Here is a 461373-nt window from a genome sequence, read left to right on the forward strand (position 1 = left end):
AGCGGTGGCCATGTTCGGCTAAGGGCCAATAGGCGCCACGGACCGCATCGACAAAAGGAAAAAAGCCGCCGACTGAGCCATCTGCGCCGGAAGTTTGTAGCAATTGGGGGCCGCAAATAGCGGCCCAGCCTCAGACGGCGGTCGCGGATTTCGCTTTAGGTGGAGTGATCCCGGTAATAATCTCGACCGTGTTCGCGAGATTGTTGAAGGAGGTTTTGAAGGCGTCCCGGCTTTCCTTCATCGTCTGGAGGATTACACCGGCCTGTTCTATTTGATGATCCTTCAAAGCGAACACAGGAACGTTGTATTTCTGCGATTGAGCGATAAGGGAGTTGAAATCAGCAATATTAATCAGATTGAACGGTGTGTCCCCCGGGGAACCCGCTGTGAAATCTGCAACTGACACAGACATATTGTTAGTTGTCATGGCAGGAACAAACTCAGTCAAGACAGTCTGTTTGATAACGTTGATCCATTGTTGAAACGACTGCGCGGGGCTCCCAGAGCGAGGACGATATCGCTGCGAGATGATCCCGGCAAATTTCGGCGGAGCCGCCGGAAATGGGTAGAGCAACGAAGGATCTCGGAACGGTTGGACAGCCGAATTCCACCGCGGCAAAACCCGCGAAAGGGAAGAAATGGCCTGATTGCAGTAGTAGTCTGGCGAGGTCGGAACGATGAAATAATCGCTTCCCATCAGAAAACATTGATTGAGCGCGCCAACGCTGGGGCTCATATCGACGATGACTGCATCAAGTTTGTATTCTTCGGCAGTCATCCTAAGCAGCGCGCTTATGGCGCCTGGGATGTTCTTCAGGGCGGGGATGGCCGTGCTAGTCGAAAGGGCAACAGAGATCTGCGTTTCATTTTCTGCCAAATCAATATTGCCGACAAGCAAGTATAAGTTTGGGTGCAGGGTGGTCGTAATGTGTGCAGAGACAAGAGGTTGCCCGGTTGACTTAAATATTGGTGCCAAGCAGTTGCTAATGTTAGCGTTCGGGTACTTCTTGTAAAACTCACTGAAATCGCTGACACCATTAAATCCTACAACCGTCCCGGTTAGGTTGCACTGGGGGTCTCCGTCGACGATCAAGACTTTCTTGCCCCGATCCGCCATGGCCCAACCGAGATTAAACGCAGTTGTAGTCTTGCTAACGCCGCCCTTATGATTGAATAATGAAATGATTGGAGCCATGTACGACCGCCATTTGTGGTTGTGAACCACTTCGGTATAGGCGGGAGTCGTCCGTAAAACCAGATCGATGCTCATTTATTCACCCCTCATTTCGTAGCACAAGATTGAGACGTGTCGAGGAGTGGCCTGACGACCTGCGAGTGACCTGATTTGGCCCGTAACCTGCGCCGCATGAGAAGTTAGAAAATCCCAGAACTAAGAATGAACCGCCGGCTGCACATCCAGGGTCCGTTTAGGGTCAGAAGCGGGAACGCTCCGACCGATCAAAAGATTTCTGCTCTTCTCATAACCTGACATTCTCTTGAGAACACAAAGCCTACAGCACGGAACGTCTCAGCAATAAGAAAGCCCGCGGCACCCCGCGGGCTTTCTCAGTTCAAGTGTTGGATACTCGACTGAGCATCCGCATATTGCGTCGCTCCTCGCCTTCCGGCGTGTCCGCTTTGGGCGGCGGGTCAAGCACCGCCGCGGGGCTCTCAGGCCTATACGCAAGCGCCTCCGCGATCCACTTCGGCCATTTCGGTTCTGGGCTCTGCTCAGGAGGCGATTGAAGCAGCCTTTGGAGTATGTCGCTCATGCCTCCTCCTGTGAATTCAGCCAACGCTCTTCATAGGCTGCTTCGGAATCGCAAACGGCGCCGAGGCTTCCGAGAACGCTGATCGGCACGCGCTGCACGCTCTCCTCGATATGCGCTTCCATCCTCACCTTATCGCCGGGATGAACGATAACCCGCTCGATGCGGTGGACAAGCTCCAGGGGCTTGCCGTCTTCGCCGGCAACCGGCTGCAATGCCTTGCCCCAGCCGCGATCGAAAATGATGCTGGCGGCCGAGACCCGTGCATGGGCGGGAGCTTCCTTGTCGCGCATGATCTGCACGAGGGTTCGCATGCCGAGGGCTGTATGCGTCCGCGCCAAGGACTTGATTTCGGTTAACGTGCGTTGCTTCACCGCTCGGCGAGCGGCTGCCCTCGCGAGGGCGTTCTGGGACAGCAGGTTAACATTCACTGGGTCGGTCATCTGGAAAATTCCTTCAAGTCACTTATGTGTTCAGGAATCGAGACGCAAAAAACCCGCGGCGGAAAACTCCGGCGCGGGCGCAACAAACAAACTGGTCTCGATGATACTATTCTGCCGGTGTTTTGCCCGACGTGTCAAACGCCAATCGGCGGTGTGTAAGAGCTAAGCGGCCCGCGCAGGGGAAGCGGCAGTTGAATGGCAAAAGGTCGCGTAGCGTTGGCTTCGACGAAAGCCTGCAAGGCCGGCGTGATCTCGTTACTTGCGGCCACCGCCTCTGCAAGCTCATCTGCGATCTCGCTGGTCGCATCGCGCGAATGGCCCTCGATCGCATTGAACACCACGATCCGGACCGGATAGGTGTATTGGCCCGAAAGCAGATCGCGAATGATGGTCTTGCGATCGGTGTCCTGCTCGTCAGTCTCGCGCCATGAGCAGCCTGCCCGCGCGCCAAAATCCTCAAGCACTAGATAAATGTCGCGGTCGAGGCGATCTGTCGGGGCAATCGAAGGCGATGGACGCATGCACTTACTCCGAAACTACGCAATTGCGGAGACACGGCCCCGGCATCGCAGGGGGGCTGGGGTATGGCCGGGGCCGCTCCGCCAGCTCGGCGGCGAGCCAGCAACGACTCAAATCAGGGCGGTTGCTGCAGTTCCCGAGGTACGGAGAATCTTGATGCACCACGTAAGAAAGCCGGTCGCTGACGCGACCGGCTGGGATCTCAGGGCTTAGCGGGCCCTTCAATATGACCAGACGATATCATCGTCAGGGTTGGCGGGTCGCTCCCGGTGAACCGGGGATTTGCCCTCCAAACTTGGACGAGCCCGTGCCACTTACGCTGGTCGGACCGGCGGCCGTCCCGTTCGGGTCGCTGCGTGCCGCCGAACGTCCCGGTCCGTGCATCATGTTCATGGACTTGGACCAGCCATGATGATGATGCCGCTTCGACGAGTGCGCCGAGGCATATCCGGACGAGCCTGCTAACAAAATTGCCAAACCAAGTGCCGCTGCTTTCATGAACGTATCCTCCTTTGGGAAGAACTCACCTTCCCGTGCGCGTTCCTTTTGACCCCAGCTTACGCTCAACCTTCTTCCGGCTGCTGCCTACCTTCTTGACCGCCTTCTTCACGGCAGAGGCGGAGCGACCCGTCTTCTTAGCCTCATAGCTCACTTCGTATTTCTGTCCGCCCGCCACACGCGCGCGATCCTGCTTGCGACCGCGAGCGGTCTGCTTCTTCGCTTTAGCCATGTTGCACCTCCATGCGCTGCTAAAACCGCAGAGGATTCAGTTGGTTCCAAAAACCTGTTCGCAGCAGTCGGCGAGCCGGAACGAATCCCGGCACAAGGATTCGAATCAAAGAGTTTGTTGTGTGTGGAGTTGTTTGGTGGCGTCCCTGCGTCAACGGAAGTCCCCGGCGATCGGCGTCAAGGCGCACTTCCCGGGTTTTATCGAGCCGGCTCTGGCATCCTCTATCGAGAGGGTGCCATCCGGCCAAAGGTGGATTCACGAAATCAAGTTCGACGGCTACCGCGTTCAGGTGCACTTGGCCAACGAGGCCGTCACTGTCTACACGCGCCGCGGCTACGACTGGACGAAGCGTTTCAAGAAGGTTGCCGCCGATGCCTGGCACATCAAGGCAGGCTCGGCGATTATCGACGGCGAAGTTGTCGTTCCGGCCGCCGATGGCACAACCGACTTTTCGGTGCTGCAAAACGAGCTCAAGGGCAACTCTTCCAAAATCGTTCTCGTCGCTTTTGACCTGCTTTATCTCAATGGGCGCGACATTCGCAGCCTGCCGCTGGTGCAGCGCAAGGCCGAGCTGAAGAAGATCATCGCCGGGACCGACGTGCAGTTCAGCGAGAGCTTCGAACTCGAAGGCCGCGAGATGTTCGCGCATGCCTGCAAGGTCGGCCTTGAGGGCGTCGTCTCCAAGGTTCGCGACAGCGTTTATGCCAGCGGGCGCGGCCACAATTGGACCAAGACGACCTGCGCACAGCGGGAGACGCTGACCATCGCCGGCTTCGCGCTTGATGAGGGCAAGTGGGACGGCATGTATCTTGGCCGCCGCAAAGGTGATGACCTCATCTACGCCGGCAAGGTCGACCACGGCTTCGACAAGACGTCAGCGACCGAACTTCAGAAACGGCTGGAACCTCTGCGGCGCAGAACCCAGCCTTATGCCAAACGTATCGCGCACAAAGGCATCTGGGTTGAACCCAAGCTGCTCGCGGAGATCGAGTACCGGGCCAAGTCGGCGGAGGGAAAAGTGCGGCATCCATTCTTCAAGGGATTGAGAGAGGACCTATGACGGACAGCAGCGCCTGCATTCTTCAGGATCTCTATGACAGTGAAATCAACTTTACGATCATCACCTTTTGGGATGCCGGCTTTGAGATCAAACTCGGGGACGAACTGAACGGCTTTGCAGCCACGGGAAGGGTGAATAATTTTTCCGAGGCCGTCGAGTGGCTTCGAATCCGTACTCTCGAACAATATCCGGAAAGTGGATTTGCGAAAGCCCACCGGCGATCACCATGACCTGTCGATTGTCTCCGCGCTTGCATTGATTGCAACGGCACCGGCCGGCATTGGTGAGCACCCTCGTGCTCTTCGTTTTCCACAGCCACGACCGACAGTAGCTCGCCGCCCCAAAGCGCCACTAGGAATCGATAATTTGCCAACGTTGTTGGCTCATGGCTCTTATCGTCGAATGTCCACGAAGTCGCGCCAATACCTCTTCGGCATTCAGATCCAGATGTCCGCCGAGCGCGCCAAGGAGGCTCGCAAGGAGGCCGACAAGCTAGCCTGTATGGCTTGGAACGAGCGGATGCTCGGCTACAAGGGTCCTGCCCAGCCTTCGCCAACCATCGGCGACGCGATCAACGGCGGATATCTGTATCTTGAGGTTCGCTGTCTTGGCTGCGACACTAATCAAGCCGTCCCGCTCGATATCATTCGGCGTCCGAAGACGACGCCGGTGCACGAACTCGAACGCTACATGCGCTGCAAGGACTGCTCGCAAGTGCGGGGCTATCCCTACAAGCGCAGCGCGCTTGTGGCGCTGAGGCTAACGAAGATTTCAGTCGGTCAACCGCCCTCCACATGGTGGCCGGGCGAGCGATAGGTGCTGAAGCACCATTCACTATCCCCGACACGTTACCTTGTCGGGACCGCGCGCCGACATATCCACAGCCATTCATAAAATAAAACGTAATGAAATCAAATAGATAATTAACTCGGTGATTTTCTGTTGTTTTTTTATGCCTTGCGCGGTGTCCTGACATGATCTAAGTTGCGTCTACAACGCGAGAGCCCTATTTATTCCGCATGAGCGATAACCACACTCTTAAAGCAATTGAGGAAGAAGAGGCTCGCCTTCGCGAGCGTCTGGAAAAGCTCGCAGCTTTCAAGAAGCTTGCGCAGGAGCTGAATATTTCACTTCCTGGAGTCTCAGTTGCCGCGCCGTCGACAACGGGCGCTCCTGTACAAGCGAGGGCTCCCGCTCTTCCTTGGCAAGTAGCGCCCTCCCAAAGCTACGACGGTACATTTGGCGGTCTTATAGACTCTTACCTAACTCACAAGGACTCTTCGTATCGCAAGCTGAAGCACACGGTTCAGAAGCACTACGAGCGTTCGTTCCGTCGAATGAAAAATGAAATCGGCAGCGATGTAGTCTCCGAGTTCACAGCTCAGCGTATTCAATCCATCTACGATAGCAGTTGGGCCGCTGGCGGTAAGATCGCCATGGGCCACGACATGATCGCCAAGCTTCGTTTACTGTGCACCTTTGGATCAACGGTGCTGAACGACGACGCTTCGAGTCGATTGAGCGCGATTATGGGGAACATGAGATTCGCCAAGGCGGCGAGCTCGGGTTCACAGCGCCTGACGATTGATCATGCCAGGGCGATCAAAGCTACTGCACGAGAGCATTTTGGCTGGGATTCTATCGCGCTTGCTCAAGCAATTCAGTTTCATTTCCCGAAGCTCCGTCAGTCAGACGTGATCGGCGAGTGGGTGCCTCTTAGCGATCCTACACCTTCCGACATTGTTCGCGGCAACGAGAAGTGGGTGCGCGGTCTTCGGTGGTCGGAAGTCGATGAGAATCTGATCTTGCGACGAAAAGTTACGGTCGGGCGCGACCAAAGGGATATGGAGTTCAACCTAAAGCGCGCCGGCCTCGTCGCAGAAGAGATCAACCGGGTGCCACTTTCGCGCCGTGTCGGTCCAATGATCGTGTGCGAATTTAGCGGTTTGCCATGGTCGGGAAATGAGTATCGACGCAAGTGGCGCAAGGTTGCCGATAAGGCTGGCGTGCCGAAGGATGTGAAGAACGCCGAGATACGAAAATCGGCGGACTCCTCAGAGTCCGATGAAGTCGAAGGGACATTCGAGTGAAAGCGCGATACAGGGCTTCGCTAAAGATAAGGCCATGACTTCTTGGCGGAAGTCATGGCCCCGAGCAGTTCCGCGGTCGGCGGCTCCGGCCTATTCACCCTGCCTTGGCGGTGCAGAGAAAGAAGAGGTGTTCAGTGCGGTTTGTCGACCGAGCGTTATTAGCCCAAGTGGATTGAGGTTCTTCCCCGGCGTAGCTCAGTGGACAGAGCACCCGTCTGCTAAACGGGAGGTCACGGGTCCGAACCCCGTCGCCGGGGCCACCTCAAGATAGCAAACACCTTTGATTTCGCAAGAGATTTCAAGCGCTTCAACGCCGCAAGAGCAGGCATACGCACTCTTTTCGTAGGAGCGTCTAGACGCCCTCGCTGACTATTGGAGGAGCGCGGTCCGTGAAATTGGCCACGGGATGTCGCTTACCAATATCCCTGCATTCGGGGTGCTGGAACTAACCCCCAGGCGAAGCCGGCCCCCTCAGGCGGCGCTGGCAGCCCCGAGCTCAGCCGCCAGGAATTGCTTTTCGAATGCCGCGGCAGGCATCGGACGGCCGAAGAAATAGCCCTGCCCTTCCTCGCATCCCATGCTGACCAGGAAGTCGGCGGTCGCGCGGTCCTCGATGCCTTCCGCCACCACGGTGAGACCGAGCTGCTTGCTGAGGCCGATGGTCGAACCGACGATCGCCGCGTCGTCGGAATTCGAGAGCAGGCCGGACACGAACGACCGGTCGATCTTGAGCCCGTCGAGCGGAAACTTCTTCAGATAGCTCAGGCTCGCGTAACCAGTGCCGAAATCGTCGAACAGGATGCGGACGCCGAGTTGCTGAATGCGCTTGAACATGTCGAGCACGCGGCCTTCGTCATTGAGCAGGATGTCTTCGGTCACCTCGATTTCGAGCAGCGACGGTGTAAGCCCCGTCGATTCTAGCAACGTCGCAACCGAGTGCGCGAGATCGCCGGAGTGGAGCTGCGACGGCGACAGGTTGATCGCGACGCGCACGCCGCTGCCTGCAAGCTCCCAGTCGCGCGCCTGACGGCAGGCCGTCTCCATCACCCAGTTCGCGATCCGCTCCGACAGTGCCGAGGTGTTGACCACCGGCATGAACTCTCCGGGCGAGACGTAGCCGCGCACGGGGTGCTTCCAGCGGATGAGCGCTTCGGCGCCGACAAGGCTGCCGTCGATGAGACGAACCTGGGGCTGGTAGAACAGCTCGAACTCGCCGCGATCCGCAGCCAGCGCCAACTCGCTCTCCAGCGTCAGCCGGCTCTCCAGTTCCTGCCTGATCGCAGCCTCGAAGATCACATGGCTGCCGCGCCGCGTCATCTTTGCCTTGCTCAGCGCCAGATGACCATTGCTGAGAAGTTCGTCGGCGCCGTGTCCGCCTTCGCCATAGACCGCGACGCCGATGCTGATCCTGACGCGATGCTGCCGCGTGCCCGTCGCGAGCGGCGTCTCGAATGCACGCCCGATCCGCTCAGCGAATGTCACGATCGGCTCGTTGCCATCTGCCGCTTCGCGCGCAATGGCGAATTCATCTCCGCTGAGCCGCGCGACGATAGCCCCATCTCCGGCCAGCTCCTCCAGGCGAACGGCAACCGCCTGCAGCACCAGGTCTCCCGCCGAATGCCCCAGCATGTCGTTGATGCTCTGGAAGCCGTCGAGCCCGATGACGAGCAACGCGACCTCGCGAGGCTGTCGCTCCGCGTTCGCTATCATGCCGACCAGGCTGGCATGCAGCGTGTTGCGATTGGCAAGTCCGGTGAGCGCGTCATGCTCGGCAAGATATTTGACGCGTTCGGCTTCGCGCTTGCGGACCGAGATGTCGCGCAGGATCGCGCCGTATTGGAAACCTTCCGTTCCCTGCCAGCCCGAGAAGCTCGCCTCGACGGGGAAGGTTTCACCATTCTTGCGCCGGCCCTCGAACTCGACGACGACCGCCCCGCCAGGAACAAGGAGCGCTTGGCGCGCGGCGTCATGCATGGACGTCCCAGCATCACCGTCCGCCGGCACGGCGCACAGCGTTTCGAACGGACGGCCGATCATCTCTGCCGGGACGTAGCCGAAGATGGCGCTCGCGCCGGGATTCCAGACCGTGATCCGGTGATCCTCGTCGGTGCAGACGAGACCGTCACCAAGCGACATCGCGATGCGGTGAAAGCGGCTCTCGGCGATGCGTCCCAGGAGACCACGGAAATCGATCTCGTCCAGCGCAATCGCGGTCAGATAAGCGACGATCGCGATGTGGAACAGCGATGTGTCGATGACGAGCGACCATCTTGCCTGCACGAGGGCTGCGACGATCTCGATAGCCGCCCCGACGGCGACCAGGACTGCGACGCGAATTCCCGGCGCGAGGCGGCGCCACGAATACAGCATCAGCAGGCAGATCACGCCGAGGCCCAGGATCATGGCGATATCGGACGTCCAGCGCAGCGTCCGGTTCTGGAGGATCGATTCTGCGGCCAGCGCCTGGAGGACCGGCCCCGAGACGATCTTGCCGTTGGGAACGCTGAAGCGGTCACCGAGCTCGAGCGCGGTGGCCCCGACGATGATCTTCTTGCCTCTCACCCTGTCAAGAGCAGCAGCATCGCCGTGCAGCACGTCGACATAGGAGACAACAGGAATGGAGGCCGCACGAATGCTGAAATCGATCAGGAAGGGCGGCCGGCGGTTGGCGTCCCGCCCGGCCAGCACGACGGCCATCGACGGCATCAGGGCATCGCCGAGCTTCTCGCCAAACGGATAGCGGCGAACGAGTCCGTCCGATTCGACTGCGACGTTGACGACCGCCGGCCACGACTGGTTGCCGAACGATTTCAGGGGACGATTGATGTGGGCCGCACCGCCATTCGGCGTCGGCTGCTTGAAGGACGGCAGGATCGTCGAACCGCCGGCCTCGCGAAGGGCCTGGACGAAGGCCTCGTCCGAAGCCGGATCCGAGGGTGTGCTGAAATCGACGTCGAAGGCGATATCCCCCGCTCCCGCCGCCTCGAGCCTGTGCAAGAGCTCCGCGTGGAGCCGGCGCGGCCAGGGCCACACCCCGATCTGATCGATGGACGGCGCGTCGATAGCCACCACGACGACATTGCCGCTGGCCGCACGCGATTGCCAGCTGAACCGTAGGTCGGTGAGCGCGTTGCGAAGCGCACCATGCCATCCCGTGGACAGCACGATCGCAAGCGCGATCGCGACGAGAATATGCGGCCGATAGCGTTTCACCCGATCCTCCCGCGCACCCGCTTCTGCAGGTGCGTCCCTCGTCCCCTAGGAAATCGCCTCAGCGTCTGCCGTAGGCGTGGCCATGGCCGTTGCTGCCGTTACCGCCGCCGTTCCCATTGCCGTTGCCGTTGTTGCCCCTGCCGTTACCGGTGGCACCGCTATTGCCGTTCCCGTTACCGTTGTTGCCGTTACCGCTATTGCCGTTGTTGCCGCCGGAGTTTCCGGGGCTGTCGCTGGATGCACCTGATGCCGCTGCGGCGATCGCCGCACTCGCAGCCGATGCGCTGCTGCCCGCCGCTGCCGCACCGCTCGTCGTTGCCGCAGTCTGGACGGAGCTGTTGGATGCCGGGGTATTCGATGTGCCGTCGCTCCAGACCGTCCCGGAACCGGCGTTGGCATTGGCGTTGCGCACCTGTCCAGGAGCGACCGTGCCGCGGGCGAGCCCATTGGTGACCTTGTGGACATTCAGCTTGACCTCGCCGAGCGAGCTTGAGATGCGCACGACGCCGCCTTTGGAAACATGACCTCCGGCCGCCTGATGCGATGCCTTCGGCACGCCAGCCGCCTTGGTCCCCTTGTCGATCGGACCGAGCGCATGGATCGCATGGCCGCTCGCGGCATTGCGCGGTGCTGACAGGCCCGATTTCGGCACGGGGATTCGCTCGATTGTCGAGGCGCGCGGCTTGCCGTATTCGATCGGATTGAAGGTCCCTGCACCGCTCAAGCTGAGACCGGGCTTGCCGTGCTCAAAGACCGTGGCCGCCTGACCCGGCATGACCTGAGCGATCTGTCCCGTCTTGAAGTCGGAGACTTCGACCTGGCCGCGGAGCACCCCGACCTTGGTGCTGCCAGCCCCCACCGTGACGCTGAACTGCGTTCCCTTGACCACGGCGGCGAGATAGGGCGTCTCGACCTCGAAATGCTTGACGTTGCGCTTCTCGACCTCGAGCAGGATCGATCCCGCCTGCTGGATGATGGTGGTCGAGAGCCCCTCCTTCTTCTCGGCCGGCAAGCCGACCACGGAGTTGGGCGAGATCAGAATGCTTTCCTCGCCGCGGACGATCAGCACCCGGCCATTGCGCCCGGTGCGGATGGTATTGCCGGGCTTGAGCGTCGCTTCCTGGTTCAGCGACACCTGTTGCGCGCCGTCGGTCGCGACCCACACCTCACCAGTGGCCTTGCTGACCGACCAGACGCCATCCTCCGCCGCGAACGCACCGAAAGACGTACCAAGGGTCAGCGCCACCACGAAGGCACACCGCATTCCAATACTGCCAAGCATGACGATCCTCAGTCCGCGTTACAGCCGGATATGAGGAGTATCCGAAACCACTCAAGAGAGGATTAGCGGGAAGCAGCCAGCGCGAAGGCTGCCTTAACCAATCATTGACCATAAAAAACTATGAAAAATCATGCGGCTAACGAAGCCTTACCGTTCCATCCGAAAATCTCCGTCAAACTACGGGGACAGGCTGGCCGCGCGGGCTGAGAAGCGTCATCGCGTTACCGCGCTGGTCCTGTTGGCACCGCTTGTCGCGGGTATTCCTGAGGCCTTCGCCCAACAGGCGAACCAGCCGGGCTTCGATCCGCGCCAGCCCGAGAAATATTTCGATAACCAAACCGAGCGGGAATCGCTGGGCCAGCCTCCGGTTCAGCTTCCGAGCGTCGGACAGCCGAACACCGGCGGGGATACGAGGCCGCAATTCGTGCTGCGGGGCGTCACCGTCAGCGGCGCCCATGCCGTCTCCCAGGATCGTATCGCCACGGTCTATCAGCCCTATCTCGGCAAGCGGGTTTCGCAGGCGGATCTCGCTGCGATCGCCGGCGCGATCAGCGAGCTCTACCGCGCCGACGGATTCCATCTGAGCCGGGCCATCGTGCCGCCGCAGGACATTGCCGGTGGCCGCGTCCGGATCCAGGTGATCGAAGGCGCCATCGTGCAGGCCGAGCTGAAAGGCGACGGCGCGGAACAGTTCGGCGTAAGGCCGATGCTCGGACCGATCCTAGCCGAGCAGCCGTCGCGCCTGCCGACACTCGAACGTCAGCTCTTCCTCATCAACGGCAGGCCGGGCGTCCGGATCACCGATACTGCGCTGGAGGAGATCGGTGGTGCGACCGGCCGCTTCCGCCTCATCGTCTATCTGAAGACCTGGCACGTCTTCTCGTCGTTCGGCCTGGACAATCTCGGGTCTTCGTCGGTAGGCCCGTGGCAGACCTACGCGACCGGCGCCTTCAACTCCTACCTCACGCCTGGAGACGCGCTGGCAGTCAACCTGTCGACGATTGCCAACGACCCGCGCCAGCTCGGGTTCACGCGTCTATCCTACGACGCGCCGGTCTGCATCGACGGTCTGCGCCTCGGCGGGTCGGTGCTGTACAGCGCGGTCAGGCCGGGCGATGCCCGCCGCCTCGACAGCGACATCACCACGACCGAGGCGTTCGAGCTGCGGGCCAGCATCGTCCCGCTCCAGTCGCAATCTTCCACGCTCACGCTGACTGCGGCGACGACCCTCAGCAACGTGTCCGAGCACGACCTTTACGGTCCCTGGTACAACGACCATATCAGGACCGCGAGCCTGACCGCGGACTACCGGCTGCAGGATCGCTTCGGCGGTACCAATCTTGCGACGCTGACCTACCGCCATGGCCTCGACATCTTCGGCGCCTCGCATTTCGACGACGACCTGCTGTCGCGCGACGGCGCCTCCTCGAACTTCTCGGTGCTGAACCTCTGGTTCACGCGCTACCAGACACTCAACGATGCCTGGTCGCTCAAGCTCTCCGCAGCGAGCCAGACGGCATCGCGGCCGCTATTCACCTCGCAGCAATTCTATCTCGGCGGCGCGGCCTTCGGCCGGGGCTATGGCGCAGCCGAGATCAGCGGCGACAACGGCCTTGCCGGCTCGCTCGAACTGCGCTTCGACCAGAAGCTCAATTTCCGCTACTGGACCGGCTATCAGCTCTACGCCTTTGGCGACGCTGGTGCAGTCTGGAACGACGGTTACCGCCTGAGCGACGGCCTGTCGCTCACATCGGCTGGAGCCGGTGTCCGCTTCTTTATGCCAGACGATCTCCAGGCCGACCTCGGCGTGGCCATGCCGCTGAGCTACCGGGCGCAGGACAACGAGCGCCGCAGCCCGCGCTTCCTGTTCACCCTGTCGAGCGCATTCCGGCTCTGCCCCGAACGCGGCAAGTCCGGCTGTCTCTAGTTGGCCCGTGGTTCGCGGGTGGGCGCGACTTGCGGCTCTTTTGCGGCCTTGCTCACAGACTTGCCGAAATTTAATCCGGTAGCCTGGTCACGGACGCTCGATCCGGGAGTTACCAATGGCCATGTTCAGCAGAACGTGATTTGGGACGAGACGAATGAAGCGGGTGCTTTCAGTCCTGGCGTTTCTCTGCGTCCTCGGCGTCGGGCAATATTTCGTCGTCAGCCGGTTCGCGATCCGCCACGAAACTTTGGCCCTGTACGACGCCGCCCGGCAGCGGCCGATCTCGGTCGACATGGCGGTGCGGCGTGATTACGAGACCAAGGCCAATCTCGGCCTCTGGAAACTCCCGCTCGCCATCATCAGCAACGGCAACACCGTCAAGGCCACCGAATACTCCTTCCTCGCCAATGTGCTCGCCGCACGGGGCTATCTGGTTGCCAGTATCCAGCAGGACCTGCCGAGCGATCCGCCGTTGATGACCCATGTCGGTCAGCCATATGTCGGCCGCCGCGAGGTCTATATCCGCTGCGAAGCCAACATTCTTTTCGTGCTGGACCAGCTAAAGAGGCAGCAGGAGAACGTCGATTACGACCACGTCACCCTTGTCGGCCATTCCAACGGCGGCGATGTCTCCATGTATGTGGCCCATCAGCACCCGGAGCTGGTGTCGAAGGTGATCACGCTCGACAATCTGCGGGTGCCTTTCGTGCTCAGTGACGGCATGAAGATCCTGTCGTTCCGGTCGAAGGACCCCCATTTCGTGACCGATCCCGGCGTGCTGCCGACGCCGGAAGAGGCCAAGGCGCGCGGTATCGACATCGTCCATACCGGCGCGCAGCACACGGAAATGAGCGATCGTGGCCCCAACTCGGTCAAGGAAAAGATCCAGGAGACGCTCGACCGCTTCCTGCGTGACAGCGCCAGCAGCGCGCTCGCGCCGGCTGATACGAAGAGCCCGATGATCATGAACCCAGGCGACTATTAGCCGGGATCGCTTTGCGGCAGATCAAGGTGGCTCCGAGGCGCCAGGATAGAAAGGCAAATGGCCTCGGAGAGACACGTGTCCAACTATATCGAAAGCCTTGAACCGAAAGGTCTCGATACGAGAAGTCTCGTTACGAAGAATCTTGGCCTGCCCGCGGCGAGAATGCCGGCATTCGCTCGACATCTCTATCGTTCGGTCCGCAAGCTGCTGCGGTCGATCATCGCTCGCCTTGATCTCTCGCAATTTCCCGGATCGTGCTGCGGATAGCATGGCGGTCGCCAACGAATTCATGAAGGTTGCCCTATGCGTCAGCATTTGAGACGAATTTGCCTGCTGCTAGCCGTAACCTCGGGCTTCGGCACGTCGTCCGCTCTCGCAGCCGATGCCGATCATGGTGCCGACCTCGCCAAGCGCTGGTGCGCAAGCTGCCATGTCGTCGCGAACGGCCAGACCCAGGCGAGCGCCGACGTCCCCTCCTTTGTCTCCGTTGCACGCAGACCGGACTTCAGTCCGGAAAGGCTCGCCTTCTTCCTGCTCGATCCGCACCCGAAGATGCCCAATTTTCCCTTGAGCCGGACCGAAGCCGGCGACATCGCGGCCTACATCGCATCGCTGCGCTAGAGCGGAACATCTTCAGGTTGAATCGATCGCCGCGGCTCGTTCACTGCTCCCGATTGCGAGATAGGTCGGCATAGGACGGCAACGAGGCCGTTAGGTGGCCCGTCATCGACCTTGGGTGCGCACGCAGAGACTCAGGACTTCCCCTTGCCCGGCTGCATGAGACTGCCGGTCATCTGGCGCATGTGATCTCCGGCGCTGGTGAACTGGCTGCGCAGGAAGTCGGACTGGATTCGCATCGCTTCCTGGAGGTCGGTGGCATGAACCAGCTTGCGCGCATGCTCGAAGGCCGACTTCATGTTCTGCTCGGTGAAAACCAGCGCCTGCTTCGACACGTCCGTCCCCGCTCCTGGAACCGACGACATCGATTTGGTGGCGGCCTCGAAAAACATGCCGAATGCTTTTTCCGCCTGATCAATTGTCTTCTCGGCCAGGTCGCGCAGTTCGGCCGGAACTTCGAGCTTCGGTTCGATCATGGTCGCACTCCCTTCGTTTTCCCAATTGAATACCACACTTGCCGGACCGCCTTCCAGCGGCCAGGCTCGGGGACACCAGGTTTGAGGGACGTCGCCGGCGGTCCAGCTCCGGCGTGGAAACGAACGGGAAAATGAAAGAGGGGGCGTGAAGCCAGCGCGCGGCCGGCTCAGGACAAGGGGGGCTCTGGAAGAGCCTCTTCGGTGGCGAGGTCTTCGACCAGCTTGATGACCTCGAAACGCTGTCGCGGCGCGAGCTTCAGAAACGCGCGAAGCAAGCGCAGGCTTTCGACCGTGCCGCTCGCGGGCGCGCCGACCTTGAGGTGCAGTTCAGCCGCGAAATTGAGGTTTTTCATCTCGCACCTATTCACAAGCATCGGCTTCGTGAGCCACTCAAGAACCGAACGCCATAACTAGAGGCCATAACGGGACACGCCATTCGGGACCCAGGGCGACGAACTCCCGGCCGGGTGGCCTCGGAGGGTTGGCACGCCGAACGATATGTCCAAACGGTCGCTTCAACCATAGGGTTGCAATTATGCCAAGGAACAACCCCTCCGGCAAGCCCAACAATGGCTGTAGTGATGCTTCGTCTGCATCGCGCCACGGCAATTCCGGATAACAGGTATATCGACCTCCGTCACCCACCTGCGTCAAGAAGCGGCATCAATCACGCACACGGCCCGGATCTCTGTCAATCGGGACAAACGTTTCTGCCTGTTTCCAATATGAACGGACATTGGCGACGAATTGGCGCCTCTCCAGCCCATACACGTAATTGTTGAGTTTTGCCTTGGCGGTTGTATCAGCACGAGATGAAGATCGATCCGGCAGCCGATCTCCAACATCCAGACCCCGGCGCGACTGTCGCCTCGGAATTCATCCGGTCCTGATATGTCTCCGCCCGTGAACCCTTGTCCGTGACCGAACGACCAAGCCGTTGCGACACGGCCACGCGGACAACGGGCGCCATGGCTGAAAACTCTTCAATTCGGGCGCGCCACAGCACCAAAGGACGACGGCATGCTTTCTCGCTGCGATCTCATCAAGGGCGCCGCGGTCGCGCTTCTTACCCTCTCGACACAAGGCGCATGGGCGCAGGAGACCAAGATGAACCTGTTCAAGATCGTCACCATCAAGGACGAAATCGTCGTCGGTTTGTCGGCGGAGGAGCTTCAGGCGCTCGGCGGCAATGATGCGAGCGCGGTTGCGCACGCGCTGGCGCAGAAGGGCGATCTCACGGTCTGGCAATATAACGTGCATCGCGGCTCGAACGGTGAGTTGCAGCAGGCGCCGACCGCCAGAATCGGGCTCCTGGCCAACGCCTCGCTCCGCGTCGAGCCTTATACGACACCTTACCAGATTGTGCCGCATCCGTGAGCGGCAGACTGGCACGCCCGCGGCCAGGACCGCAGGCGCGCCGTTGTCATCTGCGCCGCCCTGCGCGCGGTGTCCCCGTTTCCGTCGCAAAGCCGTAGATCAACGCCAGCCGGTCCAGGCACTCGCGAAAGCGTCGCGCGAAATAGTCGTTCCAGCGCTGGGTACGGACGGCACGACGCTGCCCGATCTGATCCATGGTCAGGCCCAGCACCAGCACGTCATGCACCAGCGCCGCGCCGTCGGTGCCGAGTTCGCGCTCGATCTGGTTCAGCCGCAGCACCGCCTGTCGCTGGCTCTCGGTGACCGGCTCGCGCGTGCGCGCGCCATCGACATGTTCGCGGGTCGGGTCCATCGCCTGGGGACCCCGCTCCGCTCTCTCCCAATCGTTCTGGAAGGCGCGCCCGCCGAGGTATTGCGCCTCGTCGATCTGGTGGTGTGCGTGCAGCCGTCCCAGTGGATCGCCACGGATCGACCGGATCGCCACGATCTTCTCGCCAGCATCGAGCGCCAGCGGATTGTCGACCTCGACCTCCGCCACTTCGGCATTGAACGGTACGTCGCGGGACCGCCTGTCGTATATCTGCGCCAATTTGTAGGACTTGTTGCGTCGGGCACGAGCCACCTGGATACTCCTTGCGAAATTGACCATGGAAAGGCTGAGAGTTCAGGCCGCGACGACCAGCTTCAGCACGATGGGACCGGGGATACGGGCGGACGCAGCCCCGGAGCGACGCGTCAGGCCCGCATGCGGCGCGCAATAGCTGGAGCCCGGCTGGCGCGGATGGCCGCAGAAGGCGATCTCCTCCCCCTCCTTGTCGCCGCCATAGGGATAGCGGCAGTCGGCCGGCTCGAGTTCGACCAGTTGGATCAAACGCGGCTGGACGCCGACGCAGCGCAGCTTCAGCCGCGCCGCAGGCTTCATTGCGGACTTCGGCGGCACGTTCAGGTTCGGGTGCACCGCTCGGCGCGGCGAAACCGGAGCCTCACCCGGCAAGTATGGCGCGACTGATGGGCTGACGATCCATTCCGGAATGACGAGCCCGAGCCGCTTGGCGCGGCCGATCACCGCATTGCGCGTGTAAGCCGTTCCAAACTTTGCGTTAATCTGCCTTCCGATCTCCGCATAAGACATGCCCTTGAGAAAATAGTCGCGAAGCGCGTCGGAGTGCTCCGACGGCCAATGGCCCGGTTCCATGCTGCTGTCCTGTGATGCGTCCCTCCGATCGCACGACCAGGGGCGAAACAGACATTCCGGTATTCCGAAGCCAAAGTCAAGCAACAATTCTGATATTCATAATTGCAATAATTCCGAATTTTGGATTACAAGAGCGGGCGATGGGTAATCGAGGGAATCACCATGTTGGACGTTGCAATGATCGAGCGGGGCCTGGAGAAGACGGGCAAGAGCAAGGGCGGCCTCGCGGCGGCCATGGGCGTGCGGCCCGGCGCGGTCTCGGAGATCCTGGGCGGCGAGCGTCTGGTGAAGGCCTCGGAAATCGTTCCGATCATGGAATATCTCGAGCTCAATCTCGCGCCGATCATGGGGCGCGTCGGCGCCGGCGCCATGATCGAGCCGGATTACGAGCAGGTCCCCCCGGAAGGTCTCGGCGACATCACGCTGCCCTTCCCGATCATGGAAGAGACCGTCGCCTTCGAGATCGTGGGCGATTCGATGCTGCCCAAATACGAGAGCGGCGACGTGATCGTGGTCTACAAGGACCAGCGCCATCCGCTTTCCTCCTTCTACGGCGAAGAGGCCGTAGTCCGGCTCAAGACCGGCGAGCGCTATTTGAAGACGATCGAGCGGGGGAAAAGCCCGTCCGTCGTCAATCTCACCAGCTTCAATGCCAAGCCGATCGTCGGTGTCAAGCTCGAGTGGGTGGGTGAGATCTGCCTGTCCATGCCAAAGGGCCAGCTCGAGCGGATGCGCGCCAAGTCGGCGCGCCCCCGCAAGAAGGGCAAGTAAGGCTTCGCACGGCCAGCTATTTCGCTTTTTTAGAATCTGCGCTTGACTTACTTCCGTTTTTCGGAAATAATCTGCCGCGCATCCGCAACAGGGGCGCGGCAGAGCCATTTTGATGCAGTATTTCGTCGTGATGATCGACTATGGACGGCAGGGCCGCGAGGCGGTCGTCGACCCCGAAATCACGAGGCGCGAGGTCATCTCGCGCATCGCCTCGGGCGAATACCGGAATGTCTCGTTCATCCACGAGATCGCCGGAAGTTCGGTCGAGGACGTCACCGAGGCGATCCTGACCGAGGCCGCCCTGCCCCAGATCCCGCCCGAGGATATCGACCTGCAGGCAATTCGCCTCGATCACGCCCACGATCTGCGCAAACACGAACGGACGTGACGCAGGCCCGTAGGGAGCCTGCGTCACCGTCCGGCCGGACATCACACCAGAAGCACGGTCGATCCCGTGGTCTTGCGGGCGGCGAGATCAGCATGCGCCTTGGCCGCGTCCTTCAACGGATAGGTCTGGTGCACCTCGATCCTGACCGCGCCGGACTTGACGACGTCGAACAGTTCGTTCGCCATCGCCACCAGATTTTCGCGCTGGGCGGCGTAGGTGAACAGCGTCGGCCGGGTGACGTAGAGCGAGCCCTTCTGCGCGAGCAGGCCGAGATTGAGCGGCTCGACCGCGCCGGAGGATTGGCCGAACAGCGCGGCAACGCCGAGCGGAGCGAGGCAATCCAGCGATTTCAGGAACGTGTCCTTGCCGACGGAATCGTAGACCACGGGGACCTTCTTGCCGCCGGTGATCTCGTCGACCCGCTTCACGAAATCCTCGCGGGTATAGATGATGACGTGGTCGCAGCCGTGCGCCTTTGCAAGCTTCGCCTTCTCGTCGTTGCTGACGGTGCCGATCACGGTCGCGCCGAGGTACTTGGCCCACTGGCTCAGGATCAGACCAACCCCGCCCGCCGCGGCATGCAGCAGGATGGTATCGCCGGCCTTCACCCGATAGGTCTGCCGGATCAGATATTGCGTGGTGAGACCCTTCAGCATCATCGCCGCCGCGGTCCTGTCGTCGACGCCGTCAGGCAGCTTCAGCAGGCGGTCCGCAGGGATCACGCGCGCCTCGGAATAGGCACCGAGCGGCGAGGCGCCATAAGCGACGCGATCGCCCGGCTTCAGATCGGTGACACCGGGCCCGACTTCCTCGACGATCCCGGCCGCCTCGCTGCCGAGCCCGCTCGGCAGTTGCGCCGGATACAGGCCGGAGCGGTTGTAGATGTCGACGAAGTTGAGACCAACGGCGGTGTGGCGGATGCGTGCCTCGCCTGGTCCGGGCTTGCCGACGCTGACCTCCTCCCAGACCAGGACTTCCGGGCCACCGGTCTTGTGAAAACGAATGGCATGAGTCATGGGCGTTGCTCCCTTATCGTTGGTTGAGGATCCGAAAAACCGGATTGGCCGCAGAAATAGGCATTCGGTCCGCCCGTTACAGTACAGACACGTAACAAGAATGTCACAGCGCGCGACAAACGTCTCCCGTTCGATCTCCGTTCGAAAGAGTTGATGACGCGCCTGGAGCGACCGGCAGTAGCTTCTGCGCGGGGTTTGGTGGTCGCCTGCGAAGGAGAACCGAGATGCCAGCTTATGTACAGCATCATCAGGATATCGAGATCGCGCCTGTGAATTGCCCGACATGCATGGGGTTCCAACCGATGTATGTACGCGAGGTCGAACCGCATTGGAGCCTCGCCAGGATCGACTTCGTCTATGAATGCGCCGATTGCGGCGCCGAGGTCAGACAGACGATCCGCAAGCCGGAGTTGCTGCGGCACTGATCCCGCGCACGGCGAGCCGCGCAAATATCCGCGCCGAGACGTATTGCGTCGAACGGAAAAAGCGTGGTCCGTGCGGGTCTGATGCCTCCCAAACGAGGCTTGTTCTTTGCCGGGAACGCAGGCAGAACAAGCCTCAAGCAAGACCTTTGGGAGCGCCCTTTCGTGGCTGATCAGAAGGCCTCGACCTCGATCGAGGCAGTGCAGAGCGGCCTCGCCGCGCAGGGCTATATCGCGAGCCGGCAGATCGCAACGGCCGTTTATTTGTCGCAACAGATCGAGAAGCCGATCCTGGTCGAGGGCCCCGCGGGCGTCGGCAAGACCGAGCTTGCCAAGGCGATCGCGGCCTGGCGCGGCATGAAGATGATCCGCCTGCAATGCTACGAGGGTCTCGACGAGGCCAAGGCGCTCTACGAGTGGAAATACGCCAAGCAGCTTCTCTACACGCAGATCCTCAAGGACAAGCTCGGCGAAGTCCTCGGCGGCGCGCAGACGCTGCATGCCGCGCTCGAACAGCTCCACGATTTCGGCGACGTGTTCTTCTCCAAGGAATTCGTCGAGCCGCGCCCCCTGCTTCAGGCGCTGGAGCAGCCGGGCGGCTGCGTGCTGCTGATCGACGAGATCGACAAGTCGGACGCCGAATTCGAATCGCTGCTGCTGGAGATTCTCTCTGATTTCCAGGTCACGATCCCCGAGCTCGGCACCATCTCCGCAATCACGCCGCCGACGGTGATCCTCACCTCCAACAGCGAACGCGACCTCGGTGATGCCCTGAAGCGTCGCTGCCTGCATCTGCATATCGGCTTCCCCGAGCAGCGGCTCGAGGAGCGCATCGTCGAGAGCCGGGTGCCCGGCATCTCGCAGGCGCTGCGCCGGCAGATGGTCGGCTTCATCCACGAAATCCGTTCGCTGGATCTGAAGAAGCTGCCCTCGGTCAGCGAGACCATCGACTGGGCACGCGTGCTGGTGCTGCTCCAGGCCACGGAGCTCGACACCGAGATGGTCAAGGACACGCTCAACGTGCTCCTGAAATACGAAGCCGACATCGAGGCTGCATCGCCGCAGGTGACGACCTTCATTGCCAAGGCGGCCCGGTCGAACGTCTTCGGTTGACGCCGATGCGCGAGAATCTCCATCGTTTCTTTCGGGCGGCCCGCGGCGCCGGCGTTCACGTTTCGCCTGCCGAAAGCATCGATGCGATGCGCGCGGTCGCGCAGGTCGGCATCTCCGACCGCGCTGTCCTGCGCGATGCACTGCTCCTGACGCTTGCCAAATCGCAGGACGAGAAGCTCGCGCTCGGCGACTGCTTTGACCTGTTCTTCAGCCAGCCGGAGCCGCGGCAGGATCAGACCGAATCCGACAGCGAGGAGAACGCCTCGCAGGATCCGGATCAGTCGCCCTCCTCCGGCTCGGCCAGCGAAGCGGGCGAAGGCCAGCCTCCCGAGGGCTTGGGCCCGCTCGCGCAAATGCTGCTGTCGCAGGACCGCAACGCAATCGCTGCCGCCATCGCCGGCGCCTCCGGTGCCGCGTCCCTGTCGGACATTCGCTATTCCACCCAGCGCGGGATCTTTTCCAGCCGCATCCTCGATGCCATGGGCCTCCAGCGCCTGCGCGACGATCTCGACGCGCTGACCGCGACCAACCCGGCTCTCGCCGAACGTCTGCGCGCCGCGCTCGACGCCTTGCGCGAAGCCGTGCGCGACACCGTCTCGCAGGGGCTTGCGCTCTACGCCCGTGAGGAAGCCGAAAACCTCCGCAACGAGATCCTGCGCAACGCGCCGCTCGCGCGCATCGAGCGGCGCCAGGTCGCAGAGATGCGCGCCCTGATCCGCCAGATCGCGCGCCGCCTGCGCGAGCGCTATTCGAAGCCGCGCAAGCGCCAGCGCCGCGGTCATCTCGACGTCCGCCGCACCCTGCGGCGCAATGCGGCCTGGGGCGGCGTACCGTTCCTCACCGCATGGAAGCGCAAGCATCGCGACCGGCCGAAGATCGTGGCGCTCTGCGACGTCTCCGGCTCGGTCGCGCAAGTCTCCGATTTCTTCCTGCTCCTGATCCACTCGCTGCACGAGGTGGTCGACGACGTCCGCTCCTTTGCCTTCTCCTCGCACATGATCGAGGTCAGCGAGATCCTGGAAAAGAAATCGCCGGAAGAGGCGATGGCCGAGATCATGTCCAAGGTCGGCTTCGGCTCGTCCGATTACGGTTCCTCGCTGGTCGATTTCGAGAAAGACTTCATGAGCACGCTGACTCCGCAGACCACGGTGATCGTGCTCGGCGATGCCCGCAGCAACAATCTCGATCCGCGCGCCGATATACTGCGCCGCATCTCCGAACGCTCGAAGCGACTGGTCTGGCTCAATCCCGAAGGACGGCTCGCCTGGGGCTTTGGCGATTCCGAGATGCCGCGCTATGCGACCTTCTGTACGGTCGTACGCCAATGCGCCACCGCGCAGCAACTCGAGCGCGCGGTGTCCGACATCGTGGCGACTTATCAGTAGGCGCTCTCAGCGCGGCCGGCGTCAGTTTCGCGCAAGCTCCGCTTGGCCTAAATTGCACTCTCGAAAGTGATAGGCAATTTCGTCGAGCGCGCGCTGCTCCCATTCCTCGGCTTGCGCGAGCCAGAAAATCCGGCGATCGAAATCGAGCGCCGCACGCTCCCGGCACAGGGATTCCTGACTGCGAATTTCGACCAGCCTGTTCATGCACTCCACTCCTGCAGCGTGAAGTCATTCCCCGGGAATCATCGTAACAGAGTCCTCAACCTTTCGCCTCACGATTTCTATGCATATTGCGACGCAGAATGGGACAGCAGCGCTTCCCATGCATCGCAGCAACATCAAGCCGACATCATCAATATGTGATCGAAGCTTGGGACGATATTCGCAATCCAGCGATCTTTACTCTTGTGGCGCAACGAAGTGCGGCAATTCGTGAAGAGACGTTCTAAACAGCAAACCGAATTCCCGACTCATTGTCGTCGCATGGTCTTCACGCAGCGCCGCTAACAGAGGCGCAAACGGCACTATCGCTTGAGGCAACATGAGCAACGACATCGACTTCGATCTTTCGCCGGACCAATGGGAAGCCCTGCGCACGCTTCGCAATCCGGTGTCGAGCGGTCGCCTCTCGAAGGCCTATCTCGTCGAAAGCCTCGTCAAGCTCGGCCTCGTTGTCGTCAATGATGGCGTCCCCGTGATGACGCCTACGGGACGCAAGGCACTCGTGCGCGGATCATGCCGGCTGCTGGATCTTGCGGCATGACGATGCCGTTCGTTTCGGCGAAGGCATAACGACTGACGGGTGGGCCCCGCGCTCCGAACGGGGGACGACGCAAGAGGCGTCGCGTCGCCCCCGCGATACCAGAGTGACGTCCAGCGCCACTTTCCGGGGTACCCCGCGTCAATCTGGCACGGTTGTTGCTCCGATTTGACGTCCAAGTCGCGTCGAATCGGGGGAATCCACCATGTCGACCATCGCAGCGGCGCCCGCCGCCGAGCCGAAGCCGCTCTATACCTCGCTGTTCGTCCAGGTCATGGCCGCCCTTGTGCTTGGCGTCATCCTCGGGATGGCCGTGCCGGATTTTGCGATCGGGCTCAAGATCCTCAGCGACGCCTTCCTGAAGCTGATTTCGATGATCGTGGCACCGATCGTGTTCTGCGTCGTCGTGCACGGGATTGCCGGTGCCGGCGACCTCAAGAAGGTCGGCCGGGTCGGCGTCAAGGCGCTGGTCTATTTCGAGGTCATGACGACCGTGGCCCTCGTCGTCGGCCTGTTGCTCGCCTACCTCTTCGGCCCCGGCCACGGAATGAACATCGATCCCTCGACGCTAGATGCCAAGGCGCTCAACACCTACGCCGACAACGCCCACAAGCTGTCAGGCGGCGGCATCGGCGCCTTCCTGATGAACGTGATCCCGACCACCTCCTTCGATGCGCTGTCGCGCAACGACGTGCTCCAGGTGCTGTTCTTCGCGGTCCTGTTCGGCGTCGGCCTCGCGCTCGTCGGCGGCGAGAAGGGCAAGCTCGTCACCAGCATGATCGATGCCGCCTCGACCGTGCTGTTCCGCGTCATGGGCCTGATTGTTCGCGTCGCACCACTCGGCGTGCTCGGCGCGGTCGCCTACACTGTCGGCAAATACGGCGTCGGCTCGCTCAAGCAGCTCGTCTCGCTGGTAGCGCTGTTCTACGTCTCGGTCGGCATCTTCGTGCTGGGCGTGCTCGGCGGGGTGATGGCGCTCGTCGGAATCAACATCCTCAAATTCCTCGCCTACCTGCGGGAAGAGCTGACCATCGTGCTCGCGACCGCCTCCTCCGATGCCGTGCTGCCGCAGATCATGAAGAAGCTGGAGCGGATGGGCGTGAAGGATTCCGTGGTCGGTCTCGTGATTCCGACCGGCTATTCCTTCAACCTCGACGCCTTCTCGATCTACCTGACGCTCGCTGTCGTCTTCATCGCACAGGCGACCAACACGCCGCTGTCCTTCGGCGACCTCCTGCTGGTTCTCGGCGTCTCCCTGATCACCTCCAAAGGCGCACATGGCGTGCCGGGCTCGGCCATCGTGATCCTGGCCGCGACACTCAATGCGGTGCCCAGCATTCCCGCGATCGGGCTCGTGCTGGTGTTGTCGGTCGACTGGTTCATCGGCATGGCCCGCGCGCTCGGCAACCTCGTCGGCAACTGCGTCGCGACCGTCGTGGTCGCGGCCTGGGAAGGCGATCTCGACCGCGCCAAGGCGGCCCAGGTGCTGGAGGGTGGCGAACTGGTGGACGTCACGGCGGGATAGCGCCCCGGCGGATCAGTCGTTCCATTGGAGGAGCGGCGTTCCATACGCCCTCCTCCAGACCGACAGGAAGCGTGGAAACCAGGAATGGGCCACGGCGCCCTTATAGGCCCAAGTGCGATACTTCAGCCCCTGTTCCGAGATCAGCTCCTGATATCCGCCATGGACTTCGGTCGCGGTGCGAATGTCCTTCAATATCCCTTGCGCGCAGGCCCGGTACTGATCGCCGCCGGAGGCCTCGTCGTAGTCCAGCATCCGGTCCGCGAACTCGACGTTGAAGGTCGGCCAGGACGAACGTCCCTGATAGGCGGGAGCCGCAATCTTGTGGATCATCTTGTTCCGCGGATTATCCGCGGACACCAGGAAGTGAAACGTAGAGGGTATGCGGAAGCGCGGCTCCGCGATGATCAGATCCGCCGTGGCCGCGAACAGCGCCCGCTCGCCCACATCGTTCATATCCCAGAAGCCGCGATGCACGCCGACGAAATCCAGCGCGACCGCGGACACCGGCGGGCCCTTCGGACCATCCAGGGAATGCCTGATGTAGCCGTCTTTGCCGAACAGACGGAGCAGGTCCTTCTTGTAACGAGAGAGGTCGCGTCCGAGCAGCCGCTTCAGCTCGTTCTCGTCAACGATGCCGAGCTGCACGCTCCACAGGAAGGTGGTGTAGACGCAGGCATTGGTGACAAAGCGCCTGCGTTCCGCACGGGTATCCGTTGCAGCGGAGCGAGGGCCACGCGCATCACACAACAAATACCCGGCGCCGTCATCGTCGAATGGCTCGAGCGCGCTTGCGAGCTGCAGGACCGCACGCCTCAGGTCACCGCCATATTCGGCCAGCAGCAGCCGGCCGGCATGCGCGCATTGTGCCATCGCCAGATAGGACGGCGGCCTCTGATCGGCCGAGATCATCTGTTGCAGGCCGGCGAGAATGCCGAGCAGCGTATCCGAGGGCCGCGAGAAATAGTTCACGCCGAGGTACCGACCGCGCCCCGCCGGGACGATGGTCGTCGTGACGACATCGGCACGAACCGCCTCCAGCAACAAACGGACACTCTTGTCGAGCAGGCGCCCCCGCCGCACCGCGTCCTGCGCATCCATGATGGTCTCGGGGTCGAGCACATCAGGATAGAACCAGGCGAAGTCGCGGGGGTAATAGGCCGACGCATGTGGCGCGCCCGTGACGAGGAAGGCCTCGGTCACCGAAAAGGCGCTGTCCATCGAGTGCCGGTAAAGGTCCTCGATGGCCGACAACGAATGGTGCGACTTTCTCAGGAATCGATCACCGAGAAAATTGACCGCCTGGAGGGCGTTGGCGAAGAAGGTCGCGGCCACGCCTTGGTAAAATCGGTTTCCGCGATCTGAGGGCAACGAGATATCGCTATTTATATGTGGCTAAGGTAGCTCCGATGGTGCGGCCACCACCCGAACCATCGCTGATTCGTATTTCGCCCAGATGACGTGCCGGCTCCCCCCTGGGGGCATCTTCGAGCTGTCCAGCCTAGCCTTCCCGTGGCCTGAAATTCTCGATCACCCGCAGCAGCACCCGCGCACCGGCGTCGGCATCGGCGAGCTCCACATGCTCGTCCGGGTGGTGGCTGATGCCGCCGCGGCAGCGGACGAAGACCATGCCGACATCGGCGATGTCGATCATGGCCATGCCGTCGTGCCCTGCCCCGCTCGGCAGCTCGAACACCGAGAAGCCCTCCGCGCCGATCGCCTGCGCGATCTGCGCCTTGAGCCACGGCGCGCAAGGCGCGGTGCGGTTCTCGTGGGTGACGTCGAGCTGGAGGGCCAGGTGCCGGCGCTTGGCGATCGCCTCGATCTGGCGGACGATGTCGGCGACCGCGCGTTTGCGGTGCATGTCGGTCGGCGCGCGCATGTCGATGGTGAAGGACACCTCGCCCGGAATGACGTTGGTCGCGCCGGGCCTCGCCTGGATGTAGCCGACAGTACCGACAAGCCCACTCTCGTCGGTGCGGCAAAACTGCTCGATCGCCCCGATGCATTCGGCCGCGCCCGCGAGCGCATCACGCCGAAGCGCCATCGGCACGGTACCGGCATGACCAGCCATACCGGTCAGCCGCGCGGCAAGCCGCGTGGCACCGGCAATCGCGGTGACGACACCGACAGGCAGGTCCTGCGCTTCCAGCACCGGCCCCTGCTCGATGTGCAATTCGAGATAGGCAAGCAGCTCGCGCCGGGTCCGCGCGGCCGCACCGATATGATCGGGGTCGAGGCCGAACTGCACGAGCGCATCGCGCATCGACACACCGTCGTGGTCACGCACATTCAAGACACTCTCATCGAAGGTGCCGGCCACCGCGCGGCTGCCGAGCAAGGTCGAAGCGAAGCGCACGCCCTCCTCGTCGGCGAAGCCGACGATCTCGATCGCGAACGGCAGGCGCCTGCCACGGCGATTGAGATCCGCAACGCAGGCAATGGCCGTGATCACGCCCAACGGCCCGTCCCATTTTCCGGCATCGCGTACGGTGTCGTAATGCGAGCCGAGCATCAGGCAAGGCGCACCCGGCCGCTCGCCTTCGTAGCGGCCGCAGACATTGCCGATCGCGTCGAGACGCGCGCTCATGCCGGCGTCGCGCATCCAGCTCAGGAGGAGGTCCGCCCCCTCGCGTAACTGCCTGGTGAGATAGATGCGGGTGAGGTTGTCGCTACTTTCCGAGATCGCAGCCAGACCATTGATCCGACGCACGATCTCTTCGCCGAGCGAGGCATTTTGAACGGCGTTGACGGCACCCATCTCGACGAGCTTCCTCTTCTCTGGACCGCGGCAGCGGCCGTCCTGGCGACAATCGGTAGAGGTTCGGCGGCCCATCACGCGCCGGCGCGGCTCAACACCGATAATTTCGTTCTTATCAGGGCTAGGACGACCCGTATATTCAATATTTTCAATCAATTACCCCGAAATCCCTTCAGCGATCACGGCCGGCTGATGGAGAGGGTTCACTGCGAATTCGTGTATGAAGGGCGGACCAGCGCAGCCGATCTCGGCACGATCGTCTGGGCATGGCGGGCAATGACGCGGAGGATCAATGGACGGCGCATCGAAGCGTGACGAGCAGTTTCTCCGTTTGTCTTTCGCGGTTGCGCGCCGCTCCCTCACCCATGGCAACCACCCGTTCGGCTGCATCGTGGTCGATGCGGACGGGAAGGTGCTGATCGAGACCGAGAACGGCTACATGCCGGATCACGACGGCACCGCGCATGCCGAACGTCTCGCGGCCACCCAGGCCTGCCGCACACTCGGCCGCGAGGTGCTGGCAACGGCGACGCTCTATTCTTCGGCAGAGCCCTGCGTGATGTGCGCCGGCGCGATCTATTGGGCCGGCATCGGCCGCGTCGTTTACGGCCTCAGCGAGCATCGCCTGCGCGGCGTCACCGGCAACCATCCGGAGAATCCAACCCTCGACCTGCCGTGCCGCGATGTCTTTGCCAGCGGCCAGCGGCCGACAGAGGTCGTCGGTCCGCTGCTCGAGGACGAGGCCGAAGCGCTGCACGACGGTGTGTGGACGAAGTAGGCGTTACCACAAGCGCCGATCTGTAGGGTTGGCAAAGGCGCAAAGCGCCGTGCCCACCATCGGACTGCTACGAAGCAGAGGTGGTGGGCACGCTTCGCTTGCCCACCCTCCGACGGCCGGGCGCCTGGCGATCAGAACTTCACGGTGATGCCGGAGTAGAGCGAGGATTCGGTGCACGACCCCGTACTCACCCTCGCCCCGCCGACCAGGGTGGTGCAGCCAACCGCGTTGTTGTGATCAAGGCCGAACTTGTTCTGCCAGTAGCGATAGGCGACCCAGACGTCGACGAAGTGCGAGTACTTCTCACCCCAAATCGCCTTCGAGGCATCCATCGTCAGACGGATCGGCTCAGAATTTAACTCGACCTTGGTCGGATAAACGCCGTTGGCAACGCTGGCTGGAAGCGGTTCGGTGTCGGTGCCCTTCTTGCCATACCAGCCGGCGCGGCCGCTGATCGAGAAGTACTGCATGTTCGGCGGCAGGAAGCCGAGATCCATGTAGTAATTGATCTCGACGGCCCAGGTCGGCTTGAACGAGGTATTGCCGTCCGCCAGGCAGGTCACGCCGGGAACGCCCGGACCGAACAATCCGCACTGGCTGAACGAGTTGTGATTGGCGAACTCCCAGTACACCAGCGGCGCAACGTTGATGTAACCCTTGTAGGGCAGATCGAACGCAAACTGCAGACCGCCGACGACATCGCGCTTGGCGGCGCCGAAATATCTGTTCTCGGTATTGGCATCCATGCCAACCTCGAACGAGATGTTGTGAAGCGGCCCAGCGGTGAACGTCTTGGTGTCGAAGAGCTCATTCCAGCCGAACGTCGAGCGGAACAGCCCGTAGATCTCGGTTGCACCAGCGCACGTTGCCGGCGCGCCGAAGATCGTGCCCGCGTTGGTGCAGGGCCCGGCCGGGTCGTTGTGATCGGACTTGAACATCGAGATGGTGAAGAAGTTCGTGCCGTAGGCCCAGGCGTCGAAATGCGTGAACGAGTAGACCTGCTTGGTGGTCTTGCTGTCGATCGACCCATCCGGCCGAGCCGACCATGCACCGGGCTGCGAGGCGTCGAAGATGTACGAGAAGGTGACGCGGTTATCGATCACCAGGAAGAACGGAAGGTCCGACGCTTTTTTGGCAGCCTTGACCGGCAGATCCGCGGCCTGAGCCAGGCCACCGGTGGCGAGCGTGGCAAGTGACAGCATCGCAGCTGCAATTGCCCTGAAACGAAACGACATCCTGAATACCCCCAAGTTGGCCACGTCAATGAACGCCCTTGGGTGCGACACTTGCGCCGATCTCCCGGAGGGAGAAGCCTCAACTTTTTTCAAGGCGTGCCGCTTGTTTTGGCAAGCGGCCGCGCTTCTTCGCGGGATTTATCAGATTTTTTGCAGTGGGCACGCGGCCGGCAAAGCCGGCTATTGCCGGACATTGCCGCTTGATTTCGTTCCTCTTTTATGTCGGGCGGATCTCGGCGGGCGTACGGTCGCGAGCCAATGTTGCGTCGATCCGCGTTGCATAATCGCGATGGCGCAACTTTGCTCACTGCGACGTCAGGTCTGCTTAGCGAGTTCCGATTTGGCTTTAACCGTCACAAATCTGCAACAGGCGCCGCCGGAGCCGCACCCGCATGGTCGTGCGGGCGTTTGAGCAGGGCTCTTGCGTCCCGGCCGACGCAAGCACGCCGACACAAGGTGCCTGCCGAAGCGTTGAGCAAGGGATGACGCATTTTCACACCTTACGCCGCGGGGCAAACTGGCCCACTATCGGGGCCATTTCACCATGCCAGCGCATCAACGAATGTTGGATTCGACACCTGACGGCCTGAATTCCGGCGAGCCCCCGCTGCTGCGGACGATCGGACTCACCAAACGCTATGGCGATTTCCTCGCCAACGATTCCATCGACATCGATATCCGGCCGAGCGAGATCCATGCGCTGCTCGGCGAGAACGGTGCCGGCAAGTCGACGCTGGTCAAGGCGATCTACGGGCTGATCCAACCCAGCGCCGGCGAGATTCGCTGGCAGGGCAAGCCGGTCGTGTTGTCCGGTCCCTCCGAAGCACGCAGCCTCGGCATCGGCATGGTGTTCCAGCACTTCTCGCTGTTCGACAATCTCACCGTCGCCGAGAACGTCGCGCTCGGCCTCGACGGGAAAGAATCCTTCAAGGACACGTCATCGCGACTGGAGCAGGTGTCGAAGCTGTACGGCCTTCCGCTCGATCCCAGACGCGAGGTCTGGCAATTGTCGGTCGGCGAGCGCCAGCGCATCGAGATCGTCCGCGCGCTGATGCAGGATCCGAAATTCCTGATCCTGGACGAGCCTACCGCCGTCCTGACGCCGCAGGAAGCCGATCAGCTTTTCATCGTGCTGGAGCGCCTCAAGGCCGAAGGCCGTGCCATCCTCTATATCAGCCACAAGCTCGAGGAGGTGAAGCGGCTTTGCGACACCGCGACGATCCTGCGCGGCGGCAGGAAGGTCGAGACCTGCAATCCCCGGCTTGAGACCGCCGCTTCGCTGGCACGCATGATGGTCGGCGGCGAGATCAAGGAGGTGAAGGCGGCGTCCGGCCGGACAACCACCGTGCCACGGCTCGTCGTCAACGATCTCTCGCTTGCGCCAGCCGAGGCGCATGGCGTGCGGCTCGAGCACATCTCGTTCGAACTGAAGGGCGGCGAGATCCTGGGCATCGCCGGCGTCGCCGGCAACGGCCAGGACGAATTGTTCGCCGCGCTGTCCGGCGAGCGTCTCTCAAAGGATCCCGGCACGGTGGTGATCGAAGGCATCGCCGCCGGCCATCTCTCGATCACGCAGCGACGCAAGCTGGGAGCAGCCTTCGTTCCCGAAGAGCGGCTCGGCCATGGCACTGCGCCGCGCATGAAGCTCTCGGAGAACGCGCTGCTGACCGGGCACGCGGCCAGCGGCATGGTCCATCACGGCTTCATCGACACCGCCGCCACGCTGAAGACGGTGGACCGCGCGACCGAAACATTTGATGTCCGCAAGGCCAAGCGGGATCCCGAGGCTGCCAGCCTCTCCGGCGGCAATCTGCAAAAGTTCATCGTGGGACGCGAGATCCTGCGCAACCCCGCGGTGCTGGTGGTGAGCCAGCCGACCTGGGGCGTCGATGCCGGCGCCGCTGCCGTCATTCGCCAGGCGCTGCTCGATCTCGCAACCGCAGGCGCCGCCGTGCTGGTGACCAGCCAGGATCTGGACGAGCTCGCCGAGATCGCCGACCGCATCGCCGTGATGTTCCACGGCAAGCTGTCGGTACCGCTCCCCACCCGCGAGGCCAGCCGCGAAAAGCTGGGCCTGCTCATGGGCGGCAGCAGCCTCGAGCCGAAGGAGGCCGCGCATGCAGTTGGTGCTTGAGAAGCGCGCCGAGCGCTCCAACACGATCGCGCTGGTCTCGCCGCTGATCGCGATCGGCCTCACCATCGTGACCATGGTCATCCTGTTCGCGATCCTCGGCAAGAATCCGCTGCTCGCCCTGCACGCCTATTTCATCGCACCTCTCACGGACAGCTATTCGCTGCAGGAGATCGCGGTGAAGGCAACGCCGCTGGTGATGATCGCGATCGGGCTGTCGCTCTGCTATCTCGCCAATGCCTGGAACATCGGCGCCGAGGGGCAATTCCTGGTCGGCGCGGTCGCCGGAAGCTGGATCGCGGTGAAGACGCAAGGCACCGACGCCGGCGCCTGGGTGCTGCCGGCCATGTTCGTCCTCGCTGCCGCTGCGGGCGCGCTCTATGCGTTGATCCCCGCGATCTGCAAGGTGAAGTTCGGCGCCAGCGAGATCCTGACCAGCCTGATGCTGGTCTATGTCGCCGACCTCTTGCTCGACTATCTCGTGCGCGGACCCTGGCGCGACCCCAACGGCTTCAATTTCCCGACCACGGCGGAGTTCGATTCCGTCGCGACCGTCCCGTTGCTGATCGAGGGCGGCCGGCTGCATCTTGGCTCGATCATCGCGCTTCTTGTCGTCGCCGCAGCCGCGATCCTGCTCGGTCGCACTATCAAGGGGTTCGAGATCCGCGTGGTCGGCGCTGCTCCCCGCGCGGCGCGGTTCGGCGGCTTCAACGCCAATCAATTGATCATCCTGACCTTCGCGGTCTCAGGCGCGCTCGCAGGGCTCGCCGGCATCATTGAGGTGGCTGGCCCGGTCGGACATCTCCAGCCCGGCATCTCCCCCGGCTACGGCTTTACTGCCATCATCGTCGCCTTCCTGGGCCGACTGAACCCGCTTGGAATACTAATTGCAGGTCTTTTCCTTGCACTGACCTTTATCGGCGGCGAGCAGGCGCAGATCGCGATGAAGATTCCATTGGATGTCACCAAGGTCTTTCAGGGCATGCTGCTGTTCTATGTGCTCGCCTGCGATTCCCTGATCCTCTACCGATTCAAGCTGAGCTTCCCGAACCGTCAGGTGGCCCGTGGAACTCATTGAAGCCATCATCCTGGCCGTGCTCGCCGCGTCCACGCCGCTCCTGATCGCCGCGACCGGGGAGCTTGTGACCGAGCGCTCCGGCGTGCTCAATCTCGGCGTCGAGGGCATGATGATCGTTGGCGCGGCTTGCGGCTTTGCCGGCGCCTGGCTCACCGGATCGGTCTTCGTTGGCGCGTTGTTCGGCATCGTCGCGGGCACGATGATGTCGCTGATCTTCGCACTGATGGCGCTCGGGCTCGCCGTCAATCAGGTGGCAACGGGACTCGCGCTGACCATCCTCGGCGTCGGACTGTCCGGACTGATCGGCGCCGGCTTCGTCGGCGAGCGCATCACGCCCGCCGTGCACCTCCACATTCCCGGCCTGACCGATATCCCACTGATCGGCCGCGTGCTGTTCGGCGAGGATGGCTTCGTCTACGTCTCCATTGCCCTCGTCATTGGCGTCTGGTGGTTCCTGTATCGCACCCGGGCGGGATTGATCCTGCGCGCCTGCGGCGACAATCACGTCTCCGCGCATGCGCTCGGCTATCCCGTGCTGCGCATCCGCACCTTTGCCGTGATGTTCGGCGGTGCCTGCGCGGGCCTTGCCGGCGCTTATCTGCCGCTGGCCTATACGCCGTTCTTCATTCCCGGCATGACCGCGGGCCGCGGCTGGATCGCGCTGGCGCTGGTGGTGTTCTCGTCCTGGCGCCCGGGACGGCTCGTGATCGGTGCCTATCTCTTCGGGGCCGTGACGATCCTGCAGTTGCACGCGCAGGGCTGGGGCATCGGCATTCCCTCGCAATTCATGTCGGCGCTGCCTTATCTGGCCACCGTCATCGTGCTGGTCCTGCTCTCCCGCGCGCGCAGCGGCGGCTCGACCGCACCAGCCGCGCTCGGCACCGTGTTCGTGCCGGACCGCTGAATTGCATTTCCGCAACGGGCGCGACGGGGCGCGCAATTGCGGATCGTGGCTTTCCCCTGATGTTTGGAGATCGATGATGAGGAAATCACTTCTTGCGCTGGCCACCGGACTCCTGCTTGCCGGCAGCGTCAGTGCAGCCTCCGCCGCCGACAAGCTCAAGGTCGGCTTCATCTATCTGGGTCCGATCGGCGATCTCGGCTGGACCTATCAGCACGATCTTGCGCGCCAGGCGCTGGTGAAGGAGCTGGGTGACAAGATCGAGACCACCTATCTCGAGAACGTGCCCGAAGGCCCCGACGCCGAGCGCTCCATCGAGCAGCTCGTCCGCGCCGGCAACAAGCTGATCTTCACGACGTCGTTCGGCTACATGGACCCGACGCTGAAGGTCGCGAAAAAATATCCGAACGTCCATTTCGAGCACGCCACCGGCTACAAGCGCAACCCGAACATGTCGACCTACTCGGCGAAATGGTTTCAGGGCCGCTACATCCAGGGGCTGATCGCGGCCAAGATGTCGAAGTCCGGCGTGCTCGGCTATATCGGCTCGTTCCCGATTCCGGAGGTCGTCTCCGGCATCAACGCGACGATGCTGGCGGCGCAGACCATCAACCCGAACATCAAGGTCAAGATCATCTGGGCCAACACCTGGTTCGACCCCGGCAAGGAGGCCGACGCAGCCAAGGCGCTGATCGACCAAGGCGCCGACGTCATCATGCAGCACACGGATTCGCCAGCCGCGATGCAGATCGCCAGCGAACGCGGCAAGCTCGCCTTCGGCCAGGACTCCGAGATGATCAAGTTCGGGCCCAAGACCCAGCTGACCTCGATCCTCGATACCTGGGGCCCCTATTACATAGAGCGGGTCAAGGCCGAGCTCGCCGGCACCTGGAAGTCGGAGGATAGCTGGGGCGGCCTCGACAGTCACATGTTCGCGATGGCGCCCTATACCAACATGCCTGACGACGTGAAAAAATTGGCCGAGGATGCCCAGGCCGCAATCATCGCGGGCAAGCTGAATCCGTTCAAGTGCCCGATCGTTGGGCAGGACGGCAAGCCGGTCGAGTGCAAAGGCGGCGATCACCTCGACGACGGCCAGATTCTCGGTATGAATTTCTACGTCAAAGGCATCGACGACAAGCTTCCGGGCAAGTAGCACGCTTCTTGCTTTACCCAAATCACCTGCTCCTCCCGGAGGAGGTTCGGAGGGGGTGGCCAGAAGCACCCGGCACTTGTGGTCGCCCCCTCTTTCATCCCATCCGCATGGCCTCCGCCGCCGAACTGTGGCGACGGATGAGGTCTGTCACGTCGAGGCCCGGGATCGCGCCATCGATCACGGCCCATTTTCCCGCTACCATCACGCGGTCGGCCCGATGCGCTCCGCACAACACCAGCGCGGCCAAGGGGTCGCCATGGCCGGAGAAGCGCAGCTCGTCGAGCCTGAACAGCGCGAGGTCCGCAGCCTTGCCGACCGCGATCTCGCCGAGTTCCGGTCGGCCGACGCAGGCCGCCGAGCCCTTGGTGGCCCAGCGCAGCGCATCCTTGTGGCTGACTTTCGCTACGCCATAGCGAGCCCGTTGCAGCAGGAAGGCGGCACGGACCTCCTGCATCAGGTTCGAGCCGTCGTTCGAGGCCGAGCCGTCGACGCCGAGCCCCATGCCGACGCCGGCCTCCTCCATCTCGCAGACCGGGCAGCAGCCGGACGCCAGCAGCTGATTGCTGCACGCGCAATGGCTGATGGTCGTCTTCGCCTTGCCTAGCCGTTTCATCTCGTCGGCGTTGAAGAATATGCCGTGGGCGAGCCAGGTCCGCGCGTTGAGCCAGCCGCATTGCTCGAGATAGTCGAGCGGACGGCAGCCATACATCTGCTCGCAGAATTTGTTCTCGTCTTCCGTCTCGGCGAGATGGGTGTGCAGGCGCACGTCGAGCTTGCCGGCGAGATCGGCGGTGGCGCGCATCAGCGACGTCGTCACCGAGAACGGCGAGCACGGCGCCAGCGCGATCTGCACCATCGCGTCCGCGCCGCGCTGGTGATGCCTGGCCACCGCGCGCGCGCTGTCGGCGAGGATCGTGTCCTCGTCCTGCACGACACTGTCAGGCGGCAGGCCGCCATCGCGCTGCGACAGGTTCATCGAGCCGCGCGTCAGCAGGACGCGCATGCCGAGCCGCTTTGCGACGCCGACCTCGATATCGACGGCGTCCTCAAGGCCCGCCGGGAAGACGTAGTGATGGTCCGTCGTGGTGGTGCAGCCCGAGAGCAGCAGCTCGGACATCGCCACGGTGACGCCGAGCTCGAGCGCCTTGGGCGTCAGCTTCGCCCAGACCGGATAGAGCGCCTGCAGCCAGGGGAACAGCTCCCGGTCCATCGCCGCCGGCAGCGCCCGCGTCAGCGTCTGGTAGAAGTGATGATGGGTGTTGATCAGGCCCGGCAGCACGACGTGTTCGCTGGCATCGAACACCGCGACATCCGCCGTCGCAGGCGTGCGGCCCGCCGGCACCAGCTCGACGATCCGGCCATCCTTCACCACGATCCCGCGCGCGGCGCCGTCGGCGAGGATGGCCAGCGGATCCCGGATCCAGATCGGAGTTGCATCGCTCATGATCTCGCTTCTCCCTTACATCCGCTGACAGGCCTGCCAGGTAAAGGCCGGCCCGGTCACCTGCGCGCGACCACTTGTTTGTTGCGACTTGGCTCCGGTCTTGCAAGACTCATCTGCAAGACTCATCGCCACGATTCACCGGCGGAAGCTTTGGCGCAGCCATGGATTTGAATACCATCACGACAGTGGCCCATCCGCAAACACGGGCGCAATTGCCGGCCTGGACGGCAGGCGATGCCTGGCTCGCGGGCGGGACCTGGCTGTTCTCGGAACCACAGGCGCACCTCGCACGGCTGATCGATCTCACCGACATGAAATGGCCGGCGCTGACGATCAGCGAAAGCCATCTCAGCATCGCCGCCACTTGCACGGTCGCGCAATTTGACGCACTTGCCTGCCCGTCCGATTGGCTCGCCGCGCCGCTGATCAACCAGTGCTGCCGCGCCTTCCTTGCATCGTTCAAGATCTGGAAGGCCGCGACCGTCGGCGGCAATCTCTGCATGTCGCTGCCGGCGGGACCGATGATCTCGCTCACCGCAGCGCTCGACGGCGTCTGCACCATCTGGAAAGCCGGCGGCGGTGAGCAGCGGATTCCTGTCGCGGAGTTTGTCACCGGCAACCAGCGCAACCGCCTGACGCCGGGCGACCTGCTCCGGCAGGTCGATATTCCGATTGCCATGCTGAAACGCCGCACCGCGTTTCGCCAGATCTCGCTGGCGCCGGTCGGCCGCTCGGCGGCGCTCGTGATCGGCAGCCTCGATGCCGATGGCCCGCTGACGCTGACAGTCACCGCCTCCACGGTACGGCCGATCCAATTGTCCTTCGCCAAGCCGCCCGATGCGGGGGCGCTTCGCGATGCGATCGTCCAGCAGATCACGGACGATCTGTACCACACCGACATCCACGGCCAGCCGCTCTGGCGCAGGCACATGACATTGCGGCTCGTCGAAGAGGTTCGCCGCGAGCTGCTTGGGGCAATGCCGTCATGAGCGTCGAGGTCAACGGCAAGCCCTTTACGCAGGAGCCGCGCGCCGGGCAGTGCCTGCGCACGTTCCTGCGCGAGCTCGGTCATTTCGGCGTGAAAAAAGGCTGCGATGCCGGTGACTGCGGCGCCTGCACCGTGCTGCTCGACGGCGAGCCTGTACACAGCTGCCTGATCCCGGCGTTCCGGGCCGAGGGACGCAGTGTGACCACGATCGAAGGCCTGGGCGGCGAGCATGGCGCACATCCGATGCAGCAGGCCTTCCTCGACGCGCAGGGCTTTCAATGCGGCTTCTGCACCGCCGGCATGATTCTGACCTGCGCCTCGCTGAACCAGGCGCAGCGCACCGATCTCGGTGCAGCACTGAAGGGCAATATCTGCCGTTGCACCGGCTATCGTGCGATCGAGGATGCGTTGCTGGGCAAGACCAATGTCGAGCCGAGCGTCGAGGCCGGCGCTGCGTTCGGCCGCAGCCTGCCGGCACCCGCAGGCCCCGACATTGTGCGCGGCAACGCGCGCTATACGTTCGATACCGCCATCGACGGCCTGCTTCACGTCAAGCTGGTGCGTTCGCCTCATGCGCATGCCAGGATCGTCGCGATCGACAAGTCGGATGCGCTGCGCGTTGCCGGCGTGCACGCGGTGCTGACGCATGAAGACGCGCCTTCGATGCTGATCTCGACCGCGCGGCACGAGAAGGACTGGATGGACCCCGAGGACACCCGCGTTCTCGACGACGTCGTCCGCTTCATCGGCCAGAGGGTTGCCGCAATCGTCGCCGACAGCGAAGCCGCCGCCGAGGAGGCCTGCCGCAGGCTCAAGCTCGATTACGAGATTTTGCCTGCGCTGATCGATCCGGAACAGGCAATGATGCCGGGTGCGCCCGTCATTCATCCCGACCGCACCACCGCGAACCGCATCGCCGACGCTCAGCGTAACCTCGCCGCGGAGACGCATGGCGAGTACGGCGATGTCGCAACCGCGCTCGCGACATCTGCCGTCACCTACGAGGGCACCTTCCACAGTCATCGCGTGCAGCATGCGGCGCTGGAGACCCATGGCGGCCTCGCCTGGCTCGATGAAGCGGGCGTGCTCAATGTCCGCACCTCGACGCAGGTGCCGTTCCTGACCCGGCGCGCGCTGGCGGATATCTTCGAGCTTCCTCCCGACAAGGTCCGCGTGTTCTGCGAGCGTGTCGGCGGCGGGTTTGGCGGCAAGCAGGAGATGTTCGTCGAGGACATTCTGGCGCTCGCTGCGCTCAAGACGGGACGTCCGGTGAAGCTGGAGTTCACCCGCGAGGAGCAGTTCACCGCGACCTCGACCCGGCACCCGATGCGGGTCCGGATCAAGGCCGGAGCGGATGCCGACGGCAAGCTCACCGCGCTCCAGCTCGACGTGCTCTCCAACACCGGCGCTTACGGCAATCACGCCGGCCCGGTGATGTTCCATTCGCTGTCCGAGTCCATCGCCGTCTACAATTGCCCGAACAAGCGGGTCGACGGCTACGCAGTCTACACCAACACGGTGCCGGCGGGCGCGTTTCGCGGCTATGGACTGCCGCAGACGCTGATCGCGATCGAGGCCGCGATCGACGAGCTGGGCAAGCAACTCGGCATCAACCCCTACGAGATGCGACGGCGCAACATCGTCAGGGACGGCGATCCCATGCTGTCGCCGCCGCCGTCCGAATTTCACGACGTGCTCTACGGCTCCTACGGGCTCGACCAGTGCCTCGACCTGGTCGAGCGCGCGATGCAGGCCGACGGCCCGCAGCCGGAGCTGTCGCCGGACTGGCTGATCGGTGACGGCATCGCGCTGACCATGATCGACACCGTGCCGCCGGCAGGCCACTTCGCCGACGCGACGATCGCGCTTGGCGATGACGGCGGCTTCGATCTCACCGTCGGCACCGCCGAATTCGGCAACGGCACCAGTACCGTCCACCGGCAGATTGCCGCGACCACGCTGGCGACCACCGTCGACAGGATCCGCCTGCGCCAGTCCGACACCGCCCATGGCGGCCACGACACCGGCGCCTATGGCAGCGCGGGCATGTTCGTCGCCGGCAAGGCGACGCACGCGGCAGCCGTGCAGCTCGCGGCCGAATTGAAGGCCGCCGCCGCCGGCGCGTGGCTCTGTGACGTCGGGGGTTGCGTGCTCGAGGACAACGCCGTCGTCAGCGGCGTCCGGCGCATGCCGTTCGCGGAGTTGGTGAAGCTCGCCCGCGAACGCGGGCAGCCGTTCGCAGGCAGCGGCAATTCCGCGGGCACGCCGCGTTCGGTCGGCTTCAACGTCCAGGGTTTTCGTATCGCCGTGAACAAGGCCACCGGCGAGCTCAGGATCCTCCGGAGCGTCCACGCCGCAGACGCAGGCGTCGTCGCCAATCCCATGCAGTGCCGCGGTCAGGTCGAAGGCGGCGTCGCGCAGGCACTTGGTGCTGCGCTCTACGAGGAGATGGTGATCGACGCCGAGGGGCGCGTCACCAACCCGAAATTCCGCGACTACCACCTGCCCTCCTTCGCCGACGTGCCGCGCACCGACGTGTTCTTCGCCGAGACGTCCGACACGATCGGGCCGCTAGGGGCGAAGTCGATGAGCGAGAGCCCGTACAATCCGGTCGCCGCCGCGCTCGGCAACGCGATCGCGGATGCCACCGGCATCCGCTTCACAGCGCCGCCGTTCAAGCCGGACCGGCTGTTTCCGGCGCTGCACGCGAAGTTCGGCGGCTACTAGCTGCCGCGATAGGTCGAATAGCTCCAGGGCGTGACCAATAGCGGCACGTGATAGTGTCCCTCCGGCTCGCTGACGGCGAAGCGCAGCGGGATATCGTCGAGGAATGGCGGGTCCGTGAGCTGCACGTTGCGCTCGACATAGTACTTGGCAACGCTGAATTTGAGCTCGTAGCGGCCGATCGGCAGCGGCCTACCACCGATCAACGGCTGGTCGGTGCGACCGTCGGCGTTGGTGACCGCGCGCGCGATCACGCGGCTCTCGCCGAGGCTTGCAAGCTCGACGAGCTCAATCGGAATTCCCGGCGCCGGCTTGCCAGTCTGATTGTCCAGCACATGGGTCGAGAGCCGACCGTGCACCTTCAACCTGTCGTCGGCCATGACGAGCTGATCCAGCCGCAGTGCGGAGATGCGGCCGATCTCCTCGATCGCGCGCCGCGTCTCGGTCTTGGCGATGTTACGCAACCGCGTCTCGAAGTCGTTCAGCACCGAATCCTTCGTGTGACGACGGACGCAGACGATATAGGGGATGCCGAACTTGTCGCGATAGGCAGTGTTGACGCGCTCGAACGCGGCGTATTCGGCCTCCGACAGCCGGTCGAGGCCGGCGCTGTTCTGCTCGTCGGTCGATTCCGCCGTCAGTCCCGCCGCGCGCTGGGTCTTGTTGGCGAGATCGGGATGCGCCCGGAGCAGCGCCAGCTGTACGTCGGGTTCGGCGCTCTGGATCGCCGCCATCAGTGCCGTATGCAACTGGTTGATGCCGGCGAAGGGCCGCTGCCCGGCGAGCTTCTCGGCGATCCACGGCGAATATTCGACGACATTGGCGAGCGTCGCGACGAAATCGGCCTTGCTTGCTGCATTGAGATCGGCGAGCGAAATCTGCGGCATCGTTCTCATCCGATCTCGAACGCATCGAGATGCGCGTGTTTTTCGTGCCAGTGCTGCGCGATCTGCAGCCGCGTCGGCACCCAGACGCGCTCGTGCTTGCCGATGTAATCCAGGAAGCGCATCAGCCCCGCGGCGCGGCCGGGGCGGCCTGCAAGACGGCAGTGCAGGCCGACCGACATCATCTTCGGCGCGGTCTCGCCTTCGGCATAGAGCACGTCGAAGGCATCTTTCAGATAGGTGAAGAACTGCTCGCCCTCCGCAAACCCCTGCGGGTTGATGAAGCGCATGTCGTTGGCATCGAGCGTGTAGGGGATGACGAGCTGCTTGCCGCCCGCGCCCTTGACCCAATAGGGCAGATCGTCGGCATAGGAGTCGCAGAGATAGAGGAAGCCGCCCTCCTCCATCAGCAGACGGTTGGTGTTGATCGAGGAGCGCCCGGTGTACCAGCCGAGCGGCCGCGATCCGGTGGCCTCGGTGTGGACGCGGATCGACTCGGCGATCTCGGCGCGCTCCTGCGCCTCGGTCATGTCCTTGTGCTCGATCCATTTCAGGCTGTGGCTGGCGATATCCCAGCCCGCCTCCTTCATGGCGGCGACGATTTCGGGATTGCGCTTGAGCGCGGTGGCGACGCCGAATACTGTGGTCGGCCAGTTGCGCGCGGTGAACATCCGCCACAGCCGCCAGAAGCCGGCGCGCGAGCCATACTCGAACATTGACTCGATATTGGCGTGGCGCTGGCCCGGCCAGGGCTGTGCACCGAGCACGTCGGACAGGAAGGCTTCCGAGGCGCGATCGCCGTGCAGGATGTTGTTCTCGCCGCCTTCCTCGAAATTGACCACGAACTGCACCGCGACCCGCGCATGACCGGGCCACTCGGGATGCGGCGGGTTGCGGCCGTAACCGCGGAGATCGCGCGGGTAGCGTGCGTCAGTCACTCAGACTTCCTCGAAGCGGATCGGCAACGCGCCCTTCCAGAGCACGCTCTTGCCCAACGTCGCGAGATTCTCCAGCCCTGAGGTCACGGTGATGAAGTGATTGCCGGCGAGCTGGCCCATCTTGCTTGCGAAGTGGACGCCGCCATAGGCCATCAGGATCTCGGTCTCGCTGATGCCGCCGGGATAGAGGATGATCTGGCCCGGCGCGGGATAGCTGGTGTGGTTCTCGTAGCCGACGCCGAAATCGAGATCACCGAGCGGCATCCACACGCCCTCACCGCTCCAGCGCACATGGATGATGTGGCTTTCGAATGGCAGCGCCTTGCGGAAGGCGGCGACGGTCTTGGGTGCCGCTTGCTCCTCGAAGCGGGCATCGAAGGTGAAATCGCCGGCACGGATAACGAGTTTGCTCATCTCATCTCTCTGGATCGGGGCCGGTGGCCCCACGGGTCATTTTGTAAGCAAAGAGCATTCCCGACAGTTTCGCGCAAGGGGCGCGGACGCATCACCTGCGGTCGTAGGACCAGCCGAAAATGCCGCTCCGCCGCGTCTCCGGCTCCGGCTCGGCGGCCGGCTGCGCTTCCTTCAAGTCCGCCTGCGGCGGCGGAGGCGGCGCCGGCAGGGTCTCGCATTTCATGGAGTAGACCAGCTTGCCGTCCGCGGTACGCCCGATCGGGGCACAGGGATCGAGATGTCCGGCCGCGGTCTTCGGCGTCAACTTGACTTGCGCAGCCGCCGGTGAGGTCAGCAGCAGCAGGACCAGCAGATATCTCGACATCGTTGTCGCCTGAAAGCTCGATTGGCCCATTGAACCGGATTGCAGCGGGCGAGTCCATCGGCGCCGGAGGGCGCGATTGCCGAATATTTAGCCGGCGCGCTGCAGCGGGGGGCACGAGAGGGGGTGCGGCGAGCATGCTCTCTCAACGTCATTGCGAGGAGCCCTTGCGACGAAGCAATCCAGAATCCCTCCGCGGAGGCAGCCTGGATTGCTTCCGCCTTCGCCAAAGGCTTCGGCGGACAAGTCGCTGCGCTCGCAATGACGGAGTTTGACGCGATGGGATCGCTTCCAGTTGGGATCTCGCTTGCAGACACACCCTCGCAGCGGCGGTGCCGTAGGGTGGGCACAGGCGCGCTTGCGCCGTGCCCACGACCTTTCCAAGTTGCGACGAGATGGTGGGCACGCTTTCCGCCGTCGCTCTTCGAGCTATGGCGGACAAGCCGCTTTGCCCACCCTACGAGATCGGGTTTGTGACACGCAGTTCGGCTTACAGACACGGCTTCGCGTCCTCGCGGCTCATTTCGCCCGAGCTTTGCTTGATCTCTTCGCCCTCCAATCCAAGAGGGCGCAGGGAAGGCCGGGTGCCGGCTGGCACCCGCGGTCCGCTGCGCGAAATGCACACGCAGGAAGAACCGCACAGCAGCATACAGGTGTCGCCGATCACTCGGCCTTCCCTGCGCGATGGTCGGACGGCTTATGCCGTGATCTCCCGGGAGCCGAACTTTCCTTTGGCCTCCCTCGCCGTTCGAATTGACGATGCCGTCCGCCCGGTTGGGTTCGCGCACATCTTCGAACAGCTTGACCGTGGCAACGACGGCCAGGACCACACGGTTTTGCCGTACGCACGGCCCGCCATTTCACCTGCAGTATTCCCGGCCCTGTCGACGAAGCCGGAAACTTACAGACGAGACGAAGCCTGACAGCGCCGTCGTCCGCACGCGGTTGCGAGCTCACAGGGACTACCCGCCCTGCCCGCACCTCTCGTGCCGACGCTGCCGCGTCCACCGCAAGCCCGGCTCGCGAACATGACGACTACACGTCGCCCCTCTTGGGTGAGCCGGGATGGACGACACATACGCCGAAACCGAATTTCGGTAAAGTGGAATATTTTCGCGCGCGTGGATTGACAGGGGCCGACACAGGGGCGGTCGCGTAGCCCGGATGAGCGCAGCGAGATCCGGGATCACCGCGCGTGACGACCCGGGTATCGCTGCGCTCACCCGGGCTACGAGAGCACCGATGCATCAAAAAAGGGCGGCGCAAAGCACCGCCCTTTTGGCGCTCCCGATCCGGGCTTCGTTGAAACCAGCCGCTCAATAGGGCCCGTAGCGGTAACCCGGATCGTAATAGTAGGGACTGCCGCCGCCATAATAGCCGGGACCGCCGTAGTAGGGGCGCGGAGCATAGTAGCGGTTCTCGTAATAGTCGCGGCGCCGCTGCTCGGCGATCACCCCGCCGATGATACCAACCGCGGCGCCCATGAAGGCGAGACCTGCGGCGTTCGACCCGCGCCGATAGTGCCGACGCCGGACCGCGCTGAAATCGGTGACGTCGGAGGAGCCCTGGCCTGCCGTGACGGGCTGCGCCGACACCGCCCCGGGGGACGCCGCAGCCGAGGGCGATGCGGAGCTGGCGACCAATGCCAGGCTTGCGAACGCAGCCAGGACCATCTTGCGGCCGGCTGCGGAAATCACGGGTCTAATCGTCATTTTTGACCTTCCTAAAATCTTGCCGATGCTCTTGCCAAACTAGGGATCTGCAAACCGGATTCAATGCACAAACCATCGAGATGGTTTCATGTTCGCGGCAATCCGCCGCGCTTTGAACGATTATAAACCAAACAGTCGAACCTCAGCTTGAACCATCGAACCTGAGCGGTTAATGAACAGCCGCGCCGTTTTTCGGTCGCCGTAAGCGTTTCACGTGAACCAACGCATCAACCGACGCCGTCGGGATCGATGCCAATTGCAGGGTTCAACGTGATCGACGCGTCCTTTTCCAAGAGAAATCAGATGATTGTGGTTCGCAAACTGCCGGCGCGCTATGCGCCGATCGTGATGCCGTTCGTGCTGTCTATCCTCATGACGGCCGTGGTGTCGGTCATTTCGACGCTTCGGAGCCTAGGGGCTACACCGGCCTTCCTCGCGACCTGGCCGGGCGCCTGGGCGCTGTCCTGGCTGGTCGCCTTTCCGACGCTGCTGCTGGTGCTGCCGATGGTGCGCCATATCGTCGCCTGCGTCGTCGCGGCTCCACCCGTCCGATAGCGGCGCACGGTGCCGGCCTATCTCCCCACGATTGCTGATCCCTTTGGATCGAGTTCAAGACTTCCGTCATCGCCGGTCATCCTCGGCCGCGATGGCGGAAGCCGAAACGATCAACCTCGCCGTCCGTGCCGCGTCGCCGCCGCTACACGCGCTGCGAAAGGTCGCCCGGCCGGAATGCAGACCTCGGTGCGACGTCCCCTCAATCGGCCCCCGCCTGGGAAGCGCCATCCGGGGCAGCGCTTGCGGCACGCGCGTACCGTGCCGCAAGCGTGCCTATTTCGCGATCCCTCAGCGCGAACATCCAGTATCTCACGGCAACCTCGGGGGTGCCGATCCGCACAAGCTCGCCGGATGCGATCTGCGCGCCCACGGCCCGCTCCGGCACGAAGCCGAGATGCCGTCCGCCCTTCAACGCGGACGTGACTGCGGCGCTGGATGACAATTTCAGCGTCGGATGGGCAAGGCGGCTGGCTTCGAGCCGGTGGGCGGCCAGCGCGGCAACGAGCTCAGGCGTGAGGTCGCCATGCTCCCAGAGGATCGGGCCCTGCTCCGCAAGATTGGCCCAGGTGACGCGTTCGGTCACCATCCGCTCCCGGTCCGGCGTAGCACACAGGATCATCCGGTCGGAAAAGATGTGTATCTGTCGAAATTGCGGATGGCTCGGCATTGCGCTAGTCACGCCGACATCGGCGGTTCCTCGCATCACCCACGCGGTCACCTCATCGAGTGTGCCGCGGACGAGATCGACGTCCAGCGGAGCGCTGCCCGCACGTGCGGCGAGCTCGGGCATCCAGAAATCGTAGGCATTGCCCGTGCACGCCACAAGCGACGATTGGCTCAACGGCCGCCGGCTCTCCACCCGCCGGATCGTCAAATCGACGTCACGCATGATGCGTTCGGCTTCGCTGAGCAAAACCTGACCGGCTTCGGTCAGCATCAGCCGACGCCCCGAGCGGTCGAACAGCGACACGTCGTGCCTTTCCTCCAGCTTCTTGATCGAAACACTTACGGCAGATTGGGTGAGACCCAGCCGTTCGGCCGCATGCGTGAAGCTTCCGAAATGCGCGGCTTCGAGAAAAATTCTCATCTGTTCGAAGGTCACGAAATACTCCTCAGCCCCAACGCAAAGGACATCACGAATTCAACTCGCTCGGGTCCGACGCGCAATGCCCACGCGCGCGCTTTCGAACCAGCTTCTCGCGCCTCTGCCGAAAAAGCCGTCAAGCCTTCGACTTGCAATGAATTCGACTCATGCTTGCGGGCTGGAAGAACGACTTCGAGCTTGATCCATTCATACACTTCACTGCCCATGAATTGAATGCATCTATCGTCGGAACTTGCTGCGATATCGAGCAACAGCAGACTATTCGGAAATCAATCGCGCACGAATTGACGGCAAACGCGTCGCCTCGGCCCTCGCGACCGATCTTGGCGCGACGATTGCTATTCCCAGCCCAACGAGAACTTCGCCAATCGACAGGGGTCGACATGCCAACCGGAACCGGTGCCACACTTCGATCGACAGATGTCCGCCATCGTGTCCGTCGGGCGGCCATGAAGACAGGCAAGGACGCGTGATGGAGTACGGTATCTGGCTTCCGGTCTACGGCGGATGGCTACGTTCACTGGATGCACCGACGGCACCCGACGTTGCCTCCTGTCTTGCGATTGCACAGCAAGCCGAGGCGCTGGGGTTCGACTTTCTCTATGCCTCCGAGAACCTTCTGAATTGCATCCACGGTCCCACCGAGAGCGTCGCCGACGCATGGAGCATTCTGGCCGCCATCGCCGCGGTCACCAGCAAGGTCGGCCTGTGCGGCGCCGTCAAGCCCGGCTTCCGCTCTCCCTTCCTCGTCGCACGAATGCTGGACACATTGTCGAAGATCGCCGAACGGCGGCTCGGCATGAACATCGTGTGCGGTTGGTGGAAGGAGGAGTTCGATCTCTCCGGCGTCGCATGGCTCGATCATGACGGGCGTTACGACCGCGCCGCCGAATTCCTTCGCACACTTTACGGACTATTCCAGCCGCCGGCCGTAGCGGTCGTCGACGCGCGGGCGGAAGCTGATAGCGATATCTCCGAAGCCCCGAGCTACGGTCTCGATCTCGACGCGTTGCCCGAGGTCTGGATTGCGGGACATTCCGAGCGCGCCGTGAAAATCGCAGCCGAATGGGGCCACTGCCTTTTCCTCAATGGCATGAGCGATGCCGAACTCAAGCGACGCATCGAGACAATTCGGCAGGAGGCCAACAATTTCGGCAGGACCATCCAGATCGCGGTCAATGCCTATGTCATTGCGACCGAAACAACCGACCAGGCGCGGCAGCGTTACAGGTCCGTGATCTCGGGGCGCAACGCGCAGACCATCGACTTCTTCCGCAAGGTCATCGGGCGATCCGGCGCCGCCGCCTGGGCCTCGCTGAGCGACGAACAGATGGTCGATTCCAATGCCGGTTTCGAACTGGGCCTGATCGGCTCGTTCGAGGATATCCGCCAACGCATCCCCAAGCTGCAGGCGATGGGCCTCAACCGCATCGTGTGCCAGTTCGACGACCCGATGCGGGACGCCGGCCCCTTCATGAAGCACGTCATCCGGCCGCTCCGCGAGAACCGGGAAGTCGAGTTCGCCGCCAAATGATCAGCAAGGCTTCCAGCATGAACCCATCGCCTGCCGAACTCAGCCGAGATTTCAAAGAGGTCTTCAGCCAGCTCGCTTCCGGCGTCTGTATCGTCACTTTCTGGCGCGACGGCCGTCTCCACGGGTTCACGGCGACGTCGGTGACATCAGTTTCGATGAACCCGCTGCGCGTGCTGTTCTGCGTGTCCCGGAGCAGCGAAAGCTATGATTGCCTGAAGCCGGGATCGGTCATTGGCATCTCGATCCTGACGGCCGATCAGCGAACACTCTCGGACCGGTTCGCCAGCAAGGTCGCTGTCGGCGCCTACGACGACGTCCGGATCGCCGAGAAAGTGCCGCTGGCCCCTGTCATCGAGGGCGCTCTTGGCCATCTGACGGCAACGGTGGGCGAACATATCCCCTCTGGCGACCACATGATCATGCTTTGCGACGTCACGTCGGCGCAAGCGTCGAGCGACGGAACTCCGCTGCTCTATTGCAGGCGCACCTATCACAGCCTCCACCACAGCCTTTGAAACTCGGGAGATCGCAATGGACAAGTCTATCTTTGCTCCGATGCCGAGCCTCACGCCGACCCTCGGGTATGCGTCGATGATCGGACTCGGCCTGTTTTCGTTGATCCTGTCTTACGCAGTCAAAAAGCTTCTTGTGAGAAATACCCACGACTTCATCATCGCCGACCGCCGCATTGGCTTCGGATTCGGTGTCGGTTCGGTCATCGCGGTCTGGACTTGGGCCATGGCCGTCATGATGAGTTCGGCAATGACGTTCCAGTGGGGCCTCTCCGGGCTGTTCTGGTTCGTGGTGCCGAATGGCTTCGCCGTCATGGCCATGATCCCGTTCGCGCGCGTCCTGCGCAAGAACATGCCCGAGGGCTACACCATCTCGGAATTCGTCGAATACCGCTTCAACCGGTCGAAGGCCGCCACCGCCATCGTCACGGTCACGATGATCTTCGGCATCATCCTCGAGATCCTCATCAATCTGAAAGGCACCTCCGTCGTCATTTCCACCGTCTTCGGAAGTGACTGGAAGGTCGCGACCGTGGTCGGCATCGTCTGTGTTCTCGTCTACTCCTATTTCGGCGGTCTCTGGACCAGCGTCATGACGGGAACGATCAACACGCTGATGATTACAGTGCCTGCTGCGATCGTCGTTGCGGCGGTCTATGCCAAGGTCCCCGGCGGGACCGACGCCGTCTTCGCCGCAGCCGGCAAGGCCGATCCGCGAAATCTGTCCGTGTTGCGGCCCGATGCCGCTGCGGGCTTTGGCATTACCCTGGCGTTCGGACTGCTTGCCGCAACCGTCTCCGACCAGACTTTCTGGCAGAAGGTGTGGGCGATCAAGAGCCGCGACGTCGGGCGCACCTTCCTGTGGGCGGGCGCGCTGTTTTATCCCATCCCGATTTGCCTCGGCATGCTCGGGCTCGTCGGCATCGCTTACGGCCTGACGCCCGCGGATCTCGGCGGCGACATTGTCGCCGTTGGCCCCTATATCGTTTCGCATATCGGCCTGGGGCTGACGCTGGTCCTGCTTTATGTGCTCGTCATCCTCGCGGCCTGCTATTCGACAATCGATGGCGCAAGCGCTGCGTTGTCTTCGGTAGTCGCCGTCGATATCGTCAAACGCTACTTTCCGCAGACCTCGGAAAGCAGCTTGTTCGTCATCACCAAGCTATCTGTGCTGCTCGGCGGAGCCATCGCGACGCTGATCGTGCTGTCGGGCCTCGACTTCACCACGCTCGTGCTCACGACCTATGCGCTGAAGACCTCCATCCTGCTTCCGCTCGTCCTCTCGATCCTATGGCCAAAGACCAACATGGTCGGGTTCGTGGGCGGCATCGTTGCGGCGATCGGGATAGGCATGCCGATCTACGAGACGGCTGGCGAGCTTGTGGGAACGCTGTCGATCGTCGCCATCAGCGGTGTGACGGTCGTGGTCGCGGGCCTGATGGGTGGAAAAGACTTCGACCTCTCCGGCCTCCGCCGGGTTTCAGACGAGGTTCAAGCCCCGGCGGAATGATCAATCGACTGCGCGCCTGCTGGCGCGCAGCCCTTCAGCATTCATTTCACAGGAGATCATCCATGTACGCACTGATCACAATCATTGGAATCGTCGTCACCGTCTTCTTTCTGGCCGGATTTTGGCGCGGCTTGCAGAACGCTGTTGCGGAGTATCGCAGCGGAGTAGCCGAGCCCAGCACCGTCCCGGACTACCGCTACGGCGGAATCGCGGCGCTCTCGGTCGTCGCATCCGCACTCATCATCGCCGGCGCCGGCATCAGCCCCGCCATGATCTATGCGGGCCCGCTCCTGGCCATCGTCACAGCGGCAGGATGCGGGCTGGCCTTCTTCATCGAAGGGAAGGCTGGCTGAGGCCAACCACCCCTTTCGCGACCATCATGAAGCCGACTCCAGGAGCATGCGAATGACGACGACGGAAAAAAAGAAGGCTCATCTGTTGGGATTCATCCAGCACGGCGTCAACAGCCATGCGACCGGCATGTGGCGCCATCCCAAGGACAAGGTGGGATGGAACTTTTCCTCGCCCGAATATTGGCAGCACATGGCGAGAACGATGGAGCGCGGATTGTTCGACGCGATGTTCATCGCCGATGAGCTCGCGCCCTACAACACCTACGAAGACAGTTCGGATGCCGTGGTCAAGTGGGCCGTGCAATGTCCCACGCATGAGCCGTCGACAATCGTTCCCATCATCACCGCCGCAACCAAGCATCTTGGTGTCGGACTGACGCTATCCACGGCGTTCGAGCATCCCTACTCGATGTGCCGCCGGCTCTCGAGCCTCGACCATCTCTCTTCCGGCCGCATCGCCTGGAATATCGTCTCATCCTATTCGAAAAGCGAATGGGACGCCTACGGCCAGGCGATGACCGAACGAACTGGTCGCTACGAGCGGCTCGAGGAGTACATGGAAGTCTGTTACAAGCTGTGGGACTCCTGGGCGCCGGACGCAATTGTCGCCGACAAAGCGTCGGGCATCTACGCAGATCCTTCCAAGATCAAAGTGGTCCATCACGAAGGCAAATACTACAAATGCGACGGGCGCCATTTCTGCGCACCGTCGCCACAAGGACGTCCCGTGCTGTGGCAGGCAGGCTCGTCTGGACAGGGGCGCGACTTCGCCGCCAAGCATGCCGAGGCGATCTTTGCCGTTCATCCCAACGTCGATCGCATGAAGCAGTATGCGAGCGACCTCACCGAGAGATTGGCCGGCAAGTACGATCGAGCGCCCGGCTCCGTCAAGCTGATCTACGGCCTCCAGACGGTGGTGGCGGAAACACGCAGCGAGGCCCAGGACAAATATGAGAGAATAAGGAGTTGTATTCCGCCTGAAGGCGCGATGGCCTGGATCTCCGGTCATTTCGGCCTGGATTTCTCAAAGTTCCCTGAAGACGCGATCGTGCAGAATATCGAAGTACCCGGCATCCAAGGGCTTTTTGAATCCATCATCTACGCCAAGGGCGGCGCTCCGGTCACCGTGAAGGAGGCGGCGATGATTTACGCCCAAGGCATGGGGATGCCTGTCGCGGTCGGGACAGCGGCCGACATCGCAGACCAGATGGAGCACTACATGGATGACGGTGGCGCCGACGGATTCATGCTCGCCGCGACCTATACGCCGGGATGTTTCGAGGAGTTCGCCGATCTCGTCGTTCCAGAGTTGCAGCGGCGCGGCCGCTTCCGCACCGCATACACCGGCTCGACACTCAGGGAGAATTTACTCCAATCCTGAGCCTGGGTTCGCCAGCGCCTACGACAGCGCTCCCAACACCCCGCGCGTCGCCTTGTCGATCTCCTCGACATAGCGGCGGCGGGCAAAGGTCTCGGTGAGGAAGCCGACCACCTTGCGGCTGTCGGTGGAATCGACCACCGCCAGCATCTCGGCTTCGGCCTCGTCGAACACCGCCATCGCCGACTTCACGTTCATTTCCGGGATCAGCACGATGTCGGTCAGGCGGGCGAGCTCGATCACCTGGATGTCGTCGGCGATGGTGTCGAGATCGCTGGAGAACAAATCGGGCAGCATGACGAGACCGACATATTCGTCGGAATTGTTGACGATGACGATACCGGGCCGCGATCCCAGCGCGAACTCGCGGCGCACCGCGGCGATCGTCGTGGTCGAGGGCACCTTGCCGACGTCGGAGCGCATCAGGCGCTCGACCGTGAGGTTGCGCAGCCAGCCGACGTCGTTGGCGCTACGGATGGTCTCGCCGCGCAGATGCAGGCGCCAGGTCGAGAAGGAATGCCCGAACATGAAGCGGACGCAGATCGAGGTGACGATGCAGCCGGCGAGCACCACGGCGGTGACGTCGACGTTGCGGGTCATCTCGAGCACCAGGAACGACATGGTCAGGGGGCCGCCGACGATGGCGACACCGAGCGTCGCCATTCCCGTCAGCATCGCGACCAGCGGATCGATGGCGAAGTTCGGGCTGATCAGGAGCAGCACCGCGGCAAAGAACTTGCCGATCAGGCTGCCGACGAACAGCGACGCGAAGAACAGGCCGCCGCGAAAGCCCGAGGCGAGCGAGATCAGGCAGGCCGTCACCTTCAGGGCGATGATCAACGCGATCAGGCCGATCGTCATGTCGTGAAACAGATCGAGCACCATGGCGCCATGGCCGGCCGCCAGCACCTGCGGGGTGATGATGGCAAAGCCGCCGACGATGAGACCCCCGGCCACCGGGCGGAGCCAGACCGGCAACCAGGCGAACAGGCGCTCGAACATCGGCGAGGAGCGCATCACGGCGATGCCGACGCCGCTGGTGATGAGCGCAAGCCCGATCAGCGCCAGATATTGCTCGACGCCGACGGCGCTGACCTTGGGGATCTCCAGCGAGTACGGCGCGCCGCCGAGCCATTGCGCGGTCAAGGCGCCGGCGAGGGAGGCTGCCAGGATCGGGGCCGCGCTGCCGACCGAGTAGACGCCGACGATCAACTCACAGGCATAGAAGGCGCCGGTGATCGGCGCGCCGAACGCCGCCGCGATCGCAGCCGCAGCGCCGCAACCGACCATCAGTCGCTGATCGTTGCGGCGCAGATTGAAGAACTTGCCGAACAGCGAGGCGATCCCGGAGCCGATCTGGGTATAGCCCGCCTCGAGACCGACCGAGGCGCCGCAGCCGTTGGAGATCAGCGTCTGGCTCGACACGATGACACTGTCGCGCATCGACAGATTGCCGCCGCGCAGCGCGTTGGCCTCGATCGGGTCGACCGCGCTCGAAATCTTCATCCGCCGCCGCGACCATTCCATGATACCGAGCGCCAGACCGCCGAGCGCAGGAGCGAGCAGCGCCGCCCATGGACTGACGCGAGCATTGGCCGACAGGCGCACGTCGACGGGAATGCCGTAGATCACCATATGGGCAATCTGCGCGATTTCGGCCATCAGCGTCACGATGGCGCCGGCCAGCGTGCCGATCACCAGCGCCAGCGGGATCAGGTAGAACTCATTGCTGCGCAGGAGGGCGCGCAGCCGAACCATCGTGCGGTTCGTCCCCTTGCCATCCACGAGATGCCTGATTCGCACCAACACCTTCTGCCCGCCCTACTCTTCCGACAGGCCGTAGCCGGCCATGCGCCGGCGGACCCGCTCGATCTCGGCGCTGGCGAGCAGCGGCGGTTGTCCGATCTGGAGGCAGCCATGATATTGCCGCGCCAGCGTTTCGACCTCGACGGCGAGCCACATCGCCTTGTCCAGCGTCTTGCCGGTCGCGATCATGCCGTGATGGTCCAGCAGGCAGGCAAACCGCCCCTCCAGCGCCCGCACAGCATGTTCGGACAGCTCCACGGTCCCGAACGTCGCATAGGGCGCGCAGCGGATGCTGTCGCCGCCGGCCGCCGCGATCATGTAGTGCACCGGAGGAATCTCCATGCCCATGATCGCCAGGATGGTGCAATAGGTCGGATGCGCGTGCACCACGGCGTTGACGTCATCCCGCGACTTCAGGATGTCGCGATGAAAGCGCCATTCGCTCGACGGCTTCTGATCGGGCGCGTGCGCGCCGTCCATGGTCATGAAGACGATCTGATCCGGCGTCATGGCCTCATAGGGCACGCTGGTCGGCGTGACCAGGAGCCCGTCCACATGCCGGACGGAGATATTGCCCGAGGTGCCCTGGTTGATGCCGAGCGCGTTCATGCGCCGGCAGGCGTCGATGATGGCCTGTCTCTTGGCGGCCTCGTCCGCTGTCATCGACATCCCGATTTCCTGACGATCGTCTCGTTAGACCCGAAGTACGTCAAAGCAATATGGCAGCGCAAGCGAAAGCGGCCCGGATCCGGTGCCACCTTGTCGCCCCGCCTGCCAAATCCGGCTCCTCGGGCGCTGGAACGATGGCTTCCGGGCTGACTTAGCCCAGCAAAGCCGCTTTGGAAATCACAGGAGACGGCAATGGGCGACAGTGGAATCGGAATGCTCCTCGGCCACCTCTCGGCCAACCTGCTCTGGCTCTGGTTCATCGGAGCCTTCGTGCTCGGCGGGGTTCTGGTCTATGGCGTGATGAAGGCCGGCCGCCTCAGGCGCAGCGAGCGGGCGCAGCTGGATCGCAATACCGAGGCACGGCAACGCCAGGAAGATCCTTACAATCGCGCGACGTGAGCCTTCGCCCGGCGCGCCGGTTGCCGTTTGGAACTTTCGTTCATGACGCGGCTTTGATCGCCTGAGGATTGAGGAGGGCGAGGCCTTCCCGTGTTACCTCATGAGGAGGACGTATGGCTAAAGCAAAGAAGCGCACGACCAAGAAGACCGCGACCCGCCGCCCGCGTCAGGCGCCGAAGATGCTCAGCGATCTGTTTCTGGAAACGCTGAAGGACATCTATTTCGCCGAGAACAAGATCATCAAGACCCTGCCGAAGATGGCCAAGGCCGCGCAATCGAAGGATCTGGCAGCCGCCTTCAACAAGCACCTGCGTGAGACCCAGGGCCAGGTCAAGCGTCTGGAGCAGATCTTCAAGATGCTGGGCAAGCCGGCGCGCGGCAAGCCCTGCGAGGCCATCAACGGCATCACCGACGAGGGCGCCGAGATCATGAAGGACTTCAAGGGCGCCCCGGCGCTCGACGCGGGCCTGCTCGCGGCCGCGCAGGCGGTCGAGCATTACGAGATCTCCCGCTATGGCACCCTGCGCACCTGGGCCGAGGAGCTCGGCATGCCGGACGCTGCAAAACTGCTTCAGGCGACGCTGGACGAGGAAGAGGCGACCGACCATACGCTGACCGAGCTCGCGACGTCCGTGATCAACCTCGAAGCGGAAGAAGAGTATCGCGACGCGGCCTGACCCGCGCCCAGCTCCAGGACAGAACGCCGCGGCCAAGGCCGCGGCGTTTGCTTTTGCGAACGCACGACGGCGCATGGCACGTCAGCGCCAGCGCACTGGATTTCCCGGGAACCAGCCCCATATGCAGGCTTTCCCACCCCTGAGCCCGCATCATGCAACCGAAGAATCCCCTCGACTGGATGCTGTCCGAAGCCCTGGACCAGCTGACGCGCGCCGACCGGCTGCGCCAGCAGTTCGGCCGTCAGGAAGCCTGCTGGGAGCCGCCGATCGACGTGCTCGAAACCGAGCACGAGCTGCTGATCCTGGTCGCGCTTCCCGGCGTCAATCCCGACAATGTCGAGACGGTCATTCATGACGGCGTGCTCGTCGTTTCCGGCCAGCGCACGCTTCCGCCAGAGCTTCGCAAGGCCCGCATCCACCGGCTCGAGCTGCCGCAGGGGCGTTTTGAACGCCGCATTGCATTGCCCGTCGGCCGCTACGCCATCAGCCGCTTCGTGATGGACGGCTGCGTCGCGCTGCGTCTCGCCAAATCCTGAGGTCGATCATGGCCACCGAACAGATGAACAACGAACAGACCAATAACGACGTGAAGATCCCCGACGACGCGCTGATCATCATCCCCGTGCGCGAGATGGTGCTGTTCCCAGGCGCCATCGCGCCGATCGCGATCGCGCGGCCGAAGTCGGTTGCCGCCGCGCAGCAGGCGCTGCGCGAGCAGCGGCCGATCGGCATCGTCCTGCAGCGCAGCCCCGAAACCGAGGAGCCGGGCCCGGACGATCTCTATCGGGTCGCGACCATCGCCAACATCGTGCGCTACATCACCGCGCCCGACGGCACCCATCACATCGTCTGCCAGGGCGTGCAGCGCGCGCGCATCCTCGACTTCCTGCCGGGGACGCCGTTCCCGGCCGCGCGGATCCAGCAGATTCCGGAGCCGACCACGAATTCGCCGGAGATCGAGGCGCGTGCGCTGAACCTGCAGCGCCAGGCGATCGAGGCAATCGAGTTGCTGCCGCAGGCGCCGCCGGAGCTGGCCGCGATGTTCCAGGGCACCACCGCGCCCGGCGCGCTGGCGGATCTGGCCACCTCGTTCATGGACATCAAGCCGCAGGACAAGCAGGAGGTCCTGGAGACCATCGACCTCGCCTTGCGCGTCGAGAAGGTGTCGAAGCATCTGGCCGAGCGGCTGGAGGTGCTGCGCATCAGCAACGAGATCGGCCAGAAGACCCGCGCCAGCTTCGACGAGCGGCAGCGCGAGGCGATCCTGCGCGAGCAGATGGCGACCATCCAGCGCCAGCTGGGCGAAGGCGACGGCAAGGCGGCCGAGGTCGCCGAGCTGACCGCTGCCATCGCCAAGGCCAACATGCCACCCGAGGCGGACGCCCACGCCAGGAAGGAGCTGCGCCGCTACGAGCGCATGCCGGAGGCTGCCGGCGAAGCCGGCATGGTCCGCACCTACCTGGACTGGCTGATCGAGCTGCCGTGGGCGCTGCCCGCGGAGAAGCCGATCGACATCAAGGCGGCGCGAGCCATCCTGGATGCCGATCATTTCGGCCTGGAGAAGATCAAGGGCCGGATCATCGAATATCTGGCGGTGCGCAAGCTGGCACCGCAGGGCAAGGCGCCGATCCTGTGCTTCGTCGGCCCGCCCGGCGTCGGCAAGACCTCGCTCGGACAATCAATCGCACGCGCGATGGATCGCCCCTTCGTGCGCGTCAGCCTCGGCGGCGTGCATGACGAGGCCGAGATCCGCGGTCACCGCCGCACCTATATCGGCGCGCTGCCGGGCAACATCATCCAGGGCATCAAGAAGGCCGGCTCGCGCGCCTGCGTCATGATGCTGGACGAGATCGACAAGATGGGCCGTGGCGTGCAGGGCGATCCCTCGGCCGCCATGCTGGAGGTGCTCGACCCCGAGCAGAACGGGACGTTCCGGGACAATTACCTGGCCGTGCCCTTCGACCTCTCGCGCGTGGTGTTCATCGCGACCGCCAACATGCTGGACCAGATCCCGGGTCCGCTGCTGGATCGCATGGAGCTGATCAGCCTCGCCGGCTACACCGAGGAGGAGAAGCTGGAGATCGCGAAGCGCTATCTGGTGCGGCGGCAGCTCGAGGCCAACGGCTTGACGGCCGAGCAGGCCGAGATCGAGCCGGACGCGCTGAAGCTGGTGGTCAAGGGCTACACCCGCGAGGCCGGCGTGCGTAATCTCGAGCGAGAGATCGGCAAGCTGTTCCGGCATGCCGCGGTGCAAGTCGCGGAAGGTTCGGCCGCCAAGGTCGTGGTGACGGCCAAGGACATCGGCACCGTGCTCGGCCAGCCGCGCTTCGAGGGCGAGATCGCGCAGCGCACCAGCATTCCGGGCGTGGCCACCGGCCTTGCCTGGACGCCTGTCGGCGGTGACATCCTGTTCATCGAGGCCTCGCGCGTCCCCGGCCGGGGCGGCATGATCCTGACCGGCCAGCTCGGCGAGGTCATGCGCGAGAGCGTGCAGGCTGCGCTGACGCTGGTGAAGAGCAAGGCCACGCAGCTCGGCATCGATCAGTCGGTGTTCGAGAAGAGCGACATCCACGTTCACGTTCCCGCGGGCGCAACCCCGAAGGACGGACCGAGCGCGGGCGTTGCGATGTTCACGGCGCTGACGTCCCTGCTCACCAACCGCACGGTGCGCAGCGATACCGCCATGACCGGCGAGATCTCGCTGCGCGGCCTGGTGCTGCCGGTCGGCGGCATCAAGGAGAAGGTGGTGGCTGCGGCCGCCGCCGGATTGAAGCGGGTGATGCTGCCGGCACGCAACAAGCGGGACTATGACGACATCCCGAAGAGCGCGCGGGACAACCTCGAATTCATCTGGCTGGAGCGCGTCGACGAGGCCATCGCCGCGGCGCTCGAGCCGGCCGAGGCTCAAATCGATGCGAAGGTCGAAGCGGCGGAGTGACGACGATGAAGAAACTGCTGGAGAAAGCGAAGCGATCGCGGAAGACGCAGCGGCTGCGCCAATTGCTCGATCGCGCGGTCGACCGGGTGCGCGATGCGATCGCAGGGCCCGAACCGCGGCTTCAGCCGATCCCGGTCCGGGTGAAGCGCCGCAAGGGTTGAGCCCTCCGTCTCAGGCCCTCGCGACTGCCCCAATCAAAAGGCCCCCTCCTATGCGAGGGGGCCTTTGCATTGTTAGCCCACGGCGTCCTTGGCCGCCTTGACCGGGCGGGCGCGGACGATCTTGCGGGCCGGCTTGGCCTTGAACATCATCTCTTCACCCGTGAACGGGTTGGTGCCCTTGCGAGCCTTGGTCGCGGGCTTCTTGATGACCACGAACTTGGCGAAGCCCGGCACCAGGAACAGGCCGTTCTTCTTGAGCTCCTTGTGACCGACGTCGGTCAGCGTCTCCATGACGCTCTTGACGTCGCGCTTGGAAAGCTCGGTAGCGGTCGCAATCTTTTCGATCAACTGCGATTTGGACATCTGGGTTGCCATCGTGTCTCCTCTGATTCGTGACGGCTGCATATTAGACCAACCGGCGAAGGCCTATAGCCTTCTGCACAGTTTTGTCGCGGTTTTACGGGCATTTTTGGCCTTCTGTGGCAAAAAACCCTGCATTTTAGCCACTTCCAGTGCGGAAGAAGCCTCGCGCAGCGGATTTTGCCTTGTTTCAAAGGCCCGCACGACTTCTTGCTAGAACTGATTCGCCGCTTTCGACAAGCGTCGACCGGCCTCTTTGTATGAGGAGGCGCGCGTTTCACCCTAGAAAATAGGGCTAGATGCGCTCGATGATGATGGCCGGCGCCATACCGCCGGCGGCGCACATGGTGACGAGACCACGCTTGAGATCGCGCCGTTCGAGTTCGTCGAGCACGGTGCCGATCAGGATCGAACCGGTGGCACCGATGGGATGGCCGAGCGCGATCGAGCCGCCATTGACGTTGACCTTGGCGCGATCAAGCCCGAGGTCGCGGATATATTTTTCCGCGACCACCGCAAATGCCTCGTTGATCTCGAACAGGTCGATGTCGTCGACGGTTAAGCCGGCCTTCGCCAGCACCTTGCGCGTCGCCGGCACCGGCGCGTTCAGCATCAGGGTCGGCGAGTCCCCCATGTTGGCCATCGCGACGACACGGGCGCGGGGCTTGAGACCATGCGCTCCGGCGTAAGCGGGCGAAGCCATCAGGATCGCAGCGGCACCGTCGACAACGCCGGAGGAGTTGCCGGCGTGGTGCATGAAGTCGATGTTCAGATCCGGGTACTTCTGCAGGATGAGGCCGCGATAGGTCGTGCCCTTGTCATCGATCGCATAGTCGGCGATTGCCGGGAATGCCGGCTTGAGGCTGCTGAGGCCTTCCATCGTGGTCTGCGGCCGCGGATATTCCTCGTGGTCGAGCGCGAGGCTGCCATCCTCGCGGTGGACGGGCACGAGGCTCTTGTCGAAGTGGCCGTTCGCGATCGCGTGCGCGGCGCGCTTCTGGCTCTCGAGCCCGAGCGCATCGACGTCCCGCCGCGTGATGCCTTCCAGCGTCGCGATCGCATCCGCGCAGACGCCCTGATGCGATTGCGGATGCCGCGCGCGCAGGCGCAGATTGCCGCTATCCATCATCATCGGACCGCTGCCGCCGCGGCGTCCTTCCATCGACATCATCTCGCAGCCGCCGGCGATGACGAGGTCTTCCGCGCCCGCCATGATCGAGGAGGCCGCCATGTTGACGCTGGTGATGCCGCTTCCGCAGAACCGGTCGAGCGTCACGGCGCTGGCGCGCACGTCGTAACCGGCATCGAGCGCCGACATCCGGCCGAGATCGCCGCTTTGGGTCGCGACCTGCGCGCTGCAGCCCCAGACGATGTCGTCGACATCGGCGGTATCGATGCCGGTGCGGTCTGCGAGCGCGCGCAGCACGGTGGCACCGAGCTGCTGCGGATGAATGCCCGACAATGCTCCCTTGCCGGCCTTGCCGACGCCGCGCGGGGTTCGGCAGGCATCGATGATCAGCGCGTCAGCCATGGGCGTTGTCCTCTTGTTGTGGGTTGTTGAGGATGTTCTGAATAAGGGAGAGAGGAGAGTCAATGCGAGACGTTTACCGCTTCGCACCCTGGATTTTCCGCTGCGCGGTTAGCGCTGAAAGTCTCCGTGACGTCTTGGCCGGGTCGGTCCCGGGCATGACGGCCTCTGGTGCGCGCGGAAGGAAACCGGCTACGCTCCCGCCGCGTTCTTCGCGATCACGTTGCGGTAGAAGCTGGCGCTGAGTTTGGGCGTGCGCACCTGGGTGTCGAAATTGACGTGGTAGAGCCCGAAACGCTTGTTGAGCCCGTAGACCCACTCGAAATTGTCCATCAGGCTCCAGAGGAAATAGCCGCGCACCGGCACGCCCTCGGCGGTGGCGCGCTGGAGCTGGGCGAGATAGTTGCGCAGATACATGATGCGGTCGGTGTCGTAGATCTTGCCGTCGGGCGTGACGGCGTCGTCGCCGGAGGCGCCGTTCTCGCTGATGTAGATCGCATCCGTCTTCCAGATCTTCGCCGCCAGCTTCGGCACCCAATAGAGCGTCTCCGGCCCGACGCGCAGCCAGTCCGAGTTCATGTGCGGGAACGATTTCGGGATCGGCAGCGGCATGAAGCCCGCGCCCTGGTCGGAGGCCACGACATAGTTCTGCGGCGCGTAGATGTTGAGGCCGAGGAAATCGACCGGCGAGGAGATGATCTTCAGCTCCGCATCGGTGAATTTCGGCGCGTTCGGCCCGGCGAATTTCAGGAAGGCATCGGTATAGCGGCCCGACATGATGACGTTGAGATAGCCGGCGTTCATCTCGCGCAGCGCGATCTCGGCGGCGCGAACGTTCTCAGGCGTGTCGATGGCTGGCGCGCAGGCATCGATGTTCTCGGCCGGCCCCACCCTCGTGCCGCGGCGGCCGCTGGCGCGCACCGCCTGCACCGCGAGCCCGTGTGCGAGCGCGCTATTGTGCCTGATCTGGTTGACCTCGGCTTGCGGCAGCGTCAGGCCCGGCGCGTCGATGCCGATGCCGTAACCGAAATAGACGAAGCGGCCGCTCTCGTTCAGCGTGAACACGTTCTTGACGCGGTCGGTCAGATGCTTGGCGACATAGGCGGCGTAGTCGCCGAAGATCTTGCAGGTCTCCGTCGAGCGCCAACCGCCGAAGCGATCCTGCAGCGATTGCGGCAGGTCCCAGTGATAGAGCGTCAGCCACGGCTCGATGCCGTTCTTCAGGAGCTCGTCGACCAGACGATTGTAGAAGTCGAGTCCCTTCGGGTTGGGCTGGCCGTCGCCGTCCGGGAACAGCCGCGGCCAGGCCACCGAGAAGCGATAGGCCTTGCAGCCGAGATCCTTGATGAGCGCAATGTCTTCCTTGTAGCGGTGATAATGCTCATTGGCGCGGTCGCCATTGGTGCCGTCCTCGATCTTGCCGGGGATGCGCACGAACTTGTCCCAGATCGAGGCCCCTCGCCCGTCCTCGTTGACCGCGCCCTCGACCTGATAGGACGAGGTCGCCGTGCCCCAGACGAAGCCCGCCGGAAAGCCGGCGCGCGGCGGCAACGCCGGCTTCGCCTTTGCTGCACCGAGCGGACCGGTCAAGCCGGCCGCGGACAGCCCCGCGAGTTTCGCGAACCGGCGACGCGAGACCTTGTCCGACATTGATGCTTCTCCGCTTCCAAACTGTTGCGGGCGCACAATGGCGAGTCCATGGCGATTTGAGAAGCAAGCTTTGGGACAAGCCGGATGCAGATTCGCGCGACCTGGGGCGCGACATATGGATGCGGGCATGCCCCGCGCCGGCGCCCTCGATCAGCGCGAGCGCTTCGGCAACTTTGGCAGCTTGTCGGGGTTGAACGCCGGGAACTGCTCGGTTCGCGCCGGTGCCGGCGGCTGCTGTTCGGTCAGGATGAGCGTGCCCCTGAGGATCATTCCGGGCGCTTGTCGTGTCGTCGCGGTGTAAGTCGCGATCTTGCCGGGGCAGTTTCCCTCGATCTCCAAAGTGAGGTCGTCATCCACGCCGAACACCGTCGCACGCCCCTCTATCCGTCCGTCGGTATGGCGCTTTGTTATTACGGTGGCGGTGAAGCGATCTCCATCGATCCGGCACGAGCCTTGATACGTCATCAGGCTATCGCGACCCCAGATCTGCCCATCCGCGAGATGGACGATCCCGGTCCCCTGGTCGAGCGGCGTCTCGTACCACGCCGCGTATGTGCCGTCCTTCAGCATGGGAGCGGTCTCCCTTGGCCATTCCCCCGCGCGACAATCCGCATGAATAGCGCTAAGAAAGCGTTAATCGCGAGGCCCGTGCCAATCCGGCCTTGCCCTGCGCAGCTCGGCCTCAAGATCTTCGACGATGCCGTGAAGCAGGCACGCGGCAAGCGGATCCGTCACCTCCCGTTCCAAATGCCGATAACGCGCGATCTGGCACTCCTGCTCGGTCAATTGGCGCTCTGTCATCACACCGGCCCTCCGACAAACTGACGCGGAGAGCGCCCGGCAGTTGCATTAAAATTTTCAGATCATTTGACATAGTTTCCGGTTCGTGAAGACGGGGCTGCACGGAACTTCGGCCGCGCCGGGCCACATCGTCCCTAGGCGCCCCTGCTCTAGGAGGGCAGACGAAGCCAGACGTCCCTGCTCGCCAGCGTGCCGTTCGGCGTGGCGATCTCCATGTCCACAACGTGCAGAGAGCCGGGCTCGTCTGAATAGACGTACCTGAGGTGCCACATCAGGCCCAGATCCGGCGAAATGACAAAATCGTCCAATCCGTCGGTGATATCTCGAACGGCCTCGCGGTGCGTCAAGGGTGCAGAAAACATCGCATCGATGAGGTCGGCGAGGCTCATGCCCTCGACGAGCATAAGTCGCGCGATCTCGTCACCGTAGACGTGCCGAAGCGCTGTAACGATAGCAGCGACGGCATCCGGATTCTTCAACGCCACAGCAAAGCGAGCCTCCGAAGCCATCATGCCGGAGGCGGGATATTCTGCAAGCTCAGCGTGCGCCATCGCGGAACAGGAGGCGCTGCGTCCGGCCGCGGCCTTTCCTAGAACGTCACCCGCATCCCCGCGTAGAACGCGCGCGGCCTCGCCGGGCTCAGCGAGCGCGGGTCGGTGAAGTCGTTGCCGCCGTTGGTGAAGTTGGGCAAGGCTTCGCGGTCGAAGAACTGTCCGTAGGTGGCGTAGCGCCTGTCGAAGACGTTGTCGACGCGGCCGTAAAGCTGGATGTTCTTCGCCACTTGGTAGGAGGTGCGGAGGTTGAACACCGTGTAGGACGGCAACTTGGAATATTGGTTGGATTCGTCGCCGACGAAATACTGGCTGGACACGAACAATGCGTTGCCGCCGACCTTCCAGACGTCGGTCACGGCGTAATCGATGCCGACCTTCACGCGGTGACGCGGGATCGCGGGAAGCTGGTTGCCGGGCGAAACCTGAATGGTCTCTGTCACGGGATCCCTGAACGGGCTTTCGGAGCCGAGCTCGAACGCATCGAGGTAGCGCGCGTCGACGAAGGCATAGCTCGCCTGGAACTGCAGCGTGGGAGACTTGATGCTGACCTCGGCCTCGAGCCCTTGACGCCTGGTCCGGCCGACATTGCTGAAATAGCCGAACCCGGTCCGCCCAACTGCGGGCACCGCGACGATGTCGTCGTAATTGGTCGCGCGGAACGCGCCGACCTTCCATCCGAGCGAGCCGATGTTCAGCTCCTTGGTGCCGCGGAGGCCGGCCTCGACGGTCTTGGAAACCACCTGCTTCAGCGGCGGGTCCGAGACGAGGAAGGCCGCGATGAGACAGGGCCGGGCCGGATCGGCGCAGCCGAGCTCGAGCGGCGTCGGCACGCGGTTGGCCTCGGAGTAACCGGCATAGGCCGTCAGCTCCGGCGTGATCTTGTAGGTGCCGCCGATCACCGGATTGAAACGGGTGAACGTGTGGTCGCCGTTGAGGGCGGACCCGAGCTGGTCTTCCAGGCTGATGCGCGCAACGTTGAAGCGGCCGCCGCCGGTGACGGCGAAGGCATCGGTGACGTTGAACGTGTCCATCGCGTACAGGCCGTTGTACTGATTGACGGTCCGCAGCGAGACGGGGCCGGCCACGGGATCGGCCACGGGCGTCGCGCCGAGGAAGACGCCGCTGCCGTTCACGACGTAATTTTCTCCCATCGAGCCGATTTCGGCGGTCGCGTTGTAGCGCGTGACGCTGGCGTCGTAGCTCGTGCCCATCACGAAGCGGTTGTCGTGCCCGAACAACTGATCGGTGTTGGTGGCCTGTCCCGACACGCCGAACGTGGTCGAACGGATCGAGCCCCGATCGATCTCGCCGAGGATGGTCCCCGGCGCAAAGGGATTGGCGAGTTGCACGCCGCCCGCGCCGTTCGCGGCCGTGGTGTCGTCGCCAAAGCACAGCAGCGCCGGATCCGCACCGCATTCCTGCGCGTCCGTCGGATTGCCGTCGACGATCTTCTGCTCGAACCTGCGCACATGGGCGGTGCCTTCGAGCGTCCAGGTCGGCGTCGCATCGACTTTTCCGGTCAGGTTGAGATAGCCGACGCGATTGGAGGTGGTCTGAGGCGTGGTGTAGGTCGCGCCCCAATATTTGTCGAGCAGCTCGGCCGGAACGGTAGCGCTGGCGCCGAAATCGTTCTTGGCGACGCCCATATTGGCGTGGAATTCGCTATCGCCGGTCTTGTAACCGACGTCGCCGTAGAAGCGCCGCACGGTCGATTGCGAGAAATTGCGGAAGCCGTTATCGCGCAGACCTTCGAGCGCGCCGTAGACGCCGTAGTTCTTGTCGACGGTCTTGCCCCACTGCGCCGAGCCCTGGATGCGGCCGAACGAGCCGCCCATCACGTCGATCTCGGCGCCCTGATAGGTGAAGCCGTCCTTCATTTGCAGGTTGATGGCGCCGCCCAGCGCGTTGAGTCCGAAGGCCGGGTTGTTGGTCACCAGCGTTACCGACCTGATGGCGGCGGTCGGGATCAGGTCCCAGTTGACGGCATCCGAGAACGCTTCGTTGATGCGGACGCCGTTCTGGTACACCGCAAGGCCCTGCGGCGTGCCGACCACGGGCGAAGCGACGAAGCCGCGGAATTCCACATCGGGCTGGAACGGATTGCCGGTGACCTCGGTGATGTTGACGCCGGCGATGTTGTCGCGCAGCGCGTCGGTGACGTTCAGCGAACCGGTGCGCCTGATCTGGCTCGCATCGACGGCGTTGATCGCCGACGGCACCTTATCGACGTCGAGGCCTCGGCCCGTGCCCGGCGCGGTCGGGTAGACGTAAAGGCGCGTCTTCGGAGCGGCGGACGACGGCGCCCCGATGCGCGCGACCGGCCGCGTCGGCGCGGTACGCCTCGCCACCGACGGCGGCGGCGCCGCGACTTCGACCGGCGGCAGATTCTGGACGTTGGTCTCCTCGTCCTGCGCGGCCAGAGCGGGGCTCGCGAAAACCACCCCGGACACCAGACCTGATGACACCGAGGCCATCAACAAACGACACCTGAACGAAAGAACCTTGCCCATCCCCGCCTTCCCATCCGTGACCACCGGCTGTTTTGATCTTCGCCGTTTGGTTGAGACGAGTGTATGCGGCCGTCGCAATCCCGCCAGCCACAAAAGGTCGGGCATTATCCGCTCCCGATCTCCCGACCAAATCGGGAAGATTTCCCGATCATTTCGGGAGCGATCAGGCCGCGGAAGTCGGAACCAGTGCCTCCACCGTCAATCCGCCATCGCCGGAGACGACGTTGAGCGTACCGCCCAACGCCAGGATCCGCTCCCGCATGCCGACGAGGCCGAAGCCGAGCTTCTGATCCGGCTCCATGCCGCGGCCATTGTCGCTGACCCGCACCCGGGCGCAGACGCGGCCGTCCTGCGCCATCTGCTCCGCCGGCTCGATCACGACATTGACCGAGGTTGCGCCGGCGTGGCGGAACACGTTGGTGAGCGCCTCCTGCACGATGCGGTAGATGGTGAGGTCGGCGGTCTCGCCGGTTGGGCCCAGCGCGGTTGAGATCGACGTCTCGATCGCGACATCCGGATGCGATTCCCGCCACAGCCGCGACAGTGATTCCAGCGCCTGGCGCAGACCGAGTTCCGCAAGGCCGACGGGGCGCAGGCGCTCCAGCACGCGGCGATTGAACTGCTGCAGCGCGTTGATCTGCTCCAGCATGGCGCTGCCGTGTTTTCGCACGGCGTCGGCACTGGGAACGCGCCCATCCGCCTGCTTCGCCAGCGCGCCGGCATGCGCGCGCAACGAGAACAGATACGGCCCGAATTCGTCGTGGAGCTCGCGCGCGATCTCCTTGCGCTCGATGTCCTGGAGCGACACCGCGCGCTCGGCGAGGCGCCGCTTGTCCTCGACCGCCTCGCCCAGCGTCGCGGCAAGGTGGTTGAGCCTGGTGCAGATCGCGGCAAGCTCCGGCGCGCCGCCCGGTGTGACACGGGCCTCGTAATGTCCGCCTTCCAGCTCCCCCATTGCCTCCGCCAGCGCCCGCAGCGGCGCCAGCGCCCGGCCGACCACGTTCATCATAAGCAAGAACAGCGCCAGCGCGATCGCCGAGCCGACCTCGAGCTGGGTCACGACGCCGTCCCAGATCTCCGCGATCTCGTCATCGGGATGCGAGGTGATCAGGAGCGAACCGGGCTTGCCATGGATCGAGACCGGCACGCTCACCGCGGTCTGCTCGGGATGAACCAGGCTGACGAACCAGGCCGGCGGCCCGCGCGTGTCGGCGTCAGCGTCAAGCCGGGGCGGCGTCTGCGGATTGCCCGCGGCATCGCGGAGCGTGATGCTGACATGGCGGAGGCGGCTGAGGTCGCGCGCGATCTGGTTCAGCCTGGCATCCGGATCGGGCGCCTCGTTGAGATCGGAAACGATCATCTCGATGAATTCGCGCGCGAGCCGGATCACGCTCTGGTCCTCGGCCTGCACGCGCGGAGCTGCCTCCGCGACCTGGCGGCCGATATTGACAGCGAGCCCCAGCGCCAGCAGCAACGCCAGCAAGAGGTTGATGCGCCCGCGCAAGGATAGATTTTGCCACATTGGTGTCGCCCGTGCCTCGCGAAGCCTCGCCCGCCCCGGTCCGATGGCGTTGACAGGGCCGAAGCGGCGGATACTAATCGGAAGCGTACAGCAATCCCGGCCGGGCGCGAAACAGGCCGACGCTGTCACAAGGAAACGCCTATGCGCATTCTGATCGTCGACGATCATCCCATTGTCGCCTCCGGCTGCCGTGCCGTGCTGGCCGACGAGGGTGAGATCGAGATTTTGGAGGCCGCCGACGCCGAGGATGGCGAGTGCGTCTTCATCGTCGAACGCCCCGACCTCTGCATCATCGACATCAATTTGCCGACCGTCTCCGGATTCGAGCTGGCGCGCCGCATCCTCGAGCGCGCGCCCGAGGCCCGCATCATCATGTTCAGCATGAACGACGATCCGGCCTTTGCCGCGCGCGCGATCGAATGCGGCGCCAAGGGCTACGTCTCCAAGACCGGCGACCCCGACGACCTCGTCGAGGCGATCCGCGCCGTCGGCGGCGGCGGCACGTATTTGCCCAGCGCGATCGCGCGCAGCATCGCCTTCGCCGGGCCGACGCTGGCGCAAAGCCCGCTGTCCAAGCTGAACCCGCGCGAGATGGAGATCCTGCGGCTGCTCAGCGCCGGCAAGAGCCTGTCCGAGATCGCCTGGCTGGTGCAGTCGTCCTACAAGACGGTCGCCAACACCTCGTCCATCATGCGCCAGAAGCTCGGGGTGAAGACCTCGGTCGAGCTGGTGCGGCTGGCGATCGACAGCGGCGTCGCCTGACGACGCCACAAATTTCGGTCACATAAGCGTTGCAATCTCGATGTGGTGCGATGCCACGGAGCTCCAAGGCATGACGATTCAGACTGTCTCGACCAACAAATCCTACGGCGGCGTGCAGGGTGTCTATCGCCATGCCAGCCAGGCGACCGGAACCGACATGGTGTTCTCGGTCTATGTTCCCCCGCATGCCGACGGCGCCAGGCTGCCCGTGGTCTGGTACCTCTCCGGGCTCACCTGCACCCATGCCAACGTCACCGAGAAGGGCGAATTCCGCAAGGCCTGCGCCGAGCTCGGCCTGATCTTCGTTGCGCCCGACACCTCGCCGCGCGGCGCCGACGTGCCTGATGATGCCAACAACGCCTATGATTTCGGCCTGGGGGCCGGCTTCTATGTCGACGCGACCGAGGCACCTTTCGCGCGCAATTACCGGATGTGGAGTTATGTCACCGACGAATTGCCGAAGCTCGTGACGGGAAATTTTCCCGTCGATGCCAAGCAGCAATCGATCATGGGCCATTCGATGGGCGGTCACGGCGCGCTGACGGTGGCGCTGCGCAACCCGCACCGCTATCGCGCCGCGAGCGCGTTCGCGCCGATCGTGGCGCCCTCGCTCGTGCCCTGGGGCATCAAGGCGCTGACCGGCTATCTCGGACCGAACAAAGACGCCTGGCGCGGCCATGACACGGTGGCGCTGATCGAGGACGGCGCGAGGTTTTCCGGCTTCCTGGTCGACGTCGGCGAGGCCGACAATTTCCTGAAGGAACAGCTCAAGCCGGAGCTGCTCGAAGCCGCCTGCAGCAAGGCGAACATCCCGCTGACGCTGCGGCGTCAGCCGGGCTACGACCACAGCTATTATTTCATCTCGACCTTCATGGGCGATCATCTGCACTGGCATGCGGAGAAGCTGAAGGGGTAGGGATCGCTCGCTGCCTTCTTCCTTCTCCCCTTGTGGGAGAAGGTGGCGCGCAGCGCCGGATGAGGGGTTGTCTCCGCGAACCAAGTAAGAGTTGGATTCGCGGATAGGACCCCTCACCCGTCTCGCCGCTCCGCGGCGAGCCACCCTCTCCCACAAGGGGCGAGGGAGCAGCGGCGCACGCCGCGAGACTCTACTCCCGCTTGCCGTAATTCGGCGCCAGCAGCCGGTTACGGATCAAATAGCTCATCGTGCGGGTCCAGGATTCATCGGTGTTGCCGCGCATGTCGGCGCTCGCCGCCATGATCATGTTTCCGGTCTTCACGTCGCGCAGATAGATGTTGAGGTTGATGATCAGGTTCGAGACCTTCTGCACCATGCCGGTGATCTCGAGGTCAGCGCCCAATTCGCCGGCAAGCTTGAGGTCGCAGCCGCCGCACGCCTGCAAATTCGCGTGACGGGCGGCGTCCCTGACCGGCGCGATGTCGAGCACCTGGAACCTGCCGGACTCCGTCAGTTCCTTGCGCAGCTGCTGGCTGATGAGCACGAGCCGCGCCTCTTCCGGCCTGGAGCCGTAGAACTCCCCGGGCAGGCTGGTGTCGATCAGCTCGAAATCGAACACGGCAAGCCTGAGTGAATCGGCGCGCGCGATCGACGGCGTCAACAGCAAAGCTAGGATCGCCATCAATGCTCGCATGATCGTGATGCCGCCGCGCGCGGGGACGAAATGCGGGGTTGCATGCCCTGACAAATTGGTCATGCTTGAAGCAGAGACAATTCTCCACCTGCGGTCAAGCCGGGGGGATCGCTCGGAGGAAACATGATCCGATGGTTGGCCGGTCTGATTGGCTTGGGTCTTGCTGCGACGAGCGCGCTCGCGGCGGAGCCTGCCCTGATCGGCATCGGCTATCTCGGCATCGCCGGTAGCCGATCGACACTGTCGCTGGTCGAGCAGCCTGCGGAGAATGACGGCATCGCCGGTGCACGCCTCGCGATCGAGGACAATAACACAACCGGCAAATTCCTGGGTCAGCGCTTCGTACTGGAAGAGCGCCGCATCAGGGAAGGCGAGGACGTCGTTCAGGCCGCCACCGCGCTTGCGGAGAAGAACGGCTTCATCATCACCGACCTGCCGGCCGATGCGCTGCTGAAAGTCTCGGACGCCTTGCGCGACCGCGGCACGCTGCTGTTCAACGCCGGCGCGATCGACGAGCGGCTGCGCGAGGCCGATTGCCGCGCCAATGTGATCCACACCGCGCCGACGCGGGCGATGCTGGCGGACGCGCTCGGGCAATATCTCGTCTGGAAGAAGTGGTCGCGCTGGCTGCTCGTGGTCGGCTCGCATGACGAGGACAAGCTATTCGCGCACGCGCTCCGGCGCACCGCCACGCGGTTCGGCGCCAAGATCGTGCAGGAGCGCAGTTTCGAGGACAAGGGCGGCGCCCGTCGCACCGATAGCGGCGTGACGCTGATCCAGCGCCAGATGCCCGTCTTCACCCAGCAGGCGCCCGCTTATGACGTGCTGGTCGCCGCCGACGAGAGCGAGGTGTTCGGCGCCTACCTGCCCTATCGCACCTGGGATCCCCGCCCCGTCGCGGGTTCGGCAGGTCTCGTGCCGCGCAGCTGGGACGCATCGCAGGACCAATGGGGCGCGATCCAGATGCAGAACCGCTTCATGAAGCTGAATTCACGGCGCATGTCGGCGCTCGACATGCAGGCCTGGACCGCGGCCCGCATGATTGGAGAGGCGACCTCGCGCACCAATTCCGGCGACGTCAAGAAGGTTACGGACTTCATCAAGGGCCCGGACTTCTCGGTCGCAGCCTTCAAGGGCACGCGGCTGACCTTGCGAGACTGGAATCTGCAACTGCGCCAGCCGATCCTGCTGGTCGACGGCCGCATGGTGGTCTCGGTCTCGCCGCAGGAAGGATTTCTGCACCAGGTCTCCGAGCTCGACACGCTCGGCTATGATCGTCCGGAGAGCAAATGCAAGCTGAAGTGAGCGATGTGAGATGAGTTCGAGCTATTACGGCGGCGACGCTGCGCCCCCTCCCCCGCTTGCGGGGGAGGTGAAGACCGCCCGCGGACAGAGATCGCGTATATCAGAGGCGGCGTTGCTGGTAGCGTTCACGCTCACAGCGGCGCCTGCCCATGCGTTCATCGCTTATGTCTCGAACGAGAAGAGCAATACCGTGACGGTGATCGACACCGACAGCTGGACCGTGACCAAGACCATCAAGGTCGGCCAGCGCCCGCGCGGTATCGATTTCACGCGCGACGGCAAGTTCGTGATGGTCGCGGTCGGCGACGACGACACCATCCAGATGATCGACGCCAAGACGCAAGCCGTGGTGGACAGCCTGCCCTCCGGACCCGACCCGGAATTGTTCGCACAGGATGCCGCCGGCAAGATCCTCTACGTCGCCAACGAGAACGACAATACGGTGACCGTGATCGACCTCGAGAAACGCGCCCGGCTCGGCGACATCCAGGTCGGCGTCGAGCCCGAGGGCATGACCATCAGCCCCGACGGCAAGACGCTGATCAACACGTCGGAAACGACCAACATGGCGCATTTCATCGACACCGCCTCGCGCCAGATCGTCGCCAACGTGCTGGTCGATGCGCGGCCGCGCTTTGCCGAGTTCAAGCACGATGCTTCCGAACTGTGGGTCTCCTCCGAGATCGGCGGCACCGTCTCGGTGATCGACCCGAAGAAGCACGAGGTGATCGGCAAGGTCACGTTCGAAATTCCGGGCCTGCGCAAAGAGGCGATCCAGCCGGTCGGCATCGGCATGACCAAGGACGACAAGACCGCCTTCGTCGCGCTCGGGCCGGCCAACCGCATCGCCGTGGTCGACGTGGCCTCGCGCAAGGTGACGAAATATCTGCTGGTGGGTCAGCGGGTCTGGCACATGGCGTTCACGCCCGATGAAAAATATCTGCTCACCACCAATGGCGTGTCGAACGACGTCTCCGTCATCGACGTCGCCGCACAAAAGGTGATCAAGACCATTCAGGTGGGCGAGTTGCCCTGGGGCATCACGATCGCGCCATGACCAGCCCTGCTCCGAGTCCCCAACCACAGGCGGCGCCGGAGCCGAATACGGCGGCGGTGCCGGCGCTGTCGATCGACGGCGTCAGCCATGCCTATGGATCGCGGCGGGCGTTGATCGACGTCTCCTTCAACGTGCAGCCGGCGAGCTTCACGGCCCTGCTCGGCCTCAACGGCGCCGGCAAGAGCACGCTGTTCTCGCTGATCACCCGGCTGTTCGGCATCCAGAGCGGCCGGGTCGGCATTTTCGGCCACGACATCAGCAAAAGCCCCGGTGAGGCGCTGCGGCTGCTCGGCGTCGTGTTCCAGCCGCGCACGCTCGATCTCGACCTGTCGCTGACGCAGAACCTGCTCTATCACGCCGCGCTCCATGGCATCAGCCGGAGCGAGGCCGCAGCACGCAGCGCCGATCTGCTCGGCCGCATCGGGCTCGCTGACCGCGCCGGCAGCAAGGTGCGCGATCTCTCGGGTGGGCAGATGCGGCGGCTGGAAATCGCGCGCGCGCTGCTGCACCGGCCGCGGCTATTGTTGCTCGACGAGCCGACCGTCGGCCTCGACGTCAAGGCGCGCGCCGACATCATCAACCAGGTCCGTCAGCTCGTGACGGAGCAAGGCATCGGCGTGCTCTGGGCCACGCACCTGTTCGACGAGATCATGCCCAGTGACGACCTCGTGGTGCTGCACCAGGGACGAGTGCTGGCGAAGGGGCCGATGAGCCGCGTCGTGACCGAAGCCGGGGCACAGGACGTCAACACCGCCTTCATGCGGTTGACGGGCGCGCAGACCATGCCGGGAGGCGGCGCATGAGCAGCATCACGACGCGTGACACCCCGCGCGGCTTCTCGGTCCAGGAGTACCTGACCTGCCTCACAGGCATCGTCTGGCGCGAAGGCCTGCGCTTCCTGCATCAGCGAGAGCGCTTCGTCTCGGCGCTGGTGCGACCGCTGGTGTGGTTGTTCATCTTCGCCGCCGGCTTCCGCCAGGTGCTCGGCATCTCCATCATCCCGCCCTACGAGACCTACATCCTCTACGAGGTCTATATCGCACCCGGGCTGATAGCGATGATCCAGCTCTTCAACGGCATGCAGTCTTCGCTGTCGATGGTCTACGACCGCGAGATGGGCAACATGCGCACGCTGCTGGTGAGCCCGCTGCCGCGGGGCTTCCTGCTGTTCTGCAAGCTGCTGGCGGGCACCGCGGTGTCGCTGCTGCAGGTCTATGCGTTCCTTCTGATCGCCTGGTTCTGGGACATCAGCCCGCCGTCATCGGGCTATCTCACCGTGCTGCCGGCGCTGATCCTGTCCGGGCTGATGCTGGGCTCGCTCGGCATGCTGATCTCCTCCGGCATCAAGCAGCTGGAAAGCTTCGCCGGCGTCATGAACTTCGTCATCTTTCCGATGTTCTTCGCCTCGTCCGCGCTGTATCCGCTGTGGCGGGTGCAGGAAGGCAGCCCCTATCTGTACTATCTCTGCGAGACCAATCCGTTCACCCATGCGGTCGAGCTGATACGTTTTGCGCTGTACGGGCAGATCAACTGGATCTCGCTGTCGGTGGTCGCGGCCTGCACAATCGTCTTCATGATCGGCGCGATTTGGGCCTATGATCCCTCGCGCGGGCTGGCGCGACGGGGGCCCGCAGGAGGCGAGGGATGAAGGTTCTGGCGATGGCTGTTGTGGCGCTCGCGCTGTCGGGCACGGCCGCCCGCGCGGCCGATCCGCGCTACCCCAACTGGCCCTGCACGCAAGCCAAGGTGCCGGAGATATCGCTCGCCGCCGTCTGGGCTGGTCCTGCGCTCGACGACGCCGAGACCAAGTGGAAGAACGATGCGAAGATCACCGCGCTGGTCGCGAAACTGTCGGCGCGCAAGACGCCGATGGACGAAGCCGAGAAGTCGGTGAAGGACTTTCTGGCCGCCTCTTCCACCGACAAGACCAACAACGCAAAGCTGCTGTTCGCCGGCCTGTTCGACACGCTCAACGCGCAGCGCTCCCAGGTGATGAACGGGCTCGAGCGCGTCAGCCGCAAGCAGCGCGAGGCCGCCGACAAGATTCGCGAGGAGACGATTCAACTCCAGGCCCTCCAGGGCGCCACGCCGCGCGACGAGACCAGGGTCGAGGCACTCAGCAACGAACTGATCTGGAAGACCCGCATTTTCGAGGACCGCAACAAGGTCGTGCGATTCGTCTGCGAGGTTCCAACCACGATCGACCAGCGCCTGTTCGCGCTCGGCCGCGTGATTCAGCAGGAATTGGACTAGCGTCCGCATCGCTGGCGCTGACGACGGTTCCCGAATCGGCCCGTTAACCTTTGCCCTGCTATCTGCCGGAACCAAATCGAGCTAGGATGGCTTGTCGAAGTGAACTCCAAGACGTCGGGAGGCCTCGATGGGAACCACCAGATTTATATTTGCAGGCGCTGCGGCCCTCAGCCTGCTCGCAACCAGCGCTCTTGCCGACGACATGACCGGAATGGTCATGCGGATCGATCGGCTCAACGGCACGATCTCGATCCAGCAGACGCAGAAGGGCACGGTCGGCGGCAGCGCCGGCGGTGCCGGCGCGCTCCAGGAATACAAAACCAAGGACGCCGCGATGCTGGAGTCCGTTCATGCCGGCGACAGGGTGAACTATTCTGCCACCGACAACAACGGCACCGGCACGCTGACGAAGCTGCAGAAGCAGTAGCGGACTTACCGCAGCAATGGACTGGTCGACGCAGCGCGATGCTGCGTTCACATCCATTGCGAGGAGCACTCGCGACGAAGCAATCCAGAGTCCCTGCGTGGAAAAATTCTGGATTGCTTCGCTGCGCTCGCCATGACGAGGAGGCGACAATCCGTCCCCATCGAGATACCTATTGCTCCGGCCTCGCCTCCGGCTGCGCTTCGTCCGTCGGCAGCTTCGCACGCTCCCAGCCATCCGTACCATCCGGATACCACGCGACATTGGAATAGCCGTACGTCAGCGCGCGCTTGGCGGCGTTCCAGGACATCCAGCAATCGGCGAGGCAATAGATCACCAGCAGCGCCGCCTTGTCGCCGCGCGAGGCCTGTGCGAGGCCGCGCTGAAGATAATCGTCCATCGCCGGCGGCAAGCTGCCGTAGCCGGTATCCGGCAGCCAGATGCTGCCCGGAATGTTCTTGCGCGGCGCATCGCGCCACACCGTACCTGCGGGAAGGTTCTTCGGCTTCGGCGGCCGCGGCAGCACGTCGACGAACGCACCGCTCTTTGCGCGCCAGATCGCTTCGGCTTCGACCGTATTGAGTACGCGCGCGCCGGCGAGCGTCGCCGGCACCGGGGCGCGATAATTGTCGGTACGGTAACCCTCGGGCTCGAAAGGCTCCTGCTGCTGCGCAAATGCCGGCACCGCGAAGGCGGCAACGACGAGCGCAGCGGCAAGACGCCGTCTCATGGCGCCTTCTTGGCGGTCTCCGCGCCGAGCGGCTTGTTGTTCTCGTCGAGCAGCGGAACGCCGAAGTCGAGCAGGATCTTGTTGATCTCGCCCTGGTTCTCCTGGATCAGCTTGTTGAGCTGTCGCTTCCAGTTCTGGTCGGCGGGACGCACGCCCATGCCGATGCGATAGACCAGCTTCGGCCCCGTGGTTTCCTTCACCAGCGGCGTGACGTGAAGCGAGCCGACCTTCTTCGCGTAGTAGCCAGCCATCGGTCCCCACAGCACCCCGGCGTCGATCTTGCCGGCGGCGAGATCGTCGATCATCGCTTGCGCCGAATTGTCATAGCGCGTGTCGATCATCAGCGGATAGGGTTTTGCATCGCTCATCAGGCCGGCAATGGCCATGTTGGTCGCCGGCGGCGTGCCGGCGACAATGCCGACATGCTTGCCCTTCAGCTTCGCGTCTTCGAGCGTGTCGACGTCTTCGAGCCCGCTGCCGGCCTTGGCGACCAGCGCATAGCTCGTGCGGTAATAGGGATTAGTGCCCTGCACGACGTCATCGCCTTGCGGAAAGCCCATGATGACGTCGCAGCGGTGCGCGCCCAGCGTCATCCGCACGAAGCCGGTGGCTTGCGGGAAGAAAACGTAGTCGAGCTTCTTCTTGAGCTTGTCGGCAAACAGCTCGGCCAGCTTGTTCTCTATCCCCTCGCCCTTTTCGTTCGAGAACGGCAAATTGCGTGGATCGGCGCAGACACGTAGCACATTCGGGTCGACCAGTTCGAACGAGAGGTCGCCGCTGTCATTGGTCTGTGCGATGGCGACATCGCCGAATGCACAGCACGCAACCAGTGCCCCCAGTGAAAACAACCAGCGACGATGTCGTCCGGCCTCCGTCATCGTGCTTCCTCCTCGTTTTGTTTGAATGCTATCCATGCAACGCATGATGCGCCATGTTTCGCCAGACTCTGCTGGCTTTACCTTGTTGCAGTGCAATGCAGCCCATTCTTTGAACTGAGGCGGAAAAGTGTCTCGCATTGCTCGAATGATCGCCTTGTCCCTGCTGGGGATAGCCACGCTAGCACGGGCCGGGGCGGTCGAATTGCCTGTGAGCGAAGTCGCAACCGGAATCTTCGTACACTCCGGGGCCATTGCCCTGATGACCCGCGAGAACGAGGGCGACATTGCCAATGTCGGCTTCATCGTGGGTGACGAGGCCGTGGCCGTCGTCGACACAGGCGGCAGCCTCCGTGAAGGCGAGGCCCTGCTCGCCGCCGTGCGGGCCCGCACCGACAAGCCGATCCGCTATGTCATCAACACCCACGGCCACCCCGACCACGTCTTCGGCAACGCCGCTTTCGCCGCCGGCGGCACCAGCTTCGTTGGCCACAGCAAGCTGCCGCAGGCGCTGGTGACGCGCGGGCCCTACTATCTCGACAATTTTCGTCGCATCATGGGTCGTGAACTCATTGATCCCGTGAAGATCATTCCTCCGACCCTGCTGGTTTCGGACACGATGACGCTTGATCTCGGATCGCGCCGTCTCGTCTTGCGCGCATGGCGGGCCGGGCACAGCGACAGCGATGTGACCGTGTACGACGAGGCGACGAAAACCCTGTTCGCCGGCGACCTCGTCTTTCTCCGCCACATTCCGGTCATGGATGGCAGTATCCGCGGCTGGCTCGACACGTTGAAGGAATTGGAGACCATTCCTGCGCGTCGCGTCGTTCCCGGTCACGGACCCGTGAGCGACTGGCCTGCCGCGCTGGCCGACGAGCGACGTTACCTGTCAACGCTGCTGTCCAACGTCCGCGCGCTGAACAAGAACGGCGAGCCGATCCGGGCCGCCGCCGAGAAGGCGGCCGCGGAGGAGCGATCGCGCTGGGAACTGTTCGGCGATTACAACGCCCGGAACGCAACTGCAGCATTTTCGGAAATTGAATGGGAGTAGCAGGCGCGCTACGATAGCCGCGAGAGATCAGCTTCGCTGACCACGAGATCAGCTTCGCTGACTCGGAGATCAGCTCCGCTGACTGAGAGATCAGCTCCGCTGACTCAGGGGATGATGACCATGACCAGTTGGACACGCCGCCTGCCCTTGATCGCCGCATTGCTCGGCATCGCCTTCGCCGTGCCGGCACAGGCTGAAGAGGCCGACGATCCCTGGCCGGGTCTTGTGCAGGACATCTTCAACAACCGTTCCATGAACGACGGCAGCGCCGTGATAGGCATCGAGATGCCGTATCGCGCAGAGGACGCGGCGATCGTGCCGGTGACTCTGCGCAGCAAGCTGTCGCCCGCGGACAGCCGCCGTATCCGTTCGATCACGCTCGTGATCGACCGCAACCCGGCGCCGATGGCGGCGAAGTTCGAACTCGGCGCCGATGCCAATGTCACGGAGATCTCGACGCGCGTGCGCGTCAACAATTACACCGATGTGCACGCGGTGGCCGAGCTCAGCGACGGCCAGCTCTACGTCTCGAAGGTTTACGTGAAGGCCTCGGGCGGCTGCTCGGCGCCGGCAGGAAAGAATGTCGAGGAGGCGCAAAGCCGCCTCGGCAAGATGCGCTACAGGCAATTCGCGCGCGAGGAAGCAAAGGCGAGCCGCATCCGCGAAGCCCAGATCATGATCGGCCATCCCAACAATTCAGGCCTGCAGATGGACCAGGTCACGCAGCTCTACATTCCCGCCTTCTTCGTCAACCAGCTGAAGCTGACGCAAGACGACAGCCCCGTGCTGTCGATGGAAGGCGGCATCTCGATCTCGGAAGATCCCAATCTGCGCTTCACCTACGTCTCCAACGGCGCCAAGCGTTTTCGCGCGGAAGCAAAGGACACGGAGGGGCACGTGTTCCGGAATGAGTGGGATGTCGAGAAGCCGGGGACGTGAGGCGACACCGCTTGCGCTGATTCCCTCGCCCCTTGTGGGAGAGGGTGGCTCGCCGCGTAGCGGCGAGACGGGTGAGGGGTATCTCTCCGCGAGCGCAGCTCTCAAACGTCTGAGCAAGGGGAGAGTTACCCCTCATCCGGCGCTTCGCGCCACCTTCTCCCACAAGGGGAGAAGGAAGAAAATGTCAGAAACACCTCACTTCAGCCTCCGCCTGGGCGCGGCGCAAATCATTCACCGCCGTGTTCGCCTGCTCCGAGGTGCGGAACTGGACGCCGAGATTGCCGCGGACCTGGGACATGCTGAGCGCGGTCTCGGCGGTCACGTAGCGCTCATAGGTGACGATCGAGGCGACCACGTCGATCGAGCAGGAACATTGCTCGATCGACTGCCGGCTTTCGCCATTGGCCTTCATGCAGCCATAGACGTACTCCGCGCGCGCCGACGTCGGATAATCATTGGCCTCCTCGGCCCGAGCCACGCACGCGGTCGCCGCCAGCACCGTCAATGCGGCGACAATCGGTCGTAGCTGTCCGGCCAGTTTCATGCGCATCCTCCCGCGGGTTGCGACCGAAGCTATGCTATGCGTATTGTCCTGAAAAGCACTCTGTCAGAGGAAACGGCTCACAAGGTGATGAGAGCATTTGGCGTGATGAGGGCACTTGGCCGGATATTGGCGCTCGCAACGACGCTGGCGCTGACATTGGCCGCACCAGCCCGCGCCGCGGACACCATCCGCCTTGCGGTGCAGAAGACCGGGACATTTTCCTGGGAGCTGGCCGCGATCCGCGCCAGCGGTCTCGACAAGGAGGCAGGCCTTTCGCTGGAGGTCACCGAGCTCGCGAGCACCGAGGCGGGCAAGATCGCGATGCGCGCAGGCAGCGCCGACATCATCCTGTCCGACTGGCTGTGGGTGTCGCGCGAGCGCGCGCTCGGCGCCAAGCTCACCTTCTATCCCTATTCCAGCGCGCTCGGCGCGGTGATGGTACCCGCATCCTCGCCGATCAAGACGCTCGCCGACCTGAAGGGGCGCAAGCTCGCGGTCGCAGGCGGGGCGATCGACAAGAGCTGGCTGCTGCTCCAGGCGAGCATGAAGCAGGACGGCATCGACCTGAAGTCGGAGGCGACCATCGTCTACGGCGCCCCGCCCCTGATCGCCGCCAAGGCGCTCGACGGCGAGATGGAGGCGAGCCTCAATTTTTGGAATTTCTGTGCCCAGCTCGAGGCCAAGGGTTTTCGCCGCCTCGCCGGCATCGAGGACATTCTGCCGAAGCTCGGCGCCAAAGGCGCGGTCTCCGCTGTCGGCTATGTCTTCGACGAGAGCTGGGCGGCGAGCCACAAGGACGCGGTGGCGCGCTTCATCGCGATGACTCGCAAGGCCAAGCAGCTGCTGATCACCTCCGATGCGGCCTGGGACAAGATCGCGCCGCTGACCGGCACGGCCGATGCCATCTTGCTCAAGACCTATCGCGAGCGCTATCGCGCCGGCATTCCGCGCCGGAGCATCGACGACGAGGAGAAAGACGCGCGCGTGCTCTACCGCGTGCTCGCCGAGATCGGCGGCCGCGACCTCGTCGGCCCGGCGACCGAGCTCGATCCGGGCACCTTCTATCACGCGGTCCCTGGAGATTGAGGTGCTGCGTCTTCTGTCGTTCGCCCTGCTTCTTCTGATCTGGTGGATCGCCGCGCTGTTCGTCGGCGGCGCGAAGCTGCCCTCCCCGCCGGCCGTGCTCGAGGTCATGATCGCGGAGGCCTCGTCCGGCGCGCTGTTCCTGCATCTCGGTGCCACGCTGGCGCGCGTGACCCTCGCCTTCGTGCTGGCGATGTCGCTTGGCAGCGCCATCGGCTATTTGATGGGACGGGTCAGGCTCGCGGACAAGCTCGGCGATCCCTGGCTGATTCTGCTGCTCAATCTGCCGGCGCTGGTCGTGATCGTGCTGGCCTATATCTGGGCCGGCCTGACCGAGGCCGCCGCGATCGCGGCGATCGCCATCAACAAGCTGCCGACCGCGGTCGTCACCCTGCGCGAGGGTACCCGCGCGCTCGACCGCTCGCTCGACGAGATGGGGAGCGTGTTCGCGATGCCGCGCTGGCGCGCGTTCCGCCATGTCGTGCTGCCGCAGCTTGCGCCCTATATCGCAGCCTCCGCCCGCTCCGGACTGTCGCTGGTATGGAAGATCGTCCTGGTCGCCGAGTTGCTGGGACGGCCGAATGGCGTCGGCTTCGAGATCGGCATCGCCTTCCAGCTGTTCGACACGCCGCGGCTGCTGGCCTATTCGCTGACATTCGCCGCAGTCGTGTTCGTCATTGAAACCTTGCTGGTGCAGCCGTTCGAAGCCCGCGCAACACGGTGGCGGCCCCGTGCGGCTTGAGGTCGAGATCACGGGCAAGACGTTCAGGAGTGCCGCGGGCGGGACCCACGAGGTGCTCGCGCCGCTCAAATTCGCGCTTCAATCCGGCGAGGTCGGCGTGCTGATCGGCCCGTCCGGCTGCGGCAAGAGCACGATGCTGCGCATCATCCTCGGGCTCGACGCAGATTTCAGGGGCCATGTCGCGCGTCCGCCGCAGGCGCGGATCGGCATGGTGTTCCAGGAGCCGCGGCTGTTGCCGTGGCGTTCGGTCGAGCAGAATGTGCGGCTGGCTGCGCCCGACGTGACCGACGCCAAGCTCTCCGAGCTCTTCAGGATTCTCGAGCTGGACGCGCATCGCAACCACTTTCCCGGCGAGTTGTCGCTCGGCCTTGCCCGGCGCGTCGCGCTCGCCCGCGCTTTCGCCGTCGAGCCCGATCTCCTGGTGCTCGACGAGCCGCTCGCCTCACTCGACGACGCGCTCGCCGGCCGTTTGCGCGACGAGATCGCGGCGCTGGTGGCGAGCCGGCCGGTGATGACGCTGCTGGTCACCCACAGTCTCGATGACGCGGTACGGCTCGGCGACCGCCTGTTCTTCTTGTCGCCACGCCCCGCCCGTATCGTACAGGAAGTGCCGATCGCCATCCCGCGCGCGATGCGCAGCGAAGCCGCGCTCACTGGGATCAGGGCCGAGCTCGCGGCCTTGCAGCTTGAATCGAAATGAAAACTCGTGGTCAACTGGACCAATCTGTCGAGGGAGGCTCACCAATGCGGCGTACGCTGATTGCGATCGGCATTCTCTTGGTCGCGGTGCCGGGCGCGGCGCTCGCGCAGGCCAAGGGCAAGGGCGCAAGGCTCTGGAACCTGACGAGCGAGACGATCTCCGGCTTCCAGCTCTCACCCGCGGGCAAGACCGACTGGGGCCCGAACCAGTGCCTGAATGACAAGGACAAGGAGGTCGACCACGACGAGCGGCTGCGCATCACCGGCGTCGAGCCGGGCCGCTACGACGCCAAGGTCAGCTATCCCAATGCGCGGCAATGCGTCGTTCGCGACATCGAGATCAGGGCAGATGCGGTGTTCTCGATCGCCGACAAGGATCTGAAGGACTGTAGCAAGTAGCGAAGACTTCTTATGCCTTGTCGTTCGGGTGCGGATATTCGCAGCGCCACCGCACCGCCTGCCACTTCGGATGATCGCCGACCCATTGCGCGATATAGGGGGGCGCGGCCATCACGCATTGGCGGGGCGACCCCGCATAATTGAAGATCAAATGTTGCTCTTCGCAGGTCGCAGGCGAGAGCACCGCACACACGGTCACCACCAGGTCGATCGGGTTCATACCGAGATCCTCTCACGGGAACAAATGGAGGTTAGCACAAGAAACTACGTCCCTTGGAGGGGGAAGTTTCAATACGGCGTGAGGAACAGGGCTAACTCTAGAAGTTGATGCCAAACACCATGCGGGCCTGGTGGCGCTCGAAATTGACGAGGTCGAGATTGCCGCCCGATCCGGCCGGGCGCCCCCAGGCCTGCATACTCCAGCTCAAGGTCAGCCGCGAGCGCTCGGAGAGCTGGACATAGGCGGTCGGGCCGACAAACAGGGCCTGGCCGGAAAATTCGCCGAGGCCGATGCCTTCATATTGCCGGAAGTAGCGCAGTTCGCCGCCCAGCAGCACGTCGGGCCGCACACGCACCAGGCCGGCAAAGGCCGCGCCGATCGTCGAGCTCTTCTCCGACTGCCCCGCCACCTCGAAGCGCGCCCATTCCGGCTGATAGATCAGGTTGAGCGCACCGATGGCAAAATTGGGGATGAGTTCGCGGTCGAAGGCCAGGGTGAAATCGGTGCCGTACATCCGCCCCTTCGCGCCGCTGGTCTCGTCGATGCGGTCGCCGTGGAACTCGGCGGCGATGGTGAGGCCGAACGGGGCGCGCTCGCGGTCGAGCAGGCGATAACGCAGGTCGAGCGAGGCGCCCTGGAAGTTGAGCTGGCGACGGTCGTCGATATCGGGGACGCCGGTGATGTCGTGCAAGCTCGCCACAGCGCCGAGCTCGATGCGGAAGTTCGGCAGCGGCACGATCTCGATCTCGATCTCCTTCTCGAGCGCGCGATAGGTCCCGCCGCCCTTGCCGAAGCGTCCCGTCGTCTGGCTCTGGAACTCACGCTCGCCGGGATTGCCGACATCGCTGCCGATCATGAAGCCGAAGATGTGCTCGGTATCGAAGCCCTCCTCGGCGTGCCCGTGCGTCGGTGTCAGCGCAACCGCGCAGGCCATCACCATCAGACATCTGCGAGTCCTGTCGCGCATCCCGTGCCTCGAAGGCGCGCGCCGCTTTGATGCGGCAGCAGCGCTGACCGGGCATCAGCGTAACACACTGCGGCAAGAGCGTGATCGCGATTTTGATGGAAGATGATTGAAGCCTGCGCAGGCACGCCATCGCGTCGACGGCGAAGCTCCAGAACACAACGAATGCCAGGCCCGAGATCCGACACTGCCACGGCTTCGACGGCGTTCACCGGCAAGGCCGCGGCAGGTCGTCGGTCTTACTTGCGCGCAGCGCAGGCGTACATGTTGATTTCCATGCCGACCGGCACTTCCACGATCTTCGGAGCTTTCCAGGCCATTCGGGGTCTCCCCAAGGTAATGAGCGCGACATCGCGCGGCGCAAAACCTAGGGCTGCGTCAGGTGCAGTTCAAGTCTCGATTCGACTACCCTGCGCCTCGGTGACGATTCTCCGCGAGCGCATTTCTCTCTCGGACAAAGCCAGTTCACTCTTGGTCAAACACGACATGCGAGACGCAGGCTTGTGCGGCGCACCGCGCGTCGAATCGACGGAATCAGCGCAACAGCCGCACCAGGCTCCGGCCGGCCCGTGAGTTCAGCTCTTTCGCGTCCAGCGTTCCGTCCTTGTCCGGATTGGCTGCGTTGAAACGCTGCTCGACCACGGACAGATATTCGTCGAGCGTCAGGGTCCCGTCGCGATCAGGATCCGCGGCGGCAAGCTCTTTCGCCGACAACCGTCCGCGCAATTCGCGGGCATCGAGCGTGCCGTCATGATCGGGATCGAGCTTTGCGAAGGTTGCGGCGGCCGCCTTCTTCACCTCGGCAAGATCGAGCGTGCCGTCGTTGTCGGTGTCGAACATCTTGACCGCGTTGCCGGAGGCCGACCACGCCGGGCCGGACAACACTGCAATGGTGAGCACAAGCGCAACTGAGCGACGCGAAATCATCAAGACCTCCCAGATGAGGAGCCCGGTTTGGGCGCGATGCACAACATAAATCCGCAAGCCGCTCCCGGTTCAAGCCCGGAATTGCAACTTGCGCGCGCGACAACCCGGGGAACCAGGCTTTAGCCCACCCGGAGCTGCTTCGCGCCACGGAATTTTTTCAGCGTCTCCACGCAAGTGAGTCCGCGGCGTCAGCCTTTTGTAAGGCGACCGGCGTCTGCATCCAACGATATCGACGACACTTACGACTTTCGTATTGACGCGTTTTGGTTTCCGACGGAGTGTTGCTCCCGCAGCGTCAAAAGGCGCGCATATTGGGAGGAACGGATGAAACGCTTTGCGATGGCCGCGAGCCTCGTCATGCTTGCATCGACTTGTGCAGGCGCACAGACCACCGAGCAACTGGTCAAGGGCGGGACTGATACATCGAACGTTCTCAATTACGGGATGGGTTACAATCTGCAGCGCTTCTCGACGCTGAACCAGATCAACAAGGACACCGTCAAGAACCTCGTCCCGGTCTGGAATTACTCCTTCAACGACGATCGCAGCGAGGAATCCCAGCCCATAGTCTATCAGGGCGTGATCTATGTGACCTCGCACAATGCGACCATGGCGGTCGACGCCAAGACCGGCAAGCAGATCTGGAAGAGCAAGGTCGAATATCCCGCCGAAACGCCCCGGATCGTCTGCTGCGGTATCATCAATCGCGGCGTCGCAATCCATGAAGGCAAGTTGTTTCGTACGACGCTCGATGCCAACGTGATTGCGATCGACGCCAAGAACGGCAAGGAGCTGTGGCGTCAGAAGGCCGCCGATATCAAGGAAGGCTATTCGATGACGGTTGCCCCGCTGGTCGCCGACGGTGTCGTCATCACCGGCATCTCCGGCGCCGAATTCGGCACGCGTGGCTTCATCGACGGCTGGGATCCGGCGACGGGCAAGCATCTGTGGCGCACCCATTCGATCCCCTCTCCGGACGAGCCCGGCGGCGACACCTGGAAGGGAGATACCTGGAAGCTCGGCGGCGGCTCGACCTGGATCACGGGCTCTTACGATCCCGAGCTGAACACCGTGTATTGGGGCATCGGCAATCCCGGCCCGTTCAATTCGGCGGTACGTCCCGGCGACAATCTCTACACCTGCTCCGTGCTGGCGATGGATCCCAAGACCGGCAAGATCAAGTGGCACTACCAGTTCTCGCCGAACAATCCGTTCGACTACGACGCCGTCGCCGAGATGGTGCTCGCGGATGTGAACGTCGAGGGCAAGCCGACCAAGGCGCTGATGAATGCCAACCGCAACGGCTTCTTCTACGTGCTCGATCGCACCAACGGAAAGCTGCTCGCGGCCAATCCTTACGTGAAGGTCAATTGGGCAACCGGCGTCGACATGAAGACCGGCAAGCCGATCGAGACCGACGTCGCCAAGGATGCGCGCGAGGGCAAGAAGGTCACGGTCTATCCGTCGATCCTCGGCGGCAAGAACTGGGAGCCGATGTCGTTCAACCCGCAGACCGGCCTCGCCTACGCCAACACGCTCAACTTCGGCGGCAAGTACAAGGCCGAGCCCGTCACCTTCAAGCAGGGTGAATGGTATCTCGGCATGGACCTGACCGATCCCTGGGAGTTCGGCGACGGGCCGCGCGGTTACCTCAAGGCGATCGATCCCATGACGGGCAAGTCGAAATGGGAAGCGCCGAGCGACATCCCACGCTTCTCGGGCGTGCTGTCGACCGCGGGCGGTGTGGTGTTCTCGGGCGCGCTGACCGGCGAGTTCGAGGCCTTCGACGCGGATACCGGCAAGAAGCTCTGGCAGTTCCAGACCGGGTCCGGCATCGAGGGCCAGCCTGTGACCTGGCAGCAGGACGGCGTGCAATATGTCGCGGTGACATCAGGCTATGGCGGCGTCTACTCGCTGTTCTCGGGCGACGAGCGGCTTGCCAAAGTGCCACCCGGCGGCTCGCTGTGGGTCTTTGCGGTCAAGCAGTAATCCACGGCATGATGCTGAGAAGGCTCTCTCATAAGACGGCGGCGATCCTCGCCGCCGTCGCGGGGCTGACGGTCGCGATTGCGGCGACCGTTTGCGCCGCGGACGACGCAACCGGCAATCCCATGCAGGCACAGATCGACCACGGCAAGTCGACCTATGCTTCGAAATGCTCGCACTGCCACGGCCCCAACCTGATGAACTCCGGCACCATCACGCCGGACCTGCGCGCCTTTCCCGACGACAAGACCCGCTTCGTCACCACGGTGAAGAACGGCAAGAACAACAGGATGCCGCCCTGGGGCGATATCCTCGACGACGAGGAGATCGGCTCTCTCTGGGCCTTCATCTCCAGCCGGAGGAAGCCATGAGGGTTCGTCGTGCCGCATGGAGCCTTGCGGCCTTGCTTTCGACGATGGCGTCGGTCGCTCTCGCAGCCGACGATCCCCTGAAGATCTGCCTCGACGAGGACCGGCCGCCGCTCTCGATGCACCACCGCGGCAAGCCGGACGCCGGCTTCGACGTGCTGCTGGCGCAGGCGATCGCGGACCGGCTTGGACGGAAGCTGGCGATCCAGTGGTTCGAGAGCAAGCTGGACGAGGATTCGAGCCCACAGCTCGAGGCCAATGCACTGCTGTCGGACGGGCGCTGTTCGCTAGTCGGCGGCTACGCGCTGACCCGGGATTCGCTCGTCGTCCCCGGGATGAAGACGGCGCGCTTGCCTGATTTCGCCGGGGCCACACGCGACGATCGGCGGCGCCGCGTTGCACTCGGCGTGCTCGCGCCGAGCCAGCCTTACGTCCATTCGCCGTTGACGGTGGTGCTCGGGCCGAAGGCAAGCGGCCGCAAGATCGGCGACATCGGCGATCTCGCAGGGCTTCGTCTCGTCATCGACAGCGGCTCGCTCGGCGACGCCATCCTGATGAGCTTCGACAAGGGGCGGCTGATCGACAACATCACCCATCTCGTTCCCGGCCGCGACGATCTCCTCGGCACGCTGCAGCGCGGCGAGCATGACGCGACGCTGATCGATCTTGCCCGCTTCGACGCCCATCGCGCTGCGCACCCGGACACGGCGATCACGGCATCCGGTTACTATTATCCGATCGGCGCCAATCGCGGCTATGTCGGACTGGCCAGCGATGGCGCGCTGATCGACGCCGTCAACAAGGCGCTGACGGGGCTCGCGGCCGAGGGGCGGATCGCAGAGTTCGGCAAGCAGGCCGGGCTCACCTATCTGCCACCGCGCGAGCCTGCGATTCTGGGCGATGTCTGGACGAAGATCATTCAGCGGTGATTGGAAAGGCTCGGGTGTCCTGGACGCGCTGCAACGCCTCTTGGCGTTGCGGCGCAGAGCCGGGACCTAGAAAGCCGGGTGGCTGCATCATGGACCCCGGCTCTGCAGCGCACCGCTAAGGAGCGCTGCGCTGCGTCCGGGGCACGAACTTCGCCCAGCATGTGCCATATGTGATCAGACGGAATGCGCCAATCTGTCTCGCCTGATGCCGATGGCAGGGCCAGCCCGGTGCAGTACCCTTCAGGGAACCGGGAGAGAATCATGTCCAAGCCAATCGATCGCCGCCACTTCATTGCCGCCGGTAGCACCGGACTTGCGATGCCTTTCGTCCTGCGCAGCGCCTCGGCGCAGGCTGGGTGGCCCGCGCGGCAGATTCGCATGATTTGCAGCTATCCCGCCGGCGGTCAGACCGACCTGCTCGCGCGCGCCTATGGCGAATTCATCTCCAAGCAGGTCGGCAAGACCGTCGTCGTCGAGAACAAGGCCGGTGCTTCCGGCGCGATCGGCACCGCCGAAGTTGCCCGCGCCGAGCCCGACGGCCACACCATGCTGTGCTCGATCTCGACCACCTACATCATGAACCGCGTGGTGATGAAGAATCCAGGCTACGACATGGACAAGGATTTGACGCTGGTCAGCGTCATTCCGGGGGCCGGCCTTCTGCTGGTCGCGAACCCCAGGACCGGCGTCAAGACGCTGGAGGATTTCGTCGCGTTCGCACGCAAGAGCGGCAAGGTGAACTTCGGCACTTACAGCGCGGGTTCGGCTCCGCACATGACGATCAACGAGCTCAACAAGCAGTACGGCCTGTCGATCGAGCCGGTCCATTACCGCGGCGAGGCCCCGATGTGGACGGGGATGCTCGAAGGCACGCTGGATGCCGCAATGGGCAGCTACACGGCAGCGCAGTCGGTCCTGCAAAGCGACCGTGGCACCGTGTTCGCGGTGCATTCGAAGAAGGTCGACGCGATCCCTGCCATCAAGACCCTTCCGGAGCAGGGCGCGACCTCGAAATTCTTCACCGTGAGCGGCTTCTCCGGCTGGGCCGTGCCGAAGGCGACGCCGCAAGCGGTGATCGACCGACTGGCGGAGCTGTGCGTGGCCGCCAACAACGATCCGAAAGTGAAGGAAGTTCTCGCGACCTTCGTGCTCGAAGCTGCCATCGGCTTCAAGGAGACCAATGCGCTGTACCAGCGCGAACTGCCGATCTGGATCGAGAGCGCGAAGTCACTCGGCCTCGAGCCGGCCTAGGCTCCGAGCCAGGGTCGGCGCGCCGGTTGCCCCATCTCGCTCCGGAGTCCGACCAAAGCCTAGTGTCGGAAGCGCATTTCCACGCTATGATTGCGTGCCACTACGGACCAGAAGGGCCGATCGCATGACACCGGATGCAGTCGCTGTCGCCGTTATGATTATCCTGCTCTTTCCGATGGGCTATTTCACGCTGGCCTCGCCGGCCTTCCTGCTGGTGAGGCTCGATATCCAGCCCGTCGCCCAGTTGCTGCGCGGAATGTTCAACGCCCATTTTCTGGTGATGCGCGTCGCCGCCCTCATCGGGACCGCGGCACTGCTCCTGGACGGCCGCCTGCTTGCCGCGCTGGTCGTTGGCCTGCTCGCAGTGCTGGCGATCTGGGGACGCCGCTGGTTCATGCAAAGGGTCGATGACCAGCTCAGAGCGAGGGACGCCGGCGATGCCGATGCCCCGCATCGGCTGCGGCGGCTGCATTGGAGCGGCATGCTGGCCAATGCAATGCTGCTCGTCGCACTGCTGGCCGGCATTCCCTACATTGCCACGTCCGCGTGAAATGTCGCCGCAGCGGCGCGACCGGCCCGATCATCGCTGCCCAATGCCTGCGCTCGAAAGCGCCTAATGCTCGCCCGAACTCGCGGTGGCCTGCTGCGCCTTGTGGATCGAGGACGGCACCACGCCGAAATATTTCCGGAACACCCGGCTGAAATGCGATGAGCTGGAGAAGCCCCAGGAGAACGCGACGTCGGTGATGGTCTTGCCGGCGTGGGCCTCGAGCTCCTGGCGGCAGTTCTGCAGGCGGGCCTGCCAGATGTAGTCGCTCACCGTGGTGCCGCGCTCCGAGAACAGCATGTGCAGATAGCGTTTGGAGCAGCCGAGCTCGGTCGAGATCTGGTCGATGCACAGATCCGGATCGCGCAGGTGCTCGCGGATGAAGAACTGCGCGCGCACATACATCGCTTCGGGCCCGACACGGTCGAACATGGTGTCGGCTTCGCGCAGCGGCAGCAGCAGCAGGTCGATCAGCGAATCGGCGACGCCGACCGCACTGTTTGCCGACAGCTTTGCCGCCTCGTCGAAGGTCGCATGAACGAAATCGTGGGCGATCCGCCCTGTCCCCGTCTTCGATGACAGCTTGCAGGCGGGCATCCGCTGCGACGGGAACCCGCGGTCGCGCAGCAGCGACTTCGGCACGATTACGACGTCGTGGCGGGTGAACGCGGGACTGATGATCGAATGCGGACAGGAGACGTCATAAGCGATGATGTCGCCCGGGTTGATTTCGATGTGGCGGCCTTCCTGCTCGAAATAGGACACGCCGTAGGTCTGGAAGTGAATCTTGATGTAGGGATGCTCGTTGGCCTTGGCGCGCGCCAGCGTGTGGGCGATGCGATGCTGACTCACTTCGATCTGGCAGAGCTTGAGGCGCGAGACGCTGGTGTAGTCGATGCGGCCCTCGAGCGAGGACGCCTCCAGCGGATCGACGTCGAAATGCCCGCACAGGCTCGTCAGCCCGTCGACCCAGCTCTGGATCTGGCGCTTTGGCGTCATGCCGGTCGTCGAGAGCGTGTGAATGGTGTCGGACATTAATCCAGCCACTGGGTTTGATCCGGAGATTCGACGCGAATCGCGACCAGCGCTGCTGCAGCCCCCAGCCGTGATTGCGTGACGTTTACCTCGAATTTGAGCGGTCTTTTGGCACGAGCGCCATCGTTCCATTGCCACCCTTGAAAGACGATCCTCCGCCTTAGTTGTAGCTCCGTCAAGGGGAACCTGAACGTTGAGCTTGCGACCAACTCATGCGGAAGCCGCTGAATTCGCTACTGCAAAAATCAAAATCTTCGTCTCGTGCGCTGTCGAGCAAACCGGTTTCTCTCTTGGGCAAGTTTCCCGATGGAGGAGTCGTTAGGGATTAGGGCAGGAACAACAAGAACGGGCCGCTCACGCACGTGGACCCGTGGCTCTCATCAGGAGGAGAAAGCAGTCCAGCATCGTTTCTGGTCCGAAAAGTGACCGCCCTGCACGAGCAGACCCCGGACGAGAAGCCCGGTGAACCATTTTTGCTTCGGAAACAATAAACGATACCAACGGAGGAATGACTATGCGCAAGGTGCTACTGGCGACCTTACTCGGCTCCGCGGCGGCTCTCGCCGTCGGGGGCGCCTCAGCCAATGACGAGCTGCTCAAGATGTCGCAGAACCCGAAAGACTGGGTGATGCCGACCGGCGACTACGCCAATACCCGCTATTCCAAGCTCAACCAGATCAACGCACAGAACGTAGGCAAGCTCCAGGTGGCCTGGACCTTCTCGACCGGCGTGCTGCGCGGCCATGAAGGTGGTCCGCTGATCATCGGCAACATGATGTACGTCCACACGCCGTTCCCGAACAAGGTCTACGCCATTGACCTATCGCAGGAGAACAAGATCGTCTGGAAGTACGAGCCGAAGCAGGATCCGAACGTCATCCCCGTGATGTGCTGCGATACGGTCAACCGCGGCCTCGCTTTCGGTGACGGCAAGATCTTCCTGCATCAGGCCGATACCACCCTCGTCGCGCTCGACGTCAAGACCGGTCAGGTTGCGTGGACCGTCAAGAACGGCGATCCGAGCAAGGGCGAGACCGGTACGTCGGCGCCGATGGTCATCAAGGACAAGGTGCTGGTCGGTATCTCCGGCGGCGAGTTCGGCGTCCAGGCCCACATGTCCGCCTACGACATCAAGACCGGCAAGCTGGCATGGCGCGGATATTCGGAAGGGCCGGACAACCAGATCCTGGTCGATGCCGAAAAGACCACTGCGCTCGGCAAGCCCGTCGGCAAGGATTCGAGCCTCAAGACCTGGCAAGGCGACCAGTGGAAGATCGGCGGCGGTGCCACCTGGGGCTGGATCTCGTACGATCCCGAGCTGAACCTCGTCTATTACGGATCGGGCAACCCTTCGACCTGGAATCCGAAGCAGCGTCCCGGCGACAACAAATGGTCGATGACGATCTGGGCGCGCAACCCGGACACCGGCGTTGCCAAGTGGGTCTACCAGATGACGCCCCACGACGAATGGGACTATGACGGCGTCAACGAGATGATCCTCTCGGACCAGTCGATCAACGGCCAGCCGCGCAAGCTGCTGACGCACTTCGACCGCAACGGCCTCGCGTACACCATGGACCGCACCAACGGCGAACTGCTGGTCGCCGAAAAGTACGATCCGAAGGTGAACTGGACCTCCGGCGTCGACATGGACAAGAACTCGCCAACCTACGGTCGTCCGAAGGTGCTCGACGCAGCTTCGACCGACAAGGCGGGCGAGGACCACAACGTGAAGGGCATCTGCCCGGCCGCGCTCGGCACCAAGGACGAGCAGCCGGCAGCCTACTCGCCGGACACGCAGCTGTTCTACGTTCCGACCAACCATGTCTGCATGGACTACGAACCGTTCAAGGTGAGCTACACCGCTGGTCAGCCCTATGTGGGCGCGACGCTCTCGATGTATCCGCCGCAGGGTGAAACCCACATGGGCAACTTCATCGCCTGGGACGGCAAGACCGGCAAGATCGTCTGGTCGAACAAGGAGCAGTTCTCGGTCTGGTCGGGTGCGCTCGCAACCGCCGGCAACGTGGTGTTCTACGGCACGCTCGAAGGCTACCTGAAGGCGGTCGATGCCAAGACCGGCAAGGAGCTCTACAAGTTCAAGACTCCCTCCGGCATCATCGGCAACGTCACCACCTACGAGAACGGCGGCAAGCAGTACGTCGCCGTGCTCTCCGGCGTCGGCGGCTGGGCCGGCATTGGTTTGGCCGCAGGTCTGACCGATCCGAACGCAGGTCTCGGCGCAGTCGGTGGCTACGCCGCACTCAGCAACTACACGGCGCTCGGCGGTACGCTGACCGTGTTCGCGCTACCGAACTAAGCCCCATCAGCATCGCCCCGGCGCGTGGAATCAACTCCACGCGCCGGCTTGCCTTCCCATCGAACGCCATCGAGGAAAATCTCTTGCGTAAAATCGGCTTTGTCATTGCTGCGATGATCATGGTTGCGTCTGGAGGAATTGCTGTCGCGGACGGCTCGGGGGACCCGACCGCCGTCAAGCAGAACGAAACTGGCGAATGGCTCGATAAGGAAGGAAACCCGACCTACAAGATCACCGATGGGTCCGTCGACTGGTACACCTATTCCGGTTACCGCCGCTACCATTCGGACTGCCATGTTTGTCATGGCCCGGACGGCATGGGCTCGACCTATGCACCGGCCCTGAAGGATTCGCTCAAGACGATGAGCTATGCCGATTTTCTCGGTGTCGTCGCCTCGGGTCGCAAGAACATCTCGACCGCTTCGGAGAACGTGATGCCGGCCTTCGGCGATAACCCGAACGTCGCCTGCTACATGGACGATCTCTACGTCTATCTGCGCGCCCGATCCACCGAGGCCTGGGGCCGCGCCCGACCGGGCAAGCACGAGGACAAAAACGACGCCTATACCAAGAACGAAGACTCGTGCATGGGCAAGAAGTGAACGCTTGGACGCCCGCCGAGACTAAAGGCTTGGGCATCCTTTCGAGAATTTGAGGAGCTACCAATGAAGACACGTGCCGCCGTCGCTTTCGAAGCCAAGAAGCCGCTCGAGATCGTCGAGCTCGATCTGGAAGGCCCGAAGGCCGGCGAAGTCCTGGTCGAGATCAAGGCGACGGGCATCTGCCATACCGACGCCTATACGCTCGACGGCTTCGACAGCGAGGGAATTTTCCCGTCGGTCCTTGGCCATGAGGGCGCCGGCATCATCCGCGAGATCGGCCCCGGCGTGACCTCGGTGAAGCCGGGTGACCACGTCATCCCGCTCTACACGCCGGAATGCCGGCAGTGCAAAAGCTGCCTCAGCCAGAAGACCAATCTCTGCACCGCAATCCGGGCGACGCAAGGCAAGGGCGTGATGCCCGACGGCACCAGCCGGTTTTCCTACAAGGGCAAGCCGGTCTACCACTACATGGGCTGCTCGACCTTCTCGAACTTCACCGTGCTGCCGGAGATCGCGGTCGCCAAGATCCGCGAGGACGCTCCCTTCGACAAGAGCTGCTACATCGGCTGCGGCGTCACCACCGGCGTCGGCGCCGTCGTCAACACCGCGAAGGTCACGCCGGGCTCCAACGTGGTCGTGTTCGGCCTCGGTGGCATCGGCCTCAACGTGATCCAGGGCGCCAAGATGGCCGGCGCCGACAAGATCATCGGTGTCGACATCAACGACTCCAAGGAGGATTGGGGCCGCAGGTTCGGCATGACAGAGTTCGTCAACCCCAAGAAGATCACCGGCGACATCGTCCAGCACCTTGTCGGCCTCACCGACGGCGGCGCCGATTACACTTTCGATTGCACCGGCAACACCACCGTGATGCGCCAGGCGCTCGAAGCCTGCCATCGCGGCTGGGGCACCTCGATCATCATCGGCGTTGCCGAATCCGGCAAGGAGATCGCCACCCGCCCGTTCCAGCTCGTCACTGGGCGCAACTGGCGCGGCACCGCCTTCGGCGGCGCCCGCGGCCGCACCGACGTGCCGAAAATCGTCGACTGGTACATGAATGGAAAGATCCAGATCGATCCGATGATTACCCACGTGCTCAAGCTCGAGGAGATCAACAAGGGCTTTGACCTCATGCACGAGGGCAAATCCATCCGTTCAGTCGTCGTGTACTAACTCGAAAGCGTCACCCCAAGGAGGATCGACCCATGACTGTTGCACTCCATCCCTCGATCGATAACGGCCTCAAACAAGGCAGCGGCAGCTTCGCCGGCGGCACGCTGGTCTGCAAATGCAAGGACCACCAGGTCAAGGTCGCGGTGAAGGGCGACGTCGCCCACAACCACGCCTGCGGCTGCACCAAGTGCTGGAAGCCGCAAGGCGCGACGTTCTCCGTCGTCGCCGTGGTGCCGCGCCAGAACGTCACCGTGCTCGAGAACGGCGACAAGCTGCAGATCGTCGATCCCTCCGCGGTGATCCAGCGCCACGCCTGCAAGGCCTGCGGCACCCACATGTACGGCCGTATCGAGAACAAGAACCATCCGTTCTACGGCCTCGACTTCATCCATCCCGAACTGTTCCAGGAGCAGGGCTCGCAGGCGCCGCAATTCGCCGCCTTCGTCTCCTCGGTGATCGAAGCGGGCGTGAAGCCGGAGCAGATGGCCGGCATCCGTTCGCGGCTGAAGGAGATCGGGCTCGAGCCCTATGATTGCCTGTCACCGGCGCTGATGGACGCGATCGCGACCCACGTCGCCAAAGCCAAAGCTGCCTGAGCAAGGCGGTCGGACGTTCGCCATGCCCCATCGGCTCGCTGGCCTCGATCAGCGCCTGCGAGCCGGACGGGCCTTGCCCCGGAACGATTGCAGCGAGGCCGCCGCCTCTGCAAGTTACATGCGTGCGAGGGCGATTGACTCCCTCAGTCCTGGTCTCTGAATGACTGCGCAGCGCCCCAACTTCCGTCTTGAAGTTCCCGGTCTCTGCGTTTCTCCCTCCCTCGACTGAGGCATCTTGCTTCGTCCGCGCAGTCTTTCTGGCGGACGAAGCCTTTTTTCATCGCAACCCCTGTTTGCAAAAGCGCGGTCTACACGGCGTGATGACGCGCCCTGCTTTTGACAAACCGTCGATGCAATCTTTTCCCGGTGAGAACACCCGGCTGTGAACGCCGGGCCGGCGCGATTTCTGCTACGATCGCGCCGTCACGATGCCGCACGACGTTCAACAATCAAGAACAAAAACGGGAGGTATCGAGCACATCCAGACATCGCCATCGGCATTCCTGCCTCCCTCCGGGATTTGCCCGCGCGGGACGACGGCAGGACGTGGCGAGACAAGACATCAACCGTCGCCGACCAGCGTCGGCGAATTTTGAATTTGGCATGCTTATGAAGAGCGAGGGACGATCATGATCAAGGTGAAGATCAACGGCCAGGAACAGAGCTGGGACGGGGACCCGGATCTCCCGCTACTCTGGTTCCTGCGTGACGAAGCCGGGCTCACCGGCACCAAGTTTGGCTGTGGCCAGGCCCTGTGCGGCAGTTGCACCGTCATCGTCGACAAGGAAGCAGTGCGCTCCTGCATCACGTCGATCAACGACGTCGCCGGGCGCGAGGTCACCACCATCGAGGGGCTGCATCCGAACGGCGATCATCCGGTGCAAAAGGCCTGGCGCCAGGTCAACGTGCCCCAATGCGGCTTCTGCCAGGCCGGCCAGATCATGCAGGCCGCCGCGCTTCTGATGGACAATCCGAAGCCTTCGCATGACCAGATCCGCGAGGCGATGTCCGGCAACATCTGCCGCTGCGGCTGCTACCAGCGCATCGAGAACGCGGTCCATCTCGCATCGACGGGGGTGTGACATGAATTTCATCGAAAAACCCGGCAAGCTCCATGGCTTCGAAAAAAATGGCTTCGAAAAAAACATCAAGATCGAGAAGGTCTCCCGCCGCAGCATCCTGAAGGGGCTCGGCATCACCGGCGGTTTCGTGCTGGCGGCACCCGTGATGTCGCGCCAGGCGTTTGCCTATGAGACCGGCGCGGGCAAAATGCCCCATGGCGTCGTGGTCGACCCGCGCGTGTTCGTCGCGGTCGCGCCCGACGGCATCGTCACCATCCTCGCCCACCGTTCCGAGATGGGTACCGGCGTCCGCACCAGCCTGCCGCTGATCGTGGCCGAGGAGATGGAGGCCGATTGGTCCAGGGTCAAGGTGCAGCAGGCCCATGGCGACGAGGTCAAGTTCGGCAACCAGGATACCGACGGCTCGCGCAGCACGCGGCACTATCTGCTTCCGATGCGCCAGATCGGCGCCTCCGCCCGCACCATGCTGGAGCAGGCCGCGGCGAAGCGTTGGGGCGTGCCGGCGACCGAGGTCAAGGCCGTCAATCACGAGGTCGTCCACAGCGCCAGCGGGCGCAAGCTCGGTTTCGGCGAACTGGCCGCCGATGCGGCCAAGGAATCGGTGCCCGCTATCGAAGGGCTCAAGCTGAAGGATTCCCGGGACTTCCGCTATCTCGGCAAGGGCCAGGTCGGCATCGTCGATCTCCATGACATCACCACCGGCAAGGCGCGTTACGGCGCCGATGTGCGGCTGCCGGGCATGAAATACGCCGTGATCGCGCGTCCGCCGGTCACAGGCGGCAAGCTGGTCTCCTTCGATCCCGATGCGGCGCTGAAGGTTCCCGGCGTCGAGAAGGTGATGAAGGTTCAGGGCTGGCCGTGGCCGTCGAAGTTCCAGCCGCTCGGCGGCGTCGCGGTGATCGCCCGCAACACCGGCGCGGCGATCAAGGGCCGCGACGCCCTGAAGCTGACCTGGGACGATGGCGCCAACGGCAAATACGACTCGGTCTCCTATCGCAAGGAGCTCGAGGAGGCCTCGCGCAAGCCCGGCCTCGTCGTGCGCGCCGAGGGCGATGCCGACGCCGCGCTCAAGACCGCCGACAAGGTCGTCGTCGGCGAATACTACCTGCCCCACCTCGCCCATGTCAGCATGGAGCCGCCGGTCGCGGTTGCCGACGTCAAGGGCGACAAGGCGGAGATCTGGGCGCCGGTGCAGAGCCCCGGCGGCACGCGCGAGGACGTCGCCAAGACGCTCGGCATTCCCGAGGGGAATGTCACCGTCAACGTGACGCTGCTCGGCGGCGGTTTCGGCCGCAAGTCGAAATGCGACTTCGCGCTCGAGGCCGCGCTGCTGTCGAAGGAGCTCGGCGCGCCGGTGAAGGTGCAGTGGACGCGCGAGGACGACGTCCACCACGACTTCCTGCACACCGTCTCGGTGGAGCGCATCGAGGCGGGCCTGGACAAGAGTGGCAAGGTGATCGCGTGGCGCCATCGCAGCGTCGCGCCGACCATCGCCTCGACCTTCGCGGCCGGGGCCAAGCACGCGGCGCCCTTCGAGCTCGGCATGGGACTCGTCGACATGCCGTTCGAGATCGCCAACATCTCCTGCGAAAACCCGGAGGCCGCGGCATTCACCCGCATCGGCTGGTTCCGCTCGGTCTCGAACATTCCGCGTGCGTTTGCGGTGCAATCGATGGTCGGCGAGATCGCAGCTGCGACCGGACGCGACCAGAAGGAGACGCTGCTCGCGCTGATCGGCAGCCCGCGGATCGTCAAGCCCGCGGTGAAGGACATGTGGAACTACGGCGAGCCCCAGGACAGTTACCCGATCGACACCGCGCGCCTGCGCAAGGTGGTCGAACTGGTCGCCGAGAAGGGCGAATGGGGGCGGCCGGTCGCCAAGGGCCATGGTCTCGGCATCGCCGTGCACCGCAGCTTCGTCAGCTACATCGCAACGATCGTCGAGGTCGCCGTCGACGACAAGGGCAAGCTGACGGTGCCACGGGTCGACACCGCGATCGACTGCGGCACCTATGTCAACCCCGAACGCATCGCCTCGCAGATCGAAGGCGCCGCGATCATGGGGCTGAGCCTCGCCAAATACGGCGAGATCAGCTTCAAGGACGGCAAGGTGCAGCAGAAGAATTTTGACGACTTCCAGGTCGTCAGGATCGACGAGTCGCCTGCGGTGACCAATGTCTACATCGTGCCGCCCGGACCGGACACACCGCCGAGCGGCGTCGGCGAGCCCGGCGTCCCGCCGTTTGCGCCAGCACTGATGAACGCGATCTTCGCCGCGACGGGAAAACGCATCCGCAGCCTGCCGCTCGGCAAGCAACTGGAAGCGTGAGGCGGAACAGAGGCGCGAGACGGAACACAAACGATCTCGCGCCGTTTCCTTCGATCTGACAGGAGCAGATCGATGACAAACATCCCGAAGGCGCTCGCAGTCTCGTTGCTGTCGGGCGCCTTTCTTTTGACGGCCTCCGGCGCATTTGCCCAAGGCAACACGACGCCACCGGCCACCGCGACGCGCCCCTCCGCGCCGGACCAGAACTCGCTGCCCAACGCCAACGCGCCGCCCGCCTCGACCACCCAGACCACCGGACAGCACAATCCGGATCCCAAGGTTCAGGAGATGAACCAGAAGGAAAAGGACAAGGTGGAGCGATCAGGGAAGTAGGAAGACGCAAGAATGCGGCGGACGTTGCCGTCCGCCGCATTCGCCCCCCTGCTGCTCCGCTTTCTTTCGATCCGCCTGCGGAGCTATTTCTTCAGTGCGAACACCCAGACGACCCCGCCTTGCGGCACGTTAGCCTCGATGCCGATATTGTTGGTCACGAGCGCGTCCTGGATACGTTGCGCGTCCACGCCCCACCCCGACTGAATCGCGATGTATTGCGTGCCGTCGATCTCATAGGACACCGGCATGCCCATGATGCCGGAGTTGGTCTTCTGCTCCCACAACAGCTCGCCGGTTTTGGCGTGGAAGGCGCGGAAGTTGCGGTCATTGGTGCCGCCGACGAAGACGAGGTCGCCGGCCGTCGCCGTCACCGAGCCGAACAATTGCGATTTCGGGAAGTTGTGCTGCCACACCTTCTTGCCCGTGGCGGGATCCCAGGCCTGGAGCTCGCCGAAATGATCCGCACCCGGCTTGGTCTTCAGGCCGATATCCTCCGGCTTGGTGCCGAGCCATAGCTCGCCCGCCTTGAGCGGCACCTTCTCGCCGGTGAAGCCGCCGCAGAAATTCTCGTTGGCGGGGACATAGACGAGGCCGGTCTTCTGGCTGTAGGCCGCCGACGGCCAATCCTTGCCGCCCCACAATGACGGACAGAACTCCACGCGCTTCCCGATGACCGGCTTGTGCGCGGGATCGACGATCGGCTTACCGGTCTCATCGATGCCCTTCCAAACGTCGGTTGCGACAAACGGCCAGCCGGCGACGTAGTTGATCTTGGTCGGGGTACGTTCAAGCACCCAGAAGATCGCGTCACGGCCCGGATGGACCAGGCTCTTGATGGTGCGGCCATCGCGCTGCAGGTCGATCAGCATGGGCGCGTCGACCTCGTCCCAATCCCATGAATCGTTCTGGTGATACTGGTGATAGGTCTTGATCTTCCCGTTCGCGGGATCGAGCGCGAGCACCGATGACGTGTAGAGGTTGTCGCCGGGATGCGTCTCGCCAGGCCATGGCGCGGCATTGCCGACGCCCCAGTAGATCGTCTTGGTGTCCTTGTCGTAATTGCCGGTCATCCAGGCGGAGCCGCCACCGGTCTTCCAGTCATCGCCCTGCCAGGTGTCGTGACCGGGCTCGCCCTCGCCCGGGATCGTGAAGGTGCGCCACAGCTCCTTGCCGTCCTTGGCATCGAAGGCGGCAACATAGCCGCGTACGCCGAGTTCACCACCGGAGCCGCCGACAATGACCTTGCCTTCGACGATCAGCGGCATCAGGGTCATATACTGACCCTTCCTGTAGTCCTGCACCTTGGTGTCCCACAGCACCTTGCCGGTCTTGGCGTCGAGCGCCACGACATGGTCGTCCGTCGTCGCGAGATAGAGCTTGTCCTCCCACATGCCGACGCCGCGGTTGGTCGGATGCAGCTGGAACAGGTCGTCGGGAAGCTGCCGCTTGTAGCGCCAGTATTCGTCGCCGGTCCTGGCATTGATCGCGATCACCTGCCCCATCGGCGTTGTCACGAACATGACGCCGTTATTGACGAGCGGCGGCGCCTCGTGGCCCTCGACCACGCCCGTGGCAAAGGTCCAGACCGGCGTGAGATTCTTCACGTTCGAAGCGTTGATCTGGTCGAGTGGGCTGTAGCCCTGCCCGTCATAGGTGCGACGATAGAGCATCCAATTGCCGGGTTCCGGATTCTCGAGCCGCTGCTGGGTGACCGGCGCATAGTTCTCGATCGGACCGGCGCTCGCGGCGGTCGAGACGAGGCAGGTGAAGGCGACGAAACCGGACAGGTACCATTGCTTCCTGGTGATCGACTTTTTCATGGACGTTCCCCTTTTTCATCCGTTTGAATTCTTGTTTTGAATTGTTGTTGTGAATTCTTGTCGTTCGTCCCGTCGTCCGCCCAACGGCGGATACGACCTCTCGTGACGCGGGCGCGGCCCGCGCCGTCCGTCATCCCGGTTACGCGCCACCTACCTTTCCGATGAAGTTGCCGGCGACGCTGAGCGATCCGTCATCGAGCGCCAGCGGAAGCGCCGCGAGCCGTCGCGGCGCCGGGCCGAACACGACCTGTGCGCCCGCACGGGGATCGTATTCGGAGTTGTGACACATGCACTTGAACACCTCCTTGTCGCCGACATCGCTCTTCACCCAGGCGGTGACGGGACAGCCGGCGTGGGCGCAGATCGCCGAATAGGCGATGATGCCGTCGACAGCGCGTTCGCGCGTCTTGTCGTCGAGCTCGGCCGGATCGAGCCGGATGATCAGGATCTCGTTGAGCCGGGATGCGCTGCGCACCACCGATGTCTTGGGATCCTTCGGCCAGGCATGCACCGGCGGTCCGCCGACCGGCAGGTCGGCCGCGGTGATCAGCTTCCCCTCCTTGTCGCCTTCGGAGAAGACGAGCACATCGCCTTTCCGGGGCCGTTCGTCGGAGCCAGGCGGATCCTCATCCGCGTGCGCGTGCACGGAACAGCCGAGGCACGCGGTGGCGGCGAGTGCGCCGAGCAGGACCGTTCGCCGCGTCTGCTCGGCGCATGCGCTGATCTCGTCCTCCGTGGGACTGTCGGTCGATGAAGGGTCGGACATAAGCGATGCGCGGGACATGTCCGCAAGCAGGCGCTGGAACTCTGCCTAAAACAAGGCGAAGAGTTGGCGCCGCAGTGCATCAATATGGCTTTGCACGCTTTGATTGAACGACGATCAACGCATTCAAGCGTGTTTTCAAGATTTCAACGTCGTGCCGCGCGAGCCGCATGATGATTTTGCAGATCAGATCGATGATGTCGGAATTGGTGCGGCGCGCTATCGTCGCGCTGCAGAAACGCAGCGCGACATCCTGCATGTTTTGCAGGCAGCCGGTCGTCTCAGGATCTCAGCACGTGGCGGGGCGCGGCGATCGAACCGGCGACGGTGGCCGATGCCATCTCAAAACTGTCGGCGATGCGGCGCGCCTTGTCGATGAACAGGCCAGCTGCCGGCGGCGGACAGACCTCGCGCGCGGTTTGCTCGAACAGATCGAGCCAGCGGTCGAAATGATCAGCCACCAGACCGAGCGGCATATGCGCCCGCATCGGCGAACCGTGATAGCGGCCGCTCATCAGCACGACCGAGGACCAAAAATCCCTGAGCCTGGCGAGATGCTCGTCCCAATTCTGCACGACGGCGAACACCGGCCCGAGCAGCGCATCCTCGCGCACGCGGCCGTAGAAGCGGGTGACGAGTTCGGAGATCATCTCTTCGGTAATCCCGGTGCGCTCGATCGCGTCGAGAGTTAGCAGGTTCCGCCGTGCGGCCGCCGCTTCCCGCTCGGCCTTCAGTCGATCCGACATATCCTCTGTGTCCGTTCCGTTGTTCCCGCGGGCCGCCCACTCGACTTTGTCGGGCAAATCGTGCGCGGCGTCTTTGTCGCAGCACAAAGTGCAGGATCAGGCGGCGGGCATTTGAGGCCCGCCGCCCGCGCCAAGGTGATCAGATGATCAGGCGCCGTAGCTGTAAAAGCCCTGCCCGGTCTTGCGGCCGAGATGGCCGGCATCGACCATCTCTTTGAGCAGCGGCGCGGGCCGGTATTTGGGGTCGTTGAAGCCCTTGTAGAAGACCTCCATCACCGAAAGCATGGTGTCGAGCCCGACGAGATCGGCCAGAGCCAGCGGCCCGATCGGGTGGTTGCAACCGAGCTTCATGCCGGCGTCGATCTCTTCCGCCGTCGCGATCCCTTCCTGGAGCGCGAAGATCGCCTCGTTGATCATCGGGCACAAGATGCGGTTGACGGCGAATCCCGGGCTGTTCTTGGCGGTGATCGCGACCTTGCCGACGCGCTTGGCGAAATCGAGCGCCTTGGCGTGGGTGTCGTCGGAAGTCTGCAGGCCGCGGATGAGCTCCAGCAGCGCCATCACCGGCACCGGGTTGAAGAAGTGCATGCCGATGAAACGGTCGGGACGATCGGTCGCCGCAGCGAGCTTCGTAATCGAAATCGACGAGGTATTGGTCGCGAGCAGCGTCCGCGGCGACAACGTCGCGCAGAGGTCCTTCAGGATCTTGACCTTTAGGTCCTCGTTCTCGGTTGCTGCCTCGATGACGAGATCACAATCGGCAAGCTTGGCGCGGTCCGTCGTGCCGGTGATGCGCTTGAGCGCCGCCTCGCGATCGGCTGCCGACATCTTCTCCTTCTTGACCAGGCGCTCGAGGCTGCCGCCGACGGTCGACAGCCCGCGGTTCACCGCTGCATCGGAAATGTCGACCATCACGACCGAGAGTCCGGCCGCCGCGCAGATTTGCGCGATACCATTCCCCATGGTCCCTGCCCCGATGATGCCAACCGTCTGGATCATTGCCTCATATCCTTCATCCTTGCGGGCGAGCCGTCCCGGCCCGGCCCAATGTTCCTGCATCAGGCTCTAGCACCGCCGGCGGGCGGCTGCGACCTGATCCTGCCCCTTCCTTAAAGCATCCATAGCGAGAATAAAGCCGCCGTCGGTCGCGAAAGGGCGAGATTTGGCCACCTGGCAGGCGGTTTGCCCCGAATTGCTGGTGGTCCCGACCCGGCGCCACGCAGCGTAAGGACGGCCCGGCCGAGCTCGCTTAAGACCTCGATCTCCCCCAATCGGACGACGCGGCGGCCACAGACCGTGTGGTGTAGTCGATGCGCCACAACGGCTTCGTGCCTCACCCGCTAGCGCCGCGCACATGAAGAACAACATCAAGCTATCCGTCATCCTCGCCGCTCTGCTCATCGCCACACAAAGCCGGGCTGCCGAAACCAGGGGTGCCGGCTCAACCTTCGTTTCGCCCGTGATGGCGAAATGGACCGACACGTACAAGGCCGAGACCGGCAGCGCCGTCAGCTATCAAGCCGTCGGCTCCGGCATCGGCCTCGACCTGATTAAGAAGGAAGCCGTCGATTTCGGCGCCAGCGACATGCCGCTCGACCCGAAGGAGCTGGACAGGCTCGGGCTGATGCAATTCCCGATCGTGATCGGAGGCGTCGTGCCGGTGGTCAATATCGAGGGCATCAAGCCTGGCCAGATCCGCTTCACCGGGCAGGTGCTCGCCGACATCTACCTCGGCAAGCTCAAATCCTGGAACGATCCCGCGATCGGCGCGATCAACCCGGACGTCAATTTGCCGAACACTGCGATCACGGTGGTTCATCGCATCGACGGCTCCGGCACGACGTTCAACTGGTCGAACTACCTCTCGAAGGTCAGCCAGCAATGGAAAGCCAGCGCGGGCGAAGCCGCTTCCGTCGAGTGGCCGCTCGGCCTCGGCGGCCGTGGCAATGACGGCGTCGCTTCGCTCGTCAGCCTCGTTCCCGGCGCGATCGGCTATCTCGAATACACCTACGCGCTGCAACGGCTCGACCGGATTTCCTTCGGGATCGTGCAGAACAGCGCCGGCAATTATGTCGTGCCCGACGCGGCATCATTTCAGGCGGCGGCAACAAGCGCGGACTGGAAGGCGGAGAATGACTTCCATCTCGTGCTCACCAATGCGCCCGGTGAAGACGCCTACCCGATTACGGCGACGACGTTCGTGCTGATGCCGAAGGCGCCGAAATCCCGCGAGCGGTCGGAAGCCGCCATCGACTTCATGCGCTGGCTGCTCGAGAACGGCAGGTCCCAGGCCGAGACGCTCAACTACGTCCCGCTCCCACGCACCCTGGTCGACCAGGTCGAACGCTACTGGCATCAGAGCGTTAGAGTCGCCCCGACGGTCTCGGCTTCGACAAGCGTCAAGCGCTGAAGCCGAACGCGACCAGGTTAAATTCAGTTCCCAAACCGCTCCATGTGGGTATGTTGTGATCGGCCTGCCGCCGGGAAACCTTCCCTGGCGGCAGGCGCAGCCACAAGGTGCTTTGCACCAGGATCCTCGCAGGGAATCTTTCTTGCATAGCCTTCGCAGTCCCGCCCCCGACGCTCCCAAGGCACTCCGGCTGGCGCCGACGTCCCGACGCGGATGAACGATTTCGCGCAATCCATCGCAGCCGCGTTCTGGCTGATCGGCGAAGCCGATGCCGAGCTGCTCGGCATCGTCGCATTGTCGGTTCGCGTCAGCCTGACCGCGAGCGTCATTGCGCTACTGATCGGTGCACCGATTGGAGCCTTGCTTGCGATCACGCGTTTCCGCGGGCGTCAGGTCGTCATCGTGCTGACCAATGCGCTGCTCGGCCTTCCGCCGGTCGTGGTCGGGCTCGCGCTCTATCTTCTGCTGTCGCGGTCCGGTCCGCTCGGGATGGCCGGACTTCTGTTCACGCCGGCCGCCATGGTGATCGCGCAGACGTTGCTCGCCACCCCAATCGTGGTTGCGCTGGTGCACCGGCCTGCGAGCCTGCTGTGGGCCGAGTATGGCGATCTGGCGCGGATCGACGGGCTGTCGGCCTTCCGCAGCATAGCGCTGCTGTTCGCGCTGGGCCGGACCTCGCTGCTGACGGCCTTTCTCGCGGCGTTCGGGCGCGCCATCGCCGAGGTCGGCGCCATCATCATCGTCGGCGGCAACATCCGCGGCTTCACGCGTACGATGACGACCGCGATCGCGCTGGAGACCAGCAAGGGCGATCTGCCGCTGGCACTCGGATTGGGGCTGATCCTGCTCGCGCTCAGCGTGGCGGTGTCGACCGTCGCCTTCGTGCTAGTGGGACGCGTTGGGGAAAAATAGCTGCTCGCCGCCGACCTTGTAGCCGGCGATCGCCTGCTGCCCCTTCGGCGAGACCAGCCAGTCGATGAAGGCCTGCCCGTCCTTCGCCTTCACGTTCGCATGCTTTGCCGGATCGACCAGCATGACGCCGTATTGGTTGAACAGCCGCTTGTCCCCCTCGGTCAGGATCGCAAGCTCGCCGCGATTCTTGAACGACAGCCAGGTGCCGCGGTCCGACAAAACATAAGCGTTCGACGACGACGCCATGTTCAGCGCCGGGCCCATGCCCTGGCCGATCTCACGATACCAGCTGTCCCTGCCGGCGCCGGGATCGACGCCCGCCTCCTTCCAAAGCCGGAGTTCGGCGGCATGCGTGCCGGACTTGTCGCCGCGCGAGATGAACGGCGCCTTCGCGGCCGCGATCTTGCGCAGCGCATCGGTGACGTCCTTGCCGCCCGCGATTTTCGCGGGATCGCTCTTGGGGCCAACGATGACGAAGTCGTTGTACATGACGTCGAAACGCTTCACGCCCTGCCCTTCGGACATGAACTTGTCTTCGGCAGCCCGGTCATGGACGAACACCACGTCGGCATCGCCGCGTCGCCCGATATCCAGTGCCTGGCCGGTGCCGACGGCAACGACCTTCACGCTGATGCCCTCGTCCTTCGAGAACAACGGCAGCAGATGGCCGAACAGCCCCGATTGTTCCGTCGAGGTAGTCGAGGCGACCGTAATGGTGCGGTCCTGTGCGAACGCGATGGTTGACCAGAGCAGAGCCGCTCCGACGGCGACTATTCTTTTCATGTCTCGTCCTTGCACCAGATACCGGGTTCTCCAAACTAGCCCGAGAGAACGACGCGGGGAACCCTACATTCGATGCAGATAAGCGCATCCGTCAACGGCCGGGACAATACTTCATCACGCGGCGGACGCCCTGCGGCTCCGGCTCCTTCATCCACTCGATCTTCCAAGCCTGCCAAAGCTTGTCGTCGTCGATGACATACGCAAAGGATGTTGTCGAAAAGCCCTTGTCGTTGCGAACCGTGATCTCGCCGCAGGCCACTTCGATCGTGCGACCGTCCGGATCGGACGCAGGGCTCGTCCAGGAGATGTGGATCTCAGCGTTGGATGGGATGAGGTGAGCCGCGATTTTCGGAGTGAGGGCGTCCGCAAGCGCCGGGGCAGCGACGGACGCCGCGAGGACCGCAGCCAGACAGATCTTGTGGATCACGTTTCCTCTCCTTCGCTTTCGAAGCAGAGCGTGACCATTTCAGCCGGGTTGGACTGTGGTCGCTGTCACATTGGCCGACCGAGCCATGGCTCCACGGTGACTCGCCGTCATGGCTGACGCTTCATCCCTCACCACCGCGCGCGCCGGACGCGCGGATGTTCTGCAATTGGTCCCGCCTACATTGACAGGGATGTGACGGCCGGGGCAGTTTTTCACATTGCTGGCGAATCAGCGATTGCCTCACGCCGAGTACCTCTTGGACAACTCCCAGTGCTTTCGAGACTGATATCGTTGCTGCGCCGCATCCCCGCGGTGAAATGGGCGTTCACCCGGCTTCGGCCCTTGCCGCACGGCGGCAGCATCGACAGTGCGGCAGTCGTCGCGGAACAGCCTGTCATCGTTGCCGACGGCGCCGGCGCTCTTCCGGACCTCGACACCGGAATCAGCACTGAACTGCTGCGCAGCGATGCCGCGGTCGCCGAGGACGGCACCACCCACTCCGTCATCGTGGAAACACCAGCTGATGGCGGCGGCAGCGACGTTTCACTGCAGCAGGCGCCGACGGAAGTCCAGCCGGTCCTCGGGGCTGAGGTTTTAGCTTCGGACGAAGTGGCTCGCGGGACAGTCGATGGTCCTGAACCGGTCATCGACAATGATCCGCCTGTGGAGCTCTCAACGAAGCTCGAGCCCGTCGCCACGGAAACGGTCGCAGCCATCGACGTCGCGGACGAGCCGGCCAAAGCGGCCGAGCCCGTCATCAACAGCGATCCATCTCCCGAGCGCGCGGCCGACGTTGAACCTGATGAGACGGAGGAGGCCTCGTCCAATGTCGAGATCGCTTCCGTTGAGGTCGCCTCCGTTGAGGTCGCTTCGATCGACGCTCCCGCTCTCGTGGTTGCCGATGCTCCCTCCACTGTTGCGGCCGTGGAGATCGCGCCCGTTGTGGACGACTCGCAGGCCACGCCTTCCGATCGCGATGTCTCGGCGGAGCCTGTTGTCGCTGAAGGCAGCCTCGACAGCGATCCCACCTTCGGCGCCGCGGTGGCGATCGAGCCGGTCTTGGCAGACGATCTTACCACTGTCGTTGCGGAGGGCTACTCCGCCGACGCCGTCGTGGTTACTCATGATGAGCCGGCTCCGGCTCTCGCGGCTCCAGCTGAGGAGATTCGCACTGCGCCGAAACTTCGCGCGAAAGCCGCGGAACCTGCCGATCGCACCGCGCTGATCCGGCAGCGCTGGGCGGAGAGCGGAATCAGGATGTGGAATCCCCGCCTTCACGGCACCGGCGAAGCCACGCTGAATATCCAGGGCAGCGTCGGACTGCTGCCGCCTGCGCCTGGCGAGACGATGCCGCGCTACGACAAGCTGGAGTTCAAGATGCTCGGCGGACAGATCGTGTGCGAGGGCGTCATCGTCGAGGCGCCCGCGCAGACGAGCCAACGCAACTTCACCCGGCTCGCCGAGCCGGGGAAGCTCGACCGGGTTCGCGAACCGGCGCGGGAGCGCCAGGCCGCTCTGGCCTGACCGTTTTCGCTGCAAGCGCCGTCGCGCCGTGCCAAGCCGAGGTGCGGCAATACGTTGCGCTGACGCATATGGTTAGCGGAGTCTAGCAGCGCCTATCGCAGGCATTTGCGACCAAACCGCGGGCTTCTGCCGCGACTTATACTTAACGTGGCCTCACCAGTGCACCTGCCCGGCGCACCTGCGGTCACGCGCATCCCGTGACGAAGGGAACGATCTAACGCCCCCTTTACCTGAGCCATGCAAGATCGCCCGCGTTTTGAAGATATCCAGGGCTCGTATTGCAATGCCTGTCGCCAGATTAAAGTATTATCTCGCCACTGTCGTCGAGTTGTTCCGGGTCCCGGCCGACAATCCTGAGCTGACGCGCGCGCAGTTCGAAGCCTTCTCCAAGCAGATCCCGCTGCTCTACTTCATCCTGATCACCAACACGATCGCGGTCGCCTATACTTATGTTCCGCTGGCGCCCGCCTCGCTCAGCATGATGGTGCCGGGCGTATTGATCGCGGTGGCGGGCTATCGGACCTTCTGGTGGCTGCGGCAGCGCCATGTCGTGCGCAGCGACGCCGACATCCTGCGCAGCTTGCGTCTCACCAACTGGATCGCGGCGCCGATCGCGGCGGGCTTCACCGCCTGGTCGTTCGCGCTCTATCCCTACGGCGATCCCTTTGCCAAGAGCCAGGTTGCCTTCTACATGGCGGTGACCGTGATCGGATGCATCTTCTCGCTGATGCATCTGCGTTCGTCCGCGCTGATCGTGACGCTGATCGTCGACGTGCCCTATGTGGTGTTCTACTTCGCCACGGGCGAGCCGACGCTGGCGGCGATGGCCGTCAACAATTTGCTGGTCACCGGCGCGATGGTGACGGTACTGACCATCTACTACCGGGACTTCGCCGATCTCGTCGCCAGCCGCAAGTCCCTGCTGGCACAGCAGGCGGCGACCCAGGCGCTCTCGGACGAGAACTTCCGTCTCGCCAACCTGGATTCCCTCACCGAATTGCCGAACCGCCGCCGCTTCTTCGCCGAGTTGTCGAGCGCTTTTGCCGACACCGAGCGCAGGAATGTTCGTGTCGCGGTCGGAATCATCGACCTCGACGGCTTCAAGCCGATCAACGACAATTACGGCCACAGCGTCGGCGACCGCGTCCTGATCGAAGCGGGCCGCCGCATCCGCGAGGTCTGCGAGGGCTTTGGTCCGCAGCGGGTCGAATTCGCCCGGCTCGGCGGCGACGAGTTCGGCCTCGTCGTGTGTGGCGATCCCGACGACGCCGATCTGGCACGGCTCGGCGAACGCATCGGCGCGCAGGTCAAGCTGCCCTACCAGCTCGACACCGCTCACACCGGCCTGTCCTGCTCGATCGGCTTTGCGTTGTATCCGGACTCCGCGACGACGTCGGAAGCTCTCTATGAATGCGCCGACTACTCGCTCTATCACGCCAAGCGCCATCAGCGCGGACGCACCGTGATCTTCTCGAGCGAGCTCGAAGCCGAGATCCGGAGCCGCGGCGTCATCGAAAACCTGCTGCGCACCTCCGATTTCGGCGCCGAGATGGAGCTGGTGTTCCAGCCGATCGTCGATGCCATGAGCGAGTACACTGCGGGTTTCGAGACGCTGGCGCGCTGGCACAGCCCCCGCCTCGGCTGGGTCTCCCCTGCCGACTTCATTCCCGCCGCCGAGCGCATCGGCCTGATCCGTCCCTTGACGCAGACGCTGCTGGCGCGGGCGCTGGCGACGGCCAAGACCTGGCCCGACGACATCCGCCTCTCGTTCAACCTGTCCGCTCACGACGTCTGCGCCGCCGAAGGCATCCTGCCGCTGATCTCCATCATCGAGAAGAGCGGTCTGTCGCCGCGCCGAATCGATTTCGAGATCACCGAGACCGCCGTCACCTTCGATTTCGTGCGCGCCCAGCAGTCGATCGCGACGCTGAAGGCGATGGGCTGCGGCGTCTCGCTGGACGATTTCGGCACCGGCTATTCGTCGTTGAGCCACGTGCACCGGCTGCCGCTCGACAAGATCAAGGTCGACCGCAGCTTCGTCTCCGACATCAACGAGAATCCTGTCAGTCACAAGATCATCAAGTCGCTGGCGGGCCTCTGTGACGACATGGAGATCGCCTGCGTCGTGGAGGGCGTCGAGACCCGCGCCCAGCTCGACACCCTGCGTCGGCTCGGCTGCGACTTCATCCAGGGCTATTATTTCGCAAAACCCATGCCCGGTGATGCGATTGGCGATTATCTCGCGAACGAACGCCAGCGCCTCGACGGCGCCAAGGTCGTGGCCTAGCGCGCCCGGACGTCAGACCGCGCAGTAGCGCTCCTGGATGTCCTTGTCCGCGAGCAACGCTGCGGCGCTGCTTTGATGCACGACCTCGCCCTGGTCGATGATCACGGCGCGATCGGCCAGCCGCAGCGCCCATTCGACGTTCTGCTCGACCAGCAGCAGCGTCTTGCCCTCGTCGCGCAGGCGGCGGAACAGCACACCCATCTCCTCGACCAGGACGGGCATGATGCCCTCCGAGGGTTCATCCAGCAGGATCATCCTGGGCTTGGCGATCAGCGCGCGCGCGATCGCCAGCATCTGCTGCTCGCCGCCGGAGAGCGTCACGCCCTCCTGGTCGAGGCGCTCTTTCAGGCGCGGAAAGGTCTCGGCGATCTCGTCGATCGCTGCCCGCTCCTCGATGCCGCTGCCGGCCGCGACGAGACCGAGCCGGAGGTTCTCGCGTACCGACAGCCCGGGAACGATGCGCCGCTCCTCGGGTACGTAAGCGAGGCCAAGGTGGAAGCGCTGATGGGCACGCAGGGGCAGAAGCTCCCTGCCCGCAAAGCGCACGCGGCCGGTCGCCTTCGGCATCAGGCCCATCATGGTTCGCAAGGTCGTGGTCTTGCCGGCGCCGTTGCGGCCGACGAGGGCAACCACCTCGCCCTCCTTCACGTGCAGCGAGATGCCGTGGAGGATGTGGCTCGCGCCATACCAGGCGTGGAGATCTTCGATTTCGAGCAGCGCGGTCTCAGCCATAACCTTCACTCTGTCCGAGATAGACCCGGCGCACGTCCGGATTGCTCCTGATCTCGTCGGGCGCGCCGTCCGCGAGCAGGCGGCCATGGTGCAGCACCACGACACGCTTGGACAGGCCCAGCACCATTTTCATCTTGTGCTCCACCAGAAGCACGGTGCGCTTGTCGGCGAGCCGCTCCAGCAGCGCGACCATGTCCTTGGTCTCTTCCGGACCCATGCCGGCGGTCGGCTCGTCGAGCAGCAGCAACTCCGGCTCGGAAACCAGTGCGATCGCGATCTCCAGCGCGCGCTGCTGGCCATGCGAGAGGAATTTTGCCAGTTCGCCGCGCTTGCCGAGCAGGCCGACTGCGTCCAGCACCGCATCGGCACGCGCGCTCAGCTCAACCAGCCGGGCGCGGTTGCGCCAGATGTCGAAGCGCACGGTCAGCGCCTGGGCTGCGACGCGCACGTTCTCGTGCACGGACAGGTCAGGGAAGATGTTCGTGATCTGATAGGAGCGCGAAATACCCTGATGCACGAAACGGTGCTGCGGCAGGCCGTTCAGCTCGCGCCCGCGGAAATGCAGCTTGCCGGATGTCGGCGTCAACACGCCGGAGAGGATGTTGAAGAACGTACTCTTGCCGGCGCCGTTCGGCCCGATGATCGAGGTGAGTTGCCCCGCCACAAAGGACAAGGTAATATCCTCGAGCGCGACGAAGCCGCCGAAGCGCTTGCCGATCCCTTCGGCCCGGAGCAGCTCACCGCTCATCGCCGCGCCTTTCCGATACCGAGCGTATCGAGCAGCGTACCCCAGATGCCCTTGGGCAGGAACAGCACGAACAGCACGAAGATCGCACCGACGAAGATCTGCCAATGCGGCGTCCACAGCGAGATGACGTCCTCCAGGATCAGGAAGCTCGCTGCGCCGACGAAGGGCCCGAAGAAGCTGCGGGCGCCGCCGAGCAGCACCATCATCACGATCATGCCCGAGGTCTGGTAGTGCAGGATGTCGAGCGGCACGATCGACAGGTGCAGCGCCAACATGCAGCCGCCGAGCGAGGAGGTCGCGCCCGACAGCATGAACACGACCAGCTTGCTGCGTTCGACGTCATAACCGCAGGCCCGCGCGCGCTGCTCGTTCTCGCGGATCGCCTCGATGACGGCGCCGAACGGCGAGTTCAGGATGCGCGACTGGAACCACATCGCCAGCGCCGCGAAGGCCATCAGCACGTAATATTTGTTGACAGGGTCGAGGAAATTGACCTGAAGGCCGAACAGATTGATGCGGTCGACGGTGAAGCCGCGCAGGCCATTCTCGCCGCCGGTGAAGGAGGATGCCTGCAGCGCGACGTAATAGACCAGTTGCGCCAGAGCGAGCGTCACCATGGAGAAGTAGATGCCCCGGGTGCGGGTCGAGATGATTCCGATCACGGCCGCAAGGCAGGTGCTGAGAAACACGGCAATCGCGACCGCGGCAAACCACGGCACACCGTAGCGGCCGATCGCAATGCCGGTGAAGTACGCGCCCGCACCGAAGAACGCGGCCTGGCCAAACGACAACAGCCCGGTGTAGCCGAACAGCAGATTGTACCCCATCACCACGACGCCGTAGATCAGGACGTTGACCGCCAGCGCCTTGGACGGCAGCAGCCAGGGCAATATGGCCAACACGGCGATGGAGAGCAGCACGCGGTGGTCGAGAAGCCGGCCGAGCCCGCCCGGCGCAGGCTTGGCGAGAGCCTCGCCGCTCGAAGGGTGCGTCACGCCGTCCTCCCTCTCACGCCGAACAGGCCTTGCGGGCGGATCAGCAGCACCACCGCCATCAGCGCGAACATCACGATGGTCGCCATTTCAGGCGCGAACAACGCCACCAGGCTGATGGAAATTCCGACCATGAGGCCGGCCACGACCGCGCCGACGATCGAGCCGAGGCCGCCGATCACGGTCACGACAAAGGCCTCGGCCAGAACCAGCGAGCCCATCTCCGGATTGACGCTGCGCATCGGCCCGGCGAGCACGCCGCCGAGTGCGGCAAGCCCGACGCCGAGACCAAAAATAGCGAGCCAGACGCGGCCGATGTCGACGCCGAGCACCTGCATGATGGTGGGATCGCGCGCACCCGCACGCACGATCAAGCCGACACGGGTCTTCTCCAGCGTCAACCACAGCACCAGCAGCACCACCGCCACCAGCGCGATGACGAACAGGCGATAGCGGGGGAAGAATCCGATGCCGAGATCGAGCACGCCGATCAATTGCGGCGGGGTGGGAAACGGAATGCCGTCGCTGCCGAACACGATGCGCACGCCCTCGACCAGGACGTAGCTGAGGCCGAAGGTGAGCAGCAGCGGATCGTCGATCGAACGGCCATAGAGCCTGCGGATCAGGACGAACTCGATCAGCATGCCGAAGGCGCCGATCAGGATGGGCGCAAGCAGCAGCCCCCACCAGAAGCTGCCGGTGAGCGAGGCCAGATACAGCCCCGCATAGGCCCCGATCATGAACAGCGCGCCATGGGCAAAATTGACCACCCCGAGCATGCCGAACACGATCGTCAGTCCAAGCGCTGTAATCACCAGGACCGCGCCAAGCGCGATCCCGGAGAGAAGCTGCATGATGATCAGCGACAGGTCCATCGTCACAAATCTTAAGTCGCGTGGCCTAGTTCGCTGCAGCTGCGCAGCATGTCGTCCGAACCGGTGTCGTTGGCGAGAATGGCGAACAGATCGTTGTCGCCCGCCATGGCCGACTTCTTCTTGGACTCCAGCACCAGCACCGACTGCACCGATTGATGGTCGCATTTGCGGTAGTGCTGCGGTCCCTTGGTCAGATCATATTGCAGCTTTTCGAGCGCATCGACGACTTTATCGGTGTCGGTTCCGCCGGCGGTCTGCATCGCGGCCAGCAACGATCCGACGCCGGAATAGCCGTATGCACCGTAATCGGTCGGGATCGCGCCGCCGTTGGCAGCCTTGAACGCCGCGTTGAACGCAGCTGCGGATTTGCTCTGCGACTCCAGGCCCCAGTAGTAATTGGCGCCGCCGACCACGCCCTCGAACACATCAGGACCGACCGCGAGGCGCTGGTTGTGCAGGATGACGGGAACGACGATCTTCATCTGCTGCTTGACGCCGAAGTCTACCGCTTGCTTGATCGCATTGGCCTGGTCGCGGCCGAAATTTGAGATGCACAGCACGTCCGGCCGTAGCGACATCAGGCGCGGCATGAACGTGGAATAATCGGCTGCACCGAACGGATGCAGGATCTCGCCGACATTGTCCGCGCCGATCGCGGCCTGCGCGCGCTTGAAGCCGCGCAGCATCTCGTGGCCATAGGCATAGTCGGCGACGAGATGCGCGACCTTCATGCCTTTCTTCAGGGTCTGCCGCGCCACCGCAGCCGTCGTCATGTGCGGGTTCAGCGCCTCGTGGAAGGTGTATTTGCTGAAATCCTTGGCCTCGTTGATGGTATCGGACTGGCTGATCGAGACGTAGATCACGCCGCGGGCCCGGGTGACCTCGTTGACCGCGAGCTGCACGGCGCTGGAGAGCGCGCCGACCACGGCGTGAACCTTGTCCTTCTCGATCAGCTCGAGCGTGCGCGTCGCGGCTTCACCGGCATTGAGCTTGTCGTCGCGCACCAGCAGCTCGACCTTGCGGCCGCCGATGCCGCCCTTGTCGTTGACCAACTTCACCGCGAGCTCGGCGCATTTGACCTGATCGCGCGCTTCCGCCGCGAACGGGCCGGTCAGCGGCGTCGGAAAGCCGATGCGGATCGTCTCGTCCGCTGCGCGGCCGATCCGGGGCATGGCGAGCAGCGCCGCGCCTGCCGAGAGGCCAGCGAGCGCGGTGCGGCGGGTTATTTTCGAAGTCGAACCGGATTTTGACATGATTTCCTCCAAGGTCTTTTTTCTAGAAACGCTTCAGGGCTGTCAGGACTTTTAGCGGCGTAATCGGAATGGAATTGATCGTGACGGCGAACGGCGCGAGCGCATCGTTGACGGCGTTGAGGACGCAAGCCGACGCCGCCGCCGTGCCGGCCTCGCCGACACCCTTGGCGCCGAGCTCGGTGTCGGCGGTCGGCGTCTCGACATGGCCGATGACGATGTCAGGCATTTCCATCGGCATCGGCACGAGGTAATCAGCGAGCGAGCCGTTCACGAGCTGGCCGGTATCGCTGTAGCGGCATTCCTCGAACAGCGCCGCACCCAGCCCTTGCACGATACCGCCGCGCAGCTGCTCGTCCACCAACATCGGATTGATGACGCGGCCACAATCCTCGACGATGAAGTGCTTCAAGAGCTTGATGAGCCCGGTCTCGACATCGACCTCCAGCGAACAGCCCTGAATGCCGTTGGTAAAGGCGAACGGATAGCCCTGCGGCGCGAAATGGTGGCTCACGGTGAGTTGCGCCTGCGTGCCGGGCGGGAGCGTGTCGGAGCGGAAATAGGCGATGCGCGCGATCTCGGCGATCGGCATCCGCTGGTTCCGCGTCGCCGCATCCACCACCTGGCCATCGATGATATCGAGCGCCGACGGCTGTTCCTGGAGGATCAGCGCGGCGATCTCCAGGATGTTGCGCTTGAGCGCGCGCGTGGCCTGCAACGCGGTCTCGCCGCCGATGCCGGCGCCGCGGCAGGCCCAGGTCGCACCGCCATGAGGCGTCATTTCGGTATCGCCCGTGATGACCTTGACGTGTTCCTGCGCGAGGCCAAGCTGATCGGCGACGATCTGGCTGATGATCGCCTCGGTGCCCTGCCCCTGCTCGGTGACCGAGATCAGGCAGCGCACCTCGCCTGACGGCGTCAGGCTGAGGATCGCGCCGTCCTGCGAGGAGATGCGGGCGCCGCCGACCCCGTAAAACGCTGGGCTCGGATTGGTGATCTCGACGAAAGCTGCAATGCCGATGCCGCGATAGATGCCGCGCTTGCGCAGATCCGCCTGCTCCGCGCGCAAGCCGTCATAGTCCATCATCTCGTGCAGGCGCTTCAGGCAAGCCTGATGCGACAGCGCCTCGAAACGGTATCCGGTCGGCGAGGTCTGCGGATAGGCGCCATCGGGGATGACGTTCTGCGCGCGGATGGCGAAGGGATCGAGGCCGAGCTTGGCGGCCGCCATGTCAACGAGACGCTCGGTCACCGCGCAGGCGATGGGGTGGCCGACGGCGCGATACTGGCTGGTCTGCACCTTGTTCTGGAAGATCACCTCCAGCGTGGCGCGGTAGTTCTTGAAGCGATAGGGTGCGCCCATCAGGCGAATGACCTGATTGCCCTCGACCACGCTGGTGCGCGGATAGGTCGAGAAGGCGCCGATCGCGGTCAGGTCCTCAACGTCCATCGCCAGGATCTCGCCCTGGGCATCGAGTGCCATGCGGGCGCGGACGCGGTGATCGCGGGCGTGGATGTCGGAGACGAACGATTCGATGCGATCAGCGACGTATTTCACCGGTCGGCCGAGCAGGATCGACAGGCCAACCACCGCCATGTCCTCGTGATAGACATGCAGCTTCATCCCGAACGAGCCGCCGATGTCGCTGGCGATCACGCGGACGCGGGCTTCCGGAATATTGTAGTGGCGCGAATAGAGGTCCTGAAACTGGTAGGGCGTCTGCGTGCCGTGGTGCACGGTGAGCATGCCGGCGGCGGGATCGTAGTCCGCGACGATCGCGCGCGGCTCAAGCGTGACCGCGGTATGCCGGCCGAAGGAAAACTCCTCCTCCACCACATGGGTCGCATGCGCAAAGGCATCATCCACGGCGCCGTTGTCGAGCTGGCTGCGGAAACAGGTGTTATTGACGCTGCCGGGGTTGACCAGCGCACCGCCGGCCTCGCGCGCGGCGTCGAGATCCACGACGACGGGAAGGTCCTCGTAATCGACCTCGATCAGCTCCAGCGCATCCTCTGCGATCGCCCTGCTCTCGGCGACGACGGCGACCACCGCCTGCCCGGCCCAGACCACGCGATCCAGCGGCAACGGCAATTGCGGCGCGGAGGTCATGCCCTTGAAATGATCCAGCGTACCGGTCCAGGGCGTGCAGATCTTGGCGAGATCGGTGCCCGTCGCGACGAGATGCACGCCTTCGACCGCGCGCACCTGCTCGGTGTTGATCGAGACGATCTTCGCGTGCGCATGCGGACTGCGCAGGAACGCGGCGTAGAGCATGCGCGGCAGACGGAGATCGCTGATATAGCGGCCCCGCCCGGCCAGCAGCCGCTTGGCATTGGGCCGCGGCACGGAGCGGCCGATATAGGAATTCGGGCGATCGAGCGAGGTCAGCGGCGCGGTCATGTCACGCCTCCACCTGCACCGCCAGCCTTCATGCGTTCGCTGGCCACCGCGTCGATGGCGTCGACGATCGCCTCATAACCGGTGCAGCGGCAGTAATTGCCCGACAGCGCGTCGCGAATCTCCTCGCGGCTCGGCTGCGCCGTCTGCGAGAGCAACTCGTGGGCGTTGACCAGCATGCCCGGCGTGCAAAAGCCGCATTGCAGCGCATTGCGGCGGTGGAATTCGGCCTGGAGGTCAGCAATCGCGCCGAGCTCCGACAGTCCTTCGATTGTGTCGATGGTCGCGCCGTCGGCCTGCACAGCGAAGATCAGGCAGGAATGCACGGCACGGCCGTCGAGCTGAACCAGGCAGGCACCGCAGGCGCCCATCTCGCAGCCGGCATGCGTACCCGTCAGCTCGAGCTTGTCGCGCAGGCAATCGACCAGCGTCTCCCGTGGCGCGACCTCGCAGGCCACCTTGCGTCCGTTGACGACGAAGCGGACTCGCACCGTCTCGTCCGCCTCGTTCAGCAGGCTATCGTCGAAGCCGCTCATGCTCCCTCACCGAGACGTCCGAGCAGGCGGCCGAGCAATACGCGGGCGAGATGCAGCCGCATCGCGGGCGGCACCTCGTCGCTCTCGGGCGGCGCAAGATCGCCTTCGAGCGCAGCTTGGGCCGCGGCAATCCGCTCCGCATCCAGGCGCGAGCCGATCAAGGTCGCCTCGGTCCCCCTCACCCGTGTCGGCGTGTTGCCGACCGACAAGTACGAAATGCGGATGTCGTGGATGCGCTCGCCGGCGAAGGTCGCCAGCATACCGCAACCGACCAGCGCGTAATCCCCACGACGCCGCGCCAACTCGTCGAACGCAAAGCGCTGATCCGCCCTGAACAGCGGAACGTAGATTGCGGTGATCAGTTCGCCCGGCTGCAGCGCCGTCTCGAACAGGTCGATGAAGAAGTCGTCGGCCTTGACGCGGCGGCGGCCTGAGGGCCCGGTGATCTCGATCTCGGCATCCAGCGCCAAGATCATCGCAGGGAATTCGGAGGCAGGATCGGCCAGCGCGACGCTGCCGCCGAGAGTGCCGCGGTTGCGGATCGCGGGATGGGCCACGAACGGCGCCGCCGCGTGCAGCAGCGGCGCGAACTCGGCGATCAACGGCTCGCTGAGCATCTCGCAATGACGCGTCAGCGCACCGATGCGCAAATGCCCGCCTTCGCGCCTGACGCCGCGCAACTCGTCGATATGGGTGATGTCGATCAGCAGCCGCGGCGCCTGCAGCCGCAGCGACAGCGCCGGCACCAGGCTCTGGCCGCCGGCGATGAAACGCGCATCGTCCCCGGCGCGAGCGTGAGCATCCAGCGCATGGTCGATCGTCGCAGCACGAAAATAGCTGAAAGCCCTCGCCTTCACTGCCGTTTCCTCGAGATCCATCGGCTCATCAGCCGGGATGCCAGATTTGTAACCATCTGGTCTCAAAATCCTGACATGCCTCCCGAGGCCGGTCAACAGGAAATGACCATTTGGTCACAAAAGCACCTTGGGTTATGAAGACAGCGGTACGTTGATTCAGCGACGAGATGGCCCGAAAAGCGCAGAGAACGGCGAAGCGGCCGGTCCGCAAGCGGATCGCGACAGGCAGCAAGACCGCGCCAAAGCGTCGCAACATGCGCGCGGCCGACCGCGAGCGCGCGATCGTGGAGGAAGCCATCCGCTTCTTCGCCGAGCGCGGCTTCGAGGGCCAGACCCGCGAACTCGCCAAGCGCATGGACATCACCCATTCGGCGATCTATCGCCACTTCCCGAGCAAGGAAGCGCTGATCGAACGGGTCTATCAGGAGGTCTATCTCAGCCGATGGTCGCCCGACTGGGGGCCGATGATCCGCGACCGCTCTCAATCGCTGGAGGCGAGGCTCACGCGCTTCTATCTCGACTATGTCGAACGCGTGTTCGAGTACAATTGGGTGCGGATCTTCGTGTTCTCCGGCATGAAATCGTTCGGCATCACCGGCCGCTATCTCGACATCGTCCGCCGCGAGATCATCGAACCGGCGGCGGCCGAACTGCGCCACGAGCTCAAGCTGCCCGACGCGAAGGCGCATTCATTGAGTGAACGCGAGACCGAGCTGTTCTGGGGCCTGCACGGCCGCATCTTCTATCTCGCGATCCGCAAGTTCATCTACGAGACGCCGATCCCGTCCGATCTCGACGCCATCGTGCGCGACGCCGTCCGGACCTTCATGGACGGCGCCAAGACGACGATGCCGACGCTGCTCGCAAGCGGCTAGCTACTTCGAAAGGCTCGGCAGATCGAGGCCCTTGTCGCGGGCGCAGTCGATCGCCGTCTCGTAGCCGGCATCGGCATGACGCATGACGCCGCTGGCGGGATCGTTCCACAGCACGCGCTCGATCCGCTTCGCGGCTTCCGGCGTGCCGTCGGCGACGATCACCATCCCGGCATGCTGCGAATAGCCGATGCCGACGCCGCCGCCATGGTGCAGCGAGACCCAGGTCGCGCCGCTGGCGCAATTGAGCAGCGCGTTGAGCAATGGCCAGTCGGACACCGCGTCCGAGCCGTCCTTCATGGCCTCGGTCTCGCGGTTGGGGCTCGCCACCGAGCCGCTGTCGAGATGGTCGCGCCCGATCACGATCGGCGCTTTCAATTCACCACGCGCCACCATCTCGTTGAAGGCGAGGCCGAGGCGATGGCGATCGCCGAGCCCGACCCAGCAGATCCGCGCCGGCAGGCCCTGAAACTTGATGCGCGCCTTCGCCATGTCGAGCCAATTGTGCAGATGCTTGTCGTCAGGCATCAGCTCCTTGACCTTGGCGTCGGTCTTGAAGATGTCCTCGGGATCGCCCGAGAGCGCAGCCCATCGGAACGGCCCGACGCCACGGCAGAACAACGGCCGGATATAGGCGGGAACGAAGCCCGGGAAGTCGAAGGCGTTCTTCAGGCCCATGTCCTGCGCCATCTGCCGGATGTTGTTGCCGTAGTCGAGCGTGGGGATGCCTTGCGCATGGAAATCCAGCATGGCCTGGACGTGCTCGACCATCGAGGTCTTGGAGGCACGCTCCACGGCCTTCGGATCAGAGCTACGCCTAGCCTCCCACTCGGCGAGCGTCCAGCCTTTCGGCAAGTATCCGTTGATCGGATCGTGCGCGCTGGTCTGGTCGGTGACGATGTCGGGCTTGACGCCACGGCGCACCAGCTCCGGGAAGATTTCCGCGGCATTGCCGAGCAGGCCGACCGAGACCGCCTTCTTCGTCCTCGCAGCATCCGCCATGATCGCCAACGCTTCGTCGAGCGTTGCGGCCTGACGATCGAGATAGCCGGTGCGCAGACGCATCTCGATGCGGCTCGGCTGGCATTCGACCGCGAGCATCGAGGCGCCGGCCATGGTCGCAGCCAGCGGCTGCGCGCCGCCCATGCCACCGAGGCCGGCCGTCAAAATCCATTTGCCGGCGAGGCTGCCGCCATAATGGCGACGTCCCACTTCGACGAATGTCTCGTAAGTGCCCTGCACGATGCCTTGGCTGCCGATATAGATCCAGGAGCCCGCGGTCATCTGGCCGTACATCATCAAGCCCTTGCGATCGAGCTCGTTGAAATGGTCGAGCGTCGCCCAATGCGGCACGATGTTGGAGTTCGCGATCAGCACGCGCGGTGCGTCCGCATGGGTACGGAACACACCGACCGGCTTGCCGGACTGCACCAGCAGCGTCTGGTCGCCTTCGAGCTTGCGCAAGGCCGCAACGATCCGGTCAAAGCTATCCCAGTCGCGCGCGGCGCGGCCAATGCCGCCATAGACCACGAGCTCGCTCGGGCGTTCCGCGACGTCAGGGTCGAGGTTGTTCATCAGCATGCGCAGCGGCGCTTCGGTCAGCCAGCTCTTGGCGCTGATCTCGCTGCCACGGGGAGCGCGAATAGTGCGGTCATTGTCCAGTCGGCGGTTCATGCGGGCAGCCCTTCAGCTCAGTCTCGGAAACGGATCGATTGAAAGCTTGGCGAGCGTTGCGGCCGGCAGCGCATCGGCCTCGATCAACGCGGCGGCTTTGGCGAGATCGCCGGCCATATACCGGTCGGCGCCGAGCGCCGGCACCTGTTCGCGAAGCTTCGCGATGACGGCGACGAGTGGCGCGCTGGTCGCGTTCGGTGCGCGCAACGTGATGCCTTGGGATGCGACCAGAAGCTCGATGCCCAAAATGGCGGCGAGATTGTCGGCCATATCGGACAGGCGCCGCGCGGCGTGCGCCGCCATCGAGACGTGATCTTCCTGGTTGGCGCTGGTCGGCGTCGAGTCGATCGAGCAGGCAGAAGCGCGCTGCTTGTTCTCGGCATAGAGCGCAGCGGCCGTCACCTCGGCGATCATGAAGCCCGAGTTGATGCCGGGATCCGGCGTCAGGAACGGCGGCAGGCCAAAGTTCAGCGCGGGATCGACCAACGTCGCGATGCGCCGCTCGCTGATCGCTCCGATCTCCGACAGCGCCAGCGCGATGGCATCGGCGGCAAAGGCCACCGGCTCGGCGTGGAAGTTGCCGCCCGAGACGATCTCACCGGTCTCGACCAGCACCAGCGGATTGTCGGTGACGGCGTTGGCTTCGACGATCAGCGTGCGTGTCGCCTGCGTGATCAGGTCGAGCGCGGCGCCAGCAACCTGCGGCTGGCAGCGCAGGCAATAGGGATCCTGCACGCGCTCGTCGCCTTCGAGATGCGACAGGCGGATCTCGCTGCCATCGAGCAGCGCCATCAGCGTCGCAGCCGCGGCGATCTGTCCGGGATGACCGCGCAAGGCCTGGATTTCGGCGCGGAATGGAGCGGTCGACGCCATCGCCGCGTCGACCGACAAGGCGCCGGTCACGAGCGCGGCACGCGCCAGGCCGAATGCTCGCAGCACGCCCGAGACGGCGTAAGCAGTCGAAAATTGCGTGCCGTTGATCAGCGCGAGGCCTTCCTTGGGGCCCAGCGTCAACGGCGCGAGACCGGCGGCGGCAAGCGCCTCGCCGCCGGCTACAATCTTGCCGTCAACGAACGCCTGTCCCTCGCCGATCATCACCGCCGTCATGTGTGCGAGCGGTGCAAGATCGCCGGAGGCGCCGACCGAGCCCTGCTGCGGCACCAGAGGACAGACGCCTCGCGCCAGCATGGCCTGCAACTGCTCGATCACTTCGCGGCGGACGCCGGAGGCGCCGCGTCCGAGCGAGATGATCTTCAATGCCATCATCAGCCTGACGATCGACTGCGGCGTCGCCGGGCCGACGCCGCAGCAATGCGACACGATGAGGTTGCGCTGAAGCAGCGCGGTCTGGTCGGGCGGAATGCGCTTCGAGGCCAGCTTGCCGAAGCCGGTGTTGATGCCGTAGACGGGCGCGTCCGCTTGCGCGGCCTTCGCAACGATCGCCGCGGCAGCCTCGACCCGCGTCCAATATGATGGATCGAGGACGACAGCGGCACCTTCAAGCACGCGCGCGAGATCGTCGAGGCTGACCGTTCCCGGTGTGACGACGATCGCGGCGCCTTGGCTCGTCACTGCCCTCTCCACACACGGCGATGCAACGGATTGAAGCCGATGCGGTAGACCAGTTCGGCAGGCCGCTCGATGTCCCAGATCGCGAGATCGCACCACTTCCCGGCTTCCAGCGTCCCGGTCTCACCGAGCACGCCGAGCGCCCGCGCGCCTTCACGGGTGATTCCGGCGAGGCACTCGACGACGTTCATCCGGAACAACGTCGCGCCCATGTTCATGGCAAGCAGCAGCGACGTCAGCGGCGAGCTGCCGGGATTGCAGTCGGTAGCAAGTGCCATGGGCACACCGTGATTGCGGAACGCCTCGACCGGCGGCTTCTGCGTCTCGCGGATGAAGTAGAACGCGCCGGGCAGCAGCACGGCGACCGTGCCGGCATTTGCCATCGCAGCGGCGCCGGCTTCGTCAGTATGCTCGAGATGATCGGCGGACAGCGCGGAGAATTTTGCGGCGAGCGAGGCACCGCCGAGGTTCGAGAGCTGATCGGCATGCAGCTTGACCGGCAGCCCGAGCCCCCGCGCCGTTTCGAATACGCGCGCCGTCTGCTCAGCCGAGAACGCGATGCCTTCCATGAAGGCGTCGACAGCATCGGCAAGTCCGGCCTTCGCGATGGCCGGCAGCATCTCGTTGCAGACGAGATCGATGTAACGATCCTTGTCGCCATCGGCTTCCACCGGCAACGCATGCGCGCCGAGGAAGGAGGTGCGGATCGCGACCGGCCGCTGACGACTGATGCTGCGCGCGGCCGCGAGCTGCCGCATCTCGGTCTCGGTGTCGAGCCCGTAGCCGGATTTGATCTCGACCGTGGTTGCGCCCTCGCCGATCAACGCATCGAGCCGCGGCAGAGCGCTCGCGACGAGTTCGGCCTCGCTCGCCTTGCGCGTCGCTGCCACCGTGGAGACGATGCCGCCGCCGGCGCGGGCGATCTCTTCGTAGCTCGCACCCTTCAGGCGCAGCTCGAATTCGTGCGCGCGGTTGCCGCCATAGACGAGATGGGTGTGGCAATCGACCAGGCCCGGCGTGATCCAGCGGCCCTCGCAGTCCGTTCGTTTGATCGCGTCGGCATCGACAGGAAAGTCCGCCGCCTTGCCCGCATAGACGATATGGCCGCCGCGCGCGGCGATCACGCCATGCTCGATTTCGCCGAGGTCGGGACGATCGACCCGCATCGTGGCGAGCCGGGCGTTGTGCCAGATCCGGTCGAAGCGCTCTGCCATGCGGGTATCCATTCGGCGTCGGATGCTTGACTTATATGTCTAGACATATAATCGTATGGCTCTTCTGTCCAGCCGGCGTGTCATCAATCATGTCCCGACTGCATTTCGCCTCCGCGCTCCTGCCTTCGGGCTGGGCCAATGACGTGCAGGTGGTGATCACCGCCGGCGCGATCGCGGAGGTGAGGCCGGGCGTGCGGCCAGCCGCCGGCGACGAGCGCCACGCCATCGCGCTGCCGGGATTGGCGAGCCTGCACAGCCACGCCTTCCAGCGCGGCATGGCGGGCCTTGCCGAGCTGCGCGGCGACAGCACCGATACTTTCTGGACCTGGCGCGAGACGATGTATCGCTTCGCGCTGGCGATGACGCCGGACGACGTTGCGGCCGTCGCGACGCTGCTCTATGTCGAGATGCTGGAGCAAGGTTTTACCCGCGTCGGAGAATTCCATTACCTGCACCATGACCGCGACGGCGCGCGCTATGCCGATCCCGCCGAGATGGCCGCCCGCATTGCGCAAGCTGCCGAGGCCTCCGGCATCGCCCTGACATTGCTGCCGAGCTTCTATGCGCACGGCTCTTTCGGTGGCGCAACGCCTCATGACGGCCAGCGCCGCTTCATCTGCACGGTCGATCAGTTCGCTGAGCTCATGATCGCCTCGCGCAAGGCGATCGCGGGCTTGCCCGGCGCCAACATCGGCATCGCGCCGCACAGCCTGCGTGCCGTCACGCCCAACGAGCTTGCGGCGATCATTCCGCTTGCCGACGGCGGCCCCGTGCATATCCATGCCGCCGAGCAGGTGAAGGAGGTTGAGGATTGCCTCGCCTGGTCGGGACGACGACCGGTGCAATGGCTGCTGGAGCACGCGCCCGTCGATCGACGCTGGTGCATCATTCATGCGACACACATGACGGCTGAGGAAGCCGTCGCGTTCGCAGAGTCTGGCGCGGTAGCGGGTCTCTGCCCCATCACCGAAGCGAGCCTCGGCGATGGAATCTTCCCGGCGCGCGAATTTCTCGGCGCCGGCGGCACGTTCGGCGTCGGCACCGATTCCAACGTGCTGGTCGGCGTCGCCGACGAATTGCGCCAGCTCGAATATGGCCAGCGGCTGACGCATCGCGAGCGCAACGTACTCTCCAGCGGAGCGGGCCGTTCCACCGGTCGCACATTATTCGACCATGCTCTTGCGGGCGGCGCGCAAGCGCTGGCGCAGCCGATGGTCGGCCTCGCCCTGGGCGCGCGCGCCGACATCGTCACGCTCGACGCGGGGCATCCTTCGCTATCGGGGCGCACCGGCGACGCAGCCATCGACGGCTGGATCTTTGCCGCGAGCGGTGGCGCGATCGATTGCGTCTGGGCCGGCGGCCACAAGGTCGTCGAAGGCGGACGCCACAGATTACGCCAGGCGGCGCGCGAGCGCTTCAACGCGGCGGTACGGAAGCTGGTCGCATGAGCCTCACGACCAACGCGGCCGACAAGCCGACGCTGTACAAGCGCATTCGCGCCGACATCGAGACGCGCATCCTGACCGGCGAATGGCCGCCGGGACATCGCATTCCGTTCGAGCATGAACTCGTCGCGCGCTACGGCTGCTCGCGCATGACCGTCAACAAGGCGCTGTCGGAGCTGGCGCAGGCCGATCTGATCGAGCGGCGGCGCCGCGCGGGTTCTTTCGTGAGGCGGCCGCAACATCAATCCGCCGTGCTCAAGATCGCCGACATCCGCGCCGAGATCACTGCGCTGGGGCGCGCTTACGGCTATGAGCTGATCCATCGCAAACTGCGCGCCGCGACCGTGGCCGACCGTGACCGTCTCGGCGTGCGGAAGGCCGGCAAGGTGATCGCCATCACCTGCCGGCACAGCGCCGACAAGGTGCCGTTCGCCATCGAGGACAGGCTGATCGACCTCTCGTCGGTACCCGACGCCGCCACCGCGGATTTCTCGCGCGAACCGCCAGGCTCCTGGCTGCTTCATCATGTCCCATGGACAGAAGCCGAGCACACGATCAGCGCCATCGTTGCGGACGAGCGCACGGCGGACGCACTCGCGATCGCCGTCGGCGCGCCCTGTCTCGTGATCGACCGTTTTACCTGGCGCAGCGCGCGCACCATCACCGCCGTGCGCCTGCTCTATCCCGGTGACTCTCACCGCCTTGTCGCGCGATTCAAGGGAGGTTGAGAGGATATGTCGGCACAAATCGTGCAACGCTTCATGAAGAGACCAACAGGACGTCAATCCATCGATCGGCAGAGGACGACAATCATGCGTAGTTCGACGATATTTGCGACAATCATTGCCCTTTCGGCCGCCACCCCCGTGCTCGCCGACGACGTCAAGGTCGGCGTCGGCATCTCCGGATGGACCGGCTTCGCGCCGCTGACGCTGGCGAAGGAAGCCGGCATCTTCAAGAAGAACGGCCTCGACGTTTCGATCAAGAAGATTCCGCAGAAGGACCGCCACCTCGCGATCGCATCCGGCGACATCCAGTGCGCGGCGACCACGGTCGAGACCTGGATCTCCTGGAACGCCAATGGCGTTGCGACCAAGCAGATCTTCCAGCTCGACAAGAGCTATGGTGCCGACGGCATGGCCGTGCGCAACGACGTCGCAGCGATCAAGGACCTCAAGGGCAAGACCGTTGCCGCCTCCGCGCCCGGCACCTCGCCCTATTTCGCGCTGGCCTGGATGCTCAAGAAGAACGGCCTCACCACCAAGGACGTCACCGTCGTCAACCTCGAACCGGCCGCCGCCGCGCAGGCCTTCGTTTCCGGCCAGAACGACGCCGCGATGACTTATGAGCCGTATCTGTCGACGGTGCGCGCCGCGCCCGACAAGGGCAAGATCATCGCCACCACGCTGGACTACCCGATGGTCATGGACACCTTCGGCTGCACGCCGAAATTCCTGACCGAGAATCCCAAGGCCGCCAAGGCGCTCGCCGACAGCTATTTCGAGGCGCTCGACATGATCGCCAAGGACCAGGCCAAGGCCTATGAGATCATGGGCGCCGACGTGAAGCAGACCGGCGAGCAGTTCGGCAACTCGGCGAAGTACCTGCGCTGGCAGGACAAGGCCGCCAACCAGAAGTTCTTCGCCGGCGACTTCCTGACCTTCAACAAGGAGGCCGCCGAGCTGCTGCTCGAGATCGGGATCATCAAGGCGGCGCCGAAGGTCGAGGACCTCTTCGACGCCAGCTTCATCAAGTAACGCCTCGATAGCCGCCGGCCCCGTCTCGCGGCGGGGCCGGCAATCTCGTTCATCGCCCGGATAGATCGTTGATGCGCCCTTTGGATCCCGTGACATCGAAGCAGCGTGCGGCCTACGGCCTTGCGTTCTTCGTGGTGTTCGTTGCCCTCTGGTCATGGGCGACCTTCGGCGGCCATGTGTCGAAAGTCTTCCTCGCCAACCCGCTGACCATGGTGCAGGAAGGTTATGACCTGCTGGCGAAGCAAGGTTTTGCGTACGACATCGGTATGACGATCTGGCGCGTCATCGGCGGCTTTGTGCTCGCCGCGATCATCGCGGTGCCACTCGGGCTGCTGATGGGCGCCTACAAGCCCGTCGAAGCCTTTCTCGAACCGTTCGTCTCGTTCGCGCGCTATCTGCCCGCCTCCGCTTTCATCCCGCTGCTGATCCTGTGGGCCGGCATCGGCGAATTGCAGAAGCTGCTCGTCATCTTCATCGGCTCCGTATTCCAGATCATTCTGATGATCGCGGTCACGGTCGGCTCGACGCGGCGCGATCTGGTCGAGGCGGCCTATACGCTCGGTGCCAGCGATCGCGGCATCATCCGGCGCGTGCTGCTGCCCTCCTCCGCGCCGGAGATCGCCGAGATCCTGCGGCTGGTGCTGGGCTGGGCCTGGACCTACGTCATCGTCGCCGAGCTGATCGGCTCGTCCTCGGGCATCGGTCACATGATCACCGACAGCCAGGCGCTGCTCAACACCGGCCAGATCATCTTCGGCATCATCGTGATCGGGCTGATCGGCCTGCTCTCGGACTTCATGTTCAAGGCGTTCAACGCCTGGCTGTTTCCGTGGAGGCTCGCATGACGATCCTCAAGATCGAGCAGGTCTCGCGCACCTTCCCCGCGCGCCACGGCAACGCGCCGACCAAGGCACTGGAGCCGACCGACCTCGTCATCGGCAACAACGACTTCGTCACCATCCTCGGTCCGTCCGGATGCGGAAAGTCCACGCTGCTGCGCATCGTTGCCGGCCTCGATCGCCCGACCGGCGGACGCGTCACGCTCGACGGCCGCGAGGTGACGGGCCCTGGCGCCGATCGCGGCATGGTGTTCCAGTCCTACACGCTGTTCCCCTGGCTGACGGTGCGCGAGAACATCGCCTTCGGCCTGCGCGAGCGCGGCGTGTCCGAGGCGGAGCGGAACAAGATCGCTGACGCCTTCATCCGTCAGGTCGGTTTGTCCGGCTTCGAGAACCATTGGCCCAAGCAGCTCTCCGGCGGCATGCAGCAGCGCACCGCGATCGCGCGCGCGCTCGCCAACGACCCCAAGATCCTTCTGCTCGACGAGCCCTTCGGCGCGCTCGACAACCAGACCCGCGCCTTGATGCAGGAGATGCTGCTTGGGATCTGGGAGCGCGACCAGAAGACCGTGCTGTTCGTGACCCACGACATCGAGGAAGCCATCTTCCTCGGCAGCCGCGTCATCGTCATGAGCGCGCGCCCCGGCCGCATCAAGGCTGAGATCAATGTAGACCTGCCGCATCCGCGCTCCTACAAGATCAAGACGACGCCGGAATTCGTCCAGCTCAAGGAACGGCTGGTCGAGGAAATCCGCACCGAGGCCTTGAAGGTTACTGAGCATGCCTGACAATCGTCCTTCTGCCGATGGCGCGCGCGTCCTTGCCGATCTCAACGCGCTCCGCACCATCGGCGCCTACAAGACCGGCGTGCACAAGCCGACCTTCTCCGAGCCGCACAGGCTTTCGCTGGACTGGCTGGCGCGCAAGCTGCCCGACGCCGGTCTCTCCGCCGCGATCGACGGCATCGGCAACGTCTTCGGCACCAGCGCGAAGTCCGGGCCGAAACTGCTGGCGGGCTCGCATCTGGAGAGCCAAAATTATGCCGGCTGGCTCGATGGCCCGCTCGGCGTGGTCTATGCGCTCGAGGCCGCCCGCGTGCTCAATATCGATCCCTCCGTGAAGGGCGCCGTCGAAGTCGCCGCCTGGTGCGACGAGGAAGGTCATTTCGGCAGCTTCCTCGGCTCGCGCTCCTATGTTGGACAGCTGACCGAGGCCGAGATCGACGCTGCGCGCGACCGCACCGATGGCCGCACCATGCGCAACGCCCTCGCCGACATGGGCCTCGCGGGACGAGCCCGCGTCGGCGTCGAGCCGGGACGCCACGTCGGATATCTCGAGGCGCATATCGAACAGGGCGACACGCTCGAGAGTGGCAAGCTCGCGATCGGCGTCGTGACGTCCATCGTCGGCATCTGGCAGTACAAGATCAATTTCACCGGTGAGCAGAACCACGCCGGCACCACGCGCATGGCGGTGCGCAAGGACGCAGGGCTGGCGCTGGCCAAATTCTGCGTCGCGATCGACGAGCGTTTTCCCGCAACCTGCGGTCCGCGCACGGTCTGGACTACCGGCCGCATCACGCTCGATCCCGGCGCGCCGAGCATCATTCCGGGCGGCGCCGAAATGCTGTTCCAGATCCGCGACGACGATCCGGCCGTCATTGCGCGACTGGAGCAAGAGCTGCGCACGATGGCGGACGAGGTCAGTGCGAGGGGGCCCTGCACCGTCACCGTCGAAAAGCTGCGCACCGGCGCGCCCGCCATGATGAACCCGGGCTTTCAGGATGCGATCGAGGCCGCGAGCAAGGCGCTGGCCGGCGGACGATCCGTTCGCATGCCCAGTGGCGCCGGCCACGACGCGCAGATGCTGGCAACCGTCATGCCCGCCGCCATGCTGTTCGTGCCGTCGATCGGCGGCATCAGCCATCACTGGACCGAGAACACCGCCGACGCCGATATCGTCACCGGCGCGGAGGTGTACGTCGAGGCCTGCCGCCGCATCCTCGAGGGTTAGAACGGGCCGGAGGATGGTGGCCGGCTCCCTCCACATCGTCATTGCGAGGAGCCCTTGCGACGAAGCAATCCAGACCGCCTCCGCTGAGGGATTCTGGATTGCTTCGCTGCACTCGCAATGTCGAGCATGGCGCAGCGGCATCGCTCTTCCGGCACCATCTCGCTTGCAGACATGCTTTCGCAGCCTCGCGGCGCAATTCGCCCGAGCTTTGCTTCGTCGCTCCACCCTCAAATCCAAGAGGGCACAGGGAAGGCCGGGTGCCGGCTGGCACCCGCGGTCCGCTGCGCGAAAATGCACACGCAGAAAGAACCGCACAGCAGCATACAGGTGTCGCCGATCACTCGGCCTTCCCTGCGCAGTGGTTGCACGGCTTATGCCGTGATCTCCCGGGAGCCGAACTTTCCTTCTGGCCTCCCTCGCCCCGCGAATTTGGATGATGCAGTCTGCCCGGTTGGGCTCGCTCGCACCTTCGCGGAAACTTGACCGTGGCAACGACGGCCAGGACCACACGGTTTTGCCGTACGCACGGCCCGCCATTTCGCCCGCAGTATTTCCGACTCCGTCGACAGAGCCGAAAACTTACGAACGAGACGAACCTAGCAGCGCCGTCGTCCGCACGCGGTTACGAGCTCACAGGGACTACCCGCCCTGCCCGCACCTCTCGTGCCGACGCTGCCGCGTCCACCGCATCCCCGGCTCGCGAACATGACGACTACACGTCGCCCCTCTTGGGTGAGCCGGGATGGACGACACATACGCCGAAACCGAATTTCGGTAAAGTAGAATATTTTTGAGATGGCGGATTGACAGAGGCCGACACAGGCGCGGTCTCGTAGCCCGGATGAGCGCAGCGACATCCGGGACGGTGCGCAGTGCCGGGCGAGTGCCCCGGATATCGCTGCGCTCATCCGGGCTACAAGTCGGCGGCCGCTCGCCCGTTCAACCCACAAGCACCCCACAGACATAAAGTCGCGACAATCATCGGGCTTGTCGATCGCTCGCCTGCTCTCCCGGAGTTCCCATGTCTTCCGCCGACCGGCTTGCGACGCGCCTTGCGACCCGGCTTGCCTTCCTCGTCGCGGGCTTCGGCGTCTCGTGCTGGGCGCCGCTGGTGCCGTTCGCGAAGATGCGGCTCGGCGTCGATGACGGCGTGCTCGGACTGCTGCTGCTCAGCCTCGGCATCGGCTCGGTCGTCGCGATGCTGGTGACCGGAATCGTGAGCGCGCGCTACGGCAGCAGGCCGATCATCATTGCGGGCGGGTTCGGCCTGGCGCTGGTCCTGCCCCTGCTCGCCATTGCGGCTTCGCCCGCAACGCTGGCGCTGGCGCTGTTCGCATTCGGCGCCGCGCTCGGCTCGATCGACGTCGCCATGAACATCCACGCCGTGGAGGTGGAACGCGCCGCGCACCGCCCGCTGATGTCAGGCTTCCACGCCCTCTTCAGCATCGGGGGCTTTGCGGGGTCCGCGCTGATGACGGCGCTGCTCTCGCTGCAATTCGGCACGCTCGCCTGCACCTTGATCTGCTCCGTCCTGATGCTGGTCGCGATGGTCGTGACCTCACCGCGCCTGCTTCGTTCCGTGCAGGTGCAGGAGGGCCCGCTGTTCGTGCTGCCGCACGGATCGGTGTTGCTGCTCGCGCTGCTCGGCGCCATCACCTTCCTGGTCGAAGGCGCGATGCTGGATTGGGGCGCCCTGCTCGTCATCGGCGCAGGTCTCGTCACCGAGGCGCAAGGCGGCGCCGGCTATATCGTGTTCTCGATCGCGATGACCGCGGGACGGCTCGGCGGCGACGCCGTCGTTGCGCGCATCGGCGACCGCGCGACGCTGCTGTGGGGCAGCCTCATTGCGATCGCCGGCTTCGTGGTCCTGCTGACGGCGTCCGTTGCGGCGGTCGCCATCGGCGGCTTCCTGCTGATCGGGCTCGGCGCGTCGAATCTCGTGCCGGTGCTGTTCCGCCGGGCGGCGCGGCAGACGGTGATGCCCACCGGGCTTGCGGTGGCGGCGATCACGACCGCGGGCTACGCGGGCATCCTCGTCGGCCCCGCCGGCGTCGGCTTCGTCGCACGTTTTGGCGGATTGCCCATGGCGTTCTGGCTGCTGGCTGCGCTGCTCGGTCTGGTCGCGCTGACGGCGCGCATCGTCACAAAGGATACACATTCGACGATGACGAGCTAACCCATTCCACTTCCGTGATTATTTTGGTGGGCCGAAGCCGAACCCGAGCCATCTGCGCAGGTCTGCCAGCCATGCTGCTTTCGGCCAGTTTACTGGACGGATCGTTCTGCTAGACCACAACACCATACCTTTTTGACTCCCGTTGCGGGGGCAATGGCACGTGCCAGCTCATACTAACAACCAAGACTCGGCCATTTCATTCGGGCCATTTCGGCTGTTTCCCAAGTCCCGGCTCCTGGAGAAGGAAGGGGCGCCGCTTCACGTCGGCGGCCGCGCGCTCGATATTCTCATCCTGCTTGCCGAGCGCCCCGGCGAGGTCATCGACAAGAGGGAGCTGGTCAAGCGCATCTGGGCCGAGGTGAATGTCGACGAAGGCAGCCTGCGCTTCCATGTCGCAGCGTTGCGCAAGGTGCTCGGCGATACCGGCAGATCGGCCCGTTATGTCCTCAATGTGCCCGGCCGCGGCTATTGCTTTGTCGCCCCGCTCGCGCAAACAGCCTCGCCGGTCGCGCCGGCCGCCGAAATCATTCCCCCCCGCTCCCTGCCCGCGCAGCTTGCGAAGATGGTCGGACGCGAGGAGGTCATCGAGAAGATTTCGAACGGCCTGACGCTGTATCGCTTCATGACCCTGGTCGGTCCGGGCGGCATCGGCAAGACCGCCGTCGCCGTCACGGTCGGGCATCGGCGCTCGGCGGATTTCGGCGGCCGCGTCTTTTTCGTCGATTTCGGTTCGCTGCGGGACGCCAGCCATGTCCCGACCACCATCGCCGCCGCCCTCGGACTGACCGTCAGCGCGGAGGATCCAACCCCGGCCATCCTGACATTTCTGAAGAGCGGACCGGCCCTGCTGATCTTCGACAGTTGCGAGCATGTGCTGGACACGCTGGCGCCGCTCGTGGAGCGCATCGTCCGCGAAGCGCCGCAGCTTCGTGTTCTCGGCACCAGCCGCGAGTCGTTTCGAAGCGAAGGCGAGCGGATCTTCCGGCTGTTTCCGCTGGATTGCCCGCCCGAGCGCGAGGGCATCGACGTCACAGAGGTTCTCGCCTATCCCGCGGCCCAGCTCTTCGTTGAGCGCATCGCGCAGAGCTCCGGGCCGTTCCAGCTCAGCGCGGAAGAGGCGCCGCTCGTCGCCAGCATCTGCCGGCGGCTCGACGGCATTGCGCTGGCGATCGAACTCGCGGCGGGCCGTGTCAATGCCTATGGCATCGCCGGCACCGCCGCCCTGCTCGACAGCCGCTTCTCGCTGCAATGGCGCGGACGGCGCACGGCCGTCCCGCGGCACCAGACGCTCGCCGCCGCGCTCGACTGGAGCTACGACCTGCTGCCTGCGGCGGAAAGCGCCACCTTGCGACGATTGTCGGTGTTCGCTGGACCCTTCGCGCCGGAGGCGGCCGCAACGGTCGCATCCGGCGATGGCCTCAGCACCCCGGAGACGCTGGAGGCGATCGACAGCTTGGTCACCAAATCGCTGATCTCGCCATCCGGCTCGCGGGCGCTGCGCTATCGGCTGCTCGACACCACGCGCACCTACGCGCTTGGGAAGCTGAACGAGCTCGGCGAAACCAGGCAGTTCGCGCGGCGTCATGCCGAGCATTTTCGCGATTTCTTCGAGCGCGCGGCGGCCAGCATTTCGACGCCGCTGCCTGAATGGCTCAGCGCCTATGGCGGTGAGCTGGACAATGTGCGAACCGCGCTGGACTGGGCCTTCGCACCCGACGGCGACGCCGAACTCGGCATCGCACTGACGGCGACCGCGGTGACCCTGTGGGTGCGCCTTTCGCTGTTCGCCGAATGCCGCGAGCGCTGCAGAACGGCACTGGCGGCGCTCGGCGACGACCGCGGCAACGACCGCATCCGCATGCAGCTCCTGTCGGCACTTGGCTGGTCGCTCATGTACGGCGAGGGCCGCGCGCGCGAGGCGCGCCCGATCCTCGAGACGACCCTCGAGCTGGCCGAGCGCCTCGACGACAAGGATTTCCGGCTGCGCGCGCTGTGGGGCTTGAGCATCGACCAGTTCAACAACGGGCAATTCGGCAAGGCCCGCGCACTCGCCGACCGCTTTGCGGATGTCGCGGCGAACTCGCCCGATAAAACCGATCTCATGCTTGGCGACCGGCTGATGGCCGTCGCGCTGCACTACCTGGGGGATCAGAACGAGGCGCGCCAGCGCATCGACCGGGTGAACGCCTCGCTGCATGTGCTGGTGGAGAAGCCGAAAATCTTCCCGCTCGATCTCAGGATATCGACGCAATATTTCCGGGCCCGCATCCTGTGGCTGCAGGGCCTCGCCGATCAGGCCCGGGCGCTCGCCGCCAACAACATCGAAGAAGGCCGTGCCAACGGCCATGCGCTGACCTTCTGCAGCGTGCTGGGGCAGGCCGCCTGCCCGATCGCGTTCTGGTCCGGCGATTTCGACGCCGCCGAGCGCCACGGCGCCGAGCTGTTCGAGCACACCGAGCGCCATGCGATCCGGCTGTGGGGCTTGTGGGCGCGGGCCTTCAACGCCGCGGTCATAGCCAGGCGCGGCGACATCGCCAACGGCCTGCCGCTCCTGCGCGAAGAGCTCAACCGCGCCGGCGATGCGCGCTTCCTGCCGCGCTTTCTGCCGCTGCTCGGCGAGCTCGCCGCGTGCTTCCTCGAGGCCGACCAGGTCGACCGCGGCCTCGGCGTGATCGAGGACGTCCTCACTCGTTGCAACGACCGGCAGGAACTCTGGTATCTTCCGGAGCTGCTCCGCATCAAGGGAGAATTGATGCAGAGAAGCGCGCGGGATTCGGACGAGGCCGAGGCGCGCTTTCGCGAGGCGATGGGCATCGCCGCACAGCAGGGCGCGCGCTTCTGGGAGCTTCGATGCGCGACCAGCCTCGCGCGGTCGCTGAGCGGGACCGGCCGGAGCGCGGAAGCCTTGGCAGTCTTGCAACGCGTATGCGGACCTTTCGGCGAGGGCGCCATCTTCGCAGACATCCGAAGCGCGCGCGATCTGATCGAGCAGCTCCGTACCTGACGGACGCGTCGCGGCCGATTCAGCCAGTCCGCGAAATGAACCCGGGCACGCCGGTCTCCACCACCGCGTTGAACCTGACATTGGTCGTGATCTCGTCTCGCATCTGGCGCATGGCGTCTTCAGGCAGGGCCGAGATGTCGAGGTTCTCCCGGATTCGCCCCGGATTGGTCGAGGTCGTCAAGAACGCCGTGCCGCGCTGTACGGCCCACGCCAGTGCGACCTGCGCCGGGGTCTTGTGCACGCGCCGCGCGATCGCCGTGATGACGGGGTCTTCCAGCACGCGCGGCTCCATCGCATGTCCGAGCGCCGCGAAGGCCTGAAGCACGATGCCATGCGTGCGGCAGAAGTCGAGCAGTTCCCGTTCGGGGAGATATGGATGGGCTTCCACCTGCACCATGGCCGGCCTGATCCGCGCGACCGCAACGATCTCTCGCAACTTCTCCAGGGTTATGTCCGACAGGCCGATCGACTTGCAGTGCCCCTCGTCCACGAGGCGCTCCAGCGCCTGCCAAGTCTCCACAAGCGTCACGCCCGAATCGTAGATGACCTGCCCGCTTGCGTCCCGCGGATCCTGGTCGTCGCCGGGCTGAAAGGCAAAGGGCGTGTGGATGATATAGCAGTCGATGTCGTCGAGCCCCAGGCGCCTGCGGCTGGCATCGAAGGCAGGTTTCACCCGCTCCGGCCGATGATTGGTATTCCACAGCTTCGTCGTCACGAACAGGTCCTGACGCCGAAGCGTCCCGGCCTTGAACGCATCCTGAATCGCATCGCCGACGGCCGCTTCGTTGCGATAGCGCTCGGCACAGTCGAGATGTCGAAATCCGGCTTCCAGTGCGGCCTTCGTGGCCTGTTTGGTCACGACCGGATCGGGAATGAGCGTGCCAAATCCCACAGCAGGAATCGACACCGACCCATGGGTGAGAATCCGGGTGTCACGAAGTGAATCCGAAATCGTCATGCTGATACTCCCTTGTTGAACGCTCGCCGGCGGCGGGCGAAATGATCGAGGTTGGCAGATAGGACGTCACTTCGTCTCCCCGGCATCAGCCGGCGGGACGCGGCTTGCGCAGGAAGAACACGAGCGGGATCACGACGAGCATCGCGAACATCAGGATCTCGAACTGGTCGATGACCGCGACCGTGGCTGCCTGATGCGTGACCATGCCGTTAAGAGCGGCAAGGCCGGGTTTGCCGATCGGGCCGGCGGCATTTGCCGCAACGCGAAACGGCGTGAGATGCTTGGCGAGCGCGACGTGCAGCGCCTGGGTGTTGGCATAGAAGAAGAGCTGGACCACCGCGATGCCTATGGTGCTGCCATAGAGGCGCGACAGGTTGATCAGCGCGCTGCCCTCTGGGCGAAGTTTTGGATCGAGCGTGCCGAACGCGGCCCTCGCGAGCGCCGGCAACAGCATGCCGAGACCCGCGCCCTGGAGGAAACCGGCTTCGACGACCGGCCGCCAGTCCATGGCCGGCGAGTAGCCGAGCATCAGCCAGTTGGCATAGACCACCAGCGTCATTCCCCCCACGAGGAATGGCCGGTAATCGACCTGCCCCGGAACGAGGCTGGTCAGCACCAGCGCTCCCACCAGCGCCACGCCGCGCGGAATGCTCATGTAGCCGGTGGTGTCGACGGGATAGTTGAGCAACTCCTCCAGCATCGGCGACGTCAGCGCCAGCGTCGGCAGCAAGACGAAACCGAGGGCGAAGGAGATCACCGTGGAGAGGACGAGATTGCGGTCCCGAAACAGCGCCGTGCGGAGAAAATGTTCCCTTGTCGTCATGACATGCACGACGAAGAGATAGAAACCCAGCACCGAGGCGCCTGCCTCGACCCAGATCTCGGTCGAGGCGAACCATTCGAGGCGCTCGCCGCGATCCAGCAGCATCTGCAGCCCGATCATGCCGACGGAGAAGGTCGTCAGGCCGAAGAAGTCGAACGACTTGCTTCGCTCCGACCGCTTCTCGCTCAACAACGAGGCCATCGTCAGCAATATGAATACCGTCATCGGCAGGCTGCCATAGAAGATCGACGGCCAGCCGCAATATTCGCTGAGCCAGCCCCCGATGGCGGGACCGGTGCTGATGCCAAGCAAGGAGCAGACGGTCCATGCGAGACTCATGCGCGCATGGCGCGGCGCCGGTGTCACCTCCAGAAGGATCGCCAGCGAGAGCGGCGCGAGCGGTCCGCTGGCCGCGCCCTGCAGAATCCTGGCCAGCACGAACTGGATCGACGTCGTCGCCAGCGTGTCGAGCACGAGGCCCAACGCGAAGATCGCGAGGGCTGTTTGATAGACCGCCTTGCGGCCATAGCGTCCCGCGAGCCATTGCGTGACCGACATGGTCACGGCGCTCGCCGCGATATAGGAGGAGAACACCCAGCCGACCTCGTCGTTCGCCATCGAGAGCGTCGCCTGGATATGCGGGAGCGCGGCGTTCGGCACGGAAATGTTGACCGCCTGCATATAGGTCGCCAGCAACGCCGCCGCGGAGATCGCGGAACGACCGTCGGCCGCGGTGGTCGGTGGGAGGGATGTACTCATTTGACACCCGTCGCGAGCGCGGGTTGGAGCAGATGCAGCCAGTTGCGACGATGGCCGGTATCGACCCGCGCCGTCACGCTGATGCCGGAGAATAGCGGCCGGGCAGAATCCGGGTCGTCGATCTCGAGACGCACCGGCAGCCGCTGCACGACTTTGACCCAGTTTCCGGTCGCATTCTCCGGCGGCAGGACCGAGAAGTCCGATCCGGTACCGGGACTCATGCTGACGATATGGGCCGTGAATTTGCGATCCGGATAGGCGTCGACGTCGATCGTCGCCTGCTGGCCCGGCTGCATGTGCGTCAGACCGGTCTCGCGAAAATTCGCCTCGATCCAGACGTCGCGGCTCGACATCAGCGAAAACGTGGGCGCCCCCGCATTGACGAAGCCTCCGACCTGGAGATCGTCGACTTTCGTCACGATGCCATCGTCGGGCGCCCTCACCGTGGCGTAGGAGAGATCGAGCCGCGCACGGTCGAGCTGCGCCCTGGCCGCACGGACCGTCGGATGGCGGTCCGCATCGATATCGGGATCGCCGTCGAGTGCGACGACCGTGTTGGCGATCTGCTGTTCGATCGACGCCATCCGATGGCGCGCCACCTTGAGATCGGTCTCGGCCCGCTCGTAAACCGCGCGCGGCGTGAAGTCGGACGCGACCAGCGTCTTCTTGCGATCAAACTCGCGCTCGTCGAAGGAGGCCGTCTCCTTGGCCGATTGCAGTTCTGCCTGCTGCTGGCGGTAGGTCGCCTTGAGCGAGTCGATCTGCAGCCTGGCGCTGCCGAGCCGCGCTTCGGCCTGATCGACGGCGATCTGATACGGCTCGGGGTCGATGCGAAACAGGAGTTGGCCCTGCCGGACGCGCTCGTTGTCGCGCACGGCGATCTCGACCGCCTGGCCTGCCACCCGCGCGTTGATCGTGACCTTCGCGGCACGTACGAATGCATCGTCGGTCACGACATATTGCTCCTGTGCCAGGTACATGAAGCCGCCGATCACGGCGGCCGCGGCCGGCAGCACCACCATCAGGGGCCGGCGTAGCCGACCGGCAAGATTTGCTCCGAACAGCGGAGCAACCGCTTCGCTCTCGCGTCGGCTGCTGCGATCACCCAGCCACCCGCCGATTGGCGCAAAATTCAAACGCATCGGAAAGCCCTCGTTTCGTCCATTTACTAACGATCGTTACAAAATATTGTGCTGGCGATCGGGGATCAAGGGGGCGGTCATTGATTTTTATAACGAGTCATACAAATATATGTGCAGGACACGGCAACCAGGAAGCGGGCGAAATGGCACGAAAGAAGAGCGATACGGGCGCGGCTCGCCGCGGTCGGCCGGCCGCCTACGACGCGGAGACGGCTCTCAGGCAGGCCACGGACACATTCTGGCGGGCGGGCTACTCCGGCACATCACTGGACAAGATCGCCGCCGCGACCGGCATGAGCCCGCCAAGTCTCTACGCGGCATTCGGCAACAAGCACGCGCTCTACCTCGAAGCGCTCGCACGCTATTGGGAGATGAGCCTGGCTGCGACGCGCGAGGCACTTGCAGGGGACCATCCCCTGGACGAAGCCTTGATGCTGGCCTACGAGGCGGCGCTCTCGATCTATTTCTCGGGCAAGGGAACCGCCCGGGGCTGCTTCGTGGTCGGAACCGCGGTGACCGAAGTCGCGGAAGATGCAGCGATCCGGGGCAGTGTCGCAGCGGGACTCCGGGCGATCGATGCCGATTTCGAGGCGCGCTTCCGCCTGGCGCAAGAGCGGGGCGAGCTGAAGGCGACTGCCGACCCTGCCGCGCTCGCGCTTCTTGCCGCAGCCACGATGCAGACCATCGCGATTCGTGCCCGCGCAGGTGCCCGCCGTGCCGATCTGCGAGAGCTTGCCCGGAAGGCCGTCGGCGTGATCTGCGGCAAGTAGAGCCTGCCGGCGGCAAACGCTGCCGGCAACGCGAGAAGAGCAGCCTCTGCATGCGCCCGCCTTCCCATCAGAAACCGGCGACGTCTTCCACCACCGCGCCGACCCATCACTTCCGGATCGCGCGATAGACGAAATCCGTCGCCCCTGGGTTGCTACCCTCCCGCAGCCATCGCGCGGCGCGGCAGCTTCCAATCCGGCCGGATGAAGTGGCAGGTGTAGCCGTCCGGATAACGTTCGAGATAGTCCTGATGCTCGGGCTCGGCTTCCCAGAACTCTCCTGCGGGCGCGACCTCGGTCACCACCTTGCCCGGCCACAAGCCTGAGGCTTCGACGTCGGCAATGGTGTCTTCGGCGATCCGCTTCTGTTCGTCGCTGGTATAGAAGATCGCGGAGCGATAGCTGGTGCCCCGATCGTTGCCCTGGCGATTGAGCGTGGAGGGATCGTGGATCTGGAAGAAGAATTCCAGCATCGTCCGGAAGCTGGTCTTGGCTGGATCGAACATGATTTCGATCGCCTCGGCGTGGCCTTCGTGGTTGCGGTAGGTCGCGTTCTTCACCGCACCGCCGGTGTAGCCGACGCGTGTCGAGATCACGCCCGGCTGCTTGCGGATCAGATCCTGCATGCCCCAAAAGCAGCCTCCGGCCAAAACTGCGCGTTCCATCGTCATTTGATGCTCCCTTGGTTTCTCGAGATGCTTACCTTTGCTCTGCAATCCCATGCAAGCGCGGGTCGTCCTTGTCGTCGTGATATTCGAGGCCCAGCGGCCCGATCGCGCTCACCTGCGTGACATACTCGCCGGACTTCGCCCAATGGAAATGCCAGGTCTCGCCGGGCAGCACGATAACACTGCCCGGCGGATAGGCCCCGACTTTATCGCCGTCAAAACTCTCGCCGAGCCCGATGTAGAACACGCCCGACATGACCGTGTAGATGCGGTCCTCGGGATGCTTGTGCGGCATCAGCCTGGTGCCGCCGGGCACCTTGACCCGAACCACGTAAGGTCCTTGCTCGGCGGGATGTCCCACCATGACGGCCAGCCGGGCGCCCGGCGGGAATGCCGGGAAGGGCTGCCACGCGATATCCTCTGGCAGGATCGCCCGGAACCTGTCTTCATCCGGCTGATGTTGGCGAGGCAGATCCTGACGCGACATGGCGGGCTCCTTCCGTTCGCTCAGCCGAGCTTGGCGTCGAGCGTGATCTCGGCGTTGAGCACCTTCGACACCGGGCAGTTCTTCTCGGCTTCACCGGCGATCTTGGCAAAGCCGGCCTCGTCGAGGTTCGGCACCTTGGCGCGCAAGGTGAGCGCGGATTTGCTGATCTTGAAGCCCTTGCCTTCGGGCTCCAGGGTCACGGCGGCTTCGGTCGAGAGCTCGTCCGGCGTGAAACCTGCCATCTGAAGACCAAAGGCCAGCGCCATCGTAAAACAGCCGGCATGAGCCGCCGCGATCAACTCCTCGGGATTGGTGCCCTTCTCGTTCTCGAAACGGGTCTTGAACGAATATGGCGTCTCGGCGAGCACACCGGATTCGCTCGATAGCTGACCGGTGCCGTCGCGGCCGGTGCCCTTCCATACTGCCTTTGCCTTGCGGATCATCTCAATTCTCCTCGTTTGTTTTGCACACCGGCACTCTGTACCGATGGAAGGCGGCATCGGCGTGACCGCCCGCCGCCGCTCCAACCGGCCGAGCGTCGCGGCGGTTCCGTCAAATCCCGTTCCGATGACGTCGGAACGGGATTTGATTCTTGTTTTGACGCGTTTTCTTCACGCGAACCGGCATCCACTTCGCTCGAAAACGCTCTAGCTGCCGATCTGTCCGACGTGGAAGCCGAGGCGGTTCTCGACGTCGCCGGCGCGATGGAAGCCGCGCGCCATCAACGCCTTGATGCGGGTCTGGCTCGCGGGGCGATTGAGCGAGGCCAGGAATGCGTCCCATTCCGGCTTGATGTCGATGTCCGGCGGCAGGCTTGCAACATCGACGAGACGCTTGGTCTCCGCGATCGCCTCCTTGTCGAACGAGGCGATGCGCATCGCGAGCGCCTCGACGAAGCCATCGAGCTCGGCGTCCGGCAACGACCGGTTGACGTAACCGTAGCGTTCGGCGAGATCGCCGTGGATGTCGTCGGCGCCGAGCAGCACTTCGAGAGCGCGGCCGCGGCCCATCAGGCGCGGCAATCGCGCCATCGGCCCGCCACCGGGCACGAGGCCGGCCCCGACCTCCCATTGCGACAGGATCGCCTTCTCGCGGCTGGCAAAGCGCATGTCGCTCGCGAGCGCGAGCTCGCTGCCGACACCGGTCGCGCGGCCCCGGATCGCGGCGATGGAGACGACCGGCGCGCGGCTGAGGCGCACCAGCGTGTCAGGCAGCGACTGCAGGCCGGTCGGCCCGGGCGGCACCTTGAGCGAATCCTCGAGCGGCGCGAGGAAGTCGTAATGCGTGATGAAGAAGCCTTCGACCGCGCTGTCGAACACGACCACCTTCACGTCCGGATCGGTTTCGATCGCCGTGACGACGTCATTGAGCAATGGAAGGTGCCTCGGGCCAAAGATGTTCACCGGCGGCATATCGAAAGTGACGCGCCAATAGGTCGGCAGGCGGCGCTCGAGGCGGATGTCACCGGTCGTGAAATTGCGTTCGGGACGGTTCATTGCTTGCACTCCTGATGTATGGGTTCGCATCTCAGATCGATTGCCGCAGCGGACGGAACGCCGTCCGCACTTCCGCGGAGAACAGCGCCGGCTGCTCCCAGGCCGCGAAGTGTCCGCCCTTGTCGAGACGGTTGTAGTGGATCAGCTTGGGATAGGCCTTCTCGGCCCAGTTCCGCGGCGCGGCGTAGATCTCGTCGGGAAAGACGCTGACGGCGACCGGGATATTGACGTGCTTGGGCGCGAAGAACACCAGCTTGTTCTCCCAGTACAGCCGCGCCGACGACACCGCGGTGTTGGTGAGCCAATAGAGCGTGATGTTGTCGACCACATCGTCGCGCGACAGTCCTTCCGTCCCGCCGTCGAACACGCGTGCGATCATCGCGGCGCTGCGCGCATCGTGGTCGAGCATCCACGACGCCAGGCCCGAAGGCGAATCCACGAGACCGTTGAGCGTCTGCGGCCGGTTTGACATCTCGATCGCGTAGCCGAGACCGTGCTTGTAGAAATCGTCGAGCTGGTCGTAGGCAAGGCGCTCCTCGGTCGAGAGGTTTTCCGGACGCGTTCCGCCGGGTTGCAGCGCCGCGGCGATGTCGTCGGGGACGGTCGCGGGCATGTTGGTGTGGATGCCGAGCAATTCCGGCGGCGCGATCAGCGCCATCTGCTCGGTGACCGCGTTACCCCAATCGCCGCCTTGCGCGACGTAGCGGTTGTAGCCGAGCCGCTTCATCAGCACGATCCAGGCCCGCGCGATGCGCTGGGGATCCCAGCCGAGCACCGTCGGCTTGCCAGAGAAGCCGTGGCCGGGGAGCGAGGGAATTACGATGTCGAACGCGTCCGCCGCCTTGGCGCCATGCGCGGTCGGATCGGTGAGCGGACCGACGACCTTCATCTGCTCGATGATCGAGCCGGGCCAGCCATGCGTGACGATCATCGGCAGTGCATTCTCGTGCCGCGAGCGGACGTGGATGAAGTGGATGTCGACGCCGTCGATTTCGGTGACGAATTGCGGAAGGGCGTTCAGCCGCGCTTCCAGCTTGCGCCAGTCGTAGTCGCTCTGCCAGTAGCGCACGAGCTGTTGCACCGTCTTCAGCTGTACGCCCTGCGACTGATCGGTGACGATCTCGCGATCCGGCCAGCGCGTGGCAGCCAGGCGCCGGCGCAGGTCGAGGAGATCCTGCTCGGGCACGCTGATCTCGAAGGGGCGGATGGCGCCGCCTGAGGCAGCCTTGGCCGGATGCAGCGGCAACAGGCTCGACACGCTGGCGGCGATCGCAGTCATCGCGGCCTGGCTCAGCAATTGACGGCGGTCGGGGTTGAGGCTCTCGGATCGTGCTTGCGCGGTCATGTTGGATCTCCCTTGCTCTGGTCGGTGACCCTGACCGAATTCGAAATCAGCGGGTCCGTTGGTGTGCGGAGAGATTGGCTGAGGCCCCGGCAATTTGCGCGTTATGGATTGTTAGCCTGCGTTAGCCGTTGCGAGTCCGGCTTCAACGGCGATGGAGACGTGCGCAATACGACACGGCGCGCGAGGACCGAGTCATCGCGCGCCGTGTGACCAGGGTCGGAGATGCCCTCGCTGCAGCTCAGGTCGGCAGCGGCTGGCCGGCTTGCTCGCGGACGATGTAGTCGGCGTACCAATCCGCCCATTTCTCGTCGTGTCCGCCGCTCCGCGTCTCATGCTCGCCATGCGCCAGCGCCGCGCGACGCAGCGCTGCGGCCAGATCGGTCGTTGAGGCGAATGTCGTGCTGTCGGGCGCGATGCGTCCGGGCAACCGTGTGGTGATTTCCTGGAACAGCCAGCCATTGCCGTCGGGGTCGCTGAACGCGGCGAACGAAGCATAGCTTCCGCGCTTCGGGTCAGCACCACTGACTCGAACGCTGCCAAACAGATATGGCTCGTCAGGTCCGGCGTGAAGGTCGCCGGCACCGTGGAATGGCGCGCTGACCTCGACGCCGCGGTCGAGCAGATCCTGCCGTGCCGCTTCGAGATCGGACACGACCAGATACAAGCCTCGCGCCGAGCCCGGCACTGCGGCCGTGACGTTCTTGCCGAAGATCACCGAACAGGCCGAGCCCGGCGGCGTGAACTGGATCACGCGCCAGTCGTCGCCTGAGGCGAAGTCGGCGTCCAGCCGCCAGCCGAGTCGCGCATAGAACGCCTTGGCGCGTTCGACATCGGACACCGGGATCACGAGGACCTCGAGCTTCGAATCAACTCCGCGAGATTTCGAGGGCTTGGTTACGGTTTCGCGATCGATTTCGATGGTGGTCATGTCGAACTCCCTGAGGTGAGACATTGTTCAAGCACGAAGCACGGTCAGGCCGCGGCGGGCATCACGATCGTCACCCGCGTGCCACCCTGCCCCGCCTCGCCCTGCAGCCGCGCGTGGATGCTGCGTGCCAGCCCTTCGAGGATGCGGCTGCCGGTGCCTTGAAGTGGACCGGTTGCGCCGATGCCGTTGTCGGCCACGGTGCAGAGCCAGGCGCCATCGCCGCTGGCCAGGTCGACGCGGATCAACCCACCGGCACTGTTCGGGAAGGCGTGTTTTGCCGCGTTCGTAATGAGCTCGGTAAGCATCATCGCGAGCCGATGACACTGCGCCGCCGGCAATTTGCCGCTTTCGATCGCAGCCTCGCAGCGGATGCCGGCCGGCTCCAGCACCGCTTCGGAGAGCGCGCCGCAGAGATTTTCGAAGAAGGGTTCGATAGACACCATCGACGGGTCGCCGTCGTCCGACAAAAGCTGATAGAGCCTGCCGAAGGCGACGATGCGCCGCTCGAGCCGGTCCACCGCCAGCGACACCTCGCCCCTGCCCGCACGCGTGAAATCGCGACGGACCGACGCACCGAGCAGCGTCAACGTGTTCTTCATGCGATGGTGGGATTCCCGCAACACGAGTTCCCAATCACGCGACTGCTCATCGAGACTGGCGACGAATTGAGATCGAACGACATGGTCGTTCGGCCGAGCGTCGATAATGGACATCATGGCCTCCCCGTTGAAATAGGATCTAACTCGAAGGCCATACTGGATGGATCGCACGTGTTTAGCTCGTTAGACGTTGCAAGATTCTGTTATGAGGAAGGTCGCGGGAACCCGGTCAACGGCTCCGTCGATCGCTGCCAATGGGACTGCTCAGCTGGCCCGGCCGTGCCCAAAATTGCTGCTTTTGAGTGAAATTGCCGGGATCGCCTCCATGCAATCGGCCGACAGTCACGCGATTTCGCCACTTTCGGCCAGTTTACTGGACAGCGCGTTCTGGTAATTCAAAGTGCCGGCATCAGCCCTTTCACCGGAATTACTCGCCAGTGCCAGACACCAACGAGCAGGATTCGGTCATTGCCTTCGGGCCCTTCCGGCTGTTTGCGAAATCGCGATTGCTTGAAAAGGACGGTGCACCGTATCATCTCGGCGGCCGCGCGCTCGATATCCTGATCTGTCTCGCCGAACGTGCCGGCGAGGTCGTGGACAAGCGAGAGTTGATCAAGCGCGTCTGGGCCGACGTCAACGTCGACGAGGGAAGCCTGCGCTTCCACATCACGACGCTTCGCAAGGCTTTGGACGATAAAGCCCTGGGCACTGCCGGCGAAGGCTCCCGCTATGTGATCAACGTCCCCGGCCGCGGCTATTGCTTCGCGGCCCCGCTGCTCCGGGCTGCGCCTTCGGAGAGCCGGGCCGGCCTGCCGGCCGCTTCGCCCCGCTTGCTGCCCGCGCCGCTTGCCAAGATGATCGGCCGGGACGATGCGGTCGAGAAGATCTCCGCCGAGCTTGCCCAGCATCGTTTCGTCACAATCGTCGGCCCGGGCGGGATCGGCAAGACGTCGGTCGCACTTGCCGTCGCGCATCGCGAGCTCGCGGCCTTCGGTGACCAGGTGTGTTTCGTCGATTTCGGCGCACTGACGGATGTCCGACTGGTTCCCGGCACGATCGCTTCCGCACTGGGCCTGACCGTCAATGCCGACGATCCCGTGCCGAGCCTGCTGACGGTCCTGCGCAGCCGGCGCATGCTGCTGGTGTTCGACAGCTGCGAGCATATCCTCGACGAGCTGGCCCCTCTGGCCGAGCGCATGGTCCGCGAGGCGTCGCAGCTGCACATCCTGGCCACCAGCCGCGAATCCCTTCGTACCGAGGGTGAGCGCGTCCACCGGCTGTTTCCGCTGGATTGCCCGCCGCAGCGTGAAGGCCTCGGCATCGCCGACATCCTTGCCTATCCCGCGAGCCAGCTCTTCGTGGAACGCATTGCCGAAAGCCTGGGCGAATTCGAGCTCACCGAGGAGGATGCGCCGCTCGTTGCCGAAATCTGCCGGCGCCTGGACGGCATTGCATTGGCCATCGAGCTCGCCGCTGGGCGCGTCAATGCCTATGGAATTGCCGGAACCGCATCGCTGTTGGACAGCCGCTTCTCGCTGCTGTGGCGGGGACGGCGCACCGCGATTCCGCGGCACCAAACGCTGAGCGCCGCGCTTGCCTGGAGCTACGATCTGCTGCCGCCGACCGAGAGCGCGATCCTGCGCGGCTTGTCGGTGTTCGTCGGGCCGTTCACGCTGGAAGCCGCGCTTGCGGTCGCGTCCAGCCAGGGTATCGGCGAGGGCGAAGGCGTGGAAGCCATTTCGAACCTGCTCTCCAAATCCCTGATCGCGACCTCGCCGGCGGAGCGGCGGCTGCGTTATCGCCTGCTCGACACCACCCGCGCCTTCATGGCGGACAAGCTCGTCGAGAACGGGGAAGCGGACCGCGTCGCGCGCGCCCACGCCGAATATTTCCGCGACGTCCTGCACGACATTGCCCTCAAATCCACGGGCATGCAGAGCGCAGGCGGCTTCCTCCCCTATGCCGACCATTTGCCCAATGTTAGGGCCGCGCTGACCTTCAGCTTTTCGGACCGCGGCGACCGGACGATCGGCGTGGATCTGGCGGCCTCGGCGTCGCAGTTCTTCCTCGAACTGACGTTGCTGACGGAATGCTACCGATGGACCCAGCAGGCGCTGGCGTCGCTCGACACGCGCACGATCGACAGCCGCCAGGAGATGACCCTGCAGGCCGCGCTCGGCGTCTCCGTGATGTTCACGCAGGGCAATACGGAAGCGGTCCGGTCGGCCTTCACGCGCAGTCTGGAGCTTGCCCGGCAGCTCGATGACCTGCACTGGCAGCTCTGGCTGCTGCGCGGATTGCACATCTACCTGACCAGGGTCGGAGATTTTCACGGCGCGCTCGACACCGGCGAACAGGGCAAGGGCGTTGCTCGCAAACTGAATGATTCTGCGGCCTCGTTGAACGTGGATTGGATGCTCGGCGTCGCGCATCATCTGATCGGCAACCAGGACAAGGCGGTTCGGTTCTGCGAAAGCGCGATGGTGCAAAATCCCGGTTCGCAACGGCTGAATATCGGGCATCTCGGTTATGACGACCGCATCGTCGCGCTGGTTGCCCTGGCGCGCGGGCTCTGGCTCACGGGCCGGCCCGAGCGAGCGGTCGAGGTGGCCAGATACACGGTGCGCGAGGCCGAGTTGCTCGAGCAGCCGCTCACCCTCGGCATCTCCCTGATCTGGACGATCTACGTGTTCCTCTGGGTCGGCGACTGGGCCAGTGCCGACATCCTGATCGAGCGGCTGATCGATCATTCCGCACGGCACTTCCTCGGCCCCTATCACGCTGTCGGTATCGGCCAGAAGGGCGAGCTGCTGCTGCGCCGCGGCGACGTCGTGGGGGGTATCGAGCACCTTCGCCGCAGCCAGGCCACGTTGTACGCGACACGGCACCGCATCATGACGACGGTGTTTGCGACGGCACTCGCGGAGGGTCTCGCCGCCCAGAACCAGCCCGACGAGGCCTTGCAGACGATCAACGAGGCGATCGCCCAGATTCCCGATCATGGCGAATCCTTCGACATGCCGGAGATGCTCAGGATCAAGGGTGACATCCTCGCCGGGTCGGGCAACGCTGCGGAGGCGGAGAGCACCTTGCGCAAATCGCTCGATCTGTCCCGGCGCCAATCCGCGGTCGGCTGGGAGCTTCGCGGGGCGATCAGCCTTGGCCGCATCTGGGAGCGGGCCGGCCAGCCCGCTGACGTCCGCGCTTTGCTCACCCCCCTCGTTGCGCGCTACCAGGAGGGCTTGCAGACCCGCGATCTGATCGCTGCCAGGGAGCTGCTGAGCACCCTGAATTGAGAGTATCTTCAACGAGATACCGCCATGATTCCCGCTCGCAACTCCTAACAACTTCTAACACGCCAAGCCGCATGGGCCCCGCCATGGTGGAAACGCTCACGGTGGATATGGCGGGACATGGCGCTTCTTGACGATGTAATCGATGCCAGCGGCGGAATCGCCCGCTGGAACAGCTTGAACCGGTTCACGCTCCACCTTTCCGTTGGCGGAACGCTGTTCTCCAGTGCGGGCCATGCCCGGGAATTCAAGGATGTGACCGCGGAAGGCTCGACCCGGATGCAATCGGTGCGCTTCACCGGCATCACCGGGGGTGATCACTCCGGCTCCTTTCAACCGGATGCGATCACGATCGAGAGCCTGGCTGGTGACGTGTTGCGGTCCTGGCCTAACCCCAGCCTCGCATTTCCCGAGGTTGATCCGTCAGCCCTCGCTGATGAGCTGCACCTGATCTTCTTCTGCGGCGTCGCGATCTGGAGCTATCTGACGATTCCATTCCTGCTTGCCCATCCCGATGTCGTGACCGAGGAGCTGTCGCCCTGGCAGGAGAATGCCGAAACCTGGCGACGGCTGCGGGCACAATTCCCGGCTCACCTGATGACGCTCGCGCCCGAGCAGGTGTTCTATTTCGACGAGAGCGCGCTGCAGCGGCGGACAGATCACGACCTCTTCGGGATGAAGGTCGCGCACTCCTCATGGGCTCATGACAGCTTCGGCGGCATCGTGGTGCCGACACTTCGGCGCGCGCAGACAGTGCGGCCCGATGGAACCGTGATTGCCAAGCCGGTGCTGATGGACGTCGAGATCTTCGACGCCGTGTTCGAATAGCGGCGACACGCCTGGTACGGCCGCTCTCAACGCCTAACAATACATAACGAGCCAACAGTCCACTTTGAGCGCAGATTGGGTTTGCGGGCACGAACGACGTGCTCGCACGAAACCCAGTCGCCGCAGCCACGCGCGCGGCATGCGCCGCAGGACTTTCCGCAAACCGTCACGCTACGTGCAAGAGCAACGACATGAGCATTCCAGCCGCCCTCGCCCTCTCCGCCGCAATGGCCTGCGCCGCCGTACAAGCCTCGGCGCAGGAACTGCGATCCAGCCGGCGCTCGATCAGCTATCACACCATCGATATCGGCGGTCTCAAGACCTTCTATCGCGAGGCCGGATCGCCCGACGCCCCAGCCGTGCTGCTGCTGCACGGCTTTCCGTCCTCGTCGCGGATGTGGGAGCCCTTGTTGCCGCTGCTGGCCGACAAATATCACGTGATCGCACCTGATTATCCCGGCTTCGGCAACAGCAGCGCGCCGCCGCCGTCCGATTTCGCCTATACGTTCGACAACATCGCCGGCGTGATGAACGAGTTGACGGCCAAGCTCGGTCTCGGCAATTACGTCCTGTTCATGCAGGACTATGGCGGCCCCGTCGGCTTCCGCATGGCGCTGGCGCATCCCGAACGTGTCCGCGGGATCATCATCCAGAACGCCGTGTCGCACGAGCAGGGCTTGAGCCCGCTCTGGGACGCGCGTCGCAGATATTGGGCCGACCCGGCACACGAGCTCGAGGCGCTCAAGGCCAATTTCACCTCCCTGGCGGCGACGCGCCAACGGCATCTCGGCTCCAGCCCGCACCCCGAACGTTACGACCCCGATACCTGGAGCGACGAATACGCGTTCCTGAGGCGTCCGGGACAGGCCGAGATCCAGACAACGCTGTTCCTGGACTACCGGACCAACGTCGCTTCCTATCCGAAATGGCAGGCATGGCTGCGCAAGACCCGGCCGCCGACGCTGGTGGTCTGGGGCAAATACGATCCGTCCTTTGCGGTTGCGGGCGCTTCGGCGTATCGCGACGACGTTCCGGATGCGGAGGTTCACCTCCTGGACGCGGGCCATTTCGCGCTGGATGAAGCAACCGACGAAATCGCTGAGCTCGTTCGCGACTTCCTTGCGCGACTGGACGGACACAAGGGCTGAACAGCAACCGCGTGGCGGATCGCCCCGCTTCACAGCATGCAACGACCATAGGAGCAACACATGTCCGACAACATCAACCGCCGCCGCTTTTTCGGAAGTGCCGCCATGACGCTCGCAGCCGCCCAGCTTTCGATCGGCGCAACCGCCTCGGCTGAAACGGCCAAGCCGGCAAAGTCCCCCGTCACCATCAAGCCGGGAGCCAACACGGCGTTCGCGTCCCTGAAGCAGATCGACGCCGGCCTCCTCAACGTCGGCTATGCCGAAGCGGGTCCCGCGGATGGTCCGCCCGTGATCCTGCTGCACGGCTGGCCCTATGACATCTACAGCTTCGTCGACGTCGCACCGCTGCTCGCGGCGGCCGGCCATCGCGTGATCATCCCCTATCTGCGCGGCTACGGGAGCACGCGCCTGCTCTCCGAGGCGACGATGCGGAACGGTCAGCCGGCGGCGATCGCAACCGACGTCATCGCGCTGATGGACGCGCTCAAGATCGAGAAGGCCACGCTCGCCGGCTTCGACTGGGGCGCGCGCACCGCCAACATCGTTGCAGCCCTCTGGCCGGAGCGCGTCAAGGCGATGGTCTCGGTGAGCGGCTATCTGATCGGCAGCCAGCAGGCCGGCAAGATGCCGCTGCCGCCGAAGGCGGAGCTGCAATGGTGGTACCAGTTCTATTTCGCGACCGAACGCGGCCGCGAAGGCTATGACACGTACCGCCGGGATTTTTCGCGGCTGATCTGGCAGCTCGCCTCGCCGCAATGGTATTTCGACGATGCCACCTTCGAGCGCAGCGCGGCGGCCTTCGACAATCCGGACCACGTCGCGATCGTGATCCACAATTATCGCTGGCGCCTCGGCCTCGCCGAAGGCGAAGCGAAATACGACGCCTACGAGGCGCGGCTGGCGCAGGCCCCCGTGATCACGGTGCCCACCATCACCATGGAAGGTGACGCCAACGGGGCGCCGCATCCGCAGCCGTCCGCCTACGCCGCAAAATTCTCCGGGCGCTATTCGCACCGGACCATCAAGGGCGGCATCGGGCACAATCTGCCGCAGGAGGCGCCAAAGGCTTTTGCCGACGCCATCCTGGACGTGGCAGCCGCGAGCTAGCACCACAATGGCGAAACCCGCACCAAGGGAGCGACCAGGGATGCGCCGGCTGTTTGCAACCCTCGCCTTGCTCGTCGTCGTCCTGCTCGTGCTGATCCAGTTCGGTCCGGCATGGCTGTCCGGATGAGCTCTTCGGCTTGTTCAGGCGGAGGGCGGGTTCAGCATAAGCCGCGCCTTCCTGAGGTCCGCGGTCTCGAACCCTTCGGTGAACCGCGCATAGGTCTTGGCGAGCTGTTCGCGCGGATCTCCTACACCCTGTCGTTCGCGCAACTGCGAGAGCGACATCTCGGTGCGCAGCTGCCAGGACAGCGCCCCCTGCCGCTCGGCGAGCTCCGCGGACGCGACGAGGCTTGCCTCGGCCGCGTGGAGGTTTCCACCCTGCGCCTCGAGTTCTCCGCGCAGACGGAGCAGCTCCGGCATGTCGAAGGCGCCGCCTTCCCGCTCGACGCGGTCGATGGTTTCGTTCAGGACCTGCGCGCCTTCCGCCAAACGCCCCGACGAGACCAGCCCCCGAGCCAGATCCGCGGCGAACGCCGACATATAGAGCTCGTAGCGATCCGCGTGCAGGCGCGGGAGCGCGCTCCGCAACAGGTCGATGCCGCCGGTTACCTCGCCATGGGCGATCAAGGTCTGCGCCCGAAACCCGGTCGCAACCGCTTCGTAGGGGACGAGCCCATGCATGCTCGCATGCGTCGCCAGGCGAGCGCTCATGGTCTCGACGGCGGACCAGTCGCCGACCCAGCCGAACACCGAGGCGGACCAGCACAGCGCAATGCAATGCATGACCACGTCGCGCGGTGCCGACGCGCCGACGAGCGGGAGGACGCATTCCAGCGCGCGATCGGGATAGCCGCGCAGCCACAGCACCCGCGCGAGCGGAATTTGCGGTGTGCGCGAATAGGCGAAATGTCCGGGTTGGGTGCCCCGCAGCGCGGCGTCGTCGCGCATGCCCTCGTCGAGATGAGCTTGCGCCTCGGCCTGGTCGCCGGCGAGGTGATAGGACACGCCGAGCAGCGCCTTGCTGCCGGCGATGCCCGCGGTATCGCCGATCATGCGCGCGATCCGCTCGGCGTGACGCGCTGTCGGCACCAGATGGCGGTAGCCGCCGGTCCGGCGGTAGTACATGTTCAACCGCGACAGCAGCCTGAACGTGTTGGCGTGGTCGCCGAGCGCTTGCGCGATCTCCAGCCCGCGCCTGAGCGCCGCTTCCGCCTGCTCGCTGTTGCGCTCGGTGAACATGAAGGCGTGGCCGAGCGTCGACTGAAGCTCGAGCTCCCAACGGCCACCGCGGCCGGCGTCGTCGAGCATTGCGAGTGCGCGATCGGACCAGATGCGCGCCTCGTTCAGCAAATTGAGCTCGACGAACAGACCCGTGCAACTGCCGGCAAGCGGCACGCGCAAATCGGCTCCGTCATCATTGGCGTAGCTCCATGCCAGTGCCGCGCGGGCATCGGCGAGCAGGCCTACCCGCTGCTGTGAGCGGGAGACTTGGCCGCTGCCGCCCTGCGCCGCCAGGCCCGATTCAAGCGTGCGCTGGACATGACAAGCGTGACGGCGCGCAATGACGTGGGCATCGCCGACATCCGCCAGCTTCTGCATGGCATAGGCACGCGTCGCGTCCAGCAGGCGATAGCGCCGCGATGCCCCGTCCGGCTGCGAGGACACCAGCGACTTGGCCACGAGTTGCTCCAGCGCGTCGATGACGCGATCCTCCGGCGTCCCCTCCTCGGCCGCCACCGCTATTGCGCCCTCCAGGGTGAAGTGACCTGCGAAGACGGCGAGCCGCTGGAACACAGCGCGCTCGTTCTCGCCGATCAGGCCGAAACTCCAGTCGAGCGTGGCGCCGAGCGTCTGCTGCCGCGGCGGCGCCGTTCGCCGTCCGCGCCATTCGAGCTGCAGGCGGCTGTCGAGCAGCGCCGCCATCTCGCGCAGCCCGTAGAGACCGACGCGGGCGGCTGCGAGTTCGATCGCGAGCGCGATGCCGTCGAGCTTGCCGCAGATCTGCACCAGGACTTCCGCATCCTCGTCGGTGAGGTCGTCGCGATGCCCCGCCGCATTGGCGCGATCGACGAATAGACGCGCAGCCGGATAACCCAGCACCTCGCCGGCGCTGAGGCGCGCGCCCTGCGGCGGGCCCGGCAGCGGGACGAGCTCGAAAATCTGCTCGCCGGCCACCAGCAACGACTCGCGGGAGGTGGCGAGGATGGCGACGCCGGGCGCCTCGCGATGGATGTCCTCTGCAAGACGCGCGACCGCGTCGATGACGTGCTCACAGCTGTCGAGAACGAGAAGCAGCCGTCGCGCCCGCAGGAAATTGACGATGCTGCCGCTCGGATCGTTGTGATGCACGACGAGGCCCAGCGCGGCGGCAACCGTGCTCGCCACCAGCGCGGCGTCCTTGAGCGGACCGAATTCGAGGAAATGGACGTTGCCCTCGAATCTGTCGCTCAGGTCATGCGCGAGCGCGACCGCGATGGTGGTCTTGCCGATGCCGCCTGGCCCGCGCAGCGTGACGAAACGATCGCGGAGCAAGCGCGGCGCCAGCTCGGCCACGATTTCGTCCCGCCCGACCATCCGGTCCAGACGATGCGGCAGAGACGGTGACGGCGTCACTTTATCGGGCGGCACCGACGCGGGTGCGGGCGGCTCTGCGCGGGTGCCACGCTGCACCGGCGCGACGAAGCAATAACCCCGGCTCGGGATGTTCGTGATGTAGCGGACCCCGTCCTTGCCGTCGCCGAGCGCCTTGCGCAGCTCCGCGACATGAACCCGCAGGCTTATCTCCTCGACGGAGAGGCCGGACCACGCGTAGCTGAGAATCTCGCTCTTGGGCACCACCTCGCCGGCACGGCTGACGAGCAGGCGCAAAATATCCATCGCGCGGCTGCCGAGCTTGACCGGCACGCCGTCCTTCTGCAGCAACCGCGACCGCAGCGAAAACGGCCCGAACGAGACGGCATCGAGAGCGGGGATCGTTCCGGCGCCGCCGCGGGGGCCACGTCCTTCCGAGAGGTCGGTCACATTTTTCTCATTTTGACGACGGCTTCCTCGAAACGCGCAAGGACTATACCCGGCCCCGATGCGAGGTCCAGCGAAGGCCCCGCGCGAATCCCACACCGGGACGTCGATCCCACGCAATGCTCCATGATGGCCTCAACCGGGCGAAATCCGACAAATTGCACCTAATCAGACGTCTGCGGCGGGCTGTCGCACCTGGCGCACATGCACAAAATCTAACAACTCCTCATCACCACTAACGGGCGTCCTGGCCAGCTCACGCCTATCCTCCGAGCATGGAAAGCATCGGGCTTGCGCGTTTGCCGGTCGTCGCAAGCAGCCACAGCACCTGGAGAGGACGAGCGATGTCGAACAATTTGCACGCGGCACATGCCTGGATCGGTCTTCCGGCCGGCGCGCGGGATCACGAGGTTCTTCGCCCGGCGCAGGTCATCGCCCGGGAGAGCCGATGGCGCCAGATCGATCCCGCACCGGACGGCGCGAGCGAGGACGTCACCATCTCGCGATGGGAGGACTCGCGGAGCAGTTCGTCGCACGAAACGACCACGCCGGACGATCGCTATTTCATCGGCATCGCCCTGAAGACCACGCGCGCGAAGCTGACACGGGACCGCCAGATCATTTTCGACGGCACGATGCCTGCGGGGACGCTCTATGTCACTGCTCCGTCGAAGTCTCTCGGCGTGCAATTCCAGTCGCCATGCGCCTTCCTGCACGTCCACATCTCCACGGATCATCTTCCCGCGCATGTCGTTGCGGCCGACGGGCTCAATGACCTCGTGCTGTTGCGCGATCCACTCGCCGCCGAGCTTGCCAAGGCGCTGATCGAGCAGAGCGATGCCGCAGACCGGCGTTTTACGCAGTGCATCGGCCAGACGCTCGCGATGCATCTCACCCGGATGGAATTGCCGCGCGTCAGGGTGAATGCCTTGCCGAAATGGCGGCTGCGGCGTGTCGAGCAATATATCGCAGATCATTTCCACCGCTGCATCAGCCTGTCCGAACTCGCCAACGTTGCCGGCCTGTCCCGGATGCATTTTGCGGCGCAATTCCGCGCCGCGACCGGTTACCGTCCCCGCGAATATCTGCTCAACCACCGGACCGAGCAGGCGAAGACGCTGCTCGCAACCACCGAGCGGCCATTGGCCGAGATCGCGCTTGCCGTGGGCTTCAGCACGCAGGCGCATTTTTCGACCGTGTTCAAGCGCATCAGCGGGGAATCGCCGGCACGCTGGCGGCTCGCCAATAGGGATGAGCGGCTCGAGGTCGAAGCGCTGCCGCGGCGGCGGCGTTCCCCGGAGATCGGTTGGATCGCCAGTGCCGCAGCGTAGTGCAGCGTCAGGACATTTGAGGGCTACACCGGATCGAACGCGCGGATCGGCGGCAGATTGCCGGTGAACTTCTCCACCTCGACCACCGTCAGCTGCCCGGTGCAGCCCTGGGCGAACGACGAGGTTCCGACGTCGCGGGTGAGCACGTTCGGATTGCCGTGAACGCACAGCGGCGCCTCCTCTTCGGGATCCATCGGATCGTACCAGGCGCCGGTCGGAAGCTGGATGACACCGGGCGCGATGCCATCGGTGACGTGGACCGCGGCAAGGCACGCCCCGCGATCGTTGAACAGGCGGATGATGTCGCCGTCCGCGATGCCGCGCGCATTCGCATCAACCGGGTTCATCCGCGCGACCTCGCGGCCGCGATGTTTCGCGCCAAGCGAATGCCCGCCGAAATCGAGCTGGCTGTGCAGGCGCGTCACCGGCTGGTTGGCGACGAGGAAGCACGGCGCCCCAGGCCTGGGCGTGTCGGTCTTGTCGAGCCAGACCGGATGTCCCGGACAATCCGCATCGTTATGCGCTGCGATCTTGGCCGAAAATATCTCGATGCGCCCGCTCGGCGTCGGCAGCGCGTGATCGACGGGATCCTCGCGGAAGCGGCGCAGCCGACCGCCGTCATCGGGCTGCTGCGGCACGACCAGGCTGCCGCGCGCCCAAAACTCGTCGAAGCCTGGAGCCTCCAGGCCGCGCCTGGCGAGCGAGGCGCGGGTCGGCTCGTAGAGATGCTCGAGCCACTGCCGCGAGGTACGCCCTTCCGTGAAGGGTTCGCGGGCGCCGAGACGCTCGGCGAGATCGGCAAAGATGTCGTAGTCGTCGCGCGCAAGCCCAAACGGCTCGGCGACCTGATGCATGGCGACCATGAGAGGGTCGTTGCTGGAATAGCCGATGTCCTCGCGCTCGAGCGTCATCGTCGCAGGCAGCACGATGTCGGCATGACGGGCGGTGGCGGTCCAGGCCAGATCGTGCACGACGAACGTATCGAGTTGCGCAAAGGCCTTGCGGAGGCGGTTGATGTCCTGGTGGTGATGGAAGGGATTGCCGCCGGCCCAGTAGACCATGCGGATGTCCGGATAGGTTCGCGTCTCGCCGTTGTAGCGATAGGTACTGCCCGGCTTGAGCAGCATGTCGGCGATGCGCGCCACGGGAATGAAATCGGCGACGCCGTTGCGGCCCTGTCCCAGCGTCGGTCCCGGCACGTCGTTGACGCGGCGGCCGTAATAGCCGATCGCCCCGAGTGAATAGGCATAGCCGCCGCCGGGAAGGCCGATCTGGCCGAGCGCTGCCGCCAGAACCATGCCCATCCACACCGGCTGCTCACCATGCTCGGCGCGCTGCAGCGAATGCGAGACGGTGATCAGCGCGCGCTTTCCGGCGAGCCGGCGCGCGAGGTTGCGGATCGTGTCCACATCGACCCGAGAGATCGCGGCGGCCCATTCGGCGTGCTTGGGCTGGCCATCGCTCTCGCCGGTGAGATAGCGCAGGAAGACGGGCCATCCCTCGGTGTAACGATCGAGGAAAGCCTGGTCATGCAGGCCTTCGCTGACCAGCGTGTGGACGAGGCCGAGCATCAAGGCGGTGTCGGTGCCCGGCACGCAGGTCATCCACTCCGCACCGGCCTCGACGGGCAGGTCTTCGCGGAGCGGGCTGACCAGGATGAATTCGCAGCCGCGCTTGCGGGCCGCCGCCATGGCGCCGCGCTCGACATGCTTGCTGATCGAGCCGCCGGCCACACTGGAGTTCTTCAGCGCCATGCCGCCGAAGGCGAGCACAATGTCGGTGTGACCGGCGATCTGGTCCCAGGTAACGTTGCGCTTGGTGATATCCTCATAGCCGGCAAGGATTTGCGGCAGTAGCACCGACGATGCGCCCGAGGAATAGGAATTGACCGAGCGCACATAGCCGCCCATCGCGATGTTGAGGAAGCGATGCACCTGGCTCTGGGCATGATGGAAGCGGCCAGCGCTCGACCAGCCGTAGGAGCCGCCGAACACGGCGCCAGGCCCGCGCGTATCGCGGATGCGCGACAGCTCGTCGCCGAGGAGATCGAGCGCCTTCTCCCAGCTCACCGAGACGAATTCGTCACGGCCGCGGCGATCGTCGGGGCCCGGCCCGCGCTCGAGCCAGCCACGGCGGATGGCCGGCTGGGCGATACGCGCCTGGTGGCGCAAGGCGCCGGGGAAATTGTCGATGATGCCGTTCGGATCGGGATCGCCCGCATAGGCCCTGACCTCCAGCCCGGCCGCGCTCTGACGTGCGGAAAACACGCCCCAGTGCGAGGTGTGCGGTTTGAAGCCATCCGAGAGGTCGAGACCGGGATCGGGGAAGCCAATCGTATCGTCCATCGTCTGATCCTTATTCCCGCGTCGGCCTGCAATCAGGGTGGTAATATACTGATCCGATCCGGACGTCGTCGAGATCAGCGTTGACGGAAACGCTGGGCTGCCCCGCGTGAGGCCGGAGGCCTTTGCAGGGTGTTCGCCGCAGTCTTCGCGATCGCATGACGATGTGGCCGGGACGATGTCAGGCTCATTGGCCTGCGCAGCAATCCACCAACAATTGCCAGATCCGCTGGGCCTCGCCCCTCTCATGCCCGTCCGGCGCCTTCTCGGCACTGGACCGGCCGTATCCGGCGATAGCGCGCGCTTCACGCGGCACGATCCACCGCTCCGAGATCGGGTCGTACCATTTTCCGATGGTCATCTCAGTCACGGCGATCGCTCACGGATTTTCCGACGGTCGAACGTTGCGCCTCCCGCGGCCCGATGTGAACCATTCGGCAGCGCCTCGCTCAATTGACCAATCAGCGCCGCGTGCGATTGTTCCACCCGCGCGATCAGCCCGGCCGGGTCGGATGAAGCGTGCGCGGGTGCCGCTCGTGCAACAGGCGGGCGAGCTCCTCGCGCTCGGTCGCGCGGCCCTTCATGGCGGTCTCGAACAACGCTTCCTGGATGTCGCGGGGCATATCGCCCCACACGTCCATTGCCGCGCGTCCGAGCAGGCCCGCAAGATGATCAATTCCGTCGCTCATTCGGCTCTCCTGGTCTCACCACGGAATGGAACAGCTGTCATCGTGGAGCGTTCCAGTGTCATCTTTTTTGTCAAAGGAGTGGTCATTTATGGGTTTCTTCACCAAGGACATCAAAACGATGGAAGACCTGCTGCTGCACGGGCTGCAGGACATCTATTACGCGGAGCAGCAGATCCTGAAGGCGCTGCCGAAGATGATCGACAAGGCGACCAACAGGGATCTCGTCACCGGGCTGAAAGCCCATCTGGACGAGACCAACAAGCAGGTCGAGCGGCTCGGCAAGGTGTTTGCCAAGCTCGGCAAGGAGCCCAGCGGCACGCAATGTCCCGCCATCGACGGCATCATCAAGGAGGCCGACGAGACCGCCGGCGAGATCGAGGACAAGGCCGTGCTCGACGCTGCGATCGTGGCCAACGCGCAGGCGGTGGAGCACTACGAGATGTGCCGCTACGGCACGCTGATCGCATGGGCGGAAGAGCTCGGCCACGACGACATCGTGCGCTTTCTCACGACCAATCTGAACGAAGAGAAGGCCGCCAACACCAAGCTGAACACGGTGGCTCTTCGCAAGGGCGTCAACGCCAAGGCCAGCAACGCGGCCTGAGCGGGAGCTGCGGGAGGCAATCCGGGGTCTTCTCATGGAGATGTTCCGGATTGCTTCGTCGCCAGTGCAAAATTGCTTCACAATCTGTCGCGGGCTCCTCGCAATGACGGAGTATGAGGAGGCATCGGTGCCGTAGGGTGGGCAAAGGCGCATAGCGCCGTGCCCACGGTCTCCTTCCATCAGCAACTAAAGACGTGGGCACGCTTTCGCTTTGCCCACCCTACGAGATCGAGCTCGTGGCAAACAGCTTGCAGACATGCCTTCTCGTTCCCGCGGCGCAATTCGCCCGAGCTTTGGCTAGTCTAGCTACCCTCTGATCCAAGAGGGCACAGGGAAGGCCGGGTGCCGACTGGCACCCGCGGTCCGCTGCGCGAAAATGCACACGCAGAAAGAACCGCACAGCAGCATACAGGTGTCGCCGATCACTCGGCCTTCCCTGCGCGATGGTTGCACGGCTTATACCGTGATCTCCCGGGAGCCGAACTTTCCTTCTGGCCTCCCTCGCCCCGCAAATTTGGATGATGCAGTCCGCCCGGTTGGGCTCGCTCGCACCTTCGCAGAACTTGACCGTAGCAACGACGGTCAGGACCACACGGTTTTGCCGTACGCACGGCCCGCCATTTCGCCCGCAGTATTTCCGACTCCGTCGACAGAGCCGAAAACTTACGAACGAGACGAAGCCTGACAGCGCCGTCGTCCGCACGCGGTTGCGAGCTCACAGGGACTACCCGCCCTGCCCGCACCTCTCGTGCCGACGCTGCCGCGTCCACCGCAAGCCCGGCTCGCGAACATGACGACTTCACGTCGCCCCTCTTGGGTGAGCCGGGATGGACGACACATACGCCGAAACCGAATTTCGGTAAAGTGGAATATCTTCGCGCGGGCGGATTGACAGAAGGCGACACAGGCAACGCTCCGCCGGGAGCCATGGCGTTCGTCTCCGTCGAGCAGCCTCCACGCGGCGGGACCGCCTGCTGCACCGCGGAACCATTTGCGTCGCACCATCCAAAAATGAGACTGCCCGTCAAACCAAAGGAGGCACCAACCCATGCACCGCATCCGACTTCGGTTAGCCTCTTCTTCAAAGCCGCGGGCCTTTCGAGAGCCACGTGGCGACAAAAGACGACACACAGGGAGGAGCACAATGTCGAAATGCAGTGTGGGACTGCTCGCGCTGAGCAGCTTGTTTCTTTCAACCGCCGCGTTCGCCCAGGAGAAGATCAAGGTGGGCGTGACCGCCACCCTCGAAGGCACCTACACGGTGCTCGGCGAGGACGGCATGCGCGGCCACCAGACGGCGCTCAACGTCCTCGGCAAGAAGGTCGGCGACAAGGAGCTCGAGTTCATCGTCGCCTCGACCGACGCAACGCCGGATAGCGCAGTGCGCGCCGTGCGCAAGCTGATCGAGCAGGACAAGGTGCAGATCCTGCTCTCGCCGCTCTCCGGCGACGAGGGCATCGCCGTCAAGAATTTCGCGAAAACCCATCCCGAGCTGACCTTCATCAACGCGGCCTCAGGCGCGCAGGAAACGACCTATGTCGATCCTGCCCCGAACTTCTTCCGCTACAACATGGACGGCGCGCAGTGGCAGGTCGGCCTCGGCAAATACGCCTTTGAGGAAAAGAAGTATCGCAAGATCGCAACCGTCGGCGAGGACTATTCCTTCATTTACACCCAGGTGTTCGGCCTCGTGCTCGAGTTCTGCGGCGCCGGCGGACAGGTCACCAACCGGCAATGGGTGCCGCTCGGCACCAAGGACTTTGCCTCGGTCATCGCGGCACTGCCCGACGACGTCGACGCGATCTATCTCGGGCTCGGCGGCGCCGACGCCGTCAACTTCCTCAACCAGTATCAGCAGGCCGGTGGCAAGGCGCATCTGATGGGCGGCTCCATCATGATCGACCAGACCATCCTGTCGTCGAAGGGCAACGCCAAGAACGCCCTGGTCGGCACCATTGCGGCGAGCGGCCAGGCCGACACCTGGGAGGATCCGGGCTGGCAGAAATTCGTCAAGGCCTATCAAGACGCCTTCCCGCCCAACAAGCGATTCCCCAGCCCGTCGCTGCTCGCCACCAACTATTACGGCTCGACCATGGCGCTGATCCTGGCGCTGCGCGCGGTCAATGGCGATCTCTCCAACAACCAGGCCAAGTACAAGGAAGCCCTCGCCAAGATCGAGATCGACGCGCCGAACGGCAAGATCAAGCTCGATGCCAACCGCCAGGCGATCGGCACCAACTTCGTCACCGAAGTGGTCGATGACGGCAAGGGCGCGCTGTTCAGCAAGGTCGTGAAGGTGATCCCGAACGTCAACCAGACGCTCGGCTACGACCCGGCCGTTTTCTCCAAGATCGGGTTGCCGAGCCGCACCGTTCCGGAATGTAAGAAATACTGACGCATCACCCCTGCGATGCACAAACCGGGGAGCGACTCGCTGACGCGGTCGCTCTCCGCTCTTGCAATCTCGCCGGCGTTGATGAACGTTGAGCGAAAAGACAAGAACATTCGGGAGGGGAAGGCATGAGCCGTGCGCTCGCCGTCTTCCATGGCCGGTTTGGCCGGGCGACGGTTTATCAGTTGAACCGCCCTTTCAATATCCACGCCCATCGTGAAGGTCATCTGATCTTCCATGTCGGCGGCATGCCCGCATGCATCGACGTCTCCGACGGACACCACGATCTCGACGAGACGTCCGTTGTCGCGATCAATCCCTGGGAGCCGCACAATTTCCTGCCCGCCGATCTCGACGGCGGCGCGATCTTCTTCGTGCTCTATGTCAACGCCGAATGGTTTGCGCCGGATGCCTCGGGCACCCACCGGATGCGTTTCGGCCGCACCCAGATCCGGCGCACGCCGGCGCTGGACAAGCATATCAGGCGGACCGCCGCGCTCGTGTGCGGCGCACCATCGCTCTCCAGCCTGGATTCCGAACTGCGGCGGCTGATCGACATCTGCTACGACGAAAGCTGGCAGCAGGCCGAGATCGCGCGTGATCCTCGGGCAAACGGCTCCGTCACCGATTTTCGCGTGCGCAAGTGCATCAAGATGATGTCGGAAAGTCCCGGCGCCGAGATCGAGCTCGACACCATCGCGCGAGAATCCGGCCTGTCGCGGCCGCATTTCTACCGGTTGTTTCGCGTCCAGACCGGCGTGACCCCGAACCTCTATCTGAACACGCTGATCATGGAACAGGCGCTGGAAGCGCTGGTGGCGAGCGAGGCGCCGATCGCCGATATCGGCTTTGATCTCGGCTTTTCCTCGCAGAGCGGCTTCACCCGCTTCTTCGCCGCCAATGTCGGGATGGCGCCGACCGATTATCGTCGCGCAGCCAAGATTTTGCGCGCCTGAGCGCGGACCACGAAAAGATACTCACGATCAAACGTCACTCCCGCAGCCTCGCTAGGATGCGGGCAACGCGATCCCGAAAGAGGGTCGCGACCGACGGGAGGACGTTCGTCCATGGCAGGGCTCGCAGCCGGCAACGGCTTGCATGCCCCCTCGCCCCGCTCGCGGGGAGAGGGTTGGGGTAGACTCGCGCCTTCTGCGCGACCTGTTTCGGCGCGCCCGAGCGATCTCTTGGAACGGCCCGAGCAAGCGCCTCGTCCTTCGAGACGACCGCTCCGCGGTCTCCTCAGGATGAGGCTGATCGGAATCGGGCCGGCTGAGCCTGCTGCCGCATGCTCTGCCCTCATCCTGAGGAGCCCGCCAAAGCGGGCGTCGCGAAGGATGGGCAAGCGAGACCCCGTTCTCGTTATGCGGTTTTCCTGCCGCAAGCGGGGCGAGGTGAAGCCATGAGCCGCTTTGTCGAACGCCATCCGGCCTGGGCGCTGATCTCGATCATCGCCATTGCCGTCGGGCTGTGGCTGGTCTTCGCGATCTGGCCGCCGGGCCTCGAAGAAGCCATCGGCCGCAAGCGCGTCTTCCTCAACGCGGTCTTCAACGGCATCACGCTCGGAGGCCTCTACTTCCTCGTCGCCAGCGGCTTCACGCTGATCTTCGGCCTGATGCGCAACGTCAACCTCGCGCACGGCTCGCTCTATCTGTTCGGCGGCTATGTCGGCTACGCCGTCAGCACGGCGACCGGTTCCTGGATCCTCAGCTTCATCGTCGCTTTCATCCTCACCGCGCTGGTCGGCGTCCTGCTTCAGCTGATCGTATTCCGCAGGATGGAGGGACAGGATCTCAGGCAGACCATGGTGACGATCGGCCTGTCGATCGTGTTCGCCGATCTCATGCTGTGGGCCTGCGGCGGCGACTTCTACCAGATCCAGACTCCGAACTGGCTGATCGGCCCCGTGGACCTGCCGCTGGTCACGGCGATCAAGTCCTCGGGCGAACCGGTCTATCTCAGATATCCGATGGTCCGGCTCGTGATCTTCGCCGCGTCCGTGGTCATCGGTGTTGCGATGTGGCTTGCTCTCAACCGCACCCGGATCGGCATGATCGTTCGCGCCGGCGTCGATGATCGCGATATCCTCGCGGCGACCGGGGTGCGCATCCAGCTCGTCTTCGTGCTGGTGTTCGCGTTCGGCGCGGGACTTGCGGGCATCGCCGGCGTCGTCGGCGGCACCTTCCAATCCCTGTCGCCAGGCGAAGACATCCGCTTCCTCCTCGCCTCCCTCGTCGTCGTGATCGTGGGTGGCATGGGCTCGATCGCCGGCGCGGCGCTCGGCGCGCTGATCATCGGCCTCGCCGAGCAGCTCGGCTCGGTTTACATCCCGACCTATGCCATCGTCGTGACCTTCCTGATCATGGTGCTGGTGCTGGCGATCCGGCCGCAAGGCCTGTTGGCGAGGCGCTGAGATGTCGCTCGCCCACGATAGCCGCATCACCGTACGGCCCGCCGCATTGGCGCAGCGCCCGGCGCGCATCTGGCCTGAGATCAACCATCCCGCGGCCTGGATCGTCGCGGTCATTCTCCTGATCATGCCGCTGATCGCCAACGGCTTCTTCCTGATCGAGATCTTCGCGTCCACCCTGATCCTCGGCACCATGGCGCTGAGCCTGATGTTCCTCGCCGGCTATGGCGGCATGGTCAGCCTGATGCAGCTCACCATCGCGGGCTTCTCGGCCTACATGGTCGCCGTGTTCGGGGTCAGCGGCAACGCCAATATCAGCCTGGGCTGGCCGTGGTGGCTCGCGGTGCCCATGGCGCTGGCGTTGGCGACCGCCTTCGGCACGCTCGGCGGCGCGCTCGCGGTACGCACCGAAGGCATCTACACCATCATGATCACGCTGGCGATCGGCGCTGCCTTCTACTATTTCACCAACCAGAACTGGGCGATCTTCAACGGCCATACCGGCATCAACACCGTGGCCACGCCGCACTTCTGGGGCGTCAACTGGCGTGCCGACATTCCCTTCTATTACATCGTGCTCGCGGTCGCGGCGCTCTGCTATTTTGCGGTCGAATATCTCTCGCGCGCGCCGTTCGGCCTTGCACTGCAGGGCGTGCGCGACAATCCCAGGCGCATGGCGGCGCTGGGCTTCAACGTCAACGCGCACCGCGTCGCCGCCTATGCCTTCGCCTCCTTCATCGCGGCGCTCGCCGGCGTTCTCCAGGTCTGGAACTACCGCCAGATCTCGCCGGGCTCCGTCAGCGTCGGCGCCTGCATCGACGTGCTGATCATCGCCGTCGTCGGCGGCATCACGCGCCCGATCGGACCCTTCATCGGCGCGCTGATCTTCGTGCTGCTGCGCACCTTCGCGCTCGATTTCCTGGTCAGGATCGGTCTCGACGGCAACCGTTTCCGGCTGCTGATCGGGCTCGGCTTCCTCGCCATCGTATTCTGGTCCTCGGACGGCGTCATCGGGCTGTGGCAGCGCTGGCGCCAGCGCGGCAGCGCCAGCCGTTCCGGTGGAGGGCATCGCCATGGATAGCGTCGCCCAACGCCTTTCGGCCGTCGGCGCCGGCGCCGCATTGGAGCTGCGCGGCGTGACGCGGCTGTTCGGCGCGCTCGCCGCGCTCACCGACGTCACCATCACCGTGCGTCCCGGCGAACGCCGCGCCGTGCTCGGCTCCAACGGCGCCGGCAAGACCACGCTGTTCAACTGCATCACCGGCGACTTCCCGCCCTCCTCCGGCACGATCCGCTTCTTCGGCGAGGACGTCACGCACTTCCCGCCCTATGAACGCATCCGCCGCGGGCTGCGCCGGACCTACCAGATCTCCGCGCTGTTTCCCGGCCTCACCGTGCAGGACAACGTCTATCTCGCCTGCCGCGGCGTCTCGCGCGGTCGCTTCTCGTTCCTGCGTCCGGGACAGAACGATGCCCTGATGCACGCGGCCGACAATCTCGTCCAGGCGGTGCATCTGTCCGCCGTGAAGGATCAGCGCGTGGCCGAACTCGCTCACGGCCAGCAGCGCCAGCTCGAGATCGCGCTCGCACTCGCCGGCGCGCCGCGCTTCGTGCTGTTCGACGAGCCGGCCGCGGGCCTGTCGCCGACCGAGCGCGCCGAGCTGATCGAGATCCTGACCTCGCTGCCGCCCCATATCGGCTACATCATCATCGAGCACGACATGGACGTGGCCTTGCGCGTGGTCGAGAGCGTCACGATGATGCACAACGGCCGCATCTTCAAGGAGGGCCTGCCGGAAGAGATCCAGTCCGATCCGGAGGTGCAGGAGCTTTACCTCGGAGGCGGCCATGAATGAGGCCCGCCGCTCCACCGCCGCACTCGAGGTCCGTGGGCTCGACGTCTATTACGGTCACTCGCACGCGCTGCAGGGGGTCGACCTCACGCTGGAATCCGGCGTGTTCTCCGTCGTCGGCCGCAACGGCATGGGCAAGACCACGCTGTGCAAGGCCATCATGGGGCTGGTCGCCGTGAGCGGCGGCTCGATCCGTGTCCGCGGCGAGGACATCACGCGGCGGCCTTCCGCCCAGATCGCCCGGCTCGGCGTCGGCTATGTGCCGCAGGGACGCCGGCTGTGGCGTTCGCTCAGCGTCGACGAGCATCTGCGGCTGGCCGGCGGGCTGCGATCCGGAGCCTGGACCGTCGAGCGCATCTACGACACCTTCCCGCGCCTTGCCGAACGCAAGGGCCACGGCGGCGGCCAGCTCTCGGGCGGCGAGCAGCAGATGCTGGCGATCTCGCGCGCGCTTCTCACCAATCCACAGCTGCTCATCATGGACGAGCCGACCGAAGGTCTCGCTCCGGTCATCGTGGCGCAGGTCGAGGAGATGCTGCTACGGCTCGGTGAGGACGGCGACATGTCCGTGCTCGTGATCGAGCAGAATATCGGCGTCGCCACCGCGGTCTCGCGCAACGTCGCGATCATGGTCAACGGCCGCATCAACCGCATCATCGACTCCGCCCGGCTCGCCGCCGACCGCGCGCTGCAGCAGCGCCTGCTCGGTGTCGGCCTTCACGCCGAGCTCGAAGACGATATCGATATCTCCGCCTCCGCGACCGAGGCAAAGCCGGCGCCGGCGCCGCGCCGCGACGGACCGGTCCGTATCTACGTCTCCAACCCGACGCTGCCGACAAGGTGGTCGCAGCCGGTACCGATCGCCCGCATCGAGGCTGCAGCGCGCACGCTTTCGACGCAGGTCGCGCGGCTTGATGAGAGCGACCGGCGCAAGCGCGATCCAATGCCGGGGCAGACCGCCGGGCCGCCCGTCGTGCTGGTGGTCGGCACGCTCGACACCAAGGGTCTCGAGCTGCGCTTCATCCGCGACATCATCGCCGAAACCGGCCTGCGCACGCGGCTGGTCGATGTCTCGACCAGCGGCAAGCATTCAAGCTGCGACGTCTCCGCGCAGGAGATCGCATTGAACCACGGCCGCGGCGGCTCCGCCGTATTTGGCCCCGACCGCGGCGCGGCCGTGACCGCGATGGCGGATGCGTTTGCCAGCTGGCTGCGGCGCCAGGGCAATGTCGCCGGCGTGATCTCGGCCGGCGGCTCGGGCGCGGCCTCACTGGTCGCCCCCGGCATGCGCGCGCTTCCCGTCGGCGTGCCCAAGCTGATCGTCTCCTCGGTCGCCTCCGGCGATGTCGGGCCCTATGTCGGCCCCGCCGACATCACCATGATGTACTCCGTCACCGACGTGCAGGGGCTGAACTCGATCTCGCGCGCGGTGCTGGCCAACGGTGCCCATGCCCTCGCCGGCATGGTCAAGGCGAGGCTCGATACGCGCGAGGCCCGACCCGCCGGCGGCCTGCCTTCGGTCGGCATCACCATGTTCGGCGTGACGACGCCGGCGGTGCAGAAGATCGCCACCGAACTGCGCGACGATTTCGAGTGCCTGGTCTTCCATGCCACCGGCGTCGGCGGCCGCTCCATGGAGAAACTCGTGGAGTCCGGCCAGCTCGCGGGCGTGATCGACCTTACCACGACCGAGGTCTGCGATCTCCTGATGGGCGGCGTGTTTCCCGCCACCGACGACCGCTTCGGCGCGATCATCCGCAGCCGCGTACCCTATGTCGGCTCGGTCGGCGCACTCGACATGGTCAATTTCGGCGCGCCCGACACGATTCCCGAGCGCTACCGCGGCCGCAAATTCCACGTCCACAATCCGCAGGTGACGTTGATGCGGACGACCGTCGAAGAGAACGAGCGCATCGGCCGCTGGATCGGTGAGCGGCTCAACCAGATGGACGGACCCGTGCGCTTCTTCCTCCCCGAGGGCGGCGTCTCCGCGCTCGACGCGCGCGGCCAGCCGTTCTGGGACCCCGATGCGGACGCCGCGCTGTTCCGCGCGCTGGAGCGCACCGTGCGGCAGACCGGTCATCGCCAGCTCATTCGCACGCCGAAGAACATCAACGATCCCGACTTCGCCGCCGCCATCGTCGGTGCGTTCCGAACCCTGTTCGGGCGACCCGGCGCCCGGCGGAGACTAGCGAGGTGACCGATGGCCAGGTTTGAACGCGCAGCACTGCTGAAGAGGTTCCGCGAGATGGCGAAGCGCGGCGAGCCGATCGTCGGCGGCGGCGCCGGCACCGGGCTGTCAGCCAAATGCGAGGAGGCCGGCGGCGTCGATCTCATCGTGATCTACAACTCCGGACGCTACCGCATGGCCGGCCGCGGCTCGCTCGCCGGCCTGATGGCGTACGGCGATGCCAACGCGATCGTTGTCGAAATGGCGAGCGAAGTGCTGCCCGTGGTCACCAGGACGCCGGTGCTCGCGGGCGTCAACGGCACCGATCCGTTCCGCGACATGGACGTCTTCCTCGACCAGCTGAAGGCGCTCGGTTTCGCGGGCGTCCAGAACTTTCCGACCGTCGGCCTGATCGACGGCACCTTCCGCGCCAATCTCGAAGAGACCGGGATGTCCTATGCGCTGGAGATCGACATGATCGCCAAGGCGCACGACAAGGACATGCTGACGACCCCCTATGTGTTCAGCGAGAAGGAAGCCGCCGCAATGGCGATCGCCGGTGCCGACATCGTCGTCTGTCACATGGGGTTGACGACCGGCGGCTCGATCGGCGCCCAGACGGCGCCGAAGCTGAAGGATTGCCCGGCGCGGATCGATACCTGGGCCTCGGCCGCGCTCAGCGTCAATCCTGAGATCCTGGTGCTGGCGCATGGCGGCCCGATCGCGGATCCCGCTGATGCCGATTTCATCATGAAGAACACCCGCCATTGCCACGGCTTCTACGGCGCGTCCTCGATGGAGCGGCTGCCGGTGGAACGGGCGCTGACGGAGCAGGTGCGTCAATTCAAGGCGATCGGCGCGCGATAACGCCTGAGGGTACGAGGGAGGGAAAGATGTCGGGCAATCTGGTCGGTGAATTGATCCTCTGGCTGATCGTCGCGATCGTCGTGATCGTGGTCGGCGTCTATATCGTGAACTGGCTCTACCATCGCTCCTCCAAGGAGACCTCGTTCGTCCGCACCGGTTTCCTCGGCGAACGCGTGGTGATCAACGGCGGCGCCTTCGTGATGCCGTTCATCCACGACTACACGCCGGTCAACATGAACGTGCTGCCGATGGGCATCGTGCGGTCCAAGCAGGACGCCGTGATCACCCGCGACCGCATGCGCGTCGATATCGAGGCCGACTTCTATGTCCGCGTGCAGGCGACCCGCGAGGCCGTGTCGATCGCAGCCGCCACGCTCGGCCGCCGCACCATGGAGCCCGAGCAGCTCCACGCTCTCCTCGCCGGCAAGTTCATCTCGGCGATCCGCTCGGTTGCTTCCGAAATGACGCTGGAGCAGATGCACGAGCAACGCGGCGAGTATGTCGCCCGCCTCAAAGCCAACGCGACGGAGGCGCTCGCCCAGAACGGTCTCGAGCTGGAATCGGTCGCGATCACCGATCTCGACCAGACCGACCTCGAATTTTTCAACCCGTCGAACCGGTTCGACGCCGAAGGCCTGACCCAGCTGATGCAGGACATCGAGGCCAAGCGGAAGCTGCGCAACGACATCGAGCAGGACTCGATGATCAAGATCCGCACCCGCAACCTGGAGGCCGAGCGGCAGGCGCTGGAGATCGAGCGCGAGAGCGAGACCGCGCGCCTGGAGCAGGAACGCGACATCGAGATGCGCCGCGCGCTCCAGCGCACGGAAGTCGCCCGCGAGCGGGCGCTGCGCGAGACCGAGGCCGAGCAGGCGCAGATCTCCGCGCGCGAGACCATCGAGCGCGCCCGCATCGCCAATGACCAGGCGATCGCGGAGGCCCGCATCGCCTCCGAGCGCGAGACCCGCCAGAAGGAGATCGAGCGGACGCGCACCATCGAGGAAAAGGAGCTGCTGGCGCGCGAGGATATCGAGAAGACCAGGATCGCCAACCAGCGTTCGATCGACACCACGCGGATCGCCTCCGAGCGCGAGGTGCGCCAGCGCGAGATCGAGCGGATGCGCACGGTCGAGGAAGCCGAGATCGCGGCGCGCGAAGCGATCGAAAAGGCCAGGATCCAGCAGGACCGCGTCGTCACCGACGCCCGCATCGCCAACGAGGAGGAGACGCGCCGCCGCGAGATCGAGCGCACCCGCGCCGTCGACGAGGCCGAGATCGCCGCGCGCGAGGCGACCGAGAAGGCCCGCATCGCGCAGACCCTGATCGTCAATGTCGAGCGCATCTCGTCGGACGAACGCACCCGCGCGCTGGAGATCCAGCAGGTGCGCACCATCCAGGAGGCCGAGATCGAGGCGCAGCGTGCGGTCGAGGCCGCCCGCATCGCCCGCGAGCGGACGCTCTCCGCAGAGCGCATCGCCGCCGAACAGAATACGCGGCAGCTGGAGATCGAGCGCAACCAGGCGCTCGACGTCGCCGGCATCGCCGCGCGCGAAACCACGGAGGCCTCACGCATTGCCCAGGAGGAGCGCGTGCGCTCGCTGGAGATCGCCCGCAACCGCGCCGTCGAGGAAGCCGACATCGCCTCCCGCGAGGCGATCGAGGCAGCCCGCATCGCCCAGGAAAAGGCCGTTGCGGCCGAGCGCATCCAGGCCGAGCGCGACACCCGTTCGCTCGAAATCGAGCGCACCGGCGTGCTGGAGGCAGCCGAGCTGAAGCGGCGTGACGCCATCGAGCGCCAGCGCATCACCGTCGATCTGGCGCTGGAGGCCGAGCGCATCAATTCCTCCAAGAAGCGCGAGGTGCTCAACATCGAGCAGAAGAAGGCGATCGAGATCGCCGACGAGGACCGCGTCATCGCGCTGTCGACCAAGAAGTCCGAGCGGATCGATGCCGACCGCCAGGTCCGGCAGGCCGAGATCGTGGCGCGCAAGGAGGTCGAGACCACCGACGTCTCGCGCGAGCAGGCGCTGGAAGCCGCCCGCATCGAGCGTCGCCGCTCGATCGAGCAGCTGGAGGTCGCCCGCGTTCAATCCCTGCAGGAAGCCGAGATCGCCTCGCGCGAGGAGGTCGAGCGCGCACGGATCGCATCCGATCGGGGCCTCGACGAGGCCCGCGTCGGCCGCGAGCGCGAGCTGCGCAAGCTCGAGGTCAATCGCGAGAAGGAGGTCGAGACCGTCCTGATGGAGAAGGCCATTGCCATTCATCTGAAGTCCCTGGAAGAGTCCGCCGCCAAGGCATCGGCCGAGGAAGCACGGATGCGCGCGACGGAAGCCACCGAACGCGTCGTCACCGCGCGGGAGAGCGAGATCGCCAAGCGGCGCAAGACGATCGAGGTGCTGCTGGCGGAGAAGCAGGCCGAGGAGACCCGCATCGCCGCCGAGGCCGAGCGCGTACGCGCCACCGTCGAGGCCGAGGCGCAGCGGATGCTCAACGAAGCCGAGAACGTGCTGACCGATCAGGCGCGCTACTCGCTATTCCGCCGCAAGCTGCTCGACCGGATCGAGGGCATCGTCCGCGAAAGCGTGAAGCCGATGGAGAAGATCGAGGGCATCCGCATCCTCCAGGTCGACGGCCTCAACGGCAATGGCCATGGCGGCAATGGCGGGCGCAGCGCCACCGACGAGGTGATCGATTCTGCCCTGCGCTATCGGGTTCAGGCGCCGTTGATCGACTCGATCCTCGCCGACATCGGCGTCGAAGGCGGCAGTCTCTCCAAGATGCCCGGCCTGATCCGCGAAGCGCGCGACATGCAAGGTATCAAGGAAGCCGCGCGCAAGGGCGGCGGAGGCGGAGGTGGCGGCGACAAGCCGGCGGCCGCACCAACCCCCTCGGCCGAAGGCGAGCCGCCGGCCGGGCCCAAGAAGAAGAGCTGAGGTCGCGCCATGGCTCGCGTTTACGTCTCCACCGTCGTCAATGCCCGCAACGACCGCGTCTGGGCGCGGGTCCGCGATTTCAACGGCCTGCCGAACTGGCATCCTGCGATCGCCGAAAGCCGTATCGAGGGCGGCGAACCCTCGGACAAGATCGGCTGCGTGCGGGATTTTCGCCTGCGCAACGGCGACCGCATCCGCGAGAAGCTGCTCGGCCTCTCCGACTACGACATGTTCTGCACCTATTCGATCCTGGAATCCCCGATGGGTGTCGAGAACTATGTCGCGACCCTGCGGCTGACCCCCGTCACCGACGGCGACCAGACTTTCATGGAATGGACCGCCGAATTCGACTGCGCGCCGGAGCGCGAGACCGAGCTCGTGAGCAATATCGGCGGCGGCGTGTTCCAGGGCGGTTTCGATGCGCTCAAGCGCGTGTTCGGAGGTTAGCCGTGCCGCATATCGTCAAGAGCACGATCCTGGACGCACCGACCGAAGCGGTGTGGACCGTGCTGCGCGATTTCAACGGGCACGATCGTTGGCACCCGGTCGTCGCGACGTCCTCGATCGAGCGCGCGCAGTCCTCCGACAAGATCGGCTGCATCAGGCGGTTCAAGCTCAACGACGGCTCCGAGCTGCGCGAGCAGTTGCTGGCGCTGTCGGACCTCGAACAGTCCTTCAGCTATTGCCTGCTCGATACGCCGGTGCCGATGTTCAACTACGTCGCCCATGTCCGGCTGCTGCCGGTCACCGACGGAGACCGCACCTTCTGGCACTGGGAGTCGCGCTTCACCACCAGGCTGGAGGATCGCGACCGCATCACGCATATGGTCGCGGAAGACATTTACCAGGCCGGGTTCGAGGCGATCCGCCGTCATCTGAAGGAGGCCGCATAATCATGGCCGTGACAGTGAAGACGTTTGCAAGCGTAAGCGAAGCGGCCGGGGCGCTGTCCTCGGACCGCAGCGCGCGCTATCTCGGCGGCGGCACGCTGGTGATGCGTGCGCTGAACGAGGGCGATGTTGCGATCGCGACCGTCATCCGCGCCCAGGACCAGGCGCTGACCCGGATCGACGCCTCGGGGCCACGCGTCACGCTCGGCGCCGGCGTCACCTTCGCGAGGGTCCTTGCCGAACGCGACCTTGCCTTCCTGCACGCGCCCGCCCGCTCGATCGGCGGGCCTGCCGTCCGCAACATGGGCACGGTCGGCGGCAATCTCTTCGCGCCCAGTCCCTATGGCGATTTCACCGTGGCCCTGCTGGCACTCGATGCCACTGTGGCGGTCGCGGGCGGCTTTGGGTCACGCGACATCCCGATCGAAGAGTTCTTGCAGGCGCGCGACCGGCAGGCTGGAAGCCTGGTCCTCTCGGTCTCCTGCACCCGGCCGGCGAGCAGCGAAGCGTTCCGCTACCGCAAGATCGCCCGCATCAAGCCAAAGGGCGGCTCGGTCGTCACGCTGGCGGCGCATCTGCCGATCAGTGGCGGCCGGATTGCAGGCGCCCGGATCGCGCTGGGATCGATGGCGCCGACCCAGATCCGCGCCCGAGCCGCCGAGCGTGCGCTGGAGGGCCGCTCGCTGGATGCCACGACCATTGCGGCGGCCGCATCCGCCGCAGCTGAGGGAACATCGCCATCCGACAACGCGCTCGGCAGCGCTTGGTATCGCCGCGAGATCGTCAGCGTCCATCTGCGGCGCCTTCTGTCGGGACAGGAATAGCGCCATGGCAAAGATACCCCTGCAATTTCGTCACAACGGCCGCGACGTCGCGATCTTCGTCGACGGCGGCACCAATCTGCTGGTGGCGCTGCGCGAGCTGATCGGCGACATGACGCCGAAATTCGGTTGCGGCCAGGGCGGCTGCGGCGCCTGCAGCGTGCTTGTTGACGGCGAGCTGCATCTCTCCTGCCTGACGCTGGCGGAGACGGTGGCCGGCCGTTCGATCGAGACGCTCGACGGCATGAAGCAGGGCCCGAATTTACACCCGCTGCAGCGCGCCTTCGCCGACCATTTCGCCGCCCAGTGCGGCTATTGCACGCCGGGGATGCTGATGGCCGCAAAAGCGCTGCTCGACCGCAATCCCTCACCGAGCCGCGACGAGGTCATCGAAGCCATCTCCGGCAACATCTGCCGCTGCACCGGCTACGAGCCGATCATCAACGCCATCCTCGCCGCCGCCGGCGGCCGGGTCAGCGCGTAAGGGGGCGCGATCATGCTGGAACTGCGCAAGGACATTTTCGCCGACGAGCGCGACGACAACCTCAAGGAAATCGGCAAGGGCACCCAGCGCCAGGACATGCTCGGCCATGTCACGGGGACGTCGAGCTACTTCAACGACCATCAGCTGCAAGGCATGCTGCACTTGAAGGTCGCGCGCTCGACACAGGCGCATGCAAGGATCCGCCGCATCGATACCACCGAGGCCGAACGTTCGGCCGGCGTGCGCAGGATCATCCGCGGCACCGACGTGCCGGTCAATCTCAACACCTTGCTCAGCCTGATCAATTTCGGCAAGGACGACGAGCCCTCGCTGGCGTTCGACAAGGTCCGCTACAAGGGCGAGCCGATCCTCGCCATCATCGCCGAAAGCGAGCGCGAAGCTTTCGAGGCGATCGCGAAGGTCAAGATCGATTACGAACCCCTGCCGACCGTGTTCGACGTCGAGGATGCCCTGAAGCCCGGCGCGCCCGTGGTCAACGAGACCTATCCGAAGAACGCCTTCATCTATCATGACGCCTACGACCATCAGCGCCTGCGCTTCGGCGATGCCGATGCGGCGCTCGCGAGCGCCGATCACGTGCTGGAGCAGCGCTACCAGATGTCGCCGATCGAGCACGCGCCCACCGAAACCAACGGCGCCATCGCGGCGCCCGACACCAACGGCCGCTACGTCGTCTACACCTCGACCCAGGCGCTGTTCTTCTCCGTCGACACCTGCGCCAAGATTCTGGACGTGCCCTCCAACACCTTCCACTTCATCGGCGGCACTGTCGGTGGCGGCTTCGGCGGCAAGGTGGATACCTTGACCGAGCCGCTCGCCATCCTCGGCGCGATGCTGACGGGACGCCCAGTGCGCTACGTGTTCGGGCGCGAGGAGGAGATGCAGTATGGTCCGCCGCGCGGCGCCGAACGCATCTACATCAAGGACGGCGTGATGCGCGACGGCCGCATTGTTGCCCGCAAAGTCCACGCCTATTTCGACAGCGGCGCCTATACAAGGCTGTCGAGCTACGCCGCGGTGAAGTGCGCGGCGCATCTGCCGGGGCCGTACACCATCCCGAACGTCTATGGCGACGTCTATTGCGTCTTCACCAACCGCACGCCTGCGACCGCCATGCGCGGCTTCGGCGTCACCGCGATGGACTTTGCGATCGAATGCCAGATGGACAAGCTCGCCAACATCGTCGGCATGGACCCGATGGAGTTCCGCATTCTCAACGCCTATCGTGACGGCGACATGAAGGCGCACCGGCGCGAGGCCAAGAACACCGCGCTGATCGAATGCGTGCAGGTCGCCGCCGAAAAGGCCAAATGGCCGATCCGCGACGAGTTCAAGCGCGCCTCCTCGCGCAAGGACGGCGGCGGCAGCCGCGCTGCCATTCCACCGACGCCGACGGATTCGCGTAGCCGTCTGGCTGCGCCTGTACAGCAGCGCACGAGCTATGACCGCGCGCCGGTGACTGCAACGCGAGAGCCACCGCGCGATCCGCCCCCACCAACGCCGCCACCTCCCCCGCCGCGTCCGGCCGCACCATCCCACGGCGCGACCCGGTTCTCGTCGGTGTTTGGCACCAGGAGACGCTGACATGACCAGGCATCGCGGACGCGGCATGGCGTCGATCAACTATCCCATCGGCATGAACCTCGGCGGCGATCCGAGCCAGGCCCTGGTTCACTCCAATCCGAGCGGCCAGTTCACGGTGGCGTTGTCGTCGATCGACCTTGGCCAAGGCATGAAGTCGGTGACGCGGCAGATCTGCGCCGAGACGCTGGGCGTGCCGGTCGAGGACGTTTATGTCGACACGGCCGATTCCGACACCGGCCCGCATTGCATGGGCTCGTTCGCCTCGCGCGGCACCCACCGCGTCGGCAATGCCGTGATGGCCGCGGCCCGCGAGGCGCGCGGGGTCATGATGGAGGCCGCAGCCGAGGAGCTCGAGGTCAATGCCGCCGATCTCGAGACCGACGGCCGCGGCAACATCCACGTCAAGGGCGCGCCGCATCGCTCGATCTCGACCAAGGATGTCGCGATTGCCGCGCAGTTCAAGCAGGGCAAGACCATTTCGGGCCGTGGCATCTTTCTGGTGCCGCTGTCGAACGTCGACCCTGAAACCGGCGAGATGTCGCCGGCGACCTGTTACGCCCATGCCTGCCTCGTCGCCGAGGTCGAGGTCGACGACGAGACCGGCGAAGTCGCGATGGTGCGGATGGACTCCGCTTACGAACTCGGGCGCGCGCTGAACCCGCGTCTGGTCGAGCAGCAACTGGTCGGCGGCGCCTGGATGGGCGTCAGCCACGCGCTCTACGAGACTCCGGAGCCTTATTATCCCGATCCCGTTCACGGCCCGCGCGACTTCGTCGAATATCTGATGCCCGGCCCCGGCGACATCTGCCCGCACGATATCGCGGTGCTGGAACGCCCCGCTCCCGATGGTCCGTTCGGCGCCAAAGGTCCCGGCGAGATGTGCGCCAACCCGGTGCTGCCGGCCGTTGCCAACGCGATCTTCAACGCCGTCGGCGTGCGCATCGACGACCTGCCGATCACGCCGGAAAAGGTTCTGCGCGCGATCAAGAGCCAGGGCGGCGCACGGCCGCAGGCGCGGCGCTAGAGGATCGGCCGTGGCGGTTCGCAGCAACATCGTCGGCATCGACAGCCCGGACGCGCTTGAGAAGGCGCTTCGGGCGGCCTATTACCTTGCCGACGAGGGCCTTGCGACATCGGCCTATCTCGGCCTTGCGCTCGGCAAGCCGTTGCTGCTCGAAGGCGCGCCGGGCGTCGGCAAGACGGAGGCGGCGAAAGCGATCGCTGCCGTGCTCGGCCGGCGCCTGATCCGCCTGCAATGCTACGAGGGCATCGACGCCTCTGCCGCACTCTATGAGTGGAACTACCCGCGCCAGATGCTGGCGATTCGCCAGGCCGGCGACGAGAGCATCGATATCTATGGCGAGACCTTCCTGATCGAGCGCCCCATGCTGGCCACGCTCCGGGCGCCGGATTCCACCGTGCTGCTGATCGACGAAATCGACCGCGCCGACCAGGAATTCGAGGCCTTCCTGCTGGAATTCCTCTCCGATTTCCAGATCTCGATTCCCGAGCGCGGCACGATCCGCGCAGCCGAACGCCCCGTGGTGGTGCTGACGTCGAACCGGACGCGCGATCTGCACGAGGCCTTGCGACGTCGCTGCGTCTATCACTGGATCGATTATCCGACCGCGGAGCGCGAGGCGCGGATCATCATGATGCGCGCCTCCAGCGTCGCCGAGACCACCGCCCGCGCCGTCGTCGCGGCCGTCGAGAAGCTGCGACGCGAGCCCCTGAGCAAGGCGCCCGGCATTGCCGAGGCCGTGGATTGGGCGGAGGCGGCGACGCTGCTCCACAACGGCGGCGCGCGCTGGCCGGATGCGTTCAAGCGCTCGATCGGCGTGGCGCTGAAGGACGAGGAGGATCTGCATTTCATCTCGCCGCGGCTCGATGCCATGCTCGCGGAGGTGACCGCATGACCACCGAGCCGCAGCTCCCGCGCGCCGCGCGCATCTTCGTCGCCTTCGCACCCTTGCTGCGCGCTAACGGCTTTGCCGTCGCACCGGAGCAGACGACGACGTTCCTGGCCGCGATCGAACTGCTCGGCCCGCGCAGCATCGAGCACATCCGGCAAGCCGCGCTGGCGACGCTGGCCCCGCCGCCCGAACGGCGCGCGACATTCGACCGGTTATTCGACCTACATTTCCGCGGCAGCGAGGCCATCGCGCGTGCCGAGGACAGCGAGGACGACGAGACTGTCCGGCTTCAGGAGGAAGGCCGCGGCGACGAAGAGCCTTTGCTCTCCGACGACGCCACCGAGTCCGGTCTCACCGCGACCCGAAGCGAGGCGCTGGTCGAGCGCCGCTTCGGGGCGACATCGAGCACGGATGCATTGCGCCGCCTGGCACGGGAGGCGCCGCAGCGGCTGCCGCGACGGCGCGGGCATCGCCGCATGCGCGCCCGCCGCGGACCGTTTGCCGATCTCCGCCGCACCTTGCGCGACTCTGTCCGCAGCGACGGCGAGATCCTGCGGCTCGGCCACATGAAGCGGCGCCAGCGCCCGCGCAAGATGCTGCTGCTGATCGACGTTTCGGGCTCGATGAAGAGCCGCACCGAGGAGAACATGAAGCTCGCGCATGCGCTGGTGCAGGCGGCCCCCAGTGTCGAAGTTTTCACCTTCGGCACGCGGCTGACCCGAATCACCCGCCCGCTACGGCTGAAGCGCCGCGAGCAGGCGATGAACGCCGCCGCGCATCTGGTCAGCGACTGGGACGGCGGCACCCGCATCGGCGACGCGCTCCAAGCCTTCCTCGCCGTGCCCCGCTTCGGAGGCTATGCGCGCGGCGCCGCGGTGGTGATCGTCTCCGACGGACTCGAGCGCGGCGAACCCGATGCGCTGCGCGACGCCGTCGCGAAATTATCGCGGCGGGCCTGGCGCCTGAGCTGGCTGACGCCGCTGGCGACGAGCCCCGGCTTCCGCCCGCAGACCGAAGCGCTCGTCGCGATCGAGCGCGTCGTCGATGACATCGTGGACGGCGGGTCGAGCGCGTCAATCGTCGCCCATATTCTGGCATTGGGACGAAGGAGAGCGGCGTGACCGATATTGTCGATGGCCATCATCACATCTGGCGGCAAGCGGACCTGCCCTGGCTGACCGGCCCGATGCAGCCCCGCATCTTCGGGCCGTATGAACCGATCCGTCGCGACTATCCGATCCAGGAATATCTCGATGACATCAAGGGCACCGGTGTCACGCGATCGGTCTATGTGCAGACCAACTGGGCCAACGACCGCTTCGAGGACGAGGCGGCCTGGGTGCAGCGGACAGCCGACGAACACGGCTGGCCGCACGCGATCGTCGCCTATGCCGATTTTGCCGTGGACGACGTACGCCCGCAGCTCGATCGCCTGAAGCGCTATCCACTCGTGCGCGGCGTGCGCATGCAGCTGCACTGGCACGAGAATCCGCTCTACCGCTTCGCCGCCCGGGCGGATCTCTGCGCCGATCCGATGATCCGCCGCAACGTCGCGCGTCTCGCCGACTACGGCTGGAGCTTTGATTTGCAGGTGTTCACCCCGCAGATGCCGGACGCCGCTGCGCTGGCCGAGGCTTGCCCCGACGTGACCTTCATCCTGCAGCATGCCGGCATGCTGGAGGATCTCTCGCCTTCCGGCCGCGCCGCCTGGCGCAGCGGGATGGCCCGGCTTGCGGCCTGTCCGAACGTGGTGTCAAAACTGTCCGGGCTCGGCACCTTCATTCATCGCAACGATCCCGCGCACATCGCAGCGGTCCTCACCGACACCGTCGCGATCTTCGGCGCCGAGCGCTGCCTGTTCGGCTCCAATTTCCCGATCGAGAAATTGTGGACCAGCTATCGCGAACTCGTCGGCGCCTTTCGCGCGGCCGCCGCGCCGTTCAGCGCGGAGCAGCAGGCCGCCATCTTCAGGACGACCGCGACGCGCGTCTACCGGCTTTGACAAACAAGAAACAGATGAGGGAGGCCAACGAATGGCGCTGGAGATCAAGATCCTGGACTATGGCGATATCGAACTGGAATCGAGCTTTCTAGTGCTCGGCCGCGACTGTGGCCGCACCCGCCGCGTCCTCACCCTCGGCTTCCTGATCCTCGGGGGGAAATATCCGGTCGTGGTCGACACCGGCTACCGCTCCAACCAGATCATGGAGACGCTGGGCATGCGGGGCTTGCAGTACCACGAGAACATGATCGAGAACCAGCTGGCTCGCCACGGCGTGCGCATGGGCGACGTCCGTTTCGTCTGCCACACCCATCTGCACATCGACCATGCCGGCAAGGACGATCTGTTCCCGATGAACACGACCGTCGTGCTCAACCGCAAGGAGCTCGAATATTCCGTCTCCGGCCTGATGCATCCGCAATATCCGGCGCCCGACATCAAGCACCTGATCGACCGCCTGCACACCAAGAGCGCTCTGCGCTTCCTCGACCTCGAGATCACCGGCCCGATCGAGCTGATGCCCGGCGTCTATTGCGACGCCGCCAATGCGCACACCGAGGGCTCGATGAACGTCATCGTCGAGACCGCCGACGGCATCGCGACGATCTGTGGCGACGTGATCTACGATTTCAACGACCAGATCGTGACGCCCTTCAACGAGATCAACGACTGGGAGCCGCGCACGACAGGCAATCATGGCACCAGCAAGCGCGCCGAGAAGGCCTCGATCAAGAAGCTGCTGAGCAATTCGCGCTATCTGCTGCCGGTGCACGACCGCCCCGCCAAGATCGAAGGCGGCAACGTCGTGGGCCGGCTGCACGATCAGGTCCCCGGACCGATCGTGCAGTCCCTGCCCGCACGCAACTGGTTCCCGGCCTGAGATGATCGGAGGGATCGACCGATGACGCACGTCACTTTGCGAAGCGAATTCGAAACCCTGATCGACCCCTACGCGCCGGTCGCGCAGGTCGGCACCGGCTTCGACTTCACGGAGGGGCCGATCTGGCATCCGGTCGATCACTATCTGCTGTTCTCGGACATGCCGGGTGATGTACGCCGTCGCTGGGACGCGCGGCGCGGTGTGGCCGAGGTCAAGCGTCCCTCGAACAAGTGCAACGGCATGACCTATGATGCCGAGCTCAATCTGATCGTCTGCGAGCACGCGACCTCATCGCTGATCCGCGAACGGCCGGACGGGCGGCGCGAGGTGCTGGCTTCGCATTTCCAGGGCCAGGAGCTGAATAGCCCGAACGACGTCTGCGTTCACTCCTCCGGCGCGATCTATTTCTCCGATCCCTGGTACGGCCGCATGCCGGTCTACGGCGTGGAGCGCCCGCGCCAGCTCGGCTTCCAGGGCGTCTATCGTCTCGTGCCCGGCGGCGAGCCGAAGCTCGTGGTCGAGCGCAATCTGTTCGACCAGCCGAACGGGCTGTGCTTCTCGCCGGACGAGACGCTGCTCTATGTCAACGACACCGTGCAGGCGCTGATCCGCGTCTTCGAGGTCAATGCCGACGGCTCGCTGTCGAATGCGCGGGTGTTCGCAAGCGGCATCCGCTCCGAGCTCGAGGCCGGCCTGCCCGACGGCATGAAATGCGACCAGCATGGCAATGTCTGGGTCACCGCGCCCGGCGGGGTCTGGGTCTATTCACCGCGCGGCGAGCTGCTCGGCAAGGTCCGCGTGCCCGAGATGGTCGCCAACCTCGCCTGGGGCGGCCCGGATTTCCGCACGCTGTATCTGACCTCCACGCATTCGGTCTACGCCATTCCGACCAAGGTCGGCCCGCGGCATGAGCCCTACATGAGCGGCCGGCGAAGCGGCGGCGGCCAGGCGGCAAGCGCCTCGCCGGCGGCGCCGATCCTCGCCGACGGCGAGATGCGGCTCGATCCGCAGCGCTGTGCCATGATCATTCAGGACCTTCAGAACGACGTCATCATGGATGGCGGCGCCTTCGCCGAGTCCGGTGCGCCTGGACATGCGAAGCACCAGCACGTCGTCGAGAACGTCCGCCGCCTTGCGGAGACCGCGCGGGCACGGGGCGTTGCCATCATCCACGTCTGGTTCGTGGTCGAGCCGGGCGCACCCGGCGTGACGCTGAACGCGCCGCTGTTCGAGGGTCTGGTCGATAGCAAGGCGATGGTGCGCGGCAGTTGGGGCGCGGCGCCCGTTTCCAGCCTCGAACCGCGGCCAGGCGATTTCGTCGTCGAGAAGATGCGGATGAGCGCCTGGGAAGGCACGCGGCTGGAGACAATCCTCAAAGCGACCGGGCGCGACATGATCATCAACACCGGCGCCTGGACCAACATGTCGGTCGAGCACACCGCCCGCACCGGGGCAGACAAGGGTTACTTCATGATCGTCCCCGAGGATTGCTGCTCGACCATGAACGCGGACTGGCACAATGCGTCGATCAACTTCGCCATGCAGAACGTCGCGATCGTCACGAGGGCAGACGCCGTTATCAACGCGCTGAGATGAGCGGTGGCAAAGCTCCTGCACCTCTCCTGCTCACCCCGCGCCGACTCCGAGTCGACCGCCGGCGCGCGGGTCTTTCTCGACGGCTTTCGCCAGGCCCGGCCGGACTGGGATCTCGACGTCATGGACCTCTGGCGGGAGCGGGTGCCTGAATTCTCGGGCCCCATCGTCGAGGCCAAATATGCCCGGATGAACGGGCAAGCGTTCAACGACGCGCAGCGCGACGGCTTTGCCGAGGCCGAGCGCATGGCGCTGCGGTTCTCGTTGGCCGATCGCGTGCTGATCTCGACGCCGATGTGGAACTTCGGCATTCCCTACAAGCTCAAGCAGTGGTTCGACATCATCGTGCAGCCCGGGCTGACATTCCGGTTCGACCCGTCACAGGGTTATCTCCCGCTGCTCAAGGACCGGCCGACGCTGGTGATTCTCGCCAGCGGCAGCGACTTTGCCACCGGCATGAACCGCGGCCGCATCGACATGGCAACGCCTTACCTGCGCGACATCCTGCGCTTCATCGGCATCGACGATGTCCGTTTCGTGCCGATCGGGCCAACCACCGGGCCGCAGCAGCCGATCGAGGCTGCGCGGGACAGGGCCCATCGACGGCTGGCCGCAATGGCCGCGACTTTCTGAGCACTCGGCAACGCCGGCCCCGTCCTGGCCCGGCCCAAGCGGGCCAGCGCAGCAGGATTGATTCACCGCAAGAGCACGGAGCGTGGCCCTGATATTCAGGCTTCCAATCAGCAAGGAATGGTCGGATGACGGTGAAGAATTGGTGCGCGGTTCTAATGATTTCGGTGGGCGCGGTCTCGTCCGCGGTTGCCCAGTCAGACTTTCCGCCCTCTGCGAGCAGCAAGCAAGAAGGGCCTCGCCTCGTCGAGGTCATGAGCATGGCCCAGCTTCAGCATCTCAAATTGTGGCATGCAGGCAAGGCGGGAAACTGGGACCTCGCCGCGTATGAGTTGCGCCAACTGACCAACAGCTTGGCCGAAGCGGCGATGTTCTACCCGGCAATTCCGGTCAGCAACGTGACCACGATGAAGGAGCCGCTGCTCTCGATCGCCGACGCGATCGCGGCGGCAGACAGTCGCAAGTTCGCCGTTTCCATGCGCGGGCTGACCGAGGGCTGCAACGCCTGCCACAAATCGATGGGACGCGGCTTCATTGCGATCTCCGTACCGACCGGCGGGCAACCGCCCGCCAACCAGATCTTTTCGCCATCCGGAAGCGGCATGAAGAAATGATGCGGCTGGGCCAGGCTGAATGATCGCGGCCCGGCCTTCGTGGCGGCGGGCCAATGATCAGGTGGCGTCTGGATAAATCCGCTCGCGATGGATTTCCCGGCCGCTCTCGTCGATGACGACGACCTGCAGGTCGGGATGGCCCTTCGGCTTGTCTCTGCGCACCCCGTCAGCGAGATTCTTGCTGTGCGCGATGGCGGCGCCATCGCTCACCAGCTCCAGTCCGGACCTGTCCCGGACGGGTACACCGTCCTTCATGTCGAAATAATAGTTGGGCATGAACTCTTTCCCGCGTCTTCACGCGGCTTGGATGACGTCATTATTACGGGAAGCTGCCGAGGCTCGGGGTAGCCCGCGGCGACCTAAAGCTCGATCATAATGAGCCCGCCGGTCGAAATCTTGACCCGGATCAAATCCGGGACAATCGGGCAATGCTCAAAGGTCCCATTCCCTGCGCACGGCAATCGCATTCCAGCGATTTCACCCGGCGCCGTCATGCGGCGACCGGCTTGCTGTCTCCGGAGCGCTTGCCGAGCAGCGGTGCAAACTGCTCGGCCGTAACCGTTTCGTTTGCGATCAATAGTTCGGCGCCGGCATCGAGATCTGCCCGCCGGCGCTGGAGGATCTCGCGGGCGCGGCGCTCTCCCTCCTCGATCAGGTTACGTACGGCGAGATCGATCTCGCGGCCGGTAGCCTCCGCGGCCGCAACGATCCTGTCCTGCGCCGCCACGAGAAAGGCCTGCGGCTTGGACGCATAGGTGCGTTGTCCCACCGTCTCGTCCATACCGTACTTGGTCACCATTTCGATCGCGACTTCGGTCGCACGTTGAAGGTCATCGGCTGCACCGGTCGAGATCGCCCCGTCGAAGATCAGATGCTCCGACGCGCGTCCTCCCATCAGCACCGCGATGCGGTTCTTCAGCTCCTCGACCGTCAGCAGGAACCTGTCCTCCGTCGGACGCTGAATGGTATACCCCAGCGCACCGATCCCACGCGGGACGATGGACACCTTCTGCACGGGATCGACGCCAGGGAGGCTGGCCGCAACGAGGGCATGGCCCATCTCGTGATAGGCGACCCTGCGCCGTTCGCCCTTGCTGAGTACCCTGCTCTTTTTCTCGATGCCGGCCACGATCCGCTCGATCGCCGTGACGAAATCGTCGAACGTGACCTCCTCGGCGCTCCGTCTGGTCGCCGCGATCGCGGCTTCGTTGATGAGATTTGCGAGGTCGGCCCCGGTGAAGCCGGTCGTGAGACCTGCCACCTTGTCGAGCTCGACGTCCTTGCTGATGTGAATCTTGGGGGCGTGCACCTTCAGGATCGCAACGCGGCCGATCTTGTCCGGCCGGTCAACCAGAACCTGCCGGTCGAACCGACCTGCGCGCAGCAGCGCCGGATCCAGGACCTCGGGCCGGTTGGTGGCCGCCAGCAGAATGACGCCGGCGCTCGGGTCGAAGCCGTCGAGTTCGGACAGGAGCTGATTGAGCGTCTGCTCCTTCTCGTCGTAGCCGCCGAACGACTGCGGCCCGCGGCTGCGTCCCAGCGCGTCGAGTTCGTCGACGAAGATGATGCATGGGGCCGCCTTGCGGGCCTGCTCGAACAGATCCCGAACCCGGGCGGCGCCGACACCGACGAACATCTCCACGAATTCCGAGCCCGAGATCGAGAAGAACGGGACGCCGGCTTCTCCCGCCACCGCGCGGGCCAACAGGGTCTTTCCCGTCCCCGGCGGTCCGACGAGCAGAATGCCCTTGGGGACATGGGCCCCCAAGCGGCCATAGCTCTTGGGATCCCTGAGGAACGACACCACCTCCTGCAGCTCGAACTTGGCCTCGTCCACGCCGGCGACATCGGCAAAGGTGACCTTGATGTCCTTCTCGACGTAGACCTTTGCGCGGGACTTGCCGATCGACATCAACCCGCCCAGGCCCTGGGCGCCACCGATCCCGCGGCCCATCCAGAACCAGATCAGAAAAAAGGCGATGACCGGAAAGATCCAGGACAGCAACGTCTGCAACGCTCCACCACCGGCAACGCCGGTGACGCTCACGCCCTTCGCCGCGAGCTTTTCGGCCAAGGCCATATCGACGCGGGCGGTGATGAAGGCGGATTTGCCGCCCGGAAGCGGCTCTTTCAATTTCCCCTGGATCGTATCAGAGCCGACGGACACCTCGGTGATCTTGTCCTGGGCGAGCAACTGCTCGAACTGGCTGTAGGGAATGGTTTCAGTCGAGCTATACGTAGCAAGGCCGAACTGCAGCATGACGAGCAGCAAGCCACCCGCCAAAATGGCAGCCATCGCGAGGCCCGGCTTCCGTGAACCTTGATCGGACTCCAACCTGCTTCTCCCATCGCCGTCACCTGAAAGGCAAATGGTAACGAGGAACGGCAGGTTCCTGCTTGATTCAGCTCAACACCGCGGCCAGCTCACATTCGCGCAACCGAAATGGGGGCAAAGCCACGGCCCCGCCCCCGATCTCTTCCAAGATCGCCGTCCGGCGCGGCGGCCCACGGCGTCAGGCGAAATAGTCCATCGGATGCGTGGCCGCGTCCTTGCGCCAGGCGAGATCGGCGGCGCCCGCATTGGTGCCAAACGCTGACATCTCCTGCCGCATCAGCGCGAGGAGTGCGGGCGACTGATCCGTCCCCACTCCGGTCACGACGTGCCCGGCCCAACTGTCCGCGTCGGCGCCAGGGTGCGAGGGACCGGCAGCGCCCGTCGCCGCCGGCTTGTCCGGCCTCGTCATCGCATCCATCGCGCGCCAGAACTGCTCGCCGATCGAGGGCGCGGGATTCGCGGACAGGATTTCGAGTGCCGAGGCCAGCGTCTGGGCCGAGCTTGCGGTGATCGCGGTAAGCGGTTGAGGCGCCGTCGCCTGCGTCAATGCGGCATCGGCGTAGTCCATCGTGCGCCCATCGGTTCGGGTGTAGCTCCCGCGATTGACGATCACGGTGCTGCCGAACTCCCAGGACGCTTCCGTCGCCGATGCCGAAAGATTGATCGAGCGAACGCCCGCGGCCGTCAGCGACAGTATCTCCCCGTCCTGGGCAGCTCCGTCACCATTGCGGTCCTGCCACAGATTGAAGTCGGAGAAGCGAACGTCGTCGGCCGACAGCATTCCGTCGCGGTTGCCGTCGAAGGCACGCAGCCCTTCGAGATCGGAGCGGGCGCCCGCCACATCGTCGGCGAAGCTCAGCTCCGAAATGCCGCTCACGGTTCCGTTGCGGTCGCGGTCGAGGAACAGGAAGGCTTCCGTGGCCCCGATCCAGCTGGTGTCGTCAGCCGTGCCGTCGCCATCGATGTCGAACCTCGCCGAGGACTGGCTGGCCGTTCTGGTTTCCACTCCGAGTCCGTCGAGATCTAGGATGATCGGCGCTGCCAGCGTGACCGTTTCACCGTTGCGGAAGATGAGCCTTTCGATGCTGGTGAGCGTATCGACACCCTCGCTGCCATTCGCCGAGGAATTGTCGGTGACCTGAACCGACCCCGCCGACGTGACGATCGAATAGGTCGACATCACACCGTTGTAATAGGCAGTGTCGGTGCCGTTGCCGCCATTGATCGTGTCATTGCCGGCCATGCCCCAGAACGAGTCGTCGCCGTCATTGCCGTTCAGCGTGTCGGTGCCGACGCCGCCGGCCAGACGGTCCGCGGCAGCGCCTCCGGTGATGACGTCGTTTCCACCGGCGCCATAGATGCTGTTCGGAGCGACCGCATCGCCGAGCAGCGTCTCGGAGCTGGCGGTCCCCACGACCCAGCCCTCGAAGGCGTTGGAGATGGTGAGGCTGACGGTGGCGGTCGCCGTCGCGACGCCATCGCTGATCGTATAGGTGAAGCTGTCGGCCCCTTCGTAGCCGAAATCGGGCGTATAGCTGACGCCTTGCCCGTCGATGACGACGATGCCCTTGGGCGCCGTGCCGACCGAGACGATGGTCAGATTGTCGCCATCGACATCGACGTCGTTCGAAAGCAGGCTTGCGCGCGCGATCGCGAGCGTGTCGCCATGTGTCACGGAGAACGGACCGTCATTGGCCGCGACCGGCTTGTCGTTGACAGGCGTGATCGTCAGGGTGAACACGTCGCTGGCCGTAAGCGTGCCGTCGCTGGCGGTGACCTCAATGTCGATCGCGCCGTTGAAATTGAGCGGCGGCGTGCCGGTGAACCTGGTGCCCGTCAGCGTCAGCCAGGACGGCAGCGGGCTGCCATCCGCCAGCGTGGCAGTATAGGTGAGCGCGTTACCGTCGGCATCGGTGAATCGACCGGCCGGGATCGTGAACGAGACCGCGGCGTCCTCAGCCGAGTTGACGTCGGATAGCGGCACCGAAACGACTGGCGGGTCGTTCACCGGCGTGATGGTCAGCGCGAAGATATCGCTCGCTGTGAGCGCACCGTCGCGAGCGGTGACCTTGATGCTGAGCGTGCCGTTGTAGTTCGCCGGCGGCGTGCCGGTGAAGGTGGTTCCGTCGAAGCTCAGCCAGGCCGGCAACGCAGCGCCGGTGGACAGCGTCGCCGTATAGGTCAGATTATCGCCGTCGACATCGGTGAAGCTGCCGGGCGGGATCGCAATCGCCAGCGGCGTATCTTCCGCCGACGACACGTCGGGCAGCGGCACGGAGAGCACCGGTGCGTCGTTCTTCGGCGTGATGTTGAGGGTGAAGACGTCGCTAGCCGAAAGCGAGCCGTCGCTCGCGGTGACTCTGATGTCGATGGCACCGTTGAAGTTGAGCGGCGGCGTGCCGGTGAACTTGGTGCCGGTCAGCGTCAGCCAGGACGGCAGCGCGCTGCCATCCGCCAGCGTCGCCGAATAGGTCAACGCGTTGCCGTCGACGTCGGTGAAGCGGCCGGTCGGGATCGTGTAGGAGACCGCGGCATCCTCCGCCGAATTGACGTCGGACAGCGGCACCGCAACGACCGGGGCGTCGTTCACCGGCGTGATGGTCAACGCAAAGGTGTCGCTGACCGCCAGCGCGCCGTCACGCGCCGTGACCTTGATGTTGAGCGTACCGTTGTAGTTCGCCGGCGGCGTGCCGGTCAACGTCGTGCCATCGAAGGCGAGCCAGGCCGGCAGCGCAGCGCCGGTCGAGAGCGTCGCCGTGTAGGTCAGCGTATCGCCGTCGACATCGGTGAAGCTGCCGGCGGGAATCGCGATCGACAGCGGCGTATCCTCCGGCGACGTCACGTCGGGCAGCGGGACGGAGAGCGCCGGCGCATCGTTCTTCGGCGTGATCGTCAAAGTGAAGACGTCGCTGGCCGAGAGCGTACCGTCGCTCGCGGTGACCTTGATGTCGATCGCGCCATTGAAGTTGAGCGGCGGCGTGCCGGCGAACTTGGTGCCGGTCAGGGTCAGCCAGGAAGGCAGCGCGCTGCCGTCCGCCAGGGTCGCCGAATAGGTCAACGTGTTGCCATCGACGTCGGTGAAACGGCCGGCCGGGATCGTGTAGGAAACCGCGGCATCTTCGACCGAATTGACGTCGGACAACGGCACCGCCAGCACCGGGGCGTCGTTCACGGGCGTGATCGTCAGCACGAAGACGTCGCTGGCCGACAGAGCGCCGTCACTGGCCGTGACCTTGATGCTGACCGTGCCGTTGAAATTGGCCGGCGGCGTGCCGGCGATGGTGGTACCGTCGAAGGCGAGCCAGGCCGGCAGCGCGGCCCCGCTGGAGAGAACGGCCGTATAGGTCAGCCGGTTGCCATTGACGTCGGTAAAGCTGCCGGCCGGGATCGCGACCGAGACAGCGGTGTCTTCCGGCGAGGAGACGTCGGGCAACGGGATCGCAACCACAGGCGCGTTGTTCACCGACGGGATTGTCAGGCGGAACACGTCGCTGGCCGTGAGCGACCCGTCGCTCGCGGTGAGCTTGATGTCGATCGCGCCGGTGTAGTTGGTGGGCGGCGTGCCATTGAAGGTCGCGCCGTCGAAGGCCAGCCACGTCGGCAGCGCGCTGCCGTCGGCCAGTGTTGCCGACAGGGTCAGCGTGTCGCCGTCGAGATCGCTGAAGCTGCCGGCCGGGACAGGGATCGTGACGCGGACGTTCTTCGGCGAGACGATATCGGCCAGCGGCTGCGCCAGCACCGGCGCGTCGTTCACAGGCGCGATGGTCAGGCGGAATACGTCGCTCGCGGTGAGCGTGCCGTCGCTGGCGACAACCTTGATGTCGATCGCACCATTGTAGTTCGACGGCGGGGTACCCGTGAATGTCGTGCCGTCGAAGCTGAGCCAGGACGGCAGCGCGCTGCCGTCGGCCAGCGTCGCGGCATAGGCTAGCGTATCGCCGTCGACATCCGCAAAGCTCCCGGCCGGGATCGTGATCGAGACCGGAGAATCCTTAGGCGACGACACGTCGGCCAGTTGTTGTGCCACCAGCGGCGCATCGTTCGCCGGCGTGATGGTCACGCGGAAGACGTCGCTCGCCGCCCGCGCACCGTCACTGGCCGTGACCAGGATGTCGAAACTGCCGTTGAAATTCTCCGGTGGCGTGCCGGTGAAATTCGTGCCGTCGAAGCCGAGCCAAGACGGCAGCGCGCTGCCGTCGGCCAGCGTCGCCGAATAGGTCAGCGGATCGCCATTGGGGTCGGTGAAGCTGCCGGCGGGAAGCGCGATCGAGAGCAGCGCGTCCTCGGACGAGGACACATCAGCCAGCGGCACCGACAGCACCGGCGCGTCGTTAGCCGGGGCGATCGAAACCAGCAGTTCGCGCACGGTCTGTGCGGCGCCGTCGGACGCCGAGATCTCGAGCTGGATCGCGCCGTTGAAGTTGGCGGGCGGATCGCCGCTCAGCAGGCGCGTCTGCGGGTCGTATTGCAGCCAGGCCGGCAACGCCGTGCCGTCCTTGCCGCGGATTTCGATCAGCAGCGCGTCACCATCGACGTCGGTGACGAAGCCGGCCGGCAGGGTCACGGCGAAGTGCTGATCCTCGATCCCCTTGAGCACGGGAACGGCGAAGATGACGGGCGCGTCGTTGACCGCCGCCACGTTGATATTGACCCGTGTCGTCGCCGCCAGGCCGGTCGAATCCTCGATCTCGTAGTCGAACCAGGCCGGTCCGTTGAAATCGACGTCCGGAGTGATCTGAAGCTGGCCGAAGCCGAGATCGGTGACCGTCACGCCCGAGGTCGCCACGATCCGGGTCAGCACGAACGCCTGCTGGTCGGCATCGCTGTCGTTGGCCAGCAACTGGCTCGCAAACAGCGTCAGCGGCGAATCCTCGCGCATGTCGATCGCGTCGGGGCGCGCGACCGGAGCGTCGGCCACCGGCAGCACGTTGATCGTGACGGTGGTCGAGACCGCGAAATCCTGCTCGTTCTTGACCGAGTAATGCAGCACCAGCTCGCCGTTGAAGTTTGCGGCCGGGGTGACGCGATACTTGCCGTTCGCGAGCAACTCGGCGCCTTCGAGCCCGACGAAGGTCAAGGTCGATCCTTCAGGCGCAAAGTCGTTCGCCATCAGCGCGGCTGGATCGATGTCGATGAAGCCGTCTTCGAGCACCTCGAAGCCGGCATCCGACACCGGAATCGGCAGCGGCACGTTGGGCGCTACCAGCAACGTCGCGAAGCCGACGCTGGAGGCACCATGGCTGTCAGTGACGCGGTAGTGGAAGCCGGCATCGCCGATATAGCCGGCGTTCGGCGTGAAGACCGCGGTCGAGCCGACGCGAACCACCGTGCCCTGGTCGCCGTCGAAGATTTCGACGATCTCGAAGCTGTCGCCCTCTACATCGCGGTCGTTGGCGACCAGCGCGGCGAAATCGATCGTGATCGCCTGGTCCTGCGTCGTCCTGAACACGCCCTGGGGATCGTTGGCGGTTCCGGCGCCGTCCGGATTGGCGATCGGCGCATCGTTCACGGCGGCGACGTTGAACGTCACGGTCCCGGTCGAGGTCTTGCGCCCGTCCGAGATTGTGTAGCTGAAATTGACCGCGCCGCTGATGTTCTCGTTCGGAACGAACTGCCAGCGTCCGTCGGGCAGCTCGACGATGCGGCCATTGCCGGCGCTGCGCGACAGCGACTGGAACGCGATGGTGTCGCCATCGGCATCGCTGTCGTTGCCGAGCAGATCGGCGGTCGTGAACTCGAACGGCGTGTCCTCTTCGGTCGCGAACATGTCCGTCGCGGCGATCGGCGCGCGGTTGGTCGAGGCGACGTTGACCTTGACCTTGCCGGTGCTCGAGCCGTTGGTGTCGTCAGTGACGATATACTCGAACGACGCGACGCCCTCGAAATTGTGGTCCGGCGTGAACACGATATGGGTGCCGTCGAAGCTGACGGTGCCATGCGTGGCGTTGGCGACATCAACGAACCGGATCGGGTTGTTGTCGACGTCGTAGTCGTTGGCGAGCAACGTCGCCGGGTCGATCAGCAGCGGCGTGTCCTCGATCGCCGCGACCGTATCCTCAGCCGTGGTCGGCGGATCGTTGACGGCGGCGACATGCACCACGGCCGAGCCGGTCGAAGGACCTTCGTGGTCGTCGGTCACGACATAGCTGAAGCCGTCATCGCCGGAGAAGGCATCCGCCGGCGTATAGACGACGAACGCCCCGGAATTGCCGTCGAAGCGCTGGTTCAGGATCGCGTTCTGGCTGTCACCGCCGAGCGTGCGCGTGAAGCGAATGTCGAGGCTCGAGGCGAACGCCAGCGGCACGTCGCCCGAGAGCGTGCCAGTCGCGCTGTCGATGGTGAGCCAGTCCGGCAGCGCCGAGCCGTCCGCGAGCGTCGCGCTCCAGATCGCACCGTCGAATTGGCCGAGGCCGGCCGGCGGCGCAATATTGGCATGGGCGAGCTCGACGACGAGCGAACCGTTGGCCGGCTGCCCCAGCGACAGAATCCGCAAGGCATCGTGGTCGCGGTCGAAGTCGTTGCGCAGCAGGTCGGTCACTGCGAAGCGCGTGGTTTGTCCCTCGCGACCCGTCAGATTGTCGATCGCCGTGTCCGGCCGCTCGCGCGTTGGCCTGACGTCGTAGAAGATCAGCGCCGGAGTGCCGGAGACGCCGCCCTTCTCGTCGGTCGCGTCATAGCTCAGAACCACCGTGCCGTTGAAGTCGGTGGGCACGGTGACGTTGATCTGCTCGGGCGAGACGACCGTGGAAACCGGGAACGGTGCAATCTTGAAGGTATCGTCAACCACGGCTTCGGTGATGATCGACATCGCCGGATGGCCGTTGCCTGCGGCGATATCGAGGCGGACCGGGACCGCGCCGACCCAGTTGGCCGGCGGCATGCCTGAGAAGCTGAAGGTGGCGGGGTCGAAGCTCAGCCAGTCCGGCAGCGGCGCACCGCTCTCCCGGGTCGCCGTGATCGCGCCGGCGCCCTTGAGGTCGAGCGCGAACAAGCCCTGGCCGGCGAAATAAGAATCGCCTTCCAGCGCCTGGTTGATCGCCGTCATCTGGGTCGCGAGATCTCCATGCGGATCGACGACGAATTCCAGCGTGAAGCCCCGATTGCTCGACGCATAGGTCCCGTCGGGAAGCACGCGCGGTGCCGGCGTGAATACGACCTGCAGGCGCGCCAGTTGCGAGTCCGCATCCGGCGCGAAGCCGCTCAGGCCGACCGTGCGCGTCGCGGCGCCGAAGGACAGCCAATCCGGCAACGGGCGGCCCCCGATGATCGAGGCGGAAACCGTCCCGCTCCTGGTGTCGAGCAGCGCGATCTCGCTGTCATAGGTCACGCCGGCCGGCAGCGCGGCCGGATCCAGCGTCATGCTATCGGTGAAGGTCCTTGGATTGCCGCCGCCTGCGGCCGGATGCGTGAAGGTGAGCTGGACGCTAATGGGATCCGTCGTCCCCTCAGGCGGCGTTCCCGTGAACCGCAGCGTCTGGGCGTCGAAGCCGAGCCAGGACGGCAGCACGGAGCCATCGGCGAGCTCAGCCGTGACGGTCGTGTCCGCATCGAGATCGGACGCATCGAACTCGTAGTCGACCACGAAGGCGGAGCGGATCTCATAACCCTTCAGGACGTCGGTCCCGGCATCGAAGCCGCCGGAGATGTCGCCGGCCGTCAGCTCGAACCGCGTATTGAAGATCCGTCCGTTGGAGGGATCGCGCAGCCAGACGTCGACGGAGAGCGGGTCCATTCCGGCCGGCGGCGATCCCGCAAAGCGCATGGTGGCGGGATCGAACTGCAGCCAGGACGGCAGTGCCGAGCCGTCGGCCAGCGCCGCGCTGACCTCGTAACCGGCCGAGAGATAGCGGTGGTCGACCACGCCAAGCACGGTCGATCGCTTGAAGAACAGCACGTCGCCGTCCGCATCGAGGTCGTTGCCGAACGCCTCGGCGGGAATCACGAACAGCGGACCGTCTTCCAGGCCGCTGACATTGTCGTTGCGCAAGATCGGAGCTTCGTTGCGCGGCAGGACCGTGATCGCGACATAGGCGGACGAGGCGCCGCCATGACCGTCGCTGATCGTGTACTGGAAGCCGGCGGTGCCGTTGTAGTCGGGCGTCGGCCGGAACTCGATCATGCCGTCGTCGCGCAGGCGTACCTTGCCGCCATCGGCGAACCGGGCGATGCTCTCGAGCACCAGCGTGTCGCCGTTCTCGTCGGTGTCGTTGGCCAGGATCGTCGCCGGGTCGATCACGAGGATCTGGTCCTCGAGCGTCCGGTAACCGTAGTCGTTGTAGGCCTTCGGCGGGTCGTTGAGCGGCTTGACCTTGAAGTCATAGGTCAAGGTCGCCGCCGCGCCGCGCGCGTCGATCACGTCGTATTCGATGCTGGCCTGGCCGAGGGAGGCCGGCGTGAAGGTGATGGTGCCGGTCGCCTGGTCGAACACCAGGCTGCCATTGTTGGCGGGATTGTTGTCGAGACCGCCATGCAGGCCGACGAAGGTGAAGCTGTCGCCCTCGATGTCGTAGGTGTTGGCCATCAGGTCGGCGACCGTGACGGTGGTATCCTGGCTAAGACGGATCCAGCGATAGGTGTCGCGATCGCGCGGTGCGTCGTTGACCGGCGAGATCGAGATTTCGACCTTGGCGGTCGAGGTCGCGCCGCTGGCGTCGGCCAGCGTGTAGACGAACCCTGCTGCGCCGAAATAGTCCGGACGCAGCTTGAACTGGATGTAGTCGCCATCCAGCCGCGCGGACACATTGCTGGCCTCGTACTGGTAGTCGGGGTCCTTGTAGCTGTCGATCGCCTGTCCGGACAGGTTGGTCAGCGGCGCGATCGAAACGATGTGCAACCCTTCCAGACTGGCGTCGCCGTCGACGTCGAAATCGTTGGCGAGCAGCGTATCGATCCGGATCCGCAGGATCTGGTCCTCGACGCCATAGACCAGCGCATCATCCACCGCAGTCGGCGCGTCGTTGACCGGCGCGAGATCGACCTCGACCCTGGCCGTGGACTCGCGGCCGAACTGGTCGCGCACGGTGTAGTTGAAGAAGGCATCGCCGTTGTAATTCGGCGCACCCAGGAATTCGATCTTGCCGTCCTCGCGCACGTGCACGGTGCCGTTCACCGCGTTGCCGACGCCCGCCAGCGTCAGATTGACCGCGCTGTTGGCGTCGTTGGCGAACAGGGTCGCCGGATTGATCACGACCGGCTCGTCCTCGACGCCGAGATGGACGATGTCGTCGGCGGCATTGAAGCGGCCGAGTTGCTGCAGCTGATCGATGCGGTCGCGATCCCAGACCGTGCCGTTAGAGAACACGACCTCCTCGATGCCACTCTGGGCGCCGAGGAAGTGGTCGGTGACGCGCACGGTATCGATCAGGAAGCCGTCCTGCCGCTCGAATTCGAGCAGGAGGTCGTTGCCCTCGCGGATGACGGAGACGTCCTTCGGCGCGATCGCCGACGACAACACCAGACGATCGGTGTCGGTCCCGGCACCCTGCTCGGTGATGACGTCCTGGCCGTCGTCGAAGCCGAACACGTAGGTATCCGAACCGGCCCCGCCGGCGATGGTGTCGTTGCCGCGAAGGCCCTCGAACCGGTCGTCGCCGGCGCTGCCGGTGAACTGGTCGTTCCAAAGCGATCCGACCAGCATCTCGATCGAAGTGAGCTGGTCGCCGGCCGCCTCGCCGGCGGTGCCGAGGCCCGTCGCCAGATCGACCGCGACGCCCTCGTCAGCCCGGCTGTAATCGGCAATGTCGAAGCCGCCGCGTCCGTCGATGATATCGGCGCCGCGGCCGCCGCGGATACGGTTGTCGCCGGCGTCACCCCGGATCGTATCGTCCTGGTACGAGCCCTGGATGATCTCGATCCCGGAGAAGGTATCGCCGAGCGCGTCGCCGCCGCCGGCGGCGCCGTTGGCCATGTCGACGGTGACCCCTTCCACCGACAGCGTGTAGTCCGCAGTATCGATGCCGTCGCCGCCGATCAGCTGGTCCGCGCCGCGGCCGCCGATCAGGGTGTCGTCGCCGGCATTGCCGATCAAAATGTCGTCGCCGCGACCGCCCGACAGGATGTTGGCGAGCGCGTCGCCTTCCAGCGTGTCATCGACATCGGTGCCGGTCAGGTTCTGGATATTGGTCAGGACGTCGCCTTCGGCATCGCCACCGTGGGCGGAGCCTGAGGCCAGCGAGATCGACACCCCGGTCGCGCCGAAGCTGTAATCGGCCGTGTTGGTGCCGAGGCCGCCGTCGAGCAAATCGGCCCCTGCCCCGCCGGTCAGGACGTCGTCGCCCGCGCCGCCGAGCAGGATGTCGTTGCCGCCGCGTCCCTCCAGGAGGTCGTTACCATCGCGGCCTTCGAGCCGGTTGTCGGCGGCATCGCCGCCCAGTTGATCGGCATATTGCGAGCCGACCAGCGCCTCGATGCCGATATAGGTGTCGCCTTGCGCATAACCGCCCTGGCCGACGCGCGATTCGAGGTCGGCGCGCACGAGGAAGTCGGAGTTCTCGAAGCTGACGGTATCGTAGCCGTCGCCGCCGGTGATGCGATCCGCGCCGTCGCCGGCGTCGATCCAATCGTAGCCGGCCCCTGCATCGATCTGGTCGTCGCCGCTACCGGCCTCGATCCGGTCGTTGCCGCCGCCCCCCAGCACGAAGTCGTTGCCGCCGAGCGCCTGGATCAGATCCGCGCCCTCGGTGCCGACGAGGTAGTCGGCCTTCGCCGTCCCGCGCAGCAGGCCGTTATAGCTGTCGGCCACCGACGCCATCGCAAAGCCGGTGTCGGTCGCACCATCGGTGTCGGCGATGCGGTACTCGACCGCGACCTGGCCGGTAAATCCGGCCGGGAAGTGCACGACGATGAACTTCTCGCCGTTCCAGTCGACCACCTCGGCGGTGCCACGGGGCACGCGCTGGCCGAGCGCAAGCGCGTCCGCATCGTAGACGCCGTCGACGCCGACGAAGGTCGGGCGAGCGCGGTTCGGGTTGTCGAGGTCGTCGTCGATCACGCCGTCGCCGTCATGATCGGCCTGCTCGATGTCGTAGTCGTTCTTCAGGAGATCGCTGACGCGCAGCACCAGCGGGGCATCGAGCGGCGTGACGAAACCTTCGTCTTGGCCGACGGTCGGATCGTCGTTGGTCGGGACGATGACGATGTCGACATAGCCTTCCGCCGAGCCGTCGGCGTCGTCGGTAACCCCGTAGACGAAACCGGAGCTCTGGCTCGCGTCGCGGTTCGGCGTGAACACCAGATTGCCGTCGGCGTCGAATTCGATCGTACCGTTCAGCTTCTGGCCGGCATCGCCGCCGAACACCAGCGCATCCGCCGTCGTCGACAGGCGCCAGCCCAGGAAGCGGAGCGTGTCGCGGTCCACGTCGATATCGTTGGCGAGCAGCGTCGCGATCGGAATGACGGTGGGGATATCCTCGTTGACGTAAATGACGTCGCGATGCGCGACCGGCGGCGCATCGCCGACGTTCTCGAACCACATCGTGACGGTGGCGCCGTCAACTGCGCCTTCATTGTCGGAAATCAGGTAGCTGAACGTCGCCTCGCCCCAGAAGTCGGCGTCGGGCGCGAAGATGATCGTGCCGTGGTCGGTGACTTCAATGTCGCCATGCACCGCGTTGCCGGCGCTCTCGAACTGCACCGCGAAGCCTTCGATATCGCCGTCGTTCTTGAGCAGCTCGAGGATCGGGATTTCGATCGCGTGGTCTTCGGTGCCGCGCAGGATCGGCAGGCTCTGGTCGGTGTAGCTGTCGTTGCGGGCATCCGGCAGGTCGTTGACCGGCTGATAGGCCAGCGTCGCGCGGGCCCAGGCGGTTCCGCCATGACCGTCGTCGACCTGATACTCGAACCATGCATCGCCGTTGAAATTGGGTGTCGGCGTGAACAGGACGGTGTTGTTCTCGAGCAGCACGGCGTTGCCGCCATGGCTGTTACGGACGGCGGTAAGCGTCATCGTCTCGCCGTCGTGCTCGATGTCGTTGGCGAGCAGCCGATCGGCGCCGATCACGATCGGATTGTCCTCGCGGATCGGATCGCCGTTGTCGGTCGTCTCGAACCGATCGTCGTGCAGCTCCGGCGGATCGTTGACCGGCGTGACCGTGAAGTTGACCCGGCCCGTCGAAGTCGCTCCGCTGGTGTCGGCGACGACGTAGTCGAAGTAAGCGTTGCCCCAGAAATAGGCGCGCGGGGTCACATGGATCAGGCCATCGTCGCCGATCGTCACGGTAACGTCAGCGTTGGAGATCACCGATTGAACCGCGAGCCCGTCGTGATCGATGTCGGTGTCGTTGGCGCTCAACGTGCTGGGATCGAGCGTGAAGCCCGTGCTCTCGAGCGTCGCTTCGACCGTATCGTCATGCGCCACCGGCGCATCGTTGACCGCCGTGACCTGGATCGTCACCTTGGCCTCGGCCCGGCCGCCTTCGGGCGTGTTCGCGACATAGCTGAACTCGGCCGTGCCGTTGAAATCGGCGTTCGGCGTGAAGGTGATGTTGCCGTCGCTGGCCAGCGCCACCGTCCCGTTGACGGCTTGATAGACCTGACCGACGATCATGCGGTCGCCGTCGAGGTCGTTGGCCAACAGCCGCTCGACGCGGATCACGAGCGATCCGTCCTCCGCGACGGTGAAGCCCGTATCCGGGTAGGCGGTTGCGACTGGGCGCACCTTGAGATCGACCGAGGCCGTGGCGAAGCCGTTATGGCCGTCGGAAATCGTGTAGCTGATCGAGGCGGAGCCGTAATACCTGTTGGTCGCGGTGTAGTGGATATTGCCCTGACCGTCGATCGTGGCAACTCCGGAACTGCCGGCATCGACGCCGACGATCGTCAACGCGTCGCCATCGGCGTCGAAGTCGTTGCGGAGCAGATCGGTCGCCTTGATGACGAGCTCGACACCTGTGGTGACCGAGAAGAAGCCGTCGCCCAGGGCCGTCGGGGCACGGTTGCCCAGCAGCTCCCGCAGGGTCTCCTTGGTCCAGATCACGCCGTCGGAGAAGACGTAGCTCTCGATGCCCTTGGCATCGGTCGAGAGCGCATCGAACACTGTCAGGCTGTCGGCGCTGTTGCCGGTGAAGCGGATGACGACGGCATCCGAGCCCCGATAGAGCTGTTCGACACGGGCTTCCGTCGAGGTGAAGTCGGCGATCTGGATCCGGTCGGTGCCTCCCGTTCCGGAATCGACGACCGTGTCGTTGCCGGCCCCGCGCCCGAACAGATAGAGATCGTCACCGGCAGCGCCCGAGAGCAGGTCGTTGCCCGCCCGCGCGGCGAAGGTGTCGTTGCCGTCGAAGCCGTAAACGTTGTCATTGCCGCTGCCGTCGATATCCGACAGCGCGCGGGCGCGCATCGCGTCGCGGTTCCAGACCGTGCCGTCGGCGAAACGGACCGACAGGCCGAACACAGGATTGTTGGACGGGCTGAGGGCGTCGATCAGCACCACACGATCGCCGGCGACCGCGAAGGACAGCACGAGATCATTGCTGTCGGGACCGGCGCGGACGGCGGAAACGATGTCGGCGACGTTGTAGTCGGTCAGGCTCAGGACGTCGGTGCCCTTGCCGACCGCGTTGATCCGGTCGTCGCCATCGCCGCGGCGATAGAGATAGGTGTCGTTGCCATAGCCGCCGTCGACGAGGTCGTTGCCCTTGCCGCCCATCAGCGTATCGGCGCCGTCGGTGCCGATGACGATGTCGTTGCCGTCGGTGGTGAGGCTGGCGAGGATCGCCAGTTTCATATCCGCGACGGTGTACTGCGTACCGTCGGCGAGCCCGATCGTCTCGACCCCGGCAGAGCTGGCGGCAAGCGCATCGACGATGACGATCTGGTCGGTCGTCCCGGCAAAGCGGATCGCGACATCGTCGCTGTCGGCGGCGATGCGGTGGAAGCTGATCTCGGCGGCGGAGTAGCCGCTGATCTCGAGCCGATCGGCCGTAGAAGACGCCTTGTCGTTGATGACGTCGCTGCCGTCGCCGCGGGCGAAGCGGTAGGTGTCGTTGCCGGCACCGCCGGACAAATGATCGTTGCCGAGACCGCCGATCACGACGTTGTTGCCGGCATCGCCGGTCAGCACGTCGTCGGCGAAGCTCGGCGCGCGCGCGATCAGATCAGAGGTGCTCCACACCGTGCCGTCGGCAAAGCGGATCGATTCGATGCCGCCTGCGCCGAGCGCACCTTCGATGGTGACGCGGGCGCCGGTCGATTTGACGATCAGCGTGAAATCGGCCCCGTCCTCGCTCTGCGACACCGTGACATCGTCGGGGACGATATCTGCCGCCAGCAGCAGCGTGTCGTTGCCGGCCGTGTCGGCAATGCGGTCGTGGCCGCCATGGGCTGCAAAGCGGTAGGTGTCGTCGCCGGCGCCGCCCTCGAGGCGATCGCTCCCGGTGCCGCCGTCGAGGTCATCGGCCCCGCCATTGCCGATCAGCAGATCGTCGCCGGCACCGCCGGCCAGCGTATTGTCGAGATCGTCGCCGCGAATGACGTCGTTGACGTCAGTCGCGGTGCGGGCGAGTGCGATCAGGGTCGACGCCGTCCAGACCGTGCCGTCGGCGAAGGTGACGCGCGAGACGCCCATGTCCGGCGTCGCAGGAGAGCCGAGATCGACACGGTCACCGGTGCCGATGATCTCGAGCACCAGATTGGCGGGCCCGCGCACGGCGCGGATATCGCTCACCAGAATACCGGCCGCGAAACTCACCGTGTTGATACCCGAGCTATCGAGAATGACGTCCTGACCGTCGCCACGGGCGAACACATAGGTGTCGTCGCCGCCGGCTCCCTGCATCACATCGTTGCCGGTGCCGCCGATCAGCGTATCTGCTCCCGCGCTGCCTTGCAGCGTGTCGTTCCCCGCCTTGCCGTCGAGGGTAACGGAGTTGCCCTGGAAGCTCGCGGGGACCGCAAGCATATCGTCGCCGCTCGATCCCTGCAGGGACCGCGTCAGCACGTCGTCCCAGGTCCAGTTGGCGCCATCGGCGAAGGCGATCGTCTCGATGGCGCTGGCACCGTCGAGCGCGCCGGTCACACGAATGCTGCCGCCCTCGTTGTTGATACGTAATTCGACGTCGCGGCCGATCTGCACGACGCTGACATCGGCAGCCACGATTCCCGCGGCGAATTCCAGCCGGTCGCTGCCGCCGAGATCGGAGATCGTGTCGCGGCCGTCGCCGCGCGCGAAGCGATAGACGTCCGTGCCGGTGCCGCCGAACAGTCGGTCGTCGCCCTGGCCGCCCTCGAACACGTCGGTGTCGGTCGCGAAGCTGCCGTCGCCGTAGCCGGTAATCACGTCATCGCCGGAGCCGCCCGACATGATGTCGCTGCCGCCGCCGCCGACGATCTGATCGTTGCCTTCCTGGCCCGCGATCAAATCGTTGCCGAGGCCGCCGTCGATGAAATCGCTGTCGGCGCCGCCAGCCAGCCGGTCATTGCCGCCAAAGCCGCTGATGACGTCGTTGCCGCCATTGCCGAAAATGCGGTCGTCGAGCGCACTGCCGTTGAGGACGTGGCCGGCATCGTCATCATTGATGCTGATCGAATTGTCGATCGCGATTGGAACGCCGTCGAAATTGGCCGAGGTCAGCGTCGTCGCGTTGACGCCGAGCAGGCGCACCAGCTCCTGGTCGGGCCCGGACGACGCCCGCATCATGACGACCGCGTCGCTGCCCGATTGCGCCAGGAAGATGCTGCCGCCCTCGAACGGATTGGGATTGCTGGTCATCAGGCGAATGACGTCGCCGCCGGCGCCCGCCTGGAAATCGGTGATGACGTCGGCGACGATGGGCGTCGCGCCCTGCCGCACCGGCAGGTAGTAATAGGTGTCACGCCCGGCACCGCCGGTCAGCGTGTCGACGGAACCGTCGGCGGAAAGGTCGCCGAACTGATCGTTGCCGGCACCGCCCGACAGGATGTCGGCCCCCTCGCCGCCCTTCAGATAGTCGTCGCCCATACCGCCCGTGAGCACGTCATCGGTGGCACCGCCGACCAGGAACTCGCCCGTGATGGCGACGTCCTCGACCAGACGGCCGCGCACGTCGGCAAGCGACAGCGTGACTCCATCGGCAGCGATCTCGAAGGCATCGACGAGATCGGTGACGCCGCTGCCGAGGCCGTTGCGCACGATGATGCGATCGGCGCTGCCGGCGAAGCGGATGACCAGGTCCTGGCCGACTGCACCGAAGCGGATCTGCGACAAGCCATAGCCTTCGATCCGCAACGTATCGTTCGTGTCGTCGCCGCCGTCGGTGATCGTGTCGTTGCCGTCACCGGCCGCGAAGACATAAGTATCGGCACCGGCGCCCCCCGACAGCGCATCGTTGCCGAGGCCGCCGACCAGACGGTCGTCTCCCGTCCCGCCATTGAGCGTGTCGTCGCCCGCGCCGCCGAGCAGCAAATCGTTGCCGCCGAGGCCGGAGAGAGTGTCATTGCCGCCGCGCCCGTCGAGGCGGTTCACGTCGCTGGTTCCGGTCATGGTATCGGCGGCGTCCTCGCCGATGTATGACTGATCCCTCAGATCGTTGATCGTCCAGACGGTGCCGTCGGCGAAGGCGATGCTCTCGATGACGTTGCCCGTATTCGCGATCACATCGGTGAGCTTGAGCTCTTCGCCGGTGTCGCGAATCCGCAGCACGAAGCCGCGCCCGTCGGGCGAGGTGACCTTGATGTCGCCGGGCGCGACGCCGGCGCCGATCTCGACGCGGTCGGTCCCGCCGGTGTCGGTGAGCGTGTCGCTGCCGTCGCCGCGGCCCCAGCGGTAGACGTCGTCGCCTTGCCCGCCAAGCAGCGTGTCGTTGCCGGTGCCGCCGACCAGGATATCGGCGCCGTTCGCTCCGGTCAGGGTGTCGTCGCCGGCTTCGCCCAGCAACGCAGCCGCGCCGAAGGCGATCAGGCTGTCGTTGCCAGCTCCGCCCGCGAGGGTTTCGCCGTTCGTGGTGCCTAGGATGATGTCGGCGCCCGCCGTCGGAATCTTCCATCGCGCCGCGATGTCGGCAAAATTCCAGACCGTGCCGTTGGCGAAGCTGAACTGCTCGATGGCCCTGCCGTCGCTCGCCGAGCCGTTGTTGATGGTGATGCGGTCGTCGCTGTTGCCGAAGGTGACGACGAGCGTCGAGGAATTGCCGACCAGCGCGAGCCTGACGTTGGCGGGATCGATGCCGGCACCGAACTCGATGCGGTCGATTCCGTTCGCGTCGGTGATGGCGTCCTGACCGTCGCCGGCGGCGAAGCGATAGACGTCGTTACCCTGGCCGTCGACCAGATTGTCGTTACCCTTGCCGCCGATCAGGATGTCATTGCCGGCATCGCCGTTGATGGTGTCGTTGCCGCCATTGCCATTGAGCGTGTCGTCGCCGTTGCCTCCGGAGATCACATCGTCTCCGGCGCCACCGCGGATGAGATCGTTGCCGTCGAGGCCGGACAGGACGTCGTTGCCGATCGCTGAGCTCGGGACGGCTTGCGTGCGCGTGAGGCTCACATTGTCGAGGGACGCGCCGACGCCGTCCTGATTGCCGGTGCCGCGGAAGCTGAGCTGGTTGGCACCGGCGGCTGCCGTCACCAGCACGCTTGAGCGCACCATCGTCGTGCCGGTGTTGTTGAAGCTTGCGACGACCGTGCCGTTCCACAGCACGTCGAACGAGCCGTTCCAATCCCAGGTGCGGTTGGCATGGTCGAATTGCAGCAGGAATGTTTCACCCTCGGTCAGACCGGTCACGTCCTGGGCGATCTGGACGTTGCTGTCGCCGCCACCGGTACCCGTCCCGTCGAGATCAAGCCAGTAATTGCCGTCGGTCGCCGTGACACCATTATAGCCGGACGTGATCTGCTCGATGCCGAGCGTCGTAGCCGGCTGGGTACTGTTGATCCGGGTCCAACCCGGCAATGTCGTTGCCGAATAGCCCCAGCTCTGCGGGCCGGCGTCCGCAGCCAGCTGCTCGAAGCTGCCGTTGACGATCAGGTTGGCGCCGACCGGCCGCCATTGGACCGATCCGCCACCGTTGATGTCGTCGGGACCGGAGCTGCCGGTCAGCGTGTCGCTGCCGGCGGTACCGACCATCTGCGCGCCGGCGGCAGAGTTGGTAATCGTGGGCCGGTTCGAATAGGTCAGGCGCGCCTCGATGTCGGCAGCGCTCCACACCGTGCCATCGGCGAAACGGACTTGTGAGATCACGGCATCGTGGGCGTAGCGCGAGACCCAGACACGATCCTCTGTCCCGGCGATCGAGAGGTAGTAGTTACCCGAGAGATTGGAGGCGTCCGACATGACACTGACCTGCGCCGGGTCGATCGTCGCGTCGAACTCGATGACGTTGACGTCCGTGCCGTTCACCGAGTCGTAGATCCAGTCCTCGCCGAAGCCGGCAGAGAAGCGATAGGTGTCGCTGCCGACGCCGCCGTACAGCTGATCGGACCCGGTCCCTCCGACCAGGATGTCGCCACCGCCGTAGCTGTTGAGGCTGTCGTTGCCGCCGCCGCCTTCCATGACGTCGGCGTCGACCGAACCGTACATGGTGTCGTTGGTGGCGCCTCCGATCATCGGAATGCCGCCTTGATAGGGATGCTCGATCAGGCTCCAGCGCGCCCTGATATCGTCGGAATTCCAGACGGTGCCGTCGGCGAACCCGATGTCGAAATCCCCGGAGCCGAAGCCGCCGCCCCAGGTAATCCGGTTTTCGGTCCCGGCGACGCGCAGGATCACGTCGGCATAGGTAATGTCGCCGTTATAGCCGGCCTCGTGCTCGATGATGATGTCGCTGGACGAGATCGACGAGTCGAAGACGATGTGGTTGACCTCGGAACCCCACTCGTAGATCTGATCCTGGCCGAATCCGGCCGAGAAGCGGTAGGTGTCGGATCCTTGGTTGCCCTGCATCTGGTCGTCGCCGGTGCCGCCAACAAGGATGTCGTCGCCAATGGAGCCGTTGAGGATATCGTCGCCGGCAAAGCCCATGATGGTGGACGCGACGCCGTAAGTGGCCTCAAGCTTGTCCCAGCCGCTGGTTCCAAGAACGTCGGTGCCCTGGTCTCCCTGCAGGTTGACGCCAAGCCACGGCGCGGCGAGCGAGGCCATGTCGTCATAAGTCCAGATCGTGCCGTCCGCGAAATGGATCTCGGTGGACGCGTGCAGCCCGTTCAGCATGATCTGGTCGGTGCTGCCGTCGATCGTCAGCAGCATGCTCGGCGGGTAACCATCCCCTTCGAAAGTGAGATGGACGTCCGCAGCCGCAATCGTCGCGTCGAACTCGATGACGTCGGTGTCGTCCGCATAATACGGCGTGACATAGACCGTGTCCGAGCCGAAACCGGCCGAGAAGCGATAGATGTCGTTACCGTATCCCCCGTCCAGCTCGTCGTGACCGGCTCCGCCGATCAGGATGTCGGCGCCGTCTCCACCATACAGGACATCGTTGCCGCCGCCGCCGATGATGGTTTCGTTGCCGGCATCGCCGTCGATGCTGTCGTCGTAGGCAGTACCTGTCAGCGTTTGATCGGTCGCGTCGCCCAGGATCACGCTGCCCGGCAGTGCCACTGCGGCAGCAACGAGCTGATCGCGGGTCCAGATCGTCCCGTCGTCGAAACGGACCTCATCGACACCGGCGGTTTCATCGGCATAGGCGCTGCCGATCGTAACGGAATCGTCCGAGTTGACGGATCTCAGGATCAGGTCGCCGTACTGCGAGAAGTAGACGGCAATATCGGAGACCGCGATGGTCGAATCGAAGACGATCGCGTTGGTCGCGCCGGCGTCGCGGAAATCATCGATGAAATCGTTGCCGAAACCGCTGGAGAACCGATAAATGTCCGAGCCGGCATCGCCGATCAGGACATCGCTGCCGGCGCCGCCATCGAAGATGTCGTCGCCTTCCGCGCCCCACAGGAAATCGTCGCCGGCACTGCCGATCAACGTATCGTTGCCGCCGCCGCCATCGAGGGAATCGTTGTACGCCGTGCCGGTCAGCGTGTCGTCCGAGATGGCACCCTGGACGTTGATGCCCGGCGCCGGCACCGCGGCGTTGATGATGTCGGCCAGCGTCCATGTCGTTCCGTCCGCGAAGCGGATGCCGGCAATGCTCTGGTAGGGGTCCGTCGCCAGCGTATTGCGGACTTCGATGACGTCCTCGGTGCCCTTGACGTGCACGAGCAGATCGTCGGTGAGGCCGCCGCCCTCATACTGGTCATAGGGACGCAGCAGCTCGATGTCATCAGGTGTCAGGCTGGAATCGAACTCGATCCAGTCGAGCCCGATGTCGCCGGTGTCGATCGTATCGTGGCCAAAGCCCGCCGAGAACCGATAGACGTCGGCGCCGGCCCCACCGGACAGGAGATCGTTGCCCGTCCCGCCGATCAGGACGTCGGCGCCATCGCCGCCGTAGAGACGATCGTTACCCCCGCCGCCGATGAGAGTATCGTCGCTGCCATGGCCTTCGAGCAGGTCGTCCTTCGCGGATCCGCTCAGCGGATTCGGAATCGGGATATCCGACGGGGAGATGGACCTGTCGTTGCTGTAGAGGTCGACCGCGCGGGCCAGCATCTGCTGCCGGTCCAGCACGGTGCCGTCGGCAAACCGGATCTGCTGGATCGTATCGAGATCGCCGATCGTGATCCGGTCGTCGCTGCCGGCGAAGCGCAGCCGGCCCTGGCCGAAATCGGAATTGCCGTTACCGTCGGTCCAGACGTAGGCTTCCAGCACGAAATCATCGATCGAGAGGGAAGAATCGAACACGATGACGTTATTGCTGCCATTCCACGTATATTCCTGAATCGTGTCCTGGCCGAAGCCCGCGGAAAACCGGTAGGTGTCGGCGCCGGCATCGCCCGTCAGCACATCATTGCCGGCGCCGCCGATCAAGACGTCGCCAAAAGTGCTGCCCGTCAGTTCGTCGTAGCCGCCGCGGCCGTCCAACGTGGCGCCAGTCGCATAGGCCGACGCATTGAGGAGCTCGGCGGCATCGGTTCCGACGATGCCATTGCCGGTCGCAACCCCGATCTGGGTCAGGCCGCTGCGGTCGTTGGCGTCGGCCAACGCGAGCATGTCAGTGTAGTTCAGCGTGCTGCCGTCGGCGAAGCGGATCTGCTCGATGCGGCTCCAGTCGGTATCGATATCTCGCTGGACCGTGATCCGGTCCTCGGTTCCGATGATCGCAATGATCAGATCCTGGCCGTTGCTGGCGCGTGTCAACGAGAGGTCCGAGACGGTTATCCCGGCCCCGAACAGAATCGTGTCGTTGCCGTAATTCCAGTCGCTGATGACGTCCTGGCCGTCACCCCGGTTGAACACATAGGTGTCGTTGCCGTTGCCACCGCGCAGCCAGTCGTTGCCGGTGCCGCCGATCAGGATATCGTCGCCGTCGCGGCCATCGAGGATCGTGTCGTTGCCGGCGCCTCCCGAGATCGTATTGCCGAACTGGTCGCCGGCAAACGTGTCGTCGCCGCTGGTTGGTGTCAGCGAACGGTCGAGCAGCTGCGAATAGCTGAGCGTGCTGCCGTCGTTGAAACGCAGCAGTTCGATCCGGCTCCAGTCGGTATCGATGCCTCGCTGGACAGTGATCCTGTCTTCGGTTCCCGCAATGGCGATGACAAGGTCCTGGCCGCTGTTGCCTTGCGTTACCACCAGATCGGCGGCCGTGATGCCGGCGCCGAGCTGGATGGTGTCATTTCCGTAATTCCAGTCGCTGATGGTGTCCTGACCGTCACCCCGATTGAAGATATAGGTATCGTTGCCACTGCCGCCGCGCAGCCAATCGTTGCCGGTCCCGCCGATCAGGGTGTCGTCGCCTTCGCGGGCATCCGAGATGGTGTCGTTGCCGACCCCGCCAGAGATCGTATTGGCGAACTGATCACCTGCGAACGTGTCGTTGCCGGCTGTCGGCGTCAGCGACCGGTCGACCATCTGCGTGTAGCTGAGCGTGCTGCCGTCGCTGAAGCGGAGTTGTTCGATCCGGTTGAAATCGGCGCTGAGGCCGCGCTCGATCGTGATCCTGTCCTCGGTCCCCGCGATGGCAATGATGAGGTCCTGGCCGCTGTTGCCTTGCGTCACCACGACATCCGCGGCCGTGATGCCGGCGCCGAACTGGATCGTGTCGGTGCCGTAATTCCAATCGCTGATGGTGTCCTGACCGTCACCGCGGTTGAACACATAGGTGTCATTACCGCCGCCGCCGCGCAGCCAGTCGTTGCCGGTCCCGCCGGTCAGGCTGTCGTTGCCGTCACGGGCATCCGCGATCGTGTCGTTGCCGGCCCCGCCGGACAGCGTGTTGGCCGAATTGTCGCCATTGAGCGTGTCGTCGCCCCAACCGCCTTGAACCGGGGCCGCACCGTTGGCGCTCAAGGTCTGGTTGGCAACCACGGTGAAGGCAGCACCGGCAAAATTGATGCTGGTGAGGCTGGCCGGTGAGACGTTCTCCAGACGCAACAGCAGCCGGGCGTCGGCAAAGCGCTGCGTTCCCTGCTCCGCAAAATAGATCAGCGTGTCGGCGCCGACCGCACGCGCCAGCAGCGTTCCGGATAAACCCTCGGCGATGGCGATGTTGAGACTGTCGCCGGCATCGCCACTTTTGAAATTGGTGACGACGTCGACACGCTCGCCCCAGCGCGACAGCGGCACGAAAACGTCATATGTGTTTTGTGCGGCCGCACCGGCAAGCTCCCGTGCGAACAGGCCCGAGCCGATCTGCTCAACGCTCCCGACCGTCGACGGGTCAACGCCGGCGCCTTGCAGGGTGGTGACCGAGAGGATCTGGACCCGCTGGTCGTTGGTCGCCCCGCCCGTGGCCGCGCCGAAGCCGTACCAGACGTCGGAATCGCCGCCGAACAGACTGCCGACGACATCATAGGTCTTGCGCCCGATCAGCGTGCCATCGACGCTATAGCTGAAGGTCTTGCTCGCCGCGTCCCAGGCGATGACGACATCGTGCCAGGCGGCATCCTCGAGCTGATTGAAGTCGTGCCGCGGATCGAAATTGTCGTCGCCTGTCTGGCCGTTGACGACGAACTGGCTGAAATCGGTCGCTTGCCCCCAGGTATCGAAAAGGATGCCGAACGAGCCGGAGACCAGCGCGCCCATCCCGCCGCCGCCCGACCCCGTCAGTTCACCCGCACTCTTGTTCTGAACTGCGAAAGACAAGCCATCGGCGCCGCCCTCGTTGGCACCGAAGAACATCTTGGTGGTCCAAACCACGTTCTGCGAGAGGTCAATGCTGCCCCAGACCGCGCCGGCTCTGCTGCCGGCCTCCGGTGTCAATTGATAGGCGCCGTTGCCGAGCTCCGAAGCCGAACCGACCACGGCAAGGCCGCTCACCGGCTGCGAGACGGCGTCGAAGCGGGCAAGGCCGATGGTCGAGGATGCCCCCGTCCCTCCGCCGCCGGATCCCGGCCCCGCGCCTGCGAAGATCGGATCGGCGAACGGATCGGCCGACGGATTGCTCGGATGCAGCACGTGCTCGGCTGCGTCCGGCGTGAGCGCGCGCGAGAGCAGCGTCGCCGCACTCCATTGCGTGCCGTCGTTGAACCGCACGACGTCGATCGGCGGCGCACTCGCCGTGGCCTGGCCGACGATCGTCAGCCGGTCGTCACCGCCGACGAGGCGCAGCACGATATCGTTGCCGTCCCTGACGACGACGACATCGCTCGGCACGATCCCGCTGTTCAGGCGCAGGGTGTCGCTGGAGGCGGTCGCGTTCGCGGCCTCGCGAATCGTGTCGCGGCCGTAGCCGCGGCCGAATACGTAGGTGGTGTCGCCAACGCCGCCGGCGAGGACGTCGTCACCCGCGCCGCCGTCGAGGGTAATCGCGACGTCGAGCTGTGGACCGAAATCGATCGCGTCCGCACCTGCGCCGGTCGAGGCGGCCGCATGAGAAACGATGTCGGCGAGCTGCCAGACCGTGCCGTCGGCAAATTCGAACTGCTCGACCCCATAGTCAGTTGAGCTGTTCCCGGCACGGAACATGTCCTTGAGCGTCAGACGGTCGTCGCTGCCGACGAGGCCGATCACCAGGTCGTTCGGACCGACCGAGAGGAAGCGGATATCGCTCGGCAGGATACCGGCCGCGAAGCGAACCTTGTCGACCTTGGACGCGTCGGTGGTCTCGACATCTGCGATCGTTCCCTGCCCGTCGCCGCGTCCGAAATAATAGATATCGGCGCCGCTGCCGCCTTCCAGCAGATCGTCGCCCTTGCCGCCGGTGATGACGTCGGCACCCCTTCCGCCTTGGATGTGATCGTTACCGAGACCGCCGGAGATCGTGGAGCCGATGTCGGGATTGGCGAGATCGGAGGGAACAATGATGTGGTCGTCGCCGTCGGTCGATGCGATCGCGGCGGCAAGGGTCCGGTAGCTGAGGCTGCGACCGTCGGCAAAGACCACCTTCGCGATCACCGGATCGATGTCGCCGGCGGGATCGACCAGCGTGACGCGGTCGTCGGTGCCGCTGATCGACAGCACGATATTGCCGTCGGCATCCCGCGTCGTGACGATATCCTCGAGTGCGATACCGGCGCCGAAGGCGAGCGTTCCCTTGCCGTCAGCCGAACCGTTGCTCTCGATGCGATCCTGCCCGTCGCCGCGTCCGAACCGGTAGACGTCGTCGCCGCCGCCGCCGATGATGACGTCATCGCCGGTACCGCCGCTGAACGTCTCGCTGCGCGCGGAGCCGACGATGCGGTCGTCCTGCCAGGTCCCGACATCGGCCGCCATGTCGCGGAGCTGGTCGAGCGTGAACGACGTGCCGTCGCCGAAACGAACTGCGTCGACGCCGTTCCAGCCCCAGCCGTAGCGCAGCACGATCTGATCGGTCGAATCGGCAAAGGACAGCACGAGCTCGTTGCGCGCCGGGTCGATCTGCGAAACCCGCAGTTCGTCGGGCCGATAGCCGGTGATGGCAAGCGTGTCGTTGCCGGAGCTGTCGTCGATCACGTCGCGGCCGTCGCCGCGCGTGAAATTGTAGGTGTCGTCGCCTGCCCCGCCGCTCAGGAGATCATCCCCCGCGCCGCCGGCAATGACGTCGGCGCGGCCGCTGCCGACGATGATGTCGCTTCCCGCGCTCGATTGCCCGGCGATGGCGGCCTGCACCAGCACCGCGCCGTTCCAGGTAACGCCGTTGGCGAATTCGATGCTCGGCAGGTTGCCGCTGCCGAGCGCGCCCCTGACGATCAGCTGGCTTCCCGACGAGAAGGCGACGATGAGGTCCGTCGAGTCGGTCGTGGCAAGCCTGACCATCGTATCGCTCGAGGCATACGCCTCGAGCACGACGGTCGCGCTCGACACGCCGGCGGGCATCTCGACGCTGTCGATGCCTTCCGACGCACCGATGACGACGCGCGAATCCTGGGCAAGGATGAGGCGGTCATGGCCGGCGCCGGGATGCAGGCTGCTGGCCGCCGGCAGTTCGCGCAGGTCGACAAGGTCCTGACCGGCGTTCGACAGGCCATCACGAATGAGGCCGCGCACGTCTTCGATCGACAGTGTCGTGCCGTCGGCGAAGACGAAGCTCTCGACCGGCCTCGCGCTATAGCCGGACAGGATGGCGAGCCGGTCGACACCGTTGCCGATCGAGATCAGCAGATCGCCGTCGATGTTGCTGAAATGGACGAGGTCGGAGGTAATGCCTTCGCCGAACACGACCTTGTCGACGCCGCCGGCGTCGTCAACGCTGTCGCTGCCGTCACCGATGCCGAACTTGTAGGTGTCGTTGCCATACCCGCCTTCAAGCGCGTCCTGGCCGGCCCCGCCCGACAGCACGTCGTCGCGGTTGTCGAAGCCGATCAGATGGTCGTCGCCAGCGGTGCCAGTCAGCATGCGGTCGATGATGGCCTCGACGGACAGAATCCGCCCGTCGGCGAACTCGAACTGCTCGACGCGGCTGGTCGACAGGCCGTTGACGATGGTCAGGACATCGAGGCCGCTGCCGAGATCGACGACGAGGTCGTTGCCGTTGCGGCTGACGACGATGTCCTCGAAGCGAACGGAGGCGCCGAAAACCACGCGATCGACGATGCCTGCCGTGTCCGGCCGCTCGATGATGCGATCGAAGCCGTAGCCGGCGGAGAACGCGTAGGTGTCGGCGCGATTGCCGCCGTAAAGCGTGTCGTCGCCCTGCCGCCCGTCCAGCACGTTCTCCTGGTCGAGCAGGCCCGTGATGATATTGTCGCCGCGATTGCCCCCGGCAATCTGAAGCAATTGCTCGACGTCTGAGATCCTGATGGTCGACCCGTCGAAGAAGCGGAACAGCTCGACGCCGTCCTCCGCGTCGCGGAACTGGTTGCGGATGCGCAGTGTGTCAGTGCGGCCGGTGATCGAGATCAGGAGGTCGTTGCCGTCCTTGGTGAAGACGACGTTGTCGCGGGTGATGCCGCCGCCGAACTCACCGACGTCGTCCACCGGCACGTGCACGCCGCGCCGGTCCGACCAGCTCGCGCGCACGCGGCGGTCGACGATGACGTCCTGGCCGTAGCCAGCATCGAACTTGTAGGTGTCGCCGCCGTCGCCGCCGGTCAGCGTGTCGTTGCCGCCGCGTCCATCGAGCGTTTCGGCGAAATTCGAGCCGGTGATGGCATCGTCGCCGTTGGTCCCGACGAGGTCGATATCCTCGGGATTGACGTCGAGGAACGAGACCGTGCGATCGGTGAAGACCAGGTTCTCGACCGCGTTGGTCTGACCATCGTCGCGCACATACTGGTTCTCCAGCACGAAGCGCTGGCCGGTGGCGCGGACCGTGATGATCAGGTCTAGCGCGGTGCGGGAGAAGTCGACGTCGGTCGAGGCGATACCTGAGAGAACGACCTGGTCGTTGCCGGAGCTGTCGAGGATGGTGTCGTTGCCCTCCCCGAGCGCGACGTAATAGACATCGTTTCCGCCGAAGCCGACGAGGCGGTCGTCGCCGGCGCCGCCGTCGATCGAGTCGGACAGCTCGTCATAGCTGTAGATCGTGTCGTTGCCGGCGGTCTTGGCGATGTCGATGTAATGCTGGGCGAGCTTGAATCCGGTCCAGACCGTGCCGTCGCCGAACTGGATGTCCTCGATGAAGTTGATGAAGCCGAGGATCGGAATGGTGGCGAGGAAGTCCTGCAGCACGACCTCGTCGGTCGTGCCCTTGATGCGCATGCGCAGCGTATCGCTGGCGCCATCGCGCAGGAAGTCGAGGTCGGTCCAGCGGATCTCGTCGACGAACTGCAGCTTGTCGTGCTGCGGTGGATCGAACAGGCCGGGAATGGCATTGTCGAGCACGACGTCTCGGCCATAGCTGCGGCCGAAGATGTAGGTGTCGTCGCCCTCCTTGCCGGACAGGAAGTCGTTGCCGGCGCCGCCGTCGAGCGTGTTGGCATTGATCATGCCGTAGATCGCGTCATCGTTCGCGGTCTTGGCGTTCTCCAGCACCTTCTGCACGATTTGCGTGAAATCGACGCTGGAGCCATCGTCGAAGACGAAACGCTCGATCAGGTTCGGCGCGACATAGTCGAGCCCGTCGCTGCTGCCGAGCGCATCGGAAAACAGGCCGAGGCCGGTCTTGATGCCGGCGAACTGGCCCTTGATGACGAGCGTGTCGCCGGTCGGATTGCCGTTATCGTCGAGGAAGACGATCTGCAGATCCGGGCTTTCGCCGTCGCGGATCAGTTTGAGATTCTCGAGCTTGATGCCGCCCTTGAAGCTGAGCACGTCGATGCCGGCCTTGACCGGCCCGAACGAGAAATTGCCGAGGTCGTCGATGACGTCCTGTCCGTCGCCGGCCTGGAAGACGTAAATGTCCCCGCCGGCGCCGCCGCTCATGTAGTCGTTGCCCTTGCCGCCCCAGAGGATGTCGGCCGAGCCCGAGCCCATCAGGCTGTCGTTGAACTGCCCCGCGGCGCGCTCCCTGTCGAGCACCTCCATCGACATGCGGAAGCGGTCCCAGGCCACGCCGTCGGCGAACACGATGGCGCTGACGCCGGAATCGACCCGCTTGCCGTTGCTCAACAACTCGTTGTTCTCGCCGAGGAACTGGTCGGTCAGGCGGATGGTGTTGGTGCGGCCGCGGATCTCGAGGATCAGGTCTTCGCCGTCGCGGATCGCCTTGACGTCGGTCGAGAGCACGTCAGTGAGGCGCAGCTCGTCGCCGTCGCCAAAGTCCTTGTCGTCGATGACGTCGTCGCCCGAGTTGCGCCCGACGAAATAATAGTCGGCGCCTTTGCCGCCGCGCAGGGTCTGGTTGCCCGCGGTCATGTAGAAATAGTCGGTCGCATCGGTGCCGTTGACGATCACGTCGCCGGCCGTGTGGGTGATGATGCGCTCGTCGCTGATGCCGAGCGCGTGAGCGACGCCGCGGATGTCGAGATCGACGCCGACGGTCTCGAAGGCCGGCAGCATCATCTGCATGATGAAGGCCTGGTTGACCGCAAGCGTGGAGCCGCCGAGATTGCCTTCGCCGGACGGATGATAGTCCGGATAGACCTGCGCCAGGATGCCGTTCCACTGGGCGAGGTAGTCGAACACGGCATCATCAGTGTTGCTGGCCGGCGCGCCGGCGAAGATCGCCTCGAACATCGGGGCAAGCTCGCGGTTCGTCGTCGGCTTGTAGCTGTCGGAGGCGAGATCGTAGCTGAGACCCCGGAAGAAATCCTTGAGGCCGCCCTGCATCGCGATGCGCACCGCGTAGCGGCGCGAGGTCGCGATGTACTCGGTCATGACCGGCTGCAACATGTCGATCATGGCCGCGATGCCGGAGACGTAATGCGCCGGGTCGGTCGACAGATTGGCGCTGCCGCCGGGGCCGACGGCATAGGCGATGTGCCCGGTCGCATTGTCGAGCTGCGCCGTCAGCATTTCGGGACGGAAATCGATGCCGCCGAGCGAGGTCGCGAAGTGGAATTGCGCCGGCGTCAGCATCTCGACGCGATAGGTGGAATCGTCGGTCGAATTCACCTCGTCGAGCGTGGCGAAGTCGACCGCGTAGTTGCGCAGGTTGAATTCGCGGCTATCGCCCGTCTTCCATTCCAGCTGCAGGGCGCGGTCGAGATTGCGCGCCCAGACGTAGAAGGTGCCGTCCTGGTCGGTCACCTTGACCGTGTAGTCGACCGCGATGCCGTCGGTGAAGCGCACGCCGATCTTGTCGACGGAGAGGTTGGCGTAGGGGTTGAAGCCGAGCTGCTCGGTGCGCCACTCGGTGCCGGTGGGATGGGCGAGCGCGAGGATGGCATCCTTGCTGGCGTAGCTGGTGGCCGCATCGGAGGCGAGCTTCCAGCTGCCGTCGGCCTGCTTGATGCCGTAGTCGAGAATGACGGCGCGCCCGTTGACGACGCTCATCAGATAGGGCGCGGCATCGCGATCCGTCAGCGCGGCGTCGCGGTCGGACGGCGACCAGGTCTGCTCCACGCGCCAGGCCGCGCCGGACGCCGCCGCCTGCGCCAGCACGTCCTGCATGGTGGCGCGCGCGATCGGCTGGCCCTGCGCGTTCAGCACCGGCGCGCCGGAGGCGAGCGTCCAGTAGCCGCCTTGGGTATCCTCGACATAGACGCCGCGGTCGAGCAGCACGGCCTTGCCGCCTGCGTCGGTGCCGACCAACACCGGCGTCAGCTCGCGCGTCTGCTCCAGTGCCTCGCCCCAGGCGCCGAGCACGTCGCCGACCTGCGCCACCAGCGTGCGCAGTTTTGGCGTCGTCATCGCCGCCGCCGTAGAGGTGACGAGCTCGCCGAACGCGATGTCGTTGGCGGCGGCGACCGCGAGGTTGGTGACCCGCCCAAAGCCCTTGACGTCGAGCGTCGAGCCCGACTGCCAGGCCGCGTGGCCAGCCTCGCCGGCATATCTGGTGTCGGTGTCGTTCGAGGCCAGGATGGCGTCGAACATGTGCCTGACGGGGCCGCTCTGGAAGGTGACGTCGCCGACGCCGGTCAGCCGCGCGCCGTCGGGCGTGGTGATGTCGATCGCTGTGGCTCCAAGATCGATGCTGACGATGCCGAGTTGATCGAGCGTCTTCAGCTCGCCGGCATCGGTGATGCCGTCGCCATCGAGGTCCTGCCACACCCTGAGTTCGGACCACAACACATCGGCGGCCGTGATCTTGCCGTCGCCATTGGAATCGAGCTGCGACAGCTGGGCGAAGCCGGACTGACCGACGCCCCCGAACATTTCCGAGATATCGTCGATGCCGCCATTGCCGTTGAGGTCGCGGACGAGGAAGCCATCATCGCCCTTCAGCCAGCCGGTGCGCTCGGCGAACAGATCGTGGTCGATATCAAAATAGACCTGGCTCACGCCAAGGTCGGTCGTCTCGATGCCATCGCCATCCAGATCGATCACCAGCGGATCGGTGCCGTCCGCCCATTTCATGCCCTTCGCAAAACGCGTCGCGGCGGCGCTGAGGGTCACGGCCTGATCGATCAGGGTATTGCCGCCATATTGGGCGGCAATGGCAATGCCGTAGATCCCGAGCAGCGGCTCGAGCATCGTCATCAGATCGGCAATCGGGTTGGGCGCCTTGAACACCATGCCGAAGGTGCCCTGGCCGGTGAGCTCTGCCTGCTGGAAGCCGATGTAGCTGCCGACGAGATCGAAGTTCTCGATCTTCATCCAGCCCTTCAGGATGCCTTGTGCATCCAGCGCCTGTTGCGCCTTGTAGGCGTCGCTCGCGGTGCCGCCGAACACAGCCGTGAACAACTGGTCGAACTGGTTGGTGACATACATGTCCAGCCCGCCGCGGGCATTGGGCCGGAACGCATAGGTCATCCACGGCAGCAGATGATCGAAATAGATCGACTTCGCCGGATCATATTTGCCGCCGTTTGCAGCAGCCGTTGACAGGAAGTTGGTGTAGCCGACGACGGCGCCCACGCCTCCGAATGCGGCCAGACCAGCAATGCCACCTTCGGCGTTGCCGCCGGTGAGGGTCAGACCATAGAACTTGAGCACGTCATGGTGCTGCGCGTCCTTGACGACGGTGTTGGCTGAGTACCAGATGTCGTCGGCGTTCGCAGCGGTATCCTCAACCTTGACCGGGATCGTCTTGGGCGTACCGTCCGGATTGAGAATGGGATTGCCGCCTGCATCGAGGACGGGCTTTTCGTAAGTCCCGCCGATCGTGTCACCCCAGATGATGCCGCCGTTCGAGGTGTTGTGGATCCAATCGCGACCAAGGCCACCGGCTGTCACGGCGCGGTCGCCGCCAAAAGCAATCACCCAATCGTTGCCGGTCCCACCATCCAGCGTCATTCTCAGATCGGTCTGCGCGACACCATTCTCTGGATGAGCCGGATCCAGCGGCGAGCCAGCCGCGATGAAGGTCGCCTTCCCACCCGCGAGGATGTCGTCCCCGGCCCCACCGAGCGCAGTCGTCGTGTTTCTTACGTAAAGCTCGTCGTTTCCGCCTTTGGCATCGATATAAGCGTTGTTCTTGCCGTAGAAGCGGTCGGCCATTTCGCTGCCATCAAGCCTGCTCGGCAGGATAGGATCGAGTGAATCGACCAGATACTTTGTGAAGAGGGATTGATCTCCTCCGGAGCCTGCGAAAACTGGTGCGCTGAAATCGACGTCCATCGCATTGGCAACAATGCGCATGATGATCTGAACATTTTTCTCGAAATCCTTGGAGAATTGCTCGATCGTAGTTCCGATCTTCGGGATGACGACGGCGAGATCAGCCGAGATCTTGCCTATCAAGTCGGCGCCGCTCTTCACCGCCTCATAGAGCCCGTAGGCGGCAAGGCCGGCCTCGGCGAACATGGCGACAATCGCCGCAAGCTCAGGCCCGACGAGCACCGTCAGAACTGCCGTTCCAACAGCAAACGTTCCGATGACGAGAGCAGCGCCCATGACCGCCGTCGCGCCAAATTCCTTGACCAGATCGTCGAACGGTTGCCAGTTGTCCGCCGTCAGGCCCAGCTTCAAAGCATCATAGGCCTTATCGAGAAACTCGACTGCCGTTCCAGCGATCTGCAGACGGATACCGGTTATATGAGTCTGGAAGGTCTTCGCGATCTGCCCAACGGCAGTCTCGCCATAGGCCGAAAGAGTGGCGGCGAACTTGCCGCCGTATTCCTGCATCAGGGTGAAGAGCTTGGTGATCTTTTCCGAGAACTTTACAAGATCCTCCTCCGTCAGCCCACGACCGGCGCCGGACTCATCGGCACTGAACGCCGCGGTCACGACGTCCGCCATCTGGAGTATCGAATTCGGAACTTTAAAATAGGATGTCTTGACGTCGGAAAGCAGACCAATAATGGCGTTGGAAATGTGTCCCGCTCGATCTAGCGTGCGCCCATCGCTCGTGCCTGCTTTGACGAGCTTTTCCATGAAAGTGCTATAGGACTTTTCATTTATCATGCCCGCGGCGCGCAGATTGTCAGCGAGCGCCTGTGCCGCCTTGTAGCGGGCGTCGGAGTTGCCGAGGCTTCCTCCGTCAACGATCGTCCTGTTGAGAGTGTCCGCGAAGCTCGTCAACTTCTGAATCTTGGCCGTGTCCGGGTTTACCGGATCGAAGAGCCTGTATTCCTGATATGCCGCGAGCAAATCAGCGCCGCTACTGAGTGAACCGTTGACTGAAAGTGTCGCTCCGTTGAAGACCACCCTTCCTTCCGAAACACTCTTCGCAAAGTATAAAAGGTCGTTGACGGCGAGACGTTCATTAGCGGCCGAATAGCCTGCGGCCGCTATTGCGCGCAGGCTCTGCAGGAAGAAGTCATTGTAGCCCGGATGATTTCCGTAGTGCAGGCTTGTGCCCCACCCCGATGCGGTCAACACGTCCTTGAACGCTTGGCCCGCTCCTGCAAATAGAGCTTGCATCGCATCGCCCGAGGGTAGGGCGATCTTATTGCCCCACATTTCGAGCGAAATTCCGTTTCGACTCAGGAGTTGCCCGAATTGACCAAAGATTTCTTCTGGAATCAGATGATGAATCTGAAAATTGAAGAAACGGAACGGAACAAGCGTCGACTCCGAGCCCATGATCGCCCCTCAATCTTGATTCACACGATGGTGCATTTGGCTCGCCGCACATTGCGGGTGAGCTGGGCGGCTTTAAGCGCCGCTTCGAGCGGACCGCTCAAGAACAGCGCCCCGTCAAGCGCAGCGTCGGTCCAGAGATCACAACCTTCAAGCGCCGACGCACTGACTGCGATCTCGTTGTCTTTGGGGTGACTAACCATCCACTTGTCCTTCGGCCACAGCTCTGGATGGTTAAATCCACCGGTGGAGCGGTCGGGACGGAAGGTCTGCTTCTGACATCCGAGATTCAGAAAATACCAATCACCCGTCACCAGTTCGGTTCGGTTGCCCTGGTAGAGCTCGATCTTCGACAAGCCGCCCCTTCCAAGGTCGAAGCCGCGAAGTACTTCCGCGAAGTCGGAGGACACGACAATGAATGCATTGACGCGAAAGAAATGAGGCAGCTTCTCAAAGCGGAGTTCCTTGTACCTTGGGTGAGCTCGCGTTGGACGTTCCGCTTCCGTCAATGTACCGCCGGCCTCGTGCTTGCGCATGAGCTTGTCCAAACGATCCATTTCTTCCCGAAATTCTGTGTCTTTCCAGTAGTCCTTGCCTTCGTCGTCCGGATTCAGGTTGAATTTCGATATGTTCGAAGAATCCAGAAAGCAGTCGCTCACCCAGACTGTTTCGGTCGCGCTAGTCATTTCTATCTCGTCTCTCTGAGGATGGGCCTTGATAATGCACGAACCGATCTTCCAAAGCGACCACGCTCAGGCAAGGAGCTAAGGGACTATTGTGCCTCCGCCTCCCCCACCGGCCTCACCTTCATCTTCTCCAGCACGGCCGGATCGACCAGCTGGCTGACGATTGGATGGATCCGCACCGGCTTGTCCATCACCACCTGCTTGAAGTTGGCGAGCACGGCGGTGGCGGCTTTTTGCGAGGGGGCGATGACGTCGAGCAGCCAGGTGGTCTCGCCGCTATTCCAGTCCTCGGCCTTGAGGCGGACCGGGAACACGCGGGCCTGGATCTGTTCGCGGATCCTGGCGTCGACCTCGTCGGAGACGCTGGCCCAGATCGCGATGCCGGCGGTCTCCTCGACCTTGCCCTCGCCGCCGGCCTTGGCAATGGCGATGCGGTCGCGCGTCATTGGCTCGACGACGAGATGCATGACGTCGGCCAGGGTCTGGTTGCGGTAGCGCGGCAGGTTGAGCATGGCGAGGACAACCTCGCCGACACCGGCCTGGATCCGCATCTTGAACGCGGCGATCTGCGCCAGCACCTGCGGATCGAGCGAGCGGTCTTTCGCGTCAGTCGGTCCGGCGACGCCCCCGCCCTTGATTCCGTTCAGCGCCGGCTTGCCGGCAGCTGCCGTCTCGTTCGCGCTCTTTGCCATCGCTCTCGCTCCTCACATTCCGCCCGAGCGGGCGGATCGTGATCACTGGGGGAAGTGAGCCTGCCGTGGCGGCCTGCGGCCCGTCCGGGCCGCGTGTCTGCCGAGGCAAAAGAGACCGGTCATCTGCGCAACACTCGCTCCGGTTGTTCAACGACCGACACGGAAAGCGGATGCACAATTCTGTCGCAGATAATCGGAAGCAGCCCCACTGCCCTTATTTCGGCGTTCATAGAACGTTAACCTGCATACAACTTCAAGACGAAATCGTGATGTGCAGAAAAAAATGTTGCGCGATGTGTTCGTCCGTTGCGGATGGCGTCTGTTGACAAGTGAACAGAAGGGAACTCAGTGGCTTTCGGCAGATCGGCTCGAGCGGTTCGGCGCAAAGTGGCCAGGCTCGCAGCAAGCGAGCAACGGCCGTAACCGAAGCCGTGGCGTCACCGTTTCGTCATGCGACGGGTTCAACAGCGCGCCCTCGATGGCGAACCGTTCGCTCACGCGCATTCGGCGATGGATACAAGGCTAGCGCAAGTTGAGTGCACTGTCGCCTTAGTCGAGTGTTGAGGAAGCTATTCAAAGTATCGAGCGTGAGCTTTCCACCTTCAGGTATGGAGGCGCGAAGCGCATCGAGAAGCGGATCAGCGCTCATCCTTGGCACTCCCACTCGTTCTTTTCACCGGCGTGGGGCGTCCGAATTTCTGTGTAGTAGGTCGAAATCCGATAGCTACTGTGGCCCTGCGAAACCAGGTCTCGCCAAACCTCGACGAATACCTGCTTATCGAAATTGGCCTCAATATTGACTGCTCGGTAGTTCTTCTCCCACAGCGCCGTGGAAAGGCGATCGAGTTCAATAGCGCCGATATTGGGATTTGCTTTCTTGATCTTGTCCTCGCCGTAATCGTAGGAGGCGGTAAACGGCACTTCGATTCCGCCGACAATCAACTTGAAGTGCGTAGAGCGTTCCATCGGAGGCTCGTCGCGCACCCATTGAACGGCCAGACCGCTTTCCACATGCGTTGAACGTCGCAAGTCCGGATCAAATCTAATCGTCATGCAGCCACCTTCCCAAACTTCGCAGCGGGTCTTGCAAAACGAACGCGACCCACTGAATTGATCTGCATTATCAGAGCTCTACTCTGGCTGGCGGCTTCTCACGCCTTGTCCGCACCGCCCGTCTTCTCTCCCGCCTCCCCCACCGGCCGCACCTTCATCTTCTCCAACACCGCCGGATCGACCAGCTGGCTCACGATCGGATGGATTCTCACCGGCTTGTCCTTCACCACCTGCTTGAAATTCGCGAGCACGGCGGTCGCGACCTTCTGCGAGGGGGCGATGACGTCGAGCAGCCAGGTGGTGTCGCCGCTGGCCCAGTCCTCGGCCTTGAGGCGGACCGGGAACACGCGGGCCTGGATCTGCTCGCGGATCTTGGCATCGACCTCGTCGGAGACGCTGGCCCAGATCGCGATGCCGGCGGTCTCCTCGACCTTGCCCTCGCCGCCGGCCTTGGCGATGGCGATGCGGTCGCGCGTCATCGGCTCGACGACGAGATGCATGACGTCGGCCAGGGTCTGGTTGCGGTAGCGCGGCAGGTTGAGCATGGCGAGGACGACCTCGCCGACGCCGGCCTGGATCCGCATCTTGAACGCGGCGATCTGCGCCAGCACCTGCGGATCGAGCGCGCGCTCTTTCGCATTCGCGGGCTCGGCTGTGGCCCCGCCCTTGATCCCGTTCAATGCCGGCTTGCCGGCGGCTGCCGTCTCGTTCGCGCTTTTTGCCACAGCTCTTGCTCCCTGCTTTCGATCCGCCCGGCGGGGCGTAACGCGATTATGAGGGAAGTGAGCCTGTCGCGACGGCCGGCAGCCCGTCCGGGCCGCTCGCTTGGCGACGAGAAGAAATCCATCATCTGCCCGATACCCGCTCCGGTTGTATTGACGCTCGCCACGGTAGCGGATGTGTAGTTCCGTCGCAGGTGATAGGACGCAGCCCCACTGCCCCCTCCTTCGGCATTCATAGAACGTTAACTCGGATACAACTTCAAGACGAAACCGCGATACGCCCAAAAAAATGTTTCGCGATGTGTCCAACCGTTGCGATTGGCATCGATCGACGAGAATGGAACTTGGCGGCTTCAGAAATCGGCGCGGGCCGCTCGGCGCGAATTGGCGAAGCGCCCAGAAACCAACGACGTCGCGACGAAGCGGCGTGCGTCACCCTATCGTCATACAAAAAGCGCAACAGCGCGCCGGTTGATGAGCCGATTGAGCCATTCGCGCACGCGCATCCGGCAGTGGCTACAAGGCTGCCAAGTCAGCGCGAGTTGTGTACAATGTCATTGTAATATGATGGCCTCGGGAGCTCATGATCAAACCACTTTCAGTTGATGGTGTTTTGGCATGCGCAAGCCTTGGCTAGCGAGCTTCGCCTGCAGCTCATCCGAAAATAGAATGTTGGGTCTCTTCAGTCGGCGTTCGCGCCAGAGATGGCGACCGGCGACGACATCCTTCGAAACGGCCAGATCGCCGTAGCCCTTTTTTGTGGAGTTGATAGTCGCAAAAAAGTTTGCCTCGTCCGTCCCCTCATAGCCGACGCTTTGAGTCGGCACGAAGCTGTCGATAAAGCGGCGGATAATCATGCCGAAATATCGAACGGGGTAGTCTTCGCCCTTCTTTTGGGAAATCCGCATCGGCCAGAACTGATGCACACCTGGCTCCAGGCTCTCAATCAGCTCGTGCATCTTCGCGTCGACGGCAAGAAGACGATTGGTAAGCAGGAGGAGCGATCCGAGCGATTTGCCCGGTTCGTCCAATCTAAATTCCGACGGGCGCTGATGGGATTCAGACAAAGCTCCACCTTCTTCAGTGAACTTACGGGATACCGTCTCCCTGTAATTGACATCCCAGTTGTCGGAAGCGGCCCTTTGCTCGGCGGACATTTCCTCGTCGAAATGTCGCTTGATCCCCTCTTCCCAGCCGACGTAGTCGCCGTAAGGGAAGAAATCGCTAAAATTGCTAGGGTCAACCAATCCCCACACCATTTTCAGTATCCTCTTGCGCTCGTGGGCCGCCCTATCGCTACGGACAGACGCCGGTCGGTGGCGAGTGGCTCTGTATCAATTTCGGCAATAAGAAAACGCACCGGGACACATCCAGATGTCAGTCCCGGCCAGGGCCTCGGCGGAAACCGCGATGTCGCCGTCATCGAGATAGCGGAGCGACCAACGAGTCTGGCCCGTTTGTTGATCGACACCGATCTTTTCGATGTTGGCGCTTAACTCGTGCAGGAAGCAGCTCTTAAAGGATCCGAAGTTGACGAGGTAGAAAGGCCCCGGCAGCGGAGTTTTTTCGTCCGTCTCATAGATGGTATAGGGAACCAGCCCGCCCGCTCCGAAATCAAACTTCGCCAGCACATCGGCAACGGGAGCTTTCACGGCAAGAAACCCGCCGACAAAAAATACGTCTTTCGCGCGTTTGAAATTCGACATGCTGTAAACAGCCGAGGCTTCCGGCAGATCTTCGCGCTTCAACGTATGGCCGGCGAAGTGCTTGAAGATCGCCGCACGCACATGTTCGCTCTTCTTGGGAACGATATGACGCACGTAGGGGGCCTCCCACGGTTCACCGTACCACTTCTGGCGAATACCGAGCTTGTTGCCGAGGTCGCCATTGCTCAGCACTTCGCTGATCCAGACCTGATCAACCATCATGATGGTCTACCCATAGCCAGAACGAGCAGGCGGATAATTGCCCAAAGCGATCGCCCCTCACCGTTCCCGCCCGGCTTCATCGAGCGATTGCGTGATCGGCGACAGCAGATATTGGATGATCCGCCGTTCGCCGGTCTTGATCTCGGCCTGAACGGAGAGGCCGGGGCCGAGCGTCTGCTGGCGGTCGCGGATGCGGATGCTGGTCTGCAACAGGCGGATGCGCGCGGCGTAGACGAGGCCGGGCTGGACCGGCCGGCCCTTGTCGTCGCGCTGCGGCTGGCCGCCCGATTGCGACAGGTCGATCGCATCGCGGCTGATGCTCTCGACGATGCCCGGCACCAGGCCGTAGTCGGTGAAGGGAAACGCCTCCAGCTTGACCCGGACCGGCTGGCCCTCGCGGACGAAGCCGATGTCCTTGTTGAGGACCTGGGCCTCGACCTCGATCTCGGCGCCGTCGGGGACCACCGTCATCAGGGGCTGGGCCGGCTGCACGACCCCGCCGATCGTCGCGACCACGAGCTGCTGCACCGTTCCGGCGACGGGCGCGCGCAATGCCAGGAGCTCGCGTCGCCGCGTGGTCTTGCGCAGATCCTCGGCCGCGAGCTGCGCCTTGTCGCGGGCCTGGACCATCTCGGTCACGGCGGTCTTGCCGAACGTCTCGCGCAGCTTGCGGATCTCGGCCTCGAGCGCCGTCATCGCGGCGCGGGCCCGCGCCACATTGGCGAGCTGCACGTCGACGTTCTGGACGTGCTCGATGCGCTGCTGCTCGTATTCCAGCAGCCGCAGCCGCGCGAAATTACCCTGCTCGGTGAGCAGCCGGCGGGCCTCGAGCGACTGTTCGACGAGCGGCAGGGTGAGGCGCAGCTTGTTGATCTCGACCTCGGCGGAGGTCAGCTCGGCCGCGCGCTGCGCGATCTGCTGCTGCAGGCTGGCGACCTGCGCCTCGTATTCGGCGATGCTGGCGCGGACATATTGCTCCTCCACCGCGACCATCGCTTCCGGCGTGTCGTCGGGGGCGACGAAGCCGGTCGGCCGTCCGGCGAGATAGGCGAGCAGAGCCGCGTTGCGGGCCTGGATGAGCCTGGAGGCCTGCAAATTCTGACGCGCCTGCGACTCGTCGGCGGTCGCGAGCGTCGGATCGAGCTCGACCAGAAGCTGCCCCTCCTCGACATGCTGGCCGTTGGCGACGTGGATGGCGCGCACCGAGCCGATCTCCATCGGCTGGATGGTCTTGACCTTGCTCGACGGAATGATCTTTCCGCTCGCCACCGCCACGACGTCGACCGTGCCGATGACGGACCAGACCAGAGCGGCGGTGAAGAAGCCGCAGGTCATCAGCAGCAGCATGCGCAGGCCCGGGCTCGGCGGCTTCTCCATGATCTCGAGGGCGGCCGGCAGGAACTCGTGATCGGAGAGCGGCCGCCGGTTGCGGTCGGCCTCGTTCTGCATGCTCCAGCTCGCCCGCAGCACGGCCCAGTGCCTGGCGAGCATCGGAAAGCGCTCGGCAACCCAGGCCGTCACGTGCTGCGCCCCATTTGCTTGGTGTAGAGCTGGGCGTAGCGGCCGCCGGAGTGCAGCAGCGTCTGGTGATCGCCGGTCTCGGTAATCTCTCCGGCTTCGACGGTGACGATCCGGTCGCATTGCCGCACCGCGGAGAGGCGGTGCGCGATGATGATGACGGTGCGGCCGCGGGCGATGCCGGCAAGATTGTGCTGGATGATCTCCTCGCTCTCGGCGTCGAGCGCGCTGGTCGCCTCGTCGAGGATCAGGATGCGCGGATTGCCGATCAGCGCCCGCGCGATCGCCATCCGCTGCCGCTGCCCGCCCGAGAGGTTGCCGCCCCGCTCGTCGATCACCGTGTCGTAGCCGTGCGAAAGGCTGAGGATAAATTCGTGCGCGCCGGCGAGCTGGGCGGCGGCGATGACCCGCTCCATCGGCATCGTGGTGTCGGCCAGCGCGATGTTCTCGCGTACCGAGCGATTGAACAGGATGTTCTCCTGCAGCACGACGCCGATCTGCCGGCGCAGCCACGCCGGGTCGACCAGAGCGAGATCGACGCCGTCGACCAGCACCCTGCCCTGCTCCGGAACATAAAGCCGCTGCACGAGCTTGGTCAGCGTCGACTTGCCCGAGCCCGAGGGGCCGACGATGCCGATCATCTCGCCCGGCTGGATCGCGAGCGTGACGCCGCGCAAGGCCTCCGGCGCATCGGGACGATAGCGGAAACGAACCCGGTCGAAGTTCACCGCGCCCTTGATCGGAGGAAGGCTCGCCCGGTTGGGGTTATGATCGGGCTCGGCCGGCGCGTTCAGGACGTCGCCGAGCCGGTCGACCGAGATGCGCACCTGCTGAAAATCCTGCCAGAGCTGGGACAGCCGCAGGATCGGCTGAGCGACGCGCCCGGAGAGCATGTTGAAGGCGACGAGCGAGCCGACCGAGAGCTCGCCGGCGATGACCGCCTTGGCGCCGAAGAACAGGATCGCAACGGTGGTCAACTTGGACACCAGCTGGATCAGATGGCTGCCCCAGTTTGCAAGCGTTGCGACTTGAAATCCGGTGCTGGTGTAGCCCGCGAACTGTTTCTCCCACTTCGCCCGCATCTGCGGCTCGACCGCCATCGCCTTCAGCGTGCCGATGCCCGTGACGCTTTCGACCAGGAAGGACTGGTTCTCCGCGCCGCGTTTGAATTTCTCGTCGAGGCGCGCGCGCAGCGGCGGCGTCACGATCACCGAGATCGCGACATAGAGGGGGATCGACAGCGTGACGATCAGGGTCAGCAGCGGACTATAGGCGTACATCACGCCGAAAAAGACGATGGTGAAGAACAGGTCGATCACCACCGTGACGGCATTCGAGGTCAGGAACTCCCTGATACGGTCGAGCTCGCGCACGCGGGCGACGCTGTCACCGACGCGGCGCGCCTCGAAATACGACAGCGGCAGGTTGAGAAGATGCCGGAACAGCTGCGCCGAAAGCTCGCTGTCGACGCGGTTGGTGGTGTGAGCAAACAGCCAGTTGCGCAGCGCCGACAGGCCGGTCTCGAAGATCAGTACCGCCGAAAGCCCGACCGCCAGCACGTCGAGCGTGGTCAGCGACTGATGGACCAGCACCTTGTCGATGACGAGCTGGAAGAAGATCGGCGAAATCAGTCCCATCAATTGCAGGAAAAAGGACCCGATCAGCACGTCGCGCAGCGGCCCGCGGTATTTCACCAGCGCCGGAATGAACCAGCTGATGTCGAAGGGGCGCGTCGCCCCCGCCATCAGCTCACGCGTCGTCATGAGCAGCAACCGCCCGGCATACCGCTCGCCAAAATCGTCCGCCGACCACACTTCGGGACGTCCACCATTGCCGCGCTGGATCAGGAAGCGCGGACCCGTCGGCTGCTGGTCGACCTTGAGCAGAACCGCGGCCTCGCCGTCCTGCAATTCGGCGAGCGCTGGCAAGGGGACCTTTTGAAGCTCCTCGGCTGCCGCGGGCTTCACCTTGGCAACGATCTTCAGCCGCTTGGCGATCCGGGCGAGGTCTTCAAGCCGGTACCGTTCGCCCGGCGAGCCATGGTCATGGGCGATCTGACCAGCGTCAGCCGGGACACCGAGGAATTTGGCGAGCAGAATGAAGGAAAGCAGCGACGCCGGAAGATCAGGATCATGACCGCTCGTCAGACCTGCGGCCTCGTCAGGCGCTTTCGCGATCGCAATGGTCATGACCCCAACTTCACACTCAGCCAGAACAGACGGGATCCCAACCGGGAACTTCGCAGGACTGGCTTGGTCGCCCGGCTATTCATCCACTCACGCAGCAGACAAGACAACAACTTAACCACGGACAATACGATCGTTTACATCTAACGTTGTTCAATGAGCAAGCCAAGCCCTCCTTCGTCGCGTCGACGAAGGTCCGGGGTGAGAATGAGCCGCCCCGGGTTTGCCGCAGGCTTCAACTCTCGAACGGAGCGATGACAAGCAAGACGACGATCGAGTTTTCACCCGAGGCGCGGACCCGAGCGGTTCGGATGGTTCTGGATCAAGCCGTGGCTACGACATCGCGGTCGGGTGAGCCGTCCGCGAAGGCCAGTGCGTTTTGCCCGGCCATCGCACGCCCTCCGATCGTATCGGCGTCAATGCGACATCAGCAGGCAGGCCGGAGCCTGCTGCAGCAGGCTCTGCGTCATGCCGCCGAAAATCCATTCTCCCAGCCGGCTGTGTCCATACCCGCCGGTCACGACGAGGTCGGCACCGACGTCGGCGGCCAGCCGAACGAGATAGCCTGCGTCGGGTTCCGCCGTATGCACGCGCACTTCGTGCTGGCAATTGACGCCATGGCGCTGAAGATACCTGGCAACGTCTCGCACCCGATCACGCGCGGAATCCTGTTCGCTCGACGTGCAGATTTCGGCGATCGTGACTTGCGAAGCCCGCGTCAAAAACGGCAGTGCGTCGCGAACGGCCAGTCGCGCCTCCCGGGCATCTTTCCAGCCGACCACGATCCGGTCACCCGACAATGTGGTGACGCCTTCCGGCACCGCAAGGATTGGACGGCCCAGCCGCAACATGGCTCCGGCCGCATCGAGGTAGTGATTGGATCTGGCCTTCAGCTGGCTGCGCCGCACCACGACAAGGTCCGCCGCCCTGGACTGCTCGACCAGGAATTCCGTCGGAAAGCCGATCGCCCAACGCCACTCCACCTTTTCGCTCGGCAGACGAACGATGCGCCTGAACCATGCCTCTTTGGCCGAAAGAGTTGCGCGTATGCGCTCGAGATCGTCGGCGGTCGTCTGCTCGATGATCACGCCTTCGGCGACGAACGGAGGCTCTATTGCGATGGCCGAGACGCCGAGCAGGGCCGCCCCAAATCTGTTCGCGACGCCTTCGGCGACGGCAATCTGCCCTTCGTCCTGCTGCTGGGAATCAACGTAGACCATGACGCTGGCAAGAGACATAGCGTTGCTCCTTTGCTCGGATCATCCCTTTATCTCGCGTTTCCCAGCTATCCCGTTGACGCAAATCAATCGGTGCTGCGGACGGTCGGTTACTGACATCCAGTCAAGCAAGCAATCGCTTCTCTTCAGATGACCGATTCATCCGTCGACATTTCAGGCAACCTGCGCCGCCGACTCGGCCTTCCTTTGCTTGTCCTCTACGGGACCGGCATCACGATCGGCGCGGGCATCTATGTTCTGATCGGCGCCGTGGCCGGCCACGCCGGCCCATATTCTGTATGGTCGTTCCTGCTGGCAGCCTTGGTCATGGGGCTCACGGTGGCGTCCTACGCAGAGATGGCGACAAGGTATCCGGTGAGCGCCGGTGAAGCAGCCTATGTGCGAGCTGCGTTCGATTCCCGGCTGCTCTCGACGATCGTCGGGCTCCTGACACTGTGCACCGGTGTGGTCGCAGCCGGCGCAGTCACTCTGGGGAGTGTCGGCTATATCAGGCAATTCGTCGATCTACCCCCGCCAGTCATCGTCGTCGCGATCGTCGTGTCGCTGGGAGTGATCGCGGCCTGGGGGATTCTTGAATCCGTCGTGTTGGCCGGTGTGTTCACGGTCATCGAAGCCGGAGGTCTCGCATGGATCATCCTCGCAGCCATTTGGCATATGCCGTCGTTCGCCTCGGCGCTCGTTGCCTTTCCTCCGATGAACGCAGCGGCTCTCTCGGGAATTACCTATGCATCCCTGCTCGCGTTCTTTGCGTTTGTCGGATTCGAGGACTTGGCAAACGTGGTTGAAGAGGCCAGGATTCCGCACAGGGACATTCCGCGCGCCATGGCTCTCACCCTCCTGATAACATCAGTCCTCTACATTCTCATCGCTGCGATATCGATTACAGCCGTGCCGACGGATCGCCTGACCGCCTCGCCGGCGCCGCTCAGCCTGGTATTCCGCACCGTAACGGGCATGGAGCCCATGCCGCTCAACGTGATTGCTGTCGTCGCGACTCTGAACACCGTCCTCGCCCAAATGACTATGGCCGCGCGCGTCATTTACGGGATGTCGCGGCAAGGCGACCTGCCACGCCTGCTATCTCGTGTCCACGCGAGCACCGGCACACCTGTCATTGCGACCGGATTGGCCATGCTTTCCGTAATCGCCCTCGCGCTCACGTTCCCGATCGAAAGACTGGCCACCGGCACCTCGGTCGCCACGCTGGCGACATTTGCGATGGTGAACTTGTCGCTGCTCTGCATTCGCGCGCGCCATGTCCATTCGGTCGAACGGCACGTTCGGATCCCGATCTGGGTGCCGATCCTGGGGCTCCTGACTTGTCTGACCATGATCGGGGTTGCGATCGCTTAGGGACCGCACTTCCCGGCCGAGGAGCGGGCTTTGTGCGGTCTTTCGCGAACAACGGATTGGGATCATCAAATGACGAACGATACCGTCGCTAGCTGTAGAAGATACCTCCGTCCACGTTGAGGGCTTGGCCGGTCACAAACGCGGAATCATCGGACGCGAAAAACGCCACGGGACCGACGACGTCTTCCGGCTGCCCGAGCCTGTGCAGGTCCGTGACCTTTTCGAAATAGGCGACCCGCTCGGGATCGCGAAGATTGTTCATCCCCATCTCCGTCATGATGATGCCCGGGCATACGGCATTGACCGTGATGCCGAAGCCTCCGAACTCCATGGACGAAACCCGGGTGAAGCCGACCACGGCCGATTTCGACGCGGCGTAATGGGACTGCCCCGGACCGCCCGTTCGGGCCGCGAGCGAGGCAATGTTGACGATCCGTCCATACTTGCGCTCCTTCATGTGCGGCACCAAGGCCTGGGTCATCTGGAACACGCCGCGCGTGTTGACGGCGAACGTCTGATCCCAGGTTTCGGTGGTCAATTCGTCGATGGTCGCCAGCCTGAGTATTCCCGCATTGTTGACGAGGACGTCGACATGCCCGAGACCCCGGACCGCTTCAGCCACGGCGCGCCTGCAATCGGCGGCGTCGCTGACGTCACCCAGCACCGGGATGCAGCGGCGGCCAAGCTCCTTGACCTCGGAAACGGTCTCGAGGAGGACCTTCTCCTGGGCCGCGATGTCCGTCAGCGCCAGATCGTAGCCGCGCCTCGCAAGACCAAGCGCTATCGCGCGGCCAATTCCGCGGCTTGCTCCCGTAACGATCGCATGTCGGGCCATGTTGCGTTCTCCCCTGGTGTTCAAATGAATGTTTCCTGATAGTGTGAATGGATCAGACGCGTGCAGGCTTGCGGACCGGGAGGCTGTTCATGGCCTTCACGGTCTCGTCGAACGACACAAGATTGGCGCCCGAGCCCAGCCCCGTCGCGACGATCGCGGCCGTCGCGGTCGCGAGCTTGGCGCAGTCGAGCAGGTCCCAGTCGCGCGCGAGACCGGCGATGAAACCGCCCGTGTAGGAATCGCCGCATCCCGAAGTATCGCGGACCGCAACCTCGAACGCCGGCACCGTGAACTGACGTCCGTCACGGGTCATCACGAAAGAGCCATCGGCGCCGAGCGAGATGGCGCAGGCCCCCGCTCCCCTCTCGATGAAGAACCGCGCACACGCGGCTGGATCGTCGGTTCCGACCATGGCGCTGGTCTCGTCGATGCTCGGCATGAAGAAATCGACGTAAGGCAGCAGCGGTTCCACCAGCGCCAGCGTTTCGCCTCGCGCCTGGATCAGATCGAGCGTCGTCGTGCAGCCGGCCGCCTTCGCGTCCCGCAGCAAGGCAACGGATGGCGCTCCGTCCATCGCGAGCAGGGAGCCGACTCCGCCGAGATGAAGAATCTTGCTCCGGCAAGCGGCCACTTGCGTTTCGGGCGCGATCCGCCAGCGGGCAGAAGCGCCCCTTGCGTGCATGACCGGACGCGAGCCGTCGGGCCGGATCGGCAGGATCGTGGCCGAGGTCGGACTGCCGGCCATCTGCTCCATGAGGGAGATGTCGATGCCTTCCCGCTCCAGCGTGTTCAGCATCCAGTCGGCCTTCTCGTCGGAGCCGACAGCGCCGACCGCGAGCGCCTTCAGACCGAGACGCGCGCAAGGGACGACCGTTCCGCCGGCGGTGCCGGCGACTGCGAGCCGAATCTCTTCGATCAGCAAGCGGCCGCCGCCGGGCGGAATCTCGGTGACGGGGACCCCCAGAATATCCAGAATATAAGTGCCGCAGACGCTGACGTCGTGAGTGTTTGCCATGAGTTCTCGCAGGAGGTGGTTTGGGCGGGATTCATCTAGCTCGGTTGCAGGGGAATCTTGAGCGTGCCGTCATTGTCGCGCAGGCCGTACTGCCCCCACCGCTTCAGGATGCTGTCGATCTCCTCGTCCGGCAGCAGGGGAGGAGAGCCAAGTTGAAGGCAACCGTGATATTGCTTGGCGAGCACCTCCACCTCCACCGCGAGCCACATCGCCTTGCGCAGGTTGGGACCTGTGGCGATCAAACCGTGATGGGCGAGCAGGCAGGCGCGTCGGTAGCGAAGCGCGTCCAGGGCCGCCTGCGACAGCTCGGCCGTGCCGTATTGCGCATAGGGCGCGCAGGGGATGTCGTTGCCGCCGGCCGCGGCGATCATGTAGTGAATGGCAGGGATCGCGCGATTCATGATCGCGATGACAGTGCAGAAGATCGGATGCGCGTGAACGACGGCGCCGACCTCCGGCTTCGATCTCAGGATGTCGAGGTGAAAACGCCATTCCGTCGACGGAACGTTGCTGGCCGACGCGACCCAAGAGCCGTCCCACTTCATGGCCACGATGTCCTCGGGCTTCATGCGGTCGTATGGAAGACCGGACGGCGTGAGCAGCATGCCGTCGTCGGTTCGGACGCTGATGTTTCCGGACGTTCCCTGGTTGATGCCTTGCGCCGCCATCTCACGACATGCGTCGATGACGGACTGACGAAGCTCGAGCTCTGTTTCGCGGCTGGTCATGCGCTGTTCCGACTCTCGTTCATGTCGTTGCTCCAAGCTGAACCTGGCGGTCGACCAGCAGCCACGTGGTTCGTGCCATCGCCAAAACTTCCTGTTCCGAACTCAACAAAGCGCTCTCGGCAAAGAGCTTGCGACCCTCCCGCCCGGTCGGCCAGGCGGTCACCACACAACGATCGCCGGGGCGTGGCCGACGATCGATCCGCGCCGCCATGCGCCCGAGCAAGGCCGTCTCGTTACCCTTCAAGCCCAGATGACGGGCACCCACGCTGCAATAGCCGGTCGGACAATCGAGGGCGGCCCAGACGAATTCGGGCGCGACGTAGCCGTCGTCGCCGGACAAGCTGCCATGTGGTATCCAGGACGCAGCGAACACCACGGGCTTGCCCGGGACTGCTCCCGCCTGGAGCGGACCTGCGAAGATCCGCAGACCGTCGCCATGGCCACGCGCAGGGCCGCAGACGAAGCAAGCCGGAAGGTCGTGGGTCTGCTCGTCGTAGGGCGTTCTGGCCACCGCTTCTTCCGCCGCCTCGTAGCTCACCCCGGGAATATCCCGAGCGTCTATCCTCGTTGCGGACGCCGTCGCGAGTAGCTTGTCGTTCTCGCGCAGCTCGATGGCGCCATCAGATGCGGTCAGGATGTCGAGCGGCCGCTCCAGCGGCGGCGGCGCGCGCAACGTGACTTCGGCGTCTCCCGCGACGTGTCTTGCGAGACATCCGCAGACATAGCCTCCGTTGCCGGAATTCGGCGGTCCCCGGAAGCGTCTGTCGATGACAAGCGATACCATTGCAGTCTTCGTCCGAGGCGTTCAGCGGCCCATCGCAAAGAATTCGTCGTTCGGACGCATGCTGGTGACGTTGGCGAGGCGGTTCGACATCCCGAAAAATGCAGCGATGGCCGCGATGTCCCAGACGTCCTCCTCCGTGAATCCGTGTCCCTTGAGATCCCGTACGTCGACATCGTCGACCTCATAGGCGCGCGCCGAGACCTTCATTGCGAAATCGAGCATCGCCCTTTGCCGCGCGGTGATATCGGCCTTGCGATAGTTGACGGCGACCTGGTCCGCGATCTGCGGATTCTTCGCCCGCACGCGCAGGATCGCGCCGTGTGCGACGACGCAATACTGGCATTGATTGGCGCTGCTGGTCGCCACCACGATCATCTCGCGCTCGGCCTTGGTGATCGGCCCCGGCTTGTCCATCAGCGCGTCGTGATAGGCGAAGAACGCCCGAAACTCGTCCGGGCGATGCGCGAGCGTCAGGAAGACGTTGGGCACGAAACCGGACTTCTCCTGAACCGCCTCGATCCGCGAGCGGATATCCGCAGGCAGGGTCGCGATGTCGGGGACGGGAAAGCGGCTGATGGCGGGCGCAGACATGTTGCAAGCTCCTGTTAGACTGCCGCGAGCGCGACGAGCGTTTCCTGATAGGCCTCGAACGCATCGCGCCGATCGGCGGCGTAGGGCTCGACCCGCACGAGGCAGGTGTGGGCCGAACAGCCCTGGCCGAATTGAGACGTGCCGATGTCGAGCGTGAGCACGTTCGGATTGCCAGCAACCTCGAGGCCGCTATTGCCGGTCGGCGTGAACCATGCGCCGGTCGGGAGCACCAGCACGCTCCGGCGAACCTGGTCGGTGACCTCGGCCGTCGCCAGGCACTCCCCGCGGCCGTTCCAGATGCGGATCGTCTGACCATCGGCGATGCCGAGAGCATCCGCGTCGTCGGGATGCAGGTGAGCCCGTTCACGGCCGTTGCGCTTCATGGCCCTGCTCGATGCGCCGGTTTCGAGCTGGCTGTGAAGACGGCCGACCGGCTGGTGCGAGATCAGGTGCATCTGGCCGGCATCGGCGGCGTTGCCGAGCCATTCGGCCGGCTCGATCCACGCCGGATGCGAGCGACAATCGGCATAGTCCAGCCTGGCCAAAGTCTCGCTGCCAAGCACGATCTTTCCACTTTCGGTCCTCAGCGCATGGGCCTCCGGCTCGTTGCGGAAGTCGGCGAGGAACGTCTGCTCGGCCTTGACCGGGCAGCGAGCATAGCCGGCTTCCCAGAACGCATCGAAATCAGGCATCTTGAAATCGAAGCGCTTCGAAGCGTCGCTGCGGCACTCTTCGTAGAGATGCCGGACCCAACCCATCTCGTCCCGGCCCTCGTTGAAGCGATCGGCCACTCCGAGCTTGCCTGCAATGGCGTCGAAGATCTCGAAGTCGGAGCGGGATTCTCCCAGCGGCTCGATGGCCTGCTTCATCGCCAGGATGAAGTCGGAACGCCTGTTGCCGGCAAGATCGTTGCGCTCGATCGACGTGGTTGCCGGCAGTACGATGTCCGCGCGCTGAGCTGTCGCCGTGAACATCGGATCCTGCACGATGATCGTCTCGGGCCTCGTCCAGGCGTCCGACAGGCGATTGAGATCCTGATGATGGTGGTAAGGATTGCCGCCAGCCCAATAGACCAGCCTCGTATCCGGATAGGTGCGGATCTCGCCTTCATAGCTGAATGGCCGGCCGGGATTGAGCAGCATGTCGGTGACCCGCGCCACCGGGATGAAGCTGTCGATCGGTCTGGTCAGCTGTGAGATGGCCGGAGACCGGGCCAGGTTGAGCGGCGCTCCCACACCACCCAGGGAGGCGTAGCCGTAGCCCACGCCGCCGCCCGGCAATCCGATCTGGCCGGCGACCGATGCGAGTCCGAGCGCCGCCCAGAACGGCTGCTCGCCGTGATGGGCGCGCTGCAGGCTCCAGCTCACGGTCAGCATGCTGCGCGTATCGACCAGGCGCCTTGCGAGTTCGGCGATCTTCCCCGCATCGAGACCGCAGATGCCCGCAGCCCAAACCGCCTCCTTGCGGACGCCATCCGCCTCGCCTTCGAGATAGCGGAGCAGGCGATCCGCACCGCTGGTGCAGCGCGCAAGGAAATCCCTGTCGTGCCGTCCCGCTTTCACGATCTCGCCGGCAAGGCCGAGCATCAGCGCCGTGTCGGTGTTCGGGCGGATCGGCCACCATTCGGCATTGACCCAGTCGGGCAGATCGTCCTTCAGCGGCGAGACGTGAATGACCCTGACGCCGCGCGCGACGATTTTCCTGAGATAGGTTTCAAGCCGGTGGCTGCCGATTCCGCCGGCCTCGTTCTGTGCGGTACGCGGCGAGAGCGCGCCGAACACCACCAGCGTCTCGGTGTGCTGCGCGATGGTGTCGAGCGTGTTGGCGCGGCCGCCGCATGCATCGTCGCTGCCCAGCGTGTGCCGCAGGATCACGGGGCCTGCCGCGATCGAATAGGTGTCGACGTGCCTGGTGAAGCCGCCCACCAGATTGAGCATGCGCTTCAGAAGCGACGAGGCATGATGCAGGCGGCCCGAGTTCGTCCAACCGTAGGAGCCGGCGAATATCGACGCATTGCCGAAGGTGCGGGCGACGCGGCGCACTTCATCCGACACCAGCGTCGTTGCCTCGTCCCAGCTGACCGGCACGAACTTCTCCCGGCCGCGGCCCCGGCGATCGCTCTTCTCGCGCTTGTCCAGCCAGCCGGAACGGACCATCGGTCGCAGTACGCGGCGCGCCGGGTTCGCCCATTCGGCGACAGAATGGATGATCGGGGAAGGAGCCGGATCGTGCTCGAACGGCTCGACGCCCACGATGCGATTATCCTCGACGAGGATCGTATACGCACCCCAATGGCTGCAGTGCGGGACCCGCTTGACTTCGCTCATGCGGCAACCGTCCCAAGCTCGCGCCGCATCTGCGCGGCGAATTCGGGATAGGTCTCGGCAAGTTCGTCGAACACGCGGCCGCGGAGGAGGTCGAGTGTCGCGCGATCGGGCAGCGCGGTCTGCCGCGGCTCGGCGTCATGGGTGAACCGAAAGCCGGTCGCCTCTTTGATCTCCGCGAGATCATGCCCGGGATGGACACTCTCCAGCTCGAAGCCCGGCCGCGTCTTGTCGAAGCGGAAGAGGCTCTTGCCGGTCAGCAGGGCGATAGGACCGCCGCTCCTGAACACCCCGTCCGGACTGACACCTGGGGCACTGATGAAGTCCACCTTCTCGACGAAAACACGCGGCGTATGCTCCTCCCGGAACAGGATGACGCGCGGTACGACGAAATAGAGATAGGCCGACCCGAACGAGCCCGGCCAGCGCGCGCTCGATCGCGGATAGTCCCCGGCGCCGACGAGGTTCACGTTGCCGAAGCCGTCGATCTGGCCACCGCCGAGGAAGAACGCGTCGATCCGGCCCTGCCCCGCGCAATCGAACAGTTCCGCCGAACCGTTGGTGAAGAAATTATGCTCGACGGAGCCGAGAATGGAGATGCGTGGACCGACGGCGCCCTCCGCTTCCTTCATTGCACGCAGCAGCATCGCGCCGGCGGCGGGAATCGGAGAGGACGCCCCTACGGCAACGTGCCTGACGCCATCGAGCAGCCGAGCGATCGTGCAGATCAGCACTTCGCGAGGGAGGACCTCAGCCATCACGCGGGCTCCATCTGCGCCTGGGCCATATAGGCGGAGAAACCGTCGGCCGTTCGCGCGGCTTTCGCGTAGCGTGCGATCTCCGCGCTGTCGGTCGGATACTCGCCCCACAGTCCATAGGGCCACGCCCCCTTCGGAGCGCGCGCCACCGCCGTGACGTAGAGCGAGGGCAGCACGCCGGCGGCGGTCATCTCGTCCGCAAGCAGATTCTCCTCGACGATGCGCTCCACCGTGACAAGCGCGATCCGCGAGGCGTAGGCCATCGCGGCAAGCTCGCGGCGCCGTCCGATCCAGACATTGCCGAAGCGATCGGCCATCGGCACGTGGAAGATCGTGATGTCGGGTTTGATGGCGGGAATCAGCACGATCGGATCGCCTCCGTCCGCCATCGGATTGTCGACGACGCGCCAATCGTCGCGATGCCGGAGCAGATCCGTTCCGATCAGCCCCCGGAGCGGCATGAAGGGACTGCCCTTCTGCGCCGCCATCAGGCCCGCGTGGATGGCAGGACACGTCGCGTCCTTGAGTCGAACCGCGCCTTCCTTGACGGCGGCGTTGAAGCGGGGCGCCCCGCCCGCTTCGCCGAGCGAGACGGCGCTGGTCTCCACCGTCCGGACCAGGCCCGCGCCGACGAGCTGGTCGACCTGCAATCCGCCGGTCGGCACGCACACGAGATCGAGATCGCCCGCACCATGCTCAATGATCGGCCGCGTCATGGCCATGGAGACGCCGGCGTAATCCACCGGCAGCGCCACGCGCATGCCCGGCTCGATGTGCTTCGCCAATGCGCGAGGCTCGCTCAACACCATCATCCTCCCAACAAGTGTTCTATATTGTGGAACGCTATTCCAAATAAATGTTAGACGGATTTGAATGCGACTGTCAATCTGGCTTCACCGGATAGGCCTTTGTTTACAGGGGAAGTCGCCCGCGCAGGCGATCGCGACGCGCGCGGCTGCGTCGCGGCTGAACGGCGCGACTTGACAAGTGCGCGCGCTACGCCAAGAATAATTGGAATAACGTTCTACAATATAGAACAAGTGGGAGGAGAAGAATGGGTGAGCCCGCGGCTCTGCGCACGACGCGCTCCGGCGACGTAGGCGCTCGCACGTCGCCAAGCGGCCTCCCACGGGAGCGCGGCACGATCGGATCGAGCATCGCCGTCCGCGACGCCGTGAAGCGATACGGCAGCTTTCATGCGGTCGACCGGATCAGCATCGACATCGAGCCGGGTGAATTCATCACGCTCCTCGGCCCTTCCGGCAGCGGCAAGACGACGCTGCTCAACCTCGTGGCCGGATTCCAAAGCCTCGACAGCGGCGAAATCCTCGTCGACGGCAAGCCCGTCCACAACGTGCCCACGCACAAGCGCGGCTTCGGCATGGTCTTCCAGAGCTACGCGCTGTTTCCCAACATGACGGTGAGCCAGAACGTGGCGTTTCCGCTTCGCATGGCGGGCGTCGACCGGGCAACCACGGACCGACGCGTCGCCGAGACGTTGGAAATCATGCGCCTGACGGAGCATGCGGCGAAGTCCCCCTCGCAGATGTCGGGGGGACAGCAACAGCGCGTCGCGATCGCCCGCGCCATCGTCAGGAGGCCTAGGGTCGTGTTGATGGACGAACCACTCAGCGCCCTCGACAGGCGGTTGCGCGAGTCGATCCAGATCGAGATTCGCGACCTGCACCGGACCATCGGCAGCACGATCCTGTTCGTCACCCATGACCAGGGCGAAGCCCTGACCATGAGCGACCGCATCGCGGTGCTCAACGCCGGCAAGATCGTCCAGATCGGCCGCCCCCTGGACATCTATCGACATCCAACGGATCGCTTCGTCGCCTCGTTCGTCGGCGAGAGCAACCTGATCGAAGCGGAGATTCTACAGAAGCGCGGATCGACGCTGACGATGAAGAACCGCGCGGGATACGTGTTCAGCGCCGAAAGCCGGGACACGATCGACGTCGGGCGCGCAACCGTGCTGGTGCGTCCGGAACGCATTGCCGTATCGAACGAGCCGACCGCGAATTCCACCCCCGTCAGCGTCACGTCTGCCATTTTCCTGGGCGAGATCCTGCGGATCGAAGCTCACATGGAGGGCGGAGAGCCGCTCCTGATCCGGTGCACCGACATGGCGGACCGGCCCCTGCCCTCCGTCGGGGATCGTCTGCACGTGAGCTGGGGCGCCGCGGATTGCTGGGTGCTTGCATGAATTCGGCATCGATCGGCGTCCAGGCGGACCGTCCTGCGGAGCTTGATCTCGTCAGGAGGTTGAAGGATCCGGCGCTGCTGCTGCTGCCGGCGCTTGCCTTCCTGGCCTTCGTCTATCTCCTCCCGCTGATCGATCTGATCCGTATCAGCGTCAGCGGACCGTCGTGGTCGTCGTATTTCGCGCGGGTGTTCGCGATACCGCTCTATTGGGATTCGCTCGTCCGCACGATGCAGATCTCGGTGACCGTCGCGGGCCTGTGCCTGCTGTTCGGATATCCGACCGCGCTGCTCATTCACCGCAGTCGCGGCATTGCACAGGTCCTGATCGCGACCGCGATCGTGCTGCCCTATTTCATCGCCATCCTGATCCGGACCTACGCCTGGATGGTCCTGCTCGGTCGCAACGGGCCGGTCAACAAGCTGCTGGTCTCGATCGGCATATTGAGCGAGCCGGTGCAGCTGCTGTTCAATCGCGGCACGGTGCTTCTCGGCATGACCGCGGTGCTTCTGCCGCTGATGGTGCTGACGATCTATTCCAGCGTAGCGCGCCTCGACCAGAGCCTGACGCGCGCGGCGCTCGCCAGCGGCGCCGGGCCTCTTGCGGCGTTCTGGCGCGTGTTGCTTCCGCTGACCTTGCCCGGGATGGGCGCCGGCTTCCTGCTGGTCTTCGTCGCCGCGATCGGCTTCTTCATTACGCCGACCCTGCTCGGGGGGCCCGGTGACCAGATGTTTGCCATGCATATCACCCAGCAGGCGGACTCGGTCACGTCGGAGGGATTCTTGCAAGCCTTGGGCGTGGTGCTGCTGACGATCACGTTGGCGGTGGTCGCGGTGGCCGGACGTTTCCTCGGCTTCGAGTTCATCTGGGGCGGCCGCAAGCTGACGGAGGCCGCGCCAAGAGCCACCGACGGCTACACGGGCGATGTCGGCCGCCGCAGCTTCGGCGCCTCGGTTGCCGATTTCATCGGCTGGCCGCTCCTGCGGCTGTTCGGGCGGCTGCCGGCGAGCTGCGGGACCTGGACCGTGCGCCTCATGGGCGGCCTGGTCATTGCCATTCTCATCCTGCCCATCATCGTGGTGATGATCATCTCCTTCAGCAGCGCGAGCTATCTGACCTTCCCGCCGCCGGGCTTTTCATTGCGCTGGTACGAGCAGTTCTTTTCCGATTCGAACTGGATGCGGGCGTTCTGGACATCCCTGGTCGTCGCGGCGATGTCGGCCGCCATCGCGATCGCGCTGGGCGCCTCGGCTGCCCTCGGCATCGTCAGGAGCAACATTCGCGGCAAATCAGCCATCATGCTGCTTCTCGTAAGTCCGATCATCGTTCCCCCGGTCGTGCTCGGCCTGTCGCTCTACAGCCTGTTCCTGCGTTTCGATCTCGTCGGCTCCGTGTTCGGCCTTGCCGCCGCGCATGCGATCGGCGGTCTTCCCCTCGTCGTGGTGATCCTGTCCGCCTCGCTTCAAGGCGTCGATACCAGGCTCGAACAAGCCGCCGCCGTCCATGGCGCGTCATCCTTGACAGTGTTCCGCCTGGTGACGCTGCCGGCCATCATGCCGGGCCTTGCCGCGGCGACGTTCTTCGCCTTCCTGCATTCGTTCGACGAACTGGTGTTGACGCTGTTCCTGTCGAGCGCGGAGCTGAAGACGCTTCCGCTCATGCTGTGGGGCGACGTCAACTATCGGCTCAACCCGGTGCTGGCCGTGGTCTCGACGCTGGAGGTGCTGCTGGTGGTCGCCGGGCTCGCCCTTGCACGCCCCGTTCTCGCGACGTCGCGGAAGGCGACGTCACAATGATCGATTTCAACTGGAGGAAAGAGAAAATGCTGGGAATGAAACGCTGGCGGCTATCGGCTTCCGTATTGGCCTCGGCCCTGTTCGTCGCGATGGGAACGGGTCTGGCTCAAGCGCAGAGCAACGTCGTGATCATGCAGGATCCGGGCGGCGGTTATGGCGATGCATTGCGAAAGGTCATGTACGATCCATTCGAGAAGGAGACCGGCATCAAGGTCGTCACCGTCCAGGAAGCCCGTAGCGGCCCGCGCATCAAGGCTCAGGCCGAAGCCGGCAAGGCGCAATGGGACCTGACGTTCATCTTCGACCAGGAGACGAAGCTGCTCGGCGACTGCTGCCTGGCCGACATCGACTATTCCAAGCTATCGGACGGGGCGAAACAGACGCTGGCGGCGATGCCGGACAATTTAAAGCGCAAGAAGGGCGTGGCATTGCAGGTGATCGGCGTCGGCCTCGTCTACAACAAGGACAAGTACAAGGGCGAAAACGTACCGACGAGCTGGGCCGACTTCTGGGACGTGAAGAAATTCCCAGGCCGGCGCTGCATGCCGGCCTGGCCGCGTTTCGTGTTCGAAGCGGCGCTGATGGCCGACGGCGTGGAGAAGAGCAAGCTGTATCCGCTCGACATGGAGCGGGCGCTGAAGAAGGTCAAGGAGATCAAACCGCACATCGCCAAATGGTGGACGACGTCCGCCCAGCCGCCCCAACTCCTGCTCGACGGCGAGGCCGACATGTGCATGGCTTACACCGGCTCGATGAGCAAGCTCGCCCTGGAGGGCGCGCCGATCGACCTGACCTTCAACCAGGGCTTCGTCTACTACGACTTCTTCTCGATCCCCAAGGGCGCGCCGAACTACGACAACGCGCTCAAACTGCTGTCCTGGCGGCTCGAGCCCAAGCGCGCGGCGCAGCTCACCTCGACCTTCCCGGTCGCCCTCCCCTCCCGGGTCGTGTTCGAGGCCGCCACCGACAAGAAGCTCGCCCGCTACTGGGCCAACAACCCGGACAACATCTCGAAGGCGATCGAGTGGAGCCCGGATTACTGGGGCGGACCTTCGCCGGCCGGAAACTCCACCAACGAAGAATACGGGCAGGAGAAGCTCAACGCCTTGCTGGCTCAATAGGCAGGCTGATCCGCAGATGTCCCCGCTCCGCAAGGATCGGGGACATCCAATCCCCGGGACTATGGCCGACCGCCCGGCCGTGCTAGATCGGACGAAAGATCATTCTATTTCGGGAGACGGATGGACAAGGCTTTTATCAAGGGACTGCGCCTGCTGGAAACGCTTGCTCTGAGCGAGCAACCTCGCGGGGTGACGGACCTCGCGAGCGAGTTGAAGCTCACCAAGAGCAACGTGCATCGGCTGCTCATGACCTTGCAGTCCCAAGGCTATGTGCGTCAAATCCCCCCCCACAGCATGTATGAGCTCACGACCAAGATCTGGGCGCTGGGCAGCCACGTGATCCACCGGATGGACCTCATCAACGTCGCGCGACCGGCGATGATGAAACTCGCCGAGAGCACGGGCGAAACCATTCATCTTTCGGTGCTCGAGGACACCGAAGTCGTCTACGTCGACAAGATCGAAAGCGCTCACCATATTCGCGCCCACACCAGCGTGGGTATGCGTGCTCCCGCCTTCACCATGGCGACGGGAAAGGCGATGCTCGCACATATGCCGGATGACTACCTCGAACGGTTCCGGCCGCATCTCCGGCGGTACACCGAAGCGACGCGCACGACGATCAAGGAGCTGCGCGAAGACATCGAGCTGGCGCGCGCGCAGGGTTACTCCTCCGTGCTGCATGGCGAGTGGCGCGAGGGTATCGCGGCCTGCGCTTGCGCAATCCTCGGCCGCTCCGGCGAACTCGTCGGAGCGATCGGCATGTCCGGCCCCGACACCCGCATCAAGCGCAAGCAGATCAAGGAATATTCAGTTCACGTGATGGAGGCAGCCCGAACCATCGGCGCCGCCCTTGGCTATTCCAGGCCGGCGGCATACCCCGCCGTCAAAAGCCAATCGTCGGATCCTGCGCCTTCACATCCATCACGACGCGCCTCTTGATCTTGCCGTCACCGGATTCACCGCCCGCACGAGAGCGTCTAAATGGCTCCAAAATGCGTCTAGACATTCACACTCCGTAATTCCTGAGTGAGACGCTAGATGCTTGATTTCGTGAGGGGATTTATGGTGGGCGCGCCAGCATTCATCGCACGGTTATAATTTTCCATTGCCGACTGTGTTTTGGTTCGGAATCCCAGGGCCCGCCGCACCGTAGAATTCTTGAAGCCGAGCCCATTGTCTCAACGACCGCCGCCTTCCTGCGGGGCTGCCTTCGCCAAAATGAGCCCTAGCGGGCCACGCGGGGTATCAGCGGGATGCGGTTAGCAATAGCTAAGGTAGATGCCTCCGCGGTCTCAAGCGCGATCTTTTGCGCAAGCATGACGTCGCCTGGGACGAGCGCACCGGTGGGCGCGAAGCACCAGCCGATGCCCTCCTTGCCGTTCCGATCCAGCTCCCGGATATTTGCCGCGGTTCCGTAGCAAATCCGGTAGCGTTTGCCGCTGTCGGAACCGGTGACATCGAAGTATCTGGCCGCGTCGAATTGTTCGCGCTGTCCGGCGGAGAGCCAATCCCGCAGCAAGCGACGGCCGCGCGCTTCGGGCGTATTCTCCGCATGGACGGCGCGCAAAAGACTGCGAATCAGTTTCAGCCGCGGCTGAGCGCGCCCTTTGATAGGCCATCGCATCGCGGCATCTCAACCACCGACCAGGCGGGGAAAGAACACCGTCTCGTCCGCCTGCGGATCGAAGGCCGTCAACCGGCGCACATCGCCTGGGCGCATCCGCACCGCGGCCGTAAAGCCTGCCGCGACCAAAGTCTCGAAGCGGTGCCGCGCCTCGGCGCTTTCATGCGCGTCCGCAGGGTCGAAATGGTGACGCCTGTCACCTGAATGATCCATCACGATATGAGTTGCCATCGCAGAGATCCTCCTTGTGTTGACGCAACAAATCTAGTCCGGCAACCGCGTGAGCCGCGGCCGCCACACCCCGAGAACGATGTTGGCCATCGCGATGGCCAAAAACACCCAGAGCGCAGCACGGCGCGTCCCCAATTCGCCGGCGAGCGCGAGGGGATCGATTTCGCCGGCCAACGCTCGCGCGCTTTGCTCGGCCTCCTGCTGGAGCGGCCCGACCACGGAGACAAATCCCCATTCGAAAACGAGGACGCCCGTCGCAAGTTTGACCCATGCCCAGCCGGCGTTGTGAAACGCCCTGTTCACGGCGAGGGCCAACAGCCCGGCCACCAGAGTGAGCCCGAGCGACGGCATGAAGATCCAGGTCGCCACTGCACCCGTCGCGATGCTGAGCGGCGCGTATTGCGCGATCGCGCCCGGTGCGGGCGCGTGGCCGGCCATCACGAGAAAGCAGGCGACCGCGCCGACAAGGCCGATCGCTCCCAGCGTATGAAGAAACTTCATCAACTTCCGCATGATGGACCGTGGTTCGCAGAAACCTCGCCTATCGCACCATCGAGCAACTCCAAACGACCGGATCAGTCGTCCAGGGACCGCAAATCAAGCTGCCTTGGCGAGCCCGACCTCTGCCCAGATCTCTGCCAGCGCATTGACCAGATGCTCGATATCGGCATCGGTGTGATGCGGCGACGGCGTGATGCGCAGGCGCTCGGTGCCGCGCGGCACCGTCGGGTAGTTGATCGGCTGGACGTAGATGCCGTAGCGGTCGATCAGCACGTCGCTGATCTGCTTGCACAGCACGGGGTCGCAGACCATGACCGGCACGATGTGGCTAGGATTGTCCAGATGAGCAACGCCCGCCTCGTCGAGTCGCCTGCGCAGCCGCGCGACGCGGTCCTGATGCCGCTCGCGTTCCGCCGCGCTCGATTTCAGATGACGGATGCTGGTAAGCGCGCCGGCGGCGACGGCCGGCGGAAGTGACGTGGTAAAGATGAAGCCGGAAGCGAAGCTGCGGATGAAATCGCAGATCGTGGCCGATGCCGCGACGTAGCCGCCGATGACGCCGAACGCCTTTGCCAGGGTGCCCTCGATAACGGTCAGGCGATGGCTCACGCCCTCTCTATCGGCGATGCCGCCGCCCTTGGGTCCGTAGAGGCCGACACCATGGACCTCGTCGAGATAGGTCATGGCATTGTGCGCGTCCGCGACGTCGCAGAGATCAGCGATCGGCGCGATGTCGCCATCCATCGAGTAGACGGACTCGAAGGCCACCAGCTTCGGCGCATGCGGGTCTAGATCACCAAGCTTGCGCTCGAGATCGCGCGGGTCGTTGTGGGCGAAGATGCGCGTCTCACTGCGACTGTGCCGGATGCCCTCGATCATCGAGGCGTGATTGAGCTCGTCCGACAGGATCGTGCAGCCGGGCATCCGCGACGCCAGCGTGCTCAGCGACGCCATGTTGGAGACATAGCCGGACGTGAACAGGAGCGCCGACTCCTTGCCGTGCAGGTCGGCCAGCTCCTTCTCCAGCAGCACGTGGTAATGGTTGGTTCCGGCAATGTTGCGGGTGCCGCCGGCCCCGGCGCCGCAACTGTCGAGCGCCTTGTGCATCGCCTTCAGCACCGCGGGGTGCTGGCCCATGCCGAGATAATCGTTCGAGCACCAGACGGTGACTTCGCCGGCACCGCCCGGATGATGATGTTTTGCGCGGGGAAAGGCGCCTGCCTTGCGCTCGAGATCGGCAAATACGCGATAGCGGCCTTCGCGATGAAGACCTTCGAGTTGCCGGCGAAAATAGGCTTCGTAGTTCATGACGTCCTCCCCTTGATCGTTGCCGACGGCTCGTTGCTGATGGTCAGCGCTGTCGTCAGGCCATCTCTTGCTTGTTGCTCGCGGAAACTCTGGCGAAACTGGTCTTCGAGACGCTGCCGCGCACAGGCTGCCTGCGACAGCCTGGAAGGCGCCGCATCGGGGCGCACATCGGCGAGCACGACGAGATTGGGTGGCGCAGCGGCGGTCTTGGCATCTCGTTCCTGTTCCATGGTGGCGTCCTCCGGCGGAAAACCCGAGCGCATGCCCCATCCCCACAGCGTGATCGCCGGCAGCGGAAGCAGCATGAACCAATGCTCGACAAGGCCGAGCGCAAACAGCGTCGATACCAGCGTCAGGCCGACGACTTCGAAGGGCGTGACCGCGACTTCGACGATCCGCTGGATCATGATGACGAGGACCGAGGTCGCGAGCGTGACGGAGAGCGGAAAGAAGGCGCTGACCGGCTTCTTCGCGAAGAACGTCTTCAGGAATTTCACCGCATCCGGCATCAACTCGTCGTTGGTGACGGGAACACCGAGGAAGAGATTGATCTTGGCGGTTTGCCTGAGCACCCAGAGCGAGGCGAACGTCCAGAGACCGACCTGGTTGGCGCCGTTCCATGTCAGGGCGACGATGGCCACACCGCACGCGAGCAGCGCGAACTCATGATAGAGGATGGCCTGCAAGGCGAGGCCGAGGCGCGCCCGGCCAACCGCGCTCACAGGGCAGGGCTCCGGCCGCGGCCCGGTCAGCCATCCCGCCAGAAAGGCGATCTCCTGTGCGCCCCATAGCAGGATCGTGCAGGTGAAGGCCGTATAGGCGCCTCCGACGCTGGTATCGCCGGCGGTCAGCGCGAGACCGCCGAGCGCCCCAGGGAACAACCCAAGTGCCAGGAATGCTCGCGACAGTCCGAACCGTCCCGAGCGTCCCACGAGCAACAGCACGGCCCCGGTGCTGAACCACCATACAAAGGCAGCGTAAATGGGGGGGACCGTGTATGCGGCTATCAACGCCCTCTCCTCACCATGCCGGTTGCAGGCAGATCTCGCGCGGCAGCGTGTTTGGCTTCACCGGGATCAGGAACAGCCTTGCGAAAGCCAATGCAGCCTGGGCCGCGAGGCCTGCGCGCTTCACACGCGACCACAATCCGCCCTGCTCGCGCGCATCCGCCATCGCTTCCGAAATCAGCCGCAAGCGCTCGAGACCGACGAGGAAGCGCGGGTTCTCGATATCGATCGTGACCGGAAACACCTGCCTGGAAATCTCGGAAGTGATACGGAACACCCGCATATCGTATTCAGTGGGGTGCATGCCGAGCGCCTCGTGGAAGGCCGGTCGCATGTGATCGCGCACATACATGGTGGCGAACACGGCGAGCAGGAAGAACCGGATCCAGAGCTTGTTGAAGCCGCGCAGCAGCGAAGGATCGGCGCGCATCAACAGCGCAAAGGCCTCACCGTGGCGGAATTCGTCATTGCACCACAGTTCGAACCAGCGGAAGATCGGATGGAACTGCCGTTCGGGATGACGCTCCATCTGCCGGTAGATCGTGATGTAGCGGGCGTAGCCGATCTTCTCGGACAAATAGGTCGCGTAGAAGATGAACTTTGGACGGAAATAGGTGTACTTCTTCACCTTGGTGAGGAAGCTCAGGTCCACCCCGATGCCGTGGTCCTTCAGGATCTCGTTGATGAAGCCGGCGTGGCGGGCCTCGTCCCGGCTCATGAAGGCGAACAGCTCCTGGATGTCCTTGTTCTTGATCCGCTTCTTGATCTCCGCGTAAAGCACGCAGCCCGAGAACTCGGCGGTCAGCGACGAGACCAGGAAATCCTTGAACTCCTTGCGAAGCTCGGGCGGCAGCGATTCCAGGTCGTTCTTGAATTCGTCTGTCTTGACGAAATGCGCCTTGTTATGATCGGCGCGCAGTTCCTTGATGACCGCGTTCCATTCGGACCGCACCAGGCTGACATCGAGGCGATCCATCGCCTCGTAGTCGGTGGTGTAGAAGCGCGGGCTGAGGATGGTGTCCTCGCGCGCCTTGTCGAGACTTTCGCTGCTGCCCTTGATGCCGGGGCGCGTTTGCAGACTGCCGTGGGTGCCGCCTTCCATGTTGATCATGATGCCCTCCCGTCCGAGAAGCTGACTTCGTAGAGTTCGGTCAATTCCAGATAGCCCTCGATCCGCGCCCGGAGGCGATCGAGCGGGCCCGCGCGAACCACGGTCGCTGTCCGGCGCACGACAAGGCGCTCACCGAAGGCGACCCCCGTCGGCGCGTCATGGACCCTCACCTGGTCGCCGGGCTCGATCGCGATATCGCCGTCGAGCACGACATGGGCATGCAGCGTCTCCGAGGTCTGCTCGATCTCGACCGTGCAAGGCACGTCGAACCTCTTGGGAGACTTCGTCCAGAGCATCGTCATGATACGCCTCCCCTCAGCTTCAACAGCCGCGCAAAGGCCTCGGTGTTGGCCGATCCGAAAGCGTCGAGATCGATCTGCTTGCCGGTCGAGGTGTCCGTCAGCGTGATCTGGCCGTTGACGAAACGGGTCAGGCGAAATGGCGGCTGCCGGCCGATGTCGCCGAGCTTGCGTTCCCGCGCGAGCCCGCGCAGCACGACGCGGATGAAACCGTTGCTGCCTGGCGCCAGCGTATCCAACAATTGCCCATTGCCGGCGTCGTACACCAGCACCGCACCGTTCTTGCCGTCCTCAAACTGGAAATCACGGCTTTCGACAGCGGCCGGCAGCGTCATGTGGACGCCGCCCGTCCCCGTCAGTCGCGCCGTCGTCACCGTCGCGAGCGAAAACAGGACAAGAGCGGCCGCCGCGATGATGCCGCCTTTGGGAACGACCGATTCCTGGATGGCCTGGCTCATGAGCGTTCTCCGTTCAGGCGGCCGCGGTCGACGGCGAATTGGCCGTTGCGCCCGAGAGCAGGTTGCGGTTGGCGGTTGCCGACAGCGCGACTGCCGCCGGGGCGGGCTGGCCGCCCAATGCCTCGGAGAGCTTGGCCGCAACGATCGCGGCATCCGGCAACGCGCATAGCATCGGCTCGGGCTCGCGCAGCCGCCACGGGCGGATGTGCGGCCACAGCAGCAGGTACGAGACGCGCTTGCTGTCGGACACACCGAGCGGAATGTCGCCCGAGCCGTCGTGATGCTTCTTCAGAGCCGCGTTGGTGATCTTGCTCAACGGAATGTTCATGGTCATCGGAAGTGCGACGCCGAACTGGAACAGAATCCGTTTGCTGGTGAGCGTGTAGCAGGCCGCACGGCGGAACAACCACGCGAGGCCGGCCAGCACGGCGATGGCGCTGATCGCCGGAGCGATCAGCCACAGCGCCGAAATGACGATATCGCTTGGCTGCATGCCGTGCGACCAGTTCGACCACAGCCGCCACGCCAGCAAGAGGCCGAAATAGATCGCGACCTCACGGATGTGGAACGACCGCAGCGCCAGCCCCTTGAAGCTCGGCTTGCCTTGCCAGATCACACGCTCGCCGACCGGCAGGGGCGTTGGGAGCTCCTTGAACTCCGACGTCTTGAATTGTTGATGATCCTGTTTCACAGCAGCGGCTCCTGTCGTGCCGGCGTGGCGTAGAGCGTGCCTGCGCCGAAATATCCGACGATGCGATCTTCCTCGAGCTTGGTCACCTGATCCAAACTCTTCGTCGCGGGCACGTCGGCAAACTGGCTGCCGAGGATGGCATCGACCCAGACCCGACGGCGGCCGCCGTCGATCTTGGCGAACGGCATCGGCAGCAGCACGCGCCGCGCGCCGCCGATGAGGGGGACCTCGACTTCGAGATAGCGGATCAGGGCCTCGGCACGATCGACCCAGACGTCGGTGACGATGCCGCCAGGCTCGCTGTCTGCGCCGTTCACCCGCATGCCGCGCGGATCGGGGTCGCGGGCTTCGAGATAAGTGCCTTCGGCAAGCCGAAGCGGAACGATGCAGGGGATGTTTTCCATCGTCAGTTCGGGAACGTCTTCGCGATTGGCATAGGACCCGGGCCCGACGCCATCGAGCATCGGATTGCCGGTCGGCTCCGCCGGCGCGCCCGGCCAGACAGCGATCGGCGCCAGCGCGACGTTGGGGCGATCGTTCTTGTGGTTCGGGAGCGTCGCGACGTGCCCGTCACGCAAGAGATAGGTCTTGGGATCGGGCATGTGCGGAAAGCCATGCGCGACGCCGCCGTTGATCCCCGTCGACTCGAGTGGATAACCTTCGCGCTTGTCTTCGCGGCGAAGATAGAAGATCAGGCCAGCGAAGAATATCCAGAAGACGTAAAGCGTGACCTGTGCCAGGTCCATATACGCGTCGGGCTGCATGGGCGACCTCCCTCTCGTTGACTAGCCTGGGAATTCTGCCAGGCCGAACTTTGTGGACGGCTGCGAGAACCCTGTTCGTGCTGTGCGCACGAGCGGGCCGATCGCAACCAGAGTGGCGAACAACAAGGCAATTTCGATGTGGTACACGACGCTGTAGCCGGTCGACGGACCCGTCAGCGCGCGACCGAGAGCACCGCTCGAGGCCAGAGACGTCACGGCATCGCGGATGCCGGCGCCGAGCGCGATGCCGCCGCCAGCCGCGGTCGCCTGCACTGCGCCCCACGTGCCCAGTGCCAATCCGCTTTCACCGTCCCGCGCCAGCGCCATCGCAGCGGTCAGCGTTCCCGCCGCAAAAAGCCCGCCACCGAAACCGATCAGCGCGGTGCCGATCCGAAACAGCAGCACCGAGCCCAACGGCGCGGCGAAGATGACCGCCGCAAACGCGAACACGCCCGCGACCGCGCCGAAGCCAGCGATGCGATAGGGATCGGCGTTGCGTCCCAGCGTCCTTGCGGCCAGGCCAAATCCGGCCAGCGTTCCGAGCGCGAAGAATGCCGTGAGCGCCGTGGTCTGGCCCACGGTCAGCTTGAGGATCTCGGCGCCATAGGGCTCGAGCAAAATATCCTGCATCGAGAATGCCGAGGTGCCGAGCGCCACGGCGACGAGGACGCGGACCGAGCCACCGGCGTTGCGGAACCTTGCCCAGGAGTGCTGGAATTCGGGGCGCTCGCGCGCAGCTGACGTCAGCGCCGGATTGCGCGCTTCCTGCTTCCACAAGGCGGCAATGTTGAGCAGCAATTGGGTGACGGCGACGCCCTGGATCACCTGGATCAGGCGTATCTCGTTGAAGTTGCGCAAGAGCTCGCTGAAGATCAGCGCGCTGCCGGCCATTCCGAACAGCAACATGACGTAGAGGAAGGCCACCACGCGCGGCCGCGCATCAGCCGGCGCCAAGTCGGTGGCGAGTGCGAGGCCCGCCGCCTGCGCCGTGTGCATGCCGGCGCCGACCAGCAGGAAGGCGAGCGCCGCGCCGAATTGTCCATAGACTGCGGGATACTCGCCGGTGCCCGACAGCACCAGCAGCGCAAACGGCAGGATGGCGAAGCCGCCGAACTGGATCAGCGTTCCCATCCAGATATAGGGGACCCTACGCCAGCCCAGCACCGAGCGATGATTGTCGGACTTGAAGCCGATCAACACCCTGAACGGCGCGAACACCAGCGGGATCGACACCATCAGCGAGACCAAAAGCGTGGAGACGCCGAGCTCGACGATCATCACGCGATTGAGCGTGCCGTTCAGTAGCACGATCGAAATGCCCGTCGACACCTGGAACAGCGACAGACGCAGCAGCCGCGCGAGTGGAAGCTCCGTCGTTGCCGCGTCGGCAAAGGGAAGGAAGCGGGTTCCGAGCCGCATCCAGCCTTTTGCCAATGTCGACGAAATCCGCGTCATCGGGGCGTCATCTCCAAAGCTTGCGACTTGTAGAAACCGGAGGCGACGCGATGGCTACGGCCGAGCTGCCATCGCTCGAGCCCTTCCTCCGACATCAGCAACCGCCGCAATTTCTGCTCACCCACCGGCTCGATCGCCGGTGCGCGATCTCCGCGCGGGAAAAGCCGGCCGACTGCGTGCATCACGGCCAGCGCCGGCGTTTTCGGCGCGAATGTCACCAGCAGGGCTTCGGAAGTCCGGTTCGCCAGGCCGGCCATGATCCGGCAGGTGTCCGCCGGGCGATAGTGGATCAGCGAATCCATCGCGACCACGAAGTCGAATTTGCCGAGCTTTGGATCGAGCATGTCGCCGGACCGGAATTCGATGGTTGTGGCGTCGAGGTCCGACGGCAGCCGCTCGCGCGCCACCGATACCAGCGTCGGCGACAGATCGATCGCAACCACGCAGGCGCCACGCCGGGCGGCTTCGATCGACAAGGCCCCCGTGCCGCAGCCGGCGTCGAGCAATCGTGCGCCGCTCATGTTCTGCGGCAGCCAGGACAGCAGCGTGTTGCGCATCTCGTCGCGACCGGCACGGACGGTGGCCCTGATGCGGCCGACCGGCGCATCCGACGTCAGTTTGGCCCAGGCATCGACCGCGGTCCGGTCGAAATAGGTCTCAAGCTCACCGCGCCGTTCGAGATAGGTTGCAATCGACATCAATCGAACCCCAACAGATCGAAGATTTCACGGTCTTTCAACGATTTTCCAGGCAACGGCTCGATCGTTCCGGCCCAGAGCTCGGCGGCGAGCCGCATGTATTCGTCCGTGACGGCCTTTAATTCAGGCGTCTCGTCCATTTCGAACAGCGTTGACTTCTTCAGGCGGCTTTTGCGGATGACGTCGAGATCGGGGAAATGAGCGACCCGCCTCAACCCGGCCTGCTCGCTGTAGCGATCGATCTGATCGGTATCCTTGCTGCGGTTGGCGATCACGCCGCCGAGCCGGACTCCGTAGTTTCTCGACTTGGCCTCGATCGCGGCCACGATGCGGTTCATCGCGAAGATGGAGTCGAAATCATTCGCCGCAACGATCAACGCACGGTCGGAGTGCTGCAAGGGCGCAGCGAAGCCGCCGCAGACGACGTCGCCAAGCACGTCGAAGATCACCACGTCGGTGTCTTCGAGCAGATGGTGTTCCTTCAAGAGTTTCACGGTCTGGCCCACGACGTAACCGCCGCAGCCGGTGCCTGCCGGAGGCCCACCGGCCTCCAGGCACATCACGCCATTGTAGCCTTCGAACACGAAATCCTCAGGGCGAAGTTCCTCGGCGTGGAAGTTCACGGATTCCAGCACGTCGATTACGGTCGGGACCAGGCGCTTGGTCAGGGTGAAGGTCGAGTCGTGCTTGGGGTCGCAGCCGATCTGAAGGACGCGCTTGCCGAGCTTCGAGAACGCGACCGACAGGTTCGACGACGTCGTGCTCTTGCCGATACCGCCCTTGCCGTAGACCGAGAAAACCTTTGCGGTGCCGATCTTGAGCTTCGGATCGAGCTGAACCTGCACGCTGCCCTCGCCGTCGCCGCAGCAGGACGGGCTCTTGAGCGACGATGGTTTGGTTTGGATGTTCATGCGGCAACTCCCACGCCTTCGAGGCGGTCTTCGAGCTCTTCGCCTGCCCTGCGCAGGACATCGAGCATCTCCGGATCGGGCGACCAGTATTTGCGTTCGTGCGCCTCGATCAGCCGGTTCGCGACTTTCGCGGAGGCCACGGGATTGAGCGACGCCAGGCGCTCGCGCATTTGGGGATCGAGCATGAAGGTCTCGGTGAGCTGCCGGTAGACCCAGGGCGACACCTCGCCAGTCGTCGCCGACCAGCCCATGGTGTTGGTGACGTGCTCTTCGATCTGGCGAACGCCCTCATAGCCATGCTTGAGCATGCCCTCGTACCATTTCGGATTGAGCATCCGGGTCCGGGTCTCCAGCGCGACCTGCTCCGACAGCGTCCGGACCGTTCCCGCGCCGCGGGTCTGGTCGCCGATATAGACCGGCGCCGACTGGCCGCCTTTGGCCATTCGCACGGCACGGCTGATGCCGCCGAGCGTGTCGAAATAGTGATCGACCGTGGTGACGCCGAGTTCGACCGAGTCGAGATTTTGATAAGCGAGATCGACGGTGGCGAGCGCATTCTTCAACAGTGCCGTCTGCTGCACTGGCTGCCCTTTCAGGCCGTAGGCAAAACTCTTGCGGCGGGTGTAGGTCTCGGCCAGTTCGTCCTCGTTGTCCCAGCGGCCGTTCTCGACGAGATGGTTGACGTTCGAGCCGTAGGCGCCGTCGGCATTGCCGAACACGCGCAAGGACGCGGTCTCGAGGTCGCAATGATTCGCGGCCTGGTAGGCGAGTGCGTGCTTGCGAACGAAATTCTGTTCGACCGGCTCGTCGGCGGACGCGGCCAGGAAGCAGGCTTCGGCCAGCAGCTTGATCTGCAACGGCAGCAGGTCGCGGAAGATGCCGGACATGGTGATGACGACGTCGATCCGCGGCCGGTTGAGCTGATCGAGCGGGATCAATTCGGCACCGGTCAGGCGACCATAGCCGTCGAAGCGCGGCCTTGCGCCGAGCAAGGCCAGCGCCTGCCCGATCGGCGCGCCCTCGTTCTTGAGGTTATCGGTGCCCCAGAGCACGATCGCGACCGATTCCGGAATCCCGTGGCCTTCGCCGGCATGCTTGTCGATCAGCCGCTGCGCCTGGTGTGCGCCGTCCCGCACCGCAAACGCGCTGGGAATCCGGAACGGATCGAAGCCGTGGAGATTGCGCCCCGTCGGCAGGATCGCCGGCGTGCGCAGGAGATCGCCGCCTGGTGCCGGGCGAATGAACTTGCCGTCCAGGGCATGCAGGATCGCGGGCAATTCGTGATCCTGCTTAAGGATGCGATCGATGCCGGCCAATTCCATGTAGAGCGTGAGCGCGGCCTCATCCTTCGCGGCCAATGCTTCGGGCGCCTCGCCCTTCACCAGCGCTTCGAGGATCGATTTGTCCGGCCGCGCGCCGTGCGAGGCATCGGCAACCGCCTGCAGCATTTCGACCCGCTGTTCAGACGACGGCATCTCGCCGACGACGTGCAGGCCATGCGGGATCAGGGTGTATTCGAGTTCGAGCACGGCTTCCGACAATTTCCCGACCGCTGTAACCGGATCGATCCAGGCGGGAGCCGCCTCGGCCAGTTCCAGCGCACTGGCCTGGGCCTGGATCAATGTCGCGAGATCGCCGCGCTCCGCATCATCATCCGGAGCAAGTCCACGCCAACGCCCGATCGAGGCCTTCAACTCGACCAGACCCTTGTAGAGTCCGGCATGGGCGACCGGCGGCGTCAGATAGCTGATCAGCGTTGCGGCCGAGCGACGCTTGGCGATCGTGCCCTCGGACGGATTGTTCGAGGCATAGAGATAAAGGTTCGGCAGGTCGCCGATCATCCGGTCGGGCCAGCACGCGCCCGAAAGACCAGCCTGCTTGCCTGGCATGAATTCGAGCGCGCCGTGGGTTCCGAAATGCAAGACCGCACCCGCGCCGAAATCCTCGCGGAGCCAGCGATAGAAGGCCGAGAAGGCATGCGTCGGCGCAAACCCCTTCTCGAACAACAGCCGCATCGGATCGCCCTCGTATCCGAACGCAGGCTGGATCCCGACGAAGACGTTGCCGAAGCGCTCACCCAGCACGAAGATCGAGCTGCCATCGCTCTGCTGCCTGCCGGGAGCCGGGCCCCATTGCGCCTCGATCTGGCGCAACCATTTTTCGTTCCGAACGTGATCACCGGCCGGAATTCTGGCGTGGACATTGGCATCCGCGCCGAAGCGGGCGGCGTTACCGACCACGATGCGCTCACGCAAGGCGTCGGCGCTTTCGGGCACCTCGACCTGATAGCCTTCGCGCTTCATTGCCGAGAGCGTGCGATGAAGCGATTCGAACACCGACAGAAATGCCGCGGTGCCGGTGTTGCCGGCATTCGGCGGGAAATTGAACAGCACGATCGCGACTTTGCGATCCCAGCGCTCCGAACGGCGCGTCGCGACCAGGCGAGCGGTGCGCGCCGCCAGCATGTCGGCGCGTTCGCTGCACACATGCATTTCGCCGCCGGTCTCGGCGGGTGCGAAAATGCAGGCGCGCTCGCAGCCCGTGCAGGGAGCACCTGCGCCGTCGGAGCGACCGCCATAGACCAGCGGCCCCGACGCGCCGTCAAGTTCGGGGATCGCCACCATAATGGTGCTCTCCACCGGCATCAGACCGCGATCCGAAGCCCCCCACTGCTCGAGCGTTTGGAATTCGACGGGATGCGCCGACAGATAGGGGACGTCGAGCTTGGCGAGAATATCTTCGGCCGCCCGGGAGTCGTTATAGGCGGGGCCGCCGACCAGCGAGAAGCCGGTGAGCGAGACGACGGCATCCACCGCGCTGCGGCCATCTTTCATAAAAAAGCGCTCGATCGCCGGCCGCTGATCGAGGCCGCTGGCGAAGGCAGGTATCACGCGCAGCCCCTTCGCCTCGAATGCGGCAATGACGCCGTCATAGTGACCGGAATTCCCTGCGAGCAGATAGGAGCGCAACAACAGGAGGCCAACGGTGCCGCGCTCGCCGGCCGGGACAGGCAGGTGATCTGCGATATCGGCGATGCACCCCTTGAGGCGGGGGTGGTAGACACCGATGTCGGCATAGTCGACCGGCGGCTCGGCCTTGACGATGCCGCGCAGGGCGCGGCGCGGTCCATCGGCGTAACGGTCCACCAGCAGACGGATCATGTTGGCGATGTTCTGCTCTGAGCCGGCCAGCCAGTATTGCAGCGTCAGGAAATACGCGCGCATATCCTGTGCGGTGCCTGGGATGAAGCGCAGCAACTTCGGCAGCTGGCGCAGCATCTTCATCTCGCCCTTGCCGCCGGGGCTGCCCTTGCGATTGCCGCGCAGCTTCTTCAGCCATGCGATGGCGCCGAGCGCCTCGCCGCTCATGTCGAACTTTCCAACGCGCGTCAGCTTGACGATCTCGGCCGCCGACATACAGCATATCATCGCGTCGCAATGACTGCGCCGGGCAACAAGTGCCGGCATCACGAGGCGAACATGGTCGTCGAGAAACAGCATGGTGGCGATCACGATGTCGCCGTGGGCGATGTCGGCCCTGCAACGATCGAGCGCAGCGTTGTCGGTGCCCCATTCGTCCGCGGAATGGACCGCAAGCGTCAGCCCGGGAAATTGTCCCTTCAACAGCCTCTCGGCCCGCGCAGCCGCGCCGGACAGATGACTGTCCATGGTCACGACGACGACCCTCAAAGGCGTCGCATCAACGGGCGTAATGCGCTTTGGCATCGTAGAGCGTCTCGATGGTTATGGTGGCAACGCCGTTTTCATTGGCGAAACGTTCGGTATTGCGGCGCGCCTTGCCACGAACGAAGAACGGAATTTTGTGCAACTCTTTCTCGGCGTCGGCTGCCCAAACGGCCGCGATGTTCGACTCACTGACGGATACCTGAACCGGCCGATCAGCAACGGGCGATGAATGACCCGCGCCCAGATGCGACGGTACCGTGCCGTCCTTGAATTCGAAATCATCCTTGAACATTGCCAGCAGGTGTTCCTCGAGGCCCATCATCAGCGGATGCACCCAGGTGTCGAAGATGACGTTGGCGCCCTCAAAACCCATCTGCGGTGCGTAGCGTGCGGGAAAATCCTGCACATGCACCGGCGCCGAGATCACGGCGCATGGAATGCCGAGACGCTTGGCGATGTGCCGCTCCATCTGCGTCCCCAGCACCAACTCGGGCTGTAGTTCCGCGATCTTCGCCTCGACCTCTAGATAGTCGTCAGTGATCAGCGGTTCGACGTCATATCGTTTCGCTGCGTCGCGGATCTCGCGGCCGAATTCGCGGCTGTAGGTGCCGAGGCCAACGACCATGAAGCCGAGTTCGTCGGATGCAATGCGGGCAGCGGCAACCGCGTGGGTGGCGTCGCCAAAAATGAAGACGCGCTTGCCAGTGAGATAGGTCGAATCGACTGAGCGCGAGTACCACGGCAGCCGGGTGGAGGCCGAGGCCAGCGTCGCCGACGCATCGACACCAGCGAGCCTTGCGACCTCTTCGACGAATTCGCGGGTGGCCGACACGCCGATCGGGACGGTCTTAGTGAAGGGCTGTCCAAACGTCCGTTGCAGCCAGGACGCAGTCTGGCCCGCGATTTCGGGATACAGCACGACGTTAAAGTCGGCCTCGCCAAGTCCTGCGATATCGGCCGGGGTCGCCCCCATCGGCGCTGTGACGTTCACGTCAATGCCAAGCTTTGCCAGCAGCGAGGTGATCTCGACGATATCGTCGCGATGGCGGAAACCGAGAGCGGTTGGGCCGAGCAGATTGCAGCGAGGACGGACTCCCGCAGCACGCTGGGGACGCGGTCTTCCGGGTGCCGGCGCTGACGGCCCGGCGAGCGTGCGCACCAATTGATAGAACGTTTCGGCCGCGCCCCAGTTTTCCTTGCGCTGATAGGCCGGCAGATCGACGGCCACGACGGGGATCGGGAGATCGAGCGCACGCGCTAGACCGCCCGGGTCGTCCTGGATCAGCGACCCCGTGCAGGACGCGCCGACGAGCATCGCCTGCGGCTGGAAACGATCATAGGCATTCTGGGCCGCGGACTTGAACAGATCGGCGGTGTCACCGCCGAGATCCCGGGCGGAGAATGTTGTGTACGTCACGGGCGGGCGCCGGTCGCGGCGTTCGATCATCGTGAACAGCAGATCCGCGTAGGTGTCGCCCTGCGGGGCGTGCAGGACGTAATGCAGGCCGTCCATTCCCGTCGCGACACGCATCGCGCCGACATGGGGAGGTCCTTCATAGGTCCACACCGTGAGCTGCATGATCAGGCCACCAGTTTCGCGCGGCGCACCAGGGGGCGCGCAAATAATTCGGCAAGATCGGCCGCTTGCTCGTAGCCCTGGATGGGCGTGAAAACGAGTTCGATCGACCATTTGGTGGTCATGCCCTCGGCCTCCAGGGGATTGGCAAGTCCAAGCCCACACACCACCAGATCCGGGCGGGCAGCTCGGCAGCGATCGAGCTGCAGGTCGACATCCTGCCCTTCAGATAGGGCGACATCGTCCGGCAGCAGCCTGAGCTCTTCGGCGAGATGCTCGCGGTGCAGATAGGGCGTCCCAACCTCGACCAAGTGCATCGACAATTCGCGCGACAAGAACCTCGCCAGGGGAATTTCGAGCTGGGAATCCGGAAACAGGAAGATGCTGCGGCCGCCGAGCAGATCACGATAGCGAACCAGCGCTCGCTCCGCCCTGATGCGATAAGGTTGGGTGACCGCCTCGAACAGCGCGGGCGCGACACCGAATGCGTCGGCCGCCGCACGCAACCATGCCGTCGTGCCCTCGACGCCCAGCGGAAACGGTGCGGCCAACCGGACGGCCCCGCGATCTTCCAGCGCGCGCGCAGTGTCGGCGAGGAAGGGTTGAGCCAGGAGGAATTTGGTGTTCGGTCCGATCTCGGGAAGGCCCGCAGTGTTACGCGGCGGCAGAAACTGCACACGGCCCATTCCCAACGCGTCGAACAGGCGGATGAACTGATCCTCGACCACGTCCGCCAGCGAGCCGACGATCAGCAATTGGTCCTCGCTCGTCCGGGTCGGGGGGGCCGCGGGGACGAGCGAGGCGAGACAGGCATCCTCGCCTTGCGTGAATGTTGTCTCGATTCCACTGCCCGAATAATTGAGGATACGAACTGCAGGCGAGAATTTCTGCGACAGCCGCAACGCGGCGCGCGACAAATCGAGCTTGATGACCTCGGAGGGACAGGAGCCGACCAGGAAAAGCAGCCGGATGTCCGGTCGCCGCGCGATCAGCTGAACCACGATGCGATCCAGCTCATCGTTGGCGTCGGTGAGCCCGGCGAGATCCTTCTCTTCCATGATAGCAGTCGCAAATCGGGGCTCCGCGAAGATCATCACGCCAGCGGCGGACTGAATCAGATGTGCGCAGGTGCGCGAGCCCACCACCAGGAAGAAGGCGTCCTGGATCTTGCGATGCAGCCAGACGATGCCGGTCAGCCCGCAGAAGACCTCGCGCTGACCACTCTCGCGACGGACCGGCTTTGGTAGGTCATTCGCTACGACCGGACATCCTTGCACATGCACGTTCATGCCCGGCTCCCGGAAACGGAGGGAGCTGCCGCTGATGCAATACGCTCGTCACGCCGGGCCGCGCGCAGCTTCAACAGGAACTGCGTGGCATTGACGAAGTATGACGCGTACGCCGCGAGCGCGAGCAGCATCTGCTCGCGCGGGCCGCCGATCCCGGCAAACAACGCGATGAGGTAACCGGTGTGCAAGCCCAGCACGAGGAAACTGAAGACGTCTTCCCAGAAGAAGGCCGGCGCAAACAAATAGCAGCCGAAGACTTCCCGTTCCCAGATCGAACCGGTGATCATGATCGCGTAGAGCACGAGCGTCTTGACGACGATCGACGCCGTCGCGATGGCGAAGCCCTCACCGTTGAACAGATAACGGAGCACCAGCGCCAGGCTGATCAGGAAAACCACAAACTGGACCGGTGCGAGAATGCCCTGGACCAGGGTCCACCTTGTTGCGTCGCGGCGAATGCGTTGTTCCGGCGTGTACAGCGTCTTAAGTGCTTGCGCCGGCGAGCTTGCTTGCGATCCGAGGTTGCCAAGCTTCGAAATTGCATTCGCAGGCGCAGCGACGGATTTATGCGCCAAACTGTAAAGATTGTTTGACAGTCCCTCAGCGTGGTGATGCGATATCGGGTGGGGAAATCGAGCAGCTGCCGGCGAAGGGTCGCCGTGTCCGGAAAATTGGCCGCTTTTAGCTGCTCGAAACTGCACCGCGCCACTCCCTACGTGCGGGCTTGATGGAAAGAAGGCTAAACCTCGCTTCAAGAACTGTCAACTAAACCATACGTAAATTGAACTTGACGGTTTTCGAACTCAGGGACTTAATGTTGGGGGGAGTGAGATATGACCGATGTGAACGAGCGATCCTTCTCAACCGGTAGCGCCACCGACACCGCTTCGGCGTCTCGTCCCAAATCGCTCAGACAGAGAATTCCCGCGCCCATCTGGCGCTTTCGCCCGACACTGCAGCCGGTCGCGGTGGTCCGGACCATCAAGACGCAGATCATTCCCAAGATCGTGCTGGCGTTGCGCAGCGCACCGATTGCAAAGCCGCCGGAGACCGCCGAACCGACCGCGCCGACCGAAGTGGAAATGTTTGCCGCGCTGGCGCTTGGCGCCGATGACGGCGCGGCGTTCGCCTACGTCGTGGATCTCCAGGCGAAAGGTGCCTCGGTCGAATCGATCTTTATCGATCTGCTGGCGCCCGCAGCGCGACAGCTCGGCGCGCAATGGGAATCGGACACGACGGATTTTGCCAGCGTGACCGTCGGCGTCGGGCGATTGCAGCTCATCATGCACCGCCTCGGCGATAGCTTCGCGCAGGAAGCCGGCGACAACCACGGCGGCGAATCGGCCCTGCTGACGATCATCCCCGGTGACCAGCACAGCTTCGGACTATCCATGGTGGCCGAGTTCTTCCGCCGCGCCGGCTGGAATCTCTGCACCGGGCCGTTCTCGTCGCATCAGGAGCTGACATCCCTGGTGCATAATCACTGGTTCGACATCGTCGGCTTTTCCGTCAGCAGCGACCGGCGGCTCGACGAGTTGAAGAAGGACATCCACGACATCAGGCGCGACTCGCGCAATAGGCATGTCGGCATCATTCTGGGCGGGCCGATGATAACCGCTCAGCCCGGCCTTGTGGCGTCGATGGGAGCCGATATGATGTCGGCCGATGCGATCACCGCGCCGCATCAGGCGCATGGTCTCATCGAGCAAATGAAGGGGCGGAAGTGACCGGCCTCGGCGCACAGGGGCGGCGCAGATTGACGCGACGAAGCTTACCTTCCAAACCCATTGCGGACGCAACGGGAATGACGGCCGCGACGGTGGATGTCTCCTCCCCGCCCAGCGTCGTGACTGCACTCTATCTCCGTACCAAGGCCCTGCATGCAGAAGCTGAGCGGACCGGCATCATTCGCGGTCTGCTGCGGGGTGAAGCAAGCCGGGCAGGCTACATCCTGCTGTTGCGCAATCTGCTTCCGGCCTACCGGGCGATGGAGCATGGGCTCGAACGCCATCGCGATTCTCCCGGCATCGCATTGCTCTACCGCTACCGGCTTGAGCGCACGCTCGCAATCGAATCCGACCTTGCTGCGCTGTGCGGCCAGCGACGAATTGAGGACATTCCGCTGCTTGCCGCCGGCGATATCTACGCCAAGCGGGTTGCGCATGTGGCCGATGGCGACGGCATGCGACTGATCGCCCATGCCTATACCCGCTATCTCGGAGACCTCAGCGGCGGTCGGATCCTGCAACGATTGCTGGCGCGCTCGCTGGAGCTTCGTCCTTCGGACCTGACCTTCTACGACTTTCCGCGCTTTTCGGATCTGGACTTGCTGAAGGCCGACTACCGCAAGGCCCTCGACGAAGCCGGTGCACTTGCCTCCGATCCGCACGCCGTGGTGGAGGAAGGCGCAATCGCCTTTTCCATGAATATCGACCTCTCCTGCGCCGTCGAGGCTGCGGTGCCACATGAGCCTGCCGCGGTCGCTGCCGTGGACTAGGTCGCCCGGCCCGCGCGGCGATTCAGGCTTTCGGCTTGCCGCTACCCGACGTCCGCGACGCATGCCAGATCAGATGTTCCAGCACTTCGGCAGTGCGCAGTGTCGAATTTCTGACACTCTCGAGCATCTCGGCGATCCGGCCGGTTTCCACGCCATAGGTGATTTCGAGCGCGGCGAGCTGGGCGTTCTCGATCACCGACGACAGCAGGTTCTGGTAGACGAGGTCGGTCTTGGAATCCAGACGGACGCTGCTGATCCGATTGCTTTGAACAATGCCTTCCTGGAAACGGCTGCGCGCGATCTCGGCGGCCTTTCGGTCTGTGATATCGGAGAAGATCAGCACGAAACCAAGCACGCGGTCCCGCGACGGATGCACCGGGTCTCCTCTGATCATCAACGGCTTTTCCCGGTTGCCTTCGCCGCGCAACAGCAACTCGCCGCGCCAGGGACGATGGTGACGGATGAGGTCCGCGACATCGCTCAGGAAACGGTCCGATTGTTGAAATGCCCCGGCCAGTTCCTCCAGCTGGCCGAACGCGGAATGATCCTTCGGCAGCAGCGTCTTGAACGCCTCGTTCACCAGCAGGATCTTGCCGTCGATATCGGCGATGATCACCGGCTGCTCGGACACGCGCACCTGGCGACTGAACTGTTCGAGCTGGTCCTGCGCGATGAGCGTACGCACCGCGCGGAATTGCAGCACGATGTCCGCCACCGATTGACCGATCAGGCGCGCGGCGGCGAGATCGGCCGGCGTCCAAGGGTCCGACGTTCCCTCGACCTGCTGATGCCACTGCGCGAACGACCGCCGCGGCGACAAATCCGTGGGACTGTTGCCGATCACGAACGGCTTCAGGGGATCGCCGCCCCAGGTCACCGTGCGAATGCGCTCCGGCCGGAACCAGATCAGGTATTCGCCGGGATTGCTTGAGATCGGCGTCACCGCGATCCCGCTAGCCACCTTAGTAATTCCCGTAAATTGGGGAAGATCAAGACCGAGCGATGCCGTCGCGACCACGGACCCATCGCGATGCGTGTCCAGCCAAGCGCCAATCTCCCTGATTTCCTGTGTCCCAGGAACCTCACCTGTCGAGATGATCTGGCCCTCATAAATCAGAGCGCTTCCACTCGCACCGAGCGGCTGAAGGATCGATTGCGAGCTGTCGAAGATCGCACCTCGCCAATCGCCTTCTCGCGACATCGCCTCGATCATTCGCTGCTCGAGCCGCTGCACGAAGATCTCGGACTGGCTTTGCGCAAAGCTCTCAAGCGCCGCTATGCGTGTCGCGATCGCCTCGGCAAGCAACTCGCAGACAGCCCGCAATTCAAAATGGATGAAGCGCGGCTCGTAGTGGTGACAGGCGACGAGGCCCCACAGCTTTCCGCCGACCACCAGCGAGATCACCAGGGTGGCGCCTACACCCATGTTCTTCAGGTACTGAAGGTGAATCGGCGACATGCTGCGCAGGAAGCAGAGCGACATGTCCAGATCCCGTCCGGTGATCGGCGACAACCGGGGCTGCAGCGGGACGGGCTGATAGTTCACATCCACCAGCACGCGGACACGCGTGCGCTCATAGAGCCGCCGCGCCATCTGCGGAATATCGGTCGCCGGGTAGCGATTGCCCAGATACGCCTCGAGCTCCGGCTTGCGGCGCTCCGAAAACACTTCGCCGTGGCCTTCGTCATCGAAACGGTAGACCATGACCCGGTCGTAGCCGGTACGATCCTGAAACAATGTCGCGGCCTCTTCGCAAAGCGCACGAATCGAGGACGCTGTGCGGATCTTCTCAAGCGCCTTGGCGATGTACCTGGTGAAATCGACCGACGGTCCGGCCCGCTCCAGCTCGATGACAAGCCCTCCCTCGGGCGGACGATGCAACAGCCCGTCATATTCTGCGCCGGGGCTTCCGATCCTGCAGCGCACCGCGATCGGCATTCCCTGGGCGGTCGGGTCGAGGTGCGGGAGAATTCGGACCAGCAGGTCGCCATCGAGATCGGCGAGCGCCATGCCGTCGACCTGCTTCAGGTTGAGAAAAGCCGCGGCATTTGCGCTGGCCTGAACGACACGGTGATCGGGCTCGCTGACGACCAAAAGGGCGCCGTGGGGCTGTATGGAGCCCGCGAGATGGATCTCTTCCCGTTCGCAGTTCGAAAGGTCGGCTTTTCCGAATGCTGGTGTAGCGAGCGAATGCAGCGCCAACTCAGTCCTCTGGGGTTTCCTCGGCGTCCGGCTCCTTGTCGTCCAGGCCGTAACGATTGAGCTTTGCATAAAGGCTCTGGCGGCTCAATCCCAGAAGTTCAGCCGTCGCCGTCCGATTACCACCCGCAAGCTCGAGCGCCTGCTTCACATAATGCTGTTCGACGACGCCAACCGTATTCTTCACGAGCTGGCGTAGCGACGATTTCCCGATCTGCTCGCTCATCGAGCCCAGCGCGGTGCGCAAAAAATCACTCTCGCTGCCCGACGGCAGGCGACGGGCCACATTGCGAAGCAGCACGCCGATCTGGCTCGGCTCGCCTTCCCCGGTTCCGGCCGAAATCTCGACCTCGGTCTCGGTGCCGAGTTCACCGCGGACCGACGTCGTGAAAAGCCGCACGGTCTTGTGCCGCTGAATATTCGAAAGCAGTGCATTCAGATCGGCGCCCGGTTGCCAGAGCCACCTGCCAAGCGATTCTCCGATTGCGGACGCCTTCGAGCCGAGCTGCACCAGATCGAGGAAGGCCTGATTGGCGTGACGAATGACGCCAGCTTCGTCGAGCGCCACAAATCCGTCCGGCAAATGCTCGACCAACTCCTCGATGGTCGATGGCTCACCTTTGTCCTTAGACGCCGACAGATCGGTCGCTGCAGTGAATTGCAGCAGAAACACGTGGCCGGGTTCCGCCGTCATCAGCGAGCCCCGCAGCATCCAAGGCTTGGCGTCGGGGCCAAGATGTACAAGGATGCTCAGCGCCTTGCCGCGCTCGCGGATGCGGGCCAGCACTTCGCGAACCGCATCGCGGTCTTCAGCGGCGATGTCATGCAGCAGCTCGCGTCCCGCGATGTCCTCGTTCCGGCGACGCGGCGAATTCAGCGCCTCGATCGCAGTGCGGTTGGCTTCCAGGATCCGCAGATTGGCGGCCGACACGATCAAGACGGCTTCGTTGGATGCGTCGAAGACCAGACGGTAGCGCGTCTCGATTTCGCGCAGCTTCCAATAGTCGCGCTCCATCGTCTGCTGGGCCGCGATCAGGCGCGACTGAAGCTCGGCGACGGCCTGCAGGTTCTTGCCGATGGCGAGCATCCCGGCACGGCCGCCCAGCAGCACCGTGGTGTATTCCATCGGAATTTCGAGGCCGCTCGGAAAGCGCTGGTTGATCTGGCGGAACGCCGAAATGCCGGTGACGCGCGCGTCATCGACCATGCGCTTGACCTTCTCGCCGCCCATCTCGCCGGCAACTTCGACCCATGGGCGGCCGAGCCATCCCTCGACGGTCTCGCCGCTCATCGATGGAGACAGCGTGGCCTCGCGGATCACACCCTCCATGTCCAGCAGGAGGGTGATGTCGGGCTGTACGGTCGGTAAGGCGGCCATTCTGTTATCTGCCGATCATTCTCTGCGGACGCGTGAAGCTGTCGAAACAACGGCAGTCGGACCGATGCAGGGGACGTGCCAACGTCACCTGACACTCGCCACCCGAAACTAAAGGCCCTTCTTGCTAGGAATGCGCAAAATCCGGCACGAAGTCAAGAAACACCTTTGTTTTGAAGGTTTTAGTTGTCACATTTACCTGACACCGGCTTCGACCATCACCGCTGGGATCTTGCCAATGGACGTCCAGCTAGCAGAATCCATTGAGAATTGGTTTGACGCCGCTCAAAAGAATGTCAGGAACGACAACGCCAATTGATATTTATAACTGTCAATATATCCTAACACTCAAATCGAGACCAAACAGAAGTCAGGGAGAGCAACGTGCCGGTGAAATCTGCAGTTTTTGCTTGTGTCGCAGCAGCCATTGTCTTTTCGAGCAACGCAGCCCTGGCACAGGACGCGGCCAAGGGTGAGCAGGTTTTCAAGCAGTGCATGACCTGCCACCGTATCGGGCCTGACGCCAAGAACTTGGTCGGACCGGTCCTGACCGGCGTCATCGGCCGGCAATCGGGAACGGCGCCCGGTTTCGCCTATTCGGCGTTGAACAAGGCCGCAGGCGAAAACGGACTGGTCTGGTCCGACGAATTGATCATGCAGTATCTGCCCGATCCGAACGCATTCCTGAAGAAATTCCTCACCGACAAGGGCAAGGCGGATCTGGCGACCGGTTCGACCAAGATGGCGTTCAAGCTCACTGACGAGCAGCAGCGCAAGGACGTCATCGCCTACATCAACAAATTCTCCGAAAAGAAATAGTCGGTCGGCGCAAGGCCAGTGCGATGGCTAGTTGCGCCAACGCCGGGTGACGTCCGTCAGATGCGCGAGTCCGGCGGCCGCGAGGAAGACACTCGCCAACATCCAGCCGCTGCCGGCGAGGGTTGCGCGCAGAGCGAGTAGAAGAAACACGCCGGCGCACAGATTGGGGAGGAGATCGCGCGGAGAGATGCCTCGCCGTACACGCGACCAATACACCAACAAGGCCGCAGCCTCGAGAAAGACCACGACGAGAATGAAATCGACGAGGCGTCCACTCGCAAACAGGTCAGCCATGCCGGAAGATCACATGGACATCCGATCCTGGCAACCGTTCGTCACGCGAACGGCCCGTTCAGACGAACGACGGTGAGGTTGAGAAACGCCGCGAACGACACCCACAACAGATAGGGAACCAGATAAAGGCTCGCAGGTCTTGCGGACCGCCAGAACACGATGATCGGCAACAGGATCGAGAGCCACAGGAACGCCACCTCGATCAACGCCCAATCCGGACGTTTCAAGGCGAAGAACAAGGTGCTCCACAACACATTGAGGAATCCATTCAGGGCAAACAGCCCTATCACCCATTCCCGCTGTGCGCGGCTCCCGGCGTTGCGCCAGGCGTGGACCGCCGAGGCCGTCGCCAGCGCAAAGATCAAGGTCCAGGCTGGACCGAAGAGCCAGTCCGGTGGCTGCCATGAGGGTTTCCGCAGGCCCTGATACCAGACCCCGGTGTCGGTCAGCGTGCCGCCGAGCACCGCAATGAAGATCGCAACCGATGCCGCGACCAGCACGGGCTTCCAGAAACCGCCGCGCATAGTCATTACGCCGATGCCAACCCTGCCATGTGGGCGAGGTTCTTGAAGAAAATGCGCACATGGGCGACCGGCTTGGCGCGAACCAGTTCCTTGTTCATATAGGCATCCCACGTCAACTTCTGGACGTCGCGATCGCGGCAAATGCTAACGAAGCGTTCGCGGCGACGATCATTGGAGTACCAGTACCACTGCATCACGCCGAGGATCCAGAATACGACGCCGTGCAGCCGCATGAATCGCTTCCGCGCATTGCGCAGAGCTTTGGCGTCGCCGGTCTCCAGAAAATCGTCAACGGCTTCCGCCGACAGGCGTCCGCCGATCATTGCGTAGTAAATGCCCTCGCCCGACGCGGGCGCAACGACACCCGCTGCATCGCCGGCCAGCAGCACGCTGCGCCCGTCATCCCATCGCGGCAGCGGGTGCAGCGGGATCGGGGCGCCCTCACGGCGGATCGTCTCGGACGCGCCAAGCCCCGCGGCATCGCGCAGGCCACCCACGGACTCCCGCAATGAAAATCCCTTGCGGGCGGAGCCTGTTCCGACGCTGACGGTGTCGCCATGCGGGAAGACCCAGCCGTAGAAGTCAGGAGACACACTGCCGCGATAATAGACGTCGCAACGCGTACCATCGAAGCTGGACGCCGCCGGCGGCGCGCGAACGATCTCATGATAGGCAAACACGTAAGGCAGCCGGTCCGCGCCGGGAAGACACTGCCGTGCCACCGCCGACAAGGCGCCGTCGGCGCCGATCAGCGCCCGGGCCCGAACGCTGCTTTCCACCATGGAGCCGTCGGCGACGCGTTCCTCATAATGGACGACAGTCGTCCCTGCATCGTCGCGCTTGAAACGCTTGAACAGGCCGGTCCGCCGTTGTGCGCCGGCGTCAGCGGCACGTGTCCGCAACCATTCGTCGAACACATCGCGGTCGACCATGCCGACAAAGCCGCCATCAATGGGCATGTCAACCTGCTGGTCCGATGGTGACACCATCCGGGCGGAGTTGACGTGCGCGACCAGAAGGTAATCGGGGATGTCGAAGTCGCGGATCAGCCGCGGCGGGATCGCGCCGCCGCAAGGCTTGATGCGCCCGGCACGGTCGAGCAAGAGCACGCTCCGCCCGAGCTTTGCAAGATCGTGCGCGGCCGTCGCACCGGAGGGCCCTCCGCCGACCACCACGACATCGAAGATCTCCGAACTGGTCATGACTGCGCTCCTTCTGCGATAGCGGCCAACGGCGAACCGAAAGCGCGCTGCTGCGTCTCGTCCTTTGCCGGAGCGCGATGAACCCAAACGGCCATCACGGCGGCAACGACGAACAATCCTGCCTCCGATGCGAACACCGCGGAATAAGACAATGCCGCCGACGTCAGGACATACCGCGCGATGTCGCTGGCCAGCGTTCCCAGGAATCCACCGATCCCGAACGCAAACGCCTGCGCAGCGCCCCACAGACCCATGCGCACGCCTTCGCGCCTCTCGCCGCCCGCCCCGACCAGCGCCATCATCGAGCCGATCGCCGCCACGGCGTAGGCCCCATTGGTGACGCCGAGCATGAACACTGTCTCGCGCAGCGGCCAGGACGGCCCGACAACGGCTGCGGCCGCCAGACACAACAGCGCGATTGCCGAGGCAAGGCATCCCCCGATGGTCCAAATCTGCAGGTTTCCGCGGGATCGTGGATAGATCGCGCCGATCAACGGCACCATGGCCATGCCGATCAACGTTCCCGCATGCTGGACGCCCGAAAGCTTCGTCGTCTCGCCTGGCGTGAGGCCGAACACCGCGCCGGCGAACGGCTCCAGGATCAGATCCTGCGCGCTATAGGCGAGCATCGAGACAAAGACAAAGATCGCGAACCGTCGCGATTTTGGCTCGGTGCATACTTCCATGAACGCTTCGCGAAAGGACGACTGGCGGCTCGGCGAGTTCAAGACCGGTCGGGCACGGGCGACGGAACGTCCCTCGACGCCCCATACGCCGACAATCGTGAGAACCATCGCTACCACGGAGACAGATCCCGAAACCACGATCAATCGCACGGGCGAAAACGGATCGAGCCAATGGCCCGCTACACCGGTGGTCACGATAAAGCCGGCGATCATCATCACCCAGACGATGGTCGCCGCTGCCGCGCGGCGGTTGTCGTCGGTGCGCTTGGCAAGCAACACCAGCAGCGACGTACCGGCGGCGCCGACGCCCGCGCCGATCAAACAGAAGGCAACCACCGCAAGCGCGATGCCAAATAGTGCATGCGTCGTCATCCAGGCCGTCGCGATCGAGGCCATCAAGCCGCCGGTTGCGAGTACCGCCATGCCGCCGACGATCCACGGCGTTCGCCTCGCCCCGAGATCCGAGCCATGGCCCCAAGCCGGCCGGAAGACCTGAAGGGCATAGTGAACGGCGACGAGAGCGCCCGGCAGGATCGCCGGCATCACCAGTTCGACCACCATGACCCTGTTCAGCGTCGAAGTCGTCAAGACCACGATCGCGCCGAGGCCGGTCTGAACCAGGCCGAGCCTGACAATGCCAAACCACGAAAGAACCGGGCTGTTCATGGTCAGTTCGCTTTCATCGCAGCCAGCGCAAAAGCGCTGATGAGCATGCCGACGACATAGCAGCTGATCCCGGTTCCGTTATACCAGGGAGCGCGCTCGCGCGGACTTCCGAGGAAATGGGCCATCAGTGACAACTGTGCAAAGAGCAGCGCGCCGACCGCCGCCGCATAAAATGGGCGCTGCCATGCCAGTAGAAGCACCACGACCGCAACCTGCGGCACTGCCATCACCGCACAGGCGAGGCGCGCGGCATTGCCGACGCCAAGCAGCACCGGGAGCGAATCGATCCCCATCCGCCTGTCGCCCTCGACGGACTTGAAATCGTTGAGAGTCATGATGCCGTGGGCACCGATGCTATAGAGCAGCGCGATCACGACGATGCGCCAGTCGGGCGCGGATGCGCTCATCACCGCGGCGCCCGTGAACCAGGGCAGACCTTCATAACAAAGCCCGCACGCCGCGTTGCCCCACCAGCCATTCTGCTTGAGGCGGATCGGCGGCGCGCTATAGGCCCAGGCCAGCACGAGACCGACGATTGCAGCGGCAAAGCCCCAGGTACCGAGCATGGTCGCCAGAAGCAACGACAGAGCCGTCCAAACGATCGCGATGTAGAGACCCCAGCGGCCGGGAATTCGTCCTGACGGAATTGGCCGGCCCGGCTCGTTGATGGCATCGACATGACGGTCGTACCAGTCGTTCACGGCCTGGCTGGTGCCGCAGACCATCGGTCCTGCCAGCAGCACACCCGCGACGATCATCGGCCAACGCTGGCCCGGCGAAACGCCCGAGGACACGATCCCACACCCCAGCGCCCACATCGGCGGAAACCATGTGATCGGCTTCAGCAGTTCGAGAACGACCGAGGGCGCGGGATGACTGACAACGGCACTAGTCATCTTCGGCCTCACCTTCACCCGTGTGCTCGGCAAGCCCAAAGCGCCGGAGCTTGACATAGAGGCTCTGACGGCTGAGGCCGAGCATTTCCGCAGCCGACGCACGATTGTCGCCGGTCAATTCGAGAGCAGCCTCGATCGAGAGCTTTTCAATGACGTCGGTCGCCTCGCGTACGAGATCGCGCAGCGGAACACGGCCGATCCGCTCGGTCAGTTGTGCCACAGAGCGCGGGAGCTCGCGGGCCGAGGACGGCGATGCCGAAAGACGCTTCTCGACATTGCGGATTGCGAAGCCGAAACCCTGCTTGCGGTCGTCGTGGGTCAGAGATGCCGCTGAAACCTCGACATCCGTCGTCGCGCCACGTTCGCCGCGCAGCGAAGTCGAGAACAGCTTGATCGAACCGGTTTGGCGAAGATTGGCGAATGCCACTCCAAAGTCGACACCGGCCCGACCGAGCCAGCGGTCCAGCAATTCGCCGCGCGCCTGCTCCGCACTGCCGAGCTGCGCCATCTCTGTGAAGGCCGGGTTCGCCTTGACGATGCGGCCGTCATGCCCGGTGATGACCAACGCGTCGGGCGCGGCGTCGAAATACTCCAGCAAGCTCGATGTTGCCTTCAGCGCGCCGGCTTGCGCCGGCGTCTGCTGCGACGACAGGCGGACCAGAAACAAGGTCGCGTTCTCCTGCCGGAACTGAGACACGGCGACAAAGCACTCCCGGTCTCCCTTCGTAAGCCGGGCACGGACGTCGCCGTCACGCCCGGTGGCGCGAACATTGGACAGCAGGGTTTGAACCGGCTCGGCATCCGCCGAAACGAAATGTGAGGCGAGATTCGATTTCAGAACCTGCGGCGCGCTCGCGTCGAGCAGCGCCAGCGCGGTCGGGTTGATCTCAAGAATGGCATTGTTGGAGGCATCAACGATCATGACCGCTTCCGACGAGACCTGGAACAGCAGGCGATATCGCGTTTCGGCTTGGCGCAGCCGGACGTAGTCGCGTTCCATCGATTGTTGGGCGTTGACGAGCCGCTGCTGCATCGCTGCCAGCTGACGTAGATCGCGACCGACCACGACAAATCGATCGCTGCGTCCGATGTTGACAGCCGAATACAGCACCGGAATATCCGCGCCGCCGGGCGACGGATGGTTCACCTGGCGCCAGATCGAGGATTTTCGGTTCACCGCGTCCTGGAGCAACTCTCTGGTTTTGGGAGTGGTTTCGGAGGTCACGATGTCGGCCAGCTTCGAGCCCAGCCAGCGGCCGTGGGCATCGAGCTCCAGCGAAAGGTCTTCCTTGTTGAAGGCGACGTCCCGAATCACCCCCTCGCCGTCGATGATCACAGCGACGTCGCTTGCTGCCGCGATCAGGTTCGCGACTGGCAATGCGCCGAGATTCCCCAGCGACTCCTTCGGAGATTTGAACACCTGAACCAGGGCAAATATCCTCCAACAAACCGTGATCTCTCACCTAGCGTTCCTCGAGCCCGTTTTTTGTTGGCGGACGAATGACGCACGAAGCCCGGATCAGGCCGTACGCCGCCGCGTCGTCTCGGACAGCCGAGCCGGGAAGACGATGAAAGCGTGCGCGCGCCGCAGCGGCATGTTGCAATCCGGCGCGCGCCAGATCTTCAAATGAATTATCGCGGCAGTGCCAAGCCGTGCTTGACGCCCCAGTCGAACCAGTTGTCCACGACGGTACCGGAGAGCAGGATCCCGATGCCGCCCGTGAGGGGGCAGAGCACAGCAAACCACCAGGCCCAGCGGTGGATAGATTCCGCCGTCGCGTTGAAGCCCATGGTCCAGCGCCAGAACAAGGCCGCTCGCTCGAGCGCCGTACCGCGGTCGACGATCTGCTCGATCTCGCGCTCGCCGCCATAGCGGCTGACTGCCAGGATCGTCGCGCCATGCATGGCGAACAGCAGGGCGGAGCCGTACAGGAACGCGATCGAGAGCATGTGGAACGGATTGTAGAAGAGGTTGCCGTGGGTGATCGAGAAGTTGTTGGTCCAGTCGAGATGCGGGAAGATCCCGAACGGAACGGCCTCGCTGAAGTGCCCCATCAGCAGCGGCCGGATGAAGCCGAGCACCAGATAGAGCCAGATCGCGGACGCGAAGGCCCATGACACGTGCGTGCCCATGCCGAGTGCACGGGCCCGACGGTACGTGCGACCCCACCACAACAGGATCGAGGTCGTGAGGAAGAAGCCGGCCATCAGCCACCACCCTCCCTCCTGCAATGGCGGAAAACTGATGCCGTATTCAGGCTTCGGCGGCTCCAGCGACAGCCAGGGCAGTTGTCTAACGAATTCGATCGGGCTCCAGTTCACCGATGCGAGCATATTGAGACCGATGATCTCGATCGCGACGATGCCGCAGGCGATCGACGCAAGCCCGAGAAATCCGAGATAAAACGGTCCGACCTGGGCGTCACCGATCTTTCCGAGCCAGTAATTGAACCGGCCTTCACTGGTACGAACCCATATTCCGGGCTGGATCGGAATCCCGGGGTAGATGGTGCTACGCACCTGCACCTGTGTGAAGAAGTTTTGATATTGGGCCATGGCTCAGGACTCTCTCTGATGACCGGAATTAGTTTGAGGACCAGATCGGAAGGTTGCGCCACCAGTTCCACCACTCCGACCAGGCATTGCCCTCCGACCATAGCGGCCCGCTGATCACGATGCAGACCGCGCTGAAGAACACTGCCGATAGGGCGATAAACAACCCGAGGCGATGGATGCCGATCGTGCCGACTGAATAGCCGATCAGGTCCCGGAACATCGTGTTCTCGTGCTCCGGCGTTTTCACCGGTTCACCCTTGTCAGGATTGGTCGACGACAGAATGAGGCCGCCATGCAGAGCCAGCGCCAGGCACGTCGTGAAGAAGAACGTGATGGCGATCATGTGCGCTGGGTTGTAATGGAAGTTGCCGTATTGGTAGCCGGTGTTCGACACCCAATCGAGATGGGTGATGATGCCGTAGGGAAAACCGTAGCTCCACGATCCCATCAAGACCGGCCGGATCACCACCAGGGTAAAATAGGCGAAGATGGCGAAGCCGAAGGCGAAGGGCACGTGATAGCCGATCCCGAGCTTGCGGCAGATCTCGACCTCGCGAAGCGCCCATGACACGAAGGCTCCGAGCGCGCAAATCGTGACGATCTGCCAGATCCCGCCTTCCTGCAGCGGCGCGAAGGACAAGCCGTATTTGACATCAGGCGGATTGACGCTGATCTGCCAGAGATTCCAGGTCGGTCCGAGCGCAGTATTCCAGAGGATCATCGCGATGCCGACGAATGAGAAGAACACCGTCGTCACCCCGAAGAACCCGACGTAAAACGGGCCGACCCAGAAATCGAACAGATCGCCGCCGATGAGCGTCCCACCACGAACGCGATATTTTCTTTCAAAGCTGAGCATTGCCATCGTCCGTTCCTCCGCGTGCGAAATCCATCGTCTTTGTCGTTTTTCGCCTGGCAGTTACCGGAAGCGGACGAGACCGGCCGCTCGATCCTGCCTCGCCCGATTCCGGTACGCAGTTCGTCATGCCATCAGGACGGCATGCTTGGTGGTGTGTACGGCAGAGTGATCTCCGACGTTTTCGCCTTGCGGGGCCCGTCCAGCCAGTTGAACCGGTCTGTCGAGAGCAGGATGAAGTGGATCACGATCGCCAGTCCGAACAGGAACGTGAAGAGCGCGACCAAGGCACGGCGCGGATCGAACAGAAGCCAAATTCGCCACATGATTGCCTCCGTCTATGTCAGGTACGAAAGGGTGACGCTGGCGACGTGCTGGAGGCTATCCAGCGCCGTCGTCTTGTAGCCGCCCGGTCCGGGCAACCAGGGACGCCACATCCAGGCGAGGATATGGGCAACCACCGCGACAGCCGTGAAGAGCAGGAAGCTCGTCATGAATATCGAATGGAATTCCTTGGCTTCGGCTTCGGATAGCCCCGATAAGGAACCGTCCTTCATTTGGTATCCTCCTAGTGATGGCCTTGCGGCCGTTCGTCGCCCGAGCGTGGGCGACAGCGATTGCCGGATCCATCGATACGGCAGTTATCCGCCCGGCAATGCGCCGGACGGAATCCCGATCACAGCCCCATGAACGACGACGTCACGATCGTGCCGGCGGCACTGCGGGCCTCAGCGAAGATCGACTCGTGATTCCTGTAATGGTCGAAGGCCGCTCGTTTGCGCCAGGGTGTCAATCGCGAGAGCACAGCTCGCACCAGAAAGGCCACGTAGCAGGCGCCAAACACCACTTGGGATTCGACGGTTTTGTTCTCGCCGTGCGCTTTCGTTCGATCGCCATAAGCATAATCGGACATCGACATCACCTCCCGCATATCGTCCTTCAGGTGCAGATACGGAATTGCCGGAAACAAGCCGGCTTCAACCATTCTCATGCTGGCGCTCCACTCATCAGCGCCGCGCGGGCCCTAGTCACGAAATCCGTGGTGACGCGCGCCTCGCCGGCCTGGCGCGCGCCGCTCTCCGCGGCGTCGCGCAGGCGCTTTGCGGCCGAGATGCGCACCAGCACCGGATGGGCCTCCAACACCTCGTCGAGCAGCGCCTTGGCTTCGTCGCTCCAGACGATTTCCTCGTGCAGCCGGGCCGGCGTCGGATCGACGCGATCCAGATCGGCTGCGAGCGGCAGGATATTGAACAACGCGTCGAACAGCGCGTTGCAGACTTCCTGAACGAGATAGGTCGCGCCCGAATAGCCCATGAACGGCGTGCCGGTGTGCCGGCGGATCACCGCGCCTGGGAAAGACGCCGGCACATAGATCGCGCGGCCACCGGCCTCTGCCAGGTACATGCGTTCGTTGTAGCTGCCGAACAGGATCAGCGGCGGCTTCTCACGCACCGCAGATCGTACGGCATCGTTGTCCGGCTTGACGCCCGCCTTGCGTGGGAAGGAGAAGGTGCACAGCAGACCCATTTCCTTTTCCAGGAAGTTTCTGACGCCGCGCGCATACGTCTCGTTGGCGACGATGGCGAAGCTGGCCGTGCCGAAGAAATCCTGGGTGACCGATCGCCACAAATCCCACAGCGGCTTGATGGTCGTGTGTTTCTCGCGTTCGATGAATGGCTCGGGATCGAGACCCAGAAGTTCGCCGAGCTTGCGCAGGAACCTGGTGGTGGAGTGCAGGCCGATCGGCGCCTGCAGATACGGCCGCTCCAGCGCCTCGCACAGCATCCGGCCGAACTCGCGGTACATGCAGACGTTGACGTCGGCGTTCACCAGCTTCGGAATGTCTGCGAGGTGACTACCAAGCGGAAATACCATGTTGATTTCGGCGCCGATGCCCTCGATCAGCCGGCGGATTTCGGCGAGGTCGGACGGCATGTTGAAGGTGCCGTAGATCGGCCCGATGATGTTGACGCGGGGTTTGACGCCTTCGGCGCGGGGCTTGAGCTCCGGAATCTTCTTGACGCCGTACTCCTTCCAGAGCCAGACGATGGCACGGTCTGCGCTTTGCCATTGATCCTCGTCGATGGTGCGCGGCAGGAAACGCTTGATGTTGGTTCCCTCCGGCGTCACGCCACCGCCGATCATTTCGGCGATCGAACCGGTGACCACGACGGCCGGCAGATAGGGATCGAGCACGCGGTGGGCGCGCTTCATCGCGCCTTCGGTGCCGGTCTGGCCCAGCTCTTCCTCGCCGAGTCCCGTCACTACGATGGGCAGTTCATGCGGCGGTAGCGCGTCGGTATAATGCAGCACCGATGTAACCGGCAGATTCTCGCAGCCGACCGGACCATCGATGATGACCTGCATGCCCTTCACCGCAGTGAAGGCGTAGACCGCGCCCCAATAGCCGCCCGCGCGATCGTGATCGAGGACCAGCATCAGATCATCTCCTCGGCTTTGCGCTTCTTGGCCTGGGCTTCGATCTGTTTCCTGTATTTCTCCCGGAAGGCCACGTTTTCGTTCGGCGTATCTTCCCAGATGCCGGCCGCGTGGCCCTCGCCGACATTGCCGAAGAACTCCTTCATCTCGTCGAAGCGGCTCTGATTGGCGAGCGCAGCGTTGACAACCTGCGCCAGCGAGCCGGCGCCGGCGACGCCAAACAACGGCCGCGCCGAGATCAGATTGGTGAAATACAGCGCCGGGATCGCAAGCTGTTTTGCCTTCTGGACGATGGGCGTGGTGCCGATGGCCAGATCGGGCTTGAACTCGCCGACGGCGGCCAGATCCATTTCCAGCGACGCGCGATACTGAACGCGTGTGCCTCTGGCTTCCAGCCATCCGCGGTCGACATCGGACCATTGCGTCCTCGGGCAGGCCGTACCGACATAGGGTACGCGCGCGCCGCTCTCGATGAGGAGCCGCGCGACGAGAAGTTCGGAACCTTCGTAGCCGGAGATCGTGATGCGCGCGTCGATCGGCTTCGCCGCCAGCGCGGCCTTGATCATCGGCAGGAAGCGGTTCTTGGCGGCGTCGATCTTGTCCCGCGCGACGTTGCAGACCGTACCGATGGATTCAAGCCAGGCTTCGGTGCCATCGTGGCCGACCGGCGCGGACCCCACGATATTACGCCCGGCCAACTCGAACTGGCGAAAGCTCGCCGTGTAGAACGGATGGATCGCAGCAATGACGGAGCCGTCGAGTGCGGCATAGAGCTCCCGCCACTCGCGCGTCGGCACCACCGGACCAGCCGCCAGACCGAGCGGCTCCAGCATCATACCGATGCCGACGGGATCCGCCGGAAACATCTCTCCGACCAGCGTGACCGTCGGCCGGTCGCTCTTGCCGCCGCGCGGCGCCTGAACCGGCCCCTGCTCCACTTCCTTGCGGGCATATTCGAGCATCGCCGCCGCCAGCACGTCCTTGGCCTCGGCATGGGTCGGCACACCGAAGCCAGGCACGTCGATACCAATGATTCGGACGCCGTTGACTTCATCCGGCAACAGATCAAGGGGAACGCCGGACGCCGTCGGCACACAAAGATTGGTGATGATGATAGTGTCGTATAGCGTGGGGTCGGCGAGCTTGAAGACAGCTTCGCGAATGTCCTCGAACAGCTTGCCGGTGACCAGAGTCTCGGAGTTGAAGGGAACGTAGCCGACCGTCCGTCGCGCACCGTAGAAATGCGAAGTGAAGGTCAGCCCGTAGACGCAACAGGCCGAGCCCGACAGAACCGTCGCAGTGCGCCGCATCCGCAGGCCGACCCGCAGCGAACCGAATGCCGGGCACATGCTTTGCGGCTGGTCATGCGGACCCTTGGGATAGTCGGTGGCATAGCGATCGAGGATATCGCTCTTTCCCGCAGCGCTGGCGGCTGCCTTGAGTTCGGCAGCACCGGCATGGCAACCCAGGCCGTCGCTCTTCGTCGCTGCCGCGTTGATGGCGGGCGGTGCAACGACATCGTCCGTCGCAGCCACCTCGACTTCGACGGGCTCGTTCACGACGGACTCGGCTATCGCGCCTGCGTATCGTGGCAGAATGACGTTCATGTTGCGCTCCGCATCATGCTGCCGCTCACGCCGCGTCGTAGACGACTTCAAGGGACGGCTTGTCGACGACCGACTTGCCGCACATGTCTTCCATGGTCGCAGGCTCGAGCACGACGCCGCGGCCGACCACTTCGCCCTTGAACAGGCCGAGCAAGCCGTCCTGTGTCAGCGGCGTCGGGCGAACCGGCGGCGCCAGGCCGACATTGGTGGCGAGCTGTTCGAACAGCGAGCTCCACTGCCCGCCCGGCAGGCCGATGATCTCGTAATTCGCGCTCTTCTTGCGGATGTCGTCGTCGGCCGGGATTGCCGCAAGCACTGGAATTCCGACCGTCTGGGCAAAGGCTGCCGCCTCGCCGGTGCCGTCGTCCTTGTTGATGACCATGCCGGCGACGCCGACATTGCCGCCGAGCTTGCGGAAATACTCCACCGCGGAGCAGACATTGTTGGCGACGTAGAGCGATTGCAGATCGTTCGAGCCCACGACGATGACCTTCTGGCACATGTCGCGCGCGATCGGCAGGCCGAAGCCGCCGCAGACCACGTCGCCGAGGAAGTCGAGCAGCACATAGTCGAACCCCCACTCGTGGAAGCCAAGCTTCTCCAACAACTCGAAGCCGTGGATGATGCCCCGGCCACCACAGCCACGACCGACCTCGGGGCCGCCGAGCTCCATCGCAAACACGCCGTCGCGCTTGAAGCAGACGTCACCGATCTTGACCTCCTCACCAGCGAGCTTCTTCTTTGACGACGTCTCGATGATGGTCGGACAAGCGCGACCGCCGAACAGCAGCGACGTGGTGTCGCTCTTCGGGTCGCAGCCGATCAGCAGCACTTTCTTGCCTTGTTGCGCCATCATGTAAGACAGATTGGCCAGCGTGAAACTCTTGCCGATGCCGCCCTTGCCGTAGATGGCAATAATCTGCGTTTCCTTGGTCACCGGTGTCACAAGAGGTGCATCCGGTTCGATCGACGCTTCCGCTCGCAGAGCGTCTTTCATGTTGATGTTTGGCACGACGTTCATCAGAGCGAACTCCAGTTCAGGACCATTTTCAGGCAGGCCCGATCCTCGAAGGCGACGCGATAGGCGTTCGAGGCATCGGCAGCAGCGTGGTGGTGGGTGATCAGGCCATCGAGCGAGAGCCGTCCGGATTCGATCAGGGCCTTGATCGCGACGAGATCGGAGGGCTGCCACTCCGCGGCAACGCGAAGTCGCGCCTCGCGCATGAACGCGGGCGGAAACGCGAAGGACAGCCGCTCGCTGTAGAAGCCGGCCAGCACGATCTCGCCGCCCGGGGCGATGCGACCGATCAGCGAATCGAGCAGGCCCGCATCGCCGCTGACGTCGTAGATGCTCTTGTAGTCGCGCCGCGTATCGTGCTCGGGATCGATCACGCCGTAATCGATGGCGCCTCCGACCCGCGCAGGATTCTTCTCCCACACGGTCGGCGGCTCGTTGCGAGCAGCGATGGAGATGCGGGCCAGCAGCCGCCCCAGCACGCCATGACCGACGATGCAGTCCGGGGCCGAGGCACCGCGGGCCGCAATGGCGTGATAGGCCGTTGCTGCCAGCGCCAGCAGGATTCCACGTTCACCGAGATTCTGATCGAGCGGCACCACGCGCTTCGCAGCCACCACCAGGCGCGAAGCGGAAGCACCGAACAGGCCGCGAACCTCGCCAAAACACTTCGCGCCGGGAACGAAGACCCGCTGGCCAGGATGCAGTGCCGTGGCAGATCCCGCTTCGACGACACGCCCGACCGACTCGTAGCCGGGCACGAGCGGATATCCCATGCCCGGAAACGGAGGCATGCGTCCCGACCACAGCAAACGCTCGGTGCCGGTGCTGACGCCACTCCAGTCGATATCGACGACGACGTCGTCAGCGGTCGGAGGCGTCAAAGCAAGCCGATTGAGCTCGATCTGCTCCGGCTGCTTGAGAACTACCGCGATGGTCTCCATCGCACACTCCGATCTCCGGCGGATGGCCCGCAAGTGTCATGCTAGACTTACATTCTAGACTGTCAAGTTTGATTAACGTCAATATTGCTTTTTCGCGCCGTGATCACGCTCGCAAGCATCGGCATCGCCACCGGCCGCAGCGCAACATCGCCAAAGCCAACTTCAGTGAGCATGTCCCGCAGCCGCGCGAAGGTCCGGGGCCGGCCGCTGCCCATCGCGAGCAGATAGAAGGCGAAATACGCATCGCCGATCGGCTCGGCGCCGCGAACGCCGGAGATGGGCTCGGCAATCAGAAGCGTGCCGCCGATTGGCAGAGAAAAGTGAATCGCGCGAAGCAGCGTCATGACGTCGGCGTCGTCGTGATCGTGGATCACGCGCACCAGCGAGACGATATCGGCACCCTCGGGAAGACGATTCGCAAGAAAGCTCCCACCGATCGCGACCGCACGCGACGACAATCCCTCGGCATGAAACCGTTCGCTGGCTTGGTCCGCCACCGCAGGCAAATCGAACAGCACGCAGCGCAGTTTGGACGTCTCGGCTGCGACAGCTGCGATGAAGGATCCGTCGCCGCCGCCGACGTCGAGCAGACAGCGATGTCCGCGAAACGAATAAGCCGACAGTACCTGCTGCGAGATCATCGGCTGCGACGCAGCCATCAACGCGGTGTAGGGCGCGATCGCCTGACGCGGCAGATTGGCTGCCTTGCGATTCGCGGCGTAAGGCCAGTAGGCGGCGAGCTGCCCCGCACCGGCGTCACCGCGCAGCAGCGCGATCGGATCCCTCAGGTCGTCGTACAGCATCGCATGATGCTCGATCATGGCGACAACGCCGGGATTGCCCCTGAGGGCCGCGCCGCGCGGACCAAGACCGTAGCGGCCTTCGCTGCGACGCTGCAGCAATTGCAGCGAGACCGCTGCATCGAGCAACGTCAACGTCGCGTCGACCGGCAGCGGCACACGCGATGCCAGCTCTGCCGAATTCAACGGGCCATCTGCCACTTGATCGAACAGCTTCAGGCGGACGCAGGCGAACAGAACCTGCGAATAGACGAAACCGGCACAGAGATCGAACAGCGCGCCTGCCCGGCGCCGCGCGATCGGCCGCGTCAGCGCGAAATTCCCCGCAAATCGTTGAAAAGACCGGTTGGAAAGGATCGAATCGCGCCATCCGAGCAGGCGATCATGCAACGACGGCCGGGACGCGCCGTGTCCTGAAGGGACGACATCCGCACCGCACGGCGCGTTGGATGTCTCACCTCCGCCGTCACGATGCGCGATCGCGGCCATCGTGGCTACGCGGCGAACTGGGCAAGCTTGGCCGGCACCAGGCGCTTGGCTTCCGAGAGCATCAGCGACCGCAGCTCGGCGCCATTGGGGCATGGCGGGATCGCATCGATGGCGCCACGCACGAGGTCGTGCAAGCGGTACAGCGCGCCATCGAGGCCGAGCTCGATCACCGCGCTGGGACGCCCGAGCGCAAGATCGCGACCGACGGGCTTGCCGATCTCATCTTCCTCGGAGGCGGCATCACGAATGTCGTCGGCAACCTGATAGGCCTCGCCGAGCTTCTCCCCGACCATTCGCCACAGCTCGCAATCGGCACCGGCCGACGCGGCGCCTGCAACGGTCGCCGCGGCGAACAGCGCGCCGGTCTTGGCACGGTGATAATGCGCGAGATCGATCTTGTCTTCGCATTCCCAGGCTTGCCCCGCGACGATCCCTGAAGGGACGCCAACGGATCGGGCCACAGTCAGGGTGAGCGCGGCCAGCCGCTCCGGCGTGCATTGAAGACGCGCCAGCGTCTGGAATGCGAGCACGATCAACGCATCTCCAGTGAGAACCGCGAGCGGCTCGCCAAATGCCTTGTGCACCGACGGACGGCCGCGCCGCGTCTCGGCCGCGTCGAAGCACGGCAGGTCGTCATGCACGAGCGAAGCACAATGCAGAAGTTCGAGCGCCGCGCCGGCAGCGTCAGTGGCCGCGGGATGATCCTCGCCGCAGGCAGCGGCCACGCTGTGGCAGAGCCTTGGCCGCACCCGCGCACCGCGGGGAAACACCGCGTAACGCATGGCCGCCGCCAGCCGGGGTGGACAGCCGGGAAGCTCGGCCTGGTCAATCGCCTCGTTCAGTGCCCGTTCGATTCGGCTGGTGACGTCCATGGCAGGCTCCCGTGCTTGACACAAGGAATGTAAATTTTACTTGTCGTTCAGAGTGTAAATAAATATAGACACATGTCAATCGACAACCCGGAGCCGGTGCGAGATGCCCAGAGATCGTGTTGTCGTTGTCGGCAGCGGCGTCGCAGGGCTGGTTTCCGCCTTCGCGCTCGCAGCACGCGGCCTCGACGTGACTGTCCTCGAACGGGCCGCCGCGCCAGGTGGGAAGATGCGGCAGATCGCGATCGGCGCCTCGCTGATCGACAGCGGTCCAACCGTGTTCACGATGCGTTGGGTGTTCGACGAATTGTTCGCGGCCGCTGGCCAAAATTTCGCGGATCACGTTCGCTTGAGCCCGCTGGATATTCTCGCAAGACACGCCTGGGACGACCACGCTCAGCTCGATCTGTTTGCCGATCAGGAACGCACCGTCGATGCGATCGGCGATCTTGCGGGTGCGGAGGAAGCGGATGGCTATCGCGCCTTCTGCCGGGATACCAGGCGCATTTACGAGATTCTCGAAAAGCCATTCCTGCGTGCCCCCCACCCGAGCATGGGCGGACTGATCGGAGCCGACGGCCTTCGCGGGGTTATGCGATTGCCGCAGATCAAGCCGTTCTCGTCGATGTGGTCGGCGCTGGGACGATATTTCGCAGATCCGAGGCTACGACAGTTGTTCGGACGCTACGCGACCTATTGCGGATCGTCGCCGTATCTGGCGCCTGCGACGCTGATGCTGGTCGCGCATGTCGAGCGCGAAGGCGTCTGGTCCATCGACGGCGGGATGCACACGCTCGCCAAGGCGTTGGCGGATTGCGCAAGCTCCTTCGGCGCTACGATCCGGTACGGCGAAGAGGTCAGCGAAGTCCTGATCTCCGGCGGCCGCGCGAGTGGCGTCAGGCTGGCAAGCGGCGAGCGTATTGTCGCGGACGCAGTGATCGTCAATGCAGATGTCGGCGCCATCGCCGATGGAATGCTCGGCGTCCCTGCCCGTCGCGCCGCAACGGCGATCCCGCTTCGCGCCCGCTCGCTGTCAGCCATGGCATGGAGCGTCGTCGCAAAGCCTGATGGTTTTCCGCTGCACCGGCACAACGTCTTTTTCTCGAGCGACTATGCAGCCGAGTTCGACGACATTTTCGCGCATGACCGGCTCCCGCGCGAGCCGACCGTCTATGTCTGCGCCCAGGATCGCGACGATGGCATCGCGGCGGGCGGTCCCGAGCGATTTCTGGTGCTGGTCAACGCGCCCGCAAATGGCGACCGGCATGTCTACGATGCAATGGAGGTGGCACAATGCGCGCAGCGGACATTTGGCATGCTGGAGCGACGCGGCCTGCGACTCCAGCCACAAGCGGATGCGATGCAAGTGACGACGCCAGCGGATTTCAACCGGATGTTTCCGGCCACCGGCGGCGCGCTGTACGGCCGCAGTTCGCACGGATGGACGGCGTCTTTCCAGCGGCCGGGAGCACGAACCAGAATTCCGCGCCTGTACCTGGCGGGCGGCAGCACGCATCCGGGTCCGGGCGTGCCGATGGCGGCCTTGTCGGGCCGATCGGCAGCAGCCAGCCTGCTCGCGGACCTGACTTCGCAAGGATCGTTCCGCCAAACGGCTATGCGTGGTGGTATGTCGACGCGCTGAGCGACGACGGGCAGAACGGCATCACCGTCATCGCCTTCATCGGCAGCGTGTTCTCACCGTATTACGCCTTCGCACGGCGCAAGGGACCGGCCGATCCGCTCGATCATTGCGCCGTCAATGTCGCGGTTTATCGCAGCGGCGGCAATCGCTGGGCCATGACGGAGCGGCCGCGCGGGGCGGTCAGCCGCACCATGGACAAGTTTGCAGTAGGCCCAAGCCATCTGTCCTGGGACGGCAATGCGCTGACCATCAATGTCGACGAAATTTCGGTACCGATCCCCGGACGTTTGCGTGGCACCATCCGTTTGGTGCCGATCGCGATCACGCCGCAGGCCTTCACGCTAAACCAGGACGGCAATCATCAATGGTGGCCGATAGCGCCATGCGCGCGTGTGCAGGTGAGGCTCGATCATCCGCGCCTGAGCTGGCAGGGTGACGGCTATTTCGACACGAACCATGGCGACGCACCGCTGGAGCAGGGCTTTTCCCACTGGCAATGGTCGCGCGGCGCGATGCAGGACCGCACGGCGATCCTTTACGAAGCGCAGCGCCGCGACGGCAGCCGGGTGGACCTCGCGATGACCTTCGATCCTGATGGACGGATGCGGGCCTTCGAACCTCCGCCGACTGTGGACCTGAGGCGCACCGGCTGGCGCGTCGCCCGCAGCGTGCGCAGCGAGCACACCGCCGAGATCGTCAAGACCCTCGAAGATGCGCCGTTCTATGCCCGTTCGGTCGTCTCGGCGAGGCTGCTCGGCGAGCCCGTGACGCTGATGCACGAAAGCCTGTCACTCGATCGCTTCAAGATGCCGATCGTCCAGGCCATGCTGCCATTTCGCATGCCGCGAGCGCGGAGGTAAAATTGGTGGACTCAAGATGACGTGGTTGGCTTTTGCTGCTTCGCGCGTTCGGCTTCCTTCTTTCTGTCGAGCCGCCGGCAAACCAGTTCGAGGATACCCCAGGCCGCCGCGAACATGAGCACCACGAAGAACTCGATGAAACCAAGATAGCTGTCCATGATGTGGGCTACGCCCAGCTCACCAGCGGCGGCATCGAGCTCAAAATGGTCTCGATGTTGCCGCCGGTCTGAAGTCCGAACATGGTGCCGCGGTCGTAGAGCAGATTGAACTCGACATAGAGTCCACGGCAGGCGAGCTGCTGCGTGCGCTCCGCTTCGGTCCACGGTTCCATCATCCGCCGGCGCACGATCCGGGGATAGACATCCAGCAAGGCAAGCCCGACATCGCGCGTGAAGGCAAAATCCTTCTCGAAGTCGCCGGTGTCGAGATGGTCGTAGAAGATGCCGCCGACGCCTCGCGCCTGACCTCGGTGCGGGAGGAAAAAATAGGTATCGGCCCTGGGTTTGAACTTACCGTAATAATCGGGATCGTGAGCGTCGCAAGCGCACTTCATCGCCGCGTGAAACATCATGGCGTCAGGCGCATCCTGGCTTCTCTGCTCCGGCAGCATCGGCGTGAGATCGGCACCGCCGCCGAACCACCCCTTCGCTGTCGACAGAAAACGCGTATTCATGTGCACCGTCGGCACCCGCGGACTGCGCGGATGCATGATCAGGCTGATGCTGGTGGAGACATAGTCGAGCTGAACGCCGTCGCCCGGCAGCGTTTTGGCCATCTCTGGGGTAAGCATGCCATTGGCCGATGAGGTGTGAATACCGATCTTCTCGAACAATCTCCCGCCGCTGAGAAAGCCGCCGGTGCCGCCGCCGCTGCCCGTCGCGCGCTGCCAGGGCTTGTAGGTGAAGGTGGCGGGCTCGCCCGGAAACAGCTCGGCCGGCGCCTCACGCTCGAGCACCTCGACCTCGGCGCAGATCCTGTCGCGCAGCGATTCGAACCAGACTTTCGCTTCCGCGCGCCGCCGTCCGGCGAGACCGTTGCTGCCTTCCCGGATGGGCTCGGTCCCGTGCATCTCGCTTGCTCTACCGGTAGGAGGCCGTTCGTTGCAGCTGATCGCGGCGTTCCAGCCGCTCGAACAGGTCGATCACCCAAACCACGCGGTCCTCGATCGGCCTTCGCCGCGGCTGTGTGGTGTCGCGCAGCGGCGTTGCCGCTACAGCGTCGACCAGGAAGCGAGTCTCTTCGATATCAGCGGTCTTGACGTCAAGTTTTCTCGCGGGTGCCCATTCCGTTGACGGCAGGAGCAGCGTCCGCGCCAGGACCGCGAGCTTGCGTTTGGACGAAACGACCGCACGGCTCGACACCGGATCGAGCCCGCTCCGCTCTAGCTCGCGGCCGATTTCAGCATAGAGCGCGCGGGCGGCGTAAATGCCGGGGCGGCAGCCAATCGGCAGATTGGCGATGCCGTGCGTCGCGCGCGAATAGAAGACATCGGCCGCATCGAGCAGCCGCTGCACGATGGCCGCGACATCAGGCGTGAAGCAAGGGGTCGCCAGCCAAATGTCCGGGTCGATCCCTGCCTCACGCAGCCACGACTGGGGCAGATAGAGCCGGCCGGCGCGAGCATCTTCGCCGACATCGCGGGCAATGTTGGTAAACTGCATCGCGATGCCGAGATCGCAGGCGCGCGCGACGATCTCGGGGGTACGCTGCCCCATGATCAGTGTCATCATCGCGCCGACAGCGCCAGCGACCCTCGCGGCGTAGGCAGTGAGATCCTGAAACGTCTCATAGCGGCGGACCTCCGCATCCCATGCCAGCCCTTCGAGCAGCGCTTCCGGCAGCTCGCGCGGAATGCAGAATTTCGTGACGACATCGGCGAGCAGGCGATCAGGAGCGAAGTTCATTGGCTGCTGTCGATAGGCACGATCAAGCCGGTCCCGCAGCCGCGCCACAGCCGCGGCGCGATCGTTGCCGAGATCGACGGCATCATCGGCCAAACGACAGAATGCGTAGAGCGCGATGGCGGGATCGGCGACCCAGCGCGGCAGCACCTTCGAGGCTGCATTGAACGTCCGCGAACCGCCTTTGAGCAGATCGCGGCAGGCAGCCATGTCGATGGGATCGAGCCGTATCGTCATGCGGTCACCAGGCTTGCAAAGTGTGAGGCATCGGGCACCAGAGAATCCAGAACGCGCGCCGAGGAGAGCACGCCGGGCAGGCCTGCTCCGGGATGCGTACCGGCGCCCACCAGATACAAATTTTCGATATCTTCGCTTCTGTTGTGCGGGCGAAACCACGCGCTTTGCGTGAGGATCGGCTCCAGCCCAAAGGCGGCGCCGCGAAACGAGGAGAGCCGGTCCTGAAAATCCTGCGGCGTCAGCAGGCGCGAACTGATGATCTCGTTCTCCAGACCGGGCAGCACGGTCCTCGAAAGCTCGCCAGCAATCGCCTGGCGATAATCCTCGGCCACCACGCTCCAGTCGGTGCCGCTTTGCAGATGCGGCACCGGCGAGAGCACGTAGAACGCGTCGCAGCCGTCGGGTGCGAGGGACGTGTCCGTTGCAGTCGGACGATGCAGATACAGGCTGAAATCGTCGGCCAAAACCTTGCGCTCGAAAATATCGGCCAGCAATCGCTTGTAGCGCGGCCCCAGCAGGATCGTGTGGTGCGGCACCTCATCGTATCTGCGACGTGTGCCGAAGTACCAGACGAACAGGCTCATCGAATAACGCGCACGTTCGATGCGCCTGTCAGTCCAGCGCGATCGTGCCGATGCGGGCACAAGGTGCCGATAGGTCCATGCGGAATCCGCGTTGGAAACCACGACATCGGCGGCAATGGTCTCGCCTGAGACCAGCCGTACGCCGCAAGCGACACCGTTGTTCACGACGATCTCGCGGACCTCCTGGCTGCAGCGGAGACTGCCACCCTGCCCCTCGATCAGTTTGACCAGCCCATCGACCAGCCGTCCGGTGCCGCCAAGCGCAAAATGCACGCCCCAGCGCCGCTCCAGAAATGCGATTAGGCAATAGATCGAACTCGCAGTGAGAGGATTTCCGCCGATCAAAAGCGGATGAAAGCTGAACACGACGCGCAGGCGCGTGTCGCGGAAGAACTTCGAAACCAGCGCGTAGACGCTGCGATAGCTCGACAGCCGCAGCATCTCGGGCGCGATCTTCGCCATATCCGTCCATCTGCTGAACGGCACGTCGCCGAGCCGCTCGAAGCCGACCTTGAAGATCTCTTCGCTGGCCTTCATGTAGGCGTCGTAGCCATCAACGTCACCAGGCGAAAATCGCGCGATCTCGCGGCGCATCGCGCCGGCATCGCCGGAATAGTCGAAGTGCGATCCGTCCTGAAACCGAATCCGGTAGAACGGCGACACCGGCACCAGCGTCACGTCGTCGGACATCTTTCGTCCGCACAACTTCCACAATTCCTCGAACAGAAACGGCGCGGTGACGATGGTCGGCCCCGCATCGAAGGTGAAGCCGTCCTGCCGGTAGACATAGGCACGGCCGCCGGGGGCATCGAGCTTCTCGAGTACCGTGACGCGGTAACCTTTGACGCCGAGCCGGATTGCGGCGGCCAATCCGCCAAAGCCGCTGCCGATCACCACAGCATGCGGCTGGCGATGCAATGGCGTTATCGACGTTGGTCGGGCTGACGTTGAATCCAGCATGAGGCCACTGTAATTATTTATTGACAGTTGCCTAGCCTGAAAGTGTATATTTAAATTTACATTTTTTGCGCCGTTGGCTCGGCAGCAGTTGTGCGCGCGTATGTCAGGATGATCTGCGCGACAAGCTGCGGCTGCTCCTCGTGCGCGAGATGCCCCAGTCCAGGCAGGCGCTCGATCAGGGCGCTTGGAAGAATCTCGCGAACCTGTCGCGCGACCTCAGGCGATATCGAGCGATCATTGTTGGCAGCCACCAACACCAGCGCCGTCGACAGCCGTGGCAGATCGTGCAGCAGCGGTTCGAGTTTCCAGTTCGCCATCATCCGCAGCGCAGCCGCGACATGCGCGGGATTTCGCACCAGTTTGCGATAGAGCGCAATCCCCTCCTGATCGATCGTCGAACCGGTGTTGGCGATCAACCGCTCGACGGCGCCGGCTCGGGATGCCTGCCAGGCGAACACGCGGGGCACCAGCGGATTCATCACCAGCAGATTTGCCAGGGGCGAGAACAGATGATTGGCGATGCCGCCGAACGGCATGAAGGCGCCATTGATGGCGATCAGCAGGCGCGGCGCCATGCGGCCGGCGAGACACATGCGCGCCAATATCGCCGCCCCCGCAGAATGACCGACCATGATTTCCGGCCTGACATCGAGTTTGCGTAGCAGCGCGCCGACGTCGGCCGCCATGCCCGATAGGGACAACCGATCGGCCGGCGGTGATTGCGTAAATCCGTGTCCCGGCAAATCCGGCGCAACCACCGAGAAATGCTGGGCCAGCAGCGGCAGCAATTCGCGCCACGAATGCGTTGCGGCGCCGGTGCCGTGGATCAAGAGCAGCGACGGCCCCTCGCCCATTCGCTGCACATGCCAGCGGATCCCGGCCGCTTCGACGAACACACTGGCATTCCGATTGGGCCAGTCCGTACTATCACGGCTCCAGACGAGACCGGACACGGCAGTATCTTACGCGGGCGGTGCCGACGGCACGCCGGCAAGGAACGCGTCGTAAGCCGCAATGAATTCGGCTTTGGCTTCGAAGTGCGGCATCGCACCGGTCGAGAACACGCGAATCGTCCAGTTAGCGCGGCCCTCGACTTGCGTCTTGTTGGCGTAGTCGACGAAGTCACCCCGCACGCCATGGCTCATCCAGACCGGCAGGGTCAGTGAATTATAGATCTTTGGAATGTCCTTGCTGAACAGGAATCCGGACACGAAATAATACGGAGCGTGCTGAGCTCCGGGTTGGTGGGTGGTGAGATAGTCGTACTCCAGCAAGCCCTCGTCGATATCGGTCGAGCCCCAGGTCTTGTTCAGGAAATAGCGGATGATGCGACGGCTGGTCAGCAGCCGGAAGAAGCCTTCGCTCCACACGGGAAACTCGAAGAATCCATGCAGCCACGGTTTGCCGCGGGTGCCCTCGCGTACGCTGGTGCCCTTGTCACGGGACGTGAAACCGGTCGGACTGACGAGCGCCAGAGAGCGGAATGCCAGCGGCGATTCGGAGACAGCGCGCGCAAGGAATTCCGACGACAGCGACACCGCCAGTGCGTCGATGGGGCCGCGGCCGAAATCGCTCTGAATTTCGCGGACCGCGATCAAAATCGCATCGGTCATCATGCGCACGGTGTATTCGCGCTTTCCGCGCTCGGAATGGCCGAACCCCGGAAGCTCGAGCGCGTAAACGGTCCGGCTCCGGCGGTAATGCTCGTAAAGTGGCTTGACCTCGTAAGCCGAAGCGGCGGCATTGATGCTGTGGACCAGCAACAGCGGCGGAATTTTGCCGGGAGCGTCGGGACCGGCCGAATAATAGGTCAACCTCCCGACGGGACTACCGATCTCGTGACGCTGGCCGGAGACCGGCGCAGGCAATTCCTCTGCGCCACGCAACGCCGCGCGATTGATCGCCGGGCCGGCCGCGCTCATCGCAGGTCTCCTTCTTCAAGGCAGATCGCATCTCGCCGTGGTCAAGACCGTAACAGCAGTGTATCAGAAATGACAATCATAGTTGTCGACCAGCATCGGAAACGCCGCTTGACACAGTCTTTCCCCGTCAACCCCTTTTTAGAAGTGCTCTCCGGCCGCCGCCAGCCGGTTCCGCCGCTCTGGATGATGCGACAGGCTGGCCGTTACTTGCCCGAATATCGCGACGTGCGCGCCAGGGCCGGCGGCTTTCTCGATCTCTGCTTCACACCTGATCTCGCCGCCGAAGTGACGCTGCAGCCGATCCGCCGCTTCAACTTCGATGCGGCGATCATCTTCTCGGATATTCTCGTTGTGCCCTATGCACTCGGGCGTGATGTCAGGTTCGAGGTCGGCGAAGGACCGCGGCTCGATCCCTTGGACACGCCGGACAAGGTCGGCACACTTTCCTCGACCGGGGATCTCACCAAGCTCGAGCCGGTGTTCGAAGCGCTGCGCCGCGTCCGCCGCGAGCTCGATCCGAAGATCGCGCTTATCGGATTTTGCGGCGCACCGTGGACGGTTGCGACCTACATGGTCGCGGGACACGGCACGCCGGATCAGGCGCCGGCACGGATGATGGCCTATCGCCATCCCGAAGCATTTGCGCAGATTATCGACACGATCGTCGAGAACTCGATTCACTACCTGCTGGGGCAACTCGCCGCCGGCGCTGACGTGCTGCAGATCTTCGACACCTGGGCTGGAGTGCTCCCGCCGCGCGAATTCCGGCGCTGGTCGGTCGAACCGACCAGGCGCATCGTCGAAGGCGTCCGCAGGCAGGTCCCGGGCGCAAAGATCATCGGCTTTCCACGCGGCGCTGGTGCGTCGCTGCCAGGATATGTCGAGGCAACCGGCGTCGATGCGGTCAGCATCGACTGGACGGCGGAACCGTCGCTGATCCGTGAAAAGGTTCAGAGCCGCGTTGCGGTGCAAGGCAATCTGGATCCGCTGGCTCTGATCGCCGGCGGGGACGCTCTGAATCGGGCGATCGATGACGTGCTTGCGAATTTCGCCGGTGGCCGGCTGATCTTCAATCTTGGCCACGGCATCCAGCCAGAGACCCCGATCGCACATGTCGAGCAGCTGGTGAAGCGGGTTCGGGCCTACAAGGGATCGATTTAGCCGACGCTGGCGAGCACTGCTTTTGACAAAGTCGCGGCGTCCGCGTGCGGCAGCGGCAGATAGCGTGCGCCCATCTCCTTGGCGATGGCTTCACCTGAGATGCCCGGACGCGGCGACGTATCGACCAGGACAACGTCGACACCGGCGCCGCGCAATTGCCGCGCTGCGCTCCTCGCGTCGTCCTCGGCACGCAGACGCCCCTGCCCGCCATCGCGTGCGATGTTGGCACGGCCGTCGGTCAGGACGATCACGGTCGGCGTCTGTCCCTTGCGGCGGACCGAATCCGCCAACACGAAAGCCGCATCGAGCCCCGCGGCCAGCGGCGTACCGCCGCCGCCCGGCAGTCCTGCAAGACCACGTTTAGCGCGCGCCAACGAACGGGTCGGCGGCAGCAGCAACTCCGCGACACTGCCGCGAAACGAAATCAGCGCGACCTGGTCTCGCCGGATGTAGCAATCCGCCAGAAGCAACTCGACCGCACCCTTGGCCTCCGCCAGTCGATGCAATGCTGCGGAGCCGGACGCATCGACAAGGAAAATCGTGACCGTCTCCGTGCGCTGCCTGAACCGCGAGATGCGGAAGTCATCCTTGCGGACCAAAATGCGGGGTCGCGATCCCTCGCCCACCCCGGTCGCCTCGCGGCGCCGCAGAGGTTGCCATGGCGCCGCCGCGCGCAAGGTTTCGATCAGGTTGAGCTTGGCACCGGCGCGCAATTCGCCGCGCAGCACACCGGCCGGCCGCCCGCGCTTGCTGGATTTCTGCAATGCGCCGGCCTTGCCGGAGGAACGAGGGCGCGATCGTCCCACAGATCCCGTCCGAAGGGCTGCCAGCACATCCGGCGGGATTGCTGCCCGGGCTGCGGCCAGAATGACTTCGTCGAGCGCGCGATCGATGTCGGGGGTTTGATCTTCGCCACCGGACACATCAGCTTCATCTTCAGTTGACGGTGGTGGCTGCTCGGGTTGGGCTGCCTCATCTGCTGGCGGAAACACCAGCGCACGCGGGGCCAGCACCAACCGCGCGGCCAAAGCGAGGTCTTCCTGTTCAATTCTGGAATGACCTGCAAGCGCGGCGCCGGCGCAGGCGATCCGCAGCGCCAGCAATGGCGCACGCAACGATGTGATCCCAAGTGCCGTGGCCGCCGTACAGAGGGCCTCGATCTGGGCAGCGTCGGCCTTGAGGGACGGCAGCCTCGCGCGTGCGGCCGCAATTTCCCCGACATCAAGCGCGAATTCCTCGGCGTCACGGACGCCGATCGCGTTGAGATCGAGGTGGAGCGCCAGACGATCGCGCAGAGACGCCGACGCGAATTCATCGTCAGCACCTTCGTCGAGGGCGATGACGCCGAAACGCGCAGGCATCCGAAGCGACAGGCCGTCGCGCTCGACGATGGTCTCCCCGGCGTCCATCGCGGCTGTGACATGGGCGGTCGTTGCTGCGGACAGCCGCTCCGCCATCGCCAGAATGAGGACACCGCCATCAGCCTCCGCGAGCAGACCGCGTTCCGCAACCGGCCTGCCCGCCAGTAGCGTCGCGTTGAGATCGAGGCCACCGAGCAGACGGCCATCGGCGATGTTGAGCGGCAGATGCTTCACGTTGGAGGATGGCGGCAACGCCGTACGGAGCATGGCCAGCCAACGATCCCGCACCGGTCCGGCGCGTGATCTCAACAACACGCCACCGGTCCCCGACGGGTCCGCGGCGAATAATCGTGCCGCCGTCACCGCATCGGACCAGACGGCGGCGCCGGTCATCCCAGCACCTCCGACAATGCCCGGTCGACTCGTACCGAGGAGCCCGCATCATCGAGCGGATTGCGCCGCAAGCGATGACGCAAGGCCGAAGGCGCGATCCGGCGCAGATGATCGTCGGTCACGGTCTTTGCGCCTTCGAGTGCCGCGAGCGCCCGGGCCGCACGCATCAAGGTCAATTCGCCGCGCAAGCCGTCGGTACCGAGCGCCATGCAGAGCTTGGCGGCGAGTTCGAGCGTCACATCCGGCACCGAGACGGACGATAGTTTCTCCCGCGCCCCGACGATCTTCTTGCGAAGCTTGGCCTCGTCCTTGGCCCACTTGGCGACGAAGGCTTCGCCATCGCTTTCGAAAGCGTCACGACGCCGCACCACTTCGATCCGGTCGGCGAGATTGTCGGGGGTCTTCACCTCCACCGACATGCCGAAGCGATCCAGCAATTGCGGGCGCAACTCGCCTTCCTCGGGATTTCCCGTGCCGACCAGCACGAACCGCGCCGGATGGCGTATGCTCAGGCCTTCGCGCTCCACGACATTTTCGCCGGACGCGGCAACATCGAGCAGGAGATCAACCAGATGATCCTCCAGCAGATTGGCTTCGTCGATGTACAGGAATCCGCGATGAGCGCGGGCCAGCAATCCCGGCTCGAACGCCTTCTCCCCGCGCGCCAGTGCGCGTTCCAGATCGAGCGCCCCGACAACGCGATCCTCGGTTGCGCCGAGCGGCAGATCGACGACCGGAACAGGCACTTGCGCGGATTTCAGCCCGCCTTTGGTTGCGCGAACCCGGCAATCCTCGCAAAACTCCGCCGGCCGATCCGGATCGCAATTATAGCGGCAGGCGGCAACGACCTTCATCTTCGGCAGCAACGACGCAAGCGCGCGGACCGCCGTGGACTTTCCGGAGCCGCGATCGCCGAAGGCCAGCACGCCGCCGACCTTGGGATCGACCGCGGCAATCAGCAGCGCGAGCTTCATCTCGTCCTGGCCGACAATCGCGGAGAATGGAAACGCTGTTGCCATGCTATCCTTTCATGGCCGCGGCCGCGTACGTGCAATTATATCGGCCGCCCCCTTGTGAAGCAGTTCCAGCCCGACCGCGCGACCGAGTTCGCGCGGACGGTTTGCGGCTCCCGTACGGGTCACCTCGACAAACTCCCCTACACCCGCTTCATCCAGCACCGAAGCCGTGAGCGTCATCTGCGAACCATCGATCGTCGAATATCCCGCGATCGGCGAATTGCAGTGACCGTTGAGGATCCACAAAACCTCTCGTTCCGCGTCGCAACTCAGATGTGCCGCGGCATCGTCGATCAGCGCGAGATATTTCCGCGTCCGCCAATCGTTGACCGCGCACTCGACCGCGACGATACCCTGCCCCACCGCGGGCAACATCTGCGAAGGCGCAAGCTCGCAAGCAATGCGATGGCCGAGACCGATCCGTTCGAGCCCGGACCGGGCCATGATCAAAGCGTCCGCCGGCCCCGCCTCGCCGCCACCGGGCAGGCGTTGCATGGCCCGATTGTCCAGCTTGCGAACTCTGGTATCGGCCGCGCCGCGAAAGTGTATCACCTCGATATCAGGGAACAGCCGCCTTGCATAGGCGGCGCGCCGCACCGCGTTGGTGCCGATCCGGTAACCCTTGCCGCGCGAGCGCCTGAGGTCCTCGAGAGAGAGGCCGGCACGCAGCACCAGCGCATCGGTCGGCGGATCGCGCGGCAGCGTCGCGGCGATCACGAGCCCGGGCGTATCCTCATTGCCGGGCATGTCCTTGAGCGAATGCATCGCGGCATGAAGCCGGCCCGATGTGACCGCGGCTCGGATGTCAGCGACGAACGCACCGCCCTTGCCGCCATGGACCAGCAGCTTGCTGGTCTGATCGCTATCGCCCGAGGTCTCGAACCTGACGACCTCGACGCCCAATTCGGGCGCGGCACCGGACAGGCGCTGCGCAATATCCTCGGTCTGGGCCAATGCCATGACGCTCTTGCGCGTACCTATCCGCATCGAGACTGCCACCACCACGCTCCCATCCCAACCGCGCGACGCTCCGCGGCGGCGGGCAGAGATTAAGGCCAGCCGTTGCCGGAATGCAAACCAGGGCGGCTTGCGGTGCACACGCTGACTTCAAGACACAACGCCGCAGTGAATATACGAGCCAATCATCCGGCGTTTCACACCTCGCCAGATTTATTTTGCTGGCGCGCACCGGACTTCTTCCGGCTTCTGCTTGGCGCGACGGAGTGCTACTCGTATCGCACCGCCCCTTGGAAGCAACTGGCCACCGGAGATCGAGATCGCGATGAGCGCGGATGTCCTGATAGGTGACGGCGACGCGGTGCGGCTGACGCCTCATGCGTTGCGCTCAGCCGTGCTCGGCGAGGTTCATGCTCGCCCCTTCACCCCTATTGCGGTGCCATCGCGCGTCGTGCATTTTGCCTTCGACACGTCGGGGCCGCGCGCACAGGTCGACCGCGCCAACCTCACCGCATTCTGCACGTCGCGCGGGCTGCAACCGCCATCGCCCGCCGAAAAGCATCATCGTGCCCCGTTCGGCACCACCGTGCTGCGATGGGAGCAGCACTCTGAATTCACCACCTACACCTGGGAAATGCCGGCCGATCCTGCTGCCGCGCCGTTTCATCCGGATGCAGCGTCGCTGGCGCTACCGATGCGGCTGGTGCCGCAACCCGGCCCGCTGCTGGTGGCCGTCGACCTGCATCTTCTGGCGGAGGATCTGCCACGAACCGCGCCGGAACGGCTGTTCGACAACGCCAGTCTGGCGGTCGCCGAGAACTCGGACGGCGCCGCGCTCTACGCCACAGACTTCCAGCCCGGCCCTTCGGGCTTTGTCCGCATCCTCGTGGCCAACCGCAAGATGTCGCCCGAACGCGCCGGAGCGCTGGTCCAGCGGGTGATCGAACTCGAGACTTACCGCACGCTCGCCTTGCTCGGCCTGCCGGAAACACAACGGCTGTCGCCGTCGATCGCAGCCGCGGAACGTCGCCTCGTCGAAGTCACCGACCAGATGCGCCAAGCCGGTGACCTCGCCGCCAACCACAAGCTGCTCGACGAGCTGACCGCCCTGGCCGCCGAGGTCGAAGCCGGGGCGGCCGCGAGCGTGTTTCGCTTCGGCGCCAGCCGTGCCTATGAGGAGATCGTCGAGCAACGCTTGCAGACCATCGGCGAACGCAAGGTCGGGGGCCTCCCGACGTGGTCGTCGTTTCTGGCACGCCGGATGAAGCCAGCGCTACGCACATGCGTCACCACCGAGGCGCGGCAATCCAGCCTTTCGCTGAAGCTCGCACGCGCCGCAAACCTGTTGCGCACTCGCGTCGATGTCGAGCTGGAGCAGCAGAATCAGGAGCTTTTGAAGTCGATGAATGCGCGTACGCGGCTGCAACTGCGGCTACAGGCGACGGTGGAAGGCCTGTCGGTCGCGGCGATCACCTATTACGTGGTGAGCCTGTTCGGATACCTTGCGAAGGCCGCGCATGACAGCGGCACCCTTCACGTCGAGCCCAGCGTCGCGACGGCTGCCTTCGTTCCGGTTGCCGGCTTTGCGATCTGGTGGACGGTGCGGAGCATTCGCAGGAAGCACATCGCCGGCGAGGATCGATGAGGTTCCTCGTCGGATTGCTCGCGACCGCGGCGATCCTGATCGGGCTGTTTGAACTGCATGAAGGATGCCGGGAGCTGGACGTCACGCAGGCCGTCGTCGGCGAAACGCCGGTGACGATCTTCAGGCGGCAATCCGCCCCGCCCGCGCCGGTCGTCGTGATCGCGCACGGCTTTGCCGGTTCGCAGCAGCTGATGCAGCCGTTCGCCGAAACGCTTGCGCGCAACGGGTATATCGCCGTGACCTTTGATTTCCTTGGCCATGGCCGCAACCCGGTCCCGATGCATGGCGATATCAACGAGGGCCTGACCATCACTGCCGCCCTGCTGAAGGAATTGACCGATGTCGCGGCGTCGGCACGCAAGCTGCCCGGGAGTGACGGCCGGCTCGCGATGCTCGGACATTCGATGGCGTCCGACATCGTGGTGCGGTACGCGCAAGCGCATCCGGATGTCGAAGCGACCGTCGCGGTCTCGGTGTTTTCGCCCGTCGTGACACCTGCCAGCCCGCGCAATCTGCTGGTCATCGTCGGCGCATTGGAGCCTGCGATGCTCAGGAACGAAGGCCTCCGCATCGTCAATCTCACCGCAGGCGGCACGGCCAGCCCGGGCGAGACTTACGGGCATTTTTCCGACGGTACCGCCCGCAAGCTGGTGCTAGCGCGCGGCGTCGAACACATCGGCGTGCTCTACAGCCATGACAGCATGGTCGAAGCCGTGCGCTGGATGAATGCGGCCTTCGGCGACCGGCCGCAGGGGGAGGTCGACAGCCGCGGCCGCTGGCTGGCGCTGATGTTTGCCGGCATCGTCGCAATGGCATGGCCGCTGTCCGCAATGTTGCCTGCGGTAAGCCCGAGTCCGGCCGGCGCAAGCCTGGGCTGGAAGGCGCTGATGACGGCCGCGCTCCTGCCGGCGATCGCGACCCCGCTGTTGCTCTGGAAGATGCCGACTGACTTTCTGCCGATCCTGCTCGGCGATTATCTGACATTGCATTTTCTGCTCTACGGCGCTCTGACGACCACGTTCTTGGTCTACTTGCGCAAGCGTCAACCACCGACCGCGGCGACGACTTTCGCATGGACACGCGTCGCGATCGCAGCAGCTGCAGTGTCCGCTTACAACATCCTGGCCTTCGGTCTTCCGATCGACGCCTATGTGTTCTCGTTCCTGCCAATCCCGGCGCGTCTGCCGCTGATCGCCGCAATCGCCTGCGGGACGCTGCCCTACTTCATTGCCGACGAGTGGCTGACAAGCGGCATCGAGTCCCGGAGCGGCGCTTACGCACTCAGCAAACTCTGTTTGCTGCTTTCGCTCGCGATGGCCGTGGCGCTCAATCCGATGAAGCTGTTCTTCCTCGTCATCATCGTGCCGGCGATCCTGTTGCTGTTCCTGGCCTTTGGACTGATCAGCCGCTGGAGCTATGCGGCGACCCGACATCCGCTGCCCGGTGCGCTCGCCAACGCTGCGGTATTCGCCTGGGCAATCGCCGTAACCTTTCCGATGATCGTGAGATGAGCGCTGCCCGCACGATCTCCTGCTGGAGTTGACGAGACATGTGGAGACCCAAGCGCATCGAACCCTCAGCCGGACAGGAGTCCGTCTGGGATTATCCCCGTCCGCCGCGGCTCGAGAAAATCGGTGCGCGTCTGCGCGTCATTTTCAACGCACATACGATTGCCGATACGACGGCGGGTTATCGCATCCTCGAGACCAGTCATCCGCCGGTCTACTACATTCCGCCCGATGATATCGCGCGACACTATCTGCTGGACACGCCGGGCGGCTCGTGGTGCGAATTCAAGGGGCACGCAAAATATTGGTCGCTCGATGTCGATGGCCGAACGTCCGAGCGCGCGGCCTGGAGCTATCCTTCGCCATCGCCGGAATTTGCCGATATCGCGGGTCATCTGGCTTTTTATGCCTCGCGCGTCGATGAGTGCTGGGTGGGTGACGAACGTGTGCAGCCTCAGGAAGGCGACTTCTACGGCGGCTGGATCACCTCACGCATCGTGGGACCGTTCAAGGGTGGCGCAGGGACTCGCGCATGGTAGAGCACGAGTCTCCTGCTGGTCATCCCTACTTTGGCTGGCCGGTCGACCCGTTCGCCGGCCCAGTCCCGGTATCCGATGAGGTCGGGGCAGCACGGGTGTCAGGCGCGGGATTGATCGGCTGGTAGAGCTTCGGCTGATCGGGCGTGCCAGCAGGCTGCGCCATGCCTGTCGTTGCACCACCGACCGGCGTGGTGACTTGAGCAGTTTCCATGCGGGATTTGCCGTTGTAGCCGACCGTGAGCAGGCCCATCACGGCGCATGCGAGGACGGCGAACCCGATCAGTTCGGGGCCGGCACCGCTCGGCGCCACGCCGCGGCTGCTTCCGTTGCCTTCAAGCGCGTTCGCCGCGATTTCTCGGTTGGTGCGCGAGCGAAGGAAGTAGATGAATGCGCCGGCGATGATGAACGTCGTTGCCGCGAGGGTGAAGAACATCAGCCAGCTGATAGGGTTGTCGCCTTGCATGGGAAGCCTCCATTGTATGATTGAGATGACAATGGGAGCGATTGGACTTGGTTCCTAAGGGGCCATCAGCAGAGATCCCCACCAAACCAAGACGTTGAAAATTCGGATATTATTCCGATTTTTTAATGATTCAGCCTGAATTGTCATATTCGCATGTAAACTCTAATTGACAGTTACATCAGCATCGGAGAGCTTTGTCGAACGGAATTGCCGGCAGCCCCGGGGGATGACATGGCGCCAAGGATGAGCGGCCTCCGCACTGAACGATCCGATCCGGCCGAGCTGGAGCAGCTGTTGCTGCGCATGGCGGGGGGCAACGAGCCGGCGTTCGAAAAGCTGCACGCGGCCACGCGGCGCAAGCTGTTCTCCACCGTGCTGCTGGTCGTCAGGCGCCGGCATCTCGCCGAGGAGATCGTGCAGGAGGCCTATGTTCGCATCTGGCTGAACGCGGCTGCGTATCGCTCGGCTCTGGGCTCGCCCATGATGTGGATGATCACGATCGCCAGGAATCTCGCGATCGATGCGATGCGAAGGCCATCACGGGAAATCTTTCGCGACCAGTCGGCCTTGCTGGACTTTCCTGCCGACGCGCCCACGGCGCTGGAGAGCATGGAGCGCAGGGAAAACGAAAGCGACACCGCAAGGCTTCAGCAGAGCATGTTGTCCGCCCTGCAAACGCTCGAACCGACACGGCGTCATCTGGTGATCGCGGCCTATCTCCACGGTGAAAGCCGGCATCGGCTGGCCCAGCAATATGGCGTCCCCGTCAACACCATCAGGACATGGCTGCGTCGCGCACTGATGCATGTGCGGGCGCAGATCGGAGCGATGCCGCCGGGCGATGACGGGATCGGGGTGCGGGTGTCCGGTCTCGGCCAGGCGTAACAGACACAACGACGAGCGCTCGCAACCGGACCGTAACGACGACGGACAGCACACGTTCTTGCCGTACGCACAGCTCGCTTGTTCGCCGCGTAGCCTCCGGGCGTTGTCGCCGTTGCCAAGAGAATGCTGCCGACACGCCAGATTTGTTCTCGGCCACCAACGATCGAAGGTCTCAGGAAATAAGGATTTCCTTTGGTGGGCGCACCAGGGCTCGAACCTGGGACCCGCTGATTAAGAGTCAGCTGCTCTACCAACTGAGCTATGCGCCCGAAAGGCGGTCAATGCCTTGCGAGGTCGGTCGTTTAGCAAAGCGATCCGGGTATGGCAAGCGATGCAATGAAGGTTTTTCCACAGTCCCCAGGAAGCGAAAAGCCGCTGGATTCCAGCGGCTTCTCCAGGGTTAATCCTCGCGAAATCCAGCCCTTTTCAGAGCCGGCCCTCGCGGTCCCGGTCGGGGCCGCCGTCGCGGTCGAAACGGTCGTGATGGAAGTGCTCCATGCCGCGCTCCATGCCGCGCTCCATGAAGCGGCGGTGGGGGCCGTCTTCGCCGCCGCCGAACGGGCCGCGGTGGCGGGTCAGCACGGCGAGGCGCCGTTTCTGGCCCTCGTCCAGGGTCTTGTAGAGCGGGTCGGCGGCATCGGCGATCTTCTTCAGGGCCGCCGACGTCGCGCCCATGTCCTCGGCGCGCTGGCGCAGGCGGGCGACCGGATCCTCCGGTCTGTCGGCGTCCTTGTCAGCATTCCTGCCGCCATCACCAGGGCCGGCATTCATCCGCGCATTGGCGCGGTCGATGCGCAGCTTGGCGAAATCGCGCACGGCGGCCTCGACCGGCGGCCACAGCTTCTCCTGGTCGGCGTTGAGCTTCAGCCCGGCATGGACGGCGGCGATCCGGGCGTCGACGAGGGCGGCACGATCCTCGGGGTTCATGCGGATGTGGTGGCGCATGTGCTCCATCCACGGGCGGTGATATTGGGCATAGACCGCACCCGAGCCGGCAATGCTGAGCACGGCGATGGCGGCGATGGTGAACTTCTTCATCCGGACCTCCTCTGGAAGGATGGCCATCAAGATGGGCGCGACGCGGCTGACACGCAACTTACAATCTGGACAGGAAGCGCGCCCTTGCCGGGACTCCAACATCCGATTTTACCTTCAACCGCAATCGGAAATCATTCGCAACAAAAAGGCTTCCGTGCGGACCGCACGGAAGCCTTCGTTTCATCGTTCGGAGTTCAGTTCGCCGTGCTCAGTTCGTCGTGCTCTTGGCTTCCTTGAGGAACTCGTCGATCAGCGGCTGGCCGATGCGGCCTGCGGCGTCCTTGTAGACCGGCTCCATCGCCTTGCGCATCGCCTCGTTCTGCTCCGGCGTGAGCTTGATGATCTCGCTCTTGCCGCTCTTCTTGATCTCGGCGAGCGCGTCGTCGTTCTCCTTCTGCGACTGCGCGTTGCCGAACTCGGTCGCTTCCTTCATCGCCTTGGTGAGCTGGTCGCGGATGTCGGCCGGCAGATCGTCCCAGAACTTCTTGTTCACGATCACGACGTAGCCGATGTAGCCGTGATTGGTCTCGGTGATGTACTTCTGCACCTCGTGCATCTTCTGGGTATAGATGTTCGACCAGGTGTTTTCCTGGCCGTCGACCACGCCGGTCTGCAGCGCCTGGTAGACTTCGGAGAACGCCATCACCTGCGGCAGCGAGCTGAGCGCCTTGAACTGGGCCTGCAGCACGCGTGAGGACTGGATGCGGAACTTGACGCCCTGATAGTCGGCCGGGGTGACCAACTTCTTGTTGGCGCTCATCTGCTTGAAGCCGTTGTCCCAATAGGCGAGGCCGGTGATGCCCTTGGCATCCAGCAGCTTGAGCAGCCGCGCGCCCAGCGGGCCTTCCGTCACCTTCCGCAGCGTCTTCAGGTCGGGCAGGATGTAGGGCAGGTCGAACACCTCGAACTCGCGGATGCCGAGCGGCCCGAATTTGGAGTTGGACGGTGCCAGCATCTGCACGCTGCCGAGCTGGAGCGCCTCGAGCTCTTCCTTGTCCTTGTACAGCGTCGAGTTCGGGTAGACCTCGACCTTGACCTTGCCGCCGGTGTACTTCTCGGCGAGTTCCTTGAACTTCTCCGCCGCCTTGCCCTTCGGCGTTTCGGTGGCGACGACATGGCTGAACTTGATGATGATCGGCGATTGAGCCGATGCCGGCCCGGCAAGCCCGAGTGCCAGTGCCGCGATGGACGCGGCGATCGCGAAGGTGCGCATAATCTCTCCCTGGTGTTATTTGGGCCGCCCGCGCGGGCGGCCAATCCTCATGCCGACAGCATCAATACAAGCCGCGGGTCCGCGCTGCTATTGGTCGTTAGCAGGGCAGGTATTCATGGTGAATGACGCATACGCCGCTGCGCCCTCTCGCGGACGGGTTGCGGCAATCCGCCGGAGGAGAAAACCCTACCCGCCACCCACGGGACGATGCTTCGCATCGCCCGGGATCGTGTCGGCCTCTCCCGCACGCGGGAGAGGCGAAGCCAGCGCGCAGCGCGCGAGCCTCAGCTCGCCGCCGCCGTCGTCACGGTATCGCGCTGGCGCTTCATGACGATCTTGTTGAGCGCGCCGAGATAGGCCTTGGCCGAGGCCACCAGCGTGTCCGGATCCGCCGCGCGCGCCGTCATCGCGCGTCCCTCGTGCGACAGCCGCACCGAGACCTCGGCCTGCGCGTCGGTGCCTTCGGTGACGGCGTGGACCTGATACAGCTCGAGCTTGGCCTCGTGCGGCACCAGGCGCTTGATGCAATTGAACACTGCATCGACAGGACCGTTGCCTTCGGCCTCCTCGATCTTGATCTGGCCGTCGACGTCGAGCTTCATGGTCGCGCGCTGCGGGCCATGGGTGCCGGCGATCACGGTCAGCGAAGTCAGCTTGATGCGATCGTGCGACGCCGCCATCTCCTCGTCGACCAGCGCCTCGATGTCCTCGTCGTAGATGTCCTTCTTGCGGTCGGCCAGCGCCTTCATCCGCGTGAACGCATCTTCCAGCTGGTTCGGGCCGAGCTTGTAGCCCATCTCCTCCAGCTTGTGCACGAAGGCATGGCGGCCGGAATGCTTGCCAAGCACCAGCGAGGACTGCTTCAGGCCGACCATCTCCGGGCGCATGATCTCGTAGGTGGAGGCGTCCTTCAGCACGCCGTCCTGGTGGATGCCGCTCTCATGCGCGAACGCGTTCCGGCCGACGATGGCCTTGTTGTACTGCACCGGGAACGAGGTCGCCGCCGACACCACCTTCGAGGCGCGGGTCAGCTGCGTGGTGTCGATCTTGTTCCAGTACGGGAATTTGTCGTTGCGGACGTTGATCGCCATCACGATCTCTTCGAGCGCGGCGTTGCCGGCGCGCTCGCCGATGCCGTTGACGGTGCACTCGACCTGGCGCGCGCCGCCCATGATGCCGGCCAGCGAGTTCGCCACGGCCATGCCGAGATCGTTATGGCAGTGCACGGAGAACACCGCCTTGTCCGAGTTCGGCACGCGCTCGATCAGCGTCCTCATGAAGTGGGTGTATTCCTCGGGCACCGTGTAGCCGACGGTGTCGGGAATGTTCACCGTGGTGGCGCCGGCCTTGATGACGGCCTCGACGATACGGCACAGATAGTCCATCTCGCTGCGGGTGCCGTCCTCGGCCGACCATTCGACGTCGTCGATCTGGTTGCGGGCGCGCGCGACCATGGCAACCGAGGTCTCGAGCACCTGCTCCGGGGTCTTGTTCAGCTTCACCCGCATATGCAGCGGCGAGGTCGCGATCACGGTGTGAACGCGGCCGCGCTTGGCAAATTTCACGGCTTCGGCACAGCGGTCGATATCGGCCGGATGGGCGCGGGACAGACCGGCGATCACGGCGTTCTTGGAGCGGCGAGCGATCTCGCTGACCGCTTCGAAGTCGCCCTGCGAGGTGATCGGGAAGCCGGCCTCGATGACGTCGACGCCCATATCGTCCAGCAGCTCCGCGACCTCGAGTTTCTCCTCGAAGGTCATGGTGGCGCCGGGGCACTGCTCGCCGTCGCGCAGCGTGGTGTCGAAAATGATGACGCGGTCCTTGTCGGACTTGTTCGCGGGGGCCATTGCAAAATTCCTTTTGAGCTTTCGCGCCGTCAGTCTGCTGGGCGCTTGAGGTGTCCGGTGATCTCGACCAACCCCTGAGCGCCCAGGCGCGTGGCGCCCAGCCGGCCCTCAGGGGCAAGTAAGAAGAAGCCCGCCAATCAGGAGGGTGGGCAGCAGCGCGGCCGGGATCGTGGCGGCGGCCAGAGCCACCTCCCCCGAAATCCCATCGATTTGGCCGCGAATCAGCATTGCCAGACCCTTTTGAGCCCACAAATCCTCGGCCAAAACCGTTGACGGTTGGTTGCCAGAGGGCTCAGTGGCCCGTTTCTAGACGAGAAATAGCCGCAACTGCAACGCCAAAAGATGGTCAGGGGGCCTGACCTGGTTGGGGCGCTAGCCTCCATGTCCCGGACAAGCTGCAACGCGCCTGGCGTTGCGGCGCAGAGCCGGGACCCAGGGCGGGACGGCGAGATGGGCCCCGGCCCTGCGGCGCACCGCTGCGCGCTGCGCCGCGTCCGGGGCACGAGAGCGGGGTGTGGGGCATGCTCTCTACACGTCATTGCGAGGAGCCATCGCGACGAAGCAATCCAGAGTCCCTCCGCGGAGGCATTCTGGATTGCTTCGCTGCGCTCGCAATGACGGAGTATGGCGTAAGGGCATCGCTCTTCCGCACCATCTCGCTTGCAGACATGCCTTCGCATCCTCGCGGCGCAATTCGCCCGAGCTTTGCTTCGTCGCTCCGCCCTCCAATCCAAGAGGGCGCAGGGAAGACCGGGTGCCGGCTGGCACCCGCGGTCCGCTGCGCGAAAATGCACACGCAGAAAGAACCGCACAGCAGCATACAGGTGTCGCCGATCACTCGGCCTTCCCTGCGCGATGGTTGCACGGCTTATGCCGTGATCTCCCGGGAGCCGAACTTTCCTTCTGGCCTCCCTCGCCATTCGAATTGGATGATGCCGTCTACCCGGTTGGGCTCGCGCACATCTTCGAACAGCTTGACCGTGGCAACGACGGCCAGGACCACACGGTTTTGCCGTACGCACGGCCCGCCATTTCGCCCGCAGTATTCCCGACTCCGTCGACAGAGCCGAAAACTTACGAACGAGACGAAGCCTGACAGCGCCGTCGTCCGCACGAAGCCTCGGGCTCACAGGGACTACCCGCCCTGCCCGCACCTCTCGTGCCGACGCTGCCGCGTCCACCGCATCCCCGGCTCGCGAACATGACGACTTCACGTCGCCCCTCTTGGGTGAGCCGGGATGGACGACACATACGCCGAAACCGAATTTCGGTAAAGTGGAATATTTTTGCGCGGGCGGATTGACAGAGGCCGACACAGGCGCGATCGCGTAGCCCGGATGAGCGCAGCGACATCCGGGACGGTGCGGGATGCCGGGCGAGCGGCCCCGGGTATCGCTTCGCTCACCCGGGCTACGGGTGCCGCGACTGCTCTAGCTCACGCGGCGGGTTCGGGCTCTGCTCTCCCACCGGGTCAGCATCTGGCCGAGCTCACCGGTGACGACAGGAATTGGCGTCATGGCGTTCGGGACCTCGTTGGTGTTCGCGGGCGCGTTGGCGGAGAGCCAGTCCGGCTCGCTATATTCGCGCCAGCGGCGGGCTTCCGCGCGTCGTTTGCTGGAGATGTGATCACGCGTGAAATAGCCGGCCGCGAACGCGATCCCGAGCAACACGATCAATACGATGACGCCACCCACGTTCGACTCCATTTATCTGCCCGCTCGTTCCTGCATGACAATGCGCGCGAAATCATGACCTCAACATGTGCTCCGTCGGGCGCATCCGAATATGACGACATTGCGGCCCACAACCATGCGGATGGCTTCTATTCCTCTCGCAACCGGCCTCCGACCGCATTAACCTCCTATCCGCTCGGCCGGATCAACCGGCCAGCCGAACATCATTGGGAGGACGCGATGACACGCCAGCAGGCTCGTGACCACGAGCAGCTTGAGCAGGATGCTGCGCTTTCACGACGAACACTCATCCGGGGGCTGGCGATTGGCGCCGCGGCCACCGTCGCCGGTCCCGCACTGGCCCAGACCGGACCCGCGGCACCGCCGACCACCATCACCAGCCCGCCGCGCGATTTCGGCCCCCACGGCGCACCGACCACTTATTTCTGGGACCCCGACGTCATCGCAGTCGATCCCTCCTTCAACGATCTCGCGCAGCCCAACACCGCGATCACGCGCCTGTACACCGGCGTGCTGTGGGCAGAAGGCCCGGCGTGGAGCGCGCAAGGACGATATCTGCTGTGGAGCGACATTCCCAACAACCGGCAGATGCGCTGGAGCGAGGACGACGGCCGCGTCAGCGTGTTTCGCACGCCTTCCAACAATTCCAACGGCAATTCCTTCGACTTCCAGGGCCGCCAGCTCTCCTGCGAGCATCTGACCCGCCGGGTGACGCGCTACGAGCATGACGGCACCGCCACCGTGCTGTGCGACAATTACAACGGCAAGAAGCTGAACTCGCCGAACGACGTCGTCGCACATCCCGACGGCAGCTACTGGTTCACCGATCCGCCCTATGGCGGTCAGCTCTACGAAGGCGAGCCGGATGCCGCGGGCGGCCCGAGCAATGCGGGCGGCAAGCTCAATCCGCGGATCGGACAGCCGGCCGGCTTCCAGCCGGGCAAGCGCGAGCTGCCGACCAATTGCTATCGCATCGACCCCTCGGGCCGCATCGACCTCGTCGTCACCGAGGATCAGGTGCCCGATCCGAACGGGCTGTGCTTCTCGCCTGATTACAAGAAGCTCTACGTCGCCTCGACCGGCAAAGGTCCAGGCGACACCGGCGCGGGCGGCAAGGGCGAGATCTTCGTGTTCGACGTCGGCGCCGACAACAAGCTGTCCAATGTGAAGAAGTTCAGCGACTGCGTGATCGACGGCGTCAAATGCGGGCCCGACGGCCTGCGCTGCGACGTCAACGGCAATGTCTGGGCCTCCAGCAATGCCGGCCGCGCCGTCGGCTACAACGGCGTGACGGTGTGGTCACCGGAGGGCAAGCTGCTCGGCCGCATCCGCCTGCCGGAAGTCTGCGGCAACATCACCTTCGGCGGCCCCAAGCGCAACCGCCTGTTCATGGCCGCGAGCCAGTCGCTCTACGCGGTGTTCACCGCGACGCAGGGCGCAGGGCCCGGCTGAGCGGAAGCTCAATGAAGCAGGGCGCCGACGCGAACCGCCGGCGCTCTCTGCCTTCTTCAGCCCGCACGCTCGATTTCGTTCGCGGATGATGTCCGAGCCTTTCCCGAACGACCACTGCACGATACGTTTTCCGGATCATGCTGGAGGGCAAGGACCATGCGCGTTGTGATCTGTGGAGGCGGCGTCATCGGAGCCTGCACCGCCTATTCCCTCTGCCGGCACGGTGTCGATGTCATCGTCGTCGAACGGACCGGCGTGGCGGCCGCAGCCTCCGGCAAAGCCGGCGGCTTTCTGGCACGTGACTGGTGCGCAGGCACGCCTCTCGACGCATTGGCGCGGCGCAGCTTTGACCTGCACGCGCAACTGGCCGGAGAGATTGCGGCTGATTGTGGCTACCGGCCGATGAGCGCCTATAGCGGTCGTGTGATTCCCGATGGCGATCCGCGCCGAACCATGCGCTCCGCACTCGACTGGCTCAGTAATGGCATCGACATCTCGCAGCGCATTGGCTCGAGCGAGACGACCGCCATCGTTCATCCCGGGAAATTTACGTCGACCATGATGAATGCCGCGATTGCGCAAGGCGCCGAGCTGCGTCTTGGCTGTGTCACGGGCATCGTGCGCGATGCGGGTTGTGCCACCGTCAAGGGCGTCGGCATGGAAGACAACGTGATCGAGGCCGACGCCGTAGTGATCGCCATGGGTCCATGGTCGCTGCTTGCCGCGAAATGGATGAGTCTGCCTGCCCTCTATGCACAAGGCAGCCCAAGCATCCTGTACGATACAGGACCCCACGTATCGGCAGAGGCCTTGTTTCTCGAGATGGAAATTTACGGTAAAGTCAGGCCCATCGAGATTTTCCCTCGCCCGGACGGCTCCACCTATGTCACCGCATGTCCCGCCCTGGACACCTTCCCGACGGACCCGGCTGAGGTGGAATCCGAGTTCAGCAAGCTTGACAGACTCACCCTGCTCGAAATGTCGCAGCGGCTTTCGCCGCTGTTCCGGCCGGAGAAGATCATCGCCAAACAAGCATGCTATCGTCCGGTAACGACGGATGGTGCGCCGCTCATTGGCCGCGTGCCCCAGGAAGAAGCTCTCTACGTTGCGACTGGCCATGGCTCCTGGGGTATCCTCAACGCCCCAGCAACCGGCGAAGCTCTCGCGGAACTGATCGTCGAAGGGGCAACGCGCCACGTCGACCTCGCGCCGTTCGATCCTGCTCGCCTCGCGCCACTTGATCTGCCGCGTCGGCAGTGGCCCTAGACAACGTGCGTTCCTGTAGTCCGGGCATATCCACCGACGTAACCTGCATGCCCGCGTCCGTCGAAGCATCTCCTGCCCGCAATTTGCGCAGACGGTAGACTTTAGTCCCGCTCTCACAATCATGAACGCGGTTTCACTTGCCGAGACCTCCCTCGCCGGTATAGTTGCGACATAATGGCTCACAAGAGGCCTGTTCGAAGGGAGATAACAAGATGAATAATGCACTCTCTGTTGCATTGCGAATGGCGCTCGGTGCGGCCGCGACAAGCGCGGTGATGGCTGCATCCAGCGCTGCCTTTGCCGCCGATCCGATCCGGCTTGGCGTGATTGCGGAAGCCCAGGCGATCGCCGGCGCGTCCATTCCGCAGGCGGCGCAGCTCGCCGCCGACGAAATCAATGCGAGCGGCGGTGTCGACGGCCGCAAGATCGAGATCGTCTCCTACGACAATCACTCCTCGTCTGCGGATTCAGTGCGCGCCTTCCAGCGTGCGGTGAACGAGGACAAGGTCAACGCGGTCATCGCAAGCTATATCAGCGAGGTCGTGCTGGCGCTGGAGCCCTGGGCCTCGCGGCTGAAGACACCCTTCGTCACGCCGGGCGCCGCCTCCAACGAAATCAGCAAGAGCGTCCACGCCGATTACGCCAAGAACAAGTACACGTTTCACGGCTATCTGACCTCGGCCGCGCTGGCGCTCTCCGTCTGCGACGCCGCAAAGGACCTGCTGGTCGACAAGATGCACATGAAGTCGGCGGTCATCATGAGCGAGGACGCCGCCTGGACCAAGCCGCTCGACGTCGGTTACGAGGAGTGCTTGCCCAAGATCGGGTTGAAGGTGCTCGATCACATCCGCTTCTCGCCTGATACCACCGACTTCACGCCGATCTTCAACAAGATCGAGGGCTCCAAGCCCGACGTGATCATCACCGGCATTTCCCATGTCGGCGTGCAGCCGACGGTGCAGTGGAAGAACCAGCAGGTGCCGATTCCGATGTTCGGTATCTCCTCGCAGGCGACCAACGAAACGTTCGGCAAGGACACCAACCAAGCCGCCGAAGGCGTGCTCTATCAGGGCGTCTCCGGTCCCGGCGTCGCAGTGACGCCGAAGTCGGTCCCGTTCGCGGAAAACTTCAAGAAGAAGTTCGGCAACTATCCGTCCTATGCGGGCTACACCGCCTATGACGAGGTCTATTACATCGCCGATGCCGTGAAGCGTGCCGGCTCGACCGACGCCGACAAGCTGGTCGACGCGCTGGAAAAAACCGACTGGGAAGGCACCATCGGCCGCGTCCAGTTCTACGGCAAGGACGATCCCTTCACCCACTCGATCAAGTACGGCAAGGGCCTGATCACCGGCCTGATGCTGCAATGGCAGGACGGCAAGCAGAGCGCGGTCTGGCCGAAGGACGTCGCGAAGGTCGACATCAAGTTCCCGAGCTTCGTCAAGCTCAGCAACTAGCCCGCAGGACGTGCTCCCGGGACCGCGTCCCGGGAGCTTTCCACTCGCGGCGCCCCCCGCAGCACCATTCCTCATAGCGGCAGCCAGCTGCCACGCGGCCAATCATCAATGCGAGTCTTCCAGATCCTGATCGATGGCTTTGCCATCAGTGCTCTCTATGCGCTCGGCGCCACCGGCTTCACCCTGATCTTCGGCGTATCGGGCGTGCTCAATCTCTCCCACGGCGCCATCATGGTCGCGGCCGCAGTGGCGGCCTGGGCCGCAGCCAGCGTGCTCAATGTCGGCACCTATGCCGGCGCGCTGATCGGCGTCGGTGTCGCCCTCCTCACCGCGTTCGCCACCTATTTCGCGGTGGTGAAGCCGATCCAGGATTCGCGCCGCATTCCCAACGAGGAGAAGGAGATCTTCGTCCTCACCGGGACCCTGCTCTGGGGCATCATGATCCAGGAGCTGATCGCCTATTTCTTCACCAACAACGCCAAAACCGTGTTGCCGATCGTCGAGGGCGTCGTCGAGATCCTCGGCGTGCGCACGCCGAAGAACGAGATCTTCACGGCGATCGTGTGCTGCCTCGTCATCGCGCTGCTGTGGCTGCTGGTGAATCGCACCCGCACCGGCAAGGCGGTGCTGGCGGCCTCGATGAACCCGCGCGGCGTCACGCTGCTGGGGCTGGAACTGACCAACATCTACATCGTGGTGTGGGCGATCTACGGCATCCTCGCCGGCATCGCCGGCGTTCTGCTCGGCATGTTCCTCGGCGTCAGCTCCTACAGTGTCGGCCCGCTGACCGCGAGCGCGTTCTCGATCGTCGTGCTCGGCGGCCTCGGCAGCGTCTCCGGCTCGCTGATCGCCGCTTTCGTGGTCGGCTATCTCGAAACGCTGACGGCCTACCTCGTCTCGCCGGCCTATCGCACCATCCCGGCGCTGCTGCTGCTCGTATTCGTGATGTACATCCGGCCCCAGGGCCTGCTGGGGAGGCGCTGAGATGTCGAACTTCTTCACCTCGCGCCTGTTCTTCATCTCGCTCGCGCTGGTCGTCATTGCGTCAACGCTGCCGCTCTACGTCTCCGGCTACGTGCTCGGGCTGTTGACCGTCGCCTTCTATTTCGGCGTGTTCGCGATGGCCTGGGACCTGTTGTTCGGCTTCGCAGGCGAAGTGAATTTCGGCCCGACCTTCCTGATCGGTGTCGGCGCCTACACCGCCGGCATCCTCAATGCCCAGTTCGGCTGGTCGGTCTATCTCTGCATCGTGCTGGGCGCCTCTGCCTCCGTCATCGCCGGCCTCGTGCTGGCGCTGCCGGCGCTGCGCGTGCGCGGGCCCTATTTCGGCCTGACCACGCTGGTCGCGGTGCTGATGCTGCAGAACTTCATCGTCGTGTTCGCCGATCTCACCGGCGGCGAGATCGGGCTCACCATCCCTGATGTCATCAGCATCGATGCCGGCACGAACTACTGGATCGCGCTCGGCTTCATGACGATCTCGGCGGCCATCCTCTATGGCTTGTCGCAATCGCCGATCGGCCTCGTGCTGCAGGCGAGCGGCCAGGACCCGGTGCAGGCCGGCGCGCTCGGCTTCAACATCGTCAAGCACAAGCTCGCCGCCTTCGTCGTCTCTGCGTTCTTCTCTGGCCTATCGGGCGCGCTGCTGGTGTTCTATTTCGGCACCGCCTCGGTCGGCACCGTCGTCGACGTCGCGGTCGGCGTCAACGTGATCGTCTCGGCCGTGCTCGGCGGCCGTCGCACGGTGCTCGGCGCGGCACTGGGGGCGATCTTCCTGATCGTCGCCGGTGAGTTCCTGCGACCGACCGGCGAGCTCGCGACCTTCATCGTCTCGGCCGTGGCTCTCCTTGTCGTGCTGTTCTTCCCCGGCGGCTTCCTCGGGGCGGCCCTCTCGCGCGAGGCTCGTTCGTGATGGATATGAGGCTTTCAAACCGTGCCGTGCTCGAAGTCCGCGGACTGACCAAGCGCTTCGGTGGCCTGACCGCGGTGAAGAACCTCGGCTTCGAGGTCAACAGCGGTGAGATCTTCGGCCTGATCGGACCCAACGGCTCGGGCAAATCGACCGCGATGAAGAGCGTGATGGGGATCGAGCGCCCGACCGCGGGCGAGGTGATCTTCGAGGGCGAAAACGTCGCCGGCCTGCCTGCGCACAAGATCGCGCGCAAGGGCTTTGGCATGGTGTTCCAGCACTCGCGCCCGCTGAACCGGCAGACGGTGCTGGAGAACATTCTGGTCGCGCTGCTGCCGGACAGCCTGTTGATGCTGTTTCCCGACAAGGCCCTGGTCGAGCGCGCCAAATGGATCGCCGAGCGAGTCGGGCTCGGCGACGTGATGCACCGCCGCCCGCCGACGCTTCCTTTCGCGGATTTGCGCCGGCTCGAGCTTGCGAAGGCGATCGCACGCGATCCCAAGGTCGTGCTGGTGGACGAGCCGTTCGCCGGACTGACGCGCGCCGAGGTCGATATCTTCTCCGATCTGATCCGCAGCTTCCGCGACGAGGGCCGCGCGGTGATGCTGGTCGATCACAACGTCAAGAGCGTCGCAGCACTCGTCGACCGGGTGCTCGCGATGTATCTCGGCGAGGAGATCGTCACCGGCAAGGCCGAAGACGTCATGAAGAACGAGACCGTCCGCCGGGTCTATCTCGGCGGCGCCATCGAGACCCATGCCCGGCCGGAGACCAGCTTCAAGGACAAGGTACCGCTGCTCCAGGTCGAAAATGTGAGCGTGTTCTATGGCAAGGCGCAGGCGCTGGAGAGCGTCTCGATCCATGTTCACGAGGGCGAATTCGTCTCGATCGTAGGCCTCAACGGCGCCGGCAAGACCACGCTGTTCAACACCATCTCCGGCTTCCTGCCCTACAACGGCGAGATCGTGCGCGGCGGAGAGAAGCTGCGCGGCACCAGCCCGGCGAAAATCGCCCGCAGCGGCCTCGTGCAGTGCCCGGAATCGCGCGAACTGTTCGGCGAGATGAGCGTGCGGGAGAATCTGGATCTCGGCGGGCAGCATCTCGCCGATGACCAGCGCGCCACCCAGCTTGCCTGGCTGTTCGAGCTGTTTCCGATCCTGAAGGAGCGCCAGGGCCAGATGGCACAGACGCTTTCCGGCGGCGAGCAGCAGATGCTGGCGATCGGCCGTGCGCTGATGATGCAGCCGCAGATCCTGATCCTGGACGAGCCGACGCTGGGCCTTGCCCCCGTCATCCTCGAGCAATTGTCCAAGGCGCTGACGAAGCTGCGGCAGACCACGTCGATCACCGTGCTGCTCGGCGAGCAGAACGTCACCTTCGCGCTGCCGCATGCCGACCGTGTCTACGTGCTCGAGCACGCGCGGATCGTCTGGGAGGGCGACCCCGGCCGCTTCGCAAGCGAGGCCGGCGCCGATTTTCTGTAAGTCCGCGATATCAACAAGAAGCATAGAAAGGGAGACGACCATGCGACCATCTTTTCCGAGCAGCAGCTTCCTCGCGTCCGCGCTGGCACTTTGCCTTGCCGCGCCCGCCTATGCGCAATCGAACGATCCGATCAAGATCGGCGTCATCGCGGAAGTGCAGTCGATCGCCGGCGCGGCGACGCCGGGCGGGGCGCAGATCGCGGCCGACGAGATCAACGCCAAGGGAGGCATCCTCGGCCGCAAGGTCGAGATCGTCACCTATGACAACAAGAGCTCCTCGGCCGATTCGGTGCGCGCCTTCCAGCGCGCGGTGAGCGAGGACAAGGTGTCGGCGGTGATCGCAAGCTACATCTCCGAGGTCGTGCTGGCTCTGGAGCCCTGGGCGGCGCGGCTGAAGATGCCGCTGATCACGCCGGGCGCCGCGTCGAACGAAATCACCAAGGCGATCCACAACGACTACGAGAAGAACAAGTACACCTTCCACGGCTATTTGACTTCTGCAGCCCAGGCTCAGATCGTCTGCGACGCCGCCAAGGAATTGCTGGTCGACAAGCTCAAGTTCAAGACGGTCGCGATCATGAGCGAGGACGCCGCCTGGACCAAGCCGCTGGACGTCGGCTACGAGGCCTGCCTGCCGAAGGCGGGGCTGAAGGTCGTCGAACACGTGCGCTTCTCCCCCGACACCACCGACTTCACGCCGATCTTCAACAACATCGAGAGCAAGAAGCCGGACGTGATCGTCACCGGCATCTCGCATGTCGGGGTCCAGCCGACCGTGCAGTGGAAGAACCAGCAGGTGCCGATCCCGATGTTCGGCATCAGCGCGCAGGCGCTGAGCCCGACCTTCTGGAAGGATACCAATGGCGCCGCCGACGGCGTTCCCTCCCTGGCGGTGGCGACGCCGGACGTCGCGGTGACCTCGAAGACGAAGCCGTTCGCGGCGGCGTTCAAGGCGAAGTTCGGCAGCCCCCCGGCCTACACCGGCTATACCGCTTATGACGAGGTCTACATGATCACCGACGCGATCAAGCGCGCCGGCTCGACCGATCCCGACAAGATGGTCACCGAACTCGAGAAAACCGATTACGAGGGCACGATCGGCAAGATCCAGTTCTACGGCAAGAACGACGAATTCACCCACGGCATCAAATCCGGACCCGGCACCGTGACCGGCCTCGTCTTCCAGTGGCAGGATTCCAAGCAGGTCGTGGTCTGGCCGGAGAAGATCGCGGAGGGCAAGCTGAAGTTTCCGAACTTCGTGAAGCTGTCGCAATAGCTGGCCGGCGCCGGACGGCCGGGAGCCCATACCCAAGGCAAGGCCCGCCGCCAACACCGCGGCGGGCCTTCGCTTTGTAACCGGCGCTGGCATCAGAGGACCCATCCTGCGATCTTGCCGTTAACCCCCGATGTGGGGGCGGAGGCGCGAGATGGACGATCGACCAGGACAGCCCGACAGCCTGAGGCAGGACGACGGCTTCGTGCGGGTGCGCGGGGCGCGCGAGCACAATCTCAGGAACGTCGACGTCAAGATTCCGCGCAATGCCCTCGTCGTGTTCACGGGCGTGTCGGGCTCCGGGAAATCCTCGCTCGCCTTCGGGACGATCTACGCCGAGGCGCAGCGGCGCTATCTGGAATCGGTGTCGCCCTACGCGCGGCGGCTGTTCCACCAGATGCAGATCCCCGAGGTCGACGACATCGAGGGCCTGCCGCCCGCCGTCGCGCTCCAGCAGCAGCGCGGCTCGCCGACGACGCGGTCGTCGGTCGGCAGCGTGACCACCATCTCGAACCTGCTGAGGATGCTCTATTCGCGCGCCGGCGATTACCCGCGCGGACAGCCGATGCTCTATGCGGAGTCGTTCTCGCCGAACACGCCGGAGGGGGCGTGCCCGACCTGCCACGGCATCGGCAGGATGCTCGACGTCACCGAGAAATCGATGGTGCCCGACGACACCAAAACGATCCGCGAGCGGGCCGTCGCGGCCTGGCCGAGCGCCTGGCAGGGACAGAACCTGCGGGACATCCTGACGACGCTCGGCTACGACGTCGACAAGCCCTGGCGGGAGCTGCCCAAGAAGGACCGCGACTGGATCCTGTTCACGGATGAGCAGCCGACCGTACCCGTTTATGCCGGCTATGACGCTGCCGAGGTCAAGCGCGCCCTGCGCCGGAAGGAGGAGCCGAGCTATCAGGGCACCTTCACCGGCGCCAAGCGCTACGTGATGCAGACCTACGCCAAGTCCGAGAGCGCGATGATGAAGCGCCGCGTCGCGCAATTCATGATCATCCGGGACTGCCCGACCTGCCACGGCACAAGGCTCAAGCCCGAGGCGCTCAAGGTGAAGTTCGCCGGGCTCGACATCGCCGGAATGTCGCATCTGCCGCTCAAGCAGCTGCACGAGCTGATCAGGCCGTTTGCAAAGGCGTCGACGGACAAGTCCGAGAAGGCCGTCGTCGCCCGGCGCATCTGCGAGGATCTGTCGGCGCGGCTCACCGTGCTGCTCGACCTTGGCCTCGGCTATCTCGCCTGCGAGCGCAGCACGCCGACGCTGTCGCCGGGCGAATTGCAGCGGCTGCGTCTGGCGACGCAGGTCCGCTCCAACCTGTTCAGCGTGGTGTACGTGCTCGACGAGCCTTCCGCTGGCCTGCATCCCGCCGACACCGAGGCGCTGCTGCGGGCGCTGGACCGGCTGAAAGGCGCCGGCAATTCGATCTTCGTGGTCGAGCACGAGATCGAGGTGATCAGGCATGCCGACTGGCTGGTGGATGTCGGCCCCGATGCCGGCGAGGGTGGCGGGCTCATCCTCTACAGCGGCCCGCCGGAAGGGCTCGGCGACATCGAGCAATCGCGCACCGCGCATTACCTCGCAGGTCCGCGCAAGAAACTGCCGGCGGTCCGCCGCGAGCCGAAGGGACATCTGAAGCTCCGGGGCGTGACCCGCAACAATCTGCGCGGCCTCGACGTCGACATTCCACTCGGTGTCATCGCCGGCATCACCGGCGTGTCGGGGTCCGGCAAGTCGAGCCTGATCAGCCAATTCCTCGTCGATACCGTGGCCGAACATCTCGGCCATACGCTCGCCACCGATACGGACGACGACAGCCTCGCCCCGACGGTCGAGACGCTCGGCGGCAGAATCGTTGCCGGACTCGACCGGATCAATCGTCTCGTCGTCGTCGATCAGAAGCCGATCGGCCGCACGCCACGATCCAACCTTGCGACCTATACCGGCCTGTTCGATCATGTGCGGAAGCTGTTCGCGGCAACACCGCAGGCAAAGTCCCGCCGTTACGATGCCGGACGCTTCTCGTTCAATGTTGCGAAAGGGCGATGCGCGACCTGCGAGGGAGAAGGCTTCGTCTGCGTCGAGCTGCTGTTCCTGCCGAGCGTCTACGCGCCCTGCCCGACCTGCAAGGGCGCGCGCTACAACGACAAGACGCTCGAGGTGAAGATCTGCGGAAAATCCATCGCCGATGTGCTGGCGATGCGCGTCGACGAGGCCTTCGCGTTCTTCGAGGGCGATGCTTCGCTCAGCCGGTCGCTGTCGGTGGTCCGCGAAGTCGGTCTCGGCTATATCCGCCTCGGCCAGTCCGCGACCGAACTGTCCGGCGGCGAGGCCCAGCGCATCAAGCTGGCGACGGAGCTGATGCGACCGCAACGCGGCCACACGCTCTATGTGCTTGACGAGCCCACCACCGGCCTGCACCCCCGCGACGTCGAGCGGCTGATCGCCCAGCTCGATCGGATCGTCGATGCCGGCAACAGCGTGGTCGTGGTCGAGCACGACATGGACGTCGTCGCGCACAGCGACTGGATCATCGATCTCGGCCCCGGCGCCGGCGCCGAGGGGGGCCGCATCGTCGCATCGGGGACACCGGATCAGGTCGCAAGGGCCGGCGAGAAGGCCGGCGGCAAGACGGCGCCTTATCTGGCGCGGCGCTTGTCGCAGTAACGCACGATCTCGCCGGGCCTCATTATCATTTCGCAATTGCGTTCTACGGCGCACCCGACTTTCGCGATGTTGACTTTCCGCTGTCCCGCTCCCCATACTTCGCAAAAAAATAACAACCAGTCACAAGACGGTTTTGAGGGAGGATAGGATGCCAACTTCACGCAGGCAGCTGCTGAAGGGTACGGCGGCTGCCGCCGCCACACTCAGCCTCGATTGGACCAGGGCCCAGGCGCAGGCCGAGAATTTGCGCATCGGGCTGATCTACGACCTCACCGGCCCCTTCGCCGCCGGCGGCTCGGTCGCCTCCTCGGTCGGCGCGCAGATCGCCATCGACCTCGTCAACGAGAAGGGCGGCATCGGCGGCAAGACCAAGATCGTGCCTGTTGCCGCGGACTCCCAGAGCAAGGCCGACGTCGCGATCAACGAAGCCGAGCGGCTGATCAGCCAGGAAAAGATCGACATCATCAACGGCGTCTATTCCAGCGCGCATGCAGTGCCGATGGCGGCGAAGGTCGAGCAGCAGAAGAAGATCCTCTGGATCACGACCGCGGTCTCGACCGCCGTGTTCAAGGACAAGAACCTGCAATACGTCTTCCGCGCGCAGATCCATTCCGATCAATACGGCCAGGCCTTTGCCGGCTTCATCACCGAGCATGCGCAAGGCAAGCTCGGCATGGACGCGAAGGACGTCAAGGTCGCGCTGATCCACGAAGACGGCCCCTATGGCGTCGGCGTCGCCGCGGCCGACGAGGCCTATGCCAAGCAGGCCGGCATCCAGGTGGTGCTGCGCGAGGGCTATTCGGCGTCCGCGCCCGACCTGTCGGTTCTGGTGACGAAAATCAAGCGCGCCAAGGCCGACGTGATCTCGCACGCCGGCTACAATCCCGACATCACCCTGTTCCTGCGTCAGGCCCGCGAGAGCGGGTTGCGCTTCAAGATGCTGTTCGGGGCCGGCGCCGGCTACAGCCAGCTCGACAAGCTGCGCGCGACGTTCGGTCCCGACATCGACAATTTCTGCAACATCGATCCGGTGCCGGCGCAGTTGCTCGATCCCGCCAAGCTCGCGCCGGGCATGGGCGAGCTGATCAAGACCATGGTCTCGCGCTACCAGACCAAGACCGGCGCCACCGACGTGCCGCCGCATTGCTCGATGGGCTTCAACCAGACCTGGGTGCTGCTCAACAACGTGCTGCCGGTGGCCAGGGAGAAATACGGCAGCTTCGAGCCGGAGGCCATCCGCAAGGCCGCGCTCGACGTCGACATCCCCGCCGGCGGCACCATCCAGGGCTACGGCGTGAAATTCTTTCCGCCGGGCACGCCGCTGTCCGGCCAGAACGAACGCTCGACGCCGGTGGTGATGCAGAACGCGGGCGAGCACATCTCGGTGGTGTGGCCGACCAACATCAAAACGCGGGACCCGGTGTTTCCGCTGCCGAAGGGATCCACATACGGCGCGTAGCTTACTCGCTGCGCTGGCGGTGCACCCTTGCCCCTTGTGGGAGAGGGTGGCTCGCCGCGTAGCGGCGAGACGGATGAGGGGTATGTCTCCGCGGGCGCTTCTCTCACGATTGAATTCGCGGAGACACACCCCTCATCCGGCGCTTCGCGCCACCTTCTCCCACAAGGGGAGAAGGGTTCGCGTCGTGCATTTTGGCCAATTCATCGCCCTACAACACCACCCTGCGTCCCTCTTCCGCCGCCCAGTAGCCCGCATAGTTCACCTTGATCGTCTCATAAGCGAGCGCGAGACCAGACAGCGGCTGCCGGCCCGTGGCGACGCATTCCATGAAGTCCTGGATCTCCTGCAAATAGCCGCGCGTCCATTCCTCCTCCAGGCAGACATATTGCCAGCCGGTCTTGCGGTCGACCTTTTCGGTGATGTAGACGGAGGCGAGCTTCTCCTCGGAGGTCTGGTAGCTCATCAGATGATTGTTCGGCGTGATGTTGGCGAACAGCGAGCCGCCGGACGTATAGGTTTCGACCAGATTGCGCACGCCGCCCATGATCATGTCGCCGGAGAACACGGTGGCCTTGGTGCCGTCGGAGAAGGTGACGGTGAGCGTGCCCCAATCCTCGACGTCGAGCGGGTTGGCCTTGATGTAGCCGCGCTCCTCCGGCTTGAGGCCGGCTGTGACGTTGCCGACATCGCCGGTGACGCTGGCGACACGGATGCTCTCGCCGCGCGCCTTCGCCTCCACCTGCTTCAGATACAGCACGGCCGAAAGCGGATGGCAGCCCATGCGGATCAGCGAGCCGCCGCCGGTCATCGCCCATTGAGCGGCGTGGGCCGCGTGCGAGCCGGAATGGCTCTCCTCGCCCTTCATGAACAGGATCTTGTCCCTGGTCGCCCTGATGATCTCCGCGGTCTTGGTCACCGCGGGCGCGTAGATCCAGTCCTCGGCATACATGAAGAGTTTTCCGGTGCGCTCGATCGCGGCGCACGTCTTGTCCATCTCCTCGATCACGCGCTGATACATGAGCGCCTTCGGCACCTGCCTGCCGATCGGCTGCGGATCCCCGTCACGGCCGAAATAGCCGGCGAACGGCTTTTCGCAGATCACGTGCTTGCCGGCCTGCATCGCAGCGACGATCATTTCCGCATGAAGATTGGGTGGGGTGCAGATGTCGATGACGTCGATATCGGCATCGGCGATCAGATCAGAAAAGCTGCGATAGACCCGCGGGATATCGTGGCGGCCGGCGAATTCAACGACTTGGTCGCCGCGTGCGGCGACCGCGGCGACTTCGACGTCCACGCCATAGACGCGCCGGAACGCATACATATGCAGCTCCGACACGAAGCCGCAGCCGACGAGTCCGACCCTGATGTTTGCCATAGCGCGCCCTTTGCTTTTGGCGGCACTATAGCGCGCGGGCCGGCCTATTCCACGGAGACTCGCACCACGCCGGCGCTCATCATGCCGAGCGCGCGGGCGGCCGGCACCGAGAGATCGACGATACGGCCACGGATGAAGGGCCCGCGATCGTTGACGCGGCACTGGATCGTGCGGCCGCTATAGGACACCTTGAGCACGCTGCCGAACGGGCGGGTCCGGTGCGCACAGGTCAGCTCGCCCTTGCCGGCCTTTCCGTAGCCGTAATAGGAAGCCAGCCCGCTTTCGGCATGGGCGACGGAAAAGGCAGAAAAAGAAAAACAGGCCATTGAAAAGAATAGCGTCGTTTGCGCTCGCACGGCATCGCTCCCGATTGCCCTGCCCGGCGCTGCAAACGTCGCTTCATTCCATTGAGTTCCCTGTCCACTGGCACGCAATGCCCGGCAGACCATCACACATTGTTACTTTCGGGAAAGTGCAGCAAACACGCTTCTACGTCTCGCGCAGCCTCTCCGGCACGCCACCACGTCGCGCGTCGGTGCGCGCAAACGCTAATCGTTTGCGCACACGCTCGAGCCGGAGCTCACCAATATCGGCGGTAATAGTGGCGGTGATAGACCCGGTACGGCCGGTAATAGCCGTAGCCATAGCCGTAGGCCGGACGATAGGGCCGGTAATAGCGCGGATAGGCCGGTGCGTATCCATAGCCGCCGTAATAGGCCGGGGCATAACCGTAGCCATAGCCCGGTCCCGGATATCCATAGCCGCCGTAATACGGACCGCCGCCGTAATAGCCGTAGCCGTAAGGCGCGCCGCTGGCGATGGCGCCGCCGATGATCGCACCGGCGAGGAGGCCACCTGCGCCAATTCCCCAGCCACGACCGCGCCAATGCACTTGCGCGAAATCGTCACCGACCGCGGCTTTCATGGTCGCGACGTTGGTCGGCAGCGGGGCCGCCGCCGCCTGCTGAATTTGGCCGGCGATGACCACGCCGGCGACCGAACAGGCAATTGCCGTTTTCCAGATCCTCATCGACTTGCTCCCTGTCTGACGTTTCGCTTGGAAAAGGATCGCAGCCGCATGATCGGGCATCTTTGCGCCAAGTCAAAGCCCGGATTTTAAAGCCCGGATCTGCGTGCGGCGCACAAGTCCCGTTCATGCTGCTGCGAAGCGGCTGCCGACATGCGGGGCGGACCAACGCGGCCTGCTCTGCCCGACGTGACGCCGGCGCGATGCCGGAGACCCGCGGTCAGCGCAAAGCATTAAGCTTCCCGCCTTCGCAACCAACAACCTACTTCACGATTGACTATGCGTACCGCTACTATCGGTTCCAAGGGAGCGAGGTTTCTCGCGACGAATAGCCTCGGCCTTGCGCCGGGCGTGTGGGAGGATGACATGAGTGCCGCGAGACCCGAGCCGCTTGCCCGTCAGGCGCTGGCCTTCGTCCTGGCCGGCGGACGTGGCAGCCGGCTCCTGGAGCTGACCGACCGTCGCGCCAAGCCGGCCGTCTATTTCGGCGGCAAGTCCCGCATCATCGATTTCGCGTTGTCCAATGCGGTGAACTCCGGCATCCGCCGTATCGCGGTCGCGACACAGTACAAGGCGCACAGCCTGATCCGGCATCTTCAGATGGGCTGGAACTTTTTCCGCCCGGAGCGCAACGAGAGTTTCGACATCCTCCCTGCGAGCCAGCGCGTCTCAGAGAACATGTGGTATGTCGGCACGGCGGATGCGGTTTACCAGAACATCGACATCATCGAATCCCACGCCTGCCGCTTCATCGTCGTGCTGGCCGGCGACCATATCTACAAAATGGATTACGAGGTGATGCTGCGCCAGCACGTCGAGAGCGGCGCCGACGTCACCGTCGGTTGCCTGGAGATGCCGCGGGCGGAATCCTCGGGCTTCGGCATCATGCATATCGACGAAAACGGCTGGATCAAGGAGTTCCTGGAGAAGCCGAAGGATCCGCCGCCGATGCCGGGCAAGCCGGACGTCTCGCTCGCCAGCATGGGCATCTACGTCTTCGACGCGAAGTTTCTGTTCGAAGAGCTCAAGCGCGACGCCGAGGACCCGAACTCGAACCACGATTTCGGCAAGGACATCATTCCCTACCTCGTCAAGAACGGCCGCGCCATCGCCCACCAGTTCTCGACCTCCTGCGTCCGCTCCAGCCGCAACAACACCGCCTATTGGCGTGACGTCGGCACCGTCGACGCCTACTGGTCCGCCAACATCGACCTCACCGACGTGGTGCCGGAACTCGATCTGTTCGACCGCGCCTGGCCGATCTGGTCCTATTCGGAAATCACACCGCCAGCCAAATTCGTCCATGACGAGGAAAGCCGGCGCGGCCAGGCGGTGAGCTCGCTGGTCTCGGGTGGCTGCATCATCTCCGGCGCATCGCTGCGCCGTTCGTTGCTATTCACCGGCGTGCGCATCAACTCCTATGCCAATGTCGAGAACGCCGTGATCATGCCATATGTGAATGTCGGACGCGGCGCGCGATTGAAGAACGTCGTGATCGATCGCGGTGTCGAGATTCCGGAAGGGCTCGTCGTCGGCGAGGATCCCGCGTTGGACGCCAAGCGTTTCCGCACCAGCGAGCAGGGAATCTCGCTGATCACCCAGCCGATGATCGACGGGCTCAATAAATGACGCCTGTTCGCGTCCTCGCGGTCGCCTCCGAAGTCTATCCCATCATCAAGACCGGCGGCCTCGCGGACGTCGCTGGCGCGCTGCCGATCGCACTGAAGGCGCATGGCGTCGAGATGCGCACGTTGATGCCAGGCTATCCCGATGTGATGCGGCTGGTATCGGACGCAGAGGAGATCCGGAGCTGGCCGGATTATTTCGGCGGGCCGGGCCGGTTGCTCGCAGGCTCCCGTGACGGGCTCGACCTGTTCGTGCTCGACGTGCCGCATCTCTACGCGCGGCCGGGCAACCCTTACGTCACCACAGAAGGTGTTGACTGGCCGGACAATGGCGTGCGTTTCGCGGCGCTGTCGCGCATCGCCGCCGATATCGGCCACGGTCTCGTCCCCGCCTTCGTGCCCGAGATCGTGCATGCCCATGACTGGCAGGCCGGGCTCGCGCCGGCCTATCTGCACTATGACAATCGCCCGCGCCCCGGCACCGTGATGACCATCCACAACATGGCCTATCAGGGCAAGTTCGCTCCCGAGTTGATCGGTGCAATCGGCCTGCCCTGGCATGCGTTGAACGTCAACGAGATCGAATATTTCGGCGGCATCAGCTTCCTGAAGGCCGGCCTGCAATTCGCCGATCGCATCACCACGGTGTCGCCGACCTACGCGCAGGAAATCCAGAGCGACGAAGGCGGCATGGGGTTCGGCGGCCTGTTGCGCGCTCGCGCCAACGTGCTGAGCGGCATCCTCAACGGCATCGACATCTCGGTGTGGAATCCGCAAGGAGATCCGCACATCGCCTACCGCTACGGCGCCGAAGACCTCACCTTCCGGGCCGCGAACAAGGCGGTGCTGCAACAGCAGTTCAATCTCGATTCCTCCGACGAGGCGCCGCTGCTCGGTGTCATCAGCCGGCTGTCCTGGCAGAAGGGGCTCGATCTGCTGCTGGAGGCCATCCCGACGATCCTCGAGCAAGGCATGCAGCTTGCCTTGCTCGGCAGCGGCGACCGCGATCTCCAGGACGGCTATCAAGCCGCAGCCCGCGCCAATCCCGGCCGCATCGGTGTCGTGATCGGCTATGACGAGATTCTCGCCCATCTGCTCCAGGCCGGCTCCGACGCGCTGATCGTGCCATCGCGGTTCGAGCCGTGCGGCCTGACCCAGCTCTGCGCGCTGCGCTATGGCGCCGTGCCGATCGTCTCGCGCGTCGGTGGGCTGGAAGACACCATCGTCGACATCGGCGAAGCCGGGCGCGATGCCACCGGCTTCAAGTTCGCACCCGTGACCGCCGGTGCCCTCGCATGGACGCTGCGCAAGGCCAACACGGCCTTCCATAACAAAGCGGCCTGGCGACGGCTGCAACTGAGCGGCCTCGCCACCGACGTCTCCTGGCGCAACCGCGCCGGCGATTATGCCGCGCTGTATCGCAGCCTGATGGCGGAGCGGGCCTGAGGCATGACCATCGTCGAATCCATGCTATAGAGCCGGCATGGACCCGTTCGTGATCAAGCTGATCGGCTTTGCCGCCGCGACCTGCACCACCGTGGCCTACGCGCCGCAAGCCATCAAGGTGTGGAAGACCCGCTCTACCGGTGACATCTCGCTCGGCATGTTCCTGGTGATGGTGCTGGGCCTCGCGCTGTGGCTGATCTACGGCCTGCTCTCGGGCGATGCGCCGCTGGTCGCCGCCAATGCCATCACGATCGTGCTCGCAGGATGTATCCTGGTGATGAAGTTGAGATATGGGTGAGATTCCCTCTCCCCTTGTGGGAGAGGGTGGCTCGCCGCGTAGCGGCGAGACGGGTGAGGGGTATCTCTCCGCAAATTCATATGAGAGTTGGACTCGAGGAGAGATACCCCTCATCCGGCGCTTCGCGCCACCTTCTCCCACAAGGGGAGAAGGAAGAATCAATCAATCATCCAAACACATACGACGCCATCGCCACGCTCGCGACCTCGTCGACGAAGACGCGCTTGCCGATATCGCGGCCGGCGGCGCCGGCGGCCACCATCAGCGGCAGCAGATGGTCCTCGCGCGGATGCGCCAGGCGCGCGCTGGGCGCATTCTCCCAATCGACCAGCATCGCGTTGCGGCGGGCGGGATCGGGATTACTGATCGCCTCGTTCAGATAGGCCTCGAAATCATATGAGACCGGCTTCGACTCCGGCCGGTTGAAGCCACGCATGTTATGATAGGTCAGCCCGCTGCCGACGATCAGGATGCCTTCATCGCGGAGCGCGGCGATGGCTTCGCCGACCTTGATGTGCTCTGCCGCGTCGTAAGCAGACTTCAGCGACAGCAGCACGACCGGCATGTCGGCGTTCGGATACATCAGGCCGAGCGGCACGAAGGTGCCGTGATCGAAACCCTGGTTCGGATCTTCCCGGCAATCGACGCCCGCGCCCGCAAGCAGCGCCTTCACCTTCGCTGCGAGCGCTGGCATGCCCGGCGCCGGATATTTGAGGTGATAGGTGTGCTCGGGGAAACCGTAATAGTCGTACACCATCGGCGGCTGCGCCGAGGTCGAGACGGTGAAGGCGTCGGCTTCCCAATGGCCGGTGATGACGAGCACCGCCTTCGGCCTCTCGGGAAGCAGCTGAGGCAACCGGCCGAACTCCTCGGCGGTCCTGGCGTATTGCACCCGCCGATCCTCCATGAATGGCCACGGGCCGCCGCCATGCGACAGGAAGAGGGTCGGTAATCGCGTCATCGGATTGTCTCGTCGGGAAAGATGCGCGTGCCAGCGCCCGCGCGACGGCCGCGAGCATAGGCAAACCGGCATGGTTAGCAAGTCGTTAACGATTTGCCGCCCACAATCCCCGGTGTGGCCCAAGCAGTCGGCCTGAAGACAAGCGAGACGTGAGATGAAGAAGTTTGCGCTGGGGGACGTCGTCAACAGTGACAAGGGCCGACGCGGCATCGTTCGCGCCGCCTTCAAGTCGCGGGACGGCCAGCAGTTCTACGCCGTCGAGAAGGACGGCGCGATGGACTATCTGGAGGAAGGCCGGCTGACGCCGGCGCCCCGCGTCGAGCTGGCGGCTTAAGGCTCACTCCATTCTGTCGCTCTCAAGATCAGGTTTGATAGCCAGGCGGAGGTGTGCTCCCTCTCCCGCTTGCGGGAGAGGGTTGGGGAGAGGGTGTTTCCACAATGGGGCATCCCCAAGAGGAGACAGCCCTCACCCGCGCCTTCGGCGCGACCTCTTCCGCAAGCGGGAGAGGTAAACGGGCCGCGGCAGCTAGCGCGCGAGCCGGTCGAGACGGTCCGCCGAGGGATCGTCGCCGGTCGCGATACGATCGTTCGTGATCAGCAACAGGCGATCACGGCCTGCGGCTTGCTCCCAATGCGGCAGACCGGAACCGTTGGGATTGCCGTTCCTGGCGAAGTTGATCCAATAGGACCGCACACGGCTGGCGACCTCGCGATCGGCCCGCGAGAATATCCCCGCTCCGGGCACGCCTTCCGCGCCGAAGATGAACTGCAACTCGCGCCCGTGGCCAGCCCCGGGATTGCCGCGACGCGCCTCGGGCACATAAGCGAAGCGATAGCGAAAGGTCGCCGCGCCGCTTGCGGCATGCAGGCGCGCCAGCAGTCTTGCAGGTTCGGAAAAGACCCTGTCGGTGTAGAGCCTCGCCGCAAGATCCACAGGACCGGCGAGAGAACGACTGGCGAGATCGGGATAGAGCTTGCGCAGCTCATCGTTCGTGAGGCCTGACGCTGCAAGCTCCTCACCGGTATCGAACTCGCCGTCGAAACCGGTTTCGTCGTCGTTCGAGCCGATCATCAGGGGAATGCGGCTTTGATGTCCGGCCGAGAAACCTGCAGCGATATCCTCGGTCACCAGAGCTCCATCCATCATTGGCGCGAAACCGTGCCGCGATTGCTCCAGCAGACGGCCTTCGGCGGCAAGCAGGCGTCGCGGATCGGCGGCGCGCAAATCCGCCTGCGGTCCGAGCGCCGCCACGAACTGCCGGCCGACAGCCTCAGCCTCCTGTGACGAACGCAACCGCGCCCGGGCGGGGATCGATTGCAGAATGGCCTTCTGGAACAGATCGCGCGATTGCGCAGACAGCATGAGAAGCGCGATCGATGTCGCGCCTGCGCCGCTGCCAAACAAGGTGACGTTGTCGCGATCGCCGCCAAAGGCCGCGATGTTGTCGTGAACCCAATGCAGCGCGGCGATCTGGTCCATCAGGCCCCAATTGCCGGAGCCGCCGTCCGTCAGCGCGGGATCAGCGAGCCAGCCGAGCGCGCCGAGGCGATAGTTTGCGGTGACCACGATGAGGCCGGCCTGCGCCAGCCTGGCACCCTCGAACAGCCGCTCGTTGGCGGTGCCGCCGACGAAGCCGCCGCCATGGATGAACATCATCACCGGCAGCGGGCCGTCGACCCCGAAGGGGCGGAACACGTTCAGCGTCAGGCAATCCTCGCTTGCATCAGGCAAGGCCGGTTGAAGGCACGGCGCGCCATATGCGTAGGCGGTGCGCATCTCCGAACTTTCCGGCGTCGGCTGAGGCGGGCGCCAGCGCAGCGCGCCGACCGGCGGCGCGGCGTAGGCCAGCCCCTTGAACGAGGCCACCTCGCCTTCGACCGCACCGAGCATCTGTCCTTCACGCGTCAGCGCGAATGGAAACTGTCCGACCGGCTGCGCCACGGCCGGGCCTGCGAGCCAAAAGGACGCGGAAGCCGCAATGAGCGCAAGCAGGGATCGCATCTTCTGGACATCTCGATGCGCGGAAAGGCCCCGTGAGGTTAAGTCCGGAGCGCGCCGAGAGGCAAGCCTCGCGGCTCACGCACCGCGCTTGGCGAGAATTTCCGCCAGCGCGTGCCGCGCGACGATGCCGAGTTCACCGAGCGTTGAGTGCCCCGCCTGAGCGGCCTCGATCAGGCGCTCGGCGATGAACCTGCGGCTGTCGTGATCGCCGCCATGCGGCAATTGCCGGCACGTCTCCTCCAGGACGACGTCCATGTTGGCTTTGGTCCGCTCACTCAACTCTGGCATGACGCTCGACCGTTACGCGTGGCTTGTAACCGCAAGCATACACAGATGGATCTGGCATGATTACCCCGGGTCATCACGGCCATTGTGCATCGCGGTGCGTGTAGCGCCGCAACACTCAATTGGCCTTGATGCCGCCGCAAACGACCACCGAAGATTGCACTTGCTCTGATGACAAGCTGAACCTGCAGCGATAGCCTGCCGGCAAATCAAAACATTCGGGAGGATGCCATGCCTGACGCGATGGTTGCCACACGTGCCTCCGACGAGCGCGGAACCCCTCAACAGGTCGATGTCGCCGTGGTCGGCGCCGGATTTGCCGGCCTCTATCTCCTGCATCGCCTGCGCAAGGCCGGCCTCTCGGCCGTCGCCCTCGAAGAGGCCGGCGACGTCGGCGGCACCTGGTACTGGAACCGCTATCCCGGCGCGCGCTGCGACATCCAGACCATCGACTACAGCTACACCTTCGATCCGGAACTGGAGACCGCCTGGACCTGGTCGGAGAAATACGCCGCCCAGCCCGAGATCCTGCGCTATCTCGGCTTCGTCGCCGACCGCTACGATCTCAGGCGCGATATCCGCTTCAAGACCAAGGTCACCGAGGCCAGATGGGACGAGAAGGCCGAACGCTGGCTCATCACCACAAGCGATGGTGCGCCGGTTTCCTGCCGCCATTACATCATGGCCACCGGATGCCTCTCGGCGCCGAAGCCGCCGGAGATCGACGGCGTCAAGGATTTCAAGGGCGAGGTCTATTTCACAGGTCGCTGGCCGCATGAGGGCGTCAATCTCGCGGGCAAGCGCGTTGCCGTGATCGGCACCGGCTCGTCGGCGATCCAGTCGATCCCGCTGATCGCCGAGCAGGCCGCGCATCTGACCGTGTTCCAGCGCACGCCGAACTTCGCGCTGCCGGCGCATAACGGCCCGGCACCGTCCGACCGGGTGAGCCTGTTGCAAGCCGACCGCGCCGCCTATCGCGAGCAGGCGCGCCAGTCGATGGCCGGTGTGCCCTATCCGCAGCAGACGGTGGTGAGCTGGCAGCTCAGCGATGCCGAGCGTCGTGAACGGTTCGAACGGGCCTGGGCCGCCGGCGACCTCGTCCACATCCTCACCCAGCTCTGGGCCGACCAGGCCGTCGACGTCGACGGCAACAAGATCGTCCAGGACCTGATCCGTGAAAAGATCCGCGCGGCGGTCAAGGATCCCCAAACGGCCGCGGCGCTGATGCCGGACGACCATCCCTTCGGCGCCAAACGCCCCTGCCTCGACACCAATTACTACGCGACCTACAACCGGCCGAACGTCACGCTGGTCAATCTGCGCCAGGAGCCGATCAAGGCGATCACGGGGAGCGGCATCTCCACGAGCGGCCGCAGCTTCGACGTCGACGTCATCGTGTTCGCAACCGGCTTCGACGCCATGACCGGCGCGATCCGCGCCGTGCATCCGATCACCGGGCGCGGCGGCAAGTCGCTGACCGACGTCTGGGCGCAGGGACCGCAAAGTTATCTCGGGCTGACGGTCGAGGGCTTCCCGAACTTCTTCATGATCACCGGGCCGGGCAGCCCATCGGTGCTGTCGAACATGGCGGTGTCGATCGAGCAGCATGTCGACTGGGTCGTGGATCGCCTCGCGGCATTGCGCGATGCCGGCTTCACCACGATCGAGCCGACCGAGACGGCGCAGGCCGGCTGGAACAGGCACATGGCCGACTGCTCGATGGTGACGCTGCATCGGCTCGCCAACACCTGGTACACGGGCGCCAACGTCCCCGGCAAGGTGCAGGGACTGATGCCCTATACGGGCGGCGTCGGCCCCTATCGCAGCATCTGCGACGAGGTGGTCAGCCGCGGCATGCTCGGCTTCAAGCTCACCGGCCCCGGTGGCGCCACTCAATGCAACGACGGCGAGGTGGTGCGGCTGCAGCCCGACGTGCGGCTGGTGCTCAACCTGCTCACATCGCTGAACCTGCCGCCGATCGAGTCGATGGGCGCGATCGGTGCGCGCGCCTTCGTGAACGAGTTCAACAAGGGCCGACCCGCCGGGCGGCCGATCGGCGACATCGTCGACGGCACCCTGCCCGTCGCCGACGGCGCGCTGCCGTACCGCGTCTACAAGCCGGCATCGCCCGGACCGCATCCGGTCGTGGTCTATTTCCACGGCGGCGGCTGGGTGCTCGGCGACGAGCAGTCGGACGAGCCGTTCTGCCGCGACATGGTGCGGCGGACCGGCATGACGTTCGTCAGCGTCGGCTATCGCCACGCCCCGGAGCACCGCTTCCCGACCGCGGCCGAAGACGGCTATGCGGCCACGCGCTGGATCGCCGAGCACGCCACTGAGCTCGGCGGCAGGCCGGGCCCGGTGCTGGTTGCCGGCTGGAGCGCCGGTGGCAACGTCGCTGCCGTCACCTGCCAGCTCGCGCGCGACCGCGGCGGTCCGGAGATCGCCGGCCAGCTGCTGATCTGTCCGGTTACCGACTGCAGCTTCGATCGCCCCTCCTACAACGACAACGCAGCGGGCTACTTCCTGACGCGCGGGCTGATGTACTGGTTCTGGGATCTTTACTGCTCGCCGGCGGACCGCACCGATCCGCGCGTCTCGCCGCTGCGCGGCAAGGTCGACAGATTGCCGCCGGCCTTCGTGACGACCTGCGAGTTCGATCCGCTGCGCGACGAAGGCATCGCCTATGCCGAGGCGATGTCGGCCGCGGGCGTCCCGGTCGAGCAGTTGAAGGCGCACGGCCATTTCCACTCGTCCTTCACCATGGTCGACGTGGTGATCACCGGCGTGTCGGGCCGGGTGCAGATGGCGGAAGCCTTGCGGCGCTTCGCCGGGCTGCCGGTGGTCAGGCGCGACGAGCCTGGGCCTGGATTCAAAATCGCGGCGGCGGCGAGCTGATTGCGACAGGGCAGCCGGGAACCTTTTCCCGGCTGCCGCGTTCTGAGGTTAGGCATTGAGATGCAGCGACAGGTGTCAGGCCCCGGCGCGCGAGATCGGCGTCCTGGGGCTTTTTTTTGCGTGAGGCAGTGCGATGGGGGACGTGGTTGCGGAGTCAAAAGTCGACTTCGGTGCGTTTGCAGTTCTGAACAAATGGCCGTCCCTGGCCAATCAGCGTCAGCCGGACCGGGAGCCTTACCAGGTCATCGAAGGCACCCTCGACCAGTGCATCTCCGCGTTCATGGAAAAGCCGGCGGCGACCCGGCATCTCTATGAGATCCGGACAGCGGCGCAGCCGCCGCTCGTGACCGGCATCCTCTCCCCCGAACAAGTCATCGAGCTCTCGCGCTGGAGAGAATTTCTCTGACGGCGCTTCCCTGCAGACGCGCTGGAACCTTCAGCCGGCTTTTCCCGTTGTTGCAGATCGGAAGCCAAGGCGTGAGTGCCTCACATGCTCGAAGCTGGCGTGCCACCCCCGGTCGTGCCCTATGGCGCAGACAAGACCCTGTTCGTGGTCATCGATCGCCTCAACCAGGCGACGGAGATTCGCATCGAACGAAGCGATCTCGAAGCCACCATCGGCGAACTCGTCGCTGGCTGCTTCAACGACCCCATCAAGGTGATCTCGTTCAACACGCTCGAACATTGGATGAAGGACATCTCGACCGATGTCGCCGGCGAAATCAAGGCGCGCTGCGATATCGACGGCGTGACGCTGCCGGACTATCTCAGCGACTTCGTCGAGATCCATAGCTGACATGCATTGCGCCATTTTGCGAAGATAAAAAAAGCGCCGCATCCGCGGCGCTTTCTTGTGATCTGGTCAGCTCAGTGGTGCCAGAACAATGCCAGCAGCAGAACGATCGGCAGCGGCACGCCAAGCAGCCAAAGCAAGGCACCTCGTCCAAAGCCCATGAATTCCTCCTCCTCATGCAATGTCAACATGACGCAGGAGAGGCGAAGAAGTTCCGCGCTTCGCGGCGGGGGCGAATGCGTTCAATGCATGGTTTGCAGTCAGGCGCGCCGTTTGCCGGCGATCATCTCGATCTCGCGCCGACGCTCGCCCGCGAAGCTCAGCAGCCTTTCGATCGTCAGCGCATCCGTGATCCGTTTGGCGAGCCGCTCGGCGCGCGCAGCCTGATCTTCGAGATACTGGATCGTGTTCAAGCGCCGCCTCCCCCCAGAAGACCCCAAACCCGGAGCCCGACTTGTCGGACACCCATGGTGCGACAGAGCGGCTAACAGCCGGTTAAGTGCGGCGGGTCGAGCGGCGCGTGCTTCACTGCACGACGTCGAGCCGGACATTGGTGATGCCCCTGTCGACCATGCCGAGCGCCTCGGCTGCGGACGGCGAGATGTCGACGACGCGGCCGCGAACATAGGGACCGCGGTCGTTGACCCTGACGGTGACGAAGCGGCCGGAGGATACGTCGGTGACCCGCAGCTTCGTGCCGAACGGCAGGCTCGGATGCGCCGCGGTCAATTCGTTCCGGTCGAACTTCTCGCCGCTCGCAGTCTCCGTATCCGAATAGAAGCTGGCGACCCCGTGCGAGGCTTGCTTTGCATCGCCATCGGGAATGCGCACCCGGCTGACCGGCCGCGGGTGCAGCGCCGCCACTTTGTGCGGCCGCTCGACCGCGGCCTGCCGATTGCTGGTCGCGAGATCGGCCTTCTGGCGGCCGACCGGCGATTGCGCGCAGGCGGCGAGCGAGGCGGCCCCGACGATGGCCAGCAGCAACCGGGATGTGGCTGCGGGGGAAATCCGGGCAGTTTCGGCACGTGCAATGCAAGACATGATGCGCCCTCCGAACGATGCGGAGTTTCGGTGGGCAATGAGGGCCAAACCTTGTCGGAACAAAAGCGGCCCCGGGGCCGCCGCCGTTTCGGAGCCGGCTGTGACGATTCCATCACAGTGATGCGTCCTGAATCGGGACACTCCAGCGGAGAAATCAGCTCGATACGACGCGCCAGATGACGGAGCGCTTGTCCGGCGGGTTCTCGTCCGGCTCCGCATCGCCCTTCAGGAGCCGCTCGAGTTCGCGCCGATAGAGCCTCCGCCAACCGGTTTTCAGGCCTGCGAGAAAGTCGAGCTCCAATTGTGTCAGCGTGCACATCATGAACCCGATCTGGTTGCGAGGGCGTCGTCAGCCGACAAGGCCCCCCATTGGCCTGACGTCCGCGCTACCGGGGAAGACCAGCTCAGCCAGCACCTTTTCCTCGACGCGCAAATGATCCCTGAGCAGGCCCTTGAGCACGGCGCGCAGATCGGTGGTCGGCTTGAGGTCGCGATCCTCGAATAGCTGCGCCGGCTTCAGCCCCGGCCAGTCTGCGATCACGCGGCCGCCGGCGAGCCCGCCGCCGATCAGGAAGGCGACCGTGCCGGTGCCGTGATCGGTGCCTTGCGTGCCGTTGATGCGCGCGGTGCGCCCGAACTCGGTGACGACGGCAACCACGGTCTCGCCCCACGCCTCGCCCATGTTGCTCTCGATCGCGGCGAAGGCGCCGTCGAGCGCGCCGAGCAGATTGTAGAGCTGGCCCGACGCGGCCCCTTCGGCGATGTGCGTGTCCCAGCCGACGAAGCCCATCGCTCCTACGCGCGGACCGTCGGGCTTTGCGAGATAGCGCGCGGCGGTGCCGGCGGCCTCCGTGAAGTAGGCGCGCACGCGTGCGATCCCCGGCGGTGCCAATGTCGGATCGTCGGACATCGCTTCGCCGCTGCCCGGTGCCCCCATGAGCGACGCCAGCTTCATGCGCGCCTGGAGCACGGTCGCGAGCTTCGGGTCGGTGTGCTGGTAGAGATCGAGCAGACGGCTCTGCGTGTCCTCGCTCGCCGGCAACAGCCTCTGCGGCACCCATGTCATCACGGGCGCGGAGCCGCGCACCACCAGCGGTGTCACCGAGCCGATCCCCAGCGCGCGGCTGCCGCGCGGATCGACGCGGCCGCCGCCTTCCATCGCGAGCAGCGCGCGGTTGAGCCAGCCCGAGGCGGTCGCGCCGGGCCTGGTGAAGCCGCTCTCCAGCACGTCCTGGCCGTCGAAATGCGAGCGCTCGCGATAGGGTGTCGCAACTGCGTGGACGATCGCCGCCTTGCCGCCCTTGTAGAGCCGGTGCAAATTCGGCATCGCCGGATTGAGCGCGAAGAAGGCATCGAGCGGCAGTGCCGGCGGCTTGCCGTCCAGCACCAGCGCGCGATCGCCACGCAAGGAGATCCAGTCGGGATCGCCGACCGGAGCGACGGCACCGAGGCCGTCGAGCGCGCCGCGCAGCACGATGACGAGCAGGCGCGGATCGCGTCCCTCGGCGCGCGCGATCCGGGGCATCTGGCTCCACGCGAACAGTGCGCCGGAGCCGGCCAGAAGCTCGCGCCGCGTGGGCAAATGATGGACGACGCCCATGCTCACCTCCTCTGGAAATCCGCCGACATGAACAGCAGTGCCAGCGCCTGCTGCCGGCTCTCGGCGCGGCCGACCGCCTGCTTCACCTCGGCGGCGATCTCAGATGCAAAGACGTCCTCGATGATGACTTGCGGATCGGCCATGCCGGAGATGCGCTCGGCGAAATTGTTGGCGACGTCGAGCCTGCGGCCGACGCCGTCGATCCAGCTCGCCTCGTCATCCGGATATCCCTTGGGCGCCGACGGGCGCCACAGCGGCTCGCCGAGCAGCTGCTGGCCACCGGTGTAGAGGACGGGATCGACCTGCGTGATGCCGGTCGCGCGCACCATGCCGACGACCCATTCGCTCGGACGTTTGAGCTTTGCCGGCGGCGCGCGCCAGGCGTCGTCGGACGACACCATCGCGATCGCGACCTGCTTGAGATCACCATCGGTGTCACGGAAGGTCGTCGTCATCTGTTCGACCAGAGCCGGTGACGGCTCGTCGGCCACGAAGTGCCGGGCGAGCTTGGTCGCGACATGGGTCGCAGCGGCCGGATGCGCGGCGAGATCGCGCAGCACGGCGCGGCCCTGCTCGACATCCTCCTGCTCATAGCGCTTGCCGAGCACGTTCTGCCCGCCGGGCTCGTGCAGCCGCGGATTGAAGGTGAACTCGCCGCCATGCTGAGGATCGGCCCCCGGCGGCACCAGCGTCCAGCCGGTCATGACGTTGGCGAAGCTGATGACGTCGTCCTGGGTGTAACCGGTGCGCACGCCGAGCGTATGCAGCTCCATGATCTCGCGCGCGATGTTCTCGTTGAGGCCGCGGTTGCGGTTGATGCCTGCGATCGAGTTCGCGCCCATCGATTCCAGATTGTCGAGATAGAACAGCATGGCCGGATGGCCCTCGACGGCCTGCAGCAGGTCGACGAAGCGGCCGAGCGCGTTGGCACGAACCGCTTCGCGCTCATAGGCACCGGACATGCTCTGGATCTTGTTGGCCGAGATGCAGAAATGATTGGACCAGAACCACACCAGCCGCTCGGCAAAGCCGATCTCGGCCGCAAGCGCGGCTTCCGTGCGCAGTTTGGCTTCCTGCAAATAGATCGGACGGCCGGGATCAGGAACGGCGTCGGCCGCCTGTTTCGCCGCCATCTCGGCGGCATCCTTCTCCTGGGCGTAACCTTGCGGGGATGCTGCGGCCTGGTCTCCCGTGCCGGCCGACGCCATCTGCGGCTTCTTGGCCCGCTGCTGCTGCGCCTGCTTGGCCCGCGCCGTTCGACGGGCATTGGCATCCGCCACGGTGCGAAATGCCTTCGCGCTGGTGGGGAGGCTGGCTGCAGCATTCAGCATAAGCGGCCGGTCGAGTTCGGCAATCAGCGCGCCGCGCGGGTCGGAACCGATGGCGGCAATGGATCCCGGACGCGGCCCCATCCCGAAGCGATGCAGCGCCAGCACGGCTTCGGCCTTTGCGGAATTGCTCATGGCGAGTGCCCGGTACGAAGCTACGAAATGTAATGCTACACACCGTAGCATTCGGAATGCGCGCCGGCAAGCGGAGATTGCAAGACGTCCGTCAATCCCTCGGAAGCCGCCGCTGCGCCTACGGCAGAATACCCAAATTGAATTCGTTGCCGCGGCTCGTTCACCTCTCCCGCTTGCGGGAGAGGTCGCGACGAAGGCGCGGGTGAGGGCTTTCTCCGTTTGGGAATAGTCCCATTGCGGAGACACCCTCTCCCCGACCCTCTCCCGCAAGCGGGAGAGGGAGTTAACCTCCGCGCGTCTCTAGAAATTCGGCCCGAGCGCGATCTTCGTGATGGTGTCGTTCCTGACGCCGATGCGCCATTCCGCCGAGCCGTTGGCGAACTGGGCGATGTAGATGTCGCTGTCGAGCGCGGTGACGCCGCGGAAGGAGACCGCACGCAATGCGCCGAGCCGCGACAGGATCGCCTGGTCGAACGGCAGTTGCTGACGCGTGATGTCGGCCACTTCCGACGTCATGTGCTCGTAGTCCGGCCGTCCCCTGCCGACGCCCTCGATATAGCGGCGCAGCATCTCCTCGCCATTGGCGATTGGAACGGCGCGCCGCGCCGCGCGTCCCGGACGCGCGCCGATATTCGAGGCTTCGACATTGTGGAAGCGGGTCTGCCGGCCCGGCAGCAGGATCTCCAGACACCGTCCCGACTTGTCGGCGATCATCCAGGGATTGTTCACGGTGGTGGTGGTGAACCAGGTCATGTTGGACCTGACGATCTGCGCCTTGCGATTGCCGTCCGCGTCCAGACTGAAAACCCGGATGTCGTCGGCAGTCTCGTTATAGAGCATGATCCTGATCGGCGAGGTGCCGGCGCGGCCGCGAACGCTCGCCTCCTCCGCGCAAGGCACGATGCCGCCGGGCTCTTCATTGCCATCGGCCCGGAAGATCACATCGCCCGCCCTGCCGTCCGGCTCGATCATCAGGCGAAATTCCGCGGTGCCGTTCTCGAATTTGGCGCCGTAGATGTCGTAGCCGCCGGGCCCCACGCCGCGGAAGAAGATCGATTCCACGGCGCCGAGCGCCAGGAACGTTGTTTGCATTTCGGCGAGATACCGGTGGACCTTGGCCGCCAGCGGCGCGCTCATGCGATCATAGTCCGGCGTGCCGCGGCGCAGGCCTTCGATGCCGGCCAAGACCATCTCCTTGCTGCCAGCCGCCGGCACCTGCTCCTTGAACCTGTCGGAAACCTTCGCGAGGCGGCGCGCGAAATCCGCTTCGACCGCCTGAGCCACCGCCGGTTCGACACGAGTCCCAAGGCGGGCACCGAAGACCGCGCTCTGTAGCAACACGCGCGACACCTTCGCCTGCTCGTCGCGCAGGAAGATCACGAGATGGTCGCCACGGAACGAGAAGGCATCAGTGCCCTCGGCGAGCACTGGCATCGCGTCCTGGCCGGTCTCCTGCAACGAGAGACGGCCGCCGTCGCGGCGCACGGTGAGCACGCGATTCGGCGCCAGCCTGTACCAGCCGACATATGGATCGAGCGGCGCGGTCTCCGCGGCCGGCGCCGGCATCTCCGCGACACGAACCGCGCGGATGTCGCGGCCGTTCATGCGCAGCATCAGCTCGGAGGAACGGCGCTCCGCATCGATCGCGAAATTGATCTCGCCGGACGATGCCGGGTAGGACGCCGTGCCGTCATTGCCGATCGTCAAACGCAGCCTGCGCTCCCCGGTGAGCTGACCGTAGAGCTCGTCGCCCTCGCGGAAGACGGCGAACACCGACGCCGGACCCATGGCGTAGAAATTGACGAACGGGCGATAGTGTTGGGCGGGCGCCTCGCCGGTATCCGCGGCCAGAGGCGCCGCGTCCGGCGTGCGATAGGCGATCATGCCGGCGGATACAATCGTCACCGGGACGATTGCAGCCGCGATCCACAGCCGCTTGCGCCAGCTGACCGCGACCGGCATCGCGGCGGCAGCGATGATGCGCTCGACGCGGGCACGCACGCTCGAGGCCCGCGCCATCGCAAGCTCGACCGGCCGCGGATTCACGGTACTCGCGAAATCGAGCAGGATTTCCGCATAGGACAGCCGGTCGTCGATCACCTCGATCGCCTCGGCGTCGCTGATGATCTCGGCGAGCTCGGCGAGGCGCGCGAGCTGCCACCACGAGAACGGGCTGAACCAGAACATTGCGCGGTTGAGGGATGCAAGCAAGAGAACGTAGAAATCGCGGTTGGCGACATGCGCGCCTTCATGCGCAAGCACCGCGAGGCGCTTCTTGGCGTCCCATCCGGCAAACTGCGGCGGCACCAGGATGGTCGAGCCGAAAGTGACGGGGCCACCGACATCGCGGCTGACGCGCACGTCTGCGCCGGTCGGTTGCACACCGCCAATCGGTTTCGCCGCCCGCGCCAGGCGCCAGGTCAGACAGAGCCCGATCGCGAGCCGCAACAGCAACAGGCCGGCGACGCCGGCATAGATGATCGTGGCAACGAGCCACCAATCGATCGACACGCCGCTTTTGACTGGCGACGCGACGGCAGCATCGGATGCGACCGGCAGCGCCGCCTGCGGCATCTCCAGCATCGAGATGTCGGCCGGCAGAAAATCAGCGGGCACGGCGACCGGCAAAGGCAAACGGCTGATGGTGAGCGTCGGCCAATGCATCACGAAGGGCATCGCCAGCGAGGCCAGCAGCACGACGACCCAGGCCGTCATGTGAACGTGCGGATTGCGCACGCGAAACAGATTGAGACCGAACCAGACGACGCCTCCCAGCACAAGGGAGCGCAGTGCCGCCTCCGCCAGAGTTGCGATCATTCTTTCTTCACTCCCCTCGCCTTCTTCGCCTTGGCCACTTGGTCGGCCAGCGTGCGCAATTGCTGCTGGTCGAGCATCTTGTTGTCCACCATGCCGACGAGGACTTCCTCGATCGAGCCGTTGCAGAACCAGTCGACGATGCGCTGCACCGCCTTGGCCGCAACCTTCGCGCGGGGCTCGGCGGCCTGGTAGACGTAGGTACGTCCGTCCACGGTGTGGTTGGCATAGCCCTTTTCTTCGAGCCGGCGCAGCACCGTGCGCACCGTCGATTCCTTCAGACGTCGCGACAACCGCTCGCGCACGATTTCGGCCGTCAAGGGACCATGGGCCCAAACCAATTGCATGACCTCGTGCTCGAGGTCGCCCAGGTCGGGCAAACGATCGTCCATGGCGGCTTACCTTGCGGATTGAGTTCTTCTTGTAACGCTACAGACTGTCGCACATAGGGGCGTGCGACACAATGGCGATTCCACCTGTGATGGTGTCGATGGGCTGACCTAAAGCATGATGGTAAGGTTCGAATGTCGCCGCGAGGAAGGTGTGCTCCCTCCCCCGCTTGCGGGGGAGGGTTGGGGAGAGGGCTATCTCACCGTTGGGGTTGTTGAGAACTTGCCGAGGATGTCCCTGCGCGGAGAGAGCCCTCACCCGCCGCGCGCGGGACGATGCTTCGCATCGCCCGGGGCGCGTCGGCCTCTCCCGCAAGCGGGAGAGGCGGAGCAAGCCCGCAAGGCCGCTCCTTGAAAGCAAATGCGATAGCCCCGCGCGAGCGGCGCCCTCAGTACTTCGGCTCGTACATCTGCGACTGGACGAGAGCCTTGACGTCGTTGGGCGCCGGTCCGTCCGCGAGGCCGCGCTGATAGGCGACGTCGGCAACGGCCGCCGCAATGCGGACCGAGACCTCGCGGATTCGGGGCAGGGCCGGATAGAGGCTGCCCTGCGCAAGATCCTCCTTGCCGACGCAATCGGCCAGCGTGTGAGCCGCCGCCATGAACATCTCGTCGGTCACCAGCTTCGAGCCGCTGGCGATGACGCCGAGGCCTACGCCGGGGAAGATGTAGGAGTTGTTGCCCTGGCGCGGCACGAAGCTGCGGCCATTGAGCTTGACCGGGTCATACGGGCTGCCGCAGGCGAACAGCGCGCGCCCCTCGGTGTAGCGATAGGCATCCTCCGCCGAGCACTCCGCCTTCGAGGTCGGGTTGGAGAGCGCGAACACGATCGGCTGCTCGTTGAGCTCGGCCATCGCCTTGAGCACCTCGGGCATGAACGCGCCACCGACCGCGGCGACACCGATGATCGCCGTCGGCTTCAGCGTCTTGATCGCAGTGAGGAAGTCCGAGATCGGTGCCTGGTCGGCATGGGCGTAGCGCAGCTTGTGACCGGACAGGCCCTGGCGGCCGTTGACGACGAGGCCGCGGGAGTCCACGAGCCAATTGCGCCGCAGCGCGTCCGCCTCCGTCGCGCCCTCCGCCATCATCGCGGACACCACGAGATCGGCGATGCCGGTTGCGGCTTCGCCTGCGCCCAGGAACAGGATCTTCTGATCCCTCAGCTTGCCGCCATTCACACGCAGCGCCGAGAACAGGCCGGCCAACGCCACCGCCGCGGTGCCCTGGATGTCGTCGTTGAAGACGCAGGCCTCGTCGCGATATTTGTGCAGCAGCTTGAACGCGGAATGATTGGCGAAATCCTCGAACTGGATCAGCACGCCGGGAAAGGTCTTTCGCGCGGCCTGCATGAATTCGTCGACGAAGCTGTCATAAGCTTCACCTGTGAGACGCCGCTCGCGCAGGCCGAGATAATAGGGATCGTTCAGCAACTCTTCGTTGTTGGTGCCGACGTCGAGCACGACAGGCAGGCACGCTTCCGGATGCACCCCGGCGCAGGCCGAATAAAGCGAGAGCTTGCCGACGGGAATACCCATGCCGTTGGCGCCGAGATCGCCAAGCCCAAGAATGCGCTCGCCGTCGGTCACGACGATCAGCTTGGCCTGATAGGGCCAGTTCTTCAGAAGCTCGGCGATCTGGCCGCGGTCGCGCGAGGAGATGAACATGCCGCGCGGCCGCTGGAAGATCAGGCCGTATTTCTGGCAGGCCAGCCCGACCGTCGGCGTGTAGATGATCGGCTGGATCTCGTCGATATTGTCGACGACGACCCGGAAGAACAGCGCCTCGTTGCGGTCATGCAGCGCGTTCAGCGCGACGTATTTTTCCAGGTCCGTGGGCAGCGTGCGCAGATTGGTGAGGACGCGCTGAGCCTGCGTCTCCATCGTCAGCACGCAAGGCGGCAGCAGGCCGCGCAGGCCCAGGGCCTCGCGCTCGGCTTCCGTGAAGGCGGTGCCCTTGTTGAGCAGGGGATCGCGCAGCAGCGCCATGCCTTGCGGCGAATGGGACGATTTTGATTGGGCAACGACCCGGGCAGGTCTATTCACAAATTCCCCCAAAAAGCTTCACATTGAACAGCGTACATTGTCGGCCAGCGCTCCATCGAGATCAAGGACGTAGCGACCGAGACGCCGATTGTGATCTCGCACCGCAGCGAGACTTCTCGCGAACGACAGGCAGTCGCGGGAGACGCAAAGGTTAACGCGGGGAGGATCGTGCTCCTCATTGTGAGGTATCGACAGCGGCGAACGCTGTCTCCTGCCATCATTCCGGGGCGCGCGTCAGCGCGAACCATGGTGCGCAACTGCGCACCTGAGACTCCATTGCGAAGCCGTCTTTGCGGCCGATGGATTCCGGGCTCGCCCTTCGGGCGCCCCGGAATGACGAGCAATTTTCAAGCTAGGGCCAGCGCTCGCGGTGCGATTATTCCGACTTGATATCCGCCGCCTTCACGATCGGCCACCATTTCTCGGTCTCGGCCTTCTGGAACGCCGCGAGCGCTGCGGGCGTCTGCTGTGCCGGAAGCGGAATCTCCTGCCCCAACTCGGCAAAGCGCTGCTTGACGGCCGGCTCGGCGAGCACGGCGACGATGGCCGCGTTGAGCCTGGTGACGATCTCCTTCGGCGTGTTCTTCGGTGCCCAGATGCCGTGCCAGTAGGAGATGTAAAGGCCCGGCAGGCCCGCTTCGTCGACGGTCGGCACATCGGGCGCAGACGCGAGCCTGGTCGGCGAAGTCACAGCGAAGGCCTTGATCGCCCCGCTCTTGACGTGCGGCAGCGAATTCGAGGCCTGGTCGAACATGATGTCGATCTGGCCTGCGACAAGATCGATCATGGCGGGTCCTGCGCCGCGATAGGGCACGAACTGGAAATCGGTGCCGGTCTTGTCCTTGAAGAAGACGCCGGCGACATGCGCGCCCGTACCGGCCCCGGCCGTCCCGGCGGTGGCTTTGCCGGGATTGGCCTTCAGCCAGGCGATCATTTCTTTCAGGCTGTTGGCCTCGAGCGACTTCCTGCCGACGATGAGCTGCGTTCCCATCGCGATCATCGCGACCGGCTCGAAATCGGCGATCACGTCATAGGGCAGCTTGAAGATGGCGCCGTTCAGGACATGGGTGCCCCAATGGCCGATCGTGATCGTGGTGCCGTCAGGCGCTGCACGCGCCACGCGCGCGCCGGCAATGCTGCCGGATGCGCCCGCCACGTTCTCGACCACGACCGTGGCGTGCAGCTCGGCGGCGATCCGATCGGACAGGATCCGCGCCAGCGTGTCGGTCGGACCGCCCGCCGCGAACGGTACGATGAGGGTGATCGGGCGCGAGGATTGGGCATTGCCGGGAGCAGCCGAAGCCAGGCATCCAAGCAACGCACAGATGACGATCACATGGCCGCGCAACGCGACCCACAGCCCCCGCATCAGCCCCTCCCACCCTTTTTGCCGCCCGCATGTTGTCAGCGGGCTGGTGGGCCAAGTGAACGCTGCCGGACGGGCGGAGGCAAGCCGGAAGTTACGGCCGACGGCTATCCAGCCGCGCGCCGCGGCGTCAGACTGGCGGCGCCATCTGCCGGCGGCGCGATGTGCATCAGGATGGTCTGGGTGGCGGAGGCGACATTGATGCCGTTCTGCTGGAAGCGCAGCTTCATGCGGCGGTTGAATTCGCGCTGCACCGGCCAGCGCCCGGATTCGGTGCAGCGGATCTGGCCGACGATCGACACCATGGCGCCATCGACCTTGTCGATGCCCCAGAGATCGAGGTCGCCGCGGATCAGCGGCCGGAATTCGGGCTCGCGGCGCATCTCCTCGACGATGTCCTTGAGGATCTGGCCGGCACGATCGGTGTCTTCCTTGTAGGCGACGTTGACGCTGACCGAGGCGTTGCCGGCGCCGCGGCTGGCATTGGTGATGGTCGTGACCGCGCTGAACGGCACGATGTGCACGGCGCCGTCGCCGGCGCGCAGGCGAATCGTTCGAATGGAAACATTCTCGACCACGCCTGATAGCCCCGACACGCTGACATTGTCGCCGACCTGGACCGTGTTCTCCAGCAGCAGGAACAGCCCGGTGATGAGATCCTGCACCAGTTTCTGCGAGCCGAAGCCGATGGCGATGCCGACGATGCCGGCGCCCGCCAAAAGCGGCGCGACGTTGACACCGATCTCGCTCAGCGCGGTGAGGCCGACGACGGTCGCGATCAGGCACAGCAGCGCGGTGCGCAGCATCGGCTGGAAGGTGCGCAGGCGGGCAGCGCGGGCATAGTGCCCGTCGCGCGACAGCGTGTTGATCTGGCGGTCCAGCAGCGCGTTGCCGGCCTCCCAGATCGCGGCAGCAACGAACACGGCGAGGCCGATCGTCACCACGGCCGAGATCAGCCGGCTGCCGATCTGGCCGCCATAGAACCAGACGATGGCGTCCACCCCCCAGACTTCGAGCACGGCCACGAAGCCCATGAAGACGATCACGCCGGAGATGATCTTGCGCAGCAGTGGCAGATAGCGGTTGGCGCGGATCTCCAGGCCCGGAAAGCGCTGCAGGATCTCCGGCCTGATGCGGAAGCCACGGTCGATCAGGCTCAGCGTCAGCATGATGGCGACCCGGGTGATCAGGGCGACCGCGATGGTGCCGACGAAATATTGCAGCAGCAGCGAATAGCCGTTGCGGATGTTGAGCGCCCACACCGCCCACAGCGCGAGATCGAGCGCGATGGCAAGATAATGCCAGCCGCCGGCGATGCGGTTGCGCAGGCGCGCGGCGATGCCCTGCCGTTCCGCCGGCGCCCGGATCGCTTCGGCAACCTGCCGGCGGCATTGCAGGATGATGACGACGACAAAGAGGTGCACGACCAGCATCACCATGCGCAGCAGCGCGGCATAGCCGGCACGATGCAGGCCAAGCAGCAACGCCACATTGGCAAAGGCGATGCCGGAGACACCGACGCCGACGATGCGGCGCGCCCAGATCTCGACATAGGCCGCGGTCTCGGCCCGCACCGGAAACAGGCCGAACGGCCCCGCCAGCGCGCGAACCAGGCAGATGAGCCCGCGCGAGAACGCATAGGCGTTGACGACGGCGAGGATCACGAGGCGAACGGTGGAGGGCTCGCCAAGCTCGGTGCCGATCAGCGCCGTGGCAACGCCCACAAAGACAAGGACGGGAAGCAGCTCGAGGACAAAGCGGCCCAGCACGAAAGGCAGCCGCAGCACGATTTGCCAGGCGCGCGCGAGGCTGTGACGCCGCTTGCGCAGTTCGGGCGCAGGGGTGACGTCGGCGACCGAGGACGGCGGATCGGCGATCGGCAACACCTGCACCGGCAGATGCGCGGTTTGCGGCACGCGTCCTTCCAGGTAGGCAACCGGGCGCCGGATCAGGCGGAACAGCACCCATTCGGCCGCCAGCCCGCAACCCATCACCAATGCAAGCTTCCAGGCGATCTCGATCAGAAGGTTATAGGCCGCGGGATCGTTCGCGGTCCGCACGATCCAGTAATAGAACGCGGGGAAATGCGTGATCGTCCGCGCCACGCCGGCGATCTGGCGCGAGATGTCGCCGATCTCCTCCGACACCGTGAGCAGGAGCTGCGCACCGAGACCGTCGGCCGAGAGCGGGATCGGCAACTTCTGCTCGGGCGCGGGGGGCGCAGTTTGCTGCTGACCGGACGCATTGGCGATCACACGCAGCGTATCGATCATCTGCGTCCGCTTCTTGTCGTCCTGGAGCGTCTCCAGCGCGCGCCTGGCCTCGTCGGGCGACAGTGCGGCGGCATTGTTCGTCGCCGGCCGAGGCGTTTCGGCGTGGACACCGGAGAGAGAGGAGATCGCGAGGAAGAGAGCGGCGAGGAGCGCCGGGGCAAGCTTATGCGACACGAGGATTCCCTGGAAAAGATGAATGAGCCGGCGGCGTCGGAACCGTCACCGCCGAAGCACATGCGTCATGTCGGATCGCAACTATTCGCCTCCGGGCTGTGTCGGAAGTTGGCCTTCGAGGCGACATTCTCTTGGCATTTGCCGCAATGCGAAGATGGGGAACCGCGTCAGCGACGCAGAGGCGCCTCTCGAAGGATGCGCCGCGGGAAGCGCTTTCAATGCGATCGCTCCGTCATTCCGGGCGTCGGCCCGGAATGACGGCGGGGAGGAAGGAGGAGGAGAAAACAGAGATACCGAAAAGCGATCAGCCGCGGCCTCTTCCCGGCCATCCGACACGATCGGTGATGCAAAATACAGCGCCGGGAAGGTAGGGGCTCTGCCTGACTGATGCAGCCCGCTAAACCTTGACCCGGCGTGCCGTTCGCGGTTTCTGCCGCTATGCGATGGTCCGAACGAGCTCCATCGCACTTAACGCGGCTGGATTTGCGGAGGTGGAGTCATAGACCTCCCCTTGCTCATGAAGTGGACGTTGCGCGTCGCTTGTTTGCGACCGTCATCATGCTCCTCCTGTGCCACAAAACTGTCAAGCGAGATCAATCGTGGGAGCGATCACAATTGACGTGCCAGTTCCTCTGGGCCCGCGGATATTAACGGCTGCGCCGAACGCGTAGGGTGGGCAAAGGCGCGCCAGCGCCGTGCCCACGTCTTCTGAACGCGTCACGAAGACGCGTGGGCACGCTTCGCTTTGCCCACCCTACGGCATCGGGGATTGGTTGCGGTGGGCGTGACCGCATGCATCGGAGGGCACTGTCGCGATGCTGACAGCATCGCACCTGTTTTGTCCGACGGGTCAAGCAAGATTTATCATAATCCGAAGATGCATTGCGAGCGCCCGCCAAGCCATTGATTCCACTATTCCCGGCTACTGTGCATGGGGTTGTTTTTCGCATTCTTCATTTCCCCCGCTTCTTGCCGCCCTTCCCCTCTTTCTCGAGCGCCATGCGGATGTTGTCGAACTCCGCCACCGACGCCTTGTCGGCGCGCGGGAATTTCAGGTCGAGCTTTTCGAGCGCGGCATTGATCACCGACCCGATCACGACGCGCGCGAACCATTTGTGGTCCGCGGGCACGACGAACCACGGCGCATGAGACGTGGCGGTGTGCCGGACGATGTCCTGGTAGACCGCCTGGTAGCGCGGCCACAGGGCGCGCTCCTTGATGTCGTCCATCGAGAATTTCCACTGCTTGCCGGGCTCCTCCAGCCGGTCGAGGAAGCGCTTGCGCTGCTCCTCCCTGGAGACATTGAGAAAGAACTTCAGCACCACGGTGCCGTTGCGGCTGAGATAGCGCTCAAACGACGAGATGTCCTCGAACCGCTCCTTCCAGATGTTCTTGGTGACGAGCTTCTGCGGCAGCTTCTCCTTGGCGAGCAGCTCCGGGTGGACGCGCGTGACCAGGCACTCCTCGTAATGGGATCGGTTGAAGATGCCGATACGGCCGCGCTCGGGCAGCGCGATCGCATGACGCCAGAGAAAATCGTGGTCGAGCTCCTTGCTGCTCGGCGCCTTGAAGGCATGAACTTCGCAGCCCTGCGGGTTGATGCCCTCGAAGATCGCCTTGATCGCGCTGTCCTTGCCGCCAGCGTCCATCGCCTGGAACACGATCAGGAGCGACCAGCGGTCCTGGGCGTAGAGCTTCTCCTGAAACCCGATCAGCCGCTTCTTGTTGGCGTCCAGAATTGCCTGCGCCTTCTCCTTGTCGAGATCGTCCTTCTCGTCGGTCTTGTGATCCTTGAGATGGAACTTGCCCGATCCGTCATAGCGGAACGGCGAAATGTAGCGGTCAAGTTCCTGGTCGAGCGACTTGGACGGCTTCTTGCTTTTGGACGGCTTCGTGTTCATGAGCGCGGGGCACCTTGCGTTGCGGCTTCAGTCGGTCGAGCAGGCTACCAAGGATGCCCTTGGGAAGGAATATGATGAAAAGCACGAGCAGCACGCCGTAGACGAGATTGTCCCAGCCGACCGCCTTGGTGCCGAAACCGATGCGAAGGGTTTCCGCCAGCAGGATGGTGATCACGGCGCCAAAGGTCGGGCCGAGCGAGACGAACAGGCCGCCGACGATGGCTGCGAATACCATCTGCAGCGAGACCGCGATGCCGCTGACCGTGTCCGGGGTGATGAACATCTGGTACTGGCAGTAGATCGCGCCCGCCAGCGCCGTCATCACCGCGCTGAGCAGCGTGATCTTCAGCTTCTCCGCGGTGACGTTCACGCCGGCGGCGGCCGCGGCGTCCTCGTCCTCGGAGATCGCCTCCAGCGCATAGCGGGCCATGCTGCGATCGACCCAGTGCCAGACCACGATGCCGAACAGCCAGACCCCGAGTGCAATCAGATACCAGGTCATCTTGTCGTCGAATTGCAGCGCCAGCAGCTTGTTGCCGGACGCGCGGTTCGGCGTATAGCCCAGCGAGCCGCCGGTGTAGTCGCGCGTCGCCGTGATGACCTGGAGCACGATGCCCGACAGCGCCAGCGTCACCAGCACGAAATAATGTCCGGTGATGCGAAAGCGGAAGCAGGGATAGCCGACGATCAGCGCCAGCGCGCCGGCCGCGACCATGCTGACCGGGATGCCGATCCACGGCGACACGCCTAAATGATTCCACAAGAGCGCGGTGACATAGGCGCCGATCCCCATGAAGCCGCCATGCCCGAGCGAGACGAGGCCGAACCGCCCCATCATCGACCATGAGGTGTAGGCGAAGGACCAGATCAGGATCAGCACCAGGATGTGCAGATGATAGGGATCGCGGTAGACGAAGGGCAGCGCGACCAGCGCCGCCAGTCCGATCCCCCAGGCTGCAAGCCGCCCTTGCTCAATCATCCCCTGCCCCGTCATCGGCGCCTCGCGAGCAGGCCCGCGGGCCGGATGAACATCATGACGATGAAGAAGGCGAAGGCGAGCACATAGCCCCATTCGAGATCGGAGAACAGGCCGCCGAGCGAGATGATCTCCGCGAACACGAAGGCGGCGATGAAACCGCCGATGAAATTGCCGAGACCGCCGAGCACGCAGATCAGGAAGGTGATCGGTCCGAAGGAGAGGCCGACGAAGGGATGCACGTCGTATTGCAGCACCAGCAGGCAGGCGGCGAGCCCGGCCAGCCCGCCGCCGATTGCAGAGGTGATGAGATAGATCCGCCTGGTGTCGACCCCCATCAGCGCCATGATCTGCCGGTCCTGCGAGATGGCGCGGATCGCGGTGCCGGTGAAGGTGCGCGTCATGAACAGATAGACGCAGACCATGCCAACCAGCGCCGCCAGAAAGGACAGAAGCCGCGCATAGCTGAAATTCATGTCGCCGAACGCCAGCACCGGCAGGCGGATGCCGAGATTGCGGAAGTCGATGCCGAAGGCGACGGTGGCAAAGCTCTGGAGAACGAACAGCACGCCGCCGGTTGCGAGCAGCTGGTTGATCGGCGGCGCGGTCAATAGCGGCGCGATCACGAGGAAATGCAGCGCGGCACCGAGCATCGCGACCAGCAGGATGGTGAATGGCGCTGCGACGAAATAGCTGAGGCCATAGACCTGCACCATGAAATACATGGCATACATGCCGATCATCACCAGCTCGGCGTAGCAGATCCAGGTCACGTCGATGACGCCGAAAATCAGATTGAGCCCGAGCGCGAGCAGCGCGAGCACGCCGCCGAGCAGGATGCCGTTGATCACGGCCTCCAGCAGGTAGATGTCGAAGATGTCGAGAAATCCCTGCATGCCCATCACACCCCGAGATAAGCTTCCCTGACCGTGTCGCTCGCCAGCATCTCGGCGGACGTGCCGGATGCCCGGATCGTGCCTGCCTCGATCAGATAGGCGCGATCGACCACTTTCAGCACCTGCTGCACGTTCTGCTCGACGATCAGCACCGTCAGGCCGCTGGCGCGGATCCGCTTCACCAGCTCAAACACCTGCTGCACCACGACCGGCGCCAGTCCGGCCGAGGGCTCGTCGAGCAGCAGCAGCTTTGGATTGGACATCAGTGCACGGCCGATCGCGCACATCTGCTGCTCGCCGCCGGACATGGTGCCCGCCATCTGGTGGCGGCGCTCCTTCAGGCGCGGAAACAGGTCGAACACGACCTCGAGCCGTTCGGCATAGTGGCTGCGCGCCTCCTTCATGAAGGCGCCCATCTTGAGATTGTCGTCGACCGAGAGCTGCGGAAACAACCGCCGGTTCTCCGGCACATGCGCGATCCCGAGGCTGACGATCTTGTGCGGCGGCGTTGCCACGACGTCGGTCCCCTCCATCCGGATCGAACCGCGCGAAGGCCGGATCAGCCCGGAGATGACGCGCATCAAGGTGGTCTTGCCGGCGCCATTGGGGCCGATGACGCCGACGGCTTCGCCGGCTCTCACGTCGAGATCGACGTCGAACAGCGCCTGGAAGGTGCCATAGCCGGCATTGACGGCGCGGAGTTCCAGCATGGCTAGCCTCCCGCGCGGCGGCGCGCTTCGGCGGCCGCGGCCTGCGTCGTCTCGGCATCGGTGCCGAGATAGACCTCGATGACGCGCGGATCGCCCGCGACCGCGCTCGGCAATCCTTCCGAGATCTTCTCGCCGTGATCGAGCACCATGACGCGGTCGACCACGCGCATCAAGACGCCCATGATGTGCTCGACCCAGATGATGGTGATGCCTAGCTCGTCGCGGATGTTGCGCAGCATGTCGGCGGCCTGGTCCATCTCGGTCTCGTCGAGACCGCCGAGGCTCTCATCGGCGAGCAGCAGCTTTGGCGCAGTCGCGAGCGCTTTCGCCAGCTCGAGCTTCTTCAGCCCGGCCGCGCCGAGGCCATCGACACTGGCATGGCGATCGGTCGGCAGGCCGACCATCGCCAGCGATCGTTCGGCCGCCTCCTCCGCCCTGGCACGGCTATGGCGGCCCTGGCCGTAAAAGCCGGCGAGCGCGACGTTCTCGAAGATGGTCAGGCGGCGGAACGGCCGCGGAATCTGGAAGGTGCGGCCGACGCCGCTGTTGATGATCCGGTGCGGCGCGAGGCCCGCAATCTCCGAGCCGTCGAACACGATCGAGCCCGATGTCGGCGCCAGCGTGCCGGAGAGCATGTTGAAGATCGTGCTCTTGCCCGAACCGTTCGGCCCGATCAGGCCGAGGATCTCACCCTGATCGACCCGAAACGAAACATTGTTGACGGCGGTGAAGCCGCCGAACCGCTTCACCAATCCACTGACTTCCAGCACCAGAGCCCTCCGCTGCTACTGGTTGCTGTAGGTGGTGCCCTTCGGCAGCGGCAGCACGGCCTCGCGCTGCGCCTGGCTCTTGGGCCACACCACCGAGGACTTGTCGTCGATGTACTGGATCACGACCGGGAACGAGCGCTCGTTCTGTCCGGCCATGGGCGTGCCCTCGCCGTAGAACTTCACGCCGAAGCCGAGCATGGTGCCGCCTTCGGCGATGTCGGTGTCGAGCGCCGCCTTGCGCAGCGCTTCGGGATCGACTCCGCCGTACTTCTTGATTGCCCGCGGCAGCACGTCGGCCATGAAGACGTAGGTGTTGGACGCGCCGATGCCGACATGGGCGGAGCGGATGGCAACGCCGGGCTTGATCTTGTCGAACTCCTCGCCGACCATCTTGATGACGGGCGCGAGCTTCGGATCCATGGTCTTCTGGTTGGCGAGCCAGATCGAGATCGGGTCGGTGTTGAAGATATAGGTGGCGTCGGCTCCCATGCCTTCCTTCAGCTTCTCATAGACGCCATAGCCTGCGCCGTGGCCCATCAGCGCGCCGAACTTCAGACCCTGCTCGCGCGCCTGGCGCAGCAGCAGGGTGATGTCCGGATTGTAGCCGGTGTGAAAGATCACGTCGGGCTTGGCGCGCTTGAGCTTGGTCACCAGCGCCGACAGATCGGGCGCGGTCGCCGAATAGCCCTCCTTGAGCACGACGTTGAAGCCGGCCTTCTTGGCGCCGGCCTCGTTGCCCTTGGAGACGTCGACGCCATAAGCGCCGTCTTCGTGGATGATGGCGACGCGCAGGTCCTTCGGCTCCTTGCCGAACTTCGCCTTGGCGTTCTGCGCGATGAAATCCATCGTCATCATGCCGAACTGATCACCGCTCGCCTGTGGGCGAAAGACGTATTTGTAGCCCTTCTCGTTAAACACGGCGGACGAGATGCAGGTCGTCATCCACATGAATTTCTTGAGCTGCTCGACGCGGGCGGCCACCGGCACGCACTGCGCCGACGAGAAGAAGCCGAGCACCATGTCGACCTTCTCCTGCTCGAGCAGGCGCACGGATTCGTTGATGGCGATATCGGGTTTGCTCTGCGCGTCGGCATAGACCGTCTCGATCTTGTAGCCTTCGACGCCGGTCCTGGCGAAGTGGTCGAGAATGATCTTGGTGCCGACGTAATTGAGCTCGGAGCCGCCGCCGGCCAGAGGCCCGGTCAAATCAAAGACGACGCCGATCTTGATCTTCTTGTCCTGGGCCTGGGCGGACACCGCCAAGCCCGTCGCTGATATCGCGACCAACAGCCCACGTACCAAGCGGGCAGCCATGCGCAGGCGCATCAAAACCTCCCTGGACGATTGTGCATTGCAATCTTTTTGCTTTTGCTTTTTCCCATCACATGGGCTGAACGCCGGGATGTCAAGCCTTGCGCGTCAGCGCGAGGCGAACTGCTGCTCGACGAAGGCCGTGACAAATCGCGGCATGGTCGGCGTGAGGTCGCTGATCCCGCGCACGAGATGGATGGCCGACAATTCGGGCTCGTCCTCGCGGGCCAGATTCGCTTCGATCCGGGCGCGCGCTTCTTCGCCTGACATATCCAGGTTGAGCACCTGCATCATCGCGATCGTGGGACCGCTGACGACGCAATGCCAGTCCGGCTCGGCACGATAGTCTGCCGCCGTCAGGCCGGTCTCCTCCTCGAGCTCGCGGATGACGCTGCCGGGTATGTCGAGTGTGCCACCCCTGACGTCGTCGAGATCGGGCGTGCCCGAAGGGAAATAGATGCGGCCTGCGTTGGCGGTGTGCTGCGCCATCTCGCCCATCACGAAGGCGCCATCGGACGTGCGCAGCGCGCCCATGCCGAAACCGTTGAACACGGGAGCGCCGGGAAAGCCCCAGTCGCGCCAGGCGAGGAAGCTCGCGAAATCGGTCTCGAAATAGGTCGCGGCGAAATGGCCGTCTGTGAAGACAGGATCTCGCCCGACCAGCACGCGGCCGTTCCAGATCTTCGGCCGCTCGCGCTGCTTCTCCGCGAAATGCGCCGCGATCTCGTCGCGACGCTCTTCCGCGAACGGCCAGGCGATCGGCCGGACGGCAAGATCGAGCGTCGTGACGCGATGGATGATCGGTGACGTCATGAGGGGGCGACTATCGCGCCTTCGCGTCGGCTATTTGACGCTCCCCGTCGTCTTCTTGGCCTGCTCGACGAAGGTGTTGGTGAAGGTCTTGCTGACGTCGATCTTGGCATTGGCCACCTCGGGCGAGCCGACGCTGAACACCGCGAGCACGGCGTCCGCGCCCTTCGGGTCCATCTTGCCGGTCTCGGAGAACATCGGGATCGTGTTCTTCAACGCGGCGAGATAGAGATCCTTGTTCTTGCCGACCGTCTCCTCCGGCATCTTCGCCATGATCTCCTCAGGGCTGTGCGAATGGATCCAGGCGAGCGTGGCGAGGATCGCGTTGGTGAGCGCCTGCGTCTCCTTCTCGTGCTTGGCAACCCAGGCCGCGGTCGAGTACAGCGCGCCGCCGGGATATTCGCCGCCGAACGTCTCGAGCGTGTCCTTCTGCGTGCGAGTGTCGGAGAGGATGCGCAGATCCTTGTGGCTGCCCTGCAGCACGGTGACGGAGGGGTCGAGCATCACGGCGGCATCGATCTGGCCCTGCTCCATCGCGGCGACCGCGGTGGCACCGAGGCCGACGCCGATCACGGCGGCGCTGGTTGGGTCGACGCCGTTCTTCTTGAGCATGTATTTCAGGAAGAAGTCGGTGGAGGAACCGGGCGCGCTGACGCCGACCTTCTTGCCGGCGAGATCCTTGACCGACTTGATGTCGTTGGTGCGCGAGGGCGCGACCACGAGCACGAGGCCGGGATAGCGGTCATAGACCACGAAAGCCTGGAGCTCCTGCTTCTTGGCGGCCAGATTGACGCAATGGTCGAAATAGCCGGAGACCACGTCGGCGCTGCCGCCGAGCACGGCTTTCAGCGCGTCCGAGCCGCCCTTGAGGTCCACCAGCTCGACACTGAGGCCGGCTTTGTCGTACTCGCCGAGCTGCTTGGCCAGCACCGTTGGCAGATAGCACAGGCAGGAGCCGCCGCCGACGGCGATGGTGACCTTGCTTTGCGCTGCGGCAAATCCGGTGGTGAGCGTCAGCGCGAGCAGTGCACCGGCGAGCCTGGCAATCGTGTTCTTCATTGGTTTCCTCCGTTCGGCCGGCGGCACCATAGAGCAGCGGGACGGGCTTGAGAAGCGCGGCCTAAGGCACTGGCCATCGGCCATTCGGCGCAATAGCATGCCTGGACAATAACAATTCCTGATGGGGAGGATCATCCATGAATCGCTTTGCTGCCGGGCTGTCGATAACGGCCGCCTTCGTCGCCGGATGCGGCGCAACTTACCTGCTCGGGCCGGCGCTCGCCGCCGAGAGCATTACCGCGCAGATCATCCATACCGGCGAGATGGAAGGCGACGCCCTGGGCCCGGCCAACAAGGTCGGCTACCGCTCCAAGACCTTCATGACCGCCGACGGCGCCACGATCTCGATCCAGGTCGGCAACGTGCCCAAGCACATGCATCCCAACACCAACGAGATCCAGTACATTCTCGACGGCACCGGCACGATCTGGCTCGGCGACAAGGAAGTCACGGTCAAGCCCGGCGACCTCGTCATCATTCCGAAGGGCACGCCGCATGGCGGCACCAAGCCGATCAGCGGACAGGTCAAGGCCATCGCGATCAAGACGCCGCCGCAGGCGCCCGACGACACCAAGCTGCTGGATTGAGGCTTCGCGATCAGGGTTCGCGGCAATGCGCGGGCCCTTTTCCCGAGTTCTGAAGCTAGATCGGCCCCGCCTGTTTCCGGATCTCGTTTGCGATCGGCTTGAGGGTGTCTCCTGGAAGCTGGCCGACGAGCGTATAGCCCATGCCACGATCCACCCATGCGAAGCCCGCGACATCGCCGGCCGCGTGCGGCGTCATCGGCGCATCCTGACTGCCGCTGCTCATTGGACGTGTCAGCATGACGAGACGGTCGCCCTGATCGTCGTCATACATGAACATCGCGGCCGGACCATGCGAGGTCGCAACCAGGCGCCCTCCCATCAGCCGATAGCCCGACGTGGAGAGATCAGGCACCTTGACCGCCCGCTTCAGCCGGCTGGAAACCCATTGCGTGAGCTCGGCACTGTCGGAAGCACGTATTTCGACCGGCCGCACGCGATCCGGTGCGTAGACGCCATAGGAATAGGCAGCCTCCTGCGCCAATGCGGACAATCCGTTCGGACCACCTTGCAACAGGCTGCGCACGGTCCACCCGCCGAGACCGCCGATGCTCACCAGCAACAGCGCCGCGATTGCCCTCCATGCCCGCAAAGGACGTCGCTTTCGACGTCCGATGATGTGCGACAGGTTCAGTTCGGCCGGCACTGGTTCATCCGCAATCGAAGCCAACGCGCTACGCAACTGCTCACGCTGGCTTGCGAACGCCGCGACGCGCCCAGCGGCATCCGGATGATCGTTCAGATAGGAAGCAACCTCTCCAAGACGCTCGGGTGGAAGTGCCTGGTCCACGAAGGCGTGGAGATCATCTTCCGTGATCGGTCGCTGGCTCATTTCATGCTCCGCAATTCCACGACATTCCCCGGCGCAGCCCCCTCCATCTCCTGCTGCAACCTTTCCCGCGCGCGTGACAGGCGCGACATCACGGTCCCGACCGGGACATCCAGCAATTTCGCGGCGTCGGCGTAGGAAAAATCCTCGACTGCAACAAGCAACAGCACGGCTCGCTGCTCTTCCGGCAGCCTCGCGAGCTTGTTCAGGACGTCCTGGTAGATCAGCCTGTGCTCCTGTGCGGCAGCACTCGCGAGCTCGCGCTCGCCTGCATCGTCAAGCGGCATATGCCTTCCCCGCGTCGCGGCCTGACGGAATTGGGTGACCGCCAGATTGTGGAGGATGGTGAACAGCCAGGCGCGCACGCTGCCGTCACGCCGCTGATGCCAGCGGCTGACGGCGCGCTCCAGGCAATCCTGAACCAGATCGTCGGCGGTCGTGCGGTCACGCATCAGCGCGCGCGCATAACGGCGGAGCGAGGGGATCAGTGGTTCGACCTGAACCAGCATGTCCTTCATGGGGCGCTCCGCCTGCCTCTCTTTGACGCCCGATGGCGCGTCATTGCGTCTCGATCTGGACCGCGGCGCCGGGTCCGGCCGCATCGCCGGAGGCAATCACGAGATATCGCTTTCCGGAGGCCGCGGACTGATCGACGATCTGGCGGATCGGACCAGCCGCGTTGACGATAGCTGATCCGGCCGGATTCGTCATGAAGGCCGCAAGCGGCTGCAACGGGCCGGTTCCATCATTTCGATCCGCCAGTGCAAGCACATATTTCTGCCTGGGCTGAAGTCCTGTCACCGAAGCCTGCAATATCTGAATCAGGCCCTGGTCGAACAGCGAGACGCTGGTCGGCGCCGCGCCATCCTTCGATCCATCCTTCGATCCCTCCTTGGGGCCCATCGAAAGATGGGCGACCTGGCCCGCCACGCCCAGCGGCTGCAGATTCTGGCGGTCATCCGGATTGGGCGCCGCGCCTGGAACGTAGGCGATCGCCTGCGGTGCCTGGCCGATCGGGACATTCGCGACCACGCTGTTGGTCGCAGTGTCGATCGCCGCGAGAGCGTCGGCGTTCTCGAGCCCGACGTAAATGCGCGTGCCATCGCCGGACGGCCAGACGCCATGGGGCAGACTACCGACCGGGATCGTCGCGACCTCCGAGAAATCGTCCGTGCGGAAAACCCTCACCAGGTTCAGGCCACCGATGGTGACATAGGCGAATGTGCCCTTGGCGGTGTGCGCGAAATTGACGTGATTGGTGATCGGACCGGTGTCGATCGTCTTGATCGGGTTGAACGGCGGCTTCGCGTTGAAAACCTGGGTCCGGCCGACATCCTTCAGCGTGAACCAGACCTGGTTTCCATCGGGCGTCGCCGCGATGTTCGGACAGAACGGGCTCTCCTGCTTCACTTTGGCGATGATCTTGTGCTCAGCGACAGAAACAACATCGGTCTCGGGATTGAACGACGAGCAGATGTAGCCGTACTTGCCGTCGGGTGAGAAAATCTGCATCCCCGGCCCGTTGGGGGTCGTGATACGGGCCTTCTCCTTCAGGCTCTTGGCATCGATCACGGAGATGTAGTTTTCGCCGCGAACGGTGACCCACACCTCCTTGCCGTCGGGGGTATAGAACGCCTCGTGCGGCGACCGCCCGACATAGGTCACGTGCCGGACCACGTTGGTCGCGGTGTCGATGAAGCTCACCGAATTGGAGCCGATCGAGACCACGGCGAGCCTCTTGTGGTCGGGGGAGAAACCCATGCCGTGCACGAGCACCTGGCCCTTATAGAGCGGGCTGAAATTGCCGGGCTGCGGATCTCCCAGGCGGATCACACCAAGCAGCTTGTTGTCGACCGGATCTGTCACCGAGACCGTGTTCGAGAACTGCTCGGCCGCATAGACGCGATCGTGATGGCTGATCGGAATATCGGGCGCGGATAGCGCGCCCGGCGCCTGCCCTGCCCATGCGGCCGAGCCAGTGGCGAGCATCGTGGCTGCCAGGAAAATGCTCTTCATGAGGTTGCTTCGGGACGTCTTCATCGATGGCTCCTATTTCTTCATTCCGGCGGACATATCCATCTGCATGCCCTGGTGATGAACGTTTGCGGCTGGAACGGATGCCGGCTGCGTCGGAGCCGGCGTCGTGTCCGTTGCAGGCTCGCCGATGGCGAGCTTCATCGCCGCGATCTCCTGCATCTGATCGACGATGATTTCCTGGGCAATGCGCCGCAGCTGTTCGTTCTTGCCGTAACGCAGTTCGATGACCGCCATGTCGATCGCGCCCTGATGATGCGGATTCATCATCGCAACGAAGTCGCGATCGATGTCGCCGGTCGGCTTGGCCGCCATGTCGTTCATCATCTTGGTCATCGCCGCGTCGTTCTCTTGCAGGAACGCACGCTCGTCTGCGCTGTGCGCAACCGATGGGGCGACCGGATGGGCTTCATGCGCAAGCACGAGCGACGGCAGCGCGAATGCGACGAAAATGCGGGCGCCGATGAGCGCCGTGCCGAGGCCTGGCCTCGGCCATCGGCATCCGCCTGCGAGCGCAGCAACGACGCGGCGAAACTGTAACTGGTGCATCCTGAACTCCCATGCAGGTGGTTGCATGGGGTATGACGCGTGGGCGCGCGTTCTATTCCGGCCGGCCAATCACATAAATGTCAGCAGGAGATCGAGCCTAGCCGCGACCGTCCACATTCGGCCGCCACACCAATAGCCTCCGCTCGACCAGCGTCACCCCATAGTCGATCAGGATGACGAACGCCGACAGCACGAACATGCCGGCGAATACGCCGGCGACGTCGAACACGCCCTCGGCCTGCTGGATGAGATAGCCGAGGCCCGCGGCCGATCCCAGATATTCGCCGACGACCGCGCCGACCACGGCGAAGCCGACCGAGGTGTGCAGCGAGGAGAACATCCAGGACAGCGCCGAGGGCCAATAGACGTGCCGCATCAATTGCCGCTCGCTCATGCCGAGCATGCGGCCATTGTCGAGCACGGTGCGGCTGACTTCCTTGACGCCTTGGTAGACGTTGAAGAACACGATGAAGAAGACGAGCGTGACACCGAGCGCGACCTTGGACCAGATGCCGAGCCCCAGCCACAGCGCGAAGATCGGCGCCAGCACGACACGGGGCAGCGCGTTGACCATCTTGACATAGGGGTCGAACACGGCCGCGACCAGCGGCTGGCGCGCGAACCAGAAGCCGACCAGAACGCCGCCGGCCGATCCGATCACGAAGGCCAGGAGCGATTCCGTCAGCGTGATGCCGAGATGCTTCCAGATCACGCCGGAAGAGAACCATTTCACGATCTGGCTGAAGACGTCGAGCGGATTGGAGAAAAAGAACGGCGGCAGCAGGATCTTGCCGAACACGGGCACGGTCGACAGCACCTGCCACAGCACGATGCAGACGACCGCGACCAGGATTTGCAGCGCAAACAGGGTCGGACGCGACATCAGACCGCCTCCGCCGCTTGGGTGGATTGCGCGTAGCCCTTCATCACCTCGTCCTTGAGCACGCCCCAGATCTCGCGATGCAGTTCATGGAACGCCTTGTCCAGCCGCACCTCGAAGATGTCGCGCGGCCGCGGCAGGCTCACCCGCCAGTCGCCGATGATGCGCGAGGACGGGCCGGCCGACATGATCACGACGCGGTCGGCGAGCGCGATCGCCTCTTCGAGATCATGGGTCACGAACAACACGGCCTTGCGGTCTGCGCTCCAGAGCTCGAGCAGCAGATTGCCCATCACCTGCCGGGTCTGCGCATCGAGCGGCCCGAACGGCTCGTCCATCAAGAGGATCTTGGGGTCGCGGATCAGCACCTGCGCCAGCGCCACGCGCTTGCGCTGGCCGCCGGAGAGCATGTGCGGATAGCGGCCCGCGAAGGCGCCGAGGCCGACCGAGGTCAGCCATTGCTGGGCCCGCGCCAGCGCTTCACTGCGCGGCGTGCCCTGCACCTCCAGCCCGATCGCGACATTGTCCAGCGCGGTCTTCCACGGGAACAGCGCATCGGCCTGGAACAGATAGCCGGCATCCCGGTTCAGCCCGGCGAGCGGCCGGTCGAATATCCTGACGCTGCCGGCAGCCGGCTTCAGCAGCCCGGCCGCGACGTTGAGCAGCGTGGATTTCCCGCAGCCGGTGGGGCCGACAATGGCGACGAACTCGCCCTGCGCGACCGCCAGATGGGCCTGCTCCACCGCCGTATAGACCCGCCCGTCCCCGAGCCGGAACGCAACCTTGGCATCTTCCAGCGCCACAGCCGTAGGCGTTGACATATGTTCCCTCCGAACTTGGCCCGATGCCTTAGCCGCTCGCGTGGCCAAGTTCAATCAAGGCGCCAAGCGTGCTACGCATGGGGCTAGCCGTGATCTTTCGGTCTCTCCACACCCGACACTGCCCGAATTGAGAGATCACCCCACCCCGCTCGCGCTGCGCGCGATCGACCCTCCCCCTCCAGGGGTGGGTAAGGAAGAATGAGCTGCGTCGAATGCCTTCCAAGCCGGCCATCAGCTATGCCCAAATCACCAAGAGCTTCGGCGCGCTCAAGGCCGTGGACGACGTCTCGCTCGACATCGCCGAGGGCGAATTTCTGGCGATCGTCGGCGGCTCGGGCTCCGGCAAGACGACGCTGCTGCGGCTCGCCAACCGGCTGATCGAGGCCGACAGCGGCACCATCACGGTCGAGGGCGAGGACGTGCACAACGTCGATCCGGTCGCGCTGCGGCGACGGATCGGCTACGTGTTCCAGAGCGGCGGTCTGTTTCCGCATCTGAGCGTCGCCGACAATATCGGGATCACGCCGAAGCTGCTGGGCCGGCCGGCGGCGGATATCGCAGCGCGGGTCGACGAGCTGCTGGAGCTCGTGCAGCTCGACATTGATGCCCACCGCGACCGCCTGCCGGAGGCGCTCTCCGGCGGCCAGCGCCAGCGCGTCGGCGTGGCGCGGGCACTGGCGGCCAGGCCGCGCATCGTGCTGATGGACGAGCCGTTCGGCGCACTGGATCCCCTCACCCGCGATGCGCTCGGCGACGATTATCGTTCGCTGCATCGCAAGCTCGGCCTGACCACCGTGATGATCACCCATGACATGACGGAGGCGATCCTGCTCGCCGACCGCATCGCGGTGATGCGCAGCGGGAAACTGCTGGCGCAGGGCACGCCCGCCGAGCTGTCGAAGAGCAGCGACGCCTACGTGCTGGAGCTGCTGCGCACGCCGCGCCGCCAGGTCGAGCGGCTGAACGCGCTGCTGCCGCAAAGCGGTGCGGCATGAGCCTGTTTGCCGATCCGCGCTGGGGCGAAGCATTGGCGCATCTGCCCGATTATCTCGGCAATCATGTCCGGGTGAGCCTCGCCGCGCTCGCGCTCGGTCTCGCCGTCAGCCTGCCGCTGGCAATCCTGACGCGCAACCGCCCGGCGCCCCGCGCCATCCTGCTCGCACTCGCCAGCATCGTGCAGACGGTGCCGGGGCTTGCGCTGCTCGCGCTGTTCTACCCGCTGCTGCTGTTCGTTGCCTCGGTGACGCTGGCCTGGTTCGGCGTATCCTTCTCGGCGTTCGGCTTCCTGCCGGCGATGCTGGCGCTGGCGCTCTATTCGATGCTGCCGGTGCTGCGCAACGGCATCACCGGGCTCAACGGCATCGACCCCGCGCTGATCGAGGCCGCCAAGGGCGTCGGCATGACGGCGCGGCAGTCGCTGGTGATGGTCGAGCTGCCGTTGGCGCTGCCGGTGATGATGGCAGGCATCCGCACCGCCGCGGTATGGGTAATCGGCACCGCGACACTGTCGACGCCGATCGGGCAGACCAGCCTCGGCAATTACATCTTTGCGGGACTGCAAACCCAGAACTGGGTGTTCGTGCTGTTCGGCTGCCTTGCCTCGGCCCTGCTCGCGCTCGCCGTCGATCAGTTGCTCGGTCTGATCGAGGGTGGCCTGCGCCAGCGCAGCCGCTTGCGCAGCGGCCTCGGCGCGGCCGGCATCGCGGCGCTGGTCGCGGCAACGCTGGTGCCGACCATGGGACGCTCGTCATCAGGCTATGTGGTCGGCGCCAAGACCTTCGCCGAACAATACGTACTCTCGGCCCTGCTCCGGGATCGCCTGCAAGCGGCCGGCCTACCCTCCAGCGCGCGATCCGGTCTCGGCTCGAGCGTGATCTTCGAGGCACTGAAGGCCGGCGATATCGATCTCTATGTCGACTATTCCGGCACGCTCTGGGCCAACCAGCTGCACCGCACCGACATCAAGCCGCGTGCAGAGTTGCTGGCGGAGCTGAAGACGACCCTCGCCAAGGACAACGTCACCCTGCTCGGCGAGCTCGGTTTCGAGAATGCCTATACGCTGGTGATCCCGAAGAAGCGCGCCGAAGCCCTTGGTATCCGCACCATCGCCGATCTCGCCGCGCACGCACCGACGCTGTCGATTGCTGGCGACTACGAATTCTTTTCGCGCCCCGAATGGGCGGCGCTGCAAAAGGCCTATGACCTTTCGTTCAAGGCGCAGCGCCAGATGCAGCCGGACTTCATGTATGCGGCGGTGGCCAGCGGCGAGGTCGACGTGATCGCCGGCTACACCAGCGACGGCCTGATCGCGAAATACGACCTGGTCGCGCTCGACGACCCCAGGCACGCGATCCCGCCCTACGACGCGATCCTGCTGCTGGCACCAAAGCGCGCCGGCGACGAGAAGCTCAAGACGGCCCTTCAACCGCTGCTCGGCAAGATCGACATCGCCACCATGCGCGAGGCCAACCTGCGCGCCAGCGGCAACGACGCGAACTCCTCGCCTGATGCGGTGGCGAAGTGGCTGTGGGAGAGGATAGGCGGACGTTAGGCTAGCTCCGGTTGAGCTCCGTCATCCTGAGGCGCGAGTGATGGGGCGCAGAGCGCCCCATCGGGAGCCTCGAAGGATGCACGGCCACGATGTCGATGCCGCCGGGCTGTCGCCCTTCGAGGCTCGCCTTGCTTCGCAAGACGAGCACCTCAGGGTGACGGATTGAGAGTTGCGCGGATTTCGTAGCGGGCGAACGCGTAGCGATCGGGCTAGAGCCCTCTGATCATACCGGCGTCGATCAACAGGCGGTTCAGCCGCCGCGCTTCGGCGCCGTCCTTACAGCTGTAGAAAACACCCTTGCAGCGCAGCATGATCTGCTTCTGCTCGGCGAAGGATGGATCGAGCGGGATGCCGGCGGCCTCCTGGATCACCAGCGGCAGATAGGGGCCGTCGATCGTGTCCATCACGGCGTCGCTCTTCACCGGCTCGAAATTCACGGCGTCGATCGCGTAATAGGTCGCGTAGAGGCGCGGATCGTAGGCGTCGAGCTTCTTGCCGATGGCGCCCTCGTCGAGCCCGGGCTCGAGGATGCCGGGCGCAAACTCGGGCTGATGATCGCCATAGCGCACGATCAGGAAGGGCTCGCCCGGAAACGTCTTCTTGAGGCCCGCGATGAACGCCTTGTACTGCTCGGCGCTCATCGCCTGCCGACGCAGATATTCGTCGATCGACGGCACATTGCCCGGCGCGCGCCAGCTCGACAGTAATTCGGGACGGAAGCGCGTTTCCCAGGGGAAATGATTGGCGCCGAGATAGAGGAAGGTGAACAGCGGCTTGTTCGGCGGCTGCTGGCCCATCAGCTGCAGCGCCTTGTCGTAGAAGAAGCTGTCGGGCTCGACATCCTTGGCGCCGAGGTCCTTGGAATCGAGAAAACGCTCGATGCCGGTCGTCATCTGGAAGCTGCGCGCGGCCATGAAGCCGCCATTGGCGGGATAGAGCGACATGGTGTCGTAGCCGCAGCGGCGCAGCGCCAGCGGCAGCCCGCGCTCGACGCGGTTCGAGGCGATGCGCGTCACGAAATAGGCGAAGCGGCCGAACGAGCGCGAGGAGAGGCCTGCAAGCACGTTGTATTCGGTGAACCAGCTCGGCCCGCCATTGCTCTCGGCCAGGAACGTGCGCTGCCTGCCGTCCCAGGACTTGAAGTGGCTGCCATAGCCCTGCGGCACCTTGATGCCCTGGGCGGCGCGGATGTCGAAGCTCGATTCATCGTGGATCATGATGATGTTCGGCCGGCGTCCGGCAGGATGGCAGGAATCGACCAGCGGCATGTTGAGCCGCTCGTCGGTCGCAGCGGCCGATTCCATGAAGCCGTATTGCACGAAGTCCGAGACCGAACTGACGCCGGAGCGGAAGAATTTCGACAGATAACCGTCGTCGTAATAGCCGCGCCAGGCCTCGTCCGGATGATAAAGCGAATAGCCGACCAGCGCGGCGAGGCAGGCCAGCTTGCAGGCGAGCGCCGGCAGGCGACGGATGCGGAACGGATCGAGCCACCAAAGCGCGTACATCAGCGGCAGCGTGACGAGGCCGGCCAGGATCACCGACCAGCGCAGATTCGGGAAGATCGTGAACAGGAACGCGACGGTGTCGCGGTCGATCATCATCAGGTCGATGAAGTTGACCGTCATCTGGACGACGTCGTGCTTGAGCCGCGACAGCAGCACCAGCACCACGACCATGGTCAGCGACAGCGCGCCCGACAGCGCCGGCCGGCGCAGCAGCGTGATCCAGAAGAAATTCAGGATGCCCCAGGCCAGCGTGAAGGAAAGCCGCGAGCCGAAATCGGTCTCGGTCTCGTACATCAGCGCGAGCGCGGCCAGATGCGGCGCGGCAACCGCGAGCAGCCGCCAGACGCCGAGCGCGGCGACGCTCGCCAGCATGGCGGTGGCGGCAGAAGGACCTGGATTAGGCGCGGACGCCATCGACGACACGCAACAGCTGGTCCGGCGCAATGATACCTAGCCGTCTGGCCGGCCCAAGAGTGAAATAAGGGCGGCTAGGGCGTCCGGCGCAGCCGGAAGGCCTGCACCGTGTCATAAAACTGTAACGGAACGGTCAAGGACAGGCAATGCGAGCCGTGACCCGACCTTCGCTTAATGTTCGCGGGCGGCGATGGGCCGCAGGCAGCATCGCAGGACCGCCCGGGGCCAGCTGAACGTGAGTCACCCCTGCGGCAGGAATCCCAGCCGCTTGGCGATGATGCGGTCGAGCGTGCGTTTCGGCAGCACAGAGCTGATCAGGTGGCGCATTGGGTCCGGTGTGATCTGATAGCGCACCTTGGGGTTCGCCGCGGTCAGCGCCTCGAACACGATCTCGGCGATCCGCTCGGCCGGCAGGCCCTTCGTCCCGAGGTCCATCATGAAGGCCATGACCTTGTTCAGCGCCGGCAGATAGGGCGAGTTCTGGTAGACGGAGAGATCGATCTGTTCGGCCTTGCTCCAGATCGGCGTCTTCACCGCGCCCGGGGCGACGATGATGACGTCGATGCCGAACAGCATCAACTCGCGGCGCAGGCTTTCGGACAGGCCTTCGATGGCGTGCTTGGAGGTGCAGTAGGGCGCCGACAGCGGATTGCCGTTCTTGCCGGCGACCGAGCTGATCATCACGATCCGCCCCTTCGGCCCCTTCAGCGACGGATCGGCGCCGAGCAGCGGCCCGAACGCCTGCGTCGCGATGACAGGGCCGATGACGTTGATGTCCATCTGGCGGCGGAAATCATCGGCGGACAATTCGAGCACGGGACCCGCGACCGCGACGCCGGCATTGTTGACGAGGCCCGCCAGCGTCTCGCCATTCAGCGCCTCACGCACGTCCCGTGCAGCCGCAATGACCGCGGCCTCGTCGGTGACGTCGAACAGCAATGGCGTGAAATTGGCGCCGAGCTCGGCCTTGAGCCGCTCGGCATCGGCCTGCTTGCGGACGCTGCCGAACACGCGATAGCCGCGCCCGATCAGGAATTTTGCAGTAGCCCAACCGATGCCTGTGGACGCACCGGTGACGACGACGGATCGCATGGTCTCCCCCCCCTCAGGCTCCTGCGATCATGCCTTGGATTTTGATTGGTGTCCCGGACAAGCGCAGCGAAGCGGAGCGCAGAGCCGGGACCCAGAAGCCGCAATGGCCCCGGATCAGCAGCGCACCACACCGGACGATGCCTTGCATCGCCGGGCGCTGCGCTGCGTCCGGGGCACAGCGACTTAGTTCTTGCTCTTGTCGACCAGCGCGCCTTTCTTGATCCAGGGCATCATGTCGCGAGTCACGATCGCATCATGCGCCTATTTCGCTCGATCGACGAGCTTCTGGACATCCAGCTTTATATCGTACAGCTCCTTTGACAGCTGACTCATTCCTTTTTCGACATCAGACAAATCAATCATAGAGACGTCCGTTTCGATGCTACTAACGTCCGACGCGATCGATTCAAGCTTATCAACCATTGTCTCCAGGAACTCTTCTCTTTCCTGCGCAGTCGCGGCCTCAACGCCGAGCACTCGAAATACAGGCGAACTATATTTAAATCCTTTCCTGTTTATCTCCCGAATATTCTTGATCAATTCTTTCTTGCAACCGTCGATCGAATCTAAGTCCTCGATGTTGAATATAATTGTTCGTTCGTCCTTCAGATCAAAGGGAATGGTCTCCGCCTGATTTATCAGATGAATCGAAGTCTTATTGAAAGAATGCCGGATCGCCAACTCGTAGACCACATTTGGATTCGCGCCCGTAAGATCAGCAACGACCAAATCCGCGTCGTACAGCCACTTTATAATCTGATGAGAAATCGACCCCGGATTCGGAAGCTCATCGGCTCGCAACACCTTGTACTTGCCAGCCATAACCTGATTAAGAATATACTTTTGAATTCTATCAGCGCGTCTTCGCGGTTCTGAATTAGGGTGACCAATCGGAGTAACGAAGAAGCAAACCTTTGTTGCGGCCATATTTCACCCTTCATGGCCCGCATCCGAGCCACCATAGATTCATGATGATTACGTCACCGTCTAAATTAATCTGAACTCTGCTTCTTCCCGCGAGCTACTCGCTGATACATCCCCAAATCGCTCATCTCCCGCGCAGCAAAAGCGTAAAGACTCCGTCTTGCATCGCTGCCGATATGGATGCCTAGATCACCCAAAATGCCCATTAATTCTGACCGAGAGGGCCTTGCCTGCTTAAGATACTTCGCAAGCTCCACCTCATCCATACCCAATAGCTTGTCCACTGGAAGGTCGATCTTCTTAGCGCTAGCATAGGCTAGCTCGTTACAAACTTCCTCTCTAGTTGGCTTGGAAGACAGTGGAAGTCCACGTTCCTTTGCAAGCTCGAATAGCTCCTTCAATGTGAGCTTACTCTCTTGCAGGCCAGATTTCGTACCCTCCGGCCCCAACCAGTCTAACAAAGAGTCTAGATTTGGGGTCACGGACACCGCCTTAGGAATTCTTCTGCCAACCTTCGAAATTGCGCACTCTGTCTATCGGCGTTAGCTCCGGAAATATCGAAGACCGGAGCCCGCGCGGCAGCAGCTTGACGCAGACCGTCCCCCTCAGTGATATATTCATCGAAGATCGGACCGGTTCTGGCCAATCTGTTGTACTCAAGCGCCTCTGTGTTCTTCAGACCTCCGGCGTAGTCTCTCGCCATCATGCCTATCGAGCCCGAAAAATCGGTGTTGTCGTAGTCAAAATCCACGCCCGTTCCAGATCTTATCATATCGACATCGCCGTTCACGTTACTGATCTCAGCGATAATCGTAGCCACGCCTATTGACGACTGCCGATCCAGCTTTACCGGCGAAACGCAATAGTCGGAAGCGTAGAGGACGGAGCGCAAAATATCGGACACTTCCGGATGCGAGTCTATCAGCACGTAGTGGTAATTCGAATCCAATCGATCAAGGACAAAGTCGATAACTTGCAGATGGCGCAGCAGAAGGAGATTATTTTCTCGAATGTTGTTCGTGCTCGGCAGCTTGTCGACGGAGATGCTTGAAAGCCGAGGGTCTGAGACGAGCACGTCCAATCCGGACTGCCAAGTCCTGATTGTCACGTCGGGCGTCTGGGGGGCAGCACTGTATAATTGCTGAAATTTGTGATAGAGTGTTGTTCCGAGGTGTCCAGTATCACCGAACTTTTCAATAACGTCACGAAAGAAACGTCCGCTGATTCCGCCACGTTGATAATCGGCGTCAACTACTAGAACCCGCTTAGCGTGATATCGATGCAGTGCCACAGCGATATGGTAGCAAGCGGTAGTCTTACCCACGCCGCCTTTTTCGCTAACAAATCCAACGGTAACGGCCATCTATTTCTCCGCAATGAGTATTTTAGGTCAAAGGCACTCCTTTAGAATTAGCCGAGACCACTCATAGGCGATCTCGGCCAAGAAAACGACGACTTAGTTCTTCGACTTGTCGACCAGCGCGCCCTTCTTGATCCAGGGCATCATGTCGCGCAGCTTGGCGCCGACTTCCTCGATCGGGTGCTGGGCGAGCTTGGCGCGGGTCGCCTTGAACGAGGTCTGGTTGACCTTGTTCTCGAGCATCCAGTCACGGGCGAACTTGCCGCCCTGGATGTCGGCAAGAACGCGCTTCATCTCGGCCTTGGTCTCGGCAGTGACGATGCGCGGACCGGTGACGTACTCGCCGTACTCGGCGGTGTTGGAGATCGAGTAGTTCATGTTGGCGATGCCGCCTTCATAGATCAGGTCGACGATCAGCTTCACTTCGTGCAGGCACTCGAAATAGGCCATCTCGGGCGCGTAGCCGGCTTCGACCAGGGTCTCGTAGCCGCCCTTGATCAGCTCGACCAGGCCGCCGCAGAGCACCACCTGCTCGCCGAACAGGTCGGTCTCGCACTCTTCCTTGAAGGTGGTTTCGATGATGCCGGCGCGGCCGCCGCCGACAGCCGACGCATAGGACAGGCCGAGATCATGGGCGTTGCCGGAGACGTCCTTGGCGATCGCGATCAGGCAGGGCACGCCGCCGCCGCGCTGATACTCGGAGCGCACGGTGTGGCCGGGGCCCTTCGGCGCGATCATGAGCACGTCGAGGTCGGCGCGCGGGTCGAGCAGGTTGAAGTGGACGTTGAGGCCGTGCGCGAACACCAGGGCGGCGCCCTTCTTCATGTTGTCGTGCAGGTGCTCGCGATAGATGTCGCCCTGGAGCTCGTCCGGGGTCAGCATCATGACGAGGTCGGCCCATTTGGCGGCCTCGGCGACGTCCATCACCTTGAAGCCGGCGGCTTCCGCCTTCTTGACCGAGCCCGAATCCTTGCGCAGCGCGATGGCGACGTCCTTGACGCCGGAATCCTTCAGGTTGAGCGCATGGGCGTGGCCCTGGCTGCCATAGCCCACGATGGCGACCTTCTTGCCCTTGATCAGGTTCAGGTCGGCGTCGCGATCGTAATAAACACGCATGGGTCGTTTCCTCGTTGGGGGCCAGAATCGGCCGTTGGTCAGGTCCGACTGCTCAAGTCTTGGACGGTGAAATTTGCGGATTTCGGGGGCTGTCTAGAGCATTTTCGCCCCCCTGGGAAACCCGTTTCTGCATGGAAATCCGCGACATCATGCATCCATGAAAACGGGGTAGAGAGAGGCCAGCAGCAGGATCGCCATCAGGATATTGAAGGCGCGGACCAGCCGCTCTGAGGTCAGGACCGGCCGTAACGCCGAGCCGAACAGGGCCCAGACCACGGTCGAGACGGTACCGACGAGCAGGCTGATCAGGGTCTGGATCACGATGTTGAGCGGGAATTGGGCGATCGCCGCATAGGCGGTGATGGTGCCGATCACGATCACCCAGCCCTTGGCATTGATCCATTGGAACATCGCCGCGCCCCAGAAGGTCATCGGGCCGCGGCCATCCCCCTCCCCCGGCCTGGTCGGGCCGGACATGGCGATCGCGCCGGCAAGATAGATCAGGTAGGCGGCACCGGCGTATTTCAGGATGGTCTGAAGGATCGGATAGGTCAGGAATACCGAGCCGAGCCCGAGGCCGACGGCGGCGACCATGAAGGCGAAGCCGAGCACGATGCCGACGATGTGAGGGACGGTGCGCCGGAAGCCGTAAGTCAGGCTGGAGGACAGCAGCATGATGTTGTTCGGCCCGGGCGTGAAGTACATCACGACCATGAAGACGAGGAAGGCATAGAACAACGAATAGGTCATCGCCACCTCACGCTGTCTTCGGCAGGATATATGGACGCTTCACCAGCACCATCACCGCTATACCGCCGATCACCGTCAGCATGCCGGCCAGCCGCAAAGGTCCGAACCGCTCGCCGAACACGATGCTGGAGGCGGCCGAACCGACGAAAGGCACCAGCAGCGCGAACGGCACCACCTGCACGGCCGGGTAATCACGCAGCAGCCGGCCCCACAGCCAATAGGCGATGCTGGTGGAGATGGCGCCGATCACCAGCAGGCAGATCAAGCCGGTCAGCGACATGTGGATCAGCGACCGGAACGTCGGCAGCGGCCCGTTGACGACCAGCGCGAGCGCGAACAAGGGCACCGCGGCGGTGAGACAGAGCCAGGCAGACAGATCGAACATCGGCGCGCCGCGGGCGCCGCGCAGCAGCAAATTGCCGACGGCAAAGCAGATCGGAGCGATCATCAGCACGGCAAACGCCGCGACACTGAAATCATAACCGACCGTGCCGCAGATCATGAGCAGGCCGATCGCAGCGATGCCGATGCCGAGCGTCTGGACCGGCGTCGGCCGTTCGCCGAAGGCGATCGCGGCAAAGCCGATGGTGAACAGCGCCTGGCTCTGCACCACGACGCTGGTCAGTCCCACCGGCACGCCATGGGCGATGCCATAGGCCTGGCTCAGGAATTGACCGAGGAACAACGTGAAGCTGATCGCGATCAGAAGCGACCAGGCGACCTTGGGCTTGGGAATGAACAGGCACGGCAACGCGGCGATGGAAAAGCGCATCGCGGTCATCAGCTCCGGCGAAAACTCGTCGAGCGCGATCCGGCTCGCCACGAAGGCAAGCCCCCAGATGATCGCCACCAGGATGGCGATGAGGATATCGGCCGGCTTCATTGTTGTTCTCGGTCCTGCCCTGTCGCGCAGCCCTGTCGTTGTCGTCTAGCCTTGCTCGCCGGCTCTTGGTTTGCGCAGCAGATACGTGCCGTGCATCGGTGCGTGGTAATCGGCCGAGACCAGCGTGAAGCCGACGTCGGTCAGCATCCGCTCCATCACCCAGCCGAAGGTGGAATATTCGTCGCGCATATGCGTGACGACGCTGTCGCGCGAAAAATCGTGGTTCTTGATCTGGAAGTCGGCCCATTGCTCGACGTCGCGCTCGATGGCGTCGGGCATCGACGCGTAGACGATGTCGCGAAGATAGAACGTCGCGCCGGGCTTGAGCGCCCGGAAAATCCGCGACATCGCCACGACCTTCCAGAAGTCCGGCAGATGATGCAGCGTGAACTCGCTGACGATCAGGTCGTAGGATTCCGGCCGGTAGGCGAAGCTGAGCAGGCCGGCTGACTGGGTTGCGACCTTCGCCTTGCGGTCGCGCGCGTAGATCTCGGCGAGCGCCAGCATGGCCGGCGATATGTCGATGGCATCGACCTCGGCGCCCATCAGCGCCGCTTCGGTCGCCAGCACGCCGTTGCCGCAGCCGATGTCGGCGATGCGCCAGCCGCGTTGGACACCCAGCATTTTCAGCGCGGCGCGCGCCCGCAGATCGGCATCGTCATGGGCGTCGTAGATCGAGGCCACGGTGGCCCCGATCCCCATCCGATTCCGCTCGTTGTAATACCAGTCGCGCGCCAGCATGGTTCACATTCCTTCAGGCCCGCGGCCGATCGCGGCGACGCCGGTGCGCGACACCTCGACGAGGCCGAGCGGGCGCATCAGGTCGATATATTGATTGATCTTGTCCGTATTGCCTGTGATCTCGAACACAAAGCTCTCGGTCGTCGCGTCGATCACGCGGGCGCGGAACGCATCCGCGAGCCTGAGCGCCTCGACCCGGTGCTCGCCCTGCCCGCGCACCTTCACCATCGCGAGCTCCCGTTCGATCGAGCGCCGGGTCTGGGTCATGTCGACGACCTGGTAGACCGGGATCATGCGGTCGAGCTGGTTCTTGATCTGCGCGATCACCATCGGCGTACCCGTGGTGACGATGGTGATGCGGGACAGGTGCTTCTGGGCCTCGGTCTCCGACACCGTGAGGCTCTCGATGTTGTAGCCGCGGCCCGAGAACAGGCCGATGACGCGTGCGAGCACGCCGGGCTCGTTCTGCACGAGCACGGCAAGCGTGTGCGTCTCGCTGGGATCGTGGCGCTCTTCGATGAAGTAGGCGGATGCGGGCTGGTTCATTGTCGTCCCCTCAAATGTCTTTGGTCACACCAGCGCCTTGCCGCCGGCAAACGCCTTGGCGGTGGCCTCGTCGTTGGCCTGCTCCGGCAACAGCATCTCGTTATGCGCCTTGCCGGACGGGATCATCGGGAAGCAGTTTTCCAGCGACGCGACGCGGCAGTCGAACAGCACCGGGCGCTTGACCGAGATCATCTCCTGGATGGCACCGTCGAGATCGCCGGGCTTGTGCACCTGGAAGCCGACGCCGCCATAGGCCTCCGCGAGCTTGACGAAGTCCGGCATCGCCTCCGAATAGGAATGCGACAGCCGGTTGCCGTGCAGCAGCTGCTGCCACTGCCGCACCATGCCCATGTACTGATTGTTCAGGATGAAGATCTTGATCGGCAATTCGTACTGAACCGCCGTCGACATCTCCTGCATCGTCATCTGCACCGAGGCATCGCCGGCGATGTCGATGACAAGGCTGTCGGGATGGGCCACCTGCACGCCGACCGCGGCCGGCAGGCCGTAGCCCATGGTGCCGAGACCGCCCGACGTCATCCAGCGATGCGGCTCCTCGAAGCCGTAGAACTGCGCCGCCCACATCTGGTGCTGGCCGACCTCGGTCGTGATGTAGGTATCCCTGCCGCGCGTCGCCTCGAACAGGCTCTGGATCGCATGCTGCGGCAGGATGACGTCGTTGCTCTTCTTGAAATAGAGCGAGTTGCGGGCGCGCCACTGCGCGATCTGCTGCCACCACGCCTTGATGTCGGGCTTCTTCGCCTCCGCCTTGAACACCTGGAGGATGTCGCCGAGGATGTTGCCGCAATCGCCGATGATCGGCACGTCGACGCGGATGTTCTTGTTGATCGAGGACGGGTCGATGTCGATGTGGATCTTCTTCGAGCCCGGCGAGAACGCGTCGACACGGCCGGTGATGCGGTCGTCGAAGCGCGCGCCGACGCACAGCATGACGTCGCAATCATGCATCGTCATGTTGGCTTCGTAAGTGCCGTGCATGCCGAGCATTCCGAGCCAGTTCTTGCCCGACGCCGGATACGCGCCGAGACCCATCAGCGTCGAGGTGATCGGGAAGCCGGTGACCTCTACCAGCTCGCGCAGCAGCTTGGTCGCTTCAGGGCCGGAATTAATGACGCCGCCGCCGCTGTAGATCACGGGGCGCTTGGCATTGGCGAGCAGCGCGACGGCTTTGCGGATCTGCGTCGCATCGCCCTTCACGCGCGGCGCGTAGGAGCGATGCACGTCGGATTTGCGCGGCGGATGATAAGTGCCGGTCGCGAACTGCACGTCCTTGGGGACGTCGACCAGCACCGGGCCCGGACGGCCCGTGGTCGCGACGTAGAAGGCCTCATGCAGCACCTTGGCGAGATCGTTGACGTCGCGCACCAGCCAATTGTGCTTGGTGCAGGGACGCGTGATGCCGACGGTGTCGCATTCCTGGAACGCGTCGTTGCCGATCAGATGCGTCGGCACCTGGCCGGAGATGCAGACCAGCGGGATCGAGTCCATCAGCGCGTCGGTCAGCGGCGTCACCATGTTGGTGGCGCCGGGGCCTGATGTCACCAGGGCAACGCCCGGCTTGCCGGTGGAGCGCGCATAGCCTTCCGCCGCATGGCCGGCGCCCTGCTCGTGGCGGACCAGGATGTGCTGGACTTCGCTCTGCTGGAAGATCTCGTCGTAGATCGGAAGCACCGCGCCGCCGGGATAGCCGAAAATGTCGGTCACGCCGTGATCGATGAGCGCGCGGACGATCATCGCGGCGCCGGTCATCTGGTTCGGATCGTGGCTCTTGTCGTTCATTGGCTTGCTCCGGATGCGCTGTTGTCAGCGGCTTCTTTGTGTCTGGTTCGGGAAATAAAAAAGGCCCCGAAGAGGGACCCATGCACACCGCCTGTCATGTGGATGGCAGCTAGCCACCCCCGGCGGTGTGCCTGGGTACGACGGCGATAAGGAGTTTGGTAATAATATTGCGCATGACTGACGATCGGCTTCCCAAAGGTTGCGCGAAACATAGCGGCCAAAGCCTGGATGTCAAGGCGATGCGGCCGTTCTCGCGCGATTTTGGCAGTGTAGCGGTGTTCCCCGGGTTGGGCGAGAGGTAAATTCGGAAACCTAGGCCGAAAACCGTCCATGCATGACGGCGGCGAGCCATCCCCTCGCCTCCTCGGGCTTCACCCATTCGAACTCCGGCAATTGGTGCCGGAACCAGGTGAATTGCCGCTTGGCGTAGTGGCGGGTATCGGCGCGGCCGATTCCTGCGGCGTCCTCCAGGCTGAGCTCACCGCGCAGATGTCGGATCAGGGCCGGCACGCCATGAGCCTTCATCGCGGGCAGCAGCGGATCGAGATGGCGGGCGGCGAGCCGCTCGACCTCCCTCAGCGCGCCGGCGCCCAGCATGGCGTCGAAGCGGGCATCGATGCGGGCATAGAGTTCGTCCCGTTCGGGCGCGAGAAACACCGCGCGAAAACTGTCTTTCGGCAGCAACGGCGGCTGACCTTCCCTGTGCCAATCGAGCAGCGAACGACCGGTCGCCTCGACCACTTCGAGCGCGCGCGCGATGCGGGTGCGGTCACGCAGGTTCAATCGTTCGGCCGCACTGGGGTCGCGACGCGCCAGTTCCGCATGCAGCGCCTCGGCGCCGTTGCGTTCCAGCCGTGCGCGCACGTCCTCGCGCACCTCGGCAGGAATTGGCGGCACCACGGAGAGCCCCGCTGTCAGCGCCTTGAAATAGAGCCCGGTGCCGCCGATGAAGATCGGCAGGCGGCCTTGCTCTTTCGCGTCTTCGAGCGCCTTGGCGGCATCGCTCACCCAGGCACCGGCCGAAAAATTCACGCCCGCATCGACATGACCGTACAGGCGATGCGGCGCGCGCGCTTCCTCGTCCTGCGTGGGGCGTGCCGTGATGATCCTGAGGTCGCGATAGACCTGCATGGAATCGGCATTGATGACGACGCCGCCCGTGCGGAGGGCAAGCTCCAGCGCCAGCGCCGACTTGCCGCTGGCGGTCGGGCCTGCGATAAGCACGGCCTCGCCAACCTGCCTTCTGCCGACCTGCTCCTCGCTCACGAAAACCTCAAATGTCCCTCGTCGCCACGCTGATCTGCAACCCCGACAACCCCGCGCTCGATACCACCATCGTCGATGGGGCCCGCGCCGTGCTGCCCCAGGCAGCACCCGCGCACTGGCTGTTCGACGGGGTTGCGGTCGACATTCCCTTCGGCGCCGACAGTAACCTCGAAGGCGACCGTCACGCCATCGAGCAGCGGCTCCGCGAGCTTCGCGGCGACCTGCCCATCGACATCGTGGTGCAGCCTGTCGGCTTCAGGCGCAAGAAACTTTTTCTCGCCGACATGGATTCCACCATGATCGGCCAGGAATGCATCGACGAGCTCGCCGACCTCGTCGGGATGAAAGCTCACGTCGCGGGCATCACCGAACGCGCCATGCGCGGTGAGATCGAGTTCGAGCCGGCGCTGCGCGAGCGCGTGGCGCTGCTGAAGGACCTGCCCGCCGGCGTGGTCGACGAAGTCCTGGCCAAGCGCATCACGCTGACCCCGGGCGGCCGTGAGCTGGTCGCGACCATGCGCGCCCACGGCGCCTATACCTGCCTCGTCTCCGGCGGCTTCACGCTGTTCACGACCGCGGTCGCCGCCAAGATCGGTTTCCAGGAGAACCGCGCCAACGAGCTCGTCGTGCGCGACGGCAAGCTCACCGGCGAGGTGAAGGAGCCGATTTTGGGCCGCGCCGCGAAGCTCGCGACGCTGGTGGATTTGATGGAATCGTTCGACCTCGACGACATCGACTCGGTGGTGGTGGGCGATGGCGCCAATGATCTGGCGATGATCCAGGCGGCGGGGCTCGGCGTGGCCTATCACGCCAAGCCGGCCGTGGCGGCGGCGGCGGCGGCGCGGATCGACCACGGCGATCTCACGGCGCTGCTCTATGCGCAAGGGTATCGGCGCGATGACTTCGTGGAGGGGTAAGCTCCCCTCCGCCGTCATGCCCCGCGAAGGCGGGGCATCCAGTACGCCGCGCCCCATCGAGGACTCACTGCCGGCTCTGGGATACTGGATCACCCGCCTTCGCGGGTGATGACAGTGAGTGTGGGGCTAAGACCGCGCCTTACTGCACGCTCAGCGCCACGAACCGCAGTTCGCCGTCTGCATTCGAGACCAGCAGCAGCACCGACTTCTTGCCGTCCTTCTTGAGTTGATCAACCCGCTTCTGGATGTCGGCGCCGCTGGACACCGCCTCCTGCGCGACCTCGACGATAACGTCGCCGGCAGAGAGGCGCTTTTCGGCGGCGTCGGAATTGGCGTCGACATTGGTGACGACCACGCCCTTGACGCTGTCCTTGATCTTGTAACGCGTGCGCAGATCCTTGTTCAGCGCGGCAAGGTCAAGGCCCAGCGCCTTCTGCGTCACCGGCTTCTCGGGTGCGGGCTCGTCGGTCTTCACCGCGGCCTGCACCTTGTCGGGATCCTGGAGGCGGCCGAGCGTGACTTTCTTGGTCTCCTCCTGGCCCTTGCGGATGACGACGACGTCGACCTCCTTGCCGACTGCGGTGTCGGCGACGACGCGGGACAGGTCCTTCGGATCCTTGACGTCCTTGCCGTCGAACTTGACGACGACGTCGCCCGGCTCGATGCCGGCCGGCTTGGCGGGCCCCTTGTCGTCGACGCCCGCAACCAGCGCACCGCGCGCCGGCTTGATGTTGAGGCTCTCGGCGATCTCGTCGGTGACGCTCTGGATCCGCACCCCCAGCCAGCCGCGGCGCAGCTCGCCGAACTGACGGAGCTGGTCGACGACGCCCGCGACCGTCTTCGACGGCACGGCGAAGCCGATGCCGATCGAGCCGCCCGAGGGCGAGATGATCAGCGTGTTGACGCCGATGACGTCGCCATCGAGGTTGAACAGCGGACCGCCGGAATTGCCGCGGTTGATGGAGGCGTCGGTCTGGATGTAGCTGTCATAGGGACCCGAGGAGATGTCGCGGTTCTTGGCCGAGACGATGCCGGCCGTCACCGTGCCGCCCAGGCTGAACGGGTTGCCGATCGCGACCACCCATTCGCCGAGGCGCAGCTTGTCGCTATCGCCGAACTTCACCGCGATCAGCGGCTTGGTTGGCTTGAACTTCAGCACCGCAAGATCGGTCTTCTTGTCGACGCCGACCAGCTCGGCCTTGATCTTGGTGCCGTCGTTGAGGATGACGTTGATCTCGTCGGCGTCCGCGATGACGTGGTTGTTGGTGACGACGATGCCTGACGTGTCGATGATGAAGCCAGATCCGAGCGAGTTGGTCTTGCGCGGCGGGCTGTTTTCACCGCCCTTGCTACCGCCAGGGCCCTTGCGGTTCTTGAAGAAGTCGTCGAAGAACTCCTCGAAGGGCGAGCCGGGCGGCAATTGCGGCATGGCGTTGCTGCCGCCGCCCTTGGCCTCGACGGTCTGCGAGGTCGAGATGTTGACGACCGCGTCGATCACCTTCTCGGCGACGTCGGCGATGCCCTCCGGTCCGCGCGCATAGGCCGGCGTGCCGAGCGCGCCGAAAGCAGCGACGGCGATCGCGGCCAGCCCAATTCGCACACCAAGTCGCGAGCGGGACGGAGCAAGGATGGCAGCGGTCATTGTGATCTCCAGAGAGAGGGATTCGGCGCCAGACTGCGCTTGACGGGGGGACGGCGCAAGCGCGGAGCTTAACGGGCTCAGGACCCCGACAATACGGCGAAAACCGGTCTTTCGCCTTCACTTTGGCGTTGGCGCGACGCCTAAATCGGGCGTCGCATCACCCAGATCAGGACCAGGCCGGCGACGGCCGAACCGATCCCGACCGCGCGCAGGATGTTGTCCGGCGTGGCGATGGCGCTCTTCATGGCCTTGCGCATCCAGTTGGGACTGGCCGCGAACATCAAGCCTTCCAGCACGAACAGGATGCCCAGGCCGATGAGGAAATCGGTGAACGCAATGGACCTCATCGGATCGGAACCTCCCGGTATATTGTTCTTGTCTGGACGAAGGGCGGCGAAATCCGCCGCCCTGTGTCTAGCTTATGGCTTCGCCGGCGTCTCGGTCGCCATCTTGCCGGACGGGTTACTGAAGTACCGGAAGAAATCCGAGTCCGGCCGCAGCAGGAAGCGGGTATCGTTCGAACGCAGCCCGTTCTCGTAAGCCGTCATCGACCGGTAGAAGGCGAAGAAGTCGGCATCCTTGCTGTAGGCTTCGGCGAACAGGCGGTTGCGCTCGGCATCGCCCGCACCCCGGGTCTGCTCGGCCTGCGAATTCGCCTCGGCAACGATGACGGTTGCCTCACGATCGGCCTTGGACTTGATCTCCTGGGCCTTCTGTCCGCCCTGGGCGCGGAACTCGGCGGCTTCGCGCTCACGCTCGGTCTTCATGCGCTGGTAGACCGCCTGGCTGTTCTGCTCCGGCAGGTCGGCGCGCCGGATCCGAACGTCGACGACCTGAATGCCGTAGCCGTCGGCCTCGCGATCGAGCTGGTCGCGGATGCGCTGCATCAGCTTCTCGCGGTCGTCCCGCACCACGTTGATGAAGGTGACCTCGCCGAGCACACGGCGCAGCGCCGCGTTCAGGAGCGTGGTGAGCTGGATGTTGGCGGCCTGGATCGAGCCGATGCTCTGATAGAAGCGCAACGCGTCCTTGATGCGATAGCGTGCGAAGGCGTCGACAACGAGCCGCTTCTGGTCGGACGCGATCGCTTCCTGCGACGGGTTCTCGAGATCGAGGATCCGCTTGTCGATGTTGATCACCGAGTTCCACGGCGCCTTGAAATGCAGGCCGGGATCGGTGACGACGTCGACGGGCCGGCCGAACTGCAGCACGATGGTCTGCTCGGTCTGCTGCACCGTGAACAGCGACATGTAGCCGACGATCACGACGAGCAGGAGGGCGAGCAGCGTGACGATACCTGTAACCGGGGACCTCATCGGCTGCCTCCGCTCGAGGGCTGACCGGTGGTAGGCGGCCGCTTGGCCGTCAGCTCATTGAGCGGCAGATAGGGCACGACGCCCTGGCCGGACTGGCCGCCGTCATAAATGAGCTTTTCCGAGCCGCCGAGCACGCGCTCCATCGTCTCCAGATAGATTCGTTCACGCGTCACGTCGGGCGCCTTCTTGTATTCCTCGTAAACCTTCAGGAAGCGAGCGCTCTGGCCCTTGGCCTCGGCGACCGCCTGCTCCTTGTAGCCTTCAGCGGCCTGAAGAATCTGCGCCGAGCGGCCGCGCGCCTGCGGCACCACCTGGTTGGCGTAAGTCTGCGCCTCGTTCTGCAACTGCTCGAGATTGGCGCGCGCGGCCTGGACGTCGCGGAAGGCGTCGATCACCTGCGCCGGCGGGTCGACCTTCTGCATCTGCACCTGGCTGATCTGAATGCCGGCACCGTAGGTGTCCAGAGTCTTCTGGATCAGTTCCTGCACGCCCTGTTCGGTGACGTTGCGCGCACCGGTCAGGATCGGCTGGATCTGCGAGCGGCCGATCACCTCGCGCATGGAGCTTTCGGCGACCGCTTTCACGGTGCCCTCGGGATTCTGGATGTTGAAGAGGAAGTCGCCGACACCGTCCGGCTTGATGCGCCAGAGCACGGTGAAGTCGACATCCACGATGTTCTCGTCACCGGTCAGCATCAGGCTCTCTTCGGGCACGTCCCGAATGGAACGGCCGCGCCGTGCCGGGTCGTCGATCAGCGTCATGCCGATCGAGATGGTGTTGACGCGCAGCGCCTTCGGCAGCAGCACGGTCTCGATCGGATAGGGCAGATGATAGTTCAGGCCAGGCTGCACGGTGCGGACGTGCTTGCCGAAGCGCAGCACGACGCCAAGTTCTTCGGACTGCACGCGGAAGAAGCCCGACAACAACCAGAACGCGGCGATCAGCAGCACGATCAGCGTGATGCCTATGCCGGAGAAATAGCCTCCGGGCATGATCTGCTGGAGGCGGTCCTGGCCGCGCCGCAGAAGGTCTTCCAGATCCGGCGGCCTCGGCCCGACCGGTTGCGGGCCTGAGCCCCATGGTCCCTTCGGACCCGAGCCCCATGGGCCACCGCCCTGATTCTTCCACGGCATTCGACGCTCTCCTCGGCAGGGTGGAATTGCCCCCGCCCGCTTTGTCCGGTCCGCTTTATAGGGGACAGGCAAGTCCCTTACAACGCAGCGGTGACCGTCTTCCGAGCTATGCTCGGGCACGAAAAAGTCAATGTAAACATTGAAGAAAGCGGTTAATGGCCGCGCCGCCGACGATATGTCACATAGGAGTATTCGGCGCAGTCCTCGGCTCCGGCAGGCTGGCGGACGCGCGCGACCTCATCCCATTCCGCCTTGTCGATGTCGAAATGCGTGTCGCCTTCGGGCCGCGCATGCACTTCGGTGATTTCGAGGCGATCGGCGCGATCGAGCCATTGCCGATAGATCTCGGCGCCGCCGATCACCACGATCTCAGTGACCGAACGCCGCAGGGCATCGCCAAGCGCAACCGCGCCGGCATCCGCGGACGATGTCGTGACGATGGCGCCATTGGCACGATAATCCGCATCGCGCGTGATCACGATGTTGGTGCGGCCCGGCAGCGGTCGGCGTGGCAGGGATTCGAAGGTCTTGCGGCCCATGACCACGGGCTTGCCGATCGTGAGCGCCTTGAAGCGCGCCATGTCGGACTTCAATCGCCACGGGATCGCGTTGCCCGCGCCGATGACGCCGTTCTCGGCAATCGCGATGACGAAGACGATCTCCATCAGGACGCACTCCCGGCAAGCCGCGTCAGCGCCGGACCGGTGACGCGGCACAGCGTCCAGTCGTCCATCATGACCGCGCCAAGCGATTTATAGAACGCGATTGACGGCGTATTCCAGTCGAGCACCGCCCATTGCAGGCGGGACCAGCCGTTGTCGACGCATTCCTTGGCGAGATAGACCAGCAGCGCCTTGCCGAGGCCCCTGCCCCGATGCGACGGCCGCACGTAGAGGTCTTCGAGATAGATGCCGTGGCGACCGCTGAAGGTGGAGAAATTCGTAAACCAGACCGCGAAGCCGACGGCCTCGCCGTTCCACTCGGCGATCGCGCAATAGAGCTGCGGCCGTTCGCCGAACAGCGCCTCGGCGATATCGGCCTTGGTCGCCTCGACCTCGTGCGAGAGCTTTTCGTATTCGGCGAGCTCACATACGAAAGCAAGAACGAGGCCGGCTTCGCCCGGGCGCACACGACGGATGTTGAGTGCCATCGACGCTAGACCGCGACTTCCGCCTTGATGTGCGGATGCGGGTCGTAGCCGACGAGTTCGAAATCCTCATATCGGAAGGAGAAGATGTCCTTCACCTCGGGATTGATCCGCATCACCGGCAGCGGACGCGGGGCACGCGTCAGCTGAAGCCGCGCCTGCTCCAGATGGTTGGAATAAAGGTGCGTGTCGCCGAACGAATGCACGAAGTCGCCGGGCTTCAGGCCGGTGACCTGGGCTACCATCATCGTGAGCAGCGCGTAGGAGGCGATGTTGAAGGGCACGCCGAGGAAGACGTCGGCCGAACGCTGATAGAGCTGGCACGACAGCTTGCCGTTGGCGACATAGAACTGGAACAGCAGATGGCACGGCGGCAGCGCCATCTTGTCGACGTCGGCGGGATTCCAGGCGGTGACGATCAGCCGGCGCGAATCCGGGGTGCGCTTGATCATGTCGACGACCTTGGCGATCTGGTCGATGCTGCCGCCATCAGGCGTCGGCCACGAGCGCCATTGATGCCCGTAGACCGGGCCAAGGTCGCCATTGGCGTCGGCCCACTCGTCCCAGATGGTGACGCCGTTGTCGCGCAGATATTTGATGTTGGTGTCGCCCTTCAGGAACCACAACAGCTCGTGGATGATCGCCTTCAGCGGCAGCCGCTTGGTCGTCAGCATCGGGAAGCCGGCCGACAGATTGAAGCGCATCTGATGGCCGAACACCGACAGCGTGCCGGTACCGGTCCGATCGGTCTTCTCAACGCCGTCTGAAAGAATCCGCTCGAGCAGGTCCTGATACTGGTGCATGTGCGACTGAGCCTTTGGGGAGGCGGCGAACTTAACGGCGCCCCCTGCGGTACGACAGCAGCGATTCGCTGCCTGCACAGATTATACCCGGAAAAATGAGCATCCCGGCGCAAACGACAAGGGGCGGAACTCGCGTCCCGCCCCTCACCTATCGACTTGAAAGTGCTGGTTAAGTTGCCGGCTTGAGCACCGGGGTCCACTTCGCGATCTCGTTCTTGACGAGGGTCGCCAGAGCCTCCGGCGTCCGCTCGGCAGGGCCCGGGATGACACTGCCGAGCTCGAGCAGGCGCTTCTTCACGGTCTCGTCGTCGAGCGCCTTGCTGGCCGCAGCGTTCAGGCTGGCCAGGATCGCCGGCGAAGTTCCCTTGGGCGCGAACATCGCGTTCCAGGCCTGGGCCTGGAATTTCGGCAGGCCCGCTTCCGCCGTGGTCGGCACGTTCGGCAGCGACGGATTGCGCTCCGGCGTTGCGATCGCATAGGCCTTGATGGTGCCGGCATTGACCTGCGGCACGGCGTTGACGATCTGGTCGCACATGTAGTCGACCTGCCCCGCCACCAGCGCGTTCATCGCCGGTCCGGTGCCGTTGAAGGGCACGCCGACCGGCTTGATGTCGAGGATCGAGTGCAGGAGCTCGCAGGAGACGTGCGAGACCGAGCCGACGCCGGCATGGGCAGCGTTCACCTTCTCGGCGTTGGCCTTCACATAGGCCACGAACTCCTTCAAATCCTTCGGCGGAAAGTCCTTGCGCGCGAGGATCAGGATCGGGGTGCCCGCGAGCAGCGCGATCGGCTCGAAGTCCCTTTCGGGATGATAGGCAAGCTTGGGATAGAGCGGCACCGATGCGGCATGGGTGCCCATGTGCCCTGTGATCAGGGTGTAGCCGTCATTGGCTGCGCGCGCGGCGCGCGTGGTCGCGGTGGTGCCGCCGGCGCCGACCACGTTCTCGATGATGATGCTCTGGCCCAGCGTCTGCGCCATATGCCCGGTGACGATGCGCGAGATCACGTCGGTCGGTCCGCCGGCCGCGAACGGCACGATCATGGTGATGCTGCGCGTCGGATAAGTCTGCGCCTCAGCCGGCGCAACAAAAGCGGATAGAGACGCAAGCGCTGCGGCACAGGCGCCCGTGAGCGCGCGAATGAAGGTCATGTCGATCCCCGTATCGGTCCTTGGACACAAACAATTGGATACCAAACAAAATGCCGGCCCGAAGGCCGGCATTTTCATTTCACGAAGCCGTCACACGAGTCGATCCGACTTCAGCATGCGGCGCACCGACGCAGGCGCCCTCAGTTCTCGGATTCGGTGAACACCTCGTCGCGTTTGGAACGCAACGCGGGCAGCACCGTGAGCACCAGAAGGAAGGCCGCGATCCCCAGCAGCACCGCCGACAGCGGACGCGTCAGGAACACGCTCCAGTCGCCGCGCGAGATCAGCAGCGCGCGGCGCAGATTCTCTTCCATCAGCGGTCCGAGCACCATGCCGAGCAGCAGCGGAGCCGGCTCGAAATCGTGCTTGATCAACCAGTAGCCGACCAGACCGAACACGCCCGCGAGAATGACGTCCACCGGCGCGTTGTTCACCGAGTAGATGCCGATCGCGCAGAAGATCACGATCGAGGGGAACATCAGCCGGTACGGCACGCGGAGCAGCCGCACCCAGATTCCGACCAGCGGCAGGTTGATGATGATCAGCATCAGATTGCCGATCCACATCGAGGCGATCATGCCCCAGACGAGGTCGGGCTGCTTCTGCATCACCTGCGGGCCCGGCACGATGCCGTGAATGGTCATCGCACCGACCATCAGCGCCATCACCGCGTTCGGCGGGATGCCGAGCGTCAGCAGCGGAATGAAGGACGTCTGCGCCGCCGCGTTATTGGCGCTTTCCGGCCCCGCCACGCCTTCGATCGCGCCGCGACCGAACCGCGACGGGTCCCTGGCGAGCTTTTTCTCGAGCGTGTAGGCCGCAAACGACGCGATCACCGCGCCGCCGCCCGGCAGAATGCCGAGGATCGAGCCGAGCGCGGTACCGCGCAGGATCGCTGGCGCCGAGTCCTTCAGGTCCTTCCTGGTCGGCATCAGGCCGGTGATCTTCTGCTGCACGAGGTCGCGATTCATCTCGGCGCCGGCGTCGAGGTTGCGGATGATCTCGGCGAAGCCGAACACACCCATCGCCACCGTCGCGAAGCCGAGACCGTCGGCAAGCTCCGGAATGTTGAAGGCCATACGCGAGGCGCCGGTCTCGATGTCCGAGCCGACCATCGACAGCAGCAGGCCGAACACGATCATCGCGATCGCCTTCAGCACCGAGCCCTTGGCCAGCACGACCGCGAAAATCAGGCCGAGCACCATCAGCGAGAAATATTCGGCCGGACCGAACGCCAGCGCAAGCTTGGTCAGCGGCGCGCCGAGCACGGCAATGAGCACGGTCGCAACGCAGCCGGCGAAGAACGAGCCGATCGCCGCAATCGCCAGCGCCGGGCCGGCGCGGCCCTGCTTGGCCATCTGGTGACCGTCGATAGCGGTGACGACCGATGTCGCCTCACCGGGAATATTGACCAGGATCGACGTGGTCGAGCCGCCATATTGGGCGCCGTAATAGATACCGGCCAGCATGATCAGCGCGCCGACCGGCGGCAATCCGAACGTGATCGGAAGCAGCATCGCGACGGTGGCGATGGTGCCGATGCCCGGGAGCACGCCGACCAGAGTGCCGACGAGGGCGCCGATCAGGCACATCAGGAGGTTGATCGGGGAGAACGCGACGGCGAAGCCGTGAGCGAGGTTGGCAAAGAGATCCATTACGCCCTCACTGAACCAGGAAACGCGGGAACATCGGCATCGGCAGCCCGAGTACGTATGGAAAAAGCACAGCACAACCGAGCGTCAGGCAGGCGCCGACGATGGCCGCCTCCACCCAGCGCGTCTCATGCGATCCTGTCGCCGCTATCATGAAACTGACGAAGGCAGAGACCACGACGCCGAGCGGTCGGATCGCCAATGCGAAGAACAGGATCGCCGCCATCACGAACATCGGCCCGCGCCAGGCATAATGGGACATCCCCGGCCCATCGGTCAAAAGACCGGTCAGGGCAATGGCGGCGGACAAGGCGACCAGCAACCCGCCGAACATCCGCGGTGCGGTGCCGGCACCAAAGGAGAAGCCGCGCATGCCCTGCAGATCGCTCGAGGCCCACAGCGCGAACAGCCCCAGCGCCATCAGAATGACACCGCCGACATAGTCCTGCGCCGACCGGATGGTCATGAACAGCGTGACGATCGCCACCGCAAAGATCGGATAGGAGTAGATCAGCGCGAGCAGCACATCGGATGACGCCTTCTTGCTGTCACCGCTGGCGGCCCCGATCAACGCACCGGGCGCACCGGCAAGCAGCGCGGTGGCGTGGTTGATCACGACTGTAGCCGGGCCGCGGCCCGCGCCCCAACCGAAAATCGTCCCTATCGACCAGATGAATTCGAAAATCTGCGGCGCTATCGCCAGCAGACAGAAGCCGATCGCCATCGATGTGTTTCGAGTGGCTGTCGCCGAGTGGCCCATCGTATCGGCCATGCATGTCTCCTCCGCGACCCCTAAGTCACGAGCACTGTTGTTCTAATCGGCTGGAAATTGATCCCCCGCCCGGCTCACTGCCTAGCGATTTTCATTACACAATGCCAGCAAAACCCAAAAGGCCCCCGGCGAGCAAAAGCCACAGCGGATTGATGCGCGAGACGGAGGCGATCACCGCAACCATTGCGGTCAGAAGCACTGCAGCAATTGTGCGATCGGTCGACTGGGCCAGGATCAGGGCACTCGCTGCCATCAATCCGATCGAGAGCGGAACCAGTGCAGCCTGAATCAGGGCGGGCCAGCGCGATTGGCTGGGCCGATTCAGCAGCCGGCTGACATAATAGGCAAGCAGAGCCGTTGGCAGGCACATCGCCAGCGTCGCCGCCAATGCGCCGGGGATGCCGGCGACGGCATAGCCGATTAACGTCACGATAAGCACGTTTGGTCCCGGCGAGAGCTGGGCGATCGCATAAGCGTCGGTGAACTGCTTGTCGGTCATCCAGTGATGCACCTCGACCGCGATGCGGTGCATCTCGGGCACCGCCGCCGCGGCGCCGCCGACCGCGAACAGCGACATCAGTCCAAAGGTCGAGATCAGCGCCCAGATCGGATTCTCGGAGTTCATGCTGCTACTTTCCGCCGCAGGAAAAAAGTGGCGCCGATGCTGAGGGGAATCGCGACCAGCAGCACCGCCGGAAGCGGCAGGCGGAGCACCCCGATGGCGAGGAACACGCCGGCCATCAAGACCAGCGCGAGGGGATCCGTCCGCTTCAGCAGCGGCGTCATCATGCGGAGGACAACCGCGATCAAGAGACCGACCGCGGCGCAGGAGATGCCGGCGAGGCTGCGGCGCAGCACCTCGAGGTCGCCAAAGCGGGCATAGGCGATCGCGAGCACCGTCATGATCAGGGTCGGCGGCAGCAACAGCCCGGTAAAGGCGGCAACCCCGCCGGCGACGCCGCGCAGCCGCGACCCGAACACCATCGACAGATTGACGATGTTGGGCCCGGGCAGGAAATGGCAGAGCGCAAAGGTCTCGTTGAACTCGTCCGCCGTCATCCAGCGGTGCTGTTCGACGATCGCCCGCCGGGCAAACACCAAAACCCCGCCGAAACCGGCCAGCGACATTCTGGCGAAGGCCAGAAACAGCGCGAGCAGACCGGGGGGAGCGGGGGCGAAATCCGGCTCTTGCACGGCCGGTGCTGAATCCGAGGACATGTCAGGAGCTTAGAACGCCGGCCGCCACGCGGCCAAGGTCAAGCTGGGCTCGGAGCGGAACCTATCCAAAGGGAACCGCACCCTGGGCGCTCGAAACCCCTGTTTTTCGAAACGTTTGCCCCCTATATTGGGGGTGCCGGTTCGCCGGCTATGGAAATAAACGGTCGTCGCAATAAACCATTCGGACCCGGGGGCGGTACCCGGCGCCTCCACCAAAGCCCACCGATCTTCGGGCTTCAGCCTGCCGAAAGGCGGGTTTTGGCGGGGGCGAAATAGGATCGACGAGGGCGTAAAGGGCGAACTTTTTCCCGGTATTGTTCCGCCGTTATCGGGCTATGCAATAGTTGCCAACGACAACTTTGCTCCGGTTGCTCAGGCTGCGTAACGCAGTTTGAAAGACCATTCTGAAGTCCTAACGGGTTAAGCTCCGTTAGGCGGGGTTCGGAGGCACCTGGCAACAGAAGCCTCCACTTTACTCTCGATTTCTTCCCCGGCGGGGACTCCTGCTGACCCGTCAGGCGCGATACTATTGCAGCTTGGCGAGTCGGGTCGGCACGATCCGGCTTCGGGGATGCAACAGGACCACCATGGCGACCGATCATATCCGATACGATGTGCTGGCCCGCGACGCGCTGCGCGGCGTGCTGCGGAAGGTGCTGACCGATGCCGCGTCCCAGGGACTGCCGGGCGAGCACCATTTCTTCATCACCTTCGTGTCGAAGGCCGAGGGCGTGAAGCTGTCGCCGCGGCTGCTGGCGCAATATCCGGAAGAGATGACGATCATCCTGCAGCATCAGTTCTGGGACCTCACCGTGCTCGAAGACCGCTTCGAGGTCGGGCTGTCCTTCGGCGGCATCCCGGAACGGCTGATCGTGCCGTTCAGCGCCATCAAGAGCTTCCTTGATCCGTCCGTGAAGTTCGGCCTGCAGTTCGACACCTCCGATGTCGCCGAGGTCGCGCCGGAGAATTTGCCGGCTGCCCCCGCTCCCTCGGCCGTAGCGGTGCCCGCCGCCGCCACGGAAAAGGCCGAGACCCCGGAAGAGCCGACCCCGCCGAACCAGGGCGGCGCCGAAGTGGTGCGGCTCGATCGTTTCCGCAAGAAATGATCTAGGTTGGGCTGGAGCCCCGTCGCGCGCGGCCGAACTCCCTATATAGAGAAGCACATGAAGGAGCCGCGCGGCGTTTCGCGCGGCAGAATGGATGTGCTCATGGCCAAAGCCGCCCGCGCGAAGACCGCCCGTCCCGCCACCCGCATCGAGACCGACAGTTTCGGTCCCATCGAAGTCCCTGCCGACCGCTATTGGGGCGCGCAGACCGAACGCTCGCGGCAGAATTTCCGCATCGGCACCGATCGGATGCCGATCTCGCTCGTGCACGCGCTCGGCATCGTCAAGCTCGCGGCTGCGCAGTCCAACCTCGAGCTCGGCCTGCTCGACCGCCGCCGCGCAGACGCCATCATCCGCGCCGCGCGCGAGGTGATCGAGGGCCGGCTCGACGACCATTTCCCGCTGGTGGTGTGGCAGACCGGCTCGGGCACCCAGAGCAACATGAACCTCAACGAGGTGATCGCCAACCGCGCCAATGAATTGCTCGGCGGCGAGCTCGGCGCCAAGAAGCCGGTGCATCCCAACGACCACGTCAACATGAGCCAGTCGTCGAACGATTCGTTTCCGACCGCCATGCACATCGCGGCCGCCAGCCGCATCACTGCCGATCTCGTCCCTGCCCTCGGTGAGCTGCTCCGCGCGTTGCGCAAGAAGGAGAAGGCGTTCGCAAAAATCGTGAAGATCGGCCGCACCCATACCCAGGATGCGACGCCGCTGACGCTCGGCCAGGAGTTCTCCGGCTATGCGGCGCAGGTCGAGAGCGGCATCGCCCGGCTCAAGGTTGCCGTGAAGGAGCTCCATCCGCTGGCGCAGGGCGGCACCGCGGTCGGCACCGGCCTCAACTCCAAGCCGCGCTTTGCCAAGCTGTTCGCAAGGCACGTTGCTTCGATCACCAAGCTGCCCTTCACCAGCGCCGCCAACAAATTCGAGGCGCTGGCCTCGAACGATGCCTATGTGCTGGTGCACGGCGCCATCAATTCGGTGGCGACAGGCCTGTTCAAGATCGCCAACGACATCCGCCTGTTGGGATCAGGCCCGCGCTCGGGGCTGGGCGAGTTGATCCTGCCGGAGAACGAGCCGGGCTCCTCGATCATGCCGGGCAAGGTCAATCCGACCCAGTGCGAGGCGATGACCATGGTGTGCTGCCAGGTGTTCGGCAATCATACTGCGATCACGGTGGCCGGCAGCCAGGGCCATTTCGAGCTCAACGTCTACAAGCCCGTGCTCGCCTACAACATGCTGCACTCGATCCGCCTGATGGCGGATGCCGCGCGGTCCTTCACCGAACATTGCGTGAGCGGCATCCGTGCCGACGAAAAGCGCATAAGCGAGCTGATGCAGCGCTCGCTGATGCTGGTAACGGCGCTCGCCCCGAAGATCGGCTACGACAACGCCGCCAAGGTGGCCAAGACCGCCCATGCCAACGGCACCACGTTGAAGGAGGAGGCGCTGCGGCTCGGCTTCGTCTCGGCCGACGAGTTCGACCGCCTGGTGCGCCCCGAGAAGATGACCAGCCCGGGGTAAAACTCCGAATTCCGATAGCCATCCGTAATGATACGGACGCTGGGCGCCCCAGAAATGTGCGGCTTTGGGGGCGGGATTTGATTACCGTCAATGTTCCGGCAAGACGGCGTGCTACGCAGGCCTTTCCGCCCCTCGACGGGGGCCAAATTCATCGTTTGATGGCCTAAGCGGCCGATTGACGAGGACAAGCGAATGGCGATCAAGTCTTTTGGGGCGCAGCGCTGCACCCTGTTTCTGAATGTTTCATCCTGCCTGGAAAGGATCGGATGATGGAGACGCGGCATGGGGAACGTCATCAATCTGAATCGTTTCCGGAAACGCGCCGAGCGGGAAGCCTCGGCGAAGCAGGCGGACGCCAACCGGACGAAGTTCGGCCGCACGAAGGCGGAACGGTCGTCGCAGGAGGCCTGCGCGGACAAGGCGAAGGCGCATCTGGACCAGCATCAGCTGGACCAGCATCAGATCGATCGCGAGGAGCAGCCATGAAGTCGCCCGTCGTGAAACGGTCGATCGTCGTCGCCGGGCACAAGACCAGCGTCAGCCTGGAAGAAGCGTTCTGGAACGGCATGAAAGAGATCTCCGGCCTGCGCAACATGACGTTGTCCGAGCTGGTCGGCGAGATCGACAACAACCGCCAGCAGGGCAATCTGTCGTCGGCGATCCGTCTGTTCGTCCTGGACTACTTCAAGAGCCGGGCCATGGCCCCCCAGCCGGACAAGGTCCCGGCCCAGTAGCTGCCGGAGCGCCTTCGACGGCGCTCCGCCACCCGTACTTTATAATCGCTCTAAGGTGCGGTTTCAGCGAGCACGCGCGCTTGACCTCAATGCCTTGCGTTGAAAATACAGGGCATGACCGACACCAATGACACGCGCCCGCATATGCCGCTGGGTCTGGCCCATCGCGGCTATACCGGCGTCATCCAGCATCTTTCCGCTCGCGAGGCGGGTTCGGCGCTCTCCGACATCGAGCTCGAGAGCCGTCTGATCGAGCTCGGCTTCGTCGAGGGCGCCCGGGTCGAGATCCTGCACGAGGGGCTGGTCGGGCGCGACCCGATCGCCGTGCGGGTCGACAACATCACGATTGCGGTCCGCCGCCGCGAAGCCATGGCCGTCATCGTCGCCTAGATGGCGACCGGACCTCTGATCCCGGACCAGTGATTCCATGGAATTACCCCTGCTGCATCTCGCCCTGGTGGGCACGCCGAATAGCGGCAAGACCTCGCTGTTCAACGCCCTGACCGGCAGCCGGCAGAAGGTCGCGAACTATCCGGGCGTCACCGTCGAGCGCAAGGAAGGCTTCTTCGTCACGCCCCTGGGACGCCAGGTCTCGCTGGTCGACCTGCCCGGCACCTATTCGCTGCGCGGCCGCAGCCCGGACGAGGAGATCACCCGCGACTTCGTGCTCGGCAAGGCCTCAGGCGAGACCGTCCCCGATCTCGTGCTGTGCGTGGCCGATTCGACCAATCTGCGGCTGACCATCCGCCTGCTGCTCGAGCTGAAGCGCACCGGGCGGCCGATGGCCCTCGTGCTCAACATGTTCGACATCGCGGCCCGCCGCGGCATCACCGTCGACGTCGAGCGGCTCGCCAAGGAGCTCGGCCTGCCCGTGGTCACCTCGATCGCGGTGCGCAAGGGCGGCACCGCCGACCTTCTGAAGCTGACCGACGAAATCGCCGCAAAGCTCGCCGAGCCGGAGGCGAACAGCTGGCGCGCGCTCAGCGTCGCCGAGCTGCGCGCGACCCAGCGCGAGGCCGATCGCATCATCGCCGACTGCGTCAGCCTGCCTGCCAGGCCCGACACCTGGACCGCGCGGATCGACGGGATCGTGCTGCATCCGGTCGGCGGCCTCATCGTGCTCATGCTGATCCTGTTCGTGATGTTCCAGGCGGTGTTCGCCTGGGCACAGCCGCTGATGGAGCTGCTCAATTCGGGCTTCGATGCGCTCGGCGAGCTCGTTCACGCCACCCTGCCCGCCGGCCTGCTGCAGAGCTTCCTCCAGAACGGCGTGATCTCTGGCGTCGGCAGCGTCATCGTGTTCCTGCCGCAGATCATCATCATCTTCCTGTTCATTCTGCTCCTGGAAGATTTCGGCTACATGGCGCGCGCTGCGTTCCTGATGGACCGCATCATGGGCGGCGCCGGCCTGCACGGCCGCGCCTTCATTCCGCTGCTGTCGAGCTTTGCCTGCGCCATTCCCGGCATCATGGCGACGCGCGTGATCGACAACAAGCGCGACCGGCTGACCACGATCCTGATCGCGCCGCTGATGACCTGCTCGGCGCGCATTCCGGTCTACACGCTGATCATCTCCGCCTTCATTCCCGCGAAGGAGGTCTGGGGCTTCATCAATCTGCAGGGCCTCGTGATGTTCGGCCTCTACGCCGCCGGCATCATCAGCGCGCTTGCCGTCTCGTTCCTGATCAAGTTCTTCATGCTGCGCGACTATGCGCCGGCGCCGTTCATGCTGGAGCTGCCCGACTACAAGATGCCGCGGCTGAAATCGATCGCGATCGGCGTCTACACCCGCGCCAAGATGTTCCTGGTGCGCGCCGGCACCACGATCTTCTCGATGATGGTGCTGATCTGGTTCCTGGCCTCGTTCCCGCAGCCGCCGGCGGGCGCCACCGAGCCCGCCATCGACTTCAGCCTGGCCGCGATCATCGGCAAGGCGCTCGAGCCGCTGCTCGCGCCGGTCGGCTTCAACTGGCAGATCGCGGTCGCGCTGATCCCGGGCATGGCGGCGCGCGAGGTCGCTGTCGCAGCACTCGGCACCGTCTATGCGATCGAAGGCGGCAAGGAAGCGGCGGAGCAGATCGGCCAGGTGCTGGCGACGAAATGGTCGCTCGCCACCGCGCTGTCGATGCTGGCCTGGTACATCTTCGCTCCGCAATGCGCCTCGACGCTGGCCGTGATCCGGCGCGAGACCGGAAGCTGGACCTGGATGGCGGTGACGTTCACCTACATGCTGGTGCTGGCCTATGCCGCGAGCCTGCTGACCTACAATGTCGCGGTCGCCCTCGGCGCCGGCTAGCAGCCCCTCCCACAACAAAAAGTGCGAAAACAACCCCATGCACAGTAGACGGGGCTCGTGAAATCAATGGCTTAGGCGCAGGCAAAAATCGTCCGCCCAACGAACTCCGCCTTGGTAAGACCGGCGCGTCAGCGCGGGCGGTCCTGCCCATCGTCCGGATCGCTGTCCGGCTCCTCGATCAGCACCACCGGCTCGTCATAGCCTTTGCGGCTGCTGTAGAACACCAGCGCCATCAGGCCGACGCCGACCACCAGCGAGAACACGACGCCCAGCACCAGCGCGACATAGCCCGACGCGGGAACGCTGGTGTCGGTGCTGGTCCAGCCGAGATAGCCGAGGACGCCCGCGGCGGCGAGCATTGCGCACAAGACCGCAATGAGCAGCCATCTGGCGAGGTTGCCATGCGAGGCGGATGGCGCCGGTTGTCCGTCAGTGCCGTTCATGGAGCTTCTCCTCGAGAAGTCGTCGCGCCTCACGGCGCAGTGGCCTTGGTCGCGATCGCATGCAAGGCGCCCGTCATCGCCGCGACGGCAGCCTTCGCCGGCTCGCCGACGCCATGACGCCCGGCGAAATAGGCGGGGTCGTTGTAAGACAGCCACGTCGCGCCTTGGTCGTCCTGCCAGACCAGCGCCTTCAGCGGCAGGTCGATGCCGACAGTTTGCGCCTGCTGCATCAAGGGCGTGCCGCCCTTGGCGTTGCCGAAGATGATGAGATCGGTCGGCCGCAGCTGCAGGCCGACCGCGGCGGCACCCGCCGCATGATCGACATGAGCGAACACGGTGAAGCCCTTGGCCTTCACCTCCGCCTCCAGCCGTTTCATCGTGTCCTCGGGCCCGAAACTGCTCTTGATGGTGATGAGTCCGTCTGCGGCCATTGCCGGTGCCTCCCATGAACATGTCGCTGCGATCAGAACGAGTATCCTGATCAATATCGAAAGCTTCATCGCCCGCTCACTTCCTGCGGAACAGCTTGGCGGGATCGAACTCCGGTTGTGGAACGAAGCCGTCGCGATTGGGCATCCTGATTTTCGGCAGACTGTCCTTGTCCACCTTGCCGTCGGCGGGAATGATGCCGTTGAGGCTCAGGATGTAGGCGGTGACGGCATAGGTCTCCTCGGTGCTGAGCGAGCCCGGGGTCGGATAGGGCATCGCGCGATGGATGTAGTCGAACAAGGTCGTCGCATAGGGCCAGAAGCTCCCGACGGTCTTGACGGGCGCGTTGGATGCGAGTGTGCCCTGCCCCCCGGCGAGACGATCCTTGATGCCGCCCTGGCCGTTGTCGCCATGACAGGCCGCGCAATTGTCAGCGAAGACCTGCTTGCCCTGCACTGCCGTGCCACTGCCGTCGGGCAGGCCCTTGCCGTCCGGGCCGACGTCGATGTCCCACAGCTTGATCTCGGCAGGCGTCGCCGGACGGCCGAAGTCGAACGCCGACGCGGGTGCGGCGAGCAGGCCGACGGTGAGGATGCCGGCGAAAAGCAGCTTGTCATGCGAGAACATTGCGAACCCTCCCGGCGTCGTCGATGCTCCAGGTCTGCTGGGCGTTGTAGTGGAACAGGGCATTGGTCCCCATCGCGGCGATGAAGGTCTGCCGGTCCGGCTGGGCGTTGCCTTGTTCGTCGGTCGAGCGGCTGACAATCCGGGTCGGCTTGCCGTCCCAGACCCAATCCATCTGGAAGCGCACCTGCGCCTTGGACAATACCGGCTGAGCCAATTGCGCCTGCTTCCACGTTTGGGCGCCGTCGGTCGAGATCTCGACCTTGGCGATCTTGCCATGGCCGCTCCAGGCGAGACCTGAGATGCGGTTATAACCCGGCTGAATCTGCATCATGCCCGACGGCTGCGTGATGACTGAATTGGTCTCCATCCTCAGCTGGAATTGCCGTGCCTTGCCGTTCGCGAGCAGTTGCGTATAGCGCGCCGTCTCCCAGCGCGTCATCCACGGCGCGTTGCCGAATTTGAGGCGGCGCAGCCATTTGATGTTGAGGTTGCCTTCGAAGCCGGGCATCACCAGCCGCATCGGAAAGCCGTGCGCGGGACGCAGCGGTTCGCCGTTCTGTCCGTAGGCGACGAAGGCCTCGTTCACGATCTCCTCGGTGAGCGGAATGCTGCGGTCGACGCCCGCACCGTCTCCGCCCTCCGCCAGCATCCAGGTCGATCCCTTGTCCTTGGCGACGAGGTCGACCAGGAACTTCAGGGGCACGCCGGTCCACTCGTTGGTGCTGACGAGGCCGTGCGTGTTCTGCACCGTCAGATCCGGATCGGCCTTTTTCCAGTTTTCCCAGCCATTGCCGGTGCATTCGATGAATACGATTCGCGTGACCGACGGCATCCGCTTCAAATCGTCGAGGCTGAAGACCAGCGGCTTCTGCACCATGCCGTGAACCAGCAGCCGGTGCTGCGCGGGATCGATGTCGGGCACGCCGGAATGGCTGCGCTCGTAATGCAGATCGGTCGGCGTGATGTTGCCGACCAGCTTCTGGTGCGGCGTCTTGGAGTTGATGGCATCGCCCGGATCGACGTTCCGCTTGCCCGGTGTGGCCTCGGGAATGCGGTCGAGTTTGGCGAAACGGGAGCGCTCGCTGTGCGCGCTGAGATCGGCGCCTGGCGCGCGATCCGGGACGTCGGCCAGTGTCTCTGCCCGAGCTACCTCGCTTGCAGCGACCCCCACGAGGCCCGCCGACAAGCCGCCCACAAAGCCGCGGCGAGAAACGCCCGCGGATCGTGGCAAACTTTCGCTAGATGTCTTGAACGTCATAATATCTCCCGTCGGTCGTCGTGCGTTTTGAAAATCTCGGCGGCTTCCATTGGGTGACATTGACCGAACGCTGCGAAGATTGCCCGTTAGGTTGTGTTAGAAGCCATGAGGGACCGCTCCCCTCGTTCGCGCGATGGCCCGATCGGGGAATATCCGGCGCTCAATGACGGCGCCGCACGCGAGATCCAACCAACGTCGAAGCCGCGGCCTGATTCCATGGACCAATTCGTCACAGAACGACTGACCGCGGAGAGGCTGAACGGCAGTCACCTCGCCGACCTCGTCGCGCTGCATCAGGATCCCGACGTGTCACGCTATCTCGGCGGCGTACGTTCGGCGGAGACGACGAAGGCTTACCTCGGCATCAACATGGCCCATTGGGACCGGCACGGCTTCGGCCTTTGGGTGCTGCGGACGACAGATGGCGCGTTTGCCGGACGCGCAGGCGTTCGGCACATCCTTGTCGATGACGTCGATGAAATCGAGATTGCCTATGCGTTCCCGCGCAGCCTCTGGGGCCGGGGGTTTGCCAGTGAGGTCGCGACCGCCCTGACCAGGATCGGGCTGGCGGAGCTCGCCTTGCCGTCTCTCATCGGCATCGTCTATGCCGGCAATGTTGCGTCGCGCCGCGTGCTGGAGAAATCGAACTACCTGCTCGAGCGGAGCACCGACCGTCACGGCGAGGACGTGGTGATCTACCGCATCCAGCGGTGAGAGCCGCTGGACCTCCTGCGCGCTGACGACGACCGGCCCGGATGCGCCGCTCTCAGAGCGGCCCGGGCTGCGCCACGATCAAACCGGTATCCCCAGTCCGACCGGCCGATGTCGCACCGCGGGTCTTACCTGAAATATCCCAGCACGAGATCGATGTCCGAGCTGCCGGCGACAGCGCCGTTCAGCTCGGCGTCGATGACGCGGCGGCAGGCGTCGATCGCGGCGTGGTCGCCGAGGTCGTTGGCGGCTTCCAGCACGAGCCAGGCCGCGTCCACCGACGCCTTGTCGGGTGCTCCGCCGCCGAGATCGGCGGTGACGGCGCTGTCGAGGTTCTTCTTGCGAACCGCGGTGCCGAATTGAGGCAACATTGCAAATACTCCCCTTTGAATTCCGGGACGATGCTCAGTGCAACTGTTCAGTGGACCTGAAGCTCGGGCTGACGGCCGCCCGAGGCGGAATCGGCGGCGGTCTTGCGCGACTGGTAGAACTTCAAGACGCTGCGCGAGGTCTCGATCTTGAGCCGGCCGAAATCGCGCTCGTTGTCGTGCAGCTCGCGCGCCGTGATCAGATGATCCTTGGCACCGAGGAACAGCAGCGACATGGTCGTGTCCCAGGTGAAGTCGAGCGCCTTGCACAAGACCAGTATCATCTCGCGGTTGCGGTCCATCATCGCGCGCTCGATCACGTCGACCGGCAGTGCCGACAGCAGCGACAGGCCGATCTGCACCTCGTCGAAGCGGTGCTGGCGCGCATAATTCGAGATCGAATCCTGATTGAGATTGCCCTGGCGATATTGCGTCGTCACCACGCGCTTGGCGACGAAATAGCTGCGCGAGGACGGGCCGAACTTGGACTGAAGATCGCCGGTGACCTCGGTCACCGAGCTCTGGATCTGCGCCATCATTTCGGGCCGCTCGGTCTCGAGCCGGCGGCGGACGTCTTCCGACGCCTTCGAGATCAGCTGCTGGAAGATATGGCGCGGCACGTCCTTGCGCAGACCGAGCTGCTCGGCAAGGATCGAATCGCCTTCGGCGCGGCGGACCATGTGCAACAGGCCCGAACCGGAGAAGCGCGCGCCCTCGTTCCTGGCAACCGACGTCACGACCTCCTGATCGCCGCGCTTGACCAGCACGTCGGTGACGGCCTCGCCAATCGATTTGCGCTGGGCGATCGCGAGCAGATGCGACTGGCCCTTGGTCATGGCGTTCTCCAGCAGCATCTTCTCGTCGAGACGATCGGAGTCGCGCAGCACGGGACCGGCGACCGCGATCTCGTCGTCGAATGCCAGCTTTTCGATGACGTTGAGCGGAGCTTGATCGCACCCCGACATCAGCTCCGACAGCTGCGCGCGCGCGGCGACTTCGATCTCGTCTGCCAGCCGGCCGATGACCTCGCCGAACGTGCTGATCTCGTCGTCGCTGTAGCGGCCGGTGATCAGGATGTCGGTCGCATGCCACAACGCCTTCGCCCGGCTCTCGTCGGAGCCGCGCGCGATCGCGTCGTCCAAATCCTGTAGAAGCGTCTTCGCCCCGTTCATTTCGATAACCCCAGTTCTTGGTGCGTCATCCCGACGATGCTGGCGGGATGCCGGATTCCTCTGGGAACAAGACTAGGGAACAAACGCGAGAATCCGGTAAAGCCGGCAGATCAGTTTTGCCGACGAGAATTCATTCAAATGCGAGCGAATGGATTCACTGCGAGACAAGGAAGGGGTGCGCTCCCTCGCCCGCTTGCGGGAGAGGGCTGGGGAGAAGGTGTCTCAACAGAGGGATTCGCCCAGAGGAGAGAGCCCCTCCCGCGCCTACGGCGCGACCTCCCCCGCAAGTGCAGGGCAATCGCAGATGAGAAACCGTGGCGGGAATCTCGCCCGTAGCCATCCTTCGAGACGCCCGCCTCCGGCGGGCCCTCAGGATGACGACGGAGTCCGCAGCGGCCATTTCAACGGACGCGACTGCAACTCAGCCTCATCCTGGATGGACCGCCACCTGGTCCGCGCAAAGCGCGGCCCGATGACAAGCTCCGCGGTCGTCTCGAAGGACGAGGCGCTTGCTCAGGCCCATCCGAAAAGTCATATGCGATAGCCCTGCCCGCAAGCGGGAGAGGTAAGAGCAGCCCGCGGCCCAACCTCCCAACCAACCCGCCTCACGGATTCTGCGGCGTCAGGACCAGCGGCGGCTTCGGCTTTGGCTTGGCGGGCGCAGGACCCGGAGCGGGCCTGACGTCGATGGCCGGCGGCAGCGGCGCGAGCTGTTGGCTGGCAAGCGGCGGGCTCGGCGCTGCGGGCGCGGCTTGCGGGGCCTTCGGCGTCGGCGCGGCTTTCGGCTTCGGCGGCGCGCGGCGAGGATCGTGGCCCGGCAGCGGCACGTTGACCGGCGCCTGCTCGGGCGCCGCATCTGGAGACACCAGCGTCGGCAGCGCTGCGGTTGCCGGCGGCGGCTCGCCGCGCTCGATGGCATCCAACCGGCGCGTCTCGCGGTCGATGGTGCGCACCGCCAGCCATGACGACAGCGGCGCAAGGTCGATGGTGCGGTTGAGCCTGTCGGGCGGGCCCGCCGCGAACAGCTGGATCTCCGGCGGCGCACCGGAGAGCCCGTTCATGATCGGCGTCAGACTGGCGCGGATATCGGCCTGGTCGGCGGGAATGTCGTAGCCGCCGGAGACGATGGCGCGGGCGTTCTTCGCTTCCAGCGGCGTCGCGCCGACACGCAAGCGTCCGTCGCGGATCGTGAACGGAATCTGCGCCGAAGCGACCGCGATCGGCGCCGAAGCAAGCGCCGGCTCGACCAGCTGGCGCAGGCGGTTGTCGTCGCTGACCTGTCCGCCGTCGCTGGCGCGGATCGCGATCTCGAAGGCGCGCGGATTGAGGCCGCCGATTTCCGCGGAATCCAGCGTCACCGTGCCGTTGCCGGCGAGCGCGCCGGTGAGCGCCGCGACGCTGCGGCCCTGGCTGGTCAGCGCCATCTGCACCGAGGCGCGCCCCTTCGGCAGCGCGAGATCGCGATAGCGCAACGTCGCCGCATCGACATTGTTCAGCTCGATGCGCGTGTTCAACGTCAGGCCGTTGGCGCCGTTGCGCGCGTCAAAGCTCGCCGACATCTCGCCGCCACCGAGGCTGCCTTTCAGCGCATCGAGCGCGAGCGACTGGCCATCGCTTCGGATGGTGCCGCCAAACGGGCGCAGCTCGATGCCGCCGGGCAACATCCCGCGCAACGCCTGGAAGGCGATGCGGCCGCGCCAGCCGCCCAACAAGCCCGCGCTCAGCGGCTCGCTCGCATCATGTCCTGCGGCACCGATCGCCACGGCGAGCGCCGGCACGAGATCGACCGTATCGAGGCCGACTTCGCCGTCGACGCTCTTCTCCGGATCCAACGTCACCGCCAGATGACCGCGCAAATGCGAGCCGGCCGCATTGCCGTCGAGATCGTCAAAAGTCAGGCGATTGCCCGTTAGCCCCACGCGGGAGGACAGGCTGACCGCCTGCATCGATTTGTCGGCCGGGCCGGTCCCCAACAGCGGCGCCAGATTGGCGTTGCGCACGCGCAGGTTCACGCTGGCTTTCGGCTCCGACAATTCGACGCTGCCCTGCGCATCGGCATCCAGCCCGCCGCCGTTGAGCTTTGCGTTCAATTGCAACGGCCGCCGCCATGCACCGGTCAATTTGCCTTCGAATTGCGAAGCGCCCTCGCCTGCCGCCAACACGCGATCGAGCCCGAGCAGCGCCAGCAGCGCGCCGGCCTGCGGGGTCGACAGTTTCGTGTCCAGGGTGAAGTCGCTGTTGCGCAATTTGTCGATGTCGATGCCGTTGACGGCCGCCGCCGGCGTCTGCGCGGCCAAAGTCGCGGTTGCCTTGAGCTGCGGCGCGTCGAGATCGAGCACGGCGCGGGCGTTGCTGCGATCGGCATGCTCGGCATTCCTGTCGAGGCTGAGATCGAGCTTGAGGCGGGTCGGGCCTGGTAATGACGGCATGGCATCGAAGCGGGCCCGCACCGCAGGCGCAAACGGCTCGATCAAGGCGGTGAGCTCGCGCAGCGAATTCGCGGAGGATTTCAGCGCGAGCCTGCCTGTGGCCTTGATGCGGTCGAAGCTGCCGCTCGCCTCGGTGGTCACGCCGCTGGCCTGGCCGAAGCGCAGTTGCTCCAGCGACAGGGATGCAGGGCCGTAAGCGAGCTTGGCCGCGAACGGCCGCAGCTCCTGGCCGGCGGAGATGGCGCGGCCGATATCGAGCGAGAGTTTTGCCTCTTCCGGCCACTCGCCCTGCGGCCCCGCGAGCGCGCGCACGAAGCTCGCGGCGGCGTCGAGATCGAGTCGGTCGGCCTTCAGCTCGGCATCGATCCGCGAACCCTTGCTCGCACCTGTTTGCACGAAGGCGATGCGGCCCTCGACCGCGCCGCCTTCGATGTCGGCCTTCAGCCTGTCGATGGCGAGATGGTTGGCGGCGATGGTCACGTCGCCGGCGAGGCGCAGCGGACGCGTGCTGCGGCGGGCGATCTCGCTGCGGCCCTGCAGCCAGGCCACCAGCGCGTCGGGGTCGGAGGATTCGACGCTGAGACGGCCGCTGAAACTGTCAGCGCCCGGTGTTGCGCCGTTGAGTGAGAGCTGCGTCATGCCGGGGGCGCGCAGCTCGAGCCGCTGGAAGGTCCAGGACCGTCCATCGGTCTGCAACTCCGCCGTGATGTTCTGCAGCGGGCGGCCGCCGAGCATGATCTGGTCGGAATTGAACTCGATCTGCGCCGGGATCGGCGCCTGCGGAATGGCAGCCAGCCCCGCGCGCAGCGCCGGCAGGATGCGGAGCGGCTCGGAATCGTCCTTGCCCGCGAGCCTGTCGGCATCGACCTGGCGCGCCGACAGCACCGCGCGCAGCAGCGGCGAGGCGCCGAACCTGATATCGCCGACGCCGCCGAGCTTCAGCGCATTGTCTTCCGCGCCGAAGCTCGCGTCGACCTGCTCGAATTTTGCACCGGCCGGGTCCGCCTTGAGCTTGGTCGTGAGCTTCCACGGCGTCGGACCAGCCTCGCCCGCCTTCTTGACCGCCGGCACGGCCAGCGTCAGCGCACCGTCGAATTTCGGCAGGCGGTTGTCGAAGGCGAGCACGCCTTCGAGGTCGGCGAGGATGGCGCGCTCGCCGGGATCGATGTTGAGGTGAAGACGGGTGGCGCTGCCGTCGGCGCTCGGACCGGAGGAGATGCGAAAGGGATAGCGCACCCCGGCGGCGGTGAAACGGCCGTCGCCGCGCACCGAGCCCGCGAGCGAGCGGACGTCGCCGGAGAAGGCGATGTCGTTCAGCTCCAGCGTCGAGCGGCTGGCGGCATCGTGGAGCGCAATCCGGCCGGTGAGATTGAGCCGCTCGATGGCGAGCGAGGCCAGATTGAAGGTGCCGCTCGCGGTGGAGGGCAAATCGACCCGTCCCCGCGCATCGAGGCCGAGATCGACCGCCATGCCGCCCACCGAAAGCTCGGTGGCACGCCATTCGCCGCGCATCAGGGAGCTGAGGCTGAACTCGACGTCGAGCTTGTCGGCGCGCAGGCGGCCGAGATCGTTGTTGCCGCCGAACGTGACCTGACGCAGCCGCAGTGTCGGCGCCGGCAGCAGCCGCGCGTCGAGCTCCCCCGCGACCCGCACCGGCACGCCGATGATCTTGCCAGCCTCCGCCTCGAACTGGGGCCTGAACTGGTTCCAGTCGACGTAGTAAGGCCCGATCAGCGCGGCCAGCAGCGCAATGATGAAGGCAATCGCCAATCCGAGCAGCGTCGTCTGCACGGGTCTCCCCTCGGCCAAACCGGCACCCGGACCAAACCCTGGCCTTAGCGGACTTCAGGCGTGCCGGAATAGTCCTTATATAGGGGGAAGTGTGGCGAAGTCACAGCGACTGTTGCGCGCGGAGGTTAACGCCGGGGGCCGTCACCAGCTCGCCGGCAGCCGCTTCAGGCCGCGCAGGACGAAGGTCGGCCGCCATTCCGGGTTTTCGATGTCGTCGATGCGCAGATCTGGCAGCCTCCGCAGCAGCGTGGCAATGGCGATCTCGGCCTCGATCCGCGCCAATTGGGCACCCAGGCAGAAATGGATGCCGCCGCCGAACGAGAGCGGTTTCACATTCTGGCGGGTGACGTCCAGCCGGTCGGGCCTGTCGGGATAGACCGCGGGATCGCGGTTGGCCGAGCCGAGCAGGCACAGCACGCTCTCACCCTTGGGGATCCGCTTGCCGCCGAGATCCTCGATCTCCTCCAGCGCGACCCGGCCGGTCATCTGGACCGAGGAATCGTAGCGCAAGAATTCCTCGATCGCGCCTCCCATCAATTCGGGGCGTGCCTTGAGCAGCGCAAGCTGGTCCGGATTGCGGTGGAGCGCCAAAAGGCCGTTGCCGATCAGGTTCACTGTGGTCTCGTGGCCGGCGCCGAACAGGAGGATGATGTTGGCGGTCAGTTCCTCATTGGTGAGCTTGTTGCCGTCCTCCTCGGCCTGGACGAGCTGGGTGGTGAGATCGTCCCCCGGATTTTTGCGGCGCAGCTCGAACAGCTGCTGGAAATACATCTGCGCCATCAGGTTGCCCTCGTTGCCCTTCTTGATCTCCTCGGGAGTGAGGGGCACCGGATCAAGTAGCCGCCCGCCGTCGCGCGAGCTCTTGTAGAAGACCTCGCGATGCTCCTCGGGGATGCCGAGCATCTCGCAGATGATGGTCACCGGCAGGCGAAAGGCAAAGTCCTCGATCAGGTCCATTTGGCCGCGCTCGATCACGGCATCGATGGCCTGGTCGACGATTGCCTGGATGCGCGGTCGCATGTCCTCGACCCGGCGCGCGGTGAACGCTTTCACGACGAGGCCGCGCAGGCGGGTATGGTCGGGCGGATCGGCCTGCAGCATCCAATGGCTCATGCTGCGGAACACCGGCTCGTCCATGATCTTTTCGCCGTAACGGCGCGTCGTGCGCTCGACGAAATCCTTGCCGAAGCGCTTGTCGCGCATCACGAGGCTGACGTCGGCATGGCGACTGGTGACGAACTGGCCGAACGGCGTCACGTGGACCGGATCGATCGTGCGCAGCCGGTCATAATGCGGGTAGGGATCGCGGATGAAGTCCGGCGAGAGCGGGTTGAACAGCGGCGCGCCGCCGGCGCCTTGCACGTGCTCGTTCATGGTGACCTCAAATCGGTTGCCGATGACACGAATACGCCGTTCGCAGCCCCACTGCCCGGCGTAACCATCCCCAAGATTTATCAACTCGATACATTGTTGTATCGAGTTGCATTCTGCCCTAACCTCGTCCGATGTCAAGGGTGAGAACCAGGCCGACCAGGGACGACACGCGCGACAAATTGTTCGAGGCGGCCGCGCGCGTGTTCGAGCAGGACGGCATCGGCGGCGCCAGCATCGAGGCGATTGCAGCGGCGGCAGGCTTCACCCGCGGCGCGTTCTATTCCAACTTCAAAAGCAAGGACGAACTGATCATCGCCATGCTCGAGGACCATGTCGAGCAGTCGATCCGGCGTAACCTCGACATCCTTGCGCAGCACGACAATCTCGACGACTTCATCGCGGCGCTGAAGACGATGGACCGCAGCAGGCAGGATCCGCTCGGCCGCGCGCCGCTGCTGCACATGGAGATGATCCTGTTCGTCGCGCGCGCCGAGAAACGCCGCCCCGAGCTCGCCAAACGCCTGCGCGCGCGGCGCAAGCTGGTGGCCGACATCGTCGAGGCGACGCTGAAGAGCAACGGCAGAGGCGACAAGCTGAACCCGCCCTGGATGGCCTCCATCGTGCTGGCGCTGGAAGACGGCTTCCGTCTGCACCGGCTGATCGATCCGGAGACGACGCCCGCGGACAGCTTCCTGCGCGCGATCACGGATTTGCGGCGGAGGACGGGGCTGGCGTCGGAGTGAGAGCGATGTGCTCTCTCCGTTTTCAATTCGCACGACAATTCCAGAACTGAACGAAGCTGCGGCCGAAAGCGACCGATGCCGGTGGCCCTGTTGGCGAAACAACACAGCATTGCGATTGCTGTCCGGCGCCGAACTCGGATAACCTGTGGGCGCGCCAATCTGAAACGGGAGTAGGCTTCGTTGACGAGTGACCCTCCGCGAAAGCTCCTTCGACGTGACCTGCTCAAGCTGACGATTGCCGGCGTCGGCGCAACCGGTGCTGCGGGGCTGCTGCCCTCCCCGGCCGCCGCGAAGCCGGTCGATCTCGATCAGAAGCGCAAGGCGCGCTATCGGCCCAACTCGCAGGAAGTCAGGAACTTCTACCGTGTCAACGCCTATCCCGGCGCTCGATAGGAGACCTCCGTGCTGATCAGGAAGTCCGATCGTCGTCCGGAACGTGCCAAACCCTCCGGCGCAGAGGCCGGCAAACCGTCATCGGGCCTGGACCGGCGAACTTTTCTGAAGCGCTCAGGCGTCACGGCGGGCGCGTTGGTCGCGGTCGGTGAAATCGCTTTGCACGGCGTGCGCAAGGCCGAGGCGGGTCCGCCGCCGCCTGTCGGTGCACAAGTCACGACCCGACAAAATGTCTGCACGCATTGCTCGGTCGGCTGCTCGGTGATCGCCAAGGTCGCCAACAACGTATGGATCGGACAGGAACCCGACTACGACAGCCCGATCAATCGCGGCTCGCATTGCTGCAAGGGGGCCGCGGTTCGCGACGACGTACTGAACGAACGGCGCCTGCGCTACCCGGTCAAGCTCGTCAACGGACAGTGGACGCGCATCTCCTGGGCGACGGCGATCGACGAGATCGGCGACAAGCTGCTGGATATCCGCCAGAAGGCCGGCCCCGATTCGGTGTACTGGCTCGGCTCCGCCAAGTTCACCAACGAGGCCGCTTACCTCAACCGCAAGCTCGCGGCGTTCTGGGGCACCAACAATTCCGACCATCAGGCGCGGATCTGCCACTCGACGACCGTCACCGGCGTAGCCAATACCTGGGGCTACGGCGCGATGACCAACAGCTACAACGACATCCGCAACGCCAAGACCATTTTGTTGATGGGCGGCAACCCCGCCGAAGCGCATCCGGTCTCCTTGCAGCACATTCTCGAAGGCAAGGAGCTCAACCGCGCCAACATGATCGTGGTCGACCCCAGGATGACGCGGACCGCCGCGCACGCGACCGAATATGTTCGCGTTCGTCCCGGCACGCATATCGCGACGATCTACGGCATGCTGTGGCATATCTTCGAGAACGGCTGGGAGGACAAGGAATTCCTCAGCCAGCGCGTCTACGGCCTGGATGAGGTCCGGAAGGAGATTGCGAAATGGCCTCCGAAGGAGGTCGAACGCGTCACCGGCTTGCCCGAGGCTCAGGTCAAGCACGTCGCCCACTTGTTTGCGACGCAGAAGCCGGCGACACTGATCTGGGCGATGGGGCAGACCCAGTTCACCACCGGCACCGCCAATGTCCGCGCCAGCTGCCTGCTGCTGCTTGCCACCGGCAACATGGGACAGCCCGGCGCCGGCGCCAACATCTTCCGCGGCCACACCAACGTGCAGGGCGCGACTGACCTCGGCCTCGATGTTACGTCGTTGCCGCTGTATTACGGCCTCGCCGAGGAGGCCTGGCGGCATTGGTGCCGGGTCTGGGAGGTCGATTACGACTGGATGAAGTCGCGTTTTCCCGACAAGAAGCTGATGGAAACGCCGGGCATTCCCAGCACGCGCTGGTTCGACGCAACCTTGCTGCCAAAGGATCAGGTCAACCAGCCCAATCCGGTGCAGGCCATGTTCATCATGGGGCACGGCGTCAACACCATCACCCGGATGCCGGAGGCGGTGAAGGGCATCGAAAAGCTCGAGCTGCTGGTGGTCTGCGATCCCTACCCGACCGCGTGGTCGGTGCTGTCGGAGCGCAAGAACGGCACCTATCTGCTGCCGGCCTGCACCAGCTTCGAGATGGAGGGCTCGCGCACCAACTCCAACCGCTCGCTGCAATGGGGCGAGAAAATCGTCGATCCGGTGTTCGAGTCGAAGAACGACTACGACACGATGTACCTGTTCGCCCGCAAGTTCGGGTTCGCCGACCTGATGTTCAAGAACATCAAGGTCGAGAACGGCGCGGTGTCGGCGGAAGACATTCTGCGCGAGATCAACCGCGGCGGATGGTCGACGGGCTATTGCGGACAGTCGCCGGAGCGGCTCAAGGCCCATATGCGGAACCAGCACAAGTTCGACCTGGTGACGCTGCGGGCGCCGAAGGACGATCCGGAGGTCGGCGGAGATTATTACGGCCTGCCATGGCCGTGCTGGGGTACGCCCGAATACAAGCATCCGGGGACACCGATCCTCTACAACACCAATCTTCCGGTGAAGGAAGGCGGCGGCACCTTCCGCGCGCGGTTCGGCGTCGAGCGCATCGTCAAGCGCAAGGTGATGGAGAACGGACAGGAGGTCGAGCGGGAAGATCACGACAATCTTCTTGCCGAGGGCTCGTACTCCGTCGGCTCGGAGATCAAGGACGGCTATCCCGAGTTCACCCTCGGGGTGCTGAAGAAGCTCGGCTGGGACAAGGACCTCACCGCGCAGGAGCGCGAGGTGATCTCGCGCGTCAATCCGGCCGATCCCGACAAGGTGTCATGGTCGACCGATCTGTCCGGCGGCATCCAGCGCGTCGCGATCGAGCACGGCTGTTCGCCTTACGGCAACGCCAAGGCGCGCATGATCGCGTGGAATTTGCCCGATCCGGTTCCGGTGCATCGCGAGCCGATCTACACGCCGCGTCCGGACCTCGTTGCCGACTACCCGACCTTGCCCGACGCGAAGCAGTTTCGCGTGCCCAATATCGGCTTCTCAGTGCAGAAGGCCGCCGTTGACCGCAAGATCGCGACACAGTTCCCGCTGATCCTGAGCTCGGGCCGCCTTGTCGAATACGAAGGCGGTGGCGAGGAAACGCGGTCCAATCGATGGCTCGCCGAACTCAAGCAGCACATGTATGTCGAGATCAATCCGGCGGACGCAGCCGAGCGCGGCGTCGTCGACGGCGGCTGGGTCTGGGTGACAGGCGCGGAGAACAGCTCGCGCGCAAGGATGAAGGCGCTGGTGACCGAGCGCGTCGGTAAGGGCGTTGCCTGGATGCCGTTCCATTTCTCCGGCTGGTACGAAGGCGCCGATCTCCGGTCGAAATATCCGGCGGGAGCCGATCCCATCGTGCTCGGTGAGAGCGTCAACACGCTGACAACCTATGGCTATGATCCTGCCACCGGCATGCAGGAGCCGAAGGCTACGCTTTGTCAGATCAGGGCTGCATAAGAGGTTAGACCATGGCACGGATGAAATTCCTCTGCGATGCGGACCGTTGCATCGACTGCAATGCCTGCGTGACGGCCTGCAAGAACGAGAACGAGGTGCCCTGGGGCATCAATCGGCGGCGCGTCGTCACCATCAACGACGGCAAGCCCGGCGAGCGGTCGGTGTCGATGGCCTGCATGCATTGCACCGATGCGCCCTGCGCGTCGGTGTGCCCGGTCAAATGCATCTATCCGACCGAGGACGGCATCGTCCTGCACAACAAGGATCAGTGCATCGGCTGCGGCTATTGCTTCTACGCCTGTCCGTTCGGAGCGCCACAATATCCCCAGGTTGGGAATTTCGGCTCGCGCGGCAAGATGGACAAATGCACCTATTGCGCCGGTGGCGGCGGACCGGAGGCGCCCGGCAGCGCAGAAGAATATGCGAAATACGGCTCCAATCGTTTCGGCGAGGGCAAGCTGCCGATGTGCGCCGAGATGTGCTCGACCAAGTCGCTGCTCGCCGGTGATGGCGACATCATCGGACAACTCTACGAGGAACGCGTCGAAAAGCGTGGCTACGGCTCGGGCGCGTGGGGCTGGACGACGGCCTATCACGACGACGTCAAGACGTAAGGGAGCTGGTCTTGCGGCCGATGCAAGCGCGACGATCGAGAACCTGGGTATCAGTCATGACGGCTTTCGCACGCATTCGCTTCGCAATGCTTTTGCTGATGCTGCTCGGTCTCACGGCAGCTCCGGCGCTCGCTCAGAGGCTCGCGCCAGATGGCGCCCCCAATCCGACCGCCAGCGTCACCAACCAGAAGACGCTGCTTGAGCAGGCGCCGCGGATTCAGGGCCGGATCGACATCCCCGACGTCAAGGCCAGCGTGCTGATGCAGCCGATGGGGCGGACCTGGGATTATTTCCACGAGGTCCTGCTGCACTGGGGCGGCGCGGCGGTGATCATCGGCATGGTCGCAATTCTCGCGCTCGCCTATCTGATCATGGGCCGGCTCCGCATCGAGGCGGGACGCTCCGGTCAGACCATCGTCCGCTTCAAGGCTTTCGAGCGGTTCTCTCACTGGCTGACGGCCGTGTCTTTCGTGCTGCTCGGATTGACCGGCCTGAACATCACCTTCGGCAAGGTTCTGCTACGGCCGCTGGTCGGTCCGGATCTGTTCTCCGACATCTCGGAGATCGCGAAGTACGTGCACAATTTCACCAGCTTCGCCTTCGTGACGGGCCTTGCCTTGATCACGGTGCTGTTCTTCAGGGACAATCTGCTCAAGAAGGTCGATATCGACTGGGTCAAGCAGGGCGGCGGCTTCATCAAGTCGAAGCATGCGCCCGCGGGGCGCTTCAATCTCGGTGAGAAGATGGTCTATTGGCTGTCGGTCGCGGCCGGCCTCGCCGTCTCCGCATCCGGCTTCGTCCTGCTGTTTCCGTTCTACGGCACCAACATTGCCGACATGCAGATCGCCCAGGTCGCGCACGCCGTGATCGCGATCCTCTTCATCGCGCTGATCCTAGGACACATCTATATCGGCACGCTCGGCATGGAGGGCGCGTTCGAAGCCATGGGCACGGGCGAGGTCGACATCAACTGGGCGCGAGAGCATCACGACCGCTGGCTCGCCGAAAAGCTCGAGACCGAGGGACGGCAGGCTTCCGCGACACCGGCCGAATAGCGCGATGGCGTTGCTCTGAGCCGCGCGTTTCAGCGGCGGTTCGGGTCGCGCGGCGTCTCCCGATCGCGCAAATAGTCATCCGTGGTGCGGACAGTTGGGCCCGGTGTGCCGAAAGATTCAAAACCCTGTTCGGCGATGAAGCCGACCCGGCAATCGGCGCACATCCTGATGGCGTCGAGCCTCTCCGACGATCCTGAATACATCCAGTGCTGACCTTCGAGCTTGGCAATGATGCGCTCGATGCTGCTCTTGACGCCGAACGGCTTGCTGCAGCGGATGCAGCAGAACGGCTCCTCCTCCTTTAGAACGCGGGTCGGCGCCCGGCTCGCGCCGAAGTCGATCTGCGGGACCAGCGTGATCACCTTCTCCGGACACGTCGTCCGGCACAGGCCGCACTGAACGCAGGAATCCTCGACAAAGCGCAAGGCCGGACGCTCGGGATCGTCGCGCAGCGCTCCGGTCGGACAGGCCGACACGCAGGACAGGCAAAGCGTGCAGCCCGCGGTATCGACCACGACGGCGCCGAAAGGTGCCCCCTCGGGCAATGGAATGACGTCCGCGGGTGCGGGTGCGGGTGCGGCGCGGTGCAGTTCCGCCAGCGCGAAGCGAAGCACGTCGCGCTTGAGACCGACGGGGCGGAAGCTTGCAGGGCGTGGTGCCGGCGCGTGGGCAGGCGCGGCGCGGAGCGCCTTGATCAGATGGTCTGGATCGTCGGTCGAGATCACCGAAAGTCGTTCCGAACCGAAGCCAAGACCGGCAAGGATCGGATCGGCCAGCGCGATCGTTCGCGTCAATCCGGAGACGTCGTGACGCGGCTTGGCCCGCAGCAAGAAGTGAATCGCCGACACGCCATAGGCAAACATCGCGGCGATGCTTTCCAGCCCGGTCTGCGTCACCTCGTTGACCGCAAACGGCAGTACGTTCGCGGGCAGACCGTCGCCGAACCGCGCCAGCGCATCGATCAGCGGCGAACCATGAGCCGCGTCATGCACCAGCAAGACGGCCCGCTCACCTCCCGCCCGATGATACGCCACCAGCATCGTGCGCAGCTTCCTGATCAGCGCGTCTTCCGGCGGCAGCGCATAGGACGCAGCACCGGTCGGACAGGCCGTCGCGCACTGACCGCAGCCCTCGCAGATATCGGCATCGATGGCGACATGGTTGCCGGCGGGCGTGATCGCACCGGCGGGACAGACATCGAGGCAGCGGGTGCAGCCAATTTGTTTCGAGCGCGAATGCGCGCAAAGCCCGGCGTCAAAATTGATGTAACGCGGCTTCTCGAACGTCCCGACCAGGTCACGCGCCTTCAGCACGGCCTGGAGGATCGACGAGCGATTGCCGGGATCGGCACGCAGATAACCGTCGCGCATGTCGCCGGGGATCAGTGCCGGCCCGCCGGTCAGATCAAGGATGATGTCGCAGCTCGAACGCGCGTTGCTGCGCGATGGACCGAATGTCAGCGCGCGGCGCGAAGACGGGGCGGCTTTGGCGAAATCGTCGACCACGATGTCGAAGGCGCCCAGATGTCCCTTGATGCCAGTGATCCGACCTTTGGCGATCGGAAAGTCGACACTGCGCGGCGGCGCGAGCGCGGCCGGTGGCACAATCAGCACGGTGACGTCGAGATGGCCCTTCAGCAACTCGCCGGCCTCGATCGCGGCCTCGTCGCGGCCGTAGATCAGGATGACCCCGCTGCTCTCCAGCTGAACCATTTCCATGGGCGCGGCGACCTCGGTCGCGGCAGCCAGCAGCGCAGCCATCTTCGGCCCCGCGCGCGCGGCATCATCGGACCATCCGGCGGTCTCGCGGATGTTCGCAAACTGTATCGAATTCGCACGATTATTTTCGGCGGCCACCTGCGAAAACAGCGTCGCCTGCTGTGTGCAGGCAACTGTCAGCAGACCATCTTCGGCTGCGATCGCCTTGAATCGGCCAAGCTCGGCACCGCAAAGCTGCGTCGCAGCCGTCATTTTGCCCTGGCAACCGCGGCCGATCGCATCGGCATCGAGGGGCATCGACCCTTCACAGGAGCAGATCAGGAAGCGCCGGCCGGTTTCAGGTACAACGGTCACGATATCGCGCGGCTCCCGGGATCAAGCGGCCTCGGACTGGCCGGATCATCCTCAGAGTATATACTCCGCGTGTTGCAAAAGGCGACCTGTATCGAAGACTGCACTTAGTGGAGACGGGAAATTGATATCGACGAGTCTTGCACGCATTGCTGTCGGTGTCGCCGTCGAACGGCGTAAGGCGAAGAGTGCGTGGGTCGATTTCCTCTGGCGGCCCGTGTCGGTGTTCGCCGGTGAGCCGTCCGCCGCGCCGTGGACTTCGATCGGCGGCGAAGGCGAGGCTATGCTGTTCTATGCCGGCGACGCCGTGATCGAACTGCATCGCACCGAAACCACCAATTATCGCGAGAACCTGACATCGGGCTCGCCGACGCTGTGGGTCAATCTGCGCCCCACGGGCTCCGAGCCGCCTTACGAGCTGCTCGCCGTCACCGCCGATCCGGCGGAGGGTGAGGCGTTTACCGATGCGGGCAGCAATCTGATCGAAGCCGTGCCGATGCCGGTCGGCATCTCCGAGATCATCGAGCGCTTCATTGCCGAGCACCACGTCGAACGCCCCTTCGTTAAACGGAAACGCAATCGTTAGTGCAGGACACGAGACAGAACAGTGCCAGACCGTAACGTTTTTCTTCGCTGGGCGCGTCTCAAGCAGGCGTCGAAAAATGCTGACGCTGGTCAGGCCGAGGTCAAGCAAGCCGCTGAGCCGTCGGCTGGGGATGTCGCGTCCGAGCCCCCGTTCGATCTCGCCAGCCTGCCAACGATCGAGTCGATTGCCGCCCATACGGATATCGCGGCGTTCCTCAACACCGGCGTCCCGGCCGAATTGACCCGCGCGGCATTGCGCCGGGCCTGGGCAACCGATCCCGCCATTCGCGACTTCATCGGCATCGCGGAGAACCAGTGGGATTTTAATGACCCCAATGCCATTCCCGGCTTCGGTCCGCTCGATCCCTCCGACAACGTTGCCGATCTCGTCGCACGGGTTACGAACGGCCTCAAGCAGGTCCCGGATGTCCTTGCGGACGTGCCGCCGCCCAGCGATCCGGTTCGGCAAGACCCCGTCAAGTCGGAACAGCCAGTCCTCGAACCAACGATTTCCGCTATTCAATCGTCGCCGGATGATACCGTGATAGCGGCGACGGACAACCAGGATGCAGCCGAGCAGCCCGACGATCTTGCTACAACAGCACTACCCTCTCAGCCTAGACGACGTCATGGCAGTGCATTGCCACGCTAACAGCCTGGGGGATCGCTTCAGTGCGCAACGTCGATGAATTCGACCTCGCCCGATCGCAGGAATATGCGCTGCTGGCGACGTTGCTGGTGCGCAGCCCGGACGCGCATCTGCTGAACCGTATCGCCGCACTGCGCGGCGATGCGAGCCCCATGGGTCTGGCGCATATGGCGCTGGCGGACGCCGCACGCAGGACGGACGAGCAGGCCGCCTCGCGCGAGTTCTTCGCCCTCTTTGCGGGATTGGGCAAGGGCGCACTGCTGCCTTATGCCTCGCACTATCTGTCCAATACGTTGTATGGCCGCCCGCTCGCCAAGTTGCGGGATATCCTGCAGGGTCTCGGCCTCGAGAAGGCGCCGGAGCGTACCGAGCCGGAAGATCACGCCGGATTTTTGTGTGAGGTCATGGCGGGCCTCACCGGCGGTGCCATTTCAGCGCAGGCGGACGCTGAGAGGATTTTCTTCGAAGAACATGTCGCGCGCTGGATGGGCCGCTTTTTCGCCGATCTCGAGCGGGCTGGTTCGGCCGGCTTCTATGCGGCCGTCGGCGCGGTCGGACGAACGTTCATCGATATCGAGGTGAAGGCCTTTGCGCTTCCAGCCTGAACACGGTGTTTTGTATGAGAGATGCACCTATCAGGTGCTAGATTTGCAGACGTAAGGGATCGAGACCATGCGCGTTTTCACAATCGCCTGTCTGTTCGCCGCAATCGTCGCGCTCGGCGCGGCCGCTATCCTTGACAATTTCGTGCAGGAGCCCGCGAACACGGCGTTTGCCGAGCCGAGTGCCCGCGTTTGACGACACGATTGTTCATCGAGATTTTTGTTCTCCAAGTATTGTTCTCCGAGTAATCTTCGTCGCATCAGCGAAGTGGGAGATTTTTCATGACCCGGTTTCTGATTGCTTCAGTCGTCGTTCTGGCGCTGGTCGCCACCACTTCCACGATCTTAAAAAGGCAGCCTCGCACGGTCGAGCTCTCGGCCGCGGCTATGCCCTCCTTGGTCGAGCTGCACACCATGGCGGGCGTGCATCGGCTTACCGACCAGGACATCGACGATCAATCGCTGATTTTCCCCACGCAGGCCAAGCAATAAGCGCAGCCGGTTACGCCGACCGCTTCACCGCGTCACACCCCACCGCGGCAACATCGAGCCGCGCCAGCATCGCCCTCGCCTGCTCGGCGCAGTGCTCGATCAGCCAGCGCTCGAAGGCGACAGGCGGCAACGCGGGGGCGTAGAGGAAGCCCTGGACGACGTCGCAGCCGAGATCGGCCAGCACCTTGCGCTGACCTTCCGTCTCGACGCCTTCGGCGACAACGGTCATGCCCAGGCCCTGACCGACGCCCACCACGGCGGTGGCGATTGCAACGGCGCCGGCGTCACGCTCGATGTCGCGCATGAAGCTGCGGTCGATCTTGAGCTCGCGGATCGGCAGATGCGCGAGCCGGCTGAGGCTCGAATAGCCGGTGCCGAAATCGTCCACGGACAGGCCGACGCCCAGTGCGCGGATCGCATGCATCGTTTCCAGCGCAGCGGCGCCGTCCTGCATGAAGGTGCCTTCGGTGATCTCCAGCATCAAGGCGTCCGCCGGCAGATCGTATTCGGCAAGGATGTCCTTGAGCCGCGCGGCGAGCGCGACATGGCGGAAATTGATCGGCGACAGGTTGACCGATACGCTGGGAATGTCGAGCCCGGCGCGGCGCCAACTCGCCATCTGCCGGCAGGCCTCGCGCACCGACCACAGGCCGATCTGCTCGATCAGGCCGCATTCCTCGGCGAGCGGGATGAATTTTGCCGGCGAGACGTCGCCGAGCACCGCATCGCGCCAGCGCGCCAGCGCTTCGACGCCGTGGATCGCGCCGTCGCAGCTGCGGATCTGCGGCTGGTAGCTGAGGGTCAGCGCGCCTTCGGCGATGGCACGACGCAGCGCCGCGATCACGGCCAGCCGTTGCTCGGTGAGCCCGTTCATCTCGGCGCTGAAGATGCGATGGGTCGAGCGGCCCGCCTGCTTGGCCATGTACATGGCGGCGTCGGCCTGCTGCATCAGCGTGTCGATGTCGGTGGCATGATCGGGATAGAGGCTGATGCCGATGCTGACCGACATCGGCATCAGCTTCGAGCCGATCCGCAAGGGTGCCGCGAGCGCTTCGGTGATCCCGGACGCGAGGCGATCGGCGGCCTCGGCGTCACGCTGCGGGAGCAGGATGACGAATTCGTCGCCACCGAGCCGTCCCAGCATGTCCTCGGGTCCGATCTGTTCGCGCAGGCGCTGGGCGAGCTGGATCAGCAGCTCGTCGCCGGCGGCGTGGCCGAGCGTGTCGTTGACGTCCTTGAAATGATCGACGTCGAGGAAGGCCAGCGCGACATGACTGCCGTGCGGGCAGGCATCGATCGCGGTCGTGATCAGGTTGCGCAGCTGTGCGCGGTTCGGCAGGCCGGTGAGAATGTCGTGGTAGGCGAGCCGCGCGATCTCGGCGCGCGCCTCCTTGCGTTCGATCGCGAAGGCGCCGAGGTTGACGCAGGCATCGACGATGCGCCGGTGCCATTTGCTCGGTGCGCGCCGTTCGCGGAAGTAAAAGGCGAAGGTCGCGATGACCCGGCCGTCCTTGGCCTTGATCGGCGTCGACCAGCAGGCGCGCAAGCCGATCGCGAGCGGCATTGCCTTGTAGGGCTGCCAGCGCGGATCGGTGTCGATATCCTCGGCCAGCACCGGCTTGCCGTAGAACGCGGCGGTGCCGCAGGAGCCGACATTAGGGCCGATGGCAATTCCGTCCAGTGCACGGGAATAGTCCGCGGGAAGGCTGGGGCCGCCGAGCGGATGAACGAGGCCTGCGGCATCGACGTGGAGCAGCGAGCAGACGACATCGGGCGCGATCTCCTCGACGCGACGGCACAACCTGTCGGCGATGTCGGTGATCGGAACTTCGTCCGCGAGCGAGCTCATGACGAGCTGCTGCAGCGACCGCAGCTGCTTGGTCTCGGTGATGTCCTCGATCAGCGCGAAGATGTGCTTGACCCGGCCTTTCTTGTCGCGGAAGGCATCGATCCGGGCGCAGACCCAGATCTCCTCGCCGTCCTTGTCGTAGGCCAGCACCTCGGCTTCGCCGCGGCGGCCGCCGCGCCTCAGGCGCCTGATGAGCTTGGCGATGGCCTTGCGATCGGTGTGGCGGCCGGCGATCAGCTCGCCTGCACGGCGGCCCTCGGCCTCACCGCTGGTGTAGCCGAACAACGTCGTGAAGGCGGAATTGACGTAGACGATGTTCTGCTCGATGTCGGTGATGATCACCGCCCGGTTGGTCTGGTCGGAGACGGCGTGGAGAAGTCCAATCGTGACGCGGCGCTCGGCCTCCCCGGTGACGTCGCGCGCAAACACGATGTAATGATCGGCCCCGCCGATCTTCACGGAAGAGAGCGCGATAGCCGCCCTGATGCGGCTGCCGTCACGGCGCACGAGACTGACCTCGTCCCGGAAATCCGTCACCGGATCGGGCTGAAAGCCCTTGAGACCGAGAATTGCGGCATCGCGACCCAGCACGTCGGTGCGCGCCAGCTTCCAGATGCGCTCCGCGGCGGCGTTGAAATGCGTGATGCGATGCGCGTCGTCGACGATGACGACGCCATCGTCGGCGCGTTCGAGCGCGGCTCGAAGCACGTCCGGAATTTCAGCGAGACAATCGAAGGCGGACATCGTTTGACCCGGCAGCATCGGAAAAATGTGGCAATTGGCCCGACGCTAGCGCTCCGATGGTGTCCAAGACGTTCTCGCCCCCTCATGGCCTCGGGCCAAGACGCGGCATGCTTAACGATCGGCAAAAAACGACGACGGTATCTTGACGCGCGCGGAGCCTACTCCGCGCCGGCTTCCGTCTGGAGCCTGTGCAGACGGCCGGCGACCGCCCGCACCTTGCGCGGTGCCGCCTGCCAGATCGAGAGCGCCGACAAGGCGCTCACGATCATCGCTGCGGCGAAGGCAAGCGTGTAGTCGCCGGCGCGATCGTAGAGCAAGCCCGTCACCCACGGCCCGGCCGCACCGCCCGCGAGCGCCGCCAGCATGATCGTGCCGAAGATACTGCCCTGATGCTTGCCCTGGAAAATCTCGAACACCACCGCGCCCATGATCGAGGTGAGACCGTAGCCGAGCGCACCTTGTGCGAACACCATCACGTAGACCAGCCACAGCGACGGCTGGAATTTCAGTACCATCAGCGCCGCAAAGCAGATCGCAAAGCCGGCGCAACTGATCGCCCACACCCACTCCCGCCCGATCCGGTCGGAGACATGGCCGAGCAGGATCTGGCCGGGAATGCCGAGCAGGCTGACCATGCCGAGCGCCCACACCGCGACACCGGGACTGAAGCCGATGTCGAGCAGGAATTTGGTCTGGTGCACCTGCACTGCGTACCAGATGTAAAGGCCGCAGAAATAGCCGAGCGCGATCCACCAAAATCGCGCGGTCGCCACCGCGCGTTTCAGCGTCCAGTCGGTCCCGACCCAGACGGGATCGACGACGTTGGAGATCGGCTGGGCCGCGCCCGCGGCCGGAACGGCATCGCCGTCCGGCTCGAGGCCGATGTCCTGTGGCCGCTTGTGGAGCAGCAGATTGACCGGCGCCAGCACGACCAGGATGAGCAGGCCCATCGCGGTGCAGGCGGTGCGCCAGCCGGTTTGCTCGATCATGTGCTGCACCCATGGCAGCAACGTGACCGAGCCGATGCCGACGCCGGCGAAAGCGATGCCGATGGCGAAGCCGCGCTTGCGGATGAACCAGTTCGGCAAGAACAGCGATTGGCCGGAATAGCCGAGACACACCGAGCCGGCACCGACCATGACGCCGATGGTGACATAGAGATGCCAGGGCTCGCTGGTGAGCGGCGCAAGCAGCAATCCGCCGGCCATCAGCACCACGCCGAGCTCCATCACCGCGCGCGGGCCGGCGCGGTCCATCAGGCGTCCGATCAGCGGACTGACGAAACCCGACACCACGAAACCGAAGGAGAACGCGCCCGCGGTGACGCCGCGCTCCCAGCCGAATTCGGAGATGATGGGAGGAAAGAACAGTGAAAAGGCGGTGCGCGCGTTGACGCCGATGGCCATGGTGACGAAGGTCACTGCGACCACGACCCAGCCGTAGAAGAACCGAAGCCGCATGTTTGTATGTTTCATCCCTGGACGGTCCTACCGACCATCCGGGGGTGCCCGGGTCAAGCGATTTTCGCGCATACTCGTCGGCCGAGATGCACCAGGACGCGCTCAGGCGGCGTCGCGCCGCGAGGGTTTGACGGGCGCATCGAACAGGATCCGCTCGATCGGCTGCGGGCGGCCGAACAGATAGCCTTGCGCGAAATTGACACCGAGCGCCTTCAGCCGCTCGAACTCCTCGCGGGTCTCGACGCCCTCCGCAGTGACCGACATGTCCAGCCCGCGCGCCAGCGTCACGATCGCGGAGATGATGGCGGAGCTGCGCGGCTGATGGGTGAGGTTGCGGATGAACGACTTGTCGATCTTGATCTTGTCGAACGGAAACGCCGTCAGATAGCTGAGCGAGGAATAGCCGGTGCCGAAATCGTCGAGCGCGAGCTCGATGCCGAGCTGCTTCAACCGCTGCATGAAGGCGTGGTTCTCGACCCCGCGCTCCAGCAGCACGGATTCCGTGATCTCGATCTCCAGCCGCTGGGGCGGCAGGCCGGAATCGGCGAGCGCCGCGCAGATCATCTCGAACAGCTCGGCCTCCTTGAACTGGATCGGCGACAGGTTGACGGCGACCGCGAGATCCGATGGCCAGCCGGCCGCATCCGCGCAGGCTCGCCGCAGCACGAATTCGCCGAGCGGCACGATCAGCCCGGTCTCCTCCGCAAGCGGAATGAACTGGTCCGGCGGGATCAGGCCGCGTGTCGGATGCCGCCAGCGAACCAGCGCCTCGAAGCCGCGCCGCGCGCCGCTCAGCGCGTCGACGAACGGCTGGTAATGCACCTCCAGCTGGCACTGCGCGATGGCGTCGCGCAGATCCCCCTCCAGCGTGTTGCGCGCCTCCAGCTCGGCCGACATCGCCTCGTCGTAGATGGTGAAGCAGTCGCGGCCTGCCGATTTCGAACGATAGAGCGCAAGGTCCGCCTTCTTCAGGAGTTGCTCCTGATCGCTGCCGTGATCCGGCGCGATGGCGATGCCGATGCTGGTGCCGATCTCGACGCGGTGACCGGGCAGCAGGAACGGTTCCGTCAAGAGCTTCGCGATCCGTGCCGCCAGCTCGGTCGAGCAGGCGCGCTGATCGGCGCCGGCTTCCTGGATGACGGCAAACTCGTCGCCGCCGAGCCGCGCCAGCACGTCGTTGGCGCGCACGGCGGATTTCAGTCGTTGCGCCACCTGGCGCAGCAGCGCATCGCCGGCGCCGTGACCGAGGGAGTCGTTGACGTTCTTGAAGCGGTCGAGGTCGAGCATCAGGATCGAGAACGGCAGGCCACGCACGCTCAGCTGGCGGTTCATCTCGTCGAGCCGGGTGAGGAAGAAGGCGCGGTTCGGCAATCCGGTCAGGATGTCGGTCTGCGCGAGTTCGAGCACCCGCCGGTTGGCCAGCGACAGCCGGCGCGAATTGCGGCTCGCGAGCATGAGATAGGTCGACAGCGACAGCGTCAGCAGCAAGCCGACGATCAGCACCGCGCCGGCGCGATCGTAAGTCGTCTCCAGCGGTCCGCCGGCGGTCGGAACCGCCCGTACCTGCCAATCGGTATCGCCGATCTTGAGACTGCCGGACCAGTGCAGCGTCCGCGCGACGTCCCGCATCGACTGCGGCGCCGTCGCCGCCGAGGAATAATCCGGCAGCATCTGCTCGAGGCTGACGATCTGCGCCGTGAAGGGCGGGTAGACGTTCATGCTGACCGCGGGGCTTGCCCCAGTGGTGACGCGAATGGCCTGGATCAGCAGCGGCAGGTCGAAGATGCCGACCACGAAGCCGGCCAGATTGCGGCGCCGGTCCGCAATCGTCTCGCGCGACGTCCCCTTGGCGTAGACGGGAATGGCAACGAGAACGTCGGGCAGCCGCCCTCCCTCCCTCGGTTCGAACAGGCGGGTGCGAAGGGCTGCGACCTTGTCGTTGTCGCGCGCGCGCTCCAGCACCGCGCGGCGCTCCGGGACGGTGGCGTAATCCATGCCGTAGACCGTCGAGGTCTTCGGCTGGGTCGAGTAGAACACCGGAAAATATTCATCGCTCTGCGGCGCGGTCGCGAAACCTCCGCTCTGGAGCGACTTGATGCGATAGCCGGACACGCCGTCCGTGATCGCAGCGGTCTCGTATTCGGCGCGCTCCTTGCGGTTGACGCGCGGCAGCCAGGCAATGCGCAGCATGCCGGGATGACGCTCGAACAGGCGCGCACTGAAGGTCTCGAACTCGCTGCGGGTGACTTCGTCGTTGGTCGATTCGAACAGCGTGCGCAGCGCGACGAGCCTGGAGATGTATTCGCCCATGCCGTTCTGCATGACGATCGCTTCGGTTTCGGCCGCGTTCTCGAACTCGATCCTGTTGACGCGATCTTCCCACCGCGCCACGGCGGCCGCGCCCGCGACCGAGAACAGAAGACCGACGCCGACGGCGACGAGCGCAGGGCGATAGAGCCCGAGCAGCGGCGCCGCACGCCACCACCCGGTCATCCCCCTCCGATCCTGATCGTTCCGATCGCGATCGCCCATCTTGAAGCCGCCGTCCCCTGTCTGCGACGAACCGAACCTCTGGTTGAGGCACCGGCGCGGCTATCGGAACAAGACCGCGGTTAAGAACTGCACAATTTCGGAACCCGAGCATTCCGCAATGCCGGATTTAGTTAATGAAGTCTCCGAACGATCCGGCATTGTGGAAACAAGTTGCAGGTTTTCCCCGGAGTCCTACGGACCGTCCGCGCGGCGCTGAGTTAGCGTCCTGTTCAGCCTCGCAGACCTATCGTCCTGCAACCGCGTCCAGCATCCGGCAACCATTCTCATGACACGATCGCGATCCGCGACATATGCCGCCCTGACCATCGCAGTGCTGGCCGCAGCGATGCTGCCGGCGAGAGCCGACGAGGCCGGCGTCAGCGAGGATGCGATCCTGTTCGGCCAGGCCGCCGCGCTGGAGGGTCCCTCCTCCGCGCTCGGACAACGCATGCGGCAAGGCATCGTCGCGGCATTCACCGAGATCAACGCCAAGGGCGGGGTTCACGGCCGCAAGCTCCAGCTCATCAGCCGCGACGACGGCTACGACCCCGACCGGTCGGTGGCGCAGACGCTGCACCTGATCGAGGACGACAAGGTGTTCGCGCTGATCGGCGCGGTGGGCACGCCGACCGCGATGGCGACAATTCCGATCACCAGCGCCAGGAACGTTCCCTTCATCGGCCCGTTCAGCGGCGCCGAATTCCTGCGCGACCTCGAACTTGCCAACGTCGTCAACATCCGCGCGGGCTATGGTGCGGAGGCCGAGGCGTGGATCAAGCACCTCACCGAGGATCGCCACTTCACCCGCATCGGCATCTTCTACCAGGACGATTCCTTTGGCCGCGATGGCCTGACCGGCGTCAAGCGCGCGCTCGCCAAGCGCGGCCTCGAGCTCGCCGCCGAAGGCACTTTCGAACGCAACACCCGCGCGGTCGCGGCCGCCTGGCGAATGATCAAGCGCGCCGAACCCGAGGCCATCGTGATGGTCGGGACCTATGGGCCCTGCGCCGAGTTCATCAAGCTCGCGCACCGCAGCGGTTCCTATCCGACCTTCGTCAACATCTCCTTCGTCGGCGCCAATACACTCGCGCGGGAGCTCGGTTCCGAGGGCGAAGGCGTCATCGTCTCGCAGGTCGTGCCGTTTCCATGGGATCGCTCGCTCAAGCTCGTCGCCGACTACCAGGATGCGCAGAAGGCGTTCGATCCGACGCTGACACCGGACTTCGTCTCGTTGGAGGGCTATCTCTCCGGCCGTCTCGCGGCCGCGGCGCTGGACAAAGCCGGGCCGAACCCGACGCGCGCAAACCTGCTCCGCGCCATCAACGATGTCGGCCGCTTCGACATCAGCGGCAGCGTCGTCACCGTCGGCCTGCGCATGATCGACACGCCGCCGAAGGTGTTTTTGACGGTGATCCAGAAAGACGGGACGTTCAGGCCGGTGGAGCGGCTTTAGGGCCGCTTCACGGCCGCCTCGTCCAGCGGTCGGCGTTCACCGCTCCCGGCGGGACCTCGCCTTTGACGATCGCCTCGACCTGCCGCACCGTTTCCAGCGACTGATATTCGATGGCCTCCGGCGTCAGCCCGCCGACATGCGGCGTCGCGATGACATTGGGAAGCTTCGCCAGCTCGGGCGTCGGCATCTGGTCGGGCGCACGGCCGACATCCATCGCCGCGCCGGCGATGCGACGCTCCAGCAGCGCGCGCGCCAGCGCCGCCTCGTCGACGAGATTGCCGCGCGAGAGATTGACGAAGACCGCATGCTTCTGCATGCGCGCCAGCGCCGCTTCGCCGATCAAATTCTCGGTCTGCTCATTGGCGATGGCAAGGCAGACGACGTAGTCCGACGCAGCGAGAAGCTCGTCGAGACCGACCTGCCGGACCGCCGTATCGCTGACGGTGGCGAAGGGATCGGAGACCAGCACCTCCATGCGCAGCACTTTTGCGACCTCGGCGAGATAGCGGCCGATGCTGCCATAGCCGATGATGCCGATCTTGCTGCCGGCGAGCTGGCGGCCCATCCGAGCTTCCGGCTTGCGGCCGGCCTGGTAGTCGGCGGTCGCCCGCGAGACGCCGCGGGAGAGATCGACCATGAAGCCGAGCGCGAGCTCGGCGACCGCCTGCACAAAGCCGGGCCCGGCGCGGGTCACGAGCACGCCGGCCTCAGAAGCTGCTTCCACATCGACGTTGCGGATATCGACGGCACAGCGGACGAAGGCCCGCAGGCGCGGCAGTTGCGCAAAGATCTCGCCGCGCCCTTCGGTCATGCGATCGGCGACGATGATGTCGGCATCTTGCGCAGCTCGCACGAGACTGGCGGCGTCCAGCGTGTCGTCGCTCTCGTGCAGGATCACCTCGGCGGCCGCGCGCAGGCCGCTCAGGCTGCGATCGCCGTAATAATTGCGCCGCATCTCCGGCGTGTGAGCGAGCAGAACCTTCACGACAAAACTCCTTCAGTAGCCGAACGCTCGCGGCAGCGCGGTCGAGAGCCATGGCACGAAGGCGATGACGAGCAGGCAGAGGAACAGAAGGCCGAGATAACCCATGATCGGCTTCACGGTCTGCTCGATCGGGACATTGCCGATCAGGCAGGCGCCGTAGAGCCCGAGCCCGAGCGGCGGCGCGAACAGGCCGATGCCCATGGCAATGACCAGCACGACGCCGAAATGCAGGGGATCGACGCCGAGCTGCACCGCGACCGGCAACAGCAGCGGCCCGAAGATGATCAGTGCGGCGGCACCCTCCAGCACCGAACCCATCACGATCAGCACGGCGATCGCGAGCAGGATGAACAGCCAGACGCCTGACGTCTTCGACAACCCCAGCATGAAATCGCCGACCGCATGCGGCACCTGCTGCAAGGTCAGCGTGAACGCGAGCGACTGCGCTGCGGCGACGATGAACAGCACGAGACCGGCGCGCGTCGCCGCCTGCACGAAGCTGTGCGCGGCCGATTTGAAGCCGAGCTCGCGGAACACCACGCTGCCGACGACGAGCGCGTAGGCCACCGCGAAGGCCGAGATCTCGGTCGCGGTGGCAAAGCCGCTCTTGAAGCCGAAGAAGATCATGAAAATCAGGCCGAACGAGGCGATCGCGCCGCTCCACAGCCCCGAGACCGGCATCTGCGGCGCGACGTCCTCGGCTTCTTCCGGACGCTTGCCGAAGATGATGGACACGGCGATCAGCGCAGCCGCCATCAAGGCCGCCGGCAACAGGCCGGCGACGAACAAGCCGCCAATCGAAAGATTGGCGACGAATCCGAGAATGATCAAATTGATGCAGGGCGGGATGGTCTCCGCCATCACCGCCGAGGCCGCGAGCAGCGCCACCGCGCCCCCAGGGTTCTGCTTGGAACGACGCGCCGCCGGGATCAGCACCGAGCCGACCGCGGCGACATCGGCCATCTTCGAGCCCGAGATGCCGGAGAACAGCACCATCGATGCCACCATCACGACGTTGAGGCCACCGCGCATGCGCCCCACCCCGCGCTGCAGCAGCTCGATCAGCCGCACCGACATGCCGTTGGCTTCCATGAGGTAGCCGACGAGGATGAAGAAGGGGATCGCGAGCAGCACGAAATTGTCGATGCCGCGCGCCATCTGCTGGGCGAAGATGACGCCGGGCAGCGCGCCCTCGACCCAGATGAAGATGAGCGCGGCGAGCGCCAGCGCAAAGCCGATCGGCAATCCGCCGAACAGCGTCACGAAGAATCCGATCAGCATCAGCGTGCCCGCCGACGGCACCGAGGACGGCGACAGATAATCCCAGGCGAGATAGAAGCCGGTGACGACGACGATCGCAACGAGCCCCCTGACGATGTCGGGCAGCGGCCTTGCGCAGAGATGGTCGATCGCGAACACCGTCATGAAAAGCGCGCCGACGCCCATCGGATAGAAGGTCAATTCCAGCGGCAGGCCGGAGCCGGTGGTCTGGCCCGCGGTGAGCGAGCCCAGCTTGACGGCGTTGTAGGCGACGTAGCCGGAGATCAGGACGACGAGCAGCGCGCTCGCGGCGTCGACCAGGGCGCGCAGCCGCAACGACAGCAGGTCGCGAAAGAACGACACGCCGACATTCTCGCCGCGCGCGAGCGCGCTCGCCGCTCCGAAGAAGGCCGAGCCGACCATCAGCCCGCGCGCGACGTCGTCGGACCATTCGACCGGCGCGTTGAAGAAGAAGCGCAACAGCACGGAGGCGCAGACCACCACGAGATCGGCGGCGAGCAGGACGGCCGCGATCGCGTCGCTGAGGCGAAGCAGCAGGGTGATGCTCCCGTGGCGGCCGCCCGGGAGCGACACGGCGCCGGCCATCGCCATATCAAGCCTGCGTTGCGCGGATGATGTCGATGACGGCCTTGGATTCCGGCCGCGCCTTGATGAAGTTCTCGGTCTGCGGCGCGACGCGTTTCCTGAACGCCTCGCGGTCGCATTCGGCCACCGTCACGCCCTTCTCGGTCAAAGCCGCCAGCGCCTCTTTCTCGACCGCGAGCCCATGGGCGCGCGTGTCGGCTGCGGCCTTCTTCGCAGCATCGAGAAAGCCCTCGCGCAGCTTCGGGTCCATGCGGTTGTAGGTCATGTCGCTGAAGTAGATCGCAAGCGGCGAGAAATTATGCTGCGTCAGCGCGTAGAATTTTGCGGTCTCGAAGAACTTGCTGGCCAGGATCGTCGGCGGATCGTGCTCCAGGCCATCGAGCACGCCGGCCTGCAACGCCGTGTAGATCTCGCCGAACGCCAGCGGCGTCGCGGCGGCGCCCATCAGGCGCAGGCATTCGGTGATGACGGGATTGGGCAACGTGCGGATCTTGAGGCCGGCGAGATCCTCCGGCGTCTTGACCGGTTTCTTCGCCAGCACGCTGCGCGAGCCGAAATTATAGGCCCAGGCGATGATGCGGATGTTGCCGCCCTTGAGCAGTGCGTCCTCGATCGGCTTGGCAGCACCGGCGTCGAAAGCCTTGGTCTGCTGCGGGAAGCTCGAGAACAGGAAGCCGAGATCGTAGGTGCCGACCAGCGGCACCAGATTGGCCGAGATCGACGAGCCCGACACCATGAGGTCGATGACGCCGAGCTTCACCGAATTGATGACGTCGATCTCCTGGCCGAGCTGGTTGTCGGGGAAGAACGCGACCTCGATCTGCTCGCCGAGCCCGTTGCCCTTCAAGTTCTTGACGAGGTTGTCGTAGTAGACGCGGCCATTGGCGAATTTGGGATCGTTCGGCAGCGAGGAGGAGCATTTCAGCTTCAGCGTCGCGGCTTCGGCACGGCCGATGATGGCGGGAGAGAGCACGAGGCCGGCGGTGACCGCCGCCGATGACTTGATGAACGCGCGACGGTTCACGGGCACGATGGTCATGGTGCGGTCTCTCCCACATTATTTTTGTTCGCCGCGGTCGTTGCCGTGGCCTGTTGCGTGGACTGTATGGCCAAAGCGTCGGCACAGGCAAGCGTAGGGCTTGCAGGCGCACATCAGCGCGTCGGACGCGCAGCAGCCCGCGAAGCGCAGCTGAACGGCGACATTCCCCGAGGATTTGCGAAGAGGAGAGGCCCGACGCCCCGCCGCGCAACGTGAGCTGCCGCGCAGACCCGCCATCAATCCAATGGGCGCATGGATCAATGCGCAATTGGCATGAATGCGTCCACGCAGATGCCTGCGGGCTTCGGCAGAACCCTGCCCCATTTTGCCGCAGTGCAAGCGTGACCCAGCGCACAGACGGACGCATGGCGACAGCCTAAGAAAGCTGGCATCGTCGCGCCCATTGCCGATGGAGCTGACACCATGCGCCTTCCTGCTTTTTCCCGTTTGTTTCTTGCTTCCGGCCTTCTGGCCCTCACCCAATTGGCGGCACCGACGGAGGCCGCGGCCGAAGCCCGGCTCGCGCTGGTGATCGGCCAATCCGCCTATCGCACCGTGCCAGAACTGCCCAACGCCGCCAACGACGCCAAGGGCATGACCGAGCTGCTTGGCAATGCCGGCTTCACCGTCACCACGGCCTCCAATCTGGCGCAGAACGAGATGCGCGCGGCGATCTCGGATTTCGCCGGCAAGGTCAGCGCCAGCGGCGCCGACACGGTGGCACTGGTATTCTATGCCGGCCACGGCCTGCAGATCGATGGCGAGAACTATCTGGTGCCGGTCGATCTCGATCCCAAGCGCGAGGCCGACATTCCGCTGCAGGGCGTGCGGCTGAACGACATGCTCAACACGCTCGGCGCGCTGCCGACGCGGGCGCGCATCTTCATGCTCGACGCCTGCCGCAACAACCCGTTCCCGGCGCTGAGCGGCGCCGGCCATGGGCTTGCGATCGTCGACACCAAGGCCGGCGCGCAGGGCACCTTCATTTCCTATTCGACCTCGCCCGGCGCCGAAGCCGAGGATGGCAATGGCGTCGACAGCCCCTACACCGCGGCCGCGTTGACCGTCGCCAAGCAGCCCAATCTACCGATCGAGGAGGTGTTCAAGCGCATCCGCGTCGCCGTCGCGCAATCGACCGACGGACGGCAGATCCCCTGGGAAAGCTCGTCGCTGACCACCGACTTCAAGTTCTTCGGCGAGAGCAGCGGCCAGCCTCCGTCCATTCCGGGCGCGGGTTCGATGGCCCTTGCCGGCGGTACGCGCAGCCTCGAGGACTGGCGCAAGGAGTTGCGCGGCAAGCCGGCTCCCGTCGCCTATGAACTCGTGATCACCGACGACACCGTGCCGGCCTATCAAGCCTATGTCGAGCTGTACGCCCAGGACACCCGCACGCCGCGCCTGCGCACGGTACTCGAGCGGCGGCGCCAGATGCTGGCCTGGGAGCGCGCCACCGCGATCAACACCCGCGCCTCGTTCGAGGCCTATCTCGACAATTGGGATAACAGCGACCTCGCCGCGACCGCACGCCGGATGCTGCTGCGGGTGCAGAACCGCAATTATGGCGTGCCTGTCGCCGCCGCGACGATCCCGGTCGCGGTTGCGACGGCTCCGACCTGCCCGTGTTCGGCGCCGCCGGCGACGCCGGTCAACCCATCGGTTGCGCCCGTCATCAAGAAGCGCGTCGACGACACACCGCCGAAGCGCAAGGTGGTCGAGACGCCTCCCAAAACGCGCCGGCCGCCGCCCGAGGAAGTGATCGTCTACGAGCGCGCCCCGCCGCCACCGCCGCCCGCAGCCGTGGGTGTCGGCATCGGGATTGGAATCGGCATGGGCCGCGGCGGCTACGGCGGTGGCGGCTACGGGGGACCGGCACGTGGCGACAATTACCGCAGCAGGTACTGAGCGCACGTCGCGAGATACGGAGGACCGATCTGTCCTCCGGCATTGCGAGCGAGGGGCCGCAGACCGGCACAAGAGCCGTGGATAATCGACATCGGCGACCTTCCGGAAATGCTGTAGTCTGACCGACCGAGACACGCTTTCCGGGAACCTCGATGCCGCACGACGCACACGCCAAGCGATCCTGGCCGCTCTTCCGCTCGCTTGCGTCGTACTCCCTGCCCGGCGACCTCATGGCGGGACTGACGCTGGCCGCGATCGCGATTCCCGAGCAGATGGCCACAGCTCGGCTCGGCGGCTTCGCGCCGCAGATCGGCTTCTTCGCATTCATGGCGGGTTCGCTCGGCTTCGCACTGCTGGGCGGCAACCGCTTCCTGTCCTGCGGCGCCGATTCCACGATCACGCCGATCTTCGCCGGCGGGCTCGCGGCGCTGGCCGCCGCCGGGACGCCTGAGTATCAGGGCCTTGCGATTGCGCTGGCGATGATGGTCGGGGCCATGATGCTGGCCGGCGGCGCCTTTCGCCTCGGCGTCATCGCAAACCTCTTGTCAATGCCGGTCATGGTGGGCTTCCTCGCCGGCATTTCCGTCCATATCATCGTCTCGCAATTGCCGGGCGTGCTCGGCTTGCAATCGCCGGGCGGACCGACGCTCGATCGCATCGGCGCGCTCGCAAGCGAGATCGGCCTCAGCAACCCATTCACGCTGTGCATCGGATTCGGTGTGCTCGCCTTGATCTTCATCTTCGAAAGGATCAGCGCGAAAATTCCAGGCGCGCTGATCGGGCTCGTCGCCGCGACGCTGGGCACGATTGCGCTCGACCTGGAGAGCAAGGGCGTCTACGTCGTCGGCAGCGTGCCGGGCACGCTGCCTCGGCCGACCTTTCCCGAACTGGCACCGGAGCTGTGGTTGCGCCTCGTGCCGCTCGCCTTCGTCGTCACGGTCGTGGTGATGGTGCAGACCGCGGCGACGACGCAGTCGTTCCCGTCCGATCCCGACACACCCGCCGACGTTGACCGCGACTTCCTCGGCGCCGGCGCCGGTAGCGTGCTCGCCGGTCTGTTCGGCGCGTTTCCGGTCAATGCGAGCCCGCCGCGCACCGGCATCGTCGCCGAGACCGGAGGGCAATCGCAACTCGCGGGCCTTGCCGCCGCGGCCATCGTGCTGGTGTTGCTCGCATTCGGCACCGGACTGCTGCAACACGTGCCGGATGCGGCCCTCGGCGGCATCCTCCTGTTCGTGGCGCTACGCATCATCCGCTTCAGGCAGATCGTGACGATCTACCGCCAGTCGTTCAGCGAATTCCTGCTGATCGTCGCCACCGCCGCTCTGATCATCGTGCTGCCGATCCAGCAGGGCGCGTTCCTCGGAATCGTGCTGTCGCTGTTGCACGGCATCTGGAGCACGACGCGCGCGCGGCTGGTCGAGTTCGAGCGGGTCCCCGGCACGACGATCTGGTGGCCGGCGCATCCGCACATCACCGGCGAGCGCGTCGAAGGCGTCGCCGTGATCGGACTGCAGGCGCCGCTGTCCTTCCTCAACGCGCCGGGTTTTCGCAACGACGTGACCAAGGTGCTCACGACGACGCCGCAACTGCTGGTGTTGGAGGCGAGCGGCATGGTCGAGATCGACTTCACCGCCGCGCAGATCCTGCTGGATGTCTTCAAGGCGTGCGGCGAGCAAGGCGTCACGGTGGCGATGGCACGATTGGAATCGGTGCGTGCGCAGGATGCGTTCGAGCGCTTCAGGCTGTTCGACGCCCTGCCCCGCGAGCACGTCTTCTATAGTGTGGATGAAGCGGTACGGAAGTTGGCGAAGTAAATTTAAGTGCGCCGGCTGAGCCACACGCTCGGTGCACCTCTCCCGCTTGCGGGAGAGGTCGACACGCTCGAAGAGCGTGGCGGGTGAGGGCTTTCGCCTCTTGGGGAGTCCCATGGCGGAAGCACCCTCTCCCCAGCCCTCCCCCGCAAGCGAGGGAAGGAGCGCACCTTCCTCGTCGCGATACTACGACATCAATGTCGGGTGATCCCGCTGCAATGTCTCGCGGATCCAGCCGGCATGGATCGCGCGGAACAGGATCTGTGCCGTCTTGAGGTCGTTGGCCGTCATGCAGAGATCGACGATGCGGCGGACGGCATCGTCGCGCATCAGTCCATCCGAGATATTCATCGCGATTTCCATCGCGACCTTGGCCGCTCGCTCGTAGCGTTCGCCCTCGCGCTTGTCGCCCTGCGCAGCATATGTGGCGCTCGGAGCCGCAGCATCACAGATCGCACGAATGCGCGCGGCGGCTTCGATGTCGCCGAGCGGTGCTTCGATCGCCTCGTCCCAGATGTCCCGTCGCGTCTTTCGCGCGAACCAGCGCATTGCTCGCTCCGTAGCCGATGGAGCGAGCATAAGCGGCGCCTGAACTTCGCGCTACGCCTCCGGCACGATCTTGCCGGGGTTGAGGATGTTGAGCGGATCGAGCGCTGCCTTCAGCGCCCGCATTGCCTCGATGGCCTCGGGCCCCAATTCCGCCTTGAGATATTTCTGCTTGCCCTGGCCGATGCCGTGCTCGCCGGTGCAGGTGCCGTCCATCGCCTGCGCGCGCTCGACCAGGCGATGCATGAACTCCTCGCCGCGCGCCATCTCGGCGGCGTCGTTGGTGTCGCACACGAGTGAGCAATGGAAATTGCCGTCGCCGACATGGCCGACGATCGGCGACAGCAAGTTGAGGCGCTTGAGATCCTCTTCGGTTTCGCTGACGCAATCGGCCAGCCGCGAGATCGGCACGCAGACGTCGGTCGCGACCACGCCGATGCTGTCGCCGGGCCGCAGCGCCTTCACCGACCAATAGGCGTCGTGCCGCGCCTGCCACAGCTTGGTGCGGTCCTCGGGCTTGGTGGTCCAGGAGAAATCGCCGCCGCCGCAATCCCTGGCGATCTCGCCGAAGGCCTTGGACTGCTCGGCGACCTCGATCTCGCTGCCGTGGAATTCCATCAGCAGCAGCGGCGTCTCCGGCAGCGTCAGCTTCGAATAGGCGTTGCAGGCCTTCACCTGTGCAGCATTGAGCAGCTCGATGCGCGCCACGGGAATGCCGGTCTGGATCGCCAGGATCACGGCTTGGCAGGCCCCGTGCACGCTCTCGAACGACACCGCGCCGGCTGCGATCGTCTCGGGGATGCCGCGGAGACGGATGGTCAATTCCGAGATGATGCCGAGCGTGCCTTCGGCGCCGACGAACAGATGGGTGAGGTCGTAGCCCGCCGATGACTTCTTGGCGCGCGTGCCGGTCGTGATGATCTCGCCGTCGCCGCGTACCACCTTCAGCGCCAGCACGCTATCGCGCATGGTGCCGTAGCGCACCGCGTTGGTGCCGGAGGCGCGGGTCGAGGCCATGCCGCCGAGCGAGGCGTCCGCGCCGGGATCGATCGGGAAGAACAGGCCCTGGTCGCGCAGGTGCTCGTTCAGCGCCTTGCGGGTGACGCCGGGCTGGATCACGCAGTCGAGGTCCTCGGCATGCACCGCGAGCACCTTGTTCATGTCGCGCAGGTCGATCGAGATACCGCCGGCGGGCGCGTTGACCTGGCCCTCGAGCGAGGTGCCGGTACCAAAGGCAATGACGGGGACGCGATTTTTGGCGCAGATCCGCACCACGTCCTGGATGTCGGCGGTCTCCTGCGCCATCACCACGCCATCCGGCGGCTGGTTCGGGATCCAGGTGGTGGTATGGCCGTGCTGCTCGCGGACGGCCTGCGAGGTGATGAGGCGGTTGCCGAAGCGTGCGGCAAGCTGCTCCAGCGCGCTCGCGAGGGCTTTCGGCTCCGGCCGCGGCGGATTATTGGTGATGATCGTGCCCACGAATTCCTCCCGACAGAAGAACCGTGGCAAAGGACATAAAGCCGGTCAAGTCAAGCGACCGGATGCATAGCTGGAAGGAAACGATGCCGGAGACTGCCGCCTCAGCGCCGAAAGCCGAGCCGTTCCGCGCCTCGATCATGCAGATCGAGCCGCAATGGATCGACTATAACGGCCATCTCAACATGGCCTATTACAACGTGATGTTCGACCGCGCGATCGACCAGCTCTGGGCCGAGCTCGGGATCGGGCCGGCCTACATGAAGGAACGCGGCGGTTCGACCTTCACCGCCGAATGCCATGTGCGGTATTTGCGCGAAATCCACCTCGGCGATCCCGTGCAGATCCTGGTCTGGCTGCTGGAGGCCGACGACAAGCGGCTGCATACGTTCGAGGAGTTGCGGCATGCGGAGGAAGGCTGGCTGTCGGCAACGTCCGAGAACATGTCGCTGCACATGGACATGAACGCGCGGCGCGTCGCGCCGTTTCCGCCGGATATCAGCGTACGCATCGCTGAAGTCACCAAGGCCCATAGCGCCGTCCCGCGGCCCGAGGGCATCGGCCGGAACGTGGCGATGCCCTCGAAGCGGTGAGCGCTAGACCCTGTTGCGACCGCGGGCCAGGCCGACCACGGCCGAGACCAGGAACAGAACGACCGCGATGAAGAAGATGATCTTGGCGATCTCGATCGAAGCGCCGGCAATGCCGCCGAAGCCCAGGATGCCGGCGATCAATGCGATAACCAGAAATGTCACAACCCAGCCAAGCATGGTGAAACCCTCGTCTTGATGTCTGTCTGCTTCTGGCGCGGCTGCCCGCGCCACCTGTCCAGACAATCTCGACGCGGGAACAATGGTTCCGGGCCCCGCCGGGTGGAAATTCGCAACTACCGGCTGGAACAAATTGGCTTGCCACGCACGTGGAAAACCCCGTCCCGCAGCCCCATATAGGCACCGATCCCTGTTAGAAGGCTCCCTTCCGCCACCCCGCGGTGCCATCGTGGGGCCAATGATTCGCATGACAGAGCCAAGCAAAATCACGACCCAGACCGTCCCCGATCACCAGCCTGCAGCCGGCGGCATCGCCGCGCGTGCGCGCGCCTCGGTGGGCCCGAAATATCTCTCCGGGCTCAATCCGGAGCAGCGCGAGGCCGTGGAGACGCTGGATGGCCCGGTCCTGGTGCTGGCCGGTGCCGGCACCGGCAAGACGCGCGTGCTGACCACGCGGATCGCCCATATCCTGAGCCAGGGCCGCGCCCGCCCCGCCGAGATCCTGTCGGTGACCTTCACCAACAAGGCCGCGCGCGAGATGAAGCACCGCCTCGGCCAGATGCTCGGTCACGCCGTCGAGGGCATGCCGTGGCTCGGCACCTTCCATTCCATCGGCGGCCGTATCCTGCGGGCCCATGCCGAGCTGGCACAGCTCAAATCGAACTTCACCGTGCTCGACACCGACGACCAGGTGCGGCTGCTGAAGCAGTTGCTGCAGGCCGACAACATCGACGACAAGCGCTGGCCGGCACGCATGCTCGCCGGCCTGATCGACGGCTGGAAGAACCGCGGCCTGACGCCGTCGCAGGTGCCGGCCGGAGAAGCCGCGATCTTTGCCAACGGCAAGGGCGGCAAGCTCTATGCGAGTTATCAGGAGCGGCTGAAGATCTTGAACGCGGCCGATTTCGGCGACCTGCTGCTCGAGGACATCCGCATCTTCCGTGAGCACCCGGATATTCTGCGGCAGTACCAGCAGCGCTTCAAATTCATCCTGGTCGACGAATATCAGGACACCAACGTCGCGCAATATCTGTGGCTGCGGCTGCTGTCGCAGGCGCCGTCGTCCAGTTCGTCATTGCCGGGCCTGACCCGGCCATCCATCAACTCTTCGCAAGATGGATCACCGGGTCTGGACGCTTCGCGTCGGCCCGGTGACGACGAGCAAGATCATGCGACGCCCGTCGCCGCCGGCGAAAAGCCCCACGTCAAGAACATCTGCTGCGTCGGCGACGACGACCAGTCGATCTATGGCTGGCGCGGTGCCGAGGTCGACAACATCCTGCGCTTCGACCACGATTTCCCCGGCGCCAAGGTCATTCGCCTCGAGCGCAACTACCGCTCGACCGGCCACATCCTCGCCGCCGCATCGCATCTGATCGCGCACAATGAAGGCCGGCTCGGCAAGACGCTACGCACCGAGGACCAGGACGGTGAGAAGGTCACCGTGACGGGCTCGTGGGATTCGGAAGAGGAAGCGCGCGGCATCGGCGAGGAGATCGAGCAGATCCAGCGCAAGGGCGAGAAGCTCAACGAGGTCGCCATTCTCGTGCGCGCCTCCTACCAGATGCGCGAGTTCGAAGACCGCTTCGTCACGCTCGGCCTGCCCTACCGCGTCATCGGCGGCCCCCGCTTCTACGAGCGCGCCGAAATCCGCGACGCGCTGGCTTACTTGCGCGTCATCAATTCGCCGGCCGACGACCTCGCCTTCGAGCGCATCGTCAACGTGCCCAAGCGTGGCCTCGGCGATGCCACCGTGCAGATGCTGCACGACCACGCCCGCAAACGCCGCATTCCCTTGTTCGAGGCGGCGCGCGCGGTGATCGAGACCGACGAGCTGAAGCCGAAGGCGCGCGGGTCCTTGCGCGACGTCGTCACCCAGTTCGACCGCTGGCGCGCCCAGCGCGAGGTCACCGCCCACACCGACCTCGCCCAGATCGTGCTCGACGAGAGCGGCTATACCGAGATGTGGCAGAAGGACCGTTCGGCCGACGCCGCGGGCCGGCTGGAGAACCTGAAAGAGCTGGTGCGCTCGATGGAGGAATTCGAGAACCTGCAAGGGTTCCTCGAACACATCTCGCTGGTGATGGACCGCGACAGCGGTGCCGACGAAGACGCGGTGTCGCTGATGACGCTGCATTCGGCCAAGGGGCTCGAATTCGACAACGTATTTTTGCCCGGCTGGGAGGAAGGCCTGTTCCCGAGCCAGCGCACGCTGGACGAACAGGGCCGCGCCGGGCTGGAAGAGGAGCGCAGGCTCGGCCATGTCGGCCTGACGCGCGCCCGCCGCCGCGCCATGATCTATTTCGCCACCAACCGCCGCATCCACGGCACCTGGTCGACCACGATCCCGTCGCGCTTCCTCGACGAGTTGCCGGCGGCCAATGTCGAGATCACCGAATCCAAGGGCGGCTCGGCCTGGGGCGGCACCGGCGGCTACGGCGCCTCGCGCTTCGACGACATGGAGGCGTTCGGCTCGACCTATTCGACGCCGGGCTGGCAGCGCGCCCAAGCCAACCGCAACCGGGGCGGCGGCCGCAATGGCGGCGGCGGAAGCGGGGGCTTCGAGGAAGAGGCCGCAACGTTCTCCTCGTCGTCACCAGGCCCTGATTTCGGCAGCTTCTCCCCGCGCCGGCGCGGACCGCTGACGATCGAGGGCGAACTGGTCGCCAAATCGACCGGCACGACCTCGGACTTCTCGCTGTCCGACCGTGTCTTCCACCAGAAGTTCGGTTACGGACACGTCACGAAGATCGACGGCAACAAGCTCACGATCCATTTCGACAAGGCCGGCGAGAAGAAGGTCGTGGACAGTTTCGTGCAGCGGGCGTGAGCCACGATATGGCTCATTACATCGCCATCATCGAGGACACCGATCCCGACGCTGTCAGCCTCTGGTTTCCCGACCTGCCGGGCTGCATTTCAGGCGGCGATGATGTCGAGGAGGCCCTGGAGAGTGCGTCCGAGGCGCTCGCGTTCTATGCGCAGGAGCTGATGGCGGACGGCCGCGAGCTTCCCCCACCGCGCACGCTGGACGAGCTCAAGGCCGACCCTGATGTGGCCGACGACCTCAGAAATCATACCGTGGCCCTGATCGAATGGCCGCCTGCCGCGGATGCCGAGTGAGGACTGTTCGCCGCACCGGCCGAACTCTCGACAGTTCTCCCCCGAACAGGTCTTGACCATCGCGAACTTCCCCGTATCAGATGCAGCCATGGTCCGGGGCATCGCACTGATCTTGCTGACATTGGGGATGCCGTCGCTCAGCGCGGCGGAGACCATGAGCTTTGGCGATTCGATCGGGCTGCTGGCCAAGAGCTGCGGCGCGGAAATCGTCGCCAATTGCCGCGGCGTCAACCCGGATTCGACCCGGCTGAAAGAGTGCCTGTCGCGCAACCGCGATGTGCTGTCCCAGCAGTGCGCGAGCGACTATCTCGGCGCGTTCGACGCCATCCAGAAGCGCGTCGCCGCGCGCGTCACGGTGGCGAACGCCTGCCAGCGCGAGATCGTCAAGGTCTGCGGCGGCTCGACCAAGGAGACCAGCAAATCGATCCCCTGCCTGGTTTCGACGCCCAAGGGCATCAGCAACAACTGCCTGAAGGCCGTCGACGACGCGGGGTACCGCTGATGCGCGCGAGCAGGCTCTTCATTGCCGGAATTGCGGTCGTGCTCGGCCTTGCTTTGCTCACGGGCGCGGCCGACGCCCAGACGGCGGCGCCGACCCGCGACGACATCGTCGGCAAGCTCAACCATTTCGAAGAAGCTGCCGAGGTCGACCTTTCCGCGCTGAAGCAGCAGGTGATGGAGCGCGCCAAGGCCAGGATCAAGAACGACCCCGGTCCGGTGAACCGGCCGCCGATCGCGCCTGACCTCGCCAAGCTGCCGGCCTTCAACGCGCAGATCCAGTTCGACGCCGACACGCCGATCATCCAGCCGGCCTCCTACCAGACCGTCGGCCGCATCGCAGACGCGCTGGTTCATTCCTCGCTGCTGCCCTACACGTTCCTGATCGTCGGCCACGTCGAATCCAACTCGAAGACGCGCGAGGCCAACGCGATCCTGAGCCAGCGCCGCGCCGACGCGATCCGCGACGTGCTGGTGAACACGTTCAAGATCTCGACCAAGCGGCTGCATCCGATCGGCCTCGGCGAGGAGCAGTTTCTCGACCGGGCCAAGCCGACCTCGGCCGTCAACGGCCAGTTGCAAATCCTGACCTATGCCAAGGTGCCCGAGGAGGCGCCGGCGCGTCCGGCTACGGCGCCCGCGCCTGCGGCGAAAAAGCCCGCCAAGAAGCGCTGAGCGCACGCAGCTTTGCACCTGCGGGAACCCTTTGAACTCTTGATCATTTTGTAGCCTGTTCCGGGCGCACCGATATGGTTTCGCGCGACAAAAGCGCCGGTTTGTGCACCGCCCGGTCCGGTGCTATAGGCTCTGTTCGCCCTTCCCGACCCCGTGCTGCATGAGACCGAAATGGGTGGCTATTTTCAGCGCCAACTTGCCGTTTATGTCGAGTACCATCGCGATCCCCGGAACACGGCGATGCATGTGGTCGGCATTCTGCTGTTGTTCACCGGCGCCGTGATGCCGCTGACGCTGGTCAGGCTGCCGCTGTTCGGTTTCGATGTCAGCCTCGCCGTGATCCTGGCCTTGCCTGTCCTGATGTATTGGCTGCTGCTCGATGTGGCGCTCGGGATCGGCATTCTGGCGGTCTCGATCGCGCTGTTTTCGGTTGCGACGACCGTTGCGGCGCAAGTCGGCACCGCGACGATGTGGGCGATTTTCGCCGCGCTGGTGGTGCTCGGCCTCGCCGCGCAGGCCATCGGCCACAAGGTTTTCGAGGGTCGCGAAGCCTCGTTGTTCACTTTTCCTTCGCATCTTTTGCTTGGACCGATGTTCGTGATGGCGAAATTGTTCATCGCACTGGGCTTCCGTCGCGACCTTGCCGCGATTCTGGCGCCTCTTCCGACCAATTCCCTTTCAACCCGATAGCTCTAGACGCGAAACAGCAACCTTCTGCATGGCTCTCGTACTGGTTACCGGTGGCAGTGGCTTCATCGGACATCACCTCGTCGAAGCGCTCCGCGCCCGTGGGCAGCGGGTGCGCGTGCTCGACGTCCGCGCGCCCGCCGCGGCGAACGCCGATGTCGAATACGTCCACGGTTCGGTGCTGGATGGTGCGGCGGTCGACGCTGCGATCGCCGGCGTAGACCAAGTCTATCACCTTGCCGGCCTGCCCGGCATGTGGGTTGCCAACAAGCAGGACTTTCACGACGTCAATTTCCGCGGCACCGAGGTGGTGCTCGCAGCCGCGATGAAGCGCGGCGTGTCACGCTTCCTGCACTGCTCGACGGAATCGATCCTGTTCCCGTATTCCGACCTCAAGGGCGTCGCCGCCGAAGAGGCGCTGCAGCCGGCCGACGCGATGCCCGGTGCCTATACGCGGTCGAAGTCGCTCGCCGAGCATCATGCCGCGAAAGCGGCGGCCAGCGGCTTTCCGCTCGTGATCGGCACGCCGACCATGCCGATCGGCGCGGCCGACCACAACCTGACACCGCCGACGGCGATGCTGTGGTACTTCCTCCAGAAGAAGGTGCAGCCGCACCTCAACTTCCTGGTCAACCTCGTCGATGTCCGCGACGTGGCCATGGGCCTCGTGCTGACCATGGAGCGCGGCCGCATCGGCCAGCGCTACATCCTCGGCGGCGACTGCGTCCCGCTCGGCAACATCCTGCGGATGATGTCGGCGATGAGCGGCCGCCGGCAGTATCCGATCGTCGTGCCCGGCAGGATCGCCGAACTCTCCGCGATCATGCTGGAATACATCTCCGACCACGTCACGCGCCGGCCGCCCAACGGCACCGCCGAGGGCGTCCGCATCGCGCTCGCCGCGAGCGACCTCTCGATCGGCAAGGCGCGCAACGAGCTCGGCTATTCGCCGCGTCCGATCGAGCCAGTCCTGCGCGAAACCATCACCCATCTGCTCGCCCGCAACGGCCAGCAGCCCTCCGGCGCCCTCCAGCATCGCGCGCTCTCTTCGCGCGCGAGCTAAAGCCGCCGCCCAACGCAAAGAACCTTCATGTCCTTCGATTTCAGCAAGCTTCTCTCTGTGGCCTGGGGTGGCTGGACCACGGCCTGGCCGACCGAACTCCTGGCCTTGCTCTGGCTGGCATTCCTCGCCAGTTGGGTCGGCGCCTCGTTCTGGCAAGGGCAGACCAAGAAGCAGGTCATGACGCTGGAGTCGCAGCGCTTTCGCTTGCCGATCCTGGTCGGCGGCATCCTGTACACGCCGTGGGTCGCGGAGATCCTGGGCTGGAAGCCGCTCTGGGTGCTCGGCAACACCGGCATCGCCATTGCCGCGATCCTCTCGGCCGCCGGCATTGCCTTCGCCTGGTGGGGCCGGCTGCATCTCGGAAAATTCTGGTCTGACGCCATCACCCAGAAGGAAGACCACCGCGTCATCGACACCGGGCCTTACGGCTTCGTACGCCACCCCATCTACACGGGGCTGATCTTCGGCATGTTGGTGACCGGGGTAGCGATCGGCCTGGTGACGACGATCCTGGGTGCGATCCTCATCTCGCTCGGCATGTGGCAGAAGGGTCGGATGGAAGAGGTGTTCCTGTCCAAGGAGCTCGGCGAAGACGCCTACGGCACCTATTGCCGCCGCGTCCCGATGCTCATCCCGTTCCTGTCGCCGCGGTAAGCGTCTCGCTTTCTCGGATTAACACTCCTGTTGGACCCGTCATCCTGAGTGCGAGGTTCGCGATGCACATGCATCGCGAACCTCGCTTCGAAGGATGTACGGCCGCGATGCAGCCGGGCCGTTCATCCTTCGAGGCCTCCGCTACGCTCCGGCACCTCAGGATGACGGGTGAGAGAGTAGGAAGGCGCGGGTCTGACGCACCAGGGAACCGCCCCTCCGCTCGCCCGTTATCCGTCTACAGCTGCCACCCGCCGCAGAGCATCGAGCCATGTCGGACGCCTTCGATTATTTTCGCGAGCACGCGATCGCCGCCATCCGCAAGGCGCGGGCGCTGCCGCGCGGGCGGCCGAAGCAGAAGCAGCGCACCGTGGCGCGGGTCTATCATCTGCTGTCCAAGGAGGCCGCATTGGCTCCGAACATCCAGCACCTCGATGATTTTCGCGTGGCGAAGCAGCTCGAGCGGCAGATCCGCGGCTGATCTCCGGGCAAGGGCCATCGACGTTCGTCCCATGCAAAATCGATCGGCTGCCATTCCACCGGAATAGGTCCGGCCGGCGCCCGACACAGGTTGACGTCAGCCCCGTCAGCCAGTTGGATGCGCGCGCAAACAGGGGCCCGCTCATGACTTTCTCCAGCATCTTTGCGCAGTTCGTTGCGCTTCTCGGCGGCATCGCGCTGCAATGGCGGAAGCTGTCGGGCACCGTGCCTGCGCCGGCCTGGGGAGAGAAGCCCGCCATTCCCGAGGCGAAGCCGCAAGGCGCGATCCCGACCCTGAAGATGCCGACCGCGCGCGGCTGGCGCGAGGGCCAGAAGCCGACCGTTGCGCCCGGGCTCAAGGTCAACGCGTTCGCGACCGGGCTCGACCATCCGCGCTGGATCGAGGTGCTGCCCAATGGCGACGTGCTGATCGCGGAAGCAACGCAGATCGCGGGCGCGCCGCGCAGCGTATTCCACTATGCGATGCAGGCGACGATGCGGCGCGCCGCGGCGCTCGGCGTGTCCGCCGACCGCATCACGCTGTTGCGCGACAAGGACGGCGACGGCGTCGCGGAAGTTCGCGGCGCCTTCATGGAGAATCTCAGCCAGCCGTTCGGTATGGCGCTGGTCGGCGACACCTTCTATGTCGGCAACACCGACGGCGTGATGGCCTTTCCTTACGTCGCCAACGCCGACCGCATCACCGCGCCGGGCAAGCGGCTCACGACATTCAAGCCGAGCGGCCACTGGACCCGCAGCCTGCTCGCAAGCCCCGACGGCAAGAAGCTCTATGCCGGCGTCGGCTCGCTCAGCAACATCGCCGAGATGGGGATGGAGGTCGAGGAAGGCCGCGCCGCGGTCTACGAGCTCGACCTCGTTGCCGGCACGCACCGCATTTTCGGCGCGGGCCTGCGCAATCCGGTCGGTCTGGCATGGGAGCCGAATACGGGGGTGCTTTGGACCGTCGTCAACGAGCGCGACGGGCTCGGCGACGAGACGCCGCCGGATTACCTGACCTCGGTGCGCGACGGCGGCTTCTACGGCTGGCCCTATTGCTACTGGGGCAAGACGGTGGACGACCGCGTGCCGCAGGATCCTGCGATGGTCGCCAGGGCGATTCAACCGGACTACGCGCTCGGCGGCCACACCGCCTCGCTCGGCCTGTGCTGGATGCCCGCGGGAACACTGCCGGGCTTCCCCGACGGCATGGTCATCGGCCAGCACGGCTCGTGGAATCGCAGCACGCTGTCCGGCTACAAGCTGGTGTTCATCCCGTTCGAGAACGGCAAGCCGTCCGGCCCCGGTCGCGACATCCTGTCGGGCTTCCTGTCCCCTGACGAGAAGGAATCCTATGGCCGCCCGGTCGGCGTCGTAATTGGTCCCGATAGGAAATCACTGCTGATGGCCGACGACGTCGGCAACGTGATCTGGCGCGTGACGGGGGCGTAAAAAGGAAATGCGCTGAGGTCAGCGCCACGGACGCGTGCATCGGCGTTCCGTCATCCTGAGGTGCGAGTGGCGCGATGCAAAGCATCGCGCCGGGAGCCTCGAAGAATGAAGGGCCACGATGCAGCGGGGCCGTCGTCCTTCGAGGCTCGCCTTGCTTTGCAGGGCGAGCACCTCAGGATGGCGGTGATGGACCGCCTCAACCCATCACGTCCCCACGCACAGCGTGGCGCGCTGCTTCTTCAGCAGCGCGATCACCGATAGCGCCGTGATCAGGCCGGTCTTGGGATTCTCCGAGGGGATATTCTCGATGCCCATCGAGAACCGCGCCGAATCCGCCTCGACTTCGATGCGATGAACGTTGCGCGTCACGGTCGGGTCGGCCCAGACCTGGATCTGGGTGCGGTCGGGCCCGATACCCGCCAGCGACAGTGCAACGGCGACATTGACGTTGGCCGGAAAGCCCTTCGCCGCTTCCCGCGCGCTGCCCTCGAACAGCTTGAGCGGCTCGCGCAGATTGTCGATGTCGATGTTGTTCTGCACGATGAACGGCGCGCCCTTCAGCCCGTCGACCGGCTTGCGCGTCACCATCCTCACGGAATGAATGGTGCCGATGGACGCGGCGTTGACGGCATCCAGCCCGATCAGCGCGCCGGTGGGCACGAGGATGCGGCCGCCATTGGCGCGGGCGAGATCGACCAGGTCGAAATTGTCGAGCAGGCCCCCGACGCTGACGACGACCGCGGCCTTGCCGCGCTTCACGGCAGGCTCGACGATCGCGCGCAACTGGTGGCTCGGTGCGCATTCGACGACGAGATCGGCGACCTCGCCGAGCTGATCGATCGGCAGGATCTTCGGCGGATGACGCAGGCCGCCGATGAAGTCCTGATGCTTGGCGGGATCCCGTACCGCGACGGCGGATAGCGTCAGCCCGTCAATGCCCTGATCGAGCGCGGTCGCGATCTTGGTGCCGATCGAGCCCAGGCCTGCGATCGCAACCTGCAACTCGCCTGGCTTTGCACTCGTTGTCCCGGTCATCGTCCCACCTTCCCTCCAGAGCATTCACAACTCAACCGCCGAGCGGCTTCATAGCAGGTGTTGAACGTCCACACAGGCATGTCTGCTCAGCGCCAAGCCGCGGGACGCAGCGATTGACACCCTCCTGCCGGGCGATAATGTATAGACATATCTCGGAGGAGTGCTGCGATGCCGCCGATCTACATTTCCTATCTCAACCGTCTCGACATCGAAGAACTCAAGATCACCGACGAGGAGATCCTTGCGGCCATCGAGACGAGCCTGGCAGCGCAAGGCAGGGGTGATACCGTGATCGAGCCGCGGGTTCACCTCGAACCCGGTGCGGCGAACGGGCACTTCAACGTCCTGCGCGGGGCGATCAAGCCTCCGATCGACCGGGCGGGCGTGAAGATCGTCGGCGACTTCGTCGACAATTACAAACTCGGCCTTCATTCGGAATTGGGCATTCTGGCCTTGTTCGACCCCCGCACCGGCGCACCACGGGCCATCATGGACGCGAGCGGCATTACAGACATGCGGACGGGCGCCGTCACCGCGATCGGCGCCAAATATCTGGCTCGCAAGAATTCGAAAGTCCTCGGTCACATCGGGGCGCGCGGCACCGCCTATTGGAACGTCCGGCTGCTCGACCATCTCTTCGACTTCGACGAGATCCGGGTGCATTCGCGGCGCGAGGAAAGCCGCAACGGCTTCGCGGAGCGGCTGAGCAAGGACCTCGGCAAGAAGGTGGTCGCGACGCCGGATTGGCAATCGTGCCTCGAGGGCGCCGACATAGTGGTCGAGGCCTCCCGGCTCGACAAGCCGACACCGATGCTAAAGACGAACTGGATCAAGAAGGGCGCTTTCGTCGTTCCTTACGGCACGATGAGCGCGATCGAGCTTTCGCTCACGGACATCATGACCAAGCTCGTGGTCGACGACTGGGGTCAGTGCAAGGGCGGAAAGTTCGGCAGCCTTCGCGCCCATGTCGAAGCCGGCAAGCTTTCCGAGAAAACGCTCCACGCGGAGCTTGGGCAGATTGTCGCCGGCCTCAAGCCTGGCCGCGAAAGCGACGCCGAAACCAACTTGCTCTGGCATCGCGGACTTTCGCTATCCGACATCGCGCTCGGCCATGCGATGCTGGAAAAGGCCGAACGCATCGGCGTGGGACAGCGCTTGCGCTTCGCCTGACTGATACGGCGTGGAACAGCCGGTATGACATACGTCGCCAACGCGCGAATGTATTCGGTCAATCCGCCGGCGGCCGCCGCCTGGAAAGACCTGTTCGGATGGCTTGCGCGCGAAAGCGGCGTCGACCTCGATATCATCGATCACGCGTTCCCGCTTCCGCTTGCAGATCTGTGGTCGCGCAACGATCTCGCGTGCGCCTTCATGTGCGGATTTCCGTTCACGCTGGCAACGCACCGGCCACGGTCAGTCGCAGCGCCCGTGCCGACGAACGCTCCGATCCGCGGACGACCGGTCTATGCGACCTGCCTCGTGGTCCGCGCCGATTCTCGGTTCCACACGATCGAGGAGACCTTTGACGGTCGGCTTGGCTATACCGTCGCTGACTCTCATTCAGGCTACAATGCCTTGCGGCACCACCTTCTGCCGTACTTTCTCCACCGCGGCGCGAAGCTCTATCGCGAGAGCATCGGACCGTTGACGACGCCACGCCGCGTCATCGAAGCACTCTTGGCCGGCGCCATCGATGTGGGCCCGCTCGATGGTTATGCACTCGATCTGATGCAGCGCCATCAGCCGGATCTGAAATCAGAACTCAGGGTGATCGCGACCACCGATCCGGCACCTATTCCATTTCTAATCGCATCGCCTGGTTGTCCAGACGACATCGTGGCCAATTTGCAGGCGACGCTGGCGACTTTCGCGGATGCTCCCGGCTGCGTCGGCCTCAGGGAGAGGCTCCGCCTCGATGCCTTTACTCCCGTTGCTGTCGAGGACTATGCTCTGATGACCCGATGGGATGCAGAGGCGCGTGCGGCCAATTACCCTCAACCCGCGTGATCCCTCGATCGTGCAGTTCCGCTATTTTGCCTTTGCCGCACCGACGAAGCGGTTCGTCCATAAATCATCCTCCGACGCCTTTGCATCGAACTCCTTGCCGAAGTTGGTGCCGACCTCCTTGGCAAAAGTCAGCGCGTTCTGCATGCTCTGGACGTCGATCTTGCCACCTTGCGCGACACCGTTGCGCATCGACTTGACGGCAGCCGAAACGGCTTGCGGATCCGCTTTCGGAAAGAACTGCTTCTGGATCGCATCCGCGGTTTCGTCGGGCTTGCTGGTGACGGCAGCGCTGGCCTGCTGAAGGGCCTTCGCCGTCCTGGTGATGAGATCCGCCGTCGCCGGGCTGATCGGCTTCTTGGCGACGAGCACGAGATAGGGCTGGTTCGCGAGCAACGGAAAGTCGTCGCCGAGCGATACCAGCACGACGCCAGTACCAGCCTTCTCGGCCAGATATCCCTCCGGTGGCGACAGCAAGAAGGCGTCAATCCGTTTCGTTTCGAGAGCCGCCTGAATGGCGGTCGGACTGCCGACCTGCGCCACCTTGAGATCGTTCTTCGGATCGAGGCCGCCCTTGCCCACGAGCCAGCGCGCCGCGATCTCCTGGGCTCCGGCAAGCGCGGTGGCGCCGACCAGCGTACCCTTCATCGCCGAGATCCTCTTCTCGAGCGGGTCGCTCGCCTTCACGCCTGTGCGCTCCAGCAACGCCGGTGAAACGACGAGTTGAAGCGTGACTTTCGACATCAGCGAATAGACGATCTCGAATGGCTGCCCCTTGGCGACAGCGCGCAGCATCGCATCGGGACCGACTGCCGCGAGCTCAATATCGCCGGCGTCCAGCGCTGCCAGCGCCGAAGGGTCGCCGCCTGGCAAGGCCACCACCGTGGCCGTCAGCCCCTCCGGCTTGAACGTATCCAGCGCACGCGCCGACCAGATGGGCAGGAAACTGAGCGTCGGAGCCCCCAGCCCGATACGTACCGCTTGTTGCGCCGATGCAGCACCTGGCAGCAGCAACGCCAGCGCGCCGGCGACGATCGCAACTTTCAAACCCGTTATCGTACGCATTGCGCTCTCCAATATCTTTCAGATGTCGGCCGGCCCGGTGCCCGACAGCGAGCGCCAGCGCAGAAGCCGTCGCTCCAGCCGGCCGGCGAGCAGATTCGCGATTGTCACGAAAGCCAGAAGAATGACGATGCCCGCGAATACGCCGGCCGGGTCGTAAGTCGACGATGCCTCGTGAATGAACAGGCCCAGCCCCTGTGCCGAAGAGGTGAACTCACCGACGATCACGCCTATCACGCTGTATGGAATGGCCAGCCGCATGCCGAGCATCACGAACGGCGCCGCAGCCGGCAGAAAGACGTGATAGGTGAGCTGTCGCTGGTTCGCGCCCATGATCAGGGTGAGGTTGACGACCTCGCGGTCGACGCTGCGCACGCCGGCAAACACATTGTAGAAGACCAGGAAGAAAACCATGATCGAGGCCAGCGCGATCTTCGATCCCATGCCAATTCCGAACCAGATGATGAAGAGCGGCGCGAGCGCGATCTTGGGCACGCCATAGAACGCCATCACATAGGGTTCAAAGATGCGTGCAAGCCGCGGCGAGCGTCCCAGCGCATAGCCGCCCAGTACGCCGCCTACCACGCCGATAGTGTAGCCCAGCACCAGTTCCTGACCAGTCGTCCACAAATGCGGATAGATCTCGCCGGAGGCGAACAGTTCGTAGAGCCGCTGGGCCACCGCGGTCGGTTTGCTGATATACAATTCCTTGATCAGCCGTCCGGCCGACCATTGCCAGAACAGCAGCAACGCGATGCCCGGAAGCAGCCGCAACAGCCATTGCAAAGATCTCGCCGCGATCGCCGCGCCGAAATTGCGGCGCGCACCGTCGGAGACGTCATAGGTCATGTCGGCCATCGGCTTGCTCTGGCTCAATGAACGCGTCCAATGTCGATTTGCGATCGGAATTCGGTCCAGACGGCATCATAAGCTGCCTCAAAGCCGGGATTGCGGAACGGCTCAAACATGTTGCGCGGCCGCGGCAGATTGATCTGAATGTTGGCGAGCAGACGCGACGGACGCTGGCTCAGCACAATGACATGATCGGCCAGCAGCACGGCCTCGGTAATGTCGTGCGTTACGAAAAGGATGGTCGCACCCGCTTCCATGGACAGGGTCTGCAAATCACTCTGCATCACCATACGTGTTTGCGCATCGAGCGCACCGAACGGTTCGTCCATCAGGACGACATCGGGCCGATAGACCAGGGTGCGCGCGATCGAGCCGCGCTTCTGCATGCCGCCAGACAGCTGGGTCGGGAAATGCTGTTCAAACCCCTTGAGACCGACGGCGCCGAGCGCATTCGCCACCCGTTCGCGCCGCTCGGCGGTCGTGACGCCGCGCAGCAAAAGAGGAAGCTCGACGTTCTCGGCAAGCGTCTTCCAGGGAAACAATTGTGCCTGCTGTGGTACGAAACCGACTTCAGTGTTGATCGTCGTGACCTTGCGGCCGCCGTGATGGACCGCGCCACGGGTCGGAATCAATAATCCGGCCGCCATCTGCAACAGCGTGCTCTTGCCGCATCCGCTCGGGCCAATCACCGCGACGAATTTTCCGCGGGCGGCCTCGAAGCTGATGCCGTCCAGGACACGAACGGCGGTTCGGCGGTCCGGCGCTGGGAAGTCCTGGCCAATTCCCTCGAAGACAAGCACGCGGTCGTCCATGCCGGCTCTCTCTCGCTCGAACATGTCTATACATATTCGAACCCGCGTGACCGGGCAAGCCAGCATTGGTGACCGGATTTTAGCTCCGGCCGCTCAAGAATTGATCATGTTCCGCATCTGTCGTAGTGGCTGCTCGTTCTCTCGGAGATCCTGACGCTGCTATTGTCGCGCGGCCAGATCGCGCCCGTCGAACTCGTCCCCGCAATCCCGCTGACATCCCAAACGGAGCCTTCCTATGCGCACCCATTCGATCGCAGCCATTCCCGCCGACGGCATCGGCCCCGAGGTCATCTCGGCCGGAATCCGCGTGCTGGAGGCGCTTGCCGAGCGCAGCGGCGACATTGCCTTCACCATCAAGACGTTCGACTGGGGCTCGGACTATTACAGGAAGCACGGCGTGATGATGCCGGCCGACGGCCTCACCGAGCTGAAGAAGTTCGACGCGATCTATTTCGGTGCGGTCGGCGCGCCTGACGTGCCCGATCACATCACACTGTGGGGCCTGCGCCTGCCGATCTGCCAGGGCTTCGACCAATACGCCAATGTGCGTCCCACCAAGATCCTGCCCGGCGTTTCCTCGCCGCTGCGCAATGTCGGCGTCGGCGATCTCGACTGGGTGATCGTGCGCGAGAACTCGGAAGGCGAATATGCCGGCATGGGCGGCCGCGCCCACAAGGGCCTGCCGGAAGAGGTCGGCACCGAGGTCGCCGTGTTCACCCGCGTCGGCGTCACCCGCATCATGCGCTATGCGTTCCAGCTCGCGCAGTCGCGTCCACGCAAGTTCCTGACCGTGGTGACCAAGTCGAACGCGCAGCGCCACGGCATGGTGATGTGGGACGAGATCGCGGCCGAGGTCGCCGGTGAATTCCCCGACGTCAGCTGGGACAAGATGCTGGTCGACGCCATGACGGTGCGCATGACGCTGCATCCGAAGAGCCTCGACACCATCGTCGCGACCAACCTCCACGCCGACATCCTGTCCGACCTCGCCGGCGCGCTGGCCGGCAGCCTCGGCGTGGCGCTGACCGGCAATATCGATCCGCAGCGCCGCTTCCCCTCGATGTTCGAGCCGATCCACGGCTCGGCCTTCGACATCACCGGCAAGGGCATCGCCAATCCGGTCGCGACGTTCTGGACCGGCGCCCAGATGCTCGAGCATCTCGGCGAGAAGGATGCGGCCTCGAGGCTGATGGCGGCGGTCGAGCGTGTCTGTGCGGCGGGCGTGCTGACGCCCGATGTCGGCGGCAAGGCGACGACGAAGGAAGTGACGGATGCGGTGATCGACGCGATCAACGGGTCGAACGTGTAGCTCTCTCCTTTTCCCGCTTGCGGAGAAGGCGAAGAGCCTACTTGCGCTTCGCTGGCACCGGCGGCGGTGTCGCCATCGCGGATGCAGGCTCGGGCGGCGTCAGGTGGCGCGGGACGATGATGGTCTGGCCCGGGGTAAGCTGCGCGTTCTCTGCAAGCGAGTTGCTCTGCGCAAGCGTCCACAGCGGCACGCGATTGGCGGCTGCGATGCTCTCCATGGTGTCGCCGGGGCGCACCGGCACCCGCACGCCGCTATCCCACAATTCGACCAGCGTATCCGCGGGCACCAGATAGCGCAGCGGCACGGCACCGGACTGGGTTTGTGGCGGAATGCGCGGCAGTTGCGTCACCATCTCGACGATCTGGCGATGGATGTCGTCGGACTTTTCGATGTTGATGTGCGAGACGCGGCTGTTTTCCTTGAGGTCGTAACTCGCATAATGGCCGCGAAAGCCGGGGACTGCGACGACGTCGCCGCCGCCGAGCACGCTGTCGGACAGGAAGATGTTGATGAAGCGCTCGACATTGAGCGGCACATCGCCGGTCGCATGCGCAGGGTCGATGGCGATGACGAGGCTGATCGGAATGTTCTCCTTTTCCGCCATCTCGGAGATGATGATCGAGCACAGCCCGCCCATCGAGTGGCCTATCAGCACGATCGGGGCCGGCGATTCCTTGTAGCTGGCGATGGCACGATCGCCGATCCATCGGCAGATAGTGAATTCATAGACGTTGGCGGAAAAGCCGGCCTTCGTTAGCTTCTCTTCGAGCCGGTCCATGCCGGTCGAGAAGATCGGTCCCATGGCGCCGCGGAACAGGTAGATCTTCGGCGGCGGCAACGGCTCGAACGGCGGAGGCGGCGGCGCGGTGGGGACGGCCGCGGTGGTCTTGGACTTCGCAGGTGAGGCGGCGGCCATGCCGGGGCTCAGGGCAAGCAGCGCAACGGCTGCCAGCACGACTAGTCGCCTCAAATCAATCATCAGTCCAGCAGTCCCACCACGGGAGGCAAAGGCTTCCCCACCGGGCTTAGTGACGGCCGATTGGGTGGAATTTGGGGCACGGAACCGGCGGGCGACGCGCCGCCTCGCGCATCAAAGCTCCGCGACCTGCATGATGAACACGCCGGCCCGTCATTGCCTGCTCCTGAGCCGGCTGCGATGCGCGGCCTGCTTGGCGCGGTTCCCGCAGACCGCCATGATACACCACCGCCGCGCACGCCGGCGGGTGTGATCGGCGAACAGCATTGTGCAGTTATGGCCCTCGCACGCCTTCACGTCGGCAAAATCCTCCTCGCAGACGAACTTCGCCATTGCTTCTCCGATGGGCAGCAGCAGGGAGTCCGGTGATCGCCAGCGTCGCTTTGTTCGCAGCACGAGAACGCCGCCATCGTCCGACCCCGGCTCGATCCGCCTGAAGACTTCGTCGCGCTCGAGCAGGCTGTTCAGCGGACCGAGTTCACGAAGTCCATCCACCGTCAGCGGCCGGCCTGCATGCTTCCGCACAAAGCCGCGAAACCATTCGCGCAAGGCGCGGGCCTGGTCGGCAACCTTGTCGAGTTCACCCGGCTTTGCGCGCGCCTTCAGCCCATCCAGCTCATCCGCCGGCACCAGCCTGGCCTGGGCCAGCCAATCGACCAGGCCTTCGCCATCGTCGAGCCAGTCGACGGGCGTCTCGGCCGGCGTCGCCACCGAATTGAGGAAATCGAGACCGAGCGAGTCGGCGATGAACATCGCGGGCGGTCTGTTCATGAGCGGTCCTTGGCCTGCTGAAATTAGCCAGTAACCTATATAATCGCCATTGACAAGTTATCACTCAGGTTAGTAACCTTCAAATTAGCTATTTACAGGTTACATTAACGGAGATGGCCATGACCCCAACCACCTATCGCACTGCCGACGTCGATGATTTCAAGGTGTTCTATCGCGAGGCCGGTCCAAAAGGCGCACCGAAGCTGCTGCTGCTGCACGGCTTCCCCAGCGCCGGCCACATGTTCCGCGACCTGATCCCGCTGCTCGCCGATAAATTCCACATCGTCGCGCCCGACCTTCCCGGCTTCGGTCAGTCCGACATGCCGGCACGAGAAAGCTTCCGCTACACCTTCGACAATGTCGCTCAGGTGATCGAGCGCTTTACCGAAGTGATCGGTTTCGATCGTTTCGCGATTTACGTCTTCGACTATGGCGCACCAACCGGCTTTCGGCTTGCGCTGCGCCACCCCGAGCGCATCAGCGCCATCATTTCCCAGAACGGCAATGCCTACGAAGATGGCCTGAGCGACGGCTGGTCTCCGATCAAAGCCTATTGGCAGGACCCTACGCCCGCCAATCGCGACGCGCTGCGCGCCCTTCTCACGCCGGAGGCGACACGTTGGCAGTACACGCATGGCGTCGCTGATGCCGCGATGGTGTCGCCGGACGGCCAGAACCTGGACAATTTCTATCTGGCTCGACCGGGTTCTGACGAGGTGCAGCTCGACCTGTTCGGCGACTACAAGAGCAACGTCGCGCTCTATCCGTCATTCCAGGACTATTTCCGCACCCACAAGCCCCCGTTCCTGGCGGTCTGGGGCAGGAACGATCCATTCTTCATTCCGCCCGGCGCCGAGGCTTTCAAGCGCGACAATCCCAACGCAGTGGTTCAGTTCTTCGACACCGGCCATTTTGCGCTGGAAACGCACGCGCGGGAGATTGCGGAGAGCATTCGCGCGTTCTTGGCCTCCAGAGCATGATCAGTCCTGATTGTGTGCCGACATTCTTGCTTCACGCGGTTTCTTGACGCGAACCGATTCACTTCCCCCGAGAACGCCCTGACTTAACGGGGGGCTGTCCTCTCCGGCGTTTACGCTGCCAACCTCTGCTGACCGCGGAAGGCGCTGATCGCCATGTGGACGAGATGCAGCTTGCCTTTGACCGCCGGCGATATGTCGAACGGATATGCGTCCCTCATCCCGAGCGAGCGGTTGAGTTCGTTGATGCTGCGAGCAAGCGGCATCCAAAGTGACAGTAGCGCCTCGAAGTCGCTCTCGAGATAGGGATCCGTCAGGGTCCGGCGGGCGCGATCGTCCAGCGACAACGGCAAACCTGCCAGCGAGTCGAGCGTCGACACGATATGCAGGAAATGCGCGAACGTTTCCGCCCAATCCTCCCAGGGGTGGGACGTGGCGTACTCGCTGATGAAGCCGCTTCGGTCGTATGAACGATCGGCGCGGCTGTAATAGGAGTTGATCGCGGCTTGATAGTCCTGCGCCTGGTCACCGAAGATCAGGTTGAACGGGGCCTGGAATGTCGTGCCGTCAACGAGCATGGCCCAGTAGAAGTGACCGATCTCGTGCCGGAAATGCCCGAGCAGCGTGCGGTACGGCTCCCGGAACGCAACACGGCGAGCTTCTCGCTCGACATCATCGGCCTCGGCAAGGTTGAGCGTGATGAGGCCCGAGAGATGCCCCGTCAGGATCGGACTGACCTCGTCCGAGAGAATGTCAAACGCCAATCGTGCGCCGCTGCGCGATGCAAGCGGAAGCCTGAGGCGACTGAGATCATAGAGAAGACGACGCTTGGCTTCCTCCATGCGGCGCCAAAGCATGATGTTTCTGGTGCTGCCGAGATTAGGAGTCGTGCGCGTGAGGCGGCACGAGCCGCAATACCAGTCCGCACCCTCGACGCACCAGTTGCAACCGATGATCTCGCGGTTTCGGCAAGATTGACGGGATGCAAGTTTCGTCATCTCGATGCGCGAGGAATCGAACGTCAGCTCAGTGCCACAATTCGCGCACGCGACGTGCTCGAACGAAACGGGATGGCGACATGACGGACACTGAAAAATCTTCACGTGTACTGGTCCCAGACGGACGGCACACCCGAAAGCCGCCCCATCATTTCAAGGAGCTCTTGCGACCGTCGCTTTTACCGGCGAGCAACGCACGCTGCATTCGGAGCGCGTGCTGCCTCAACAAGCCGGCTCCCGCGCTCACTTGGCTCGATTGAGGCTGCGGTTTTTTCTCAAGTACCTTTTCGAGAACAGGCCGACCGGTCCACGCCCGCTCGGGCTGAACCGCCATGGGGCCGACGTTTTGTCTCCTTGTCATGGTGTAACAACACCAGATCGTGTGCCGAGTTCCCTTCTCGACCGGCGAGTGATCAAGTCTCGGCTTTTCAGACAGGTCTTGGGTTATGCAGATACGACAATGCCGCCGTCGGTATGACGGCGGCATCGTCAATTCAGCGGCTTGCTGGGCGAGGGGCTTAATTCCGGGGAGCCGTTGCCGCCGCCGAGCGCGCCGGCCGGGGTGCGCCGGGCTCGGCGACAGCAACCGCAGGCGCGCGCGAGCGCAAGATGGCGGCGTCGATCTCGGCGATGACACGGCGCTGGATCGCCTCGTTCTTGTCGATCGAGATGTGGCCGACGCCGGTGCCGCGAACGTCGACATTGTCGAGCTTGCCGCGGAAGCCGTTTGCAGGCTTCACCGGCTCGCCGGGACCGTCGCCGATATAGATGTTGATGTAACGCTCCGCGCCGGTCGAGAGCTTGGTCTTGAACACGGAATCGAGGCCGACCGCGAGCTTCACGGGTACGCCGAGCCGGTTGAGCTTCGCGATCATGTCGGGGAGCGCGGTCGCGCCGGAGGAATGCCCGACCAGGACGATGGTCTTGAGCCGGCCGGCCTTGTAGTTCGCTGCGGCTTCATCGGCAAGCGAGGACCAGGACACGAAATTGGCCACGGTCACCGGCACGCCCTGCGCCTGGAGGCGGGCGCCGATCGTGTCGAGACCGAGCGAGAAGATGTTGAGCACGCCGCGGAGCAGGTAGACATGTGTGGTCGCGACCTGGGCCTGGCTCGGCGCAGCCCGGGCCGTGGTCGGGCTGATGGCAACAGCTGACAGCACGAGCAGGCAGATCGCCCATACACGGAGGGCGGACAACTGGCTGGCGCCGGCGGTGTGACGGCCGTTCGGTCTCATCGGTGTTTTCCCTGGGGACAATACGCTTTGCGATTGGCCGGAATCGTAGCCACGGCCGGCTCGCAGACGCAACAAAGAGCCGCGTGAACGGCGATCTTAGCCACAGTCCGTGGCCATCGCGCAACACCTGCCCGAAACCTGCCACCGAAGCGCCCGTTTTGAGACCATTTTTCTCTCGCCGATTGCGACCGGCCAGAGGCATTCCTATCTCAGAACTCCGCTGACCCGCCGTTCCCGGCTGGTTCCGGCCCCCTCCCCAGCCCTACCGGCCCTCATGTCCTCCATCATTTCCGTCGCCAATCTGTCGAAGACCTATGGGTCCGGCTTCAAGGCGCTCAAGAACGTCAATCTCGACATCAAGCGCGGCGAAATCTTCGCGCTGCTCGGTCCGAACGGTGCCGGCAAGACGACGCTGATCTCGATCATCTGCGGCATCGCCAATCCCAGCGAAGGCAAGGTTCTTGTCGGTGGCGAGAACATCCAGAGCTCCTACCGCAAGGCGCGCTCGCTGATCGGCCTCGTGCCGCAGGAATTGCACACCGACGCCTTCGAGAGCGTGTGGGCGACCGTGAGCTTTTCCCGCGGCCTGTTCGGCAAGCCGAAGAACCCTGATCATATCGAGAAGGTGCTGAAAGACCTCTCGCTCTGGGACAAAAAGGACAACAAGATCATCACGCTGTCCGGCGGCATGAAGCGCCGCGTGATGATTGCGAAAGCGCTGTCGCACGAGCCGCAGATCCTGTTCCTGGACGAGCCCACCGCCGGCGTCGACGTCGAGCTGCGCAAGGGCATGTGGGAGGTGGTGCGCGGCTTGCAGCAATCCGGCGTCACCATCATCCTCACCACGCATTACATCGAGGAAGCCGAGGAGATGGCCGATCGCATCGGCATCATCAACAAGGGTGAGATCGTGCTGATCGAGGACAAGGCGAGCCTGATGCAGAAGCTCGGCAAGAAGCGGCTGACGCTGCATCTGCAGGGCAAGCTCGACGCGCTGCCGGAGAGCCTTAATCACTACGAGCTCGAACTCTGCGATAACGGGGCGACGCTGGTCTACGACTACGACACCAAGGGCGAGCGCACCGGCATCACCAGCCTGCTCAGCGACCTCCGCAACGCCAACATCCGCTTCAACGATCTCGACACGACGCAATCGTCGCTCGAGGACATCTTCGTCGACCTCGTGAGGACGCCATGAATCATCGCGCCATCCGCGCCATCTACCTGTTCGAAATGGCGCGCACCTGGCGTACGCTGCTGCAGAGCATCGTCTCGCCGGTGGTGTCGACCTCGCTTTATTTCGTGGTGTTCGGCGCCGCGATCGGCTCGCGCATCAGCCAGGTCGAGGGCGTCAGCTATGGCACCTTCATCGTGCCGGGCCTGATCATGCTTTCGGTGCTGACCCAGAGCATCGCCAACGCCTCGTTCGGCATCTACTTCCCGAAATTCACCGGCACGATCTACGAGATCCTGTCGGCGCCGATCTCATATTTCGAGATCGTGCTCGGCTATGTCGGGGCCGCAGCGACCAAGTCGATCATCCTCGGCCTGATCATCCTGGCGACGGCCGGGCTGTTCGTGCCGCTGCATATCCACCATCCGGTCTGGATGCTGGCTTTCCTGGTGCTGACGGCGGTGACGTTCAGCCTGTTCGGCTTCATCATCGGCATCTGGGCCGATGGCTTCGAGAAGCTGCAGATGATCCCGATGCTGGTGGTGACGCCGCTGACCTTCCTCGGCGGCAGCTTCTATTCCATCGACATGCTGCCGCCCACCTGGCGCACGGTCGCGTTGCTCAACCCGGTCGTCTATCTGATCTCCGGCTTCCGCTGGAGTTTCTACGAGATCGCGGACGTCAGCATGTCCGTCAGCATCGGCATGACGCTGGCGTTCCTGGTGATCTGTCTCGTCGTGATCTGGTGGATCTTCCGCACCGGGTACCGGCTGAAGAACTAACATTCCGGGGCGCGACAGAGTCGCGAACCCCGGAATGGCGGCGGGTTACCGGTAACAGTGGAAGTGATTGTAGCCGTCATAATAGCCGCGGCAGCGACGATGACCGCGATGGGGAATGCCGAACACCCCCTCAACCGCGCCGACAGCACCGCCCACGCCAGCGCCGACGACGCCTCCGACCGCACCGCCGACCGGGCCCGCGATACGGTTGCCTTCATAGGAGCCTTCCTGAGCGCCGCGGACAATACCCTGGGCGTGACCGAGTTGAGGCAGGCACGTCAGGCCGAGGAGGATAGCGGCGCCTGCGAAGAGCAGGCGGGCAGAACGACCGGCCGGCAGCGAAGCGGCGGCCACACGAACTCTGTTCATTGTATTTCATAAGGGTAAGCCGGCCCGCGAGACCCGCTGGCCGAGATATGGGCGCTGCACTAACGCCGAACGGGCCAATTGGTTGCGCCCGCATGACAAATGGCGCCACAATGGAGGTGCGCCTGCTCGCGAAAATGTCAGCGTGGCCGCGACCCGCGCGCCACCAAGCGGCCTTGCTTACGCCCGGCATCACGTTAACGATGGCTGAGCAGGCCGCTGGAACGAAAGCCGGATTGCAGGCATATTGCACGCCGGGGACGGAGAGCCGCGGCGCCTAGCGTGAACAGGCCGGAGGCCAGGATTCAAATGCGTTTCCAGATGCGTTCCTTTTTCATCGTGTTCACGTCCCTGATGCTCTTGAGCGCGGGCAGCGCGCAGGCCAAGGTTGAGATCACCGTCGACAAGGACAATCAGCAGATGACCGTCGCGGTCGACGGCGTCGCGCGGTATCACTGGCCGGTATCGACCGGCATCCCCTCGCGCGAGACGCCAAACGGCGCGTTCCGCACCTTCCGGATGGAAGAGGATCACTACTCCAAGGAATTCGACGACGCGCCGATGCCGCACGCGATCTTCTTCACCAAGGTCGGCCACGCCATCCATGGCACCGACTCGGTCGGCCGTCTCGGCTCGCCGGCGTCCCATGGCTGCGTGCGGCTGTCGCGACAGAACGCCTCGACTCTCTATGCGCTGGTCCAGCAGCAAGGCGTGCTCAACACCACGGTGACGCTGACCGGCTCGGCGCAGGTGGCGCTGGCGCGCAATCCGCGCGGCCGCACCAACAATGCAATCGCCCGCGCGCCGCAGCAGCCTGCCGAAGAGCAGTACGCGACCACTGGCGATCCCGTGAACCTGACGCCGCCGCAGCAGCCCGCCCGTCGCTACATGCCGCAGGACGACAATTACATCTACCCCGCCGACGGCAGCGACACCGGCGCGCGCTATCCGGCGCCGCGTCCGATCACGCGGCCCTATGGCACGCAGGCCTACCAGCAACTGCCGCAGCCGACCTATGACCAGGGCTACGGCCAGCAGGGCACCTACTATCAGCCGCAGCCGCGGCAGGTTTATCAGCCGCGCGGCTATTACTACCAGAACTGACGCGATCCAAATCCGAGGGGGCGCCGTCAGCCGCCCTCGCCCACCAGCACGAACGGCGCCCACACGGCAGGATCGGCGTTGCGGGACGACGACCGGTCGGCAATCAAGGCCTTCATCGACCGGCGCAGCGCTTCGGCACGGCCGATGCCGGGATGCGCGGCGAGCTCGGAGAAGGCGCCCGTGGTCAGCCGCACCGCTGCATCGGAATCGACCGGCCAATGCGAGACGAGAAGCGCTCGCGCGCCGGCATAGAAGAACGCGCGCGCGAGGCCCGAAAGGCCCTCGGCGCCAGGCTTGTCGCCGGCTGCCGTGTTGCAGGCCGAAAGCACCGCCCAGTCCGCATCCAGCTTGAGTTTTGCGATGCGACTTGCCGTGAGCAGACCGTCATCGTCGCTGGTCGGCTTGTCCGGCAATGTCAGCACGAGCGCGGGCTCGCTGAGGCCGCTGACCTCGCCGGCGACGAGACCGTGGGTCGCGAAATCGACGACACGGTATTGATCGAGCGGCAGAGTGCTCACGCTGGTCACGGTCGCGGCTGAGCCGAGCTTGACGTCGTCCTGCGGCGAGGCGCCGAGCGCAAGCGCCACAGCCTGGAGCTCGCCCGCGGTTTCCGGCAGCGGAGGCAGCCCCGTGCGCAGGCGCTCGATATCGACGGAAGTGCCGTCATAGTAGCTTGGGTATGGCTGCACGTTGCGCCCCGCGCGCTTGTCGCTCGGCGAACGCCGCAGCACCGGATCGCCAAATCCGATGAACGGCTTTTGCGCGCGTGAGTCCCTGGCAAAGCTGCGCAACGCACGCAGGCTCGGCACCGATGGTAACACCGTGATGGCGCGCTCGTTGAGCAGCCACGCCGCCTGCCGAAAGCGGTCGGCGGACGCCGTGTCGGGCTTCTTCGTCACCAGCACATGAAACGGCAGGCTGGTGAGCGCACCGGCCGGGACGACCAGCAGTTTTAGCTTGCCGGAGATGTCGGCCGATATCGGGCCGAATAGCGCATTGTAGAGTTCGAAGGAGGCATCGAGGTCGAATGACGATTGGGCGGCCTCGGGATTGCCGAGCCCGAGCCGCAGATGGGCAACACGGTCGACGATCTCGCGGCTGCCAAGCGCGATCTGACGCAGCGCGCTTGCCTCACGCGTCACCGCCAACGCGTAACTCTTGTCACCGCGCAGGATGAACGCCACCAAAGCTTCGTCGGGCTTCAGCAGCCCCTGCGTTTGCGCGATGGACAGCGGTCGCGGATTGGACAATTCAGCATAGGCCGGAAAGCTGCGGTCGAGCTGAGCCGAGACGTCTTCAAGCGATTTTCGCGTTTGCGCGGTCTGCGCGCGCAAGCTGGCGATCAATGCGTCGTTGCGCTTGCCGTCCGCCTGCCCGAGCTCGGACGTCACGCGCTTTTCGAGCGTTTCGAGGTTCGCTTTCAGATCCTGCTGCCGCCTCACCAGTCCGGCGATCGCATCGTTGCCGGCGCCGAACCGGGCCGCCATTTGCGACAGCGCGGCCCCCGCGCTGGTCTCGTGGGCGCGCTGAGCGGCGCCGAAGGCCTCGTCCTTCGCGGCATTGTCCAGCTTGCCGTCGGAGACGCGCCAGATCGCATCGATCAGCCAGGGATCGATCTCGGGAAAACGGACGAACTGCGTATTCTTCTCTGCGTTCAGCGCGGCGGCAGCCAGCCGCAGCCGCGCCAGGGCATCCGGCCACTTGCCCTCGCGGCGATCGGCGTCGGCCAGGTTGATCATCGTAGCGATGGAATCGCGGTGCCGTGGCCCGAGCCTGTCCTGCGCGATCGCAAGCGCGCGGTCGAGCCGGCCGCGGGCCTCGGCCATGTTGCCGGTCTTGAGGTCGAGCAGCGCGACGGCCCGCAGGTCCTTCACGAGTTGCGGATGCGCGGCACCGAGTACGCGCTCGTCGATCTCGAGGCAGCGGAGCAGAAGCCGTCTCGCCTCATCGATCTGGCCAGCGTCCATCAGGGCTTGCCCGAGCGAGCCGGCGGCAACCGCGGTCGGGCCGCTGCCTTCACCGAACTTGCGCTCAATGACGGCGAGCGAGCGGCGGTAGAGACCGAGGGCCTGTTCCTTACGCCCGAGGTCCGAATAGCTGTTGGCCAGATTGTTCAGCGCGCGGCCGACATCCGGGCTATCGGCGCCAAAGGACTTTTCATAGATCGCGAGCACCCGCTCCTGCAGACCGGCCGCTGCCTCGTGCTTGCCCTGCGCTGAAAAGGCGTTGGCAAGATTGTTCAGCCCGATAGCCGTGGTCGGATGGTTCGGACCGTAGATGCGCTCGTAAGCCTGCAGCGTCTGCTGATAGAGTTTCTCCGCCTCCGCATAACGCGCCTCGTGCTCAAGCACAGTTGCGAGGTTGCCGGTGCTGGCCGCAACGTTCGGATGGGTCTCGCCGCGTCGCGCCCGCGTGATCGCAAGCGAGCGCCGCATCGACGCCTCCGCCTCGGCCAGACGGCCGGCATCCAGATAGAGGTTGCCGAGATCGTTGAGTATCTTGTCGTAGTTCAGCTTGGTCTCGGCATCCTTGCCAAAGCTGCGATCGAGCAGCTCGATCCCCTGTTTCAACAGTCGCTCGCCGTCGTCGAAGCGCCCGAGCAGTCCGTAGACATCTCCAAGATCGTCCATCGCGGAGGCGACATCGAGAGGAGGCGCGTTGGCGGCCTGCAAGGCCGAGAGGGCCCGTTCGAGATAGCCGGCCGCTTCCTTGAAATTCTCGTTGTCGCGCGCGAGCCCGCCGAGCGCCGACAGCGTCCCGGCGAGGCTGCCGTCGTTGGCGCCGAAAGCGCTGGTGCCGAGCGCGAGCGCCCGCTCGGCGACCGCGGTCGCCTCCGCCCGTCGCTCGAGCATGCCGAGCGATCCGACCAGGATGTTCGAGGTGCGCAGCGTCGAGGCGACATCGCTGTTGCGTAGCTTGATGGCGAGCGCCGCGTTGAGCTTGTCGACCGCTTCCGGGAAGCGACCGAGATTGTGCAGATACATGCCTTCGTTGTGCAGCACCCCGGCATAATTCATGTTGTCGGCGCCCTGCCGGCGCCGCACCAGGGTTTCAAGCTTCTGGGCCGCAGCCAGCCCCTCGGCCCAGCGGCCGGCCTGGGTGGCCGCGTTCATCTGAGCGACCAGAGAATCGAAATCGTTGCCGCGCTGGGCCAAGGCGGGTCCGGACATCAGGACCACAAGCAAGAATGCGACAAACAGGCGGGCGCGGTTCATGCGAAAATCCCGTCACGCGCGTCAAATGGCAATCCGCGGAGGATACGGGCAGGCATCGCACCTGTCGACAGCAGGGAATTGCGCAGTCTTGGGCGTGAACCGGGCCACGACAGCCTGTAGATTTGGCTCGGCACGCAAAATACGTTTAGATGCCGTGCTTTTCACTGCCTCTTCGGACTGTGATGACATCACGTGCAACGATAATTCTGACCGCGCTCTCGGTCCTGATTGCGGGAGAGGCTATGGGATCCGACGTGGCTTTCGACCTCGAGGCGCATCGCGGCGGGCGAGCGCTACTGCCGGAAAACAGCCTGCCGGCCTTTGCCAACGCGCTGACGATGGGCGTGGACACCCTGGAGCTCGACGTCGGCGTCACCGCCGACGGCGAGGTGATTGTGTCGCACGAGCGCGGTCTCAATCCTGATCTCGCGCGGGATGCGCGTGGCGCCTATGTGCCGCCGCCCGGGCCTCCTTTCGTGACGCTCAAGCTGGCCGACGTCAGAAGCTATGACGTCGGCCAGATCCGACCGGACAGTTCTTATGCGAAGCAATTCCCCGATCAGCGCGCAATACCGGGGACACGCATTCCCACGCTGAAGGAATTGTTTGCGCTGGTGCGCAAATCCGGCAACATGCGCGTGCGTTTCAACATCGAGACCAAGATCGATCCGAACCATCCCGACGAGACGCTCGATCCGCAAACCTTCGTCGCAAAGCTGCTGGAGTTGATCGAGGCCGAGGGATTCTCCGATCGCGTCATGGTCCAGTCGTTCGACTGGCGAACCCTGCTTCTGGTCCAGCAGCAGGCGCCCAAAATCCCGACGGTGTACTTGACGCTGCAGCGAGGCTCGGGCCAGACAGTCGCGCTGGACAAGGCGACCAACTGGACGGCGGGCTTCAGCCCGGCTGATCACGGCGGCTCGCTGCCGCGGACGATCAAGACGGCGGGCGGTGCGATCTGGTCGCCCTATTTCGGCGATGTGACCGCCGCACTCATCGCCGAAGCCCACCAGTTCGGCTTGCGCGTCGTGGTGTGGACGGTCAACAAACGCGAAGACATGGCGCGGATGATCGAGCTCGGTGTCGACGGCATCATTTCCGACCGGCCCGACCTGCTGCGCGAGGTTGCCGGCGGGAAGGGCATTACGCTGCCGGCGGGCACGCCGGTCGCACCGTAACTCCAGTCTCGTGTCCCGGACGCGGTGCAGCGTGCAACGCTGCTCCGCAGAGCCGGGACCCAGAACGGCGCGCCATGGGCCCCGGCTCTGCAGCGCACCGCTGAAGAAGCGCTGCGCCGCGTCCGGGGCACGGAGACGGTTGTCGTGCCACCCTACTCCCCGTTCTTCAAGCGCCGGTACAAAGCGCCCAGGATGTTGGAATAGTCGTCGGTCCAGACCCGCACCCTGTCGTCGGCTTCGGTCTGCTCCCAGACCTTGGAGGACGCGAGCCTGCCGACATCGGCCTCCTCGCGCGCGGAGATGACGACGTCGGTCGAGAAGATATAGTCGCCATCGCGCCCGGAATCCTCGTTGAAAACCCAGCTCTTGAGATCGTTGGCGTCGGCAATGCCGACCACCACGGTCTCGAGATCGAGATGCCGGTTGGAGACGTGCATCACCACCGCCCCGTGCGGGGCGAGCTTGTCCTTGTAGATCTTCATCGCCTCTTCGGTGGCGAGATGAATCGGGATCGCATCCGACGAATAGGCGTCGACGATGATGAGGTCGTAGGCGCCGTCGGGCTCCTTTGCGAAGGTGAGACGCGCGTCGCCGATCACCGGCTTCATCTCCGGCAGGCAGCTCGAGATGTAGCGGAAATTCTTCGGATCACGCGCGGCATCCACCATCGACTGGTCGATCTCGAAGAATTTCCAGTCCTCGCCGGGTTCGGCGGCGCAGGCGAGCGTGCCCGATCCGACGCCGATCGCGGCGACCTTGAGGGCTGCGCCCTTGCGCTCGCGGACCGCGCTGACGGCCTGACCGATGCCGCCGTCCTTGTGATAATAGGTGATCGGCTCGGGCCGGCCGGTCACCGGCGTGCCGTCATTGTTGCGGAAGCGTTCGGCACCGTGGATGGTGGTGCCGTGCATCAGCACGTGGAAATAGCCGCCGGGCGTCACCACGATCTTGTGCACGCCGAAGAAGCTGCGCACCGTCGTCACCCGGCCTTCGTCCGCGGGGTAGACGCGGATCAACGCCAGCGCGAGCGCGACGGTGGCGAAGATCTTCCAGCGGCCGGCATTGAGCGTCAGTGCCAGCAGCGCGGCGAGCACGCCGACGGAGCCGGCGACCCAGACGCGGTGATCCTCCAGCCAGGCCGAGGGGCTGCCTGGGATATAGGACGGCGCCACCAGCGCGACCGCGAGCGCGGCGAGCCCCAGCCAGTACCATTTGACGACACCTGCGAGACGCTCGTTCGTTGACGGCCGGCACAGCGCGGCAAACGCGATCAGGATCGGGTATTCGGCGATCCACGAGAAGGTGAAGGGCGCAACGAGACCAGCAAAGAGACCGCCGACCATGCCGCCGAACGACAGCGCGACGTAGAAACCGGTGAGATATCTGGCGGCCGGCCGGGTCCGCGCCAATTCGCCGTGACAGGCCATGGCGATGATGAAGAAGCATAATTGGTGGCCGCCGAGCGTCAGCAGCAAGTTCTGCTCGCCGCCGAACGCGAGCAGGACGATGACGCCCGCGATCGCGACCGGCTGCAGCATCAGCATCCATTTGTGCGGCAGCAGCGGCCGTGACTGGAACACCACGACCCAGGTGAGCAGATACAGCGACAGCGGCAGCACCCAGAGCAACGGCGCCGCGGCGACGTCGGTCGAGATGTGCGCGGTGACCGCGATGAGAAGACCCGAGGGCACCGCGGCGAGAAAGATCCAGCGCAGCCGCGTCACGATATCGGGCGCGGGCGCATCGGCGTCCTCGGTCCGCGCGTCGACCATTGCCAGCTTCGGCGAGCGCAACAACAGCACGCCGCAGGCGGCGATCAGCAGGATCAACAGGCCATAGCCCCCGGTCCAGAGCCGGTTCTGCGCATGCAGCGTGAACATCGGCTCGAGCAGGAACGGGTAGGACAGCAGCGCGAGGAAGCTGCCGATGTTGGAGGAGGCATAGAGGAAATAGGGGTCGTGTCCGGCGGGATGGCCGGTGCGAACGAACCAGGCCTGCAGCAGCGGATTGTTGGCGGCGAGCGCAAAGAACGGCAGGCCGATCGAGACCACGAACAGACCGAGCAGCCAGAACGCATAGCCCGACGCGGGCGGCTCGCCATAGGCCGAGGCGATGCCGAGCGGCAGCGTGACGAAGGCCAGCACCAATAGCACCAGATGCACCGCGACCGGAACGATCCGGTTCTTCGCC

Annotated in this window: 401 protein-coding genes, 2 tRNA genes, 1 other RNA gene and 1 pseudogene (1 of these 405 running past the window's edge); 178 read left to right on the forward strand and 227 right to left on the reverse strand. The window is 64.4% G+C overall.

Annotated features, from left to right (window positions below; all coding sequences use genetic code 11):
• Nucleotides 1–130: 130 nt before the first annotated feature.
• The 4 genes from CIT40_RS24520 to CIT40_RS24535 all read right to left on the reverse strand — a co-directional run bounded on the left by CIT40_RS24520 (nt 131) and on the right by CIT40_RS24535 (nt 3461).
• Nucleotides 131–1270 carry a ParA family protein gene (locus tag CIT40_RS24520; protein ID WP_202975462.1) on the reverse strand — a complete coding sequence of 380 codons (1140 nt, stop codon included), beginning with the start codon at nt 1268–1270 and terminating at the stop codon, nt 131–133.
• Nucleotides 1271–1768: 498 nt separating this feature from the next.
• Nucleotides 1769–2212, reverse strand: a complete 444-nt coding sequence (locus CIT40_RS24525) for a hypothetical protein (protein WP_334265214.1) — start codon at nt 2210–2212, stop codon at nt 1769–1771.
• Between the two features lie 134 nt (nt 2213–2346).
• Nucleotides 2347–2733 (reverse strand): hypothetical protein, encoded by a 387-nt coding sequence (locus CIT40_RS24530; protein WP_094891313.1) that lies wholly within the window; start codon nt 2731–2733, stop codon nt 2347–2349.
• A 521-nt stretch (nt 2734–3254) separates the two neighbouring features.
• Nucleotides 3255–3461: a DUF3606 domain-containing protein gene (locus CIT40_RS24535; RefSeq protein WP_094891312.1), complete on the reverse strand. Its 207-nt coding sequence runs from the start codon at nt 3459–3461 to the stop codon at nt 3255–3257.
• A gap of 136 nt (nt 3462–3597) precedes the next feature.
• Between CIT40_RS24535 and ligD the strand changes: the two genes are divergently transcribed.
• The 5 genes from ligD to CIT40_RS24560 all read left to right on the forward strand — a co-directional run bounded on the left by ligD (nt 3598) and on the right by CIT40_RS24560 (nt 6871).
• Nucleotides 3598–4521 (forward strand): non-homologous end-joining DNA ligase, encoded by a 924-nt coding sequence (gene ligD / locus CIT40_RS24540; protein ID WP_162307656.1) that lies wholly within the window; start codon nt 3598–3600, stop codon nt 4519–4521.
• On the forward strand, nt 4518–4751 hold the full coding sequence (locus CIT40_RS24545) for a hypothetical protein (protein ID WP_094891311.1): 234 nt from the start codon (nt 4518–4520) through the stop codon (nt 4749–4751). The genes ligD and CIT40_RS24545 overlap by 4 nt, the downstream gene beginning before the upstream one ends.
• 172 nt (nt 4752–4923) lie before the next feature.
• Complete coding sequence (locus CIT40_RS24550; protein ID WP_094891310.1) at nt 4924–5337, forward strand: hypothetical protein; 414 nt, start codon at nt 4924–4926, stop codon at nt 5335–5337.
• A gap of 203 nt (nt 5338–5540) precedes the next feature.
• Entirely contained in the window at nt 5541–6611 is a 1071-nt protein-coding gene (locus CIT40_RS24555) for a hypothetical protein (protein ID WP_148667226.1), read from the forward strand.
• A gap of 184 nt (nt 6612–6795) precedes the next feature.
• A tRNA-Ser gene (locus tag CIT40_RS24560) sits at nt 6796–6871 on the forward strand.
• Nucleotides 6872–7082: 211 nt separating this feature from the next.
• Here the strand turns inward: CIT40_RS24560 and CIT40_RS24565 are convergent.
• Together CIT40_RS24565 and CIT40_RS24570 are read right to left on the reverse strand one after the other, a co-directional pair.
• The gene (locus tag CIT40_RS24565) at nt 7083–9824 is read right to left on the reverse strand and encodes an EAL domain-containing protein (RefSeq protein WP_094891308.1); all 2742 of its coding nucleotides are present in this window, start codon (nt 9822–9824) and stop codon (nt 7083–7085) included.
• A gap of 58 nt (nt 9825–9882) precedes the next feature.
• A complete protein-coding gene (locus CIT40_RS24570) occupies nt 9883–11106 on the reverse strand; it encodes a FecR domain-containing protein (RefSeq protein ID WP_094891307.1) in 1224 nt (407 codons plus the stop codon).
• Between the two features lie 130 nt (nt 11107–11236).
• Between CIT40_RS24570 and CIT40_RS24575 the strand changes: the two genes are divergently transcribed.
• The 4 genes from CIT40_RS24575 (at nt 11237) to CIT40_RS24590 (ending at nt 14639) form a co-directional block, all read left to right on the forward strand.
• Nucleotides 11237–13033 (forward strand): ShlB/FhaC/HecB family hemolysin secretion/activation protein, encoded by a 1797-nt coding sequence (locus CIT40_RS24575; protein ID WP_094891306.1) that lies wholly within the window; start codon nt 11237–11239, stop codon nt 13031–13033.
• Nucleotides 13034–13187: 154 nt separating this feature from the next.
• Nucleotides 13188–14018: an alpha/beta fold hydrolase gene (locus CIT40_RS24580; RefSeq protein ID WP_094891305.1), complete on the forward strand. Its 831-nt coding sequence runs from the start codon at nt 13188–13190 to the stop codon at nt 14016–14018.
• A 75-nt stretch (nt 14019–14093) separates the two neighbouring features.
• A complete protein-coding gene (locus tag CIT40_RS24585; protein ID WP_148667227.1) occupies nt 14094–14285 on the forward strand; it encodes a hypothetical protein in 192 nt (63 codons plus the stop codon).
• A gap of 36 nt (nt 14286–14321) precedes the next feature.
• Nucleotides 14322–14639, forward strand: a complete 318-nt coding sequence (locus CIT40_RS24590) for a c-type cytochrome (protein ID WP_094891304.1) — start codon at nt 14322–14324, stop codon at nt 14637–14639.
• Between the two features lie 131 nt (nt 14640–14770).
• On the opposite strand, the gene CIT40_RS24595 is transcribed toward CIT40_RS24590, so the two are convergent.
• Both CIT40_RS24595 and CIT40_RS24600 read right to left on the reverse strand, forming a co-directional pair.
• On the reverse strand, nt 14771–15112 hold the full coding sequence (locus CIT40_RS24595) for a phasin (RefSeq protein ID WP_094891303.1): 342 nt from the start codon (nt 15110–15112) through the stop codon (nt 14771–14773).
• Between the two features lie 167 nt (nt 15113–15279).
• The gene (locus tag CIT40_RS24600; protein ID WP_094891302.1) at nt 15280–15465 is read right to left on the reverse strand and encodes a hypothetical protein; all 186 of its coding nucleotides are present in this window, start codon (nt 15463–15465) and stop codon (nt 15280–15282) included.
• Between the two features lie 667 nt (nt 15466–16132).
• On the opposite strand from CIT40_RS24600, the gene CIT40_RS24605 reads away from it, so the two are divergent.
• Nucleotides 16133–16489, forward strand: coding sequence for a hypothetical protein (locus CIT40_RS24605; RefSeq protein ID WP_094891301.1), 357 nt, complete (start codon nt 16133–16135; stop codon nt 16487–16489).
• Between the two features lie 46 nt (nt 16490–16535).
• On the opposite strand, the gene CIT40_RS24610 is transcribed toward CIT40_RS24605, so the two are convergent.
• The gene (locus tag CIT40_RS24610; RefSeq protein WP_094891628.1) at nt 16536–17111 is read right to left on the reverse strand and encodes a hypothetical protein; all 576 of its coding nucleotides are present in this window, start codon (nt 17109–17111) and stop codon (nt 16536–16538) included.
• A gap of 42 nt (nt 17112–17153) precedes the next feature.
• On the reverse strand, nt 17154–17684 hold the full coding sequence (locus CIT40_RS24615; protein WP_094891300.1) for a GcrA family cell cycle regulator: 531 nt from the start codon (nt 17682–17684) through the stop codon (nt 17154–17156).
• Between the two features lie 162 nt (nt 17685–17846).
• On the opposite strand from CIT40_RS24615, the gene CIT40_RS24620 reads away from it, so the two are divergent.
• A complete protein-coding gene (locus tag CIT40_RS24620) occupies nt 17847–18455 on the forward strand; it encodes a S24 family peptidase (RefSeq protein WP_094891299.1) in 609 nt (202 codons plus the stop codon).
• 112 nt (nt 18456–18567) lie between these two features.
• A complete protein-coding gene (locus CIT40_RS24625) occupies nt 18568–18843 on the forward strand; it encodes a hypothetical protein (protein WP_094891298.1) in 276 nt (91 codons plus the stop codon).
• A 41-nt stretch (nt 18844–18884) separates the two neighbouring features.
• Here CIT40_RS24625 and CIT40_RS24630 read toward each other — a convergent pair whose 3' ends face one another.
• A complete protein-coding gene (locus CIT40_RS24630; RefSeq protein ID WP_094891297.1) occupies nt 18885–19859 on the reverse strand; it encodes a quinone oxidoreductase family protein in 975 nt (324 codons plus the stop codon).
• Between the two features lie 224 nt (nt 19860–20083).
• Here CIT40_RS24630 and CIT40_RS24635 point away from each other — a divergent pair, with 224 nt between their 5' ends.
• From CIT40_RS24635 to CIT40_RS24645, 3 genes are all read left to right on the forward strand, one after another.
• The gene (locus CIT40_RS24635) at nt 20084–20284 is read left to right on the forward strand and encodes a hypothetical protein (RefSeq protein ID WP_094891296.1); all 201 of its coding nucleotides are present in this window, start codon (nt 20084–20086) and stop codon (nt 20282–20284) included.
• Between the two features lie 162 nt (nt 20285–20446).
• Nucleotides 20447–21394 (forward strand): AAA family ATPase, encoded by a 948-nt coding sequence (locus CIT40_RS24640; RefSeq protein ID WP_162307657.1) that lies wholly within the window; start codon nt 20447–20449, stop codon nt 21392–21394.
• Nucleotides 21395–21399: 5 nt separating this feature from the next.
• A complete protein-coding gene (locus CIT40_RS24645; RefSeq protein ID WP_094891626.1) occupies nt 21400–22779 on the forward strand; it encodes a vWA domain-containing protein in 1380 nt (459 codons plus the stop codon).
• A 21-nt stretch (nt 22780–22800) separates the two neighbouring features.
• Here the strand turns inward: CIT40_RS24645 and CIT40_RS24650 are convergent, their stop codons facing one another.
• Nucleotides 22801–22983, reverse strand: coding sequence for a hypothetical protein (locus CIT40_RS24650; RefSeq protein ID WP_094891295.1), 183 nt, complete (start codon nt 22981–22983; stop codon nt 22801–22803).
• Between the two features lie 337 nt (nt 22984–23320).
• Between CIT40_RS24650 and CIT40_RS24655 the strand changes: the two genes are divergently transcribed.
• Nucleotides 23321–23542 carry a hypothetical protein gene (locus CIT40_RS24655; protein ID WP_094891294.1) on the forward strand — a complete coding sequence of 74 codons (222 nt, stop codon included), beginning with the start codon at nt 23321–23323 and terminating at the stop codon, nt 23540–23542.
• 202 nt (nt 23543–23744) lie between these two features.
• Nucleotides 23745–25064, forward strand: coding sequence for a dicarboxylate/amino acid:cation symporter (locus tag CIT40_RS24660; RefSeq protein ID WP_094891293.1), 1320 nt, complete (start codon nt 23745–23747; stop codon nt 25062–25064).
• A gap of 12 nt (nt 25065–25076) precedes the next feature.
• Here CIT40_RS24660 and CIT40_RS24665 read toward each other — a convergent pair whose 3' ends face one another.
• Nucleotides 25077–26450 carry a hypothetical protein gene (locus tag CIT40_RS24665; protein ID WP_094891292.1) on the reverse strand — a complete coding sequence of 458 codons (1374 nt, stop codon included), beginning with the start codon at nt 26448–26450 and terminating at the stop codon, nt 25077–25079.
• Between the two features lie 112 nt (nt 26451–26562).
• The gene (locus CIT40_RS24670; RefSeq protein WP_094891625.1) at nt 26563–27822 is read right to left on the reverse strand and encodes an allantoate amidohydrolase; all 1260 of its coding nucleotides are present in this window, start codon (nt 27820–27822) and stop codon (nt 26563–26565) included.
• On the opposite strand from CIT40_RS24670, the gene CIT40_RS24675 reads away from it, so the two are divergent.
• Both CIT40_RS24675 and CIT40_RS24680 read left to right on the forward strand, forming a co-directional pair.
• Nucleotides 27799–28137, forward strand: a complete 339-nt coding sequence (locus tag CIT40_RS24675) for a hypothetical protein (protein ID WP_148667228.1) — start codon at nt 27799–27801, stop codon at nt 28135–28137. The two genes, CIT40_RS24670 and CIT40_RS24675, sit on opposite strands and share 24 nt — an antisense overlap.
• Entirely contained in the window at nt 28115–28600 is a 486-nt protein-coding gene (locus tag CIT40_RS24680; RefSeq protein WP_094891291.1) for a nucleoside deaminase, read from the forward strand. The genes CIT40_RS24675 and CIT40_RS24680 overlap by 23 nt, the downstream gene beginning before the upstream one ends.
• Nucleotides 28601–28731: 131 nt before the next feature.
• Here the strand turns inward: CIT40_RS24680 and CIT40_RS24685 are convergent, their stop codons facing one another.
• The gene (locus tag CIT40_RS24685; protein WP_094891290.1) at nt 28732–29835 is read right to left on the reverse strand and encodes a hypothetical protein; all 1104 of its coding nucleotides are present in this window, start codon (nt 29833–29835) and stop codon (nt 28732–28734) included.
• A 544-nt stretch (nt 29836–30379) separates the two neighbouring features.
• On the opposite strand from CIT40_RS24685, the gene CIT40_RS24690 reads away from it, so the two are divergent.
• From CIT40_RS24690 to CIT40_RS24705, 4 genes are all read left to right on the forward strand, one after another.
• The gene (locus CIT40_RS24690) at nt 30380–31969 is read left to right on the forward strand and encodes an ABC transporter ATP-binding protein (protein ID WP_162307658.1); all 1590 of its coding nucleotides are present in this window, start codon (nt 30380–30382) and stop codon (nt 31967–31969) included.
• Nucleotides 31953–33044 (forward strand): ABC transporter permease, encoded by a 1092-nt coding sequence (locus CIT40_RS24695; RefSeq protein ID WP_094891288.1) that lies wholly within the window; start codon nt 31953–31955, stop codon nt 33042–33044. Before CIT40_RS24690 ends, CIT40_RS24695 begins: the two co-directional genes overlap by 17 nt.
• The gene (locus tag CIT40_RS24700; RefSeq protein WP_094891287.1) at nt 33031–33948 is read left to right on the forward strand and encodes an ABC transporter permease; all 918 of its coding nucleotides are present in this window, start codon (nt 33031–33033) and stop codon (nt 33946–33948) included. Before CIT40_RS24695 ends, CIT40_RS24700 begins: the two co-directional genes overlap by 14 nt.
• A 76-nt stretch (nt 33949–34024) precedes the next feature.
• The gene (locus tag CIT40_RS24705) at nt 34025–35101 is read left to right on the forward strand and encodes a BMP family ABC transporter substrate-binding protein (RefSeq protein WP_162307892.1); all 1077 of its coding nucleotides are present in this window, start codon (nt 34025–34027) and stop codon (nt 35099–35101) included.
• 94 nt (nt 35102–35195) lie between these two features.
• On the opposite strand, the gene CIT40_RS24710 is transcribed toward CIT40_RS24705, so the two are convergent.
• Nucleotides 35196–36545, reverse strand: a complete 1350-nt coding sequence (locus tag CIT40_RS24710) for an 8-oxoguanine deaminase (protein WP_094891285.1) — start codon at nt 36543–36545, stop codon at nt 35196–35198.
• Nucleotides 36546–36706: 161 nt separating this feature from the next.
• Between CIT40_RS24710 and CIT40_RS24715 the strand changes: the two genes are divergently transcribed.
• Both CIT40_RS24715 and CIT40_RS24720 read left to right on the forward strand, forming a co-directional pair.
• Nucleotides 36707–37534, forward strand: coding sequence for an FAD binding domain-containing protein (locus tag CIT40_RS24715; RefSeq protein WP_094891284.1), 828 nt, complete (start codon nt 36707–36709; stop codon nt 37532–37534).
• A complete protein-coding gene (locus CIT40_RS24720) occupies nt 37531–40260 on the forward strand; it encodes a molybdopterin-dependent oxidoreductase (RefSeq protein ID WP_094891283.1) in 2730 nt (909 codons plus the stop codon). Before CIT40_RS24715 ends, CIT40_RS24720 begins: the two co-directional genes overlap by 4 nt.
• On the opposite strand, the gene uraD is transcribed toward CIT40_RS24720, so the two are convergent.
• The 4 genes from uraD to CIT40_RS24740 all read right to left on the reverse strand — a co-directional run bounded on the left by uraD (nt 40257) and on the right by CIT40_RS24740 (nt 42857).
• Entirely contained in the window at nt 40257–41144 is an 888-nt protein-coding gene (uraD, locus tag CIT40_RS24725) for a 2-oxo-4-hydroxy-4-carboxy-5-ureidoimidazoline decarboxylase (protein ID WP_094891282.1), read from the reverse strand. The two genes, CIT40_RS24720 and uraD, sit on opposite strands and share 4 nt — an antisense overlap.
• A gap of 5 nt (nt 41145–41149) precedes the next feature.
• A complete protein-coding gene (puuE, locus tag CIT40_RS24730) occupies nt 41150–42079 on the reverse strand; it encodes an allantoinase PuuE (protein WP_094891281.1) in 930 nt (309 codons plus the stop codon).
• Nucleotides 42080–42493, reverse strand: coding sequence for a DUF3830 family protein (locus CIT40_RS24735; RefSeq protein ID WP_027531871.1), 414 nt, complete (start codon nt 42491–42493; stop codon nt 42080–42082).
• A 91-nt stretch (nt 42494–42584) separates the two neighbouring features.
• Nucleotides 42585–42857, reverse strand: coding sequence for a hypothetical protein (locus CIT40_RS24740; protein ID WP_162307659.1), 273 nt, complete (start codon nt 42855–42857; stop codon nt 42585–42587).
• A gap of 581 nt (nt 42858–43438) precedes the next feature.
• Here CIT40_RS24740 and CIT40_RS24745 point away from each other — a divergent pair.
• Nucleotides 43439–43777, forward strand: a complete 339-nt coding sequence (locus CIT40_RS24745) for a hypothetical protein (protein WP_193550882.1) — start codon at nt 43439–43441, stop codon at nt 43775–43777.
• A 393-nt stretch (nt 43778–44170) separates the two neighbouring features.
• Here the strand turns inward: CIT40_RS24745 and CIT40_RS24750 are convergent, their stop codons facing one another.
• Complete coding sequence (locus CIT40_RS24750; protein ID WP_094891279.1) at nt 44171–44566, reverse strand: hypothetical protein; 396 nt, start codon at nt 44564–44566, stop codon at nt 44171–44173.
• Between the two features lie 303 nt (nt 44567–44869).
• On the opposite strand from CIT40_RS24750, the gene CIT40_RS24755 reads away from it, so the two are divergent.
• Nucleotides 44870–45121 (forward strand): DUF2798 domain-containing protein, encoded by a 252-nt coding sequence (locus CIT40_RS24755; protein ID WP_094891624.1) that lies wholly within the window; start codon nt 44870–44872, stop codon nt 45119–45121.
• A 199-nt stretch (nt 45122–45320) separates the two neighbouring features.
• Here CIT40_RS24755 and CIT40_RS24760 read toward each other — a convergent pair whose 3' ends face one another.
• Nucleotides 45321–46223 carry a LysR family transcriptional regulator gene (locus CIT40_RS24760; RefSeq protein WP_094891278.1) on the reverse strand — a complete coding sequence of 301 codons (903 nt, stop codon included), beginning with the start codon at nt 46221–46223 and terminating at the stop codon, nt 45321–45323.
• Complete coding sequence (locus CIT40_RS24765) at nt 46220–46477, reverse strand: hypothetical protein (RefSeq protein WP_148667229.1); 258 nt, start codon at nt 46475–46477, stop codon at nt 46220–46222. The genes CIT40_RS24760 and CIT40_RS24765 overlap by 4 nt, the downstream gene beginning before the upstream one ends.
• 221 nt (nt 46478–46698) lie before the next feature.
• On the opposite strand from CIT40_RS24765, the gene CIT40_RS24770 reads away from it, so the two are divergent.
• The 5 genes from CIT40_RS24770 (at nt 46699) to CIT40_RS24790 (ending at nt 51516) form a co-directional block, all read left to right on the forward strand.
• The gene (locus tag CIT40_RS24770; RefSeq protein ID WP_094891277.1) at nt 46699–47760 is read left to right on the forward strand and encodes an LLM class flavin-dependent oxidoreductase; all 1062 of its coding nucleotides are present in this window, start codon (nt 46699–46701) and stop codon (nt 47758–47760) included.
• Entirely contained in the window at nt 47757–48275 is a 519-nt protein-coding gene (locus CIT40_RS24775) for a flavin reductase family protein (RefSeq protein WP_244611845.1), read from the forward strand. Before CIT40_RS24770 ends, CIT40_RS24775 begins: the two co-directional genes overlap by 4 nt.
• A gap of 16 nt (nt 48276–48291) precedes the next feature.
• Nucleotides 48292–49782 (forward strand): sodium:solute symporter family transporter, encoded by a 1491-nt coding sequence (locus CIT40_RS24780; protein WP_094891276.1) that lies wholly within the window; start codon nt 48292–48294, stop codon nt 49780–49782.
• A gap of 62 nt (nt 49783–49844) precedes the next feature.
• Nucleotides 49845–50135: a hypothetical protein gene (locus tag CIT40_RS24785; protein ID WP_094891275.1), complete on the forward strand. Its 291-nt coding sequence runs from the start codon at nt 49845–49847 to the stop codon at nt 50133–50135.
• Nucleotides 50136–50187: 52 nt separating this feature from the next.
• Complete coding sequence (locus CIT40_RS24790; protein WP_094891274.1) at nt 50188–51516, forward strand: LLM class flavin-dependent oxidoreductase; 1329 nt, start codon at nt 50188–50190, stop codon at nt 51514–51516.
• 18 nt (nt 51517–51534) lie between these two features.
• On the opposite strand, the gene CIT40_RS24795 is transcribed toward CIT40_RS24790, so the two are convergent.
• Together CIT40_RS24795 and CIT40_RS24800 are read right to left on the reverse strand one after the other, a co-directional pair.
• Complete coding sequence (locus tag CIT40_RS24795; protein WP_094891273.1) at nt 51535–53322, reverse strand: chloride channel protein; 1788 nt, start codon at nt 53320–53322, stop codon at nt 51535–51537.
• A gap of 12 nt (nt 53323–53334) precedes the next feature.
• Nucleotides 53335–53988 carry a class II aldolase/adducin family protein gene (locus CIT40_RS24800; RefSeq protein ID WP_193550883.1) on the reverse strand — a complete coding sequence of 218 codons (654 nt, stop codon included), beginning with the start codon at nt 53986–53988 and terminating at the stop codon, nt 53335–53337.
• Nucleotides 53989–54180: 192 nt separating this feature from the next.
• On the opposite strand from CIT40_RS24800, the gene CIT40_RS24805 reads away from it, so the two are divergent.
• The 5 genes from CIT40_RS24805 to CIT40_RS24825 all read left to right on the forward strand — a co-directional run bounded on the left by CIT40_RS24805 (nt 54181) and on the right by CIT40_RS24825 (nt 58163).
• A complete protein-coding gene (locus tag CIT40_RS24805; protein ID WP_094891272.1) occupies nt 54181–54387 on the forward strand; it encodes a hypothetical protein in 207 nt (68 codons plus the stop codon).
• A gap of 113 nt (nt 54388–54500) precedes the next feature.
• The gene (locus tag CIT40_RS24810) at nt 54501–55064 is read left to right on the forward strand and encodes a YciE/YciF ferroxidase family protein (RefSeq protein WP_094891271.1); all 564 of its coding nucleotides are present in this window, start codon (nt 54501–54503) and stop codon (nt 55062–55064) included.
• 152 nt (nt 55065–55216) lie between these two features.
• Nucleotides 55217–55600 (forward strand): Hsp20/alpha crystallin family protein, encoded by a 384-nt coding sequence (locus CIT40_RS24815; protein WP_094891270.1) that lies wholly within the window; start codon nt 55217–55219, stop codon nt 55598–55600.
• Between the two features lie 8 nt (nt 55601–55608).
• Nucleotides 55609–58002, forward strand: coding sequence for an endopeptidase La (lon, locus tag CIT40_RS24820; protein WP_094891269.1), 2394 nt, complete (start codon nt 55609–55611; stop codon nt 58000–58002).
• 5 nt (nt 58003–58007) lie between these two features.
• The gene (locus CIT40_RS24825; protein WP_167443372.1) at nt 58008–58163 is read left to right on the forward strand and encodes a hypothetical protein; all 156 of its coding nucleotides are present in this window, start codon (nt 58008–58010) and stop codon (nt 58161–58163) included.
• A gap of 72 nt (nt 58164–58235) precedes the next feature.
• Here CIT40_RS24825 and CIT40_RS24830 read toward each other — a convergent pair whose 3' ends face one another.
• From CIT40_RS24830 to CIT40_RS24865, 8 genes are all read right to left on the reverse strand, one after another.
• A complete protein-coding gene (locus CIT40_RS24830) occupies nt 58236–58538 on the reverse strand; it encodes an HU family DNA-binding protein (RefSeq protein ID WP_094891268.1) in 303 nt (100 codons plus the stop codon).
• Nucleotides 58539–58818: 280 nt separating this feature from the next.
• Nucleotides 58819–60054: an acetyl-CoA C-acetyltransferase gene (locus CIT40_RS24835; protein WP_094891267.1), complete on the reverse strand. Its 1236-nt coding sequence runs from the start codon at nt 60052–60054 to the stop codon at nt 58819–58821.
• A gap of 189 nt (nt 60055–60243) precedes the next feature.
• Nucleotides 60244–61701 carry a GH1 family beta-glucosidase gene (locus CIT40_RS24840; protein WP_094891266.1) on the reverse strand — a complete coding sequence of 486 codons (1458 nt, stop codon included), beginning with the start codon at nt 61699–61701 and terminating at the stop codon, nt 60244–60246.
• Nucleotides 61702–61851: 150 nt separating this feature from the next.
• On the reverse strand, nt 61852–62271 hold the full coding sequence (locus CIT40_RS24845) for a hypothetical protein (RefSeq protein ID WP_094891265.1): 420 nt from the start codon (nt 62269–62271) through the stop codon (nt 61852–61854).
• 63 nt (nt 62272–62334) lie between these two features.
• Nucleotides 62335–62502 carry a hypothetical protein gene (locus CIT40_RS24850; RefSeq protein WP_167443373.1) on the reverse strand — a complete coding sequence of 56 codons (168 nt, stop codon included), beginning with the start codon at nt 62500–62502 and terminating at the stop codon, nt 62335–62337.
• A gap of 149 nt (nt 62503–62651) precedes the next feature.
• Nucleotides 62652–63014, reverse strand: coding sequence for a hypothetical protein (locus CIT40_RS24855; RefSeq protein WP_094891264.1), 363 nt, complete (start codon nt 63012–63014; stop codon nt 62652–62654).
• A 77-nt stretch (nt 63015–63091) separates the two neighbouring features.
• The gene (locus CIT40_RS24860) at nt 63092–65566 is read right to left on the reverse strand and encodes a TonB-dependent receptor (protein ID WP_193550884.1); all 2475 of its coding nucleotides are present in this window, start codon (nt 65564–65566) and stop codon (nt 63092–63094) included.
• A gap of 163 nt (nt 65567–65729) precedes the next feature.
• On the reverse strand, nt 65730–67088 hold the full coding sequence (locus CIT40_RS24865) for a histidine kinase (RefSeq protein WP_094891262.1): 1359 nt from the start codon (nt 67086–67088) through the stop codon (nt 65730–65732).
• Nucleotides 67089–67229: 141 nt separating this feature from the next.
• Between CIT40_RS24865 and CIT40_RS24870 the strand changes: the two genes are divergently transcribed.
• Nucleotides 67230–67850 carry a response regulator gene (locus CIT40_RS24870; RefSeq protein WP_094891261.1) on the forward strand — a complete coding sequence of 207 codons (621 nt, stop codon included), beginning with the start codon at nt 67230–67232 and terminating at the stop codon, nt 67848–67850.
• Between the two features lie 70 nt (nt 67851–67920).
• Complete coding sequence (fghA, locus tag CIT40_RS24875) at nt 67921–68766, forward strand: S-formylglutathione hydrolase (RefSeq protein ID WP_094891621.1); 846 nt, start codon at nt 67921–67923, stop codon at nt 68764–68766.
• A gap of 190 nt (nt 68767–68956) precedes the next feature.
• Here the strand turns inward: fghA and CIT40_RS24880 are convergent, their stop codons facing one another.
• Entirely contained in the window at nt 68957–69523 is a 567-nt protein-coding gene (locus tag CIT40_RS24880; protein ID WP_094891260.1) for a DUF3280 domain-containing protein, read from the reverse strand.
• Between the two features lie 60 nt (nt 69524–69583).
• Between CIT40_RS24880 and CIT40_RS24885 the strand changes: the two genes are divergently transcribed.
• From CIT40_RS24885 to CIT40_RS24910, 6 genes are all read left to right on the forward strand, one after another.
• Entirely contained in the window at nt 69584–70765 is a 1182-nt protein-coding gene (locus tag CIT40_RS24885) for an ABC transporter substrate-binding protein (RefSeq protein ID WP_094891259.1), read from the forward strand.
• Between the two features lie 112 nt (nt 70766–70877).
• Nucleotides 70878–71822 carry a YVTN family beta-propeller repeat protein gene (locus CIT40_RS24890; protein WP_334265215.1) on the forward strand — a complete coding sequence of 315 codons (945 nt, stop codon included), beginning with the start codon at nt 70878–70880 and terminating at the stop codon, nt 71820–71822.
• Nucleotides 71819–72625, forward strand: a complete 807-nt coding sequence (locus CIT40_RS24895; RefSeq protein WP_094891258.1) for an ABC transporter ATP-binding protein — start codon at nt 71819–71821, stop codon at nt 72623–72625. Before CIT40_RS24890 ends, CIT40_RS24895 begins: the two co-directional genes overlap by 4 nt.
• Entirely contained in the window at nt 72622–73470 is an 849-nt protein-coding gene (locus CIT40_RS24900) for an ABC transporter permease (RefSeq protein ID WP_094891257.1), read from the forward strand. The genes CIT40_RS24895 and CIT40_RS24900 overlap by 4 nt, the downstream gene beginning before the upstream one ends.
• On the forward strand, nt 73467–74075 hold the full coding sequence (locus CIT40_RS24905; protein ID WP_094891256.1) for a hypothetical protein: 609 nt from the start codon (nt 73467–73469) through the stop codon (nt 74073–74075). Before CIT40_RS24900 ends, CIT40_RS24905 begins: the two co-directional genes overlap by 4 nt.
• 127 nt (nt 74076–74202) lie before the next feature.
• Entirely contained in the window at nt 74203–74502 is a 300-nt protein-coding gene (locus CIT40_RS24910; RefSeq protein WP_094891255.1) for a copper-binding protein, read from the forward strand.
• Nucleotides 74503–74671: 169 nt separating this feature from the next.
• On the opposite strand, the gene CIT40_RS24915 is transcribed toward CIT40_RS24910, so the two are convergent.
• Together CIT40_RS24915 and CIT40_RS24920 are read right to left on the reverse strand one after the other, a co-directional pair.
• The gene (locus CIT40_RS24915) at nt 74672–75229 is read right to left on the reverse strand and encodes a PQQ-dependent catabolism-associated CXXCW motif protein (RefSeq protein WP_094891254.1); all 558 of its coding nucleotides are present in this window, start codon (nt 75227–75229) and stop codon (nt 74672–74674) included.
• Complete coding sequence (locus CIT40_RS24920; protein WP_094891253.1) at nt 75226–76107, reverse strand: substrate-binding domain-containing protein; 882 nt, start codon at nt 76105–76107, stop codon at nt 75226–75228. The genes CIT40_RS24915 and CIT40_RS24920 overlap by 4 nt, the downstream gene beginning before the upstream one ends.
• A gap of 127 nt (nt 76108–76234) precedes the next feature.
• Here CIT40_RS24920 and CIT40_RS24925 point away from each other — a divergent pair, with 127 nt between their 5' ends.
• Nucleotides 76235–77158: a quinoprotein relay system zinc metallohydrolase 2 gene (locus CIT40_RS24925; protein ID WP_094891252.1), complete on the forward strand. Its 924-nt coding sequence runs from the start codon at nt 76235–76237 to the stop codon at nt 77156–77158.
• 120 nt (nt 77159–77278) lie between these two features.
• Nucleotides 77279–78097 (forward strand): quinoprotein dehydrogenase-associated SoxYZ-like carrier, encoded by an 819-nt coding sequence (locus tag CIT40_RS24930; RefSeq protein WP_162307660.1) that lies wholly within the window; start codon nt 77279–77281, stop codon nt 78095–78097.
• A 184-nt stretch (nt 78098–78281) separates the two neighbouring features.
• Here CIT40_RS24930 and CIT40_RS24935 read toward each other — a convergent pair whose 3' ends face one another.
• Nucleotides 78282–78641: a hypothetical protein gene (locus tag CIT40_RS24935; protein WP_026202407.1), complete on the reverse strand. Its 360-nt coding sequence runs from the start codon at nt 78639–78641 to the stop codon at nt 78282–78284.
• 87 nt (nt 78642–78728) lie between these two features.
• Here CIT40_RS24935 and CIT40_RS24940 point away from each other — a divergent pair, with 87 nt between their 5' ends.
• From CIT40_RS24940 to CIT40_RS24955, 4 genes are read left to right on the forward strand one after another with little or no spacing between them, the layout of a single operon-like run.
• Nucleotides 78729–79727, forward strand: coding sequence for an ABC transporter substrate-binding protein (locus CIT40_RS24940; RefSeq protein WP_162307894.1), 999 nt, complete (start codon nt 78729–78731; stop codon nt 79725–79727).
• Nucleotide 79728: 1 nt separating this feature from the next.
• Nucleotides 79729–80466, forward strand: a complete 738-nt coding sequence (locus tag CIT40_RS24945; protein WP_094891250.1) for an ABC transporter permease — start codon at nt 79729–79731, stop codon at nt 80464–80466.
• Entirely contained in the window at nt 80456–81166 is a 711-nt protein-coding gene (locus tag CIT40_RS24950) for an ABC transporter ATP-binding protein (RefSeq protein ID WP_094891249.1), read from the forward strand. The genes CIT40_RS24945 and CIT40_RS24950 overlap by 11 nt, the downstream gene beginning before the upstream one ends.
• 44 nt (nt 81167–81210) lie before the next feature.
• Nucleotides 81211–81564 carry a hypothetical protein gene (locus tag CIT40_RS24955; RefSeq protein WP_094891248.1) on the forward strand — a complete coding sequence of 118 codons (354 nt, stop codon included), beginning with the start codon at nt 81211–81213 and terminating at the stop codon, nt 81562–81564.
• A 10-nt stretch (nt 81565–81574) separates the two neighbouring features.
• Here CIT40_RS24955 and CIT40_RS24960 read toward each other — a convergent pair whose 3' ends face one another.
• The 4 genes from CIT40_RS24960 to CIT40_RS24975 form a co-directional block, all read right to left on the reverse strand.
• Nucleotides 81575–81784, reverse strand: coding sequence for a hypothetical protein (locus CIT40_RS24960; protein WP_094891247.1), 210 nt, complete (start codon nt 81782–81784; stop codon nt 81575–81577).
• 97 nt (nt 81785–81881) lie between these two features.
• Nucleotides 81882–82751 carry a hypothetical protein gene (locus CIT40_RS24965; protein WP_244611847.1) on the reverse strand — a complete coding sequence of 290 codons (870 nt, stop codon included), beginning with the start codon at nt 82749–82751 and terminating at the stop codon, nt 81882–81884.
• A 236-nt stretch (nt 82752–82987) separates the two neighbouring features.
• The gene (gene pqqA, locus CIT40_RS24970) at nt 82988–83068 is read right to left on the reverse strand and encodes a pyrroloquinoline quinone precursor peptide PqqA (protein ID WP_012029362.1); all 81 of its coding nucleotides are present in this window, start codon (nt 83066–83068) and stop codon (nt 82988–82990) included.
• 214 nt (nt 83069–83282) lie between these two features.
• A complete protein-coding gene (locus CIT40_RS24975) occupies nt 83283–83675 on the reverse strand; it encodes a lanmodulin LanM (RefSeq protein ID WP_162307661.1) in 393 nt (130 codons plus the stop codon).
• Between the two features lie 324 nt (nt 83676–83999).
• Here CIT40_RS24975 and CIT40_RS24980 point away from each other — a divergent pair, with 324 nt between their 5' ends.
• The 5 genes from CIT40_RS24980 to CIT40_RS25000 all read left to right on the forward strand — a co-directional run bounded on the left by CIT40_RS24980 (nt 84000) and on the right by CIT40_RS25000 (nt 88759).
• Nucleotides 84000–85664 carry a methanol/ethanol family PQQ-dependent dehydrogenase gene (locus CIT40_RS24980; RefSeq protein WP_094891245.1) on the forward strand — a complete coding sequence of 555 codons (1665 nt, stop codon included), beginning with the start codon at nt 84000–84002 and terminating at the stop codon, nt 85662–85664.
• Nucleotides 85665–85675: 11 nt separating this feature from the next.
• Entirely contained in the window at nt 85676–86032 is a 357-nt protein-coding gene (locus CIT40_RS24985) for a c-type cytochrome (RefSeq protein WP_094891610.1), read from the forward strand.
• Nucleotides 86029–86958 (forward strand): substrate-binding periplasmic protein, encoded by a 930-nt coding sequence (locus CIT40_RS24990; RefSeq protein ID WP_094891244.1) that lies wholly within the window; start codon nt 86029–86031, stop codon nt 86956–86958. Before CIT40_RS24985 ends, CIT40_RS24990 begins: the two co-directional genes overlap by 4 nt.
• A 261-nt stretch (nt 86959–87219) precedes the next feature.
• Complete coding sequence (locus tag CIT40_RS24995; protein ID WP_094891243.1) at nt 87220–88209, forward strand: Bug family tripartite tricarboxylate transporter substrate binding protein; 990 nt, start codon at nt 87220–87222, stop codon at nt 88207–88209.
• 124 nt (nt 88210–88333) lie between these two features.
• A complete protein-coding gene (locus tag CIT40_RS25000) occupies nt 88334–88759 on the forward strand; it encodes a hypothetical protein (protein WP_094891242.1) in 426 nt (141 codons plus the stop codon).
• Nucleotides 88760–88822: 63 nt separating this feature from the next.
• On the opposite strand, the gene CIT40_RS25005 is transcribed toward CIT40_RS25000, so the two are convergent.
• Entirely contained in the window at nt 88823–89791 is a 969-nt protein-coding gene (locus CIT40_RS25005) for a helix-turn-helix domain-containing protein (RefSeq protein ID WP_162307662.1), read from the reverse strand.
• Between the two features lie 514 nt (nt 89792–90305).
• Here CIT40_RS25005 and xoxF5 point away from each other — a divergent pair.
• The 7 genes from xoxF5 (at nt 90306) to CIT40_RS25040 (ending at nt 98226) form a co-directional block, all read left to right on the forward strand.
• Nucleotides 90306–92111 carry a lanthanide-dependent methanol dehydrogenase XoxF5 gene (xoxF5, locus tag CIT40_RS25010; RefSeq protein ID WP_094891240.1) on the forward strand — a complete coding sequence of 602 codons (1806 nt, stop codon included), beginning with the start codon at nt 90306–90308 and terminating at the stop codon, nt 92109–92111.
• Nucleotides 92112–92224: 113 nt separating this feature from the next.
• Nucleotides 92225–92713: a c-type cytochrome, methanol metabolism-related gene (locus CIT40_RS25015; protein WP_094891239.1), complete on the forward strand. Its 489-nt coding sequence runs from the start codon at nt 92225–92227 to the stop codon at nt 92711–92713.
• Nucleotides 92714–92776: 63 nt separating this feature from the next.
• Nucleotides 92777–93886 (forward strand): S-(hydroxymethyl)glutathione dehydrogenase/class III alcohol dehydrogenase, encoded by a 1110-nt coding sequence (locus CIT40_RS25020; protein WP_018320736.1) that lies wholly within the window; start codon nt 92777–92779, stop codon nt 93884–93886.
• 32 nt (nt 93887–93918) lie between these two features.
• Complete coding sequence (gene gfa, locus CIT40_RS25025) at nt 93919–94482, forward strand: S-(hydroxymethyl)glutathione synthase (protein ID WP_094891238.1); 564 nt, start codon at nt 93919–93921, stop codon at nt 94480–94482.
• Nucleotides 94483–95111: 629 nt separating this feature from the next.
• The gene (locus CIT40_RS25030) at nt 95112–95564 is read left to right on the forward strand and encodes a (2Fe-2S)-binding protein (RefSeq protein WP_094891237.1); all 453 of its coding nucleotides are present in this window, start codon (nt 95112–95114) and stop codon (nt 95562–95564) included.
• Between the two features lies 1 nt (nt 95565).
• Complete coding sequence (locus tag CIT40_RS25035; protein WP_094891236.1) at nt 95566–97893, forward strand: xanthine dehydrogenase family protein molybdopterin-binding subunit; 2328 nt, start codon at nt 95566–95568, stop codon at nt 97891–97893.
• 72 nt (nt 97894–97965) lie between these two features.
• Nucleotides 97966–98226: a hypothetical protein gene (locus tag CIT40_RS25040; RefSeq protein WP_094891235.1), complete on the forward strand. Its 261-nt coding sequence runs from the start codon at nt 97966–97968 to the stop codon at nt 98224–98226.
• Between the two features lie 83 nt (nt 98227–98309).
• Here CIT40_RS25040 and CIT40_RS25045 read toward each other — a convergent pair whose 3' ends face one another.
• From CIT40_RS25045 to CIT40_RS25065, 5 genes are all read right to left on the reverse strand, one after another.
• Nucleotides 98310–100046: a methanol/ethanol family PQQ-dependent dehydrogenase gene (locus tag CIT40_RS25045; RefSeq protein WP_162307663.1), complete on the reverse strand. Its 1737-nt coding sequence runs from the start codon at nt 100044–100046 to the stop codon at nt 98310–98312.
• Nucleotides 100047–100185: 139 nt separating this feature from the next.
• Nucleotides 100186–100830: a QcrA and Rieske domain-containing protein gene (locus tag CIT40_RS25050; protein WP_094891234.1), complete on the reverse strand. Its 645-nt coding sequence runs from the start codon at nt 100828–100830 to the stop codon at nt 100186–100188.
• 61 nt (nt 100831–100891) lie between these two features.
• Nucleotides 100892–101068 (reverse strand): hypothetical protein, encoded by a 177-nt coding sequence (locus CIT40_RS25055; protein ID WP_155526002.1) that lies wholly within the window; start codon nt 101066–101068, stop codon nt 100892–100894.
• A gap of 22 nt (nt 101069–101090) precedes the next feature.
• The gene (locus CIT40_RS25060) at nt 101091–101555 is read right to left on the reverse strand and encodes a group III truncated hemoglobin (protein ID WP_094891606.1); all 465 of its coding nucleotides are present in this window, start codon (nt 101553–101555) and stop codon (nt 101091–101093) included.
• 147 nt (nt 101556–101702) lie between these two features.
• Nucleotides 101703–102554 carry a 3-hydroxybutyryl-CoA dehydrogenase gene (locus CIT40_RS25065; RefSeq protein ID WP_094891233.1) on the reverse strand — a complete coding sequence of 284 codons (852 nt, stop codon included), beginning with the start codon at nt 102552–102554 and terminating at the stop codon, nt 101703–101705.
• A gap of 355 nt (nt 102555–102909) precedes the next feature.
• Here CIT40_RS25065 and pstS point away from each other — a divergent pair, with 355 nt between their 5' ends.
• Nucleotides 102910–103965 (forward strand): phosphate ABC transporter substrate-binding protein PstS, encoded by a 1056-nt coding sequence (pstS, locus tag CIT40_RS25070; protein WP_094891232.1) that lies wholly within the window; start codon nt 102910–102912, stop codon nt 103963–103965.
• Nucleotides 103966–104178: 213 nt separating this feature from the next.
• A complete protein-coding gene (locus CIT40_RS25075) occupies nt 104179–104877 on the forward strand; it encodes an ABC transporter permease (RefSeq protein ID WP_094891231.1) in 699 nt (232 codons plus the stop codon).
• On the opposite strand, the gene CIT40_RS25080 is transcribed toward CIT40_RS25075, so the two are convergent.
• A complete protein-coding gene (locus CIT40_RS25080) occupies nt 104851–105660 on the reverse strand; it encodes an ABC transporter substrate-binding protein (protein ID WP_094891230.1) in 810 nt (269 codons plus the stop codon). The genes CIT40_RS25075 and CIT40_RS25080 overlap by 27 nt on opposite strands.
• A 91-nt stretch (nt 105661–105751) precedes the next feature.
• Nucleotides 105752–106087: a hypothetical protein gene (locus CIT40_RS25085; protein WP_094891229.1), complete on the reverse strand. Its 336-nt coding sequence runs from the start codon at nt 106085–106087 to the stop codon at nt 105752–105754.
• A 291-nt stretch (nt 106088–106378) separates the two neighbouring features.
• Here CIT40_RS25085 and CIT40_RS25090 point away from each other — a divergent pair, with 291 nt between their 5' ends.
• Complete coding sequence (locus CIT40_RS25090; protein ID WP_094891228.1) at nt 106379–107611, forward strand: hypothetical protein; 1233 nt, start codon at nt 106379–106381, stop codon at nt 107609–107611.
• Nucleotides 107612–107894: 283 nt separating this feature from the next.
• Nucleotides 107895–109898, forward strand: coding sequence for a putative bifunctional diguanylate cyclase/phosphodiesterase (locus CIT40_RS25095; protein ID WP_162307664.1), 2004 nt, complete (start codon nt 107895–107897; stop codon nt 109896–109898).
• A 12-nt stretch (nt 109899–109910) separates the two neighbouring features.
• Here CIT40_RS25095 and CIT40_RS25100 read toward each other — a convergent pair whose 3' ends face one another.
• Genes CIT40_RS25100 through CIT40_RS25135 form a run of 8 tightly spaced genes read right to left on the reverse strand, consistent with a single transcriptional unit; the run spans nt 109911 to nt 118286 of the window.
• Nucleotides 109911–110630 carry an ABC transporter ATP-binding protein gene (locus CIT40_RS25100; RefSeq protein WP_094891226.1) on the reverse strand — a complete coding sequence of 240 codons (720 nt, stop codon included), beginning with the start codon at nt 110628–110630 and terminating at the stop codon, nt 109911–109913.
• Nucleotides 110623–111378, reverse strand: a complete 756-nt coding sequence (locus CIT40_RS25105; RefSeq protein ID WP_094891225.1) for an ABC transporter ATP-binding protein — start codon at nt 111376–111378, stop codon at nt 110623–110625. Before CIT40_RS25105 ends, CIT40_RS25100 begins: the two co-directional genes overlap by 8 nt.
• A complete protein-coding gene (locus CIT40_RS25110) occupies nt 111375–112373 on the reverse strand; it encodes a branched-chain amino acid ABC transporter permease (protein ID WP_094891224.1) in 999 nt (332 codons plus the stop codon). Before CIT40_RS25110 ends, CIT40_RS25105 begins: the two co-directional genes overlap by 4 nt.
• Nucleotides 112370–113245: a branched-chain amino acid ABC transporter permease gene (locus tag CIT40_RS25115; protein ID WP_162307665.1), complete on the reverse strand. Its 876-nt coding sequence runs from the start codon at nt 113243–113245 to the stop codon at nt 112370–112372. Before CIT40_RS25115 ends, CIT40_RS25110 begins: the two co-directional genes overlap by 4 nt.
• Before the next feature lie 11 nt (nt 113246–113256).
• Nucleotides 113257–114498, reverse strand: coding sequence for an ABC transporter substrate-binding protein (locus CIT40_RS25120; protein WP_094891222.1), 1242 nt, complete (start codon nt 114496–114498; stop codon nt 113257–113259).
• A gap of 22 nt (nt 114499–114520) precedes the next feature.
• A complete protein-coding gene (locus CIT40_RS25125) occupies nt 114521–116896 on the reverse strand; it encodes a xanthine dehydrogenase family protein molybdopterin-binding subunit (protein ID WP_094891221.1) in 2376 nt (791 codons plus the stop codon).
• On the reverse strand, nt 116893–117429 hold the full coding sequence (locus CIT40_RS25130) for a (2Fe-2S)-binding protein (RefSeq protein WP_094891220.1): 537 nt from the start codon (nt 117427–117429) through the stop codon (nt 116893–116895). The genes CIT40_RS25125 and CIT40_RS25130 overlap by 4 nt, the downstream gene beginning before the upstream one ends.
• Nucleotides 117426–118286 carry an FAD binding domain-containing protein gene (locus tag CIT40_RS25135; protein ID WP_094891604.1) on the reverse strand — a complete coding sequence of 287 codons (861 nt, stop codon included), beginning with the start codon at nt 118284–118286 and terminating at the stop codon, nt 117426–117428. The genes CIT40_RS25130 and CIT40_RS25135 overlap by 4 nt, the downstream gene beginning before the upstream one ends.
• Nucleotides 118287–118540: 254 nt before the next feature.
• On the opposite strand from CIT40_RS25135, the gene CIT40_RS25140 reads away from it, so the two are divergent.
• A complete protein-coding gene (locus tag CIT40_RS25140; RefSeq protein ID WP_162307895.1) occupies nt 118541–119161 on the forward strand; it encodes a TetR/AcrR family transcriptional regulator in 621 nt (206 codons plus the stop codon).
• On the opposite strand, the gene hutU is transcribed toward CIT40_RS25140, so the two are convergent.
• Genes hutU through hutI form a run of 3 tightly spaced genes read right to left on the reverse strand, consistent with a single transcriptional unit; the run spans nt 119162 to nt 123615 of the window.
• Nucleotides 119162–120832: a urocanate hydratase gene (gene hutU / locus CIT40_RS25145; protein ID WP_094891218.1), complete on the reverse strand. Its 1671-nt coding sequence runs from the start codon at nt 120830–120832 to the stop codon at nt 119162–119164.
• 12 nt (nt 120833–120844) lie between these two features.
• A complete protein-coding gene (gene hutH, locus CIT40_RS25150; RefSeq protein ID WP_094891217.1) occupies nt 120845–122404 on the reverse strand; it encodes a histidine ammonia-lyase in 1560 nt (519 codons plus the stop codon).
• Nucleotides 122401–123615, reverse strand: coding sequence for an imidazolonepropionase (gene hutI, locus CIT40_RS25155; RefSeq protein WP_094891216.1), 1215 nt, complete (start codon nt 123613–123615; stop codon nt 122401–122403). Before hutI ends, hutH begins: the two co-directional genes overlap by 4 nt.
• An 89-nt stretch (nt 123616–123704) precedes the next feature.
• On the opposite strand from hutI, the gene CIT40_RS25160 reads away from it, so the two are divergent.
• The 8 genes from CIT40_RS25160 (at nt 123705) to CIT40_RS25195 (ending at nt 134849) form a co-directional block, all read left to right on the forward strand.
• Entirely contained in the window at nt 123705–125063 is a 1359-nt protein-coding gene (locus tag CIT40_RS25160; protein WP_094891215.1) for a formimidoylglutamate deiminase, read from the forward strand.
• On the forward strand, nt 125060–125788 hold the full coding sequence (gene hutC, locus CIT40_RS25165) for a histidine utilization repressor (protein ID WP_094891214.1): 729 nt from the start codon (nt 125060–125062) through the stop codon (nt 125786–125788). The genes CIT40_RS25160 and hutC overlap by 4 nt, the downstream gene beginning before the upstream one ends.
• 84 nt (nt 125789–125872) lie before the next feature.
• Nucleotides 125873–126817: an ABC transporter substrate-binding protein gene (locus CIT40_RS25170; RefSeq protein WP_094891213.1), complete on the forward strand. Its 945-nt coding sequence runs from the start codon at nt 125873–125875 to the stop codon at nt 126815–126817.
• A gap of 71 nt (nt 126818–126888) precedes the next feature.
• Entirely contained in the window at nt 126889–127662 is a 774-nt protein-coding gene (locus tag CIT40_RS25175) for an ABC transporter permease (RefSeq protein WP_094891212.1), read from the forward strand.
• Nucleotides 127659–128444 carry an ABC transporter ATP-binding protein gene (locus CIT40_RS25180; RefSeq protein ID WP_162307666.1) on the forward strand — a complete coding sequence of 262 codons (786 nt, stop codon included), beginning with the start codon at nt 127659–127661 and terminating at the stop codon, nt 128442–128444. Before CIT40_RS25175 ends, CIT40_RS25180 begins: the two co-directional genes overlap by 4 nt.
• Nucleotides 128437–129669: a Zn-dependent hydrolase gene (locus CIT40_RS25185; protein WP_094891210.1), complete on the forward strand. Its 1233-nt coding sequence runs from the start codon at nt 128437–128439 to the stop codon at nt 129667–129669. Before CIT40_RS25180 ends, CIT40_RS25185 begins: the two co-directional genes overlap by 8 nt.
• A 1021-nt stretch (nt 129670–130690) precedes the next feature.
• Complete coding sequence (locus tag CIT40_RS25190; RefSeq protein ID WP_094891209.1) at nt 130691–131845, forward strand: MFS transporter; 1155 nt, start codon at nt 130691–130693, stop codon at nt 131843–131845.
• A 160-nt stretch (nt 131846–132005) separates the two neighbouring features.
• The gene (locus CIT40_RS25195; RefSeq protein WP_094891208.1) at nt 132006–134849 is read left to right on the forward strand and encodes an ATP-binding protein; all 2844 of its coding nucleotides are present in this window, start codon (nt 132006–132008) and stop codon (nt 134847–134849) included.
• Nucleotides 134850–134868: 19 nt separating this feature from the next.
• On the opposite strand, the gene CIT40_RS25200 is transcribed toward CIT40_RS25195, so the two are convergent.
• The 3 genes from CIT40_RS25200 to CIT40_RS25210 form a co-directional block, all read right to left on the reverse strand.
• A complete protein-coding gene (locus CIT40_RS25200) occupies nt 134869–135807 on the reverse strand; it encodes an aldo/keto reductase (protein WP_094891207.1) in 939 nt (312 codons plus the stop codon).
• A gap of 85 nt (nt 135808–135892) precedes the next feature.
• On the reverse strand, nt 135893–137389 hold the full coding sequence (locus CIT40_RS25205; RefSeq protein WP_094891206.1) for an MDR family MFS transporter: 1497 nt from the start codon (nt 137387–137389) through the stop codon (nt 135893–135895).
• The gene (locus tag CIT40_RS25210) at nt 137386–138531 is read right to left on the reverse strand and encodes an HlyD family secretion protein (protein WP_094891205.1); all 1146 of its coding nucleotides are present in this window, start codon (nt 138529–138531) and stop codon (nt 137386–137388) included. Before CIT40_RS25210 ends, CIT40_RS25205 begins: the two co-directional genes overlap by 4 nt.
• A 143-nt stretch (nt 138532–138674) precedes the next feature.
• Between CIT40_RS25210 and CIT40_RS25215 the strand changes: the two genes are divergently transcribed.
• The gene (locus CIT40_RS25215; RefSeq protein WP_094891204.1) at nt 138675–139301 is read left to right on the forward strand and encodes a TetR/AcrR family transcriptional regulator; all 627 of its coding nucleotides are present in this window, start codon (nt 138675–138677) and stop codon (nt 139299–139301) included.
• A gap of 152 nt (nt 139302–139453) precedes the next feature.
• Here CIT40_RS25215 and msrA read toward each other — a convergent pair whose 3' ends face one another.
• From msrA to CIT40_RS25250, 7 genes are all read right to left on the reverse strand, one after another.
• Nucleotides 139454–139969, reverse strand: a complete 516-nt coding sequence (msrA, locus tag CIT40_RS25220; protein ID WP_094891203.1) for a peptide-methionine (S)-S-oxide reductase MsrA — start codon at nt 139967–139969, stop codon at nt 139454–139456.
• Between the two features lie 28 nt (nt 139970–139997).
• On the reverse strand, nt 139998–140453 hold the full coding sequence (locus tag CIT40_RS25225; protein ID WP_162307667.1) for a cupin domain-containing protein: 456 nt from the start codon (nt 140451–140453) through the stop codon (nt 139998–140000).
• 20 nt (nt 140454–140473) lie between these two features.
• Entirely contained in the window at nt 140474–140896 is a 423-nt protein-coding gene (locus CIT40_RS25230; RefSeq protein WP_094891202.1) for an OsmC family protein, read from the reverse strand.
• A 204-nt stretch (nt 140897–141100) separates the two neighbouring features.
• Nucleotides 141101–141949 carry an enoyl-CoA hydratase/isomerase family protein gene (locus CIT40_RS25235; protein WP_162307668.1) on the reverse strand — a complete coding sequence of 283 codons (849 nt, stop codon included), beginning with the start codon at nt 141947–141949 and terminating at the stop codon, nt 141101–141103.
• Between the two features lie 31 nt (nt 141950–141980).
• Nucleotides 141981–143294 carry an epoxide hydrolase family protein gene (locus CIT40_RS25240; protein ID WP_094891200.1) on the reverse strand — a complete coding sequence of 438 codons (1314 nt, stop codon included), beginning with the start codon at nt 143292–143294 and terminating at the stop codon, nt 141981–141983.
• Between the two features lie 238 nt (nt 143295–143532).
• The gene (locus tag CIT40_RS25245) at nt 143533–144222 is read right to left on the reverse strand and encodes a VOC family protein (RefSeq protein WP_094891199.1); all 690 of its coding nucleotides are present in this window, start codon (nt 144220–144222) and stop codon (nt 143533–143535) included.
• Between the two features lie 44 nt (nt 144223–144266).
• Nucleotides 144267–144935 (reverse strand): sensor histidine kinase, encoded by a 669-nt coding sequence (locus CIT40_RS25250; RefSeq protein WP_094891600.1) that lies wholly within the window; start codon nt 144933–144935, stop codon nt 144267–144269.
• Between the two features lie 323 nt (nt 144936–145258).
• Between CIT40_RS25250 and CIT40_RS25255 the strand changes: the two genes are divergently transcribed.
• The 4 genes from CIT40_RS25255 (at nt 145259) to CIT40_RS25270 (ending at nt 151197) form a co-directional block, all read left to right on the forward strand.
• Entirely contained in the window at nt 145259–148117 is a 2859-nt protein-coding gene (locus CIT40_RS25255) for an ATP-binding protein (RefSeq protein WP_094891198.1), read from the forward strand.
• A 117-nt stretch (nt 148118–148234) separates the two neighbouring features.
• Nucleotides 148235–148942 carry a hypothetical protein gene (locus CIT40_RS25260; protein WP_094891197.1) on the forward strand — a complete coding sequence of 236 codons (708 nt, stop codon included), beginning with the start codon at nt 148235–148237 and terminating at the stop codon, nt 148940–148942.
• A gap of 191 nt (nt 148943–149133) precedes the next feature.
• Nucleotides 149134–150090 carry an alpha/beta fold hydrolase gene (locus CIT40_RS25265; protein ID WP_094891196.1) on the forward strand — a complete coding sequence of 319 codons (957 nt, stop codon included), beginning with the start codon at nt 149134–149136 and terminating at the stop codon, nt 150088–150090.
• Nucleotides 150091–150150: 60 nt separating this feature from the next.
• Complete coding sequence (locus CIT40_RS25270; RefSeq protein WP_094891195.1) at nt 150151–151197, forward strand: alpha/beta fold hydrolase; 1047 nt, start codon at nt 150151–150153, stop codon at nt 151195–151197.
• A 141-nt stretch (nt 151198–151338) separates the two neighbouring features.
• Here CIT40_RS25270 and CIT40_RS25275 read toward each other — a convergent pair whose 3' ends face one another.
• Entirely contained in the window at nt 151339–154218 is a 2880-nt protein-coding gene (locus CIT40_RS25275; protein WP_094891194.1) for an ATP-binding protein, read from the reverse strand.
• A 341-nt stretch (nt 154219–154559) separates the two neighbouring features.
• On the opposite strand from CIT40_RS25275, the gene CIT40_RS25280 reads away from it, so the two are divergent.
• On the forward strand, nt 154560–155546 hold the full coding sequence (locus CIT40_RS25280) for a helix-turn-helix domain-containing protein (RefSeq protein WP_162307669.1): 987 nt from the start codon (nt 154560–154562) through the stop codon (nt 155544–155546).
• A 23-nt stretch (nt 155547–155569) separates the two neighbouring features.
• Here CIT40_RS25280 and CIT40_RS25285 read toward each other — a convergent pair whose 3' ends face one another.
• From CIT40_RS25285 to CIT40_RS25295, 3 genes are all read right to left on the reverse strand, one after another.
• Nucleotides 155570–157891, reverse strand: a complete 2322-nt coding sequence (locus CIT40_RS25285) for a molybdopterin guanine dinucleotide-containing S/N-oxide reductase (protein ID WP_094891192.1) — start codon at nt 157889–157891, stop codon at nt 155570–155572.
• Nucleotides 157892–158075: 184 nt separating this feature from the next.
• Complete coding sequence (locus CIT40_RS25290) at nt 158076–158258, reverse strand: hypothetical protein (protein ID WP_148667231.1); 183 nt, start codon at nt 158256–158258, stop codon at nt 158076–158078.
• Between the two features lie 124 nt (nt 158259–158382).
• The gene (locus tag CIT40_RS25295) at nt 158383–158577 is read right to left on the reverse strand and encodes a hypothetical protein (RefSeq protein WP_094891191.1); all 195 of its coding nucleotides are present in this window, start codon (nt 158575–158577) and stop codon (nt 158383–158385) included.
• 88 nt (nt 158578–158665) lie between these two features.
• Between CIT40_RS25295 and CIT40_RS25300 the strand changes: the two genes are divergently transcribed.
• From CIT40_RS25300 to CIT40_RS25405, 22 genes are all read left to right on the forward strand, one after another.
• Nucleotides 158666–159181 carry a YciE/YciF ferroxidase family protein gene (locus tag CIT40_RS25300; protein ID WP_094891190.1) on the forward strand — a complete coding sequence of 172 codons (516 nt, stop codon included), beginning with the start codon at nt 158666–158668 and terminating at the stop codon, nt 159179–159181.
• A 1144-nt stretch (nt 159182–160325) separates the two neighbouring features.
• Complete coding sequence (locus CIT40_RS25305) at nt 160326–161576, forward strand: ABC transporter substrate-binding protein (protein ID WP_094891189.1); 1251 nt, start codon at nt 160326–160328, stop codon at nt 161574–161576.
• 125 nt (nt 161577–161701) lie between these two features.
• The gene (locus tag CIT40_RS25310) at nt 161702–162529 is read left to right on the forward strand and encodes a helix-turn-helix transcriptional regulator (protein ID WP_094891188.1); all 828 of its coding nucleotides are present in this window, start codon (nt 161702–161704) and stop codon (nt 162527–162529) included.
• A gap of 443 nt (nt 162530–162972) precedes the next feature.
• Nucleotides 162973–163983, forward strand: a complete 1011-nt coding sequence (locus CIT40_RS25315) for a branched-chain amino acid ABC transporter permease (protein ID WP_094891187.1) — start codon at nt 162973–162975, stop codon at nt 163981–163983.
• Between the two features lies 1 nt (nt 163984).
• Entirely contained in the window at nt 163985–165061 is a 1077-nt protein-coding gene (locus CIT40_RS25320) for a branched-chain amino acid ABC transporter permease (protein WP_094891186.1), read from the forward strand.
• Nucleotides 165054–165836 carry an ABC transporter ATP-binding protein gene (locus CIT40_RS25325; protein ID WP_094891185.1) on the forward strand — a complete coding sequence of 261 codons (783 nt, stop codon included), beginning with the start codon at nt 165054–165056 and terminating at the stop codon, nt 165834–165836. The genes CIT40_RS25320 and CIT40_RS25325 overlap by 8 nt, the downstream gene beginning before the upstream one ends.
• Nucleotides 165829–168033, forward strand: a complete 2205-nt coding sequence (locus CIT40_RS25330) for an ABC transporter permease (RefSeq protein WP_094891184.1) — start codon at nt 165829–165831, stop codon at nt 168031–168033. The genes CIT40_RS25325 and CIT40_RS25330 overlap by 8 nt, the downstream gene beginning before the upstream one ends.
• A 3-nt stretch (nt 168034–168036) precedes the next feature.
• Entirely contained in the window at nt 168037–168870 is an 834-nt protein-coding gene (locus CIT40_RS25335; protein ID WP_094891183.1) for a phosphoenolpyruvate hydrolase family protein, read from the forward strand.
• A gap of 26 nt (nt 168871–168896) precedes the next feature.
• Nucleotides 168897–171803, forward strand: coding sequence for a flotillin family protein (locus CIT40_RS25340; RefSeq protein ID WP_094891182.1), 2907 nt, complete (start codon nt 168897–168899; stop codon nt 171801–171803).
• Nucleotides 171804–171812: 9 nt separating this feature from the next.
• A complete protein-coding gene (locus tag CIT40_RS25345; protein WP_018643039.1) occupies nt 171813–172250 on the forward strand; it encodes an SRPBCC family protein in 438 nt (145 codons plus the stop codon).
• Between the two features lie 2 nt (nt 172251–172252).
• The gene (locus tag CIT40_RS25350) at nt 172253–172696 is read left to right on the forward strand and encodes an SRPBCC family protein (protein WP_094891181.1); all 444 of its coding nucleotides are present in this window, start codon (nt 172253–172255) and stop codon (nt 172694–172696) included.
• A gap of 2 nt (nt 172697–172698) precedes the next feature.
• Nucleotides 172699–173517, forward strand: coding sequence for an FAD binding domain-containing protein (locus CIT40_RS25355; RefSeq protein WP_094891180.1), 819 nt, complete (start codon nt 172699–172701; stop codon nt 173515–173517).
• 4 nt (nt 173518–173521) lie between these two features.
• A complete protein-coding gene (locus tag CIT40_RS25360; RefSeq protein WP_094891179.1) occupies nt 173522–173998 on the forward strand; it encodes a (2Fe-2S)-binding protein in 477 nt (158 codons plus the stop codon).
• 12 nt (nt 173999–174010) lie between these two features.
• A complete protein-coding gene (locus CIT40_RS25365; RefSeq protein ID WP_094891178.1) occupies nt 174011–175603 on the forward strand; it encodes a xanthine dehydrogenase family protein molybdopterin-binding subunit in 1593 nt (530 codons plus the stop codon).
• 1 nt (nt 175604) lies between these two features.
• Nucleotides 175605–176627, forward strand: coding sequence for a xanthine dehydrogenase family protein molybdopterin-binding subunit (locus CIT40_RS25370; protein ID WP_094891177.1), 1023 nt, complete (start codon nt 175605–175607; stop codon nt 176625–176627).
• A gap of 10 nt (nt 176628–176637) precedes the next feature.
• On the forward strand, nt 176638–177519 hold the full coding sequence (locus CIT40_RS25375) for an AAA family ATPase (RefSeq protein WP_094891176.1): 882 nt from the start codon (nt 176638–176640) through the stop codon (nt 177517–177519).
• Nucleotides 177516–178637 (forward strand): vWA domain-containing protein, encoded by a 1122-nt coding sequence (locus tag CIT40_RS25380; RefSeq protein WP_094891175.1) that lies wholly within the window; start codon nt 177516–177518, stop codon nt 178635–178637. Before CIT40_RS25375 ends, CIT40_RS25380 begins: the two co-directional genes overlap by 4 nt.
• Nucleotides 178634–179518, forward strand: coding sequence for an amidohydrolase family protein (locus CIT40_RS25385; RefSeq protein ID WP_094891174.1), 885 nt, complete (start codon nt 178634–178636; stop codon nt 179516–179518). Before CIT40_RS25380 ends, CIT40_RS25385 begins: the two co-directional genes overlap by 4 nt.
• Before the next feature lie 31 nt (nt 179519–179549).
• Nucleotides 179550–180398, forward strand: coding sequence for an N-acyl homoserine lactonase family protein (locus CIT40_RS25390; protein ID WP_094891173.1), 849 nt, complete (start codon nt 179550–179552; stop codon nt 180396–180398).
• A 21-nt stretch (nt 180399–180419) separates the two neighbouring features.
• Nucleotides 180420–181994, forward strand: coding sequence for an isochorismatase family protein (locus CIT40_RS25395; protein WP_094891172.1), 1575 nt, complete (start codon nt 180420–180422; stop codon nt 181992–181994).
• 3 nt (nt 181995–181997) lie between these two features.
• The gene (locus CIT40_RS25400; protein WP_094891171.1) at nt 181998–182624 is read left to right on the forward strand and encodes an FMN-dependent NADH-azoreductase; all 627 of its coding nucleotides are present in this window, start codon (nt 181998–182000) and stop codon (nt 182622–182624) included.
• A gap of 125 nt (nt 182625–182749) precedes the next feature.
• On the forward strand, nt 182750–183235 hold the full coding sequence (locus CIT40_RS25405) for a hypothetical protein (RefSeq protein ID WP_094891170.1): 486 nt from the start codon (nt 182750–182752) through the stop codon (nt 183233–183235).
• A gap of 57 nt (nt 183236–183292) precedes the next feature.
• Here CIT40_RS25405 and CIT40_RS25410 read toward each other — a convergent pair whose 3' ends face one another.
• From CIT40_RS25410 to CIT40_RS25465, 12 genes are all read right to left on the reverse strand, one after another.
• Nucleotides 183293–183511: a DUF6894 family protein gene (locus CIT40_RS25410; protein ID WP_094891169.1), complete on the reverse strand. Its 219-nt coding sequence runs from the start codon at nt 183509–183511 to the stop codon at nt 183293–183295.
• A 214-nt stretch (nt 183512–183725) separates the two neighbouring features.
• The gene (gene ftsH, locus CIT40_RS25415; protein ID WP_167443374.1) at nt 183726–185531 is read right to left on the reverse strand and encodes an ATP-dependent zinc metalloprotease FtsH; all 1806 of its coding nucleotides are present in this window, start codon (nt 185529–185531) and stop codon (nt 183726–183728) included.
• 217 nt (nt 185532–185748) lie between these two features.
• Nucleotides 185749–218457 (reverse strand): tandem-95 repeat protein, encoded by a 32709-nt coding sequence (locus CIT40_RS25420; protein WP_094891167.1) that lies wholly within the window; start codon nt 218455–218457, stop codon nt 185749–185751.
• 20 nt (nt 218458–218477) lie between these two features.
• A complete protein-coding gene (locus tag CIT40_RS25425; protein WP_094891166.1) occupies nt 218478–219140 on the reverse strand; it encodes a hypothetical protein in 663 nt (220 codons plus the stop codon).
• Nucleotides 219141–219226: 86 nt separating this feature from the next.
• Nucleotides 219227–219832, reverse strand: a complete 606-nt coding sequence (locus CIT40_RS25430) for a toxin-activating lysine-acyltransferase (protein ID WP_244611848.1) — start codon at nt 219830–219832, stop codon at nt 219227–219229.
• A 645-nt stretch (nt 219833–220477) separates the two neighbouring features.
• Nucleotides 220478–220885, reverse strand: coding sequence for a hypothetical protein (locus tag CIT40_RS25435; protein WP_148667232.1), 408 nt, complete (start codon nt 220883–220885; stop codon nt 220478–220480).
• A gap of 98 nt (nt 220886–220983) precedes the next feature.
• Complete coding sequence (locus CIT40_RS25440; protein ID WP_094891164.1) at nt 220984–221610, reverse strand: toxin-activating lysine-acyltransferase; 627 nt, start codon at nt 221608–221610, stop codon at nt 220984–220986.
• Nucleotides 221611–222194: 584 nt separating this feature from the next.
• Nucleotides 222195–222866 carry an imm11 family protein gene (locus tag CIT40_RS25445; protein WP_148667233.1) on the reverse strand — a complete coding sequence of 224 codons (672 nt, stop codon included), beginning with the start codon at nt 222864–222866 and terminating at the stop codon, nt 222195–222197.
• A 75-nt stretch (nt 222867–222941) separates the two neighbouring features.
• The gene (locus tag CIT40_RS25450; RefSeq protein ID WP_094891162.1) at nt 222942–223535 is read right to left on the reverse strand and encodes a hypothetical protein; all 594 of its coding nucleotides are present in this window, start codon (nt 223533–223535) and stop codon (nt 222942–222944) included.
• Between the two features lie 57 nt (nt 223536–223592).
• Nucleotides 223593–225056 carry an HlyD family type I secretion periplasmic adaptor subunit gene (locus CIT40_RS25455; protein WP_162307670.1) on the reverse strand — a complete coding sequence of 488 codons (1464 nt, stop codon included), beginning with the start codon at nt 225054–225056 and terminating at the stop codon, nt 223593–223595.
• Nucleotides 225053–227242: a type I secretion system permease/ATPase gene (locus CIT40_RS25460; protein ID WP_094891160.1), complete on the reverse strand. Its 2190-nt coding sequence runs from the start codon at nt 227240–227242 to the stop codon at nt 225053–225055. The genes CIT40_RS25455 and CIT40_RS25460 overlap by 4 nt, the downstream gene beginning before the upstream one ends.
• 413 nt (nt 227243–227655) lie before the next feature.
• On the reverse strand, nt 227656–228477 hold the full coding sequence (locus CIT40_RS25465) for a universal stress protein (protein ID WP_094891159.1): 822 nt from the start codon (nt 228475–228477) through the stop codon (nt 227656–227658).
• A gap of 129 nt (nt 228478–228606) precedes the next feature.
• Here CIT40_RS25465 and CIT40_RS25470 point away from each other — a divergent pair, with 129 nt between their 5' ends.
• Nucleotides 228607–229830: an APC family permease gene (locus tag CIT40_RS25470; protein WP_094891158.1), complete on the forward strand. Its 1224-nt coding sequence runs from the start codon at nt 228607–228609 to the stop codon at nt 229828–229830.
• Between the two features lie 88 nt (nt 229831–229918).
• On the opposite strand, the gene CIT40_RS25475 is transcribed toward CIT40_RS25470, so the two are convergent.
• From CIT40_RS25475 to CIT40_RS25510, 8 genes are all read right to left on the reverse strand, one after another.
• Entirely contained in the window at nt 229919–230665 is a 747-nt protein-coding gene (locus tag CIT40_RS25475) for an SDR family NAD(P)-dependent oxidoreductase (RefSeq protein WP_094891157.1), read from the reverse strand.
• Between the two features lie 52 nt (nt 230666–230717).
• On the reverse strand, nt 230718–231680 hold the full coding sequence (locus CIT40_RS25480; RefSeq protein ID WP_094891156.1) for a carbohydrate kinase family protein: 963 nt from the start codon (nt 231678–231680) through the stop codon (nt 230718–230720).
• A 35-nt stretch (nt 231681–231715) separates the two neighbouring features.
• Entirely contained in the window at nt 231716–232408 is a 693-nt protein-coding gene (locus CIT40_RS25485) for an L-fuculose-phosphate aldolase (RefSeq protein ID WP_094891155.1), read from the reverse strand.
• A gap of 19 nt (nt 232409–232427) precedes the next feature.
• Complete coding sequence (locus tag CIT40_RS25490) at nt 232428–233081, reverse strand: hypothetical protein (protein ID WP_334265217.1); 654 nt, start codon at nt 233079–233081, stop codon at nt 232428–232430.
• Between the two features lie 132 nt (nt 233082–233213).
• Nucleotides 233214–233783: a peroxidase-related enzyme gene (locus CIT40_RS25495; RefSeq protein WP_094891153.1), complete on the reverse strand. Its 570-nt coding sequence runs from the start codon at nt 233781–233783 to the stop codon at nt 233214–233216.
• 14 nt (nt 233784–233797) lie between these two features.
• Entirely contained in the window at nt 233798–236110 is a 2313-nt protein-coding gene (locus tag CIT40_RS25500) for a molybdopterin-dependent oxidoreductase (protein WP_094891152.1), read from the reverse strand.
• Nucleotides 236107–236865: a CoA transferase gene (locus tag CIT40_RS25505; RefSeq protein ID WP_094891151.1), complete on the reverse strand. Its 759-nt coding sequence runs from the start codon at nt 236863–236865 to the stop codon at nt 236107–236109. Before CIT40_RS25505 ends, CIT40_RS25500 begins: the two co-directional genes overlap by 4 nt.
• Nucleotides 236865–237674 (reverse strand): CoA transferase subunit A, encoded by an 810-nt coding sequence (locus CIT40_RS25510; RefSeq protein ID WP_193550934.1) that lies wholly within the window; start codon nt 237672–237674, stop codon nt 236865–236867. Before CIT40_RS25510 ends, CIT40_RS25505 begins: the two co-directional genes overlap by 1 nt.
• A gap of 245 nt (nt 237675–237919) precedes the next feature.
• On the opposite strand from CIT40_RS25510, the gene CIT40_RS25515 reads away from it, so the two are divergent.
• The 4 genes from CIT40_RS25515 to CIT40_RS25530 all read left to right on the forward strand — a co-directional run bounded on the left by CIT40_RS25515 (nt 237920) and on the right by CIT40_RS25530 (nt 242930).
• The gene (locus tag CIT40_RS25515) at nt 237920–239074 is read left to right on the forward strand and encodes an ABC transporter ATP-binding protein (RefSeq protein WP_094891150.1); all 1155 of its coding nucleotides are present in this window, start codon (nt 237920–237922) and stop codon (nt 239072–239074) included.
• On the forward strand, nt 239071–240867 hold the full coding sequence (locus CIT40_RS25520; RefSeq protein WP_094891149.1) for an ABC transporter permease subunit: 1797 nt from the start codon (nt 239071–239073) through the stop codon (nt 240865–240867). The genes CIT40_RS25515 and CIT40_RS25520 overlap by 4 nt, the downstream gene beginning before the upstream one ends.
• 26 nt (nt 240868–240893) lie before the next feature.
• A complete protein-coding gene (locus tag CIT40_RS25525) occupies nt 240894–241988 on the forward strand; it encodes an extracellular solute-binding protein (protein ID WP_094891591.1) in 1095 nt (364 codons plus the stop codon).
• Nucleotides 241989–242108: 120 nt separating this feature from the next.
• Entirely contained in the window at nt 242109–242930 is an 822-nt protein-coding gene (locus CIT40_RS25530; protein ID WP_094891148.1) for an IclR family transcriptional regulator, read from the forward strand.
• A 286-nt stretch (nt 242931–243216) separates the two neighbouring features.
• Here the strand turns inward: CIT40_RS25530 and CIT40_RS25535 are convergent, their stop codons facing one another.
• The 17 genes from CIT40_RS25535 to bchF all read right to left on the reverse strand — a co-directional run bounded on the left by CIT40_RS25535 (nt 243217) and on the right by bchF (nt 260139).
• On the reverse strand, nt 243217–243615 hold the full coding sequence (locus CIT40_RS25535) for a hypothetical protein (protein WP_094891147.1): 399 nt from the start codon (nt 243613–243615) through the stop codon (nt 243217–243219).
• A gap of 9 nt (nt 243616–243624) precedes the next feature.
• A complete protein-coding gene (locus CIT40_RS25540) occupies nt 243625–243846 on the reverse strand; it encodes a hypothetical protein (protein ID WP_094891146.1) in 222 nt (73 codons plus the stop codon).
• A gap of 33 nt (nt 243847–243879) precedes the next feature.
• Entirely contained in the window at nt 243880–244359 is a 480-nt protein-coding gene (locus CIT40_RS25545) for a hypothetical protein (RefSeq protein ID WP_094891145.1), read from the reverse strand.
• Between the two features lie 84 nt (nt 244360–244443).
• On the reverse strand, nt 244444–245655 hold the full coding sequence (gene hemA, locus CIT40_RS25550; RefSeq protein WP_094891144.1) for a 5-aminolevulinate synthase: 1212 nt from the start codon (nt 245653–245655) through the stop codon (nt 244444–244446).
• The gene (puhE, locus tag CIT40_RS25555; RefSeq protein WP_094891589.1) at nt 245652–246662 is read right to left on the reverse strand and encodes a putative photosynthetic complex assembly protein PuhE; all 1011 of its coding nucleotides are present in this window, start codon (nt 246660–246662) and stop codon (nt 245652–245654) included. Before puhE ends, hemA begins: the two co-directional genes overlap by 4 nt.
• A 13-nt stretch (nt 246663–246675) precedes the next feature.
• Nucleotides 246676–247773: a magnesium-protoporphyrin IX monomethyl ester (oxidative) cyclase gene (acsF, locus tag CIT40_RS25560; protein WP_094891143.1), complete on the reverse strand. Its 1098-nt coding sequence runs from the start codon at nt 247771–247773 to the stop codon at nt 246676–246678.
• Entirely contained in the window at nt 247770–248075 is a 306-nt protein-coding gene (locus CIT40_RS25565) for a hypothetical protein (protein WP_094891142.1), read from the reverse strand. The genes acsF and CIT40_RS25565 overlap by 4 nt, the downstream gene beginning before the upstream one ends.
• Nucleotides 248072–248530, reverse strand: a complete 459-nt coding sequence (gene puhC / locus CIT40_RS25570; protein ID WP_094891141.1) for a photosynthetic complex assembly protein PuhC — start codon at nt 248528–248530, stop codon at nt 248072–248074. Before puhC ends, CIT40_RS25565 begins: the two co-directional genes overlap by 4 nt.
• 13 nt (nt 248531–248543) lie before the next feature.
• Nucleotides 248544–249221: a photosynthetic complex putative assembly protein PuhB gene (puhB, locus tag CIT40_RS25575; RefSeq protein ID WP_094891140.1), complete on the reverse strand. Its 678-nt coding sequence runs from the start codon at nt 249219–249221 to the stop codon at nt 248544–248546.
• Nucleotides 249218–249985, reverse strand: a complete 768-nt coding sequence (puhA, locus tag CIT40_RS25580; RefSeq protein WP_094891139.1) for a photosynthetic reaction center subunit H — start codon at nt 249983–249985, stop codon at nt 249218–249220. The genes puhB and puhA overlap by 4 nt, the downstream gene beginning before the upstream one ends.
• 21 nt (nt 249986–250006) lie before the next feature.
• Nucleotides 250007–251440, reverse strand: a complete 1434-nt coding sequence (locus tag CIT40_RS25585) for an MFS transporter (RefSeq protein ID WP_094891138.1) — start codon at nt 251438–251440, stop codon at nt 250007–250009.
• Nucleotides 251437–252138, reverse strand: coding sequence for a magnesium protoporphyrin IX methyltransferase (bchM, locus tag CIT40_RS25590; protein WP_094891137.1), 702 nt, complete (start codon nt 252136–252138; stop codon nt 251437–251439). The genes CIT40_RS25585 and bchM overlap by 4 nt, the downstream gene beginning before the upstream one ends.
• Complete coding sequence (gene bchL / locus CIT40_RS25595) at nt 252138–253049, reverse strand: ferredoxin:protochlorophyllide reductase (ATP-dependent) iron-sulfur ATP-binding protein (protein ID WP_094891136.1); 912 nt, start codon at nt 253047–253049, stop codon at nt 252138–252140. Before bchL ends, bchM begins: the two co-directional genes overlap by 1 nt.
• Nucleotides 253046–256774 (reverse strand): magnesium chelatase subunit H, encoded by a 3729-nt coding sequence (locus CIT40_RS25600; protein WP_094891135.1) that lies wholly within the window; start codon nt 256772–256774, stop codon nt 253046–253048. Before CIT40_RS25600 ends, bchL begins: the two co-directional genes overlap by 4 nt.
• On the reverse strand, nt 256749–258314 hold the full coding sequence (gene bchB, locus CIT40_RS25605; protein WP_094891134.1) for a ferredoxin:protochlorophyllide reductase (ATP-dependent) subunit B: 1566 nt from the start codon (nt 258312–258314) through the stop codon (nt 256749–256751). Before bchB ends, CIT40_RS25600 begins: the two co-directional genes overlap by 26 nt.
• Before the next feature lie 2 nt (nt 258315–258316).
• The gene (locus CIT40_RS25610) at nt 258317–259600 is read right to left on the reverse strand and encodes a ferredoxin:protochlorophyllide reductase (ATP-dependent) subunit N (RefSeq protein ID WP_094891133.1); all 1284 of its coding nucleotides are present in this window, start codon (nt 259598–259600) and stop codon (nt 258317–258319) included.
• Nucleotides 259597–260139, reverse strand: a complete 543-nt coding sequence (bchF, locus tag CIT40_RS25615) for a 2-vinyl bacteriochlorophyllide hydratase (RefSeq protein ID WP_244612016.1) — start codon at nt 260137–260139, stop codon at nt 259597–259599. Before bchF ends, CIT40_RS25610 begins: the two co-directional genes overlap by 4 nt.
• Before the next feature lie 294 nt (nt 260140–260433).
• Here bchF and CIT40_RS25620 point away from each other — a divergent pair, with 294 nt between their 5' ends.
• Together CIT40_RS25620 and CIT40_RS25625 are read left to right on the forward strand one after the other, a co-directional pair.
• Nucleotides 260434–261327: a cobalamin B12-binding domain-containing protein gene (locus tag CIT40_RS25620; protein WP_094891132.1), complete on the forward strand. Its 894-nt coding sequence runs from the start codon at nt 260434–260436 to the stop codon at nt 261325–261327.
• Between the two features lie 77 nt (nt 261328–261404).
• Nucleotides 261405–262097, forward strand: coding sequence for a biliverdin-producing heme oxygenase (locus CIT40_RS25625; protein ID WP_244611849.1), 693 nt, complete (start codon nt 261405–261407; stop codon nt 262095–262097).
• A 22-nt stretch (nt 262098–262119) separates the two neighbouring features.
• Here CIT40_RS25625 and CIT40_RS25630 read toward each other — a convergent pair whose 3' ends face one another.
• Both CIT40_RS25630 and ppsR (CIT40_RS25635) read right to left on the reverse strand, forming a co-directional pair.
• Nucleotides 262120–264300 carry a GAF domain-containing protein gene (locus CIT40_RS25630; protein WP_094891130.1) on the reverse strand — a complete coding sequence of 727 codons (2181 nt, stop codon included), beginning with the start codon at nt 264298–264300 and terminating at the stop codon, nt 262120–262122.
• A gap of 1 nt (nt 264301) precedes the next feature.
• Nucleotides 264302–265675 (reverse strand): transcriptional regulator PpsR, encoded by a 1374-nt coding sequence (gene ppsR / locus CIT40_RS25635; RefSeq protein WP_094891129.1) that lies wholly within the window; start codon nt 265673–265675, stop codon nt 264302–264304.
• 381 nt (nt 265676–266056) lie between these two features.
• On the opposite strand from ppsR (CIT40_RS25635), the gene CIT40_RS25640 reads away from it, so the two are divergent.
• Nucleotides 266057–266491 carry a c-type cytochrome gene (locus CIT40_RS25640; RefSeq protein WP_094891128.1) on the forward strand — a complete coding sequence of 145 codons (435 nt, stop codon included), beginning with the start codon at nt 266057–266059 and terminating at the stop codon, nt 266489–266491.
• Nucleotides 266492–266518: 27 nt separating this feature from the next.
• Here the strand turns inward: CIT40_RS25640 and CIT40_RS25645 are convergent, their stop codons facing one another.
• The 17 genes from CIT40_RS25645 to CIT40_RS25725 form a co-directional block, all read right to left on the reverse strand.
• Nucleotides 266519–266785 (reverse strand): hypothetical protein, encoded by a 267-nt coding sequence (locus tag CIT40_RS25645; protein WP_094891127.1) that lies wholly within the window; start codon nt 266783–266785, stop codon nt 266519–266521.
• 41 nt (nt 266786–266826) lie between these two features.
• Nucleotides 266827–267315, reverse strand: coding sequence for a TspO/MBR family protein (locus CIT40_RS25650; protein WP_094891126.1), 489 nt, complete (start codon nt 267313–267315; stop codon nt 266827–266829).
• Nucleotides 267315–268511: a geranylgeranyl diphosphate reductase gene (locus tag CIT40_RS25655; protein ID WP_094891125.1), complete on the reverse strand. Its 1197-nt coding sequence runs from the start codon at nt 268509–268511 to the stop codon at nt 267315–267317. The genes CIT40_RS25650 and CIT40_RS25655 overlap by 1 nt, the downstream gene beginning before the upstream one ends.
• Entirely contained in the window at nt 268508–269863 is a 1356-nt protein-coding gene (locus tag CIT40_RS25660) for a BCD family MFS transporter (protein ID WP_094891124.1), read from the reverse strand. Before CIT40_RS25660 ends, CIT40_RS25655 begins: the two co-directional genes overlap by 4 nt.
• A gap of 2 nt (nt 269864–269865) precedes the next feature.
• Entirely contained in the window at nt 269866–270759 is an 894-nt protein-coding gene (gene chlG, locus CIT40_RS25665) for a chlorophyll synthase ChlG (RefSeq protein WP_094891123.1), read from the reverse strand.
• Nucleotides 270752–272137 carry a transcriptional regulator PpsR gene (ppsR, locus tag CIT40_RS25670; protein ID WP_244611851.1) on the reverse strand — a complete coding sequence of 462 codons (1386 nt, stop codon included), beginning with the start codon at nt 272135–272137 and terminating at the stop codon, nt 270752–270754. Before ppsR (CIT40_RS25670) ends, chlG begins: the two co-directional genes overlap by 8 nt.
• 254 nt (nt 272138–272391) lie before the next feature.
• Complete coding sequence (gene pufM / locus CIT40_RS25675; protein WP_094891121.1) at nt 272392–273315, reverse strand: photosynthetic reaction center subunit M; 924 nt, start codon at nt 273313–273315, stop codon at nt 272392–272394.
• A 28-nt stretch (nt 273316–273343) separates the two neighbouring features.
• Nucleotides 273344–274180, reverse strand: a complete 837-nt coding sequence (gene pufL / locus CIT40_RS25680) for a photosynthetic reaction center subunit L (RefSeq protein WP_094891120.1) — start codon at nt 274178–274180, stop codon at nt 273344–273346.
• A gap of 125 nt (nt 274181–274305) precedes the next feature.
• Nucleotides 274306–274497, reverse strand: a complete 192-nt coding sequence (gene pufA, locus CIT40_RS25685) for a light-harvesting antenna LH1, alpha subunit (RefSeq protein ID WP_015684467.1) — start codon at nt 274495–274497, stop codon at nt 274306–274308.
• 12 nt (nt 274498–274509) lie between these two features.
• Nucleotides 274510–274728 (reverse strand): light-harvesting antenna LH1, beta subunit, encoded by a 219-nt coding sequence (gene pufB, locus CIT40_RS25690; RefSeq protein WP_094891119.1) that lies wholly within the window; start codon nt 274726–274728, stop codon nt 274510–274512.
• A 119-nt stretch (nt 274729–274847) separates the two neighbouring features.
• Entirely contained in the window at nt 274848–275162 is a 315-nt protein-coding gene (locus tag CIT40_RS25695; RefSeq protein WP_244611852.1) for a hypothetical protein, read from the reverse strand.
• A complete protein-coding gene (bchZ, locus tag CIT40_RS25700; RefSeq protein ID WP_094891118.1) occupies nt 275159–276610 on the reverse strand; it encodes a chlorophyllide a reductase subunit Z in 1452 nt (483 codons plus the stop codon). Before bchZ ends, CIT40_RS25695 begins: the two co-directional genes overlap by 4 nt.
• Nucleotides 276610–278217, reverse strand: a complete 1608-nt coding sequence (bchY, locus tag CIT40_RS25705) for a chlorophyllide a reductase subunit Y (RefSeq protein WP_094891117.1) — start codon at nt 278215–278217, stop codon at nt 276610–276612. The genes bchZ and bchY overlap by 1 nt, the downstream gene beginning before the upstream one ends.
• Before the next feature lie 25 nt (nt 278218–278242).
• Entirely contained in the window at nt 278243–279238 is a 996-nt protein-coding gene (locus CIT40_RS25710; RefSeq protein WP_094891116.1) for a chlorophyllide a reductase iron protein subunit X, read from the reverse strand.
• Complete coding sequence (bchC, locus tag CIT40_RS25715) at nt 279238–280176, reverse strand: chlorophyll synthesis pathway protein BchC (protein WP_094891115.1); 939 nt, start codon at nt 280174–280176, stop codon at nt 279238–279240. Before bchC ends, CIT40_RS25710 begins: the two co-directional genes overlap by 1 nt.
• A 62-nt stretch (nt 280177–280238) precedes the next feature.
• Complete coding sequence (locus tag CIT40_RS25720) at nt 280239–281366, reverse strand: acetylserotonin O-methyltransferase (protein WP_244612017.1); 1128 nt, start codon at nt 281364–281366, stop codon at nt 280239–280241.
• A 104-nt stretch (nt 281367–281470) separates the two neighbouring features.
• Entirely contained in the window at nt 281471–282337 is an 867-nt protein-coding gene (locus CIT40_RS25725) for a polyprenyl synthetase family protein (RefSeq protein ID WP_094891113.1), read from the reverse strand.
• 103 nt (nt 282338–282440) lie between these two features.
• Between CIT40_RS25725 and crtD the strand changes: the two genes are divergently transcribed.
• Both crtD and CIT40_RS25735 read left to right on the forward strand, forming a co-directional pair.
• The gene (gene crtD / locus CIT40_RS25730; RefSeq protein ID WP_094891112.1) at nt 282441–283976 is read left to right on the forward strand and encodes a 1-hydroxycarotenoid 3,4-desaturase CrtD; all 1536 of its coding nucleotides are present in this window, start codon (nt 282441–282443) and stop codon (nt 283974–283976) included.
• Nucleotides 283889–284836, forward strand: a complete 948-nt coding sequence (locus tag CIT40_RS25735; protein WP_094891581.1) for a carotenoid 1,2-hydratase — start codon at nt 283889–283891, stop codon at nt 284834–284836. The genes crtD and CIT40_RS25735 overlap by 88 nt, the downstream gene beginning before the upstream one ends.
• Before the next feature lie 11 nt (nt 284837–284847).
• On the opposite strand, the gene CIT40_RS25740 is transcribed toward CIT40_RS25735, so the two are convergent.
• Genes CIT40_RS25740 through CIT40_RS25765 form a run of 6 tightly spaced genes read right to left on the reverse strand, consistent with a single transcriptional unit; the run spans nt 284848 to nt 290440 of the window.
• Nucleotides 284848–284994 (reverse strand): hypothetical protein, encoded by a 147-nt coding sequence (locus CIT40_RS25740; protein ID WP_167443375.1) that lies wholly within the window; start codon nt 284992–284994, stop codon nt 284848–284850.
• Between the two features lie 8 nt (nt 284995–285002).
• Nucleotides 285003–285905 carry an oxygen-dependent coproporphyrinogen oxidase gene (gene hemF / locus CIT40_RS25745; protein WP_094891111.1) on the reverse strand — a complete coding sequence of 301 codons (903 nt, stop codon included), beginning with the start codon at nt 285903–285905 and terminating at the stop codon, nt 285003–285005.
• 10 nt (nt 285906–285915) lie between these two features.
• Nucleotides 285916–286974, reverse strand: a complete 1059-nt coding sequence (locus CIT40_RS25750) for a phytoene/squalene synthase family protein (RefSeq protein WP_094891110.1) — start codon at nt 286972–286974, stop codon at nt 285916–285918.
• Nucleotides 286971–288518 carry a phytoene desaturase gene (locus CIT40_RS25755; protein WP_094891109.1) on the reverse strand — a complete coding sequence of 516 codons (1548 nt, stop codon included), beginning with the start codon at nt 288516–288518 and terminating at the stop codon, nt 286971–286973. The genes CIT40_RS25750 and CIT40_RS25755 overlap by 4 nt, the downstream gene beginning before the upstream one ends.
• 56 nt (nt 288519–288574) lie before the next feature.
• Nucleotides 288575–289471 (reverse strand): alpha/beta fold hydrolase BchO, encoded by an 897-nt coding sequence (gene bchO / locus CIT40_RS25760; protein ID WP_094891108.1) that lies wholly within the window; start codon nt 289469–289471, stop codon nt 288575–288577.
• Nucleotides 289472–289480: 9 nt separating this feature from the next.
• Nucleotides 289481–290440: an alpha/beta fold hydrolase gene (locus tag CIT40_RS25765; protein WP_094891107.1), complete on the reverse strand. Its 960-nt coding sequence runs from the start codon at nt 290438–290440 to the stop codon at nt 289481–289483.
• A 69-nt stretch (nt 290441–290509) separates the two neighbouring features.
• Between CIT40_RS25765 and hemE the strand changes: the two genes are divergently transcribed.
• The gene (gene hemE / locus CIT40_RS25770; protein ID WP_244612018.1) at nt 290510–291601 is read left to right on the forward strand and encodes a uroporphyrinogen decarboxylase; all 1092 of its coding nucleotides are present in this window, start codon (nt 290510–290512) and stop codon (nt 291599–291601) included.
• Here hemE and CIT40_RS25775 read toward each other — a convergent pair.
• Genes CIT40_RS25775 through hemC form a run of 3 tightly spaced genes read right to left on the reverse strand, consistent with a single transcriptional unit; the run spans nt 291598 to nt 295358 of the window.
• Nucleotides 291598–293355, reverse strand: a complete 1758-nt coding sequence (locus tag CIT40_RS25775) for a magnesium chelatase subunit D (protein WP_094891105.1) — start codon at nt 293353–293355, stop codon at nt 291598–291600. The genes hemE and CIT40_RS25775 overlap by 4 nt on opposite strands.
• Nucleotides 293352–294374 (reverse strand): magnesium chelatase ATPase subunit I, encoded by a 1023-nt coding sequence (gene bchI / locus CIT40_RS25780; protein ID WP_094891104.1) that lies wholly within the window; start codon nt 294372–294374, stop codon nt 293352–293354. Before bchI ends, CIT40_RS25775 begins: the two co-directional genes overlap by 4 nt.
• Nucleotides 294375–294383: 9 nt before the next feature.
• Nucleotides 294384–295358, reverse strand: a complete 975-nt coding sequence (hemC, locus tag CIT40_RS25785) for a hydroxymethylbilane synthase (RefSeq protein ID WP_094891103.1) — start codon at nt 295356–295358, stop codon at nt 294384–294386.
• A 295-nt stretch (nt 295359–295653) separates the two neighbouring features.
• Here hemC and CIT40_RS25790 point away from each other — a divergent pair, with 295 nt between their 5' ends.
• The 3 genes from CIT40_RS25790 to CIT40_RS25800 are packed head-to-tail and all read left to right on the forward strand — an operon-like array spanning nt 295654 to nt 299020.
• Nucleotides 295654–296973: a DUF3422 family protein gene (locus CIT40_RS25790; protein WP_094891102.1), complete on the forward strand. Its 1320-nt coding sequence runs from the start codon at nt 295654–295656 to the stop codon at nt 296971–296973.
• A complete protein-coding gene (locus CIT40_RS25795; RefSeq protein ID WP_094891101.1) occupies nt 296970–298484 on the forward strand; it encodes an alpha/beta hydrolase in 1515 nt (504 codons plus the stop codon). Before CIT40_RS25790 ends, CIT40_RS25795 begins: the two co-directional genes overlap by 4 nt.
• Nucleotides 298485–298522: 38 nt before the next feature.
• Nucleotides 298523–299020 carry a DUF427 domain-containing protein gene (locus CIT40_RS25800; protein WP_094891100.1) on the forward strand — a complete coding sequence of 166 codons (498 nt, stop codon included), beginning with the start codon at nt 298523–298525 and terminating at the stop codon, nt 299018–299020.
• A gap of 25 nt (nt 299021–299045) precedes the next feature.
• Here CIT40_RS25800 and CIT40_RS25805 read toward each other — a convergent pair whose 3' ends face one another.
• The gene (locus CIT40_RS25805) at nt 299046–299483 is read right to left on the reverse strand and encodes a hypothetical protein (RefSeq protein ID WP_094891099.1); all 438 of its coding nucleotides are present in this window, start codon (nt 299481–299483) and stop codon (nt 299046–299048) included.
• Between the two features lie 243 nt (nt 299484–299726).
• Between CIT40_RS25805 and CIT40_RS25810 the strand changes: the two genes are divergently transcribed.
• Nucleotides 299727–300368 carry a sigma-70 family RNA polymerase sigma factor gene (locus CIT40_RS25810; RefSeq protein ID WP_162307671.1) on the forward strand — a complete coding sequence of 214 codons (642 nt, stop codon included), beginning with the start codon at nt 299727–299729 and terminating at the stop codon, nt 300366–300368.
• A gap of 193 nt (nt 300369–300561) precedes the next feature.
• Here the strand turns inward: CIT40_RS25810 and CIT40_RS25815 are convergent.
• The 5 genes from CIT40_RS25815 to CIT40_RS25835 all read right to left on the reverse strand — a co-directional run bounded on the left by CIT40_RS25815 (nt 300562) and on the right by CIT40_RS25835 (nt 306160).
• Nucleotides 300562–300637: transfer RNA gene (locus tag CIT40_RS25815), tRNA-Lys, on the reverse strand.
• A 157-nt stretch (nt 300638–300794) separates the two neighbouring features.
• A complete protein-coding gene (locus tag CIT40_RS25820; RefSeq protein ID WP_193550887.1) occupies nt 300795–301406 on the reverse strand; it encodes a Spy/CpxP family protein refolding chaperone in 612 nt (203 codons plus the stop codon).
• A gap of 208 nt (nt 301407–301614) precedes the next feature.
• Entirely contained in the window at nt 301615–302619 is a 1005-nt protein-coding gene (locus tag CIT40_RS25825) for a TRAP transporter substrate-binding protein (RefSeq protein ID WP_094891097.1), read from the reverse strand.
• A 284-nt stretch (nt 302620–302903) separates the two neighbouring features.
• Nucleotides 302904–304466: a 2-isopropylmalate synthase gene (locus CIT40_RS25830; protein WP_094891096.1), complete on the reverse strand. Its 1563-nt coding sequence runs from the start codon at nt 304464–304466 to the stop codon at nt 302904–302906.
• 1430 nt (nt 304467–305896) lie between these two features.
• Nucleotides 305897–306160 (reverse strand): hypothetical protein, encoded by a 264-nt coding sequence (locus tag CIT40_RS25835; protein WP_094891576.1) that lies wholly within the window; start codon nt 306158–306160, stop codon nt 305897–305899.
• A gap of 219 nt (nt 306161–306379) precedes the next feature.
• Between CIT40_RS25835 and CIT40_RS25840 the strand changes: the two genes are divergently transcribed.
• The 9 genes from CIT40_RS25840 (at nt 306380) to CIT40_RS25880 (ending at nt 319137) form a co-directional block, all read left to right on the forward strand.
• Nucleotides 306380–307612 (forward strand): SMP-30/gluconolactonase/LRE family protein, encoded by a 1233-nt coding sequence (locus tag CIT40_RS25840; RefSeq protein WP_094891573.1) that lies wholly within the window; start codon nt 306380–306382, stop codon nt 307610–307612.
• 156 nt (nt 307613–307768) lie between these two features.
• Complete coding sequence (locus tag CIT40_RS25845; RefSeq protein ID WP_094891095.1) at nt 307769–308878, forward strand: NAD(P)/FAD-dependent oxidoreductase; 1110 nt, start codon at nt 307769–307771, stop codon at nt 308876–308878.
• 242 nt (nt 308879–309120) lie between these two features.
• Nucleotides 309121–310335, forward strand: a complete 1215-nt coding sequence (locus CIT40_RS25850) for an ABC transporter substrate-binding protein (protein WP_414645432.1) — start codon at nt 309121–309123, stop codon at nt 310333–310335.
• 108 nt (nt 310336–310443) lie between these two features.
• A complete protein-coding gene (locus tag CIT40_RS25855) occupies nt 310444–311319 on the forward strand; it encodes a branched-chain amino acid ABC transporter permease (protein WP_094891093.1) in 876 nt (291 codons plus the stop codon).
• Nucleotide 311320: 1 nt separating this feature from the next.
• A complete protein-coding gene (locus tag CIT40_RS25860; protein ID WP_094891092.1) occupies nt 311321–312247 on the forward strand; it encodes a branched-chain amino acid ABC transporter permease in 927 nt (308 codons plus the stop codon).
• Nucleotides 312247–313728 carry an ATP-binding cassette domain-containing protein gene (locus CIT40_RS25865; protein WP_162307673.1) on the forward strand — a complete coding sequence of 494 codons (1482 nt, stop codon included), beginning with the start codon at nt 312247–312249 and terminating at the stop codon, nt 313726–313728. Before CIT40_RS25860 ends, CIT40_RS25865 begins: the two co-directional genes overlap by 1 nt.
• A 40-nt stretch (nt 313729–313768) precedes the next feature.
• A complete protein-coding gene (locus tag CIT40_RS25870; protein ID WP_094891090.1) occupies nt 313769–315004 on the forward strand; it encodes an ABC transporter substrate-binding protein in 1236 nt (411 codons plus the stop codon).
• A 151-nt stretch (nt 315005–315155) separates the two neighbouring features.
• Nucleotides 315156–317678: an excinuclease ABC subunit UvrA gene (gene uvrA, locus CIT40_RS25875; RefSeq protein WP_094891089.1), complete on the forward strand. Its 2523-nt coding sequence runs from the start codon at nt 315156–315158 to the stop codon at nt 317676–317678.
• A 148-nt stretch (nt 317679–317826) separates the two neighbouring features.
• The gene (locus CIT40_RS25880; protein ID WP_094891088.1) at nt 317827–319137 is read left to right on the forward strand and encodes an ABC transporter substrate-binding protein; all 1311 of its coding nucleotides are present in this window, start codon (nt 317827–317829) and stop codon (nt 319135–319137) included.
• A 208-nt stretch (nt 319138–319345) separates the two neighbouring features.
• On the opposite strand, the gene CIT40_RS25885 is transcribed toward CIT40_RS25880, so the two are convergent.
• From CIT40_RS25885 to CIT40_RS25895, 3 genes are all read right to left on the reverse strand, one after another.
• On the reverse strand, nt 319346–320515 hold the full coding sequence (locus CIT40_RS25885) for a Gfo/Idh/MocA family protein (RefSeq protein ID WP_094891087.1): 1170 nt from the start codon (nt 320513–320515) through the stop codon (nt 319346–319348).
• A 44-nt stretch (nt 320516–320559) separates the two neighbouring features.
• A complete protein-coding gene (locus CIT40_RS25890) occupies nt 320560–320871 on the reverse strand; it encodes a septal ring lytic transglycosylase RlpA family protein (protein ID WP_094891086.1) in 312 nt (103 codons plus the stop codon).
• A 224-nt stretch (nt 320872–321095) separates the two neighbouring features.
• A complete protein-coding gene (locus CIT40_RS25895; protein ID WP_109862251.1) occupies nt 321096–321545 on the reverse strand; it encodes a hypothetical protein in 450 nt (149 codons plus the stop codon).
• 363 nt (nt 321546–321908) lie between these two features.
• Here CIT40_RS25895 and glgC point away from each other — a divergent pair, with 363 nt between their 5' ends.
• From glgC to CIT40_RS25910, 3 genes are read left to right on the forward strand one after another with little or no spacing between them, the layout of a single operon-like run.
• The gene (glgC, locus tag CIT40_RS25900) at nt 321909–323171 is read left to right on the forward strand and encodes a glucose-1-phosphate adenylyltransferase (RefSeq protein ID WP_094894012.1); all 1263 of its coding nucleotides are present in this window, start codon (nt 321909–321911) and stop codon (nt 323169–323171) included.
• The gene (gene glgA / locus CIT40_RS25905) at nt 323168–324613 is read left to right on the forward strand and encodes a glycogen synthase GlgA (RefSeq protein ID WP_094894011.1); all 1446 of its coding nucleotides are present in this window, start codon (nt 323168–323170) and stop codon (nt 324611–324613) included. The genes glgC and glgA overlap by 4 nt, the downstream gene beginning before the upstream one ends.
• A gap of 37 nt (nt 324614–324650) precedes the next feature.
• The gene (locus CIT40_RS25910) at nt 324651–324911 is read left to right on the forward strand and encodes a SemiSWEET transporter (RefSeq protein WP_094894010.1); all 261 of its coding nucleotides are present in this window, start codon (nt 324651–324653) and stop codon (nt 324909–324911) included.
• A gap of 166 nt (nt 324912–325077) precedes the next feature.
• Here CIT40_RS25910 and CIT40_RS25915 read toward each other — a convergent pair whose 3' ends face one another.
• On the reverse strand, nt 325078–325872 hold the full coding sequence (locus tag CIT40_RS25915) for a DODA-type extradiol aromatic ring-opening family dioxygenase (RefSeq protein ID WP_094894009.1): 795 nt from the start codon (nt 325870–325872) through the stop codon (nt 325078–325080).
• Nucleotides 325873–326026: 154 nt separating this feature from the next.
• Between CIT40_RS25915 and CIT40_RS25920 the strand changes: the two genes are divergently transcribed.
• Nucleotides 326027–326206, forward strand: coding sequence for a hypothetical protein (locus CIT40_RS25920; protein WP_018319760.1), 180 nt, complete (start codon nt 326027–326029; stop codon nt 326204–326206).
• Between the two features lie 192 nt (nt 326207–326398).
• Here CIT40_RS25920 and CIT40_RS25925 read toward each other — a convergent pair whose 3' ends face one another.
• Nucleotides 326399–327874, reverse strand: coding sequence for a carboxylesterase/lipase family protein (locus tag CIT40_RS25925; protein WP_094894008.1), 1476 nt, complete (start codon nt 327872–327874; stop codon nt 326399–326401).
• A gap of 75 nt (nt 327875–327949) precedes the next feature.
• Nucleotides 327950–328162, reverse strand: coding sequence for a hypothetical protein (locus CIT40_RS25930; RefSeq protein WP_094894007.1), 213 nt, complete (start codon nt 328160–328162; stop codon nt 327950–327952).
• 228 nt (nt 328163–328390) lie between these two features.
• Between CIT40_RS25930 and CIT40_RS25935 the strand changes: the two genes are divergently transcribed.
• From CIT40_RS25935 to CIT40_RS25945, 3 genes are all read left to right on the forward strand, one after another.
• A complete protein-coding gene (locus CIT40_RS25935; protein WP_094894006.1) occupies nt 328391–331057 on the forward strand; it encodes a flavin-containing monooxygenase in 2667 nt (888 codons plus the stop codon).
• 133 nt (nt 331058–331190) lie between these two features.
• Nucleotides 331191–331463, forward strand: coding sequence for a hypothetical protein (locus tag CIT40_RS25940; protein WP_094894005.1), 273 nt, complete (start codon nt 331191–331193; stop codon nt 331461–331463).
• An 84-nt stretch (nt 331464–331547) separates the two neighbouring features.
• Nucleotides 331548–331853, forward strand: coding sequence for a hypothetical protein (locus CIT40_RS25945; RefSeq protein WP_094894004.1), 306 nt, complete (start codon nt 331548–331550; stop codon nt 331851–331853).
• Nucleotides 331854–332110: 257 nt separating this feature from the next.
• Here the strand turns inward: CIT40_RS25945 and CIT40_RS25950 are convergent, their stop codons facing one another.
• The 18 genes and pseudogenes from CIT40_RS25950 to CIT40_RS26035 all read right to left on the reverse strand — a co-directional run bounded on the left by CIT40_RS25950 (nt 332111) and on the right by CIT40_RS26035 (nt 353445).
• A complete protein-coding gene (locus CIT40_RS25950; RefSeq protein ID WP_167443376.1) occupies nt 332111–332263 on the reverse strand; it encodes a hypothetical protein in 153 nt (50 codons plus the stop codon).
• 112 nt (nt 332264–332375) lie between these two features.
• Entirely contained in the window at nt 332376–332891 is a 516-nt protein-coding gene (locus CIT40_RS25955) for a septal ring lytic transglycosylase RlpA family protein (protein WP_094894003.1), read from the reverse strand.
• 154 nt (nt 332892–333045) lie between these two features.
• Complete coding sequence (locus CIT40_RS25960) at nt 333046–333213, reverse strand: hypothetical protein (RefSeq protein WP_167443377.1); 168 nt, start codon at nt 333211–333213, stop codon at nt 333046–333048.
• 27 nt (nt 333214–333240) lie between these two features.
• A complete protein-coding gene (locus CIT40_RS25965) occupies nt 333241–334491 on the reverse strand; it encodes a DUF1501 domain-containing protein (RefSeq protein WP_094894002.1) in 1251 nt (416 codons plus the stop codon).
• Nucleotides 334492–334493: 2 nt separating this feature from the next.
• Complete coding sequence (locus CIT40_RS25970) at nt 334494–335954, reverse strand: DUF1800 domain-containing protein (RefSeq protein WP_094894001.1); 1461 nt, start codon at nt 335952–335954, stop codon at nt 334494–334496.
• Nucleotides 335955–336254: 300 nt separating this feature from the next.
• Entirely contained in the window at nt 336255–338771 is a 2517-nt protein-coding gene (locus tag CIT40_RS25975; protein ID WP_094894000.1) for a M56 family metallopeptidase, read from the reverse strand.
• Nucleotides 338768–339160, reverse strand: a complete 393-nt coding sequence (locus tag CIT40_RS25980; RefSeq protein WP_094893999.1) for a BlaI/MecI/CopY family transcriptional regulator — start codon at nt 339158–339160, stop codon at nt 338768–338770. The genes CIT40_RS25975 and CIT40_RS25980 overlap by 4 nt, the downstream gene beginning before the upstream one ends.
• 386 nt (nt 339161–339546) lie before the next feature.
• Nucleotides 339547–341142, reverse strand: coding sequence for an NAD-dependent malic enzyme (locus tag CIT40_RS25985; RefSeq protein WP_244612019.1), 1596 nt, complete (start codon nt 341140–341142; stop codon nt 339547–339549).
• A gap of 433 nt (nt 341143–341575) precedes the next feature.
• Nucleotides 341576–342568 (reverse strand): Bug family tripartite tricarboxylate transporter substrate binding protein, encoded by a 993-nt coding sequence (locus CIT40_RS25990; protein WP_094893997.1) that lies wholly within the window; start codon nt 342566–342568, stop codon nt 341576–341578.
• A gap of 104 nt (nt 342569–342672) precedes the next feature.
• Nucleotides 342673–345012 carry a mechanosensitive ion channel domain-containing protein gene (locus CIT40_RS25995; RefSeq protein WP_094893996.1) on the reverse strand — a complete coding sequence of 780 codons (2340 nt, stop codon included), beginning with the start codon at nt 345010–345012 and terminating at the stop codon, nt 342673–342675.
• A 922-nt stretch (nt 345013–345934) separates the two neighbouring features.
• A pseudogene (locus CIT40_RS26000) lies at nt 345935–346913 on the reverse strand (polyphosphate kinase 2 family protein).
• Nucleotides 346855–347892, reverse strand: coding sequence for a branched-chain amino acid ABC transporter permease (locus tag CIT40_RS26005; protein WP_162307674.1), 1038 nt, complete (start codon nt 347890–347892; stop codon nt 346855–346857). The pseudogene CIT40_RS26000 and the gene CIT40_RS26005 overlap by 59 nt, the downstream one beginning before the upstream one ends.
• Before the next feature lie 11 nt (nt 347893–347903).
• Entirely contained in the window at nt 347904–348785 is an 882-nt protein-coding gene (locus tag CIT40_RS26010; protein ID WP_094894029.1) for a branched-chain amino acid ABC transporter permease, read from the reverse strand.
• Nucleotides 348786–348790: 5 nt separating this feature from the next.
• Nucleotides 348791–349495: an ABC transporter ATP-binding protein gene (locus CIT40_RS26015; RefSeq protein WP_094893993.1), complete on the reverse strand. Its 705-nt coding sequence runs from the start codon at nt 349493–349495 to the stop codon at nt 348791–348793.
• Nucleotides 349496–349497: 2 nt separating this feature from the next.
• A complete protein-coding gene (locus CIT40_RS26020; RefSeq protein ID WP_094893992.1) occupies nt 349498–350265 on the reverse strand; it encodes an ABC transporter ATP-binding protein in 768 nt (255 codons plus the stop codon).
• 15 nt (nt 350266–350280) lie between these two features.
• Nucleotides 350281–351591, reverse strand: coding sequence for an ABC transporter substrate-binding protein (locus CIT40_RS26025; RefSeq protein WP_094893991.1), 1311 nt, complete (start codon nt 351589–351591; stop codon nt 350281–350283).
• Nucleotides 351592–351684: 93 nt separating this feature from the next.
• The gene (locus CIT40_RS26030; RefSeq protein WP_094893990.1) at nt 351685–352389 is read right to left on the reverse strand and encodes a hypothetical protein; all 705 of its coding nucleotides are present in this window, start codon (nt 352387–352389) and stop codon (nt 351685–351687) included.
• Nucleotides 352390–352419: 30 nt separating this feature from the next.
• Nucleotides 352420–353445 (reverse strand): ABC transporter substrate-binding protein, encoded by a 1026-nt coding sequence (locus tag CIT40_RS26035; protein WP_162307675.1) that lies wholly within the window; start codon nt 353443–353445, stop codon nt 352420–352422.
• Between the two features lie 137 nt (nt 353446–353582).
• Here CIT40_RS26035 and CIT40_RS26040 point away from each other — a divergent pair, with 137 nt between their 5' ends.
• Nucleotides 353583–354032, forward strand: coding sequence for a cupin domain-containing protein (locus CIT40_RS26040; RefSeq protein WP_094893988.1), 450 nt, complete (start codon nt 353583–353585; stop codon nt 354030–354032).
• Between the two features lie 55 nt (nt 354033–354087).
• Here CIT40_RS26040 and CIT40_RS26045 read toward each other — a convergent pair whose 3' ends face one another.
• From CIT40_RS26045 to CIT40_RS26070, 6 genes are all read right to left on the reverse strand, one after another.
• A complete protein-coding gene (locus CIT40_RS26045; protein WP_094893987.1) occupies nt 354088–354861 on the reverse strand; it encodes an anti-sigma factor family protein in 774 nt (257 codons plus the stop codon).
• Nucleotides 354858–355376, reverse strand: coding sequence for a sigma-70 family RNA polymerase sigma factor (locus CIT40_RS26050; RefSeq protein WP_094893986.1), 519 nt, complete (start codon nt 355374–355376; stop codon nt 354858–354860). The genes CIT40_RS26045 and CIT40_RS26050 overlap by 4 nt, the downstream gene beginning before the upstream one ends.
• Nucleotides 355377–355416: 40 nt before the next feature.
• A complete protein-coding gene (locus CIT40_RS26055; protein WP_094893985.1) occupies nt 355417–356898 on the reverse strand; it encodes a YncE family protein in 1482 nt (493 codons plus the stop codon).
• A gap of 9 nt (nt 356899–356907) precedes the next feature.
• Nucleotides 356908–357441 (reverse strand): DUF305 domain-containing protein, encoded by a 534-nt coding sequence (locus CIT40_RS26060; RefSeq protein WP_162307676.1) that lies wholly within the window; start codon nt 357439–357441, stop codon nt 356908–356910.
• 97 nt (nt 357442–357538) lie between these two features.
• Nucleotides 357539–358324, reverse strand: coding sequence for an ABC transporter permease (locus CIT40_RS26065; RefSeq protein ID WP_094893983.1), 786 nt, complete (start codon nt 358322–358324; stop codon nt 357539–357541).
• The gene (locus CIT40_RS26070) at nt 358324–359142 is read right to left on the reverse strand and encodes an ABC transporter ATP-binding protein (RefSeq protein WP_094893982.1); all 819 of its coding nucleotides are present in this window, start codon (nt 359140–359142) and stop codon (nt 358324–358326) included. The genes CIT40_RS26065 and CIT40_RS26070 overlap by 1 nt, the downstream gene beginning before the upstream one ends.
• Nucleotides 359143–359354: 212 nt before the next feature.
• Between CIT40_RS26070 and CIT40_RS26075 the strand changes: the two genes are divergently transcribed.
• The gene (locus CIT40_RS26075) at nt 359355–360137 is read left to right on the forward strand and encodes an ATP-binding cassette domain-containing protein (RefSeq protein ID WP_094893981.1); all 783 of its coding nucleotides are present in this window, start codon (nt 359355–359357) and stop codon (nt 360135–360137) included.
• Nucleotides 360134–361693: a glycine betaine ABC transporter substrate-binding protein gene (locus CIT40_RS26080; protein ID WP_094893980.1), complete on the forward strand. Its 1560-nt coding sequence runs from the start codon at nt 360134–360136 to the stop codon at nt 361691–361693. The genes CIT40_RS26075 and CIT40_RS26080 overlap by 4 nt, the downstream gene beginning before the upstream one ends.
• Nucleotides 361694–361902: 209 nt before the next feature.
• Here the strand turns inward: CIT40_RS26080 and CIT40_RS26085 are convergent, their stop codons facing one another.
• The 11 genes from CIT40_RS26085 to miaA form a co-directional block, all read right to left on the reverse strand.
• Nucleotides 361903–363615 (reverse strand): sulfatase-like hydrolase/transferase, encoded by a 1713-nt coding sequence (locus tag CIT40_RS26085; protein WP_094893979.1) that lies wholly within the window; start codon nt 363613–363615, stop codon nt 361903–361905.
• A gap of 240 nt (nt 363616–363855) precedes the next feature.
• Nucleotides 363856–364707 carry an SDR family oxidoreductase gene (locus tag CIT40_RS26090; RefSeq protein ID WP_094893978.1) on the reverse strand — a complete coding sequence of 284 codons (852 nt, stop codon included), beginning with the start codon at nt 364705–364707 and terminating at the stop codon, nt 363856–363858.
• Nucleotides 364708–364968: 261 nt separating this feature from the next.
• The gene (locus CIT40_RS26095; protein WP_148667234.1) at nt 364969–365634 is read right to left on the reverse strand and encodes a hypothetical protein; all 666 of its coding nucleotides are present in this window, start codon (nt 365632–365634) and stop codon (nt 364969–364971) included.
• A gap of 475 nt (nt 365635–366109) precedes the next feature.
• A complete protein-coding gene (locus CIT40_RS26100) occupies nt 366110–366994 on the reverse strand; it encodes a ParA family protein (protein WP_094893975.1) in 885 nt (294 codons plus the stop codon).
• A 93-nt stretch (nt 366995–367087) separates the two neighbouring features.
• Nucleotides 367088–368107: a ketol-acid reductoisomerase gene (gene ilvC, locus CIT40_RS26105; RefSeq protein WP_094893974.1), complete on the reverse strand. Its 1020-nt coding sequence runs from the start codon at nt 368105–368107 to the stop codon at nt 367088–367090.
• 147 nt (nt 368108–368254) lie between these two features.
• Nucleotides 368255–368857, reverse strand: coding sequence for a LysE family translocator (locus CIT40_RS26110; protein ID WP_162307677.1), 603 nt, complete (start codon nt 368855–368857; stop codon nt 368255–368257).
• Between the two features lie 7 nt (nt 368858–368864).
• Entirely contained in the window at nt 368865–369740 is an 876-nt protein-coding gene (locus tag CIT40_RS26115) for an EamA family transporter (RefSeq protein ID WP_094893972.1), read from the reverse strand.
• Between the two features lie 45 nt (nt 369741–369785).
• Nucleotides 369786–370481: a class I SAM-dependent methyltransferase gene (locus CIT40_RS26120; protein ID WP_094893971.1), complete on the reverse strand. Its 696-nt coding sequence runs from the start codon at nt 370479–370481 to the stop codon at nt 369786–369788.
• Between the two features lie 3 nt (nt 370482–370484).
• Nucleotides 370485–371027, reverse strand: a complete 543-nt coding sequence (ilvN, locus tag CIT40_RS26125; protein WP_094893970.1) for an acetolactate synthase small subunit — start codon at nt 371025–371027, stop codon at nt 370485–370487.
• Between the two features lie 24 nt (nt 371028–371051).
• Nucleotides 371052–372827, reverse strand: a complete 1776-nt coding sequence (locus CIT40_RS26130) for an acetolactate synthase 3 large subunit (RefSeq protein ID WP_094893969.1) — start codon at nt 372825–372827, stop codon at nt 371052–371054.
• Between the two features lie 312 nt (nt 372828–373139).
• Nucleotides 373140–374093: a tRNA (adenosine(37)-N6)-dimethylallyltransferase MiaA gene (gene miaA / locus CIT40_RS26135; RefSeq protein WP_094893968.1), complete on the reverse strand. Its 954-nt coding sequence runs from the start codon at nt 374091–374093 to the stop codon at nt 373140–373142.
• Between the two features lie 11 nt (nt 374094–374104).
• On the opposite strand from miaA, the gene serB reads away from it, so the two are divergent.
• Nucleotides 374105–375010 (forward strand): phosphoserine phosphatase SerB, encoded by a 906-nt coding sequence (gene serB / locus CIT40_RS26140; protein WP_094893967.1) that lies wholly within the window; start codon nt 374105–374107, stop codon nt 375008–375010.
• A 139-nt stretch (nt 375011–375149) separates the two neighbouring features.
• On the opposite strand, the gene CIT40_RS26145 is transcribed toward serB, so the two are convergent.
• From CIT40_RS26145 to CIT40_RS26200, 12 genes are all read right to left on the reverse strand, one after another.
• Nucleotides 375150–376652 carry a Do family serine endopeptidase gene (locus CIT40_RS26145; RefSeq protein WP_094893966.1) on the reverse strand — a complete coding sequence of 501 codons (1503 nt, stop codon included), beginning with the start codon at nt 376650–376652 and terminating at the stop codon, nt 375150–375152.
• 140 nt (nt 376653–376792) lie between these two features.
• Entirely contained in the window at nt 376793–376999 is a 207-nt protein-coding gene (locus CIT40_RS26150; RefSeq protein ID WP_094893965.1) for a DUF2065 domain-containing protein, read from the reverse strand.
• 72 nt (nt 377000–377071) lie between these two features.
• Nucleotides 377072–377968, reverse strand: coding sequence for a protease modulator HflC (gene hflC / locus CIT40_RS26155; protein ID WP_094893964.1), 897 nt, complete (start codon nt 377966–377968; stop codon nt 377072–377074).
• Nucleotides 377965–379101 (reverse strand): FtsH protease activity modulator HflK, encoded by a 1137-nt coding sequence (hflK, locus tag CIT40_RS26160; RefSeq protein ID WP_094893963.1) that lies wholly within the window; start codon nt 379099–379101, stop codon nt 377965–377967. The genes hflC and hflK overlap by 4 nt, the downstream gene beginning before the upstream one ends.
• Nucleotides 379102–379253: 152 nt before the next feature.
• Nucleotides 379254–379766, reverse strand: a complete 513-nt coding sequence (locus CIT40_RS26165; RefSeq protein WP_094893962.1) for a dihydrofolate reductase — start codon at nt 379764–379766, stop codon at nt 379254–379256.
• Nucleotides 379766–380251 carry a GNAT family N-acetyltransferase gene (locus CIT40_RS26170; RefSeq protein ID WP_094893961.1) on the reverse strand — a complete coding sequence of 162 codons (486 nt, stop codon included), beginning with the start codon at nt 380249–380251 and terminating at the stop codon, nt 379766–379768. Before CIT40_RS26170 ends, CIT40_RS26165 begins: the two co-directional genes overlap by 1 nt.
• A 5-nt stretch (nt 380252–380256) precedes the next feature.
• The gene (locus tag CIT40_RS26175) at nt 380257–381051 is read right to left on the reverse strand and encodes a thymidylate synthase (RefSeq protein WP_094893960.1); all 795 of its coding nucleotides are present in this window, start codon (nt 381049–381051) and stop codon (nt 380257–380259) included.
• 169 nt (nt 381052–381220) lie between these two features.
• A complete protein-coding gene (locus CIT40_RS26180; RefSeq protein ID WP_094893959.1) occupies nt 381221–382201 on the reverse strand; it encodes a tripartite tricarboxylate transporter substrate binding protein BugD in 981 nt (326 codons plus the stop codon).
• A gap of 140 nt (nt 382202–382341) precedes the next feature.
• Complete coding sequence (locus CIT40_RS26185; RefSeq protein WP_015684369.1) at nt 382342–383856, reverse strand: tripartite tricarboxylate transporter permease; 1515 nt, start codon at nt 383854–383856, stop codon at nt 382342–382344.
• Nucleotides 383857–383863: 7 nt separating this feature from the next.
• Nucleotides 383864–384625 (reverse strand): tripartite tricarboxylate transporter TctB family protein, encoded by a 762-nt coding sequence (locus CIT40_RS26190; protein WP_094893958.1) that lies wholly within the window; start codon nt 384623–384625, stop codon nt 383864–383866.
• A gap of 94 nt (nt 384626–384719) precedes the next feature.
• Nucleotides 384720–385250 carry a chromate transporter gene (locus CIT40_RS26195; protein ID WP_094893957.1) on the reverse strand — a complete coding sequence of 177 codons (531 nt, stop codon included), beginning with the start codon at nt 385248–385250 and terminating at the stop codon, nt 384720–384722.
• Nucleotides 385247–385843: a chromate transporter gene (locus CIT40_RS26200; protein ID WP_094893956.1), complete on the reverse strand. Its 597-nt coding sequence runs from the start codon at nt 385841–385843 to the stop codon at nt 385247–385249. The genes CIT40_RS26195 and CIT40_RS26200 overlap by 4 nt, the downstream gene beginning before the upstream one ends.
• A gap of 96 nt (nt 385844–385939) precedes the next feature.
• Here CIT40_RS26200 and ssrA point away from each other — a divergent pair.
• From ssrA to feoB, 7 genes are all read left to right on the forward strand, one after another.
• Nucleotides 385940–386315, forward strand: a transfer-messenger RNA (tmRNA) gene (gene ssrA / locus CIT40_RS26205).
• A gap of 115 nt (nt 386316–386430) precedes the next feature.
• Complete coding sequence (locus CIT40_RS26210; RefSeq protein ID WP_094893955.1) at nt 386431–386949, forward strand: SspB family protein; 519 nt, start codon at nt 386431–386433, stop codon at nt 386947–386949.
• Nucleotides 386950–387039: 90 nt separating this feature from the next.
• Nucleotides 387040–388473, forward strand: coding sequence for a class II fumarate hydratase (fumC, locus tag CIT40_RS26215; protein ID WP_094894028.1), 1434 nt, complete (start codon nt 387040–387042; stop codon nt 388471–388473).
• Between the two features lie 282 nt (nt 388474–388755).
• Complete coding sequence (locus CIT40_RS26220; protein WP_094893954.1) at nt 388756–388959, forward strand: DUF4169 family protein; 204 nt, start codon at nt 388756–388758, stop codon at nt 388957–388959.
• Nucleotides 388956–389207 carry a ribbon-helix-helix domain-containing protein gene (locus CIT40_RS26225; protein ID WP_063202285.1) on the forward strand — a complete coding sequence of 84 codons (252 nt, stop codon included), beginning with the start codon at nt 388956–388958 and terminating at the stop codon, nt 389205–389207. The genes CIT40_RS26220 and CIT40_RS26225 overlap by 4 nt, the downstream gene beginning before the upstream one ends.
• A gap of 114 nt (nt 389208–389321) precedes the next feature.
• A complete protein-coding gene (locus tag CIT40_RS26230) occupies nt 389322–389597 on the forward strand; it encodes a FeoA family protein (RefSeq protein WP_094893953.1) in 276 nt (91 codons plus the stop codon).
• Between the two features lie 37 nt (nt 389598–389634).
• Nucleotides 389635–391503: a ferrous iron transporter B gene (gene feoB / locus CIT40_RS26235; protein ID WP_094893952.1), complete on the forward strand. Its 1869-nt coding sequence runs from the start codon at nt 389635–389637 to the stop codon at nt 391501–391503.
• 128 nt (nt 391504–391631) lie between these two features.
• On the opposite strand, the gene CIT40_RS26240 is transcribed toward feoB, so the two are convergent.
• The 4 genes from CIT40_RS26240 to soxC all read right to left on the reverse strand — a co-directional run bounded on the left by CIT40_RS26240 (nt 391632) and on the right by soxC (nt 394173).
• Nucleotides 391632–391946 carry a hypothetical protein gene (locus CIT40_RS26240; protein ID WP_094893951.1) on the reverse strand — a complete coding sequence of 105 codons (315 nt, stop codon included), beginning with the start codon at nt 391944–391946 and terminating at the stop codon, nt 391632–391634.
• A gap of 29 nt (nt 391947–391975) precedes the next feature.
• On the reverse strand, nt 391976–392377 hold the full coding sequence (locus CIT40_RS26245; protein ID WP_414645371.1) for a DUF302 domain-containing protein: 402 nt from the start codon (nt 392375–392377) through the stop codon (nt 391976–391978).
• A gap of 76 nt (nt 392378–392453) precedes the next feature.
• Nucleotides 392454–393002: a c-type cytochrome gene (locus CIT40_RS26250; RefSeq protein ID WP_094893949.1), complete on the reverse strand. Its 549-nt coding sequence runs from the start codon at nt 393000–393002 to the stop codon at nt 392454–392456.
• On the reverse strand, nt 392989–394173 hold the full coding sequence (soxC, locus tag CIT40_RS26255; RefSeq protein ID WP_244611853.1) for a sulfite dehydrogenase: 1185 nt from the start codon (nt 394171–394173) through the stop codon (nt 392989–392991). The genes CIT40_RS26250 and soxC overlap by 14 nt, the downstream gene beginning before the upstream one ends.
• 303 nt (nt 394174–394476) lie before the next feature.
• Here soxC and CIT40_RS26260 point away from each other — a divergent pair, with 303 nt between their 5' ends.
• Entirely contained in the window at nt 394477–394974 is a 498-nt protein-coding gene (locus CIT40_RS26260; RefSeq protein ID WP_094894027.1) for a GNAT family N-acetyltransferase, read from the forward strand.
• A 125-nt stretch (nt 394975–395099) separates the two neighbouring features.
• Here the strand turns inward: CIT40_RS26260 and CIT40_RS26265 are convergent, their stop codons facing one another.
• The 4 genes from CIT40_RS26265 to CIT40_RS26280 all read right to left on the reverse strand — a co-directional run bounded on the left by CIT40_RS26265 (nt 395100) and on the right by CIT40_RS26280 (nt 402105).
• Nucleotides 395100–395342, reverse strand: coding sequence for a hypothetical protein (locus tag CIT40_RS26265; protein ID WP_094893947.1), 243 nt, complete (start codon nt 395340–395342; stop codon nt 395100–395102).
• A 47-nt stretch (nt 395343–395389) separates the two neighbouring features.
• Complete coding sequence (locus CIT40_RS26270; RefSeq protein WP_094893946.1) at nt 395390–396511, reverse strand: DUF2336 domain-containing protein; 1122 nt, start codon at nt 396509–396511, stop codon at nt 395390–395392.
• A 605-nt stretch (nt 396512–397116) separates the two neighbouring features.
• Nucleotides 397117–400731 carry an AsmA family protein gene (locus CIT40_RS26275; RefSeq protein ID WP_094893945.1) on the reverse strand — a complete coding sequence of 1205 codons (3615 nt, stop codon included), beginning with the start codon at nt 400729–400731 and terminating at the stop codon, nt 397117–397119.
• A gap of 141 nt (nt 400732–400872) precedes the next feature.
• On the reverse strand, nt 400873–402105 hold the full coding sequence (locus CIT40_RS26280; protein ID WP_094893944.1) for a cytochrome P450: 1233 nt from the start codon (nt 402103–402105) through the stop codon (nt 400873–400875).
• A gap of 131 nt (nt 402106–402236) precedes the next feature.
• Between CIT40_RS26280 and CIT40_RS26285 the strand changes: the two genes are divergently transcribed.
• The 5 genes from CIT40_RS26285 to CIT40_RS26305 all read left to right on the forward strand — a co-directional run bounded on the left by CIT40_RS26285 (nt 402237) and on the right by CIT40_RS26305 (nt 407874).
• Complete coding sequence (locus CIT40_RS26285) at nt 402237–402848, forward strand: TetR/AcrR family transcriptional regulator (RefSeq protein WP_094893943.1); 612 nt, start codon at nt 402237–402239, stop codon at nt 402846–402848.
• A gap of 180 nt (nt 402849–403028) precedes the next feature.
• On the forward strand, nt 403029–403241 hold the full coding sequence (locus CIT40_RS26290) for a twin-arginine translocation signal domain-containing protein (protein ID WP_094893942.1): 213 nt from the start codon (nt 403029–403031) through the stop codon (nt 403239–403241).
• A 9-nt stretch (nt 403242–403250) separates the two neighbouring features.
• Entirely contained in the window at nt 403251–406205 is a 2955-nt protein-coding gene (locus CIT40_RS26295; protein ID WP_094893941.1) for a formate dehydrogenase subunit alpha, read from the forward strand.
• An 11-nt stretch (nt 406206–406216) separates the two neighbouring features.
• On the forward strand, nt 406217–406819 hold the full coding sequence (gene fdh3B, locus CIT40_RS26300) for a formate dehydrogenase FDH3 subunit beta (RefSeq protein WP_094893940.1): 603 nt from the start codon (nt 406217–406219) through the stop codon (nt 406817–406819).
• A 56-nt stretch (nt 406820–406875) separates the two neighbouring features.
• Nucleotides 406876–407874: a formate dehydrogenase subunit gamma gene (locus CIT40_RS26305; protein ID WP_094893939.1), complete on the forward strand. Its 999-nt coding sequence runs from the start codon at nt 406876–406878 to the stop codon at nt 407872–407874.
• Between the two features lie 29 nt (nt 407875–407903).
• On the opposite strand, the gene CIT40_RS26310 is transcribed toward CIT40_RS26305, so the two are convergent.
• Complete coding sequence (locus CIT40_RS26310) at nt 407904–409889, reverse strand: 4Fe-4S binding protein (RefSeq protein WP_094893938.1); 1986 nt, start codon at nt 409887–409889, stop codon at nt 407904–407906.
• Between the two features lie 178 nt (nt 409890–410067).
• Between CIT40_RS26310 and CIT40_RS26315 the strand changes: the two genes are divergently transcribed.
• The 5 genes from CIT40_RS26315 to CIT40_RS26335 all read left to right on the forward strand — a co-directional run bounded on the left by CIT40_RS26315 (nt 410068) and on the right by CIT40_RS26335 (nt 412271).
• Entirely contained in the window at nt 410068–410529 is a 462-nt protein-coding gene (locus CIT40_RS26315; RefSeq protein WP_094893937.1) for a DUF3305 domain-containing protein, read from the forward strand.
• Between the two features lie 21 nt (nt 410530–410550).
• Nucleotides 410551–411180, forward strand: a complete 630-nt coding sequence (locus tag CIT40_RS26320) for a DUF3306 domain-containing protein (protein ID WP_094893936.1) — start codon at nt 410551–410553, stop codon at nt 411178–411180.
• Between the two features lie 20 nt (nt 411181–411200).
• Entirely contained in the window at nt 411201–411782 is a 582-nt protein-coding gene (locus tag CIT40_RS26325) for a TorD/DmsD family molecular chaperone (protein ID WP_094893935.1), read from the forward strand.
• A gap of 67 nt (nt 411783–411849) precedes the next feature.
• Nucleotides 411850–411975 (forward strand): hypothetical protein, encoded by a 126-nt coding sequence (locus tag CIT40_RS26330; protein WP_283810031.1) that lies wholly within the window; start codon nt 411850–411852, stop codon nt 411973–411975.
• Nucleotides 411976–412061: 86 nt separating this feature from the next.
• Nucleotides 412062–412271 (forward strand): hypothetical protein, encoded by a 210-nt coding sequence (locus tag CIT40_RS26335; RefSeq protein WP_094893934.1) that lies wholly within the window; start codon nt 412062–412064, stop codon nt 412269–412271.
• Nucleotides 412272–412281: 10 nt separating this feature from the next.
• Here CIT40_RS26335 and CIT40_RS26340 read toward each other — a convergent pair whose 3' ends face one another.
• The 3 genes from CIT40_RS26340 to CIT40_RS26350 form a co-directional block, all read right to left on the reverse strand.
• Nucleotides 412282–414864, reverse strand: coding sequence for an EAL domain-containing protein (locus tag CIT40_RS26340; protein ID WP_094894026.1), 2583 nt, complete (start codon nt 414862–414864; stop codon nt 412282–412284).
• Nucleotides 414865–415022: 158 nt separating this feature from the next.
• On the reverse strand, nt 415023–416324 hold the full coding sequence (locus CIT40_RS26345; protein ID WP_094893933.1) for an MFS transporter: 1302 nt from the start codon (nt 416322–416324) through the stop codon (nt 415023–415025).
• Between the two features lie 102 nt (nt 416325–416426).
• On the reverse strand, nt 416427–418817 hold the full coding sequence (locus CIT40_RS26350) for a bifunctional diguanylate cyclase/phosphodiesterase (RefSeq protein WP_167443378.1): 2391 nt from the start codon (nt 418815–418817) through the stop codon (nt 416427–416429).
• Between the two features lie 325 nt (nt 418818–419142).
• Here CIT40_RS26350 and CIT40_RS26355 point away from each other — a divergent pair, with 325 nt between their 5' ends.
• Nucleotides 419143–420309, forward strand: a complete 1167-nt coding sequence (locus CIT40_RS26355; RefSeq protein ID WP_094893931.1) for an ABC transporter substrate-binding protein — start codon at nt 419143–419145, stop codon at nt 420307–420309.
• 7 nt (nt 420310–420316) lie between these two features.
• On the opposite strand, the gene CIT40_RS26360 is transcribed toward CIT40_RS26355, so the two are convergent.
• The 3 genes from CIT40_RS26360 to CIT40_RS26370 are packed head-to-tail and all read right to left on the reverse strand — an operon-like array spanning nt 420317 to nt 424199.
• Nucleotides 420317–421294 (reverse strand): hydroxyacid dehydrogenase, encoded by a 978-nt coding sequence (locus CIT40_RS26360; protein WP_094893930.1) that lies wholly within the window; start codon nt 421292–421294, stop codon nt 420317–420319.
• Between the two features lie 12 nt (nt 421295–421306).
• Entirely contained in the window at nt 421307–423160 is a 1854-nt protein-coding gene (locus CIT40_RS26365) for a TRAP transporter large permease (RefSeq protein WP_162307678.1), read from the reverse strand.
• A gap of 7 nt (nt 423161–423167) precedes the next feature.
• Nucleotides 423168–424199, reverse strand: a complete 1032-nt coding sequence (locus CIT40_RS26370; RefSeq protein ID WP_094893928.1) for a TRAP transporter substrate-binding protein — start codon at nt 424197–424199, stop codon at nt 423168–423170.
• 423 nt (nt 424200–424622) lie between these two features.
• Between CIT40_RS26370 and CIT40_RS26375 the strand changes: the two genes are divergently transcribed.
• Complete coding sequence (locus CIT40_RS26375; protein WP_094893927.1) at nt 424623–426101, forward strand: caspase family protein; 1479 nt, start codon at nt 424623–424625, stop codon at nt 426099–426101.
• Nucleotides 426102–426253: 152 nt separating this feature from the next.
• Nucleotides 426254–427918, forward strand: a complete 1665-nt coding sequence (locus tag CIT40_RS26380) for a SulP family inorganic anion transporter (RefSeq protein ID WP_094893926.1) — start codon at nt 426254–426256, stop codon at nt 427916–427918.
• 183 nt (nt 427919–428101) lie between these two features.
• Here the strand turns inward: CIT40_RS26380 and CIT40_RS26385 are convergent, their stop codons facing one another.
• Both CIT40_RS26385 and CIT40_RS26390 read right to left on the reverse strand, forming a co-directional pair.
• Nucleotides 428102–428464, reverse strand: a complete 363-nt coding sequence (locus CIT40_RS26385) for a hypothetical protein (protein WP_162307679.1) — start codon at nt 428462–428464, stop codon at nt 428102–428104.
• A 51-nt stretch (nt 428465–428515) separates the two neighbouring features.
• Nucleotides 428516–429940 carry an FAD-binding oxidoreductase gene (locus CIT40_RS26390; protein WP_094893924.1) on the reverse strand — a complete coding sequence of 475 codons (1425 nt, stop codon included), beginning with the start codon at nt 429938–429940 and terminating at the stop codon, nt 428516–428518.
• A gap of 83 nt (nt 429941–430023) precedes the next feature.
• Between CIT40_RS26390 and CIT40_RS26395 the strand changes: the two genes are divergently transcribed.
• The gene (locus CIT40_RS26395) at nt 430024–430530 is read left to right on the forward strand and encodes a thioesterase family protein (RefSeq protein WP_094894025.1); all 507 of its coding nucleotides are present in this window, start codon (nt 430024–430026) and stop codon (nt 430528–430530) included.
• A gap of 3 nt (nt 430531–430533) precedes the next feature.
• On the opposite strand, the gene CIT40_RS26400 is transcribed toward CIT40_RS26395, so the two are convergent.
• Nucleotides 430534–430707, reverse strand: coding sequence for a DUF1328 domain-containing protein (locus CIT40_RS26400; protein WP_018319670.1), 174 nt, complete (start codon nt 430705–430707; stop codon nt 430534–430536).
• Nucleotides 430708–430945: 238 nt separating this feature from the next.
• On the opposite strand from CIT40_RS26400, the gene CIT40_RS26405 reads away from it, so the two are divergent.
• The 9 genes from CIT40_RS26405 (at nt 430946) to CIT40_RS26445 (ending at nt 439333) form a co-directional block, all read left to right on the forward strand.
• The gene (locus tag CIT40_RS26405; protein ID WP_094893923.1) at nt 430946–433537 is read left to right on the forward strand and encodes an ATP-dependent helicase; all 2592 of its coding nucleotides are present in this window, start codon (nt 430946–430948) and stop codon (nt 433535–433537) included.
• Nucleotides 433538–433545: 8 nt separating this feature from the next.
• Nucleotides 433546–433830 carry a type II toxin-antitoxin system HicB family antitoxin gene (locus tag CIT40_RS26410; RefSeq protein WP_094893922.1) on the forward strand — a complete coding sequence of 95 codons (285 nt, stop codon included), beginning with the start codon at nt 433546–433548 and terminating at the stop codon, nt 433828–433830.
• Between the two features lie 88 nt (nt 433831–433918).
• On the forward strand, nt 433919–434332 hold the full coding sequence (locus tag CIT40_RS26415; RefSeq protein ID WP_162307680.1) for a hypothetical protein: 414 nt from the start codon (nt 433919–433921) through the stop codon (nt 434330–434332).
• A complete protein-coding gene (locus CIT40_RS26420) occupies nt 434332–435003 on the forward strand; it encodes an OmpA family protein (protein WP_162307681.1) in 672 nt (223 codons plus the stop codon). Before CIT40_RS26415 ends, CIT40_RS26420 begins: the two co-directional genes overlap by 1 nt.
• Nucleotides 435004–435174: 171 nt before the next feature.
• Complete coding sequence (locus CIT40_RS26425) at nt 435175–435693, forward strand: Mpo1 family 2-hydroxy fatty acid dioxygenase (protein ID WP_162307682.1); 519 nt, start codon at nt 435175–435177, stop codon at nt 435691–435693.
• A 28-nt stretch (nt 435694–435721) separates the two neighbouring features.
• Nucleotides 435722–436753 carry an NAD-dependent epimerase/dehydratase family protein gene (locus CIT40_RS26430; RefSeq protein ID WP_094893919.1) on the forward strand — a complete coding sequence of 344 codons (1032 nt, stop codon included), beginning with the start codon at nt 435722–435724 and terminating at the stop codon, nt 436751–436753.
• 27 nt (nt 436754–436780) lie between these two features.
• On the forward strand, nt 436781–437407 hold the full coding sequence (locus tag CIT40_RS26435) for a methyltransferase family protein (RefSeq protein ID WP_094893918.1): 627 nt from the start codon (nt 436781–436783) through the stop codon (nt 437405–437407).
• A 268-nt stretch (nt 437408–437675) separates the two neighbouring features.
• Nucleotides 437676–437885: a hypothetical protein gene (locus CIT40_RS26440; RefSeq protein ID WP_094893917.1), complete on the forward strand. Its 210-nt coding sequence runs from the start codon at nt 437676–437678 to the stop codon at nt 437883–437885.
• Between the two features lie 143 nt (nt 437886–438028).
• A complete protein-coding gene (locus CIT40_RS26445) occupies nt 438029–439333 on the forward strand; it encodes a PQQ-dependent sugar dehydrogenase (protein WP_094893916.1) in 1305 nt (434 codons plus the stop codon).
• Between the two features lie 204 nt (nt 439334–439537).
• Here the strand turns inward: CIT40_RS26445 and CIT40_RS26450 are convergent, their stop codons facing one another.
• A complete protein-coding gene (locus CIT40_RS26450) occupies nt 439538–440368 on the reverse strand; it encodes an aspartate dehydrogenase (RefSeq protein ID WP_094893915.1) in 831 nt (276 codons plus the stop codon).
• A 168-nt stretch (nt 440369–440536) separates the two neighbouring features.
• Here CIT40_RS26450 and CIT40_RS26455 point away from each other — a divergent pair, with 168 nt between their 5' ends.
• Together CIT40_RS26455 and CIT40_RS26460 are read left to right on the forward strand one after the other, a co-directional pair.
• Entirely contained in the window at nt 440537–441538 is a 1002-nt protein-coding gene (locus CIT40_RS26455; protein ID WP_094893914.1) for an ornithine cyclodeaminase family protein, read from the forward strand.
• A gap of 24 nt (nt 441539–441562) precedes the next feature.
• Nucleotides 441563–442375 (forward strand): phosphate/phosphite/phosphonate ABC transporter substrate-binding protein, encoded by an 813-nt coding sequence (locus CIT40_RS26460; RefSeq protein ID WP_094893913.1) that lies wholly within the window; start codon nt 441563–441565, stop codon nt 442373–442375.
• 21 nt (nt 442376–442396) lie between these two features.
• Here CIT40_RS26460 and CIT40_RS26465 read toward each other — a convergent pair whose 3' ends face one another.
• From CIT40_RS26465 to CIT40_RS26475, 3 genes are read right to left on the reverse strand one after another with little or no spacing between them, the layout of a single operon-like run.
• The gene (locus tag CIT40_RS26465; RefSeq protein ID WP_094893912.1) at nt 442397–443437 is read right to left on the reverse strand and encodes an ABC transporter substrate-binding protein; all 1041 of its coding nucleotides are present in this window, start codon (nt 443435–443437) and stop codon (nt 442397–442399) included.
• A gap of 18 nt (nt 443438–443455) precedes the next feature.
• Entirely contained in the window at nt 443456–444310 is an 855-nt protein-coding gene (locus tag CIT40_RS26470; protein WP_094893911.1) for an ABC transporter permease, read from the reverse strand.
• The gene (locus CIT40_RS26475; protein ID WP_162307683.1) at nt 444307–445098 is read right to left on the reverse strand and encodes an ABC transporter ATP-binding protein; all 792 of its coding nucleotides are present in this window, start codon (nt 445096–445098) and stop codon (nt 444307–444309) included. The genes CIT40_RS26470 and CIT40_RS26475 overlap by 4 nt, the downstream gene beginning before the upstream one ends.
• 235 nt (nt 445099–445333) lie before the next feature.
• Here CIT40_RS26475 and CIT40_RS26480 point away from each other — a divergent pair, with 235 nt between their 5' ends.
• Nucleotides 445334–446407, forward strand: coding sequence for a tartrate dehydrogenase (locus CIT40_RS26480; protein ID WP_094893909.1), 1074 nt, complete (start codon nt 445334–445336; stop codon nt 446405–446407).
• A 37-nt stretch (nt 446408–446444) separates the two neighbouring features.
• Here the strand turns inward: CIT40_RS26480 and CIT40_RS26485 are convergent, their stop codons facing one another.
• The gene (locus CIT40_RS26485; RefSeq protein WP_094893908.1) at nt 446445–447386 is read right to left on the reverse strand and encodes a LysM peptidoglycan-binding domain-containing protein; all 942 of its coding nucleotides are present in this window, start codon (nt 447384–447386) and stop codon (nt 446445–446447) included.
• A 150-nt stretch (nt 447387–447536) separates the two neighbouring features.
• Nucleotides 447537–448154, reverse strand: coding sequence for a CGNR zinc finger domain-containing protein (locus tag CIT40_RS26490; protein WP_094893907.1), 618 nt, complete (start codon nt 448152–448154; stop codon nt 447537–447539).
• A gap of 119 nt (nt 448155–448273) precedes the next feature.
• Between CIT40_RS26490 and CIT40_RS26495 the strand changes: the two genes are divergently transcribed.
• Nucleotides 448274–449134, forward strand: coding sequence for an alpha/beta fold hydrolase (locus CIT40_RS26495; protein WP_094894024.1), 861 nt, complete (start codon nt 448274–448276; stop codon nt 449132–449134).
• Nucleotides 449135–449244: 110 nt separating this feature from the next.
• Here CIT40_RS26495 and CIT40_RS26500 read toward each other — a convergent pair whose 3' ends face one another.
• Entirely contained in the window at nt 449245–450234 is a 990-nt protein-coding gene (locus CIT40_RS26500) for a zinc-binding metallopeptidase family protein (RefSeq protein ID WP_094893906.1), read from the reverse strand.
• Nucleotides 450235–450647: 413 nt separating this feature from the next.
• Nucleotides 450648–451364 (reverse strand): hypothetical protein, encoded by a 717-nt coding sequence (locus CIT40_RS26505; RefSeq protein WP_094893905.1) that lies wholly within the window; start codon nt 451362–451364, stop codon nt 450648–450650.
• 274 nt (nt 451365–451638) lie between these two features.
• Here CIT40_RS26505 and CIT40_RS26510 point away from each other — a divergent pair, with 274 nt between their 5' ends.
• Nucleotides 451639–452562, forward strand: a complete 924-nt coding sequence (locus tag CIT40_RS26510; protein ID WP_094893904.1) for an ABC transporter ATP-binding protein — start codon at nt 451639–451641, stop codon at nt 452560–452562.
• Complete coding sequence (locus CIT40_RS26515; RefSeq protein ID WP_094893903.1) at nt 452559–453320, forward strand: ABC transporter permease; 762 nt, start codon at nt 452559–452561, stop codon at nt 453318–453320. The genes CIT40_RS26510 and CIT40_RS26515 overlap by 4 nt, the downstream gene beginning before the upstream one ends.
• Nucleotides 453321–453365: 45 nt before the next feature.
• On the opposite strand, the gene CIT40_RS26520 is transcribed toward CIT40_RS26515, so the two are convergent.
• A complete protein-coding gene (locus CIT40_RS26520) occupies nt 453366–453689 on the reverse strand; it encodes a hypothetical protein (RefSeq protein ID WP_094893902.1) in 324 nt (107 codons plus the stop codon).
• A 306-nt stretch (nt 453690–453995) separates the two neighbouring features.
• Here CIT40_RS26520 and CIT40_RS26525 point away from each other — a divergent pair, with 306 nt between their 5' ends.
• Nucleotides 453996–454790, forward strand: a complete 795-nt coding sequence (locus CIT40_RS26525; protein WP_193550888.1) for a L,D-transpeptidase — start codon at nt 453996–453998, stop codon at nt 454788–454790.
• A gap of 26 nt (nt 454791–454816) precedes the next feature.
• Here the strand turns inward: CIT40_RS26525 and CIT40_RS26530 are convergent, their stop codons facing one another.
• Nucleotides 454817–458005 (reverse strand): CHAT domain-containing tetratricopeptide repeat protein, encoded by a 3189-nt coding sequence (locus CIT40_RS26530; protein WP_094893900.1) that lies wholly within the window; start codon nt 458003–458005, stop codon nt 454817–454819.
• A 242-nt stretch (nt 458006–458247) separates the two neighbouring features.
• On the opposite strand from CIT40_RS26530, the gene CIT40_RS26535 reads away from it, so the two are divergent.
• Complete coding sequence (locus CIT40_RS26535; RefSeq protein WP_244611854.1) at nt 458248–459183, forward strand: glycerophosphodiester phosphodiesterase; 936 nt, start codon at nt 458248–458250, stop codon at nt 459181–459183.
• 152 nt (nt 459184–459335) lie between these two features.
• Here CIT40_RS26535 and CIT40_RS26540 read toward each other — a convergent pair whose 3' ends face one another.
• Nucleotides 459336–461373: the 3' portion of a spermidine synthase gene (locus tag CIT40_RS26540; protein ID WP_094893898.1), read on the reverse strand. The gene runs 242 nt beyond the window's last position; 2038 of the gene's 2280 nt are visible here — the last part of the coding sequence; its start codon lies beyond the right edge, outside the window; it ends in the stop codon at nt 459336–459338.

It is taken from the genome of Bradyrhizobium amphicarpaeae, assembly GCF_002266435.3.
GTDB classification, from domain to species: Bacteria; Pseudomonadota; Alphaproteobacteria; order Rhizobiales; family Xanthobacteraceae; genus Bradyrhizobium; species Bradyrhizobium amphicarpaeae.

Bases quoted from the DNA above. Each gene is read 5' to 3' on its own strand.
- CIT40_RS24575 (WP_094891306.1), top strand. From the start codon at position 11,237: ATGCGGCTAACGAAGCCTTACCGTTCCATCCGAAAATCTCCGTCAAAC.
- CIT40_RS25510 (WP_193550934.1), bottom strand. From the start codon at position 237,674: ATGGTGTTGAGCGAGCCTCGCGCATTGGCGAAGCACATCGAGCCGGGC.
- CIT40_RS24865 (WP_094891262.1), bottom strand. From the start codon at position 67,088: ATGTGGCAAAATCTATCCTTGCGCGGGCGCATCAACCTCTTGCTGGCG.
- CIT40_RS26270 (WP_094893946.1), bottom strand. From the start codon at position 396,511: ATGAACGGGGCGAAGACGCTTCTACAGGATTTGGACGACGCGATCGCG.
- CIT40_RS25585 (WP_094891138.1), bottom strand. From the start codon at position 251,440: ATGACGCGGATTTCGTCGACATTGGCAAAAGGCTGGATGCGGCTCGGA.
- CIT40_RS24590 (WP_094891304.1), top strand. From the start codon at position 14,322: ATGCGTCAGCATTTGAGACGAATTTGCCTGCTGCTAGCCGTAACCTCG.
- CIT40_RS25160 (WP_094891215.1), top strand. From the start codon at position 123,705: ATGTCCCGACTGCATTTCGCCTCCGCGCTCCTGCCTTCGGGCTGGGCC.
- hutC (WP_094891214.1), top strand. From the start codon at position 125,060: ATGAGCCTCACGACCAACGCGGCCGACAAGCCGACGCTGTACAAGCGC.
- CIT40_RS25345 (WP_018643039.1), top strand. From the start codon at position 171,813: ATGGCTCGCGTTTACGTCTCCACCGTCGTCAATGCCCGCAACGACCGC.
- CIT40_RS26240 (WP_094893951.1), bottom strand. From the start codon at position 391,946: ATGAACGGCACTGACGGACAACCGGCGCCATCCGCCTCGCATGGCAAC.
- lon (WP_094891269.1), top strand. From the start codon at position 55,609: ATGGCCACCGAACAGATGAACAACGAACAGACCAATAACGACGTGAAG.
- CIT40_RS26525 (WP_193550888.1), top strand. From the start codon at position 453,996: ATGCGTTTCCAGATGCGTTCCTTTTTCATCGTGTTCACGTCCCTGATG.
- CIT40_RS26310 (WP_094893938.1), bottom strand. From the start codon at position 409,889: ATGCCCCTCGATGCCGATGCGATCGGCCGCGGTTGCCAGGGCAAAATG.
- CIT40_RS24670 (WP_094891625.1), bottom strand. From the start codon at position 27,822: ATGGGTGCCGTCAACGCCGTTCAAAATGCCTCGCTCGGCGAAGAGATC.
- CIT40_RS25525 (WP_094891591.1), top strand. From the start codon at position 240,894: ATGCTGGGAATGAAACGCTGGCGGCTATCGGCTTCCGTATTGGCCTCG.
- CIT40_RS24595 (WP_094891303.1), bottom strand. From the start codon at position 15,112: ATGATCGAACCGAAGCTCGAAGTTCCGGCCGAACTGCGCGACCTGGCC.
- CIT40_RS24710 (WP_094891285.1), bottom strand. From the start codon at position 36,545: ATGAGCGATGCAACTCCGATCTGGATCCGGGATCCGCTGGCCATCCTC.
- CIT40_RS24830 (WP_094891268.1), bottom strand. From the start codon at position 58,538: ATGGCAACCCAGATGTCCAAATCGCAGTTGATCGAAAAGATTGCGACC.
- CIT40_RS24860 (WP_193550884.1), bottom strand. From the start codon at position 65,566: ATGGGCAAGGTTCTTTCGTTCAGGTGTCGTTTGTTGATGGCCTCGGTG.
- CIT40_RS25395 (WP_094891172.1), top strand. From the start codon at position 180,420: ATGACGCACGTCACTTTGCGAAGCGAATTCGAAACCCTGATCGACCCC.
- CIT40_RS26355 (WP_094893931.1), top strand. From the start codon at position 419,143: ATGACACGATCGCGATCCGCGACATATGCCGCCCTGACCATCGCAGTG.
- CIT40_RS26045 (WP_094893987.1), bottom strand. From the start codon at position 354,861: ATGAGCCAGCGACCGATCACGGAAGATGATCTCCACGCCTTCGTGGAC.
- CIT40_RS25055 (WP_155526002.1), bottom strand. From the start codon at position 101,068: ATGCAGGATGTCGCGCTGCGTTTCTGCAGCGCGACGATAGCGCGCCGC.
- CIT40_RS24555 (WP_148667226.1), top strand. From the start codon at position 5,541: ATGAGCGATAACCACACTCTTAAAGCAATTGAGGAAGAAGAGGCTCGC.
- CIT40_RS25450 (WP_094891162.1), bottom strand. From the start codon at position 223,535: ATGATGGTTGATCAGGTCTGGATCAGCGAAGTGCTGAGCAATGGCGAC.
- CIT40_RS25095 (WP_162307664.1), top strand. From the start codon at position 107,895: ATGCCTGTCGCCAGATTAAAGTATTATCTCGCCACTGTCGTCGAGTTG.
- CIT40_RS26265 (WP_094893947.1), bottom strand. From the start codon at position 395,342: ATGTTGCCTCAATTCGGCACCGCGGTTCGCAAGAAGAACCTCGACAGC.
- hutU (WP_094891218.1), bottom strand. From the start codon at position 120,832: ATGAACCGCCGACTGGACAATGACCGCACTATTCGCGCTCCCCGTGGC.
- pufM (WP_094891121.1), bottom strand. From the start codon at position 273,315: ATGGCCCAATATCAAAACTTCTTCACACAGGTGCAGGTGCGTAGCACC.
- CIT40_RS26435 (WP_094893918.1), top strand. From the start codon at position 436,781: ATGTCCTTCGATTTCAGCAAGCTTCTCTCTGTGGCCTGGGGTGGCTGG.
- CIT40_RS24645 (WP_094891626.1), top strand. From the start codon at position 21,400: ATGCGCGAGAATCTCCATCGTTTCTTTCGGGCGGCCCGCGGCGCCGGC.
- CIT40_RS26115 (WP_094893972.1), bottom strand. From the start codon at position 369,740: ATGAAGCCGGCCGATATCCTCATCGCCATCCTGGTGGCGATCATCTGG.
- CIT40_RS25485 (WP_094891155.1), bottom strand. From the start codon at position 232,408: ATGACCAGCCGCGAAACAGAGCTCGAGCTTCGTCAGTCCGTCATCGAC.
- CIT40_RS26460 (WP_094893913.1), top strand. From the start codon at position 441,563: ATGACATACGTCGCCAACGCGCGAATGTATTCGGTCAATCCGCCGGCG.
- CIT40_RS26495 (WP_094894024.1), top strand. From the start codon at position 448,274: ATGACCCCAACCACCTATCGCACTGCCGACGTCGATGATTTCAAGGTG.
- CIT40_RS26420 (WP_162307681.1), top strand. From the start codon at position 434,332: ATGCGCGCGAGCAGGCTCTTCATTGCCGGAATTGCGGTCGTGCTCGGC.
- CIT40_RS26285 (WP_094893943.1), top strand. From the start codon at position 402,237: ATGTCAAGGGTGAGAACCAGGCCGACCAGGGACGACACGCGCGACAAA.
- crtD (WP_094891112.1), top strand. From the start codon at position 282,441: ATGCCCAGAGATCGTGTTGTCGTTGTCGGCAGCGGCGTCGCAGGGCTG.
- pqqA (WP_012029362.1), bottom strand. From the start codon at position 83,068: ATGGCCTGGAAAGCTCCGAAGATCGTGGAAGTGCCGGTCGGCATGGAA.
- CIT40_RS25925 (WP_094894008.1), bottom strand. From the start codon at position 327,874: ATGCGATCCCTGCTTGCGCTCATTGCGGCTTCCGCGTCCTTTTGGCTC.
- CIT40_RS24940 (WP_162307894.1), top strand. From the start codon at position 78,729: ATGAGAGCATTTGGCGTGATGAGGGCACTTGGCCGGATATTGGCGCTC.
- CIT40_RS26190 (WP_094893958.1), bottom strand. From the start codon at position 384,625: ATGGCCGATACGATGGGCCACTCGGCGACAGCCACTCGAAACACATCG.
- CIT40_RS25650 (WP_094891126.1), bottom strand. From the start codon at position 267,315: ATGACTATGCGCGGCGGTTTCTGGAAGCCCGTGCTGGTCGCGGCATCG.
- CIT40_RS26415 (WP_162307680.1), top strand. From the start codon at position 433,919: ATGGTCCGGGGCATCGCACTGATCTTGCTGACATTGGGGATGCCGTCG.
- CIT40_RS26440 (WP_094893917.1), top strand. From the start codon at position 437,676: ATGTCGGACGCCTTCGATTATTTTCGCGAGCACGCGATCGCCGCCATC.
- CIT40_RS24570 (WP_094891307.1), bottom strand. From the start codon at position 11,106: ATGCTTGGCAGTATTGGAATGCGGTGTGCCTTCGTGGTGGCGCTGACC.
- CIT40_RS24845 (WP_094891265.1), bottom strand. From the start codon at position 62,271: ATGCTGAAGGACGGCACATACGCGGCGTGGTACGAGACGCCGCTCGAC.
- CIT40_RS24690 (WP_162307658.1), top strand. From the start codon at position 30,380: ATGCCAGCGCATCAACGAATGTTGGATTCGACACCTGACGGCCTGAAT.
- xoxF5 (WP_094891240.1), top strand. From the start codon at position 90,306: ATGCGCAAGGTGCTACTGGCGACCTTACTCGGCTCCGCGGCGGCTCTC.
- CIT40_RS24920 (WP_094891253.1), bottom strand. From the start codon at position 76,107: ATGACGGAGGCCGGACGACATCGTCGCTGGTTGTTTTCACTGGGGGCA.
- CIT40_RS25515 (WP_094891150.1), top strand. From the start codon at position 237,920: ATGGGTGAGCCCGCGGCTCTGCGCACGACGCGCTCCGGCGACGTAGGC.
- CIT40_RS24775 (WP_244611845.1), top strand. From the start codon at position 47,757: ATGATCAGCAAGGCTTCCAGCATGAACCCATCGCCTGCCGAACTCAGC.
- bchC (WP_094891115.1), bottom strand. From the start codon at position 280,176: ATGGAGACCATCGCGGTAGTTCTCAAGCAGCCGGAGCAGATCGAGCTC.
- CIT40_RS24785 (WP_094891275.1), top strand. From the start codon at position 49,845: ATGTACGCACTGATCACAATCATTGGAATCGTCGTCACCGTCTTCTTT.
- CIT40_RS25625 (WP_244611849.1), top strand. From the start codon at position 261,405: ATGACGGCCGCGACGGTGGATGTCTCCTCCCCGCCCAGCGTCGTGACT.
- CIT40_RS25470 (WP_094891158.1), top strand. From the start codon at position 228,607: ATGACCGATTCATCCGTCGACATTTCAGGCAACCTGCGCCGCCGACTC.
- CIT40_RS25190 (WP_094891209.1), top strand. From the start codon at position 130,691: ATGTCTTCCGCCGACCGGCTTGCGACGCGCCTTGCGACCCGGCTTGCC.
- CIT40_RS26330 (WP_283810031.1), top strand. From the start codon at position 411,850: ATGCGCGTTTTCACAATCGCCTGTCTGTTCGCCGCAATCGTCGCGCTC.
- CIT40_RS25845 (WP_094891095.1), top strand. From the start codon at position 307,769: ATGCGCGTTGTGATCTGTGGAGGCGGCGTCATCGGAGCCTGCACCGCC.
- CIT40_RS26120 (WP_094893971.1), bottom strand. From the start codon at position 370,481: ATGCTGGCGCGCGACTGGTATTACAACGAGCGGAATCGGATGGGGATC.
- CIT40_RS26480 (WP_094893909.1), top strand. From the start codon at position 445,334: ATGCGCACCCATTCGATCGCAGCCATTCCCGCCGACGGCATCGGCCCC.
- CIT40_RS24995 (WP_094891243.1), top strand. From the start codon at position 87,220: ATGTCCAAGCCAATCGATCGCCGCCACTTCATTGCCGCCGGTAGCACC.
- CIT40_RS25880 (WP_094891088.1), top strand. From the start codon at position 317,827: ATGCCAACTTCACGCAGGCAGCTGCTGAAGGGTACGGCGGCTGCCGCC.
- bchB (WP_094891134.1), bottom strand. From the start codon at position 258,314: ATGCAGCTCACGGTGTGGACCTATGAAGGACCTCCCCATGTCGGCGCG.
- hutI (WP_094891216.1), bottom strand. From the start codon at position 123,615: ATGGCAGAGCGCTTCGACCGGATCTGGCACAACGCCCGGCTCGCCACG.
- bchY (WP_094891117.1), bottom strand. From the start codon at position 278,217: ATGAACGTCATTCTGCCACGATACGCAGGCGCGATAGCCGAGTCCGTC.
- CIT40_RS25820 (WP_193550887.1), bottom strand. From the start codon at position 301,406: ATGAAGAAGTTCACCATCGCCGCCATCGCCGTGCTCAGCATTGCCGGC.
- CIT40_RS24770 (WP_094891277.1), top strand. From the start codon at position 46,699: ATGGAGTACGGTATCTGGCTTCCGGTCTACGGCGGATGGCTACGTTCA.
- CIT40_RS26085 (WP_094893979.1), bottom strand. From the start codon at position 363,615: ATGGCGTCCGCGCCTAATCCAGGTCCTTCTGCCGCCACCGCCATGCTG.
- pufB (WP_094891119.1), bottom strand. From the start codon at position 274,728: ATGAAGGACGGTTCCTTATCGGGGCTATCCGAAGCCGAAGCCAAGGAA.
- CIT40_RS24910 (WP_094891255.1), top strand. From the start codon at position 74,203: ATGGGAACCACCAGATTTATATTTGCAGGCGCTGCGGCCCTCAGCCTG.
- CIT40_RS24835 (WP_094891267.1), bottom strand. From the start codon at position 60,054: ATGGCTGACGCGCTGATCATCGATGCCTGCCGAACCCCGCGCGGCGTC.
- CIT40_RS25355 (WP_094891180.1), top strand. From the start codon at position 172,699: ATGGCCGTGACAGTGAAGACGTTTGCAAGCGTAAGCGAAGCGGCCGGG.
- hemE (WP_244612018.1), top strand. From the start codon at position 290,510: ATGACAATCATAGTTGTCGACCAGCATCGGAAACGCCGCTTGACACAG.
- uvrA (WP_094891089.1), top strand. From the start codon at position 315,156: ATGGACGATCGACCAGGACAGCCCGACAGCCTGAGGCAGGACGACGGC.
- CIT40_RS24660 (WP_094891293.1), top strand. From the start codon at position 23,745: ATGTCGACCATCGCAGCGGCGCCCGCCGCCGAGCCGAAGCCGCTCTAT.
- CIT40_RS26335 (WP_094893934.1), top strand. From the start codon at position 412,062: ATGACCCGGTTTCTGATTGCTTCAGTCGTCGTTCTGGCGCTGGTCGCC.
- CIT40_RS24915 (WP_094891254.1), bottom strand. From the start codon at position 75,229: ATGAGACGGCGTCTTGCCGCTGCGCTCGTCGTTGCCGCCTTCGCGGTG.
- CIT40_RS25620 (WP_094891132.1), top strand. From the start codon at position 260,434: ATGACCGATGTGAACGAGCGATCCTTCTCAACCGGTAGCGCCACCGAC.
- CIT40_RS26055 (WP_094893985.1), bottom strand. From the start codon at position 356,898: ATGAAGACGTCCCGAAGCAACCTCATGAAGAGCATTTTCCTGGCAGCC.
- CIT40_RS26220 (WP_094893954.1), top strand. From the start codon at position 388,756: ATGGGGAACGTCATCAATCTGAATCGTTTCCGGAAACGCGCCGAGCGG.
- CIT40_RS25740 (WP_167443375.1), bottom strand. From the start codon at position 284,994: ATGGACAGCTATCTTGGTTTCATCGAGTTCTTCGTGGTGCTCATGTTC.
- CIT40_RS26405 (WP_094893923.1), top strand. From the start codon at position 430,946: ATGATTCGCATGACAGAGCCAAGCAAAATCACGACCCAGACCGTCCCC.
- CIT40_RS26350 (WP_167443378.1), bottom strand. From the start codon at position 418,817: ATGACCGGGTGGTGGCGTGCGGCGCCGCTGCTCGGGCTCTATCGCCCT.
- CIT40_RS26005 (WP_162307674.1), bottom strand. From the start codon at position 347,892: ATGATTGAGCAAGGGCGGCTTGCAGCCTGGGGGATCGGACTGGCGGCG.
- CIT40_RS25535 (WP_094891147.1), bottom strand. From the start codon at position 243,615: ATGCGATGGCCTATCAAAGGGCGCGCTCAGCCGCGGCTGAAACTGATT.
- CIT40_RS25655 (WP_094891125.1), bottom strand. From the start codon at position 268,511: ATGACCAGTTCGGAGATCTTCGATGTCGTGGTGGTCGGCGGAGGGCCC.
- CIT40_RS25825 (WP_094891097.1), bottom strand. From the start codon at position 302,619: ATGCGCACCTTCGCGATCGCCGCGTCCATCGCGGCACTGGCACTCGGG.
- CIT40_RS25330 (WP_094891184.1), top strand. From the start codon at position 165,829: ATGAATGAGGCCCGCCGCTCCACCGCCGCACTCGAGGTCCGTGGGCTC.
- CIT40_RS25695 (WP_244611852.1), bottom strand. From the start codon at position 275,162: ATGAGAATGGTTGAAGCCGGCTTGTTTCCGGCAATTCCGTATCTGCAC.
- CIT40_RS25200 (WP_094891207.1), bottom strand. From the start codon at position 135,807: ATGACGATTTCGGATTCACTTCGTGACACCCGGATTCTCACCCATGGG.
- CIT40_RS25115 (WP_162307665.1), bottom strand. From the start codon at position 113,245: ATGGACCTGTCGCTGATCATCATGCAGCTTCTCTCCGGGATCGCGCTT.
- CIT40_RS25850 (WP_414645432.1), top strand. From the start codon at position 309,121: ATGGCGCTCGGTGCGGCCGCGACAAGCGCGGTGATGGCTGCATCCAGC.
- CIT40_RS26530 (WP_094893900.1), bottom strand. From the start codon at position 458,005: ATGAACCGCGCCCGCCTGTTTGTCGCATTCTTGCTTGTGGTCCTGATG.
- CIT40_RS25225 (WP_162307667.1), bottom strand. From the start codon at position 140,453: ATGTCGCGTCAGGATCTGCCTCGCCAACATCAGCCGGATGAAGACAGG.
- CIT40_RS24900 (WP_094891257.1), top strand. From the start codon at position 72,622: ATGAGCAGCATCACGACGCGTGACACCCCGCGCGGCTTCTCGGTCCAG.
- CIT40_RS25660 (WP_094891124.1), bottom strand. From the start codon at position 269,863: ATGAACAGCCCGGTTCTTTCGTGGTTTGGCATTGTCAGGCTCGGCCTG.
- pstS (WP_094891232.1), top strand. From the start codon at position 102,910: ATGAAGAACAACATCAAGCTATCCGTCATCCTCGCCGCTCTGCTCATC.
- CIT40_RS25855 (WP_094891093.1), top strand. From the start codon at position 310,444: ATGCGAGTCTTCCAGATCCTGATCGATGGCTTTGCCATCAGTGCTCTC.
- ftsH (WP_167443374.1), bottom strand. From the start codon at position 185,531: ATGGCTGCCATTTTGGCGGGTGGCTTGCTGCTCGTCATGCTGCAGTTC.
- fdh3B (WP_094893940.1), top strand. From the start codon at position 406,217: ATGGCACGGATGAAATTCCTCTGCGATGCGGACCGTTGCATCGACTGC.
- CIT40_RS26510 (WP_094893904.1), top strand. From the start codon at position 451,639: ATGTCCTCCATCATTTCCGTCGCCAATCTGTCGAAGACCTATGGGTCC.
- fghA (WP_094891621.1), top strand. From the start codon at position 67,921: ATGACGATTCAGACTGTCTCGACCAACAAATCCTACGGCGGCGTGCAG.
- CIT40_RS24655 (WP_094891294.1), top strand. From the start codon at position 23,321: ATGAGCAACGACATCGACTTCGATCTTTCGCCGGACCAATGGGAAGCC.
- CIT40_RS25810 (WP_162307671.1), top strand. From the start codon at position 299,727: ATGAGCGGCCTCCGCACTGAACGATCCGATCCGGCCGAGCTGGAGCAG.
- CIT40_RS25305 (WP_094891189.1), top strand. From the start codon at position 160,326: ATGTCGAAATGCAGTGTGGGACTGCTCGCGCTGAGCAGCTTGTTTCTT.
- CIT40_RS25030 (WP_094891237.1), top strand. From the start codon at position 95,112: ATGATCAAGGTGAAGATCAACGGCCAGGAACAGAGCTGGGACGGGGAC.
- ppsR (WP_094891129.1), bottom strand. From the start codon at position 265,675: ATGGCCGCCTTACCGACCGTACAGCCCGACATCACCCTCCTGCTGGAC.
- CIT40_RS24935 (WP_026202407.1), bottom strand. From the start codon at position 78,641: ATGAAACTGGCCGGACAGCTACGACCGATTGTCGCCGCATTGACGGTG.
- CIT40_RS25370 (WP_094891177.1), top strand. From the start codon at position 175,605: ATGACCAGGCATCGCGGACGCGGCATGGCGTCGATCAACTATCCCATC.
- CIT40_RS25020 (WP_018320736.1), top strand. From the start codon at position 92,777: ATGAAGACACGTGCCGCCGTCGCTTTCGAAGCCAAGAAGCCGCTCGAG.
- puhC (WP_094891141.1), bottom strand. From the start codon at position 248,530: ATGAGCCAGGCCATCCAGGAATCGGTCGTTCCCAAAGGCGGCATCATC.
- bchM (WP_094891137.1), bottom strand. From the start codon at position 252,138: ATGTCGATTGCAACCTATCTCGAACGGCGCGGTGAGCTTGAGACCTAT.
- CIT40_RS25080 (WP_094891230.1), bottom strand. From the start codon at position 105,660: ATGAAAAGAATAGTCGCCGTCGGAGCGGCTCTGCTCTGGTCAACCATC.
- CIT40_RS24955 (WP_094891248.1), top strand. From the start codon at position 81,211: ATGCGGCGTACGCTGATTGCGATCGGCATTCTCTTGGTCGCGGTGCCG.
- CIT40_RS25955 (WP_094894003.1), bottom strand. From the start codon at position 332,891: ATGTCTTGCATTGCACGTGCCGAAACTGCCCGGATTTCCCCCGCAGCC.
- glgC (WP_094894012.1), top strand. From the start codon at position 321,909: ATGAGTGCCGCGAGACCCGAGCCGCTTGCCCGTCAGGCGCTGGCCTTC.
- CIT40_RS25480 (WP_094891156.1), bottom strand. From the start codon at position 231,680: ATGGCAAACACTCACGACGTCAGCGTCTGCGGCACTTATATTCTGGAT.
- CIT40_RS26430 (WP_094893919.1), top strand. From the start codon at position 435,722: ATGGCTCTCGTACTGGTTACCGGTGGCAGTGGCTTCATCGGACATCAC.
- CIT40_RS26280 (WP_094893944.1), bottom strand. From the start codon at position 402,105: ATGAACGAGCACGTGCAAGGCGCCGGCGGCGCGCCGCTGTTCAACCCG.
- CIT40_RS25460 (WP_094891160.1), bottom strand. From the start codon at position 227,242: ATGACCATTGCGATCGCGAAAGCGCCTGACGAGGCCGCAGGTCTGACG.
- CIT40_RS24905 (WP_094891256.1), top strand. From the start codon at position 73,467: ATGAAGGTTCTGGCGATGGCTGTTGTGGCGCTCGCGCTGTCGGGCACG.
- CIT40_RS26075 (WP_094893981.1), top strand. From the start codon at position 359,355: ATGCCTTCCAAGCCGGCCATCAGCTATGCCCAAATCACCAAGAGCTTC.
- CIT40_RS26505 (WP_094893905.1), bottom strand. From the start codon at position 451,364: ATGAGACCGAACGGCCGTCACACCGCCGGCGCCAGCCAGTTGTCCGCC.
- CIT40_RS25990 (WP_094893997.1), bottom strand. From the start codon at position 342,568: ATGCGGGGGCTGTGGGTCGCGTTGCGCGGCCATGTGATCGTCATCTGT.
- CIT40_RS24985 (WP_094891610.1), top strand. From the start codon at position 85,676: ATGCTGAGAAGGCTCTCTCATAAGACGGCGGCGATCCTCGCCGCCGTC.
- CIT40_RS25105 (WP_094891225.1), bottom strand. From the start codon at position 111,378: ATGAGCGGTGAGCTGCTCCGGGCCGAAGGGATCGGCAAGCGCTTCGGC.
- CIT40_RS25445 (WP_148667233.1), bottom strand. From the start codon at position 222,866: ATGGTGTGGGGATTGGTTGACCCTAGCAATTTTAGCGATTTCTTCCCT.
- CIT40_RS24810 (WP_094891271.1), top strand. From the start codon at position 54,501: ATGGCTAAAGCAAAGAAGCGCACGACCAAGAAGACCGCGACCCGCCGC.
- CIT40_RS24870 (WP_094891261.1), top strand. From the start codon at position 67,230: ATGCGCATTCTGATCGTCGACGATCATCCCATTGTCGCCTCCGGCTGC.
- CIT40_RS25465 (WP_094891159.1), bottom strand. From the start codon at position 228,477: ATGTCTCTTGCCAGCGTCATGGTCTACGTTGATTCCCAGCAGCAGGAC.
- CIT40_RS25230 (WP_094891202.1), bottom strand. From the start codon at position 140,896: ATGATCCGCAAGGCAAAGGCAGTATGGAAGGGCACCGGCCGCGACGGC.
- fumC (WP_094894028.1), top strand. From the start codon at position 387,040: ATGGATGTGCTCATGGCCAAAGCCGCCCGCGCGAAGACCGCCCGTCCC.
- CIT40_RS26400 (WP_018319670.1), bottom strand. From the start codon at position 430,707: ATGCTTGGCTGGGTTGTGACATTTCTGGTTATCGCATTGATCGCCGGC.
- CIT40_RS25390 (WP_094891173.1), top strand. From the start codon at position 179,550: ATGGCGCTGGAGATCAAGATCCTGGACTATGGCGATATCGAACTGGAA.
- ilvC (WP_094893974.1), bottom strand. From the start codon at position 368,107: ATGCGTGTTTATTACGATCGCGACGCCGACCTGAACCTGATCAAGGGC.
- CIT40_RS24800 (WP_193550883.1), bottom strand. From the start codon at position 53,988: ATGTCGATGACAGCGGACGAGGCCGCCAAGAGACAGGCCATCATCGAC.
- CIT40_RS25245 (WP_094891199.1), bottom strand. From the start codon at position 144,222: ATGACCACCATCGAAATCGATCGCGAAACCGTAACCAAGCCCTCGAAA.
- CIT40_RS26260 (WP_094894027.1), top strand. From the start codon at position 394,477: ATGGACCAATTCGTCACAGAACGACTGACCGCGGAGAGGCTGAACGGC.
- CIT40_RS26370 (WP_094893928.1), bottom strand. From the start codon at position 424,199: ATGACCATCGTGCCCGTGAACCGTCGCGCGTTCATCAAGTCATCGGCG.
- CIT40_RS26170 (WP_094893961.1), bottom strand. From the start codon at position 380,251: ATGGCACTCAACATCCGTCGTGTGCGCCCGGGCGAAGCCGGCCTCGTT.
- CIT40_RS25600 (WP_094891135.1), bottom strand. From the start codon at position 256,774: ATGCCAAAGCGCATTACGCCCGTTGATGCGACGCCTTTGAGGGTCGTC.
- CIT40_RS26250 (WP_094893949.1), bottom strand. From the start codon at position 393,002: ATGTTCTCGCATGACAAGCTGCTTTTCGCCGGCATCCTCACCGTCGGC.
- CIT40_RS25910 (WP_094894010.1), top strand. From the start codon at position 324,651: ATGGACCCGTTCGTGATCAAGCTGATCGGCTTTGCCGCCGCGACCTGC.
- CIT40_RS26100 (WP_094893975.1), bottom strand. From the start codon at position 366,994: ATGGCCGTTACCGTTGGATTTGTTAGCGAAAAAGGCGGCGTGGGTAAG.
- CIT40_RS26520 (WP_094893902.1), bottom strand. From the start codon at position 453,689: ATGAACAGAGTTCGTGTGGCCGCCGCTTCGCTGCCGGCCGGTCGTTCT.
- CIT40_RS26445 (WP_094893916.1), top strand. From the start codon at position 438,029: ATGACTTTCTCCAGCATCTTTGCGCAGTTCGTTGCGCTTCTCGGCGGC.
- CIT40_RS24780 (WP_094891276.1), top strand. From the start codon at position 48,292: ATGGACAAGTCTATCTTTGCTCCGATGCCGAGCCTCACGCCGACCCTC.
- CIT40_RS26515 (WP_094893903.1), top strand. From the start codon at position 452,559: ATGAATCATCGCGCCATCCGCGCCATCTACCTGTTCGAAATGGCGCGC.
- hemA (WP_094891144.1), bottom strand. From the start codon at position 245,655: ATGAACTACGAAGCCTATTTTCGCCGGCAACTCGAAGGTCTTCATCGC.
- CIT40_RS25565 (WP_094891142.1), bottom strand. From the start codon at position 248,075: ATGACGATGCTCTGGACGAAGTCTCCCAAGAGGTTCGACGTGCCTTGC.
- CIT40_RS25430 (WP_244611848.1), bottom strand. From the start codon at position 219,832: ATGGCAAAGAGCGCGAACGAGACGGCAGCTGCCGGCAAGCCGGCGCTG.
- CIT40_RS26110 (WP_162307677.1), bottom strand. From the start codon at position 368,857: ATGACCTATTCGTTGTTCTATGCCTTCCTCGTCTTCATGGTCGTGATG.
- CIT40_RS26305 (WP_094893939.1), top strand. From the start codon at position 406,876: ATGACGGCTTTCGCACGCATTCGCTTCGCAATGCTTTTGCTGATGCTG.
- CIT40_RS24685 (WP_094891290.1), bottom strand. From the start codon at position 29,835: ATGTCGTTTCGTTTCAGGGCAATTGCAGCTGCGATGCTGTCACTTGCC.
- CIT40_RS25075 (WP_094891231.1), top strand. From the start codon at position 104,179: ATGAACGATTTCGCGCAATCCATCGCAGCCGCGTTCTGGCTGATCGGC.
- CIT40_RS25915 (WP_094894009.1), bottom strand. From the start codon at position 325,872: ATGACGCGATTACCGACCCTCTTCCTGTCGCATGGCGGCGGCCCGTGG.
- CIT40_RS24885 (WP_094891259.1), top strand. From the start codon at position 69,584: ATGATCCGATGGTTGGCCGGTCTGATTGGCTTGGGTCTTGCTGCGACG.
- CIT40_RS25120 (WP_094891222.1), bottom strand. From the start codon at position 114,498: ATGTCAAAATCCGGTTCGACTTCGAAAATAACCCGCCGCACCGCGCTC.
- CIT40_RS26425 (WP_162307682.1), top strand. From the start codon at position 435,175: ATGGGTGGCTATTTTCAGCGCCAACTTGCCGTTTATGTCGAGTACCAT.
- CIT40_RS25505 (WP_094891151.1), bottom strand. From the start codon at position 236,865: ATGGCTGAGGTCCTCCCTCGCGAAGTGCTGATCTGCACGATCGCTCGG.
- CIT40_RS25180 (WP_162307666.1), top strand. From the start codon at position 127,659: ATGACGATCCTCAAGATCGAGCAGGTCTCGCGCACCTTCCCCGCGCGC.
- CIT40_RS26145 (WP_094893966.1), bottom strand. From the start codon at position 376,652: ATGACCGCTGCCATCCTTGCTCCGTCCCGCTCGCGACTTGGTGTGCGA.
- CIT40_RS25410 (WP_094891169.1), bottom strand. From the start codon at position 183,511: ATGCCCAACTATTATTTCGACATGAAGGACGGTGTACCCGTCCGGGAC.
- CIT40_RS24635 (WP_094891296.1), top strand. From the start codon at position 20,084: ATGCCAGCTTATGTACAGCATCATCAGGATATCGAGATCGCGCCTGTG.
- CIT40_RS25125 (WP_094891221.1), bottom strand. From the start codon at position 116,896: ATGACCGCGCCGCTGACCTCGCTCGATCGCCCGAATTCCTATATCGGC.
- CIT40_RS26375 (WP_094893927.1), top strand. From the start codon at position 424,623: ATGCGCCTTCCTGCTTTTTCCCGTTTGTTTCTTGCTTCCGGCCTTCTG.
- CIT40_RS26070 (WP_094893982.1), bottom strand. From the start codon at position 359,142: ATGTCAACGCCTACGGCTGTGGCGCTGGAAGATGCCAAGGTTGCGTTC.
- CIT40_RS25495 (WP_094891153.1), bottom strand. From the start codon at position 233,783: ATGTCTGCGCCCGCCATCAGCCGCTTTCCCGTCCCCGACATCGCGACC.
- CIT40_RS25040 (WP_094891235.1), top strand. From the start codon at position 97,966: ATGACAAACATCCCGAAGGCGCTCGCAGTCTCGTTGCTGTCGGGCGCC.
- CIT40_RS26175 (WP_094893960.1), bottom strand. From the start codon at position 381,051: ATGCACCAGTATCAGGACCTGCTCGAGCGGATTCTTTCAGACGGCGTT.
- chlG (WP_094891123.1), bottom strand. From the start codon at position 270,759: ATGACTAGTGCCGTTGTCAGTCATCCCGCGCCCTCGGTCGTTCTCGAA.
- CIT40_RS26395 (WP_094894025.1), top strand. From the start codon at position 430,024: ATGCCGGAGACTGCCGCCTCAGCGCCGAAAGCCGAGCCGTTCCGCGCC.
- CIT40_RS26410 (WP_094893922.1), top strand. From the start codon at position 433,546: ATGGCTCATTACATCGCCATCATCGAGGACACCGATCCCGACGCTGTC.
- CIT40_RS24735 (WP_027531871.1), bottom strand. From the start codon at position 42,493: ATGAGCAAACTCGTTATCCGTGCCGGCGATTTCACCTTCGATGCCCGC.
- CIT40_RS24535 (WP_094891312.1), bottom strand. From the start codon at position 3,461: ATGGCTAAAGCGAAGAAGCAGACCGCTCGCGGTCGCAAGCAGGATCGC.
- CIT40_RS26455 (WP_094893914.1), top strand. From the start codon at position 440,537: ATGCCGCCGATCTACATTTCCTATCTCAACCGTCTCGACATCGAAGAA.
- acsF (WP_094891143.1), bottom strand. From the start codon at position 247,773: ATGATCAACATGGAAGGCGGCACCCACGGCAGTCTGCAAACGCGCCCC.
- CIT40_RS25475 (WP_094891157.1), bottom strand. From the start codon at position 230,665: ATGGCCCGACATGCGATCGTTACGGGAGCAAGCCGCGGAATTGGCCGC.
- CIT40_RS24715 (WP_094891284.1), top strand. From the start codon at position 36,707: ATGGATTTGAATACCATCACGACAGTGGCCCATCCGCAAACACGGGCG.
- CIT40_RS25860 (WP_094891092.1), top strand. From the start codon at position 311,321: ATGTCGAACTTCTTCACCTCGCGCCTGTTCTTCATCTCGCTCGCGCTG.
- CIT40_RS25300 (WP_094891190.1), top strand. From the start codon at position 158,666: ATGGGTTTCTTCACCAAGGACATCAAAACGATGGAAGACCTGCTGCTG.
- CIT40_RS25980 (WP_094893999.1), bottom strand. From the start codon at position 339,160: ATGGACGATCGTTTGCCCGACCTGGGCGACCTCGAGCACGAGGTCATG.
- CIT40_RS25340 (WP_094891182.1), top strand. From the start codon at position 168,897: ATGTCGGGCAATCTGGTCGGTGAATTGATCCTCTGGCTGATCGTCGCG.
- gfa (WP_094891238.1), top strand. From the start codon at position 93,919: ATGACTGTTGCACTCCATCCCTCGATCGATAACGGCCTCAAACAAGGC.
- CIT40_RS26035 (WP_162307675.1), bottom strand. From the start codon at position 353,445: ATGAAGAACACGATTGCCAGGCTCGCCGGTGCACTGCTCGCGCTGACG.
- CIT40_RS26365 (WP_162307678.1), bottom strand. From the start codon at position 423,160: ATGGCCGGCGCCGTGTCGCTCCCGGGCGGCCGCCACGGGAGCATCACC.
- CIT40_RS26490 (WP_094893907.1), bottom strand. From the start codon at position 448,154: ATGAACAGACCGCCCGCGATGTTCATCGCCGACTCGCTCGGTCTCGAT.
- CIT40_RS26380 (WP_094893926.1), top strand. From the start codon at position 426,254: ATGCCGCACGACGCACACGCCAAGCGATCCTGGCCGCTCTTCCGCTCG.
- CIT40_RS24630 (WP_094891297.1), bottom strand. From the start codon at position 19,859: ATGACTCATGCCATTCGTTTTCACAAGACCGGTGGCCCGGAAGTCCTG.
- CIT40_RS25935 (WP_094894006.1), top strand. From the start codon at position 328,391: ATGCCTGACGCGATGGTTGCCACACGTGCCTCCGACGAGCGCGGAACC.
- CIT40_RS26195 (WP_094893957.1), bottom strand. From the start codon at position 385,250: ATGAACTCCGAGAATCCGATCTGGGCGCTGATCTCGACCTTTGGACTG.
- CIT40_RS26230 (WP_094893953.1), top strand. From the start codon at position 389,322: ATGACCGACACCAATGACACGCGCCCGCATATGCCGCTGGGTCTGGCC.
- ilvN (WP_094893970.1), bottom strand. From the start codon at position 371,027: ATGAACCAGCCCGCATCCGCCTACTTCATCGAAGAGCGCCACGATCCC.
- CIT40_RS25520 (WP_094891149.1), top strand. From the start codon at position 239,071: ATGAATTCGGCATCGATCGGCGTCCAGGCGGACCGTCCTGCGGAGCTT.
- CIT40_RS26475 (WP_162307683.1), bottom strand. From the start codon at position 445,098: ATGGACGACCGCGTGCTTGTCTTCGAGGGAATTGGCCAGGACTTCCCA.
- CIT40_RS25250 (WP_094891600.1), bottom strand. From the start codon at position 144,935: ATGTCCATTATCGACGCTCGGCCGAACGACCATGTCGTTCGATCTCAA.
- CIT40_RS25380 (WP_094891175.1), top strand. From the start codon at position 177,516: ATGACCACCGAGCCGCAGCTCCCGCGCGCCGCGCGCATCTTCGTCGCC.
- pufA (WP_015684467.1), bottom strand. From the start codon at position 274,497: ATGTGGCGAATTTGGCTTCTGTTCGATCCGCGCCGTGCCTTGGTCGCG.
- CIT40_RS25335 (WP_094891183.1), top strand. From the start codon at position 168,037: ATGGCCAGGTTTGAACGCGCAGCACTGCTGAAGAGGTTCCGCGAGATG.
- CIT40_RS26040 (WP_094893988.1), top strand. From the start codon at position 353,583: ATGAATCGCTTTGCTGCCGGGCTGTCGATAACGGCCGCCTTCGTCGCC.
- CIT40_RS25265 (WP_094891196.1), top strand. From the start codon at position 149,134: ATGAGCATTCCAGCCGCCCTCGCCCTCTCCGCCGCAATGGCCTGCGCC.
- CIT40_RS25015 (WP_094891239.1), top strand. From the start codon at position 92,225: ATGATCATGGTTGCGTCTGGAGGAATTGCTGTCGCGGACGGCTCGGGG.
- CIT40_RS25725 (WP_094891113.1), bottom strand. From the start codon at position 282,337: ATGGACGTCACCAGCCGAATCGAACGGGCACTGAACGAGGCGATTGAC.
- CIT40_RS25545 (WP_094891145.1), bottom strand. From the start codon at position 244,359: ATGCGGAAGTTGATGAAGTTTCTTCATACGCTGGGAGCGATCGGCCTT.
- CIT40_RS24930 (WP_162307660.1), top strand. From the start codon at position 77,279: ATGACCAGTTGGACACGCCGCCTGCCCTTGATCGCCGCATTGCTCGGC.
- CIT40_RS25755 (WP_094891109.1), bottom strand. From the start codon at position 288,518: ATGCTGGATTCAACGTCAGCCCGACCAACGTCGATAACGCCATTGCAT.
- CIT40_RS26095 (WP_148667234.1), bottom strand. From the start codon at position 365,634: ATGGCCGCAACAAAGGTTTGCTTCTTCGTTACTCCGATTGGTCACCCT.
- CIT40_RS24790 (WP_094891274.1), top strand. From the start codon at position 50,188: ATGACGACGACGGAAAAAAAGAAGGCTCATCTGTTGGGATTCATCCAG.
- CIT40_RS26340 (WP_094894026.1), bottom strand. From the start codon at position 414,864: ATGTCCGCCTTCGATTGTCTCGCTGAAATTCCGGACGTGCTTCGAGCC.
- CIT40_RS25965 (WP_094894002.1), bottom strand. From the start codon at position 334,491: ATGGGCGTCGTCCATCATTTGCCCACGCGGCGCGAGCTTCTGGCCGGC.
- CIT40_RS26185 (WP_015684369.1), bottom strand. From the start codon at position 383,856: ATGGATCTCTTTGCCAACCTCGCTCACGGCTTCGCCGTCGCGTTCTCC.
- CIT40_RS24850 (WP_167443373.1), bottom strand. From the start codon at position 62,502: ATGACAGAGCGCCAATTGACCGAGCAGGAGTGCCAGATCGCGCGTTAT.
- CIT40_RS25610 (WP_094891133.1), bottom strand. From the start codon at position 259,600: ATGAACGTGCATGTGCAAGGATGTCCGGTCGTAGCGAATGACCTACCA.
- CIT40_RS26450 (WP_094893915.1), bottom strand. From the start codon at position 440,368: ATGACCGGGACAACGAGTGCAAAGCCAGGCGAGTTGCAGGTTGCGATC.
- CIT40_RS25360 (WP_094891179.1), top strand. From the start codon at position 173,522: ATGGCAAAGATACCCCTGCAATTTCGTCACAACGGCCGCGACGTCGCG.
- CIT40_RS26385 (WP_162307679.1), bottom strand. From the start codon at position 428,464: ATGCGCTGGTTCGCGCGAAAGACGCGACGGGACATCTGGGACGAGGCG.
- CIT40_RS24805 (WP_094891272.1), top strand. From the start codon at position 54,181: ATGGGCGACAGTGGAATCGGAATGCTCCTCGGCCACCTCTCGGCCAAC.
- CIT40_RS25710 (WP_094891116.1), bottom strand. From the start codon at position 279,238: ATGAACGTCGTGCCAAACATCAACATGAAAGACGCTCTGCGAGCGGAA.
- CIT40_RS25240 (WP_094891200.1), bottom strand. From the start codon at position 143,294: ATGACCGCGCAAGCACGATCCGAGAGCCTCAACCCCGACCGCCGTCAA.
- CIT40_RS26150 (WP_094893965.1), bottom strand. From the start codon at position 376,999: ATGAGGTCCATTGCGTTCACCGATTTCCTCATCGGCCTGGGCATCCTG.
- CIT40_RS25215 (WP_094891204.1), top strand. From the start codon at position 138,675: ATGGCACGAAAGAAGAGCGATACGGGCGCGGCTCGCCGCGGTCGGCCG.
- msrA (WP_094891203.1), bottom strand. From the start codon at position 139,969: ATGACGATGGAACGCGCAGTTTTGGCCGGAGGCTGCTTTTGGGGCATG.
- CIT40_RS25840 (WP_094891573.1), top strand. From the start codon at position 306,380: ATGACACGCCAGCAGGCTCGTGACCACGAGCAGCTTGAGCAGGATGCT.
- CIT40_RS25895 (WP_109862251.1), bottom strand. From the start codon at position 321,545: ATGAGGATCTGGAAAACGGCAATTGCCTGTTCGGTCGCCGGCGTGGTC.
- CIT40_RS26200 (WP_094893956.1), bottom strand. From the start codon at position 385,843: ATGTCCTCGGATTCAGCACCGGCCGTGCAAGAGCCGGATTTCGCCCCC.
- CIT40_RS25000 (WP_094891242.1), top strand. From the start codon at position 88,334: ATGACACCGGATGCAGTCGCTGTCGCCGTTATGATTATCCTGCTCTTT.
- CIT40_RS25280 (WP_162307669.1), top strand. From the start codon at position 154,560: ATGTCGAACAATTTGCACGCGGCACATGCCTGGATCGGTCTTCCGGCC.
- CIT40_RS25130 (WP_094891220.1), bottom strand. From the start codon at position 117,429: ATGAGCGGCTTCGACGATAGCCTGCTGAACGAGGCGGACGAGACGGTG.
- CIT40_RS26180 (WP_094893959.1), bottom strand. From the start codon at position 382,201: ATGACCTTCATTCGCGCGCTCACGGGCGCCTGTGCCGCAGCGCTTGCG.
- CIT40_RS25425 (WP_094891166.1), bottom strand. From the start codon at position 219,140: ATGACTAGCGCGACCGAAACAGTCTGGGTGAGCGACTGCTTTCTGGAT.
- CIT40_RS25175 (WP_094891212.1), top strand. From the start codon at position 126,889: ATGCGCCCTTTGGATCCCGTGACATCGAAGCAGCGTGCGGCCTACGGC.
- CIT40_RS25975 (WP_094894000.1), bottom strand. From the start codon at position 338,771: ATGATCGCAACTCTGGCGGAGGCGGCACTGCGCTCCCTTGTGCTGGGA.
- CIT40_RS25985 (WP_244612019.1), bottom strand. From the start codon at position 341,142: ATGGCGCTGCTGCGCGATCCCCTGCTCAACAAGGGCACCGCCTTCACG.
- CIT40_RS25260 (WP_094891197.1), top strand. From the start codon at position 148,235: ATGGCGCTTCTTGACGATGTAATCGATGCCAGCGGCGGAATCGCCCGC.
- CIT40_RS25775 (WP_094891105.1), bottom strand. From the start codon at position 293,355: ATGACCGGCGCCGCCGTCTGGTCCGATGCGGTGACGGCGGCACGATTA.
- CIT40_RS24695 (WP_094891288.1), top strand. From the start codon at position 31,953: ATGCAGTTGGTGCTTGAGAAGCGCGCCGAGCGCTCCAACACGATCGCG.
- CIT40_RS24615 (WP_094891300.1), bottom strand. From the start codon at position 17,684: ATGGAACCGGGCCATTGGCCGTCGGAGCACTCCGACGCGCTTCGCGAC.
- CIT40_RS25295 (WP_094891191.1), bottom strand. From the start codon at position 158,577: ATGAGCGACGGAATTGATCATCTTGCGGGCCTGCTCGGACGCGCGGCA.
- CIT40_RS24740 (WP_162307659.1), bottom strand. From the start codon at position 42,857: ATGTCGAGATATCTGCTGGTCCTGCTGCTGCTGACCTCACCGGCGGCT.
- CIT40_RS26025 (WP_094893991.1), bottom strand. From the start codon at position 351,591: ATGCGCCTGCGCATGGCTGCCCGCTTGGTACGTGGGCTGTTGGTCGCG.
- hflK (WP_094893963.1), bottom strand. From the start codon at position 379,101: ATGCCGTGGAAGAATCAGGGCGGTGGCCCATGGGGCTCGGGTCCGAAG.
- CIT40_RS26225 (WP_063202285.1), top strand. From the start codon at position 388,956: ATGAAGTCGCCCGTCGTGAAACGGTCGATCGTCGTCGCCGGGCACAAG.
- CIT40_RS25365 (WP_094891178.1), top strand. From the start codon at position 174,011: ATGCTGGAACTGCGCAAGGACATTTTCGCCGACGAGCGCGACGACAAC.
- serB (WP_094893967.1), top strand. From the start codon at position 374,105: ATGTCCCTCGTCGCCACGCTGATCTGCAACCCCGACAACCCCGCGCTC.
- CIT40_RS25325 (WP_094891185.1), top strand. From the start codon at position 165,054: ATGGATAGCGTCGCCCAACGCCTTTCGGCCGTCGGCGCCGGCGCCGCA.
- CIT40_RS25285 (WP_094891192.1), bottom strand. From the start codon at position 157,891: ATGGACGATACGATTGGCTTCCCCGATCCCGGTCTCGACCTCTCGGAT.
- CIT40_RS26090 (WP_094893978.1), bottom strand. From the start codon at position 364,707: ATGCGATCCGTCGTCGTCACCGGTGCGTCCACAGGCATCGGTTGGGCT.
- CIT40_RS24960 (WP_094891247.1), bottom strand. From the start codon at position 81,784: ATGAACCCGATCGACCTGGTGGTGACCGTGTGTGCGGTGCTCTCGCCT.
- CIT40_RS26485 (WP_094893908.1), bottom strand. From the start codon at position 447,386: ATGATTGATTTGAGGCGACTAGTCGTGCTGGCAGCCGTTGCGCTGCTT.
- hemF (WP_094891111.1), bottom strand. From the start codon at position 285,905: ATGCACGGGACCGAGCCCATCCGGGAAGGCAGCAACGGTCTCGCCGGA.
- CIT40_RS25765 (WP_094891107.1), bottom strand. From the start codon at position 290,440: ATGAGCGCGGCCGGCCCGGCGATCAATCGCGCGGCGTTGCGTGGCGCA.
- feoB (WP_094893952.1), top strand. From the start codon at position 389,635: ATGGAATTACCCCTGCTGCATCTCGCCCTGGTGGGCACGCCGAATAGC.
- CIT40_RS26535 (WP_244611854.1), top strand. From the start codon at position 458,248: ATGGGATCCGACGTGGCTTTCGACCTCGAGGCGCATCGCGGCGGGCGA.
- CIT40_RS25805 (WP_094891099.1), bottom strand. From the start codon at position 299,483: ATGCAAGGCGACAACCCTATCAGCTGGCTGATGTTCTTCACCCTCGCG.
- CIT40_RS25435 (WP_148667232.1), bottom strand. From the start codon at position 220,885: ATGACGATTAGATTTGATCCGGACTTGCGACGTTCAACGCATGTGGAA.
- CIT40_RS25045 (WP_162307663.1), bottom strand. From the start codon at position 100,046: ATGAAAAAGTCGATCACCAGGAAGCAATGGTACCTGTCCGGTTTCGTC.
- CIT40_RS24750 (WP_094891279.1), bottom strand. From the start codon at position 44,566: ATGACGATTAGACCCGTGATTTCCGCAGCCGGCCGCAAGATGGTCCTG.
- CIT40_RS25050 (WP_094891234.1), bottom strand. From the start codon at position 100,830: ATGTCCCGCGCATCGCTTATGTCCGACCCTTCATCGACCGACAGTCCC.
- CIT40_RS24720 (WP_094891283.1), top strand. From the start codon at position 37,531: ATGAGCGTCGAGGTCAACGGCAAGCCCTTTACGCAGGAGCCGCGCGCC.
- CIT40_RS25005 (WP_162307662.1), bottom strand. From the start codon at position 89,791: ATGTCCGACACCATTCACACGCTCTCGACGACCGGCATGACGCCAAAG.
- CIT40_RS24680 (WP_094891291.1), top strand. From the start codon at position 28,115: ATGGACGGCGCATCGAAGCGTGACGAGCAGTTTCTCCGTTTGTCTTTC.
- CIT40_RS24965 (WP_244611847.1), bottom strand. From the start codon at position 82,751: ATGCGCGACAGGACTCGCAGATGTCTGATGGTGATGGCCTGCGCGGTT.
- CIT40_RS24605 (WP_094891301.1), top strand. From the start codon at position 16,133: ATGCTTTCTCGCTGCGATCTCATCAAGGGCGCCGCGGTCGCGCTTCTT.
- CIT40_RS25315 (WP_094891187.1), top strand. From the start codon at position 162,973: ATGAGCCGCTTTGTCGAACGCCATCCGGCCTGGGCGCTGATCTCGATC.
- CIT40_RS25750 (WP_094891110.1), bottom strand. From the start codon at position 286,974: ATGACGATACGGCTCGATCCCATCGACATGGCTGCCTGCCGCGATCTG.
- CIT40_RS24580 (WP_094891305.1), top strand. From the start codon at position 13,188: ATGAAGCGGGTGCTTTCAGTCCTGGCGTTTCTCTGCGTCCTCGGCGTC.
- CIT40_RS24755 (WP_094891624.1), top strand. From the start codon at position 44,870: ATGATTGTGGTTCGCAAACTGCCGGCGCGCTATGCGCCGATCGTGATG.
- CIT40_RS26060 (WP_162307676.1), bottom strand. From the start codon at position 357,441: ATGCACCAGTTACAGTTTCGCCGCGTCGTTGCTGCGCTCGCAGGCGGA.
- CIT40_RS25185 (WP_094891210.1), top strand. From the start codon at position 128,437: ATGCCTGACAATCGTCCTTCTGCCGATGGCGCGCGCGTCCTTGCCGAT.
- CIT40_RS25930 (WP_094894007.1), bottom strand. From the start codon at position 328,162: ATGCCAGAGTTGAGTGAGCGGACCAAAGCCAACATGGACGTCGTCCTG.
- CIT40_RS25790 (WP_094891102.1), top strand. From the start codon at position 295,654: ATGAGCGCGGATGTCCTGATAGGTGACGGCGACGCGGTGCGGCTGACG.
- CIT40_RS26245 (WP_414645371.1), bottom strand. From the start codon at position 392,377: ATGGCCGCAGACGGACTCATCACCATCAAGAGCAGTTTCGGGCCCGAG.
- pufL (WP_094891120.1), bottom strand. From the start codon at position 274,180: ATGGCAATGCTCAGCTTTGAAAGAAAATATCGCGTTCGTGGTGGGACG.
- CIT40_RS24545 (WP_094891311.1), top strand. From the start codon at position 4,518: ATGACGGACAGCAGCGCCTGCATTCTTCAGGATCTCTATGACAGTGAA.
- CIT40_RS25830 (WP_094891096.1), bottom strand. From the start codon at position 304,466: ATGGCCCCCGCGAACAAGTCCGACAAGGACCGCGTCATCATTTTCGAC.
- CIT40_RS24550 (WP_094891310.1), top strand. From the start codon at position 4,924: ATGTCCACGAAGTCGCGCCAATACCTCTTCGGCATTCAGATCCAGATG.
- CIT40_RS26050 (WP_094893986.1), bottom strand. From the start codon at position 355,376: ATGAAGGACATGCTGGTTCAGGTCGAACCACTGATCCCCTCGCTCCGC.
- CIT40_RS24825 (WP_167443372.1), top strand. From the start codon at position 58,008: ATGAAGAAACTGCTGGAGAAAGCGAAGCGATCGCGGAAGACGCAGCGG.
- glgA (WP_094894011.1), top strand. From the start codon at position 323,168: ATGACGCCTGTTCGCGTCCTCGCGGTCGCCTCCGAAGTCTATCCCATC.
- CIT40_RS24975 (WP_162307661.1), bottom strand. From the start codon at position 83,675: ATGATTTCGCGTCGCTCAGTTGCGCTTGTGCTCACCATTGCAGTGTTG.
- CIT40_RS25970 (WP_094894001.1), bottom strand. From the start codon at position 335,954: ATGAGCAATTCCGCAAAGGCCGAAGCCGTGCTGGCGCTGCATCGCTTC.
- CIT40_RS25210 (WP_094891205.1), bottom strand. From the start codon at position 138,531: ATGCGTTTGAATTTTGCGCCAATCGGCGGGTGGCTGGGTGATCGCAGC.
- CIT40_RS25060 (WP_094891606.1), bottom strand. From the start codon at position 101,555: ATGTCGGATCGACTGAAGGCCGAGCGGGAAGCGGCGGCCGCACGGCGG.
- CIT40_RS26015 (WP_094893993.1), bottom strand. From the start codon at position 349,495: ATGCTGGAACTCCGCGCCGTCAATGCCGGCTATGGCACCTTCCAGGCG.
- CIT40_RS25170 (WP_094891213.1), top strand. From the start codon at position 125,873: ATGCGTAGTTCGACGATATTTGCGACAATCATTGCCCTTTCGGCCGCC.
- CIT40_RS25645 (WP_094891127.1), bottom strand. From the start codon at position 266,785: ATGGCTGACCTGTTTGCGAGTGGACGCCTCGTCGATTTCATTCTCGTC.
- CIT40_RS24840 (WP_094891266.1), bottom strand. From the start codon at position 61,701: ATGTCGGACAAGGTCTCGCGTCGCCGGTTCGCGAAACTCGCGGGGCTG.
- CIT40_RS24650 (WP_094891295.1), bottom strand. From the start codon at position 22,983: ATGAACAGGCTGGTCGAAATTCGCAGTCAGGAATCCCTGTGCCGGGAG.
- CIT40_RS24815 (WP_094891270.1), top strand. From the start codon at position 55,217: ATGCAACCGAAGAATCCCCTCGACTGGATGCTGTCCGAAGCCCTGGAC.
- CIT40_RS25960 (WP_167443377.1), bottom strand. From the start codon at position 333,213: ATGATGTGCACGCTGACACAATTGGAGCTCGACTTTCTCGCAGGCCTG.
- CIT40_RS25140 (WP_162307895.1), top strand. From the start codon at position 118,541: ATGCGCGCGGCCGACCGCGAGCGCGCGATCGTGGAGGAAGCCATCCGC.
- CIT40_RS24990 (WP_094891244.1), top strand. From the start codon at position 86,029: ATGAGGGTTCGTCGTGCCGCATGGAGCCTTGCGGCCTTGCTTTCGACG.
- CIT40_RS24625 (WP_094891298.1), top strand. From the start codon at position 18,568: ATGCAGTATTTCGTCGTGATGATCGACTATGGACGGCAGGGCCGCGAG.
- CIT40_RS24530 (WP_094891313.1), bottom strand. From the start codon at position 2,733: ATGCGTCCATCGCCTTCGATTGCCCCGACAGATCGCCTCGACCGCGAC.
- CIT40_RS25310 (WP_094891188.1), top strand. From the start codon at position 161,702: ATGAGCCGTGCGCTCGCCGTCTTCCATGGCCGGTTTGGCCGGGCGACG.
- CIT40_RS25500 (WP_094891152.1), bottom strand. From the start codon at position 236,110: ATGAGCGAAGTCAAGCGGGTCCCGCACTGCAGCCATTGGGGTGCGTAT.
- CIT40_RS24855 (WP_094891264.1), bottom strand. From the start codon at position 63,014: ATGATGGCTTCGGAGGCTCGCTTTGCTGTGGCGTTGAAGAATCCGGAT.
- CIT40_RS25945 (WP_094894004.1), top strand. From the start codon at position 331,548: ATGCTCGAAGCTGGCGTGCCACCCCCGGTCGTGCCCTATGGCGCAGAC.
- CIT40_RS24525 (WP_334265214.1), bottom strand. From the start codon at position 2,212: ATGACCGACCCAGTGAATGTTAACCTGCTGTCCCAGAACGCCCTCGCG.
- CIT40_RS25100 (WP_094891226.1), bottom strand. From the start codon at position 110,630: ATGGCTGAGACCGCGCTGCTCGAAATCGAAGATCTCCACGCCTGGTAT.
- CIT40_RS26030 (WP_094893990.1), bottom strand. From the start codon at position 352,389: ATGACGTCACCGATCATCCATCGCGTCACGACGCTCGATCTTGCCGTC.
- CIT40_RS25795 (WP_094891101.1), top strand. From the start codon at position 296,970: ATGAGGTTCCTCGTCGGATTGCTCGCGACCGCGGCGATCCTGATCGGG.
- CIT40_RS25235 (WP_162307668.1), bottom strand. From the start codon at position 141,949: ATGAACCGTCCCGAACGCAATTTCACGACCGGTGACATCCGCCTCGAG.
- hemC (WP_094891103.1), bottom strand. From the start codon at position 295,358: ATGCGGATAGGTACGCGCAAGAGCGTCATGGCATTGGCCCAGACCGAG.
- CIT40_RS25870 (WP_094891090.1), top strand. From the start codon at position 313,769: ATGCGACCATCTTTTCCGAGCAGCAGCTTCCTCGCGTCCGCGCTGGCA.
- CIT40_RS25420 (WP_094891167.1), bottom strand. From the start codon at position 218,457: ATGGGCTCGGAGTCGACGCTTGTTCCGTTCCGTTTCTTCAATTTTCAG.
- CIT40_RS24520 (WP_202975462.1), bottom strand. From the start codon at position 1,270: ATGAGCATCGATCTGGTTTTACGGACGACTCCCGCCTATACCGAAGTG.
- CIT40_RS25065 (WP_094891233.1), bottom strand. From the start codon at position 102,554: ATGATCCAGACGGTTGGCATCATCGGGGCAGGGACCATGGGGAATGGT.
- CIT40_RS24620 (WP_094891299.1), top strand. From the start codon at position 17,847: ATGTTGGACGTTGCAATGATCGAGCGGGGCCTGGAGAAGACGGGCAAG.
- CIT40_RS25800 (WP_094891100.1), top strand. From the start codon at position 298,523: ATGTGGAGACCCAAGCGCATCGAACCCTCAGCCGGACAGGAGTCCGTC.
- CIT40_RS25540 (WP_094891146.1), bottom strand. From the start codon at position 243,846: ATGGCAACTCATATCGTGATGGATCATTCAGGTGACAGGCGTCACCAT.
- hflC (WP_094893964.1), bottom strand. From the start codon at position 377,968: ATGAGGTCCCCGGTTACAGGTATCGTCACGCTGCTCGCCCTCCTGCTC.
- bchI (WP_094891104.1), bottom strand. From the start codon at position 294,374: ATGGCAACAGCGTTTCCATTCTCCGCGATTGTCGGCCAGGACGAGATG.
- bchL (WP_094891136.1), bottom strand. From the start codon at position 253,049: ATGAACATCCAAACCAAACCATCGTCGCTCAAGAGCCCGTCCTGCTGC.
- CIT40_RS24600 (WP_094891302.1), bottom strand. From the start codon at position 15,465: ATGAAAAACCTCAATTTCGCGGCTGAACTGCACCTCAAGGTCGGCGCG.
- puhA (WP_094891139.1), bottom strand. From the start codon at position 249,985: ATGCAGCCCGACGCGTATATGGACCTGGCACAGGTCACGCTTTACGTC.
- CIT40_RS26065 (WP_094893983.1), bottom strand. From the start codon at position 358,324: ATGTCGCGTCCGACCCTGTTTGCGCTGCAAATCCTGGTCGCGGTCGTC.
- CIT40_RS26130 (WP_094893969.1), bottom strand. From the start codon at position 372,827: ATGAACGACAAGAGCCACGATCCGAACCAGATGACCGGCGCCGCGATG.
- CIT40_RS25865 (WP_162307673.1), top strand. From the start codon at position 312,247: ATGGATATGAGGCTTTCAAACCGTGCCGTGCTCGAAGTCCGCGGACTG.
- CIT40_RS24880 (WP_094891260.1), bottom strand. From the start codon at position 69,523: ATGACCAATTTGTCAGGGCATGCAACCCCGCATTTCGTCCCCGCGCGC.
- CIT40_RS26080 (WP_094893980.1), top strand. From the start codon at position 360,134: ATGAGCCTGTTTGCCGATCCGCGCTGGGGCGAAGCATTGGCGCATCTG.
- CIT40_RS26210 (WP_094893955.1), top strand. From the start codon at position 386,431: ATGGCGACCGATCATATCCGATACGATGTGCTGGCCCGCGACGCGCTG.
- CIT40_RS25035 (WP_094891236.1), top strand. From the start codon at position 95,566: ATGAATTTCATCGAAAAACCCGGCAAGCTCCATGGCTTCGAAAAAAAT.
- bchZ (WP_094891118.1), bottom strand. From the start codon at position 276,610: ATGCTGGTCCTCGATCACGATCGCGCGGGCGGCTATTGGGGCGCGGTC.
- CIT40_RS26345 (WP_094893933.1), bottom strand. From the start codon at position 416,324: ATGCGGCTTCGGTTCTTCTACGGCTGGGTCGTGGTCGCAGTGACCTTC.
- uraD (WP_094891282.1), bottom strand. From the start codon at position 41,144: ATGCCGCAGATTTCGCTCGCCGATCTCAATGCAGCAAGCAAGGCCGAT.
- CIT40_RS25920 (WP_018319760.1), top strand. From the start codon at position 326,027: ATGAAGAAGTTTGCGCTGGGGGACGTCGTCAACAGTGACAAGGGCCGA.
- CIT40_RS25405 (WP_094891170.1), top strand. From the start codon at position 182,750: ATGACGGTGAAGAATTGGTGCGCGGTTCTAATGATTTCGGTGGGCGCG.
- CIT40_RS26010 (WP_094894029.1), bottom strand. From the start codon at position 348,785: ATGCAGGGATTTCTCGACATCTTCGACATCTACCTGCTGGAGGCCGTG.
- CIT40_RS25270 (WP_094891195.1), top strand. From the start codon at position 150,151: ATGTCCGACAACATCAACCGCCGCCGCTTTTTCGGAAGTGCCGCCATG.
- CIT40_RS24980 (WP_094891245.1), top strand. From the start codon at position 84,000: ATGAAACGCTTTGCGATGGCCGCGAGCCTCGTCATGCTTGCATCGACT.
- CIT40_RS25320 (WP_094891186.1), top strand. From the start codon at position 163,985: ATGTCGCTCGCCCACGATAGCCGCATCACCGTACGGCCCGCCGCATTG.
- CIT40_RS24895 (WP_094891258.1), top strand. From the start codon at position 71,819: ATGACCAGCCCTGCTCCGAGTCCCCAACCACAGGCGGCGCCGGAGCCG.
- CIT40_RS26165 (WP_094893962.1), bottom strand. From the start codon at position 379,766: ATGGAGATCGTCTTCGTCATCGCGATTGCCGAGAACGGCGTCATCGGC.
- CIT40_RS26465 (WP_094893912.1), bottom strand. From the start codon at position 443,437: ATGCGTACGATAACGGGTTTGAAAGTTGCGATCGTCGCCGGCGCGCTG.
- CIT40_RS25885 (WP_094891087.1), bottom strand. From the start codon at position 320,515: ATGGCAAACATCAGGGTCGGACTCGTCGGCTGCGGCTTCGTGTCGGAG.
- CIT40_RS25530 (WP_094891148.1), top strand. From the start codon at position 242,109: ATGGACAAGGCTTTTATCAAGGGACTGCGCCTGCTGGAAACGCTTGCT.
- CIT40_RS25205 (WP_094891206.1), bottom strand. From the start codon at position 137,389: ATGAGTACATCCCTCCCACCGACCACCGCGGCCGACGGTCGTTCCGCG.
- CIT40_RS24705 (WP_162307892.1), top strand. From the start codon at position 34,025: ATGAGGAAATCACTTCTTGCGCTGGCCACCGGACTCCTGCTTGCCGGC.
- CIT40_RS25940 (WP_094894005.1), top strand. From the start codon at position 331,191: ATGGGGGACGTGGTTGCGGAGTCAAAAGTCGACTTCGGTGCGTTTGCA.